Genomic DNA, 451,724 nt, shown 5'->3' on the forward strand with positions numbered 1-451,724 from the left:
GTGTCAGTGGAACTTTGGCAGCAGTGCGTGGAGCTTCTGCGCGATGAGCTGCCTGCCCAGCAATTCAACACCTGGATCCGTCCGCTACAGGTCGAAGCCGAAGGCGACGAGTTGCGCGTCTATGCGCCCAACCGCTTCGTGCTCGACTGGGTCAATGAAAAGTACCTTGGCCGCCTGCTCGAACTGCTGGGTGAACAAGGCAGCGGTATCGCACCTGCCCTTTCCTTATTAATAGGCAGCCGGCGCAGTTCCGCAGCCCGTGCCGCACCCAACGCCCCTGTCAGTGCCGCCGTCGCGGCAACCCTCGCGCAACAGGCGCAGGTACAGCAGGCGGCGCCCGCACTCGAGCCTGTCAGCGCACCTGTGGTGGAGCCGGCGCAGGTGGCCGAAGTCGAGGAGCCCTCTTCGCGTGACAGCTTCGACAGCATGGCCGAGATCGCGAGCGCTCCGGTTGCCAGCGGTCGCACCGAGCAGCGCACGGTGCAGGTCGAGGGTGCCCTGAAGCACACCAGCTACCTGAACCGCACCTTCACCTTCGAAACCTTCGTCGAAGGCAAGTCGAACCAACTGGCTCGCGCCGCGGCATGGCAGGTGGCCGACAACCCCAAGCACGGCTACAACCCACTGTTCCTTTATGGTGGCGTCGGCCTGGGTAAGACACACTTGATGCACGCTGTGGGTAACCACCTGCTTAAGAAGAACCCGAATGCCAAGGTGGTCTACCTGCATTCGGAGCGCTTCGTTGCCGACATGGTCAAGGCGCTGCAGATGAACGCGATCAACGAATTCAAACGTTTCTACCGTTCGGTCGATGCGTTGCTGATCGATGACATCCAGTTCTTTGCCCGCAAGGAGCGTTCCCAGGAAGAGTTTTTCCATACCTTCAACGCCCTGCTCGAGGGCGGCCAGCAGGTGATCCTCACCAGCGACCGCTACCCGAAGGAAATCGAAGGCCTGGAAGAGCGCCTGAAGTCCCGCTTCGGTTGGGGCCTGACGGTGGCCGTCGAGCCGCCGGAGCTGGAAACCCGCGTGGCGATCCTGATGAAGAAGGCCGACCAGGCCAAGGTCGAGTTGCCGCACGATGCCGCGTTCTTCATCGCCCAGCGGATCCGCTCCAACGTGCGTGAGCTTGAAGGCGCCCTGAAGCGGGTGATCGCCCACTCGCACTTCATGGGCCGCGACATCACCATCGAGCTGATCCGAGAATCGCTCAAGGATCTGCTGGCGCTGCAGGACAAGCTGGTCAGTGTGGATAACATCCAGCGCACCGTGGCCGAGTACTACAAGATCAAGATCTCCGATCTGCTGTCCAAGCGACGGTCGCGCTCCGTGGCGCGTCCACGCCAGGTAGCCATGGCGTTGTCGAAAGAGCTGACCAACCACAGCCTGCCGGAGATCGGCGACATGTTCGGCGGCCGCGACCACACCACCGTGCTGCACGCCTGCCGCAAGATCAACGAATTGAAGGAATCCGACGCGGACATCCGCGAGGACTACAAGAACCTGCTGCGCACGCTGACGACCTGATGGCCGTCAGCGCAGCTAATTGAAGGCAAGGGACTAGACCATGCATTTCACCATTCAACGCGAAGCCCTGTTGAAACCCCTGCAACTGGTCGCAGGCGTCGTCGAGCGCCGCCAGACCTTGCCGGTCCTGTCCAACGTCCTGCTGGTCGTGCAAGGCCAGCAACTGTCGTTGACCGGTACCGACCTGGAAGTCGAACTGGTTGGCCGCGTCCAGCTGGAAGAGCCTGCGGAGCCGGGCGAGATCACCGTTCCGGCGCGCAAGCTGATGGACATCTGCAAGAGCCTGCCCAGCGATGTGCTGGTCGACATCAAGGTCGACGAGCAGAAGCTGCTGGTCAAGGCCGGCCGCAGCCGTTTCACCCTGTCCACCCTGCCGGCCAACGACTTCCCGACCGTGGAAGAAGGCCCGGGCTCGCTGACCTGCAACCTGGAACAGAGCAAGCTGCGCCGCCTGATCGAGCGGACCAGCTTCGCCATGGCCCAGCAGGATGTGCGCTACTACCTCAACGGCATGCTGCTGGAAGTGTCCACCGATACCCTGCGCGCCGTCGCCACCGACGGTCACCGTCTGGCGCTGTGCGCCATGCAGGCACCGATCGGCCAGGCTGACCGTCACCAGGTCATCGTGCCACGCAAGGGTATCCTCGAGCTGGCGCGCCTGCTCACCGATCCGGAAGGCATGGTCAGCATCGTCCTGGGCCAGCATCACATTCGCGCCACCACCGGTGAGTTCACCTTCACCTCCAAGCTGGTCGACGGCAAGTTCCCGGACTACGAGCGTGTCCTGCCCAAGGGCGGCGACAAGCTGGTGATCGGTGATCGCCAGGCGCTGCGCGAGGCGTTCAGCCGTACCGCGATCCTGTCCAACGAGAAGTACCGCGGCATCCGTCTGCAACTGGCCGCCGGCCAGCTGAAGATCCAGGCCAACAACCCGGAACAGGAAGAAGCGGAAGAAGAGATCAGCGTCGACTACAACGGCAGCTCGCTGGAGATCGGTTTCAACGTCAGCTACCTGCTGGATGTGCTGGGCGTCATGACCACCGAACAGGTTCGCCTGATTCTGTCCGACTCCAATAGCAGCGCCCTGTTGCAGGAAGCCGGCAATGACGATTCGTCCTACGTTGTCATGCCGATGCGTCTGTAACCCATAGCAGGCGACATGTCCCTTCGACGTCTCTCGGTCACCGCGGTGCGCAATCTGCACCCGGTGACCCTTTCACCCTCCCCCCGCATCAACATCCTTTACGGCGCCAACGGCAGCGGCAAGACCAGCGTGCTCGAAGCGGTGCACCTGCTGGGGCTCGCCCGTTCGTTCCGCAGCACCCGGTTGAACCCGGTGATTCAGTACGAGCAGCCGACCTGCACCGTGTTCGGTCAGGTCGAACTGGCCGAAGGCGGTACCAGCAACCTGGGTGTTTCACGGGAGCGGCAGGGTGATTTCACCATTCGTATCGACGGACAGAATGCGCGCAGCGCCGCGCAACTGGCCGAGATGCTCCCCCTGCAACTGATCAACCCGGACAGTTTCCGCCTGCTCGAAGGTGCGCCCAAGGTGCGCCGGCAGTTCCTCGATTGGGGCGTGTTCCACGTGGAACCTCGCTTCATGGCGACTTGGCAGCGCCTGCAGAAAGCCCTGCGGCAGCGGAACTCATGGCTGCGGCATGGTACACTTGATGCCGTTTCGCAAGCCGCCTGGGATCGGGAGTTATGTCTCGCCAGTGCGGAAATAGATGAATACCGTCGCAACTACATCAAGGCCTTGAAGCCTGTCTTCGAGCGTACCCTGAGCGAGCTGGTCGAACTGGACGGGCTGACCCTGAGCTACTACCGAGGTTGGGACAAGGACCGGGAACTCAACGAAGTCCTCGCAACCTCTCTCCTTCGCGATCAGCAGATGGGCCATACCCAGGCCGGGCCACAACGTGCCGATCTGCGCCTGCGATTGGGCGCGAACAACGCGGCCGACATCCTCTCGCGGGGGCAGCAGAAGCTGGTGGTCTGTGCCTTGCGCATTGCCCAGGGACACCTGGTCAGCCAGGTTCGTCGGGGCCAGTGTATTTATCTGGTGGACGACCTGCCGTCCGAGTTGGACGAGCAGCATCGCCGCGCCCTGTGCCGCTTGCTTGAAGAATTGAACTGCCAGGTGTTCATCACCTGTGTAGACCACGAATTTCTGAGGGAAGGCTGGCAGACGGAAACGCCAGTCGCCTTGTTCCACGTGGAACAAGGCCGTATCACCCAGACCCACGACCATCGGGAGTGAAGGCATGAGCGAAAATCAAACGTACGACTCCTCCAGCATCAAGGTGCTGAAAGGGCTGGATGCCGTACGCAAGCGTCCCGGCATGTACATTGGCGACACCGATGACGGCAGCGGCCTGCACCACATGGTATTCGAGGTGGTCGACAACTCGATCGACGAAGCCCTGGCCGGGCACTGCGATGACATCACCGTCATCATTCACCCGGACGAATCCATCAGCGTCCGTGACAATGGCCGTGGTATTCCGGTCGACGTGCATAAAGAAGAAGGCGTTTCCGCGGCCGAGGTCATCATGACCGTGCTGCACGCCGGCGGTAAGTTCGACGACAACTCCTACAAGGTATCCGGCGGTCTGCACGGCGTAGGTGTCTCGGTGGTGAACGCCCTGTCCGAGCAACTGGTGCTCACCGTTCGTCGTAGCGGCAAGATCTGGGAACAGACCTACGTCCATGGCGTGCCACAGGCGCCGATGGCGGTGGTCGGTGAAAGCGAAACCACCGGTACCCACATTCACTTCAAACCTTCGGCTGAAACCTTCAAGAACATCCACTTCAGCTGGGACATTCTCGCCAAGCGTATCCGCGAGCTGTCGTTCCTGAACTCGGGTGTCGGCATCCTGCTGAAGGACGAGCGCAGCGGCAAGGAAGAGTTCTTCAAGTACGAAGGCGGCCTGCGCGCATTCGTTGAATACCTGAACACCAACAAGACCCCGGTCAACTCCCAGGTCTTCCACTTCAACGTCCAGCGTGACGATGGCGTGGGTGTCGAAGTCGCCCTGCAGTGGAACGACAGCTTCAACGAAAACCTGCTGTGCTTCACCAACAACATTCCCCAGCGCGACGGTGGTACCCACCTGGTCGGCTTCCGTTCCTCGCTGACCCGTAGCCTGAACAGCTACATCGAGCAGGAAGGCCTGGCGAAGAAAAACAAGGTCGCCACCACTGGTGATGACGCCCGTGAAGGCCTGACCGCGATCATCTCGGTCAAGGTGCCGGATCCTAAGTTCAGCTCGCAGACCAAGGACAAGCTGGTTTCCTCGGAGGTGAAGACTGCCGTGGAACAGGAGATGAACAAGTACTTCGCCGACTTCCTGTTGGAGAACCCCAACGAAGCCAAGGCCGTGGTCGGCAAGATGATCGACGCTGCCCGGGCCCGTGAAGCGGCGCGTAAAGCCCGTGAGATGACTCGCCGCAAAGGTGCTCTGGACATCGCCGGCCTGCCGGGCAAATTGGCCGACTGCCAGGAGAAGGACCCTGCCCTTTCCGAACTGTATCTGGTGGAGGGTGACTCCGCGGGTGGTTCGGCCAAGCAAGGCCGCAACCGTCGCACCCAGGCGATCCTGCCGCTCAAGGGCAAGATCCTCAACGTCGAGAAAGCGCGCTTCGACAAGATGATCTCTTCCCAGGAGGTCGGCACGCTGATCACCGCGCTGGGTTGTGGCATCGGCCGTGAAGAGTACAACATCGACAAGCTGCGTTATCACAACATCATCATCATGACCGATGCTGACGTCGACGGTTCGCACATCCGTACCCTGCTGCTGACCTTCTTCTTCCGTCAGCTGCCGGAGCTGGTCGAGCGTGGCTACATCTATATCGCCCAGCCGCCGCTGTACAAGGTGAAGAAAGGTAAGCAGGAGCAGTACATCAAGGACGACGAGGCCATGGAAGAATACATGACCCAGTCGGCCCTGGAAGATGCCAGCCTGCACCTGGACGAGTCCGCGCCAGCCGTTTCCGGCGTGCAGCTCGAGGCGCTGGTCAACGAATTCCGCGCGGTGATGAAAACCCTCAAGCGTCTTTCGCGCCTGTACCCGGAAGAGCTGACCGAGCACTTCATCTACCTGCCAAAGGTTTCCCTCGAGCAACTGGCCGATAAGGCGCAGATGGACATTTGGCTGAAGGCGTTCCAGCAGCGTCTGGATAATAGCCAGCGTTCTGGTCTGGCTTACAAGGCCGACTTGCACGAGGACAAGGAGCGCAACCTCTGGCTGCCTGTCGTTGAAACGACCTCCCATGGTTTGGCCAGCTATGTCACCTTCAACCGTGACTTCTTCGGTAGCAATGACTACAAGACAGTCGTTGCCCTGGGTGAAAAGCTGGGTACCTTGCTGGGCGACGGCGCCTATGTGCAGCGTGGCGAACGTCGCAAGGCTGTCACCGAGTTCAAGGAAGCCCTCGACTGGCTGATGAACGAGAGCACCAAGCGCCACACCATCCAGCGATACAAAGGACTGGGTGAGATGAACCCGGACCAGCTGTGGGAAACCACCATGGACCCGACCGTGCGCCGCATGCTCAAGGTGACCATCGAGGACGCCATCGCCGCCGATCAGCTGTTCAACACCCTGATGGGGGATGCGGTCGAACCGCGTCGCGACTTCATCGAAAGCAACGCGCTGTCGGTGTCCAACCTGGACTTCTGATCTGCGTGTAGGTTCACAGAAAAGCTGCACGCTTTCACAAATAGATGACCGGCCGGGCTTCAACCATGGCCCCTGTCGGTCACCATCAAGCCCGCCTTCGCGGGCTTTTTTTTGCCTGGAATTCCTGCCGGGGCGCCCTACTCCGCTCATTGGAAAATGATGCAGATGGGGGGATTTGAGGAAGTGATTTGATGGGGCGCTGGAAGTGCTGAGAGGGTCGGCGGGCGGATCTGAGCAGCAGAGAGATTGAGAGGACTTTAAAACTAATATTTGAACACCTTAATAGTTAATTAAGCGTACGTGTTAAGTATTAATTTGAACAATTTAGTATGGAAATGGAATTTGGTGGAAGTTGCCATTTTGGATTTTTTGTAGATTTCGAAGGGATGTTGGAATAAGATCTATGACCAACTTTTCCGCTTTGCACTGAAGATTTTCAGCCAAATCAGCTGTTTGAAGCGAGAGCTTCAGACCTGATCCAAATTGCTCCAGCGATCACGAAGTGGCCGTTTAGAAATAAAGAGAGCAAGCCGATTGCTTTAGATTCTGATCAGTCATGAGAGTCATGACCAATGAGAGAAAAGGAGACCTGAAAATGTAGAAAAACGCGATCAATCCCGAGAGGACTGACCGCGCTTAGCGAAGCAGACTTGCGTCCTCAGAACCCGCAATGTCTGCTTTTTCGAAGCGACTGTCAATCCTCTCCCATTTTTTCGACCTTAGCGAGGTTACTCGACGGCACAGTGTTGCCTGTCGAAAGGCCTCACTTCGCCCGCCCTGCGCCTTGATTTTTTGGCGCAGCGTCGGCGCTCGTTTCGAGATTTTCGGAGGTGTTTCATGACAGTACGAAAGGTGGTCACGCGGCGGTCCAACCATTACCGCGGCTACTTCCCATCGCTCAAAAATAAAAAGCCTGTGCCCTGGGAGTCCCAGCTCGAAGGCGCTCTTTTTCGGCTTCTTGAGCTGTCTCCTGCGGTCATCGGCTACGTCCCGCAGCCCAGTGAGGAACGTGTTCCATCGCTCCAGGGCTACTTCAAATATTACCCAGACGTACAGGTTTTCCTCGCGGATGGGCGCGAGTGGTGGTTTGAAGTGAAGCCTCACGACCGACTGAAGATTGCCAGCGTCAGGCAGCGACTGGATGCCGCTGAGCGCTACTTCAACGCCACTGCCCGTAACTTTTCGGTGATCACTGAAAAGTTAATTGAAGCTGAACCCCTGGCTACCAATCTTAGAAGGCTGATGTATCACCGGCGCGGTCCAGAGCTTTCGCATCAGGCGTTGGAGGAGGTAATGGCGACCTTCAACGAATGGCCGCCTATGACCGTTGCAGATCTGCTCTACGTGGTTGGTGAGGGGAAAGCCTGGCGCTTGTTAGGCCTTGGGGTGGTGGGCATTGACCTTGATAGGTCAATTGACACTGACTCCCCGGTCTTCCTGCAAGGGGGGCACCGTCATGCAAACCTTTTCCCTTAGGGTGAAATTGGTCGTCATCGTTCGTGGCGTACTGATGGTGCTTGAGAAGAGGCTTATTGACCGGAAGCTGCTCTTTTTCGATGAGCTTGGTGAGCCCACGAAGCTATCCGAGAAGGAGTTCTATGAGGCCTACGAGAAGCGCGAGATCGAGATCTCCGCTGATCAGCCATACCTTGGGAGGGTTCCGTATGTGCGGAACGTCCCTCCAGATATTTCATGCTTCCCCAAAAAACATGGAGATGAGGCATTGCGTCGACGCAAGTATCTGGACGACCTAACTAAGCGCGGTAAATACAAGCTACCGGGTGACGAAGACATGATCAAGAAGCTTAGAGATATCGCCAAAAAGATTGGGGATGCGTGCGCACCCTCGGTTTCCACTATTCGACGTTGGGCAGCCAAATACATTGGCCAGAACGTAGTAAAGCTTATCCCTCAGCATGCCAAAAAGGGTCGGGCTGCCGCGATACAGGGAGAGCTCGAAGTTATTCTTGAAGGGGTGATTAATAAAACCTACCTGCAGGATACGATTCCAGCGGTCAGCGTGGTCGTTTCAGAATTCGAGGATCAGATAAAAGAGAGGAACAAAAGTCGTTTGCCTTCGGATCAGCTCAAGATCCCAAGCGGAATGACTGTCCGAAGGTACATCGCCAAGCTGGATCCGTACCTTGTGGATAAGGAGAGGCTCGGAAAACACGCAGCAGACAAGAAGCACCGTGTTGCGGCGGGTGTCCTACGTGTCCATGAGATTTTGGAACGTTGGGAAATTGATCACACCTTGTTGGACGTCCAGCTTGTGGATGAAACCTCGGGGCTGTGCATTGGGCGCCCCTATCTGACGATCGTCCTCGACCGCTTCTCTCGAATGGTGATGGGATATTTGCTCCACCTGTCGGCGCCAAATACGGAAACCGTGCTTCGTGTGATCGAACGCTCAATCCGTCCAAAAGCCGAATTGCTGAAGCGCTTTCCGAAAGTGAGAAATGAATGGTGGGCACGTGGGCTGCCGGCTCGAATAGTCCCAGACAACGCAGCGGAATTTCACGCGGGCGATCTCATCATGGGATTCAACGAGTTGGGTATCGAGATCATGTATCCCGCTTCAAGGGCCCCTCAAAGGAAAGGTGCCGTCGAACGCTTTTTCAGCACACAGAACCTGGGGCTTATCCACAACCTCCCGGGTACCACCTTCTCGAATATCCAGCAGCGTGGCGATTACGACTCGGAGAAGAATGCATGTTTCACGCTCCCTCAATTGGAGGCGGTGGTAGTGAAATGGATCGTCGATGGTTACCACCAGACTCCTCATCGGGGGCTGGACAACAGAACACCGGCTCAAGTCTGGGGGACTAGCGAGGCGAACCATGTCATCAGCCTTCCCGTCGACCTGGACTCGTTGGAGTGCATTCTGGCCAAGCGGGCCTCGGTGAAGGTTCACCATTACGGCATCGAGGTTGCCAAAGTGGGCTACCACTCTACGGAACTTGCTGAGCTCCGTATGCGTTTGGCAGACGGAGAAAAGGTAAACGTCCGCTATCGAGACGAAGCCGGGCACGTTTGGGTTCACGACCGCTTCAGAAACTTGTTCTTCAAAGTGCCCGCCAAAGATGAGCGAATGGCCGGTAAGAGCAGGGAGGTGTGGAAGGCTGCCGAGAAAGCGCTGCGAGAAAAATATAATGAGCAGCCTAGCTTCGAGGCTACGCACAGGTGCTACCAGGAAATTATGGAAGATGCAGACGAGGCCCGCCGTTCGCAGACGCTCAGAAAACGACGCGCAGCTGCCATAGCGAAAATCGACAAGGAGGGTCGAGTGACCGAAAGCACGCCTCCACCCAAGGTACTCGCTGAAGTGGAATGGACCGGTGACTCTATTCCTAACATTCCGCCAGCAGCCTTCAAGGTCTCGGTTCGTCGCCCTGCTGGGAGTTCTAAGCCATGAACGCCATCAATCTGTACGAATGCTACGAGCATGGTGAATACAGCTTTACGCTCCGCGATCGTTTTATTCACAGCCCTCAAGTCGAGCGAGCGTTGACGCGACTAGGCGATATCCACGGCGATAGTCGGCGTACCAGAGCAAGTAAAGGGTTGCTGATCCAAGGTCCAAGCGGAGTGGGCAAGAGCACATTGGTCAAGGAGTACATTCGGTCATTGGAGGAATTGGAGAGCCATGACCCACAGAAGCGGACAGTTCTGTTCGTCGAGATGCCTTCGTCTCCAACCAAAAAGAACCTGGCAGCAGCCATTTTGGCAGAGCTGAAGGATCCCTTCGCAGAGGCACGAGGACATTCGGCAGAGGTTAAATTTGCGCGAGTAGTCCTGCTGCTGAAGAACCTTGGCGTGGAGATGTTGGTCCTCGATGAGGCGCAGCACCTGGTCGATTATCGTCGTAATGGTGCGTATGAGGCAGCAGACTGGATCAAGAGTCTGATGAATGAAACCAGTATCGCGTTTGTTCTGATTGGGCTGAAGCGCACCGAAAATCTCCTGCTAGCAAACGAGCAACTGCGACGCAGGTTTTCGGCCACGGTGGCATACGATCGCTTCACCTTCTCCGCTAATACGTCTCTTCATTTCGTGATGTTGTTGCAGGCAATCGAGGGCGAACTGCCTGTTCAAACCATCAGTTTTGTAGAGCCAGCGATGATTAAACGCTTCTACCTGGCTTCCTATGGATTGATCGACTACCTCATCAAGATTGTGGACAGGGCTGTTTGGCTGGTTCAAGTCCAGGACCTTGTCGGGATTGAACTTCCTGTGCTGGCCCAGGCTTTTGAAGACGAGGTTTGGAGCTACGCCACCGAGGATCGAAACCCCTTCAGTGCGAGCTTCAATTTCCAGCCTCTGTTCGGGAAGCGGGAGCCGTTTGAGACGTTCGAAGAGAGCAGTACCTGACGGCCAAGGGCCGGGCTTATCGGCCCGGCTCTACTCCCCTGATTTTTATGTCTTCGATTTCATGGATGTGTAGGAATGTTTGGTCTTTTAATCAACCCACGACCACACCAAGACGAAAGTCTTTTGGGGTACCTGCAGCGCCTGGCGAAAGCCAACGGATTACCCAGAAAGGAACTGCTCACCGCCTTTGCACGAGCCGACGAGACCGATGTTGCGGACTGGCTGCAGATGATGGAAGGACCACTGAGCTGGCCTGCGGTATCTGCTGAGTTTCGTGATCCAAGGCCCAAGGGGGTCAAGTTATGGACGACTCATCACGCTCGTTACTGTCCGATCTGTTTGGGCGAAGCCGGTTATTGGAGAGAAAGCTGGGGCTTGACCCTGGTTACGACGTGTTCTGTCCACGGCACTGAACTCCACGGGCGGTGCCCCAACTGTCTGAAGGAAACCGATCCAAGCGCAATGAGTGCGAATAGTTGCCAAGCGTGTGGCACCTCATTGAGTGGGACCAATTTTGAGATCGCGCCGGCGAGTGATACGGCCGCCTGGCTCACCTCTGGCTTTGAAGATAGGTTTTACGCCGACTCGTTGCCAGCTGACGCGGGATTGGCGGCCCTCACCTACGAACAGTTTCACGAGTTGTCATCGCGTCTCGCTGTCAGAAGTTTGCCTACGGAAAGAACCCAGCCGCTGAAGGTTGCTGATTCGGGTTCGCTAGAGATATCGCGGCTTATGGCAAACGCGGCGGGCGTGGTTCTCATGAACTGGCCTCTCGCATTCAGAGAACTGCTGAGTGGCCTCAAGGCAGTCCATTCCGATAACGAACATTGGACGCTCAGCAGATCGTTCGGCCCGATATACCACGACATCCACCGTGATCTGGATGACTCTTGTTTTGACTTTCTTCGTCGAGAGTTCGAATCATTTCTGCAGCATGCGTGGGAAGCACCGTTAGCGAAGCGAAATCGCAATTTGAGTGAGGAGACGATTGAGAGACATCGTTGGGTGTCGTTCGATTCTGCTGCTGAAGCTTGTGGTCTCGGGGTATCAGTCATAAAACGCCTTCATCAGGAGGGACAAATCGCCTATCGGGAGAAGGTCCATGAAGATCGAGTCTTTACGGTCGTGGACCTGGATCATTTGAAGGCAATCTCGCAGCATCTCCAGGGCGTGGCTGATATGAAAGAAACCTCGACTTTGCTAAGCCTCTGTCGCAATCGGGTTAGGCAGCTGCTAGCTGGTGGTACCCTCCAGTTCTTTGGTGGAGAACCGCGCCCAGGCGAAAGGTGGCTGATTGACTGCCGCTCGATCAACGAATTGATTGATGAGAAGCTGCCTACCAGCTCTGACCAGAGCCTGGTGTCGATCAACTACTTGGCCAAGCATTCTCTGCCCAAGGGGGGTGGGTTGGTCGAGTTGGTTCAGGCAATACGTGCAGGTGAACTTCGCGCTTACGGCCCAGCTGAGAATGGCTCGGTTGCGGTAGGGGCGTGGTTACTCAAGCCGCAAGATTTTGCAGCGTGGCAACAAGCCCGAGCTGAGAACAAGAGTCCGGTCTTTCCCGGCCTGTCGGTAGTCAAGGCTGCTGCGCTGTTAGGCGTCAAAGAACAATGCGCATACGCGTTCGTTCGACTGGGTCTGCTATGGAGCACTGCTGTCGAACGAGGCCGGCGTACGCAATTGATGGTTAAGCCTCAAGCCATCGACAGATTCAGGCGTGGCTATATCTTGGGACCGGAGATTGCGGTGTATTTGGGGAAGTCGACCAGGGAGGCGTTCAAGCACCTTTGGGAGGCCAGGTTTCGCCCCGTTGCGGGGCCATCCATTCCAAACGCGGCTTGCCGGCAGTACGTTTGGGTAAGAAGCAAAAAGCTGATCGATTACCTCGCAAGTGAAGCCGCCCAGATCGACGATCCTGAAGCCATCACGTTTTTATCCACACCGATCGCTCAGCCTCGTGATTGCCGATTCAGGCATGTGGGATCAAGATAGTTAGCACGCTTTCTTTCTTGATTGCTAAAATCATCGAACCCATTTTGGAGAATCTTATGTCCCGTCTCGCTGAATTCCGCCTGCTCGAACAACAGCTCGCAGCCCAACTGGCGGAGCTGGAAGCGCTGAAAAATGACTCTGCCCTGAAGCAGGAAATGGAATTTGAAACGAAGCTGCGCAGTTTGCTCAACGAGTATGGCTACGGCCTGCGCCAAGTGGTGCTGATCCTCGATCCGCAAGCGGTGGCTTCCACTGATATGGCCCCAAAAACCTCTCGGAAACCACGCGAAGTGAAGGTCTACAAGAATCCACACAGCGGAGAGGTTGTTGAGACCAAGGGTGGTAATCAGCGTACGCTTAAGGCCTGGAAAAACGAGTATGGCGCTGAGGTAGTCGAGTCTTGGCTCGCCAATTGATTGCACTGCAGGCGGCTTCTGGCACGAGATGAATCGTGGTGCGCCCCGAATGCAAATTCCCATTCTGGGGCGTGACGAAATTTTCTGCGGGTGGTGGATTTAGAGAATTAAAACTGTCGCTAGAGGGTCCCGTCTTTCGCGGCCTGCAGCCATTTGGAGAGGAAACGCAAAACTGTCGCAATCACCCAAAACGCCGGTTCAGACTGATTCGCTAGAGAATTAAAACTGTCGCAGCCTGAAACGACGCGGCTTTCACGTGTATTCAGAGCCATCATTATCGATAGCCTGCTTACAAACATGTAATTCCTGGATCACGTGGATGACAGCTCCCAGTCGGTAAGCTTCACTCATGTCTTCATGGAGTAACAGAAATGAACACCGCTAAAAGCATTGCCGCCCTCATGCTCGTAATCGCCTCCTCATCTGCTTTAGCTGAAGGAGGATCTGATCGCTTACACGGAAAGATGATTCAGGCAAATGAGCAAGCAATGCGTGCCTACGCCGCTGCCAATGGAAAAAAACCACCTGAAGTGATCCATTATCGCTACGGAATGAAACTGGATGTGGCGAGAGTTATCAGTATGACTTCGCTCAAAGGTAGCTGCGACGTGATGCCGACACAGATGAATTACGAGGACTCAACAGGTGAGTTGAAAATCCTCGAATATCGCTCTGCTGGAATTAACTGTAGAGGTCAAAACTGACCGAAGGGACAGGGTAAGTCTTGGAGTAAGCTGACCACGACCAGCGCTGCAGCTGGTCGGCTGGCCGGCAGAAGCCCTTCCCCCGGGGCATCTTGCATTACGTGTCAGGATAACTGGCAACTACTTGATCGTCCCCACTCTTGGTGAGGCCGATGACTTGATAGGCGTGTTTCATGCCATCAACCTCCATACCTGGTGAGCCAGCGGGCATGCCAGGTACCGCGACGCCTGCCAGGTCGTTGCGCTTTATGAGCTCCTGCACCTGGGCTGCGGGGACGTGACCTTCCACAAACTTGCCATCGATAACCGCGGTGTGACACGAAGCCAGCCTCGGAGCTACTCCTAGCTCTTGCTTCACCGCCCTCATGTCCGTTTCAACGTGGTCGACGACCTTGAAGCCGTTTGCCTCCAAGTGCGCTATCCATTTCTTACAGCAACCGCAATTAGCGTCCCGGTGCACATCGATAGTCAGGGGCTCCGCAGCAAAGGCGGCTGAGGCGATTAGAAGTGACGCTGCGGTACTTAAACCGAGGAAGCGGCGCTTACTTGTCATGAGTGTGCTCCTTCCCGTCTTTGTGCACATGGGTTTTGGGAGTAGAACCTGTGTGGTGGTCCGAGTGCGCCTCGCCGGACTCGTGTTCACCGTGGTGCTCCGCTACTGATGAAGACTCCGAATGCGAACTGCCATGATCATGACTTTCCTCAGCCACGCCGTTTGCTGCGGAATCATCATGATTTCCATGACCTGATTTCGCACCACCGTGTTGGCCTTCATGGTTATGCATATCGCTTTCGCCACCGCCATGTTGGTGACCACCACTGGAAGCGACCATCATCTGGTACTGCTCAGCATTGAGTTGCGGTAGCTGGTCCAGGAACGCGACGATTCCCCAGATGTACTGGTCGTCCATGCTCTTACCCCAGGCTGGCATGCCTGTCGCTTTGATACCGTGCTTGATGGTCCAAAACGCAGCAGCAGGGTCACCGCTTACACCTATCTCGGTGAGGTTTGGTGGGGATGGGTATAGGGCTTGGCTGAGTTCAGTTTTCTCCACCCCTGGCGCGAGGTGGCAACCGATACACATGGCGTTGTAGTTGCCTGCCCCTGCTTGGATGAGAGCAGGATCTTTAAGGTTTGGCACCTCAATGTCGCTTGCTCGGACTTCAATCGAGCGATCCCGCGCCATGGCCAAAAACGCATGCACAGCGGGGAAGTGTGGGTCGTCCGCACCAACGTTCACGAGACCGAAGTAAGCAGCACCTAGCACTGCTGCGCTAGTAACAGCACCTGCCGCCACCAGCGTTGTAATTGTTTTTTTCATGTTGAGTTCTCAAAACCACATCCGAATACCGGCCACAAAACGAGCTTCGTCCACGTCCCCGCCTTCATCCCGAATGAAATCGGCGGTTTTGCCGTAGGAACGGCTCCAGGTGACACCTATGTATGGCGCGAACTGGCGAACAATCTCGTACCGTAACCGCAGCCCGACTTCGGTGTTTGCCAGGCCAGAGCCGACGCCGCGTTCCGGGTCGTTCTTGCCATAAAAGTTGGCCTCAGCGGTTGGCTGAAGAATTAAACGATTGGTTAGCAAGATGTCGTACTCGCCCTCCAGACGGGCAGCGGTTTGACCGTTCTCGCCGATAAAGGCGGTGGCTTCAGCTTCGAAGTCATACAGGGCCAGGCCCTGAATACCGAACGCAGCCCAGGTCTGCGGATCCTCCGGTTTGAAATCCTGCCGGACGCCGGCGACAACATCCCACCACGGGCTTACCGAGCGGCCATAGAGGAGCTGCAGCTCAGCATCTTCAGTCACACCATTGGTTCGTTCACCTTCCGAGCGAATCCAGAGCCTATTGATATCGCCGCCCACCCAGCCGGATGCATCCCAAGCAAGCGTGCTACCTTCATCGGCATCTTGGTATTCCAGTTGGTCTAGCAAGAAAAAGCTGTTGAACCCGCTGTCATCCATTTTGTGCCCGTCAAGCGGGGGGAAGGCAGCCTGCCGGTCGGCATCAGTCAGCACCGGGATTGGCGTACGGCTGGTCGGGGTCGGCGAATCAGCGTTCCCGTTTCCCATCGTGGAATGACCCATCGCGCCATGATCCATGCCTTCCATGGACCCGTGATCCATGCCTTTCATGCTTCCATGGTCCATCTTGCTGTGGTCCATCGAGGCGGGTTTCGCTTTGGGCTGGCCATGGCCCATTTTGCTGTGATCAACGGGTGCAGGTTGCGTGGGTTGCTTGCTCGCGCCCATCTGGCTGTGGTCCATGCCCGGCATCGCAGCCTGTGATGAGGCGTGGTCCATCTGCATGGCACCGTGGCCCATTGCCGAGTGGTCCATTCCGGAATGATCCATTTCAGCGGCGAAGCTGGGCGAAACGCCCAGCACACCTAAAGAAACGGCGAATGCCAGCAGCGATGGTCGTGCAACGCTATTGGCCATTTTTCCCTGCCTTAGCTTTGTCGCTGCCATGCGATTCCATCATTTTGCTGTGATCCATTCCTTCCATGGAACCATGATCCATGCCCTCCATAGAGCCATGATCCATGCCTTTCATGGAGCCGTGATCCATGCCTTCATGGTTCATGCCCTGGGCTTGCTTGCTCTTCGAGCCGTTCGATTGCGCCGCGTTGGACGACTTTTGAGAGTGCTGATCATGGTTGTCACTGGACCAGGAAGACGGGGCGTACACCGCGAGCAGGCCAACCATCGCGGCAGAGAGGAAAAAGGCGCTTCGTTTCATTGGTTTGCTCATCTCGTATCTCCAGTTCATTCGTCCACGCGGACTTCTCGGAACATGCCCATCTCCATGTGGTACATGAGGTGACAGTGATAGGCCCAGCGCCCGAGTGCATCTGCGGTTACGCGATAGCTTCGTTTCGAGCCAGGCGGCATATCGATCGTGTGTTTTCGCACCATGAAATTGCCGTCCTCATCCTCCAGGTCACTCCACATGCCGTGCAGATGGATGGGGTGAGTCATCATGGTGTCGTTGACCAAGGTAATACGCAGGCGCTCGCCGTACTTGAGCCGCAGCGGCTCTGCGTCAGAAAACTTGATCCCATCGAAGGACCAAGCGAACTTTTCCATATGCCCGGTAAGGTGCAGTTCGATTGTCCGGCCAGGTTCCCGGCCGTCAGGGTCGATGAAGGTGCTACGCAAATCCGAATACGTGAGAACCCGACGCCCGTTATCGCGAAGCCCGATCCCCGGATCGCTCAGCTTTGGCGTAGGGGTCATGGTCTGCATATCGACCAGAGGGTTGTTTGTTTCGGAGGCGGGATGGTTCTGCATGGCACCGCTGGCGGCCATATTGCTTTGGTCCATACCGGTCATGTTGCCGTGGTCCATGCCAGCCATCTTGCTATGGTCCATACCGGCCATGCTGCCGTGGTCCATGCCAGCCATCTTGCTATGGTCCATACCGGCCATGCTGCCGTGGTCCATGCCAGCCATCTTGCTATGGTCCATACCGGCCATGCTGCCGTGGTCCATGCCAGCCATCTTGCTATGGTCCATACCGGCCATGCTGCCGTGGTCCATGCCAGCCATCTTGCTGTGGTCCATACCGGCCATGCTGCCGTGATCCATGCCACCCATGCTGCCGTGGTCCATCCCCATATCACTCATGGAGATGAGAGGCCTTGGATCTACAGCCGGCACCGGTGCCTGCAGGCCCTCACGGACAGCCAAGGTACCCCTTGAATAGCCGGTGCGATCCATGGATTGAGCAAAGATGGTGTAAGCCTGCTCGTTTTCAGGCTCGACAATGACATCGTAGGTTTCAGCAACGGCAATCCGGAATTCATCGATCGACACTGGCTTAACGTACTGACCGTCGGCTGCGACAACCGTCATTTTCAAGCCGGGGATCCGCACGTCGAAATAGGTCATCGCCGAGCCATTGATAAAGCGAAGCCGGATTTTCTCCCCTGGCTTGAAGATTCCCGTCCAGTTCCCATTTGGCGCCTGGCCGTTCATGAGGTAGGTGTAGGTGTGCCCGCTCACGTCAGCGAGATCGGTTGGGCTCATCTTCATCTCGGCCCACATCTTTCGATCGGCCACAGCAGCAGACCAACCTTTCTCGCTCACGTCGTCGACGAAGTCGCCAACGGTGCGCTTGTGGAAGTTGTAATAGTCCGACTGTTTTTTGAGCTTGGACATAACCCGCGCCGGGTCTTCGTCGGTCCAATCACTCAGCATGACGACATAGTCACGATCGTAGGTGAAAGGCTCTGGATCCTTGGCATCAATCACCAGCGCACCGTAAACACCGACCTGCTCCTGGAAGCCCGAATGGCTGTGGTACCAGTAGGTGCCGTTCTGGTGGACCTTGAACTTGTACTCGTACATGCCGTCGGGAGCGATGCCATGGAAGCTTAGACCCGGCACGCCGTCCATATTCGCCGGCAGGATGATGCCGTGCCAGTGGATGGACGTGTCCTGCTTCAAGCGGTTGCGAACCCGTAGCGTGACCGTGTCGCCTTCGCGCCAACGGAGTATTGGTCCTGGCAGCGAACCGTTGATGGCCATCGCCGTTCGAGCTGCCCCGGTAATGTTCACCGGGAGCTCCCCGATGTACAGGTCAAAATCGGTGCCGGTCAGTACGTTAGGCTGGCCAGGGCTGGTTACGGCCCAGACCGGCGCGCGCCACATGCCCAGCCCACCCAGTAGTCCGGTAGCAGCCAGGCCTTTGACGAATGAACGTCTCGTGGTTTTGCTTTGCATGCCGTTGCGTCCAATCAGGTAGATCGCTGATATCCAGACTGCGGGATCCGCAGCCATCTGGTTTCAATTGAGCTCCCCCAAGCCTCGTAGACTTTCGCCAAAGCACAAGGATTGCGGGAGGCAATACCCCGAAAGCTGACATAGTTCAGATTCCGGGGTGATTACATTTCTGTAAGCTAAGCTCAGCAGCTCTCGTGGCCGGGGTGCTTTTGGCTTTGGGCGGTAACAGGAGCCTCTGCTTTTTTCTCCTGAGCAACCTGGTAAGCCTGCATGGAAGATGCACGTGCAGCTTCCATCCTGGCGAAGGTGCGATCCGCGCCGCCTTCAGCCAGGGCGAGGCTCGCCATGCCGAAGGTGACTACCATCACAATCGCTTTGATCATGTTCATTTGCGTTTCCTCTAAGGGTCAGTTTCGCCTGATTGGCGCCGTTCACAGTGCTCAAGCTAGCTACCCGGCACTGTCAGCAAGCTGAGCCCGACATTACTTTTCCGTCAGCTTCTGGTTGGGTGCCTTTTTTGCTGCACACTGAAGGGCATCCAAGGGGGCGCAGCAGATGAAATTACTCGTAGCCGAAGATGAGCCAAAAATCGGGGCCTACCTGCAGCAAGGGCTGACGGAGGCAGGCTTTACCGTCGATCGTGTGGTCACAGGGACCGACGCGCTGCAATACGCTTTGAGCGAGGCGTATGACCTGCTGATTCTTGATGTAATGATGCCGGGGCTAGACGGCTGGGAGGTGCTGCGGATGGTACGTGCGGCAGGGAAAGAGGTCCCAGTCTTGTTTTTGACGGCCCGTGATGGCGTGGACGATCGCGTGAAAGGGTTAGAACTCGGGGCTGACGATTACCTGGTCAAACCCTTTGCATTCTCGGAACTGCTAGCGCGTGTGCGCACTTTGCTGCGAAGAGGCAGCAGTGGCTATGCTCAGACCACTATGAAGATGGCTGACCTGGAGGTAGACCTGCTTAAGCGCCGGGCCACCCGAAATGGCAAGCGGATCGACCTCACAGCCAAGGAGTTCTCCTTACTGGAACTACTCATGCGCCGACGCGGCGAGGTACTGCCGAAGTCCCTGATCGCATCGCAGGTGTGGGATATGAACTTCGACAGCGACACTAACGTGATCGAGGTTGCTGTTCGTAGGTTGCGGGCCAAGATTGATGACGATTTCGCCCCCAAGCTCATACATACAGTTCGTGGCATGGGCTATCTGATGGATGTTCCCGAGTAATGCGCGCCCAATCGTCGCTCGTTAAACGCCTTACCCTCATGTTCATGTTCGCGGTCATCGCCGTATTGGTCGTTGCCGGCGTGAGCTTCTACATGCTCAGTCAGCACCATTTCCAGATGCTGGATGAGCAAGCCCTGGCCGAGAAACTCGAATCCACCCGGCACATCCTTTCACTTTCAGCAGCACGTGATGAACTTGAGGATCAGGAGCCTCAACTGCGTGCTTTGTTGGGGGCTCATCAGGACCTTTCTGCGGAGATTCTTGATGCTGACGGTACTGTCCTGTTCTCGGACTCCAAGGCATCCCGCATCCCTGAGCGCTTTAAGCAGGCCTCTTCTGGCGCCGTTTGGGACTGGCAAATCGACTCGCGGAACTTCCGGGGGATTACCTCTCAACTGGCTATAGCGCAGGCGCAGGCGCCGGTAACAGTCATGTTGATGCTGGATGTCACCAGCCATGCCCACTTTTTCAAGACGCTGCAATGGTGGTTCGGCATTGGCTTGGTCATCAGCGCTCTGGTTAGTGCAGGATTGGGGTGGATCGTGGCCAAGAGCGGTCTTCGGCCGGTTGGGCAGATCACCAAGGTGGCGACATCCATGTCTGCCCGGTCCCTTCGCGAGCGAATTCCATTGGAGCCCGTGCCGCTTGAATTGCAGGAGCTGATCCTCTCCTTCAACGGAATGCTTGCACGCCTGGAAGACGCGTTCGTCCGGCTATCAAACTTCTCAGCCGACATCGCACATGAGCTGCGGACTCCGGTAAGTAATCTTCTGACGCATACCGAAGTCGTTCTGACCAAAAAACGCGACCTCGATGCCTACGAAGACAACCTCTACTCCAATCTTGAAGACCTCAAGCGCATGTCGCGCATGATCGATGACATGCTGTTCCTGGCAAAAGCTGATAACGGCTTGATCATCCCCGAGCAGGTTGATATCGATCTGGTCGGGCTAGTGTCCAGACTGATTGAGTACTACCAGCTTGCAGCCGAAGACCGAAGCATTCGGCTTGCCCTTCAAGGCGAAGGTACGATCCGTGGTGACCGGCTAATGATTGACCGGGCGGTTTCCAACATTCTATCCAACGCTTTGCGCTATACCCCCGAAGGCCACGATATCGCCGTCCGGATTGTCGAGGCGGCTGATCAAGTGAACCTGTCCGTCCAGAACAATGGGGCCACGATTGATCCGGAACATATCAACAAAATCTTCGACCGGTTCTATCGCGCTGACCCTGCAAGGCGGGAAGGAAGCCCAAGCAACGCCGGCTTGGGTCTGGCCATAACGCGTTCGATCATCGAGGCTCATGGTGGGCGAATTTGGTGTACCTCCGCTGACGGCGTGACGAGTTTTCACATCGCTCTGCCGCACGCCAAACAATCCACTTCCAAGCCTCAAACGGCTTAATGCTCATTTCATGCGTGTAACCTATACTCGGCCATCATGAACCGGCTCCTACGACTGTTCACCATCCTGCTTCTAATCGCATCGCTTCCTCTCAACGGCATGGCGGGAGTCGACTCAGCCATTGAACCATGCCCCATGCAAACCATGGGGATGGAGATGATGGCGGGGATGGATCACGATTGTTGCCAGGATACTGATCCAGGATCAGCTGCCGACCACTCCAAAGCCTGCAAAGTGGGCCAGGAGTGTAGAACCGCGAGCACAGTTCAGGTCGAAATAATTAACCCCACGCTCACCTATTCTGCGCCTAGGCCAGTAGATACCTATGCGGTGAGCCTCGTAAACAGGGCGCCTCCTGACCCTTGGCGGCCACCCCGCGCCTGATTACCTCTTAAATTCACCCCATCGTCCTGTTTTGCAGCCGGATGATGGCATGCGCTTGCGCGCTGATTTTTTGAGGAATCATTTCCATGACTCCCCCACGTTACCGATTAGGGATGGCATGTCTGGCCGCTCTGATCAGCCTGTTGTCGACGTTACCGGCTCAGGCTACACCGTTGTCTCTGGAGGAAGCGCTTCAACTTGCCGAACGCAATGCCCCCATCCTCCAGGCCAGGCAAGAGCAAATGACGGCCGCTCGACACGCTGTGATCCCAGCAGGCGAGCTGCCTGATCCACGTCTCAACCTAGGAGTGCAGAACCTTCCTGTTGACGGCAGTGATCGTTGGAGCATGAACCGCGATTTCATGACGATGCAGGTTGTCGGCCTCTCCCAGGAAGTACCAAACCGGGACAAGCGGGAGGCACGAGTTGAGACGGCACGAGCGAGCGTTGAGCGAGCCGATGCAGAGGCGGTGTTCGAGCGCTTAAAAGTGCGTGCTGCCACAGCCCAAGCTTGGGTCGCGGCGTACACCGTTCAACGGAAACTGCAGCAGTTTGAGGACTTCTACAAAGAAAACCGTCTGTTGGCCGCAGCAATCCGCGCACGCCTGGCCGGCGGTACCGGCGCGACGGCCGACGCACTTGCTCCTGACCAGGAAGCTGCGCAACTCGATGAGCAAAAAGATGTTCTGCTCACACAGGCCGCTCAGGCACGGGCTGCACTCAAGCGATGGATTGGAGAGGATGCTGATCCGCAAGCTCAAGCATTTCCGCGCTGGCCAGTGAGCGCGCCGGACTATCTACACGCTATACATGCACATCCAGAATTGGCGACCTACAACGCCCTTACGCGGGAAGCACAAGCTCAAGTGCACCAAGCCTTGGCAGAAAAGAAGTCGGACTGGGGGTGGCAGGTGGATTACCAGCGGCGCGGGCCTGAATTCAGCAATATGGTGAGCCTGCAGGTAAGTTTCCAACTGCCCTTGTTCGCTGGCTCACGGCAGGACCCGATGATCGCGGCACGTCGCGCACAAGTCCGGCAACTGGAGGACGAACAGGAAGCGGCATTGCGTGAGCATAAAGCGCAGCTGGAGACAGATCTTGCGGATTACCAGCGATTGCAGCGAGCAGTGCAGCGCAGCCGTGAAACATTGTTACCGCTAGCGGAGGATCGAGTCCGCCTCGCCCTTGCTGACTATCGAGCCGGTAAATCACCCTTAAGTGAGGTTCTCACCGCTCGACGTCAGCGGGTTGAAACACGACTGCAAGACATCGATCTGCAAGGACAGTTGGCCGCGACAGCTGCACGGCTGCACTTCGCGTATGGAGAGGTGCGCGCATGAGAAATTCAACTATCAGCCTTGTGGTATTGGCCGCGTTGGCTATCGGCGGTGGCGTTGGCTATCAGCTAGCAAAGCGTGGGCAGGTGTCCACTGCCTCCCCTGAAACGCTACAGAAGGTGCTGTATTGGTATGACCCGATGTACCCCCAGCAGCACTTTCCAGCACCGGGCAAGTCGCCCTTCATGGACATGCCACTGGTGCCGAAGTACCAGGAAAGCACCGCTGCTGAGGTGAGCCCCGCAGTTCAAGTTTCACAGGGGCTCCAACAAAACCTGGGGGTCCGTCTGGCTACCGTAGCGAAAGGGCAGCTTGCTCGAACCCTCCAGGTGAGCGGCGTGCTTACCTTCGATGAGCGGGATTTTAGCGTTCTGCAGGCTCGTACCGGTGGCTACGTCGAACGCACCTATGGCCGCGCTACAGGCGACGTGGTTGCCAAGGGCGCCCCATTGGCAGATGTGTTGACGCCTGAATGGGCGGGCTTGCAGGAAGAGTACCTGGCGCTTCAGCGATCTGGGGACAATGAATTGCGCGCTGCAGCTCGGCAACGACTACTGCTGGCGGGTATGCCTGCCGATCTTATCAACCGGATTGACCGTACGGGAAGGGTCCAGAATTCGGTAACGCTCTTGGCCCCAACAGCAGGCGTCCTTCAGGCTCTGGAATTGCGGCCAGGCATGACAATGACACCGGGTGCAACGTTGGCGAAGATCAATGGTATCGCGAACGTCTGGCTTGAGGCCGCAGTACCTGAAGCGCAAGCCCAAGGCCTACAGGAAGGACAGGCAGTGCAGGCGAATCTGGCAGCGTTCCCAGGCGAACCTGTTCCCGGCAAGCTGACCGCATTGCTGGCTGATGCGGATCTGCAAAGCCGCACCTTGCGGCTTCGTATAGAACTGCCCAACCCCGGCGGCCGGTTGCGCCCAGGCATGACCGCGCAGGTTTCCCTCCATCCGTCCGGGCAACAGGATGACAGCCTACTGGTGCCAGCCGAGGCGATCATTCGGACGGGGAAACGCGATCTCGTAATGGTGTCAGAAGACGGAGGTCGATTCCGGCCGGTGGAAGTAGTGCTCGGCCAGGAAAGTGCTGGCCAGGTGGTCGTGCTGCGAGGCCTTCAGGCGGGCCAGCGCGTTGTGGCGTCCGGGCAGTTTCTGCTGGACTCCGAAGCGAGCTTGAAAGGTATCGAGGCCGTTACTGCTGGCGATGCTCCACTTGCGCAACCTGTACAGCCGGCTCTACATCAGGCCAATGGGCGCATCGTTCAAATAGAAGGTAATCAGCTGACCATCGCTCATGGACCGTTCGTGACGCTGGGCATGCCTGGTATGACGATGACTTTCCCTGTGGCAGATCCCCGCTTGATTGCCGGACTCAAGGTTGGCGAACGCATCCGGTTTGGAGTGCGCGAGCGCGATGAAGGCATGGTCATCGAGCAAATAACCCAGCAGGAGAACCAGCCATGATCGCGAACCTGATTCGTTGGTCGGTTGGCAACCGCGTCCTGGTCCTGCTGGCAACACTGTTTGCCGTAGCTTGGGGCGTTTTCTCTCTGCGCAGTTTGCCGATCGACGCGTTGCCTGACCTGTCAGATGTGCAGGTGATTATCCGCACCTCCTACCCAGGGCAGGCACCTCAGATCGTGGAAAATCAGGTGACATATCCCCTGACCACCACAATGCTTTCCGTACCCGGAGCCAAGACAGTGCGGGGCTTTTCAGCATTTGGAGACAGCTTCGTATATGTGTTGTTTGAGGACGGCACAGATCTCTATTGGGCGCGGTCCAGGGTGCTCGAATACCTAAGCCAGGTTCAGTCTCGATTACCGGCGTCCGCTAAGCCAGTGCTCGGACCCGATGCCACTGGTGTAGGCTGGATCTACCAGTATGCGCTGGTGGACCGCAGTGGTACCCATGACCTGGCACAGCTGCGCAGCCTTCAGGACTGGTTCCTGCGCTTCGAGTTGAAAACTCTTCCGGACGTTGCCGAAGTGGCGACGATAGGCGGGATGGTCAAGCAGTACCAGGTAGTGCTCGATCCGCTGCGCATGGCCAGCTTGGGAATCACTCAAGTTGAGGTTTCGGACGCCATCGCCAAGGCCAATCAGGAAACCGGTGGCGGCGTGCTCGAACAAGGCGAAGCTGAGTTCATGGTAAGGGCTTCCGGCTATCTGAAGTCACTCGATGATTTCCGAGCCATTCCCCTGCGCCTGGCTGCGAAGGGTATACCCGTAACACTGGGCGATGTAGCCACTGTACAGCTGGGCCCTGAGGCACGTCGCGGCATCGGCGAGCTTGATGGACAGGGCGAAGCGGTGGGCGGCGTAGTAATTCTGCGCAGTGGCAAGAATGCGAAAGATGCCATCGCTCACGTCAAATCCAAGCTTGAATCGCTGGAAAAAAGCCTGCCTGCCGGGGTCGAGCTGGTCACTACCTACGACCGTAGCCAGTTGATCGATCGTGCTGTGGAAAATCTGAGCCAGAAGCTGATTGAAGAGTTCATCGTGGTCGCACTGGTGTGCGCTGCATTTCTTTGGCATCTGCGCTCATCGTTGGTCGCCATCGTCTCGCTTCCGGTTGGTGTCCTCATTGCCCTGATCGTCATGCGCCACCAGGGCATCAACGCCAACATCATGTCGCTTGGGGGCATAGCCATTGCAATCGGTGCGATGGTGGACGCCGCTGTGGTGATGATTGAGAACGCGCACAAACGGGTTGAGGCTTGGCATACGTGGCACCCTGGAAAGTCGTTGCGTGGCGAAGATCATTGGAAAGTGATGACTGAGGCAGCAGTCGAGGTCGGGCCTGCGCTGTTCTTCAGCCTCATGATCATTACGCTGTCCTTCATACCGGTATTCACCTTGCAGGCTCAGGAGGGAAGGCTGTTTGCGCCCCTCGCATTCACCAAGACTTATGCAATGGCAGCAGCAGCGGGCCTTTCGGTTACCCTGGTACCCGTGCTGATGGGGTACTGGATTCGGGGTCGTTTACCGGCAGAAGAGCGCAACCCACTCAATCGAACCCTGATACGGCTCTATCGCCCAGCATTGGAGATCGTTCTACGCCGGCCAAAGCTCACGTTGGCGGGTGCACTGTTGATTTTGCTCAGCAGTGTCTGGCCCCTGAGCCAGCTCGGCGGCGAATTCTTGCCGCCACTGGATGAAGGCGATTTGCTGTACATGCCGACTGCCCTGCCAGGTCTTTCGGCGCAGAAAGCCTCTGAGCTTTTGCAACGTACGGACCGGCTGATCCGAACGGTACCGGAGGTCGCCAGTGTCTTCGGTAAAGCGGGCCGGGCTGAATCAGCGACCGACCCGGCCCCGCTGGAGATGTTCGAGACGACTGTCCGACTTAAACCGAAGGATCAGTGGCGAGCAGGGATGACCACTGAGAAGCTGATCGAAGAGCTGGACCGTACCGTGCAGGTACCTGGGCTAACCAATATCTGGATCCCACCGATTCGAAACCGTATCGACATGCTCGCAACCGGTATCAAAAGCCCGATCGGCGTAAAGGTTGCCGGCAGCAATTTGAATGAGATCGACCGGGTGACTCTGGCTATCGAGAAGGTGGCCAAAACGGTTCCAGGGGTGACTTCCGCCCTCGCCGAGCGATTAACCGGTGGACGCTACATCGATCTGGATATCGACCGCCAATTCGCAGCGCGTTACGGCCTGAACATTGCTGATGTCCAAGCGATTGTTGCCGGCGCCGTTGGGGGCGAAAACATCGGCGAAACCGTAGAAGGCCTGGCGCGATATCCCATCAGTGTTCGGTACCCACGGGAGTGGCGTGACTCTGTTGATGCCCTGCGGCAGCTACCGATTTACACCAGCCAAGGGGGGCGAATCACACTGGGAACCGTGGCACGGGTGCGTATTGCGGACGGTCCACCCATGCTCAAGAGTGAAAACGCGCGCCCCTCGGGCTGGGTGTATATCGACGTGCGGAGACGGGACCTGTCCTCCGTCGTTGCCGACCTGCGCCGGCTAGTCGATCAGCAGGTGAAGCTCGATCCTGGCATAAGCTTGAGCTATTCCGGGCAGTTCGAATACCTGGAGCGCGCCAATGCGCGCTTAGCATGGGTAGTACCGGCGACGCTGGCCATTATTTTCGTCCTTCTCTACCTCACGTTTGGCCGCCTCGGTGAAGCGCTGCTGATCATGGCTACCTTGCCATTTGCGCTAACCGGCGGCGTATGGCTGCTGTACATGATGGGCTACAACCTGTCGGTGGCCACGGGTGTCGGTTTTATCGCCTTGGCTGGGGTCGCAGCAGAGTTTGGAGTCATCATGCTGATCTACCTCAACAATGCCTGGACTGAACGAAACGGCAACGGTACGCAGGGGCAACCTGCGCTTCTGGATGCTATCCGCGAAGGGGCCGTGCAGCGCATCCGCCCCAAAGCCATGACCGTAGCAGTGATCGTCGCAGGCTTGATGCCAATCCTCTGGAGTAGCGGTACCGGCAGCGAAGTCATGAGCCGGATCGCTGTACCCATGGTCGGCGGCATGCTCACCGCGCCTTTGCTCTCACTATTTGTAATCCCTGCGGCTTACTGGCTCGTCAGGCGCCGCGGACTCGCTGTACACGATAACCCCCAAACAGGAGTAACCCGATGAAGAAGCTACTGATCAGCGCTGGCCTGGTGTTCGCCGTTGCGGCGGCGGTGCAGGCCCAAGACATGTATGGCACGGATATGAAGAATATGCCCATGGAAGGCAACGAGACCCAAGGCAGCCAGGCGGCTCCGACTGCATCGGCTGAGGGAACCATCAAAGCTTTGGAACCAGGTAAAGTTACCTTGGCGCATGGACCAGTATCAGCCCTGAAATGGCCGGCAATGACCATGGGCTTCAGCGCTACCGAGCAGCAACTCAAGGGACTCAAGGTAGGCGACAAGGTCAGCTTCGATTTCCGAATGAATGGGGGCACAGCGACGATCGTAGGCATTCGCAAGCAGTGACGGATTGACTTCTAACCCTGCCTATTAGAGCTGATAGGCAGGGTCATTTAGCCAAACTTTGGAAAAAGTGCTGCCGCAATTCCTGACCGCGCCGCCTTCAGCTCTGTGCCTCGGGACGCTAGTTGGTCTTTGCGCTCTGTAGCCGGGATGCATTCAGATCAGAGTAGTAGCTGACGTTTGAGCAGAGATCTTCGTGCATCACGATCTATATGGGTCGAAAGCGGACAGGGCATCGCAAAGTCATCCAACTGCCTGAGTTATCCGAACGCCAACAAGGATTCCACCGAGCTTGTCGACAAGAAAACCCGCGACAACTCAGAGTGTTATCCGAGCAAACAGACTTTGGATACCCTATTCCCGCTAGAAACACTGCCGCTGAAACCCTCCTGGCATGTAGCTCCTTCGTCCTACGCTTCAGCCTCTATGACCCCCACCCAACCTTTCGCGCAGGTGCGGAACGAACCTAGGCGTAACGCGGGTATAAGCTTCGTAGGCAGCGCCAAACTGCTTGTGCATTTCCCGCTCTTCGGAAACCGCCAAACGCCCGTACATCACCAGCAACACCGGGAACATTGCCAGCGTCAGCAGCGTCGGCCACTGAAGGAGAAAGCCCAGAAGAATCAGCACAAATGCCACGTACTGCGGATGTCTGATCCAGCCATAGGGCCCGACCGTTGCAAGTGAACGGCGGCGTTGCGCGTGATATAGCACGTTCCAGGCGGCAGAAAGCAAATAGAAGCCGAAACCCAGGAATAGGTAACTGGCAATGTGCAAAACACTGAAGTGTGGGTTGCCCTGGTCACCGAGCAACGTCGACCACAGATGGCCGGATTCGTGGGAAAGCAGATCGAGGTTGGGGAACCTGGCCTGCAACCAGCCTGACAACAGATAGATCGTCAGGGGGAAGCCATACATTTCCACAAACAGGGCAACGATGAAGGCCGAGAATGCACCGAAGCTCCTCCAGTCTCTCGCCGTTGCCGGCTTGAAGAAACTGAAGGCAAACATGATGAAGATCGCGGAGTTGATGAAAACCAGCGACCAGAGGCCATACGCGCTTTCACCATGATTCATGATGGATCTCCCGGCTTATGGATATCAGCCTTATCGGAGGGGGCCGGTTTGCTCTGGCCCTGGTGATGGTGTCCCCCATGTCCTCGATGCATGAAGACATGCATCAGCGGACAGGCGAGCAACAACAGATAAGGCAGGGCTCCAACGACATGGGCAAGGTGCTCGGTGAGCAGGAAGTAGACGGCGATCCCACCGATTACCACCAGGCCGATTGCATAGCGTGAACGCCAGAAACTGTGTGGTGAGCCGTTTTCATCGAAGTGAGGGTTCATAGCGACTCCTGGGAAAGGAGATGGGTTACTTCGATGCAGCAGATGGCATGCGGTCCATCATCATCTGCATCATCGACTCCATCATGTCCATGCGCTTTTCCATCATCTGGTGGCGGGCGGCCATATCCCCGCCCATGCCGCCATGCATGCCCCCCATTTCAGGCATGCCACCCTCCATGGACTTCATCATGGCCATGCCATTTTTCATCAGCGCCATATGCTCGGCCATCAACGCCTGACGGGCTTCCGGCGTTTTGGCTGCAGCCATCTTTTCGTGCATGGCTTGCATGGCCTTCATTTGCTGGTCCATCGCCGCCATTTGCCCTTTGTCCATTGGCTGAGAAGGCGTCTTCTCGGTAGCCGCCGCGCTTGGCGCATCGGCCGGGTGATGTGTCGAGTGTTCATCGGTGTTTTGCGCCATGGCGCCCACGGACGCTGCGGCCAAACAAAGTCCGATCAGTAAATTTCGAACGTTGTTCATCATCATCTCCTTAGCACTGTTTTAAAGCCGGATGCCTTGGTCTGGGCGCTAGGCCTCACCTGGCACGACAAGCAAATTACTGCGCCGGCGTGAATGCTCATTTTTCGCGTCGTGCTCGGGTTGTACACCGACGGGCTATTATTGGGCACTCGGCGGCTCGAAGCTGATCCCGTTTGGCCCGGCGCCAACCTTATGGGTAGCAACGACCTTTCGGCTGCTCGTATCGATGACAGATACGGTGCCCGCTTCAATATTGCTGACAAACACATAAGCGCCGTCGCTGCTGATGGCCACACCATGGGCACCCTTGCCGGTGGTCACGGTGCCCAGGCTGCTACGCGTCTGGAGATCTACGATGGAGACTCGGTCGTCCGGATTCTGGCCACTGCCCTGATTCGCGACATAGACCTGGCGACCGTCAACGGTGGCCATCATCTGGATTGGCGTGCGGCCGACATCAACCTTGCTGATCACCTTGCGTCTGGCCGTGTCGATGATGCCAAGCTGATTTGTCGCACTGAGCGAGACGAATGCCAGGCGACCGTCAGGGGCAAAGCCGACCTGGACAGGGCCTTTGCCCACGGGAATCTGCGCGGTTTCTTTGAGTGTGACGACATCGATAAGCGATACGCTGTCGCTCTTCATGTTCGCGATATAGAGTGTCCGGCCATCAGGGCTCAAGCGCAGCCCATGGGGATAACGCCCAGTTGGAATACCGGGCAACTCGATTCGCTGCTCAAGGTCAAATACTCGCACCTGGTTGGCAGCGGAATCGGTCACAAAAGCTCGCAGCCCGGTGACGTCGGTGACCACATGAGCCGGGTGATCGCCTGCCGGGAAGCTGAACGGTGGCCTGTCCAGCGCGCTGGTACTGAACACCAGCAACTGCCCACCGGGCTTTTCACCGCTCGAATGCCCCGCATGTCCAGCCACTCCAACAACCAGAAGCAAGCTGCCGTCGGGCGAAACCTGTAGGTTGTGGGGTGCGATCGGCAAGGCGACCGTGCTCACATCACCTGTCGCAAGATTTACCTGGCTAATGGAAGCGGACCGTTCATTGGCCGTGTAGACGTTACCCGTAGGGTTTGCCATGACCAGCCCCAGAGGGATGAGCAGGGATATCCCCAAGGCCATAGAACTAAACCGCTTGGCAGTCATCATTGTGAATGAGCTCCAACGAGGGGCCGGGGTATGTGAGCCAGGCTGGCCTATACATTTACTCAAGATAAACACCAATCGCGAAGCATTTTCTTGATCAGCGTCAACGTCCACAGCTTGACTCGGCACTGGGTGATCGAAGGCCGTCCATTTCTTGGGGAGTATTGCTGGCTATCCCGACCCGGAGTCAGTCGACATCAGGCTGTATATGAAGAAACCGCGCCATGAAACATGGCACGGCGGCTTGCCATCTGAGCGGTAACGAGACTTAGCGACTGACTTTGGTTGGGTAACCAAGCGCCTGGACCAGTGCACCGACGCGTTCCGCCTCGATGTTGCTTTGGACACTCACTGTACCGGCAGCACGATCAACGATCACCTTCGCGTCGCCATCGGCAGCCTGGATGGCCTTGGTGATCTTGTTGACACAACTGCCACATCCCATACCGGAAACTTCCAAAACGAACATAGCGGGCCTCTCATGCTGGTACGGCTTTTCTCGCCGCATTTACAGCTTCAACCTTGACACGATGACAAGGTCAAGGCCCGGTCAAAGGATTTATCTTCGCCCTGAAATCTTGTCCAACTCCTCTGGCGGCGGCCCCTGCTGCATCACAATTGTCCCTTACGATCTTGGCAGAAGATGGCGGACGTCGCAGTTGCCCGATGTCCTCCATCAGGACCAGATTGGCGCCGAACTCGCGGACATACCCGCTAAGGCCAAAGCCCTAGACAGTCAGTCATATGGATCAGGCGTTGAAACGCTGATGGCGGAACTTCCTCTCATAGGTTGCGGTGTGCCCATTTCAGTCTGTGACTACGCGCTTCAGCCGCAGTGCGTTGAATACCACGGAAGCCGAACTTACGCTCATGGCCAATGCCGCAATCATCGGTGACAATAGATGGCCGGTAAGCGGGTAGAACAAACCTGCCGCCAGCGGTATGCCCATAGCGTTGTAGAAGAATGCGAAGCCCAAGTTTTGACGCATGTTCTTCACCGTGGCCACGGATAGTGTTCTGGCCCGCAGGATGCCCATCAGGTCGCCCTTGACCAGCGTCAACTGGGAGCTGTTCATGGCAACATCGGTGCCAGTTCCCATGGCGATCCCGACATCAGCCCGGGCCAGCGCAGGGGCATCGTTGATCCCATCTCCTGCCATGGCAACCCGGCGCTTATCGCCCTGCAGGAGCGCCACCAGTTGCTCCTTGTCCTCGGGTTTCACTTCTCCGTGGACTTCCTCGATGCCGAGTTGTTTCGCGACCGCACGTGCCGTAGTCAGGCCGTCGCCGGTGGCCATGATGACCTTCACATCTTCTGCCTGTAGCCGGGTTACCGCCTCCTTGGAGGTGGGTTTGACCGGATCGGACACCGCTAGCAGGCCAGCGAGCACGCCATCGACGGCCAAGTACATGATACTCATGCCTTCCAGACGCAGCTGCTCGGCGCGGTCTCGCAACGGACTGGTGTCGAGGCCAGCCTCTTCCATCAAGGTCGTGTTGCCAAGCTGCAGCCGTTTGCCGTTCACCTGGCCACGTACACCGATCCCAGAGCCCGACTCAAACGCCTCTGGCTTGGACAAGCTGTGTCCATGCGCTCGCGCATGATCGACAATCGCATGTGCCAGCGGATGCTCGCTGCCTTGGTCCAGGCTGGCGGCAAGGCGCAAGACTTCGGGTGGCATGAACTGCCCGGTACCGACCACGCTATGAAACACTGGCCGGCCCTCGGTGAGGGTCCCGGTCTTGTCGACGATCAGCGTGTCGATCTTGCAGAGGTTCTCGATAGCACTGGCGTCTCGGAAGAGCACGCCACTGCTGGCAGCCTTCCCGGTAGCGACCATGATCGACATGGGAGTGGCTAGGCCGAGCGCGCAGGGGCAGGCAATGATCAGGACCGCGACCGCATTGATCAGGCCGAAGACCCAGCCAGGCTCCGGTCCGAAAAGCCCCCAGCCGAAGAGCGTGACCAGCGCGACCAGAATCACCCCCATGACGAAATAGCCGGCCACGGTGTCCGCCATCCGCTGCATCGGGGCTTTCGAGCGCTGAGCCCGCGCGACCATCTGCACGATTTGCGAGAGCACTGTCTCGGCGCCGACCTTCTGCGCCGCCATCACAAGGCTGCCGTGGGTATTCAGCGTGGCACCGATGAGTGCATCCCCAGCTTTCTTCATCACTGGCACGGGCTCGCCTGTCAGCATGGATTCATCGATAGCACTTTCGCCTTCCAGGACCACCCCGTCGACCGGCACCTTCTCGCCAGGGCGAACGCGCAGGTGGTCGCCCGTATGCACGTGGGTGAGCGGAATATCTTCCTCCTGACCATCGGCCCCGATGCGACGGGCCGTCTTGGGGGCAAGACCCAGGAGCGACTTGATGGCGGCGGAGGTTTGTGAGCGCGCCTTGAGCTCGAGCATTTGGCCGAGCAACGTTAATGAGATGATGACTGCAGCCGCTTCGAAGTAGACACCGATGCGGCCATCCTGCATGAAAGTCGTCGGGAAAACCTGCGGGAACACTGTGGCCGCAACGCTGTATAGGTACGCCGCAGCCGTTCCCAAACCTATCAGGGTCCACATATTCGGGCTGCGATTACGAATCGATGCGACCCCACGCACGAAAAACGGCCAGCCAGCCCATAGTGTCACGGGAGTGGCCAGAATCAACTCCACCCAATTCTGTGTGGCACCATGCAGCAATTGGAGTTGGTGGGCAGTCATGGCCAACACGGTCACGATGACCGTCAGGGGCAAGGTCCACCAGAAGCGGCGGGAGAAGTCCTTGAGTTCCGGGTTCTCGTCTTCCTCAAGCTCCGGTATTACCGGCTCTAGGGCCATGCCACAGATTGGGCAACTGCCCGGCCCACGCTGGCGGATTTGGGGATGCATCGGGCAAGTGTATTCGGCGTCCGCCGCGTTGCTTGGCTGCGGGGCAGCCGAGTGGAGATGGCCCGCGTGTTCTTGGTCCTGGGGAGGGCTAAGATAATGCACAGGCGCTGCGCGGAATTTCGTCAGGCACTTTTCACTGCAGAAGCGGTATGTCCTTCCCTCGTATAGCTCGAAGTAGCGACTATCCGGTGGCACCGTCATACCGCATACCAAATCGCGCTGACTACCATCCGGTTGCTCATACGGGTGCGAGTGGTCATGGTCATGGTCATGCTGGCACGATTCGGTGTGCATGAAGTAGTTCCCTTTGTTGTCCGGTTTGGACGAGTTTTCACCCTTCTGGTGAGAATACCCGCCATGGTTGTGCCCGAAGAGTTGCGTCAGCGGACAGAGCAACAAAATTAAATAACTGTAGTGCCTGTGACAGGTGGCCATAGTGCACGAGCCACATAAAACAGGCCAAATATGGCCAGCATGATCAGTGCAATACCGCCTTTAGTCCGCCAAAAAGGTATTGCCAGATCTGTACCACGGCGATGGGCTCCATCATGATCAACTCCCAAGCTGGGTGGGAAATATCGGCCGCTGCCGTATTGTCCAGCCTAGACAACATCTCCTTGAACAGCTGTGACGCCAATCAATGCTCCTGTAAGCGTGTCGATTATTGTTGTGGTGTAGCGTCATGGCATAGATCATTTCTGGAGGTTGCTGATCCTGCTGCTGCACCAGTGGTTGCCCTTCGACAATGCGCTGGCTGCCTTGTACCCCGGCGAGGGAGTGCCCAAGCCGCTGGAGGAGTACGACGCCGGCTCCCGGTGGGGAACGCCGTCCATGCTTTCCTGCCTGGACGGCCTATACTTGCTCGACCCCTTCTACCAGGCCTGTCAGGAAGGCCTGCCCAGTGGGCTGTAACGCCTGGAGGAGATCGCTTCTGACCAGTTCCGTCAAAGCGAGTACTTCCTCAGTTACTTCCACGCCAACGCATTGGAAGACGAGGAGCAGTTCGTTCTCCAGTTGCCGGCCAAGGTAGCCTTATGCGATCTAACAGCTCAAGCCCCAGACCTGATACATGCGGTGCGGTACAGCGCTGATCGGGTCACTCTTCGCTGTTCCCCTTCCAGCTTTGCCTTTGCCCACAGCAGACGTCGGAGATGAAACTGCTCGGCGGACTCACAAACCTGCTCCAGTGCTCTCGCACAAGGCTTTGATCTGGCCATCTTTGCTTGAATGGCTGACCCGTGGCAGGGCGTTGGCCGTGTTTTCTTCGTGCGTGTTGAGCCCAAGGCGAGCGCGATCCACCATCCACAGGCCGCTACTGCCGCGCGCCAATTCTATGCCGGCACTACTCGTCAAAAAATAGGTGAGTGCTTACCCGGCAGGCAATGGGCTACTATCGAGCCCTATATCTATCCGAAAGGGTTAGCTCCGTTGCCAGGGAATTGCATGCAGGCCATCGATATTGAAAACGCGATCGTTCTTCCTTGGGGGCTTGGCTCAAGATCGCCCCATGACCTGTTTTCTGTGTGCGCAGAAATCATTAACTGCCCTGGTGACATCGTTTTAGACGCTAGCAACCTCTCGTATATCGATCCGTTAGGGATGGCCACGCTGCGAGCGTTGTTTGAAAACCAGTTGGTCCAGAAGCGAGTTTCGATGCAGTTTTTGAGCAGAGACCTGACCTCCTACCTGGCCAGGATGGATTTTTTCAAGGACATTGATGTAGAGGGTGTAGATCTATCGGGGGTAGGACGTCGAAACGACCGAAGCACCTCGTTGGTGGAAATCACCAAAATCAGCGAACACCATCAAGCAGAGGCTGCAGCCTCTCGCCTCGCTAGAGCTATTACGGGAAGGTTGACTCAATCGGACCCGGATGCCCCAGTCGACGAGCACACGGGACGGAATGAGTTTGACTCCTACCGGGGCCCTCTGGAGTATTCGCTCAAGGAGCTATTGGAAAACTCGCTTACTCACGCCCGCAGAGAGGGACGTGGTGACGCCGCCGTTTGGCTGACCTGTCAGTTTTATCCAAAATTGAACCTTGTACGCATGGCCATCGTCGATAATGGGTGTGGGTTTCTCGCGACACTGAGGAATCACCCTGAGCTTCATGACCGCACGCATTTGCACGCGATCGAGGCGGCACTCAAACCGCGAGTGAGCTGCAACCGGGGTGCGATGGCCCAGATCCTGGGTAGCGAGAACCAAGGTATCGGGTTAACAACTACCGCAAAAATTGCAGACGCGGCGGGCGGTGGTTTGATCATCGTGAGCGGCAATGGCATACATGACACAAAGCGTCGGCAGTCTCAGGAGCTGCATGATGCGCTGTGGAATGGTGTATCGATCGCGTTTAGCTGTACCCGTGAGCTGCTGCCCACCATTTCGATCAGTGACTTGCTGCCGAAGGACGATGCAGGACAGGTTGACGACGATCTCGACCTAGATCTGAATTTCCGCTAGCTCTGGCTTTTTGATAGCTCGAGGGCTAGAGTCGATCATGCAAGGAGCGGTAAATGGGAGATTCAGCGTCAACTGAAACTCTCGGGCTGCAAAAAAGGATTATGCAATACAAGGGGTTACGACATGCAAACTCAAATTCGATTAAGTAGGGATAGTTCTATCCGAACGTACGGAATGCGAGCTTCAGCGATCCCCTACCGTACCGAAATCGAACGCTCGCTCAGCAGTGGTGAGAGCGTTGTCATAGATTTCGCTGGGAACGATGTCACTCAGTCCTTCGTCGACGAGTTGATCGGGGCGCTGATTCTGAAGGAGGGTCGCCAGGTGGTATCGCGCCTTGCCTTTGAAAACTGCACCAACGATGTCAAAGGAATCATTAAATTTGTGGTCCATGATCGAGTTCGACAGCTGCAAAAAATGCCCGCGTGACGGATCCGCATTGAATTTAAGGCCCTCAATATTGAGGGCCTTTTCATTGGTGCCAGGCAAAAGATAGCCGTCTTGAGTGGCCCCCATAGCTCGCCCTGAAAAGCGAATGTCAGGGGACACACCGCAGAAAAGCGTTCTGTAGCGGAGGAATACGTGGAAAACGGAGCTTAGGTTTCCTCATTGAGATGTGTAGAAATCCATCGCGACTCACCTATGCAAAGGCTGCGAAAAGCCTGAATCTACTGGGGTATCGTGGCGTGAGATATGTGCAAAAAAATGTGCACAGCATCTGCGGATTGGAGAGCTGGCTTGGCTCCTTAAGTAAAACCATCAAGCTGCAACGGACCTGCAACTCCTGCGGCTTGAAGCAAAGCGGGTAATACCACCCCTGAGCCCTACGAGGTGGTGTTCCGGTTTTTGACCAAACGAGAGCACGCCAGGCGCGCAAATGAGCTGCACGACCAGCTGAATGAAGTGCTCGGGGTGGCCAGAAATCTCAACGATGGGCTGTACTTCGGTGGAGCAGACGTCACGGTGCTACAAGACTTTACCATGCTCGATGCGGAAGACTTCGTGCGGTACAACCTTCACGACTGGCTCAGTGTTGGGGATACCGATGAAGATGAAGAAGGTGCCGATGATGCTGACTGAGCTGCTATCGGCCTCCCCTTTAGGATCTGGGTTTGACCTTAGCTGACCGGCTGCTCTACAAACCAATTGATTTTCTCCGGAGCCGGTGTCACTGTCGCTCCAAGAATAGCCCCCACGCCTCGGGCAGGTCCCAGACCTGTACTGCGCATCAGGGGGTTAGTTGTTTCTAGGGCCCGCCCAGGTCGATCAGGCATGCTTTGGGCTGGCCTCAAACCAGTGGGTGACCACCAAAAGGGTCAGTTAGGCCTACTGCTGCCTATCCTCGCTCGTTACCATCCAGAAACCCTCTATTGATACGGTTTCAGCAAAGATGGATGTCTATAAGCTCCGCATCGAAGACACAGAAAGCAAGATCATCGACAAGGAAGGTTTCGAGGCCGAGACCTTCCGCAGAGATCCGTGGTACCAGCCTGGAAGTGCGGGCAAGCTAGCTCAGTTTGCTGTATGCCCGGCATGCGACAACCCTGTCCAGCTGGTTGGGCTGTATGAGCTACCGCCTAACGTGAAGAACCCATTCGGGAAACATGCTACTAAGAGCATTCGCGGCATCGCTCCATTTGATAGTGAGGCCCGTAACGATTGCCCGTACTTCAAGCCTCGCCAGCATAAGAAAACAGAACGAAAAACCAGGTTTGACGGCGTCCCGCGGAAGATTCTCAAGCTATTGATCGAACAGTTCGATCGCGTGGTTTACATCCTGGAGAAAGAGACCCAACTGGTCCTTTCCGAGAACGCGTTGAGAGGCATGCTGCAGCGTTACAAGGGAGAGCGTGGCTACCTCTATACCGGCGCGACGCTTCGCAATGTGCCATGGATCTTTGCTTACATGTCGGACGCCACCCGCCTGTTTGGCCAGAAGGTCAGTGGAAATGCTGAGCTGGTGAAAGCTATTGCCGCTGAGGTGCCGGGGGCGGAAATCAGCAGCACTGGTCGGCTGGAATCGAAGAAGGTGCCTGGTTCGAAGGCGGCATATTTTGATCTCAAAATGAGTTTCATCCGCCATCGAATCGTCAAAGACAGTGAAGCGTCTGGCTTGGTTGAAAGCATGGAGTTTGTAGTGTCACAGCCTCGCGGAGGTGAGCTTGAGCACATTCACAAGGAAGTCATCAAATTCGATTCGGCTTGGTTCGAATCTCTTATCCGGATGCCGGTTGATCATCCTTATCGCAGAATGGATAGAGTGAAGATGGCCCGGGAGGAACTGGGCGATCTGCTGGAGCTGACTCAGGCCTGAGGAGGCCTGCTGTAAACCACTTTTTTTCACTGTAAACCACAGTGGTTTACAGTGAAAAAAGTGGTTTACAACGTAGCTATGACACGCGCCCTGGCCACTCCCCAGGCCAGCGCGCTCCTCATTGGTTCGTTCAGCCGGACGTCGAACACCTGTGCTGCTCGGGGCCTTGCCACGCCGCGGTGTCCTATAATTCATCTTCAGCTGAGTGGAGCAAAATGTTGTGAAGCGCACATTCATTGGAATGGTCGAGGCTGGTGAGCCACTGATGAGGCAAGCGCTTGAAGCTATCCGACAGGCCCACGAAGCGGAGGCTGCTGGATTGCCAGACCTTGAGGTACAGCGTCTTCACCTATTGGCAGATTCGCTCTATCAGGCGGTCATTGATTTTCAGCTCCTCAAAGCAGGTAAACCACCGTCGACTATCCAGTGAGGACCTGCCGCTACATGACGAAAAAGATACCAGCTCTTCTCCCCGACCACCCCATGTATACCGACGCAGTGGATGCGATGAAGCAATACCACGAGGCGCAGGCTTCTGGCTCATCTGCCGAAGAGGTTGAGCGCCTGCGTCAAATCGCAGAATCACAATTTCGGGCTGTCAGCGAGTATCAGCTCAACGCTCTGGGATATCAGTCTCGTCGTCCGCACTGAAGGGATAACCGATCCGGAGGTAGCTTCAGAATCCATCAAGCCAAGCGGAAGACTCACGACGCGGTCCGATTGATCAGCGAGACGGTCGGGAGGGTTTGCACACAGCCCCAAAAAAAAAGCAGCTCCCGAGAGCTGCTTTTTTCTTACTCCCCCTTTTTGTGCTTGTGGGGTTTCAGGTCCGGATGGTCCTTCTGCTTTTCAGGGGTGACTCGCTGCCTTTTGTCCGGAGTGCCATCTTCATTGGTGCGCTTTGGGCCTGGCTTGATGCTCATGCAAAACTTCCTTTTCCGCTTGGGTTGTTGAATGCAGCTATGTAATTAGTCCAGCTTCTCTCAGCTGTCAAAGCAGGCTGGTGCAGAACCGCCTGGCCGATGATCCGGTCCACATCGAACATTCAGAGGCCAGAATAAGAGCCTCCGACAAAGGGCTTACAAGGGGCAGTGAAATCCAGCGCTGAGCGATACGAAGACGTCTGGACGTTCATCATGCCGAGCACGGTGTGGAACAGGTTGTCGTGGCTCAGCGGTGACGTGGTTTGAGCTTTCAAACAACCCACGTTGACCTTTTCGCTCTTCGCGAGCGAGTCAGACATCCAAAGTACCAACGGCACCTTTGTTTGCTCGTCAGGAGCCATCGCGTAAGGCAGCCCGTGTAGATAGAGCCCACCCTCCCCCAGCGATTCGCCGTGGTCCGAAACGTACATCAGCGCAGTGTCGAACTTGGTGTTGGCCGCCAGGATATCGATGAGATTTGCAGTCACATAATCGGTGTAGAGGATTGAGTTGTCGTAGGCATTGACCACCTCCTCCTGCTTACATTTGTCGAGCTCGTTGGTCTCGCACACCGGTGCGAATTTCTTGAATTGCGAGGGGTAGCGCTTGTAGTAGGCCGGGCCGTGACTGCCTTTGTAGTGGAGCACCAGGACAGCATCGCCTTCCTGGCGCTTGATGAAGTCTTGCATCTCCGTGAGCAGCACCCCGTCCTTACACTCCTCGCTGGTGCACAGTTGGGAATCCGCGTGAGAGGCAGCCTTGTGGTTGGGAACCCTGTCGCAGACCCCTTTGCACCCCGAGTTGTTGTCAGTCCACATGACACTGATGCCAGCGCGTTGAAGCACGTCGAGCAGCCCTTCTCGGCTCTTGGCCAAGCCATCTTTGTACTGGGCCTTACCCACGTCCAGGAACATGCATGGCAGCGAGACCGCGGTAGCGGTACCGCAGGAGCTCACGTTCGTGAAGCTAATGACATTTCGCTTTTCTAGTTCCGGATTCGTTTCACGGGAGTAGCCGTTGAGGGAGAAGTTGGCGGAGCGAGCGGTCTCTCCTACTGCCAGTACCAGCAGCCTGGGTTTACGAGCCGCACCCTGTCGATTAACTACCGCATCAGTACCAATGGCCGTCAGCGTTTTAGGTGAGGCCAGCTGACGCTTCAGGTACCCATGGCCAGCCGCAAACAAGTTGGTAGGTACCAGAATCAGCCGGATCTCCCGATTGTTGCGCAGCAAGGAGGCATACGACTGGTACTGACTCAACGCGATGCCAGATAAGGTCAACAGAGCGAGCGACAGAGCAATGAACCTGCTGACCAAAGCTTTGGCCCAAGGCTTGCGCCGGAGGGGAACCCGGGCAATCAGGTAGACGGGCAACACCCCAACCATTGCGACCCAAAGACCGAGCTTCCAATTCAGCAGCTCGGTTGCCTCAGCGACGTCGGTCTCCACAACGTTGGTGAACATTGTGTAATCGATCACGATGCCGTAGGCATTCATGAAGTAACTCGCAAAAGACGCGCTGATCAGTACCAGGCACAGTATGGGTTTGGCCAGCCGCCCCCATGACAGCAAGCTCAGAACGGTAAACACCCATGCGAATACTATGACTGGGAGGCTAGCCGCTAGCTGCCAGTTCACTTCATCGGTTTTGAATACCAGCTTCCAGAGCACGTTCCAGAGCTCAGCGTTCGCGAATAGCAGTAACCAAAAAGTCACCAGGCCGATTAGCAAATTAGTACTGATGCCTTTCTGCCGCGCATTGCGAATAGCAAAGATCCATTTGCTTAACAGGGTGTGAACAATGGATTTGGAAGGTGTCATTATCAAACTCTGGAAGCTGCTTATCCATGGCGGTAGCTATGGAGTTAGCGGGAGCTACAAGGCAAACCGTCGACAGATGCTGAGCGATTGCGCAATGTGCGGAGCGTCAGAGGCCTTAGGCCCCTAGGCGTTGGGGACGCTTAGTATGTGTGAGGCATAGGGATAAAAAGAGAAATGAATCTCGCTGAGCGCATTATTTCCGGGACCTGATAACGACACGATGACCTCGGGATTACAATGCTGACAGAAATCCAATTACTGCTGTTTTGATTGTCATTGATCACGCTATGATCAAAATTAGGGGGATACTACCCACCAAAAGCAATGCTCCGCTCAGCTAGATAAATTTAATTTCACAAACAAAACGGTTTCGTTTTGTCGTAGGCTAATTTTGAACTTTCAATTCAACTTACAAGTCTTTCTCGCGAGCAGAATATTATTTTCAACTTTTGCTCGTTAATATGTCACCCATCAATGAGGGGCGAATACCATGAGCTTTTTCAAAAACATCCTGGGCGGGCACCATGGCCGTGGAAACCACGGTGGAGGCAAGCACCACAGCGGGGGACATGGGGCCGAGCAATATGATCGCCATGGCCGGCAGCAGGGCTGCGACGGCGGTAATCAGGTGTATGACGGCGGGCGCCCTCCCACTCCTGCCCCCATCAAAGATCTGCAGGGCTGCAGGCAGTGCCGGACGGCCAACGATCCGTCAGCACGCTTTTGTCTAAACTGCGGAACACCGCTATCGAGTGGTTGCACCGCCTGCGGCTCGCTGCTGAGTGCAGGAGCAAGATTTTGCAGTCACTGTGGCCAAGCGACGCTCTAAGGCTAGGTAGACAGGAAGGCCAACGAGACCACAACCCTGCGCAAGGAGAAATACGTGGGTTCAAATCATGACCATGGCAGCGCTGCAGTACGCGAGGGGCATCAGAAGAAGCTAATCATGGCGCTCGGCTTGACTGGCAGCTTCATGATTGCAGAAGTGATCGGTGCGTGGATTACCGGCAGCCTGGCGCTGCTGTCGGACGCATCTCACATGTTCACAGATACTGCCGCCTTGGCGATCTCACTGATTGCACTTCAGATAGCCAAGCGGCCGGCGGATCAGAAAAGAACCTTCGGCTATGCGCGCCTGGAAATTCTGGCTTCGACGTTCAACGCCGTGCTGCTCTTCCTGGTGGCGATGTACATCTTGTATGAGGCCTACCAGCGCTTCTTCATGCCGGCGGAGATCGCTACCGGAGCGATGATGTGGATCGCAATCGCCGGCCTGATCATCAACCTAATTTCGATGCGCCTTCTGGCATCTGCGAGCAACGAAAGCCTCAACGTCAAAGGAGCCTACCTCGAAGTTTGGAGCGACATGCTCGGCTCGCTTGGCGTAATCATCGCGGCACTTATCATCCGCTTCACCGGCTGGACCTGGGTCGACACGATTGTCGCTGTGGCGATCGGCCTTTGGGTTCTGCCGCGGACGTGGCAGTTGCTTCGCGAAAGCCTGGGGATCCTCATGGAGGGTGTCCCGAGGGGGCTCGACGTTACGGCAATCGAGGCCACCATCCTCGGAGTAGATGGCGTGACGGACGTTCATGACTTGCACGTGTGGGCTGTCAGCAGTGGCAGTAACGTGATGACGTCGCACGTAGTGGTTCGGGATTCTGCAGATGGGGATGCTGTGTTGGCGGCCGTCGTGGATGCTGTCAGCGATGCATTCGAAATCCATCACTGCACCATCCAGATCGAGCGGGCAGCTTTCCACGAGAGCGTTCCCTCACCCTCGCACTGACCGATCGGTAAACACCATGCAAACACATCACCCTCCTGGCTGAGGGTGATGTTGCAAAAAAAATGCGGTGAGGGATGCCGTAAACGGCAGGAGCGCTTCAAGGGGGTTGGTGAATGGCTTCGCCTGCCCTCGTCAACAACCTCCAGAAGGCTCAGCGATGGCCTGGATCATCACGAAGTACCTACTCACTGCCGGTATAGTGATTCTCGTGTCAGAGCTGGCGAAACGCAGCGACAAGCTGGGCGGCTTGGTCGCCGCCCTACCCTTGGTCACGGTCGTGACGTTGGTCTGGCTCTATTTAGAGAACCAGAGCATGGAGAAGATCTCCAACCATGCTTGGTACACGTTCTGGTACGTGCTTCCGACCCTACCGATGTTTATTGCTTTTCCATTGCTGCTACCTAAGCTCGGCTTTTGGCCGACACTGATCAGCAGCATCCTCATCACAATGGCCAGCTTCGGAGGCTTCGCCATACTGCTGCGCCGGTTCGGCATTGAGCTTCTATGATCCGGTGGCCGCAGGGATCATCTTGATGAGTCTTAACGGCTATTAACACACTCGCCCTTCACCAGGTAGCGAACCATGTGCAGTTCGCCTTTCGAGTCTTCGTAGGTCATCATGCTTCTTACATTACCGCAGTACCGCACACTGGGTGATACATACACCAACTTACCAACGTCCAGGTCCATGCCATAGGCGTAGTCTTCTAGTTGAGGCATGGGCTTTTTTACGCGTTGAGCATAATCCGCTGTAGCCTCTCTAGCAGTACGCTCGATGCGTTTATTGATCTCCATACCGCTTTGGGCATTGGCTGTTAGTGATGTAAAGAGCAAAAACACGGCGATCGCTGATACAGTAGTGTTCATAAGAAGTCCCTTAATAAAAAAGCGCCCGTAGGGGGGCGCTAAAATTCACCTACCAAAGGAGCGTATGGTTTACAGGTGAATGCACTGGCGCGAACAACTGCTCGGTGCTCTTGCCAAGCTGCTTTGAAATGAGACAATTTCCAAAGCAGCGATGCCTCTTCCGCTGCCCTTAAACTAGCAAAGGAGGCTAACACCAAGATGATCGGGCAATTACAATTTGGACATGTAATAGATTGTAAGATAATTATTCGAGAGAATATCGAGCCGCCACGTGAACTAATTTGCAGAAAGGCGCTGCGGTTTGCGGCCGTGCATGGGGTCTGCCTGCGTGGCGCCCTCGATCCAAGGCCAGTACCAGTCCTTGCAAGCTAACGACCGAAATGCTGCCTGTCCTGGCCGATTCCACCTGCCAGGCGAATCTGTCATACACCGCCGCAGGCCCCAGAATCCGCTATGCTTAGGGGTGGAGCCTGCATGACTGTCAGAAATCTTGCGGCTACATTACAAATTTGTAGGATTTCGCCGCGGCCAGCTTCTTCGCGTTAAGATTCAAGCGTCCTCAGGTGACCCGGCGTATGGACAGAGGTAGCGACTACCACATGCCATACCCTCAGCCAAACTTTCGAACAGCCTGCAACCATAATCTTGGCGGATTAGGCCAACTCCTTCCTCACACCTTGAGATAAGTTATGCGCGTTCTAGTTGTGGAAGACGAAATTAAAACTGCCGAATATCTTCAGCAGGGCCTATCCGAAAGCGGGTATGTCGTAGATATCGTGCACAACGGTGTAGATGCTCTGCACTTGTTCAACACTAATGTCTATTCGTTGGTCCTCCTGGACGTGAACCTCCCGGGTATCGACGGCTGGGACCTGCTGGAAACCATCCGTAAGACCAGCCGGGTCCGCATCATCATGCTGACCGCCCGCGGACGCATCAATGACAAGCTCAAGGGCTTGGACGGCGGCGCGGATGACTACCTTGTGAAGCCATTCGAATTCCCTGAGCTGCTTGCTCGCATCCGTTCGCTGCAACGCCGTGGTGATGAGTTAGTCGAGAAGAGCTCGCTGAAAATTGCCGATCTGGAACTCGACTCCGTCCGCCATCGCGTCTTCCGCGGTGGCACACGCATCGATCTCACCACCAAGGAATTTGCGCTTCTGCACCTGCTCATGAGCCGAACGGGCGAAGCGCTGACTCGCTCTCAGATCATCTCGTTGGTCTGGGATATGAATTTCGATTGCGACACCAATGTCATCGATGTAGCCATCCGGCGCTTGCGCTCGAAGATCGATGACCCGTTTGAAACCAAGCTCATTCACACGCTTCGTGGCGTTGGGTACGTTTTTGAGGAACGCGCATGAGGCCATTCAGCCTGGCTGCAAAGCTGGGGTTAAAAGTTGGGTTGATGAGCGCAGCGTTGCTGCTTCTGTTCGCCACCTTTGGCTATCTGATGGTAGGCAAGGCTCTGGAAAGAAATGCCAGAGCAGACCTGGAAGTAAAGATGGCGGGGATGGCTCACAACCTGTCCACCATCCCGGACATCTCCGGCGTCAACGCGGATGCGCATCAGCTTGTCGATTTGGTCATGGGCCACAACAACCTGTATGTGAGCATATTCGATACCTCACAGAATCAGACTCCCCTGCTCTCGATTGGCTCGAAACAGGTCAATCTGGAGGTGCACAAGTTTCAGCCGGCGGCCCAGCCCAAAGAGCACGAATGGCGTGATACGCAGGACCGTCCTCTGCTGAGTGCTTCTCGAATCATGCGTTTGGGCGATGGAACAGAGGTCAGCGTCTATATGACCATGGACCAGTCATCCAGTGAGGCGCTGCTCGATGCGTTGCTGACCTGGGCCTTGATGATGTCCCCCGTCATCCTCGCACTGATCTTGGCCATTGGCTGGTGGACTGTGCGCAGAGGCCTGCTACCACTGACCAAGTTCCTCAAGATCGCCTCGAAAATCTCAACCGAGAGCCTCGACCATCGCCTTCCAACTGATGGGATGCCGGCAGAACTCAAAATGCTCGCCGACGGCATCAACATCATGCTGGCTCGCCTGGATGATGGGGTTCAGCAGCTCTCGCAGTTTTCTGACGACCTTGCTCACGAACTTCGAGCACCGCTTTCCAACCTGATGGGCAAGGCCCAGGTTGCCTTGACCAGAGAACGATCGCTTTCCGAGTACCGGGAGGTTCTGGAGTCGTGCACAGAAGAGCTGGACCGCATGAGCCGCATGGTTTCCGACATGCTGTTCTTGGCCCAGGTCAGTCATCCAGCATCAATGGTGGAGTTCGAATCCGTCTCCTTGGTCGACGAGGTTCAGCGAGTGTGCGAGCTCTTCAGCATTTCAGCAGAAGAAGGCGAGATTCAGCTGCAGATCTCCGGCAGTGATGACGTGGTGCGCGGGAATCGCCTGATGGTTCAACGTGCCGTCTCGAATCTGGTCTCGAACGCGATCCGTTACTGCCCTCGCGGCCGCACGGTCTACGTTAAGGTGCAGCATAGTGCGAGCGGTACGACGTTGAGTGTCGGCAACCCCGGCCGTGGTATTGCCAAGGAACACCACGCGCACTTGTTTGAGCGGTTCTACCGTGTGGACAAGAGCCGAGCACGGAGCGAAGGCGGTACCGGTCTTGGCTTGGCCATTGTGCAGTCGATCATGAGTCTGCACCAGGGATCGGCGAGCGTGGAGGTGACCGAAGAAAACTTCACCTGGTTCCACCTTCACTTTCCGGAAGCCCAGCAAATGCAGCCGGCAATGACCGCCGCTTAAATTGCGCAGACACGATTAGGCCCGTCAATCGACGGGCCTTTTGTTTGCCTCAATGCATCAGTGCCGAAGGACCACAGGGTCCATGGGCGACCGCAGAATCACCGACTTAATAATCTTCTGTTCGTCAGGATTGGCGTTTTTCCACAGGTGTGAGAAGTACTGAGCATTCACTTTCTCTTGAGCACTTACGCTGCCGGCGGCATCGATCAGGCGCATGGTCGAGTAGACACAGATCAGCGCCAGAATGAAGAACGCCGTGGCGACCACCATCACATAACGCTTGGCCAGCACCGGTGCCCGCTTGAGCTCCTGGATAGAGGCGTCCGCCGCCTTTGTCGCTGCTGTAAGCTCCGAGATCAGTGGCTGGATGGCGGTGTCGACTCCGCGGCATGCAGCTGAATACGCTGATGCAGCGGCGCGCAAGGCAACCTCCTCCGCGTTCGACCAAGCCTTCTCCGCCTTTCGCACCTCCTCCTGAATCTGCCGGCCGACAGCGTCCACCTGCTCCACCAGTTCGTTCGACCTCTCCAGAACAGCGCTGGAGGTGCGCGTCTGCGAGGTCAGCTCATCGAGCTGGACAGTGAGTTTTTCAGTGCAGCGGCGAAAGTCACCGATAGCAACTGCCCAGGGCTCTATGTCATTCATGGCTATCTCCTAGGGCGGCCAACAACGCCGCGCTGAATTAACGCGCTAGATATCAAAATTGTAATTTAAGAGAAAATTCGAAGTCGCCCTCGACAGTGCCGAGATAGACATGATCCTTCCAGATTTGAAGATTTAACGCATCCTATCTGCAGCCAAAATTACGGAATTGTAATTATTGACTCACCTTGTCGTTAGCTTCGCGTTCCTAAACTACAAACCAACAAAGGCCGCTAATCAGGTTGGCCTAGTATGAACCGAGGTTCACAATGAAATTTGTCAAATCTATCGCTATTGGCAGCCTGCTGCTGGGTCTCATGGGTACCGCTTACGCTGAAGGCGGCTTCGAGCGAACGAAACAGTTCAACGAGAACTTCCGAACCGAACAGGCTCGCCTATGGAGCGATGACTCTTCGGACCAGAACAAACAACAAGTCGCTCAAGAGCAAAAGAAAGAAAGCAAGGATGGTAAGGAACAAGCCGACAATTAATCGGCGGTTAAATAGGACTTCAAATGACGAAAGAAATCGACAAAAAAGCCAGGGTAAAACCTGGCTTTTTTGTGCTTGGAATTTAGCCTTCGTTCTTGCGAGGCGTTTCCGCATTGCTTTCTCCGGCCAGACCCTCGGCACCTTGTGCGGGGCGTTTCCAATGGCACAGCAGGAGCTGGCTGGCGTTCGCTTCGGTGATCGATGTGCAAGCTAGATCAGCGGGCAGACCATCCTTGCTGTCTCGCAAGCGCCTGGACAGATAGAACGAGCCATCCCGCGGCCACTTGGCAGGATCCTTGATGTTCTCGGACTTCCCGCTGCTGTAAAACTCCGACGAGTATGAGCGGCGGCCAGGATAGATCAGGGGAGCGGAATGAGCAGACTGCACATTGAGCCAGGCTTGAACCACATCCCGCTGATTCTGAGGGCGCTCCTCTAGTACCCCGGCGTAGATGATGCCCGCACCGATGATTGGCAACACCAATGCGCTCGCAGCGGCAGCCCAGGTGGTCTTCGGGCCAACTTCGCTGACCCGTGCAGACAGCAGCAATGCCCACGCTGGCAGCGCGGGTAGCAGGTAGGTCCACAGAATGTTGCCTGCAAATGTGAAGAAGACCGGTGTCGCCAAGGCCCACAGCCAGAGGTAGGCTTTGAAGCGCTGCATCGATCCACGCTTGCGGATCAACAGTGGTAGAAACAAGGCCCATGGCAGTAGCGACAATCCGAGCTGGATCCAGATGCTGCCGTACGGCTTGGCATGAGCACTACCATAGAGGTCCCCTGCCCAGTTACTGACGACGTAGCGGCTCCAGTGCTCACCAACGAAGAAGTACTCCATGAAGCCGGGCGTTTTCATCTCGGCCGCGACATACCATGGCACGGATATACCGAACATGAGTACAAGGCCGCTAATCCAGGGAAGCCTCAGTACCCGTCCCCATTCCTTGTAGATAACGAACCAGGCGAATGCCGGCGCCCCCATAAGCACCAGGGTCAGCGGCCCTTTGGCAAGCAAGCCCAGCCCGAGACCTGCGAACATCAGGTAGGCATCCGCCTTGCTGGCGCACTTCATCCAACGCCAGAAACCGTAGCTGGCCAGCAGAATCGAGAACGACAAAACAGGGTCAGTCAGCACAACACCGCTGGAGACCAGGCCAAGTGTGGTGCTGGAAAAAATAATGGCAGCCCAGATGCCGGCGTTACGAGAAATCTGCTGCGTGCCGAGTTTGATGATGATGAAACAGCTTGCCAGGTGGAGTAGCCACGCTGGGAAGCGCGCAGCGAACTCGTTAACGCCGAAGACCGTCATGCTCGCGGCCTGGGTCCAGAAGGACAACGGAGGCTTGCCCCAGAACGGTACCCCGTAGTCGAACATGGGCGTGATCCAGTCATTCAACTCGACCATCTTGCGAGCCATTTCAGCGTAACGGGCCTCAGATGTGTCCATCAGCGGGTAGATGCCCAGCCCCACCAAACGCAATAGCAAAATCGAACCCAGGACCCACCACAGCGTCCTCTCGTTCTTCAGGTTCAGCATTTCTTACCCTCGATCGAAGCCATCGAAGGGTGGAGTGACACGGGATCTGCCTTGTTGCTGTGCTTCAGGAAATAGAGAGGCCGGCGCTTCACTTCCGCGAGTGTCACGCCCAGGTACTCCCCCACCATGGCGACACCGACGCACATGAATGAAGCCATTCCGACGATCAGGTGATGGATGTCGAAACTGCCTGCCACAAGCGACGCAAGCATGTAGCAGATGCTGGAGACGAAAAGACCGAAACTGATGAGGCTGAAAATGCGCAGTGGTTTGCGAGAGAAGCTGACGATGCTCTCGATGGCCAGATTGAACAGGCCAGCTGCATTCCATTTGGTGCTCCCGGCATGGCGAACAGTGCGATTGTAGGGGAGTTCGATGGTACGAAAGCCTACCCAGCCGATCATGCCTTTGAGAATCCTGGAGCGTTCATCCAGGGCCCGCAGGGCTGCCAGCGGCGCAGGCCCAATCAATCGGAAATCGCTGACATCGGCCGGCATGTCCACCTTCTCCACCAGGCGCTGCATGACCCAGTAGTAAGCCCGGGCACTCATGCGCTTGAACCACGAATCACCGATTCTCAGGTTGCGCTGCATGTTCACCACGTCGTAGCCGCGTTGCCAGTAGTCCACCATGGCCGCGATGAGCTCTGGTGGATCCTGCAGGTCGACATCAATGAAGATCAGCGCACTGCCACGGGCATGGTCTATCCCGGCGCTCAGTGCAGCCTCTTTGCCGAAGTTGCGACTCAGGGACAGGCAACGTACAGATGACCCATCCTGATAGTGGCGAAGAATGTCGGCCGTCCGGTCATTACTGCCGTCGTCGACATAGAGGATTTCGCAGGAGACGGGTAAGCGCTTCACCACGCGGGTGATTCGCTGGTGGAACTCGGGGATGGTTTCCTCTTCCTGGAAGCAAGGGACCACGATGGTTAACAAGGGATCAGGGCGCTCGGGAAAGCGATGTAATGTCTGCATGATTGAATGTCCAAAAACGATGTGCAATGAATCCAAGTGCAGTGAGGCTTAAGGTCACTACGACTTGGGAGATGAGCGGTGACAGATTCGACTTGATGAGGAACCACATACCCACGCCATTGCCGAAGTTTGTGGTTAACGCGACCAGTGCAAACCTGACAGGCTGAAACTTACGAGAGCCATCTGCCACAAAACAGAGCGCCCTATTTCCAATGAAGCTCGCGATTGCGCCAACCATGCCGCCACAGATACTGGCCAGTAACGGAGTAACGAATTCTGTCGTAACCAGCAATAGGAACACCGCATAATGGACTCCCGTTGCTATGAAGCCGATCCCCAGATAACGAATCAGTAAGGTAGTAAGAGGTGGGGTTTGATTTTCCATGCCCAAAGCCTATGGAGGCAAAGGTGAAAAAATAGTGAGCTAAATGTAAATGCGTAATTAGCCGAATCTATATATGGTAAGTAACAAGTCGGCGCACTAGGCTAGCACGCTACAATATCAGAGGGATTGCCTGAAAATTACGCTTTCGAAATAAAAGCCTTCCGATAACGCATGCATGACCCGTGGATTACAATGTTGACAAGATAAGGAAACACCGGGTGGCATTGAGATAGATTCCCCGAATTAAGGGGGACCTAATGGTTACACAAAATGAAACATATACAAGCAGCGTTGTTCCTTACAGCCCTGACATATTGGATGATTTGCCAATTGATGATCAGCTGGCCGTAGAGTTTTTCGCAACAGCACGTTGTGCCAGTTTCAAACAGGCTGCCCGAGGGCTCAATGTGCCAGTGGTAGGCCTGCGGAAACGCTTGGAGAAACTGGAAGAGCACATTGGTGCTCCCGTGTTTGTCTACAAACACAACAAGCTTGCCCTGACCCGCACAGGCGAGAGGGTCAGCCATTACCTGTGCCAGCTCTTCGGCCCAGACGGCCTTGGCAAGTCCGGTGAAAAGGAAGTCCCCAGGCTTACCATCGCGATCACAGAGCCAGTGCTGAACGACATCGTAAACCGCGATCTAGTCGCCTACGTGCGTGATCATGCCGAAATGCAGCTGGAAATCCATTCAGAATGCACAACGCAGATGCTTTCTGAGTGTGAAGTCGATGTGGGTATCGCTTTGGTGAGCCCAGATGATAAAGGCGCGCTTGATCGCCATCCTACGTATAGGTTTGAAAGGCTTGGCCGGATTGGGCACGCCCTGTTCATTTCCAGCCGCTATTCAAGAAGCGTCACCCTTCCAGTGGAGAGCTTGGATTTGCACAACTTCATGCTCGTTGTCCCTTGGGATGAAGAGATCTTGGCGGGCTCACGAAAGTGGGCATCGATAATGGCTGAGCATCAGGGCGGTACCACTCGGGTCAAGAGCTACAACCTATCACGAGGCCTTGTCGTTGGCGGTGCGTGTATTGGAGTGCTGCCCGACTACAGCCGAAAACTGGAGAGAAATATCCTACCCGTGCCGGGTTTCCTGGACGACCTGGAGGAGAAAGATGTCTATCTTGTTATCAAAACGAAGCTTGTCCGCAATCCGCAGGTTTTGGAAATTCGAAGATTGATCAAGAAGAGCTTTTTTGATAAGAAGGACTGGCTTGTTCGGTAACAGTTTTGTTAGGTTTCAAACTCCTCCGTTAACACTACAGAAACACAACTGTCATATTCGCTTGCAACCTAGTCAGAGTGCTTAGAACAAAGGCATCTTGTTACAGCGGGTGACAACCGTGGCCTGCTCCCATCTGCAAGATAAATTTAGGCCGGCGCAGGGCGAAATATAACGTCGGTAGCTAAGCACTTAACATACGAGAGGCAAGCAATGATCCGTTCTTCGAACATGCGGGAAAAGCTGTTGGCTGCCGCAATAATAGGCACATTTTCCTCGCAAGCATTCTCCGGAACAGTAACCACTGACGGAGCTGACATCGTTCTGAAGACCAAGGGCGGTCTTGAAGTATCGACTTCTGACAAGGAATTCAGTTTCAAACTGGGCGGCCGAGTTCAGGCCGACTACGGCCGTTTCGATGGTGTCTTCACCAAGAATGGCGATACCGCTGACGCAGGCTACTTCCGTCGCGCCTACCTTGAGCTCGGTGGCGTGCTGTACCGCGACTGGAAGTATCAGCTCAACTACGACCTTTCCCGCAACACGGGCAACGACTCCGACGGCTACTTCGACGAAGCCAGCCTGACCTACACGGGTTTCAAGCCGGTGCAACTGCGCTTTGGCCGTTTCTACACCGACTTCGGTCTTGAGAAAGCCACCAGTTCGAAGTGGACCACCGCCATGGAGCGGAACCTCTCGTACGACCTGGCGGACTGGATCAACGACAACGCCGGCATGGGTGTTCAAGCCACCAGCACCATCGCTGACATGGCTTATGTTTCCGGTAGCGTTTTCAGCGAAACCAATAACAACTCGGATGGCGACAGCACCAAGCGCTACAACGTACGTGGCGTGTTCGCACCGCTGCACAGTGATGGCAACGTCCTGCACGTCGGTGCTCAGTACGCTTACCGCGACCTCAAAAACAGTGCGGTCGATACCCGGATTCGTTCGCGTCTGGGCGTCCGCGGTGTAGATACCAATGGCGGCGGCGATGCCGGCACCAACGGCAACCGCATGCTGTTTGGCGGTGCTGCTGCACAAGATGGCCTGTGGAAGGACGACTCGGTCTGGGGTCTCGAAGGTGCCTGGGCCACCGGCCCGTTCTCGGTTCAAGCGGAATACCTTCGCCGCAAGCTGAAAGCTGACCAGGCCAACAACGACATGAAGGCCTCCGGTTACTACGCCCAGATGGCTTACACCCTGACCGGCGAGCCGCGTATCTACAAGCTCGATGGTGCCAAGTTCGACACTATCAAACCAGAGAACAAGGAACTGGGGGCCTGGGAAGTCTTCTACCGCTTTGACGATATCAAGGTCGAAGACGGCAACCTGGTCACCGCGGCGGACCAATCGAACGAGCGCAAGGCCAAGAGCCACACGGTGGGTGTGAACTGGTACGTCAACGAGGCGGTGAAAGTCAGTGCCAACTACATCAACGTGCGCACCGACAACAACGAGAACACCGTGGGCGACGACAGCGGCAATGCCATCGTGACCCGCCTGCAATACGTCTTCTGATCCCTCTCATCAGTCTGACGTGAGAAAGCCGGAAGCGCTCAACGTGCTTCCGGCTTTCCTGTTTCTGGAGGTGATCAAGCATGGAGCGCCCTCCTCCTACCTGCTTTCGCTTACCGATGACCGCTCTTGCCAAAGCTCGGCGAATCTGATGTGATTGCCGCGTCGGGCTTTGCATGGTGGCCGTGCAAGCAAATCAAACCTGACTCCTATTCATGATTGAACCTGATTCGACGTCCAGCTTCGCGTCTAACGGCCCTACAAGCGCAGCTACCCCAACGTCGCTCATTAGGGGATAGTCATGTCTGCAAAAAAGCTGCTTCAACCTCTCGCTGCTCAGCTGCACGCCTCGTTCTCGGCTTCTGGCCGCCCGTACTCTCATCTGCACCTCCACCAGCTGTTCCACGCGGCCATCGGCTCCGTTGCACCGCAAGTTGCCATCCAAGACAAGCTGCCAATTCAGGTCTGTCGTGACAACGAGACACGGCAGTACAACCTCTACGCGGCGGTCGAGCGGGCGAAAACGTGCTTAGGATTGACCGATCTTCAAGCAGTCGGTGTGGCTGAAGAAGTCATTGAGGTGCTACGAACTGCGGGAATCGGCGTGAACCAGGTTCGCCTGCTCCTTGACCCCTCCTTCAGCTCGAAGACTCGCAAAAAGGCCTTCAAGGCTCTCTGCAAGAACCTGGATCTGAACGAGCTAGGCGATCGCTTCGTCCCCAAGACTGCCACGTTGGCCATCGCTGCTGGTATTGCGCCGCCTCCCAAAATGTCGTGGAAGGATCGCTTCGCCCTGGCTGCAAATTCCCCCATGCGGGGGCCAAGCGAGCTCATCAGCATGGTCAACCGGGATGAGTGTTATCTGTGGGTATTCCCACCGACTGACCATCATGCGACGGCTCCAGCGACGCATGACCGTTTCTTTGGTGAAAAGACCCACCCGAGCGCAGAAATGGGCATGGGGTTCAGCATCATCGATTCCGGCTGGACCCGCCCCAAGTACCCGCTATCCAGGCAGTCACAAGAGACCTTCATCCAGTATTCGCTTTCTGCGCCGATGTGGTCCTGGCGCGCACAAAGTGACACCTGGCGCCTGGGAAACATCCTGCGTTCAAGAATCCTTGACGGGGCTCCTTGGCATAACGAGCCTCTGAGTGACGTGCTTCCGAGCGGCCTTAAATCCCTGCCCCGGATCTATGGGTGCGAAACCTGCCGAACGCTGTTCATTGAGAATCACAGCGACTACCCGGATGTACCCACTCAGTGCCAATGCGGTGAGGCGAGCAGCACGGGTGACCAAAACGAGTCATCTGCTCTCAATAGCTGATTTTCCTTACGGTGGCGGGCTGAGCCCCCCGTTAGGGATTGGCTATGGGAGCGGGATTCGCTCACCCCAAACCTGAAGGCGCCGCCACCTAACCGAGCGATATGAGCTGAATGCTCGCGGAGTAGATATGCAAAAGAGTAAAAACAAACAGGACACCCTGGCGGCGATCAATGCGCTTGTCGAGATTGCGTATGATCAGGGATTTGCGGACGGACACGGAGTCGGCAATCAAGTCGGTTTCGTAGCCGGTGTCATGAGCCTCAAAGCTGCATTGGCCTGCGGCTTACGGCATGGCTCACCTGAGTGCGGAAAGGCCCTTGAAAGCCTCAAGCGCATCGGGATCGACGAGTGAGAGAAAAGTACGGGTCGTGCGCTGATCGCGCACGACCCGTACTTCTACTTCAGGTCATTTCCCTGCTTAGCTTCATGATTGAAGCTCAGGGATCAGGTGCTTCTGCGGTAGGCCAACAGGCGCAAGGCGTTGAAGACGACCAACAGTGTGGAGCCCTCATGGATCGCAACAGCGGCACCAATGCTCAAGCCCATGATGGTGGACGGAACCAGGATGGCCACAATCCCCAAGCTGACGAACAGATTCTGGTGGATGATCGATCGCGTGTGACGGCTCAGCCCCACCGCAAATGGGAGTTGCCTGATGTCGTCAGCCATAAGCGCGATATCAGCCGTTTCCAGGGCAACATCAGATCCAGCAGCCCCCATTGCGATACCAACGCTCGAACTGGCCATGGCAGGGGCATCATTGACGCCGTCACCCACCATGGCCACCTTGGCGCTAAGGCGCAGGTTTTTGATGGCCTTGACCTTGTCTTCCGGCATCAGGTCTCCCCACGCTTCATCTAAGCCAACTTGTTTGGCTACAGCCTCTGCAACGCGGTTGTGGTCTCCAGAAATCATGACCATGCGTTCGATGCCCATCTCTCTAAGCTTCTGGAGTGCCTCTTTGGCCCCCTCCCGGGGTGTGTCCAATAGCCCGATAGCGCCCAGATCCTTGTCAGCACGCCGTACCACCATGGTGGTACGGCCTGACTGACGTAGACGCTCCGCAGCCTCCAGGGCTGCCTTGCTGAGTGCGGGAATACCATTGGTACCGAACATCTCGACCTTGCCAATCCAGACGAACTGCCCATCAAGCTCAGCACGCACGCCGCGGCCAATCATGTTGCTCATGTTCTTGGCTTGGAATCGGCGCCGTGTGCCAATCATCTCTTCACCGTCACGCACAATTGCCGCAGCCAGCGGATGGTCGCTCATCGACTCCACAGCGATGGCGACGTTTAGCAGATCCTCGATCTGCGTGCCGCCTATGGGTATTACATCGGTGATACGTGGGCGCCCTTCGGTCAGGGTACCGGTCTTGTCGAATGCCATGGCATTCAATGATCCAAGCTCTTCAAGTGGCGCACCGCCCTTGATCAGCACGCCACCTCGGGCTGCCCTGGCGATGCCAGAGAGAATGGCGCTTGGTGTAGCGATCGCGAGCGCGCAGGGGCTGGCTGCAACCAGTACGGCCATCGCCCGGTAGAACGAGTCACGGAACGGCTCGTCAAGGAAAATGCCGGCAAATAGCAGCCCGACTACCAGCAGTAAAACCAACGGGACGAATATGCGTTGGAAGCGGTCCGTGAATCGCTGGGTCGGTGACTTCCTGACTTCGGCTTCACTGACCATCTTGATGACCCGCGCCAAGGTACTCTCCGTAGAGCGCCGGGTTACCTCAACCTCGATGAGCGTTTCGCCATTGATGGTACCGGCGAAGACTTTCGAGGCTGCATCCACTGCATCTGGCTTGCTGCGTGCGAGTTCGGCATCAGGAACAGGTTGCTTGTCCACGGGGACGCTCTCACCGGTTACTGGCGCCTGGTTGATACTTGAGGAGCCTACGACTACAAAACCATCGGCCGGCAGGCGGTCATTGGGGCGCACGATGACAACGTCACCGGGAACCAGCAGCTCCACGGGCATCTCCACCGTGCCATTTGCTCTGCGTACGATCGCGGTGGCTGGTGCGAGCTTGGACAGTGCCTCAATCGCTTTCTTGGCCCGCCCCATCGCGTAGCTTTCAAGGGAATGCCCCAGACTGAACAGGAACAGCAGCAGAGCCCCCTCCGCCCAGGCGCCGATGCTCGCGGCACCGACTGCGGCGAGAAGCATCAGCGAGTCGATCTCGAAGCGTTTCTGACGGATGTTGGTAACCGCTTCCTTAGTGGTGAACCATCCACCGAACACGTAGGCCGACACGTACAGAATCAGAGGCAGACGATCAATCAGGCCAAGTTTTCCTGCGAGAGCTCCGGCACCCAGGAGAGCACCACAGATCAGCGCGAAAATCAGCTCTGTGTTCATTCCAAAAATGCCGCCATGCTCATGGCTATGACCTTCATGCCCGGCTTGGTCATCAGGGCGTTCAAGCAAACTCTTCATAACTCGTCCCTTCTGGGGTCAAGGCTTCCAATTGCCCTCTGCAGTTGGGGAGCCGTCTCTGTTGGTTGGCTAAGATCTATTGCACGGTTTGCCCGAGCCCAGGCGTTAACATTTCGAAGCTATGGGGTATCGGGCGTAATAAAAAATGCCAGGCACTGCCTGGCATTTATGAATTCTCTAATTGTTCTGTTCAAATCGTTTACTACTTGTTGTTGATGCATTGCGAATACATCGAGTAACGAACAGTCTTGAGCGTGCCCTGGGAGTCCTCGAAGGTCATCAACCGTGGATAGACCTGGCAGGTACGGGGGTCCTGCGACTGACGTACGAATTTCGCAACGTCTATCTTCATGCCATATTTGTAATCCTGAATCTCTGGCATTGGCTTGCCATTTTTCTCCGCGTACTTGGCCACTGCGGTCTGGTGTTCCTTGGTGTATTGAAGCTGCTTGCTCTCGGAGAAAGTGTTGGCCTGCGAAGCCACCGAGAAAACAACAAGTGCAGCAGCGATAATTAGCTTTTTCATAAAACCCTCTCAATTTCAAAACTTCTCGGGCGTAACCTTAGCAATGCATAGGCATCACCGGCATGACGAGAAACTTACAATTTTGAAAGGTAAGTGCATCTACTTCACTTTAAACAAAAAAGCCCACAACACGTGTTGTGGGCTTCTCTTTAGCGGAGGCTGTTAGCTAACCACTTCGGCCTCGTCGCCGTCTTCATCCTTGCGGTGTGCCCAGTGATACAGGGCAGGCAGTACCAGCAAGGTCAGTGCGGTGGAGGACAGGATCCCGCCAATCACCACCGTCGCCAATGGCCGCTGAACTTCGGCACCGGTGCCGGTGGCCAAAGCCATCGGGATGAAGCCCAGGGACGCTACCAAGGCTGTCATCAGAACAGGTCGCAGACGGGTCAATGCACCTTCATCGACTGCCTGTCTGAGCGTTCGTCCCTCCTCCCTTAGCCCGCGGATGAAGGCAATCATCACCAGGCCGTTCAGTACTGCAACGCCGGACAGTGCAATGAAGCCGACACCTGCCGAGATCGACAGTGGGATGTCCCGCAGCCACAACGCCACAACACCACCGGTGAGTGCGAATGGAATACCGGTGAAGACCAGCATGCCGTCCTTCAGGTTGTTGAACATCAGGAACAACAAGGTCATGACCAGCAGCAAGGCGACTGGAACAACGATCTGCAGGCGTTTGGCAGCCGACTGCAGCTGCTCGAACTGGCCCCCCCAAGTCGTCCAGTAGCCCGCAGGGATTTGCACCTTCTTGTCCAGCGATGCGGTCGCCTCCTCAACGAAGGACCCCAGATCGCGGCCTCGAACGTTGGCGCTGACGATAACCAGACGTTTGCCGTTCTCGCGGCTGATTTGGTTCGGGCCCAGTTGCAGGTCCAGATTGGCGACCTGGGACAGCGGGATGAAGCCGATCTGATTGGCACCCTGTGCCGCATTGGCAGGTACCGGGATCAGCAAGCTGGACATACCCGCTACGTCGGTGCGAACGGTCTCTGGTAGGCGTACTACCATGTCGAACCGACGGTCGCCCTCATACAGCGTGCCGGCCTGACGGCCACCCACGGCGATAGCGATCGAGTTCTGAACATCCGCGATGTTCAGGCCGTAGCGTGCTGCTTTTTCGCGGTCAATGTTGATGGTCAGCACCGGCAGGCCGGATGTCTGCTCAACTTTCACTTCCGATGAGCCCGGGACCGCTTTGAGCGCTGCCGCGATCTTGTTGGCGGTGTTGTTGAGCACGTCCATGTCATCGCCGAAGACTTTCACAGCGACGTCACTACGCACGCCCGAAATCAGCTCGTTGAAACGCAGTTGGATTGGCTGCGACAACTCGTAGTTGCTTCCTGGAACACCCGCTGCGGCCTTCTGCACTTCAGCAATCAGCTCATCACGAGGCTTCTTCGGGTTAGGCCACTGATCCTGAGGCTTGAGCATGATGTAGGCGTCAGAGGCGTTCGGCGGCATCGGGTCAGATGCAATTTCTGCGGTACCCGAGCGTGCGAACATCCGCTCAACTTCAGGCACCTGCGCAATCACCGCTTTCTCCAGACGCTGCTGCATCTCGACAGATTGAGTGAGGCTCGTTCCAGGCACACGCATGGCCTGCATCGCAAAGTCACCCTCACTGAGGCTTGGGATGAACTCGCTACCCATACGACTTGCCAGCAAACCACTGAGCACGACCAAGGCTACTGCGGCCGAGAAAGCGATGTTCCGATGTCCCAGCACCCATTGCAGAACCGGTTCATAGCGCAGTCGAGCTGTGCGCATGACCACGCCTTCCTCTTCCTTCACCTTGCCAGTGACGAACATGGCAATAGCTGCAGGAACAAAGGTAACGGACAGGACCATTGCACCCAGCAGCGCCATCACAACGGTGAAGGCCATCGGGTGGAACATTTTGCCTTCGACGCCGGTGAGGGCGAAGATCGGCAGGTACACCACCATGATGATCAGCTGACCGAAGATCAGCGGCCGGCGAGCTTCTCGCGCCGCGGCAAAGACCTCGTGGAAGCGTTCGGTTTTGGTGAGCATGCGGCCATGCTTATGTTGCGCATGAGCCAGTCGACGGATCGCGTTTTCTACAATAACCACGGCACCGTCGACGATGATGCCGAAGTCGAGTGCCCCCAAACTCATTAAGTTGGCACTGACCTTGTTGTTGAACATGCCTGTGAAGGTGAACAGCATGGACAGCGGAATCACCATCGCGGTGATCAGAGCCGCACGGATGTTGCCGAGGAACAGGAACAGAATGGCGATAACCAGGATCGCGCCTTCCACCAGGTTCTTCTTCACCGTCGCGATGGCTTTTTCAACCAGGTTGGTACGGTCGTAAACAGTCACAGCCACCACGCCCTTTGGCAGGGTGCGGTTGATGTCCGCCAATTTGGCGGCGACAGCTTGAGATACGGTGCGGCTGTTTTCACCAATCAGCATGAACACGGTACCGAGCACGACTTCGCGGCCGTTCTCAGTAGCAGCACCTGTACGGAGCTCTTTACCGATGCTGACGTCAGCAACGCTGCTGATGCGAATCGGTGCACCATCCACACTGGTGATCACGATGTTGGCGATGTCTTCGATATTGCCTACCTGACCCGGTGCACGGATGAGCAACTGTTCACCATTACGCTCGATGTAGCCGGCACCGACGTTGGCGTTGTTACTTTCCAACGCTGCGACCAGGTCATTGAGTGTCAGCTTGTAGGTAGCCAGGCGCTTTGGATCCGGCGCAACCAGGAACTGCTTGGCATAACCGCCGATGGTATTGATCTCGGCCACACCCGGGACGTTACGCAGCTGAGGCTTGATGATCCAGTCCTGGATCACGCGCAGGTCGGTCGGGGTGTACGGCGTACCGTCCTCTTTGACCGCGCCATCTTCGGCTTCAACAGTCCACAGGAAGATCTCGCCGAGGCCGGTAGATACCGGACCCATGACGGCCTCTACACCTTCTGGCAGCTGTTCCTTCGCAACCTGCAGCCGCTCGTTGATCAACTGGCGGGCAAAGAAGATGTCAGTGCCATCCTTGAAGATCACGGTGACCTGAGACAGGCCAGAGCGAGACAGGGAACGGGTCTGCTGAAGGCCCGGGAGACCGGCCATGGCCGTTTCAACTGGAAACGTGATCCGTTGTTCGGTTTCCAAGGGCGAGTAACCAGGCGCTGCAGTGTTGATCTGCACCTGGACGTTGGTGATATCGGGTACCGCATCGATGGGCAGCTTTTGATAGCTGTAGATACCGATACCCGCCATGATCAGAACGGCGATCATTACTACGATGCGCTGCTCGATGGCGAATCTGATGATACGTTCAAACATGAGAAATCATCCTGTCAGTTCGCATCAGTGACCGTGTTCGGCAGAAGCTTTGCCGAGCTCGGACTTGAGTGTGAAGCTGCCACTGGTTGCTACCTGGGCGCCGGCTTCAATACCGTCGATGATTTCCACGTACCCATTGTCGCGGCGACCCAGTTTTACCGGGCGGGTGTCAAAGCCATCTGGGGTGCGTACGAATACCGAAGGTTTGTCTTCAACGGTCTGCACAGCGTGCTCAGGGACCGCTACGGCAACTCGATCGGTCTGGAAGGTGACCGCAATGTTTACGAACAGGCCTGGACGCCAGGCGCCGTTGGGGTTGGTCAAGGTGACGCGGACAGTAGCTGCACGGTTTTGCTCGCCCAGCAGGCTGCCGACATAACCCACCTTCCCTTCGACCTCGACGTTCATGTCAGGCGAAGAGACTTTCACTGCACGGCCAGTCGTGACCTTGCCCAGATCTGTCGGCGGAACTGCGAAGGTCGCCCAGACCTGATTCAGGTCGGAAAGGATGAAGGCGTTGGTCGCCTCGCTGACGACTTCGCCGACGGTCAGGTGTTTCTCCACTACCACGGCGTCGAAGGGAGCGCGGAGCTCGTAACGATTACCGCCAACGGAGTTAACCGAGGCACCGATTGCGCCGACCTTCTGCTTGGCGTTGGCCAAGGAGATCTCCGCTTCTTGCAGCGCTTGGCGTGCTTGGAGGTAGTCTTGCTCTGCAGAGATCTTGTCCTGCCACAGTTGCTTCTCACGTTCGAAGGTCACACGCGCCAGTTCGACGCGACGCTGTGCGGCCTGTTGTTCGCTGCGCAGGTCAGAGATCTGCTGGCTGGCGATTACCGCGAGGACTTGCCCTTTCTTGACCGTCTCGCCCAGGTTGGCCTGGACAGCCTCAACAACGCCAGGAACACGAGGAACCACGTGGGCAGTACGATCTTCGTCGAAGCGAATTTCGCCAGGGAAGCTCACGACGGTACCGAGGTCACGAGGCGCTGCAGCTTCCAGGGCAACACCAGCGGCCTTGATCTGTTCAGCGCTGAGCGTCAGCTTGCCCTCTTCTTCACCGCCCTCTTCGCTGTGGCCTTCTTCACCATGGCCCTCATCACCTTCCTCTTTGGCGGCAGATGCGGCTTTCTTTTCGTCGCCATGGCCATCGTTAGCGCCATGCTCGGCAGTACTGGCGGCCTGCTGTCCGGAACTGTTGTTCCAGGCAAGGCTGCCAAATCCGAGGGCTGCCACAGCGGCTACCGCGAGGGCGATCTTGCGTTTGTTATCCATTGCTACTCCTGCTGATCGTAGGCACCGGCTTGTTCAAGGCTGTGTGCCGAAGAAAATGTTTGGCCCGTTCAGCGAGTGCCGGCGGTTGAGCCGACTTCGCCATAAACCCTTTCCACCTGCGCACGCGCATTGGTCGCCGCTGCCAACGATTCGAGGTATTGGCCACGAGCGACGATCAAGGTGCGCTGGGCATCCAGCACTTCGATGAAACCGAATTTGCCCATCTCGAAGCCGCGGGTTGCGGTCTCTACGGCTTGTTGGGCTGAAGGCAGAATGGTCTTGTCGTAGGACTCGACCTCCTGCATGGCGGTGGACCATTGGTTCAACGCGGTTTGGGTTTCGGTGCGCAGGCGCAGCTCAACAGCATTGCGCTGGTCCCGGGCCTGATCTGCACGACGAGAAGCGGAAAGAATGTTGCCCTGGTTACGATCGAACAGCGGCAAAGGCATAGACAGGCCCACAGTGTTGACCCGCTCGCGCACAGAGCGGTCGTACTGGCTACCTACACTGACAGTAAGGTTCGGGATACGCTGAGCTTTCTCTGAGCCGAGCGAGGCATCGCTCTTGTCTATCTGCACCACGGCCTGACGCATTTCTGCTGTTTGGTCGAGCTTAGCCAGCAGATCTTCAGTGCGAGGTGGCAAGCCCGGGGAGAGGGTTGGCGATTCGAGTCGATCAAACACGGTGACTGAGCTCCCGGTAATTTGAGCGAGCTGTTGGTAAGCGGTCGCTTTTTCCGTTTCTGCACGTCGAACTTGCAGCTGGGCTTCGGCCAGTTGCACTTGAGCGCGGGTCGCCTCCACTGGGGACGACTTACCTGCGCGAACACGGCCATCGACGATGCGAAGACCGCGCTCAGTCAGTTCGAGAGATTGCTTGGCCAGGTCGAGACCTGTCTGGGCCCGCAACGCGGCGTAAAAGGCTTGGACGACATCTGCACGCAGGCCGTTAACGCGACGGTCTAACTCAAGCTGTGCGGCGGTCTGCCCGTATGTGGCGACGTCAACACGAGCCCCCCGCTTACCGCCCAGCTCAAGGGTCTGGCTGAGAGAGACAGTCGTCTGGCTGGTGTTACGACGGGTGTCTTCCACGTCATACGAGATTGTGGGGTTGGGGATAAGCCCGGCCTGCTTGCGAGCACCATCAGCGATCCCAATTTCTTGCCTGGCCGCGGCCAGGTCTGGGTTGGCATCCATGGCCGTCGAAAGCGCCTGGGGCAAGCTGATGCTTTGGGCAAGGGCTGCAGGCGCCATCAACCCAGAGATGACTGCACAGAGTGCAGCGATCTTCCAGGGCGAGACGGGGGTCTTGGGTAAGACATTGCGGTTATACCGGGGCACTTTGATGGTCCTCGTGCACAAACTTCGATAAAGCTTGGCGAGAACGCCGAAACAGCTGCCAAGCCCCACTTGATTAGGTGATGGCACTCTAATGAGCGGTAGCTATCAGAGGGGTGGCTAGAAAATTACAATTCCGTAAGAATGTCCTGTAATGCCCGAAAATACTGGGAAACCAAACCCGACACGATGATTTCGTTACAAGCAACGGAGATGGCAAACACGCGGTGCGAAGGCCCGAACAACAGGTAGATGACGAAATTGTAATTTTCCTATCACCCCCCCGTTATCTTCGGCCTGCAAATATGAGCTCGCGCTACGCTAGGCGCGCCGCCTGGTCAGAACAATTAACGACACCCGCGCCGGTAAACATAATAAAAACTGCCGTGAATCAAAGGAGCATCGGATGAAAATCAAAGTACCACTGTATTTGGCGGCAGTTTCTGCGCTGTCTGGAAGCTATGCTATTTCGGCACAAGCTGAAGACAAGCCAGAAGGCTTCATTGAAGGCAGCAGCCTTACAGTGTTGAACCGTAACTTCTACTTCAACCGTGATAACCGCGACAGCACCGCCCCCACTTACAACAGTGGCAAGGGCAATACGAACGGCTACTCCGAAGCCTGGGCGCACGCGATCATCAGCAAATTCAACTCCGGGTTTACCCAAGGTACCGTTGGCTTTGGCGTTGATGCCTTTGCCATGATCGGCCTCAAGCTCGACACCGGTGATGGGCGCAACGGCGGCCGTAGCTCCTTCGACGTGCTGCCCGTTGATAACAAGGGTGAAGCTCGCGACGAATACACCAAGGTCGGCGGCGCAGCCAAAGTCCGCTTGTTCGATACCATCGTGAAAGTGGGTGATGTCTTCCCATCGACCCCGGTCGTCGCATCGGGTGACTCTCGCCTGCTGCCAGAGAGTTTCCGCGGTGTGACCGTTGAGAACACCAGCATCCAGGGCCTTACCCTCCAGGGTGGTCGTCTGCATGCGATGAGCCAGCCGGTCTCAAGCAACCTGAACGACAACTTCGTGACGTTCTACGGCGGCCCGGTCAACTCGCCATGGATCGGTTACGGTGGCGGTGACTACTCGATCAACGACAACTGGACTGTGAGCGTCTACGCCAGCCAGCTGAAAGACGTCTGGAATCAGTACTACGCCGGCACAAGCGTGGTTTACCCGCTGAGCGACGATCTGGCGCTGATCGGTGGCTTCAACTACTACAAAGCCGTAGATGAAGGTAAGAAGCGCCTGGGTGAATTCGACAACAACATCTGGAGTGCCAAGGTCGGTGTGCGTTACGGTGCCCACACCCTGGCCCTGTCGCATCAGCGCAACAACGGCGACGACGATTTCGACTACCTGCGTCAGTCGGACTCGATTTTCGTCGACAACTCCATCCAGTACAGCGACTTCAACTCGCCGAAAGAGCGTTCCTGGATGCTGCGCTATGACCTGAACTTCACCAGCTACGGCATTCCAGGCCTGACGTTCATGACGCGCTACGCCAGAGGCTCGGGTGCGGATTACTCGAACGCTAACCAGTTCTACATGCGCACCGACGACAACGGCAACCCGCTCGACAATCAGAAGCGTTGGGAGCGTGACGTCGAAGTCAAATACGTTGTCCAAACCGGTCCGGCAAAAGATCTGTCCTTCCGGTTGCGCCAGGCAACCACGCGTGCCACTGCTTTCGAATCGGATCTGGATGAAACTCGTGTAATCATCGAGTACCCGCTTTCGATTCTGTAATTCGCTAACTGGGCCAGTTATCCATTGGCGGGTCCTGTTAGTAAAACGAGCATTACGCATTCACCTTGAGTGGCTTAAGTGCTCCTTTGGTAAAAGGTGGATATTTGGCGCCCATTGGGCGCCTTTTTTTTGCCTAAAATTCAAGTAGGCGTTCGATTGTACGCATCGCATGCCGGTGAAGTTCATGACTACACCAATGACCAGTCTCTTCAATGTGAGCGACCTCGCCGTCATCTGAGCGGAACGAAGCCAGCACAAAGAAGAAAATAACCCAATACTTCATAAGGTCAAATCACCTGCTGGAGAGAGGGCCCGCAACTGTCAAACCCAAACCGCGACAAGATATACCGCCAGACTATCAACTGTATTACCTAGAAATTACAAATCCGTCATTTGAGCCCCGGCACGCTCATTTTGATTTACCATCCCTTTCAATAATGCCGGCGCGCGTGCGCGGTTAATTGCTCAGTGATATCGAGACAAAATCCCATGCGAATTCTGGTAATTGAGGATGAAGTAAAAACTGCGGAGTATGTGCGTCAAGGTCTGACGGAATGTGGCTATGTCGTAGATTGCGTCCACACCGGGTCAGATGGATTATTCTTGGCTAAGCAGCACGAATATGAGCTGATTATCCTGGATATAAATCTGCCAGAGATGGACGGTTGGCAGGTCCTTGAGTTGTTGCGTCGTAAAAACTGCCCTTCCCGTATCATGATGCTGACGGCGAGAAGCCGGCTGGCGGATAAGGTCCGGGGGCTGGAGAACGGAGCAGATGACTACCTGATCAAGCCATTTGAGTTCCCTGAGCTGCTGGCCCGGGTTCGCGCCTTGATGCGCAGGTCAGATCACCCTGCATCCGTAGAGGTCATTCGCGTCGCTGACCTGGAGCTTGATCAGAGCCGGCACAGGGCATTCAGGGACGGTCAGCGCATTGACCTGACCACGAAAGAATTCGCGTTACTGCATTACCTGATGCGTAATACCGGTGTGGTGCTGAGCCGCACCCAAATTATTTCGCAGGTTTGGGATATGAATTTTGACTGCGACACAAACGTTGTAGAGGTGTCGATTCGAAGACTCAGAGCCAAGATAGATGACCCTTTCGAGACCAAACTGATACATACGCTTCGGGGCGTAGGGTATGTGCTTGAAAAACGATAGTTGCCAAGCTCTCTAGTACCGAAAATCCGCTACATGCTCCCGTCGCTTGCGAACTTGAGGTTTCTGTTTACGATCCGCGGCGCTGATTCCTCACTCAACAAATGAGGTAGGCTGTACATGAGGTATAGCATTGATTATCAGCAGGTTTCGCAAGGACAATCCGATGCCAGCATTGATGCCTGTCCAGCTGACATTGTCTTCAACAGCGACCATGGCCTAGCTCTTATCCCGTGCGTTGGCGATGTTATCAACCTCCCCTCTACGGCGGTCAAAGAAGGGGTTTGCGGCATCGTTAGATCAAGGATTTTCAATTATCTCAGAGGTCCTGAAGAGCTGTACTGTCACGTCAATATTCTCGTTGAGGAGGCGGACATCAATTTCGAAAGTCTCATCTCGGAATACATGCGCAATCAGTCACGTGCTCGCTCGCCTTCTTCATAAAGTCGAAGGCGGGCCAGTCCATTAATGGTTGTGTATGGGTGAGGGTTCAGCAGAGCGAGCGCCTACTGAGCACCAGAGATGAATAGTCACAGCCTAGTGGTTTAACGCGGTACTGCTGGTGTACGCAGGGCCGGACTCATTGTTTTTTGAATGGCGCATTGCAGCACATAGAAATATAAAACCCCGGAAGCAAATACGATTGCGGACAGATAAGCAAACTCAGAGTCTAAAACCCCGGAAACCATATACAATTTAATCGTGATAGAACCCATAATAATTCCGGTACAGTACATGACGCCTGTGAACTGATTGCCCAAAAAACTCAGTATGCCGCTGAAGGCATTGTTCGCACTCAACAGCATTGCTTTCAGTATCGTCCAGCCGAGAACTGGCAGAAAAGCCTTGATCATGAAGGCGAATAACATCGACGATGCAAACAGTTTTATCGGGGTTTCTGCCCACGGCTTGATGGTGCCGTCTACTTCAACGCCGGTATACAAGATGATATTCAGAATAATCGCCATAAGGGTGCATATGCCGAGGCGTATCATTTCCCGCTTAAGCGGGGCCATCATTATCACTGCGTGAATCTTGTTTCCAAAGTATCGTTTTAGTCCTTGGATCGACATTTTTCTTCCTATGCTCTCGGGTATGACGCTGTTGTAGCGTTGTATGACGGTCATGCTTTTACCCGAAGAGAGGTGACGCTTCAACGGTCCTGAATTGCGCAGGGGATCTCATGTCCTTCCCCTGGCTGGGTAGCTTGCTGAGAAATTCTCATCTACCTGCGTGGCAACGATGCGGCCACCCCGCCGCCGTCAGAGCTCTGGAGGACTGGCTGCTGTCAGCAACTCATCGAGTGACGGAACCTTAGCGTTTGCACTGAGGACGAGTGTTCTGGATCGGAGTATGGATACATCAAAGAAAGATTCGCACTCGACTCTTCCGTTTACTTCTCTCCAGTGGGTGACTTCTGGTATCAACTCATTAGGCACCGGGTATAGTGCCATAGGGTTATGGAATACCTCCACTTCAGCAGACCACGGCTCGTAGCCATATTGCGGCCAGAGCTGACCGTAGTCGCTGGACGCTACATCCAACAGAAATGGGATACCTCGTGATGCTCCCGGAGAACGGTCGAAAAACTCACCAAACCGCAAGTATCGGTACCCGTCTAGATGAGCTCCACCTGAGATCGGCACTCGGCTGAGCTTTGGCACTGTGCAGGCATTGGTGAAAATGACCGCTGAAAGATGGGCATTTTCCATTAGCGTAAATAGGCCGTTGGGGCGCCCTGATAGCAGAGATGTCTCTTCCTCCACAGTTATCAGGTGCGTACCACGATGCGCAGATGAGTGAACTGCAAAGCCATAGAGATAGCTGATGAGCGACTCCCTGCTCCACAGCATTGAACTGGGCGCATGGAAATCGGCTAAGGCCAGAATGAGCGGCTTACCCTCCACGTGCGGTAGGGATTCGTAACGCTTGTCCAATTTGTTTTGGATGGTCCTCGCAAACCTTTCTGCAGCCGCTCCTAAGAAACGCTCATGTCGGTCAGCGGGTGGGGGGACCGGCGAGGCGCCAAAATGCTCATACCGCTCTTCCGGGTTGGCTGTCACTGCTTCAACCCAGGCCTCATCTCCCAGCCTATTCTCGATGTGAAAATCGGGTGATTCTTTAGGCTGGGTGACCAAGAGTCCCTGTTCACGAAAAATCGCTAATAGGTGGGCTTCCCAGAGGCGGGTGTGAAAATTCTCAGTCTGGCAATCGGGAACCCAATTTCTGTCTGGGGATGGCAGTGCGAGATACAGTTGATTCAGCGCCCACGCCCCAATACGGCGGCTTGGATCAAATAGTGATTTGAACACCACGCTTGGTGTGCGCTTACCCATTCTGCTTAGAGGAGCACGTCGTCGTTCACCTGAAGGGAGTGGAAGCGGATGGGCTTGGGTATAGAGAAAATGGCTGATTGAGGCGCGGGCTTCGGACTCGCCAGTGGTGCACTCACCATGGCTGAGGAGCACCCACACGCTATCGACACGACGCCGCAAGGTGACAATTCCGAAGCTGCCGGAATTGATATTTCGGGTTAGAGCGGCACAAGAAATTCCGTCCTCACTAAGCCATGCCCCTACTGGCGGGCTGTCCCCAAACCCCAACCCTCGTGGAAGCGACAAAGCGATTAGATCGAACATCGGCGCAGCAATTTCTTTCATTCGCTGATCTCGGCAGCCGTCAAAATGCATTCCATCAATGCCTCGGAGCGTGCCCGCCGGCGATGGCATCGGTGGAGGTACCTATTGAAGAAGGGGGCCTTGTTCCACCAGGACATCTCGGTTGGTGAAGATGGTCTCAATGGTTGCAGCCTCGGCAGCCACATGAGTCTTTCGCGTGATCTCTTCAAGGGCCAGTTCGAGCCGGTAGTCTTGGAAATACTCGTACAGCTTTTCAGAGCTCTCGGATATCTCCTCCCCACCATTCTTCGCGAACAAGATGTGGATGATCGCTGCGAGTGGGAGAGAGATGTCGAGATCCTTCTCTTCTGCATCTGAATCCGAGTTCAAACCGTCGAAATACCTCTCCAGATGACTCTGGAGCTCCTCAAGCCAGAACTGAGATAGGTTGCTTGGAAGGGAGCTTTCAGGCCCGGTCAGAAGGACTTCATCTCTGAATAGAGCCAGCAGATTGGGGTTTGCCATGGAGGACCTCACGATTAGATTTGAGAGCAACTGGTCAGCATAGTCCACCTCAAGATGACCACCTCCTTGACGCCCATCCTGGTGCTCCTGAGCATCAGACGAGTGAATCGCCCCGAAACCTGTAGATACAAAATGACCGCTTCTCGCCGTTAGCTGCCTTTCTTGAAGGACAGCTTTGGGTCGATAGCGGCCTTCGTGGAGGTTGGTGTCTACGGGGTCGGTTTAGTCAATCTGAATCTCCGGTTTCACCTCCGTGAGGCCGGCCATCGTCATGCATCAGATCTTGATTGACACGCGTGCCGCTTTGGATAGCCTTGCAATTGAGGGCTGCAACTGCGCATTTGTCGGGCCTGGGTACCAGCATGAGCCCCCCGCAATTTTGGCAGCAGAGGAAGCTGGTTCCTCTGAAGTAGTGACGGCGGGCATTGCCAGTCGGATTCTGAACCCAAGGTCGCCAGACTAGGAGCTAAAGGATCGCTGCGACTACTCCTCATCCCTTACCGAAAAGTCACGCGTCGGTCGTAAACGGCCCTTTCCAGGCCAATCAACTTTTGTGATTGGTGAGTAGGGATTTCTCGGCTTTTCTGTGAAAAGCACCCCTTCATTTCACAAAAAAAATGGCGAAGATTCCAATTTCACGGGGTCTGGCCTATCACCTATTTTGTGAACCTACACTGCGGGTAGTACAAGAAAGCCAATCCCCAGGGATTGGCTTTTTTTTTACCTTCATGAATGTTCCACGTGGAACTACGAAATCCCCAATGCTTTAAGTCGGCGGTACAACGTGCGTTCGCTCATCCCGAGTTGATCGGCCAATTCACTTCGGGAACCGCTGAAGGTTTCCAGGGCATGGGCCAGATCGGCCATTTCGTTCCTACGTCCCCGAACACCTGGTTGCCTTACAGTCGGGTGGATATCTTCCGGAAGATGTTCGGGACGAATCAGCCCATCATCAGCAAACAACCGCGCGCGCTCCAAGATGTTTCTGAGCTCGCGAATGTTGCCTGGGAATGTATGCAGGTTGAGGCAAGCGAGTGCTTCGGCGGTGACCTTGGGCGAGTGCTTGCCGGCCATGCGTTGCAGCAGACTCTCACAGAGCAACGGTAAATCCTCGACTCGCTCACGCAGCGATGGCAGGCGAATCGGGAATCCGCTGATGCGGTAATACAGGTCTTCGCGAAACGTCCCTTCGGCGGCCATCTCCTTCAAGGGCTTGTGCGTGGCCGAGACCAGGCGGAAATCCGAATGGACCGTGCGCGTGCTGCCGACCGGACGGAAGCTGCCGGATTCGATCAGGCGCAGCAGTTTCACCTGCATCGCCAGCGGTACTTCACCAATCTCATCGAGGAACAGGGTGCCACCGTGAGCAGCCTCGGCCAGGCCGATCTTGCGTTGAGTCGCGCCGGTGAAGGCGCCCTTCTCATAGCCGAACAGTTCACTCTCGAACAACGACTCGGTCAGCCCGGTGCAGTCCACCACCACCAGGGGGCCATTGGCACGGGGGCTACCCAGGTGCAAGGCGCGGGCGAACAGCTCCTTGCCCGTACCCGACTCGCCCTGGAGCAGTACCGGAATCTGCGCAGGGGCTGCACGTTGCAAACTGGCCACGGCGTTCTTGAAGGCTGGCGCCCGGCCAACCAACCCTTGTTGTTGAGGTTGTGCCGATGCCAGTGTGACGCTGGTCAGGCGTTCGACGAAGGCCACCACCCTGCCCTCGTCATCGAGGATCGGGCGCAGTTCCACATCCACATGCTCCGGCCCTCGCGGGGTGTGATGGATGTGCAGCACGCGCTCGGGCACTTTGCTGTCCAGCGACTTGCGCAGCGGGCAATGCTCCCCGGCCTGGTCGCAGGGCACGGCATAGTGGTGCGAGACCCGGTGGCATTTTTCGCCGATCGGCGCGTGCTCCTCGTTGCCGAACTGACGACGGTACGCCGCGTTGGCAGCCAGGATGTTGTAGTCGGTATCCAGCACGATGCTGGGTAGCACATCGTGTTCGAGGTAGGACACCAGCGCGAGGATCGCGGGATGGGAAGCGGCTAGCATGACAGCACCAGGTGAAGGACCTGGCGAGGGTAGCAAGGACTGCCAAACACTGCCATCGGCTGACAGTCGACTGCCAGGAACTGTCACCTTCGGCTGGCTGTAATGGGGCTGCTGCGCAGCCATCGCGGCACGAGGCCGCTCCTGCAAGGGGACGGCGTCCTATCTGAAGGGCTGGCATGTATCTTGATAAAGCACCCTTCACTGCCTATGCCTTCAAGGAGGCTCGGTGGATAACTGGAGAGTGCAATGATCATCGGCAACAACCTTCACGTCGAAGCGTTCTTCGACAAGGCGACCTGGACCATCAGCTACCTGGTCATGGATGGCGAGACGCGCCAATGCGCGCTGATCGACAGCGTGCTGGACTACGACCCCAAGTCCGGGCGCACCTGCACCGATTCGGCGGACAAGCTGATCGCCCGCGTCGAAGCGCTGGATGCCAAGGTGCAATGGATCCTGGATACCCATGTGCACGCCGACCATCTGTCTGCGGCGGCCTACCTCAAGGAGCGGCTTGGCGGCAGCATCGCGATCGGCGCGCAGATCACCCAGGTGCAGAAAGTCTTCGGCACCCTGTTCAACGCCGAGCCGGGTTTTGCCCGTGACGGCAGCCAGTTCGACGTCCTGTTCGAAGATGAGGAGGGATTTCGCATCGGCAACCTGCATGCCCGTGCCCTGCACACCCCTGGGCATACCCCGGCGTGCATGAGCTACATGGTCGAGGATGCGGGCGAGATCGCTGTGTTCGTCGGCGACACCTTGTTCACCCCCGACTATGGCACCGCCCGTTGCGACTTTCCTGGCGCCAGCGCGCGAACCCTGTACCAGTCGATCCGTCGCCTCCTCGCCTTCCCCGACCAGACCCGGCTGTTCATGTGCCACGACTACCTGCCTGGTGGCCGTGAGCTGCGCTTCGTCACCACCGTGGCCGAGCAACGCGCCGACAACATTCATATCCATGAAGGGGTCAGCGAAGACAGCTTCGTGCAGATGCGCGAAGCCCGTGACAAGACCCTCGACATGCCTGTGCTGATCCTGCCGTCGGTGCAGATCAACATGCGCAGCGGGCAATTCCCCGAACCTGAAGCCAACGGTGTGAGCTACCTGAAGATCCCGCTGAACAAGCTGTAAGCCACGCCGTACCCATAACGAGATTTCCAAGGAACACCGCCATGCCTGCCTTGCTGTCCCCTGCCGATTCCTCCCGTGCCGACCACCACAAGGTGGTGATCGTCGGCGCCGGTGCCGCTGGTATCGCCACCGCGTCCAGCCTGATCGCCCGTGATCCGTCGCTGGACATTGCCCTGATCGACCCTGCCGACGTGCACTACTACCAGCCTGGCTGGACCATGGTCGGTGCCGGTGTTTTCAAGGCGCCGAGCACCGCCCAGACCATGGCGGCCACCCTGCCCCGTGGCGTGCGTTGGATCAAGGCGCGGGTGGAGAGCTTCGACCCTCAAGGGCAACTGGTCGTGCTCGAGGACGGGCGTGCGGTCAGCTATGAGCAACTGGTGGTTTGCCCGGGATTGAAACTCGATTGGAACGCCATCGAGGGTTTGAGCGAAACGCTCGGTCGCAACGGTGTCACCTCCAACTACCGCTACGACCTGGCGCCCTACACCTGGCAACTGGTACAGAACCTCAAGCAGGGGCGCGCCCTCTTCACCCAGCCGCCGATGCCGATCAAATGCGCCGGTGCGCCGCAGAAGGCGCTGTACCTGTCCTGTGATCACTGGTTGCGCAAGGGGCACCTGGGCAATGTCAGGGCCAGCTTCTTCAATGCTGGGGCGGTGCTGTTCGGTGTGCCGGATTATGTGCCGGCGCTGATGAGCTACATCGACAAGTACGGCGTGGACCTGAACTACCAGCATCGCCTGACGGCGGTGGATGGTCCGAACAAGCGCGCCACGTTTATCCGTACCCTCCCCGATGGCACCACCGAGACCCGGGTCGAAGCCTTCGACATGCTGCATGTGGTGCCGCCGCAGGTGGCGCCTGACTTCATCCGCCAGAGCCCGCTGGCCGATGCGGCGGGCTGGGTGGATGTCGACCCGCATACCTTGCGTCATCGCCAGTTCGGCAATGTCCACGCGTTGGGTGACGTGGCCAATACCAGCAACGCCAAGACCGCCGCCGCCGCCCGCAAGCAGGCGCCGGTGGTGGCCAACAATGTGCTGGTGGCACTCGGTCGCCTGTCGACCCTGGCCCAGTACGATGGCTATGGTTCCTGCCCGTTGACGGTGGAACGCGGCAAGATCGTCCTGGCCGAGTTTACCTATGGCGGCAAGGTGGCGCCGAGCTTCCCGCGCTGGCTGCTCGATGGCCGCAAGCCAACCCGCCTGGCCTGGTTGCTCAAGGCGCAGATCCTGCCGCCGCTGTACTGGAAGGCCATGCTCAAGGGCCGCGAATGGCTAGCCCGGCCGCAACCTCTGGTGGTCGAGGCGCAGCAGTGATCGAACACCAACTGCTGGGCGCCGGGCTCGGCGCGATCATTGGCGCGGTGCTGGCGCTGACCGGCGCCGGCGGTGGCATCCTGGCGGTGCCGCTGCTGGTGTTCGGCCTGGGACTGAGCATGGTCGAGGCGGCGCCGATCGGACTGCTGGCCGTAGGGCTGGCGGCGTCGGTTGGTGCGGTGCTCGGCCTGCGCCAAGGGCTGGTGCGCTATCGGGCGGCCGCGTTCATCGCGGTGATCGGAATTGCCTGCGCGCCGTTCGGCCTGATGCTCGCCCATCGTTTGCCCAACACGCCGTTGGCCTTGGTGTTCGCCGGGGTACTGGTGTACGCCTGCCTGCGGATCTGGCGCAAGGCCGCGCGTGAACTGCGTGGCGAGTCGCCCTGTGGGGAGCGGGAGATCATGCCCTGCGTGCTCAACCCGCTGCAGGGGCGCTTGCGCTGGACCCTGCCCTGCGCCCGGGCACTGGCGTTCACCGGGATGCTGTCGGGGTTGCTGTCAGGCCTGTTGGGGGTCGGTGGTGGTTTCGTGATCATCCCGGCGCTGAACCGCTATACCAACCTGAACATGAAAAGCATCGTCGCCACCTCGCTGGCGGTGATTGCCCTGGTGTCTACCGGTAGCGTGATCAGCGCCAGCGTGGCGGGCGTGATGCACTGGTGGGTCGCGGCGCCGTTCGCGGTGGGGGCAGTGCTGGGTTTGCTGCTGGCGCGGCCGTTGGCGAGCAAGCTGGCCGGCCCGCGCCTGCAGCAGCTGTTCGCCGTGGTGGGTTGTGGCGCCGCGGTGTTGCTCGCCGGCAAGGCGCTATTCGGCTAGCAACTCGTCCTGCTCGGCGGCGCAGAGCGCCAGCAGGTAGTCCCACACCACTCGCAGGCGTACCGACTTGTGCAGCTCGCGGCGGGTGCAGATCCAGTAGCTGCGCTGGATGGTCTCGCTGGGCAGCACGCGCACCAGCTTCGGATCGTGGCGGGCCATGTAGTTCGGCAACACGGCGATGCCTAGCCCGGCCTGTGCGGCGTGCTGCTGGGCGATCACGCTGGTGCTGCGGAACACCACGGTGGGCGCCCGGCAGAAACTGTTGAGGAACAGCAGCTCCTGGCTGAACAGCAGGTCGTCGACATAGCCGATCCAGCTGTGCCGGGCCAGGTCTTCGCGGCTGTGCAGCGGTGGTGCGCGGTCCAGGTAGTCCTGGCTGGCGTACAGGGCGAGGCGGTAATCGGTGAGCTTGCGGGTGATCAGCAGGTCGGCGTTGGGACGTTCCAGGTGAATGCTGATCTCGGCTTCGCGGTTGAGGATGCTGACGAAACGCGGCACCGCCACCAATTCCACTTCGAGCCCCGGGTAGCGTTGGAACAAGGCTTTCATGCGCGGGGTGAAGAACATGATGCCGATGCCTTCGGTCACCCCCAGGCGGATCTTGCCCAGTGGCGTGATGGCCTGGGTGATTTCTTCCTGCGCCAGCAGGGCAACGTTCTCCATGGCTTCGGCGTGCTTGAGCAGGGCCTGGCCGGAAGGCGTGAGTTCATAGCCCTGGGCGTGCTGGACGAACAGCGCGGTACCCAGGTGCTTTTCGATGCTCTCGATGTGCCGGGCCACGGTGCTGTGGGTGGTGTTGAGGCGCTTGGCGGCGGTGAGCAGGCGGCCGCTGCGCTGCAACTCGAGGAAAAACCGCAGATCGTTCCAGTCGAACATGGGCGTCCTTGGAAGTGCTGGCTGTTGAAGCCATCGCGGGGCAAGCCCGCTCCCACAATTAGATAGTCGTTGTGCTAAAACGCACAACGGCTGCGCGAAATCTCGTGTTTCCTCGGCGAAATTAATCAATAAGATGGATCGGGACAAGAATAATAATCAGGCGCGAGGTTGCACATGCCATCAGCCGATCCTGTCTACGACTATGTGGTCGTGGGAGCCGGTCCCGCCGGTTGCCTACTGGCCAACCGCTTGTCCGCCGACCCTTCGTGCCGCGTATTGCTGCTCGAGGCGGGTGGCCGCGACAACTATCCCTGGATTCACATCCCCGTCGGTTACCTCTACTGCATCGGCAATCCACGCACCGACTGGTGCTTCAAGACCGAGGCCCAGCCCGGCCTGAACGGTCGCAGCCTGGGTTATCCACGGGGCAAGGTGCTGGGCGGCTGCTCGTCGATCAACGGCATGATCTACATGCGGGGCCAGGCCGCCGACTACGACCGCTGGGCCGAGCAAGGCAACGACGGCTGGGCGTGGAAGGATGTGCTGCCCTTGTTCAAGGCCTGCGAGAACCACTTCGCCGGCGCCAGCGACAGCCACGGCGCCGAGGGGGAATGGCGGGTGGAGCAGCAGCGCTACAGCTGGCCGATCCTCGATGCCTTCCGCGATGCCGCCGAGCAGAGTGGCATCGCCAAGGTCGACGACTTCAACATGGGCGACAACGCGGGCTGTGGATATTTTCAGGTCAATCAGCGCAGCGGTGTGCGCTGGAACTCGGCCAAGGCGTTTCTCAGGTCCATCCTCAAGCGCCCCAACCTGACAGTGTTGACGGGCGTGCAGGTCGACCAGGTGCTGCTCGACAACACCCGCGCCCGGGCGGTGAAGGCCTCGTGGCAAGGCGCCTGGCATGAGTTCGCCGCTCGCCGCGAGATCGTCCTGTGCGCGGGCTCCGTGGGCTCCCCCGGCATTCTGCAACGCTCCGGCATCGGCCCACGCAAGCTGCTCGAAGGCTTGGGTATCGGAGTTCGCCATGAGATGCCCGGGGTTGGCGGCAACCTGCAGGATCACCTGCAACTGCGCCTGATCTATCAGGTCCACAACACCCGTACCCTCAATCAGATGGCCAACAGCCTGTGGGGCAAGCTGGGCATGGGCCTGCGCTACGCTTACGACCGCAGTGGCCCATTGGCCATGGCGCCGAGCCAGCTGGGCGCCTTCGCCCGTTCAGGCCCCGAGCAGGCAACGGCCAACCTGCAATACCACGTGCAGCCGTTGTCGCTGGACCGCTTCGGCGAGCCGCTGCATCGCTTTCCGGCGTTCACCGCCTCGGTGTGCAACCTGCGCCCGGCGAGCCGTGGACGCATCGACATCCGCTCGGCGGACATGAATGCCGCGCCGGTGATCGACCCCAACTACCTGAGCGACCCCGAGGACCTGCGCGTCGCCGCCGAGGCCATCCGCCTCACCCGACGCATCGTCCAGGCCCCTGCCCTGGCGGCCTTCGATCCTCGCGAGTATTTGCCAGGCCCCGCCTTGCAGAGCGAGGACGACCTGCACCAGGCCGCCGGCCAGATCGGCACCACCATCTTCCACCCGGTGGGCACCTGCCGCATGGGCAGTGGCGCGCTCGATGTTGTGGATAACCAGCTGCGCGTGCATGGCATTCCCGGCCTGCGCGTGGCCGACGCCTCGATCATGCCGCAGATCGTCTCCGGCAATACCTGTTCACCCACGTTGATGATTGCCGAAAAGGCGGCACAACTGATCCTCAAGGGGGCCAATACCCAGACCAACCTCAGCGACGCCAGCGCGATACCGACGCCCTGACCCGGGTGTTTGCAACAGCGGCGGCTTGTGGTCGCAAGTCGCCGACAGTGGAACAACAAGAATAATCACTGTGGCCTGCGGGCCGAGGACAGCAACGATGTCGGATTACATCCAGGAACAGGGGGCGGCGGCGAGCAGCCCAAGCCGTCGTGAAGAGCGCAAGATCATTTTCGCGTCATCCCTCGGGACGGTGTTCGAGTGGTATGACTTTTTTCTCTATGGCGCGCTGGCCGCGGTCATCAGCAAGCAATTCTTCGCGGGGGTCAACGACACCACCGCCTTCATCTTCGCCCTGATGGCCTTCGCCGCCGGCTTCCTGGTGCGCCCGTTCGGCGCGCTGGTGTTCGGCCGGCTGGGCGACATGATCGGGCGCAAGTACACCTTCCTGGTGACCATTGTGCTGATGGGCCTGTCGACCTTCGCCGTGGGTCTTTTGCCCACCTACGCCAGCATCGGTATCGCCGCGCCGATCATCCTGGTGGTGCTGCGCATGCTCCAGGGCCTGGCGTTGGGCGGTGAATACGGCGGCGCGGCCACCTATGTCGCCGAGCACGCGCCTCATGGCAAACGTGGTTTCCACACCGGCTTCATCCAATCCACTGCCACATTGGGCCTGCTGCTGTCGCTGACCGTCGTCCTGGCCAGCCGCTACATCAGTGGCGACCAGTTCGAAACCTGGGGCTGGCGCCTGCCGTTCCTGCTGTCGATCGTGCTGCTGGCGATATCCACCTGGATCCGCATGAGCATGCACGAGTCGCCGGCCTTCGTGAAAATGAAGGCCCAGGGCAAGGTGAGCAAGTCGCCGATCCGCGAGTCGTTCACCTCCTGGCCGAACCTGAAAGTGGTGCTCACGGCACTGTTCAGCATCAATGCCGGGCAAGCGGTGACCTTCTACACCGCGCAGTTCTACGTGCTGTTCTTCATGACCCAGATGCTCAAGATGGACCCGGCCCAGGCCAACACCCTGCTGATCATCAGCGTGGTGATCGGTGCGCCGTTCTTCGTGTTCTTCGGCTGGCTATCGGACCGGGTCGGGCGCAAGCCGATCCTGATGCTTGGCCTTTTGCTGGCGACGGTGTTGTACTTCCCGCTGTTCAAGGCCCTGAGCCATTACGCCAATCCGCAGATCGACGCCGCCAGTCGCCAGGCGCCGATCGTCGTCACCGCAGATCCCAAGGGCTGCACCTTCCAGTTCGATCCGGTGGGCAAGGCACGCTTCGACAGCCCGTGCGACAAGGTCAAGACGTTCCTGGTCAAGCAGGGCCTGCCCTACAGCTCGGTGAGTGTCGCTGGCAGCGAGGTGATCGTCAGCATCGGCGACAAGACCATCAATGGCTTCGACGAAACGGCCATGCGCAGTGCCATCGATAGCGCCGGCTACCCGGCCAAGGCGGACCCAGCGCAGGTGAACCAGGTGATGGTGGTGGTGCTGATCGTCGCCATGATCCTGATCGCCACCATGACCTACGGGCCGCTGGCGGCGGTGATGGTCGAGCTGTTCCCGACGCGCATCCGCTACACCTCGATGTCGCTGCCCTACCACATCGGCAACGGCTGGTTCGGCGGCTTCCTGCCGACGGTGTCGTTCGCGTTGGTGGTGTACACCGGGGACATCTTCTATGGGCTGTGGTACCCGGTGCTGATCACCGGGGTGAGCCTGGTGGTGGGGATCTTCTGCCTGAAAGAGACTCGGGATGTGGATATCGACAAGGTGTGAGAATTGAGAGGGATACAACGTGGGAGCGGGCTTGCCCCGCGATGTCGCCAGCACTGAGGACGCCATCGCGGGGCAAGCCCGCTCCCACGACTCGATCAAAGCGATCAACCTATAAAAAAACCGGCGTAAAAGCCGGTTTTTTTATCGCGGGAAAAAACTTATGCACGATTTTCGAAAAAACGTCATACACGGAAATAAATAGCTAATTCAATCACTTAGCTATGTTTGAAGACGCTTAATCCAAAAATTGCTAACAAGTTATCCACAGAACGTCAGGCAGGCTGCTGCTCGGGTTTTTCCGCCGCTGGCGGCAGCGAACCCATGGCGCGTTGAGCCGCCTCGTTCCATGCCTGGGCACGGTCGTTGAGCTCGGCGATGGCACGCGGGCCTGTCCCCTCCGGATACATCGGCTCGCCAATCACCACCTCGATGGTGCCCGGGCGCTTGCCCCAGCCTTCACGCGGCCAGAACTTGCCGGCGTTGTGGGCGATCGGCAATACCGGCAGGCCGGCATTCACCGCCAGCGCGGTGCCGCCGCGGGAAAACTTGCCCATCTGCCCATGCGGCACGCGGGTGCCTTCGGGGAAGATCAGTACCCAGGTACCCTGCTTGAGCAGTTCGTCGCCCTGGCTGGCAACTTGGCGCAGAGCCTCCTTCGGGTTCTTCCGGTCGATGGCGATCGGTCGCAGCATGGCCATGGCCCAGCCGAAGAACGGCACGTACAGCAACTCGCGCTTGAGCACCTGGCTCAGCGGCGAGAAGTACGCCGAGAGGAAGAATGTCTCCCAGGTGCTCTGGTGGTTCGACAGGATCACGCAGGGCACGTCAGGCACGTTCTCGGCGCCGGTGACCTTGTAGTCGATACGCAGGATCGTCCGCACCAGGAACAGCGCGCAGCGGCACCAGTACACGTTGATGAACTTGTAGCGCTTGGGGAACGGCAGGAAAGGCGCGACGAAGAAGCTCAGCGAGCACCACAGCAGCGAACTGGTGCCCAACAGCAGGTAAAAAAGAAAGATTCTGATCGCCTGCAGGATCGACATAGTGGCATGTACCGTTGCGGGGCGTGCCCGCCTAATGAAAAGTGCGCCGGTCCTGGCGCACTCATTTAAATAATTTCTCTGGCGATGGCTGCCAGATCGTCGAAAATCAGTGTAGTTTGCGGGACACCTTTTTCCAGGGTCCTTTCACCCTTGCCGGTTTTTACCAACACGGGTTGTGCATCGACGGCCAGGGCCGCCTCCAGGTCACCTTTGCTGTCACCGACGAACCATACGCCGGCCAGCGGTACCTGGTAGTGCTCGGCGATTGTCCGCAACATGCCGGGCTTGGGCTTGCGGCAGTCGCAGCCCTCGTCCGGGCCGTGCGGACAATGCACGATCAGGCCGACCTCGCCGCCCTGCTCGGCCACCAGCGCGCGCAGGCGCGCATGCATGGCCTCGAGGGTTTCCAGCGGGTAGTAGCCGCGGGCAATGCCGGACTGGTTGGTGGCAACCGCCACCGTCCAGCCTGCCTTGCTCAACTGCGCGATGGCCTCGATCGAGCCAGGAATGGGGATCCACTCCTCCAGCGACTTGATGTAGGCGTCGGAGTCGTGGTTGATCACTCCGTCTCGATCAAGGATCAGCAGTTTCAACGGCTCACCCCAGCAGCGAGATATCGGCCACGCCCAGGAACAGACCGCGCAGGCGGCTGAGCAGGGCATAACGGTTGGCGCGCACCTTGGCATCCTCGGCGTTGACCATCACCGCCTCGAAGAAGGCATCGACCGGGTCACGCAGTGCGGCCAGGCGGGCCAGGGCCTCGCTGTACTGACGCGCGGCCGCCATCGGTTGCACGGCCTGGTCGGCCTGCTGGATGGCCGAGTACAGGGAGAACTCATTGGCGTTGTCGAAGTACTTCGGCTCGACCTGGTCGGCGATGGCGCCTTCGGCCTTGCCCAGCAGGTTCGATACGCGTTTGTTCGCCGCGGCCAGGGCTTCGGCTTCCGGCAGCTTGCGGAAGGCCTGCACGGCCTGCACGCGTTGGTCGAAGTCCAGCGCCGAGCCCGGCTTCAGGGCACGCACCGACAGGTAGGTGGAGACGTCGATGCCTTCGTCCTCGTAGCGCGCGCGCAGGCGGTCGAAGACGAACTCCAGCACCTGCTCGGACAGGCCGGCGGCCTTGACCTTGGCACCGAACTGCTTGACCGCGAACTCGACCGCGACGGCCAGGTCCAGGTCCAGCTGCTTCTCGATCAGGATACGCAGCACGCCCAGGGCAGCACGACGCAGGGCGTACGGGTCCTTGCTGCCGGTGGGCAGCATGCCGATGCCGAAGATCCCGACCAGGGTGTCGAGCTTGTCGGCGATGGCCACGGCGGCACCGGTGAGGGTCTGCGGCAGCTCGGCGCCGGCGCCGCGCGGCATGTACTGCTCGTTCAGCGCCAGGGCGACGTCTTGCGGCTCGCCGTCGTTGAGGGCGTAGTAGTAGCCGGCGATGCCCTGCATTTCAGGGAATTCGCCGACCATTTCCGAGGCCAGGTCGCACTTGGACAGCAGGCCGGCACGGCCGGCGTTGGCGGCGCTGCCACCGATGTACGGGGCAATGAAGGCGGCCAGCTTGGAAACGCGCTCGGCCTTGTCGAACACGGTGCCCAGCTGAGCCTGGAACACCACGTTCTTCAGGCGCTCGTTGAAGCTTTCCAGCGGCTGCTTCTTGTCCTGCTTGAAGAAGAACTCGGCGTCGGTCAGTCGTGGGCGCACGACCTTCTCGTTACCCTGCACGATCTGCTTCGGATCGCGGCTCTCGACGTTGGCCACGGTGATGAAGCGCGGCAGCAGCTTGCCTTCGCTGTCCAGCAGGCAGAAGTATTTCTGGTTGTCCTGCATGGTGGTGATCAGGGCTTCCTGCGGCACCTCGAGGAAACGCTCCTCGAACGAGCACACCAGCGGCACCGGCCACTCGACCAGGGCGGTCACTTCGTCCAGCAGCGCCCGCGGCACGATGGCCGTGCCTTCCTGCTGCATGGCAAGCTCGGCGGTGCGCTTGCTGATCAGCTCGCGACGCTCGGCGAAGTCGGCCAGCACGTGGGCCTTGCGCAGGTCCTCGACGTAGTTGGCAGGGGTGGTGATGAGTACGTTTTCCGGGTGGTGGAAGCGGTGGCCACGCGATTCACGGCCGGCCTTCTGGGCCAGGAGGGTGCAGTCGACCACCTGATCGCCCAGCAGCATCACCAGCCACTGGGTTGGGCGCACGAACTCTTCACGGCTGGCGCCCCAGTGCATGCGCTTGGGGATTGGCAGGTCGTTGAGCGAATCCTCGACGATGGTCGGCAGCAGGCTGGCGGTGGCCTTGCCCGGAATGTGCTGGGAGAAGCGCAGCTTGGGGCCGCTCTGGTCGATGTCCGACAGCTCCACGCCGCACTTCTTGGCAAAGCCCAGGGCGGCCTGGGTCGGCTGGCCTTCGGCGTTGAACGCGGCCTGCACGGGCGGGCCGTCGATGTTGATGCTGCGGTCCGGCTGCTGCACGTCCAGCTGGCGGATCAACACGGCCAGGCGGCGCGGCGCGGCGTAGACCTGCTTGCCGGTGTAGTTCAGGCCGGCGGCCTGCAGGCCTTTCTCGATGCCGGCGAGGAAGGCGTCGCCCAGGGTGGCGAGGGCCTTCGGTGGCAGCTCTTCGGTGCCCAGTTCAACCAGGAAATCTTGAGCACTCATTGTGCAGCCTCCAGCTTAGCCAACACTTCGTCACGCAGTTCGGGAGAGGCCATCGGGAAGCCCAGGCGTGCGCGGGCTTGCAGATAGCTTTGCGCCACGTCCCGGGCCAGGGTACGCACGCGCAGGATGTAGCGCTGGCGCTCGGTCACCGAGATGGCGCGGCGGGCGTCCAGCAGGTTGAAGGTGTGCGAGGCCTTCAGGACCATTTCGTAGGTCGGCAGCGGCAGGTCCAGCTTGATCAGGCGGTTCGCTTCGCTTTCGTAGAAGTCGAACAGTTCGAACAGCTTCTCGACGTTGGCGTGCTCGAAGTTGTAGGTCGACTGCTCCACTTCGTTCTGGTGGAACACGTCGCCGTAGGTGACCTTGCCAAACGGGCCGTCGGCCCATACCAGGTCGTAGACCGAGTCCACACCCTGCAGGTACATGGCCAGGCGCTCCAGGCCGTAGGTGATCTCACCGGTGACCGGGTAGCACTCGATGCCACCGACCTGCTGGAAGTAGGTGAACTGGGTCACTTCCATGCCGTTCAGCCAGATTTCCCAACCCAGGCCCCAGGCGCCGAGGGTCGGCGATTCCCAGTTGTCTTCGACGAAGCGGATGTCGTGAACCAGCGGATCCAGGCCGATGGCTTTCAGCGAGCCGAGGTACAGCTCCTGGAAGTTGGCCGGGTTCGGCTTGAGCACCACCTGGAACTGGTAGTAGTGCTGCAGGCGGTTGGGGTTTTCGCCATACCGCCCGTCGGCAGGGCGACGGCTGGGCTGCACGTAGGCGGCGTTCCAGGTCTCCGGGCCGACGGCGCGCAGGAAGGTAGCGGTGTGGAAAGTGCCGGCGCCTACTTCCATATCGTAGGGCTGAAGCACCACACAACCTTGCTCGGCCCAGTAGTTCTGCAGGGCGAGGATCAGGTCTTGGAAGGTACGCACGGCTGGCGTAGGCTGGCTCACGAAATTCACCTGTATCTGGGGATGCGGATGTAAAGAGCGGGAGTATACCCGATTCGCCTCGCCCTCTACGTTATTGGAGCCTTATGCCACGCTGCTTTTGGTGTTCCGACGATCCGTTGTACCAGGCCTATCACGACCACGAGTGGGGAACGCCGCAGCACGACCCGGCGTTGCTCTTCGAGATGCTTTTGCTCGAAGGGTTCCAGGCGGGGTTGTCGTGGATCACGGTATTGAAGAAACGCGAACGCTATCGCCAGGTGCTGGATGGCTTCGATCCGGTGAAGCTGGCGCGCCTGAGCGATGAGCGCATCGAGGAGCTGATGCTGGACCCCGGCATCATCCGCAATCGTCTCAAGCTCAAGGCCGTGCGCCGCAACGCCCTGGCCTGGCTGGCTGTGGATAACCCGGCGCAGTGGCTGTGGTCGTTCGTCGGAGGCGCGCCGAAGATCAATCATTTCCAGGGCCGTGGCGACGTGCCGGCGGTCACCGACGAGGCCAAGGCCATGAGCAAGGCCCTGCAAAAGGCCGGTTTCACCTTTGTCGGGCCGACCATCTGCTACGCCTTCATGCAGGCCACCGGCATGGTCATGGACCACACCACCGACTGCGATCGCTACGCCGCGCTGGTGCGCTGACGGGGTACAATGCGCGCCTTGCTGAAATAAGGAATTCGCCTGTGGAAAAGTTCAAGGGCGCCCTGATGGTCGGGGTGCTGCGCCTGTTTGCCAAGCTGCCCTGGGGCGCTGTGCAGCGCGTCGGCGCCGGTATCGGCTGGCTGATGTGGAAAATCCCCAATGGCTCGCGCAATGTCGTGCGCATCAACCTGGCCAAGTGTTTCCCGGAGATGGACCCGGTCGAACGCGAGCAGCTGGTTGGCCGTGCGTTGAAGGACATCGGCAAGTCGTTTGTCGAGAGCGCCTGTGCCTGGATCTGGCCGCCGCAGCGCTCGCTGGAGCTGGTCAAGGAAGTGCACGGCCTTGAAGTGCTGGAGCAGGCCCTGGCCTCGGGCAAGGGCGTGGTGGGCATCACCAGCCACCTGGGCAACTGGGAAGTGCTCAACCACTTCTATTGCAACCAGTGCAAACCGATCATCTTCTACCGCCCGCCCAAGCTGAAGGCGGTGGATGACCTGCTGCGTGAACAGCGGGTGCAGATGGGCAACCGCGTGGCGCCTTCGACCAAGGAAGGCATCCTCAGCGTGATCAAGGAAGTGCGCCGGGGTGGCCAGGTGGGGATTCCGGCCGACCCGGAGCCGGCCGAGTCCGCGGGTGTGTTCGTGCCGTTCCTCGGCACCCAGGCGCTGACCAGCAAGTTCGTGCCGAACATGCTGGCTGGCGGCAAGGCGGTGGGGGTTTTCCTGCATGCCCTGCGGTTGCCGGATGGCTCGGGTTTCAAGGTGTTCCTGGAAGCGGCGCCGGAAGCGATGTACAGCACCGATGTGACTGAATCGGCGGCGGCCATGAGCAAGGTGGTCGAGCGTTATGTGCGCGAGTATCCGAGCCAGTACATGTGGAGCATGAAGCGCTTCAAGAAGCGTCCGGCGGGTGAGGCGCGCTGGTATTGAGATTGTTGGGGGCGCTTTGCGCCCCTTTCGCGACACAAGGCCGCTCCTACAGGCGACCGCAATCCTCTGTAGGAGCGGCCTTGTGTCGCGATGGGCTGCAAAGCAGCCCCGGCGATCTCAAGCCTTGTTTAGCTTCTTGAGAAAAACGGTCATTTCTTTCTCGGCCTGCTTGTCGCCATGGGCCTGCGCCGCGACGATCCCCTCTTCCCAGGCCTTGCGCGCGCCGTCCAGATCCCCGCTCAACTGATACGCCTTCCCCAGCAGCTTCCACGCAGCCGAGTACTTCGGATCCTGCTTCACACAAGCCGACAGGTGCACCGCCGCTTGCGCGCCATTGCCCTCGTCCAGCCAGGCCTTGCCCAGCCCGAATCTCAGCAGCGGGTTATCCACACCCTTGGCCAGCATCTTCTCCAGCGATTCGCGCATGTCCTTCCCTCCTAGAAGAAACTCAGGCCCACGTGGAACAGCTTCTCCACGTCCCGAATATGCTTTTTATCCACAACGAACAGGATCACATGGTCGCCCGACTCGATCACCGTGTCGTCGTGGGCGATCAGCACTTCCTCGTCGCGGATGATCGCGCCGATGGTGGTGCCCGGTGGCAACGAGATGTCCTCGATGGCCTTGCCCACCACCTTGCTCGATTTCGAATCGCCATGGGCCACCGCTTCGATGGCCTCGGCCGCGCCCCGGCGCAGCGAGTGCACGCTGACGATATCGCCGCGGCGCACGTGGGCCAGCAAAGTGCCGATGGTGGCCAGCTGCGGGCTGATGGCGATGTCGATCTCGCCGCCCTGCACCAGGTCGACGTAGGCCGGGTTGTTGATGATGGTCATCACCTTGCGCGAGCCTAGGCGCTTGGCCAGCAGCGACGACATGATGTTGGCTTCGTCGTCGTTGGTCAGGGCCAGGAAGATGTCGGCGTCGGCGATGTTCTCTTCGAGCATCAGGTCGCGATCAGAAGCGCTGCCCTGCAGCACCACGGTGCTCTCCAGGGTATCGGAGAGGTAGCGGCAGCGCGCCGGGTTCATCTCGATGATCTTTACCTGGTAGCGGCTCTCGATGGCCTCGGCCAGACGCTCGCCGATCTGTCCGCCGCCGGCGATGACCACGCGCTTGTTGGTCTCGTCGATGCGCCGCAGCTCGCCCATCACTGCGCGGATATCCTTTTTTGCGGCAATGAAGAACACCTCGTCGTCGGCCTCGATCACCGTGTCGCCCTGAGGCGTGATCGGCCGGTCGCGACGGAAGATCGCCGCCACGCGGGTATCGACGTTGGGCATGTGGGCACGGATCTGGCGCAGTTGCTGGCCCACCAGCGGGCCGCCGTAGTAGGCCTTGACCGCCACCAGCTGGGCCTTGCCTTCGGCGAAGTCGATCACCTGCAGCGAGCCGGGGTGTTCGATCAGGCGCTTGATGTAGTTGGTCACCACCTGTTCAGGGCTGATCAGCACGTCCACCGGGATATGGTCGTTGTCGAACAGCTCTTCGCGGGTCAGGTAGGCCGACTCGCGCACCCGGGCGATCTTGGTCGGGGTGTGGAACAGCGAATAGGCGACCTGGCAGGCGACCATGTTGGTCTCGTCGCTGTTGGTCACCGCCACCAGCATGTCGGCGTCGTCGGCGCCGGCCTGGCGCAGCACCGTCGGCAGCGAGCCGCGGCCCTGCACGGTGCGGATGTCCAGGCGGTCGCCCAGGTCGCGCAGACGGTCGCCATCGGTGTCGACCACGGTGATGTCGTTGGCTTCGCTGGCCAGATGCTCCGCCAGCGTGCCGCCGACCTGTCCTGCGCCGAGGATGATGATCTTCATCCGCTACTCCCTAGGTTCTTGTTCTTACCCGCGCGAGGCGGCGATCTTGATCAGCTTGGCATAGTAGAAACCGTCGTGGCCGCCTTCCTGGGCCAGCAACTGGCGGCCGTGGGGCTGGCGCAGGCCGGCCTCGGTGGCCAGGTCCAGTTCGCGGGCGCCGGGGGTGCGGGCGAGGAAGGCGTCGATCACTTCGGTGTTCTCGGTCGGCAGGCTCGAGCAGGTGGCGTAGAGCAGCATGCCGCCCACTTCCAGGGTCGGCCACAGGGCGTCGAGCAGCTCGCCTTGCAGCGTGGCCAGGGCCGGGATGTCCTCGGCCTGGCGGGTCAGCTTGATGTCGGGGTGGCGGCGGATCACGCCGGTGGCCGAGCAGGGCGCATCGAGCAGGATGCGCTGGAACGGCTTGCCGTCCCACCAGCTGGCGGTATCGCGGGCGTCGCAGGCGATCAGCTCGGCGTCGAGCTTGAGGCGGTCGAGGTTCTCGCGCACGCGGGCCAGCCGCTTGGCTTCCAGGTCGATGGCGACCATGTGGGCCAGGCCAGGTTCGGCTTCCAGCAGGTGGCAGGTCTTGCCGCCCGGGGCGCAGCAGGCGTCGAGCACGCGCTGGCCGGGGGCCAGTTCGAGTAGGTCGGCGGACAGCTGCGCGGCTTCGTCCTGCACGCTCACCCAGCCGTCGGCGAAGCCCGGCAGGCCGCGCACGTCGCAGGCCTCGGCCAGGACGATGCCGTCACGGCTGTACTTGCAGGCGCTGGCCTGGATGCCGGCCTCGGCCAACAGCGCCAGGTAGGCATCGCGGCTGTGATGGCGGCGGTTGATCCGCAGGATCATCGGCGGGTGGGCGTTGTTGGCGGCGCAGATGGCTTCCCATTGTTCCGGCCAGAAGGCTTTCAGCGATTTCTGCAGCCAGCGCGGGTGGGCGGTACGCACCACCGGGTCGCGTTCCATGCTGGCGAGCAGTTCCTCGCCTTCACGCTGGGCGCGGCGCAGAACGGCGTTGAGCAGCCCCTTGGCCCACGGCTTCTTGAGTTTGTCGGCGCAACCCACGGTTTCGCCGATGGCGGCGTGGGCCGGGATGCGCGTGTAGAACAGCTGGTACAGGCCGACCAGCAGCAGCGCCTGCACATCGGCGTCGGCGGCCTTGAATGGCTTCTGCAGCAGTTGTGCGGCCAGCAGGTCCAGGCGTGGCTGCCAGCGGGCGGTGCCGAAGGCCAGGTCTTGCGTGAGGCCGCGGTCGCGCTCCTCGACCTTGTCCAGCTGCGCCGGCAGCGAGCTGTTCAGCGAAGCCTTGCCGCTGAGCACAGCGGCAAGGGCACGGGCGGCGGCCAGGCGTGGGTTCATTGGCCGAGCACCTTGCCACCGGCGAACTTCTCGCGACGGCTGTTGAACAGGTCGCTGAAGGCCAGGGCCTTGCCGCCGGGCAGTTGCAGGCGGGTCAGGCTCAGTGCGCCGTCACCGCAGGCGACCACCAGGCCGTCCTTGCTGGCGGAGAGGATTTCGCCGGGGGCGCCCTTGCCTGTGGACAAGTTGGCGGCCAGCACCTTCACGCTTTCGCCGTCGAGGGTGCTGTGGCACACCGGCCAGGGGTTGAAGGCACGGATCAGGCGCTCCAGCTCGACGGCCGGGCGGCTCCAGTCGATGCGGGCTTCGTCCTTGTTCAGCTTGTGGGCATAAGTGGCCAGGGCATCGTCCTGCACTTCACCTTGCAGCGAACCGTCTGCCAAGCCGGCGATTGCCTGGACTACAGCAGGCGGGCCCATTTCGGCGAGGCGGTCATGCAGGGTGCCACCGGTGTCCTCGGCGCTGATCGGGGTGACCACCTTGAGCAGCATCGGGCCGGTATCCAGGCCGGCTTCCATGCGCATCACGGTCACACCGCTCTCGGCGTCGCCGGCTTCCACGGCGCGCTGGATCGGCGCCGCGCCACGCCAACGCGGCAGCAGCGAGGCGTGGCTGTTGATGCAGCCCAGGCGCGGAATATCCAGCACCACTTGCGGCAGGATCAGGCCGTAGGCGACCACCACCATCAGGTCCGGCTTGAGCGCGGCGAGCTCGGCTTGCGCCTCGGCGTTGCGCAGGGTCTGCGGCTGGTACACCGGGATGTCGTGGGCCACGGCCAGCGCCTTGACTGCGCTCGGCATGAGCTTCTGGCCACGGCCGGCCGGGCGATCGGGCTGGGTGTAGACGGCCACGATCTCGTACGGGCTGTCGAGCAGGGCCTTGAGGTGTTCGGCGGCAAACTCTGGAGTGCCTGCGAAGACGATGCGCATGGAGTTCTCGCTTGTTCAAAAAGAAAAAGGCTTGCCGGAGCAAGCCTTCTGGAAGGTGGGGATCAGGCTTGCTGGCGGTGCTGCTTTTCCAGCTTCTTCTTGATCCGATCGCGTTTGAGCTGGGACAGGTAATCGACGAACAGCTTGCCGTTGAGGTGATCGAACTCGTGCTGCACGCACACGGCCAGCAGGCCTTCGCATTCCAGTTCGTAGGGCTTGCCGTCGCGGTCCTGGGCCTTGACCCGCACGCGCAGCGGGCGATCGACGTTCTCGTAGAAGCCGGGCACCGACAGGCAGCCTTCCTGGTACTGGCCCATGTCGTGGGTCAGCTCCTCGACCGTGGGGTTGATGAAGACGCGCGGCTCGCTGCGGTCTTCGCTCAGGTCCATCACCACGACCTGCTTGTGCACGTTGACCTGGGTGGCGGCCAGGCCGATGCCGGGCGCCTCGTACATGGTCTCGAACATGTCGTCGATCAGCTGGCTCAAGGCGTCGTCGAACTCCGTCACCGGTTTGGCGATGGTGCGCAGGCGCGGATCGGGAAATTCGAGAATGTTCAAAATAGCCATGGCGGTCAGGCAGTCACTGTGCGGTCGGTTGAAAACTGAGCACACATAATAAAGGGAAATGGGGCGTTCGGCACCTGTGAAGCTTGGCTAGGGTCTCTATGGGCTTGATAGCTGCCATTTCATGGACAGCTTTTCAAAGTGTTACTCACAAAGTTATCCACAGGTTGCGCCACGTATATGGCCCCCTGTCGATCAAGGATGATCCACCATGAACCCATCCCGTTCGTCGCCTTGTCCGCCTGCGGAACTGGAGGCGCGGCTGCGTCTTCATAGCCTTCCGGAGATTGGCTTGCGTCGTTTCCATACCCTCATCGAAGCGTTCGGCAGTGCCTCGTCGGCACTCAGCGCGCCGGCCAGTGCCTGGCAGGCGTTGGGGCTGAAGGCTGCCAGTATAGACGCCCGGCGCAGCCCGCAAGTGCGCGATGGCGCATTGGCTGCAATGCGCTGGCTAGAGCGTCCGGGCCAGTATTTACTGATGTGGGACGGGCCTGGCTACCCGGCGTTGCTGGCCGAGATAGACGATCCGCCGCCGCTGTTGTTCGTCGCGGGCGACCCCGATTTACTCGAACAACCGCAACTGGCGATCGTGGGTAGCAGGCGTGCTTCACCCCCGGCGCTGGATACCGCAGGCGCGTTTTCCCGATGCCTTTCCCAGGCTGGTTTCACCATCACCAGCGGGCTGGCGCTGGGCGTCGACGGTGCCGCTCATCGGGCCGCTTTGAAGGCCGGCGGGCACACCATCGGGGTGCTCGGCACGGGGTTGCAAAAACTTTATCCACAGCGCCACCGTGACCTGGCACGGGCAATGCTCGACAGTGGCAGCGCGCTGGTTTCCGAGTACCCGCTGGATGCCGGCCCGCTGGCCGGCAACTTCCCGCGTCGCAACCGGATCATCAGCGGCTTGTCGCTGGGCGTGCTGGTGGTCGAGGCCAGCCTGGCCAGCGGCTCGTTGATCACCGCACGGCTTGCCGCCGAACAGGGGCGGGAGGTGTACGCGATTCCCGGGTCCATTCATCACCCCGGCGCCAAGGGCTGCCATCAGTTGATCCGCGACGGTGCGCTGCTGGTGGAAAGCGTGGAGCAGATCCTCGACAGCCTGCGTGGGTGGCAGAACCTGCCGCCTGCGATTGTGGATAAACCCGCTCATCCATTGATCGCCCTGCTCCACGCCGCACCCCAGACCACCGAGGCCCTGGCCAGCAGCAGCGGTCTGCCACTGGCCCAGGTACTGGCCAGCCTGACCGAACTGGAGCTCGAAGGCCGGGTGAGCAATGAAGCCGGGCGTTGGTTTGCCCGTGCGGGCTAAGTACACTGCGCGCACGGCGTTTATGCGGAGAGACGGAAAATGGTGAGCAGTTGGCGTGTGCAACAAGCCGCGCGCGAGGTGAAGGCGGGTGCGGTGATCGCCTATCCGACGGAAGCGGTCTGGGGCCTGGGCTGCGACCCGTGGAACGAGGACGCGGTGTATCGCCTGCTGGCGCTCAAGTCGCGGCCTGTGGATAAAGGGCTGATCCTGGTCGCCGACAACATTCGCCAGTTCGACTTTCTGTTCGAGGATTTCCCCCAGGACTGGATCGACCGCATGAGCGCCACCTGGCCTGGGCCTAACACCTGGCTGGTGCCGCACCAGGGTCTGCTGCCCGAGTGGGTGACCGGGCAGCATGACACCGTGGCCTTGCGAGTCAGCGATCATCCACAGGTGCGCGAGCTGTGCGCGCTGGTCGGGCCGTTGATCTCCACCTCGTGCAACCCGGCCGGGCGGCCGGCGGCCAAGAGCCGGTTGCGGGTGGAGCAGTATTTCCACAACGAGCTGGACATGGTGCTGGGTGGGGCGTTGGGTGGGCGGAAGAACCCGAGCCTGATTCGCGACCTGGCGACCGGTGAGGTTGTGCGCCCGGGCTGATACCGCTGGCGAGGGCTTTGCCCTCGTTTCGCGGCACAAGGCCGCTCTTACAGGTACAGCGCAGCTCTCAGGCTTGGCGCTGTAACCTGTGGGAGCGGCCTTGTGTCGCGAAAGGGCCGCAAAGCGGCCCCAGAATTCCCGCCGATTTTTCTGATTTGCACCCAGATGGCTGCCCATTCTGAATTCAGAGAAATATCCTACGCAGTCTGTCGACTGCCATTACCCTCTCAGTGGGAACGCCTGCCTTTAGGCTCCAAACCGTCGCCGAATAACTTGGCGATCGGGTGTGGTAACCCGGTAACAGGAAGGTATCAGAGTCGTCTATGGCGGCTGTGCGCGGGAGGCTTTCGAGCCTGCCGGGTCTGGTACCTCCCCGGTTTACCACCCCGTGTAAAGCTGCCACCCATTCGTGTGGTAACGGACGAGGTGTCAGCCCTACTCTGGTAGAGGTTGCCATGAACAAGAAGATTGTCCCCGATCCACCACTTCCTAACACCACAACCCACCCCTTCGGCCGCTGCGACTTGCCCCGCGATAGGGGCTTCAAGGCAGAAGCATAGTCGAGCCAACGGTCCGCCGCGCCGATAACTCCGCCTGCGCCTTGGCCGCCTCGCTCAACGGATACCGCTGCTGGATATCCACAACCAGCTTGCCGCTGGCGATCATCGCGAACAGGTCATCGGCCATGGCCTGGGTGTTCTCAGCATTGTTGGCGTAGCTCGCCAGCGTCGGCCGGGTGACATACAACGACCCCTTCTGCGACAGGATCCCCAAGTTGACCCCGGTTACCGCGCCGGAGGCATTGCCAAAGCTGACCATCAAACCGCGCGGCCGCAGGCAATCCAGCGAAGTCAGCCAGGTATCGGCGCCCACGCCGTCATACACCACCGCGCACTTCTGACCGTCTGTCAGCTCCAGCACACGCTTGGCCACGTCTTCATGGCTGTAGTCGATGGTCGCCCAGGCGCCGAGGGCCTTGGCCCGTTCGGCTTTCTCAGCAGAGCTGACGGTACCGATCAGCTTCGCGCCCAGCGCCTTGGCCCACTGGCAAGCCAGCGACCCCACACCGCCGGCGGCGGCATGGAACAGCACGAAGTCCCCCGGCTGCACGGCATAGGTCTGCTTGAGCAAATACTGCGTGGTCAGCCCCTTGAGCATTACCGCCGCCGCCTGTTCGAAGCTGATCGCCTCCGGCAGCTTCACCAGGTTGGCCTCCGGCAGCGTATGCACCTCGCTGTAGGCCCCAAGCGGCCCACCGGCATAGGCCACGCGGTCGCCGACCTTGATCCGGCTGACACCCTCGCCCACCGCCTCGACCACGCCGGCCGCTTCGGTGCCCAGCCCGGAAGGCAGCGCAGGCGGCGCATACAGCCCGCCACGGAAATAGGTGTCGATGAAATTCAAGCCGATTGCGTGGTTACGCACCCGCACCTGCTGCGGGCCGGGCGGTGTCGGGTCGAACTCCACCAGTTGCAGGACTTCCGGGCCGCCATGCTGGCTGAACTGGATACGCTTGGCCATCACATACTCCTGTCGTCGAGGGTCGCAAAGGCCTTCTATCGGACGCCTTTGCTTGACCGCCGTCAACTGCGACGCGGCGTCGGCCGGTGGTATGCTACGCGGCGAATTTTCCCGCTCCTTCCAGGTGACCCGATGACCAGCCGCACCGAGGCCGTAAAAGCCTACCTGCTCGACCTGCAAGACCGCATCTGCTCTGCCCTCGAAACCGAAGACGGCGGCGCCCGCTTCGTCGAGGATGCCTGGGTGCGCGATGCCGGCGGCGGTGGTCGCACGCGGGTGATCGGCGAGGGCAAGGTGATCGAGAAAGGCGGGGTGAACTTCTCCCACGTGTTCGGCGCCGGCCTGCCGCCGTCGGCCAGTGCCCACCGCCCGGAGCTGGCGGGCCGTGGCTTCGAGGCCCTGGGCGTGTCGCTGGTGATCCACCCGCACAACCCGCATGTGCCGACCTCCCACGCCAACGTGCGCTTCTTCATCGCCGAAAAAGAGGGTGAAGAGGCGGTATGGTGGTTCGGTGGCGGCTTCGACCTGACCCCGTACTACGGCAACGAAGAAGACTGCGTGCACTGGCATCGCGTCGCCGAGCAGGCCTGCGCGCCGTTCGGCGCCGACGTCTACCCGCGCTACAAGGCCTGGTGCGACCGCTACTTCCACCTCAAGCACCGCGGCGAGCCGCGCGGCATCGGCGGCCTGTTCTTCGACGATCTGAACGAGTGGGACTTCGACACCTGCTTCGCCTTCATGCGCGCCATCGGCGACGCCTACGTCGATGCCTACCTGCCGATCATCCAGCGCCGCAAGGACACGCCGTACACTGCCAAGCAGCGTGAATTCCAGGAATACCGCCGTGGCCGCTACGTCGAGTTCAACCTGGTCTACGACCGTGGCACGCTGTTCGGTTTGCAGTCGGGCGGTCGTACCGAGTCGATCCTGATGTCGCTGCCGCCGCAGGTGCGTTGGGGCTACGATTGGAAAGCCGAGCCTGGCAGCGAGGAAGCGCGCCTGACCGACTATTTCCTGCAGGACCGCGACTGGCTCGCCCAGTAAGCCTGTGGATAACCGAGGAGCTCCCATGGACCAGTACGTCGTATTCGGCAACCCAATCGGCCATAGCAAGTCGCCGCTGATCCACCGCCTGTTCGCTGACCAGACCGGCCAGGACCTGGAGTACGCCACCCTGCTGGCGCCGCTGGACGAGTTCAGCGACTGCGCCACAGGCTTCTTCAAGCAAGGCAGCGGCGCCAACGTCACCGTGCCATTCAAGGAAGAGGCCTATCGCCTGTGCGACAGCCTCACCCCGCGTGCGCAACGTGCTGGCGCGGTGAACACCCTGACCAAGCTGGCCGACGGTACCTTGCAAGGCGACAACACCGACGGCGCCGGGCTGGTGCGTGACCTGACGGTGAACGCCGGGGTGACCTTGGCTGGCAAGCGCATCCTTATCCTTGGCGCCGGCGGTGCTGTTCGGGGTGTGCTGGAGCCGATCCTGGCGCACAAGCCACAGTCGCTGGTGATCGCCAACCGTACCGTCGAGAAAGCCGAGCAGCTGGCGCGGGAGTTCGATGAGCTGGGGCCGGTGGTGGCCAGTGGTTTCAGCTGGTTGCAGGAGCCGGTAGACGTGATCATCAACGCTACTTCTGCGAGCTTGTCTGGCGAACTGCCGCCGATTGCCGACAGCCTGGTCGAGGCGGGGCGCACCGTCTGCTACGACATGATGTATGGCAAGGAGCCGACACCTTTCTGCCAGTGGGCCAGCAAGCTGGGTGCGGCCAAGGTGCTGGATGGGCTGGGGATGCTGGCCGAGCAGGCGGCCGAGGCGTTCTTTATCTGGCGGGGGGTGCGTCCTGACACGGTGCCTGTGCTGGATGAGTTGCGTCGGCAACTGGCGAGCAGTTGATTTCGGGGCGCTGTTGGATGAATTGGCGTTCCAGGTCGATTTGCTGCTGGTAGTGAGCGAGTTTGGCTGTGGATTGCGTTTCGCCAGTGTAGGGATCGCGAGCGGTCATGTCGCTTTCCAGCCGGGCAATCCGTACTTGAGCATCGGCAACGCTCCAGCAGTTATCCACAGCGCCGCTGCCTTGAGCAGCTAGTAATGGCACGAGTGCCAGGGCGAGATGAACGCAACTACTCATGGCGTGCTCCGCAGTGAATGAGCGTTGTTTACTCTTTCATCGGAAGTGTCAGATTTTTTGTGTGCGGGCCGGTAACGGCCTGCCGTCAGGCAGGCCCTGACTTTCACCAGGTCGGCCTGATGAACCGATCTCCGTACAAAATCGCGAATTGATTCATCGCACTTTTCCAATCATGCGCCGCTGAGCCCCAGTTCGCCGTGATGTTTCGCAGCCCCAGCCAGATCAGCTTGGTAGCTGCGTCATCGTTCGGGAAATGGCCTCGGGTCTTGATGATCTTGCGCAGCTGGGCATTGATACTCTCGATGGCGTTGGTGGTGTAGATCACTTTCCGGATGGCTGGTGGGAAGACAAAGAAGGGAATCACTCGATCCCAGGCGCGTCTCCAGGCCGCAACGACCGTTGGATACTGCTTGCCCCAGGGCCCGTTTTCAAACTCATCGAGTGCCTGCTCAGCCGCTTCGGCGTTGATGGCCTGGTAGATCGGCTTGAGCGCCTTGGCCAGTGCCCGCCGCTTGTCCCAGGCTGCAAAGTCCAGGCTGTTGCGGATCAGGTGCACGATGCACGTCTGCAGCGTCGTCTCTGGAAACACGGCGCTGAGAGCCTCTGGCATGCCTTTGAGGCCATCGGTCACGGCAATCAGCACATCCTCGACACCACGTGTCTTGAGATCGTTAAAGACCTTCATCCAGAACTTCGCACCCTCGGTGTTCTCGATCCAGATGCCCAAGATATCGCGCGTCCCGTCGGGTAGAACGCCCAGCGCCAAGTAAATGGCCTTGTTGCGCACCAAGCCTTCTTCGCGGATCTTCACCCGCAGTGCATCGAAGAAAATGACCGGGTACATGGGCTCCAGTGGCCGCTGCTGCCACGCGCCAATTTCTTCCATGACCTCGTCTGTCACAGAGCTGATGAAGTCGGGTGAGACCTCTGTTCCATACTGCTCGGACAGAAAGGCTCGGATCTCTCTGACCGTCATGCCACGGGCGTACATGGCGATGATCTTGTCATCGAAACCGGTGTACCGCCGCTCATGCTTGGGGATGAGAATGGGCGCAAAACTGCCGTCTCGGTCACGAGGAATTTCCAGCCGCAGCGGGCCATCGCCGGTCAAAACCGTCTTGCCACTCTTGCCGTTACGCTGGTTGGTTTCATCCTCTGGGCGCTGCGCGCCCGGCGGATAACCCAGGTGGTGGCCAAGTTCGGCGTGCAGAGCGCGTTCGATCAAGGCCTTCTTGAACGCCGCAGAGGCATCCTCGATAGCCTCTGCGGTCATCAGGCCCTCACCGAACTGCTCCAGCAGCTCTTTGGGGATTTTGGGCAGGTCACGCAAGGGTTTCTTTTTGGTTGGCATACATGCACCTCTTACTCATGTTATGCCCGAACACAAAATTTCTGACACCCTCCTTTCATCGCCTGCACGCTGTTCGCAACTGACAGAAATGCCAGTTGACCATCAGCCCTCGAAGCGAATCGGGCAACTCGCCATGCCTTCCAGCTTCTGCAGTTCCTCGATCACCTGCGGCCTTGCCCGCTGCAACGTCAGGCTTCCGCCATTACGCATCAACCGCCGCGCCTCGCGGTGCAACATATCCACACCCGAATAATCGATGAAGTTCACCTGTCGCGCATCGATCACCACATGCGGCCCCTGGCAGCGCTGCAAGCGCAGCTGCAGGTAATGCGCCGCGCCGAAGAAGATCGACCCGCCCACACGCAACACGTCCGCCTCCCCTTCCCGGCTCTGCTGCACTCGCGGCCTCGAGGTGCGCTTGAGGTAGAAGAACAGCGATGCCAGCACCCCGGCGTAGATCGCCGTCTGCAGCTCGAGCAGCAGGGTCGCGGCGGCGGTCAGCGCCATGACCAGGAACTCCGAACGGCTGACCCGGAACAGCGCGCGGATGCCGCGATGGTCTACCAGCCCCCAGCAAATCAACAGGATGCTGCCCGCCATCGCCGGGATCGGCAGATGGGCGATCAGCCCGGCCCCCGCCACCGCGAACAGCGCCACCCACAGCGCCGAGAACACCCCGGCCAACGGCGAGCGGGCCCCTGCGTCGTAGCTGAGCCCGGAGCGGGTAAAGGAGCCGGAGGACAGGTAGCCGGAGAACAATGCCCCGATGATGTTCGACAAGCCCTGGGCGCGAATCTCCTGGTTGGCGTCGATCAGTTGCTCGGAACGTGCGGACAGGGAACGGGCGATGGACAGGCTGGTGACCAGCCCGAGCATGCCGACAGCCACGGCACTGGGCAGCAGGCGCAGGATCAGTTCCACATCGAGTAACGGCAGTGGGCTGAGCGGTGGCAACTGGCCGACGAAGGCGGGCACACGCGGCACATGGCCGAACACGCCGGGCAACAGCCAGGCCGCCAGGCTGACCAGCAGCAGACTTATCAACAGGCTCGGCCAGCGTGGCCGCCACAGTTTCAACAGCACGCCAATCGCCAGGGTGCTCAGCCCCAGCACCAGCGATGGCATGTCCACCTCGCCAATATGACCGGCCAATTCCTGCACGGTCTTCAGAGCCGTGGCCTGGCTTGGCAGGTCCAGGCCCAGCAGGTTGGGCAGTTGCCCCAGCGCGATGACGACGGCGGCACCGAGGGTGAAGCCCAGCACCACCGAATGGGAGACGAAGTTGACCAGCGCGCCGAAGCGCAGCAGCCCCAGCATGAGCTGGAAGACGCCGCCGAGGAAGGTCAGCAGCAGCACCAGGGTCACGTAGTCGTCGCTGCCGGCCACGGCCAGCGGGCTGATGCTGGCATACAGGACGATGGAGATGGCGGCGGTGGGGCCGCAGATCAGGTGCCAGGACGAGCCCCACAGGCAGGCCACCAGCACCGGCACGATGGCGGCGTACAGGCCGTACTCGGCGGGCAGGCCGGCGATCAGGGCGTAGGCGATCGATTGCGGCAGGGCAAGGATAGCGCCGCTCAGGCCTACCAGCAGGTCCTGGCGCAGGCTGCGGCCCGATTGACGGGGGAGCCAGGTGAGGAAGGGCAGCAGGTGGTGGAGACGAGGCATGCGTCATTCCTGTTCAGTATCGCTGGCGAGGGCCTTGCCCTCGTTTCGCGACACAAGGCCGCCCCCACAGAAGAGCGCGAATCCCTGTGGGAGCGGCCTTGCGTCGCGAAAGGGCCGCAAAGCGGCCCCGGCAGCCTAACAGACAAAAATCAGAGTTTGGCTTTAACCGCTTCTGCTGCGTCCCCACCAGCCTTGGTAGTCACTCCAGCCAACCAACCATCCAGCAACTCTGGGCGCTTCTTCACCCAAGCCCTGGCCGCCTCATCAAAGCTCACCTTCTTGTCCACAACCTCGGCCATGATGCTGTTCTCCATGCCCAGCGTGAACGTCAGGTTGCTCAACAGCTTCGCCGCATTCGGGCAAGCCTGTGGATATCCCTTGCGAGTCAGCGTGTACACATCACCTTTGCTCCCAAACCATTTTTCGCCACCCGTGAGGTAATGCATCTTCAACTTCACGTTCATTGGATGCGGTGTCCAGCCGAGGAAGGTGATGAACTGCTGCTTCTTCACCGCCCGATCCACCTGGGCCAGCATCGCCTGTTCGCTGGATTCGACCAGCTTCCACTGCCCAAGCGCGAAGTCGTTCTTGTCGATGATCGCCTTCAGCGACAGGTTGGCCGGTGCGCCGGAGCCGATGCCGTAGAGCTTCTTGTCGAACCTGTCGGCGTACTTGTGCAGGTCGGCGAAGTCCTTAACGCCGGCCTCCCAGACATAATCGGGCACCGCCAGGGTAAATTCGGTGCCCTCCAGGTTGCGCGCCAACTGTTGCACGTCGCCATTGGCGATGAACTTGTCATGAAAACCCTGCTGCGCCGGCATCCAGTTGCCGAGGAAGGCATCCACCCGGCCATCTTTCAGGCCGCCGTAGATGATCGGCACGGCCAGGCTGTCGATCTTCACCTGGTAACCCAGGCTTTCCAGGAGCAGGCGGGCGACGGCGTTGGTGCTGGCGATATCGCTCCAGCCGGGGTCGGCCAGTTTCACGGTGCTGCATTGCGCGTCGCCGTCGGCGGCGTGGGCCGTGCCCAGGCTCAGGGCCAGGGCAAGTACGGCGGTGGAGAACTTCTGCATGGCGGCCTCTCTTCTCAATCCAGGGGTGCGGGCTGTGGATAACGTGCCTTGCGCTCGAGGTCGTCGAGATCGATGTGGTTGCGCATGTACTGTTGGCTGGCGTCGACCAGCGGTTGGTGGTCCCAGCTTTTCAGCGTGCCGATGGCCAGCGCCTCGGCTACCAGGCGGCGGCGGCGTTGGCTGGCCAGCACCTGCTGGCGCAGGCTGGGGATATCCCAGCGCAGCTTGGCTTCATCGACAAATGCCTGCAGCAGCGCCTGGTGGTCGGGGCTGCCGGTGAGGTTCTCCCGCTCGTGCGGGTCGCGGCTCAGGTCGTAGAGTAAACAGGGGTCGTCCTCGCTGTACACGAACTTGTAGGCGCCGCGGCGGATCATCATCAGCGGGCCGACGGTACCTTCGGCCATGTATTCGCCGATCACCTCGTCATGCCCGCCCTGCCCTTGCAGGTGGCCGAGCAGCGAGCGGCCGTCCAGGTGCAGATCTTTATCCACAGCATCGCCAGCCAGCTCGACCAACGTCGGCAGCAGGTCGCAGGTGGAAACGCTGGCGCTGATGCGCGCAGGTTTGAAGTGCTTGGGCGCGTGGATCAGCAGCGGTACCCGCGCCGACATCTCGAACCAGTGCATCTTGTACCAAAGCCCCCGTTCGCCAAGCATGTCGCCGTGGTCGCCGGAGAAGATGATCAGGGTGTCGTCGGCCAGGCCGCAGTCTTCCAGCGTCTGCAGAAGCAGGCCGATATTGTCGTCGATATAGCTGCAGGCGCCGAAGTAGGCGCGGCGGGCATCGCGGATCTTGTCCACGGGCAGCGGCTTGTCCCACAGGTCATAGACCTTGAGCAGGCGCTGCGAGTGCGGGTCTTGCTGGCTCTGGGCGATCACGTCGCGGGGTAGCGGGATATCCACAGCCTCGTAGAGATCCCAGTAGCGTTTGGGGATGGTGTACGGATCGTGCGGGTGGGTCATCGACACGGTCAGGCAGAACGGCCGGCCATCGTCTTCGCGCACGTGGTCATAGAGGTACTGGCGTGCCTTGAACACCACCTCCTCGTCGAAATCCAGCTGGTTGGTGCGCACGCACGGCCCGGCCTGCAGCACCGAGGACATGTTGTGGTACCAGCTCGGGCGCTCGTCAGGCGCGTCCCAGTTCACCGCCCAGCCATAGTCGGCCGGGTAGATGTCGCTGGTCAGGCGCTCTTCGTAGCCGTGCAACTGGTCCGGGCCGCAGAAATGCATCTTGCCCGACAGCGCGGTGCGGTAGCCGATGCGGCGCAGGTAGTGGGCGTAGGTCGGAATGTCGGCGGGAAAGTCGGCGGCGTTGTCGTAGGCGCCGATGTGGCTGGGCAACTGGCCGCTGACCAGGGTGAAGCGCGAGGGCGCGCACAGCGGGCTGTTGCAGTAGGCGGAGTCGAACACCACGGCCTGCTCGGCGAGGCGCGCCAGGTTGGGCATCTTGATCGGCGACGGGCTGTAGATCGGCAACAGCGGCGCGGCCATCTGGTCGGCCATGATGAACAGGATATTGGGTTGCTTCATGGTGCCCTTCCATCGTCGAGAGTTATGGTGAACGCTTGCAATCCAGCATGGGGCTGTGGATAAGGTGGGTAAAGCCCACGTCGGGCAATGACTGGGATTAGCCATGCTTATGTTTGAACACCTTGCCGACCTGTCTCTGGACGCATTGCGCGTGTTCGAGTCCGCCGCGCGCTTGCGTAGCTTCACGGCTGCGGCCGTGGAGCTGGGCACCACCCAGCCGGCGGTCAGCCAGCAGATGAAGCGCCTGGAGGCGCAGTTGGGCACGCGGTTGTTCGACCGGATCTACCGGGGCATCGAGTTGACCGAGGCGGGGTTGCTATTGTTCGAACAGGTGCACCAGGGCTTGCAGGCGATGGACGATGGCGTCGCCCAAGCCAGCGGGCGCGGCCAGCGCGAGGTGCTGCAGGTGGCTACGGACTTCGCCTTTGCGGCGTTCTGGCTGATGCCGCGCTTGCAGCGTTTCCACGACGCTTATCCACAGGTGGACGTGAGCCTGGTGACCGGCGAGCGCAGCCAGGGGATGTTGCGCCCGGACATCGATGTGGCGGTGCTGTTTGGTGATGGGCGTTTCCATCAGGGCGAGAGTCGCTGGTTGTTCGATGAGGAGGTCTTCCCGGTCTGCAGCCCACGGCTGACTCATGGCAAACCCTTGTCAGCCGAGGCTTTGCAACGATTGCCGTTGTTGCACCTGAAGGGCGAGCAGGCCAGTCGCTGGTTCGATTGGGCCGGTGTCTTCCGTGGTCTTGGTGTGGACAGCCCTCCTCCGTCCGGTCAACTGCGGTTCGACAACTACACCCTGCTGATTCAGGCGGCGATTGCTGGCCAAGGCGTGGCGATCGGCTGGGCGCATCTGGTGGACGGGCTGGTCGGGCAGGGGCTGCTGTGCCGGCCGCTGGAAGGCAGCTTGCGCTCGAAGCGGGGGTATTACGTGGTGCTGCCGCCACGCAAGCGGCGTGGGGCGTTGATCGAGCGGTTTGTGGATTGGCTGGAGCAGGAGCGCCTGTAATGAGATGGCGTAGACTTCAAGATGTTCGCATTACTGCAATCAGGAGCCACCGTGCAAAGGATCAAGGGCTATCACGCCCACGTGTACTACGACGCATCGACCATGGAGCAGGCCCGTGAACTATGCGAGGAAGCAACGCGGCTGTTTCCCGTGACCATGGGACGCATGCACCAGAAACCGGTCGGGCCGCACCCTGACTGGAGCTGTCAGCTGGCCTTCGGGCCGGAGGTGGTGGGTGTGGTGTTGCCGTGGCTGGCGCTGTATCGCAAGGGGCTGGTGGTGTTCCTGCACCCGGAAACCGGGGATGAGCTGGCGGATCACCGCGATCATGCGATCTGGATGGGGGCGATCAGGCCGTTGGATCTGTCGATATTTGGTGCTTGATGCAACGTGGGAGCGGGCTTGTCCCGCGACAGCGGCGGTGAGTCCACCATCGTTATCGCGGGGCAAGCCCGCTCCCACAAATACACCTGCTGCGCGGATCAGTTGCGGGCGGCGCGCACGCCTTCGGCCAGCGCCGAGCACAGGCTCAGCACATCGTTCACTGCCTGACCGGCATCCTTGGCCTGGGCGATCTTGTCGACCAGCGCCGAACCGACCACCACGCCATCGGCCAGGCGGGCAATGGCAGCAGCCTGCTCCGGCGTGCGGATGCCGAAACCGACGCTGATCGGCAGATCGGTATGCCGACGCAGGCGGGCAATGGCCTCGGTCACATGCTCGGTGGTTGCCGAACCCGCACCGGTCACACCTGCCACCGACACGTAGTAGACGAACCCGGAGCTGCGCTCCAGCACGCGCGGCAGGCGCGCATCGTCGGTGGTCGGGGTGGTCAGGCGGATGAAGTCGATGCCTGCGGCCTGGGCCGGGGTGGCCAGTTCGGCGTCGTGTTCCGGTGGCAGGTCGACGATGATCAGGCCATCGACGCCCGCTTCTTTTGCCTCGGCGACGAACTGCTCCACGCCGAAGCGGTGGATCGGGTTGTAGTAACCCATCAGCACGATGGGCGTGGTCTGGTTATCCACACGGAATTCGCGAACCATCTGCAGGGTCTTGGCCAGGGTCTGGCCGGCTTCCAGGGCGCGCAGGGTGGCGAGCTGGATGGCCACGCCGTCGGCCATCGGGTCGGTGAACGGCATGCCCAGTTCGATCACATCGGCGCCAGCGGCCGGCAGGCCCTTGAGGATCTCCAGCGAGGCGTCGTAGCCCGGGTCGCCAGCGGTGACGAAGGTGACCAGGGCGGAACGGCCTTCGGCCTTCAGTTCGGCGAAGCGTTGTTCGAGACGGCTCATGCCTGTTTCTCCTGGGCGGCCATGTGGTTCATCACAGTTTGCATGTCCTTGTCGCCGCGACCGGACAGGCAGATCACCATCAGGTGGTCCTTGGGCAGCTTCGGCGCGCGCTTGATCGCCTCGGCCAGGGCGTGGGAGCTTTCCAGCGCCGGGATGATGCCCTCCAGGCGGCAGGTGGCGTGGAAGGCGTCGAGGGCCTCGTCGTCGGTGATGCTGACGTACTCCACGCGTTTCACTTCGTGCAGGTAGGCGTGCTCCGGGCCGATGCCGGGGTAGTCCAGGCCTGCGGAGATCGAGTGGGCGTCGGTGATCTGGCCGTCGTCGTCCTGCAGCAGGTAGGTGCGGTTGCCGTGCAGCACACCCGGCACGCCGCCGTTGAGGCTGGCCGCGTGCTTGTCGGTGTGCACGCCGTGGCCGCCGGCTTCGACGCCGATGATCTGCACGCTGGCGTCATCGAGGAAGTCGTGGAACAGGCCCATGGCGTTGGAGCCGCCGCCGACGCAGGCGATCAGGCTGTCGGGCAGGCGCCCTTCCTTCTCCTGCAGCTGGGCGCGGGTTTCCTTGCCGATGATCGACTGGAAGTCGCGGACCATCGCCGGGTACGGGTGCGGGCCTGCCACGGTGCCGATCAGGTAGAAGGTGTCCTCGACGTTGGTGACCCAGTCGCGCAGGGCCTCGTTCATGGCGTCCTTCAGGGTGCCGGTGCCGGCGGTCACCGGGACGATCTCGGCACCCAGCAGCTTCATGCGGAACACGTTGGCCTGCTGGCGCTCGATGTCGGTGGCGCCCATGTAGATCACGCAGGGCAGGCCGAAGCGCGCGGCGACGGTGGCGGTGGCCACGCCGTGCATGCCGGCGCCGGTCTCTGCGATCAGGCGCTTCTTGCCCATGCGCTTGGCCAGCAGCACCTGGCCGATGCAGTTGTTCACCTTGTGCGCGCCGGTGTGGTTGAGCTCTTCACGCTTGAAGAAGATCTTCGCGCCGCCGCAGTGCTCGGTCAGGCGCTCGGCGAAGTACAGCGGGTTGGGGCGGCCGATGTAGTCGCGCTGGAAGTAGGCCAGTTCTTCGAGGAACGTGGGGTCGGCCTTGGCCGCTTCGTATTCGCGGGCCAGGTCCAGCACCAGGGGCATCAGGGTTTCGGCCACGTAGCGGCCGCCGAACGAGCCGAACAGGCCGTTGGCATCGGGGCCGGCGCGGTATTGGGTCTGGGTCATGGGGCGCTCCAGGGCGTAATGGATGAGTGATGGGCTTTACTCTAACCACGACGTGGCCGGCTGAAAACCGATAAGATTGCGCAAACCTGTCAGGAAAACTCACAACTCAAATGGCCCATGACCTTCCCCCCCTCAACGCCCTGCGGGCTTTCGAGGCGACCGCCCGGCTGAACAGTGTCAGCCAGGCTGCCGAGGCGCTGCATGTGACCCATGGTGCCGTCAGCCGGCAGATCAAGGTGCTCGAGGAGCATCTGGGCGTGGCCCTGTTCGGCAAGGATGGGCGTGGCGTCAAACTCACAGATGCCGGGGTGCGCCTGCGTGATGCCAGCTTCGAGGCGTTCGACCGGCTGCGCGGTGTCTGCGCCGAGCTTTCCCGCGATGCCGACGAAGCACCCTTCGTGCTCGGCTGTTCTGGCAGCCTGCTGGCGCGCTGGTTCATTCCGCGGCTGGGGCGCCTGAAGGCCGACCTGCCGGAGTTGCGCCTGCACCTGTCCGCGGGTGAAGGCGATCTCGATCCGCGGCGCCCGGGGCTGGATGCGTTGCTGGTCTATGCCGAGCCGCCATGGCCGGCGGACATGCAGGTGCATGTGCTCGCCGAAGAGTGGATCGGTCCGGTGATGAGTCCGCGCTTCGAAGGCTTCGATCGTTTGAAAGCCGCGCCAGCCGTGGCGTTGCAACGCGAGGCCGTGCTCCACACGACTTCGCGGCCACAGGCCTGGCCGACCTGGGCGCAGCAGCATGGCATCGAGCCTGGCACTTTGAGTTACGGCCAGGCATTCGAGCATTTGTACTACCTGCTGGAAGCGGCGGTGGCCGGCCTTGGCGTGGCCATCGCGCCACAGCCGCTGGTGGCGGACGACCTGAAGGCCGGGCGGCTGGCTGCGCCTTGGGGATTCTCCCCGACCCACGCCGCGTTGGCCCTGTGGGTGCCCCGGCGCGCCGCGGACGGGCGCGCCGAGCAGCTGGCGCAATGGCTGCGCCGGGAGCTGCAGCAGGTCGGCTAGTTATTACGCCGGCACATCAGGTAGGCGGCCAGCAGGCCGAGGGCGCCAACTGCCACACCCGCAGTGGTCCAGGGATGTTCCTGGGCATAGTCTCGGGTGGCAACACCGGTCTGGCGGGTGCGGGTCTTCACTTCCTCGTAGGCATCGCTGAGCAGGCTGCGCGAATGCTTGAGGGCGTTCTCGGCATTGCCGCGCAGCGCCTTCATGGTCTTGTGGGACTCCTCCGAGGCATCGTGCTTGAGGTGCTCCAGTGTCTTGAGCAGGCTTTCGATCTCGGCTTCCATGCTTTCCAGGGAGGTTTGGCGCAGGGAATTGCGTGGCATGTTGACTCTCCTTCGCGGTATGGGCTGTTAGGAATGCGACTGCGCGGCGCTGAGAAAGTGCAGTCGAACTTTCTCCTGCGCCGATCGCTCGCAGGTAAACCGGGCCTGCGCTGCTAGGCTCAACGGACTACCCAACCCAGGAGAGCACTCATGTCGGATCATCACACCTACAAGAAGATCGAGCTGGTCGGATCCTCCCCCACCAGCATCGAAGAAGCGATCAACAATGCCCTGGCCGAGGCCGGCAAGAGCATCAAGCACCTGGAATGGTTCGAGGTGGTCGATACCCGCGGGCATATCCGCGACAACAAGGCCGCGCACTTCCAGGTGACGCTGAAGGTGGGCTTCCGTATCGCCAACAGCTGAAACGAAGCTGGGCTAGGCTTGCCCGGCCTGATCGGGTAATAAGGTTGCAGGGCGCGAGCTTCGCGCCCTTTTCGTCTTGGATCTGTACAAGGAAAGCGATCGATGAAGAAGTTGATTCTGGCCGTGGGGCTGATGGCGTTGGCCGGTGGTGCGCTGGCGGCGGGCAAGCCGTGCGAGGAGCTCAAGGCGGAGATTGCGGCGAAGCTGGATGCCAAGGGGGTGAAGGGTTACAAGCTTACGATCGCCCCCAAGGGTGATCCTGCCGACAAGGTGGTGGGTACCTGCGAGGCTGGGACCAAGGTAATTGCCTATAGCCGTGACTGATTGTGGCTCCATCGCGGGGCAAGCTCGCTCCCACAGAGCGTACCCTGTAGGAGCGGGCTTGCCCCGCGATGACCTTTAACCGGTCTTCAAGGCCTGAGCCATCAGCTCATAGGACCTGATCCGGTCGGCATGCTCGTACAGGTCGCTGGTGAAGATCAGCTCATCCGCCCCGGTCTGTTCCAGCAGCACCTCCACCTTCGCCCGCACCTTCTGTGGGCTGCCGATCATCGCCAGGCCCAGGAAACTGCTCACTGCATCGCGCTCATGGGGCAGCCATAGTCCATTCATGCTTTCGACCGGCGGGCGCTGCATCAGGCTCTGGCCACGGATCAGCGCGAGGATACGCTGGTACACCGACGTCGCCAGGTACTCGGCCTTCTCGTCGGTCTCGGCAACCACCATCGGGATGCCGAGCATCACGTAAGGCTTGTCCAGCGTGGTGGACGGCTTGAAATGGTCGCGGTAGATGCGGATCGCCTCGTGCATGTAGCGCGGCGCGAAGTGCGAGGCAAAGGCATAGGGCATGCCGCGCATGCCTGCCAGCTGGGCGCTGAACAGGCTGGAGCCGAGCAACCACATTGGCACCTCGGTGTCGTGGCCAGGTACGGCGATCACTTTCTGATCATCTGTACGCGGGCCGAGGTAACGCGACAGTTCCTCGACATCGTCGGGGAAGTCGTCGGCACTGCCGGAGCGTTCACGGCGCAGGGCGCGGGCGGTCATCTGGTCGGAGCCCGGGGCGCGGCCCAGGCCCAGGTCGATACGCCCCGGGTACAGGCTGGCCAGGGTGCCGAACTGCTCGGCGATCACCAGCGGTGCATGGTTGGGCAGCATCACCCCGCCGGAGCCGACGCGGATGCTCGAGGTGCCGCCGGCCAGGTAGCCGATCAGCACGGCGGTGGCCGAACTGGCGATGCCGTCCATGTTGTGGTGTTCGGCGACCCAGAAGCGGTTGTAGCCGAAGCGCTCGACGTGCCGGGCCAGGTCCAGCGAGTTGCGCAGTGATTGCGCGGGGCTCCCATCGGCGCGCACGGGCACCAGGTCGAGGGTGGATATCTTCAGGTCTCGCAGGTGCGTCATTGGAGCCTCCGCTTCAGGTGATTGGCCATGGCCTTCTGGACTCTGTATGGGCATATTCGCCGGATTCAATGCCTTCCTGCGGATTGATCTGAACTTGGCGTGGGCTTGGTCCTCAGAACCATAGACACCCCAACCCTGTGACAGGAGGCAGCATGAAGAAGACAGCATCGGCGGTCTGGCAAGGTGGCCTGAAGGATGGCAAGGGCCAGATCTCCACTGAAAGCGGCGCGCTCAAGCAAGCGCCCTACGGCTTCAACACCCGTTTCGAAGGCACGCCTGGGACTAACCCGGAGGAACTGATCGGCGCTGCCCATGCCGGCTGCTTCTCCATGGCGTTGTCGATGATGTTGGGCGAGGCGGGATTCACGCCTGAACGGATCGACACTCACGCCGAGGTAAGCCTGGACAAGCAGGCTGATGGCTTTGCCATCACCGCCGTTCACCTGACCCTCAAGGCCACCGTGCCTGGGGCCAGCGAGGCGCAGTTCCAGGAGATCGCCAACAAGGCCAAGGCTGGGTGTCCGGTGTCCAAGGTGCTCAACGCGACGATCAGCTTGGACGCCACCCTGCTGTCCTAGGCGGCGCAACGGCGGCGGTTTCCTGTAGTCTAAACAGCGTTGGCAGCTCGTCTGCCCTGCCCCAGGAGCCGTTCCATGATCCGCGTTGCATTTGGTGTGCTGGCTTCCCTGCTGGCCACCGCCGCACTGGCCGCGCCCAAGCCGTGCGAGGAACTGAAGGCCGAGATCGAAGCGAAGATCCAGGCGAACAAGGTTTCCTCCTACACGCTTGAGATCGTGCCCAATGCCGAGGTCAGTGATCCCAACATGATCGTTGGCAGCTGCGAGGGCGGCACGAAGAAGATCATCTACCAGAAGAACGATCGGTAAGGCTCGACGGTCGGGGCTGCACGGCAGCCCCGTCATCGATCAAGGAATACAGGTGACGTTGCTCGGCTCGTTCACGACCACCTTTCGGTTGGCGTCGTACAACAGCACCTGCGGCTGCATCGCCGGGGCCCGCGCCTCCAGGCGATAACGCTGGCCGGCCTTGAAATCGTTGTAGCGCACGGTGAGATAGCAGGTTCGCTCGGTGGGGTCAGTGCTGAAACCGCCGGAATAGATCTCGTAGTCGAAGCGCACCACCAGCTCATGCTTGCCAGGTGTCACCTGGAAGTAGCGGCCGTCATCCAGGCGCTGGCCGTCCAGACGGTCGGCCATGATGGTTCTGCCGGGGGTGATGGTGTAGAGATCGACCCAGGCCTTGCCTGGGTCAACGGGCGGCAAGGGGCTGGCGCACGCCCCCAGGGCACTGAGGGCCATCAGCATCATGGGCTGGCGCATGGTGAAACTCCCGCTCGCGGTTCACAGGTTACAAGCATAGCGCCGTTCGCGGGGTTCAGGTGCGCTGGCAGCCTGCCGGCTCGCCTTGGCCGATCAGTTTCTGCTGCTGGTCGTAAAGCTTGATCCAGGGGCGGAAACCGATACTGCCGGCCTGCATCTGATAGCGCTGCCCGGCCGTGAAGTCCTTGTAGGTGAGATTGAGCTGACAGTCGCGCCACAGCGGCTCGTCCACCGGGCCGATGTTGCTGGGCGTCACGGCGAACTGGTAGCGCACGGTCAGCTCGTGATTGCCGGGCTGCACCTCGAAATAGCGGGTGTCGGCCCAGGCGCGCTCATCAACCTGCAAGGCATGCAGCGAGTCGTTGTCACCCGGGGCCAGGTCGATCCAGGCCTGGTTCGGGTCGGCGCTGGGCAGGAATGAGGCACAACCGGACAGCAGCACGAGCGTGCCGGCGGCAAACAGCAGAGTACGCATGGCGAAGCTTCCCCTTTGCGAGATAGTCTTGGTCGCATTCGGCCGACGAGCGAGATAGACAGCCTCGATGTTTGGACTTTTTCTTTTCATGCGCTGCAGCCGTCGGGTTCTCGACCGCGTTTTCACCGGGTTGGTTCCCGTGGCGCTGGGCGTTCTGCTGAGCGGTTGCTCCAGCGTGAGCTACTACGGCCAACTGGCGGAGGGCCAGTGGCAGCTGTTGCGGGCACGCCAGCCGCTGGACCGGGTTATCGAGAGTCCTGCCACCAGCCCGGTGTTGCGCCAGCGCCTGTTGTTTGCCGAAAAGGCCCGGGCCTTCGCCAGCGCGCAGTTGAAGTTGCCGGACAACGGCAGTTACCGGGTCTACGCCGATTTGGGGCGACCGTATGTGGTATGGAATGTGTTCGCGACCCCTGAGCTGTCGTTGCAGCCGGTGACCCATTGCTTCCCCATCGCCGGCTGCGTGGCCTATCGAGGATATTACCGGCAGGGCGCGGCCCGCGGCGCGGCGGCGTTGATGCGCCAGGAGGGCCTGGATGTCTATGTGGGAGGTGTGGAGGCTTATTCCACCCTGGGCTGGTTCGACGATCCGATCCTGTCGACCATGGCCGACTGGGGCGATGAGCGCCTGGCCACGGTGATCTTTCATGAGCTGGCGCACCAGCGCTTCTACGTGCAGGACGATACCGAGTTCAACGAGTCGTTCGCCTCCTTTGTCGAGCAGGAGGGAACACGGCAATGGCGCGCGGCACGTGGGTTGGCTGCCATCGAGGAGGTCGGGGCCCGGCAGCGCGAACAGTTCACCCGGCTGGTGTTGGCCAGCCGCGAGCGATTGCAGACAATTTATGCCGGGCCGTTGGATGAGGGGGGCAAGCGGGCGGCCAAGCAGGCTGAGTTCGAGCGGTTGCGGCGGGAGTACCGCGAGGTGCGGGACCGCGATTGGGGTGGGGATCGGCGTTTCGATGCCTGGATCTTTGCTCCATTGAACAATGCCAAGTTGCTGCCTTTTGGGCTTTATGACCAGTGGGTCCCGGCGTTTTCGAAGCTGTTCGATGAGGTTGGAGGAGACTGGGGACTGTTTTACGAGCGGGTCGAGGCGCTGGGGCGGATGCCGATCGAACAGCGCAAGGCGGTGCTTGGACGGTTGATGGCAAGGCCTTGAGATAAAGGGGCTGCTTTGCAGCCCCGATACATATCAGCCTTTGATGAACGCCTGATGCAACTCGGCCAGCGTCTCGAAATGGAACGCCGGCGTCTCGGCCTCGAGTTCCTCCCGGCTGCCGAACCCATAGCCCACTGCCACCGCCTGCACACCATTGCTGCGCGCACCGATCAGGTCATGCTTGCGGTCGCCGATCATCAGAGTCTGTGCCGGGTCCAGTCCCTCTTCATCCAACAGGTGGCGAATCAGCTCGACCTTGTTGGTACGGGTGCCGTCCAGCTCGCTGCCGTAGATCACCTTGAAGTGGTGGTCGAATTCGAAATGCCGGGCGATCTCGCGGGCATAGACCCATGGCTTGGACGTGGCGATATACAGGGTGCGGCCCTGGCCGTTGAGCGCCTGCAGCAGCTGCGGCACACCCTCGAACACCCGGTTCTCGTACAGCCCTGTGACCTTGAAGCGCTCGCGGTAGAAGTTCACCGCGTCCCAGGCCTTGGCCTCGTCGAAGTCATAGAACTGCATGAAGGCCTGCAACAGGGGTGGGCCGATGAAGTGCTCGAGGCGGGTCAGGTCTGGCTCGTCGATGCCCAGCTTGGCCAGGGCGTACTGGATCGAGCGGGTAATCCCTGAGCGCGGGTCGGTCAGGGTGCCGTCGAGGTCGAAAAGGATGTTCTGCTGGTGCATGGAGCTGTTCACTCTGCTGTTCATCTGGATGCCATCGCGGGGTATGCAAAGGTCGGGGGAGCAGGCTTGCCCGCCCCGCGATGGCGTCATTGCGGTCGGTCGTAGCCTTCGGCCAGGTGCTGGTCCTTGAGCTTCACGTAGTTGCCGGCGCTGTAGGGGAAGAACGCGTGCTCCTGCTCGCTCAGCAGGCGCACCTGTTTCACCGGGCTGCCCATGTACAGGTAGCCGCTGACCAGGCGCTTGCCCGGCGGCACCAGGCTGCCGGCGCCGATGATCACCTCGTCCTCGACGATGGCGCCGTCCATGATGGTGCTGCCCATGCCGACCAGGATGCGGTTGCCCAGGGTACAGCCATGCAGCATGACTTTGTGACCGATGGTCACCTCGTCGCCGATGATCAGCGGAAAACCGTCGGGGTTGAACGGCCCGGCGTGGGTAATGTGCAGCACGCTGCCGTCCTGCACGCTGGTGCGCGCGCCGATGCGGATGCGGTGCATGTCGCCGCGCACCACGGTCAGCGGCCAGATCGAGCTGTCCTCGCCGATCTCGACGTCGCCGATGACCACCGCCGAGCGGTCGACGAAGGCCCGTGCTCCCACTTTCGGCGTGTGTTGCTGGAAGGTCCGGAGGGCCATGATAGTGTTCCTCTGCAATGCCGATAGGCAGGCTGCCTGCTGCGGTCGGCGTCGATTGTAATTAAGATGGTCCCGTGTTTCTCCTGCCAAGGTACCCGAACCGTGAGTGCGAACAACCCGCTGCTGCAGTCCCATGATCTGCCGCCCTTCTCGGCAATCCGTGCCGAGCATGTGCTGCCGGCGATCGAGCAGATCCTCGCCGACAACCGCAAGGCCATCGCCGAGATCCTCGAAAAGCAGGGCAAGAACCCGACCTGGGCCGGCCTGGTGCTGGCGATGGACGAACTCAACGACCGCCTGGGCGCCGCCTGGAGCCCGGTCAGCCACCTCAACGCGGTGTGCAACAGCCAGGAACTGCGCGAGGCCTACGAGTCGTGCCTGCCAGCCCTGAGCGCCTATTCCACCGAGCTGGGCCAGAACCGTGCCCTGTTCGAAGCCTATGAAGCCCTGGCCGCCAGCCCCGAGGCTGCCGGCTTCGATGTGGCGCAGAAGACCATCATCGATCACGCCCTGCGCGATTTCCGCCTGTCGGGCATCGACCTGCCGGCCGACAAGCAGCAGCGCTATGCCGAAGTGCAGAGCAAGCTCAGCGAGCTGGGCAGCCGCTTCTCCAACCAGTTGCTCGATGCCACCCAGGCCTGGACCAAGCACGTCACCGACGAGGCCGCCCTCGCCGGCCTGACCGACTCGGCCAAGGCGCAGATGGCCGCCGCCGCCCAGGCCAAGGGCCTCGACGGCTGGCTGATCACCCTGGAATTCCCCAGCTACTACGCGGTGATGACCTACGCCGACGACCGCGCCCTGCGCGAAGAACTGTACGCCGCCTACTGCACCCGCGCCTCCGACCAGGGCCCGAACGCCGGCCAGTTCGACAACGGCCCGGTGATGGAAGAGATCCTCGACCTGCGCCAGGAGCTGGCCAAGCTGCTGGGCTACCCGAACTTCGCCGAACTGAGCCTGGCCACCAAGATGGCTGAGTCCAGCGACCAGGTGCTGAGCTTCCTGCGTGACCTGGCCAAGCGTTCCAAGCCGTTCGCCGCCCAGGACCTGGAGCAGCTGAAGGCCTTCGCCGCCGAGCAGGGCACTCCGGAGCTGGCCAGCTGGGACGCCGGCTATTTCGGCGAAAAGCTGCGCGAACAGCGCTACAGCGTGTCGCAGGAAGCCCTGCGCGCCTACTTCCCGATCGACAAGGTGCTCTCCGGCCTGTTCGCCATCGTCCAGCGCCTGTACGGCATCGAGATCGCCGAGCTCAGGGGCTTCGACAGCTGGCACCCGGACGTGCGCCTGTTCGAGATCAAGGAAGACGGCCAGCACGTCGGTCGCTTCTTCTTCGACCTCTATGCCCGTGCCAACAAGCGTGGCGGCGCCTGGATGGACGGTGCCCGCGACCATCGCCGCACCGCCGCTGGCGCGCTGCAGAGCCCGGTGGCCAACCTGGTGTGCAACTTCACTCCGGCCACGCCCGGCAAACCGGCGCTGCTGACCCACGACGAAGTCACCACCCTGTTCCATGAGTTCGGGCACGGCCTGCACCACCTGTTGACCCGCATCGAGCATGCCGGTGTGTCCGGCATCAACGGCGTGGCCTGGGACGCGGTGGAGCTGCCGAGCCAGTTCATGGAGAACTGGTGCTGGGAGCCCGAGGGCCTGGCGCTGATTTCCGGCCACTACGAGACCGGCGAACCGCTGCCCCAGGACCTGCTGGACAAGATGCTGGCGGCGAAGAACTTCCAATCCGGCATGATGATGGTGCGCCAGCTGGAGTTCTCGCTGTTCGACTTCGAGCTGCACGCCACCCACGGCGACGGCCGCAGCGTGCTGCAGGTGCTCGAAGGCGTGCGCGACGAGGTCTCGGTGATGCGTCCGCCGGCCTACAACCGCTTCCCCAACAGCTTCGCGCACATCTTCGCCGGCGGCTACGCGGCGGGTTACTACAGTTACAAGTGGGCCGAAGTGCTGTCGGCCGACGCCTTCTCGCGCTTCGAGGAAGAAGGTGTGCTGAACGCCGAGACGGGCCGCGCCTTCCGCGAAGCCATCCTGGCCCGTGGTGGTTCCCGCGAGCCGATGGTGCTGTTCGTCGACTTCCGGGGCCGTGAGCCTTCCATCGATGCATTGCTGCGCCACAGTGGCCTTACCGAGGACGCGGCGGCATGAGCGAGGTAGCCGTGAGCACGAGCAAACGACGTTTCATCGCCGGGGCGGTCTGCCCGGCATGCAGCGAGATGGACAAGCTGATGATGTGGAACGAGGACGGCGTGCCGCACCGAGAGTGCGTGGCCTGCGGGTTCACTGACACCTTGAACGAACAAGGCCTGTCGGTACCCAGCGAGCTCGGCACCCGGGTCAACCACCTGGCGCCCAAGGCGGCGCCGGCCAAGGTGCAGACCGTGCAGTTCTTCCCCAATCCGAAGCTGAAGAAGCCGCAGGATTGAAGGTAAATCACGCGGCAAGCGTGGGAGCGGGCTTGCCCCGCGATAATCGGTTGTAGCTATCCTGCTGAACCCGGATTACTGTATGCATGTACAGTAATCCGGGTTCTCATCATGAAACCAGCCCCCATTCGTGGCCGCGGCACCGCCGATAACCCCCACAACCGCTTCGCCCCGAGCGTTTCAGTGGTCGAGGACGATGGCTGGTACCAGGAAGTCCCACTCACCCAGGGCACCGAGGTGCGGATCGAGACGGCCAAGACCATCATCGCCCGCAACACCTCCCCCGACCTGCCCTTCGACCGCTCCATCAACCCCTACCGCGGTTGCGAGCACGGCTGCATCTACTGCTACGCCCGTCCTAGCCATGCCTACTGGGACCTCTCCCCCGGCCTCGATTTCGAAACCAAGCTGATTGCCAAGACCAATGCCGCCGAGATACTTGAACAGCAATTGAGCAAGCCCGGTTACGTATGTGCGCCAATCAATCTGGGTTCCAACACCGATCCCTACCAGCCCATCGAGCGCGAGCATCAGCTCACCAGACGCTTGCTCGAAGTGCTACTGCGCTACCGCCACCCGGTGACCATCGTCACCAAGGGCTCGCTGATACTGCGCGACCTTGATCTGATCAGCGAACTGGCCAGCCAGCGTCTGGTGCGGGTAATGATCAGCCTCACCACTCTCGACGATGAGCTAAAGCGCACCCTCGAACCCCGTGCGGCCGCACCCAAGGCGCGCCTGCGGACGATCCGCGTGCTGCGTGAGGCCGGCGTTCCCGTGGGCGTGCTGTGTTCGCCGATGATCCCGATGATCAACGACAGTGAGCTGGAGCACCTGCTGGAGGCGGCGAAGGAAGCCGGTGCGCAGAGCGCGGCTTACATGATGCTGCGCCTACCGCTGGAGGTCGCACCGTTGTTCGAGCAGTGGCTGCAGGATCACTACCCACAGCGGGCCGCGCATGTGCTGAGCCTGATTCGCCAGAGCCGGGGGGGCGAGTTGTATGACAGCCGCTTCGGTGCGCGGATGCGCGGTGAAGGCGTGTTCGCCGAATTGCTGGCGCAGCGCTTTCGCAAGGCGGCCAGGCGGCTGGGGTTCGAAGGGCGGGAGGCGTTGGCGCTGGACTGCAGCGCATTCTGCCCGCCGGGCGGGCAGATGGCGTTGTTTTGATCAGGATGCCGTCACCTGGAGGCTCGCAAGCCTCCAGGTGCCAGGCGTTAGCGCCAGTTGGCGGCGAGGACCGGCTGCAAGGCTTGCGCCTGCGCCGCGTCGAAGCTGGTAGCAGCCGCGCCGGGCGGCGCGAACGCCGCCATGGCCTGGACCAGTTGCTCGACATTGCGGTCCGACAAGTGCTGACCGTTACCGGCAACGATGTCGCGGACCCGGGCTGGCGAGCTGGCATACCAGTCATGCAGGGTGACCTGCTGCGCACTGCCGATACGGCTGATCAGCAGGTCATCGCCCTGGTGCTGGAACCACAGCTGTTCGGGCAGTACGGGCTTGCCGAAGTTCAAGGTGCTCATGGAACCCCGGAATGCAACCTCGGTATGACCTTCACCGACTTCCACATCGGCCATGCTGCCTTCGACCACGACGTTGTTGTGGCCTTTGCCCAGCTTGATCTTGGTGAACGACGATGACGTCTCGATGCGGTTGTCGCCATCGCCGACCACCAGCTTGCGGAATTCGCCTTTGATCGAGTTGCCGCCATTGCCCAGGGTGATCTCGGCGAACGAGCCCGAGCTTTCGACATGGTTGTCGCCATTACCGGCAACCAGTTTGTCGAGCCTGCCGTTGATGGTATTGCGGCCATCGCCCAGCGTGACGTCGGCGGATGAGCCGGTGGTTTCGATGAAGTTGTCGCCATTGCCGGCCACCAGCTTGTCGAGACTACCCTTGATGGTGTTGTGGCCGTTGCCCAGCGTGAGGTTGGTAGACGATCCGGTCGTTTCGATGAGGTTGTCACCATGACCGGCTACCAGCGTGCCGACCCCTCCCTTGACCGTGTTGTTACCATCACCCAGGGTTACCTCTGCCCGCGAGCCAGTGGCAAAGACCTGCTGGTCGTCCCTGCCCAGCAGGGTGGCTTTGGCCCCGCTGCCGAGCAGTGCCAGATGACGGCCGCCGCTGGCGGTGACCTTGGTGAACGAATTGCTTAGGTTCACCGCGTACTGGTCGTCTGCCAGGGTGACGCTGCTGAACATCGGCACGGTCATCACCGTCGGTTGGACCATCAGGTGCAGCACGGCACTAGTTTGGCTGCCGGCATTCACCTTGATATCGAAGGTGCCGGCGAGACCGGCCTCAGGTATCCCTGCCAGCGACGCCTGAGCCGAGTCGAAGCTCATCCAGGCTGGCAGCGGCGAGCCGTCGGCAAGGCTGACCTGGTAAACCGGTGCCTGGTCCTTGAGCGCCATGCCGAATAGCCCGCTCAAGGAGCCAGCGCTCCAGGCCTGACCGGCGACGATCAACTGATAGGCCTGCGCTGGTGAGGTGCTGGCCTGTGGCTTCGATGCCGGGGTGGCGTCGGAGGACGTGGGGTGTTTGAGGTAGTCGCTGGCATTGATGTCCGGCAGTGTCACCGGCTTGTGCTCGAACCGGTCGTTGTGGACCTCCTCCATGATCTGCTTGTGCCGGCGCCTTGCTTCTTCGACGATCGAGTCGACATCAGTGCTTGTGTGCAGGTCGACCGCAGGTCGATCAGCGATTTCGATGAGCGTTGGCCGAAAGTCGGGGATTTCGACAGGTCCGGTCGGCTTGAGCAATTCGTCCGTGCGGCGGTTGCTTTCCTCCATGATCTGCTCGTGTCGACGCCTCGCTTCTTCGAGGATCGAGTTGATATCGGTACTTGGACGCAGGTCGACCGTAGGTCGGTCAGGGATTCTGATTTCCGGGATCTCGATGGGCGATGGCCGGATGTCAGGAATCTCGACAGGCCGCGTCGGTACGCCCGGATGGTCATCGAAGCGCTTGCGCCAGTCGTCCGTGCCGCGATTGAGCAGGTCGTTCAGATCCGGGATCCGGTGATCCGGAATGCTGAAGTCCGGAACCCGGACATCGGGAATCTTGATGTCGGGACGCTCGACGATCGGCGTGAGCCGGTCGGGGATCTCGATGGGCTTGACCCGGTCCGGCAGCGACAGGTCGATCCCCGGCAGGCGGGTCGGCGGCAGCGGGGGCTGGCCGGTTTCCACCGGCAGATGGGCGCTGGCGAAGATGAAGTCGCCGGCATCGAGCTGGGCCACTTCGATGGCGTCGAGGTAAGCCAGGTTGACCGGCTGATTCGCGCCGCGCAGCACGTTGGTGCTCAGTTCAACGCCATGGATCTGCGACAGGCCATTGATGGTGCCGCGGTTCTTCTGGACGATGCTCAGCTCTTCGAAACGGGTGACACCGACCTGGCTCAGGTCGATCTTGTCGATGCCATGACGGAAGCCGCGCAAGGCATTGTGGTAGTCACTGGCATTGAGCTGGTGACTGATGATGAAGCGGTCCGAGGTGGCGCTGTCGTGGCTGTACACCTTGCCCGCCAGCGCGGCGATCAGTTGGCCGTCGGCGCCGCTGCTGAAGCTTACGCCCTCGCCACCGCCGCTGAGCACCACGGTGCCGGCGACGGTGCCGGTGTCCACGTTTGGTCGGCTACTGTCGACATAGTTGGCCGGGGCGACGAAGCGGTCCTGGAACTGGAAGTTCGCCGCGCTGATGTTGCCCAGCGACTGTCCGCTCAGCAGGATGTGCTGGCCGTTGCCCAGGTCGACGCGGACATCCGCGCCCTGCTGCTGCAGGGTCAGGTCGGCGAAGGTCTTGCCAGTGAAACCGACCAGGTCGATGACCTCCCCTTTTGCCGCTTCGAAGCGGTGCACGGTGTCCTGGCCGCCCTCGCGGCGATGGACCACGAAGAAGTCCTTGCCGTTGCCGCCGGTCAGGCTGTTGTTGCCTCGGCCACCGTCGAGCAGGGCATCGGCGTTGCCGGCCACCAGGGTGTCGTTGCCGTCACCGCTGATGAGGTTGTGCACGCCGTTCGGGTTGCGCAAGGTCAGCGCCGCGCCGCCGATGCTGGCCACGCCGGTGGCCAGGTTGACTTGGACATCACCGCTGACCGCCGCTGCGTTGAGCGTATTGCGCCCGCCCGCGGTGCCGTTGCCGGCGTCATCCAGCACGCCGCGGCTGGCCTGGCCCTGCACCGCCTTGAGGTACTCGTCGGTGTAGAAGTAGGTGTCGTCCGCACCGGCCTTGCTGCCATACAGGCGCAGGGCCCAGTTGTTGAGGGTCACCGGTTGGCCGTTGCTGGCGTCCTTGACCTCGAGGGTCCAGGTGCCGGCCGAGCGTTCGCCCCAGTCACGGGTGCTCATGAAGCTGTACTTGAAGGGCCCGGAGCGCGTGCTGCCCATGTCGGCGTCGCTGGCGCCGGCCATCCCCTGCGGCACCTTGCCGGTGCGGTCGAGCAGGATGCTGCGGGTGCCATCGGGCGAGACCAGGGTGACGGTCAGGTCGCCGAGGCGGCCGACGCTGGCGTCCAGGTCGATCTCCACGTGCTCGACGTTCAGCCCGGCGTCCATCTGCAGCGAGGTGCTCAGGCTGCCACCGCCGCTCAGGGTCTTGCCCAGGGCGCCGCTGCTGGCGCTGAACACGCTTTCGTCGGCACCGGTGCTGCGGGTCATCCAGCTTTCGGCCAGGCGTACGGCCGCGCGGGCGTCCACTTCGCCGAAGCCGTAGTCGTGGCTGGTGTGCATGCCGCCGCCGTTCCAGTTGCGCGCGCCGTTGTTGTCCCAGCGGGTGGCACTGTCGTTGACCCGGCGGGCCGACAGCGCAAGGATCTGCTGCACGTCGCGGTAGCCCAGGTTGGGGTTGGCTTCGAGCATCAGCGCGGCCACGCCGGAGACGATCGGCGCGGCGAAGCTGGTGCCTTGCATGCTCGTGTAGTCGTTGCCGAAGGTCGAGCCGCGCTCGGTCTCCACCAGGCGGCTGGTGGACAGCACGTTGCTGCCCGGGGCCGAGACCAGCAGGCTGGCGCCGGGGTTGGAGAACGGCGTCGAACCGATCTGCAGGGTCGACAGGTCGCCCTGGGCGTTGATCGCCCCGACCTCGATCGAGAAGCGGTTGTTGTTGGTCAGCGAGCCTTGGGCGCTGCCGCCGTGGGCGCGCTGGTTGCCGCCGGCGGTGACGATCACCGTGCCCAGGCCACCGCGACCGTTGTGCGCGGCATAGCGGGCGTTTGCCGCCAGGGCGCTGGCGGTGTCGATGGCGCCGTTCTGTAGGTTGCTGATGGCGAAGTCGTTCTGGAAGCCCCAGCTGTGGTTGGCGACGTCATAGTTGACCATGTTGCCCAGGCCAGTCAGGTCGTCGCCCTTGTTGGCCAGGTAGAAACCGCTGAGCTTGGCGTCATAGGCCACGCCCACGCCGCCCTGGTCGTTGCGCCCGGCCACCATCACCCCGGCGACCATGGTCGCGTGGTTGGAGGCCAGCTCTGGCAGCACGCCCTTGTCGCGCTGGGTCTTGAGCCAGGCCTGGTCGACGTTGGCGGCCAGGTCCGGGTGCTGGATGTCGAAGATTTCCGGCGCCGTGGCGAACTCGCCGCCCGGTTCGAACATGGCGATGCGCACGCCCTTGCCGGTGTAGTCCTGCCATACCGGCAGCACGTTGGTGTCGCTCAGGTACCACTGCTGCGCGGCCAGCGGGTCGTTTGGCATGCCGGCGTCGAGCAGGGTCACGCTGGCGCGCATCGGCGCGGTCTGGCCGCTGCCCAGGTCGACCACCGAGGCCGACTTGTTGCCCTGGGCATCGATGATGCCGTACTTGAAGCCCATCATGCCGGTGTAGCCGGCCAGCGGGGTGAACAGCACATCACCTTGGGCGGTGAGGCTGACCGAACCGCCGGTGGCATCGCCGACGTTGTCGATGCGCAGGCCGCCCTTGCTGTCGAGCAGCAGGTCGTTAGCCAGCAGGCTGGAGGCGGCGATCAGGTGCGTGCGCTGGCGGTCGAAACGCTGGCCGTCCTTGTCCAGGCGCAGCACATCGGACACCGGCATGGCGTTGGGGTTGGACAGGTCGACGGCGGAAATATCGGCGAAGTTGAGCTTCTGGATATTGCGCAGTTGCACGGTACCGTCGCGACCGGTCACGTTGTCGGCTACCAGGTAGCCGTTGCTGGTATGGGTGATGCGGTACTCACCGTACTTGCCGTGCAGGGTGACCAGGTTGGTGCCGCCACCGCCGTCGATCTGTGCGTTGCCGTGACCGACCTCGATCACATCGTCGGCCGCACCGCCGTGGATGACATCGTTGCCGCCACCGGCGTGGATGATGCTGCCGCCTGCGGACGCGTAGATCAGGTCGCCGTTGGGCCCTGCATAGATCACCGCCTTGCCACTGCCGCCGATGAGCGTGTTGTGGCCGCTACCGCCGACCAGTACATCGTTGCCGGCGCCGCCGATCAGGGTGGCACTGCCCTCCCCGCCCTTGATGAACACGCCGGCGCCACCGCCGCTGCGGATCACATCGTCGCCGCGACCGCCCTGGGCAATGGTCAGCCCGGCCTTGGCCATGTTCAGCTCTACGCCCTGGTCTCCAACGATCAGCGCCGTGTCGCGGCCACCGTTGCCGTGGATGTTCTGTGGGTCGTCGCTGGCGCTGATGACAAAGACATCGTCGCCGGCACCACCGATGTAGGTATTGCTGCCAGCACCGCCGACCAGCCAGCTGCCGCTGGCCGTAGCAGTGAGTTGGTCGTTGCCGCTGCCGCCATACAGGTTGTTCACCCCAAGGGTCGTAGCGTCCAGCTGTTCGCCCTGGTTGCTGGTGCTGCTGTAGGCGATGGTGGTGGCGCCGTCGCTGTTTGATACCACGCGGATGCCATCGCCCTGGCGGGTGGTGGTGCTGCTTACCGGGTCGCCCAGGAAGTCCACGGCCAGCGCTTCCCGGCTGGCGCCGCCGATCGTGAACGAACCCCGGGCCAGCACACGGCTGCCATCGCGGGTCTCGCCCGGCGTGCCAGCGGCGCGCACGTTGATCTGGGTGATGCCCAGTTCGGCCAGGGTCTTCAGCTCACCGCCGTCGACACGGGCGTCATGGCTGGCATCCACCCACACACGCAGCCGGTTCCAGATTGGGTCACGGGCATCGATGATGCCATCGCCGTTGCCATCCTCGCTGGCCAGCGCGGCGAAGCCATCCTTGAAACGGGCCTCGCCGGCCGCACCGTTCACGCCGGCCTTGCCCTTGTAGTACTCGGAGAACATCTGGCTGACGTCCTTGACCTGGCCGCTGCCATCGTCGATCACCAGCATGCCGGTCTTGCGGTCGGCCCAGGCGCTGCGCTTGAGCGTGCCGCTGTGGTCGGTGTCGAACAGCACGGCGTCGCTCAGGTCGGTCATGCGCACGCCTTCGCCGCCCAGGTCGAGCAGCAGTGGGTCGACGTAGGTGTTGCGGGTGGTCATGGCCGACAGGCCGTTGAGGGTCACCGCGTTGCGCACGCTGAAATCGAAACCGCTGGTGCTCGGCTGGTCGAGGTAGAACTTCGACAGGTGGCTGTTGGGGCGGGCGTTCGGGTCCAGTTGCATTTCGCCAGGGCGGATGCCGCCCGAGGTCAGGCTGGCCATCTGCGTGGAGGCGAAGTCGGTCTTGTTGAGAATACCGCCGAGGGCGAACACGTTGTGGGTCGCGGCGTTCTGCACATAGCCGTTGCTCACGTCCTGGCGTGCCTGGTCTTCGCCCTGGATGTGCTGCTGTGGCTTGGGCGAGGCGTCGATGTGGATCTGGATCGACTGGTTGGTATCGGGCTGGACGGGAGTGTCGTCACCGGCACCGAACCACTGGAACATCTTGTAGGTGTTGTCCGCAGCGAAGCGCCTTAGCTCATTGGCATATTTCCATGCGGGAAGCATGTCCAATTCGGTGAAGCTGGAAATGTACCGACTGACCCCGGCGAGGTTCTGCATGACAGCGAGCCTGAGGTGCTTTGCGTAGGTTTCGCCTTGGCCCGGGATGGTCGAAACCTCGCGGTTGAGACCTCCCAGCAGAGGGGGGAAGGTATCGGCGATGGTGCCAGGCCATTGCCATGATTCGAGGCCAAACGCATCGACAGTCATATCCCGATCATCCTTCATGATGTCGTTGATCGGGGGGAAACCACCATTTTTTATGATACTGTCCGCAATATTCCAGGCGAGCTTATCGGAGCCTTTTTGAAATTCAGTGTCGGAAAGAGGTTTACCTTTACTTGCCGCCGCGAACTGCATTGACCCGCGGACCATCTGGTTTGGAAACTGACCATCATTCGAGTTGACGCTGATAGCTACATTCAACCACGTCTGAGCAGTAGTCAAATCGTCTAGCGCTTGAGCATCGTGAGTGATAGTTTTTTGCGCAGTCACGACCTCGAGCATATAGCGATACATGTCGGGGTAGCGTTTGCTATCGCGCAGGCGTGTGAGTTCTGACAGCTGCTCAGCTGTCATGTTCATCCTTTAACCTTAATTTGAGTGCGTACGAGAGGATTCTCGCAGATGAGTGAGTTTGCGCTGGCGCGCTCCCTGATCGGCGAAAAGAAGCCTAATCATGTTATGTGTGTTTTCTACTCCTGGGTTTTGATGAAAACTCTGTTCAGAAGCTTGAGCACCGCATCGTCCATTTGTTTAAAGTTTTTTATGTTTCGACTGTATTGATAGTTCACGTCGAGCCCCTTGTAAGTCCTATGGGCTACCCAGGTCTCCACGATGGCTGTCACGTAAAATTTTTCACCGTCGGACCCTGTCAAAAGATAGGTGGCATCGTCATCGCTGCCATATATCGTAATGCCAGGTTCCTCGCGTGTTGGCTTAAGTGTTGCGAACGCGGCCATCAAATTGAAATATGGACCGGCCTCACGAATGCGGACTCTGATCTTTCGGTTACGCGGGGTTTGCTCAACGACTTCGCCCGTTGGGAAGTCCAATGTCATAAAAATTTGTGGCGATCCCATTCGTTCGAGTGTCCTGCACTCTTGATCACTCAGCTCAAGGTGCGCCAGGCGGGACGGCGCAGGACCCACGTTTGGCCTGCAGTCGGCGATAACAGTAAGGGGTAGACAAGCCGCCAGCAAAAAACAAACTGGATTTAGAATGCTGGGGCGGCGGTATGACTTGAGCCTAATCATTGTTCACCCTGGCGCCCGAGCATGTGCTCGAGCGCAGCCATTATGAGATTGTCAATTGTTGCAAAGTTCGTGAGTCGGCGGTCGTATTGATACTGGATCAACACCCCGCTATACATGCGCTTCGCAAGCCACGTATAGCCGCGTTCTTTGATAACAATGCGCGCGCTATCACTACCCCTGAGCAGATAAAATTCTTCGCTCGAGTCTTTATAGACATCCAGGTCGCCGATGCTTCGGATGTAAGAGGCCCCGTCAAGCATGCGATCTAACCGATGCGTCGAGTCGACATGGTATAGAAGGAGGTGAATGGTCTCCCCCCGCCATGCCGAGTCAACGACTTTACCTTCCGGATAGCTGAGGCGCATCGGGATGATGGGCCCATCAATATACGAGATCGTACGGCATTCAGCCTCTGACAGATTCAACTCGTAGACGGCGTTGTTACGAGTGTCACGAAACGTACAGGCGATGCTGGCACTGGAAAACAGATACAAGAAAACTATTGGGATTAATCGAGCCGGCGTCATTGGAGTGATTCCTGGGTTGCCATATTCGGCGTACTTGGATGTTTAATGGATGTGCTCGAATTCTGGATAAGCCAGCCCAGGTCTCAAGCGTTATCGTTCCCGCAAACTTTCTTGCGCATGCTGTTGCAACGGACTCAGGAAGTAATCGATCACCGTCCGCTGATCGGTCTTGATCTCGGCGCTCACCGCCATGCCCGGCGTCAGCGCCACGGCCTGGCCGTTGACCTGCAGGTGGTCGCTGGCCAGGCGGATGCGGCTGCTGTACACCAACCCGCGGCGTTCGTCCTCGATGGCGTCGCGTGACACGCTCAGCACTTCGCCCTGTACCGTGCCGTAGCGGGTGTAGGTGAAGGTCTCGACCTTGACCGTGACTGCCTGCCCGACCTGGACGAAGCCGACGTCCTTGTTCTCCAGCAGTGCCTCGACCTCCACCGGCTGGTCACCGGGCACGATGACCATCAACGCCTGGGCCGGGGTGACCACGCCGCCGACGGTGTGCACCGCCAGCTGCTGGACGGTGCCGTCGACCGGGGCCAGCAGCTGGGTGCGGGCTTCCTGGTAGCGCGCCTTGGCCAGTTCCTGGCGCAGGCTGGCGACCTTCTGCCCGGCGGTCTGCTGCAGGTCGAGCAGGCTGCGCCGGGCCTGGGCCACCACGCCCTCGCGGCGGCGGCGGGCCTCGGACTGCGCGGCGGTCGACTGCAGCACGCTGGCTTGCTGCACCTGCAGCTGGCGCTCCAGGTCGAGGCGGGCCTGTTCCTTGTCGAGGTATTCGTGGCGGGCCACGTACTGCTGCTCCAGCAGGTTCTGGTAGTCCCGGGCCAGCTGCGTGGCGATCGGCAGGGTCTTGCGCAGGCTCGCCACCTGCACCTGTGCGGCCTGGATCTCGGCGCCGCGCTGCTGGATCTCGGCATCGACCTGGTCGAGGTTGTTGCGGTATTCCTGGTACTGCCCCTGCAGCCAGCGTTCGGCATCCTGCACCTGTTGCGCGTCGGCGTGCTCGATGTCGCCTTGCAACCCCTGCGGTGGCTGGCCGCTGGCGATGGCCTGGAGCATCGCGCTGCTGCGCGCCACGTCGATGCGCGCGGCCAGCAGTTCGCTTTCGCTGCGACGCACATCGGCGTCGGCGGTGGTCGGGTCGAGTTCGAGCAGCAACTCGCCAGCCTTCACGCGCTGGCCATCGCTGACGTGGATGGCCTTGACCACCGCGGTCTCGCTGGGCTGGACCAGCTTGGTGCGCCCGCTCGGCACCACCTTGCCCGAGGCCACCGCGACCACGTCGATATGACCGAGGCAGGCCCACAGCAGGGCCAGGGCGGCAAAGCCCATGATGCTCCAGACGAACACCCGCGGCGCCGGGTGCGGTGGACGCTCTTGCAGGGCCAGGGCGGCGGGCAGGAACTCGATTTCGTGGGCGGCGCGCAGGGGCGCGTCGAGCGCCTTGCGTTGGCGCCAGGCGTGCTGCCAGGCCTCGCGGTAGCGCTGCCAGAGGCTGGAATAGGCGGACATGGCCTCTCCTTGGTATGAGGTGGTGAGAGGATCAGCCCTGTTGCAGGCGGTGCAGCCTGGCGTAGTGCCCGGCCTGGTGCGCGAGCAGTTCGGCGTGGCTGCCTTGTTCGACGATCTGCCCACGGTCCACCACGACGATGCGGTTGGCATCGCGCACGGCGGACAGGCGGTGGGCGATGATGATCACCGTGCGCCCCTGGCAGATCGAACGCATGTTCTGCTGGATGATGCGTTCGGACTCGTAGTCCAGCGCGCTGGTGGCTTCGTCGAAGATCAGGATGCGCGGGTCGCCGATCAGCGCCCGGGCAATGGCGATGCGCTGGCGTTGCCCGCCCGAGAGCGAGGCGCCGTGCTCGCCCACCATCGTGTCGTAGCCTTCGGCGAGTTCGAGGATGAAGTCGTGGGCACCGGCCAGGCGCGCCGCCTGCATCACGTTTTCCAACGGGGTGCCGGGGTCGGCCAGGGCGATGTTCTCGCGGATGCTGCGGTTGAACAGCAGGTTGTCCTGCTGCACCACGCCGATCTGTCGGCGCAGCGAGGACGCATCGGCCAGGGCCAGGTCCATACCGTCGACCAGCACCCGGCCGCGTTCGGGCACATACAGCCGCTGCAGCAGGCGGGTCAGGGTGCTCTTGCCGGAGCCGGAGCGGCCGACCACGCCGATCACTTCGCCCGGCGCGATACGCAGGCTGACCCCGCGCAAGATCTCCGAGCCGTCGGCACGGTAGCGGAAATGCACCTGGTCGAACTCGATGCCACCTTGCAACGGCGGCAGTGCGCTGCGGGCCGAGGACGACAGTTCGGTGCGGGTATTGAGGATGTCGCCCAGGCGCTGCACCGACACGCCGGTCTGCTGGAAGCTGGTCCACAGCTGGGCCAGGCGCATGATCGGCTGGGCCACGCGCCCGGCCAGCATGTTGAAGGCGATCAGCTCGCCGACCGTGAGCTGGCCGTCGATCACCAGGCGTGCGCCGAGCCAGAGGGTGGCGACGGTCACCAGCTTGCCGATCAGGCCGACGCTTTCGTTGGCCAGGGTCGACAGGGTCTGGGTCTTGAAGCCCGCGGCGACATAGGCCGCCAGCTGGTTGTCCCAGCGCCGCAGGACTTGCGGCTCGACGGCCATCGACTTGAGGGTGTCGATGCCGTTGACCGTCTCGACCAGGAACGCCTGGTTCTCGGCGCCACGGTTGAAGCTGTCCTGCAGGCGCTGGCGCAGCACCGGTGTGATCAGCAGCGAAACCAGCGCGTAGAGCGGCAGCGAAGCCACCACCACCAAGGTCAGCCAGCCGCTGTAGTAGAACATCACGGCGATGAACACCACTGAGAACAACACGTCCATCACCAGGGTGATGGCGTTGCCGGTGAGGAAGTTGCGGATGTTCTCCAGCTCGCGCACCCGCGCCACCGAGTCGCCGACCCGGCGCGCCTGGAAGTAGGCCAGCGGCAGGTGGATCAGGTGGTGGAACAGGCGTGAGCCCAGTTCGACGTCGATGCGGCTGGCGGTGTGGGCGAAGACGAAGCTGCGCAGGCCGCTCAAGGCAGTTTCGAACAGCATGATGCCGAGCAGGCCGATGGCGATCACGTCCAGGGTGGTCAGGCCGTGGTGCACCAGGACCTTGTCCATCACCACCTGGAAGAACAGCGGTGTCAGCAGGGCGAAGATCTGCAGCACGAAGGACACCAGGGTCACTTCGCCGAGCAGCTTGCGGTGCTTGACGATGGCCGGGATGAACCAGGTGAAATCGAAGCGCGAGGACTCGCCGGGGGCCATTGCTTCGCTGCGCACCAGCAGCAACTCGCCGCTCCAGCGTTGCTCGAGGGTGGCCAGGTCGATGACCTCGGGTCGCTCGGCACGCGGATCCTGGATCAGCACCTTGGCCTGGTCCATGCGGGCGATGATGAAGAAACCGCCCTCACGGTCGGCGGCAATCGCCGGCAGTGGCGTCTGCGCCAGGCGCTCTGCGCGGGTCTCGACGCGTTTTGCCTTGAGGCCAAGTTTGCGCGAAGCCAGCAGCAGCTGCGGGATAGCGAAGGCTTGCTGGCCATCGGTGAATTCGTGGGCCAACTGTTCGCTGGAGGCTGCCACACTGTGGAAACGGGCCAGCATCAGCAGGCAGATCAGCCCGGTGTCCGGGGTGCCTGTTTGGTGTTCACTCATAACGCGTCCATGCAGGCTGGTATGGCCTGGTAAAGCTACCTATTTCAATAGGTTAGCGAAGTTCCGCAAAACTTTGTAATCATTTTGCCATCATCAGATGATTGTTATTTCATTCGACTGTTTAACCGGCGACAGGCCGCCTGGCCTCTGGCGGCAGGAAGTCGCGATCCGGGTCGTAGTCCCGGCTCAAGTAGTGGGACAGCTCAAGCAGGTCCTGGGGGGCCAGGCTGCCGGCGGCCTGCTTGAGCTTCAGCGAGTCGATGATGTAGTCGTAGCGGGCGTCGTTGTATTCGCGCACGGCACGGTACAACTGGCGTTCGGCATTGAGCACATCAGCGGTGTTGCGTGAGCCGAGTGCCCTGCCCACCAGGTTGGCCTTGAGCGACGCCTGGCTGGAGCGGATGCTTTGCTGGCGGGCCTGGACCTGTTCCACATCGGCGTTGACCGCGCGGTGCAGGTTGCGGGTCTGCAGCACCACCTCGCGGCGGCGATCCTCATGTTCGTCTTCGCTCTGGGCCAGGCGTTCGCCTGCCTCACGGACCTGCGAGCTGGTCAATCCACCTGCGTACAGTGGAATGTTCAGCTCCAGCCCCAAGGTGCACTGCGCAATGTCGTCGCGGTAGCCGTTGCGGCCGAAGTCGGTCGGGTTGCTGTAGCCGAAACGGTCGTTGTCGCCCTTGCGATAGGACGCGACGGCATCCAGGGTGGGAGCATGTCCGGCCTTGCGTTGGCGATTGGCCTGCATGGCGGCATCAACGGCGTGTCCGCTGGACAGCAGGCTGAGGTTGCTCTGCACCGCCTGCTCGACCCAGGTGCTGGCATCGTTGGGCACCGGCGCCTGGACCGGCAGCTGGTGGGCGATGCCGGCGATCTGCGCATAGTCCTGGCGGGTCAGGCGGTACAGCGTCTCGAAGGCGTCGTCGACCTTGCGTTGCGCCAGTTGGCGGTTGGCGCTGGCGTTGTCGTAGGCTGCCTGGGCATCGAGCACATCGGTGATGCTGGAGGCGCCGTTGGCCAGACGTCCCTGGGCCTGTTCCTGCTGGCGCTTGAGGGCCTTGGCTTCGGCCTTGGCCGCGGCCAGCGCATCGAGCGCGCGCAGGGTATCGAAGTAGGCCTCTGCGGTTTGCAGGATGAGCGACTGTTCCTTTGCGGCGAGGTCCAGGCCGGCTTGCGCCGTACCGGCCTCGGCGGCCTTGAGGGCGTACCAGCGATCCAGGCGCAGCAGCGGTTGGTTGAGGTTGGCCTGGTAGACCATGCCGCTGCGGGTACGGGTGAGCGCGGGCTCGTCGCGCTGCAGGCGGGTGCTTTCGAAGGTGGCGCCGGCATTGAGGGTTGGCAGCAGCCCCGCCCGTGCTTGCGGCACGCGTTCGCTGAGTGCCTGGAACTCGTGGCGGGCGGCGCTCAGACGCGCATCCTGTTCGACGGCGTGTTGATAGACCTGCAGCAGTTCGGCGCGTTGCGGCTCGGCAAGCAATGGCGTGCACAAGATCAGGCCTGCCAGGAAGGTGGTGTGGATCAAGGTATTGCGGAGGCGCATGACGGTCCGTGTCTGGCGGTGACGAAGGACGCGCATCCTATACTGGCGAAGTGCCTCTAAAAAATCGGAAGAGCGACATGAATGTTGTCAGAAAGCTCGCAGTAGAGCGTCTCCTTGGGTTTTTGACTGCATTTCCCACGCGGCTAGGCGCCTGGCACGGCATGCACTGCATCAGCGCAACTAAAACAACCCTGTAATTTCACTCATGACCCTTGGCATCTGATGCTTTTTTGCTATTATCCAGCACTCCCCTCGCTCATCTAGAACGCCCGTTCTAGAGCCTGCGCAATTAAGTTTCAGTTAAGTTTCCTACGCTAGCGTGAGTCATGAGTCAGCAGTGACTGTGATTATTTACCCGTGCGCGTCATCTAAATCCCCGCGTCACCCCAATCTTTCCCCGGTAACATGGCATTCACTTTCAAACCGTCAAGAGGATGAATCATGCCCGTCAAGGACCCATCCAAGGTTGTCCCGGCCGCACCCGCCGAAAGCGCCGATGCCGCCCTCAAGCATATCGTCGACGGCTTCCTGCGGTTCCACACCGAAGTCTTCCCCGAGCAGCAAGAGCTGTTCAAGAAACTGGCCACCGCGCAGAAGCCGCGCGCCATGTTCATCACCTGCGCCGACTCGCGCATCGTGCCTGAGCTGATTACCCAGAGCTCGCCGGGCGACCTGTTCGTCACCCGTAACGTCGGCAACGTCGTGCCGCCGTATGGCCAGATGAACGGCGGTGTGTCGAGCGCCATTGAATACGCGGTGCTGGCGCTGGGCGTGCACCACATCATCGTCTGCGGTCATTCCGACTGCGGCGCCATGCGCGCGGTGCTCAACCCACAGTCGCTGAGCAAGATGCCGACCGTTTCCGCCTGGTTGCGCCATGCCGAAGTGGCGCGGACCGTGATCGAGGACAACTGCTCCTGCGGCAGCGAGCACGAAAGCATGCAGTTGGTGACCAAGGAAAACGTCATCGCCCAGCTGCACCACCTGCGTACCCATCCGTCGGTCGCTTCGCGCCTGGCCGCCGGACAGCTGCACATCCATGGCTGGATCTACGACATCGAAACCAGCCAGATCGAAGCCTACGATGCCGCCAGCGATCGCTTCCTGCCGCTGACCGCCGGCGAGCCGATCCCCTCTGCCACACCGAGAGGCCGCTACTAAGCGACCCGAACACGCTGAACAAGCCTTGATTGCCGGCTGCACCCGACGGGTGCGGCGCGGCCTTCGCCTGCCTTGAATCTCCCTGAATGCCTTGCCGGCAGACCTGCTGGCGGCTCGCGCCTGCGCGTCATTCAGGGTTCCCCGTGCTGGCGGCCAGCGGAATGGCCGTGAATCTAGAAAGGAGCTACATGGTGAACATGACACAGATAAAGGCGGCCCTGCCGCGCGAGTTGCTGGCTTCGGTGGTGGTTTTCCTGGTCGCCCTGCCGTTGTGCATGGGCATTGCCATCGCCTCGGGCATGCCACCGGCCAAAGGACTGATCACCGGCATCATTGGCGGTATCGTGGTGGGTTTTCTTGCCGGCTCGCCATTGCAGGTCAGCGGCCCGGCGGCGGGGCTGGCAGTGCTGGTGTTCGAACTGGTGCGCCAGCATGGCGTGGCGATGCTCGGGCCGATCCTGCTGCTGGCCGGCCTGCTGCAACTGCTGGCCGGGCGCCTACGCCTGGGCTGTTGGTTCCGGGTCACGGCGCCGGCGGTGGTGTACGGCATGCTCGCCGGGATCGGCGTGCTGATCGTGCTATCCCAGGTGCATGTGATGTTCGACACGGCGCCACAACCCTCGGGCGTGGACAACCTGCTGGGCTTCCCGGCGACGCTGGCTTCGGCCCTGCCGCTGGAAAGCGCGGGCAACGGCTGGCAAGCCGGCGCGCTCGGGCTGGGCACGATCGCCATCATGTGGGGCTGGGAGCGCCTGCGCCCGCAGCGGCTGCGCTTCATCCCCGGTGCCCTGCTTGGGGTGGCGACGATGACGGCCGTCAGCCTGTGGCTGGCGCTGCCGGTTAACCGCGTTCAGGTGCCGGCCGATCTGTCCGAGGCCATCGACTGGTTGCGTCCGGATGACCTGCTCAAGTTGGCCGACCCGACCCTGCTGGTGGCGGCTTTCGCCCTGGCCTTCATCGCCAGTGCCGAGACCTTGCTGTCCGCCGCAGCCGTCGACCGCATGCACAGCGGCCAGCGTTCGGACTTCGACCGTGAGTTGTCGGCGCAAGGTGTTGGCAACATGCTCTGCGGGGTGCTTGGTGCGCTGCCGATGACCGGGGTGATCGTGCGCAGCTCGGCCAACGTCCAGGCCGGCGCGCAGACACGGGCCTCGGCGATCTTCCACGGTATCTGGCTGCTGGCCTTCGTGGTGGCGCTGAGCAGCGTGCTGCAGCAGATCCCGGTGGCCAGCCTGGCTGGGGTGTTGGTCTATACCGGCGTCAAGCTGGTGGACTTCAGGGCGTTCCGTGGTCTTGGCCGCTATGGACGGATGCCGATGTTCACCTATGCGGCGACTGCACTGGCAATCATCTTTACTGACCTGTTGACCGGCGTGTTGCTGGGCTTTGCCCTCACCCTGCTGAAGCTGGCGTTCAAGGCGGCGCGTTTGAAGATCAACCTGGTGGCGCTGGACGTGCCGGGGCACATGGAGCTGCGCCTGAGCGGGGCGGCGACCTTCCTCAAGGTGCCGGCGCTGACCCAGGTGCTGGACACGGTACCGGAAGGGACCACGTTGCATGTGCCGCTGGGCAACCTGAATTATATCGACCATTCCTGCCTGGAACTGCTGGAGGACTGGGGGCGCAGTGGCGCGGCCAAGGGCTCGCGGCTGGTGCTGGAGCAGCGGCGTTTGAAGCGGCGGGTCGAGGGACGGCTGCGGACTACGGCGGGGGTTGGGGCCTAGTCTGATCTGAGGATCCTGGGGCTGCTGCGCAGCCCTTTCGCGACACAAGGCCGCTCCCACAGATACAGCGCAGAAATTGAATCATGCACTGAACCTGTGGGAGCGGCCTTGTGTCGCGAAAGGGCCGCAAAGCGGCCCCGGCAATTTTGAGGTTTGCTCAGGCCGATTGCCCCAGCTCCACACCAAGCTGGCGCGAAAGGCACGGCCAGCGCTTCCATGCTGCGCCGGTAACCGGGCTCGACAGCTTGTCGCGGTAGACCTCCACCGATTCCACGGCAAAGCTCTCGTCATCAAGCATCTCATCCACCGAATGATGCACCACCTCATCCAGCTGGTTGGCAAACGTCTCGCCGATCAGCTGATGGGCGATCAGGTTGGCGACCGTGGTATCCACCGGAATCAGCGGCTGCTGGAAATGGCGGATATACAGGTCGTTGACCTCCTCGACCAGGCGATGCGCCAGGTAGGCCTCGTCCAGCAGGCAGTCCAGCCCGACCTGCCCCGCCATCACGCTCGGCGGCTGCAGGAAGTAGGCCTCGGCAATTTTCAGTACCGGTTTGATCTGCGTCTCGATGCCGGCTTCGAGCGCCACGTTGTGCGCGGCTTCGAGCAGTTCCGGAACCTCGTTGATGTAGGCGCCGACAAAGCGCGCCAGGGTACCCTGGGCATCCTGCTGGGGTAGTTGGATCGATGGATGCAGGTGTGGCAGTTGCAGTTCGAGGCGGGCTTTCAGTTGGCCTGTACGGCTCTCATGTTGATGGGCATTTTCGATCTGCTCGCGTACAGCAGCGATGTTCATGACAACTCCAGGGACATGGCGTTACAAACGGAAGACACTAAGTTAGCTTGCTTACGAGAATGGCTAAGACGCATTTGTTATATCTCTCACGTGCGTGTAGGAAATTGGCTATATCAAAGTGCCATTATTGTGTCCCGGCCCAGTATTCATGAGGCTTTCAGAGCAAACGTTTGGTTGAGCCAAGATCATTTCAAGTGCTGCGTTGCGCACCATTGGTCGGTGTCTATACTCCGGGTGAAACGTGATTCGTTGATGAGGCCCGACTGCCTTAAGCAGGGGGCTCGGTCGTCGAAGCCAGGCAGTCTTGGCCACCGTTCCCCCCTTTGTCGTAGCAGGTCGTCCACGCCTCCGGGACTACAAGAACGATAAGGGGAACCCGCAATGATGCGACATCCACATGTCTGGATGGGCCTGTTGCTGTGGTCGTTGTTCGGTCAGGCACAGGCAGCATGGACGGTGAACATGGCGCCCGGGGCGACGGAAGTCTCCCACGCAGTGTTCGACCTGCACATGACCATCTTCTGGATCTGCGTGATCATCGGCATCGTGGTGTTCGGCGCGATGTTCTGGTCGATGGTCATCCACCGCCGCTCGACCGGGCAGCAGGCCGCGCACTTCCACGAGCACACCTGGGTCGAGATCCTCTGGACAGTGGTTCCCTTCCTGATCCTGGTGGCCATGGCCATTCCGGCCACCAAGACCCTGATCGACATCTACGACGCCAGCGACTCGGACATCGACATCCAGGTCACCGGCTACCAGTGGAAGTGGCACTACAAGTACCTGGGCCAGGACGTCGAGTTCTTCAGCAACCTGGCCACCCCCGCCGAGCAGATCCACAACAAATCGCCGAAGGATGAGCACTACCTGCTCGAGGTCGACCAGCCGCTGGTGCTGCCGGTGGGCGCCAAGGTGCGCTTTTTGGTGACCGCCGCCGACGTCATTCACTCCTGGTGGGTGCCGGCCTTCGCGGTCAAGCGCGACGCCATCCCCGGTTTCGTCAACGAGGCCTGGACCCGGGTCGAGAAGCCGGGCATCTACCGTGGCCAGTGCACCGAGCTGTGCGGCAAGGACCACGGCTTCATGCCGGTGGTGGTCGAGGTGAAGTCCAAGGCCGACTACGACACCTGGCTTGGCGAGCGCAAGGCCGAGGCGGCCAAGCTCAAGGAGCTGACCAGCAAGGACTGGACCCTCGAAGAGCTGGTGGCTCGCGGCGACAAGGTCTACCACACCACCTGCGTGGCCTGTCACCAGGCCGAAGGCCAGGGCCTGCCGCCGATGTTCCCGGCGCTCAAGGGCTCGAAGATCGCCACCGGGCCCAAGGAAGCCCACCTGGGCATCGTCTTCCACGGCAAGCCCGGCACCGCCATGGCGGCGTTCGGCAAGCAACTCTCGGAAGTCGATATCGCCGCCGTGGTCACCTACGAACGCAACGCCTGGGGCAACAACAAGGGCGACATGGTCACGCCGAAGGACGTGCTGGCGCTCAAGCAGGCGGAAAGCAAATGAACCGGTGCCTTAGGGTTGCAGGAGACAGGACATGAGTGCAGTGATCGACGACCACGCCCACGGTCATGAACACGCCCACGGCCCGGCCAAAGGCCTGATGCGCTGGGTGCTGACCACCAACCACAAGGACATCGGCACGATGTACCTGTGGTTCGCCTTCACCATGTTCCTGCTCGGCGGCTCGTTCGCCATGGTGATCCGCGCCGAGCTGTTCCAGCCCGGCCTGCAGATCGTTGAGCCGGCGTTCTTCAACCAGATGACCACCATGCACGGGCTGATCATGGTGTTCGGCGCGGTGATGCCGGCGTTCGTCGGCCTGGCCAACTGGATGATCCCGCTGATGATCGGTGCCCCGGACATGGCCCTGCCGCGGATGAACAACTTCAGCTTCTGGCTGCTGCCGGCGGCGTTCCTGCTGCTGGTCTCGACCCTGTTCAGCCCCGGTGGCGGTCCGAACTTCGGCTGGACCTTCTACGCCCCGCTGTCGACCACCTACGCCCCGGCGAGCGTGACCTTCTTCATCTTCGCCATCCACCTGATGGGCATCAGCTCGATCATGGGCGCGATCAACGTGATCGCCACCATCCTCAACCTGCGCGCCCCGGGCATGACCCTGATGAAGATGCCGCTGTTCGTCTGGACCTGGCTGATCACCGCGTTCCTGCTGATCGCGGTGATGCCGGTGCTGGCCGGCGTGGTGACCATGATGCTGATGGACATTCACTTCGGCACCAGCTTCTTCAGCGCCGCTGGCGGTGGCGACCCGGTCTTGTTCCAGCACGTGTTCTGGTTCTTCGGCCACCCCGAGGTGTACATCATGATCCTGCCGGCCTTCGGCGCGGTCAGCTCGATCATCCCGGCGTTCTCGCGCAAGCCGCTGTTCGGCTACACCTCGATGGTCTACGCCACCGGGGCCATCGCCTTCTTGTCGTTCATCGTCTGGGCCCACCACATGTTCGTGGTCGGCATCCCGGTGGTAGGCGAGCTGTTCTTCATGTATGCGACCATGCTCATCGCCGTGCCCACCGGGGTGAAGGTGTTCAACTGGGTCAGCACCATGTGGGAAGGCTCGCTGACCTTCGAGACACCGATGCTGTTCGCCATCGCCTTCGTCATCCTGTTCACCATCGGTGGCTTCTCCGGCCTGATGCTGGCCATTGCGCCTGCGGACTTCCAGTACCACGACACCTACTTCGTGGTCGCCCACTTCCACTACGTACTGGTGCCCGGGGCGATCTTCGGCATCTTTGCCTCGGCCTACTACTGGCTGCCGAAGTGGACCGGCCACATGTATGACGAAACCCTCGGCAAATTGCACTTCTGGCTGTCGTTCGTTGGCATGAACCTGGCCTTCTTCCCCATGCACTTCGTCGGCCTGGCTGGCATGCCACGCCGGATCCCGGACTACAACCTGCAGTTCGCCGACTTCAACATGGTCTCGTCGATCGGCGCGTTCATGTTCGGCGCCACGCAGATCTTCTTCCTGTTCATCGTCATCAAGTGCATCCGCGGTGGCGCGCCGGCACCGGCCAAGCCTTGGGACGGCGCCGAGGGCCTGGAGTGGTCGATTCCTTCGCCGGCGCCCTACCACACCTTCCAGACCCCGCCGGAAGTGAAGTAGGAGCCTGCCCATGGACGGCCTGTCGCTCAAACGCCTGGTCAGCCGCTTGCTGATGCTGACCGTGGTGATGTTCGCCTTCGGCTTCGCCCTGGTGCCGATCTACGATGTGATGTGCAAGGCTTTCGGCATCAATGGCAAGACCGGCGGGCAGTACGCGGGCACCCAGGTGAGCGACCCGTCGCGTTCGGTGCGGGTGCAGTTCATGTCCACCAACGCAGGCGACATGAGCTGGGAATTTCATTCCACCGCCGACCAGATCGAGGTCAACCCGGGGGCGGTGAACCAGATGATCTTCATCGCCCGCAATCCGACCAACCAGCCGATGAGCGCCCAGGCCATCCCCAGCATCACCCCGGCCGAGGCTGCGGCGTACTTCCACAAGACCGAGTGCTTCTGCTTCACCCAGCAGGTGCTGCAGCCGGGCGAGCGCATCGAAATGCCGGTGCGCTTCATCGTCGACCGCGACCTGCCGGAGTCGGTGAAGCACCTGACCCTGGCCTACACCCTGTTCGACATCACCGCTCGCCACCCGCCGGTCGCCCATGTCGCGACCGAGGCCGCCCGTTGAGGGAAGGAGATCAAGCATGGCAAGCCACGAGCACTACTACGTCCCGGCGCAGAGCAAGTGGCCGATCATCGCCACGATCGGCATGTTCATCACCGTGTTCGGCCTGGGCACCTGGTTCAACGATCTCAAGGCCGGCCACCCGGAGTCCCACGGGCCGCTGATCTTCTTCATCGGGGGGCTGTTCCTGGCGTACATGCTGTTCGGCTGGTTCGGCGCGGTGGTCAAGGAGAGCCATGCCGGCCTATACAGCGCGCAGATGGACCGTTCCTTCCGCTGGGGCATGAGCTGGTTCATTTTCTCCGAGGTGATGTTCTTCCTGGCCTTCTTCGGCGCGCTGTTCTACGTACGGGTGCTGGCCGGGCCGTGGCTGGGGGGCGATGGAGCCAAGGGCGTGGCGCACATGCTCTGGCCCAACTTCGAGTTCGTCTGGCCGCTGCTGCACACACCGGACCCGAAACTGTTCCCGCCACCGAAGGAAGTCATCGACCCGTGGCACCTGCCACTGATCAACACCATTCTGCTGGTTAGCTCCAGCGTGACCGTGACCATCGCCCACCATGCCCTGCGCAAAGGCCATCGTGGCCCGCTGAAACTGTGGTTGGGGCTGACCATCCTGCTGGGGCTGGGGTTCCTTGCGCTGCAGGCCTACGAGTACCACGAGGCCTATAACAAGCTGGGGCTGACCCTGGGATCGGGGATCTATGGCGCGACGTTCTTCATGCTCACCGGCTTTCACGGCGCGCACGTGACGCTGGGGACATTGATCCTGTTCGTGATGTTCTGCCGGGTGATGCGCGGGCACTTCGAGCCGGACAAGCACTTCGGTTTCGAGGCGGCGAGCTGGTACTGGCACTTCGTGGATGTGGTGTGGGTGGGGTTGTTCATATTCGTGTATGTGCTTTGAAGGGCGGCGCGCTCCTACAGGGATCGAGGTAAGTCAGAACGGCGCGTGGGAGACCAACTGCCCGCTGATAAAGCCCCAGGCCACCAGCGCGATGGTCAGGGTGGCGAGGGCGACACGCACGGTAAGGGCCTTGAGCAGGCGGGTCGACTGGTCGTCGTCCTTGACCAGGAACACCAGGCCACTGAACAGGCTGGCGATGGTGGCCAGCAGCATCAGGACAATCGCGGCCTTGAGCATGGCGTAACTCCAGGGGGATGCGGTGATGAGTACAAGTATAGCGCTCGACCTGACGAGGCCCTGGTGAGGCCGTTTCGCCCCGGCCTGTTGCCGACCCTGGTGGTGCTCGCGCTGCTGCCGGGCCTGATCGTGCTCGGCTGCTGGCAACTGCGCCGCGCCGATGAGAAGCGCGACCTGCTCGCCGCGTACACCGAGCGCCAGATCGAGGCGCCGGTCGCTGTCGATCAACTGCGCCAGCTGCCGGATCCGGCGTTCTATCCCGTGCATTTGTATGGCCGCTTCGACGCCACCCACAGCCTGCTGCTGGACAACCAGATGCGCGACGGCAAGGCCGGCGTCGAGTTGCTGCAACCTTTCCACGACCAGGCCAGCGGGCTGTGGCTGCTGGTCAACCGCGGCTGGCTGCCCTGGCCCGACCGTCGGGTGCCGGTGCGTTTCGACACCCCGGACCAGGCCCTGGCGCTGGACACCACGGTATACGTGGCGCCGGGCAAGACCTTCCAACTGCACCCGGACAATCCGGATGGCCGCTGGCCGCAACTGCTGACGGCCATCGACCCTGCCGGGCTCTGGCAGCAGCTGGGCCGCGAAGGCTTCGCCCAGGAACTGCGCCTGCAGCCCGGTTCGGCCGCCTACCGCCTGGACTGGCCGGTGGTCGCCATGGGGCCGGAAAAGCACCAGGGCTATGCCGTGCAGTGGTTCGCCCTGGCCACCACGCTGGTGCTGCTCTACCTGTACTTCGGCTGGCATCACAACGACAAGGAGAACCGCCATGGCCGCCGCCACGAGTCCACTGGACGCGCCTGACCACCGCAAGCCCCGGGGGCGTCTGCAACTGTTGCTGATCCTGTTCGTCGTGCTCGGGCCGATGATCCTTGCCACCTTCATGTACAAGCTCAAGTTCTGGGTGCCGGAGGGGCGCAGCTATCACGGCGTGATGATCGGCAATGGCGAGGGCCGCGCGGACATCGGCATCGATGCCCAGGACGAGCGCTGGCAGCTGCTGGTCAGCGCCCCCGAGGCCTGCGCCGAGGAGTGCCGGCAACTGGTGTACCTGGCCCGGCAGATCCAGGTCGGCCTGGGCCGTGACGCCAGCCGCGCCAGCCATGCCCTGGCGGCGGCCCAACCGCTGGCCGCCGACTACCAGGCCCTGCTGGGCCGCGAATACCCGCAGTTGCGGCGCTACCCGCTGGATGTTCAGCGTTATGTCCAGAAGGTCGGCGAAGTGGGCCCGCAGCTGTGGATCGTCGACCCCCACGGCAACCTGGTGCTGCGCTACGACGCCAAGGTCAACGGCAAGCATGTGCTGGACGACCTGCGTCACCTGCTCAAGCTGTCCAACATCGGCTAGGAGGCCGCCATGGCCAGACCCGGATTCCGTCTCGCTGTGTTCGCCACCCTGCTGGCGCTGCTGGTGGTGCTGCTCGGCGCCTATACCCGGCTGACCCATGCCGGCCTGGGCTGCCCCGACTGGCCGGGGTGCTATGGCTTCATCAGCGTGCCCAAGACCGATGCCCAGCTGGCCCATGCCGAGCTGCACTTCCCCGAGCACCCGGTGGAAGAAGCCAAGGGCTGGGCCGAGATGGTCCATCGCTATTTCGCCGGCACCCTGGCGCTGGTGATCGCCCTGCTCGCCTTCCAGGCCGTGCGCCGGCATGCCCGCGACGGCCAGCCCTACCGCCTGCCGGTGTTGCTGCTGGGCGTGGTGCTGGCCCAGGCGGCGTTCGGCATGTGGACGGTTACCTTGAAGCTTTGGCCCCAGGTAGTCACCGCGCACCTGCTCGGCGGATTTACCACGGTGAGCCTGCTTTTCCTGCTTTCCCTGCGTCTATCCCGGGCCTTTGCGCCATTGCCGAAACTGCCGCTGAGCCTGCGCCGCATCGCCGCGCTGGCGCTGCTGGTGGTCATCGGCCAGATCGCCCTGGGGGGCTGGGTCAGCGCCAACTACGCCGCCGTTGCCTGCATCGACCTGCCCACCTGCCATGGCCAGTGGTGGCCTGCGGCCGACTTCAGCAACGGCTTCCACCTGACCCAGCACGTCGGCCCCAATTACCTCGGTGGGCAACTGGACAGTGACGCGCGCACCGCGATTCATATCAGCCATCGCCTGGGCGCGCTGCTGGTCATGCTGGTGTTGCTGACCCTGAGCTGGAAGCTGCACCGCCACGGCCTGGGTGGCCTGGCTCGCCTGGTGTTGCTGGCGCTGGCGCTGCAACTGGGCCTGGGCATCAGCAACGTGCTGTTCCACCTGCCCCTGGGCGTGGCTGTCGCGCACAACGCTGGTGGCGCCTTGCTGCTGATGTGCATGGTACTGGTCAACTACCGCATCCGCGTGGTCGACAAGGTCCGTGTGGGCCACGGCTGGCGCCTGACGCCGGTGACCGGCGTGCACCTTTCCCATCAAATGAGGAACGATTCGTGGCGACGCTTCTGAGCACGGAACGCCAGCGCGCCGGATGGCGCGACTACATGGAGCTGACCAAGCCGAAGGTGGTGGTGCTGATGCTGATCACCTCGCTGGTGGGGATGTTTCTTGCCACCCGCGCGGGGGTGGCCTGGAGCGTCCTGCTGTTCGGCAACCTGGGGATTGGCTTGTGCGCGGGTGCCGCGGCGGCGGTCAACCACGTCGTCGACCGCCGCGTCGATGCACTGATGGCCCGCACCCACAAGCGCCCGCTGGCCCAGGGCCGGGTCGCGCCCTTGCCGGCCTTGCTGTTCGCCTTGCTGTTGGCCGTGGCGGGGATGGCCCTGCTGCTGGCCTTCACCAACCCCCTCACCGCCTGGCTCACCCTGGCTTCGCTGCTCGGTTACGCGGTGCTCTATACCGGCTTTCTCAAGCGTGCCACGCCGCAGAACATCGTGATCGGTGGCCTGGCCGGAGCGGCTCCGCCGTTGCTGGGCTGGGTGGCGGTCAGCGGGCACCTGGGCGCCGAACCACTGCTGCTGGTGCTGATCATCTTCGCCTGGACGCCACCGCACTTCTGGGCCCTGGCGATCCATCGCAAGGAGGAGTACGCAAAAGCTGATATTCCCATGCTCCCCGTTACCCACGGCGAGCGCTACACGGCCCTGCACATCCTGCTCTACACCTTGATATTGCTGGCGGTGAGCCTGTTGCCCTATGCCATCCACATGAGCGGACCGTTGTACCTGGCCTGTGCCATGGTCCTGGGCTTGCGCTTCCTGCACTGGGCCTGGGTGTTGTACCGTGGCACCCGGCCGCACGCGGCGATCAAGACGTTCAAGTACTCTATCGGCTACCTGTTCGCCTTGTTCATCGCGTTGCTCGTAGACCACTACCTGTTGCTGAACCTATGACCCGAACCCAGAAAACCGTCTTCATCCTCGTTGCCCTGGTCGCGCTGATCATGGGCCTGACCGTCAACAAGGTGCTCAACGACCGTGGTCAGTTGAATCCCACCGAGCTGATCGACGCCGGCATCATCCTGCTGCCGCAGAGCCGCACCGTGCCGGACGTGACCATGACCGACCAGAACGGCCAGCCGCTGGTGTTGGACCAGCTCAAGGGCAAGTGGTCGTTGCTGTTCTTCGGCTATACCTACTGCCCGGACATCTGTCCGACCACCCTGGCCCAGCTGCGCCAGGTGAAGAGCGAGCTGCCCAAGGAGGCGCTGGAGCGTCTGCAGGTGGTGCTGGTGAGCGTCGACCCGAACCGCGACACGCCGAACCAGCTCAAACAGTACCTGGGCTACTTCGACAAGGATTTCGTCGGGGTGGCGGGGTCGATCGAGGACACCCAGAAGCTGGCCAATGCCTTGAGCATTCCGTTCATCCCGGCCGATACCAGCAAGCCGGGCTACACCGTTGATCACAGCGGCAACCTGGCGGTGGTCGGGCCGGACGGGCGCCAGCGCGGGTTCATCCGTGCGCCGTTCAACAACCAGAAGCTGGTGGCGCAGTTGCCGGGGCTGGTCAAGCGCGACTGACCGTAGAAATGAATCGCGGGGCCAGCCCGCTCCCACACCAGAACGCAATCTGGCGTGGGAGCGGGCTGGCCCCGCGATTGGTGTTCGTTCCTCGGGCCTGCCGCGATGGGCCGCAAAGCGGCCCCGGGGATGTCAGCTTAGAACGCCGGAATCACCGCGCCCTTGTACTTCTCGGTGATGAACTGCTTCACCTCAGGCGAATGCAGGGCCGCAGCCAGCTTCTTCATGGCATCGGCGTCCTTGTTGTCCGGACGCGCCACCAGGATGTTCACGTAAGGCGAATCGCTGCCTTCGATCACCAGGGCGTCCTTCTCCGGATTCAGCTTGGCTTCCAGCGCATAGTTGGTGTTGATCAGCGCCAGGTCGACCTGGGTCAGCACGCGCGGGATGGTGGCCGCTTCCAGCTCGCGGAATTTCAGCTTCTTGTCGTTGCCGGTGATGTCCTTCACGGTCGACAGGATGTTCTTGCTGTCCTTGAGCTTGATCACGCCAGCCTTGTCCAGCAGCAGCAGGGCACGGCCGCCGTTGGTGGCGTCGTTGGGGATGACCACGGTGGCGCCGGATGGCAGTTCGTCGAGCTTCTTGTACTTGCTCGAGTAGGCGCCCAGCGGCTCCAGGTGCACGCCGGCAACGCTGACCAGCTGGGTGCCCTTGGCCTTGTTGAACTCATCCAGGTAAGGCTGGTGCTGGAAGAAGTTGGCGTCCAGGCGCTTTTCCGCGACCTGCACGTTCGGCTGGATGTAGTCGGTGAACTCCTTGACCTTCAGCTCCACGCCCTCCTTCGCCAGCTGCGGCTTGACGAAGTTGAGGATCTCGGCGTGCGGCACCGGGGTGGCGGCGACGGTCAGGGTCTCGGCGTGGGCCGAGAAGGCCGCGACGGCGGCGACAACAGCAAGCAGCTTCTTCATTGATCACTCCTTGTGAGGGCCGCGACGGCCCCCGAACGGGTCGGCCGGGCCGACCCCATTGGGGTTACTTACGGGAAAAATGCACGACCAGCTTGTCGCCGATCATCTGTAGCACCTGGACCAGGATCACCAGCAGTACCACGGTGACGATCATCACGTCGGTCTGGAAGCGCTGGTAGCCGAAGCGGATCGACAGGTCGCCCAGGCCACCGGCACCGACCACGCCGGCCATGGCGGTGTAGGACACCAGGGTGATGGCCGTTACGGTGATAGCGGCGATGATGCCCGGCATGGCTTCAGGGAGCACTGCCTTGAAGATGATCTGGCGGGTGGTGGCGCCCATCGACTGGGTGGCCTCGATGATGCCGCGATCCACTTCACGCAGGGCCGTCTCGACCAGGCGTGCGAAGAACGGCGTCGTGCCGACCACCAGCGGCGGAATCGCGCCCGCGACACCCAGCGAGGTACCGGTGATCAGTACCGTGATCGGGATCATCACGATCAGCAGGATGATGAATGGCACCGAGCGCACGATGTTGACGATGGTCGCCAGCACTGCGTAGATCTTCTTGTGCTCGAACATCTGCCGAGGGCTGAACAGGAACAGCACGACGCCCAGCGGCAGGCCGAGCAGGATGATGAAGGCCAGTGAGATGAACAGCATGACCATGGTGTCGTTGGTCGCTTGCCAGATCTCGACCCAGTCGACGTTGGCGAAATAGCTGAGGATGTCCATCAGCGCAGTACCTCCATATGTACATCAGCTGCAGTGAAGCGGGCGAATGCCGCGTCCATGTCTCCGCCGATCAAGGCGAGGGTCAGCTGGCCATAGGGAATGTCCTTGATGCGGTCGATGCGTCCGGCCAGGATGCTGTAGTCGACACCGGTTTCGCGGGCCACGGTGCCCAGCAGAGGCGCGTAGGTGGCGCAACCCTGGAATGTCAGGCGCACGATACGGCCCGGCACATGGGCGAAGTCGTCGCGTTGCTCGTTCTCGTCGATCTGCTCGTCCTCCTGGACGAAGCGCCGGGTGGTGGCGTGCTGCGGGTGCAGGAACACTTCAGCCACCGGGCCTTGCTCGACGATCTGCCCGGCGTCCATCACCGCCACGCGGTCGCAGACCCGGCGGATCACGTCCATCTCGTGGGTGATCAGTACGATGGTCAGTTTCAGCTCGCGGTTGATCTCGGCCAGCAGTTGCAGCACCGAGGCGGTGGTCTGCGGGTCGAGGGCGCTGGTGGCCTCGTCGCACAGCAGGATCTTCGGGTTGGTGGACAGGGCGCGGGCGATGCCGACGCGTTGTTTCTGCCCGCCCGACAGCTGCGCCGGGTACTTCTTCGCATGCTCGGACAGGCCGACACGGGCCAGCAGCTCGGTGACGCGCTTGTCGATCTCGCCACGCGACAGCTCGCCGGCCAGCACCAGCGGCAGGGCGACGTTGTCGGCGACGGTCTTGGACGCCAGCAGGTTGAAGTGCTGGAAGATCATACCGACCTGCTGGCGGAAGCGGCGCAGCTGGTTGGCGTCGAAGGCGGTGACGTCTTCGCCGTCGACCACGATCTTGCCGCCGGACGGCTCCTCGAGGCGGTTGATCAGACGCAGCATGGTGCTCTTGCCGGCACCGGAGTGGCCGATCAGGCCGAACACCTGGCCATCTTCGATGGTCAGGCTGGTCGGGTTCAGGGCCGGGATATCCCTACCGGCGACGCGGTAGGTCTTGTGGACATTTTGAAACTCGATCACTGAGCGAACCTTGTGGGGCGCATGGAATTTGGGTCAGCGGTTAGCCGGGGTCGCGCATTTTAGCCTTTTCCCCTGCCTGTTCTTAGCATTAATTTCGCAATGCTCCAATCCAATCGGCATATCGCGACGGTCGGCAATCCGATTGAACGCATCCGACGGCGGCCCAGTCACTAATTGAACAAGCCCGAATGGGCAGCCTGATGACTGATGAGGAGAGCCGAAGATGCCCAGCAAGACGCCCCAGGCGCCACAGCCCAGCCCTGTCGCCGGCACCGACACCCCGGACAAGGCCAACACCAACGCCAAGCTGCAGAGCCTGGAGGCTTTTCGCAGCGACGCCAGCGGCCAGGCGCTGCGCACCAACCAGGGGGTGAAGGTCGCCGACAACCAGAACAGTCTCAAGGCCGGTGTCCGCGGGCCTTCGCTGCTCGAAGACTTCATCATGCGCGAGAAGATCACCCACTTCGATCATGAGCGCATACCCGAGCGTATCGTCCATGCCCGCGGGACCGGCGCCCATGGATACTTCCAAAGCTACGGCTGCCATGCCGAACTGACCAAGGCCGGTTTCCTGCAAGATCCCGAGAAAATAACCCCGGTGTTTGTACGCTTTTCCACCGTGCAGGGCCCACGTGGCTCGGGTGACACGGTGCGAGACGTGCGCGGCTTTGCGGTGAAGTTCTACACCGATGAGGGCAATTTCGATCTGGTCGGCAACAACATGCCGGTGTTCTTCATCCAGGACGCGATCAAGTTTCCCGACTTCGTCCACGCGGTCAAACCCGAACCGCACAACGAGATACCCACCGGTGGCTCTGCCCACGATACCTTCTGGGACTTCGTATCGCTGGTGCCGGAATCCGCGCACATGGTCATGTGGGCCATGTCCGACCGCGCCATCCCGCGCAGCCTGCGGATGATGGAAGGCTTTGGCGTGCATACCTTCCGGTTGATCAATGCCCAAGGCGTGGCCAGCTTCGTCAAGTTCCACTGGAAGCCGCGCCAGGGCGTGCACTCGGTGCTGTGGGACGAAGCCCAGAAGCTTGCAGGCAAGGACACCGACTACCACCGCCGCGACCTGTGGGAAGCGATCGAGACCGGTCATTACCCGGAATGGGAACTGGGCGTGCAGATCGTGCCGGAGGCCGACGAGCACAAGTTCGACTTCGACCTGCTCGACCCGACCAAGCTCATCCCCGAGGAGCTGGTGCCGGTGACGCCGCTGGGCAAGATGGTGCTCGACCGCAACCCGGACAACTTCTTCGCCGAAGTGGAGCAGATTGCCTTCTGCCCGGGGCATATCGTGCCGGGCATCGATTTCAGCAATGATCCCTTGCTGCAGGGCCGGTTGTTCTCGTACACCGACACCCAGATAAGCCGCCTGGGCGGACCGAACTTCCACGAGATCCCGATCAACCGCCCTGTCGCGCCCAATCACAGCAGCCAGCGCGATGCCATGCACCGCATGACCATCGACAAGGGGCGGGCCTCCTACGAGCCTAACTCGATCGATGGCGGTTGGCCGAAGGAAACGCCGGCTGCCGCGCAGGATGGCGGTTTCGAGAGTTACCAGGAACGTATCGATGCGAACAAGATCCGCCAGCGCAGCGAGTCGTTCGGCGACCATTTCTCCCAGGCGCGGCTGTTCTTCCAGAGCATGAGCCCCACCGAGCAGCAGCACATAATCAAGGCCTACAGCTTCGAGCTGGGCAAGGTCGAGCGCGAGGCGATCCGGGCGCGGGAGGTGAACGAGATTCTGGCCAACATCGATCTCAAGTTGGCGGCAGCGGTGGCGGCCAACCTCGGGCTGCCGGCGCCGAAGGCCGGCACGGTCAAGGTCAAGGGCAGCAAGCCGGCGCAGTCAAAGGCCTTGAGCCAGATGAACCACCTCGGGGACATCGGCATCAGTGGGCGCAAGATTGCCATCCTGGTGGCTGATGGCGTGGATGACGCGAGTGTCGACAAGGTGGTCAAGGCGCTGGAGGCGCAAAGTGCGCGCCCCATGCTGCTCGGGCCGACTTCGGCACCAGTGAAGACTGCCGATGGCAAGCAGCTGCCGGTGGATGCGTCGATGGAGGGCATGCCGTCGGTGATGTTCGACGGCGTGTGGGTGCCGGCGGGCAAGGTGTCGTTGGAGGCGCTGGAAAACAGTGGCGTGGCCAAGCATTTTTTGCTCGAGGCCTACAAGCATCTGAAGCCCATGGGCGTAGCCAGTGAGGGCAAGCTCCTGCTGAACAAACTGGGGCTCAAGGAAGATGTGGGGCTGTTGCTGGGCGATGACCCGAAGGTGCTCGAGGCGTTTTTCAAGGCAGTCGAGGGTCACCGGGTGTGGGCGCGGGAGGCGGCTGCCGAAGTTGTTCCGGCATAGTCGGGGGCTGCTATGAAGCCCATCGCCGGCAAGCCGGCTTCCACAGGGATCATGTGTGGGAGCCGGCTTGCCGGCGATGGGGCCCTGTCAGGTTTATTGCTGGTGGGGAATCAACACCACCTGCGCCGGCAATGAGCGCTGGATCTCATGCTTTTGCTCAAGCTCGAAACCCCCGTCGAGCTTGCGCACGCGCTTCTCCAGCAGGGTCTTGAGCCACGGCGCGTCCTGGGTGCGCGGGACCTGGAACACCACCTCGCACTGGTAATTCACTACATCGGCGGCAATGTCATCCAACTGGCGGCGCATCGCCCGACTGTCGGTGGTCTTCAGCGCCACCACGGTGCTGGGCGCGGTCGGGTCGATGACCCGGGCCCTGGGCTTGGACTCGGCCGCCTTCAGCGCTGCCTCGGCCTTTTCCAGCTCGGCCTTGCGCGCCTGGGCCATGGCATCGCCGCCGGTCAGGGCCGGTGCCTGGGGCATCAGCGCCCGGGCGCGGGCCAGCGCGGTGGCGGCGGCATTCACGTCGCCTTTTTGCAGGACGATGCGGCTGCGTTGCAGGTAGGCCTCGGCCAGCTGGCGCTGGTGCGGCTCGAGGCGCGCATCGCCCGGTGCCTGGGCCTGCAGCGCTGCCAGCTGGTCTTCGGCGGTGGCCAGTTCGTTGCTGGCAATGCTTTGTTCCAGCTGCTGCCAGGCATCCGGCTGGGCAGGCGCGACCGGCTGCTCGACCGGCTTGCTGGAGCAGGCGGTCAGGAACAGGGAAAACGCGGCAACAAGCAGATAACGTGAGGCGAACGGCTTCATTCCTGCGACTCTCTATTTGCGCAAAAAGCGAGCAAGTCTACACCCAGGTGCGCACGCTCGAAAACGGGTCTTGTGTGACCTGCAAGCGATGAAAAGGTTGCAGGACGCGTCAGCGTGCGCCCTGGAATCTCAGCGTTTCGGCAACGCCAGGCTCAGCAAGAATAGCACCGCCGCACAGACCACGATCGAAGGCCCAGCCGGGGTGTCCTTGAACCAGGACAGCGCCAGGCCGCCGCAGACCGCGGTAACCCCCAGCAGGCTGGCGCCCACGGCCATCTGTTCCGGTGAGCGGGCGTGACGCTGTGCCGCGGCGGCCGGGATGATCAGCAGCGAGGTGATCAGCAGCACGCCCACGATCTTCATCGCCACCGCGATCACCACGGCGATCAGCAGCATCAGCGCCAAGCGCAGGCCGGCCACCGGCAGGCCCTCGACCATCGCCAGTTCCTCGTGCACGGTGACCGCCAGCAGCGGCCGCCAGAACATCGCCAGCAGCACCAGCACCAGCGCGCTGCCGCCGAGTATCCAGGCCAAGTCGGTGGGGCTGATTGCCAGCAGGTCGCCGAACAGGTAGGCCATCAGGTCGATCCGCACATCGTGCATGAAGCTCAGCACCACCAGGCCCAGCGACAGGGTGCTGGGCGCGAGGATCCCGAGCAGGGTGTCCGAGGCCAGTGGCTGGCGCTGTTGCAGGGTCACCAGCAGGATCGCCAGCAACAGGCAGCCGACGGTCACCGCCAACGCCGGGCTGACGTCCAGGGCGAAGCCCAGCGCCACGCCGAGCAGCGCGGCGTGGGACAGGGTGTCGCCGAAGTAGGCCATGCGCCGCCAGACCACGAAGGAGCCCAGCGGGCCGGCGACGAGCGCTAGCGACAGGCCGGCAAGCAGGGCGTAGAGAAGAAAATCAGCCATGCTTGCAGTGCTCTCCGTGGACATGGGCGCCGGGGGCGATCACCGAGCCGTGCAGGTCGTGGCTGTGATCGTGATGGTGGTGGTAGATGGCCAGGCTCGGCGCGTTCTGGCCGAACAGTTCGACGAAGGCCGGGTCGTTGCTGACCTGCTCCGGGTGGCCCGAGCAGCACACATGGCGGTTGAGGCAGACCACCTGATCGGTGGCGCTCATCACCAGGTGCAGGTCGTGGGAGACCATCAGCACGCCGCAGCCATGGCGGTCGCGCAGGCGGGTGATCAGGTTGTACAGCTCGGTCTGGCCGACCACGTCGACGCCCTGCACCGGCTCATCCAGCACCAGCAGCTCGGGTTCGCGCAGCAGGGCACGGGCCAGCAGCACGCGCTGCATCTCGCCGCCGGAGATGGTCTGGATCGGGTTGTCGATCACCTGCTCGGCGCCGACTTCCTGCAGCGCCGCCAAGGCTGCCGCGCGGTCTACCCCGGGAACCAGGCGCAGGAAGCGCAGCACCGACAGCGGCAGCGTGGCGTCTACCTGGATCTTCTGGGGCATGTAGCCGATGCGCAGTTTCGGCTTGCGCCACACCGTGCCGCGGTGCGGCTTGAGCAGGCCGAGCACGGCGCGCACCAGGGTGGTCTTGCCGGCGCCGTTGGGGCCGATCAGAGTGACGATCTGCCCGGGCGCGACGGCCAGGTCGATGCTGTCGAGCACCGCCTCGCCGCCGAAGCTGACGCCGACCTGCTCAAGGCGGATCAGGGCGTCGCTCATGCCTTGCCCCGGCAGTTGCCGCACAACCCGACCACTTCGACCGTCTGCGTCTCCACGGCGAAGCCCACGGCCTTGGCGCTGCTGACGATGGCGTCGCTGATGCTGTTCTGCTCCAGCTCGATGGCCACATGGCAGGCGCGGCAGATCAGGAACTGGCCCTGGTGCGCATGCTCGGGGTGGCTGCAGCCGATGAAGGCGTTGAGCGAGGCGATGCGGTGCACCAGGCCGTTCTCCAGCAGGAAGTCCAGCGCCCGGTAGACGGTGGGCGGCGCGGCGCGACGGCCGTCCTGCTCGCTGAGCACGGCGAGGATGTCGTAGGCGCCCAGCGGCTTGTGGCTCTGCCACACCAGCTCCAGCACGCGGCGGCGCAGGGCGGTCAGGCGCAGGCCCTGACGGTTGCACAGCGCGTCGGCCTCGGCCAGCGCACTGTGGACGCAGTGGGAATGATCGTGGGGACGGTGGGCCAGCGGCGTGATGGACATGGGCAGCGACGGTTCAGGATGGAGACGTTATTATGTTACCTGTTTCTGACGACCCGAGTATCCACCGTGTCCCGATTCCTTGCCCTCTTTGTCGCTTTCATCGCTTTTTCGGCCCACGCCGACGTGCGCGTGCTGACCAGCATCAAGCCCCTTCAGCAGATCGCCGCCGCCGTCCAGGACGGTGTCGGCAGCCCCGACGTGTTGCTGCCGCCGGGGGCGTCTCCGCACAACTACGCGCTACGCCCCTCCGATGTACGCAAGGTCGCCGATGCCGACCTGCTGTACTGGATCGGCCCGGACATGGAAGGCTTCCTGCCCCGTGTGCTGAAGAGCCGCGCCAAGCCGACCGTGGCCGTGCAGTCGCTGTCGGGTATGCAGTTGCGTCACTTCGGCGAGGATAGCCACTCCCACGACGAGGAGGACCACGACGATCACGATCACGACCACCGTCCGGGCAGCCTCGATGCGCACCTGTGGCTGTCGTCGGTGAATGCCCGGGTGATCGCGGCGAAGATGGCCGGCGACCTGGCGGCAGCGGATCCGGCTAATGCGGCGCGCTACCAGGCCAACCTCAAGCTGTTCGTCGAGCGCATGGATGCCCTGGATGGGCGGATCAAACAGCGGGTAGCGGGGATCGCCGGCAAGCCGTACTTCGTGTTCCACGAGGCCTTCGACTACTTCGAGGCCGCTTATGGCCTGAAGCACGCCGGTGTGTTCAGCGTCGCCTCGGAAGTGCAGCCGGGCGCGCAGCACGTCGCCGCCATGCGCAAGCGCCTGCAGGCAGTGGGCAAGACTTGTGTGTTCAGCGAGCCGCCGCTGCGCCCGCGCCTGGCCGAGACGCTGACGGCCGGGTTGCCGGTGCGCCTGGCGGAGCTGGATGCGTTGGGGGGTAGCGATACAGTGGATGCCAGGGGCTATGAGCGCTTGCTGGAGAAGCTGGGCAGCGACCTGACCGGCTGTCTGGAACAGCTGTAGGAGCAGCCGCGAAGCAGGCGCCACGTTGTGTGGCACCCGCTTCGCGGCCAATCATCGATAACTTGAACGAGCTGCCCTTTAAAGCGCGAACGGCAGCTTCAGCGCCACCTGCTGACGCTGCGCCAGGCGCACTTCGAATTCGCTCGGATCATGGATCATCACGTCCATCCCGGCGAAGGCCTGCGCCGCGATCAGGCGCGACAGCCAGAAGCGCACGCAGGCCACCCGCAGCATCACCGGCCACAGCTCGGCCTCGGCGGCGGTGAACGGCCGCAGCGCCGCATAGGCGCCCAGCAGGGCCTGGGCGCGCGGCAGGTCGATACCGCCCTGCTCGTCCAGGCACCAGTCGTTCACGGTGATGGCAATGTCATACAGCATCGGCCCGGAGCAGGCGTTGTAGAAGTCGATCAGCCCGGTCAGGTGGGTGCCTTCGAACATCACGTTGTCGCGGAACAGGTCGGCGTGCAGGTTGGCCTTGGGCAGGGCGAGGATCTGCACCTTGTGCGCGGTGATTTCCGCCAGTGCCGGCTGCAGCAGCCCGGCCTGTTCCCGGTTCAGGCCCGGCAGCAATTCGGCGCCCGATTCCAGCATCCAGTCCAGGCCACGGTCGGTGCGGCGCTCGATGATGCGCTCGCGGGTGGCCAGGTGGATATGCGCCAACAGCTCGCCGACCTGGGCGCAGTGCTGGTTGTTCGGGGCCTTGATGTGCTTGCCCGACAGCCGTGGCTGCAGCAGCGCCGGCTTGCCGCACAGCTCGCGCAGGCCGTTGCCGTCGTGGTCGCGCAGGGCATAGGGCACCGGCATGTCGGCAGCGTGCAGCACGTCGAGCAGCTCGATGAAGAACGGCATGTCCTCAGCCGGCCCGCGCTCGATCAGTGTGAGGACGAACTCCCCTTTTTCCAGGCTGACGAAGAAGTTGCTGTTCTCGGTACCGGCGGCGATACCCTGGAAGTCGAGCAGGCGACCCAGCTCGTACGGCGCCAGAAAGGTTTCCAGCTCAGGCCGGGACACAGGGGTGAAGACTGACATGTTGAAGAATTGCCCATGCGGGCACTTCCGCCGGAAGTGCCTGGTTGATAAGAACGATACGCGTTACTAGCTTACCACTCGAAGATCTTCCAGGACGGAATCAGCATGTCCGGCTGGTCGGAACGAATGAAATTGCCTTCGGAGCCATCGGCGCGTACCAGGAAATAAGGCTTGCCGTTCTTCGGCGTGACCTTGATCGCATACAGGAAGCCGTTTTGACGGTACTCCTGGATGGTCTTGTCGCCTTCCGTGCGAATGGTTACATCGGGATCGGCCGATGGGGCTTCGTCCGCCGCCTGGGTGACGACTGGCATGGTGACCAGCAGACCGAGCAGTAACAGGCGAATGGGTGTGCGCATGATAACCTAGTCCTTTTGTCGTCATTGATCTGGCTATTCTAGCGCCGGACCCGTCGAAAAGGTTGATTCTCCTCATGAGCCAAGCGCCCCTCGTCCTGGTGGACGGTTCGTCCTACCTCTACCGCGCCTTTCACGCGCTGCCGCCGCTGACCACCTCCAAGGGCATGCCCACCGGCGCGGTCAAGGGCGTGCTGAACATGCTCAAGAGCCTGCGCAAGCAGTACCCGGACAGCCTGTTCGCGGTGGTTTTCGACGCCAAGGGCGGGACCTTCCGTGACGCCATGTTCGCCGAGTACAAGGCCAACCGCCCAAGCATGCCCGACGACCTGCGGGTGCAGGTCGAGCCGCTGCACGCCAGCGTCCGCGCCCTCGGCTACCCGCTGTTGTGCGTCGAAGGCGTGGAGGCCGACGACGTCATCGGCACCCTGGCGCGCAGCAGCGCCGCCGCCGGCCGTCCGGTGATCATCTCGACCGGCGACAAGGACATGGCCCAGCTGGTGGACGGCCACGTCACCCTGGTCAACACCATGACCGGCAGCGTGCTGGACATCGCCGGCGTGCACGAGAAGTTCGGCGTAGGTCCCGAGCACATCATCGATTTTCTCGCCCTGATGGGCGACAAGGTCGACAACATCCCCGGCGTGCCGGGCGTTGGCGAGAAGACCGCGGTCGGCCTGCTGACCGGTATCGGCGGCGGCCTGCGCGACCTGTACGACAACCTCGACAAGGTGCCGGCCCTGGCCATCCGTGGCGCCAAGACCCTGCCGGCCAAGCTGGAGGAGCACCGCGACGCGGCCTTCCTGTCCTACGAGCTGGCGACCATCAAGTGCGATGTCGAGCTGGATGTCGAAGTGGACGCCCTGGTCTGCGGCGAGCCGGACCGCGAGGCGCTGCTGGCGCTGTATACCGAGATGGAGTTCAAGAGCTGGGTGGCCGAGGTCCAGCGTAGCGCGCCCCAGGCCGGTGGCAGCGTTGCTGCCGACGTTGAGCCAGTGGCCGAGAAGGTCGAGCCGAAGTACGAGACCATCCTCGACCAGGCGCGTTTCGACGCCTGGCTGGAGAAACTGCGCCAGGCGCCGCTGTTCGCCTTCGACACCGAGACCACCGGCCTCGACGCGCAGCAGGCGCAACTGGTCGGCCTGTCATTCGCCGTCGAACCCCACGAGGCCGCCTACGTACCGTTGGCACACGATTACGAAGGCGCCCCCGCCCAGCTCGACCGTGACGCCGTGCTGCTGGCCCTGAAGCCCCTGCTGGAAGACCCGGCCAAGGGCAAGATCGGCCAGAACGCCAAGTACGACATCAACATCCTGGCCAACGGCAGCCCGGCCATCCTGATGCGCGGCGTGGCCTACGACACCATGCTCGAGTCCTATGTGCTCGACTCCACCGCCACCCGTCACGACATGGACAGCCTGGCGCAGAAGTACCTGGACCACACCACCATCGGTTTCGAGGACATCGCCGGCAAGGGCGCCAAGCAACTGACCTTCAACCAGATCCCCCTGGAAAAGGCCGGCCCCTACGCGGCCGAGGACGCCGACATCACCCTGCGTCTGCATCACGCGTTGCAGGCGCGCCTGGCCACGACGCCGAGCGTGCTGCCGGTGCTGATGGACATCGAGATGCCGCTGGTGCCGGTGCTGGCGAAGATCGAGCGCCAGGGCGCGCTGGTCGACGCCGCGCTGCTTGGCGTGCAGAGCGGCGAGCTGGGGGCGAAGCTGGTGGAGCTTGAGCGTGAGGCGTACGCCCTGGCCGGCGAGGCGTTCAACCTGGGCTCGCCCAAGCAACTGGGCGCGATTCTCTACGACAAGCTGGGCATGCCCGTGCTGAGCAAGACCGCCAAGGGCCAGCCGTCCACCGCCGAGGCGGTCCTGGATGACCTGGCCGAGCAGGGCTACCCGCTGCCCAAGGTACTGATGCAGTACCGCAGCCTGAGCAAGCTCAAGAGCACCTACACCGACAAGCTGCCGGGGCAGATCAACCCGCGCACCGGGCGCATCCACACCTCCTATCAGCAGGCCGTGGCCGCCACCGGCCGGCTGTCGTCCAGCGACCCGAACCTGCAGAACATCCCGGTACGCACCGCCGAAGGCCGGCGCATTCGCCAGGCCTTCGTCGCCAGCCCCGGCTACAAACTGCTGGCGGCGGACTATTCGCAGATCGAGCTGCGCATCATGGCTCATCTGGCCAAGGACGAAGGCCTGCTGCATGCCTTCCGCAACGACCTGGACGTGCACCGCGCCACCGCCGCCGAGGTGTTCGGCGTGGCCCTGGCGGACGTCACCAGCGACCAGCGCCGTAGCGCCAAGGCGATCAACTTCGGCCTGATCTATGGCATGAGCGCGTTCGGCCTGGCCAAGCAGATCGGGGTCGATCGCAAGCAGTCCCAGGACTACATCGACCGCTACTTCACCCGTTACCCCGGCGTGCTCGCCTATATGGAGCGCACCCGCGCCCAGGCCGCCGAGCAAGGCTTCGTCGAGACCCTGTTCGGCCGCCGCCTGTACCTGCCGGACATCAACGCCAAGAACCCGGCCCTGCGTAAAGGCGCCGAGCGCACCGCGATCAACGCCCCGATGCAGGGCACCGCGGCGGACATCATCAAGCGCGCGATGGTAGCGGTGGACAACTGGCTGACCGACAGCAAGCTGGATGCGCGAGTGATCCTGCAGGTGCACGACGAACTGGTGCTTGAGGTGCGCGAGGACCTGGTCGAGCAGGTGAAAGATGAAATTCGTGGCTATATGAGTGGTGCTGCGGATCTCGACGTGCCGCTGCTGGTGGAAGTGGGTGTCGGCTCGAATTGGGACGAAGCTCACTAAACCCCGCGTGAAAGCTGTGTAGGATCTGCGGCGTGGTGTCGCGGATCCGGTGCTGGCCTCGGGCCTTAGATCAGGAGTTTCATGAAACTATCGCAAATAGTTTCGAGGGGCTCGGAACTAAACCGGTGAACCGCCACTCAGAGGTACTGAATGGCTGGTGAAGCCTTTCGATGCTCCTATGTTGTGTTAAGTGTTGGCAGATATCTGGACCCCGCCCTAGCGGTCCGGACTTGGACCCCGAACTTCCCCCTCCCCATACGAAGTCCGGGGTTTTTTTTGCCCGGAATTCGGCCTGAAGCCTGGGAAATCCGTGGGAGCGGGCGTGCCCCGCGATCGACTGATCGCGGGGCACGCCCGCTCCCACGTAATTATCCCTTGGCCTTCAGACAGCTGGCTTGTCTTCCAGCTCCATCCAGTCCGCCAGCACCCGGTAGGCCTCTTCCAGCCCCTGGCGCTTGGGCGCCGAGAACAGCTGGATGGTCGCCGCATCGCCCCAGCCCTTGCGGATTTCCGCCTGCACCTTGAGCAAGGTGTTCTTGCCGGCGCCGTGAGTCAGCTTGTCGGCCTTGGTCAGCAGGATGTGCATGGGCATGCCGCTGGCCTTGGCCCAATCGAGCATCATCTTGTCGAAGTCGGTCATCGGGTGGCGGGTGTCCATCATCAGGATCACTCCGCGCAGGCACTCGCGGCTGCCCAGGTAGGCTTCCAGGTGTTTCTGCCAGTGCTGCTTGAGCGGAATCGGCACTTTTGCATAACCGTAGCCCGGCAGGTCGACCAAACGCCGTTCATCGTCCAGACTGAAGAAATTCAGCAGCTGGGTGCGCCCGGGGGTCTTCGAGGTGCGCGCCAGGCTGGCGTGGGTCAGGGTGTTGAGGGCGCTGGATTTACCGGCGTTGGAACGGCCGGCGAAAGCCACCTCGTAACCCTGGTCTTCGGGGCATTGTTCGACCTTGGCGGCGCTGAGGGCGAATTTGGCTTTCTGGCAGAGGCCGAGGATGGGGTTCTTGACTTGCATGGGATTTCCGATGTGGGTGTTGCCCAGCGCTGGAGGCGTAGGACCAGGCCTGGCAAGCGGTGTCGTTTCCGTTTGGCTGGCGGAAGTATATAATGCCCCAGTTTTTGTGTGCTCATTCGCCCAGCGAAGGCAATTGAGCATGGGGTGTCGAACAATAGCTCGCGCAACAGAACGCAGCGCGGCCCCCAACCCTGTCAGGTCGTTTCGCATGGCGAAATGGCTGCTTGCTGTCGGTATGTTCCTGCCGTTTTTCAGCGCACAGGCTACACAGGATCCCGAGGCGTTGTACAACCGCACGTGCGCGGCCTGTCACGCCGGACAACTGCCCCAGGCACCCCAAAGCGGTGACCGGGCGGCCTGGGAGCCAAGGCTGGCGCGAGGCATGGAGCAACTGGTGGCACATGTTACACAGGGTTTCAAGGCTATGCCGCCGCGTGGATTGTGCATGGACTGCAGTGCCGAGGACTACCGTTTGGTCATCCTTTGGATGAGCGGCAGTCCCGATACATAACATTTCACCCTTAGCCGTGTTGGATTAGCTGATGAACAAACTATTCGTGAGTCTGCTGTTGACCATGGGGGTCGCAGGTGCGGCAACTGCTGCGGGCCCCATCAAAGGCGATGCTGCTGCCGGTCAGGCCAAAACAGCTGTCTGTGGGGCCTGCCACAACCCTGACGGCAACAGCCTGGCACCGAACTTCCCGAAACTCGCCGGCCAAGGTGAGCCCTACCTGAACAAGCAGTTGCATGACATCAAGGACGGCAAGCGTACCGTGCTGGAGATGACCGGCATGCTGGCCAACTTCAACGACCAGGACCTGGCCGATATCGCCGCCTACTTCGCCAGCCAGAAAGGCAGCGTTGGTGCCGCCGATCCGAAACTGGTCGAGCGTGGCCGTGCCCTGTTCAATGGCGGCAACCTCGAGAAAGGCATGCCCGCCTGCACCGGCTGTCACTCGCCCAACGGCGCGGGCATCGCCCTGGCGAAATTCCCGCACCTGAGCGGCCAGCACGCGCAGTACGTCAGCAAGCAGCTGACCGACTTCCGCGAAGGCAACCGCACCAACGACGGCGACGCCATGACCATGCGCACCATCGCCGGCAAGCTGAGCAACAAGGACATCGAAGCACTGTCCAGCTACATTCAAGGCCTGCACTGACATACGCGTTAACACTCGGTTAATGCACCAGCGCTAAAGATGAAAAGGGCAGCCCAGGCTGCCCTTTTTTCTGTCCATAGCCGTTACACTACAGAACTCGAGCCCTATCCGGCCTGTCCTACACGGGTCGCGTCGAGGCGACCAAAGACTGCTCAGGAGTAAAGCATGCGTAAACTGATTCTCAGCGCCGCGCTGGTCGCCGCCAGCGTACTCGGTATGGCCGCCGTGCAGGCCGCGGAGCCTGCAACCGCCGGCAAGGAATATATCGAGCTGAGCAACCCGGTGCCTGTTTCGGTACCCGGCAAGATCGAAGTCGTCGAGCTGTTCTGGTACGGCTGCCCGCACTGCTACCACTTCGAACCGGTCATCAATCCCTGGATCGACAAGCTGCCCAAGGATGTCAATTTCAAGCGCGTACCGGCCATGTTCGGTGGCCCATGGGATGCCCACGGCCAGATGTTCCTGACCCTGGAAGCCATGGGTGTGGAGCACAACGTCCACAACGCGGTATTCGATGCCATCCAGAACAAGCGCATGCGTCTTACCAAGCCTGAAGAAATGGCTGACTTCCTGGCCACCCAGGGCGTGGACAAGGACAAGTTCCTCGCCACCTTCAATTCCTTCGCCATCAAGGGCCAGGTCAACCAGGCCAAGGAGCTGGCCAAGAAGTACGAGATCACTGGCGTACCGAGCATGGTCGTCAACGGTAAATACCGCTTCGACCTGGGCACCGCCCAAGGTCCGGAAGGCGTGCTGAACGTCGCCGACCAACTGATCGCCAAGGAGCGCGCCGCTAAGTAAGCGGCGATTGCCATGCGCTTGCGTGCCACGCGAGGCATCGGCCTGCCCCAGCCGCAGGTCAACGAGCATCACCTGCGGGCCACCGGCTTGCCGGAAGATGGTCGCCTGCGGCTGCTCAGCTTCAACATCCAGGTCGGCATCAGCACCGAGCGTTATCGGCACTATGTCACCCGCAGCTGGCAGCACCTGCTGCCGCACAACGGGCGCGCCGGCAACCTGCAGAAGATCGGCGACCTGCTCGGCGACTTCGACCTGGTGGCCCTGCAGGAGGCCGACGGCGGCAGCCTGCGCTCCGGCTTCGTCAACCAGGTCGAGCACTTGGCACAGCTGGGCGCCTTTCCCTACTGGTACCAGCAGCTCAACCGCAACCTCGGGCGTTTCGCCCAGCACAGCAACGGCGTACTCAGCCGTCTCAAGCCCCAGCACCTGGAAGACCATCCCCTGCCCGGCCCGTCCGGCCGCGGGGCGATCCTGGTGCGCTTCGGCGAGGGCGAGGATGCGCTGATCGTGGTGATGATGCACCTGGCCCTTGGCGCCAAGACCCGCGCCCGTCAGCTGGCCTACATCCGCGAGCTGATCGGCGGCTATCGCCATCAGATCCTCATGGGTGACATGAACACCCACGCCAACGACCTGATCGACCACTCGCCACTGCGTGATCTGGGCCTGATCGCGCCCCAGGTCGAGGCCACCTTCCCCAGTTGGCGCCCCCAGCGTTGCCTTGACCATATCCTGCTCAGCCCAAGCCTGACGCTCGAACGTGTCGAGGTGCTGGCGCAGCCTATTTCCGACCACCTTCCGGTTGCCGTCGAGATACGATTGCCTGATGCCCTGACTGTGGATACGCTGCCGGTCCTGAGTTAGTCCTGCCTGGGCAAATCCGGCACTCAAGTGTTGGGCTTTTCCGCCGAAATCCAGTGATTGCAGGACTAGATGCCACTACCCGTTGCGGATCCAGGCATGACCGAAGAAGCCGAGCGCTGGAAAGAAAAATACCTCAAGAGCATCGAGCAGCAGGAAAAGCTCGAGCGGCGCTGGGAAGCCCGTCTCGACCTGCTGCGCCGTGGCCTGGTGCGCAGCACCCTGGCGGCTGAAGGTAGCGACAAGACCGTTGACCAGTGCATGAAGGAAATGCGCGAGGTCATCCGCAGCGACAACATGGACGCCGGCCTCGCCGGGCTGATTCCGCGCCTGGAAAAAGCCGTACTCGACTCCGAGCAGCGCCGCGAAACCCGCATGAACCAGGTCAGCGACGCGCTGACTGCGCTGGTTACCCAGTTGCAGACCCTGCCGCTGCCAGGCGAGGTGTCGCGACCGCTGAAAAAACTGGCGAAGAAGCTTGATGGCGGGGTCAGCCAGTCCCGTGAGCTGCCGCCCTTGCTGGGTGAACTCAGTGGCTTGCAGGGACGCGCCCTGAGTGCGATGCAAAAGCCCGAGGACGAGACTCGCCCGGGCTTCCTGCAGCGTCTGTTCGGGGGTCGTGACGAGCCCCAGGCTGAGCTGGCGCCTGCGACGGTCGACGCCCCTGTGCCTGCGTCGCTGGAGGCGCCCGTCATTGCGCCTGAGGTGCAGCCAAGGGACGCTGATGAGCTGCATGCCGTGGCACCCGCGCCGCATGTCACGCCTGAGCCTGCCGAATTGTCCGGGCCCGAGGTCGAGTTACCTGGTCCCGCACTGGTTGAAGCCACGCCGGTGCCCGTTGCCGAGCCGCAACCTGAACCGCAAGCACTGGTGCAGCCGGTCGAACACATCGATCCGCAAGCCGAGGCCTCTGTCGAGGACGAAGGCGCCGCTGCGCGCGAACCTGAGGCCACGGTCGAGGAGGTCGTCGGCGAGGACGGTCCCTACGCCCTCCCTGACGCGGTCGAGCCGCCGTACAGTCAGGTCGCCGCTCATATCGAGCAGACCCTGATCGGTCTGCTCGACGACCTCAGCCTGCCGGAGCGTCACAAGGCCCAGGCCCTGGAGATGCGCGAGCGGGTTTCACGGGGGCTGAACTGGTACGAACTGATCCCGGTCCTGGATGACCTGGCTGTGCTCATGCTGGCGATCACCGACAGTGGCCAGCATGAATTCGAAGCCTACCTGCAACAGCTCAACGAGCGCCTGGAGTCCTTCCAGAGCCACCTGCACGAAGCCAGCGCCGGCCATGCCGACAACAGCTCCGCCGCCCGCGCGCTGGACAGCCAGCTACGCGAGCAGGTCGATGGTCTGCAAAGCAGCGTGCAGGGCGCCGTCGATGTCGACAGCCTCAAGCACATCCTGGAGAACCGCCTCGAAGGCCTGCTGGTGACCATGGACGATCACCAGCACGAGCGTGATCGCCGTGAGCACGAGCTGGCCAGCCGCCTGCAAGGCCTGGCCGAGCGTGTGGCAAGCATGGAGCAGGAGGCCCTCGGTTACCGCGAGCATCTCGAGGAGCAGCGCCAGAAAGCCATGATCGATCCGCTGACCGGTCTGCCCAACCGTGCAGCCTGGAGTGAGCAGGTCGAGCGCGAGGTACTCGACTGGCAGGAAAATGGTGGCCACCTGGCCATGGCGATCCTCGACCTTGATCATTTCAAGCGCATTAACGACGGCTATGGCCATCTGGCGGGCGACAAAGTGCTGAAGATCGTTGCTGATCAGTTGCGCAAGCGCTTGCGCGGCCGCGACTTCATCGCCCGTTTCGGCGGCGAGGAATTTGTCCTGCTGATGCCGCAGACTTCGCCGCCGGCAGCGGTGCAGGTGGCCGAGGCAATGCGTGCGGCCATCGAGGCCTGCCCGTTCCACTTCAAGGGCGAGCGGGTGGTCATCACCACTTCCATCGGCATCAGCGCCTTCCGCTCCGGCGAGCGCGGCGACCAGGTGCTCAAGCGCGCCGACGAGGCGTTGTACCGGGCCAAGGAGCTGGGACGCAATCGGGTGGAGCAGGGTTAGTCGGGTTCAGGGTGAGCAATCGTGACCGGCACGTTATACTGTAGCATTGTTGCCGCTGACTCCATGACGTGCCCCTGCTATGAAAAGACTCTTCACCGCCCTGCTCCTGCTGGCCCTGGCAGGTTGTTCCAGTGGCCTGCGCATCGACCGCAGCCATCCTTCGGCCAACCAGGACAGCCGTATCCAGTTTGTCGTGCTGCATTACACCAATGCCTCGCTGGAGCGCTCCCTTGCCCTGCTGACCCATGGCGAAGTCAGCAGCCACTACCTGATCGGTGACGGCCCGGCCACGGTCTATCAACTGGTGGACGAGAATCGTCGTGCCTGGCACGCCGGGGACAGTCAGTGGCAGGGGCGTACCTGGCTCAATTCAAGCTCCATTGGCATCGAGATCGTCAACGAGGGGTATACCGACACCCCGACCGGGCGGGTCTGGCACCCGTACAGTGAAGCACAGGTGCAGGCGCTGATCGCGTTGCTCAAGGATATCGTCAAGCGCAACAACATCGACCCGCGCCATATCATTGGCCACAGTGATATCGCGCCGTTGCGCAAGCTCGACCCGGGCCCGCTGTTCCCTTGGAAGCGCCTGGCCGACGCCGGTCTGGGCATCTGGCCGGACGCCGCGTCGGTGGCACGCCAGCAGGCCTATTTCGAGGTCAACCCGCCGAGCGTCACCTGGTACCAGCAGCAGCTGGCGCGCTTTGGCTACGCCATCGACCAGACCGGCGAATGGGATGTGGCCACTCGTCATGTGATCGCCGCCTTCCAGATGCGCTTCCGTGCGCAGCGCTTCGATGGTGTGCCGGATGCGCAGACCGCTGCGATGTTGCAGGTGCTCAACCGCAAGCGGTGAGGCAGCTTTCATAGCATAGAAACTGGTCTTGCCCTGTGGGAGCGGCCTTGTGTTGCGAAAGGGCCGCAGCGCGGCCCCAGGATCTCGAGTCTGACTAAAGATTGCCGGGGCTGCTGCGCAGCCCTTTCGCGACACAAGGCCGCTCAGGGGAGCGAGCAAATCCTGGCAATCACACGCCCAGCGGCCACGCCAATCATCGATTCAGTTGCTATACCTTTGGTATTCAACTGGATGCCACGCATGTTTGACCTCCTCGCATCGGTGCGTCAATTTTTCCACCGACCCTGGCTGTTGGCCGCGCTCGCGGCGTTGGCCAGTGCCGCACTGTTGCTGGCGATCAGCGTCAATGTGGCCTTGCAGCAGATGAAGCAGAGCGAAAGCGCACAGATGAACGCCCAGGGCGAGCGTTTTCTGGAGCGCCTTGAGCAGGTCTTTGGTCAGTTGCGCGAGGGTGTGGACCAGCTCCAGGCGCAACCCCTGCGCGGCTGCGATCCGCAGATGCTGGCACAGTTGCAGCAGGTGGCGTTGGAGTCGCGGTTCATTTACGAGGCGTCCTATGTGGAAGGCACGCTTGCCTGTTCGAACCGCGGCGGCGAGCGGATCATCGAACCCTTGCGCAGCCCGGACATCCAGGGGCCGACCTACAGCTACTGGCTGAACACCACCACCGAGCCCAACGAAAACCTCGCGGCGCTGATGCTGGGTCGGGGCCGCTTCGTGGTGTCCACCTCCCGTGGCCACCTCACGGACGTGGTCGATTTGCCCCCAGGCGGCAGCTTGCTGGTGGTGCTCGATCGGGGCACGCGGGCCATTCCGGTACTGGGGCCGGCGCAACCCTGGCCACCCATCGCCGATTGGCCGCCGCCCCAGGGCAAGTCGCTGATCGAGCTGCCCGATCGCCTGGTCTATCGCATGTCCACCAAATCGCCGGACTACCAACTGGTGCTGATCGCCCCGCGCGCCAGCCTGCCCCTGAAGCTTAATGGCCTGCTCTGGTTGCTTTTTCCCGGCAGCCTGGTGCTGGCGGCGTGCATCGGCTGGCTGGTGCTGCAACTGATCCTGCAACGCCGCTCGATGAGTTCTGAGCTGCAGCAGGCCTTGCGCCGGGGCGAGCTGCAGGTGCTGTACCAGCCGATCTTCGAGCTGGACAGCCGGCGCTGTGTCGGGGCCGAGGCTCTGGTGCGCTGGCGCCGTCCGGATGGCAGCCTGACCAGCCCGGACTTGTTCATTCCCCTGGCAGAGAACACCGGGCAGATTCGCCAGATCACCGACTTCGTCTTACAGCGGGTGCTCGAGCAGCTTGGGCAGTTGCTGCGGGCCAACCGCCAGTTGTATATCTCGGTGAACCTGGCGGCCTGCGACGTCATGGCGCCGCGTATCGGTCGAGTGGCGGCGCGACTGCTGGCCCATCATCGGGTGGCGCCCCGGCAGATCGCCTTCGAGGTGACCGAGCGCGGGCTGATCGATGTGGTGGTGGCGCGGGACAACCTGCAGGCCCTGCGCGCCGTGGGGCACCAAGTGTTGATCGATGACTTCGGCACCGGCTATTGCAGCCTGGCCTACCTGCAGACGTTGCCGGTGGATTGCCTGAAGATCGACAAGTCATTTATCGACGCCCTCGGCCATGACGCCGCCAGCAGCGGTGTGGCGCCGCACATCATCCGCATGGCCCATGACTTGCACCTGCGGGTCATCGCCGAGGGTATCGAGTCAGAGGACCAGGCGGTGCTACTTAACAGCGAGGGTGTCAACTATGGACAGGGCTGGTTGTTCGCCCATCCGTTGAACGCGCGTCAGTTTGCCGAGCTGATTACCCGGGGGCGGCGGGTGGCAGGGCGGCGGATCGATGATGAGCCTTGAGGCTGATTGCCTGAAAAAAAGCCGTGTCAGACCGGTAAGGCCATGTAGAACTGCGTACCCTGCCCAGGCCGCGAGAATACGCCCATCCGCCCGCCATGCAGCTGGACGATCTCCTTGCACAGCGCCAGGCCCAGGCCGGCCCCGCCCTTCTTGCGCCCGACCTGGACGAACGGCTCGAAGATCCGCCCTTGCTGGCCGTAGGCGATGCCTTCGCCGTTGTCTTCGACACTGATGATCACCCGTTCGGCATGGCGCCGTGCGTGCAGGCGGATACGCCCTCCACTGCCGGTGTGGCGGATGGCGTTGTGCAGCAGGTTGTCGAGCACCCGGTCGAGCTGCGTGACGTCGGCCTGGATGCGCGGCAGTGGTGACTCCAGCTCGAGTATCAGCTCGATCTGCTTGCTCGAAGCCTGCTCGGCAGAACGTGCCCGGGCGCGCTCGAACAGTTCGTCGAGGGCGCAGGGAGCCAGCTCCAGCTTCTGCAGGCCGCTTTGATAGCGGGAGAAATTGAGCAGGTCGTTGATCAGCTGGGTAAGGCGCTGCATTTCTTCGGCGATGGTTTCGAGCAGATCGTTCTCCCGCGCCTCAGGCGGGAAACTGACCCGCTCGCGCAGCAGGCCGAAGGCCATGTGCATGCCAGTGACCGGCGTGCGCAATTCGTGGGAGGCGCGCAGCACGAATTCGCTGCGTACCCGCTCGAAAGCGCGCTGCTCGGTAACATCGTGCAGCACCATCACCGCGCCAAGGATCGGCCCCTCGGGGTGGCTGACCGGGGTCAGGCTGTAGGTCAGCAGGCGGGTTTCCTCATCCACCTCCAGACTCAGGTCGTCCGGTGGACGATCCAGGCTGCCGCCGCGCAGTACCTGGCGCAGTTGCAGGTCCAGCTCCGGGCGTTGCAAGGCCTCGGCCAGGCCTGTGCCCCGGCGGCTCGGATCCCAGCCGAGTTGACGCTGGGCTACCGGATTGAGGTGTTCCAGGCGGCCCTGGCGATCGATGATCAGCAGACCGTCATCGATGCTGTCGAGTACCGCCTGCAGGCGTTGCTGGCCGGCCTGCAGTTCATCGATGTTGGTGGCCTGGTGTTTGCGCAGGGCATCGGCCATCAGGCCGAAGCGGCGGGTCAGCTGATTGAGCTCGGTGGCCTGGGTCACCGGCAGGGTGACGTCGAAGTTGCCCTGGCCGATCTGGTCGGCGGCCTTGGCCAGTGCCTCGATCGGCTGGCCGAAGCGCCTGGCTATGTTGTGGGCAGTGATGAAACCTAGTACCAGCACAGTGAGGCCAACCATGCCGAGCATGCCACTGATGAGCAGGGCTTGATTGCGCGACTGCTCCTCGCTGCGGGTGATTTTTTCCAAGGCGTGGCGGTGGGACTCCAGCAGGTCCATGCGTACCTGGTTGAAGGCCGCTCCGAGGGGCTGCTCGACACCCATGCTGCGTGCAGGCGAGGGGCTCTGTCGATAGGCCTGGACAAATGCCTGGTAGTTGCTGGCGGCCTTGCTCAAGCCGGTGCGTTCTCCGCCTTGTTCCAGTCCCTGATCGAGGAGTGTCTGGAATTGGTCCTGCAGGGTGACGAGGGTATTCGGGGTGGTGTCCTCGTCGAGAATCAGATTCAGCTGTTCGCCCAGGTTCTGCCGCAACTTGAGGGCCAGCTCGAGCGTGTAGGTGGTGTCCTTGACGACGTGCTGCTGCAGGGCTGCCATCTGCAGCACGCTGAAAAGGCCCAGCAACAGGCCAAGCAAAGCCACGGTAACCAGTGCCGAGATGCTCAGGAACAGCCGTGTGCGTAGCTTCATCGGCCATTTCATAAGTTGTATTGCTTGCGCTTGCGATAAAGGGTGGAGGCATCGATGCCCAGGGTCTTGGCTGCCTGGTCGAGGGTGTCGCTGGCAGCGAGCACCGCCCCGATATGGGCACGCTCAAGCTCATCCAGGCTCAGCGCCGCACCGACCCTGGGCGCGTTGCTGGCGGGTTGTTCGGCCATGCCCAGGTGGATGATCTCCACCCGCTCCTGGGGACAGATGATGCTGGCGCGCTCAATCACGTTGCGCAGTTCGCGAATGTTGCCCGGCCAGCGGTAGTTGAGCAGCGCCGTGCGTGCTTCATCGCTGAAGCCGCGGGCCGGGCGCGAGTACTCCTTGACGAAGCGGGCAAGGAAGCGGTCGGCCAGGGTCAGTATGTCCTCGCAGCGCTCGCGCAGCGGCGGCAGGTGCAGGGTGATGACGTTCAGTCGGTACAGCAAGTCTTCACGGAAGCGGTTCTCGCGGACCATCTCGTCGAGGTTGAGATTGGTGGCCGCGAGGATCCGCACATCCGCCCGGCGGGTGACCGGGTCGCCGACCCGCTCGTATTCCTTGTCCTGGATGAAACGCAGCAGTTTTGGTTGTAGCGTGAGGGGAAAATCGCCGATTTCGTCAAGAAACAGCGTGCCGCCATCGGCCTGGCTGACTCGGCCCAGTGTGCTTTCACTGGCGCCGGTGAAGGCGCCGCGCGTGTGGCCGAACAGCTCGCTCTCCATCAGCTCGGCATTCAGCGAGGGGCAGTTGATGGTCACGCAGGCCTTGCGTGCCCGCTTGCTCCAGCCGTGGATGGCACGGGCCAGCTCGCCCTTGCCGGTGCCCGACTCGCCCAGGATGAGAATGTTGGCGTCGGTGGTCGCCACCTGGCGCGCGGTTTCCAGCACCGCCATCATCGCCGGGCTGTGGGAGTCCAGGCCGTCCTTGGGTTTGCGCACCTCGCCTTCGAGGGCCTCCAGGCCCGCCGACAGTTGCCGGACCTCCAGCTGCTTGGCGGTAGCCAGGCGCAGCTGGTCGGGGCTGCAGGGTTTGACCAGGTAGTCTGCGGCGCCGGCCTGGATGGCATCCACCGCAGTGTCGATGGCCGAGTGGGCGGTGACGATCACCACCCGCATCCACGGTGCCTGGATACGCATCTGTGCCAGTACGTCCAGGCCATTGTCCTCGCCCAGGCGCAGGTCGAGGAAACACAGGTCGAACACCTGGCGCTGCAAAAGTGCCTCGGCCTGAATCGCCCCCAAGACAATCGTACGCAGAGCGCTGTAGTCCCCCTGCACCAGCTGTTGTTCCTCGGCATGGCCTTGCTGCTCACCCTGGCGGCGGGCCTCTTCTACCACAGCTGGCAGACCGCCCGGCTGGCCGAGCAGGTGGCGGTGCAGACCGCGCTGTTGACGCAGTTACGGACAACCCATGCCTCTACCCTGGTCAAGGCCGCCGAGCCACTGCCCAGTGCCGACAATGCGCCTGCCGTTCTCGAGCGTGTTCAGCCCGAGGAGCGTTGGGTGTTCTGACGCCATCGACCGATTTCGCACAAGAAAAGGAGAAACATCATGCTTAGTTGGGCAATCACCTTCCTGATCATCGCCATCATCGCCGCAGTCCTGGGTTTTGGTGGTATCGCTGGCGCCGCGACCGGTATCGCGAAGATCCTCTTCATCATCTTCCTGGTGCTGTTCGTAGCCTCCTTCTTCTTCGGCCGTGGCAGAGGTTGATGACCATGAGCAGGATGCTCCCCAAGGCCCTGCTTGTCGCGCTGCTGCTGGGCAGCGGCGCGACAGCGCTGGCGGCCAATGACGGCCAGGTCCGGGCCAACCAGTTGCTTGGCTCGGACCCCGAATACCAGAAAACCTGGCAGAAGACCCTCAAGAACGAGGAGCGCCTGCCCGAGTGGGTGATCAACCTCAGCGGCAGCTCGGCGCAGCAGATGTCTGCGGTAACCGAGGACGGCGACAAGTACTTGGTCGGCCCGCTGTGCGAGTCCGAAGGCAACTGTACCTACAAGCGCCTGATCGTGGCCTTCAGCTGGGACAAGGACGAAGCCTACGGCATGCTAGTGGAGGTGCCCGAAGGGCTGCCTGCCGACAAGTCACCTACCCGTCATGCCGACTACCGCTGGCTGGGCAAGCCGGATGACGGGATGAAGGCTCTGCTGCGGGAGCAGCTCAAGCGCGACCCGAACTGGTACTGACCAGCGGTCGCGGACTGTAATGCTATAGAAGCTGAACCTTTTTACCTTTCAGGCTTCTATGGTGCGCCGCCCCGAGGAGGGGCGGCGCATGACCAGGGGGCCGGGCCGCTCTGACTGTTGCAGGGTCGCAGTGGCCTAGGGGTACAGGGAGTGCCTCCGTCATGGGCCGGGTCAGGAGAGGGTGGCATCGGAAGTTGCAGGTCGGTTGGGTCCGAACAGGACGATGTAACCGATCTGGCTTCCGAAGCGCCTGTGGGAGTTCTTCCTTTAATACGAGCGACTTTTTACTTCAGACACATTTTGTCGCTACCGTATATCGAATTTTTTTTACTTGTCCGACAGGTCAGCTCATGTGGCATTTCAGCCATTCGGATTGTCGAACACGCCACTTCACACCTTTCTGTGCTCCCGTCAAATCGGCCTAAAAATGGCGCTTTGGCCTTGTTCGGAAATCCGAACGTTGAAAATCAAGGACTTGGCGATGCCCGATTTCGCCTTCCGGTCTCATGCCGATTCGGCATAGGGTAGTCGTTTCCGGCATTAGACTGCCCCTCCCCACGTCGCAATAGTTGCCGCCTTTTTCCTCGGCCCGAGCGCCAGCAATGTTCGCTCGCGGTGTCCTTACAGTGGGACGCCGGATCGACCAGGCGCAACCGGAATGGCTTCAAGCCGCTCTGGCATGCACCTTTTCGGCCGGTGCCCGTGACCACTACAACAAAGGGTAATGACATGAAGAAGGCAAAACTGAGCCTCGCCTGGCAGATCGTCATCGGTCTGTTGCTGGGCGTTGCAGTCGGCGCGCTACTGAATCATTTCAGTGCAGAAAAGGCATGGTGGATCAGCAACGTCCTCCAGCCAGCCGGCGACATCTTCATTCGCCTGATCAAGATGATCGTCGTCCCGATCGTGATTTCGTCGCTGATCGTGGGCATCGCTGGGGTTGGCGACGCGAAGAAACTGGGCAGCATCGGCCTGAAGACCATCATCTACTTCGAGGTGGTGACCACCATCGCCATCGTCGTCGGCCTGGTCCTGGCCAACGTGTTCCACCCGGGCGCCGGCATCGACATGAGCACCCTGGGCACCGTCGACATCTCCAAGTACCAGGCCACCGCGGCCGAGGTGCAGCATGAGCACGCGTTCATCGAGACCCTGCTCAACCTGATCCCGTCGAATATCTTCGCGGCGCTGATGCGTGGCGAGATGCTGCCGATCATCTTCTTCTCGGTGATGTTCGGCATGGGCCTGTCGAGCCTCAACGCAGACCTGCGCGAGCCGCTGGTGCGCACCTTCCAGGGCGTGTCGGAGACCATGTTCAAGGTCACCCACATGATCATGAACTACGCCCCGATCGGCGTGTTCGCCCTGATCGCCGCCACCGTCGCCAACTTTGGCTTCGCCTCCCTGCTGCCGCTGGCCAAGCTGGTGCTGCTGGTGTACTTCGCCATCGCCTTCTTCGCCTTCATGGTGCTGGGCCTGGTGGCGCGCGTGTTCGGCTTCTCGATCATCAAGATCATGCGCATCATGAAGGACGAGCTGATCCTCGCCTACTCCACCTCCAGCTCCGAGACCGTGCTGCCGCGCGTGATCGAGAAGATGGAGAAGTACGGCGCGCCGAAGTCGATCTGCTCGTTCGTGGTACCGACCGGCTACTCGTTCAACCTCGACGGTTCGACCCTGTACCAGAGCATCGCGGCGATCTTCATCGCCCAGCTGTACGGCATCGACCTGTCCTGGAGCCAGCAACTGCTGCTGGTGCTGACCCTCATGGTCACCTCCAAGGGTATCGCCGGCGTGCCGGGCGTGTCCTTCGTGGTACTGCTGGCCACCCTGGGCAGCGTGGGCATTCCGCTGGAAGGCCTGGCCTTCATCGCCGGTGTCGACCGCATCATGGACATGGCTCGTACCGCGCTGAACGTGGTGGGCAACGCCCTGGCCGCAGTGGTCATCGCCAAGTGGCAGGGCATGTACGACGCCGAGAAAGGCGCGGCGTACTACCAGTCGCTGGTGCTGGAAAAAGGCAAGAAAGAGGCTGTGATGGCGGGCAAGACCGTCAACCAGTAAGCCACTGAGCTGAACGAAGAGCCCCGACTTGTCGGGGCTTTTTGTTGTCTGCGCAATAGTCGAGGGCGCAGCCCTCGCCCGCAATCTTCGCTATCATTCGGGCACTTTTCACGGGGGAACACACGGATGCTCAACGGCCTCTGGCTCGGCTTTTTCCTGGTGGCGGCCATCTCCGCCCTGGCCCAGTGGCTGGTGGGCGGCAACGCCGGCATCTTCGCCGCGATGGTCGAGAGCATCTTCGCCATGGCCAAGCTGTCGGTGGAGGTCATGGTCCTGCTGTTCGGCACCCTGACCCTGTGGCTGGGTTTCCTGAAAATCGCCGAGAAGGCCGGCATCGTCGAATGGTTGGCCAAGGTCCTTGGCCCGCTGTTCGCCCGGCTGATGCCGGAAGTGCCGCCCGGCCACCCGGCCCTGGGCCTGATCACCATGAACTTCGCCGCCAATGGCCTGGGCCTGGACAACGCCGCCACGCCCATCGGCCTGAAGGCCATGCGCGCGCTGCAGGAGCTCAACCCCAGCAGTACCACGGCGAGCAACGCGCAGATCCTGTTCCTGGTGCTAAACGCTTCGTCGCTGACCCTGCTGCCGGTGACCGTCTTCATGTACCGCGCCCAGCAAGGCGCGCCCGATCCGACCATGGTGTTCCTGCCGATCCTGCTGGCCACCAGCTGCTCGACCCTGGTCGGCCTGCTGTCGGTGGCGGTGATGCAGCGCCTGCGCCTGTGGGACCCGGTGGTGCTTGCCTACCTGATTCCCGGTGCCCTGCTGCTGGGCGGTTTCATGGCCTTCCTCGGCACCCTGTCGGCGGCCGCGCTGGCCAGCCTGTCGTCGATCCTCGGCAACCTGACGCTGTTCGGGGTGATCATCCTGTTCCTGGTGATCGGCGCGTTGAGGCGGGTGCAGGTGTACGAGGCCTTCGTCGAAGGCGCCAAGGAAGGCTTCGACGTGGCCAAGAGCCTGCTGCCTTACCTGGTGGCGATGCTGGTGGCAGTCGGTGTATTGCGCGCCTCAGGGGCGCTGGAGCTGGCCCTGGACGGCATTCGCCATGCGGTGAACTGGATGGGCCTGGACACCCGCTTCGTCGAAGGATTGCCCACCGCGCTGGTCAAGCCGTTCTCCGGCAGCGCGGCGCGGGCCATGCTGATCGAGACTATGCAGACCCAAGGCGTGGACAGCTTCCCGGCCTTGGTGGCGGCGACCATCCAGGGCAGCACCGAGACCACCTTCTACGTATTGGCGGTGTACTTCGGCGCGGTGGGCATCCAGCGGGTGCGCCACGCCGTCGGCTGTGCGTTGCTGGCCGAGCTGTCGGGGGTGATCGCGGCGATCTTCGTCTGCTATTGGTTCTTCGCCTGAGCCTGGCTGACGGTCCAGTCGATTACCTGGCGCGCCAGCTGGTCGCTGGCCGCGCCGAAGCCGGCGACCACCGCCGGGACCTGCTGTTCGCCCAGCACCTGGCGCACCTCGAAGCGTTTACTCGCGAGGATGCGCTGGCTGCGGCCCTGCACCAGCCGCGCGTCGTAGCGGATCACCACCTCCACCGCCCCGCCTGGGTGGTATTCGCTCTGGAAGGCCTGTAGCTCGCCGCCCAGCTCGTAGTCAGCCTGCAGGTTGCTGTCATCGGCGCTCAGGCGCTGCACCCGGCCATCGCGCTGGAAACCGTCGAGCAGGCGGTTGCGCACCAGCATCGGCGTCGGGTCGCTCCAGCGTGCGCCCTTGTAACTGCTGATCACATCGCCCTGGGGGATCACCGCGATACGCGGTCCGCCCAGGGCTTCGCTGGTCAGCGGCTTGTTCAGGCGCAGCGACCAGTCCAGCGGTGCGGCGGCGCGGGCCGACTGGTTCACCGGCAGGCGGTAGATATCCACAGGCTCGCTCTGCGGCAGGATCGAACAGGCCGAAACCAGGCTCAGCGTGGCGGCGGCGAAGGCCAGGCGCAGCGATGGGATCATGGCTGGAACTCCTTGTTGTTGTCGCGGCCCAGCAGGTAGCCGCTGGGGTCGGCTTCCAGGCGCCGGGAGATGCCCTTGAGCGAGTTGAGGGTCTCACGCAGTTCGCGGATCGCTGGGGCGATCTGGTTCAGGCCCTGGGCACCGTCGTCCAGAGACTGGCGGTTGTCCTGCAACAGGCTGTTGATGGTGGCGGTGCTTTCGGCCAGCGACTGCATGGCCTGTTCGGCACTGCCGATGGCCTGCTTGCCCTGGGTGCCGAGCAGGCCGTTGGCGTTGCGCATCAGCGCCTGGGTCTCGGCCAGGGTGGCGTTGGCCTGCTTGCCGACCTGGGCCAGTTGCTCGATGGCATCGGCGATGCCGCCCTTCTGGCTGGCGAAGGCGCCAGTGGTCTGCTCCAGGTTGGCCAGGGTGTTGCTCAGGCGCTCGATATTGCTTTCGGAGAACATCAGGTTGGCGTTGTGTAGCAGCAGGTTGATGTTGGTCACCAGGTCGCTGCTATCGTTGAGCAGGCGTGAGATCGGCGACGGCGAGGCGACGATCACCGGCAGTTTGCCGCCCTTGCCCTTGAGTTCTGGGCTCTGCGGGGTACCGCCGCTGAGCTGGATGAAGGAGTTGCCAGTCACCCCGGCCAGGGTCAGCTTGGCCTGGGTGTCCTCCTTGACCGGCGTGTCGCCGCTCAGGCGCACGCGGGCCAGCACCCGGCGCGGATCGTTCGGGTCCAGGCGCAGGCTGCTGACGTCACCGACCTTGATGCCGTTGTACTGCACCGGGCTGCCGCGGGACAGGCCTGAGACCGCCTCGTTGAATACCACTTCGTAGTCCTTGAAGGCGTCGTCGACGCTGGACTTGGTCAGCCACAGGCCGAACAGCATGGCGCCGGCCACCACCAGCACGGTGACCAGGCCGATCAGGACATGATGAGCTCGGGTTTCCATCGTTCAGCGCTCCTGGCGGGCGCGCAGGGCGGCGTCTTCGGCCGCCCGACCACGCGGGCCGTGAAAGTATTCATGAATCCAGGGGTCTTCAGTCTGCTCGACCTCGGCCAGGGGCCCTGCCACGAGCACCTTCTTCTGCGACAGCACCGCCACCCGGTCGGTGATGGTGTAGAGGGTGTCCAGGTCGTGGGTGATGAGGAACACCGACAGCCCCAGGGCGTCGCGCAGGGTCAGGATCAACTGGTCGAAGGCGGCGGCGCCGATCGGGTCGAGGCCGGCGGTGGGCTCGTCGAGGAACAGGATGTCCGGGTCCAGGGCCAGGGCGCGGGCCAGGGCGGCGCGCTTGATCATGCCGCCGGACAGCGACGCGGGGTACTTGTCGGCGGCGCTGATCGGCAGCCCGGCCAGGGCCAGCTTGACTCCTGCCAGGTGCTCGGCGTCGGCCCGCGACAGCCCGGCATGCTCGATCAGCGGCAGGGCGACGTTCTCGGTCACGGTCAGCGACGAGAACAGCGCGCCCTTCTGGAACAGCACGCCGAAGCGGCGTTCGACCAGCGAGCGCTGGATTTCGTCGAGGCTGGCCAGGTCCTGGCCGAACACCTTGACCGTGCCTTCGTTGGGCCGGCGCAGGCCGACGATGCTGCGCAACAGCACCGACTTACCGCTGCCCGAGCCGCCGACCACGGCGAGGATCTCGCCGCGGTACAGGTCCAGGTCGAGGTTCTCGTGCACGCTCTGGCTGCCAAAGCGGTTGCACAGACCCCGGGCTTCGATCACGGCTTCAGTCACCAGCCCATCTCCATGAAGAACAGCGCGGCCACCGCGTCCAGCACGATCACCACGAAGATCGATTGCACCACGGCAGAGGTGGTGTGGGCGCCCACTGATTCGGCGCTGCCGCTGACCTTGAAGCCTTCCAGGCAACCGATGGCGGCGATCAGGAAGGCGAAGAACGGTGCCTTGGCCAGGCCCACCAGGAAATGCTGCACGCCAATGTCGCTCTGCAGCAGCGAGAGGAACATGGCCGGCGAGATATCCAGGGTCAGTGCGCAGACCACCGCGCCGCCGATCATGCCGCAGAGCATCGCGACAAAGGTCAACAGCGGCAGCGCGATCAGCAGCGCCAGCACCCGGGGTACCACCAGCAGTTCGATGGGGTTCAGGCCCAGGGTACGGATGGCGTCGATCTCTTCGTTGGCCTTCATCGAGCCGATCTGCGCGGTGAACGCGCTGGCGGTGCGACCGGCCATGAGGATGGCGGTCAGCAGCACGGCGAATTCACGCAGGAAGGAGAAGGCCACCAGATCGACGGTGAAGATGGTCGCGCCGAAGTCGGCCAGCACCGTGGCGCCGAGGAAGGCCACCACCGCGCCCACCAGGAAGGTCAGCAAGGCGACGATGGGCGCGGCGTCCAGGCCGGTTTGCTCGAGGTGCGCGACCACCGGCGTGACGCGCCAGCGGTGCGGCTGGAACAAGCGCAGGAACAGGGTCTGCAGGATCAGGCCGACGAAGCCCAGCACCTGGTTGGTGTCCTGCCACAGCTGGTCGACGGCGCGGCCGATGCGCGCCAGCAGCAGGAGCAGCACCGGTTGCTCCGGCTCCTTGACCGGGATGCAGTAGTCCTGCACCGAGCAGTAGACGTTCTTCAGCAGCGCGCGGCTGGCATCGGGGAGTTCGTCAGTGCAGCGCGACAGGCGTTCGGAACCCAGCAGCTCGGCCAGCAGCGAGGCGCCGGCGGTGTCCAGGCGGCCCAGCTGGCTGAGGTCGACCTGGGTGTCATCGCCGTACTGGCTGCCCAGGCGCTCGCATTCGCGCTTGAGGCTGGCGTAGTGGGCCAGGGTCCAGTCGCCGACGATGCGCAGGCGCGAGGGCTGCTCGGTGGTGTCCAGGGTGGCGCTGGGGACGGTCATAGGCTCCATGCGTCTGACTGAGGGCATAGAGGCTGATCATAGCGCATGTTGAATGTGTGCTGACTGGAGGGCTGCACAGCAGCCCCAGCCCTTCACTGCGCAGGCGCGCCGTCGACCACCTTGAAGCGCAACACCCCGATCACCTGCCCGTCCTCGGTCAGCACCCTCACCTGCCACTTGCCCACCGGATTGGGCGGGAAGTTCTGCTTGTGGGTCCAGGCCCGGTAGCCTTCCTTGCGCCCGCCGTGGATATCCAGGGCGATACGGTCCACTTCCTTACCGTCCAGCTGCCACACATGGTAGATGCGCTCGTTCAGGCCACGGGGCGCGTTGATGGCGGTATAGGCGTAAAGTCCGCCGCTGCGGATGCGGCTGGCGGCCACTTCGTCCAGCGAGGCGCCCGGCTGGCGGTTGAGCACTTCGGTGCTGATCGCCACGTCGGTCATCCACAGCGTGGCCGGCGGTACCCAGGAGCGCAGCAGCCAGCCGCCGCCACCGACCGCCAGGGTCACCAGCACCAGGGCCACGCCGCGGCGCCAGTTGTTGATCGGGAAGCTGCTGGCCAGGCTCGGGAACGACAGCACCATGGCGGCGATCAACGCCAGCTTGAAGCTCTGCGCGGTGGTCAGGTGGAGGATGATCGGCAGCGCCGTGAGCATCGCGGCGAACAGCGTCAGGGTGTGCAGTGCGAGGAACAGCCAGCGGCGTGGCGCCAGCCACTTGTGGTACAGCGGGTCGACGATCGAGATCAGCCCGGCGGCGCCGAGCAGGCCGGTGAAGATCAGCTGGCCGCTGTTCCAGGTGGTGGTGATGAAGAAGAACGGCAGGACGAAGAACAGGCTTTCCTGGTGGATCATCTGCGTCGCGAAGCGCAGCAGGGGCTGCGGGATTTCGCGCTTGAAGGTGCGGGCGAACAGCTCGGTGAGGGTGTTCTCGAGCATCAGCCAGATCCAGCTGACCAGCATGACGATGGCGATCCAGCTGGCCAGGCCGGCCTGGCGGTCGACCAAGATGAAACTGCCGATCCCCGAGAGGAAACCGTAGAGCGCGATGATGCCGGGGTAGCGTTTGAGCAGTTCGATGATGCGCAGGATGAAGCCGGGGATCGGGGGCATGGGTTTAAAACAGGAAGAGGCGTGTTCGAGGCGTCCGGGACGTGGACGCTGTTGGCTGACAGGATACCGCCGAATCACGGCTCCCGTGTAGCACCACTGGGGCGCTTGGCCAGCACGCGGCGCCGACGGATCAGCCCCGCAGCCAGGATCAGCCCCAGCAGCAGCGCCACCAGACCATACAGTTCGTCATACCCCAGCAACGGCTTCTCGATGCGCAGGTACCCCGGTTCCTTGAGCAGTTCGCGCAGCGCCGCGTCGGCTTGCTTGAGGCTGACCTGGCGCAGTTGCCGCACCGGATCGGTGAAACGCCCGTCCTCGTAGGCGTTGAGCGCCCCCCAGTAGTAGTCGGCGAGCGCCGCGTTGCCCTGGGTGGTCCAGCTTTCCCGGGCAATCGCCGCTTGCTTGATCCGGGCGAAGGTGTCCGGGTCCAGACCGTGCTTGCGTAGGTGGTCGAACAGCTCCCCGAGCACCTTCAGCGCCGCGTCGAGGTCCTGGCGCTCAAGGTCGGCATTGAGGCTGAGCATCCCACTGTCGCCGAAGCTTTCGCGTTGCACCGACGGGCCATAGGACAGGCCGTGACGCAGGCGCAGCTGGTCGTACAGCGCCCAGTCCAGGTAACGCGAAAGCAGCTCGAGGGTCTGGTCATGGCCCTCTTCCAGCGTCGGCTCGATGAACAGCCAGTGCAGCTTGACGTTGTCGCCCAGCCAGCCGCGGGTCAGGTCGCGGCGCTGCTCGGCCTGCTGGCTGATGCTCTCCAGGTTGCGGCGTTCCCCGGGTTCGGTGGCCGGCAGCTCGCCGAAGGTGCGCTCCAGATAGGCCGGCAGCAGGCGGTCGAGGCCGCCGACGACGATCAGCGACATGTTGTTGGCCACGTACCAGTGCTCACGCAGTTGCCGCACCTGCTCCAGGGTCATATCGTCGAGGCTGGAGCGCTCGGGGCACTTCAGGCCCAGCTCGGTGGCCAGCTGGTCGCTGGCCGGGTGGCCGATGTCCTGGCGGTCGAGCCAGCGCTGCAGGCGGCCGTAGTGCCCGCCGTCCTCGCGTTCGATGATCTTCTTCGCCGTGGCCAGCGCTTTTTCGTCGATGCGGGTGTCACGAATGATCGCCAGCAGCAGGTCGAGCACCTTGCGCTGGTTGCGCGCCGGGGCCTCGATGACGAAGGTGGTGTCGGCGCTGCTGGTGAAGGCGTTCCATTCCCCGCCCAGGGCCTGCATGCGCTCTTCCAGGCCGCCCTCGCCCGTCTCGTCGATCCCGCTGAACAGCAGGTGCTCGAGCAGGTGCGGCAGTTCGCGCTGGTCGCAATCGAAGTCGTCCAGGCCCACGCCAACCACCAGGCGGATCGACACATGGTCGCGCTCGTAGCCAGACTTGAGGATCACTTGCAGGCCGTTGGGCAGCAGGTAGCCCTCGACCCGCGAGCGGTCGAGGGCGAGCGTGGGCAGGCTGAGGATCAGCAGGCAGGCGAACAACAGGCAACGCATAGGCGAGCTTCGGTCTCCGGGGTGTCTGGGCTCAGGGCTGGCGGGCTTCGTCCGGCACGCTGTCGAGCATCAGCCCGCCGGTATCGGTGCCGCCCAGTACCACATAGGCACTGCTGCAGAACAAAGAGTTCAAACGCTTCATGTCGGCAATGAGCTCCAAGTGTAGCGAACTGGTCTCGATGCTCTGCACCACTTTACGTTGCAGGCGGCTGACATGGGCATGGGCCAGACGCCGTTCCTGGGCGCGGAAGCGGCGTTTCTCGCGCAGCAACTGGTGCGCGCTCTGCGGGTCGGCGCTGAGGAATACCGAGAGGCCCAGGCGCAGGTTTGCCAGCAGCTGCTCCTGCAGTCCGGTCAGTTCCTCGAGGCCGACCTGGGAGAACTCCCGACGCTGCGAAGTCTTCTGCTGCTGGACCTTGCGCAGCATGCGCTCGATCAAGTCGCTGGCCAGCTTGAGGTTGATCGCCAGCTCGATGATCTCCGCCCAGCGCCGGTTGTCCTGCTCGCCAAGATCCTCGCGGGGCATCTGTGCCAGGTACAGCTTGATGGCGTTGTACAGGGCCTCGGCGTCCTCGCCCAGGGCACGCACCTGTTGTGGCATGGCGGTCTGGGTGCCGCGTAGGGCGCCGAGCATGGCGTCAAGCAGGCTGTCGACGATATCGCCCAGGCGCAGGGTTTCGCGCACGGCGTTGGCCAGGGCCAGGCTGGGCGTGTTCAGTGCGGTCGGGTCGAGGTGGCGTGGCTGGTGGTGGCCGTTGCCGTTGTCGCGCTCGGGCAGCAGGTAGTTGCACACCCGGCCCATGGGGTTGACCGTCGGCAGCATCAGCAGGCAGCGCAGGGTGTTGTAGAGCAGGTGGAAGCCGATCACCAGCTCCTGCGGGCTGAAGCTCAGGCTGTCCATCCATTCCACCAGCGGGTGCAGTATCGGGATGATCAGCAGCAGGCCGATGATCTTGTACAGCAGGCTGCCCAGCGCCACCCGGCGCCCGGCGCTGTTCTGCAGGCTGGTGGTGAGGAAGGCGAGCAGGCCGCTGCCGATGTTGGCGCCGATCACCAGGCCGATGGCCACCGGCAGGCTGATTACCTCGGCGCCGGCCAGGGTGGCGGTGAGCAGCACGGCGGCCAGGCTGGAGTAGGAAATCATGGCGAACAACGCGCCAATCAGGGCGTCGAGCAGGATGTCTCCGGTCAGCGAGGCGAACAGTACCTTGACCCCCTGGGCATGGGTGATCGGCGCGGCGGCGTGGACGATCAGCTGCAGCGCCAGGATGATCAGGCCCAGGCCGATGCCCACCCGGCCCAGCTGGCCGGCGCGGGTCTGCTTGCGCGAGAGGAAGAAGATCACCCCGAGGAAGATCAGCAGTGGCGACAGCCAGGACAGGTCGAAGGTCAGCACCCGCGCCATCAGCGCGGTGCCCACGTCAGCGCCGAGCATGATCGCCAGGGCCGGAGTCATGGCCATCAGGCCCTGGCCGACGAACGAGGTGACCAGCATGGCGGTGGCGTTGCTGCTCTGCACCATGGCGGTTACCAGGATCCCGGCGATGAACGCCAGCGGACGTTTGTTCATGTTCTGGCCGAGCACCCGGCGCAGGTTCGAGCCATAGACCCGCAGGATACCGGTCCGCACGATATGGGTGCCCCACACCAGCAATGCCACGGCGGAGAGCAGGTTGAGCAGAGTCAGCATGGTCGGGCCCCCTTTTTTCTTCTATGCCCCTGTGCGGGGCCAATGGGTACAACGGTGAGCCTGGCCCGGGGGTGGGCTGGTTTTTTCAGTGCTCACTGAAGCTTTAGTTGTTTTGCGCGATGGGTGCCAGCTTGGCATGACTGAAATCTATTTGAAACACGGGTGCCTGTAGGAGCGGCCTTGTGTCGCGATAGGGGGCGCTCCTACAGGGACGTGGATGCGAAAAGGGCCCCGAAGGGCCCTTTTGTACTGCGCTCCTGATCTTACTGACCGGGAATGTCCTTGCGCAGTTTCACCGGATCGTGCTCCTTGCCCTTCTTGCGCGCCAGCGCCGTGCGCATGCGGATGTTGATCGCTTCAACCGCCAGCGAGAAGGCCATGGCGAAGTAGACATAGCCCTTCGGTACGTGCACGTCGAAAGATTCGGCGATCAGCACGGTACCAACGACGATCAGGAACGAAAGCGCAAGCATCTTCAGCGACGGGTGCTTGTCGATGAAGTCGCTGATGGTGCCGGCGCAGAGCATCATCACCAGCACCGCGACGATGATCGCGGCGATCATCACCGGTACGTGGGAGACCATGCCCACCGCAGTGATCACCGAGTCCAGGGAGAACACGATGTCGATGATGGCGATCTGGATGATGGTGTAGAAGAACTTGCCGCCCGCCCCTTTCGGCGCGTCCGCGCTCTCGTCCTCGCCTTCCAGGCCGTGGTAGATCTCCTGGGAGCTCTTCCACAGCAGGAACAGGCCGCCGAAGAACAGGATCAGGTCGCGCCCGGAGATGCCCTGGCCGAGCACATGGAACAGGTCGTCGGTCAGGCGCATGACCCAGGTGATCGACAGCAGCAGCATGATCCGCGTGACCATGGCCAGGGCCAGGCCGAAGATCCGCGTGCGCGGCTGCATGTGCTTGGGCATGCGGCTGACCAGGATCGAGATCATGATGATGTTGTCGATCCCGAGCACAATCTCAAGCGCGGTGAGGGTGAAAAAGGCAACCCAGATTTCCGGGCTGGTCAGCCATTCCATGTGTATTCCTTCGAGCGTTAAAGGCAAAGCGCCCAAGAGGCCGGGCGCTTTGCAGTTGGATGATGCGCTTGTATTACAGACTGCTGAACAGCGGGAAAGTCCCCAGTGCCAGCGCGCCGGCCATTATGCACAGGCACACCAGCACTGCCCACTTGAGGGTGAAGCGCTGGTGGTCGCCGAACTCGATGCCGGCCAGGGCAACCAGCAGGTAGGTGGAGGGTACCAGCGGGCTGAGCAGGTGCACCGGCTGTCCGACGATCGACGCGCGAGCCATTTCCACCGGGGTGACGCCGTAGTGGCTGGCGAACTCCGACAGCACCGGCAGCACGCCGTAGTAGAAGGCGTCGTTGGACATGAAGAAGGTGAACGGCATGCTGACGATCGCGGTGATCACCGCCATGTACGGGCCGAACGCTTCCGGGATCACCGCCAGCAGGCTCTTGGACATGGCGTCGACCATGCCGGTGCCCGACAGAATGCCGGTGAAGATGCCGGCGGCGAAGATCAGCCCGCTGACGGCCAGCACGCTGGAGGCGTGGGCGGCGATGCGGTCCTTCTGCTGCTGCAGGCACGGGTAGTTGACGATCATGGCGATGCTGAAGGCAATCATGAACAGCACCGGCAGCGGCAGCACGCCGGCGATCAGCGCGACCATCAGCGCTGCGGTCAGGGCACCGTTGAACCAGATCAGTTTCGGCCGGCGCGCTTCGGGGAACTGCGACACGCTGATCTCGCTGTGGTCGATGTCGTCGGTCGGCAGGTGCAGCTCGCCCAGGCGGGCACGCTCGCGCTTGCCGTACCAGTAGGCGATGGCCAGGATCGCCGCCACGCCGAAGGCCATGGCCGGGATCATCGGTACGAAGATGTCCGACGGGTCCACGTGCAGGGCGCTGGCGGCGCGGGCGGTGGGGCCGCCCCACGGAGTCATGTTCATCACTCCGCCGGCGAGGATGATCAGGCCGGCCATGATCCGCGGGCTCATGCCCAGGCGGCTGTACAGCGGCAGCATGGCGGCGCAGCAGATCATGTAGGTGGTGGCGCCGTCACCGTCGAGGGACACCACCAGGGCCAGCACCGCGGTGCCGACCGAGACTTTCAGCGGGTCGCCCTTGACCAGCTTGAGGATCTTGCGCACGGCCGGGTCGAACAGGCCGGAGTCGATCATCAGGGCGAAGTAGAGAATGGCGAACATCAGCATCACGCCGGTGGGCGCGAGCTTGCTGATGCCTTCGAGCATCATTGGGCCGATCTTGGCGGAAAAGCCACCGAACAGGGCGAACAGGATCGGTACCAGGATCAGCGCGATCAAGGCCGACAGGCGCTTGGTCATGATCAGGTACATGAAGGTGATGACCATGGCGAAGCCGAGGAAGGTCAGCATGGCGGTACTCCAGGCGTGGCGCGGCGAAAGGAAGGACGATTCGGGCGGATCAGCGCGTCAGGCGCTGCGCGAGGAGCAGGCGGAGGGATACTGCGAGAAGGCGGGCACAGGAAAACATCAGAATCACCATTGTTGTTGTTGATTGGGCCGGGGCGCGGAGGTTTCCGGGTGCCCTGGCTGGCCGGTCTGCTGCCGGTGGTGGCGCTATCCTATGTGGGCAAGCTTTCAGCCAGCTTTCGCCTGCGCTCAGGCGACGGGAGGTCATTTCGATGGTGGATGTCGTGGAAGGCGGGTGTCATTGCGGGGCGTTGCGCTACCGGCTGCAGGCCGATCTGGGCGATGTCGCCCATTGCCATTGCTCGATCTGCCGGCGGGTCAGCGGCGGTACGCTGGTGACCTGGGTCACCCTGCCCCTCGCGGGTTTCCAGTGGCTGGCGGGCTCGCCCCAGCGCTACATGGCGCCGCAGAGCTGCAGCCGGTATTTCTGTGGCAACTGCGGGGCGCACGTGGCGCTGGTGACCGCGCATAGCCCTGAAACGATCGATGTGACGGTGGCGACGCTGGATCACCCGGAGCGGGTGCCGGCCAATCGGCATATCTGGGTGGGGAGCCGGTTGCCATGGTTGCAGGTGGATCAAGGGTTGCCGGAGGAGGACGAGGAAAGCCTGTAGGGCATTGTGCTACCTCTGTTCGGCCTTATCGCCATGCGCTAGGGCAGCTGCAACCCCCCGGCCGCCTTGTGCAACGCCCGCAGATGCTCGCCCACCTGCTTGATATTGGCCTCCACGGCCTTGATCTCCCTGCCCCGTTCCGGCCCCAGCAGCGCCCTCACCTGCTGGTCCAAGTCGGTGCTCAGCCGTAGCAGCTGCGCCTGGCGCTCGCTGCTCACCTGCTCCAGCTGCTTGCGCTCGGCAGGCTGCGGCAGGCCATAGCCCCCTGCCCCCAGCAATTCCGCCGGGCGGCTGAGGAAGCCGCTGTTGGCCAGCATCGCCTGCAAGGTTTCGTTGGCCTTGTCGAAGCTGCCGTCCTTGAGCGCCCGGCCATTCAGGTAGCGTTGCTTGACCTCGTCCTGGGCCAGCAGCAGCTGGCGGCGCAGGCCGGCCTGCTCGAGCAGCAGCAAGGCCGCGCTGGTACGCAGGTCGGCGCGGTCGAACCATTGGCGGCGCTGCTCGGCGTCCAGCGCCAGCCAGTCTTCCACGCTCGTCTGCTTGATCGGCAACTGCTTGCGCAGCACCTCGAACATTGCCTGGTAGCGGTCGCGATAAGAGTCGAAGCGATAACCCAGGCGCAGTGCCTCCCGCGGGTCGTCGAGCACGTGGGTATCGGCCAGTCCCCTGCCCTTGAGTACCTCCAGCAAGCCGTTGGGCATGATGCTGTCAAGGTCGTTCAGGCGCGGGTTGCCGGTGCCGCTGCGCAGCAGCTTGAGCGATTCCACGGCGCAGTTGTTGGACAGGAAGTAGTAGTTACCGTCGTAGCTCCAGTGCATCTCGGCGGCCTGGCGCACCAGGTTCTCGATCTCGCCGCGGCTGAGCTTGAGCGGCACCGAGGCCAGGCTGCGCAGCTCGGTCTTGGTGTATTCGTCGATCACCTGCCCCAGCGGCAGCACGAACAGCCGCGAGGGATAGGCGCCGGTCAGGCCGTCCCAGCTGGACAGCTGCACGTCGTTGACGAAGGCGCGGTACGACAGCACCAGGCTCTGGTCCAAGTCCAGGCGGCAGGCTGGACCGCGCGGGCGGCCCGGGGCGCAGATCACCAGGCGCAGCATGCTGTGGCCCCAACGGCTGACCCAGTTCTGGTTGGCTTCGGCCAGCAGGTAGTCCACCTCGTAGACCCGCTCCGGGTCGATCTCACCCAATGGCTGGCGGGCGAAATCGTTGCCGGCATTGAGGAACGGCAGGCCCCTGGCGCAGGTGTCCTGTTGCGGCGCCCAGCCGAAATGGTCGCGCAGGTACTGGTTTAGCGCAGGGCGACGGCAGCCGTAGCTCGGGTCGAGGAGGAAGTATTCCATGTTGACCGCGATGAACTCTTTCGGGCTGCTCAGCTCGTAGGCGTCCGGGCTGCGTACCAGCTGGCCGTTGTGCTGCTCGCGCTCGCCGCGCCGGCCGACGTACTGTGGCCAGCCGGCCAAGTCCAGCAGGCGCGGGTCGTCGCTCAGGGTAAAGCGGCGTTCGGCCTGGCCACGGCAGTCCTGCGGCAGCCCGACCTTGCCCAGGGCGCCTTGCTGGCGCTTGCAGCGGCTGATCAGCTGGCGCTCGGCGTCCGGCCACAGGCGCGCGCGGTCATAGATATGGGTGAGTTCGTGGAGCACGGTGGCCAGCAATTCCTCGCGGACCGTGCCGTGGGGACGGTTGGTCTTCTCGCGGGCGGCGCTGCCGTCGACCAGGCCCGGCAGCAGGCGCCGGTTGAGTTCCAGGCTGGCCACCGGAGAGGCCTGGCCGTAGGCGTCCTCGGGCATGCGCTCGGTCCAGCCGACCAGGATTTGCCGGTCCAATTGCTGCTTGAAGCGCGGTGGCAGCTTGGCCATGGCTTCGTCGAGCAACGTCTGGGTCGCCTGCTGTTGTGCAGGGTCGAGGCCGTCGCGCTGCAGCACCAGCTGCAGGTCGGCCAGGGCGGGCGTGCCGAGCAGCGTCAGGGCGCAGCCCAGCAGCCAGGCACGCACGCGCTTCACAGGGCGAGGATGGCTTCGGCCAGCACCTGGTCGCTGGCGTCACGGGCCTCGGGGACGCGGGCGCGCAGGGTGTCGAAGGCGGCCTCGAGCTGGGCGCCGCGGATATCACCGTTGCTGGCGACGAAGCTGGCGGCGTCGTCGTGGGCTTCACGCACCACTTTCGAGTCGCGGATCGAGGTGGTGGTGTCGGAGGTGAAATCGATCGAACGGCCAAAGGCGCGGACGATGATGTTGCTGGTGGCCACCAGGGTGTGGGCCTGGGCCAGGTCGGCGAGCAGCAGCATGCCGAGGGTGGCGGCGATCAGCGGTTTACGCATGGAGCATCTCCGGAAGTACAGGGGAGTCGAATGTAGTTATTGGACGAGAATCGCTTCGGCCAGTTCACGGTCGCCGACGCAAGGCCGGGCCAGGTCCTGGTGCAGCATGTCCAGCGCCGCCTGCAGGCGCGCGCCACGGATCCGGCCGTCGCTGGCGACGAACGCGGCGGCGTCGTCACGGGCGGCGGCGACCAGCTTGTGGTCGAACGGCGCGGCGGTAACCTGGCTGGTGACGTAGCCGCTGATGACCAGGCTCTGGGTGGTGGTATCCATGGCCTGGGCGCTGCTCATGCAGGCCAGGGCGAACAGTGAAGGCAACAGGTAACGCATGGGCGGTCTGGCGATGATCTCGGGCTGCGAAGGCTACCCCGGATCCACGGGCGGGGCCAGTGAATCCGGGCGGTGCGGGGCTCAGATGGCGAGGATGGCGCGGGCCAGTTGCGCGTCGCTGGCCTGCAGCTCCGGCAGTTGCTGGCGAATATGCGCGAACGCGCTCTCCAGCTTGGCGCCGCGAATGGCGCCGTCGCTGCCAACGAAGCTGGCGGCATCGTCACGGGCGGCCTTGACGATCTTGTCGTCGCGGAACGAGGAGGAGATGTCGGAGGTGGCGTCGGTGGAGGCGGCTACTGCGCCTACCACAGCGTCGGTGGTGACGACGAAGCTGGTGGCATTGGCCGCGCCGGCGAGCGACAGCAGCAAGGCGGCGCCAAACAGGTGATAACGGGACATGGTCGGGGACTCCTGCACAGGGTCTGGATGGTTCTGCTTATCGGACGCTCGCTTGGCTCGTCACGGTACTTTTCTCTGCCAGGCGCGTAAGACAAGCGTAACACGTGCTGGTTCGGCCATTTGGCTCGAGAAAAGATCACAAATAGTAACTGTACCTGTCGATTTGTAAGTTATAAAAACTGTTATGTTTGGTCGTGCGAATGCTCTAGTCCGGGCCTTGAAACAAAAAAACCCGCCGCAGTTTCCTGCAACGGGTTCTTGTGAGTTTGCGGTGCCGGCCTGGGCCGGCGTCCGGCGCTTAGCGCCAGAACGGCTTGCTCAGCTCTTCGTAGCGCTGCGACTCGCTGATGCCGGCGTCAGCCAGCAGGCGGGAGTCCAGGCGTGCCAGCTGGCGGCGGCTGGCCATGCGGCGCTGCCACAGTACCAGGGTGGACAGGACGCGCAGCGGCAGGGCGGCGTTGGAGGCTTGGGCTTTTTCGAAAACCAGGTCGGAACTGAGGGTACGTTCCATGATGTGTCATCCTTCCGCTTGTGGCGGCATTAGGGAGTGATTTAACTGGTGCCCATCTTCCTCTTCTCTCGTCCAGAACAGTAGGTACAGTTCAGGTGTATTGTGAGGGGGCAGTTAACTGTTGGAAGGGACTGTTGCACTTGTTATTGGCAAAACTGTACTGGTGTGCGCTTTTTTGGTGCGGTTTTGTGGAGGTAGTAGGGAAGTGATGAACAGAAAGTGATGTTTATGGCGGTACAGTAGTACAGTTTTAGACGGTTTTTACTTCAAGGTGTTCGACGGTACAGTTGCAGCGCCAGGTACTTGTCCGCCATCACGTGATCCCCAGCGCCCCCAAACCCCTCAAACCGACACCGCCGCCCCCCGCGCCCGCTCTGCCTTGCCCAGCAACCGCTTCATCCGCCATTCAAAGCCGAACGTCAGCGCCACCGCCGCGCAGGCCAGGCCCAGCGCCAGCCCCCACCAGATCCCCTGCGCGCCGCCGCCGAGGTTGAAGGCGAACAGCCACGCGCTCGGGGCGCCTACCAACCAGTAGCACACCAGGCCGATCAGGAAGGTGGTCTTGGCGTCCTTCAGACCACGGATCGAGCCCATGGCGATGGTCTGCACGCCATCGAACAGCTCGAACCATGCCGCCACCATCACCAACTGTACCGCCAGCATGAAGATCGCCGCGAAGGCCGGGTCGTTACGGTCGATGAACAAGCCGACCAGGACGTCCGGCAACAACCAGAACAGTGCGGCGAAGGCGAACATCAGCGAGGCACCGAAGCCGATACCCACGCGCCCGGCGCTGCGAGCCGCCAACAGGTTGCCGGCACCATAGTAGAGTCCGACGCGCATGGTCACCGCATACGAAAGGCCGGTCGGGACCATGAATGCGGTCGAGACGATCTGCAGTGCGATCTGGTGCGCCGCCAGTTCCGTGCTGCCCAGCACGCCCATGCACAGGGCGGCGAAGGCAAACAGGCCCACTTCGACCATATAGGTACCGCCAATCGGCAGGCCCAGCCGCCACAGCTCGCGCAGTGCCGGCAGGGAAGGGCGCGACAGCCCCTTGCGCAGCGGGTAGGCGGCATAGGCCTTGTGCCAGCGAATATAAAGCGCGAGGGCGATGGCCATGCCCAGGGTCACCACGGCGGTGACCAGGCCGATGCCCATCAGCCCGAGCTTGGGCAGGCCGAACATGCCCTCGATCAGCGCATGGTTGAACAGGTAGTTGAACACTGTGCCCACCAGGCTGATGACCATCACCGGGGTTGAGTGACCCAGGGCGCTGGTGAAGCCGCGCAGGGCCATGAAGGTCATGTAGCCGGGGAGGGCGAGCGGCAGCAGGGTGAGCAGCTGCATCGCCGAGTCGACGTTCTCCGGCTTCTGGCCGAACAGCAGCAGCACTGGCTTGAGGTTCCACATCACCAGCGCCGAGACCAACGCCAAGCCCCAGGCCAGCCACAGGCCGCTCTGGGCCAGGCGGGTGACGCCCTCGGTGTCGTTGGCGCCCTTGCGGATCGCCACCAGCGTGCCGACCGCGGCGATCACACCCAGGCAGAAGATCGACACGAACGAATAGCTCGCCGCGCCCAGGCCGCCACCGGCCAAGGCCTGAGGGCTGATGCGGGCCATCATCAGGGTGTCGGTGAGTACCATCAGCATGTGCGCCAACTGCGAGGCGATCAGCGGCCCGGCCAGGCGCAGCAAAGCCTTGAGTTCAGTGGTGGGCGCGACATGCATGGGGGCGGTCCTTCTGGATGAGTCGGGGAAGCGAGCCGTCGATTCTGAGGCCTCGGTCAGCTTTGCACAAAAGGATAAATGCGATCACAGGCATGAGCCTGACTCATGGATGTATGATCCTGTGCATCCGACCTACGCCCCGCCTAACAGGTGCGCCATGACCCGCCAACTGCCTCCGCTCTATGCGCTGCGCGCATTCGAAGCTGCCGCCCGGCTCAGTTCGTTCACCCGTGCCGGTGAAGAACTGTCGATCACCCAGAGCGCGGTCAGCCGGCATATCCGCACCCTTGAGGAGCATTTCGCCTGCCGCCTGTTCATACGCAGCGGGCGAAGCCTGCAACTGACCGAAGCCGCGCGCATGCTGCTGCCCGGTGTGCGCGACGGCTTCGCGTCGCTGGAGCGGGCCTGCGATACCTTGCGCGGCGAGGACGACATCCTGCGCATGAAGGCGCCCTCGACCCTGACCATGCGCTGGCTGCTGGCGCGCCTGAGCCGTTTTCGCCACCTGCAGCCGGGCAACGAGGTGCAGCTGACCAGCGCCTGGATGGATGTCGATCATGTCGACTTCAACCAGGAGCCGTTCGACTGCGCGGTGCTGCTCAGCGATGGCAGCTTTCCGGCAGACTGGGAGGTGCGCCGGCTGTTCTCCGAGTTGCTGATCCCGGTGGGCGCGCCGGAACTGCTCGATGACGCGCCCTGGGACGAACGGCGCCTGGCGGGCATCGAACTGCTGCACCCTACGCCGGACAAGCGTGACTGGCGTGCCTGGCTGGCGCGCATGGGGCTGACCGACAAGGTCTCGCTCAAGGGCGGGCAGGTGTTCGATACCTTGGAACTGGGCATGATCGCCGCGGCACGGGGCTATGGGATCTCCATGGGCGACCTGCTGATGGTGGCCGAGGACGTGGCCCAGCGCCGGCTGAGCCTGCCCTGGCCGACTGCGGTGGCCAGTGGCATGGACTACTACCTGGTGTGGCCGCGGACCCGGCCGGGCGGGGAGCGGCTGCGCAGGTTGAGTGTGTTCCTGCAGGAGGAGGCGGCGGCAATGGACCTGCCGGTTGTGCAGGTACTGTCGGCGCAAGGTTGATAACCATCGCGGGCCACAGCAAGAAAACGTTTGCGAATATCCCGGTCCAGCACTCAAGTATTTCCTACAGACGCCGATCAACTTGCACCAGCGTCCCGGAAGAGGACGCGATTCCCCGTCGATATGCAGCGGGCGGTCAGCGTGATCAGGACGATCCCGGCCTCTTGCCAGGAGCCTTGCCATGTCTCAACCGCGTGCCCGAATCGCCTCGCAGCTCGGGATCGCCCTCGCCATCGTGCTGGCGCTGGTGATCACCGGTAGCACCCTGTTCGCCCTGCGTTCGCTGGACGACGCCAACCTCACCACCCGCCAGGCGCATCTGGCCAGCGAGGCGCGGCTGCTGGCCGACCAGCTCGACACCTTCCACGGCTCGCTCAAGGACAACACCCAGCGCCTGAGCGGCCTGTTCGAGCGCCGATTCGCCTCGGGGCTGGCGCTGCACGCCGGTGAGACGGTCAATGTCGCCGGTGCCGCGACACCGGCGCTGTACCTGGGCGACCACCTGCTGAACAACGATTTCCGCCAGGTCGACGAGTTCCAGCAGATGACCGCCGGGGTCGCGACCCTGTTCGTGCGCAGCGGCGACGACTTCGTGCGTATCAGCACCAGCCTGACCAAGCAGGACGGCAGCCGCGCCATCGGCACCCAGCTCGATCGCCAGCATCCGGCCTACGCCAAGCTGATGGCCGGGCAGACCTACGTCGGCCGCGCCGTGCTGTTCGAGCGCAACTACATGACCCGTTACGTGCCGGTGCGTGACGGCGGTGGCCGGGTGATCGCGGTGCTGTTCGTCGGCTTCGACTACACCGATGCGCAGAACGCCCAGTTCGCCAACCTCAAGCGCTTCCGCATCGGCCAGACCGGCTCGCTGGCGTTGCTGGACGAGCAAGGCAAGTGGCTGGTGCCGCCGGCCGAGGTACGTGACGGCGAGGCGGCGGCTCAGGTAGTCAAGGCGCTGAAACCGGGGGCAGGGCAGTTCTGGGCCGGTGCCGGCGAGCCGGTGTTCAGCGTCACCGAGCCGTTCGCCGAGGGCCCGTGGACCGTGGTGGCAAGCATGCCCGAGGGCGAGATCCGCGACGTGACCTGGAGCGTTGGCCTGCGCCTGGCCATCGGCAGCGTGCTGGCGATGCTGCTGGCCGTGGCCGCCACCCTTTGGTTGCTGCGCCGTAAACTGCGCCCGCTGGGCGACCTGGTGCGCCAGGCCGAAGCCCTCGGCGCCGGCGACCTGAATGCTCGCCTGAGCGTCACCAGCCATGACGAGATCGGCCAGCTGGCCCGCAGCTTCAACCAGATGGGTGAGGCCCTGGCGACCATGGTCGAGCATATCCGTGCTGCCTCCGACCAGGTCAGTGGCCGTGCCCGCTCGTTGTCGGGCCTGTCGTCCGGTGCCTGCGAGGGCATGGACCAGCAGTCCGGCGAGATCACCAGCATGGCCGGCGCGGTGGAGGAGTTCAGCGCCACGTCGATGAACATCGCCGACAACATGGCCGGCACCGAGCGCATGGCCCGCGACAATGCCCAGCAGACCCGCATCGGACGCAGCGCCATGGATGAAGCCTCGGTTTCCCTGCGGCAGATCGCCGAGGCCTTGGGTGGCACCGCCAGAGTGATGGACACCCTGGGCGCCCGTTCGCAGGAGATCGGTGGGATTGTCGGCGTGATCACCTCGATCGCCGAGCAGACCAACCTGCTAGCGCTGAACGCCGCCATTGAGGCGGCGCGTGCCGGCGAGCAGGGTCGTGGATTTGCCGTGGTCGCTGACGAAGTTCGTGGCTTGGCCGCGCGCACCCGCCAGGCCACCGACGAGATCTCGGGCATGATCGCCAGCATCCAGCAGCAGACCGGCCATGCCATCAGCACGTTGGAGCAGGGCAATCAGCTGATGCAGGAAGGCCTGGCACGCAACGACAAGGTGGCCGAAGCCCTGGCGCGCATCGACGAGCAGAGCCGGGTGGCGGGCGAGCAATTCGCCGTGATCAGCACCGCGACCCAGGAGCAGAGCAGCACCGCGACGGTGCTCAGCCGCAACCTGCAGAGCATCGCCCAGGCCAACAGCGAGCAGCGTGATGTGGCCAATGAACTGGCCATGACGGCCCGCGAGCTGGAGGGGCTGGCGGGGCAGTTGCGCCAGGAAGTGGATCGGTTCCGCACTCACCGCTAGTGCACTGGGGCTGCCTTGCAGCCCTTGCGCGACACAAGGCCGCTCCAGGCGAGCGCGTTCCCATGTAGGAGCGGGCTTGTGTCGCGAACGGGCCGCAACGCGGCCCCAGCGGTTTCAAATACTACAGCGTCCCCAGCCCCAACGCCTGCGCACACGCCTGCAACGACCGGCGCTCGCTCTGCGCATACAGCGCCAGCTCATCCTGCACCTGCAACCCCAGCGCCTGCTCGAAGGCCTCGCGGTTGGCGTTGCTGCCATAGTCGGCCTGGCCATCGTCCCCCAGGTTGGACTGGAAGATCCCCGCCGCGCTCACCGGCAGGAAATCCTCGTACACCAGCGCCTCGAAATGCACGTGCCCGGCGTCGATCAACCCCTGCAGGGTGGTCGGGCGATCCTGTTGCCCGCGCTCGGCCAGGCCTTTCTCGGTGGCGAAGTAGCGAAAGTACGCCAGCCCCTGCTCGCGCATCTGCCCCAGGTCATCCGGAAACTCGGCGAAGTGCTCCGCGAGCAGCGCCCTGTATCGCTCGGCATTGGCCTCCGCCGGCGCGCCGCCCAAAGCTTCACGGGTCGCATCCAGCAGCCGGTCGTACAGCTGGCGCCCCTTGGGCGTCAGCGCCGCGCCGCGCTGTTCGATCTCGCCGAAACGCGCCGTGTGGCTGCCCTGGGCATCACTGAAGGCGACCTTCTCCTGCAGGGCCTTGAAGCTGGTCTGGCGCAGCAGGATCGGCTGGCGCCGGGTGGGCGGCCCCTCGACCACGGCCTTGGGCGGAATACCCTTGGCCGGCATGCCGAGCTGGATCGCGTCGATGTCCAGGGTGCGCGGGGTCAGGTGGTTGATATGCGGGCCTTTGAACGCCACCACGTCGGCGATCAGCCGGTGCTGGTCGTGCAACTGCTGGTACTGCTCGGCGCTGACCGTGGCGTCCTGGTGCCAGCGGAAGGTGTGCAATGCCTCCTGGACGAAGGCCTCGGCATCGCTAGTGTCCAGGCCGCCGTCGCGTTCGCATTGGGCGATCAGCTCGAGCACGCGGGGGGTGAAGATCTGCCGTTGCTCCAGGATGCCCCGGGCCAGTGCGCGCAGTTGCGGGTTGTCGATCAGCTCCAGGCGCAGCAGCGAGGTGAACACGCGGAACGGGCTGATGTGCAGCGACTGTTCATGCACGGCGCGAAACGCGGTGGAGTGCACCGGCACGCCAGCCGAGCTCAGGTCGTAGTAGCCGACCGGCTGCATGCCCATCACCGCGAACAGGCGGGCGATGGTGGCCAGTTCCTCGGCGGTGCCCACGCGGATGGCGCCGTGGCGTTCCTGGTCGAGGCGTTCGATCTCGCCGGTCCAGCGCAGGGCCTCGGCCACCTTGGGCTGTGCGGCCATGACCTGCTGGTTGGTCTCGCTCACCAGCTCAAGCAGCGTGCCGTACAGGGGGACTTCCTGCTTGTACATGAGCGACATGGCGGCAGAGAACTGCGCGCGGATGCTGTCGGGGCTGACGAAATCATGGGCGGGCATCGCAAGCTTCCTGGGTGAGTGGAGGACACTTACATGAAAACTGGGAATGGAGCTGGCGTACAAGCGAAAAAAAGTGCGGGTTTCATTCCATAATTGATCGACCTTGAGGACCATGGGGCCGCAAAGCGGCCCCGGCAATCTCAAGCCTGCAACTGTTCGCGAACCCACTCCACCAACGCCCGCACCTTCGGCACTTCCGCCGCATGCTCGGCATACGCCAGATAATGCGCGCCACTGCTCTTCATCGCATGGTCCCAGGCCAGCACCAGGCTGCCCTCGGCCAGCTCCCGGGCCACCAGGTACCGCGGCACCAGCGCCACCCCGCACCCCGCCTGCGCCGCGCTCAAGGCCATGTAGAAGGTGTCGAAGCGTGGCCCGTGGTAGCTGTTGTCGGTGTGCAGCCCTTGCTCCAGGAACCACGCGTGCCAGGCCTCCGGGCGCGAGGTGCTCTGCAGCAATACCAGCTCCGCCACCGCGCCCGCGTCAGGCAGCGTGCGGCCTTGCAACAGCTCCGGCGCGCACACCGGCACCACCTCTTCGCCGAACAGCTCGACGCAGGTCGCCCCCGGCCAGGTGCCCTGGCCATAGAAGAACACCACGTCGGCCGACCCCTGCAGCAGGGAGAACGGCTCCATCTCGTTGCGGATATCCAGGTGGATGTTCGGGTGGCGCTTGCCGAAGCCTTTTAGGTGCGGAATCAACCAGCGCACGCCGAAACTCGGTTGAGTGGCTACCTTCAATACTTCGGTCTGCGAGCCATAGCTCAGGACATAGCGGCTGGACATGTCCACCTGGGTAAGGATCTTGTTCACCTCGGCCAGGTACAGGCTGCCGGCGGGGGTCAGCTGCAAGCGTCGACGGATGCGCAGGAACAGGTGGTGACGCAGCATCTCCTCGAGCTGCGCCACCTGCTTGCTCACCGCGCTCTGGGTCAGGTGCAGCTCCTCGGCGGCGCGGGTGAAGCTCAGGTGGCGGGCTGCGGCCTCGAAGCACTGCAGGGCGGTCATGGACGGAACCAGGCGTTTGGACATAAGCGGTCTCGGCGGCTGAAATCATTACCTGGCGGAATGATATGCGGAATAAAGGTCGTTTGTTGCACCTGTGTAATCGGATTAATACTGACCCACATCCTTTTCCACCCCTTCACCCGATGAAAGGAGAAGCACAATGGTTGCTGCATTGCTCGAGCGTCTTGGCGTTGCCGCCGCGGCTCACACCCAGGGCGACTACCCTGTTCACACCCCGATTGACGGCAGCCGCATCGCCTCGGTGAAACTGCTCGGCAAGGCCGACACCATTGCCCGCATCGACCAGGCGCAACAGGCCTTCGAAACCTGGCGCAGCGTGCCGGCCCCACGTCGCGGCGAGCTGGTGCGCCTGTTCGGCGAGGTGCTGCGCGAACACAAGGCCGACCTCGGCGAACTGGTCTCCATCGAAGCCGGCAAGATCACCCAGGAAGGCCTGGGCGAAGTGCAGGAAATGATCGACATCTGCGACTTCGCCGTCGGCCTGTCGCGCCAGCTGTACGGCCTGACCATCGCCTCCGAGCGTCCGGGCCACCACATGCGTGAAACCTGGCACCCGCTGGGCGTGGTCGGGGTGATCAGCGCCTTCAATTTCCCGGTGGCGGTATGGGCGTGGAACACCGCGCTGGCGCTGGTGACCGGCAACGCCGTGGTGTGGAAGCCATCCGAGAAGACCCCGCTGACCGCCCTGGCCTGCCAGGCACTGTTCGACAAGGCCGTGAAGGCCTTCGGTGATGCGCCGGCTGGCCTGGCGCAACTGGTGATCGGTGGTCGCGAAGCCGGCGAAGCCCTGGTCGACGACCCACGCGTGCCGCTGGTCAGCGCCACCGGCAGTACGCGCATGGGTCGTGAAGTCGGCCCGCGTGTCGCGGCGCGATTCGGCCGCAGCATTCTCGAGCTGGGCGGCAACAACGCCATGATCCTGGCCCCGAGCGCCGACCTCGACTTGGCCGTGCGCGGCATCCTGTTCTCCGCCGTCGGCACCGCCGGCCAGCGCTGCACCACCCTGCGCCGTCTTATCGTTCACCGTTCGATCAAGGACGAAGTGGTCGCCCGCGTCAAAGCCGCCTACGGCAAGGTGCGCATCGGTGACCCGCGCAAGGACAACCTGGTCGGCCCGCTGATCGACAAGCAGTCGTTCGATGCCATGCAGGGCGCGCTGGCCAAGGCCCGCGACGAGGGTGGCCAGGTGTTCGGTGGCGAGCGTCAGCTGGCCGACCAGTACCCGAACGCCTACTACGTGTCGCCGGCCATTGCCGAGATGCCGGCCCAGAGCGACGTGGTCCGCCACGAGACCTTCGCGCCGATCCTCTACGTGTTGGCCTACGACGACTTCGAAGAGGCCCTGCGCCTGAACAACGAGGTGCCGCAAGGCCTGTCGTCGTGCATCTTTACCACCGACATTCGCGAGGCCGAGCGTTTCCAGAGCGCCTCGGGCAGCGATTGTGGCATCGCCAACGTCAACATCGGCACCAGCGGCGCGGAGATCGGCGGGGCGTTCGGGGGCGAGAAGGAGACCGGGGGCGGGCGTGAGTCCGGGTCGGACGCGTGGAAGGGCTACATGCGCCGGCAGACCAATACCGTGAACTATTCGCGTGAGTTGCCGCTGGCGCAGGGCATCGTGTTCGACTGATGATCGTGGGCGGGGGCTGACGCCCCCGAATCGCGACACAAGGCCGCTCCCACAGGGTTCGGCGCGATTCCTGTGGGAGCGGCCTTGTGTCGCGAAAGGGCTGCGAAGCGGCCCCAGAGGCAATAAGAACAATTGCTGGAGCCGGCCATGTCCGAACTGCGTCAAGAATGTCTGTGGGAACACGTCACCCAGCCGACCGTCGCCGCCCAGGCCCTGGCCGGCGAGCACAAGGCCGATGTCTGCGTGATCGGCGGCGGCATCACCGGCTTGTCGGCGGCGATCCACCTGCTGGAGCAGGGCAAGTCGGTGATCCTGCTGGAAGCCTGGAAGATCGGCCACGGCGGCTCCGGGCGCAACGTTGGCCTGGTCAATGCCGGCACCTGGATCCGCCCCGACGACGTCGAGGCCACCCTCGGCCACAAGCAGGGCGCCCGCCTGAACAAGGTGCTCGGCGAGGCCCCGGGTGAAGTATTCGCCATGATCGAGCGCCTGGGTATCGACTGTCAGGCCCGGCATCAGGGCACCTTGCACATGGCGCACAACGCCACCGGCATCGCCGACCTCGAGGCCCGCCACCAGCAGTGGACCCGGCGCGGCGCCGACGTCGAGCTGCTGACCGGCGCGCAATGCCAGGAATACTGCGGTACCGACAAGATTGCCGCCGCGCTGCTCGACCGCCGCGCCGGCACCATCAACCCTATGGGCTATACACAAGGCCTGGCCGCCGCCGTGAACCGGCTGGGCGGCAAGCTGTTCCAGCAGTCCTCGGTCGATGGCCTGGAGCGTGATGGCGACGCCTGGCGAGTGAAGACCGCACGCGGCGCGGTGCGTGCCGACAAGGTGGTGATCTCCACCGGCGCCTACACCGAAGGCGACTGGAGCAACCTGCAGAAGCACTTCTTCCGCGGCTATTACTACCAGGTCGCCTCCAAGCCCCTGCATGGCGCCGCCGCCGACAAGGTCTTGCCCCATGGCCAGGGCTCGTGGGACACCCGCACCGTGCTCAGCAGCATCCGCCGCGACGACCATGGCCGCCTGCTGCTCGGCAGCCTCGGCCGGGTCGACAACAAGCCGGCCTGGTTCGTGCGCAGCTGGGCCGACCGTATCCAGAGCCACTACTACCCGGCGCTGGGCAAGGTCGAGTGGGAGATGCACTGGACCGGCTGCATCGACTTCACCCCGGATCACCTGATGCGCCTGTTCGAACCGGCGCCGGGGCTGGTGGCGGTGACCGGCTACAACGGGCGCGGCAACACCACCGGCACGGTGATCGGCCGGGCGTTTGCCGAGTTCCTGCTCAAGGATGATCCGGACAGCCTGCCGATTCCATTCTCGCCGATGAGGCCGGTGAGCGCGCCGTCGTTGCGCACGGCGTTCTACGAGTCGGGGTTCTCGCTGTATCACGCGGGGCAGTGTCTGCGGGTGGTGTTGTAATCGCTATCGCGGGGCAAGCCCGCTCCCACGCTGTGCAGGCTGGATAATCCTTGGGGCAACCAGGAACGTGGGAGCGGGCTGGCCCCGCGATTGGCTCACTTATGCAACCAGCTCAGGAACCCACCTTTCTTCACCACCGCCGGTTTCTGCAGCAGCAGTGACTCGCGCTTCTGCCGGCGGAACCGCTGCAGCTTGGTCAGCGCCGACTTCACATCACCACTCTCGGCCAGGCAACCGCGCACCTGTTCCTTGTCGATGCGATAGAGCATGCAGCCGCTCAGGGCGCGGAACTCGACCGGCGAGGCCTCGTCGTCCACCAGCCCCTCCAGCCCCAGCACCTCCCCAGGCCCCATGCGCCCGCCTTCGATCAACCGCTCGCCATCGCGTACCGAGGCCAGCACCACGCCACGGCTGATCAGCAGCACATGCTCCGAGCGCTCGCCGATACCGAGGATGACCTGGTCGGCCAGGTACTCCACCGTGGTCATGCGCTGGCTCAGGGCATCGCGCTCTTCGTTGCTCAGTGAGCGGAACACCCGCACTTCGTCCAGCAGTTCGCGCTGGCGACTGCGCACGGGGGCGCCAAGCTCGGTGTTCCAGGTCACGCCGCTGGCCTCCAGGTGGCGGTGGGCCAGGTCGAACAGCTGGTTGCGCACCTCGGTCTTGCGCGACATCTCGGCGATAAAGCCGCTGGCTTCGTACTCCACCGACTCCAGGCTCGAAGCTTTCACCGTGACCTTGGGCGCCGGCTTGTCGAGCAGGATGCTGGTGCCCTGCAGGGTCTTTTCCAGCGCATCGAACACCCGCTGCGGACGCACCTTGGCCGGCACCACCACGCTGATCGACACCCCATGCACCTCGGCCGGGCGGCTGAAGTTGAGGATCTTGGCCTTGGCCGCGACTGAATTGGGGATGACCGCCAGGCTGCTGTTGCCGGTGATCAGGCGGGTGGCGCGCCAGTCGATGTCGACCACCTTGCCCTCGGTGCCGTCGATCGAGATCGAGTCACCGATCTGGTAGGGCCGCGTGGTGTTCAGCACGATGCCGGAGAACACGTCGGCCAGGGTGCTCTGCAACGCCAGGCCGATGACGATGGCCATCACCCCGGAGGTCGCCAGCAGGCCCTTGACCGGCAGTTGCATCACATAGGCCGCCGCCGCCACCGCCGCGACCAGGAAGATCAGCGCCCCGAACACATCCTGCAGCAGGCGCCCGCCGTGGCTGCCGCGTGCCACCAGCAGCAGGCCGAACACCACCGTCACCGTGCGCGCGGCGAACAGCCACCAGCCGATCGCCAGCACCGTGGCCATCAGGTTGCGCGGCACATCGTCGGCCCAGGGCGGCGGTTGCAGCGGGCTCATGCCCGCCGTCAGCAGCACCGAGCTAAACACCAGGAAGCACACCAGCCGCGTGGCGATGCGCCAAGCCCGGTGGTGCAGCGGAATCAGCTGCCAGAGCAGCAGGTCGAGCAGGATCAGCAAGGTGCCGAGCAACAGCGGGTATGACTGGATGAACGCCAGCATGGTGGTCTCGGTGCGGGGGAGGGCTGTGGGTAGTAATAGAGCAGGTTGGGGTAGCGGGCAATGGCTGTCTGCGGGTATCGCAATCGCGGGGCAAGCCCGCGATAAGGCCAGAAAACGTGGCGCCTATCCATCGTTCGTAAAATAGAACGCTACAGCCAAATTTCGCTATCTACCGCCACAAAGGTTCCGGTTTTAATCTTCTCCCATCAACGCGAAACACCCACCCCACTGAAGATCGAAACCCAAGGAGCACCGGCAATGAACAACTTCAAATACAACCGCCTGAACAAAGACGACGCCGCCGTACTGCTGGTCGACCACCAGGCCGGCTTGCTGTCCCTGGTCCGCGACATCGAGCCGGACCGCTTCAAGAACAACGTGCTGGCCCTGGCCGACCTTGCCAAGTACTTCAACCTGCCGACCATCCTCACCACCAGCTTCGAGCAAGGCCCCAACGGCCCGCTGGTGCCGGAGCTGAAAGAGCTGTTCCCGGATGCCCCGTACATCGCCCGCCCAGGCCAGATCAACGCCTGGGACAACGAAGACTTCGTCAAGGCAGTAAAGGCCACTGGCAAGAAACAGCTGATTATCGCCGGCGTGGTGACCGAAGTGTGCGTGGCCTTCCCGGCGCTGGCGGCTCTGGAAGAGGAATTCGAGGTGTTCGTGGTCACCGATGCTTCCGGCACCTTCAACGAAATGACCCGCGACGCGGCCCACAACCGTATGAGCCAGGCTGGCGCGCAACTGATGACCTGGTTCGGCGTGGCCTGTGAGCTGCACCGCGACTGGCGCAACGATGTCGAAGGGCTGGCGGCGCTGTTCTCCAACCACATCCCGGACTACCGCAACCTGATCACCAGCTACAACGCCCTGACCGCCGGCAAGTAAGCCGCCGCCAGCCTGGCACCCGCGAGGGCGATGGTGCCAGGCAAGGCAGCACACCCATCCAATCCAGCGCTCGTCTGCTGTTGCACAGTGGATGCAGGCCAGCTCATCTCCAGGGAATGACAGCGATGAACACCGCAACCGAAGGCAACCGCAGCGTCGTCACGCTGGTGATCCAGCACAAGGTCCGTGCCCAGGCGCTGGCGCGCTACGAAACCTGGCTCAAGCGCGCCGTGACTACCGCTCGTCAACAGCCCGGTCATCTGGACGTCAATGTCATCCGCCCGGACGACGGCGGCCGCCACTTCACCACCGTGGTGCGCTTCGCCGACGCCGGCCTGCTGCAGGCCTGGGTCAACTCTGCCGAGCGCCAGGCGCTGATCAGTGAAGTGCTGCCACTGCTGGAAGACGGCGACCAGACCCAGGTGCACGATGACCCGGAGTTCTGGTTCACCCCGCCCAGCGTCGGCGCCGCGCAACCGCCGCGCTGGAAACAGGCCCTGCTGACCTACCTGGTGATCTGCCCGATGACCCTGGTCATTCCCCAGCTGCTGGCGCCGCTGTTTGCTCGCTATCCGCTGCTGGGTGGCCAGATCACCGGCAACTTGGTCACCAACCTGTTCGTCATCCTACCTGTGGTGTTCTACATCATGCCCTGGGTGACGCGCCGCTGTGCCGGCTGGTTGCGCCGCTGAGCGCCCGCCGTGATCCATTGCTAGCCTTCAACCGCCTGCCGATCACCCACCCGGACGGAGAGCACCATGAGCCAGGACCCTACCGACCAGAGCCGCCGCAAGTTCCTCGCCACCAGCACCGTGCTCGGTGCCGCCGGCGCGCTGTGGAGCGCATTGCCGTTCACCGATTCCGCCCGTGCCGCCCTTTCAGGAGATCCCATGAACGCCGACCTCATCTTGTTCAATGGCAAGTTGCACACCGTTGATCGCGAGAAACCCAACGCCAGCGCCGTCGCCATCAAGGACGGCAAGTTCCTCGCCGTGGGCAGCGACGCCGAAGCCATGGCCCACAAGGGGACCGCCACGCAGATCATCGATCTCAAGCAGCGCACGGTGATCCCCGGCCTCAACGACTCGCACCTGCACCTGATTCGCGGTGGCCTGAACTACAACCTCGAACTGCGCTGGGAAGGCGTGCCGTCGCTGGCCGACGCCCTGCGCATGCTCAAGGACCAGGCCGAGCGCACGCCGACCCCGCAGTGGGTGCGCGTGGTCGGCGGCTGGAACGAGTTCCAGTTCGCCGAGAAACGCATGCCCACGCTGGAAGAGATCAACCAGGCCGCGCCGGACACCCCGGTGTTCCTGCTGCACCTCTACGACCGTGCGCTGCTCAACCGCGCCGCGCTCAGGGCGGTGGGCTACACCAAGGACACGCCCAATCCCCCAGGCGGCGAAATCCAGCGCGACAAGTTCGGCAATCCCACCGGCATGCTCATCGCCCGGCCCAACGCCACCATTCTCTACGCCACCCTGGCCAAGGGGCCGAAGCTGCCGCTGGAGTACCAGGTCAACTCCACCCGCCAGTTCATGCGCGAGCTCAACCGCCTCGGGCTGACCAGCGCGATCGATGCCGGTGGCGGCTACCAGAACTACCCGGACGACTACCAGGTGATCCAGGAGCTGGCCAACAACGACCAGTTGACCGTGCGCATTGCCTACAACCTGTTCACCCAGAAGCCCAAGGAAGAACTGGCTGACTTCAAGAACTGGACGCAGAAGGTCAAGCCGGGCGACGGCACCGACTTCTTCCGCCACAACGGTGCCGGCGAGATGCTGGTGTTCTCCGCCGCCGACTTCGAGGACTTCCTCGAGCCGCGCCCGGACCTGCCGCAGACCATGGAGCAGGAACTGGAGCCGGTGGTGCGTCACCTGGTCGAGCAGCGCTGGCCGTTCCGCCTGCACGCCACCTACGACGAGTCGATCTCGCGCATGCTCGATGTGTTCGAGAAGGTCAACCGCGACATCCCGTTCAATGGCCTGCCATGGTTCTTCGACCATGCCGAAACCATCACCCCGCAGAACATCGAGCGGGTCCGGGCATTGGGCGGTGGCATCGCCATCCAGGACCGCATGGCCTTCCAGGGTGAGTATTTCGTCGAGCGTTATGGCGCCAAGGCCGCCGAACACACCCCGCCGATCAAGCGCATGCTCGACATGGGCGTGCCGGTGGGGGCGGGGACAGATGCTACCCGGGTCTCCAGCTACAACCCGTGGACTTCGCTGTACTGGATGGTCAGCGGCAAGACCGTCGGTGGGCTGGAACTGTATCCGCAAGGCCTGAGCCGCGAGACCGCGCTGCAGCTGTTCACCCATGGCAGCGCCTGGTTCTCCAGCGAGCAGGGCAAGAAGGGGCAGATCAAGGTCGGCCAGCTGGCGGACCTGGCGGCGCTGTCGCTGGACTTCTTCAGCGTCGATGAAGAGGCGATCAAGGGCATCGAGTCGGTGCTGACCATCGTTGATGGCAAGGTGGTGTACGGCGCCGCCGAGTTCGACAAGCTTGGCCCTGCGCAGGTGCCGGTGTTGCCGGAGTGGTCGCCGGTGGCCAAGGTGCCGGGGCACTGGCGCGCCGGTGCGCCGATGGCGGCGGCGCTGCACCAGTGCGTCGGGCCGTGCGGGGTGCATGCCCACAGCCATGAGAAGGCGCGGCATTCCAGTGTGCCGGTGAGTGATTACCAGGGCTTCTGGGGTGCGTTGGGTTGTTCCTGCTTCGCGTTCTGATGGCCTGATCGCGGGGCAAGCCCGCTCCCACCGAGACTACAGGGCTTCGTGGGAGCGGGCTGGCCCCGCGATGGCGTGCTACGCCATGTCGCTGATGGCGAACTCCTCCGCCAGATGATCGATCAACGACCGCACCGACGGCAGCAACCCCCGCCGTGACGGGAAGATCGCATGCACGATGCCGCAACGCGGATGCCAGCCTGGCAGCATCTCCACCAACCGCCCCGCCGCCAGGTCCTCGCGCACTGCCACCCTGGGCAGGTGCGCGATCCCCACGCCCGCCACCACGAAATGCCGCAGCGCGAACAGGTCGTCGGTGACCATCCGTGGTTTATGTGGGATCACCAGGCTGCGGCTCATGTCCTCACCCTGGAACAGCTCCCACTGGTATTCACGCTGGGCGCCGCCCCAATGGACGCTGGGTAGCTCGCTGAGCTGCTGCGGATCAAAGCCTTGCGCAAGCTGTTCGAGAAACAACGGGTGGCCGACCAGGCACTGGGTGCTGTTGCTCAGCACCTTCATCACCATGTCGGTGTTCTCCAGCGGCGGGAAACGCACCCGCAGTGCCACGTCAAAGCCCTCATGCAGCAGGTCGACGCGGCGGTTGGTGCTCTCGATGAACAGCTCCACCTGCGGGTACTTGAGCATGTAGCGGGTCAGCATCGGCCCGACCCAGGAGTTGAGCAGGGTGGTCGGGCAGCTGATGCGCACCAGCCCGCGTGGCTCACTGCGGTTGCGCTCGATGATCTCGGCGGCGCCCTCGGCCTCCACGCGCATGGCCAGGCAGCGGTTGTAGTAGGCCTGGCCGATCTCGGTCAGCGAGCAGTGCCGGCTGGTGCGGTGCAGCAGGCGCACGCCGAGGCGTTCCTCCAGGTCGGCGATGCGTCGGCTGAGCTTGGACTTGGGCATGTCCAGCGCCCGCCCGGCCGGGGCGAAGCCACCGTGCTCGACCACCTGGGTGAAGTAGTAGAGGGAGTTGAGGTCTTCCAAGGGGCGATCTCCGCAGCGCGCCGGGGACAATGGCTCGCAGTCTACCGGGCGATGGTCGCCCTTATCCAACTCCCTTCAAGCCAATGTTGCTCAGGACGACTCGATTCCCTCCAGCATTGCCTCCGTCAGGCCTTCGGCCATCTCGATGCCATGCAGGCTGGCCCACAACAGGCTCCTGCCGGTTTCATCCATATGCTCCAGCGCCTTGTAGCCGACGTTGTAGGCACTGCGCAGGTACTCGGCGACATGCACCAGGGCGTCGTGGGCGTTGATATTGGGGTTGACCGCGAACAGCGGTGGGTGGCCGGCGTCGCATTTGCCGAAGGGGTGGTGGCGGGTGTCGGGGAGGGGTGGGTCGGGGACGATTTTTTTCATGGTCAAACTCCGATAGAAATTGACCGGCACCGTCCGTTTCCACGCGAAGGGTGGCGGCTGTACACGGGGTGGAAACCCAGGTTATCGGAGAACCCCGGCAGGCCTTGTGGCCTCCCGCGTACAGCTGCCGTTACGACAGATAATCCGATAACCAACCAGCCGGGTTTCCACGCCCGATCGCTGAACCGACAGCGACCCGGTCAGCCTAGAGGGCATGATTTTCCCGGACAATCAGAAGGGTATCGACAGACTTTGTAGGGTATTTCTTGGGCTGCAGGCTGCCCAATAGGAAAGGTTTTCAGATCACGTAGGACATGGCTGAGTTCGGCAGATTCGAGCGTTTTTTGAACACGTTCCTTCGAGCTTGTCGGAAGCTTCTCGGTTGATCTGCACTGCCGCTGTTGTATGGTTTCAGGCGAGCGCGAAACCAGTTGCTATCCAGTGGCGAGAACTGGCGTAGGAACCCCGTTGGTGGCTGGATCATCAGCGGAGGGTGAGACCTCGATCTGCCGTTTGAACTGGGGGCCGCTTTGCGGCCCTTTCGCGACACAAGGCCGCTCCCACAGAGATCGCGATCTCCTGTAGGAGCAACTGTCTGGCTCAGGTCCCTCAATCTGGCGCGATCGCTGTGGGAGCGGCCTTGTGTCGCGAAAGGGCTGCGTAGCAGCCCCAAGATTTCAAGACGAAGTGACAACTATGCACAACCCACCCCACCCCGGCGAAGCCCTGCGCGAAGACGTACTGCCCGCCATCGGCATGAACGTCTCTTCCCTGGCCCGCCACCTTGGCTATCCACGTGGTCAGTTATCCACAGTGCTCAACGGCCATGCAGCCATTTTAGCCGACCTGGCCTATCGCCTCGAACTGGCCGGTCTTGGCAGTGCCAGGCAGTATCTGGCCGAGCAGGCGGCTTACGACCTGTGGCAGGCCGCGCACCGCGAGCATCCACCCATCGAGCGGCTGGCGTTCGCCTGAGCGTCAGTCCTCATCCGACGCAAACAACCGCTCCAGCTCCACCCGCGCCTCCTTGGCCGTCTGCATCACCTTGGCCCGGTCGTCGCGCACATGCCCCTGGGCCTCCAGCACCTGCTCGTCATGCTCGGTGAAGCGGGCGATGCGATCCGCCGCCTGCGCTTCCGTCAGCCCCAGCCCGACCAGCGCCCGCCGGCTCATCTCCAGGCTGGAATGGAAGGTCTCGCGAATTGGCTCGGCGCCCACGTCCACCAGCTTGTGCACATGCTGGCGGTTGCGCGCCCGGGCGATGACCTTCAGGTGCGGGTACAGGCGCTTGACCCGCTCCGCGGTGCGGGTCGCGGCCTCGGGGTCGTCGATGGTGATGATCACGTACTCGGCTTCGTCGACCTTTGCCGCATGCAGCACCTCGGTACGCGACGGATCGCCGTAGAACACCGGCACCTGCTCGAACATGCGGGTCATCTCGATGGTGTCCACCGAGGTTTCCAGGGCGACGAAGGGGATCTTCTGCGCCCGCAGGATGCGCGCCACGATCTGGCCCATGCGGCCCATGCCGACGATCACCACCCGTGGCGTGCCGGCGTCGATCTGCTTGTATTGCTCAGGTACTTCCCGGGCGGGTTGCGGACGCTTGAGGGCGCGGGCGCAGCCGATCATCAGCAGCGGGGTGAGGGCCATCGACAGGGTGATGGTCATCAGCAGCAGGTCGTAGGTCAGGGTGTCTAACAGGCCCTGGTCCTTGCCCAGCTTGAACACCACGAAGGCAAATTCGCCACCGGCCGCCAGCACCATGCCCAGGCGCAGGGCGCTGGCGCTGTTGAGGCCCCCGGCGATGCGGCCGACGCCGATCAGCAGCAGCAGTTTCACCGCGATCAACAGCACGGTCATGCCCAGCAGCACCAGCGGCATTTCCAGCAGCAGGCGCAGGTTGGCGCCCATGCCGACGCTGATGAAGAACAGCCCCAGCAGCAGACCCTTGAACGGCTCGATCTGCGATTCCAACTCGTGGCGGTACTCGGAGTCGGCCAGCAACAGACCGGCGAGGAAGGCGCCCAGGGCCATGGAAATACCGGCTTCCTCCATCAGCCAGGCAGTGCCGATCACCACCAGCAGTGCGGTGGCGGTGGACACCTCCGGCAAGCCGGTGCGGGCAACGGTGCGAAACAGCGGGCGCAAAAGGTAGCGGCCGCCGACGATAACGATGGCGATGCTGGCGAAAACCTTCAGGCCATGTTCGAAGCTGTCGCCGTGGCTGGTGTCCGGGCCGCTGGCGGCCAGCAGCGGCACCAGGGCGATCAGCGGGATTGCGGCGATGTCCTGGAACAGCAGGATGGCGAAGGCCAGGCGGCCGTGGGGCGCGTTGAGCTGCTTGCTCTCGGCCAGGCTCTGCAGGCCCAGGGCGGTGGACGACAGCGCCAGGCCCAGGCCGAGCACGATGGCCGCCGGCAGGCTTTGGCTGAAGCCGAACAGGGCGATGGCGCCGAGTGCCGCGCCGGTCAGCACCACCTGCGCGGTGCCGACGCCGAACACGGACTTGCGCATCAGCCACAGGCGCCGGGGCGACAGCTCCAGGCCAATGATGAACAGCAGCAACACCACGCCCAGCTCGGAGATGTGCGCGACGCTCTCGGTGTCGCGGATCAGCCCCAGGGCCTGCGGGCCGATGGCCACGCCGGCCAGCAGGTAGCCGAGCACGGCGCCCAGTTGCAGGCGCTTGGCCAGGGGCACGGCGACCACGGCGGCGAGGAGGAAGATGACGGCGGTTTGTAGAAGGCTGCCTTCGTGTGGCATTGCTCGGACTCCTTGAACTGCGTGCGGCAGCGTTTGATGCAACAGCTTATGTCATCGATGAAAGAGGCGGGCATTTTCGGGCGGGGAGCGAAACAGGACAATCCTGGGGTTACAGGAAGCAGCGTTCTGAAAGTAGGACCTTTGCTGAGTCAATCGCGGGGCAAGCCCGCTCGCACGCAAGGTAACTGACCTTCGTGGGAGCGGGCTTGCCCCGCGATCAACTGCTTACTGCAGATGGTCTTTCAGCGCCTGCGCCGCCTGGTCCATGGCACTGCGCACACTGGGCACGGTGCTCAGCACATTGAGCAGGCCGTAGTCATGGATCAGGCCGTTGTAGCGCACGGCGGTCACCGGTACCCCGGCGGCGTCCAGCTTACGGGCATAGGCTTCGCCTTCGTCGCGCAGCACGTCCATCTCGGCGGTCTGCACCAGGGCCGGCGGCAGGCCTTTCAGCTGCTCGAGGCTGGCGCGCAGCGGCGAGGCGTGGATATCGTCGCGCTGGCGCGGGTCGGTGGTGTAGTTGTTCCAGAACCACTGCATCATGTTGCGGGTCAGGAAGTGGCCTTCGGCGAACTGGTTATACGACCCGTTGTTGAAGTTGGCGTCGGTCACCGGCCACAGCAGGGCCTGGAAGCGCAGCTTGGGCGTGCCGGCCTCCTTGGCCTTGATCGCCACCACTGCGGCCATGTTGCCGCCGACGCTGTTGCCGGCCACCGCCAGGCGGCTGCCGTCCACGCCGATCTCCTTGCCGTGCTCGGCGACCCAGCGGGTGGCGGCATAGGCCTGGTTGATCGCGGTGGGGAACCTGGCTTCCGGTGAGGGCGTGTAGTCGACGTAGACCGCCGCGGCACCAGAGCCTACCACCAGGTCACGGATCAGGCGTTCGTGGGTGGGGTAGTCGCCCAGCACCCAGCCGCCGCCGTGGAAGAACATGAACACTGGCAGTTCACCCTTGGCGCCTTCAGGCCGCACCACACGAATTTCCAGCGGCTGGCCATCGGCCTGGATGGTCCGACGTTCGACGCGGATCCCCGACAGGTCGACCTTCACCCCGGCCTGGGCACCGCTCAGCACCGCACGGGCATCCTTGGGCGCGAGGGTTTCAAGCGGCTTGCCGCCACCTGTGGCCAGGGCCTCGAGGAAGCCCTGGGTGGTGTGCTCGACGCCAGGGCTGCCGGCGGCGAAGGCGCTGTTCACGGCGAGGGCCAGCAGGCCGGCGGTCAGGGTGTGGGACAGTTTCATGTTCTAGCTCCTTCAGGGGTCGAGTCGTGGCTCAGTTCTGGTTGGCGAGGACGGTGGGTTGCACGTAGCTCACGGCGCGCAACTGGCCGCTGCTGTCGCGGTAGGTCAGGGTGGCGGTGCTGGCCTGGCCCTGGGCGCTGGTGGGTGCATCGATGCTGATGACCTTGGCGATGTCCAGATCCATGCCGTAGTGGTACGGGGTGGCTTCGCTGGCGAAGCTGCCGGCGCTGGTGCCGAGGGCCAGGGTGGTAACGGTAAGGGCGAAGGCTTTGCGTAGGGTCATGATCGTTCTCCGGGTTCTGCTGAGTGGGGGCGACTGCTTGCTGCTTGAAGTGAATATTGCGCGCAAATATTTAGCGTGCAAAATATATTTCCGCTATGACGCTGATTGAGTGCGTCTTGGCTAATTCCTGGAGGAGATCGCCCAGCCCTTCGGGCTGCGCTGTCGCGCAGGGAACTTGTCCCCCTGTGGGAGCGGCCTTGCGTCGCGAAAGGGCTGCGCAGCAGCCCCAGCAATTTCGATGGTGGCTCGGAATCTGAGGCCGCTGCGCGCCCTTTTCCGACCGGCCCTACGCCTCGGCAAGGCCGCTTTCTCAGGGGGCAGCATCAAGTGCCGGGTCGGTACTGCAACGCTTCCGCCAGGTGCGCCCTGGCGATGGATTGCGCGCCCTCCAGGTCCGCCAGCGTGCGGGCGACCTTCAGCAGCCGGTGCGCCGCCCGCAACGACAGTGTCAGCCGTTCGCAGGCCTGCTCCAGCCAGGCCTGGTCAACCGGCTCCAGCGGGCAATGCCGACGCAGCCCCTTGAGGTCGAGGAAGGCGTTGGCGCAGCCCTGCCGGCGCTGCTGCAGCGCCCGTGCCTCGGCCACTCTCTGGCCAACGCTGGCGCTGGTCTCGCCACTGGGCTGGTGGGTCAGCACGGTACTTTCCCGGGCTACCGTCAGGTGCAGGTCGATACGGTCGAGCAGTGGGCCGGACAGCTTGTTGCGGTAGCGCTGAACTTGTTCGCTGCTGCACCGGCAGCGGCCGGTGGGGTCGCCCAGGTAACCGCAGGGGCAGGGGTTCATGGCCGCCACCAGCTGGAAGCGCGCCGGGAAGCGCACCCGGTCCTTGGCCCGGGCCACCACGATCTCGCCGGACTCCAGCGGTTCGCGCAGCACCTCCAGCACCCGCCGTTCGAACTCGGGCAGTTCGTCGAGAAACAGCACGCCATGGTGCGCCAGGGTGATCTCGCCGGGTTGCGGCCGGCTGCCGCCGCCGACCAGCGCCGGACCTGAGGCCGAATGGTGCGGATGGCGGAACGGCCGCTGTGGCCAGCTATCGAGCGGGGCGTGGCCGCTGACCGAGCGGATCGCCGCCACCTCCAGTGCCTCGCGCTCGTCCAGCGGCGGCAGCAGCCCGGGCAGACGACTGGCAAGCAAGGTCTTGCCAGTGCCCGGGGGACCTGTGAACAACAGGTTGTGCGCACCGGCCGCGGCTACCAGCAGGGCGCGCTTGGCCGCGATCTGGCCCTGGACTTCGCTGAGGTCCGGATAGGGGCGTTGCTCCAGCAGCAGGCCATTGGCCGCGTAGGGAGACAGCGCGGGCTGGCCGTTCAGGTGGGCCACCAGCTCGCGCAGGTGCCCCATCGCATACACCACCAGGCCGCTGGCCAGGCTGGCCTCCTCGGCATTCTCCCGTGGCACCACCAGCGCCCGACCCGCATCCCGGGCGGCCAATGCCGCAGGCAGCACGCCCTGTACCGGGCGCAAGGCGCCCGACAGGGCCAGCTCACCCAGGCATTCGATATCGTCGAGGGTGGCCACCGGCACCTGGCCATTGGCGGCGAGGATGCCCAGGGCGATGGCCAGGTCGTAGCGGCCACCGTCCTTGGGCAGGTCGGCGGGGGCGAGGCTCTGGGTGATGCGCCGGGCCGGGTAGTCCAGGCCGGAGTTGACGATGGCGCTGCGTACCCGGTCCTTGCTCTCCTTGACCGTGGTTTCCGGCAGGCCGACCAGGGTAAGCGTGGGCAGGCCGTTGGCCAGGTGGGTTTCGACGCTGACGGCGGGGGCCTGCACACCCACCTGGGCGCGGCTGTGGACGAGGGCGAGGGACATGGGCACTCCGTGTTTGCGTGTAAGGGGCCGCGTCCTGCGGCCCGGCAAAGCTTAGTGGTGCTCCTGGGGAGGCGGACGAGAAGAGTGCATCGAGTTTTGTCCGGCCCGCCTCCATGGCTGTCGGCACCTGCCTGGTTTCATGAGGCAGGTCGCGCACTCATTCGAACACGCCGCGCAAGGTCAGCACGAAGTTGCGCGGCTCGCCGTAGTAGTTGCCGTACTCGGACGTGCCGACGCTGGCGTAGTACTTGCGGTCGAACAGGTTGTTGCCGTTCAGGGCCAGGGTCCAGTGATCGTCGACCTTATACTCGACCATGGCGTCGTAGACCGCGTAGCCGCTCTGGCTGAAATCGAACGGAGTTTCACCCACGGTGTTCCAGTTGGCGTCGAAGCGGTAGGCCTTGCCTTCGACGTAGCTGGCGCTCTGGGCGGTTACCCCGGCGCCGACGCGCCATGCCGACCAGTCGCCCGGCAGGGTGTAGACCGACCAGAGCTTGAACAGGTGCTTGGGCGTGACGGTGGTGTACAGCGTGTCCTCGCTCTTGTCGTCCATCAGGTTGAGGGTATAGCCGGCGATTACATCCCAGCCCGGCAGGACTTCGCCGGTGGCCTCCAGGTCGATACCCTTGCTGACCACCTTGCCCTGGCCGATGAAGCAGCAGGAGGCGCTGTAGCTGAACGGTGTGTCGGGGTAGGCGGGGTCCTTGATCGCCTGGTGTTCACGCTTGGTGTAGAACAGCGCGGCGCTGAGGTTGAGCGCGCCATCGAACAGCTCGCCCTTGATCCCGGTCTCGTAGGTCTTGCCGGTCATCGGGTCGAGGGAGGTGCCGGACTTTTCCGGGCCCTTGAGTTTCTGCGCCTGGGGTTTGTAGATCTCGGCGTAGCTGACGTAGGTCGACCACTGGTCGTCGAGCGCGTAGATCAGGCCACCGAATGGCACCAGGGTGGTCGGCTCGCTGTGCGAGACCTGGTCCTGGCGAGCCCAGTCCCCGGAGCCGTCGCGGTTGCGCGTGGCGTAGGCCTGCTCGAAGGTATAGCGCTGGGCGCGGGCGCCGATCACCAGCTTGAGCGGGTCGGTCAGCTGCAGGCGCAGGGTGGAGTAGAGACCGTACTGCTTGCGCTTGTTGGGGTAGTAGTCGCGGTAGAAGGCATGGTTGGTGGCCTCGGTCGGCAACGGTGTCGACTGCGGGTCCCACAGGTCGATCATGCCGCCCAGGCCGACCTTGCCCTGGGCCGCGCGCCAGCGGCTGGTGACCTCCTGGTAGTCGCCACCCACCAGCAGTTCGTGTTGGCGGCCGAAGGCGTCGAAGGTGCCGGAGAGGTTGACGTCGAACACCGACTGCTTGCTCCAGCTGGAGACATAGCTGCCCCACCAGTAGGGGCCGGTATTGCTGTTCTCGTCAACGGAGCCATAGGGGATCACGCCTTCGGTGGAGCCTTCGTTGTACGAATAGGTGTAGGAGGTGTTGAGCTTCCAGTCATCGGAGAAGCGATGGTCGAGCTTGGCGAACAGCTCGCGGGTGTAGCTGTCGTTCCAGGCGCTGTTGGTGGTGTACCAGGTGTGCCGCGGCAGTTTCAGGTCGCCGCCGGTGCTGTAGCGCGGCAGGCCGTCGCCCACGCCGTTTTCATGGACCTTGTCGTAGCTGCCGCCGAAAGTGAGCATGGTGTCGTCGCTGACGTCGGCCTCGAGCACACCATAGAAAAACGGCCGTTCGGTGCTGCGGTTGTCGAAGAAGTACTGGCGGTCCTGGTAGGCGACCACCATCCGTCCACGCAGCTTGCCGTCGAAGGCCAGGGGACCTGTGGCATCCACTTCGCTGCGGTAGTTGTCCCACGAGCCCGCCGAGGCTTCGAGCTTGAGCTGGTAGTGATCGAGCGGGCGCTTGCGCACCAGGTTGACGATGCCGCCCGGGTTGCCGGTGCCGCCGAGCAGGCCGCTGGCGCCGCGCAGCACTTCGACATGGTCATAGGCGGCCAGGTCGTACTTGCGCTGGCTGTAGAAGGTGCCCAGGCCGTTGCCGATGTCCATCGGTGCCGTGCCGTCGATCTGCAGGTTGTCGATCGCAAAGCCACGGGAGATGAATTCCTGGGTGTTGAAATTGACGTTGCGCAGGGTGATGCCGGGGGTGAATTTCATCGCGTCGTCAAGGCTGACCATGCGCCGGTCCTCGATCAGCTGGCGGCTGACCACCGATACCGACTGCGGGGTGTCCTTCAGGCTTGTCGGGGTCTTCGAACCGACGCTCACCAGCCCGGTGGTGTAGGAGCGCGTGCCCTCGGTGGCCTGGCCCATGCCTTGACCCTGAACCTGCGTGCTGCCGAGTTCCAGGGCGCCGCCACCGCTGGCGGCGAGCTGCAGCGCCCAGCTGCCGTCGGCGGCCTGCACGGCCTTGAGCCCGGTACCTTCGAGCATCAGGTACAACGCCATGTCGGTGGGCAACTGGCCGCGCACCGGCCTGGCCTGCTTGCCCTGCACCAGCTGCGGGTCGTACGGCAGGCTGATGCCGGCCTGCTCGGCGAAGCGGTTGAGTGCTTCGGCCAGTGGTGCGGCGGGCAGGTCGTAACGGCGCAGCGGCTGTTCGGCCAGCACGGGGTGGGCCAGGCCGATGCCGGCGCCAAGTAGCAGGGCCTGGGCGAGCAAGGTGGGGCGGTAGCGGGACAGCAGATCCATCGAAAGCTCCTGGGAATTGGCAGGTGTTTTTCCTGTTTGTCGAAGGAGCGGGGAAAACCCGTAAACGAGAATCGATTTTCTTTACGCCGGAAGGATGCGCACCCACAACGCGGTGCGCCATTGCAGGCGCACCGGCCAGGTGTGGGCCAGGCTGCGCAGGGCATTGTCGGTGTCGTCGAGCTGGAACACCCCGGAAACACGCAGGCCGGCCACCGCCGGGTCGCAGCCGACCCAGCCTTCGCGCTGGCGGGCCAGGGTATCGGCCAGTTCGGCCAGGGGCATGTCGTTGGCGATCAGCAGGCCACGGGTCCAGGCCGAGCCCTGGGCCTGGGGATTGGCCAGGGGCTGCGCGCCATGGTGGTCGATGCGGTACTGCTCGCCGGCCTTGGCCAGTTGCTGGGCTCGCCCGGGCACCTGGATCGCGACCTGGCCCTGGTCGATGGCCAGGCGCGTGTTGCCGCGCGCCTGGCAGACATCGAACGCCGCGTCGAACGTCCACAGGCTGGCCTCGGCGCTGGTCACACACAGGGGGCGTTGCCGGGTGTCGCCCTGCACGCGGACATAGACCTGCCCTTCAAGCAGTTCGACCCGGCGTTCGGTCGCGCTGAAGCGCACGTTGACCGCGCTGCGGCTGTTGAGCTGCAGCTCGCTGCCATCGGCCAGCTGGACATGGCGGCGTTCTGCGGTATGGGTGCTGTAGTCGGCCAGGCTCAGGCGCCAGGGTGAGTGTTGCAGTGCCGTACCGCTGAGGCCCAGCCCCAGCAGGCCGAGGGTGAGCAGCTTGAGGGCCTGCCGGCGATCCGCCCGCTCGGGCGCCGTCAACGCACGCAGGGCAACGCCCTCGGGCAGCTCGCGGGCCTGGCTGAAGCAGGCCTGGGCTTCCTGTAGGGCCTGCCAGGTGGCTTCATGGCGCGGGTCGCTCTGGCGCCAGACCAGGCAGGCGGCACAGAGTGCCGGCGCATGCTGCGCCGACTCGAGCCTGACCAGCCAGCCGATGGCCTGGTCGAGCACGTCGTCGCTCATGGTTCCAGCCTTGCCAGGTAGCAGTGGCGGATGGCCTTGACCATGTACTTCTCGACACTGCTCAGGCTGATCCCCAGGTGATGGGCGATTTCCTGGTAGCTCATGCCTTCCAGGCGCGACAGCAGGAAGGCCATGCGCACCTTCGCCGGCAGGCCATCGAGCATGGCGTCGATCTGCATCAGCGTCTGGAGCAGGATCAGCTGGCGCTCGGCCGAGGGCGCCTCGGGCTCCGGCAGGCTGGCCAGCGCCTGCAAGTACGCGATCTCCAGCTTGTGCCGGCGCTGGCGGTCGATCATCAATCCTTTGGCCACGCTGCTGAGCCAGGCCCGCGGTTGGCGCAGCGTCGGGATCAGCTCCGGCCGGCCGAGCAGTTGCACGAAGGTGTCGTGGGCCAGGTCGGCGGCGTTGTCGGCATGTTGCAGGCGTCGCCGCAGCCAGCCCAGCAGCCAGGCGTGGTGATCCTGGTACAGCGCATCCATGGCCTGGCGCGGCGGCGGAAGTGAGGGTGAGGGCACGACGAGCCTCTCCTGCAAAAGGAATGAGCGAGATGCAGATGGGAATCGCTCTCAATCCTACGGGGTTTGCAGTCGTGTGCTCAAGAGGTAGTCAGTCCTTTGTGGGCTTGTCCCGCGAGGCAATCACCGCGTTGCATGGCACCGGCATTGCCGGTGTTCGCGGGGTAAGCCCGCTCCCACGTGTACAGTCCTGGCCCCCAGAGCGAGAGGGTGCCGATCGTCAGGTCAGTGTGACCGTGGCTGCCTGCCACAGATCACCGGAATCCCCGAACCCCGCGCCCGTGCCAGCAGCTCCTCGGTATCGTCCCCGCCCGGCAGCGCCAGCACCAGGTCGGGCCGGCTGTCGCGCAGCATGAAGACGTTGCGCAGGCGCTCGGCCAGCTTGCCGTGCAGCTGCCAGTTGGGCGGGTAGCGCACGATGTCGGCGCCCTGTTCGCGGGCCCAGCCTTCGATCTCGCCACCCAGGTGCTGGCTGCCGCCGTGGATCAGCACCCGGATCGGTTGCTGGCGCTGGAGGGCGTCCAGCGCCTGGCGGCAGCGTTGGCTGTCGGCGTAGTTGCGCCCCGCGCAGATCAGTACGCGCATGCTCACCCCCTCAGAACCACTGGCCGAAGCGGCGGATGTACAGGGTCTTCATGCCCTGGGCCACCAGGCAGTAGCCCAGCAGGGTGGCGGCCAGCCACGGGAAGTATTCCCACGGCAGTGGCACCAGCCCGACCATCGCCCCCAGCGGCGAGAACGGGATGTAGATGCCCAGGCACATGACCAGGCCGGTGGCCAGGATCACCGGCAGCGCCGCGGTGCTCTGGAAGAACGGCACCTTGCGGGTGCGCAGCATGTGCACCACCAGCGTTTGCGACAGCAACCCCTCGATGAACCAGCCGGACTGGAACAGCGCCTGCATTTCCACGCTGTTGGCGGCGAACACGTACCACATCAGGGCAAAGGTGGTGATGTCGAAAATCGACGAAGTGGGGCCGATCCACAGCATGAAACGACCGATGTTGCGAGCATCCCACTTGCGTGGCTCACGCAGGAATTCCTTGTCCATGCGATCCCACGGTAGCGACAGCTGGGAGAAGTCGTACATCAGGTTCTGCAGCAGCAGGTGGATCGCCAGCATCGGCATGAACGGGATGAACGCGCTGGCCACCAGCACCGAGAACACGTTGCCGAAGTTGGAGCTGGCGGTCATGCACAGGTACTTCATGATGTTGCCGAAGGTTTCGCGGCCCTTGAGCACGCCTTCTTCCAGCACCATCAGGCTCTTTTCCAGAAGGATGATGTCGGCCGACTCCTTGGCAATGTCGGTGCCGCTGTCCACCGAGATGCCCACGTCGGCATCGCGCAGCGCCGGGGCGTCGTTGATGCCGTCGCCGAGGAAGCCCACGGTGTGGCCGTTGGCCTGCAGCGCCTTGAGCACCCGCGATTTCTGCAACGGAGTGAGCTTGGCGAACACCGTGCGCTCTTCGACCAGCGCCTTGAGCTGGATGTCGTCCAGGCGCTCGATGTCCTGGCCGAGCAGCGGCTGGCCGGGTTCCAGGCCCACTTCGCGGCAGACCTTGCAGGTGACCACCGGGTTATCGCCGGTCAGCACCTTGACCTTCACCCCCATCTCGCGCAGGGCAGCGATGGCCGGGCCGGCGGTTTCCTTGGGCGGATCGAGGAAGGTCAGGAAGCCGCGTATCACCAGCTCGCGCTCGTCATCGGTGTGGTACTGGGGCTTGCCGGCGGCGGCCGGAATGTCGCGGGTGCCGACCAGCAGCACGCGAAAACCGTCCTGGTTGTAGGCGCTCGCGGTGGCCAGCAGCTGCTGGCGTCGCCTGGCGTCCAGGGCGACCCGCTGGCCGGCTTCTTCCACATGGGTGGCGATGGCCAGCATTTCCTCGACGGCGCCCTTGCTCACCAGCAAATGATCGCCCAGGGCATCCTGGACGATAACCGACAGGCGCCGGCGGATGAAGTCGAAGGGCAGCTCGTCGACCTTGGCGTAGGCATAGGGTGGTTGGAAACCCTGGTCTGCGCCGGCAAAACGCAGCACGGCCTGGTCCATCAGGTTCTTCACGCCGCTCTGGTGGTGGCTGTTGAGCCAGGCCAGTTCCAGCAGGCGCGGGTCCTTGTGGCCGCTGGGGTCGACGTGGTGCTCGAGGATGATGCGGTCCTGGGTCAGGGTGCCGGTCTTGTCGGTGCACAGCACGTCCATCGAACCGAAGTTCTGGATGGCGTTCAGGCGCTTGACCACCACCTTGCGCCGGGCCATGGCCACGGCGCCCTTGGCCAGGTTGGCGCTGACGATCATCGGCAGCATTTCCGGGGTCAGGCCCACGGCCACGGCCAGGGCGAACAGGAAGGCGTCGCTCCAGTCGCCCTTGACCACGCCGTTGAGCATGAACACCACTGGCACCATCACCAGCATCAAGCGGATCAACAGGCGGCTGACGCTGTTCACCCCGCGGTCGAAGGCGGTCTGGCTGCGCGAGCCGACGATGGCCTTGGCCAGCGAACCGAAGTAGGTGCGCTTGCCGGTGGCCACCACCACGGCGCGGGCGCGGCCGCTGACCACGTTGGTACCCATGAAGCCGATGTTGGGCAGATCCAGCAGGCCGCTTTCATCGTTGGCGTTGTCGGCTGCGGACTTCTGCGCGACGTGACCGAGGGTGTCGTACTTCTCCACCGGCAGCGCTTCGCCAGTCAGCACGGCCTGGCTGATGAACAGGTCGCGGGACTCGATCAGGCGGATATCGGCGGGGATCATGTCGCCGGCGGCCAGTTGCACGATATCGCCGGCCACCAGTTCGTTCATCGGCACTTCGCGCAGGCGCGCCGGCTGGTCGTGGCGCTCGCGGCGCAGCACGGTGGCGGTGGTGCGGACCATGGCCTTGAGCGCATCGGCAGCCTTGCCCGAGCGGTACTCCTGCCAGAAGCGCAGCAGGCTGCTGAGGCTGACCATGGTCATGATGATGATGACCTTGGTCAGGTCCGCTTCTTCCAGGTCGCCTGCGCGTACCGGCAGCCAGTAGTCGGTGACGAAGCTGATGCCGGCGAGGGTGAGCAGCACGTAGATGAAGGGGTTGTGCAGGGCCTTGAGCAGTTGCACCAGGGCCGGTTGCGGCTTGTCATGGGCAACCTGGTTGGCGCCGTCGCGCTGCAGGCGCTTGGCGGCTTCGTGCTCAGTCAGGCCCAGCTCGCTGGCGTCGAGGTTGGCCAGGGTCACGGCCAGGCCGTTGCGTGCCTCGCGGGCGGCGCGCATCGACAGGCGGGCATCGTCGCCGGCTTTGCTGCGGGTGTTGCGGTCTTTTACGGTCATTTGGCTGTGCTCCTGCCGCAGGAGGCGGCACGACACACAGTCGACTCACGGTAGGGAAGGTGAGTGAACGTGTCCCGTGTCGCAATGATTCAAACAATGAAAAACGTGGTTTTTCCGACGTTTACGTGTTCGCTGGCGAATGCCGGAAATTAGATCGGCAGCGAACTTTCGACTGGCTGATTCCATGGTCGGTTAATTCCTTTGCTAAATGGCGGGCAATAGAACGCCAACAAACTTTAATTATTTAAAGTTCGGAAGTTTCTGACGATCTATATGGCGTCAGTTCAGCGAACGGACAGCATCGCGCGCGTCACTGAAGGCAGTAACGGGCGCGCTATCGACTGGGCGGTTCCAGGGACGAGGACAGGCCCCAGCCGAGGACAGGACGGTGCGGGGCCTTGGGCACACAGGTGCGCAGGCGAGGGGTGGCGATATCGAGGTTCATGAGCTTGCCTCCGACCGGGCGGGCACCCGGGGCGGCAAGCTACGGCGGAGCAACAGGCTCTGGCGCGGCTTGCCCGACCTAGGGGCGGGCCCGGAGTTCCGGTTCAAGTGCCTGGCGGCCAAAGGCTGCCAGACAGCGACTAGATACTGTGTCCATTGAATTCTTCGTGAGTTGAAATAAAGGCCCGCTTTTCGGGGCGGGTGAACTTTATGCAAAGCATAGCGGGGAAGTCAACCGGGAAGGCGTAACTTAAATATGTTTCATCTGCTGGGCGGGGAATTAATGCAATACCTTGCGCAAGTGTTATCGCAGGGCAAGCCCGCTCCTGCCTGGTCAAGGCAGAAGCGGGCATTCGATCAAGGCTTGGCGCCCAGGATGATGTGCGAGGCCTTGACCAGCGCCACGGCCTGCTTGCCGACGTTGATGTTGAGGTTGTGCAGGCTGGCCATGGTGACCACCGCGACCAGCTTCTCGCCGCCGCCCAGGGTCAGTTCGACCTCGGCATTCACCGCGCCTGGCTTGATGGCGCTGACCGAACCTTCAAAGACATTCCGGGCACTGACTTTCATGGCTAACACTCCCTGTATCGATTGTTAGTCTGCGGCGGGCGGCGCCATCCGTGCTTCCAGCTCGGCAACCTGCTTTTCCAGGGCCTCCAGGCGGGCGCGGGTGCGGGCCAGCACCACCATCTGGCTGTCGAACTCCTCGCGGCTGACCAGGTCGAGCTTGCTGAAGGCACCCTGCATCAGCACCTTGAACTGGCTTTCCAGTTCGGCGCGGGGCGCGGCGGTGTCACCGCTGAACAGGCGCGAGGCCTGGTCGCTCAGGGCATCGAGGAAGGCTTTGGGCGCGAGCATGTCTGGTATACGCTGATCACTGAAAGGGCAGCAGTGTAGCACGGGGCTCCGGGCCACTTGCGCTGCACGCTTTTCGCGCAGGGCGGCCAAAGGTAGCGCACCGATTTTGTGCGCTTTTTCCTTGCTGGCGATTGGCCAATCCCTGCCGGTTCACGCAACTACCTGTTTTCCCGTGACTTACGCTAACTGGCAAGGTTTCTGCAAAGACCTGAGCGAGCCATGCACTGATGCAGTCCCTTGTGACCAGGCAGTGCGCAGGCGGAGCCGGAAGGTTCTTCGTCACAGCCGGATCGTGCGTCGGCGGGGAGGATGGAGCCGACGACGCGTTACAAAGCCAGGCGCTGCGCTTAGACTTGAGACGGGTTTGTTTTCCTGGGGCAAGTCCACCAAATCGGGAGAGAGTTTCATGAAGCTAGTCACTGCCATCATCAAGCCGTTCAAGCTGGACGACGTGCGCGAGTCGCTGTCGGAAATCGGCGTGCAGGGCATCACCGTGACCGAAGTCAAAGGCTTCGGCCGGCAGAAGGGTCACACCGAGCTGTATCGCGGCGCTGAATATGTGGTCGATTTCCTGCCCAAGGTGAAGATCGATGTCGCCATCGACGACAAGGACCTCGATCGGGTGATCGAAGCCATCACCAAGGCGGCCAACACCGGCAAGATCGGCGACGGCAAGATCTTCGTGGTCAATCTGGAGCAGGCGATCCGCATCCGTACCGGCGAGACCGATACCGACGCGATCTAAGCGCCAAACCAAGCCTCACCAAACCCAACGCCCCAGGAGAAAACAACATGACTCTGCGCAAGATCGCAGGGCTAGGAGCCCTATTGTCCCTCGTAATGCCAGGGCTGGCCCTGGCCGAGGAAACTGCCGCCCCCGTGCTGAACTCCGGCGACACCGCCTGGATGCTCACCTCGACGGCACTGGTCCTGTTCATGACCATCCCGGGCCTGGCCCTGTTCTACGGCGGCATGGTGCGCTCGAAGAACGTGCTGTCGGTGATGATGCAGTGTTTCGCCATCACCGGGTTGATCAGCATCCTGTGGGTCATCTACGGCTACAGCCTGGCTTTCGATACCGCTGGTATGGAAAAGGGCGTGCTCAACTTCAATTCCTTCATCGGTGGCTTCTCCAAGGCCTTCCTCAACGGCGTCACGCCGTCGGGCCTGACCTCGGCCACCGCGCTGTTCCCCGAGGCGGTGTTCATCACCTTCCAGATGACCTTCGCCATCATCACCCCGGCGCTGATCGTCGGTGCCTTCGCCGAGCGCATGAAGTTCTCGGCAATGCTGATCTTCATGGGCGTGTGGTTCACCCTGGTCTATGCGCCGATCGCGCACATGGTCTGGAGCGGTGACGGCGCGCTGATGTGGGACTGGGGCGTGCTGGACTTCGCCGGCGGCACCGTGGTGCACATCAACGCCGGTATCGCCGGCCTGGTCTGCTGCCTGGTGCTGGGCAAGCGCAAGGGCTACCCGACCACGCCGATGGCCCCCCACAACCTGGGCTACACCCTGATGGGCGCGGCCATGCTGTGGATCGGCTGGTTCGGCTTCAACGCAGGTTCCGCCGCCGCGGCCAACGGTACCGCCGGCATGGCCATGCTGGTGACCCAGATCGCCACCGCCGCCGCCGCCCTGGGCTGGATGTTCGCCGAGTGGATCTTCCACGGCAAGCCAAGCGCACTGGGCATTGCCTCGGGCGTGGTCGCCGGCCTGGTCGCCATCACCCCGGCCGCCGGCACTGTCGGGCCGATGGGCGCCCTGGTGATCGGCCTGGTGTCCGGCGTGGTCTGCTACTTCTGCGCCACCAGCCTCAAGCGCAAGCTGGGCTATGACGACTCCCTGGACGCCTTCGGCGTGCACGGCATCGGCGGCATCATCGGTGCACTGCTCACCGGCGTGTTCGCGGCACCTGCCCTGGGCGGCTTCGGCGCGGTCACCGACATCGCCGCGCAGTTCTGGATCCAGGCCAAGGGCGTGATCTTCACCGTGGTCTACACCGCCATCGTCACCTACGTGATCCTCAAGGTCCTCGACCTGGTGATGGGCCTGCGGGTCAGCGAAGAAGAAGAGTCGGTCGGTCTCGACCTGGCTCAACACAACGAGCGCGGCTACAACCTGTAACCGCGATGCTGGAAAACTTGCCCGGTTCGCCGGGCATTTTTTTGCCTGTAATTTACCGTTTGGCCTGGGGCAAACGGTTTCCCTGCGCTGATCGCGACCCGGGGTTAAAACTTACAAGCCATCGGGTGTTTCTGGTGCTTTGCTTTTTCTGCGAGCGCGCTAGAATGCGCGCCGAAGGAAGCTGGACGAGTAGTCCACACACTTCGCTACCCTTTGCTAGGCTTGCCAATAGCCTGTGGCCAGCAAGGGCTCAAACAATTTTGTCAGGCCTTGCCAGGAGCAGGGCCTGCAGGGTGCCGGGCCCCCCATGAGGGGGTGGACACCCAGGGCAGTGGCCAATCCACGGCCAGTTGAATTTTCACTGGAGGCTGCCGGTCTACGGCTGCACCGGTCTATAACTAACCTGCTTTTCGCAAGTCATGAGGTAGAACATGAGCGACGACGATCTGGAAAATGATGACCTCGAAGTAGGCGACGAAGACGAGGCTGATGACGGCCTTGAAGCGGCCGCTGACGACGGCGCGGAAGACGCCGGCGACGATGACAGCAGCCCGGCTCCTGCGGCCAAGGGCAAGTCCAAGGCGGCGGTCTCGGTAGACGAGATGCCGAGCATGGAAGCCAAGCAGAAAGAGCGCGATGCGCTGGCCAAGGCGATGGAAGAGTTCCTGTCGCGCGGTGGCAAGGTGCAGGAAGTGGAGGCCAACGTGGTCGCCGATCCGCCCAAGAAGCCGGACAACAAGTACGGCAGCCGCCCTATCTGAGTGGCTGAACGCAAAAAAGCCCGCCGTCGCTGCGGGCTTTTTTGTGCCTGTCAGGTTGGCACGGTCTCTGTAGGAGCATTGCCTGAAGATGTGGGATGGGGAATGTGAAGCCAGTCAGCGCCAGCGCGACAGCACGTCGGGCAACTGCGACAGCCGCTGAATCTCCGCATCCGGCGCCTGTTCGCCGCTCCAGGGCTTGTGCTGCGGGTTGAACCATACCGCCCGCAGCCCGGCGCGCTGGGCGCCGGCGATGTCGTCACCCGGATGGTCGCCGACGTGCACCGCCGCCCCTGCGTCCACCTCACCGCGCTTCAGCGCTTCGAGGAACGGTGCCGGGTCCGGCTTGCCTATCCCTAGGTCCTCCGCGCACAGCGCGAAGCGGAAGTAGTCCGCCAGGCCGAGCCTGCGCACGTCGGCATTGCCGTTGGTGACCACGCCGAGGGTGTAGTGATGGCGCAGGATCTCCAGCACCGGCTGCACCTCGGGGAACACCTCGACCTGGTGCCGGGCATGCAGGAACACCTCGAAGCCCTCGTTGGCCAGCTCCCGGGCGTGCTGTTCGCTGTAGCCGACCTCTTCCAGGGCGTGGAACAGCACCCGTCGGCGCAGGGCGCTGATGCGGTGCTTGAGGCCCGGTTCGGCCTGCACCAGGCGTTCGCGGATGGCGAACAGGTGCTCGACCGGCACGCCGCCGAGGATCGGCGCGTTGGCTTCGAGCCAGTCGCGCAGGACGACTTCGGCGCTGGCGATGACCGGCGCGGTGTCCCAGAGGGTGTCGTCCAGGTCGAAGGTGATCAGCTTGATGCTCATGAGTCCGTGTCCTTGCTGCGTTTGGCCCGAGGGTGGGCGCTGTCGTACACCGCAGCCAGGTGCTGGAAGTCCAGGTGGGTGTAGATCTGCGTGGTGCTGATGTCGGCGTGGCCGAGCATCTCCTGCACCGCGCGCAGGTCCTGGGACGATTCCAGCAGGTGGCTGGCGAAGGAATGGCGAAGCATGTGCGGGTGCAGGTGCTGGCCGAGCTCGCGCTCGCCGGCGGCCTTGACCCGCAGCTGGATGGCGCGGGGGCCGAGGCGCTTGCCCTGGCGACTGAGGAACACCGCGCCGTCCCGCGGGCCGGCGATGCCGCGCAGCTTGAGCCACGCCTGCATCGCCTCGCGGGCCTTGCGGCCGACCGGCAGCACGCGGCTCTTGCCGCCCTTGCCGTGCACCTGTACCAGCCCGGCGGCCAGGTCCAGGTGTTCGAGGTCGAGCCCGGTCAGCTCCGACAGGCGCAGGCCGGACGAGTAGAACAGTTCGAGGATCGCCTGGTCGCGACGGGCAATGAACTCGTCGTCGACGCCGCCATCGAGCAGTTGCAGGGCACGGTCGGTGTCCAGCACCTTGGGCAGGCGCCGTTCACCCTTGGGCGGCGCCAGGCCGTTGGCCGGGTCGTGCTGGCAATGGCCTTCGCGGTTGAGGTAGCGGTACAGGCCGCGCACCGCCGAGAGCAAGCGCGCCAGGCTGCGCGAGGACTGGCCGTGATGGTGCTGACGGGCGACCAGCTGGCGCAACTGCTGGACCTGCAGGGCGCTCCAGCCGGCGATGCCCTGGGTGTTGCAGAATTCGATGACTTTCTCGAGGTCGCGGCGGTAGGCCAGCAGGGTGTGCTCGGACACCTGGCGCTCGTTGCGCAGGTGAGCGCAATAAGCCTCCAGCTGGCGTTCCATCAGCGTACCGAGCGCAGCGTCTGGGTGAAGCGCGGCACCACGCGGCCAAGCACTTCGGCGATGTAGCTGAGGAACAGGGTGCCGACGCTGCTCTTGTAGTGCTGCGGGTCGCGGCTGCCGATCGCCAGCACGCCGTGCAGGCCCTGGTACTCAAGGGTGGCCACGGCGCTGGAACCGACTTCCTTGTGCTGGGCATCGCCGAACAGGAAGGCCAGTTCATGCTCGCGCAGGCTGCCGCTGATGGTCTTGCCGCCGCCGATCAGCCCGCCGATGGCCTGCTGCGCCTCGGCCCCGGATACCCAGCGGCCCACGGGCGCGGCGTTCTCGCCGAACAGGATCAGGCTGACGAAGGGCACCTGGAATTCCTGGCGCAGGCTGTCCTCGACCGCCATCACCACCTCTTCGAGGGTACCGGCGTCGAGCAGGTCGAGGATCAGCCGGCGGGTCTTGTCGAACAGCCGGTCGTTGTCACGGGCCACGTCCATCAACTGCGACAGGCGATGGCGCATCTCGATGTTGCGGTCGCGCAGCAGCTTGAGCTGGCGCTCCACCAGCGACACGCTGTCGCCGCGCTGATGGGGGATGCGCTGTTCGAGCAGCAGCTCGTCGTGCTCGGCGAAGAAGGTCGGGTGGGCGCGCAGGTAGGCGACCACCGCTTCGGCATCGAGCTCTCGGGCCTGCGGGGATGCAACGTTAGGCTGATCGGTCATGGCGGATACTCGCTTAGAGACGAACTTGTCCTTCGAACACGCGGACGGCGGGGCCGGTCATCAGCACCGGCTTGCCGGGGCCGGCCCACTCGATGCTCAGGCGGCCGCCCGGCAGGTCGATGGTCACCGGCGAGTCCATCCAGCCCTGGCTGATCGCCGCCACGGCCGCGGCGCAGGCGCCGGTACCGCAGGCCTGGGTCTCGCCGGCGCCACGCTCCCATACCCGCAGGTTGGCGCGGTGGCGGTCGACCACCTGGATGAAGCCTGCATTGACCCGCTGCGGGAAGCGCGGGTGATGCTCGATCTTCGGGCCCAGCTCATGGACCGGCGCACTGCGCACGTCGTCGACGCGCAGTACCGAATGCGGGTTGCCCATGGACACCGCGGCGATCTGGTGCACCTGGCCATCGACTTCCAGCGCATAGCTGATGGCCTGCTCGTCGGCGATGAACGGGATCTCGGCCGGGGCGAAGCGTGGCGGCCCCATGTCGACGCAGATCTGGCCGTCGTTGCGCACATCGAGCTCGATGATGCCGCCCTTGGTCTCGACGCGAATGCGCTTCTTGGCCGTCAGGCGCTTGTCCAATACGAAGCGAGCGAAGCAGCGCGCGCCGTTGCCGCACTGCTCGACTTCGGAGCCGTCGGCATTGAAGATCCGGTAGCGGAAATCCACATCCGGGTTATTCGGCGCCTCGACGATCAGCAGTTGGTCGAAGCCGATACCGGTGTTGCGGTCGCCCCATTGCTTGGCGTGCTTGGGTTGGATGTGCGCGTGCTGGCTGACCAGGTCGAGGACCATGAAGTCGTTGCCCAGCCCGTGCATCTTGGTGAAACGCAGCAGCATGGGCTCACTCCGGCAGCAGGCTTTCGCCGGCGAACAATTCGGCGACGGTCTCGCGGCGACGCACTTCGAAGGCCAGGTCGCCATCGACCAGCACTTCGGCGCAACGGCCACGGGTGTTGTAGTTGGAGCTCATGACGAAACCATAGGCGCCCGCCGAGCGGACGGCCAGCAGGTCGCCCTCGGCCAGGTCCAGCACGCGGTCCTTGCCCAGGAAGTCGCCGGTTTCGCAGATCGGGCCGACCAGGTCGTAGGCCCGGCCTTCACCTTCGCGGGGCTTGACCGCGCTGACGTCCATCCAGGCCTGGTACAAGGCGGGACGGATCAGGTCGTTCATGGCCGCATCGATGATGGCGAAATCCTTGTGCTCGGTGTGCTTGAGGTATTCCACGCGGGTCAGCAGCACGCCGCCGTTGGCGACGATGTAGCGGCCCGGCTCGAACACCAGGGCCAGGTCGCGCTCGCCGACGCGCTCGCGAATGGCGGCGATGTAGTCGGCCAGCAGCGGTGGTTGCTCGTCGCGGTAGCGCACGCCGACACCGCCGCCGAGGTCCAGGTGGCGCAGGTGGATGCCGCACTTGGCCAGGCGGTCGACCAGCACCAGCAGGCGGTCGAGGGCGTCGAGGAAGGGCTCGACGGTGGTCAGTTGCGAGCCGATGTGGCAGTCGACGCCGACCACATCCAGGTTCGGCAACTGCGCGGCACGCACGTAGATAGCCTCGGCGTCGGCGATGGCGATGCCGAACTTGTTCTCTTTGAGACCGGTGGAAATGTACGGATGGGTGCCGGCGTCGACGTCCGGGTTCACGCGTAGCGAAACCGGGGCCGTCTTGCCCATTTCGGCGGCAACGACCTGGAGGCGCTCGAGCTCGTCGGTGGACTCGACGTTGAAGCAGTGCACGCCCACTTCCAGAGCGCGGCGCATGTCGTCACGGGTCTTGCCGACCCCGGAGAACACCACGCGATCGGCGCGCCCGCCGGCGGCCAGGACGCGCTCCAGCTCACCGCCGGAGACGATGTCGAAGCCTGCGCCGAGGCGCGCCAGCAGGTTCAGCACGCCCAGGTTGGAGTTGGCCTTGACCGCGAAGCAGACCAAGTGCTCGACCCCTTGCAGGGCGTCGGTATAGCTGCGGTACTGGGCCTCGATATGGGCGCGCGAGTACACGTAGGTGGGCGTGCCGAAGCGTTCGGCGATCGCCGTCAGGGCCACCCCTTCCGCGAACAGCTCGCCGCCGCGGTAGTTGAATGCGTCCATGGGATTTCCTTACTGCGCGGGCGACTCTTCTGGCTGCTCTTGCGGCTGCACCAGCACCGGTTGCGGCTGGACAGGCTTGGCATGCTGGTGCGATTTGCGCGGGCCTTTGCCGTCCTTGCCGTCTTCAGGCAGGTACAGGGGGCCTTTCTGACCGCAGGCCGAAACGAGGCAGGCAACCGCGACCAGCGCCGCGAGGGAGGAAATCAGGCGTTTCATGGGTGAAATCCTTGGAAATATGCAGTATTGCGCCCGAGTATACCGAGCGCCCACCTGATTGCCTATGCAAGGGTCAGCCCCGCTCGGCGGGCATGGGCGACCGAAGGACATGCGGCTTTTTCTTACCGCGATTAGCTTGTAGCTTGAGGCGTTCGCCCTTATCGTGCCCGGCTTGCGTGTGTACAGCCATTTTTCGAGGTCCCTGCAATGAGTTTGAGCGAAGCGCGTTTCCACGACCTGGTCGATGCGACCCAACAGGCCCTGGAAGACCTGTTCGATGAAAGCGGCATGGACCTGGACATGGAGAACTCCGCCGGCGTTCTCACCGTCAAGTTCGACAACGGCAGCCAGCTGATCTTCAGCCGCCAGGAGCCGCTGCGCCAGCTGTGGCTGGCGGACAAGTCCGGCGGCTTCCACTTCGACTACGACGAAGAGAGCGGCAAATGGGTCTGTGAGAAGAGCGAAGAACTGCTGGGCGAGATGCTCGAGCGCATCGTCTGGGAACGCGCCGGCGAGAAGCTGGACTTCGACGAGATCTGAGATGAGCGACCTGCCCCGGCCACCCAAGCCGCTCTACAGCAACGTGAGCCCGGCGGTGCCATCACCTTGTATCAGCATATGTCGGCTGGATGAGCACAAGGTCTGCACCGGCTGTCACCGCCATGTCGAGCATATCCGCGAGTGGCGCTCGGCCGATGACGAGCGGCGCCGGCAGATCTGCCGCGAGGCGCTGGCCCTGAAATCGCGAGCACCGGCATAGGCACAACGAAGGTGTGGGCTTGAGTATTTGCCCCGCTGTGGTAGTGTCAGGGTCTGCGTCGATGACGCCACAGTATTTTGCAAACCCCGCCCTTGGGCGGGGTTTTGCTTTATCTGCCTGTTGAAAATTGCCTGTTCAAAGGAGTCTGACTGGATCATGAGCACCAAGCCTTCCCTCATCCTCACCCGCTTGGACGTGCAGCGTCTCGAGCGCCTGCTCGACGACCTCGATGAAAGCACCCCAGGTGTGCTCGCCCTGCAGGACGAGCTGGACCGTGCCGAGCAGGTGGTCGGGCATGAAGAGGTGCCGGCCGGCGTGGTGACCATGAATTCGCGGGTGCACTGCCGAGAGAGTGCCAGCGGCAAGGATTACCACCTGACCCTGGTGTACCCGAAGGATGCCGGCCCCGAGGGCAACGTATCGATTCTTGCGCCGATCGGCTGCGCCCTGCTCGGCCTGTCGGTGGGCGACCAGATCGACTGGCCGGCGCCGGGCGGCAAGACCCTCAAGCTGGAGCTGCTGGCGGTCGAGTACCAGCCGGAGGCGGCAGGGGATTTCGATCTCTGATACTGCGCATTCCCCTGTAGGAGCGGCCCGTCAACGCCGAGAGAGTCAGGGCTCCAGCCGCGCCTGCAACTGTTCCAGCCCATCGTTGAGCGCCTGCTCCAGCTCGCGCTTGTAGCGCAGGTACAGGCTGGTGGACCCCTGCTCGTCCTCCAGCAGCTCGGACAGGTCGAGGTCGGTGATGTAGCAGCGGTAACGGCCGCTGCTGCGCCGCTGGCCCAGGATCTGCCGGGCGACCACGGCATACAGCTGGTCGCCATGCTCCAGTTCGGAAAACTCCTGCTGGTCGCAGTAGAGCGTGACATGCACCCCGTCGCCGGTACCCGCCTGGAGGATCGCCTGGACCTCGTAGTAGGCCTGGTTCTGGCTGTCCATTGGCGTCTGTCGCGGCTCCAGGCTGCGTGCCTTGCCGAGGCCAGATGGCAGCAACTGGTAGTAGAGGATATCCAGCGACGCCAGCGGCAGGCTGTCCAGGGGCAGTTGGGCATCGCGGCGCATCAGCATCGATTGCAGGAAGCGTTGCAGCGGCAGCAGCAGGTGCTGCTCGTCCTGCAGCGGCAGCCGTTGCTGCCAGAGCGCGTTGTGCTCGTCGAGCACATACAGGTCGGCCCAGCCTTCGAACAGCCGGTAGAACACCTGGATACAGCCGGGGCGGCCCTGGGCCAGGACCAGCGGCAGGTCATGGTCCTGCAGGGCATGGGCGTCCAGGTGCAGCGGGCTGTAGCGGCTGCGCTCCTCGCCGAGGGCCGCCAGCACCGCGTCGTGGTCGGCGAGGCTGGCCAGGGTGATCTGCCCGGGCTGCAGGTCGAGGATGTGGGTGTGCTGGGCCACCTGCAGCAGGTAGCGGTGATTCAGGCCCTGGTCGAGCAGCAGCTGCACGGTGTCGAAGATGTCCTCGACCCGTTGGCTGATAGCCTGGGCGCGGTTGTGGCAGTAGCAGCGCACCCGCACCCGCGGGCGGTGGCTGCGCAGGCCCAGGCTGTTGAGGAAGTCGCGCAGGCAGCGCACCAGCGCATGCTCGCCATCGTAGCGCTGCACCAGGACCTCGTTCCAGCTGTTGAGGGTGATCTGGTCGAGGGTCAGCACCAGGTTCTCGCGCACCCCGGCGTAGCTCAGCGAGTCGGTGCGCTCGGTGGTCATCAGGATGTTCAGGTCGCGGTGATGGCGCAGCGGATCGACCCCGACATTCACCAGCAGCAGGATCTCGTCGGCCACGCTCGGTTGCAGCAGGCGCACCTCGCTGACCGTTTCCAGGGGCAGGGGGATGCTCTGTTGCAGGCTGCCGATCAGGTTGAACAGCTCGAACTCGCTCAGGTCGCTGGCGCCAGGGTGCAGGGCCAGGCGTGTGCCGCTGTCGATCACGCCGTTGCGATGGGCCCAGGTGAGCAGCTCGAGCAGTTCGCGGCAGCGCTTGATCGGGCTGAAGTGCTCCCACTCGTGCACGCCGAGGTTGCCGTTGTACAGGCCCCAGTGGTGGGTGCCCGGCTCCTTGCGGTTGGGCGAGTGCACCAGGGTCAGGGTGTCTTCGGCCAGGTCCGGGGCGATGCCCGGGTTGATCACCTCGATCTTGCCGGCCCGTCGCTCGAAGGCGGCGTACAGGCGCCGGCCGAGGACGTTGAGGTCGCGCTGGTCGGCGCGGCTGTTGGCGTTCTGCTGGCGGGCGAACTGGGTCAGGAAGCGGTAGCTGTGGTTCAGCTCGGCCACCAGCTCGCGGCGCTCGACCGCCACCTGGCGCACTTTCCACTGGCTGCGGCTGTCGAGCAACGCCAGCTGGCGCTCGTCCCAGCCCCATTCCTCGGTCAGGCGCCCGAGCAGCTGGCGCTGCCAGCCGCCGCTGCGGGTGCGGCCCAGGTCGCTTAGCTTCTTGTTCACTTTCAGGTACAGGCTGCGCCGCACCAGCTCCAGGCGCGTCGATTCGCCACGCTGAAGCAGGTAGCGTTCGATGCGCCGGTAGACCATGACGTAGGGGTCGAGCTCGTCCAGGTCCAGCTGGTTGGCGAACACGGCCTGCTTGTAATCCAGGCTCAGGCAGCGCACCTGCGGGTGTTCGCTGGCGTAAGCTTCGGTGAGCAGCAGCTTGAGCAGCGATTTGTAGGGCGAGTCGATGCCCTTGAACAGCTGCCACAGCCCAGCACCGACATACTCGCCAGGCGGTATGTGCGCCAGGTTGCCGAGGTCCAGGGCGTCGGTGATGCGGATGAAGCGCTTGGCCAGCAGGGTCTGGGTAAAGTCCCGGTAGTTATGCTCCTGGTACACCGGCACCAGCCACCACAGCGGCGTACGCCCGGCCAGCCAGATGGCGGTGCGGTAGAACTCGTCGAGCAGCAGGTAGTGCTGGGTGGTGCCGCAGTCGTCGGAGCTGAGCTGGCTGTCGCGCTCGCCCCGGACGAAGCCGCGTGGCTCGATCAGGAACAGGTGCGCCTCGGCGCCCTGGCTGGCGGCCCAGGCTTCGAGCAGCTGGCATTTGCGGCGCAGGTCGGCCAGGGCCTGCTCGTCCAGGTCGGGGGCGTGGCAGACCCAAAGGTCCATGTCACTCTGCTCGGCCTGAGCCAGGGTGCCCAGGCTGCCCATCAGGAACAGGCCGTGGATTGGTTGCTGCGGCTTGCCGTGGCGCGGTTTGTAGGTGAACGAGCGGGTCAGGCGCTGGGCCTCGGCCAGCAGGTCGCTGTCGGGCTCGAAGCCGGATACGCCGGCGGGGGTGGTGCCCGACACATAGCCCGGCAACAGCGGGTGATTGACGTGGAAGAACAGCGGCAACAGGGTGAGGACCAGTTGCTGGCGCGTGGACAGCCCTTCCATGGCCCGTGCCAGGCGGCCCTGGTTGATCTTCAGGAAGCGCGCGCGCAGCTTGGACAGCTCCTTACGGTCGATGCCTTGGTCGAGATCGGGGCGGATTTCATGGGGGTGGTACATTGCGCACTCAGGCAGGCCGGGGGAGCACTGGCGAGTTTAGCCTGAGTGGGGCGCTCGGATAAGGGGTTGCTGGGTTTTTGACGTCAGATTTGCAGCGCCTGTGCAAGCCATCGACGGTAAGCCCGCTCCTGCAGGTCTGCCGAGCTGCAGGAGCGGGAGCAGGGGTTCAGGCCGGCTGGGCGGATTTTGATTTGAGGATGGTCAGCAAAAGCCGGACGCTCTCAGCAGCATCGTTACCAAGGCTGGTGAGGTAACCGCCATCGGGTTGGTCGGTGAGCCCTTTGTCATGCAAGCGCTTGGCAGCGGCGACCAGGGCGGGGGAGGCGTCGCTGCTAACCTTGATGCCTTCCTGGTGGTTATCCAGGTTGAACTGAGAAAGGACTTCCAGTTCGGCGATCAGTTCGGGGGTAAAAGGCATGGGCAACTCCTGACTTCGAGACAAGGATGGAAGTCAGGAGTGTAGTCAGGCTTATTCGATGTCGCCTTGATCCGCCTCAGGTGGCAGCTCCGGCAGGGCCCGCAGGGCGGTTTCATACCATTCGGTGTTGAACGGACGGTCTTCGTCGAGCATGGCGTCGATTTCGATGGCCAGCACATGGGCCATGAGATTGAGGATGTCCTCGCGCTCGTAGCCGACCAGGGTCAGCTTGTTGAAGGTGGCCTTGGCCGCCGCGGGTTCGCCGCTTTCGATCTGGTTCTCGATGGCCTGGGTGAGGGTAGCCTCGGTGAAGGCTTCTTCGTCGTTGCCGTCGATCTCGTCGTGCTCGCTCATGGCGGTACTCCTGTGGTGAAGCGCATAGTGTGCCATGTCTGGGTTGGCAATGCCCGGCCATCAACGCCGAGCATGCCACTGGTCAAGGGCCGGGCAGGGGGCTATAACAGCCGGGCCAACCCCATACGGCCTTGGAGGCTGTCTCAATGCTCAAGCTTCATGGATTCGCAGTCAGCAACTACTACAACATGGTCAAGCTGGCCTTGCTGGAGAAGGGCGTGCCCTTCGAGGAGGTGCCGTTCTACGGCGGTCAGTTGCCTCAAGCCCTGGCCATCAGCCCTCGCGGCAAGGTTCCGGTGCTGGAGACCGAGCACGGTTTCATCAGCGAGACCGGAGTCATCCTCGACTACATCGAGCAGACCCAGCCGGGCAAGGCGCTGCTGCCGGCCGATGCCTTCGGGCAGGCCAAGGTGCGCGAGCTGCTGCGGGAAATCGAGCTGTATATCGAGCTGCCGGCGCGTACCTGCTACGCCGAGGCGTTCTTCGGCGCGGCGGTCGAACCGCTGATCAAGGAGCGGGCGCGGGCGGACCTGTTGGCGGGCTTCGCCACCCTCAAGCGCAACGGGCAGTTCCAGCCATACGTGGCCGGTGAGCAACTGACCATCGCCGACCTGATGTTCTGCTTCTCGGTCGACCTGGCCTGCGCGGTGGGCAAGAAGGTGCTCAATATCGACTTCCTGGCGGATTTCCCGCAAGCGAAGGCGCTGTTGCAGTTGCTGGGCGAGAACCCGCACATGGCGCGGATCGTGGCGGACAAGGATGCGGCGATGCCGGCGTTCCTGGAAATGATCAAGAGCAAGCGCTGACTGGCGTCGGGGCCTTTTGCTGGCAAGCCGGCTCCCACGGATACAGCGAAGCGCTGAGGGCTGTGTGATCGGAGTGGGAGCCGGCTTGCCGGCGAAAGGGCCGCAAAGCGGCCCCTGACTGCTTAGCGAGAAGCCAGCAAGGCCTTGCCGCGCGCGACGGCCGCGCGCACCTGGGCCGGCGCGGTGCCGCCGATGTGGTTGCGGGCGTTGACCGAACCTTCCAGGGTCAGTACGGCGAACACGTCCTGCTCGATCTGGTCGCTGAACTGGCGCAGTTCGTCCAGGCTCATCTCGGCCAGGTCCTTGCCGGTATCGACACCGTACTTCACCGCATGGCCGACGATCTCGTGGCAATCACGGAACGGCAGGCCGCGGCGCACCAGGTAGTCGGCCAGGTCCGTGGCGGTGGAGAAGCCGCGCAGGGCCGCTTCGCGCATGATCGCGTGCTTGGGCTTGATCGCCGGGATCATGTCGGCAAAGGCACGCAGTGAGTCGCGCAGGGTGTCGGCGGCGTCGAACAGCGGCTCTTTATCTTCCTGGTTGTCCTTGTTGTAGGCCAGCGGCTGGCCTTTCATCAGGGTCAGCAGGCCGGTCAGGGCGCCGAACACGCGGCCGCTCTTGCCGCGCACCAGCTCCGGCACGTCTGGGTTCTTCTTCTGCGGCATGATCGAGCTGCCGGTGCAGAAACGATCAGGCAGGTCGACGAACTGGAACTGGGCGCTAGTCCACAGCACCAGCTCTTCGGAGAAGCGCGACAGGTGCATCATCGCGATGCTCGCCGCCGAGCAGAATTCGATGGCGAAGTCGCGGTCCGAGACGCTGTCCAGCGAGTTGCCGCCCACGGCCTCGAAGCCCAGCAGCTTGCAGGTCAGTTCGCGGTCGATCGGGTAGGTGGTGCCGGCCAGGGCGGCGCTGCCCAGGGGCATGCGGTTGGCGCGCTTGCGGCAGTCCACCAGGCGCTCGTAGTCACGGCTGAGCATCTCGAACCAGGCCAGCAGGTGGTGGCCGAAGGTCACCGGCTGCGCGGTCTGCAGGTGGGTGAAGCCGGGCATGATGGTCTCGGCCTCGCGCTCGGCCTGCTCCAGCAGGCCCTGCTGCAGGCGGGTGATCTCGGCCAGGATCAGGTCGATCTCGTCGCGCAGCCACAGGCGGATGTCGGTGGCCACCTGGTCGTTGCGGCTGCGGCCGGTGTGCAGCTTCTTGCCGGTGATACCGATGCGGTCGGTCAGGCGCGCTTCGATGTTCATGTGCACGTCTTCGAGGTCGACGCGCCAGTCGAAGGAGCCGGCCTCGATTTCGCCCTGGATGGTCTTCAGGCCATCGATGATGGTGTCGCGCTCGGCATCGGTGAGGACGCCGACCTGCGCCAGCATGGTGGCGTGGGCGATCGAACCCATGATGTCGTGGCGGTACAGGCGCTTGTCGAAATCGACCGAGGCGGTGAAGCGGGCGACGAAGGCGTCGACGGGCTCACTGAAGCGGCCGCCCCAGGACTGATTGGTCTTGTCGGTGCTCATGGATTCACTCGTTGAAGGCGTGAACGGAAAAAGTGCGCCGATCATAGCAGGGTTGCGCCCGCCGCCGCAGGGCGCTGGTCGCGAGAATCGTCCCGTTACAAGGGGGGGCGGCATATTCAACGATTGAACGGCAGTGTTCCACGGAGCGTCTACAGTTGGACAAAGGACTGGCGGTGAATCTGCCAGACCAGTGAATCTTTGGCCTTCGCACCGGTCTGTAGCGTGACCGCGTTTCGGTCGCCCCACACTTGTCTACGCTATACCCGTGCGAGACTCACTCAGGAATCCAGCGCAATTATGAATGTCCTGATCGTTGATGATGAACCCCTGGCCCGCGAGCGCCTGAGCCGGCTGCTTGGCGAGCTGGAGGGGTACACCGTGATGGAGCCCAGCGCCACCAACGGCGAGGAGGCCCTGACCCTGATCGAAAGCCTCAAGCCCGATGTGGTGCTGCTGGATATCGGCATGCCGGGCCTCGATGGCCTGCAGGTCGCCGCCCGGCTGTGCGAACGCGAGTCGCCGCCGGCGGTGGTGTTCTGCACCGGCGACGATGAGTACGGCAGCGAAGCTTTCAGGGACAGCACCCTGAGCCATGTCGACAAGCCCATCCAGCCGCAGGCCCTGCGCGACGCCCTGCGCCGGGCAGAAAAACCCAACCGGGCCCAACTGGCCGCGCTGACCCGCCCCGCCAGCGATGCCGGTGGTGGCCCGCGCAGCCATATCAGTGCCCGTACCCGCAAAGGCATCGAGTTGATCCCCATTCCCCAGGTCATCTACTTCATCGCCGACCACAAGTACGTCACCCTGCGCCATGAGGCGGGCGAAGTGCTGCTTGACGAGCCGCTCAAGGCCCTGGAGGACGAGTTTGGCGAGCGTTTCGTGCGCATCCACCGCAACGCGCTGGTTGCCCGTGAGCGCATCGAGCGCCTGCAGCGCACGCCGCTGGGGCATTTCCAGCTCTATCTCAAGGGCCTGGACGGCGACGCCCTGACCGTCAGCCGCCGCCATGTGGCGGGGGTGCGCAAGATGATGCAGTCCTTGCACTGAATACCTGTTCGTAGCGTGGGAGCGGGCTTGCCCCGCGATGAGGTGTTGCCCGCCATCGCAATCGCGGGTCATGCCCGCTCCCGCGTGGCGCTTTGCTGATCTGAATCTGCGGGCACACCCAGAGGAGCTGTTATCATCGACCGCATTTCTCTGGATCGGTGCGCTTCATGTCCACTCGCGAAATCCGCATTGCCACCCGTAAAAGTGCCTTGGCCCTGTGGCAGGCCGAATACGTCAAAGCCCGCCTGGAGCAGGCGCATCCTGGTCTTCTGGTGACCCTGGTGCCGATGGTCAGCCGCGGCGACAAGCTGCTCGACGCGCCGCTGGCGAAGATCGGCGGCAAGGGCCTGTTCGTCAAGGAGCTGGAAACCGCCCTGCTCGACAACGAGGCCGACATCGCCGTGCACTCGATGAAGGACGTCCCCATGGACTTCCCCGAGGGCCTGGGCCTGTACTGCATCTGCGAGCGTGAAGACCCGCGCGACGCCTTCGTTTCCAACACCTTCGCCAGCCTCGAGGCCTTGCCGGCCGGCAGCATCGTCGGCACTTCCAGCCTGCGCCGCCAGGCCCAGTTGCTGGCGCGCCGGCCCGACCTCGAGATCCGTTTCCTGCGCGGCAACGTCAACACCCGCCTGGCCAAGCTCGATGCCGGCGAGTACGACGCCATCATCCTCGCCGCCGCCGGCCTGATTCGCCTCGGCTTCGAGGACCGCATCACTGCCTCCATCAGCGTCGATGACAGCCTGCCGGCGGGCGGCCAGGGCGCGGTGGGCATCGAATGCCGCAGCGCCGACGCCCAGATCCATGCCTTGCTGGCGCCGTTGCACCATGCCGACACCGCCGATCGGGTGGTGGCCGAGCGCGCCCTGAACAAGCGCCTCAATGGCGGCTGCCAGGTGCCGATCGCCTGCTACGCGGTGCTCGAAGGCGAGCAGCTGTGGCTGCGCGGCCTGGTTGGCCAGCCCTCCGGCGGCACCTTGCTGGTGGCCGAGGCCCGGGCGCCGCGTGCCGATGCCGAGCGCCTGGGTGTGCAGGTCGCTGAAGACCTGCTCGGGCAGGGGGCCGAGGCGATCCTCAAGGAAGTCTACGGCGAGGCCGGCCACCCGTGAGCCCCTGGCGCCTGCTGCTGACCCGCCCTGAAGAGGACTGTGCGGCGCTGGCGCAGACCCTGGCCGACGCGGGCATCGCCAGCGCCAGCCTGCCGTTGCTGGTGATCGAGGCGATCGCGCCGGCCCCTGAGCAGTTGCAGCGCCTGCGGGCGATCGCCGAGGCCCACGCCATCATCGTGGTCAGCAAACCGGCGGCCCGCCTGCTGCTGGAGCAACTCGCCCAAGCGGGAGTGACGCCGCCGTTCGCCGGCTGGTTCACGGTGGGCGAGGCAACCGCGCGGATCCTTCAGGAGCGCCGGTTGCAGGTGGCCTTCCCGGCTGTCGGCGACAACAGCGAAGCCTTGCTCGCATTGCCCGCCCTGCGCGAGGCTATCGCCGTGTCGGCACCCCGCGTCCTTATCGTGCGCGGCGTCGGAGGTCGTGAACTGCTGGCCGAGCGTCTTGCCGAGCAAGGTGCTAGTGTCGATTATCTGGAATTGTATCGCCGCTGCCTGCCGCACTACCCTGCCACGACCCTCGCCCAGCGCATCGATGGGGAACGCCTCAATGGCTTGGTGGTCAGCAGTGGGCAGGGTCTGGAACACTTGCAGCGACTGGCGGGTGCGGATTGGCCGCGGTTTTCCCGCTTGCCGCTGTTCGTGCCCAGCCCCCGGGTGGCCGAGCAGGCCCGAGCGCTCGGGGCGAAAGACATTGTGGATTGCCGTGGCGCCAGCGCCGCGGCCTTGCTGGCAGCCGTGCAGCGAACCGCTGCGCCTGCCCCTTAAGGCGCTAAGCTAGAGAGCTATGCGCCACCATGCAAAGGATGGATACGTGAGCGAAACTGTCTTGTCCAACACTGAACAGCCCGCGGCGCCCGAGGCGCCGCAATCCGCCACCGCCAAGCCCGCCCGACGCTCCGGCAACGGCCTGGCGCTGCTGGCCCTGCTGCTGGGCGCCGCCGGCGTCGCGGTCGGCGGCTGGAGCGTCTGGCAGGTCCGTCAGCTGCAAGGCAGCGAGCAAGGCCAGGGCGAACACCTGCAAGCCCTCAATCAACGCGCCGACGCGCTGCAGCAGCGCGAGCAGCAGCTCAGCGCGCAGCTGGCCAGCTTGCCGGCAGCCAGTGAGCTGGAAGACCGCCGGCGCCTTGTGGCGCAATTGCAGGGCGACCAGCAGCGCCTGAGCCAGCGCCTGGAAACCGTGCTCGGCGAAAGCCGCAAGGAGTGGCGCCTGGCCGAGGCCGAGCACCTGTTGCGCCTGGCCACCCTGCGCCTGTCGGCGCTGCAGGACATCACCAGCGCCAAGGCGCTGGTCGAAGGTGCCGATGAGATCCTCCGCGAGCAGAGCGACCCGGGCGCCTTCGCCGCCCGCGAGCAACTGGCCCGCAGCCTGGCGACGCTGTCCAGCACCGAGCAGCCGGATCGCACTGGGCTGTTCCTCAAGCTCGCCGCGCAGCGTGAACTGGTGCAGCAGCTCAGCGCCCAGTCGCCGGAGTTCGACAGCAAAGCCGACGCCATGGGCGCGCTGACCGCCGATGGCGACGGCGCCAGCCGCTGGTCGCAGTGGTGGGCGGAGATCTCCAAGTACTTCCAGATCGAGTTCAATGCCGACGACAACGTCCGCCCGCTGCTGTCCGGGCAGTCGCTCAACCAGCTGCGCCTGGCCCTGAGCCTGACCATCGAGCAGGCGCAATGGGCGGCGCTCAACGGCGAGGCCAAGGTCTATGCCCAGGCCCTGGACGACGCGCGCAGCGTGTTGCTGGCCAACTTCAACCCGGACAACCCGCAAAGCAAGGCGATGCTCGACAGCTTCAACCAGCTGGCCGAACAGCCGGTGTCGGTGGTCACGCCTGACCTGAGCGAGAGCCTGGCCGCGGTGCAGGCCTACATCCAGCGTCGCCACCTACCGGCCGCCGCCGAGGGGGCCAAGCCATGAAGCGAGTGTACCTGCTGGCGGTGCTGGCGATCGTCGTTGCCGCGGCGCTGGGCATCGCGATTGCCAAGCATAGCGGCTACGTGCTGATCGCCTACGGCGGCTTCCGCTATCAGTCCGGGCTGTGGGCGGCGCTCGGCGCGCTGGTTGGCATCATCGTGCTGCTGTTGCTGCTGCGTTACCTGGTCGGCCTGGTGCTGACCTCGTCCGGGGTGGTCAACCCGTGGTCGCGGCGCAACCGCAGCCGCCGTACCCGGATCGCCGTCGAACAAGGCCAGCTGGACCTGGCCGAGGGGCGCTGGGCGAGTGCCCAGCGCCACTTGCAGCGTGCCGCCGAGTCCGACCGCCAGCCACTGCTCTACTACCTCGGTGCCGCTCGCGCCGCCAACGAACTGGGACGGGTGGAGGAGCGTGACAACCTGCTCGAACGCGCCCTGGAGCGCCAGCCCCAGGCGGAGCTCGCCGTTGCCCTGACCCATGCCCAGTTGCAGATGGACCGGGGCGAGAGCGAGGGTGCGCTGGAGGCCCTGCAGGCGATGCAGGAGCGTCACCCGCACAATGCCCAGGTGTTGCGCCTGCTGCAGCGCCTGCACTTGGAGCGCGGTGACTGGCCGGCGTTGATCCGCCTGCTGCCGGACTTGCGCAAGCACAAGGTGCTGCCCGCGGCGGAGCTTGCCGACCTGGAGCAGCGCGCCTGGGGCCAGAACCTGGGCCTGGCGGCGACCCGTGGCGAGGATCCGCAGACGGCGCGCCAGGCGCTCGAGCGCGCCTGGCAACAGCTGACCAATGCTCAGCGTCAAGAGCCGCAACTGGTGTCTGCCTATGCCGAACAGCTGCGTCAGGTCGGTGCCCAGGGCGAGGCCGAGCAGGTGCTTCGCGGCGCGCTCAAGCGCGGCTACGAAAGCCACCTGGCACGCCTGTACGGGCTGGTGCGCGGCGACGATCCGGCGCGCCAGTTGCAGACGGCCGAAGGCTGGCTGAAGGAGCATCCGCAGGACCCGAGCCTGCTGCTCACCCTCGGCCGGCTGAGCCTGCAGAACCGCTTGTGGGGCAAGGCGCGTGATTATCTGGAGAGCAGTCTGCGCATGGAGCGCAATCCGGAAACCTGCGCCGAGCTGGCACGCTTGCTGGCCGGGCTTGGTGAGACCGAGCGCAGCAATCAGCTGTTCCAGGAGGGCCTGGGGCTGCTGGATGAGCGCCTGCTGGCGTTGCCGCTGCCGGAGGGTGTTCGGGCCTGAGGGCTCAGTGGCCACGTGACGTACTGTTGCGCATCGCGGGCATGCCTGCCGGTGCAGGTGCGATGTTTTGCCAGCGGCGTGTTGCATTTTCTGATGAGCGATGACTCAAGACGCGCCCTCTGCGGGGAGGGCGTTGAATCTTCCTTCCTTCGCGTCGGAATATTCCCACGCTCCACAAAAATGATTCTCTAGCCATTCAGCGACTTGTCTGCACTGTAGCGCCTTGATACAAAGCGCTCCTTTCCTCTACCGTTTCAAACCACTTCCTTCATTTTCGGATCACATCTACCCATGTCGCTGGCCTGCTTGCGCAGCTCGTTCCTTCCCGCCTTCCTGGCCGCCGTAGTGGTGCTGGTTGCGTCGTTCCGTCTCGAGAACGTGGTTGGCCTGGATCCCTGCGCGTTGTGTTTCAGCCAGCGCCTGATGCTGGGCTGTTTTGCGCTGACCTGCCTGGTCGCCACGCTACACACCGGCGCCCGCCGCTGGCATGCCCGGCTGGCGCTGCTGTTCGCGTCGGCTGGCGCCTTGCTGGCGGGGCGGCATGTCTGGCTGCAGGCCGAGCCGCTGCCGGTCAGCGGTTGCCACCTGCCCCTGGCGCACCTGGTCGAACGCCCGTGGAGCGAGATTCTGCAGGCGTTCCTGCTGGGCAGCCCGGACTGCGTGTCGGTCAACTGGAGCTTCCTCGATCTGACCCTGCCGGAATGGAGCCTGCTGGCCTTCCTGTTGCTGGCGGCGGTGCCGTTGTCGTGGCTGGTGCTGTATCGATTACGCCAGGACGCGGCGGGTTGATCCACGGCAATGCACCGGGCATTGCGCGACCAGCGGTGGCCGGCAACGGGATTAAACGCTTGTATGAACTTTGTCTGCTGCGTACCTTGAAGGGCAGGTCGCGCGGGAATAATCTCGCAGCACGCTTACCGAAAATACAACTGCTCGATGCCGTTTGCTGACGTCACCTTTGTGCCACGGTGTTGTGTCGCGAGGTGCAGCGGCATCTACCCAGAAGGGAAGAGATCGCCATGCTCGATAGTTGCCAGAACGCCCAGGAACGCTGGGGCGGTGTTCACAAGCTGATCGATCGTTGGCTGGAGGAGCGCCAGGAACTGGTGCAGGCCTTCCGCGCGTTGCGCGATGCCAAGCCGGCCTTTGCCGACAAGCACCACAACGGCGGATTCTGCGAGGTCCTCGTCGACTACGTCTCGGCGTGGCACTTCGAGGTGTGCGAACAGCTCATCAGCGAGGCCAAGGCTTTTGGCGACGAGCGTGCGCTGGAGCTGGCCGAGGAAATCAACCCGCGGATCAACGACATCACCCAGATCGCCCTGGCCTTCAACGACCACTGCGCCAAGGGCGAATGCACCGACACCGAACGCTTCGCGGAAAAGCTGGGCAAGCTCGGAAGCCTGTTGCACGAGCGTTTCGAGCTGGAAGACTGCCTGATCGAAGTGCTGCACAACGCCCACAAGCAAGAGGACGCGGTGCAGGCCTGATTCAGTCGGCCACGTCCAGCAGTTCGATCTCGAACACCAGTGGGGTATAGGGTGCGATCAGGTCACCCGCACCGTCGGCGCCGTAGGCTTGCGCCGACGGGATCACCAGGCGCCATTTCGCCCCCGCCTTCATGCGTGGCAGCGCCACCTGCCAGCCCTCGATCACCGAGTCCAGCTTGAACCATTGCGGTTGCAGGTTCTGGTCGAACACCGTGCCATCCGGCAATTTCCCTACATAGCGCACCTGCACGCGACCGCTGGCCTTGGGTTGTGCGCCGCTGCCGCTGGCCAGCTCGCTGTAGAGGATGCCCTCAGGCAGTTCGCGTACCCCGGCCTTGGCCCGTTCGCCGGCGATGAAGCGTTTTTCCGCTTCCACCAGCTTGTCCACCTGGGCCTGTTCGGCGGCGGCGTTGGCTTGCGTCTCGTGCTGTTCGAGGATGGCCTGCATGCGTGACTTGGCAATGCGGGGCGGCTGGCCCTGATAGGCCTGGCGCAGGCCTTCGACCAGGGCGTCGAGCTGCAGGCCGGGGACTTCCTGGCGCAGGCGCTCGCCCAGGCTGGCACCGAGGCTGTAGGCCAGGTCGCTGTCGTTGGCGGGGGCGGTTTCGGCGTTGGCCAGGGCGAGTGGCATCACCAGGCACAGGCCCAGAGTCAGATAACGAGGCATGAACGGTTCCTGCGGCAAAGAGCGCAAAGTATGCCAGCGTTGTTGGGCGAAGATGTGTAAATATCGGCAGTGCACTAATGGGCAACTACACTTGTTTCCAGCTGCAAGACAACAACTTTGCCCAGGCATGCAACGCGGCGCTACTGAGACTGTCAACATGCCCTAGCGGCGGTAGCAGCAGAAGCATAGTATGAGCCGCACTCTCGTCAGCCAGGAGGTAAACCATGTCGGCCAAGAAGAAAGCAGTCAGTACGCCGTTGCACCTGCTCCAGCAACTTTCCGGTAGCTTGCTCGAACATTTGGAAGATGCCTGCTCCCAAGCGCTGGCGGATGCCGAGAAACTGTTGGCCAAGTTGGAAAAACAACGTGGCAAGGCCCAAGAGAAACTGCACAACGCTCGTTTGAAGTTGCAGGACGCCGCCAAGGCCGGTAAAGCCAAGGCTCAGGGCAAGGCGCAAAAAGTCGCCGGAGAACTTGAGGACTTGCTCGATTCGCTCAAGGATCGCCAAGCGCAAACCCGTACTTATATCCAGCAACTCAAGCGCGATGCCCAGGAAAGCCTGAAGCTGGCCCAGGGTGTCGGCAAGGTGCGTGAGGCCGCCGCCAAGGCCTTGGACTCGCGTACTGCGGCACCGAAAGCCGCCGCGAAAGCTGCAGCCAAACCAGCGGCCAAGCCTGCTGCCGCCAAGGCACCGGCGAGGACTGCTGCCGCTAAACCTGCCGCCAAGCCAGCGGCCAAACCGGCTGCCGCCAAGGCACCGGCGAGGACTGCAGCCGCAAAACCTGCCGCCAAGCCAGCGGCCAAACCGGCTGCTGCCAAGGCCCCGGCGAAGACTGCAGCCGCCAAACCTGCCGCCAAGTCAGTGGCCAAACCGGCTGCCGCCAAGGCCCCGGCGAAGACTGCAGCCGCGAAACCTGCCGCCAAGCCAGCGGCCAAGCCAGCTGCCGCCAAGGCCCCGGCGAAGACCGCCGCCGCGAAACCTGCTGCCAAGCCAGCGGCTAAACCAGCTGCCGCCAAGGCACCGGCAAAGGCCGCTGCAGCCAAATCAGCGGCCAAGCCAGCTGCCGCCAAGGCCCCGGCCAAGCCAGCAGCGGCCAAGCCCGCCGCCAAACCTGCAGCCAAGCCAGCAGCCAAACCGGCCGCTGCCAAGGCTCCGGCCAAGCCTGTAGCCAGCAAGCCAGCCGAAAACCAGCCAGCCACGCCGACCGCCAGCACCACCCCGGCGCCTGCGAACAGCGCGGCCACGCCTGCGGCAACCGCCACACCGGCTCAGTCGTCGACTTCGGCGTCCTGAAGCTCACGGGCCGCGGCGCGCAGTTGATGCAGCGCGTCGTGGTCCCGGGCCTGGTCCGGCGCCAGCCGGGTCAGCCAGTCCTGCGCGGCGCCCGCTTGCGCAGGCCACTCGTGCGCCAACGCCTCCAGGCGCTCCAACAAGGTGCGTTCAGCCTGCAACTCCAGCGCCTTCACCTGCTCACGCATCACGCTCAGTCGTGGGTCGGCCAGCGCCTGCTCGCGCCATTGCCGGCGTAGCATGCATAGCGGCGTCACCACGTCGCGTTGCCAGGGGCCGGCAAGGGCCTTCAAGGCGGTAATCCTTTGTTCATCGGCGGCCACGCCGCGGGTCTGCAACCAGGTGCCGCAGAGCAGCAGGCAGACATCGCCGCCCAGTTCCTGGAGGGCCAGGCTGGCGGCTTCGACGCCTGGCCGGGCATACAAGGCCAGGGCGTGATTCCACAGGTCGGTGTGCATGGTTTCACTCGCGCCAGTGATCGGCGAAGCTGGTAGACTCCGCGACCATCATGATCAGACTATCGAACCTCACTTTACAGCGTGGTCCCCAGCGCCTGCTAGAAGGCGCCGAGATGACCCTGCACACCGGTCACAAGGCCGGCCTGATCGGCGCCAACGGCGCCGGTAAATCCAGCCTGTTCGCCCTGCTGCGCGGTGAGCTTTCGCCCGATGCCGGCGATTGCCTGCTGCCCGGCGACTGGCGCATCGCCCACATGCGCCAGGAGGTCGACACCCTTGACCGCATCGCCGTGGACTATGTGCTCGACGGCGACGCCCGCCTGCGCAAGGTGCAGGCGGAGCTGGCCGCCGCCGAGCAGGCACACGACGGCACCGCCCTGGCGCGCCTGCACAGTGAGCTGGACAGCGCCGACGGCTACACCGCCGATGCCCGCGCGCGCAAGCTGCTGGCCGGCCTGGGCTTTACCAACGAGCAGATGGACCGCCGCGTCGGCGACTTCTCCGGTGGCTGGCGAATGCGCCTGAACCTGGCCCAGGCACTGATGTGCCCGTCCGACCTGCTGCTGCTCGACGAGCCCACCAACCACCTGGACCTCGATGCCATCCTCTGGCTGGAAGAGTGGCTCAAGGGCTACCCGGGCACGCTGCTGCTGATCTCCCACGACCGTGATTTCCTCGATGCAGTGGTCGACCATGTGCTGCATGTCGAGCAGCGCAAGCTCAATCTCTACAAGGGCGGCTACAGCGCCTTCGAGCGCACCCGCGCCGAACGCCTGGCGCAGCAGCAGCAGGCCTACGAGAAGCAGCAGGCGCAGCGCGCGCACATGGAAAAGTACATCGCCCGCTTCAAGGCCCAGGCCACCAAGGCCCGCCAGGCACAGAGCCGGATCAAGGCCCTGGAGCGCATGGAGGAGCTGTCGGCGGCCCATGTCGATTCGCCGTTCGACTTTGTCTTCCGCGAGTCGGAGAAGATTTCCAGCCCGTTGCTCGACCTGTCCGAAGGCCGCCTGGGCTATGGCGACAAGGCCATCCTCGAGAAGGTCAAGCTGCAACTGGCGCCGGGTGCGCGGATCGGCCTGCTCGGCCCCAACGGCGCGGGCAAGTCGACCCTGATCAAGAACCTCGCCGGCGAGCTTCAGCCGCTGTCCGGGCGCCTGGTGCGCGGCGAGAACCTCGCCGTCGGCTATTTCGCCCAGCACCAACTCGACTCGCTGGACGACAAGGCCAGTCCGCTGCTGCACCTACAGCGCATCGCCCCGGGCGAGCGCGAGCAGACCCTGCGCGACTTTCTCGGCGGCTTCGATTTCCACGGCAACCGTGTCGACGAGCCGGTGGTGAATTTCTCCGGTGGCGAGAAGGCCCGCCTGGCCCTGGCGTTGATCGCCTGGGAGCGGCCGAACCTGCTGCTGCTCGACGAACCGACCAACCACCTCGACCTTGAGATGCGCCTGGCGTTGACCATGGCCCTGCAGGAGTTCGCCGGTGCCGTGGTGGTGGTGTCCCACGACCGTCACCTGCTCAAGAGCACCACCAACGACTTCCTGCTGGTGGCCGACGGCAAGGTCGACACCTTCGACGGCGACCTGGACGACTACAGCCGCTGGCTGGTCGAGTACCGCCAACGCAACGCGCCGGTGAGCAGCGCGCCCGCGAACCCGGACAAGACCGACAAGAAGGCCCAGCGCCAGGCCGCTGCGGCCCTGCGTCAGCAGTTGGCACCGCACAAGAAGGCGGCCGACAAGCTGGAGGCCGAACTCAACCAGGTGCACCAGCAACTGGCCGAGATCGAGACGACGTTGGGCGACAGCGGTCTGTACGAGGCCACGCGCAAGGATGAGCTGCGCGACTTGCTGGCCCGTCAGACCAAGCTCAAGCAACGCGAAGGCGAGCTTGAGGAAGCCTGGATGGAAGCCCTGGAAACGCTGGAAAGCATGCAGGCCGAGCTCGAGGCGCTGTCCTGATGGATGCGCTGCGTTCGCTGCTGCCGGGGCAGTGGATGGACTCGTTCTGGCTGGGGCTGCAGATCCTGCTGATCCTGATCGCCGCCTTCGTCCTGCAGCGCATGGTCGCGCGCGGCCTGCGCAGCCTGGGCGAGCGCTACCCGTTGCCGCACGAGCTGATGGTGCCGGTGCGCGGCGCCCTGCGCTGGCTGATCATGGGCAGCGCGCTGCTGTTCGTGCTCGAGCGCATGGGGGTGTCCGCCACGGTGCTGTGGACGGCATTGTCGGGCTTCGTCGCGGTGGCGGCGGTGGCGTTCTTCGCCATCTGGAGCGTGCTGTCCAACCTGCTGTGCGCGGTGCTGATCTTCACCGTCGGACCGTTTCGCATTGGCGATGTGGTCGAGCTGGTCGATACCCTCGACAAGCCGGGGGTGAAAGGCCGGGTGATCGCCATCAACCTGCTGTACACCACGCTGATGGAAACGCCGGAAGCCGGTGGAGCGCTGGTGCAGGTGCCGAACAGCCAGTTCTTCCAGAAGGCCGTGCGGCGTTGGCGTGGCACTGAAGCCGCCGTGGCGGCCAAGCCTGAGGCGATGGAAACCGACTGAAGCCGCAGAATTGTCTGGTTATTTTTTCGCCAACACCTTAGCTTAGCGGTTTGCAAAAGCTGTTAGAGCGAGGTGTGCGATGTCGATGGAAACGTGGTTGGCCTTCTTTGCCGCGTGCTGGGTGATCAGCCTGTCGCCGGGCGCCGGGGCAATCGCCTCGATGTCCAGTGGGCTGCAGTACGGCTTCTGGCGTGGTTACTGGAACGCCCTGGGCCTGCAATTGGGCCTGATCGTGCAGATCGCCATCATCGCCGCCGGTGTTGGCGCCATCCTCGCCGCGTCGGCCACCGCCTTCCAGGTCATCAAGTGGTTCGGCGTCGCCTACCTCGTCTACCTCGCCTACAAGCAATGGCAAGCCCTGCCGATGGACATGAGCGACGAGTCCGGCGTACGACCGATCGGCAAGCCGCTGAGCCTGGTGTTCCGCGGCTTCCTGGTCAACGTCAGCAACCCCAAGGCGCTGGTGTTCATGCTGGCGGTGCTGCCGCAGTTCATCAACCCGCACGAGGCGCTGTTGCCGCAGTATGTGGCGATCACCGTGACCATGATCAGTGTCGACATGCTGGTGATGGCTGGATATACCGGGCTGGCTTCGCGGGTGCTGCGCCTGCTGCGCACGCCGAAGCAGCAGAAGCGCCTGAACCGTACCTTTGCCGGGCTGTTCATCGGTGCGGCGACGTTCCTCGCTACCTTGCGTCGCGCGCCGCTTTGACGCGTGATGGGGCCTCCCAGAGGCCCCATCAGCGCTGCTTGTCCACCAGCCCCTTGAGCAGATCCACCGGCAGCGGAAACACGATGGTCGAGCTCTTGTCCCCGGCGATCGACCCCAGCGTCTGCATGTAGCGCAGCTGCATCGCCCCCGGCTCCTTGCCCAGCATCTGCGCGGCCTGCATCAGCTTCTCCGAGGCCTGCAGCTCGCCTTCGGCATGGATCACCTTGGCCCGTCGTTCGCGCTCGGCCTCGGCCTGGCGGGCGATGGCGCGGACCATCGACTCGTTGAGGTCGACATGCTTGATCTCGACGTTGGCCACCTTGATGCCCCAGGCGTCGGTCTGCGCGTCCAGCACCTCGCGGATATCCGAATTCAACTGCTCGCGCTCGGCCAGCAGTTCGTCCAGCTCGTGCTTGCCGAGCACGGCGCGCAGGGTGGTCTGGGCCAGCTGGCTGGTGGCGGTGAGGAAGTTCTCGACCTGGATGATCGCCTTCTGCGGGTCGAGCACGCGAAAGTACAGCACGGCATTGACCTTGACCGAGACGTTGTCGCGGGTGATCACGTCCTGGGAGGGCACGTCGAGCACCACGGTGCGCAGGTCGACCCGGACCATCTGCTGGATGCCGGGAATCAGGATGATCAGCCCCGGGCCCTTGACCTGCCAGAAGCGCCCGAGCTGGAACACCACGCCGCGCTCGTACTCGCGCAGGATGCGCAGGGCCGAGAGCAGCAGTATGCCCAGCAGCACCAGCACGGCGCTGAATCCGAATTGCATGAACATCGTCTACTCTCCTTGCGCCGTGGGCGCAGTGGCGCTGACTTCCAGCGTCACGCCATGACGGGCGGTCACCCGCACGTGCTGGCCCGGCTGCAGCGGTGTCGCGCACTGCGCCTGCCACTGTTCGCCCTGGGCCTGTACCGAGCCGCAGAACGGGTTGTCCGCGCGTACCTGGGTCACCGTCACCAGGCTGCCCACCAGCCCGGCATCGCCGCTGACCAGGGCGCGTCGGCGCGCCTTCAGCGCCATGCCCAGCACGCCGCCGAGCAACAGCGCCGACAACACTGCCAGGCTGACGATCAGCGTCAGCGGAATGCCAAAGCCAGGGGCGTCGGTGTCCATCAGGATCACCGCGCCGACCACGAAGGCGACGATGCCGCCGAAGCCGATCACCCCGAAACTGGGCAGGAACGCCTCGGCGACCATGAACGCCACACCGAGCAGGATCAACGCCACCCCGGCGTGGCTCACCGGCAGCAGTTGCAGGGCGTACAGCGCCAGCAGCAGGCAGATGCCGCCGACCACGCCGCCGACTCCGGAGCCTGGGTTCATGAATTCGAACAGCAGGCCGTACACGCCGATCATGATCAGGATCAGCGCCACGCTGGGGTTGGTGATCACCGCCAGCAGGCGAGTGCGCCAGTCCGGCAGGTGCTCCACTACATTGGCGCCGGCGGTCTGCAGTGATGCTGGCTGGCCGGCGACGGTCAGCGTCCGGCCATCGAGCTGGCGCAGCAGGTCGGGCAGGTCAGCGGCGACCAGGTCGATCACCTTCAGCCGCTGGGCTTCGCTGGTCGACAGGCTGACCGCCTCGCGCACGGCCTTCTCCGCCCAGTCGGCGTTGCGCCCGCGCAGTTGCGCCAGGCCACGGATGTAGGCCGCGGCGTCGTTGACCTGTTTACGGGCGAGGGTGTCCTGCTCGCTGTTCGCGGCGGGCTTTTCGTCCTTGCCGGGTGCGCCGATCTGTACCGGCGTCGCCGCGCCCAGGTTGGTTCCCGGGGCCATGGCCGCCACGTGGCTGGCATAGAGGATGTACGTGCCGGCGCTGGCCGCCCTGGCGCCGCCCGGGGCGACGTAGGTGGCCACCGGCAGCGTGCTTGCGAGAATGGCCTTGATGATCTGGCGCATGGCGCTGTCGAGCCCGCCGGGAGTGTCGAGGCGGATGACCACCAGTTGCGCGCCCTGGGCCTGCGCCTGGTCCAGCCCGCGCAGGAGGTAGTCGGCGCTGGCCGGACCGATGGCGTCGTCGACGCTCAGCAGCCACACGTTGGCACCGGGCGCGGCCTGGCCGCCCGGGGCGAAGCCCAGAATCAGCAGCAACAGCAGCACGCGCCAGCGCCGGGCGATCACCTGTCGTCACCTCATGCGGACCTGTCCTTGAAGTTTAGTCGTGGCTGCCGGGCCACGGCCTAAACTTGAGGGTGGGGGCAAAACCGGAGGTGCATCATGCGTATGGCCAAGACCCTTCAGCAGCGCCTGGACCAGGCCAACTGCGACTACGACATCATTCCCCATCCCCATTCGGCCACCAGCCTGGAGTCGGCGCGCACGGCCGGCGTACCCGCCGAGCGGGTCGCCAAGTCGGTGATGCTCGATGACCGCCATGGCAACTACATCATGGCCGTGCTGCCGGCCAACCGGCATCTGGACATGACCGAAGTGCGCATGACCGGCGCCTGGCAGCTGACCCGCGAAAGCAACCTGCCGAGCCTGTTCGGCGATTGCGAACGCGGCGCCATCCCGGCCCTGGGCGATGCCTACAACATTCCCATGCTGCTCGACCGGACCCTTACCCGCCAAGGTGATGTCTACCTCGAGGCAGGTGACCACGATCACCTTATCCACATGAGCATGGAGCAATACTTGAAACTGGTGCCGCACGCCGAAGTGCGCGAACTGAGCTGATGCTCGCAACCCACGCCGGGCTGGCGTCGTGGACGACCGGCCCGGCCATAGGAGTGAATCATGGAAGCGCCGATCCACAAGTTTTCCGAACTGTTCAAGCAACTGGGCCTGCCGGACGATGCGCTGGGCATCGACCAGTTCATCACCAGTCATTCGCCGCTCAAGGGGGATGTGAAGCTGGTGGATGCGCCGTTCTGGAACGAGTCCCAGCGCTCGTTCCTCAGGGACAGCATCCTTGAAGATGCCGATTGGGCGGAGCTGTTCGACCAACTCAACGAGGCGCTGCGCCGTCCCCGCCAATAAAGCGCCGAGCGGCACCTGATGGGTGATCGGGGCGTTGCTATGCTCAGGGAAAACAAGAGGGGATGGCGCAATGAAAGATCCCTACGCACCAGGTTTCTGGTGCACCGTGACGATCCTGGGCACCCTGACCGCCGGCTACTTCTACGGTATCCGGCACACCCACACGATGAACCAGGCCGTGCAGTTTCTCTATGCCGCCGCCGCCGTGACCGCGGCGGTGGCGTTGTGCGGGCTGGCGTGGATCGCCTGGCAGCAGCTGCACCTGAACAGGCGCGAAGTCGCCCAGGGACGAACGTTGCTGACCATCTGGAACACCAAGGTCGCCCTGCGCCGGGTCGAGACGGTGTTCGACCGCTATTTCTGGGGCAGCTACTGGCACTCCGGACGCACCTTCGAGGAGGTGATGGGCGAGCTCAAGGGCACGCCGCTGGAGCAGAGCCTGGACGCCCTCAAGCGCCAGTGCCGGGAACTCGACCGGGAAGTGCACGACCACCACCATCACTGGCTGGCCAATGCCCGCGACCTGTCCAGCGTGGCCACGGCCATGGCCCGCGAGCGCTACCAGCTGGACCTGTGCGACGCGCCGGCCCGTGATGGCGGCAACACCGCCGTGCTCAACAGGGATCTGGAAGTGCTGGTGTACACCTGGTCGGCGCGCCTGCGCAGCTTCGACCATCAGCTGGACGAGCTGGAGCGCGCCTATCACTGAGCAGGGTCATTCACCGCGGATGTACTGCTCCAGTTGCAGGATCAGGTTGGCCTGTTCGGCGATGGTTTCCTTCACCAGGTCGCCGATAGACAGCAGCCCGAGCAGCTTGCCCTCATGCACCACCGGCAGGTGGCGCAGGTGGCGGTTGGTCATCAGGTTCATGCAGTACTCGAGATTCTGCTTGGGTTCAACCGTGACCACCGGAGAACTCATGATGTCGCGTACCGGCGTGGCCGCCGAGGAGCGACCCTTGAGCACCAGCTTGCGGGCGTAGTCGCGTTCGCTGACGATTCCCACTACCTGGCCATGCTCCATCACCGGCAGGGCGCCGACGTTCTTCTCCGCCAGCAACTTCAAGGCATCCAACACCGAGTCGTCAGGGTTGATGGTGTAGACGGTGTGGTGCTGGGACTTGGCTTTGAGGATTTGTTCGACGTTCTTCATACGGGCCTCTGTGGGTGCAAATGCGACGTGTCGGAGTAAATAAAGCATCCGGCACGGCGCTCTGCACGGCAATGCAGGAAACGGCATCGAGGTGATTGAAAAACGTCATCGCGGCAAGGGGCCGCAACGCGGCCCCGAGTGGGTCATCAGAGCTTCGGCATCTGCCCGATCCGCGCCACCATCTCGCTGACGACCTGCAGGTCGAGCATGAACTGCTCCACGGTCTTGAACTCGTTGTCGTTGTGCCCGGTGTACTTGACGTCCGGCATGGCCAGGCCGAACTGCACGCCGTTGGGCAGGTCGTGCACCGAGGTGGCGCCGGCGGAGGTGCCGTACTCGTGCTTCATGCCCAGGTTCTCGCTGGCCACGGCCAGCAGGGCCTTGACCCATTCGCCCTCGGGGTTGCGGTACATCGGCTCATCGAGGGTGTAGTCGAACGCCACCGGGGTCTTGCTCTTGGCCTTCCACGCATCGAGCTTGCCGGCGATCTCGCGCTTGAGGGTGTCGAGCGACTTGCCTTTGGGAATGCGCAGGTTGACGGCCAACTTCAGCGCCTTGTCATCCAGGCCGACGAAGGTCAACGAGGTGGTCAGCGGGCCCATGAAGTCGTCCTTGAAACCGACGCCGAGTTTGTTGCCCAGGTAGTCCAGGCCCCAGTTGTCGGCGGCGTAGCGAGCGGCGTCGGTGATGTGGTTGTGCTTGAGCGGCACGTCCTTGCCCAGGCCGTTGAGGAAGTCGAGCATGCGCGCCACCGGGTTGACCCCGGACTCGGGCTCGGAGGAGTGCGCCGACACGCCGGTCACGGTGAGCAGCACCTGCTTGCCGTCGACCTTGGCGTCGATGCTGAAGTCGCCGCCATGGCGTTTGACGTAGGCCGCGCCGGCCTTGTTCAGCGCCTTGGCCAGGTCGGCCGGCTTATCGCCGGTCAATGTCGCCACCGAGCTGCCGGGGATCTGGTTGGTGGCCAGGCCGCCGGTGAGGTTGATCACCTCGGCGCCTTTGCCGTCACCGGCACGCTTGGCGAAGGTGGCCATGACGGTGCCATAGCCTTTCTCGGCGATTACCACCGGGTAGCCGCCGTCCAGCGCCAGGTTGTAGTCGGGGGTGGCGTTGCGTTCAAAGTAATAAGGGATGGCGTCGCCGGTGGTTTCCTCGGTGGTGTCCACCAGCAGCTTGAACTGGCGCGCCAGCGGCAGCTTCTCGTCCTTGGCCACCTTCAGCGCGTACAGCGCGACGACGATGCCGTTCTTGTCGTCCTCGGTGCCGCGGCCGTACATGCGGTCGCCCACCAGGGTGACCTTGAACGGGTCGAGCTTGGTGCCGTCCTTGAGCTTCCAGTTGTCCGGAGTGACCGGTACCACGTCGGCGTGGGCGTGGATGCCGATCACTTCCTTGCCTTCACCGAGGGTGATCTCGTAGACGCGGTTGTCGATGTTGCGGAACGTCAGGCCGAAGCCCTCGGCCAGGGCCTTGATCTTGTCGGCGATCTTGATGAACTCAGGATTCTCGTGCTGCGGTACACCGTCCTTGCGAACGGTCGGGATCTCCACCAGCTCGCGCAGGGTTTCCTTGGCGGCCTTGCCGTACTTGATGCGGGTGTACAGGCCCAGCAGGCGGCTGATCTCGTCCTGCTGTTCGGCGCTCAACGGCTTGCCGGCCAGGTACAGCTTGAGGGTTTCGTCCAGCTTGTCGGCCTTGGCCAGGTCGCTGCCGGCCAGCTTGCCGAGGAACTGCTTGAAGTCGGCCGGGTCGCTGCCGTCGTAGGCCTTGATGATGGCGGCGGACTGCTGCTGGGAGAGGTTGGCCTGGGCCGGGATCGAGAACATGGCCACGCTGGCCAGCAGGAGCGATGCGGCGGATAGCTTGGTATATGGCATGGGGGTGCGCATTCCTTTGCAGGGGTGGAGGGTGACCGTTTACGCAAACGGAAGATGCCCACGCTATCACCAATGACCACCGGCACGGGAGAGGTGGCAATGTGCTTTTCTGCACAAACGTGCAAGCGTTCATATACGGCGCGGCCTGCAGGTTTATGATAAAAATGCGTATCATTAGCGTTTTTGTAATAACCCTCGCGTCACAAGAGAAGGATCCTCATGTTCATGTCTTACCTTGCACCCCTGGCCGGGGTGCTGGCATTCACCCTGGCCTGCATCGCGCCTGCCCAGGCTCGGGACGATGGCACCGACCACTCCGTCACCCTTGAAAAGGTCGTGCAGACCTTCACCGTGCAGCGCGACGGCAGTTTCCAGGTGGCGGTCGAATCGGTCTCGCGCATCAACGAAGAGCGCGCCATCCAGGCCAAGGCCCAGCAAGCACTGAGCTACAACCGTGGGTACGAGACCCTGGAGGTCGACCAGGCCTTCACCCAGAAGCCCGACGGGCGCAAGGTCATGGTCGACGCCTCGCAGATCAAGGAGCAGCAGGAGCAGGCGTCCACCTACGCGCCGATGTTCCAGGACTCCCGGGTCAAGGTGGTGATCTTCCCGGAAGTGGCCGTTGGCGACCGCCTGGTGCTGCGCTACAAGCGCCATCGCACCACCGCGCTGTTCCCCGGCCATTTCGAGGACCTCACCGCGGCGGAATTTCACCCCGTGGAGCAGTTCTCGCTGATCTACGACCTGCCGGCGGACCTGCCGCTGTATGCCGACGCCCGTGGTTTCAAGGCGTCCACGCCCAAGGCCGGCAAGGGCCGCAAGGTCTACCGCTGGGACTTCGTGCCGACCGACAGGGCCAGGATCGAGGCGAGCGCCGTGTCCTACCTGGACTATGGCCAGTACCTCGCGGTCTCGACCTTCAAGGACTACGCAGGGCTTGCCGCCAGCTACCAGGCGCGCGCCGACGTGCAAGTGACACCGGCCATTGCCGCGTTGGCCGGACAATTGACGGCGAACCTGCCCGACGCCCGGGCCAAGGCGCTCAAGCTCAGCGACTGGGTGCGTGAGAACATCCGCTACGTGGCGGTCTATGTCGGTGCCGGTGGCGTGGTTCCGCACGCGGCGCAGAGCGTGCTCGACAACCGCTATGGCGACTGCAAGGACCATGTGGCCCTGCTCGAGGCGCTGCTCAAGGCGGCGGGTATCGAGAGCTCGCCGGCGCTGATCAACCTCGGCAATGCCTACCAGCTGCCGAAGGTGCCGACACTCGGTGTGCTCAACCATGTGCTGACCTATGTGCCGAGCCTCGACCTGTACCTGGATTCGACCGACCCGTCGGTGGCCGCCGGTTACCTGCCGCTGATGGACCTGGACAAGACCACGCTGCTGACCGCCACCGGCGTGTTCGGCAAGACCCCGGCCACCCAGTTCGGCAAGCAGGTCGGTGAAATGCTGTTCAAGGTCAAGGACACGGGTGCCGCGGACTTCACCGGCGACTCGACCATCGAAGGCTGGGCCAGCGAGGTCAACCGCTATGGCGCCAAGACGATGAAACCGACGGACCTCGATCGCATCGTCGAGCAGGTGCTCAATGCCTATGGGCAACGGGGCAGCGGCAAGATCCTGATCCAGCCGTCGGCAGCGCCGGAGCACTTTCGCAGCCAGGTCCAGGGCCATACCGAGAACCTGGTGAACCTGCCCGGCCCGGTGGGCGTGCCAGCCCTGAGCAGCCTGGTGGGCGGCATCGCCCAGTCAGTCTATGGCTTTGCCACCGAGAACGAGCGCACCCAGGGCTTCGTCTGCATCTCCAACGAAACGCTGGAGCAATCGCGCTTCGAGTTCCCGGCCGGGGTCACCGTCCTGGCGACGCCCAAGGCCGTTGCCGTGAAGGAAGGCAGTTTCGACTACAGCGCCCGTTACACCCGTGACGGCAACGCCGTGGTGGTCGAGCGCCGCATGCAGTTCAAGCACCCGAAGGCAGTGTGCACGCCTGAGGAGTTCAAGGCGATGAAGCCGGTCATCGAGACCATGGTCCGAGACCTGCAGGGCCAGATCATCGTGCAGGGCTGAGGCCCGGAAACGCAAAAGCCCCGCCAGAGCGATCTGAGCGGGGCTTTTGCTTGCCGGCACCGGTGAAAACACACGGGTGACGGCTGATGTCATGGCGCACTCGGCGGGATTCGAACCCACGACCCCTGCCTTCGGAGGGCAGTACTCTATCCAGCTGAGCTACGAGTGCAACGGGCCGCATGATACCCATCTGTGTCGGTGGCGTCCATGGCCTTGATCTGTGGAGTTTTTTCCCGGGGGGACAGCGGGTGTCGGTCACAGTGCGATCAGCTCCGGCCGCAGCCCCTCCATCCGCTGTCCCGCAGGCTTGAGATACCCGCCATCCCCGGTGATCTGGTGCAAGACCTTTTCACGCAAGCCATGCAATGCCACGCCGGTGCGCTGGCGCGGGTGCGGCAGGTCGATTTCCACCACCGCCTTGATCCGCCCCGGCCTCGGCTCCAGCACCACCACCCGATCGGCCAGGTAGGTGGCTTCCTCGGCATCGTGGGTGACCAGCAGGATGGTGATCCCCGAGCGTTCGCGAATCGCCAGCAGTTCGTCCTGCAGCTGTTGGCGGGTCAGGGCGTCGAGGGCGCCGAAGGGTTCGTCCAGCAGCAGGATCCGTGGGCTGGCCACCAGGCCACGGGCGATGGCCACGCGCTGGGCCATGCCGCCGGACAGCTGGTGCGGATAGGCCGATTCGAAGCCGACCAGGCCCACCAGTTGCACGTACTCGTGTACGCGCCGGGCGCGCTCGCCCTGGGTGAGTGTCTCGTTGACCAGCCCCAGGCCGATGTTCTGCGCCACCGTCAGCCATGGGAACAGGCGATGCTCCTGGAATACGATGCCGCGTTCGCCGCCGATGCCGTCGACCGGCTGGCCGTCGACCCGGATCGTGCCGCTGTAGTCGGTGTCCAGCCCCACCAGCAGACGCAGCAGGGTGGACTTGCCGCAGCCGGAGGAGCCGACGATGGCGATGAACTCGCCTTCGTTGATCGACAGGTTGAAGTTGCGGATCGCCTCGAACGGCTGGCCATCGACGCTGAAGGTCTTGCCGACCCCCTCGAAACTGACCAGTGGCGGCGTGGCGTCGGGTTGGTTGGCCGCGTGCAGGGCCGGGGTGATGAAGGCGTTCATGCGGATCTCCAGCGCGTGGCGCGCGATTCGAGGCGTTGGCCGAGGTGGCCGAGCAGGGCGCCGACCAGGCCGATCAGGACCATGGCGGCCATCACCTGGTCCATGCGGAACAATTGCTGGGCGCCGATCATCAGGCTGGCGATACCGCCGTCCGAGGGCATGAAGTACTCGGCACCGATAGTGCCGAGCCAGGCGTAGATCAGCGCCAGGCGCAGCCCGGCGAAGATCGCCGGGGCGGCGCCAGGCAGCACCAGCAGACGCAGCCGGTGCGGCAGGTCAAGGCGCAGGGCCTGGGCCGCCTCGCCCAGCTGTGGCGGGAGGCTGGCGATACCGCGCTGGGTGGCGATCAGCAACGGGAAGAACGCCGCCAGCGCGACGAACACCAGCTTGGCGCCTTCACCCAAGCCGAACCAGGCGGTCAGCAGCGGCACCCAGGCGAACAGCGCCACTTGGCGCAGCGCCGACAGGCTCGGGCCGAGCAGGCGCTCGGCGCTGGCTGACAGGCCCAGCAGCAGGCCCAGCACGAACCCCGCGCCACCGCCGAGCAGCAGCCCGGCCAGGGTGCGTTGCAGGCTCAAGCGCAGGGCATCGGGCAACGAGCCGTCGAGCAGGCCCGCATACAGGCTGCGCAGCACCTCCAGTGGCGAGGTGAGGATGTTGGCGTCGACCCAACCAAGGCGGTTGGCGGCCTGCCACAGCATCAACAGCCCCGCAGGCAGCAGCAGGCTTTGCCAGCCGCGTGGCACCTGGCCGCGCAGCTGTTCGCCCGTGGCCGGTTGCGGCCAGTGCAACAGGCCGCGCTCCAGGCGCGTGAAGCCGCGATCCATCAGCGCGCCGACCAGGCCGATCACCAGGATGCAGAGGAACACCAGGTCGAGCATGAACAGTTGCCGCCCCCAGACCATCAGGTAGCCGATGCCTTCGCTGGACGCCAGCAGCTCCACGGCCAGCAGCGAGGTCCAGCCAGTGGCCAGGGCCAGCCGCACACCGGCGAGAAACGCCGGCAGCGCGGCGGGCAGCAGCAGGCGCAGGAACAGCAGGTGAGGGGGCAGGCGCAGGACGGCGGCGGCTTCACGCAGCTTGGGCTGGGCGTCGCGCACGCCGACCAGGGTATGCAGCGTGACCGGCACCACCACGGCCTTGACCAGCACCACCAGCTTGAGCAGCTCGCCGATGCCGAAGAACAGCATGAACAGCGGGATCCAGGCCAGGGTTGGGATCTGTGCCAGGGCGACGAAGGTGGGCATCACCAGGGTCTGCGCTCGCCGCGATCCACCCAGCCAGGTACCCAGCAGCAGGCCGCTGGCGATTCCCGCCAGCAGTCCCCAGGCCAGGCGCTGCAGACTTATCCACAGGTGGCCCCAGAGCTCACCGGAGCCATACTCTAGCGCGCTCTGCCAGACCAGCGACGGCGCAGGCAGGATCTGCTCGCTCATCCAGTGTTCACGGCTGGCGATAATCCACAATGCCGCCACCACCAGCGGCACGGCCCACGGTATGTAGGAGCGGCCTTGTGCCGCGAAAGGACCACGTAGCGGCCTCCATCGACGGCGCTGGCCTACGCTCAAGACTTCGCTCATCAAGGCACCTCTCAAACAAACCATTCCTTGTTTATTCGTTTATGGAATTAAAAATTCTCACAAGCGATATTCAGGAGATAAGAGCATGCGCCTGCTGCATGCGAAACCCCCGAGGCATTGCGTTTTCCTCATATTTTTCATGCGTGCTCTGCAAGCCGCCCGGCGTCCCGCATGGCGCCTCGTTTATGTCTTCTGGTTACTAAAAAATGAAGTTTTGATCTTTGTAGGTTCTAACCGGACCTGCCTAGCTTCTGGCCCATAGCGCCGGCCATCGCCGGTGGCAGCCTGCCAAGGAGCCTTGCCATGAAAACCGCCTTCCGCCATCTGCTCAGCCCGTTGCTCGCCGCCTTGTTGAGCGCCCTGCCCGTGGCAGCCCATGCCGCCCAGCCGGATGTGATCCGTATCGCCGTGCCCGACCTCAGCGCCGGCAGCAAGCCCAGCGCCGGCGGCGTGGTGGATGTGCTGCGCGACCAGCAACTGCTGGAGAAAGAGTTCGCCAAGGACGGCATCCGTATCGACTGGCGCTTCTTCAAGGGCGCCGGCCCCGTGGTCAACGAGGCCCTGGCCAACGGCCAGGCGGACTTCGCCTACCTGGGCGACCTGGCCGCGATCATCGGCAAGGCCAACGGCCTCGACACCCGCGTGTTGTCGGCCGGGGTGCGTGGGGTGAAGAGCTACCTCGGCGTGGTGCCGGGCTCGGGCATCCACAGCCTGCAGGACCTCAAGGGCAAGCGCGTGGCGGTGTTCCGCGGCACCGCCAACCAGCTGTCGTTCGCCAGCGCCCTGGCCAGCCAGGGGCTGTCCGAACGTGAGCTGAAAGTCATCAACCTCGATTTCAACGCGGCCAACGCCGCCCTGGCCGCCAAGCAGATCGACGCCACCTGGGGCCTGTCCAGCCTGCTGTCGCTGCGCGAGCGAGGGCTGGTCGAGCTCCCGGTCAACTCCCGGGACCTGAAAGGCGCCGGCAGCACCCAGGCGGTGCTGCTGGGTACCGGCGAGTTCATCCGCCAGCACCCCGACCTGGTACAGCGGGTGGTCAACGCCCAGGAGCAGGCGGTGAAGTGGCTGCGCGACGAACGTAACCGCGAGGCCTATGTGGACCTGGTGGCGAACACCGCCAACTGGCCAAAGGCGATCCTGCGCGACGACCTGGCCGAGGAGAACCTCGCCGACTACTTCGACCCACGCCTGGATGCCGGTTTCGTCGGCCTGCTGCAACAGGGCGTGGACCTGGCCGTCAAGGAGCGCCTGATCCGCCGTGGCTTCCAGGTGGCCGACTGGATCGAACCCCGTTTCATCGATGCCGCCCAGCGGCAGGACCAGGCCGTCCAGGCCGCCCGCTGACCCGACAACAACCGTGAGGAGCACGACCATGAGCAACGCCGCACTGGCCACCGCGCCGCAAACCCTGGAACTCGACATCCACCCCGTTGCCGGGCGCATCGGCGCCGAGATCCGTGGCATCAAGCTGTCCGCCGACCTCGATCCGGCCACCATCGATGCCATCCAGGCGGCATTGGTGCGCCACAAGGTGATCTTCTTCCGGGCCCAGGAGCAGCTGGACGACGTGGGGCAGGAGGCCTTCGCCCAGTTGCTCGGCGAGCCGATCGCCCATCCCACGGTGCCGGTGGTCGATGGCACCAGCTACCTGCTGCAGCTCGATGGCGCAGAAGGCCAGCGGGCCAACTCCTGGCACACCGACGTGACCTTCGTAGACGCCTACCCCAAGGCCTCTATCCTGCGCAGTGTGGTGGCCCCGGCTGCCGGTGGCGACACGGTGTGGGCCAACACCGCCGCAGCCTATCAGGAGCTGCCCGAGCCGCTGCGCGAACTGGCCGACAAGCTGTGGGCGGTGCACAGCAACGAATACGACTATGCCAGCGTGAAGCCGGATGTCGATCCGGCGAAGCTTGAGCGCTATCGCAAGGTGTTCACCTCGACGGTGTACGAGACCGAGCACCCGGTGGTGCGGGTGCATCCGATCAGTGGCGAGCGGGCGTTGCAGCTAGGGCACTTCGTCAAGCGCATCAAGGGCTATTCGCTGGCGGACTCGCAGCATCTGTTCGCGCTGCTGCAGGGGCATGTGACACGCCTGGAAAACACCGTGCGCTGGCGCTGGCAGGCGGGGGACGTGGCGATCTGGGACAACCGCGCGACGCAGCACTATGCGGTGGATGACTACGGCACCCAACCGCGCATCGTGCGCCGGGTTACCCTGGCTGGCGAGGTGCCGGTGGGGGTGGATGGGCAATTGAGTCGGACCACGCGCAAGGGCTGAGATCGTTGGGGCCGCTTTGCGGCCCTTTCGCGACGCAAGGCCGCTCCCACAGGAGCGCAGTCCCAAAGGGCTGCACAGCAGCCCCTTAGGGCTACAACTCGCTATCACAGGCAATCAACTGCCTCACCAACCCCTGCGCCAGCGCCGACAACCCATACCCCACCCGGCTCACCACCCCATAGCGGGTATAGAACGCCTCCTCCTGCTCCGGCGCCAGATCCACCAGCTTGAGGGCCACCAGGCCGTCATAGGGCCGCAGGTTCGCGCTGCAGGCGATACCGATGGTGTCCGAATGCAGCACGACATTGAGCAGCGCATAACCATGCTCGCATTCCACGCTGGGCAGAAAGTCCTGCCGCCCGCTCAAGTCACTGAGGATCTTGCGGATGTTCGGCGGGCGAAAGGTGGTGGCCAGCGGGTAATCGAACAGGTCCCGCGCCCGCACTTCGGCCAGCTCGGTCAATGGATGTTCCCGGCGACAGCAGAAGTGCCAGCGCTGTGGCCTGAGCTTGTGCACCTGGTAGTCCGGGTCGGCCTCGAACTGGCGGGTGTCGGCGACGAAGAACTCGATCTCCTCGGCGATCAGCCGCCGGTTCAGCGCCTGCCAGTTGTCCACCTGGAAGCAGGTGCGGGCCGCTGGGTACTCGGCGACGAACCGCGCCACCGCCCTTGGCACCAGCCCGCCGGCGGGGGCCGGCCCCGAGCCGAAGCGCACCACGCCGGTGGTGGCGCCGTTGAACTGGTTGATCTCGTTGACCAGGTTGTGCGCCCCGTGCACCAGCCGCCGTGAATGCTCCAGCACCAGCAGGCCCTGGCGGGTCGGCGCCAGTTCCTTGCTGGCGCGATCGACCAGGCGGCAGCCGACGTTGTGTTCCAGCGTCTGGATGCTGCGGCTGAAGGCCGATTGCGAGAGGTTCACCGCCGCCGCCGCGGCGACAAAGCTGCGGTGCTCGACAAGGGCGATGAAGTGGCGGAGCTGGCGCAGGTCGATATGCATTTTCTACATGGAAACTTTCGGTGGAATGCAATTGCTGGGAAGGGTTGGGAACCTTATAAAGGGAGTCACTTATTCCACAAAATATGAAATACAAATATTTATATCTCTTAAAAGAATAAAGCCCGTCTGATCGCGATTCGGTTCCGCCAACGGAAATGCTCGCCAGGGCCTGTGCCTCCAAGGAGCATCTGCATGTCCCGACTTTCCCGTTGGCCGGCGCGCGCGTCGGTATTCGCCCTGCAACCCTTGGCCGCTGGCGTGCTGCTGGCCGCCGCCGGCAACAGCTTCGCCGAAGAGCCGCGCTCGGCTGCGCCAGCTGTCGAGCAGGAGGCCAAGCTCGGCACCGTCACTGTCAATGCCCGGCGCCGTGAGGAGACCGCCCAGAGCGTGCCCACGCCGATCAGCGTGCTGGGCAGCGAAACCCTGGAGACCCAGCGCATCTATCGCGTGCAGGATCTGCAACAGCTGGTGCCGAGCACCAACGTCGCCTATGTGCACGCCCGCCAGTCGAGCATTTCCATTCGCGGCCTGGGCAACAACCCGGCCAGTGATGGCCTGGAAGGCAGCGTCGGCGTGTATCTGGACAACGTCTACCTGGGGCGCCCGGGCATGGCGGTGTTCGACCTGCTCGATGTCGAGCAGCTGGAGGTGCTGCGCGGGCCGCAAGGCACGCTGTTCGGCAAGAACACCACTGCCGGGGTGCTCAACATCACCACCCGCAAGCCGACCTTCCACCAGGAAGGCAGCGTGCAGTCGTCGTTGGGCGAGGATGGCTACTGGCAGACCCAGGGCAGCTTCTCCGGCCCCCTGACCGACACCCTCGCCGGGCGCATCAGCGCCTACCACACCGAGGACGACGGCTATGTGAAGAACATCTACAACGGCCACGACCTCAATGGCGGCAAGCGCCAGGGCTTTCGTACCCAGTTGCTGTTCAAGCCCAGCGAAACCTTCAACCTGCGCTGGATCGGCGAGTACAACGAAGAAGACTCCGACAACGGCATCCTCAGCCTCTACAGCACCGGCCCGACCATCAATGGCGTGAACCGCTACGAAAGCCTGGCCGCCCAGGCCGGCGCCACCCTGGTGTCGGGCAAGGACCGCAAGGTCAACTTCGATGCCGACCAGATGGTCAAGGTGTTCCAGGGCGGCACTTCGGTAGAGGCCAACTGGACCCTGCCCAACGACTTCACCCTCACCTCGATCAGCGCCTACCGTTGGTGGGACTTCACCCCGCGCAACGACGACGGCCTCAACGTGCCGGTGTTCTACAGTGCCGGGGTTTCGGTGCGGGACAAGCAGTACTCGCAGGAGCTTCGGCTGGCCTCACCCACCGGCGGCTTCTTCGACTACGTACTGGGCGCGTACTACTTCAAGCAGGACCTGGACAATAAATCATTCACTTACTACGGGCCGCAGGCTGATATCTGGAACCTGACCCCGGCCGGCGCCCTGGCCAACGTGAACACCATCGGCAATGGCCACATCGACACCGACAGCTACGCCCTGTTCGCCCAGGGCACCTGGCACCTGACCGAGCGCCTGGACTTCACCGCCGGGGTACGCGGCACCTACGAGGAGAAAAGCGCCTGGGTGACCCGCGATGCGCCGTCCGGCGGCGCGGCCGTCACCGGTGCGGCCGCGGCCGCCCGCCAGGGCCGGGTGGGCGCGTACGACTCAGGTGACCTTAACCAATACAGCTTCGCCCCCTCCGGGCTGCTCAGCCTGAGCTACCGATTCACCGATGACCTGTTGGGTTATGCCAGCCTGTCCCACGGCGAGAAGTCCGGGGGTGTCAACCTGACTGTCGGTGCCGCCCCACGCTTGGGCACCGATTCGCTGTTGGTGGGTACCGAGCGGGCCAACAACGCCGAACTCGGGCTCAAGAGCACCCTGTTCGACAACCGCCTGCAGCTGAACACCAACCTGTTCTGGACTGAAGTGCACGGCTACCAGGCCAACGTCTACGACGAAGCCAACCGTGTGCAGTACCTGGCCAACGCCGGCAGCGTGCGTTCTCGCGGCCTGGAGTTCGAAGCCACGGCCCTGCCGATCCGAGGTCTGACGCTGAACTTCAACGGCTCATGGAACGACGTGCGCTACACCGACTACAAGGACGCGCCGTGCCCGCCCGAGGTAAGCCTGGCCAACCCCGCCGCCACCTGCGACCTGTCCGGCCACCAGGTGGTCGGCGCCTCCAAGTACATCGCCAACCTCAACGGCCAGTACAAGTGGCAGCTCAGCGAACGCATCGAGCCCTACGTCACCGCCAGCTACGCGTTCCGCTCCAAGGCCGTCGGCACCATCGACGATTCCGACTACGGCCAGATCCCCAGCTACGCCATCGTCAACCTGTCCACCGGCGTGCGCCTGGACCAGGGCGACGGCGTGCTCGACCTGTCGCTGTGGGTGAAGAACGCCGGCGACAAGACCTACTTCACCAGCCTGTGGAACTCCGCCAACGGCGGCTATGCCGGCGTGCTGGGCACCCCGCGCACCGTGGGCGCCACCGCCCGTTACGACTTCTGAGCACAAGGAGCTTTGCCATGAATGCCAAGACCCAACCGCATGACCTGCCCGAAGGCGCCTGCCTCACCGCCAAGGTGCCCGACCGCGACCAAGCCCTGCTCGGCGACGTGGTGGTCAACCCGTACCGGCTGGCGCCGCTGACCGCGATCATCCGTGATGGCGGGCGTACCTTGAGTGCCGCCCATGTGCGGGTGCTGGGCCGCGGCGAGCGCGGTGTCGATATCGTCTACGACGTGTCCGACCGCTCGCTGTGGACCTACGGCGGCATCCCGGTGTTCGGCCTGTACCCCGACCACGTCAACCAGGTCGAGGTGAGTTACAAGCTTGATGGCGAACGCATCCGCGAACGTTACGAAATCTACGCCCCGGCGGTGCGCCTGCCGGTGGTGGCCAAGCAGACTGCCGCGCTGCCCGAGGTAGAGCCGGTCAAGGTCGCCCCCGGTTTCGAAAAGCGCCTGTACCTGTTCAATCACCTGCTGGCCGAGATCCCGGGTGGGCGCGCCTTCAAGTGGAACGGCCTGGGCGGCGCCGCCGAGTGGGACTCGGTGGGCAACAACTGGATCGCCGACAGCAACGGTGACGTGCGCTGGTACCTGGATATCGAGCAGATCCATGATTCCAACCATCGCGACGGCCTGGGCGGCACCATGGGCTTCCACCAGACCCGCGACGGCAAGCTGATCTGGGGCCAGGGCCAGACCTACTCCAAGTACGACCTGCTGGGGCGCAAGGTGTGGCAGCGCAACCTGCCGGACAAGTTCGCCGACTTCTCCCACGAGATCCGCGAGACGGTGAACGGCAGCTACCTGCTGCGGGTCGGCACCAGCGACTACCGTCGCCCGGACGGCAAGCGCGTGCGCTCGATCCGCGACCATATCATCGAGGTCAACGAGGCTGGCGACGTGCTGGATTTCTGGGACCTGAACCAGATCCTCGATCCGTACCGCGGCGAGCTGCTGGAAACCCTAGGCAAGGCCGCGATCCAGCTGCCGGACGGTGTAAAGAAACAGGATGAGCGGCTGGCCAACGAATTGGCTGAAGGCGACCTGCCGTTCGGCGACGTTCCCGGTGTCGGTACCGGGCGCAACTGGGCCCATGTCAATGCCATCGACTACGACGCCGATGACGACAGCATCATCGTTTCAGCACGGCACCAGGGCGTGGTGAAGATCGGCCGCGACAAGCAGGTGAAGTGGATCCTCGCCGCGCCGCAAGGTTGGCCGGCACGTTTGCAGGACAAAGTGCTCAAACCGGTGGGCGAGGGCTTCGAGTGGTCCTGGACCCAGCACACCGCCTGGCTGACCGGGCACGGCACGCTGACTGTGTTCGACAACGGCTGGGGCCGCGACTTCGGCCCGACTAGGCTGACTGGCAACTACAGCCGGGCGGTGGAGTACCGCATCGACGAGGCCAAGGGCACGGTCGAGCAGGTATGGCAGTACGGCAAGGAGCGCGGTGACGAGTGGTACAGCCCGATCACCTCGGTGGTGGCGTACCAGGCGCAGACCGATACCCAGTTCATCTACTCGGCTTCGGTGAGTTTCCTGACACCGGAGAAGCTGACGACCAGCGTGCTCAATGAAGTGCGTCGCGGCACCCAGGAGGTGGTGGTGGAGCTGAAAGTGCACAGTCGCCAGCCGGGCAGCGTGGGCTACCGGGCGCTGGTGATCGATCTCGACAAGGCGTTCTGACCCTTCCTTCTGACCGATGGTCTAACCTCTTACGGCCCAATCGCGGGGCAAGCCCGCTCCCACAGGAACCCTGCGCTCCTTGTGGGAGCGGGCTTGCCCCGCGATTGGGCCGTTTGCCAGGGGGGTGTTCAACCATTCGTTCTTTTTTTCGAACAGCCTATTGTCCAACACCCCAACCCCCGCTTAGCATTCCGTTTGAGATTTCAAACGCTCGGCACCCAGGCGTCGAACACCCTGGTGCACGAATTTGTGACGGCCGCCCCCTTCTCGGGGCGCCTTTTCAACAATCAATAATTCGCAGTAAAGGGAAGCCGACATGCAGCTCAAAGACGCTCAGTTGTTCCGCCAGCAAGCCTTCATCAACGGTGAATGGCTGGATGCGGATAGCGGTCAGACCATCAAGGTGACCAACCCGGCCACCGGTGAGGTGATCGGTACCGTGCCGAAGATGGGCGCCGCCGAGACCCGCCGCGCCATCGAGGCCGCCGACAAGGCCCTGCCGGCCTGGCGCGCACTGACTGCCAAAGAGCGTGCCGGCAAGCTGCGTCGCTGGTTCGAGCTGATGATCGAGCACCAGGACGACCTGGCCCGTCTGATGACCACCGAGCAGGGCAAGCCACTGGCCGAGGCCAAGGGCGAGATCGCCTATGCCGCCTCGTTCATCGAGTGGTTCGCCGAGGAAGCCAAGCGCGTGTACGGCGACGTCATCCCAGGCCACCAGCCGGACAAACGCTTGATCGTCATCAAGCAGCCGATCGGTGTCACCGCCGCCATCACCCCGTGGAACTTCCCGGCCGCGATGATCACCCGTAAAGCCGGCCCGGCCCTGGCCGCCGGTTGCACCATGGTGCTCAAGCCCGCTTCGCAGACCCCGTACTCCGCCCTGGCCCTGGTCGAGCTGGCCACCCGTGCCGGCATCCCGGCTGGCGTGCTGAGCGTGATCACCGGCAGCGCCGGCGAGGTTGGCTCCGAGCTGACCGGCAACTCGCTGGTGCGCAAGCTGTCCTTCACCGGCTCGACCGAGATCGGCCGCCAGCTGATGGAAGAATGCGCCAAGGACATCAAGAAGGTTTCCCTGGAACTGGGCGGCAACGCGCCTTTCATCGTGTTCGACGACGCCGACCTGGACAAGGCGGTCGAGGGCGCGATCATCTCCAAGTACCGTAACAACGGCCAGACCTGCGTCTGCGCCAACCGCATCTACGTGCAGGACGGCGTCTACGACGCGTTTGCCGAGAAGCTGAAGGCCGCGGTGGCCAAGCTGAAGATCGGCAACGGCCTGGAAGAAGGCACCACCACTGGCCCGCTGATCGACGGCAAGGCTGTCGCCAAGGTCCAGGAGCACATCGAGGACGCCGTCGCCAAGGGCGCCAAGGTACTGTCCGGCGGCAAGATCATCGAAGGCAACTTCTTCGAGCCGACCATCCTGGTCGACGTACCGAAGACCGCTGCCGTCGCCAAGGAAGAGACATTCGGCCCGCTGGCGCCGCTGTTCCGCTTCAAGGACGAGGCCGAAGTCATCGCCATGTCCAACGACACCGAGTTCGGCCTGGCCTCGTACTTCTACGCCCGCGACATGAGCCGCGTGTTCCGCGTCGCCGAGGCCCTGGAATACGGCATGGTGGGTATCAACACCGGCCTGATCTCCAACGAAGTGGCGCCGTTCGGCGGCATCAAGGCTTCGGGCCTGGGCCGTGAAGGTTCCAAGTACGGTATCGAGGACTACCTCGAGATCAAATACCTGTGCATCAGCGTCTGATCGCCAGGTAAACGCTTTTACCTCTGCCAGCGGGGCGCGAGAGCGACGTCTCGCTGGCCTTTTTGACATAGCGGTACCTGGTGGCCAGGACATGTGTGGCAGTCGATCAACGAATACTGTGCACGCCTGCATCCAGCCACCCCCGAATAAAAGCGCCGCAGAACCGGCGCAATTGAGGGCACTATGAGCAAGACCAACGAATCCCTGATGCAACGCCGTGTCGCCGCCGTCCCACGTGGCGTTGGCCAGATTCACCCGATCTTCGTCGATACCGCGAAGAACTCGACAGTGATCGACGTCGAAGGCCGCGAACTGATCGACTTCGCCGGCGGCATCGCGGTGTTGAACACCGGCCACCTGCATCCAAAAGTGGTCGCGGCCGTGCAAGAGCAACTGACCAAGGTCAGCCACACCTGCTTCCAGGTGCTGGCCTACGAGCCCTACGTCGAGCTGTGCGAGAAGATCAACAAGCTGGTCCCAGGCAACTTCGACAAGAAGACCCTGCTGGTCACCACCGGCTCCGAAGCCGTTGAAAACGCCGTGAAGATCGCCCGTGCCGCCACCGGCCGTGCCGGCGTGATCGCCTTCACCGGCGGCTACCACGGCCGCACCATGATGACCCTGGGCCTGACCGGCAAGGTCGTGCCGTACTCCGCTGGCATGGGCCTGATGCCAGGCGGCATCTTCCGCGCCCTGTTCCCGAGCGAACTGCACGGCATCAGCGTCGATGACGCCATTGCCTCGGTCGAGCGCATCTTCAAGAACGACGCCGAGCCACGCGACATCGCCGCGATCATCCTCGAGCCAGTACAAGGCGAAGGCGGTTTCCTGCCGGCGCCGAAAGAGCTGATGAAGCGCCTGCGCGCCCTGTGCGACCAGCACGGCATCCTGCTGATCGCCGACGAAGTACAGACCGGCGCTGGCCGCACCGGCACCTTCTTCGCCATGGAGCAGATGGGCGTCGCGCCTGACCTGACCACCTTCGCCAAGTCGATCGCCGGCGGCTTCCCGCTGGCCGGTGTGTGCGGCAAGGCCGAGTACATGGACGCCATCGCCCCGGGCGGCCTGGGCGGCACCTATGCCGGCTCGCCGATCGCCTGCGCCGCGGCCCTGGCCGTAATCGAAGTGTTCGAGGAAGAGAAACTGCTGGATCGCAGCAAGGCTGTCGGCGAGCGCCTGACCGCCGGCCTGCGTGAAATCCAGAAGAAGCACCCGATCATCGGCGATATCCGTGGTCTGGGCTCGATGATCGCGGTGGAAGTCTTTGAGAAAGGCACCCACACCCCGAACGCCGCCGCTGTTGCCCAGGTGGTCGCCAAGGCGCGCGACAAAGGCCTGATCCTGCTGTCCTGCGGCACTTACGGCAACGTCCTGCGGATTCTGGTTCCGCTGACCGCCGAAGACGCGCTGCTGGACAAAGGCCTGGCCATCATCGAAGAGTGCTTCGCCGAACTGGCCTGAAGAATGTGACATGCTTTAGAAAAAAACCCGCCTCGGCGGGTTTTTTTTGTGCCGTTCGCCGGTATCAGGCGCTAAGGTTGTACGAGGATTCCGTGGAAGCTGCGATGGATCGCGCGTCATAGCCTGGAGAATAGCCCATGAGCGCTGTCGACCCCGTCCCCCCCTGCGTGCTGATTGCCGAAGGCGATCCCTGGGTGCGCGACATGCTCAGCGAAATGCTGCTTAGCGTGCGCTGCGATGCCCGCCTGCAGGTTTGTGCCGATGGTTCCGAGGCGCTGAGTGCGCTGGCGGCCAAACCCGACCTGATCATCGCTGCCCGTGAACTCTCAGGGTTCGACGGCCTCGATCTGCTGCGCAAGGTGCGCGCCAAGGGCGACAAGCCCGGTTTGCCGTTCATCCTCATGAGTGACCGCACCGACAGCGCCAGTGTGCGCGAGGCGCTGCCGTTGCACCCGACCGCCTACCTGAGCAAGCCGCTTGACCTGGACAACCTGCGCAAGCGCCTGGAGAACCTGCTGCTGGCAGTAGGTGAGCAGATCGCCTGCCCGGTACCGCCGTTGCAGCCCGGCGCGCGACTGCCGGCCTACCTGGAACAGCGCCGGGCCACCGCCGACGGCGGCCCGCTGTTTGCCGATGTGCAGGTGGCGGTCAAGCGAGCCCTCAACCCCCATGGCCTCAACCTCAAGGTGCTCGAGGAAGAGGTGCGCAACGACCCACAGATCACCGGCGTGCTCATCGCCGCCGCCAACAGTGCCGCCCTGCACCGTGAAGCGCCGGTACAGACCCTGCTGCAGGCGCTGAACAAGCTCGGCAGCACCCAGAGCATGAACCTCATCCTCGGCCTCACGCTCAAGCGCAGCGCCCGTTTGACCGACCCCCTGCTGGCGCGGCACGCCACCCATTACTGGAACCTGTCGCTGCACACCGCCGAGTACGGCCGCACATTGGCGCGCATGCTCGAGGTGGACGAAGCGCGTTGTTACTGCGCGGGGCTGCTGCACTGCCTGGGTGACCTGGCGGTGCTGCGCACCTTGCAGGAGTGGCGCCTGGCCGGTGGCGAGCTGGACGAGGACCAGGTGGAGCTGTCGCTCAACGAGTTCGGCGCGCCGTTCGGCTCGGCACTGCGCACCCGCTGGCGTCTGCCGTTGGACCTGCGCGAGCTGATCGCCGCGGTGTACCAGCTGGGCGGCGGCGTCTACTCCCGGGAGATCCTGGCGATGAACCTGGCCGGGCAGCTGTCGCGGCTCAAGCCCAGCGAAGGGCTGGAGAAGGTCGCCAGCAGCAAGACGGCGCGCTTGCTAAAACTTGGATTGCCGGAGCTGTCGCGGCTGCGCAAGGTGGACCCTGAGGCGCTGGCGCGGGAGGAGGCCGAGCGTCTGGCGGCGGAAGCGGCCGAGAGCAAGCTGCAGGTTGCTCCCATCGCTGCCCTGACTATTGATGCTGATCCGGCGGGGGGTGAGGAGCAGGCCTGAGACGTAGCGGGCTGATCGATTACGAGTGGAGTGCCGCAGCCGCGAAGTGATCCGTTTCAGCCTTTAACGATCTGGTTCTTGCCCTGGCGCTTGGCACGGTACATGGCGGCGTCCGCCCGGGCGAACAGGCTGTCGAGCGTTTCATCCTCATCCTGCAACCCGGTCAGCCCTTGGCTTACGGTAACCCCGTAGGTGTGCTCGCCATGGCTGAAGCTCAACCGCTGGATCTCCCGCTGCAGACGCTCGGCAATTTGCTCGGCCACTTGTGCGGTGCAGCCGGGGAACACGGCCGCAAACTCCTCGCCACCGATTCGTCCGAACTGATCGCCACGGCGCAGCACGGCCTTGCCGCTGTCGGCGATGCGCTGTAGCACTTGGTCGCCTTCCTGGTGGCCGTAGGTGTCGTTGATATGCTTGAAATCGTCGATGTCCAGCAGCAGGAAGGCCATCGGCGCGCCGTCCTCGCGTGCGCTGTCGAAGGCCTGCTGGGCGCACTCGAAGAAGTGCCGGCGGTTGCTGCTCTGGGTCAGCACATCGGTGGTGGCCAGGCGTTGCAGCTCGCCTTCGAGCTGTTTTTTTTCGGTGATGTCCTCGGCGATGCCGACGATGATCACCCGCTGGTCGCCCTCGCGCTGCTGGTTGATGTAGCACTTGTCGCTGAGCCAGCGCACCTCGCCGGCGGCATTGAGGATGCGGTATTCGCGGTCCTCGACGGTGCCCTTGACCAGCACCTGGGCAAGGCTGCGTTCGGCGTACTCCAGGTCGTCCGGGTAGATGGCGTCGCGCCATTCGTTGTAGTCGGCCAGTACCAGGCTGGCCGGGCGGCCAAAGATGCGCTCGTAGGCGGGGCTGACGTAGAGCACCTGACGGGTTTCCCAGTCGAAGGCCCAGAGCACGGCGTTGACGCTGTCGAGCAGCGAGCTGTACAGCTGCTCGCGTTCGCTTAGGCGAGCCACTTCGCCTTGGGCATGGAGCAGGGCCAGCAGGGTCTGGGCGGCTTCTGGGCGGGGAGTGCCGGCAGGTGTGGGTGGGAGGTCTTTGGCCATGAGCACGGAACGTTTCTCGACGATGGGCGTGCGGCCACGGTCCGGCCCGCCACGCGGGCGATATGCCGGATTTGAGTCGATTTGCGGGGGGGAAGTTCCGGTCGGCACGCCCCGTTGCGGGGCATGCCGATCAACGGTGCTCAGGCGCCATTGGGGCGGAGCGAGTAGGTCTTGAGCTGGGCGGCGAAGTCACGCAGCGAGTGGATGCCACTGGCCTCGGCCTCGTGTACCCAATCCTTCATCGCGGCGAGCATATCGTGGCCGTTGGCGCTGGTGCGCGCCCAGATCTGCTGCAGCGCCAGGCGCTTTTCGTAGATGGTCTTGAGAGCCTGGCTGTGGGCCAGCATCGACTCGATGCGCACGTGGTGGCGGTCCTGCAGCAGGCTGGTTTCCCGCGAGAGCAGGCGCTTGGCACGGCGGAAACGGTGGCGCAGCGAGGCGTCGACCTTGTCCAGCTCTTGCTTGACCAGCGGGCCGATCACCAGCTTGCGGTACTGGGCCATGATCTGGAAGCGGTTGTTGAGGATGGCCATGGCGGTGTCCATGTCCAGCGACGCCTTGCCCTCCACGCGATGGGCGATGGGCGCGACACGCTGGACCTTGGCCAGGCGCAGCAGGCTCAGCAGACGGATCCACATCCAGCCCATGTCGAATTCCCAGCGCCGCACCGACAGCTTCGCCGAGTTGGGGTAGGTGTGGTGGTTGTTGTGCAGCTCCTCCCCACCAATGATGATGCCCCACGGCACCAGGTTGGTGGCGGCGTCGCGGCACTCGAAGTTGCGGTAGCCCACGGCATGGCCCAGGCCGTTGACCACGCCGGCGGCCCAGAACGGGATCCACATCATCTGGATCGCCCAGATGGTGATGCCGATGGTGCCGAACAGCAGCAGGTCGATGACCGCCATCAGGGCGATGCCGCCGAGCTTGAAGCGGGTGTAGAGGTTGCGCTCGATCCAGTCGTCCGGGCAGTTCTTGCCGTAGATGCGCAGCGTTTCCTCGTTACGCGCCTCTTCACGGTACAGCTCGGCACCCTTGCGCAGCACGGTGCCCAGGCCCTTGTGCACGGGGCTGTGCGGGTCGTCCGGGGTTTCGCACTTGGCGTGGTGCTTGCGGTGGATGGCGGTCCATTCGCGGGTGTTCTGCGCGGTGGTGAGCCACAGCCAGAAACGGAAGAAATGCTTGAGCCCCGCGTTCAGCTCCAGGGCGCGGTGCGCCGAGTAGCGGTGCAGGTAGATGGTGACGCTGACGATGGTCAGGTGGGTCATCAGCAGGGTGACGGCGACCAGTTGCCAGGCCGACAAGTCGAGTAGACCGTAGTACCACATAACGGGAAAGACCCTCGAAAACTAAGGGGAACAGCGCTCGCATTATCCCTGGGCGGGGAAATAAAACCAGTCACCCTTTTAGATAGGAGGTCACAGGGTGTTTCAGCCCTTATAATGCCCCTTCATTTTTCATGGGCTCATCCACCCGACATGTCTGTTTCCGTTCGCGACGCCTTGCGCATGGCCGGGCTCTACGTGGTGCTTTCGATCCTCTGGCTGGTGCTGTCCGAGCTGGTCCTGCAGGGCATGACCGACGACCCGCTGGCGCTGATCGTGGGCCGGCAGATCAACGTGGTGGTCTGGGTGCTGCTCAGTGCCTTGCTGATCTTTGTCTCCCGTGCCCGCCTGCTGAACTTCATCGGCATCGGCGCCCGCTTGCGCAGTGAAGACCGCGAGCGCCTGCGCATGGCTGCGGCGGTGTTCGACAGCACCCTGGAGGGTGTGCTGGTGACCGACCGCAATGGCCTGATCGTGCACGTCAACCGGGCCTTCATGCGCATCACCGGCTACCAGCAGGACGAAGTCATCGGCCAGCGCCCGAGCAAGTTCAAGTCCGGTCGGCATGGCGCGCTGTTCTACCAGCAGATCTACGCCGCCCTGGCGGAGCAGGGCGAGTGGAGCGGGGAGATCTGGAACCGCCGTAAAAGCGGGGAGATCTACCCGCAATGGCAGACGATCTGCGCCATTCGCGATGACAGTGGCGCGCTCAGCCATTACGTCGCGGTCTTCAGCGACATCAGCGCGATCAAGCACACCGAGGAAGAACTGGCCTATCTCGTCCATCACGACCCGCTGACCGGCCTGCCCAACCGTCTGCTATTCAACGACCGCGCCATGCAGGCCATGGCCGCGGCCCAGGCCAACAAGCGCGGCTGTGCCCTGCTGCTGCTCGACCTCGACCATTTCCAGAGCATCAACGATGGCCTTGGCCACACCATCGGCGACCAACTGCTCAAGCTGGTCGGCGAGCGCCTGCGGGAGGTGCTGGGCAGCGGCGTGACCCTGGCCCGGCTGGGCGGCGACGAGTTCGGCGTGCTGGCCGAGAACTGCCAGCAGGTCGGCCAGGCCGGCAAGCTGGCGCAATCGATCATCGAGCGATTGAAGGAACCGTTCTGCTTCGAAGGCAATCGCCTGTTTATCAGTGTCAGCATCGGCATCAGCCTGTTCCCCAGCGACGCGCTGAGTGCCGAGCAGTTGTTGCGCAACGCCGACTCGGCGCTGTTCAAGGCCAAGAGCAACGGCCGAGCCTGCTATGCGCTGTACACCGAGGAGCTCACCGCCCATGCCCAGCAGCGGGTCGAAACCGCCGGCGAGTTGCGCCGAGCGCTGGAGCAGCAGGAGCTGCGGGTGTTCTTCCAACCGGTGCATGACCTGTTCACCGCGCGGATGATAGGCGTCGAGGCACTGGTGCGCTGGCAGCATCCGCAGCGTGGTCTGGTCCCACCCGGTGAGTTCATCCCTATCGCCGAACGCACCGGGCTGATCGCCGAGATCGACGCCTGGATGTTGCACCAGGCCTGCCGGCAGATGGTGCAGTGGCAGACCGAGGGACGGCAGTTGGCATTCGTTGCGGTGAACATTTCCAGCCGCCTGTTCAGCCAACGCGACCTGTACCGGCAGGTGGCCGATGCATTGCACGACACCGGGCTGGACCCAGCGCTGCTCGAGCTCGAAGTGACCGAGAGCGCGGTGATGGAAGACCCCGAGGTTGCCCTGGAGCAGCTTTACCGCCTGCGCGAGCTGGGCGTGACACTGGCCATCGACGACTTCGGCACGGGGTACTCGTCATTGCTGCGGCTCAAGCGAATGCCCGTGCAGAAGCTCAAGATCGACCAGGGCTTCGTCGCGGGCCTGCCCCATGACGAGGACGACATCGCCATCGTGCGGGTGATCATCGCCCTGGCGCGGAGCATGGGCATGCAGGTGCACGCCGAGGGGGTAGAGCAGGCGGAGCAGGCGCGGTTCCTGCTGGAGCAGCAATGCCAGCTGGGGCAGGGGTACTGGTTCGGGCGGCCGGTGCCGGCGGCGGAGCTGCACTGGGGCTGAGATCGTATCGCGGGGCAAACCCGCTCCCACGGTTGGTCGTGGGCGCGGGCTTGCCCCGCGATGGGCTCAACGTTTGTTCAACCCTTTGGCCAGACGGTCCCCGCCCAGCTGGATCAGCGCCACCAATGCCACAAGCATCACGATCACGGTCAGCATGATCTGGCTGTCGAAGCGTTGGTATCCATACCTGTAGGCAATATCCCCCAGGCCACCGGCGCCGATCGCTCCGGCCATGGCCGACGAGTTGATCAGCGTCACCAGGGTGATGGTGAAGCCGCCGACGATGCCCGGCAGGGCCTCGGGCAACAGCACGTGCCAGACGATGTGCCAGCGCCGGCAGCCCATGGCCTGGGCGGCTTCGATCAGGCCGTGGTCGACCTCGCGCAGGCTGACCTCGGCGATCCGCGCGAAGAACGGCGTGGCGGCGATGGTCAGCGGCACCACGGCCGCCCACACGCCATAGGTGGTGCCGACCACCAGGCGGGTGAAGGGGATCAGCGCGACCATCAGGATCAGGAACGGAATCGAGCGGAACAGGTTGACGATGGCGCCCAGCACCCGGTTCAGCGCCGGGGCCTCGAAGATCCCGCCCTTGTCGCTGGTGACCAGCAGCACCGCCATCGGCACCCCGACCAGCAGCGCGACCAGCGAGGACACGCCGACCATCAGCAGGGTGTCGAACAGGCCTTGCAGCAGGCGATCAATCCACATGGCCGAGTACCTCCACATTCGCGGCCCAGCGGCGGGCGCGTTCGAGCAATTGATGGGTGTCCAGCGGCGAGCCGCGCACGGACAGGATCAACTGCCCCAGGGCCTGCTCGCCGATGGTCTCGACGCCGCCCTGGAGCAGCCGCACGCGTCCGCCCAGGTCGTTGAACAGGGCGCTCAGTTCCGGCTCGCCGAGCAGGTCGAGCTTGAGCACCACGGCCGCGTCGCGGCTGACCGGCTGGGCGCGCAGGCTGGCCTGCAAGGCTGCCGGCAGCTTGGTCTGCAGCGGTGCGAGCAGGGTGCGGGTGACGTCGTGGCGTGGCGCGCCGAACACCTGCCAGACCTCGCCCTGCTCGACGATCTCACCCCGTTCGAGCACCACCACGTGCTGGCAGATGTCGCGGATCACCGCCATCTCGTGGGTGATCAGCACCACGGTCAGGCCCAGGCGCCGGTTGATGTCGCGCAGCAGTTCGAGGATCGAGGCGGTGGTTTCCGGGTCCAGCGCCGAGGTGGCCTCGTCGCACAGCAGGATCTCGGGGTCATGCACCAGCGCCCGGGCGATGCCGACGCGCTGCTTCTGCCCGCCGGACAATTGCGCCGGATAGACATGATGCTTTTCCTCCAGGCCGACCAGTGCCAGCAGCTCGCGCACCTTGCGCTGGCGCTCGGCCTTGTCCACCCCGGCCACCTTCAGCGGCAGCTCGACGTTCTGCCATACGGTCTTGGCCGACATCAGGTTGAAGTGCTGGAAGATCATGCCGATGCGCCGGCGCAGCGCCACCAGACGATCCTCGTCGAACGGCGCGATATCCACCTGGTCGATCAGCACCCGGCCCTGGCTGGGCTGTTCAAGGCGATTGATGGTGCGCAGCAGCGAGGACTTGCCGGCGCCACTGCGGCCGATGATGCCGAAGATCTCGCCCCGGCGAATGTTCAGGTCGATGTCTTGCAGCGCCGGCTGGCCCTGGCCCGGATAGGTCTTGCCCAGGCCGATGAAGCGGATGTGCGCCTGGTTCACCTCCGGGCGCAGGGCGGTTTCCTCGGCCTTGAACGGTTCGGCGGGCGGGACGGGCGCCCTGAGGGCGCTGGCCTGGGCCATGTCAGCCTTCCCAGCCGGCCTGGTAGAGCTTGCCATGGGCCTTGTCCAGGGCGGCGCGCACGACCGGCGAGTGTTGGTAGATATCGACGAACTTGGCCAGGCGCGGGTCGTTCTTCTCCTGCGGGCGGATGACGAACTGGATCACGTACTCCTTGTTCTCCAGGCCGTCGAACAGCAGCGCCGAGGTGGCGTCGAAGCTGTTGGCCAGGCGGATGTAGGCCGGGTAGCCCTGGACCAGGTCGGCGTCGTCATAGGCGCGTACCAGTTGCACGGCTTCGACCTGGAGAATCCGGATCTTCTTCGGGTTGGCGACGATGTCGTCCTCGGTGGCCTTGTAGCCCACGCCCGGCTTGAGGGTGATCAGCCCGGCCTTGGCCAGCAATTGCAGGCCACGGCCACTGTTGATCGGGTCGTTGGCGATGGCCACGCTGGCGCCTTCGGGCAGCTCGGTGAAGCTTTTGTACTTTTTCGAGTACAGGCCAACGTTGTTGATGATCCCCGGCGCGTACGGGACCAGGTCGAAGCCGGCGGCGGCCTTGGCGTTTTCCAGGAACGGGATGTGCTGGAAGTAGTTCACGTCGATATCGCCGCTGTTGAGGCTGACATTGGGCGCGATCCAGTCGCTGAACTCGATCAGCTTCACTTCCAGGCCCTGTTTCTGGGCCTCTTCCACCGCTGCCTCCAGGGGGATGGCGAAGGCGGCGGTGGTGCCGATCTTCAGCGGTTCGGCGGCCAAGGCGGCGGCGGACAGGCCGAGGCCCAGGGCAATGGCCGCGATGGGCCGGAACAGTTTCTCAAGCATGGTGCAGGGCTCCAGTCGGGGCAGGGTCGGGGGTGTTGCGGTAGCGGGCGCCGGGGTGTCCGGCGGGCAGATGCGGCTTGCTGCTGGCGAACAGCTTCTCGCGCAGGGTGCCCTCGGCGTAGGCGGTCTTGTAGCGACCGCGGTGTTGCAGGGCGGGGACCACCAGTTCGATGAAGTCCTCGTAGCTTTCCGGGGTGACGGTGCGGGTCAGGTTGAAACCGTCCAGGCCGGTCTCGTCGATCCAGGCGATCAGTTGCTCGGCCACCTGCTCGGCGTCGCCGACCAGGGTCACGTAGCGACCGCCCAGGGCGTGCTGCTCGAGCAGGCGGCGGCGGGTCCAGGCGCTTTCCTGCAACTGGCGGGTGGCGGACTGGATGGCGTTGCCCTTGGCGAAGCCGATGGGCTCGTCCAGTTCGTAGCGCGAGAAGTCGATACCGGTGGAGCTGGCGAAGTGCGCGACCCCGGCCTCGGCGCTGGCGTAGCGCAGGTACTCGGCGTGCTTGGCCTGCGCCTGCGCCTCGGTCGGCGCGACGATCACGGTGATGCCCATGAACACCTTGACCGCCTGCGGATCGCGCCCGGCCGCCTTGGCCGCGGCGCGCACCTTGTCGACCTGGGCGCGGGTGGCGGCCTTGTCCTGGCCGCTGATGAACACGCACTCGGCGTGGTTGCCAGCGAAGGCCAGCCCGCGCGGCGAGCTGCCGGCCTGGAACAGCACCGGCGTGCGCTGCGGCGAGGGTTCGCACAGGTGGTAGCCCTCGACCTTGTAGAACTCGCCGTGGTGCTCGACCTTGCGCACCCTGTCAGGGCGGGCATAGACCCGCTGCTCGCGGTCGGCGACCACGGCATCGTCGGCCCAGCTGCCTTCGAGCAGCTTGTACAGCACCTGCAGGTACTCGTCGGCCTGATCGTAGCGGCGGTCGTGCTCGGGTTGCTGCTCCAGGCCCATGGCCCGGGCGGCGCTGTCGAGGTAGCCGGTGACGATGTTCCAGCCGACCCGGCCATTGCTCAGGTGGTCGAGGGTGGAAAGGCGTCGGGCGAACAGGTAGGGCGCCTCGTAGGTCAGGTTGGCGGTGAGGCCGAAGCCCAGGTGCCTGGTCACCGCCGCCATGGCCGAGACCAGCAGCAGCGGGTCGTTGACCGGCAGCTGGATCGACTCCTTGAGCGTCACGTCCAGCGACTGGCCATAGACATCGTAGGTGCCGACGATATCGGCAATGAACAGCCCGTCGAACAGTCCCCGCTCCAGCAGGCGAGCCAGGTCGGTCCAGTAGTCGAGGGTCTTGTACTGGGTCGAAGTGTCCCGTGGGTGGGTCCACAAACCGTGGTTGATGTGCCCGATGCAGTTCATGTTGAAGGCATTGAGCAGGATCTGCTTCGCCATCAGATGGTCCCCCGGCGCGGCGGCTTCTCGTCGTTGAGGTAGTAGTTGCCGATGGCGTGGTACTTCCAGCGCACCGGGTCATGCAGGGTGTGCACCCGGGCGTTGCGCCAGTGGCGGTCGAGGTTGTGCTCGGCCAGGGTGGCCTGGCTGCCGGCCAGCTCGAACAGCGTGGTGCCGGCGGCCAGGGAGATCTCGGTGCTGATCGCCCGGGCCTCGGCCACGGCGATGGAGGCGGCGGCCAGGGTCTCGGCGTTGCTGTCGGCCTGGGCGATGTCGAGGATTTCGCCGGCGCGCTCGAGCAGCGCCTCGGTGGCGTGCAGGCGGATTGCCAGGTGGCCGAAGCTCTTCAGGGTCAGCGGGTCGTCGCTGGCCTTGTCGAGGCCGGAGTCGATCCATGGTCGGCTGCGGGTGCGCACGAAGTGCAGGGCATCCTCGTAGGCGGCGCGGGCGATGCCGGTGTCGATGGCGGCATGGAGGATCTGCGCCAGCGGGCCGACCGTGGTCGGGCGTTCGAAGGCGCTCTGGAACGGCACCACGTCCTCGGCGCGGACCGCCACGTGGTTGAACACCACCGAGCCGCTGCCGGTGGTGCGCTGGCCGAAGCCGCTCCAGTCGTCGATCACCTCGATGCCCTGGCTGTCGGCGGGCACGAAGGCCAGGTGCGATACATCCTGGTCGTCGATCACCAGGGTCGGGATGCGCTGGGCGTAGATCGCGCCGGTGCAGTAGAACTTGCGGCCGTCGATACGGAAATGGTCGCCATCGCGGCTCAGGCGGGTGGTGCGCTCGTGGGCGTTCTTGGTGCCGAGCTCGGCCAGGGCGTTGCCGAAACGGCGGCCGGCGAGCACTTCGGCGTAGAGACGTCGCTGTTGTTCGGGGCTGCCATTCACCCGCAGCACTTCCAGGGCGTAGAAGTGGTTCTGCGGGATCTGCCCGAGCGAGGCGTCGGCCTGGGCGATGCGGGCGATGACCTTGGCCAGGGTGACATTGGACACCCCGGCGCCGCCGAAGGCCTTGGGCACGCTGATGCCCCAAAGGCCGGACTGCACGAAACGTTCGAGTTCGGCATGGGGCAAGCGGCGCTCGCGGTCGCGCAGGGCGCTGTCCTGGCGCAGGTGTTGGGCGAGTTCGTCGGCGACGGCCAGGGCCTGGGCGTCGGTGGTGATGATGGATGCAGTCATTTTGCTCTCCGGGCACTTGGAGCCGCCGTGCGGCTCTTTCGCCGGCAAGCCGGCTCCCACAGTGAGCGTTCACTGACGTCCTTGTGGGAGCCGGCTTGCCGGCGAAAGGGCTGCACCGCAGCCCCTGGGCCTTGAATCAGATCCAGGAATGGCGGGCAGGCAGGGTGCCGTTGAGGTGGTAGGCGCCGACGGCGTGGTACTTCCAGCGCACCGGGTCGTGCAGGGTGTGGACCCGGGCGTTGCGCCAATGCCGGTCGAGGTTGAACTCGGCCAGGCTGGCGCGGCTGCCGGCCAGCTCGAACAGCTTCTCGCTGGCCTGCAGCGAGATCTCGGTGGTGAGCACCTTTGCTTCGGCCACGGCAATCGAGGCACGGGCCGCGGCGGCGGCATCGATCACGCCGGCGTTCACTTCGTCGAGCACCTTGGCGGCCTTGCGCAGCAGGGCCTCGGCGGCGTGCAGCTCGAGCTTCAGGCGACCGATGTCGGCGATCACATAGGGGTCGTCGCTGTTGCGTTCGACCTTGGCTTCGATCCACGGCCGGGACTTCTCCCGAACGAACTGGATCGTGTCCTCGATGGCCGCTTCGGCGATGCCGGCGTCGATGGCTGCCTGGATCAGCTGCGAGGCGGCGCCCTGGATGCTGGGCTCCTCACGCAGGCGCCAGTTGTCCACCACCAAGTCGGCGTCCACCGGTACCTGGTCGAGCAGCACGGTACCGCTGGCTGTGGTGCGCTGGCCGAAGCCGGACCAGTCGTCGACGATACGCAGCCCCGGACTGCCGCGACGGACGAACGCCAGGCGCTGGCGACCATCGTCGTCCAGCGCCTTGACCGCCACCCAATGGGCGTACAAGGCACCGGTGGAATAGAACTTCTCGCCGCTGATGCGATAGCCGTCGCCGTCACGGGTGAGGCGCGCCTTGAGCGTCAGGGTGTCCTTGGTCCCGCGCTCGGGGCCGGCATTGCCGATACGCCAGCCGTCGAGCACCGAGCGGAAGATCACTGCCTGCTGGGCCTGGGTGGCGGTCAGGCGGACCAGTTGCAGGATGCCGAACTGGTTCTGCGGAATCTGCCCCAGCGCCGGGTCGGCGGCACTGATCAGGCGGAACACTTCGGCGATGGTGGCGAAGGACACCTCGGGGCCGCCGAAGGCCTTGGGCACGCTGATGCTGCCCAGGCCGCTGCGGGTGAACTGTTCGATCTCGGCCCAAGGCAGCTTGCGCTGCTGGTCACGCTTGGCGGCCTGCTGGCGGGCCTCCTCGGCCAGCTCACGGGCAGCCTGCAGGGCCTCTTCGTCGTTGCGCAACACCGTGGCCGGCAGCAGCAGCGGCGAGCTGTCGAGATCGCTGTGGAATCGGGTAGTTGGTTGGCTGGACATCAGTACCGCTCCTTGGCTGCACTCAATGCCCTGGCGTTATGCACTGGGGTGATTGTGATCCTGACCATTCCTAACCTCACAAAGTTGAAAGCGTCGCCTCAGCTGATGGCGACAGACGTTTGCTGGTCCGGTGGTCCGGTCGATATACCCTATTCGTTTAGAAAAAGTTTATGAACTACCGTTTAGGAATATGAATAGAAGAACTGCAGGGTCGGCCCTGTCGCCGGCAAGCCGGCTCCCATGACCGCGGCGTAAAACTGTGGGAGCCGGCTTGCAGGCGATGAGACCTGAGCGGTCAGCGCGGGATCATCACCACCAGCTTGCCCACCGCCTGGCGCTGCGCCAGGCGTTCGATCGCCGCGCCACCCTCGGCCAGTGCAAAGGTCTGCGACACCAGCGGCTTCAACTTGCCTTCGGCGTGCCAGGCGAACAGCTGGCGGAAGTTGGCCGCGTTGTCTTCCGGCTGGCGCTGGGCGAAGGCGCCCCAGAACACACCGAGCACCGCCGCGCCCTTGAGCAGGGCCAGGTTTACCGGCAGTTGCGGGATCGTGCCGCTGGCAAAGCCCACCACCAGCAACCGCCCGTTCCACGCCAGCCCGCGTACGGCCTGGTCGAACAGCGCGCCGCCGACCGGGTCGTAGATCACATCCACGCCCTGGCCGCCGGTCAGGCGCTTGATCTCGTCCTTGAGGCTGGCCTGGCTGTAGTCGATCAGTTCGTCGGCCCCGGCGGCCTGGGCGATCGCCAGTTTCTCGGCGCTGCTGGCCGCGGCGATCACCCGCGCGCCCAGGGCCTTGCCGATCTCCACCGCCGCCAGCCCCACGCCGCCCGAGGCGCCGAGCACCAGCAGGGTTTCGCCGGCCTTGAGCTGGCCGCGTTGGGTCAGCGCGTGCATCGAGGTACCGTAGGTCATGCCGAACGCGGCGGCGGTGGTGAAGTCCATGCCCGCCGGGATCGGCAGCACGTTGTAGAACGGCACCGCCACCTGCTCGGCGAAGGCGCCCCAGCCGGTCAGGGCCATGACCCGGTCGCCGACCTTGAACGCGCCGGCCTTATCGCCGACCGCGGCCACCACGCCGGCCGCCTCGCCACCCGGGGCGAACGGCAGCGGCGGCTGGAACTGGTACTTGCCCTCGATGATCAGGGTGTCGGGGAAGTTGACCCCTGCGGCGTGCACGTCGAGGAGGATCTCGTTCTTCTTGGGCGTGGGGCTGGCGACCTCTTCCAGGACCAGGTCCCGCGCCGGGCCCAGGGCTTTGCACAACAAGGCTTTCATCAGGGCTATTCCTTTGCGTGTGGTGGCCGATAAGTGTAGGAGGGCCGTCCCGAGGGTCAACGAGCATGGCCGGCCCTGATGAGCCGGCATAAGCCCGGGCTTGGGTTTGGCCGGCGCGCTGGGTAAGCTGGCGCCAACTGTATTGAGGAGCGAATTCGTGAAAGCGTGGATCTTGATGGTGCTGGCCTTGATGCTGCCAGTGGCGGCGATGGCCGAGGAAAAGGAAGGCGAGCCCAAGGTCGCCTACATCAGCCTCAGCCCGCCCTTCGTCGGCAACTACGCCCTCGACGGCGGCCCCAAGCTGCGCGTGTACAAGGCCGATGTCGCCCTGCGCGTGACCGGCGATGCCGCCGCCGCTGCGGTTAAGCACCACGAGCCACTGATCCGCAACCAGCTGGTGGCGCTGTTCACCCAGCAGGGCGTGGACAACATGAGCAACGTCGAGGCCAAGGAAAAACTGCGCCAGGAAGCCCTGAAGCAGGTGCAGCAGGTGATGGAATCCGAAGAGGGCAAGCCGATCGTCGAGGACCTGCTGTTCAACAACCTGATCGTGCAGTGATCAGGCGGCGAGGCTGCGGCGAAAGCGCGCCAAAGCCACGCCGAAGAATACCAGGCCGATCGCGGCCAGGGCCGCCACATCCGGCCACACCACGCTCAGCCCGGCGTCGCGGAACAGGATCGCCGCGCCGAGGCTGACGAAGTGGGTCGAGGGCGAGCCCTGCATGACCCACTGCAGCCACTGCGGCATGCTGTCCAGCGGCGTGCTGCCCCCCGACAGCAGCAGCATCGGGATGATCACCGGAATCGCCAGCAGGCCGAACTGCGGCGTCGAGCGCGCCAGGGTGGCGAGGAAGATGCCCAGTGCCGTGCTGGCGAACAGATACAGCGCGGTCACCCCCAAAAACAGCCCCATCGAGCCCGCCAGCGGCACGCCCAGGGCGCCCTTGACCACCACTTCCAGCGAAATCCAGGTACAGGCCACCACCACCAGGGCGTTGCTGGCGATCTTCGCCAGCATGATCTCGAGCGCCGTCAACGGCAGCACCAGCAGGTGGTCGAGGGTGCCGTGCTCGCGTTCGCGCAGCAACGCGGTGCCGGTGAGGATGATGGCCAGGATGGTGATGTTGTTGACGATCTGGATCACCGCCAGGAACCAGCCGCCTTCGAGGTTGGGGTTGAACAGTGCCTTCGGGTTGAGCAGGGCCGGGCTGCTGGTGCTGCGCCCTGTGTATTCAAGCAGCTCGCGTTCGAAGATCCGGCCGATGTAGCCGGCCCCCATGAAGGCCTGGCTCATGGCCGTGGCATCGACGTTGACCTGCAGCTCTGGTGAGCGCCCGGCCAGCAGGTCGGCCTGGAAGTTCACCGGCACATTGATCACGAAGGTGTATTGCCCGCTGTCCATGGCCTGGTCCAGCCGATTTGCCGGTAGTGCTACGGCGGGCTGGAATTCGGGCGGCTGCAGCGACTCGGCGAGCTTGCGCGAGACGGCGCTGTGATCTTCATCGACCACCGCGACACTGGCGTTGTGCACGCCGATCACGGAGCCGGCGGCGGGCATGTAGATCGCCACGCTGAAGGCGTACAGCAGGAACAGCAGCAACACGCTGTCGTGGCGCAGGCTGGTGAGTTCCTTCAGGCCCAGGCGCAGGGTGTGGGAGAGGCGGCTCATCTCAGGCCTCCTGTTTTTTCAGCATGGCCAGGCTCAGCCCGGTGAAGGCGGCGAAGAAGCCCAGCAGTGCCAGGCACTGCGGCCACAGCTCGCGCAGGCCCAAGGCCTTGGTGAAGGTGCCGACGGCGATGTCGAGGAAGTAGCCGGCCGGGAACAACTGGCCCATCAGCGCCGCCGCGCCGTCCAGCGACGAGCGTGGCACGATCAGGCCGGAGAACTGGATGGTAGGCAGGCTGGTGATGATCATGGTGCCGAGGATCGCCGCGATCTGCGTGCGGGTGAATGCCGAGATCAGCAGGCCCAGGCTGGTGGTCGCCAGCAGGTAGGCCAGGCCGCCGCAGGCCAGGGCCAGCGGGCTGCCCTTGAGCGGCACGCCGAACAGCCAGCGGTTCATCGCCACCAGCAGCGCCAGGTTGACCAGGCTCACCACAAGGTAGGGCGCCTGCTTGCCGAGCAGGAACTCCAAGCGCGTCAGCGGGGTGGCGTAGAAGTTGGTGATCGAACCCAGTTCCTTTTCCCGCACGATGCCCAGCGCGGTGAGCATGGCCGGGATGAAGGCCAGGATCAGCGCCATGACGCCGGGGCCGATGGCGTTCACGCTGACCACGTCCTGGTTGTAGCGAAAGCGTGTCTCCAGGCGTACCGGCTGCTGGCGCGCCACCGGGTGCGGGCCGAGGGCGGCCAGCTGCTCCAGGTTGGCCTGGTGCACGGCCTCGACGTAGTTGCGGCTGGTCTCGGCGCGGAACGGCATGCCGCCATCGAGCCACGCGGCCACCACCGGCTGGCGCCCGGCATGCAGGTCGCGACCAAAGCCCGGCGGGATCTCCAGGCCCAGCTTGATCTCCGAGCGTTGCAGGCGCTGGTGCAACTGGCGGGCATCGCGGATCGGCGCCTGTTCGGCGAAATAGCGCGAGCCCCGGAAGGCCTCGAGGTAGGCGCGGCTCTGCGGGCTCTGGTCCTGGTCGTACACGGCGAAGGCGAGGTTCTCCACATCCAGCGAAATGCCATAGCCGAAGATCACCATCATGAACAACGCCCCTGCCAGGGCGAAGGCCAGACGCACCTTGTCGCGCAGCAGCTCTTTGCCTTCGCGGCTGGCTACGGCCAGCAGGCGACGCAGACTGAAGGCCTGGCGCAGGGCGGGCGCTGGGGCAGCGGCCTGATCCAGCGTGGTGTCGGCTTGTGTCTGGGGGGGCGCCTCCTGGGCCTGTTCGAGACAACGCACGAACGCGTCTTCCAGGGTGTCGCCACCGAACCTGACTTGCAGGGCCCGCGGGGTGTCGCAGGCCAGCACCCGGCCGGCGTGCATCAGCGAGATGCGGTCGCAGCGCAGGGCTTCGTTCATGAAATGGGTGGACAGGAAGATGGTCACGCCCTGCTCGCGGGACAACTCCACCAGCAGGCGCCAGAAGTCGTCGCGGGCCGCCGGGTCGACACCCGAGGTCGGCTCGTCGAGGATCAGCACTTCCGGGCGGTGCAATACCGCCACGGCCAGCGACAGGCGCTGGCGCAGGCCCAGGGGCAGGGCGCCGGACGGCTGGTCGGCGATGGCGCCTAAGTCGAAGCGTTCGATGAGCTCGGCGATGCGCGGCGCGCTGTCGGCCTTGGCCAGGTCGAACAGGCGAGCGTGCAGTTCGAGGTTCTGCCGGGCGCTCAACTCGCCATACAGCGAATAGCTCTGGGACATGAAGCCGACCCGCTTGCGCGTGGCCAGGTCGCCAGCATCCACCGGGCGGCCAAGCAGACTGGCGCTGCCCTCGCTGGCCGGCATCAGGCCGGTGAGCACCTTCATGGTGGTGGTCTTGCCGCAGCCGTTGGAGCCGAGGAAACCGAAGATCTCGCCGCGGCCGATGGCGAAGCTGACCTTGTTCACCGCGGTGAAGTCGCCGAAACGCAGGGTCAGGTCGTGGGCCTCGATGGCAATCGGCCCGCCGTCGGCCTGGCGTGGCGGGATGCGCAAGGGCTCGGGCTGTGGTCGTCCGGCGCCCTGGAAGTGGGTGAAGGCGTCGTCCAGCTTGCCGCTGGGCGTAATCGCCGCCAGTTCGCGGCTGAGGCCGGCGGCCAGCAGGCGGCCAGCGTCGAGCATCAGGCAATGCTCGAACTGCTCGGCCTCCTCCATGTAGGCGGTGGCCACCAGCAGGGTCAGTTGCGGGCGTTGGGCGCGCACCTGCTCGACCAGCTCCCAGAAGCGCCGCCGTGACAGTGGATCGACGCCGGTGGTCGGCTCGTCGAGGATAAGCAGGTCCGGTTCGTGGATCAGCGCGCAGCACAACCCCAGTTTCTGCTTCATGCCGCCCGAGAGCTTGCCGGCCGGGCGTTCGGCGAAGCGCTCCAGGTCGGTGGCGCGCAGCAGGCTGGTCATGCGCTGCTCGCATTCGGCGCGGCCCAGGCCGAACAGAGTGGCGAAGAAACGGATGTTTTCGCGGATCGACAACTCCGGGTACAGGTTGTTGCCCAGGCCCTGGGGCATGAAGGCGACCTTGGGATACAGCGCGGTGCGGTGGCGGCGTTGGCGGATCGAGCCGCCGAGTACCTGCAACTCGCCCTGTTGCAGGCGCTTGACCCCGGCGATCAGCCCGAGCAGGGTCGACTTGCCGGCGCCATCCGGGCCGATCAGGCCGCAGCGGGTCCCGGCCGGCAGGCTGAACGCGAGGCTGTGCAGGGCCTGCAGGTCGCCATAGCGGTGGCTGACCCCTTCGGCCCGCAGGGCGATCGCCGCGTTCATTGCAGGTTGGCCGGCCAGCCCACGTCGGCGGTGCGCACGTACCCCGCGCCGGGCATGCCCGGCTTGGCCTGGGGCACGGCGCTCGGTTCGGTCAGGCGCAGCTTGACCCGGAACACCAGTTTTTGCCGCTCATCGCGGGTCTCGACCTGCTTCGGGGTGAACTGCGCCTTGGCCGCGACGAACGCCACCTTGGCCGGCAGGGCCTTGTCCGGCAGGGCGTCGAGCACGATCCGCGCCTGGTCGCCGACGGTCAACCGGCCGGTGGTGGCGGCGGGCAGGTAGAGGTTCATGTACTGGTCGCTGGGGTCGATCAGCATCAGCACCCGGCCGCCTGCGCCGAGTACTTCGCCGGGCTCGGCCAGACGCAGTTGGATGATGCCGTCGATGGGCGCGCGCAGGCTGCTGTCGTCGATTTCGCTGGTGAGCTGGGCGACCTGGGCCTCGGCGGCGCCGATGGCGGCCTTGATCGCCGCCAGCTGGGCCCGGGCCGCGACCAAGGCCGCGGTGGCGGTGTCGTAGCGGGCCTGCTGCTGGTCGAGCAACTGCTGGCTGGCGAACTTGCGCTGGTAGATCTCGCGAATCCGCTTAAGCTCCTGGCTGGCCAGCAACAGCTCGCTCTGGCGCAACTGCACGCTGGCTTGTGCAGCGGCGTAGTTCTCCCGGGCGCGCAGCACTTCGGCCTCGGCCTGGCTGCGCTGGGCTTCCATCGTGCGGGTGTCGATGCGCGCCAGCAACTGGCCGCGGGTGACCTTGTCGCCTTCGTCGACCAGCACCTCGGCCAGGCGTCCGGGGATCTTGCTGGCGATCTGCACCTCGGTGGACTCGAGGCGCCCGTTGCCCATGCTCAGGCCTTCGGGCAGGCGGTCGTGAAGGGACTTCCAGTAGCCCAGCCCGCCTGCCGCCAGCAACAGCAATACCAAGGCGGAGGCGAAGATTCTGGGGGCTTTTCGATTCATCGGTCTGCATCCTGCGGCTGGCACGCCTTATCCTGGCGCGACGCGCTTCCTTGCGCGTTGATATTGGTCAAACCCCTGACAATAGCCGCACAATCAGCTCAGCGCGAGAATCGCGGCCCATTGCTCGGCGCTCACCGGCATCACCGACAGGCGGCTGCCTTTGTGCACCAGGGGCAGTTCCTCGAGCGCCGCCTGCTGCTTGAGCAGGCCCAGGCCGAGTACCTGGCGGAACGTCCGCACATGCTCGACATCCACTGCGCTCCATGGGTTTTTCTCGGCGCTGGCCTTGGCGTCGTGGTAGTGGCTGCGCGGATCCAGGGCGGTCGGGTCCGGGTAGGCGGCGGTGCTGATTCGGGCGATACCGGCGATACCCGGTTGCGGGCAACTGGAGTGGTAGAAGAAGAACTCGTCGCCTACGCTCATGGCCCGCAGGAAGTTGCGCGCCTGGTAGTTGCGCACCCCGTCCCAGCGGGCGCTGCCCAGGCGTGCCAGGGCTTCGATGGAAAGCTCGTCGGGCTCGGATTTCATCAGCCAGTAGGCCATGGAGGCTGCTCCTGAAAAAGTTTGAAATAACTCGTTGCATGAAACCGACAGTCGGTTGGCGTCAACGTTTGCCTGGCGGCTCATGTTGTCGGAAAATGCGCCGATTTTAAGCTATACGCTCCGGCAGCCATCAAGAAAGCCGCCGAGCCTGGACAGTTGTTCTTGGGGGGCAATCAATGAAACAACGTAAACCGGACCTGCTCTGGATCTTGGCGTTCATCTTCGGGCTGGGCGTGGTCACCACCGGTTACGCGCAAGGTTTGTGGGAACGCAAGCTAGATGCCGCCTATCAGCAGGCGCCTGTCGATCCGGCGCAGCAACAGCACCGCTGATTCCCCTTCGCGCGCCTCACTTGGGCGCCAGGTACCAGCCACGGTCCGAGACCGTGCCTTGCAACGGTACATCCCAGCTCGCCTGGTTGAGTCGCTCCACTTTCTGGCATTCGTGCGCCAGCCCCAGCAGCAGTGGTTTTTTCCACGCCTTGCGCCGGCCCTGGTAGGCCAGGCTGCGGTCATAGAAGCCTCCGCCCATGCCCAGGCGTCCCCCCACCTCGTCGAAACCGACCAGCGGCAGCAGGATCAGGTCCAGCGCCCAGATCGGCCGTTGCCGCTTGCGTTCGATCACCGGCTCCAGGATGCGAAACCGGTTCGGGCGCAGTGCCTCGCCGGCCTCGAAGCGCTGGAACACCATGCGCGTGCGCGGCCAGGCGTGCAGCACCGGCAGGTAGACGCGCTTGCCGCGCTTGTGCGCCTCGCGCAGCAGCAGGCGCGGGTCGATCTCGCCGTCGTTGGGCAGGTACAGGGCGATATGCCGGGCGCGGCGGAACAGCGGATCCTGCGCCAGTTGGCGATACAGGCCTTCGGCGGCCTGGCGTTGCTGTGCGGGTGTGAGGGCGCGGCGAGCGTTGCGCAGGAGACGGCGAAGCTGGGGGCGGGTAAGCGGCGCGGTGTCGGTCATGGCACGGGCGATCCCAGAAGAAACGAAAAGCCCGCCGTTGGAGGCGGGCAGTTCTGAATGCAGGCTCCCCGACAAGACCGCTATCGGTGTAGCCCTTGAACCCGAAAGTTCAAGGTGGAGATTGCAGGGGGCGTTAAGGCTTTCCGTCGGGCGGACATGCACACCTGCCCCAGCGTGCAACCCCCGTGGTTGTGCGTATCGGCTCAGGGACATAACCGACTGGCGCATCCCCCAGGGAGTGGCGCCAGTATACCAATCTCAGTCGTTTTTGCTAACCGGATCGTCGGACAGGGCCTGGTCGACCCGCTCCAGCAGGTCGCGCACCTGCTCGCGGGTGGTGCCACCGCTGGTCACTTCGGGGCGTTCCTGGCGGTGCAGCAGCTCGTGGGTGATATTCAGCGCGGCCATCACGGCGATGCGGTCGGCACCGATCACCTTGCCGCTGCTGCGGATCTCGCGCATCTTGCCGTCCAGGTAACGGGCGGCGCCGACCAGGTTGTTGCGCTCCTCGGGCGGGCAGATGATCGAGTATTCCTTGTCGAGGATCTGGACGGTGACGCTATTGCTTGAACTCATGAGTCTTGCTCCAGGGCCTTGAGGCGCAGGATCATCGATTCGATCTTGCGTTTGGCGATCTCGTTCTTTTCGATCAGGTGGGCGCGCTCCTCGCGCCAGGTTCGTTCCTGAGCTACTAAGAGTGCATTTTGCCGCTTTAGTTGCTCGACCCGTTCGATCAGCAACTCGAACCGGCCCATCAGCGCTTGCAGGTCGTTCTCTTGCATGGATTGCACTCGATTCCTTGACTCGCCTGACGATCATGCCTGCCCCAAGGGCGCGACGGCCAGTGCCGATGGTCTTGGCGCGCCTGCCGGTGCTAGGATACAAGGTCTCCATTCTAGTCATTGCGCCGTCTGGCGCCTAGCTGCCCATGCCCAATACCCAATCGCCCTACATCGCCTTCGCCATGTTGCTTTCGAGCAATGGCCACCCTGTCACTCCCGCCGAGCTGCATGGCCTGCTGATCGGCCGCAGCTGCGCCGGCGCCGGCTTCGATGCCGATGCCTGGCTGGCCGACGCCGCCCAACTGCTCGAGACCGAGCCCGGTGACTCGGTGCGCAACGCCCTGGTCGGCCTGCAAGAGATGGTCAAGGCCGAGCTGACCGGCGAGGACGTCGCCATCGTCCTGCTGCTGCCTTCCGACGACGCCGCGCTGGCCGACCGTGCCACCGCGCTGGGGCAGTGGTGCCAGGGCTTCATCACCGGTTTCGGCCTGAACGCCGGCGGCAAGGACCTGTCCACCGATGCCAAGGAAGTGCTCCAGGACCTGGTGGCCATTTCCCAGGTCCAGGAAGCGCTGGAAGAGTCCGAGGACGGCGAGAGCGACTACATGGAAGTCATGGAGTACCTGCGCGTCGCCCCGCTGCTGCTGTACACGGAGCTGGCCAAGCCGCAAGCGCCCGCGCCAAAGCCATCGCTGCACTGATCTGAACGGGGTCGTTTGCCCATGAGCCACATACCCAAGGCGGAGTACGCCCGTCGGCGCAAGGCGCTGATGGCGCAGATGGTCCCCAACAGTATCGCCATCCTGCCGGCGGCCGCGGTTGCCATCCGCAACCGCGATGTCGAGCATGTCTACCGCCAGGACAGCGATTTCCAGTACCTGAGCGGCTTTCCTGAACCCGAGGCGGTGATCGCCCTGATTCCGGGACGCGAGCATGGCGAGTACGTATTGTTCTGCCGCGAGCGCAATCCCGAACGCGAGCAATGGGACGGCCTGCGCGCCGGCCAGGAAGGCGCGGTGCGCGATTTCGGCGCCGACGACGCCTTCCCCATCAGCGATATCGACGAGATCCTGCCGGGCCTGATCGAAGGGCGCGAGCGGGTCTACAGCAACATGGGCAGCAACCCCGAGTTCGACCGCCGGCTGATGGAGTGGATCAACGTGATCCGTTCCAAGGCCCGCCTCGGCGCCCAGCCGCCGAACGAGTTCGTTGCCCTGGATCATCTGCTGCACGACATGCGCCTGTATAAATCGGCGGCGGAAGTGAAGGTCATGCGCGAGGCCGCGGCGATTTCCGCCCGGGCCCACGTACGCGCCATGCAGGCCTGCCGCCCCGGACTGCACGAGTACAGCCTGGAAGCCGAACTGGACTACGAGTTCCGCAAGGGCGGGGCGAAGATGCCGGCCTACGGCTCGATCGTCGCCGCCGGGCGCAATGGCTGCATCCTGCACTACCAGCAGAACGACGCGCCGCTCAAGGACGGCGACCTGGTCCTGATCGACGCCGGTTGCGAGATCGATTGCTACGCCAGCGACATCACCCGCACCTTCCCGGTCAGCGGGCGGTTCTCGCCGGAACAGAAAGCCATCTATGAGCTGGTGCTCGCGGCCCAGGCCGCGGCGTTCGCCGAGATCGCCCCGGGCAAGCACTGGAACCACGCCCACGAGGCGACCGTGCGGGTGATTACCGAAGGGTTGGTGGCGCTGGGGCTGCTCAAGGGCGAGGTGCAGGCATTGATCGACAGCGAGGCCTACCGCGCCTTCTACATGCACCGCGCCGGACACTGGCTGGGCATGGATGTGCACGACGTGGGCGAATACAAGGTCGGTGGCCAGTGGCGCGTGCTCGAGCCGGGCATGGCGCTGACCGTCGAGCCTGGCATTTACATCGCTGCCGACAACCAGGCGGTGGCGAAGAAATGGCGCGGCATCGGGGTAAGGATCGAGGACGACGTGGTGGTGACCAGACAAGGCTGTGAAATCCTGACTTCAGGCGTGCCACGCACGGTCGCCGAGATCGAGGCGCTGATGCGAGACGCCCGCAAGGACGCCGCATGAACCGAGTCAACCTGGCGATCATCGGTGGCGGCCTGGTCGGCGCGAGCCTGGCCCTGACGCTGCAGGGCGCGGCCAAGGCCCGTGGCTGGAAGATCCTGCTGATCGAGCCGTTCGCGCCCGGCGACAGTTTCCAGCCCAGCTATGACGCACGTTCCTCGGCGCTGTCCTACGGCACCCGGCAGATCTACGAGCGCCTGGGGTTGTGGCAGACCATCAGCCGCCGCGCCGAGCCGATCCGACAGATCCAGGTGTCCGACCGCGGCCGCTTCGGCGCCACCCGCCTGGACGCCCTGGAAGAAGGCGTGCCGGCTCTCGGCTACGTGGTGGAGAACGCCTGGCTTGGCCAGTGCCTGTGGCAGGCCATCGACGACGAAGTGATCAGCTGGCGTTGCCCGGCGCAGGTGCAGGCGATGCAGGCTATTGCCGGCGGCTATCGCTTGCAGCTGGATGACGACACGTCGCTGGAATGCGACCTGGCAGTGCTGGCCGACGGTGGTCGTTCGGGCCTGCGCGAGCAACTGGGCATCCATGTGCGCAACACGCCCTATGACCAGAGCGCGCTGATCGCCAACATCACCCCGGGCGAAGCCCACGCCGGCCAGGCGTTCGAGCGCTTCACCGAACAAGGGCCGATGGCCTTGCTGCCGCTGGCGGACAACCGCTGCGCGCTGGTCTGGACCCGCCAGGGGATGGACGCCAGGCGGTTGGCCGAGCTCGACGAGCGCAGCTTCCTGCGCGAGCTGCAGGAGGCCTTCGGTTACCGCCTCGGCGCCTTGCGCCAGGTCGGTGCCCGCCATCTCTATCCGCTGTCGCTGGTCGAGGCCGAGGAGCAGGTACGCCCGCACCTGGTGGTGCTGGGCAACGCCGCCCACAGCCTGCACCCGATCGCCGGCCAGGGCTTCAACCTGTCGCTGCGCGACGTGCAGTCGCTGGCGGACGCCCTGCTGGCCGGCCCGGCGTTGCCGGGCGACCTGGCCACGCTGCAGGCATACCACCAGCGCCAGCGCCTCGACCAGGCCCTGACCATCGGCTTCTCCGACCAGGTCACCCGCCTGTTCGGCAGCAGCCAGCCATTGCTGGCTGCCGGGCGCAACCTCGGCCTGCTCGGCCTGGACCTGCTGCCGCCGGCGAAAAGCTGGTTCGCCCGCCAGGCCATGGGCCTGGGCACGCGCCCCGACCCGCGAGGTCGCCCATGAGCGCGGCGCGCAGGCTCGCACGGCGGGCGCGGATGCTGCGCTGGCTGCTGAACTTCTACCCGCCCTACCTGGGCGCCGGCATCCATATCCAGCAAATCAGCCCGGACATGCGCAGCGTCAAGGTGCGCATGAAGCTGACGCGGTGGAATCGCAACTACGTCGGCACCCAGTTCGGCGGCAGCCTGTACGCGATGGTCGACCCGTTCTACATGCTGCTGCTGATCGAGCAACTGGGGCGCGAGTACATCGTCTGGGACAAGGCCGCCAGCATCGATTTCATCTCGCCGGGCAAGGGCCCGGTGTATGCCGAGTTCCACGTCGACGACGCGCTGCTGGACGAGATCCGCCAGCAGACCGCCAGCGGCAAGAAGTACCTGCCCCGGCTGCAGGTGGAGATCCGTGACGGTGCCGGCGAGCTGGTGGCGCGGGTCGACAAAACCCTATACGTGCGGCTCAAGCCGCAAGCGAGGCAGGCGTAAGGCATGGAAATGCGCGCAGATCTGTTGATTGTCGGTGCCGGTATGGTCGGCAGTGCCCTGGCCTTGGCCTTGCGCCACAGTGGCCTGGAGGTGCTCCTGCTCGACGGCGGGCCGATGACGGTCAAGCCGTTTGACGGCGAGGCACCTTTCGAGCCGCGGGTCAGCGCCCTGTCGGCGGCCAGCCAGCGCATTCTCGAGCGCCTCGGGGCCTGGGACGGCATCGCCCGTCGCCGTGTCTCGCCGTATTCGGACATGCACGTCTGGGACGGTAGCGGCACTGGCGAGATCCATTTCTCCGCGGCCAGCGTGCATGCCGAGGTGCTGGGTCACATCGTCGAGAACCGCGTGGTCCAGGACGGCCTGCTGGAGCGCCTGCACGACAGCGATGTCGGGCTGCTGGCCAACGCCCGCCTGGAGCAGCTGCGCCGCTCCGGCGATGAGTGGCTGCTGACCCTGGCCGATGGCCGCAAGCTGCGCGCGCCGCTGGTGATCGCAGCCGATGGCGCCAACTCGGCGGTACGCCGCCTGGCCGGCTGCGCGACCCGTGAATGGGATTACCTGCACCACGCCATCGTCACCAGCGTGCGCTGCAGCGAGGCGCACCGGGCCACGGCCTGGCAGCGTTTCACCGACGAAGGCCCGCTGGCATTCCTGCCGCTCAGCCGCGATGGTCGCCAGGACTGGTGCTCGATCGTCTGGTCGACCACCCCGGAGCAGGCCGAGCAGGCCATGGCGATGGACGACGCGAGCTTCCGCCAGGCACTGGAACGGGCGTTCGAGGGGCGTCTGGGCGATGTGCTGGAGGCGGATCCGCGGGTCTGCGTGCCGCTGCGCCAGCGCCATGCCAAGCGCTACGTGGAGGAGGGGCTGGCGCTGATCGGCGATGCCGCCCACACCATTCACCCGTTGGCCGGGCAGGGGGTCAACCTGGGCTTTCTCGATGCCGCGGTGCTGGCCGAGGAACTGGTCCGCGCCTGCGAGCGTGGCGAGCGCCTGGCCGATGTGAAGGTGCTGAGCCGTTTCGAGCGGCGACGCATGCCGCACAACCTGGCGTTGATGGCGGTGATGGAAGGCTTCGAGCGGTTGTTCCAGGCCAATCCGCTGCCCTTGCGCTGGTTGCGCAACAGCGGCTTGAAGCTGGTTGAGCAGATGCCCGAGGCCAAGGCGCTGTTCGTGCGCCAGGCGCTGGGGTTGTCCGGAGATCTGCCGGCGCTGGCCAGGGCCTGATATCGCTGGGCCGCTGACATTGTGGGAGCCGGCTTGCCGGCGAAAGGACTGCGCAGCGGCCCTTTGCAACATCCGGTAACGGCTAAGCAGATGAGCAGGAAAATGGGATTCACTACCATTTACACCTCTCAACCCAGCGAGGAGTCCCCCGATGTTGCCCCGCAAGCCCCTAATGGCCGCCCTGGCCCTTACTCTCTTCGGCGGCACCGCCCAGGCGGCCGATGAGGTGGTGGTGTACTCCTCGCGCATCGACGAGCTGATCAAACCGGTGTTCGACGCCTATACCGCCAAGACCGGCGTCAAGATCAAGTTCATCACCGACAAGGAAGCTCCGTTGATGCAGCGCATCAAGGCCGAGGGCGAGAACGGCGTGGCCGACCTGCTGCTCACCGTCGATGCCGGCAACCTCTGGCAGGCCGAACAGATGGGCATCCTGCAGCCGATCAAGTCGGCGGTCATCGACCAGAATATCCCGCCGCAGTACCGTGCCTCGTCCCATGACTGGACTGGCCTGAGCCTGCGCGCGCGGACCATCGCCTACTCCACCGACCGGGTCAAACCGGCGGAGCTGACCACCTACGAGGCTCTGGCCGACAAGCACTGGGAGGGCCGCCTGTGCCTGCGCACGGCGAAGAAGGTCTACAACCAGTCGCTGACCGCCACGCTGATCGAAAACCACGGCGAGGCCGAGACCGAGAAGCTGATCAAGGGCTGGGTCAACAACCTGTCCACCGATGTGTTCTCCGACGACACCGCGGTGCTCCAGGCCATTGCCGCCGGCCAGTGCGACGTGGGCATCGTCAACACCTACTACTACGGGCGCCTGCACAAGGAGAAGCCCGACCTGCCGGTTAAGCTGTTCTGGCCCAACCAGGCTGATCGCGGCGTGCACGTCAACCTGTCGGGCATCGGCCTGACCAAGCACGCACCGCATCCGGAAGCGGCGAAGAAACTGGTGGAGTGGATGACCGGCGAAGAGGCGCAGAAGCTGTTCGCCGACATCAACCAGGAGTTCCCGGCCAATTCGAAGGTCAAGCCTTCTGCGGAAGTCGCGGCCTGGGGCAGCTTCAAGGCCGACAGCATTCCGGTGGAAGTCGCCGGCAAGCGCCAGGCCGAAGCCATTCGTTTGATGGACCGGGCTGGCTGGAACTGAGCCTGTCGCCTTATCCTTGAGAACCAATCGCGGGGCAAGCCCGCTCCCACGAACCATGCAGACGTGGGGGCGGGCTTGCCCCGCGATGCTATCGCCCAGTCATCGAGACCTTCGATTTGCCTCACACCCCCCAACGCCGCTGGTACCTGCCGGTCTCCCTGACCGCCGCCCTGGTCCTGCTCCCGCTGAGTGTCCTGCTGCTGTCCTGGCAATCGGTCGATATGCAGATCTGGTCGCACCTGCTCGACACCCAGATGGGCCGCCTGCTGGGTAACACCTTCACGCTGGTGGTCGGCGTTGGCGCTGGCGTGACCGTGCTGGGGGTGAGCCTGGCCTGGCTGACCAGCCTCTGTGAATTCCCCGGTCGGCGCTGGCTGGACTGGGCGTTGATGCTGCCGTTCGCGATTCCGGCCTATGTCCTGGCGTTTGTCTTCGTCGGCCTGCTGGACTTCGCAGGCCCCGTGCAGACGGCGCTGCGCGAGGTGTTCGGGCCCATGCGCCTGCCGCGGGTACGTTCCACCGGCGGGGTGATCACAGTATTGGTGCTGGTGTTCTATCCCTACGTTTACCTGCTGGCGCGCACCGCGTTCCTGGCCCAGGGCAAGGGCCTGATGGAGGCCGCGCGGGTGCTCGGGCTGTCGCCGTTGCAGGCGTTCTGGCGGGTGGCCCTGCCCATGGCGCGCCCGGCCATCGGCGCCGGCATCGCCCTGGCACTGATGGAGACCCTGGCCGACTTCGGCGCGGTGGCGGTGTTCAACTTCGACACCTTCACCACCGCCATCTACAAGACCTGGTACGGCTTCTTCAGCCTGTCCAGCGCGGCGCAGCTGGCCAGCCTGCTGCTGCTGGCGGTGATGCTGGTGCTGTATGGCGAGCGCCGTGCCCGGGGCGCCAGCCGCAGTGGCAACGAGCGACCACGGGGCCAGGCGCTGTATCACTTGCGGGGCATCAAGGCCCTGGCCGCCAGCGGCTGGTGCCTGTTGGTGTTCGCCTGCGCCTTCGTCATCCCGATGCTGCAGTTGCTGGCGTGGTTCTGGCAGCGGGGCCGGCATGATCTGGACGAGCGCTACCTCGGCCTGGTCATGCACACCCTGTATCTCGGCGCCATGGCGGCGCTGATCACGGTCAGCGTGGCCATGCTGATGGCCTTCGCCCGGCGCCAGGCACCGACCACGGCCATCCGCGCCGGGGTCGGCCTGGCCAATCTCGGCTATGCCTTGCCGGGTTCGGTGCTGGCGGTTTCGATCATGCTGGCGTTCAGCTACCTGGACAACCAGCTGGTGGTGCCGCTGTCGCAATGGTTGGGCGGGGCGGGCAAGCCATTGTTGCTGGGCAGCCTGTCGGCCCTGCTGCTGGCCTACCTGGTGCGGTTCATCGCCGTGGCCTATGGCCCGCTGGAAAGCAGCCTGGAGCGGATCCGCCCGTCGTTGCCGGAGGCGTCACGCAGCCTCGGGGTCGCCGGGCCGGGATTGTTTTTCAAGGTGTATCTGCCGCTGCTGGTGCCCGGTGCGCTCAGCGCCGCCCTGCTGGTGTTCGTCGACGTGTTGAAGGAGATGCCGGCGACCTTGCTGATGCGCCCGTTCGGCTGGGACACCCTGGCCGTGAGGGTGTTCGAGATGACCAGCGAGGGCGAATGGGCACGGGCCTCGCTGCCGGCCCTGACTCTGGTGCTGGTCGGTCTGCTGCCGGTGATCGGCCTGATCCGTCGCTCGGCCCATCGTCCGGGACACCCGCGCTGAGGGTGTCACGCCGCTTCCTTGCGGCTACAATGCGCGGCATTCGCAGCGACGGGTCCTACAAGAACAGGTGATGCCTGAACATCGCCGACCGCCGCCGCCTCGCCACGCCCGGAAGGAGAAACCCATGGGACAGCGTACGCCTCTGTATGACCTGCACCTGGCGCTCGGCGCCAAGACGGTCGATTTCGGCGGATGGGACATGCCCCTGCATTACGGCTCGCAAGTCGAGGAGCACCACCAGGTGCGCAGCGACTGCGGGGTCTTCGATGTCTCCCATATGACCGTCATCGATATCGAAGGTTGCGCCGCCACGCCCTGGCTGCAACACCTGCTGGCCAATGACGTGACGCGTCTGGAAAGCCCCGGCAAGGCCCTCTACAGCCCTTTGCTCAACGCCGATGGCGGGGTGATCGACGACCTGATCGCCTACCGCACCGAGGACGGCTATCGCCTGGTGGCCAACGCCGCCACCCGCGACAAGGTACTGGCCTGGCTGCAAGCGCAGAGCGAAGGATTCAAGGTTGGCTTCAAAGTTCGCCCCGAACTGGCCATCCTCGCCATCCAGGGCCCCCATGCCCGGGAAAAGGTCGCCGCCCTGCTCAGCGCCTCGCGTGCCGCGCTGATTCGCGAACTGCGCCCCTTCGAAGGCCTCGCCGACGGTGACTGGTTCATCGCCCGCACCGGTTACACCGGCGAGGACGGCCTGGAGATCATCCTTCCCGGCGAGCAGGCCCCGGCGTTCTTCAACGACCTGGTCGGCGCCGGTATCGCCCCGAGCGGCCTGGGCGCGCGTGACACCCTGCGCCTGGAGGCCGGCATGAACCTGTACGGCCAGGACATCGACGAAGCCCATACCCCGCTGACCTCCAACCTGGGCTGGAGCGTCGCCTGGGAGCCGGCAAGCCGCGAGTTCATCGGCCGTGCCGGCCTGCTGGCGGAAATCGAGCAGGGCGTGAAGGAAAAACTGGTCGGCCTGGTGCTCGAGGAGCGCGGAGTACTGCGTGCCCACCAGGTGGTCCGTGTATCCGGGATTGGCGAAGGAGAGATCACCAGTGGTAGTTTCTCGCCTACGCTGAGCAAATCCATTGCCTTGGCCCGCGTGCCCATGGCCACCGGCGACCGTGCCGAAGTGGAGATCCGCGGCAAGTGGTACCCGGTGCGGGTGGTCAAGCCGACCTTCGTGCGCCATGGCAAGATCCTGATCTGAACACTCAAATGGCGGGCCGACCGCTGACCCAATCGAGGAAGACAAGACATGAGCAATATCCCCGCCGACCTGCGTTTTGCCGAAAGCCATGAATGGGCCCGCCTGGAAGCCGATGGCACAGTGACCGTGGGTATCAGCGACCACGCCCAGGAAGCCCTGGGTGACGTGGTGTTCGTCGAGCTGGCCGAAGTCGGCAAGGTGTTCGCTGCTGGCGACGCCGCTGGCGTGGTCGAGTCGGTCAAGGCTGCGTCGGACATCTACGCACCGGTAAGCGGCGAGGTGATCGCGGTCAACGAAGAACTGGCCGATAGCCCGGAGCTGCTCAACGAAGAACCCTACGAGTCGTGGATCTTCAAGCTCAAGCCAAGCAACCCGGCTGAGCTGGGCAAGCTGCTGGATGCCGCTGGTTACGCAGCCCTGATCGGCGAGTGACAGGACTGGCCTCATCGTGGGGGAGGGCTTGCCCCGCGATGAGGCCTGCACGGCCAATGCAATAATCCCCGCACATCCGGCAATCCTTCCTAGACTTGTAAGTCTCCCATGAGAACTGGTCCAGGAAGAGATCGTCGCCATGTCCCAGTCGCCATCCCTGCATCAACTGCAAGAGCCCAACCCCTTCCTGCGCCGCCACCTGGGGCCCGATGCCCAGGAGCAGCAGGCCATGCTCGATGCCCTCGGCGTCGCCAGCCGCAGCGAGCTGATCGAGCAGACGGTGCCGCCGGGCATCCGCTTCAACCGCCCGCTGGACCTGCCGCCGGCTCTCGATGAGCAGGCCGCGCTGGCCAGGCTGGTGGGCCATGCCGCGCAGAACCAGCTGTGGACAAGCCTGATCGGCATGGGCTATCACGCGACCATCACCCCCACCGTCATTCTGCGCAACGTGCTGGAGAATCCCGGCTGGTACACCGCCTACACGCCCTATCAGCCGGAGATCGCCCAGGGGCGCCTGGAGGCGCTGCTGAACTACCAGCAGATGGTCATCGACCTCACCGGCCTGGCCCTGGCCAATGCCTCGTTGCTCGACGAGGCCACCGCCGCCGCCGAGGCCATGGCCATGGCCAGGCGCGTGGCGCGCAGCAAGAGCAACGCCTTCTTCGCCGACGAGCACTGCCACCCGCAGACCCTGTCGGTGCTCAAGACCCGGGCCGAGGGCTTCGGTTTCGATCTGATCATCGATTCTGTGGATAACCTGGCCAAGCACAAGGTGTTCGGGGCGTTGCTGCAGTACCCGGACACCCATGGCGAGGTGCGCGACCTGCGCCCGCTGATCGACCAGTTGCACGCCCAGCAGGCCCTGGCCTGCGTCGCCGCCGATATCCTCAGCCTGGTGGTGCTCACGCCGCCGGGCGAACTGGGAGCCGACGTGGTGCTCGGCTCGACCCAGCGCTTTGGCGTGCCGATGGGCTACGGTGGGCCGCATGCGGCCTATTTCGCCTGCCGCGACGACTACAAGCGGGCCATGCCCGGGCGCATCATCGGGGTGTCCCGCGATGCCCGCGGCAACACCGCGCTGCGCATGGCCCTGCAGACTCGCGAGCAGCACATTCGCCGGGAGAAGGCCAATTCCAATATCTGCACAGCCCAGGTGCTGCTGGCCAACATCGCCGGCTTCTACGCCGTCTACCACGGCCCCGAGGGCCTGCAGCGCATCGCTCAGCGGGTGCACCGGCTGACCTTCATCCTTGCCGCCGGCCTCGAGGCGAAGGGCATCAAGCGCCTCAATCAGCACTTTTTCGACACTCTGACCCTGGATGTCGGCGGTACCCAGGCGGCGATCATCGAGAGCGCCGAGGCCGCCCGCATCAACCTGCGCATCCTCGGGCGCGGGCACCTGGGCGTGAGCCTGGACGAAACCTGCAACGAAGCCACGGTGCTCAAGCTGCTGGATATCTTCCTCGGCGTCGACCATGGCCTGGACATCGCCACGCTCGACCAGCAGGCGCTGCTCGAAGGCATCCCTGGGGCGCTGATGCGCCGTACGCCAATCCTCGGGCATCCGGTGTTCAACCTGCACCACAGCGAAACCGAGATGCTGCGCTACCTCAAGCAGCTGGAGAACAAGGACCTGGCGCTGAACCAGTCGATGATTCCGCTGGGCTCGTGCACCATGAAGCTCAATGCCAGCAGCGAGATGATCCCCATCACCTGGCCGGAGTTCGCCCTGCCGCATCCCTTCGCCCCGGCCGCCCAGGTGCAAGGCTACAAGGCGATGATCGACGAGCTGGAAAGCTGGTTGTGCGCGATCACCGGCTTTGACGCCATCTGTATGCAGCCCAACTCCGGTGCCCAGGGCGAATATGCCGGGCTCATGGCCATCACCCGTTACCACCGCAGCCGCCACCAGCCCGGGCGCACCTTGTGCCTGATTCCGTCCTCGGCCCATGGCACCAACCCGGCATCGGCGCAGATGGCCGGCATGGAGGTGGTGATCGTGGAGTGCGACGAAGACGGCAACGTCGATCTCGACGACCTCAAGGCCAAGGCCCGGGCCGCCGGCGAGCGGCTGTCATGCCTGATGGTGACCTACCCCTCCACCCACGGCGTGTACGAGGAGGGGATCCGCGAGATCTGCGAGGTGGTGCACCAGCATGGCGGGCAGGTGTACATGGACGGCGCCAACCTCAATGCCCAGGTCGGGCTGGCGCGACCGGCGGACATCGGTGCCGACGTCTCGCACATGAACCTGCACAAGACCTTCTGCATCCCCCATGGCGGTGGTGGCCCGGGCATGGGGCCGATCGGCATTCGCGCCCACCTCAAGCCGTTCGTCGCCAGCCACCCGGTGGTGCCGGTGCCGGGGTTGGAGCCGACCAACAGCGCGGTGAGCGCGGCGCCCTGGGGCAGTGCCAGCATCCTGCCGATCAGCTGGATGTACATCGCCATGATGGGGCCGCAACTGGCCGATGCCAGCGAGGTGGCGATCCTGTCCGCCAACTACCTGGCCAGCCAACTGCGCGATGCCTTCCCGGTGCTCTACCGTGGGCGCAACCAGCGGGTGGCCCATGAGTGCATCTTCGACCTGCGGCCACTCAAGGCGCTGACCGGCATCACCGAGGAAGATGTGGCCAAGCGCCTGATGGACTACGGCTTCCATGCGCCGACCATGTCGTTCCCAGTGCCGGGCACGCTGATGGTCGAGCCCACCGAGAGCGAGTCGAAAGCCGAACTGGACCGTTTCGTCGAGGCGATGCTGGCGATCAGGGCCGAGATTGCCCAAGTTCAGGAGGGCAACTGGCCGGCCGAGGACAATCCGCTCAAGCATGCGCCGCACACCCTGGCCGACGTGCTCGCGCCCTGGGACCGGCCGTACAGCATCGAGCAGGGCATCGCCCCCAGCGCTCACGCGCGTCAGCACAAGTACTGGCCGGCGGTGAACCGGGTCGACAACGTGTATGGAGACAGGAACCTGTTCTGTGCGTGCGTGCCGGTGGAGGCGTATCGCTAGCGTCTGGCGTGGGAGGGGAAACTGTCTTGCATTGGGGCCGCTGTGCGGCCCATCGCCGGCTTGCCTGCGATGGGCTGCAAAGCAGCCCGGGACTTACTCGGCCACGGCGTTCTTGGCCAGGATCGCGTTGGCCAGTTCCATGTCGCTGGCCTGGACGCCCGGGTTGTCCGCGCGTACCTGGCGAATCGCGGCTTCCAGGAACGGACCGCGGATGGCGCCCTCACTGGCGACGAAGCTGCCGGCGTCGTCCTGGGCGGCGACGATCAGTTTGTGGTCCTTGAAGGTCAGGTAGGTCGAGGCAGTGGTGGCACCGGAGGAGATGATGTTGCGCCAGAACGTGTCGGCCATGGCCGAGCCGAGGGGCAGCGAACAGAGGACGGTGGCTGCGATGGCTGTTTTGAAACGCATGATGAATCACCTCGGTCGATGAGGGCTGTCGGAATGCCGGTTTGATCCGTTTTACCGCGGCCAAGTTCCCGACCACACGGGAGATTTCTTACTTATCCACAGACCCGTAGCACCTCCTCGATGGAGGTCAGCCGTTGCTCGGCCAGGCGGCTTCCGCTGCGGCGCAGGTCGTGCAGGCCATCAGCGATCGCCTGCTGGCGCAGCACTTCCAGGTCGGCGCCTGGGGTGATGCGCTGGCGTAGCGCGCTGTCGACCCGTAGCAGCTCGAACAGCCCGGTGCGGCCATGAAAGCCGCTGCCCCGACAGGTCTGGCAGGCGGGGCGATCGGTGTGTTCCATGCCTTGGCAGGCAGGACACAAGGTGCGCACCAGCCGTTGGGCCATGACCCCCAGCAACGTGGCCCTGATCAGGTAGTCGGCCACCTTCAGCTCCTGCAGGCGGGTGATTGCCGCGCAGGCATCGTCGGTGTGCAAGGTGGACAGTACCAGGTGGCCGGTCAGCGCCGCCTGTACCGCCACTTGGGCGGTTTCCTGGTCGCGGATCTCGCCGATCATGATGATGTCCGGATCCTGCCGCAGCAGAGCGCGCACGCCATCGGCGAAGCCCAGGCCCAGGCCGGGTTGCACCTGTAGCTGGTTGATCGCCGGCTCCAGGCGCTCGATGGGGTCCTCGATGCTGCACAGGTTGACCTGGGGCGTGGCCAGGTGGCGCAGGCTGGCGTAGAGGGTGCTGGTCTTGCCCGAGCCAGTGGGGCCGGTTACCAGCAGGATGCCCTGGCGCCGTTGCAGCAGGGTTTTCCACTGGGCCAGCAAGGGCGCCTCCAGGCCGAGGTGCTCGAGGGTTTCATGGCGTAGCTGCGGATCGAACAGACGCAGCACCAGCTTCTCGCCGAATGGCGTGGGCAGCGTGGACAGGCGCAGCTCGATCTGCACGCCATCCGGCAGGCGGCTTTTCAGGCGACCGTCCTGGGGCCGACGCTTCTCCGCCACGTTCATCCGACCCAGGTGCTTCAGGCGGCTGACCATGGCCAGTGCGACGCCCGCCGGGAAGGCGTAGACAGGGTACAGCAGGCCATCGATGCGCAGGCGCAGGTGGCCCAGTTCGCGGCGCGGTTCCAGGTGGATATCACTGGCACGCTGCTCGATGGCGTACTGCAGCACCCAGTCGACAATGCGCACCACATGCTGATCCTCGGCGCCCGCTTGGGCCTGGCTGGCACCCAGCTCCAGCAGCTGCTCCAGTTCGCCGAGCCCGGGCGCCGGGGGCTGCTGGGCATTGCGCAGTGAACGCGCCAGGCCGAAGAAGGTGGGCGTCAGTTGGCGGATCTGCCGGGGGCTGGCCAGCACACGTTGCACGCGCTTGCCAAGGCCGTGGCACAGGTCGGCCTCCCAGTCACGTCGATAGGGTTGGGCGCTGGCCACGGTCACGCTGCTGTCGTCCAGCGCCACGGCGAGGATGCCGTGACGTTCGGCGAAGGCCGCTGACATCAGGCTGGCAACCTGTGCCAGGTCGACCTGCAGCGGGTCGATGTGCAGGAATGGCTGGCCCACCTGATCGGCCAACCAGTGGCAGAGCGCATGCAGGTCCAGGTGCTGGCCAGGGTGTAACGGATCTGCCAGGGCCAGCGCGGCGATCAGCTCCAGGGGATGCTCGTCAGGGTGTTGCCTGGCCCGCTCGAGCGCCTTGAGCGCATCGCAGGCGGCGATCCGCTGTTCGGCGAGCAAGGCGTCGAGCAGCCGGTTCAGGTCCAGGTCTTGGCTAGCGTTGGCAAACATGGCGAGATCCCTGCCAGGTGATCCATGACGCTGGCAAGGCTAGTCAGAGGACGCAATGGTGGGGGTGAATAAAGGGTTTCGGAATCTTGCCAGGGGGCGTTCAGGCCGAGGCGGCCTGCGCCAGGCGTGGCCGGCACTCCAGGCTGACATCGGCCACGCAGACCAGGTTGCGCAGCTTCTGCGCGATGACTTCGGCGCGGTGCCAGCTCAGGCCGCCGATGCCGATTTCCATGTCCAGCAGGTCATCGCACTGGTTGACCTGGACGCTATGTGGTGTGAGGAACTGCAGGGCGAACAGGTTGAGCACCCGGCACAGGCTGTCCGGTTCCGCCTCGGCCTGCAGGCGATAGTGGACGGTGCTGTGGGCGGTGTTGGCGGCCCAGGCATCGATCCTGGGCTGTTCGGCTGAGTGCATGGCGTTTCTCCACGAAAGTGAAGAAATTCTTGCACGTTGGCGGTGGTATTTTTTCGCTATGATTTGAGCGTTTTCTATCTATTGAGAATAGTTTAATTCGCAAAGTTGAATTTTGGAGAATTGATAATGCATGGTGGATTGGATGCCTATGATCGGCGCATCCTCGAGCTGCTGCAGGAGGACGCGTCGCTGTCCAGCGCGCAGATCGCCGAGCGCGTGGGCTTGTCGCAGTCGCCATGCTGGCGGCGCATCCAGCGCTTGAGGGAGGAGGGCGTGATCCGCGCGCAGGTGACCCTGCTGGATCGCAAGAAGGTGGGGCTGAACACGCAGATCTTTGCCGAGGTGAAACTCAATGCGCATGGGCGCTCGAACTTCGCCGAGTTCACCGAGGCGATCCGCGGGTTTCCCGAAGTGCTGGAATGCTACGTGCTGATGGGGGCGGTGGACTTCCTGCTGCGCATCGTTACCTCGGATATCGAGGCTTATGAGCGGTTCTTCTTCGAGAAGCTGTCGAACGTGCCGGGTATCCAGGAAGTGAACTCGATCGTGGCGTTGTCGGAGATCAAGTCGACCACGAGCTTGCCATTGAGACCCTGACGAGTCGATTGCGGGGCAAGTCGCAACGGCGCACCGCCGCTCCCACGAAGTGCAGGAGCGGGCAGCGCGGACTCAGGCCTTGAGCAGGTGTTTCCAGGCGCGGTTCTGCTCAATGGCGCGGGCCTGCTCGATACGGGCTTCGAGCAGTTCTTCCTTGCCTTCTTCCACCAGGGGTTGCTCGGCCAGTTCGTGCAGCTTGTTCAGCTCGCCGTAGAGGCGGTCCTGTTGCGGCAGGTCCAGCACCTGGCGGGCGTGGTGCAGCCAGCTCTGCACGCATTCGATGCGTGGCAGCTGTTCGGCCAGGTCTTCCGGGCGCTGCACGTACAGCGGCAGCTTCAGGGCGCGAGACTCCTCACCCAGCAGGTGCTGCAGCCAGCTGGCCAGCTGCGCCTTGCCCTGGCGCTCGCCACGGCCCTTGCGCTCGGCGGTCCAGGCGCGGGCGCTCAGCCAACGTGCGGTCTCCAGGGAGAACTGGCCCCAGCGCGGGTCTTCCAGTTCTTCGGCGAACTGCTCGGGGGCGGCGCGGCGAATGTCCTCGTCATCGTTGCCGGCCAGCACCAGCGGGCGCCAGTCTTCCAGCAGCGCGTCGAGGCTGGCGCGCAGGGCACGGGTGGTCGGGCGCGGCGCGGCCTGGCCGAGGCTTGCGGTGAGGGCGCGCAGTTCGGCCAGGCAGCGAACCCAGTCCTGCAGCAGGCGCCAGTGGCCATTGTGGCGATACTGCTCGGCCAGGCGCTGGCTGCTGCCCAGCAGTTGCCAGGCGAGGGCGGCGTAGGCGTCGTCCAGCGGCATCTCGGCCTGCAGTTCGGTCACCGGCAGGCCCAACTCGTAGCTGTCCGGATCGAGCAGGCGGTAGCCGCGCTCGGCCTTGCTGATGTCGCAGGGCATCAGTGGCAGGCTGGCGGCCAGCTCGGCGGCCAGCTCCAACAGCGCCTCAGGGGGACCTTCACGCAGTTCCAGCTCCAGCTCGCAGATTTCTTCCTTGCGCTTGCCGGCGATCACGAAACCTTGGTCCAGCGCGGCCTCGATCACCACCTTCGCCTTGCCACGGCCCCAGGCGATCTCGGCGTACTCGCGGGTGAAGTCGGTGGTGAACAGCGGCTTGATGGTCTTCTTGTCCAGCTCGGCCAGTTGCTCGGGCCAGCAGGTGGCGTCGAGCTTCTTCAGGTCGAGCTTGACCTTGTCCAGGTGCCACTCGTGCTCGTTGCGCTCGGACAGGCCGGCGACGCTCTGACCACGGCACTTGAGGGTCTGGATGATGACCTCGCCATCACGGCGAAGGCGCAGGGCGACACGGGCGGCGGACAGGTCGCGCTCGGGGGTGTCGAAGTACTGGTTGAGCAATTCGCGGGTCTGCCAGCCGGACTTGTTGCGCTTCTTCAGCAGGGGGTGCTCGCGCAGGGCGGCAAGGGTCTCGCGGCTGGCGCGGAGTTTGAGTTCGGTTTCTTTGTGCATCGCGGGCTCGGAAGGAGGGGCATCGTTACTGGGCAGTCTACAGTACTTGCTCCACGAGGATGCTGTGGATTGCCAGGTGACGGGTCGCCATTGTTATGATGCCTTTCACGCCGTCGAGGAGTCCGCGCATGCCGTTGCCGTCGCTGAAAGACCAGTTCGCCGCCCTGATCGCCGCGCCCTCGGTCAGTTGCACCCAGCCTGCGCTGGACCAGTCCAACCGCGCGGTCATCGACCTGCTGGCCGGCTGGCTGGGCGACCTGGGCTTCACCTGCGAGATCCAGCAGGTCAGCCCCGGCAAGTTCAACCTCCTGGCCAGCCGCGGCACCGGCCCGGGCGGCCTGGTGCTGGCCGGACACAGCGATACCGTGCCCTACGACCCGCAGCTGTGGCGCAGCGATCCGCTCAAGCTGACCGAGGTCGATGGTCGCTGGGTCGGGCTGGGCAGCTGCGACATGAAAGGCTTCTTCGCCCTGGTCATCGACGCGGTCATCCCGCTGCTTGAGCACGATTTCAAGCAACCGCTGCTGATCCTCGCCACCTGCGACGAGGAAAGCTCGATGTCCGGCGCCCGCGCTCTGGCCGAGGCCGGCCAGCCGCTCGGACGGGCGGCGGTGATCGGCGAGCCCACCGGGCTCAAGCCGATCAGGATGCACAAGGGCATCCTCATGGACCGTATCGACATCCTCGGGCGCAGTGGCCATTCGTCGGATCCGAGCTTGGGCCGCAGCGCCATGGAAGCCATGCACGCGGTGATGGGCGAGCTGATGGGCCTGCGTCGTACCTGGCAGGAGCAGTACCGCAACCCGCAGTTCACGGTGCCGACGCCGACTCTGAACTTCGGCTGCATCCATGGTGGCGACAACCCCAACCGCATCTGTGGCCAGTGCGCCCTGGAGTTCGACCTGCGCCCGCTGCCGGGCATGGATGTCGAGCAGCTGCGCGCGGCGATTCGTGGCAAGATCGCGCCTTTGGCCGAACGCCACGACGTGCGTATCGACTATGCGCCGCTGTTCCCCGAAGTACCGCCATTCGAGCAGGACGCCGACAGTGAACTGGTGCGCCTGGCCGAACGCCTGACCGGTCACCGCGCCGAAGCGGTGGCCTTTGGCACCGAAGCGCCTTATCTTCAGCAGCTCGGTTGCCAGACCATCGTGCTCGGCCCGGGTGACATCGCCTGCGCGCACCAGCCCGGCGAATGCCTGGAAATGTCACGAATCGAGCCTACTGTGCGTCTACTCCGTGACCTGATCCGGCACTATTGCCTGAGCCATTGATCTTTCCCTGACCAGAGGAGACCGCGCGTGACCGCAAGCCTGTTCCGACGATGACTTTCGAACGTTGTGCGCCTTTTCGTTCTCCGTTCACTTATCCACAGGCCCTGTCATGCCCGATTACGTCAACTGGCTGCGTCATGCGTCTCCCTACATCAACGCCCACCGCGACTGCACCTTCGTGGTCATGCTTCCCGGTGATGGCGTCGAACACCCGAATTTCGGCAACATTGTCCACGACCTGGTGCTGCTGCACAGCCTTGGTGTGCGGCTGGTGCTGGTCCACGGCTCGCGCCCGCAAATCGAAAGCCGCCTGGCCGCCCGCGGCTTGACCCCGCACTATCATCACGGCATGCGCATCACCGATGCGGCAACGCTCGACTGCGTGATCGATGCGGTGGGCGCCTTGCGCCTGGCCATCGAGGCGCGCCTGTCGATGGATATGGCGGCCTCTCCGATGCAGGGCTCGCGCCTGCGGGTGGCCTCCGGCAACCTGGTCACGGCGCGGCCGATCGGCGTGCTCGAAGGGGTCGACTACCACCACACCGGCGAAGTGCGCCGGGTTGACCGCAAAGGCATCAACCGCCTGCTCGATGAGCGCTCCATCGTGCTGCTGTCGCCGCTGGGCTATTCGCCGACCGGCGAGATCTTCAACCTCGCCTGCGAGGACGTGGCCACCCGTGCCGCAATCGAACTGGGCGCGGACAAGCTGCTGCTGTTCGGCGCTGAACCTGGCCTGCTGGATGCGCATGGCCAACTGGTGCGTGAGCTGCGGCCACAGCAGATCGCGCCGCACCTGCAACGCCTGGGCAGCGACTACCAGGCCGAGTTGCTGGATGCCGCCGCCGAGGCCTGCAAGGGGGGCGTGGCGCGCAGCCATATCGTCAGCTATGCCGAGGACGGTGCGTTGCTGACCGAGCTGTTCACCCGTGGCGGTGGCGGGACGCTGGTGTCTCAGGAGCAGTTCGAAGTGGTGCGCGAGGCGACCATCGAGGATGTCGGCGGCCTGCTGGAGCTGATCAGCCCGCTGGAAGAGCAGGGCATCCTGGTGCGTCGCTCGCGCGAGGTGCTGGAGCGGGAGATCGAGCAGTTCAGCGTGGTCGAGCGCGAGGGCATGATCATCGCCTGCGCGGCGTTGTACCCGATTGCCGATTCCGAAGCCGGGGAGCTGGCGTGCCTGGCGGTGAACCCGGAGTACCGGCATGGCGGGCGTGGCGACGAACTGCTCGAGCGCATTGAGGAGCGGGCGCGGGCGCTGGGGCTGAACACCCTGTTCGTGCTGACGACCCGCACCGCGCACTGGTTCCGTGAGCGTGGCTTTGCACCCAGTGGCGTGGAACGGCTGCCGGCGGCGCGGGCTTCGCTGTACAACTACCAGCGCAATTCGAAGATCTTCGAGAAGCCGCTCTGATGCCATCGCGGGTCAAGCCCGCTCCCACGGTGTACACGGGCTGGCACACGTGGGAGCGGGCTTGACCCGCGATGCGATGGCAAAGAAAAACGCCGCCCTTGTGGGCGGCGTTATCGTTTACACGGTATGCAGGTACCAGTTGTACTCGAGGTCGGAGATCGAATGCTCGAACTCCTCCAGCTCGCTCTCCTTGCACGCGACGAAGATGTCGATGTACTTCGGATCGATGTACTTGTTGAGGATCTCGCTGTCGTCCAGCTCGCGCAGGGCATCGCGCAGGTTGTTCGGCAGGCTCTGCTCCAGCTGCTCGTACGAGTTGCCTTCAATCGGCTCGCCCGGTTCGATCTTGTTGGTCAGACCGTGGTGCACGCCGGCCAACACGGCCGCCATCATCAGGTACGGGTTGGCGTCGGCGCCGGCCACCCGGTGCTCGATGCGTACGGCGTCCGGCGAGCCGGTCGGCACGCGCAGGGCCACGGTGCGGTTGTCCAGGCCCCAGCTCGGTGCGTTCGGCACGTAGAACTGCGCGCCGAAACGGCGGTACGAGTTGACGTTCGGGCAGAGGAACGCCATCGAGGCAGGCAGGGTCTCGAGCACACCGCCGACAGCGTGACGTAGCGCGGCGTTCTGCTCGGGATCCTCGCTGGTGAAGATGTTGTTGCCATCCTTGTCCAGCACGGAGATGTGTACATGCAGGCCGTTGCCTGCCTGGCCCGGGTAGGGCTTGGCCATGAATGTGGTGTCCATTTCATGGTCGTAGGCGATGTTCTTGATCAGGCGCTTGAGCAGCACCGCGTAGTCACAGGCCTTGAGCGGGTCGGGGACGTGGTGCAGGTTGACTTCGAACTGCGCCGGGGCGCTTTCCTTGACGATGGCGTCGGCCGGGATGCCTTGCTCCTTCGCGCCTTCGAGGATGTCCTGCAGGCAGTCGGCGTATTCGTCGAGGTCGTCGATCAGGTAGACCTGGGTCGACTGCGGGCGCTTGCCCGAGATCGGCGAGCGCGGCGGCTGCGGACGGCCGTTCACGTTCTCCTGGTCGATCAGGTAGAACTCCAGCTCGAACGCGGCGCAGATGGTCAGGCCCATCTCGGTGAACTTGCTCACCACCTGGCGCAGTACTTCGCGCGGGTCGGCGAAGAAGGGCTCGCCTTCGAGCTCGTGCATGGTCATCAGCAGTTGCGCGGTCGGGCGCTTCTGCCAGGGTTCGTTGGAGAGGGTGCCGGGGATGGGGTAGCAGATACGGTCGGCGTCGCCGATGTCCAGGCCAAGGCCTGTGCTTTCGACGGTTGAACCGTTGATATCCAGGGCGAAGAGGGAGGCAGGCAGGTTGATGCCTTTCTCGTAAACCTTGTGGAGGCTGGTGCGCTCGATGCGCTTGCCACGCACCACACCATTCATATCTGCAATCAGAAGGTCAACGTAGAGAACCTCAGGATGTTCCTTAAGGAACGCGTTCGCTTCGTTAAGCTGAACGGCACGCGGGGGTACCGACATGATGCAACACCTTTGTTGTTAAAAATATCAATCAAGGGGGGCTTGCAACCTCAGTCAATCGGAAAGACCAGGTGAAGTCAAGCCAACCCCATGATGCCCTTAAATGGCACATCTACGGCAGATTTGCTGCATATCGGGGCGTGCCATTATCCGCTATTTTTGCCCTGAAGGGTTATCCCGAGCGGGGCGTGTTTTATTTTTTACGGAGAGGTTGTGTAAAAAAATGAACGAGGATAAGCTCGGTCACAACCCAGAACACAATAATACGAGGGTCACATGGTCCGCTTGCCGAGACCTGTCAGCGCCGCATGCACGGTGCGTTCAGGTACATCTCCCGGTTGCCGTCCGGTCATCGCACGCCTGTATCAAAGGGGCGCCGCGCTGGCCGCAATAATTGACGGTTCGCGAAAAAAAACCATACCTCGTAACGCTTTACCGCAACACCTCCTTTCCTTCTGCCCTTCGCTTTCTGTCCGGACGCGCCGTCATGGCGTGCCTCCACTGTCGTCCTGCGCGAGGGTTTTTGCTTTAGCCATGCACAGCATCCAGAATCAAGGCGCGGGCCTTTCCAGGCCCCTCGGCGCCCTGCGCGCCGACTTTGCCCGACGCCTGGCGTCAGTGGCCGCCGGTTGCCTTCAATCGCGCCACATTACCTCCTGAGGTATTTATGAGTCACAACCTCGACCAGCTCACCGATTGGTTGAAAGAGCACAAGATCACCGAAGTGGAATGCCTGATCAGCGACCTGACCGGCATCACCCGCGGCAAGATCTCGCCCACCAACAAGTTCATCGCCGAGAAAGGCATGCGCCTGCCTGAAAGCGTGCTGCTGCAGACCGTGACCGGCGACTACGTCGACGACGACATCTATTACGAACTGCTCGACCCGGCCGACATCGACATGATCTGCCGCCCCGACGAGAACGCGGTGTTTCTCGTACCGTGGGCCATCGAGCCGACCGCCCAGGTGATCCACGACACCTACGACAAGAAGGGCAACCCGGTCGAACTGTCGCCGCGCAACGTATTGAAGAAGGTCCTGAAACTCTACGCCGACAAGGGCTGGCAGCCGATCGTCGCGCCCGAGATGGAGTTCTACCTCACCAAGCGTAGCGAAGACCCGGACTTTCCGCTGCAGCCGCCGGTGGGTCGTTCCGGCCGTCCGGAAACCGGGCGGCAGTCGTTCTCCATCGAGGCGGCCAACGAATTCGACCCACTGTTCGAGGACGTCTATGACTGGTGCGAACTGCAGCAGCTGGACCTCGACACGCTGATCCACGAGGACGGCACCGCGCAGATGGAAATCAACTTCCGTCACGGCGATGCCCTGCACCTGGCCGACCAGATCCTGGTGTTCAAGCGCACCATGCGCGAGGCCGCGCTCAAGCACAACGTGGCCGCCACCTTCATGGCCAAGCCCATGACCGGCGAGCCGGGCAGCGCGATGCACCTGCACCAGAGCGTGGTCGACGTGGCCACCGGCAAGAACATCTTCTCCAACGCCGACGGCAGCATGAGCGAGCTGTTCCTGCACCATATCGGCGGCTTGCAGAAGTTCATCCCCGAGGCGCTGCCGCTGTTCGCCCCCAACGTCAACTCGTTCCGCCGCTTCCTGCCGGACACCTCGGCACCGGTGAACGTCGAGTGGGGCGAAGAGAACCGTACCGTTGGCCTGCGCGTACCCGATGCCGGCCCGCAGAATCGCCGGGTCGAGAATCGCCTGCCGGGCGCCGACGCCAACCCCTACCTGGCCATCGCCGCGAGCCTGCTGTGCGGCTACATCGGCATGGTCGAAGGCATCGAGGCCAGCGCGCCGGTGCAGGGCCGTGGTTACGAGCGGCGCAACCTGCGCCTGCCGCTGACCATCGAGGACGCCCTCGAGCGCATGGAGAACAGCCGCGCGCTGGTGCAGTACCTGGGCAAGAAATTCATCACCGGCTACGTCGCCACCAAGCGCGCCGAGCATGAGAACTTCAAGCGCGTCATCAGCTCCTGGGAGCGTGAGTTCCTGCTGTTTGCTGTGTGATCAACCCTGAGGCCGCCTGCGGGCGGCCACCGGAAAATGGAGAGGCACATGAGCGTCAACAACCCGCAAACCCGTGAATGGCAAACCCTGAGCGGCGAGCACCACCTTGCACCTTTCAGTGACTACAAGCAGCTGAAGGAGAAGGGGCCGCGCATCATCACCAAGGCGCAGGGCGTGCATTTGTGGGACAGCGAGGGGCACAAGATCCTCGACGGCATGGCCGGCCTGTGGTGCGTGGCGGTCGGCTATGGTCGTGAAGAGCTGGTGCAGGCGGCAGAAAAGCAGATGCGCGAGCTGCCGTACTACAACCTGTTCTTCCAGACCGCTCACCCGCCGGCGCTGGAGTTGGCCAAGGCGATTACCGACGTGGCGCCCAAGGGCATGACCCATGTGTTCTTCACCGGCTCCGGCTCCGAGGGCAACGACACCGTGCTGCGCATGGTCCGTCACTACTGGGCGCTGAAGGGCAAGCCGCACAAGCAGACCATCATCGGTCGCATCAACGGCTACCACGGCTCCACCTTTGCGGGTGCGTGCCTGGGCGGCATGAGCGGCATGCACGAGCAGGGTGGCCTGCCGATTCCGGGCATCGTGCATATCCCGCAGCCGTACTGGTTCGGCGAGGGTGGCGACATGACGCCGGATGAGTTCGGCGTGTGGGCGGCCGAACAGCTGGAGAAGAAGATTCTCGAAGTCGGCGAGGACAATGTCGCCGCCTTCATCGCCGAGCCGATCCAGGGCGCCGGTGGGGTGATCATTCCGCCTGAGACCTACTGGCCGAAGATCAAGGAGATCCTCGCCAAGTACGACATCCTGTTCGTTGCCGACGAAGTGATCTGCGGTTTTGGTCGCACCGGCGAGTGGTTCGGCTCCGACTACTACGACCTTGCGCCTGACCTGATGACCATCGCCAAGGGCCTGACCTCCGGTTACATCCCCATGGGCGGTGTGATCGTGCGTGACAAAGTGGCCAAGGTGATCAGCGAAGGTGGCGATTTCAACCACGGCTTCACCTACTCCGGCCACCCGGTGGCGGCGGCGGTGGGTCTGGAAAACCTGCGCATCCTGCGTGACGAGAAGATTGTCGAGCGTGCCCGCAACGAAACGGCACCGTATTTGCAAAAACGACTGCGTGAGCTGCAGGACCATCCGCTGGTGGGCGAGGTACGCGGCCTGGGCCTGCTCGGCGCGATCGAGCTGGTCAAGGACAAGGCCACCCGCAGCCGTTACGAGGGCAAGGGCGTTGGCATGATCTGCCGCACCCACTGCTTCGAGAACGGCCTGGTGATGCGCGCGGTGGGCGACACCATGATCATCGCGCCGCCGCTGGTGATCAGTCGCGAAGAGATCGACGAACTGGTGGAAAAGGCGCGCAAGTGCCTGGACCTGACCTACGAAGCGGTCAAATGACAGTCTGCTAGGCTGGCGAGGTGACATTAAGTCGTTACAAGGCCCTGCTTCTGTTGAAACAGCGCCTTGTAACTTGCCAGACTAACGGCTGTTTAGTCGCCCAGCGCGCGTCCCGTGGTACCTGGCTGCTGAACAGATGGCTTGATAATAAATTCTGGAGCATTACGCATGAAGAAATTGGGCAAGACGCTGCTGGCCGCGGCCCTGATGGGTGCCATGGCGACCGCTGTTCAGGCTGACGACAAGGTGCTGCACGTCTACAACTGGTCGGACTACATCGCCCCGGACACCGTGGCCAACTTCGAGAAGCAGACCGGCATCAAGGTGGTCTACGACGTCTTCGACAGCAACGAGACCCTCGAAGCCAAGCTGCTGGCGGGCAAGTCGGGCTACGACATCGTCGTGCCATCGAACAACTTCCTGGCCAAGCAAATCAAGGCCGGCGTCTATCAAGAGCTGGACCGCTCCAAGTTGCCCAACTGGAAGAACCTCGACCCGGCACTGCTCAAGGCCGTGGGCGATGCCAGCGACCCAGGCAACAAGTTCGCCTTCCCTTACATGTGGGGTTCGATCGGCATCGGCTACAACCCGGAGAAGGTCAAGGCCGCGCTGGGCGTGGACAAGATCGACTCGTGGGACGCCGTGTTCAAGCCTGAGAACATCGCCAAGCTCAAGAGCTGCGGCGTGAGCTTCCTCGATGCCCCGACCGAGATGATCCCGGCCGCGCTGCACTACCTGGGCCTGCCCAGCGACAGCACCAAGAAGGAAGACCTGAAGGCCGCGGAAGACCTGTTCCTGAAGATCCGTCCTTCGATCACCTACTTCCACTCTTCCAAGTACATCTCGGACCTGGCCAACGGCAACATCTGCGTGGCCGTGGGTTACTCGGGTGACCTGGAGCAGTCCAAGGCCCGTGCCCACGAGGCCGGCGACAAGGTCAAGCTGAGCTACACCATTCCGAAGGAAGGTGCCGGCACCTTCTATGACATGGTCGCCATTCCGAAAGACGCCGAGAACGTCGAGGCCGCCTACAAGTTCATGGACTTCCTGCTGCAACCGGAAGTGATGGCCGGCATCACCAATGCCGTGCGCTTCCCGAACGGCAACAAGGCAGCCACCCCGCTGGTGGACAAAGAGATCACCAGCGATCCGGCGATCTACCCGTCCGATGAAGTGAAGGCCAAGCTGTACGCCATCAAGGCGCCGGAAAAGACCGCCCAGCGCGAGATCACCCGCAGCTGGACCAAGATCAAGTCGGGCAAGTAAGCCCGATGCAAGGCCCTCTGGGCCGGGGTTTCCCGGCCTGGAGGCAGGTTAAGGCAAATAAGTTTGCGGCATCCACGCCGTGAAGGTAAGTTGCGCGCCGGTTTTGCGTGTGCGGCCGAGGTTTACTGCCCGCAAAGGCACTGATTGTGAGGACCACCCACTTGTCTATTTCTGTTTTTCGCAAGGCCTTGATGGCCGGAGCGGGTCTGACGCTGGCTTGCAGCGTCCAAGCGGCGCCCACGGTGCACATCTACAACTGGTCCGACTACGTTGGCCCCAATACCCTCGCCGCTTTCCAGAAGGAAACCGGCATCACCCCGAAATACGACGTCTTCGACAGCAACGAGACGCTGGAAGGCAAACTGCTGGCCGGGCGCACCGGCTATGACGTGGTCGTGCCGTCCAACCATTTCCTCGGCAAGCAGATCAAGGCGGGCGCTTTCCAGAAGCTCGACCGTGACCTGCTGCCCAACTACGTGAACCTCGACCCGGCGCTGATGAAGCGTCTGGAGAAGAACGACCCGGGCAACCAGTACGCCGTCCCTTACCTGTGGGGCACCAATGGCATCGGCTACAACGTCGAGAAGGTCAAGGCGGTACTGGGCACCGACAAGATCGACTCCTGGGCGGTGCTGTTCGAACCCGAGAACATGAAGAAGCTCAGCCAGTGCGGCGTGGCCTTCCTCGACTCGGCCGACGAGATGCTCCCGGCGGTGCTCAACTACATGGGCCTGGACCCGAACAGCAGCAACCCCAAGGACTACCAGAAGGCGGAAGAGAAACTGCTGGCCGTGCGCCCGTACGTGACCTACTTCCACTCATCGAAGTACATCACCGATCTCGCCAACGGCGACATCTGCGTGGCCGCCGGCTTCTCCGGCGACATTTTCCAGGCCAAGGCCCGCGCTGAAGAAGCGAAGAAGGGCGTGAAACTGGCCTACGCCATTCCCAAGGAAGGCGGCAACCTCTGGTTCGATGTGCTGGCGATTCCCAAGGACGCCAGCAACGTCAAGGAGGCCCACGCCTTCATCAACTATTTGCTGAAACCTGAGGTGATCGCCCAGGTCAGTGATTACGTCGGTTACGCCAACCCGAACCCCAAGGCTGGCGACCTGATGGACCAGGCCGTGAGGACTGACGCCGCGGTTTACCCACCGCAGGAAGTGCTGGACAAGATGTTCGTCAACGCTGAGTTGCCACCCAAGGTGCAACGTTTGATGACCCGCAGCTGGACCAAGGTCAAGTCGGGCAAGTAACAATCCAGGCCCGCCAGCGCAGCGGCGGGCACATAAATCTTGTTGGGAGTTTCACTCATGGCAGTTGCCTCCGGTGCCTATAAGAAAGCCCTCGAGGGTGGCCAGCAACCCAAGCAGGTGCTGGTCAAGATCGACCGGGTCACAAAAAAATTCGACGAAACGGTAGCCGTGGACGATGTGTCCCTGGAAATCCGCAAGGGTGAGATCTTCGCCCTGCTGGGCGGCTCCGGGTCCGGCAAATCGACCTTGCTGCGCATGCTGGCCGGCTTCGAGCGTCCGACCGAAGGGCGGATCTTCCTCGATGGCGTCGACATCACCGACATGCCGCCCTACGAGCGGCCGATCAACATGATGTTCCAGTCCTACGCGCTGTTCCCGCACATGACCGTGGCGCAGAACATCGCCTTCGGCCTGCAGCAGGACAAGATGCCCAAGGCCGAGATCGATGCCCGCGTGGCCGAGATGCTCAAGCTGGTGCACATGACCCAGTACGCCAAGCGCAAGCCGCACCAGCTGTCCGGTGGCCAGCGTCAGCGCGTGGCCCTGGCCCGCTCGCTGGCCAAGCGCCCGAAACTGTTGCTGCTCGACGAGCCGATGGGCGCGCTGGACAAGAAACTGCGTTCGCAGATGCAGCTGGAACTGGTGGAGATCATCGAGCGCGTGGGCGTGACCTGCGTGATGGTGACCCACGACCAGGAAGAGGCCATGACCATGGCCCAGCGCATCGCCATCATGCACCTGGGCTGGATCGCCCAGATCGGCAGCCCGATCGACGTCTATGAAACCCCGACCAGCCGCCTGGTTTGCGAGTTCATCGGCAACGTCAATCTGTTCGAGGGCGAGGTGGTAGACGACGCCGAAGGCCACGCGATCATTGCCAGCCCGGAACTGGAGCGCAAGATCTACGTCGGCCACGGCGTCACCACCTCGGTCGAGGACAAGCACATCACCTACGCCCTGCGTCCGGAGAAGCTGCTGGTCACCACCGAGCAGCCGACCTGCGAGCATAACTGGTCGCGCGGCAAGGTCCACGACATCGCGTACCTCGGCGGCCACTCGGTGTTCTACGTCGAGCTGCCCGGCGGCAAGATCGTCCAGTCGTTCGTCGCCAACGCCGAGCGCCAGGGCACCCGCCCGACCTGGGATGACGAAGTCTACGTGTGGTGGGAAGACGACAGCGGCGTGGTACTGCGCTCATGAAACCACGAAAGCTCAAACGAGCCCTCCAGCGCTTGATCCCCGAAGGACGGCACATGGTGATCGGCGTGCCGTTCATCTGGCTGTTCCTGTTCTTCATGCTGCCGTTCTTCATCGTATTGAAGATCAGCTTTGCCGAAGCTGACGTGGCGATTCCGCCGTACACCGAGATCTATACCTATCTGGAAGGCAAGGTCCAGCTGGTGCTGAACCTGGCCAACTACGGCCTGCTGACCGAGGATGAACTGTACATCGCGGCCTACCTCGGCTCGTTGAAAGTGGCCTTCTTCAGCACCTTGCTGTGCCTGCTGATCGGCTACCCGATGGCCTATGCCATCTCCAAGGCGAACAAGGAATCGCAGACGGTCTTGCTGCTGCTGATCATGATGCCGACCTGGACCGCGATCCTGATCCGCGTCTATGCCTGGATGGGCATCCTCAGCAACAACGGGCTGCTCAACAGCTTCCTGTTGTGGCTGGGCCTGATCGACCAGCCGCTGCAGATTCTCAACACCAACCTGGCGGTATATATCGGCGTGGTCTATTCGTACCTGCCGTTCATGATCCTGCCGTTGTACGCCAACCTGGTAAAGCATGACCAGAGCCTGCTCGAAGCCGCATCGGACCTGGGTTCGAGCACCTTCAACAGCTTCTGGAAAATCACCGTGCCGCTGTCGAAGAACGGCATCATCGCTGGCTGCATGCTGGTGTTCATCCCTGTGGTCGGTGAGTTCGTCATCCCGGAACTGCTGGGCGGTCCGGAAACCCTGATGATCGGTAAAGTGCTGTGGCAGGAGTTCTTCAACAACCGCGACTGGCCGGTGGCATCCGCCCTGGCGGTGGTGATGCTGGCGATCCTGATCGTGCCGATCCTGCTGTTCAACCGTAGCCAGGCCAAAGAGATGGAGGGCCGCGCATGAAACGCTTCAGTTTCTCCAAGCTGATGCTGGTGCTCGGCTTGCTGTTCATCTACCTGCCGATGCTGATCCTGGTGATCTACTCGTTCAACGCCTCGAAACTGGTGACGGTGTGGGGCGGCTGGTCGGTGAAGTGGTACGTCGGCCTGCTCGACAACACCCAGCTGATGGGTTCGGTGATGCGCTCGCTGGAGATCGCCTGCTACACGGCGGTCGCCGCCGTGGCGCTGGGCACCCTGGCGGCCTTCGTGCTGACCCGGGTCACCCGCTTCAAGGGCCGCACCCTGTTCGGTGGCCTGGTCACCGCGCCGCTGGTGATGCCCGAGGTGATCACCGGTCTGTCGCTGCTGCTGCTGTTCGTGGCCATGGCGCAGATGATCGGCTGGCCCCAGGAGCGGGGCATCGTCACCATCTGGATCGCCCACACCACGTTCTGCGCCGCCTATGTGGCGGTGGTGGTGTCGGCGCGCCTGCGCGAGCTGGACCTGTCCATCGAAGAGGCGGCCATGGACCTGGGCGCCAAGCCGTGGAAGGTGTTCTTCCTGATCACCATCCCGATGATCGCGCCGTCGCTGGCGGCGGGCGGCATGATGTCGTTCGCCCTGTCGCTGGATGACCTGGTGCTGGCCAGCTTCGTCTCCGGCCCGGGCTCGACCACCCTGCCGATGGAAGTGTTCTCGGCCGTGCGCCTGGGCGTGAAGCCGGAGATCAACGCCGTGGCCAGCCTGATCCTGCTGTCGGTGTCGCTGGTGACCTTCCTGGTCTGGTACTTCAGCCGCCAGGCCGAAGAGCGTCGCCGCCGGGCGATCCAGCAGGCCATCGAAGAGGGCGCCGCGGCGAACGTCTCGCAGCCGCAGGTGCGTCGTCCGGCCCAGGCCACCGCGCAGGCCTGAGCCAACGCATCGCGGGGCAAGTCGCATCGGCGCACCGATGCGACTTGCCCCGCGATCGTTTCAGCCCTGGTCCGGCCAGTTCCAGGCCGGTTCATCCAGCATGCCTTGTCCGACGATACCGGTCTGCCCCAAGTTTTTCTCCAGGTGGATCGAATTGCAGTCGGCATCCTCCTCCAGCGCCGCCACCAGCCGGGGCGCGTGCGATACCACCCATACCTGACATTGCTGGGCCGCGCGGCGGATCAGGCGTGCCAGTGCCGGCAGCAGGTCCGGGTGCAGGCTGGTCTCCGGCTCGTTGAGCACCATCATGCTCGGCGGACGCGGCGTGAGCAGGGCCGCCACCAGCAACAGGTAGCGCAGGGTCCCGTCGGACAGCTCCGCGGCGCTCAGCGGCCGCAGCAGTCCGGCCTGGTGCAAGCGCAGGCCGAACAGACCGCCGGGCTGGGCATCGACCGCGAGCCGGGCGCCGGGAAAGGCGTCGCCCACGGCGTCCTGCAGGGCTTGCAGGTCGCCGATCTCGTCGATGGTCTGCAGGGCGGCGGCGAGGTCACGGCCGTCGTGATGCAGCACCGGCGTGCGCGTGCCCAGCCGTGATTGCCGGGCAGGGGCCTCGGCATCGGTACGGAAATGGTCATAGAAGCGCCAGCTGCGGATCTGCTCGCGCAGATGCGGCACCTCGGGGGAGCCCTGGAGGCTGCCGACCTGGTCGAACAGGCTGTCGAACTCGGTCATGTGCTGGTGCAGCACCTGCCATTGGCGCCCATCGCGGGCCTTGACCATCCCTGCATTGCGCTGCACCAGCAGGCTGGCGGGGCGGCACAGGGGGCCTGCCCAGATCGTCTCCTGCTTGATCTGCGGGTCCAGGGCGAACTTTGACCGGCTGGGTTCGGGCAGGCCGAGGCTGATCGCGTAGCCGAAGTCTTCGCCAGCGAAGCCCATCTTCAGGCGCCTGGCCTGCTGGCGTGGCCCGCCTTGCACCGGCAGCTCGCCGTTGAGCATGCGCCGGGAGAGTTTCTCGGGACCGGCCCAGAAGGTCGACTCCAGCCCGCCCTCGGCTGCCAGCGCGTTGACCACGCCGCCGCGGGCGGTCTCGGCCAGCAGGCGCAAGGCTTTGTACAGGTTGGACTTGCCGCTGCCGTTGGCACCGGTGATCACGTTGAGCTGCCCGAGCGGCATCACCAGCTGGTTGATCGAGCGGTAGTTGGCAATGGCCAGGGTGGTCAGCATCAGCATTGTCCTTGAGCGTCTGGCCCACAGTATCGCCGATAGCGCTGTGCTTTGTTGAACCGACATCGGTGTCGTTTGTCCATCCCTGATCTACGCTTTCAAACGCATCCCTCACTCCCTTTGTCGAAGCAAGGAGCCTGCATGACGGTAACGCGTCCGCTGATGGTCGTTTGCCTGGGGCTGCTGTTCATGCTGACGGGCTGTGGTAAAGAGGAGGCCGCGCCGGTGTTGCCCCGGGTCGCGGTGCAACAGGTGCAGCCCACCGACTTCGCCGCCCGGGTCACCTTGACCGGAGACGTGCAGGCGCGGGTGCAGACCGACCTGTCGTTCCGCGTGGGCGGCAAGATCATCGCCCGCGGCGTCGATGTCGGCGACCACGTCAAGGCCAACCAGGTGCTGGCGCGCCTGGATCCGAAGGACCTGCAGAACAACGTCGACTCGGCCAAGGCCGAGGTGTTCGCCGAGCAGGCGCGGGTTACCCAGGCCAGCGCCGCGTTCGTGCGTCAGCAGAAGCTCCTGCCCAAGGGCTACACCAGCCAGAGCGAGTACGACTCCGCCGAAGCCGCGCTGCGCAGCAGCCAGAGCGCGCTCAAGGCCGCCCAGGCGCAGTTGGCCAACGCCAACGAACAGTTGAACTACACGGCGCTGGTGTCCGAAGCCGACGGGGTGATCACCGCGCGCCAGGCCGAAGTCGGCCAGGTGGTGCAGGCGACCATGCCGATCTTCAGCCTGGCGGTCGATGGCGACCGTGACGCGGTGTTCAATGTCTACGAATCGTTGCTGGTGAAGTCCCCCAGCGACGAGGGCGTTGTCGTCAGCCTCTTGGACAACCCGGCGATCAAGGCCGAGGGCCGGGTCCGCGAGATCACCCCGACGGTGTCCGCAGAGAGCGGCACGGTGCAGGTCAAGGTCGCGCTGCGCAACGTGCCGGCGGGCATGCAACTGGGGTCGCCGGTCACGGCCACTGGCAACACCCAGGGGCGGCCCAGCATCGAGCTGCCGTGGTCGGCCCTGACCAAGGCGCTGAAGGAGCCGGCGGTGTGGGTGGTGGGCGAGGGCGACAAGGTCGAATTGCGCAAGGTCCAGGTCGCGCGCTACCTCACCGGCAAGGTGGTGATCGCCGACGGTATCAAGGGCGGCGAGACCGTGGTGGTAGGCGGTGGGCAGCTGCTGCATCCGGGCATGCAGGTCGAGAAGGTCAGCGCCAAGGACGGAGGGGCCGCGCCATGAAACGTCAGTTGCTGATACTGTCGGCCAGCCTGATGCTGGGCGCCTGCGGTGGCGATGAGGCGCCGCCTGAGGCGATCCGTCCGGTGCTCTCGACACTGGTCGAGCCGCAGGTACAGTCGCAGCTGGGCCGCTTTGCCGGCGCCATCCAGGCCCGCTATGAAAGCACTTTGGGTTTTCGGGTGTCCGGACGCATCGCCCGGCGCTGGCTGGATGTCGGCGCCCGGGTAAGCCCAGGCGACACCCTGGCGACCCTCGATCCGACCGACCAGCAAAACCAGCTGCGCGCCGCCGAAGGCGACCTGGCCAAGGTCCAGGCGCAATGGATCAACGCCCAGGCCAATGCCCGCCGCCAGCAGCAGCTGTACGACCGTGGCGTCGGCGCCCAGGCCCAGCTGGATATCGCCCAGACCGACCTGAAAACCACCGGCGCCGCGCTGGAGCAGGCACGCTCGGCGGTCAGCCAGGCCCGCGACCAGCTCGGCTACAGCACCCTGCGCAGTGATCATGCGGCGGTGGTCACCGCCTGGCAGGCCGAGGCGGGGCAGACCGTCAGCGCCGGTCAGGCGGTCGTCACCCTGGCCCGCCCGGACGTCAAGGAGGCGGTGATCGACCTGCCGATTCCGCTCGCCGAACAGCTGGACAAGGACCTCACCTTTACCGTCGCTTCGCAGCTCGACCCAGGCATCAACACCACCGCCACGCTGCGCGAGCTCGAGCCACAGGCTGACGCCACCACCCGTACCCGTCGCGCCCGATTGACCCTGACCAGCACGCCCGATGCCTTTCACCTGGGCACCGCGGTCAGCGTCACCCTGACCTCGGCGGTGAGCCCGCGCAGCGAGCTGCCGTTGACCGCGCTGCTCGAGCGGGACGGCAAGACCCAGGTGTGGGTGGTCGATCCGCAGCAGAAAACCGTGGCTACCCGCGATGTCGCGTTGATCGAACGTACCGCCGACAGCATCGTCCTTGCCTCCGGGGTGCAGCCCGGCGAGCGCGTGGTGACCGCTGGCGTGAACAGCCTCAAGCCCGGCCAGAAGGTCACCTTCGACGAGGACGCGCAATGAAAGGAAGCTTCAACCTCTCGGAATGGGCGCTGAAGCACCAGTCCTTCGTCTGGTACCTGATGTTCGTTGGCCTGCTGATGGGGATCTTCTCCTACTTCAATCTCGGCCGTGAGGAAGATCCATCCTTCACCATCAAGACCATGGTCATCCAGACCCGCTGGCCCGGCGCCACCCAGGACGAGACCCTCTACCAGGTCACCGACCGCATCGAGAAGAAGCTCGAGGAACTGGACTCCCTCGACTACGTGAAAAGCTACACCCGTCCAGGGGAATCCACCGTCTACGTCTACCTGCGTGACACCACCAAGGCCAAGGACATTCCCCAGATCTGGTACCAGGTGCGCAAGAAGATCCAGGACATCCGCGGGCAGTTCCCCGCAGGCATCCAGGGCCCGGGCTTCAATGACGAGTTCGGCGACGTGTTCGGCTCGATCTACGCGTTTACCGCCGACGGCCTCACGCTGCGGCAACTGCGCGATTATGTGGAAGTGGCGCGGGCCGAAGTGCGCGAGGTGCCCAACATCGGCAAGGTCGAGCTGATCGGGACCCAGGACGAAGTGCTCTACCTGAACTTCTCCACCCGCAAGCTGGCCGCGCTTGGCATCGACCAGCGCCAGGCCATGCAGGCCCTGCAGCAGCAGAACGCGGTGACCCCGGCCGGGGTGATCGAGGCCGGGCCCGAGCGCATCTCGGTGCGCACCACCGGGCAGTTCGCCTCGGAGAAGGACCTGCAGACGGTGAACCTGCGTATCAACGATCGCTTCTTCCGCCTGGCCGACATCGCCGATATCGAGCGCGGCTATGTCGACCCGCCGTCGCCGATGTTCCGTTTCAATGGCCAGACGGCCATTGGCCTGGCGATCGGCATGAAGGCCGGCGCGAACATCGAGGTGTTCGGCGCCGCCCTGAAAGCGCGGATGGACAGCATCGTCCGCGACCTGCCGGTGGGGGTTGGCGTGCACAACGTGTCTGACCAGGCAGTGGTGGTCAAGCAGGCGGTCGGCGGCTTCACCAGCGCGCTGTTCGAAGCCGTGGTGATCGTGCTGGCGGTGAGCTTCGTCAGCCTGGGCATTCGCGCGGGGCTGGTGGTGGCCTGCTCGATTCCGCTGGTGCTGGCGATGGTGTTCGTGTTCATGGAGTACAGCGACATCACCATGCAGCGGATCTCGCTCGGTGCGCTGATTATCGCTTTGGGGTTGTTGGTGGACGACGCGATGATCACTGTCGAGGTGATGGTCACGCGCCTGGAGATGGGCGAGACCAAGGAGCAGGCGGCCACCTTCGCCTATACCTCCACGGCGTTCCCCATGCTCACCGGCACCCTGGTGACGGTGGCCGGCTTCGTGCCTATCGGCCTCAACGCCAGTTCCGCGGGCGAGTACACCTACACCCTGTTCGCGGTGATTGCCGTGGCCTTGCTGGTGTCCTGGGTGGTGGCGGTATTTTTTGCGCCGGTACTGGGCGTGCACATTCTCAGCAGCAGCAAGCTCAAGCCCCATGAGGCCGAGCCCGGGCGTGTCGGCCGGGCGTTCGAAGGCGGGCTGCTGTGGTGCATGCGCCACCGCTGGCTGACCATCATCGGCACGGTGCTGCTATTCGCCCTGTCGATCTTCAGCATGCGTTTCGTGCAGAACCAGTTCTTCCCGTCGTCGGACCGGCCGGAGATCCTGGTCGACCTGAACCTGCCGCAGAATGCCTCGATCGAGGAAACGCGCAAAGTCGTCGACCGCCTGGAGGCGCGGATCAAGGACGACCCGGACCTGGTGCACTGGAGCACCTACATCGGCCAGGGCGCGATCCGTTTCTACCTGCCCCTCGACCAGCAGTTGCAGAACCCGTACTACGCCCAGCTGGTGATCGTCAGCAAGGGTTTCGAGGAGCGCGAGGGCATGATGCAGCGCCTGCAGAAGCTGCTGCGTGAGGAGTTCGTCGGCATCGGTACCAACGTTCAGTCGCTGGAGATGGGGCCCCCGGTGGGCCGGCCGATCCAGTACCGGGTCAGCGGCAAGGATATCGACCAGGTGCGCAAGCACGCCATCGAACTGGCGACCCTGCTCGACAGCAACGAACACATCGGCGAGATGATCTACGACTGGAACGAGCCCGGTAAGGTGCTGCGCATCGAGATCGCTCAGGACAAGGCGCGCCAGCTGGGCCTGTCGTCCGAGGATGTGGCCAATGTGATGAACAGCATCGTCAGCGGCGTGCCGGTCACCCAGATCAACGACAACATCTACCTGGTCAATGTGGTGGCCCGCGCCGAAGACAGCGAACGCGGCTCGCCGGATACCTTGCAGAACCTGCAGATCGTCACGCCCAGCGGCGCCTCGATTCCTCTGTTGGCCTTCGCCACGGTGCGCTATGAGCAGGAGCAACCGCTGGTATGGCGTCGCGACCGCAAGCCGACCATCACCATCAAGGCCTCGGTGGTCGGTGATATCCAGCCCACCGACCTGGTAGCCGAACTCAAGCCCAGTATCGAAGGCTTTGCCAGCCAGCTGCCGGTGGGTTATGAGGTGGCCACCGGCGGTACGGTGGAGGAGAGCAGCAAGGCCCAGGGACCGATCGCCGACGTTATCCCGCTGATGCTGTTCCTGATGGCGACCTTCCTGATGATCCAGCTGCACAGCGTGCAGAAGCTGTTCCTGGTGGTCAGCGTCGCGCCCCTGGGGCTGATCGGCGTGGTGCTGGCGCTGGTGCCCACGGGTACGCCGATGGGCTTCGTGGCGATCCTCGGGATCCTCGCGCTGGCAGGGATCATCATTCGCAACTCGGTGATCCTGGTGACCCAGATCGACGAATTCGAAGAGCAGGGCTATACGCCGTGGGATGCGGTGGTGGAGGCGACCAACCACCGCCGCCGGCCGATCCTGCTGACGGCGGCGGCGGCGAGCCTGGGCATGATCCCGATCGCCCGGGAAGTGTTCTGGGGGCCGATGGCCTACGCCATGATCGGCGGCATCATCAGTGCAACGCTGCTGACGCTGCTGTTCCTGCCGGCGCTGTATGTGGCCTGGTACAAGATTCGCGAGCCCGAGGACAAAACCCCGCGACCGCATTGACCCCTGTAGGAGCGGCCTTGTGTCGCGATGGGCCGCATGACGGCCCCAGGATCTGGGCATCTTGCAGAATTGTCGGGGCTGCTGCGCAGCCCATCGCGACACAAGGCCGCTCCTACAGGTCATCCTTTTAAAGTTGGTTATATAAACATTCTTAAACAGTATTTTTAAGAATATCCGCGCCTCACTAGTATTGCCCTCAAGCCAGGCGCAATCCCCTTCAAAACCTCTGCCCGGCACCCTTACTCACAGGAGAACGAGCATGAGTGCATCCCTGCGCAGCATCGACGGTCAGGACGAAGCCACCATTCTGCGTGAAATCCAGAGCGCGCTGCGCGACCTGCGCTTCGGCGCGGTGGAGATCACCGTGCACAACGCCCAGGTGGTGCAGATCGAACGCAAGGAGAAGTTCCGCCTGCAGCAGCCCGGCAACAAGTCCGGCTGACACCGCATCACTTCAAAAACTAGAAAAATGCCAATCGGGAGCTTCACCATGTCCATCCGCCGTTATGCGCTTGCCGCCCTGGCCAGTGTCGTTTTTGCCGGTTCCGCGATCGCCAAGGACTACGAACTGCTGAACGTGTCCTATGACCCGACCCGCGAGCTGTACCAGCAGTACAACGCCGAGTTCATCAAGCACTGGCAAGCCGCCCACCCGGGCGACAAGGTGAAGATCCAGCAGTCCCACGGTGGTTCGGGCAAGCAAGGGCGTGCGGTGATCGACGGCTTGCGCGCCGACGTGGTAACCCTGGCCCTGGCCGGTGACATCGACGAGATCGCCAAGCTCGGCAAGACCCTGCCGGAGGACTGGCAGAAGCGCCTGCCGGACGCCAGCACGCCGTACACCTCGACCATCGTGTTCCTGGTGCGCAAGGGCAATCCGAAAGGCATCAAGGACTGGGGCGACCTGATCAAGAAGGATGTCTCGGTCATCACCCCCAACCCGAAAACCTCCGGCGGCGCCCGCTGGAATTTCCTCGCCGCCTGGGCCTACGGCCTGAAGACCGGCGGCAGCGAAAACAAGGCCAAGGCTTACGTGCAGGAGCTGTTCAAGCACGTGCCGGTGCTCGATACCGGCGCCCGTGGCTCGACCATCACCTTCGTCAACAACGGCCAGGGCGATGTGCTGCTGGCCTGGGAAAACGAGGCCTTCCTGGCGTTGAAGGAAGACGGCGGCGCCGACAAGTTCGAGATCGTCGTGCCTTCGCTGTCGATCCTGGCCGAGCCACCGGTGGCGGTGGTCGACAAGAACGCCGAGAAGAAGGGCAACGAGAAGATCGCCGAGGAGTACCTCAAGCACCTGTACAGCCCGGCTGGCCAGAAGATCGCCGCAGAGAACTTCTACCGTCCGCGTGACGCCAAGGTCGCCGCCGAATTCGGCCAGCAGTTCCCGAAACTGGACCTGGTGACCATCGACAAGGACTTCGGTGGCTGGAAGACTGCGCAGCCGAAGTTCTTCAATGATGGTGGGGTGTTCGACCAGATCTATCAGGCACAGTAAGCGGTATGGAGAAGCGGGGCCGCTGTGCGGCCCTTTCGCGACACAAGGCCGCTCCTACAAGAATCCGCGATCCCCTGTAGGAGCGGCCTTGTGTCGCGAAAGGGCTGCGCAGCAGCCCCAGGATTCAGAAGCCTGCACCGGCCCGGGAGCGCTCCCGGGCTTCGTGCGTTCAACCAGGGACCTTTATGTCACGTCGCATTTCCCCCGTCATACCCGGCTTCGGGCTGACGCTGGGCTACACCTTGGTGTACCTCAGTCTGATCGTGCTGATACCGCTGGCCGCCATGTTCGTGCATGCCGCGCAGCTCACTTGGGAGCAGTTCTGGAACATCATCAGCGCACCACGGGTGCTGGCCGCGCTGAAGCTGAGTTTCGGCACCGCCCTGTTCGCCGCCATCATCAACGGCGTGATCGGCACCCTGCTGGCCTGGGTGCTGGTGCGCTACACCTTCCCCGGACGCAAGGTCATCGACGCGATGATCGACCTGCCGTTCGCCCTGCCCACCGCCGTTGCCGGTATCGCCCTGACCGCCCTGTACGCCCCGGCGGGCTGGGTCGGCCAGTTCGCCACCGACCTCGGTTTCAAGATCGCCTACACGCCGCTTGGCATCACCCTGGCGCTGACCTTCGTCACCCTGCCGTTCGTGGTGCGCACGGTGCAGCCGGTGCTGGCCGACATTCCGCGTGAAGTGGAAGAAGCCGCCGCCTGCCTGGGCGCGAAACCGCTGCAGGTGTTCCGCCACGTGCTGGCGCCCGCCTTGCTGCCGGCCTGGCTGACCGGCTTCGCCCTGGCCTTCGCCCGGGGCGTGGGTGAGTACGGCTCGGTGATCTTCATCGCCGGCAACATGCCGATGAAGACCGAGATCCTGCCGCTGCTGATCATGGTCAAGCTCGACCAGTACGACTACACCGGCGCCACCGCCATCGGCGTGCTGATGCTGGTGGTTTCCTTCATCCTGCTGCTGCTGATCAACCTGCTGCAGCGGCGCATCGAAACCCCTTGAAGGAGGCCGGCAATGTCTAGTCAAACCCTCGGCGCAACCGCCGCCGCCCGGCGTGGCAGCGCCACTTCGCGCCGCGTGCTGATCACCCTGGCCTGGATCGTCTTCGCGCTGTTCCTGGCGCTGCCGCTGGTGATCGTGGTGTCGCAGGCGCTGAAGAACGGCTTCGGCACGTTCTTCGACGCGATCTTCGAGCCCGACGCGCTGTCCGCGCTCAAGCTGACCCTGCTGGCGGTGGCCATCTCGGTGCCGTTGAACCTGGTGTTCGGTGTGTCTGCTGCCTGGTGCGTGAGCAAGTACACGTTCCGCGGCAAGAGCGTGCTGGTCACCCTGATCGACCTGCCGTTCTCGGTATCGCCGGTGATCGCCGGCCTGGTCTATGTGCTGATGTTCGGTGCGCAGGGCCTGTTCGGGCCGTGGCTGCAGGACCACGATATCCAGATCGTCTTCGCCCTGCCGGGCATCGTCCTGGCGACCATCTTCGTCACCGTGCCGTTCGTCGCCCGTGAACTGATTCCGCTGATGCAGGAGCAGGGCACCCAGGAAGAGGAGGCCGCGCGCCTGCTGGGCGCCAACGGCTGGCAGATGTTCTGGCACGTCACGCTGCCGAACATCAAATGGGGCCTGATCTACGGCGTGGTGCTGTGCACCGCCCGGGCCATGGGCGAGTTCGGCGCGGTGTCCGTCGTGTCGGGCCATATCCGTGGCGTCACCAACACCTTGCCGCTGCACGTGGAGATCCTCTACAACGAGTACAACCATGTCGCGGCCTTCAGCGTGGCCAGCCTGCTGCTGATCCTGGCGCTCTTCATCCTGCTGCTCAAGCAGTGGAGCGAGAACCGTATTAACCGCCTGCGCCACAGCGCCGCGGAGGAATGATTCATGTCGATCGAAGTTCGTAACGTCAGCAAGCGCTTCAACAGCTTCCAGGCCCTGGACAACATCAACCTGGATATCCACAGCGGCGAGCTGGTGGCCCTGCTCGGCCCGTCCGGCTGCGGCAAGACCACCCTGCTGCGCATCATCGCCGGCCTCGAGACCCCGGATGACGGCAGCATCGTGTTCCATGGCGAGGACGTGTCCGGCCATGACGTGCGTGATCGCAACGTCGGTTTCGTGTTCCAGCACTACGCACTGTTCCGCCACATGAGCGTGTTCGACAACGTCGCCTTCGGCCTGCGCATGAAGCCCAAGGGCGAGCGCCCGAGCGAGAGCAAGATTGCCGAGAAGGTCCATGAGTTGCTGAACATGGTCCAGCTCGACTGGTTGTCCGATCGCTACCCCGAGCAGCTGTCCGGTGGCCAGCGCCAGCGTATCGCCCTGGCCCGTGCCCTGGCGGTGGAGCCCAAGGTATTGCTGCTCGACGAGCCGTTCGGGGCGCTGGATGCCAAGGTGCGCAAGGAGCTGCGCCGCTGGCTGGCGCGCCTGCACGAGGACATCAACCTGACCTCGGTGTTCGTCACCCACGACCAGGAAGAGGCCATGGAAGTCGCTGACCGTATCGTGGTGATGAACAAGGGCGTGATCGAGCAGATCGGCTCCCCGGGTGAGGTGTACGAGAAGCCGGCCAACGACTTCGTCTACCACTTCCTTGGCGACTCCAACCGTCTGGCATTGAGCGAGGGCCATCATGTGCTGTTCCGGCCGCACGAAGTGTCGCTGTCTCGGCATGAGACCGAGGGGCACCATGCCGCCGAGGTGCGCGATATCCGGCCGCTGGGGGCAACCACGCGAGTGACGCTGAAGGTGGAAGGGCAGAGCGAGCTGATCGAAGCCGAGGTGGTCAAGGATCACGACAGCCTGGCCGGGCTGGCGCGGGGGGAAACGTTGTTCTTCCGGCCGAAGGTGTGGCAGAAGGTGACGGATATCTGAGCTGGCGCTTGCGATGAAAAACCCGGGCATGGTCCCGGGTTTTTTATTGCCTGAGCGTGATCGAGGGCGAAGCCCTCGCAGCGAACCGATGCCTTGAACGAATATTTTGAATGCCGATAAAGCATCGTTCGCGAGCTGTTTTGCTGCAGGCCAAGAACGACGCGGGCTGTGGGCAATCCATCAAAATAAATATTCCATAAATATCTAACTTTACTTTTAAACATTACTTTATGAACTAAGCATCTGGCACTGATGATTCAGCCACACACCTGAATCAACACCCCAGGAGCCTCAAGCAATGGGTAATGTCCAGACCTTCGCCCGGGCCTACGACCAGCCTTGGCGCCCCGCGCCAGGGGAGCTCGTCGAGCTTGGCCGCACCCTGCGCTTGCCGCTCGCGCAACTGCGCCTGCAACGCACGCCGGTCAGCGGCTTGAAGCGTCGCGACAAGCTGGCGTTGGGCCTGCTGGTGCTGGTGCTGCATGGCGCGGTGGCGTACTGGGTCAGCCACCAGCCGACCCCCGAGCTGCCGGTCATCCCGCCGAAGATTCCGCCCATGACCATCGAGTTCGCCGCGCCAGCGCCACCGGTGGCCGAGCCGCCGCCGCCGGCCCCTGTGGTCCAGCCGCCGCCACCGCCACCGGTGGTCGACGAACTGGCCGCCAAGCCCGTGCCCAAGCCGGTCCCCAAACCCAAGCCGGTGCCCAAGCCCGTGGCCAAGCCGCAGCCCAAGCCAGTCGAGGCGCCACCGCCGACACCGGTCGCCGCGCCAGCACCCCCGGCGCCGGCCCCTGCTCCACCCGCGCCGGCTCCGGTGACCCCTGCCTCGGCCAACGCCGCGTACCTGAAGAACCCGGCGCCGGAGTATCCGCAGATGGCCCAGCGCCGTGGCTGGGAAGGCACGGTGCTGCTGCGCGTGGAGGTGCTGCCCAGTGGCAAGCCGGGGCAGATCCAGATCCAGAAGAGCAGTGGCCGCGACGCCTTGGACGCCGCCGCGCTGGCCGCGGTGAAGCGCTGGAGCTTCGTCCCGGCCAAGCAGGGCGACGTGACCCAGGTGGGCTGGGTCAGCGTACCGATCGATTTCAAGCTTCGTTAACTTGCGACCGCATACAGGAAGGACTTCATCATGAGCTTGTTGGCATCTCCCCTCGAATCCGTTGAAAGCGCGGTCATCTGGCTGCTGGTCGGCTTCTCCGTCGCCACCTGGGCGCTGGCCCTGGTCAAGGTCGTGCAGTTCGTGCGCCTGAAAAACCAGGACAAACGCTTCCACCAGCAGTTCTGGGCCGCGTCCAGCCTCGACTCCGCCGCCGAGCCCGCCCACGACCTGCCAGGTCCGGCCGCCCGTGTCGCCCAGGCGGGCTTTGCAGCGATCGCGGTTGGCGAGCCTGGCCAGGCCAGTGACCTCAGCCAGGCGATCAACCACCAGGATCGCCTGGAGCGCGCCCTGCGCCAGCAGATCGTCCGCGAGCGCCGTTCGCTGGAGACCGGCCTGGCGGTGGTCGCCAGTATCGGCAGCACCTCGCCGTTCATCGGCCTGTTCGGCACCGTGTGGGGCATCATGGAAGCCCTCAAGGGCATCAGCGCGGCGGGCTCGGCGAGCCTGGAAACCGTGGCCGGCCCGATCGGCGCGGCGCTGGTCGCCACCGGCGTGGGTATCGCCGTCGCGGTGCCGGCGGTGCTGGTCTACAACTACTTCCTCCGTCGCCTGAAGCTGACCGCGGCCGACCTCGACGACTTCGCCCACGACTTCTACAGCCTGGCGCAGAAGAGTGCCTTCCGCGTGCTGGTGCACCCCGCGGTGCAGCGCCAGCACACCGGCTTCACCCAACCTGTGAAGGAGGCCTCCTGACATGGCCTTCTCGACCCAGGACAGCGATGAAGTGTTGAGTGAAATCAACGTCACTCCGCTGGTGGACGTCATGCTGGTGCTGCTGGTGGTGTTCATCGTCACCGCGCCGTTGCTGACCAATGCCATCCCGATCAACCTGCCCAAGACCGAGGCCGTCGCCCCGGTGGAGCAGAAGGACCCGCTGGTGGTGAGCATCGACGGCAGCGGCAAGCTGTTCATCAACAAGGACGAGATCCAGCCGGACTTGCTGGAGACCAACCTAAAGGCTGCCAAGGACAAGGACGCCGAGCTGCGTGTGCAGTTGCAGGCCGACGATGGTGTGAACTACGGCGAGGTCGCCCGCGCGATGGCGGCGATCGAGCGTGCCGGGATCAGCAAGCTGGCGGTGATCACCGCGCGCTGACCGACGATACCCTCTTCAGGCAAGTGCTTCGGGGCCATTTTCCTTGGCAGGGGATGGCCCTTTTTTTATTGGAGACGCGGATTTGAAGCCTTTCGCGATCCCTGTAGGCGCAGGGCTTAACACTGTGCAAGACAGTTGCTTTAAAAGAATTTTGGTTATTAATAAATAGCTTCTTATTCCTTTACGAACATAGCCCCCTCCCTATACTTGCACCCAAGCACGCAAACTTCCGGAGGCGTCCCCATGCGCAATGAGTCGATTCGTTACCTGATTGTGCCGGGCTGGCAAGGATCGCCAGACAACCATTGGCAAAGTCACTGGCAGCGCAGCCTGCCCAACAGCGCCCGGGTCGAGCAGCACGACTGGCTGACCCCGCAGCGGCGCGATTGGGTGCAGGCCCTGGAGCAGGCGATTGCCGCCGAACGCTCGCCGGTGATTCTCATCGCCCACAGCCTGGGCTGCATCACGGTCGCCCATTGGGCAGCCCAGGCCAGCCCCGAGCTGCTGTGCCGAGTACGTGGCGCACTGCTGGTGGCGCCGGCGGATGTCGAGCGGCCGACCTGCGCGCCGGCCCTGCGCAATTTCGCGCCGATTCCACTGCAGGCCCTGCCGTTCCCCAGCCAGGTGGTCAGCTCCGACAACGACCCGGCGGTGAGTGTGCCGCGCGCGTTGTACTTGGCCCAGGCCTGGAGTGCCGAGGCTGGGCTGCTGGCTGATGCCGGGCACATCAACGTCAAGTCCGGCCATGAACGCTGGGAACAGGGCTTCGCCTACCTCTACCGCCTGCAGGCCCGTGTCGATCAGCGCGCGCTGCGCCGCGCCTGATCCGCCGGTTTTTTCGAACGAGTCGAATCCCCGGTCGCGTGCGACCGGGGCGGGAGTATTCCATGACGTTTCACACTGCTTTCGGTCAGCCGTTGCTGACCTTCCCCGAATTGGACAAGAGCCCGTTGAGCATTCGCGCCAAGGCGCTGGTGTTCGTCGATCCTCGCTCCCAGGCGTTGCGCCAGGCCCTGGAGCGGCTGGCGCCACAACCCTTGCCCGTGCTGATCCGTGGCGAGACCGGCACCGGCAAGGAATTGCTGGCCCGGCAGATCCACCGCGCCAGTGACCGCAGCGGGTTGTTCGTGTCGGTCAACTGCGCGGCCATCAGCCCGACCTACGCCGATGCCGAGCTGTTCGGCTACAGTGCCGCGACCCAGGGCGGCACCGCCAGCAGTCGAGCCGGCTGGTTCGGCTCGGCCAATGGCGGAACGCTGTACCTGGACGAGATTGCCGACCTGCCCCTGGAGATCCAGGGCAAGCTGCTGGCGGCCCTGGAGAACCGCGAGGTAACCCGGGTCGGCGCCACCCAGCCGCAGGCGGTCGATGTGCGGCTGGTGGCCGCTTCCAGCATCGACCTGGCCCAGGCCGTGCGCGCCGGGCGCTTCAACGAACGGCTTTACCATTACCTGCATGAGGGTGAACTCGAGCTGCCGGCATTGCGTGATCGGGTCGGCGATATCCTGCCGCTGGCCGAGTACTTCGTCGGTATCTACAGCGTGCGCCTGGATCGGCCGTTGCCCCTGATCAGCGAGGCAGCCCAGCAGGCGCTGGAGGCCCATGCCTGGCCGGGCAATACCCGTGAGCTGGAGAACGTCATCCACTTTGCCCTGCTGGTCAGCGACGGCGAGGAAATCCTCCCGGCGCACCTCGACCTTCCGGATACCGCACCCTTGGCCAGTCTGGCCCGTCAGCTCGCGCAACTGGGTGCCAGTCGGGAGCCGCAAACCGTGGCCGAACTGCGCGGGTTGCTGAACAACGCCTTGGCGCAATTGAGCGAAGCCGCGCCGTAGAGCAGTGCGTGGCCGCTCATAAGCAAAGGCGGTGATGGCGATTTGTTTTTGGAATAAGCAACTAATCAAAAGATATTGTTACGGAATAAAAAATCTCGGTATTGTCCGTTTCACGCCCACCCAAACGGGTGGGCACCCGACTCGCCATCTGCGATGGCCCAGCTTTAGAACAAGGATCACCATGAAAAAGACCCTGCTGACCACCGCCCTGGCCGCCGCTCTTTCGTTTGCTGGCCTGGCCAATGCCGCCGAGAAACTGGTGGTCGCCGCCACGCCTGTGCCGCATGCCGAAATCCTCGAACTGATCAAGCCGACCCTGGCCAAAGAGGGCGTGGACCTGGAAATCAAGGTCTTCACCGACTACGTCCAGCCCAACGTGCAGGTCGACCAGAAGCGCCTGGACGCCAACTACTTCCAGACCCTGCCGTACCTGAAGAACTTCAACGAAGGCAAGGGCACCCACCTGGAAACCGTGATCGGCGTGCACGTCGAGCCGTTCGGTGGCTATTCGAAGAAGGTCAAGAGCCTGAGTGAGCTGAAGGACGGCGCCACCGTCGCCATTCCCAACGAAGGCAGCAACAGCGGCCGCGCCCTGCTGCTGCTGCAGAAAGCTGGCCTGATCACCCTGAAGGATCCGAAGAACGCCCTGGCCACGCCGAAAGACATCGCCGAGAACCCGAAGAAGCTGAAGTTCAAGGAGCTCGAGTCGGCCATGCTGCCGCGTGTGCTCGACCAGGTCGACCTGGACATGATCAACACCAACTACGCGCTGGAAGCCGGCCTGAACCCGGCCAAGGATGCGCTGGTGATCGAAGGCAGCGACTCGCCTTACGTTAACTTCCTGGTCGCCCGTCCGGACAACAAGGACAGCGAGGCCATCCAGAAGCTGGCCAAGGCGCTGACCAGCCCGGAAGTAAAGGCGTTCATCGAGAAGAAATACAGCGGTGCCGTACTGCCGGCGTTCTGATACGCGACCTGGTACGAAAAACGCCGACGCATTTTGCGTCGGCGTTTTTGTTTGGGCTGGCTTGGAGAGGGGCCAGCTCGCCGTGGCGTTTCAGCGCTGACTGGCCAGCGCCCGGCGCAGGGCCAGGAGCCACAGCAATTGTTCATTCGAAGCAGGCAAGCAGGGGCTGTTCATCGTTGTCTTCCTTGTTGAATGTGATGGGCCGTGCAAGTCACAGTTTGAAACCCCTTGGAGGGGAAAATGCTCGGAAAGATCCGTGTGGGATGAAGGAAATTTCTGAGCGCCATGGGGCGGTGATATAGATATGCAATAAAGGTATTTATAAAAATATTTTTATACCTTTAGAGTCTAGGGATCGTGCTTACCGGCACAGCGCCACCATTCGTGAAACGACGCCGAGCCACCCTCGTGCCGACCCTGGACCTGCCCCATGCCGTACCTTCGTGACCCCGTGTCGAGGCCCTTTCCATGAGCTTCGACACCGCTTTCATGCTTAGCACACTGCCGGCCTTCTTCAAGGCCGTTGGCGTGACCCTGCAAGTCGGGGCGATCGCCATCGTCACCTCGATGCTGGTGGCGCTGCTCAACGCGACGCTCCTGGTGTTGCGCACGCCGTACCTGTGGCGCCTGGTCAAGGGCTACGTGGAACTGGCCCGCAACACACCGCTGCTGATCCAGCTGTTCTTCGTCTACTTCGCCTTGCCGAGCCTGGGGCTGAAGGTGTCCGGCTTCGCCGCCGCGATCATCACCCTGACGTTCATGGGCGGCGCCTATCTCACCGAGGTGCTGCGCGCCGGGGTAGAAGCCGTGCCGCGGGCGCAACTGGAGTCCGGGCGCTCCATCGGGCTCTCCGAGGGCCAGCTGCTGCGCCATGTGATCCTGCCCGAGGCTGGCATCCTCAGCCTGCCGGCACTGTTCGCCAACTTCGTGTTCCTGCTCAAGGAGACCACCGTGGTGTCGGCGGTGGCGGTGCCGGAGATCCTCTACACCACCAAGAACTACATCGCCCTGTACTACAAGACCTACGAAATGCTCGCCGTGCTGACCCTGCTCTGCGTGCTGATCTTCCTGCCGCTGTCGCTGCTGATGCGCTACCTGGAACGGAGGCTGCAACATGGCCAGTTCGGGCATTGAGCTGCTGCTGGTTTCGCTGCCGCAACTGGCCACGGGCGCCGGGCAGACCCTGGCGATCTCGGCCCTGGGCATTCTGTTCGCCACCCTCGGCGGTGTGCTCTACGGCGTGCTGGCGACCCTCGGCAAGCGCTGGCTGAACATCCTGCTGCAGGTGTACCTGGAACTGTTCAGGGCGATTCCAGTGCTGGTCTGGCTGTACCTGGTGTTCTTCGGCTTGCCGATCTTCTTCGGCCTGAGCATTCCCAGTTTCTGGTGCGCGGTGCTGGTGCTGGGCCTGTGGGGCGCCAGCGAGGTCGGCGAGGTGGTGCGCGGCGCCTTGCAGTCGCTGCCACGCGGGCAGCGCGAGGCGGGGTTGTCGATCGGCCTGAGCGGCTGGCAGCTGTATGGCTACGTGCTGCTGCCCCAGGCGCTCAAGCGCATGACCCCGCCGATCATCAACCTCTACACGCGGATCATCAAGACCAGCTCGCTGGCGGTGCTGATCGGCGTGGTCGAAGTGATCAAGGCGGGGCAGCAGATCATCGAACGCACCTACGAGTCGGTGCTGATCTACGGCGCGCTGTTCCTGTTCTTCTTTCTTGTCTGCTACCCGCTGTCGGCCGCCTCCCGCGTGCTGGAGCGGCGCTGGGCCCATGCATGAATCCATTGATCGAATTCCAAGGCTTCAACAAGTTCTTCGGCGAGCACCAGGTGCTCGCGGACATCGACCTCAAGGTCCCGGCCGGCGAGGTGGTGGTGATCCTTGGCCCCAGCGGCTGCGGCAAGAGCACCCTGCTGCGTTGCCTCAACGGGCTGGAGGAGGCCCAGGGCGGCAGCCTGCGGCTAGACGGCCAAGAGCTGCTCGGCCCCGACACCGACTGGCGCCAGGTACGCCAGCGGGTCGGCATGGTGTTCCAGAGCTACCACCTGTTCGGTCACATGAGCGTGCTCGACAACCTGCTGCTGGGCCCGCTGAAGGTGCAGAAGCGCGAACGCCGCGAGGCCCAGGCCCAGGCCGAGGCGCTGCTGGCCCGGGTCGGGCTGCTGGACAAGCGCGACGCCTTCCCCCGCCAGCTCTCCGGTGGCCAGCAGCAACGCATCGCCATCGTCCGTTCGCTGTGCATGAACCCCCAGGTGATGCTGTTCGACGAGGTCACCGCCGCCCTCGACCCGGAGATGGTCAAGGAGGTGCTGCAGGTGATCCAGGGCCTGGCCCGCGAAGGCATGACCCTGCTCATCGTCACCCACGAAATGGCCTTCGCTCGCGCGGTGGCCGACCGCATCGTGTTCATGGAGGCCGGCAGGATCCTTGAACAGAACCACCCCGAGCGCTTCTTCACCCAACCGCAGACCGCACGCGCGCAGCAGTTCCTGGAGAAATTCTCGTTCGTCGAAAGCCTGCCCAAGACACTGCACAAGGAACTGTCATGAAGACTGCCCCGTTCGCCAAACTGCTCGCTCCACTGCTTGGCCTGGCCCTGCTGGCCGGCTGCAACAAGTCCGAAGACCCGGCCAAGCCTGCTGCTGCCTCGCCGGCCTCCAGCTACCTGGAAACCATCAAGGCCCGCGACAAGCTGATCGTCGGCGTGTTCACCGACAAGCCACCGTTCGGCTTCGTCGATGAAAGCGGCCGATACGTGGGCTTCGACACCGACATCGGCCGTCGCTTCGCCAAGGACCTGCTGGGCGATGAAAGCAAGGTCGAGTTCGTCGCCGTCGAGCCTGCCAGCCGCATTCCGTTCCTGCAGAGCGACAAGGTCGACCTGATCCTCGCCAACATGACCGTCACCCCCGAGCGCAAGGAAGCGGTGGACTTCACCAACCCCAACCTGCGCGTGGCGGTGCAGGCCATCGTCGCCGATGGCAGCCCGGTGCAGAAACTCGACGACCTGGCCGACAAGACCATCATCGTCACCACCGGCACCACCGCCGATATCTGGCTGACCAAGAATCACCCGGACTGGAAGCTGCTGAAGTTCGAGAAGAACACCGAGTCGCTGGCTGCCCTGGCCAATGGCCGTGGCGATGCCTATGCCCAGGACAACCTGATCCTGTTCAGCTGGGCCAAGCAGAACCCGGGCTATCGCGTGCTGCCGCAGTTGCTGGGCGACGAGGCGCCGATTGCGCCGGCGGTGAAGAAGGGCAACACCGAGTTGCGTGACTGGGTGAACAGCGAGCTGGCCAAGCTGGGCGAGGAGAAGTTCCTGCTCAAGCTGTACGACCAGTACGTGCGCAAGGAACTGAGCGATGACACCAAGCCTGAGAGCGTGATCGTCGAGGGCGGCAAGTGGCAGGGTTGATTACCTGAACGGGGCCGCACAGCGGCCCCCTCCGGTCTCAGCGATTTCGCGGCAACCAGTTCAACAGGAAATCATTCACCACCTGCGGATTCTCCAGGCTGGAGATATGCCCGGCGAATGGAATCTGTGCCGCCAAGCATCCAATCAGCTGCGCCATCTCCGCTGACTCTGTCGGTGGCCTTGGAATGTCCTGGTCGCCACAGAGCACGATGGTTCGCTCTCCTGGCAGCTCACCCAGTCGCGCCAGCAGGTCTGGCCGGCCGAAGATCACCCGGCCCATCGGATCGAGGCTGTCCCGGATGGTTTCGGCGCTGCTTGCCTTGAGGTCCGCACGGAAGCATTCGCGCACCTCGGGCACCGTCTGGCCACCGGCATGGAAGAAGATCGGCACCACAACGTCCAGCAACGGGTCTATGAAGGCTCCCGCTTTGCTTGCCGCATCCAGCAAACCGAAATACTTCAGCCGCGTCGGCTCGGGCTCGGCGCCCAGGTAGGTGTCCATCAGCACCAGGCGGTCGACGCGTTCAGGGTGGTCAACGGCCAGCTGCGCGCCCCACATGCCGCCAACCGACAGCCCGACCAAGTGGCACTTCTGGATATCCAGGGCATCGAGCAATGCCAGGTGCTGTCGAGCCAGGGCAGCCATGTCGACGGTACTGGCGGGCGGAGCGGCGGAATCGCCGTGCCCCCACAGCTCAGGCACGATGACCCGGAAGTGCCGTGACAGGGCGTCGATCTGCGGTTGCCACATGGCGGACGACCACAGGTAGCTGTGTCCCAGCAGCACTGGGAAGCCCTGGCCCTGGTCGACATAGCTCATGCGTGCTCCGTCTATCTCGATGAAGCGTTTGTGCATTGCGTGACCTCATGGATTGCGAGAGGGCCGCTGTGTGGCCCCGGTTTCTATCTGGGCACCAGCCGCAACGTGCTCTGCGCCGGAATCACTCCCATCCGCGCCTTGTGATAGCGCCCCTCGATATAGTCCTCGGCCTGATCGCCGTAATGCCGGTCGAACGGCACGCCACTCTGCCCGACGGGGTTGATGGTCAGCGCGGCGCCTGCGTCGGCGAAGTCGATCAACCGGCGGGTTGAAGGACCATAGGTCACCGGCCAGGGCGCCGGGCCGATCTTCGCCGACAGGTTGTTCGGCACCTCGTGGGTGCCGGGCGCGGCGAACGGGCCGACATTGAACAGCAGGTTGAGCGGCTTCTTCACCCCCAGTGGATGGTTGTGGGTGAGGGTGTGGGCCTTGCCCCATTGCCAGCTGGCCGGATCCTTGCCGAATGTCTCGCGCAGGTGCTTGAGGCTGCGTTGCCAGGCCAGGCGCACGATGGCGCCACGGTCGGTGCGTTCGCTGGCGCCGCGCAGGTTCCACCAGGGCGATGCCGGGTCCGCGGCCAGGCGGGGCAGGGCGGCGTCGATGGCGCGGGTGCTGATCAGCACCGGGAACCAGGTGTCGCCCAGCTCGTCGTGCAGGGCGGCGAACGCCAGTTCGTAGAGGAACTGGTTGAACAGCGTGGCACTGATGGAGTCCAGCGGATAGTCGCCGCGCCAGGCGGCCAGTTGCTCGACCAGCTCCTTCTCCTCGTCGCCCTGGGCGATATTGCGCAAGGTGCCGAGCAGCGGCGCCAGGGTGCGCGGGCCGTAGTCGGTGCTGGTGTCCAGTTGCAGGGCCTGGCTGTTCTGGGTGTCCCACTTGATGTCCGGGTCGCTCAACTGGCGATCGAGCTGACGACCGCGATCGGCCAGGTTGTAGTAGCCGGGCACGGGGATTGCGCCGGGCGGCTGGTAGTTGGCCGAGACGATGTAGCCGCTCGCCGGGTTCTCCTGCTGCGGATTGGCGCTGAACGGGTAGAAGCCCGGCTTGGCGGCCTGCCCGCTGGCACCATCGAGAATGAACGCCGGGTTGACGCCGTCCGGGCGGATCGGCAGGCGCGCCGCCGCCCACCAGCCGATATCGCCCTGGGCATTGGCCCATACCAGGTTCAGCCCCGGCGCCTGGACCTTGGCGGCCGCCTCGCGCATCTTGCCCAGGGTGTCGGCGCGGTTGATCTGGTAGAAGCCCTCGAGTATCGGGTTCTCTGTTTCCAGGAACGCCCACCACATGGCGATGGGCGTCGGGCCTGCGGTATCGCCGAGCACGCTGTTGACGATCGGGCCATGGGGCGAGCGGCGCAGGGTGATGCTGGCAGGTTCCGCGCCCTTGACCGCGATCTTCTGTTCGATCTTTTCCAGTGGCTGCCAGCGGCCATCGACCATCACCTGCTCGGGGTCCTGTGGGTTGGTCCGCTCCGCGATCAGGTCAACGTCGTCGTTCTGGAACATGGTCAGGCTCCAGCCGAAGTCGCGGTTGTGGCCGAGCAGGGCGAACGGGTTGAGCGCCTGGAAGTAGCCATACAGGTTGAACCCCGGCGCCGACAGCTCCGCCTCGTACCAGATTGCCGGCACGGCGAAGCTGATGTGCGGGTCGCCCGCCAGCAGCGGCCGGCCACTGCGGGTGCGGCGGCCAGCCACGGCCCAGGCGTTGCTGCCTTCGAACTGCGGGATGCCGGCATCGCCCAGGGCATCGTGACTCAGCCGCGCCAGCTGCTCCAGGCTGCGCCAGTCGGCGGCGGCCAGAGGGGTGGCCACGGCGCCGTCGGGCTGCCAGTCGAGGTCGAAAATCTTCAGGTATTCGGGGCCGAGCTGGTCGCGGATGTAGGTCAGCGCGGGGTCGGTACGGAATGCCGCGGCGAAGCTGTAGGCGAGGTAACCGGCGATGCTCAGGGTGTCCTCGGCGGTGAAGGGGCGTGGCGGGATGCCGAGCAGGTCGAACTCCATGGGTTTGGGATGGCCGGCCTGCCACTGGTTGATGCCGTCCAGGTAAGCCTGCAGCGCCTGCCAGGCCGGCGACTGGCGGTCCTGGCGCTGCGCCATCAAGGCCGCCTGGTCGCGGATGCGCAGGCTGCGGAACAGGGTGTCGGTGGGCAGCAGCTTGTCGCCCAGCACCTCGGCCAGCTCGCCACGGGCCAGGCGGCGCATGATCTCCATCTGGAACAGACGGTCCTGGGCGTGCACGTAGCCCAGGGCACGGTACAGGTCCTGCTCGTTCTGCGCCTGCAGGTGCGGCACGCCGCGGGCATCGAAGCGCACGCTGACCGGCCCCTGCAATCCGCCGACGGCTACTTCGCCGTCACGTTGCGGCTGCTTGCCGCGCACGTACCAGTAACCGGTGCCTGCGGCGGCCACTGCGATCACCACCGCCAGCAAGGTCAGGCTGCGCTTCATCGAGACTCCTTGTGCACTCGAACGAGAAAATATGGTCCGATCATCGGCGGATTCGCGAACTGAGCATAGTCCCCTGGAAGGAGTTTCCATGTCCCTCAGCGAAAAACAGAAAATGCTGGCAGGCCAGCTCTACCATGCCGGCTGTCCCGAGCTACAAGCCGAACAGGCGGCCAACCGCCACTGGATGCACCGCTACAACAACAGTGTCGATCAGCCCAACGAGGCGCGTCATGGCCTGTTGGAGGAGCATTTCGGCAGTGTGGGCAGCGGCGTGGTGATCCGCCCGCCATTCCATTGCGACTACGGCTACAACATCAGTGTGGGCACCAACACCTTCATGAACTTCAACTGCGTGATTCTCGACGTGCTTCCTGTGCGGATCGGTGCCGATTGCCAGATCGCCCCGGCGGTACAGATCTACACCGCCGACCACCCGCTGGACCCGGCGCTGCGCCGCAGTGGCCTGGAAAGCGGGCGCCCGGTGATCATTGGCGACAATGTCTGGATCGGCGGCGGGGCGATCATCCTGCCGGGGGTGACCATCGGCGACAACGTCGTGGTCGGTGCGGGCAGTGTGGTCACCCGGGATGTGCCGGCGGGCGCGGTGGTGGTGGGTAATCCAGCGCGGGTGCGTGGCTGAAGTGCGAAGCCCTGCGGGGTTGGCCGCAGGGCTTTTGGTCAGGCGGGCTTGAAGCCGGGTTTGCCGTTGGCCGCGCGCCATTCTTTGACGCGGTCGACGACGCCCTGTGGGCTGTCATCTGCGCCTTCGCCGGGGTAGTAGATCAGGTCAGAGCCAAATGGGTTTTCGATGATTTCTTCGAATTTGCATACCAAATCATCTTGATACTGACCAAACGCCTTTCCCTTGAGGCCAGACCGGTTTTCGAAGAACTCTCCAATGAACCCGAGAAACTCGGCTTCCGTAAAATCTTCAAGTCGACTCTTGTTGATCATTCCTTACTCCTTTTGCTGTGGTGAGCGATATGTTGATGTGGGGTCATGACGACAATGTTATCCAAGCTATAGACCGCGCCACCTCTGGCTACCTCCTCGATATGATGGAGCTCAAATGTACCTCGCTTCCCCACACGTTCTTTTGCGGGAGCATGAGGAGCGCTGCCTTCTTCCACTCTCTTTTGATTACTCAAGGTGAAGTGCTGTTTGAACTCTGGATCGGCCCCTACTTCCATCCAAAACGCCTCCCGCAGCCTATCGAAACTACTGAACCTGCGCCCCCTCAACTTATCCGCAATCCGTGAAGGAATCGGCGCGCCCTCTGGTGTGACTGCGGCCTCAAGAAAGCGATCCGGCGTCATCTGCCCGTAACCGCTGGCCACCCCGGCGATCTGCCGGGGATCGCGGAACATCACATAGATCGGCGACAGCCCCGAGTCGGCGGGGAAGACAATGACGTAATCGTCGATATGTGGGTCCGGCAGGGCAGGGAATGCGTTGATGTCCGGCTCGCGCTTCGAACTGATCGTGCCCGGGTAATGCTTAGTCAGATCCTCGACGATCGGCAGCGCGGGCGTGGTGCTGCCGGTCAGCGGGTCACGGGTGCCCAGGCTGCTCGGTGGCGTGGCCGGATGCCAGAGCAGCGTCGCACCGCCTGGGCCATCGGCGGTGAAGCTGTAACTCTCCAGGGCAGGGTCCCAATTGGCTTGGCGTACGCGGACATCGCGCAGAAGGCTGCTGCCATCGGTGCTAGCCAGGTATACCTCGGTCTGTTCACCCACTGGAACGGCGTTCATCCGTAGCGCCAGCTCAAGCGTCTGCCCGGCCCTGCGGTTGGCTTCAGCGGTCAGATCCGCGCCGGGAGTCATGTAGGCCAGCGGCACACTGACGCCCATGCGCTCTCCATTGCCGAGTCGGGCCGAGTAGAGCATCAGGGACGCATACCGAACGGCGCCGGTCGCGGCGTGCGCCAGCAAGCGTGGTGCGGCTGACTGCAGCGCCTTTCCCAGCAGTTCCCAGAACGCCTCGAAGTACGCGATGGCACCGCTTGAACTCGCCAGAACCACTACGTGGCGAGTGCTGGCGACCCAGGCGTGGAAGGTGACAGGGGTATTGCTCGGCGTCTGTCCGCTGAGCATGGAGAGGTGTGTCTGCTCATCGAATGCGGCGTGGATGGCGTCATGGGCCCTCAGGTGCAGAGGGTTGTCGGCAGCCCGTCCCCATTGCGCATCGATGCCATAGCCTGTGCGCTCGAGCTCGACCCTGTCCCGCAATTGCTGCAGCTCCGGATTGCGCTGGGCGTGTGGCTTGCGGTTCTGCTCGGTGATCACGGTGTCGAGCTGACTGCTGTCGAACTCGAGTGAAAGATTATCCTTTCGAGCGGCCGCAGAATGTTTATGGAGTGCATTCTGGGCGCGGATCAGGTCGGAGGTTTCCCGCTCCAGCTCACGAGCATGCTCGGCTGCGGCCTGGGCTGCGATGTCGTCATGCTGGTGGCGCTGGAATGTGCTCAATGCGCCCTCGAGCGAGGCGCGCGCGAGCTCATGCTCAAGCTTACTGACGGAGAAGCGAGCGAGTTTCGTTTCCAGCCGATGGACCAGTTGAACCACCCGATCGCGTTGCGCTGCCTTGTACCTGGTATCGGTCAGCGCCCATTGCAGGCGAGCCTGGCGGCGACGAAGTTCATTGAGCTGGCGCGCCAGGCGCTTGGCCTCGAAGGCCGCGCGGTAGGCTTTCAGCCAGGCTTGACGAGGCGCGTGGGGGGCGTTCGGCTGCCGGACGACAGCAAGAAAATCTTTGAGTGGGCGATGCTCCGGGTCTGTGCCAAAGAAGCTGTTGGCTTGCTGGCGAGCCTGTTGCAACTGAGTCTGGTAGGTTGCGGTGAGCTGCCTGACGGCAGCGATCTGGCGCTCCAGACGCGCGGATTCGCTGAGGCTTGTCAGTGGGCCGGCGCTGGTCGCGATGGCCTGGTCGAGTCGTTCGTCCTGGGTAGCCTGCAGGCGCGCGTGGTCGGTGTGAACCTGTTGCTTGTCCGATTCGACCTGGCGGACCAGGTCAATTACCAGGTGGCCAGGGCGGAATGTCGATACCAGTTGCAGCGGATGGACCCGTTGATGTCCCCAGAAGATCGGTGGGGTTGAACGGAACTGTTCTTCGTAGCGGTCTCTGACGTTGATAGGGGTAAGCTTGGTGTAGCCTTCGCGTGACATACAGTTCTCCTTGTTCTGTATGTCGCTACCCTAGGGAGTCTCTGGGATGAGGCTGCGGTAGTGGGCTATTGGCCTGGCCCACTGCTCCACGGGCAATAGCAGCCGACCGCCAAGGTGTTGGAGGCCTGCACCCGACGCCCTTCTTCCAGCGCCTTGAGGATCGGCTCGATGAAACTATTGCTCGAGTTGCACACCGCACCTTCGCTGTAGGGGCCGAAGTAGGCGAGGTTGCCGTCGTGGTCCCAGATCGCCACGGCGGGACTTGCGGGCAGGTGCTCGCTGCCGGGCAGGCTGGCCAGGGGCTTCAGCGCTCCCAGGTTGGCCGGCAGTCGGCCGTGGCTGCCAGGTTTTTGCACGACATGGAAGCTGACCCCGAGCGGCGCGAAGCGCTCGAACAGCTCGCCCAGGTGCTGCTGGTTGCCGACGTTGCAGGGGCAGGCCGGGTCCCAGAAGTGCACCACGCGGATCGGGCCCGGACCTGCCAGTTCGGGGGGCAGGCGCAGCTGGCTGCCGTCGAAGAAGGTGGTCTGGTTGTCGAAGGTGCGCAGGTAGCGGGACTGGAAGCTGTCGTAGGCCCACCAGAGGGTGGTGGCGCAGAGCAGCAGTGCAAGTAATGTGATAAATCGCTTCGCCATGGGGGCCTTGGCACGAGGTCGCATTGTTCATCGGAGGAGGGGCCAAGCTTGCCATGGCGCGGCGCAGAGCTGAATATCGCAGATCAATACTTGCTTCACACTGGATGTACCGATGCCCGCCAGCTTCAATCCCGACCAGCTGCGTACCAGCCTGTCGCCCCTTGCTGATCGCCAGCCGTTGTCCGCCCAGGGCCAGGCCTACCAGCGCTTCTACGGCCTGGATCTGCCCGCGCGCAGTTGGCTGGGTGGCTTCCAGGTGGCGGGCTTCGATCTGGTCGGACAGCTCTGGCTGCCGGAGCAACCGGTGGCGACGGTGTTCCTGCTGCACGGCTATTACGACCACATGGGCCTGTACCGGCATGTGATCGCGTGGGCATTGGGCCAGGGCTACGCAGTGATCGGCTGCGACCTGCCCGGTCATGGCCTGTCCAGCGGCGAGCGGGCCAGCATCGATGACTTCGGCATCTACCAGCAGGTGCTCGATGCACTGTTCGAACAGGCCCGCCTGCTGGAACTGCCGCGACCCTGGCATCTATGCGGACAGAGCACCGGCGGGGCAATCGTGGTCGATCACCTGCTGCACCAGGGTGAACGCAGCCCGGCTGACGGCCAGGTGATCCTGCTGGCGCCCCTGGTGCGCCCACGTGCCTGGCACTGGTCGAAACTGAGCTATCGGGTGCTGCGCCACTTCGTCAGCGGCATCGAGCGGCGCTTCAGTGAGAACACCAACGACCCGGCCTTCCTGCCCTTCCTCGAGGCCGACCCGCTGCAGCCACGGCGCCTGCCGACTGCCTGGGTGGGGGCGTTGATGAAGTGGGTCCGGCGTATCGAAGCCGCGCCGCGCAGCACGCGTCAGCCCCTGATCGTGCAGGGCGAGGCGGACGGCACGGTGGACTGGCCCTACAACCTCAAGGTGCTCAAGGCCAAGTTCGCCGAACCGCAGATCCTCATGCTGCCCAAGGCGCGGCATCACCTGGCCAACGAGCTGCCCGGCATTCGCCAGCGCTACTTCGACTTCATCGGCCAGCGCCTGGGCTGATCACTTCAGCTCGGCGGCATTCTGGCCCACGGCCAGGGCGGCGCGTACCGCTGCCACCGCCGCCTTGTAGTAGGCCTGGCCGTCGGCGGATTCGGCGAAGGTGGCGAATTCCTCCAGCTCGGCGTCCGACAGGTCGCGATAGACGTACAGCAGGGTATTGTTGAGGTCTTCGCCGACCTGGTTCATCAAGCGTTGGCGCTGGCCATCGAGCAGGTTCTGCGCCTGGCCGCCACCGAACAGGCCGGGCAGCATCGAGCTCAGGCTGTCGGCCGCCACGCCGGCGATCGCCAGGCTGACCTCGGCGCCGGCTTCGCGGGCCGGCAGGGCCTGGGCCAGGTGGCCGACGATCAGCAGGCGGTTGTCGCTGGCCTGGACCTTGGGCAGGCCCTTGGCATTCTTGGCCAGCTGGTCCTTGCGCGTGGCCAGCAGCTCGGCGGCCACCACCTTGCGCCCCAGCGGTGACTGGAAGAACGCCAGGGCCGGCGAGGGATTCGCCAGGTTGGCGCGCAGCTGCGCCTGGGCCCGGCGGTCCATGGCCTGGGCCTGGAAGCGCTGGTTGCTGTTGTTGACCAGCGCCTGGTAGACGGCAGGCGGCAGGCTGTTGCGGTAGCGCTGCTGGGCAGCGCTCACGGCATCGTTGAAATGGACGCGCTGGTCGGGCCAGCCGGCGGCCTTGTACAACTGTTCGAGGCTGTCCGCCCAGACAGGCATGGTGCAGATCATCAGCAGAAGCAGGGAAAACAGACGGCGCATTCAGGACTCCTGTCGGCAGGCCGCTATTGTCCTAGGCGTGGCGGGGCTTTGTCGAGTCGCCAGCGGCGCTTCCTGACCAAGTGGCGCTGTGCGAGCGATTGGCGAATGGCTATGATGCGCCATGCACACGCCTTTCGAACATCCGCTGCTGTCGACGATCGTCGACGACCTGGCCACCCGTGGCTGGTCGCAGCAACCTCTCTTCCTGCCCGACGCGCTGTCGCGCGCGCTGGCGGCCGAATGCCGTCGCCGTCACGCCGAGGGCGAACTCAACCCGGCCAGCGTCGGTCGCGGCGCCGCGCAGGAGATCCGCGAGGCGATCCGTGGCGACCAGATCCAGTGGCTCGACCCCGGCGAGTCGGAGGTCTGCGACCGCTACCTGGGCGCGATGGACAGCCTGCGCCAGGCCATCAACCAGGGTTTGTTCCTGGGGCTTGAAGACTTCGAGTGCCATTTTGCGCTGTATCCCCCGGGGGCTTTCTACAAGCGCCATCTCGACCGCTTCCGTGACGACGACCGGCGCATGGTATCGGCCGTGTTCTACCTCAATGAAGGTTGGCAACCGGAGGATGGCGGGCAGTTGCGGATGTTCCTGCAGGACGGTGTCGAGCACGACGTACAACCGGTGGCGGGCAGCCTAGTGGTGTTCCTGTCGGGTGAAGTGCCGCACGAAGTGCTCCCGGCCGGGCGTGAACGCCTGTCGTTGACCGGCTGGTTCCGGCGCCGTGGCAATGACCCGTTCTGAGCGGCCGAAAGTACTGGTCAGTGCCTGCCTGCTGGGCCAGCCAGTGCGCTATGACGGGCGTGCCAGTGGTCATCCCGACGTCGTGCAGCGCTGGCAGGCCGAAGGCCGGGTGGTGCCGCTGTGCCCGGAGGTGGCCGGTGGCCTGCCGACGCCGCGACCGCCTGCGGAAATTCCGGGCGGGCAGGGCGTTCAGGTCCTGGATGGGCAGGCGCGGGTAGTGACGGTGTCCGGCGACGATGTCAGCGAGGCGTTTCTGGCCGGGGCCAGACGGGCGCTGGAGTTGGTGCGTCGGCATGGCATCCGTGTGGCGGTGCTTAAGTCCGGCAGTCCGTCGTGTGGCAACCTGCAGACCTATGACGGCAGCTTCAGCGGAGTGAAGGTGGCTGGGGAAGGGGTGACCGCGGCCTTGCTGCGTCGCGAAGGGGTGCTCGTGTTCAGCGAGCTGGAGCTGGAAGACGCGCAGCGAGCGTTGGCCAAGGTCTGATCGCCGGGCAAGCCCGCTCCCACGCAATGGTGACCATGACGGCAGCGTGGGAGCGGGCTTGCCCCGCGATGCGGTGTTACTGTCCGGTGGTCGCCTGCTTGGTGCCCTTGAACCATTTGCTTTCCAGGTCGGCCAGACGGCCATCATCCTCGATCCGCTGCAGGGCATTGTTCACAGCCGTCTCGAAAGCTGGATTGCCCTTCTGGTACGGGATCACCAATTTCTGGCCGGCCAGGGCCCGAATGGCGTCGAGCTTGTCGCTCAGTTCGGCATCTTGCTGGTTGAAGGTCATGTCGAATTTGCCGCTCTCCACCCCAGGCAGCACCTCATCGGCGGGCGTCTCGACGAACTCGGCCCGCACATCCAGCTCCTTGGCCAGGGCCTGCCCCAACTCGATCTCGAAGCCGGTCAGGTGTTCGTTCTCCTTGAACGCATAGGGCGGCGCGTCGCCAAGCACGGCGATGCGCAGTTCGCCACGGTCGTTGATTTCGTCGATCAGTTCGGCCTGGGCCAATGGGCTGAACAGTGCCGCCAGCAGAATGCCAATGGTCAAACGCATGAGTGCCCCTTTCTTGTTCGGCAGATGAAGTGCATTCGCCGTGGCTTTCTCGTCTGCCCCGGTCGAACGCAGCCTAAGACCTCCAGGTCGCGGCAAGGTTTTCTTCGGCCCTGAAATATTTCTGTCCCTGTTTTTGAACCTCTCCCGGTCGCGTTGGACTATGGTGAAGTACCGCCACACTGCCTTTAAGTGATAGCGGTCAATTGAAGTGAATCACAGGAGAAGTGAATGAAAAGCCTATTTTCGCGTGCTGCCGTCGCCGGTCTGCTGATGGGGGCGTCGGTGTTCGCCAGTGCCGCGGATGCCCTGAAGAGCGAGCAGCCACCGGAAGGCGCCAAGGTCTTCATCGTTTCCCCCGCCGACGGGGCCACGGTCGACAAGACCTTCACCGTCAAGTTCGGCATCGAAGGCATGGACCTCAAGCCCGCGGGCGACCAGACCCCGCACTCTGGCCATCACCACCTGCTGGTGGATGTGGACAAGGCGCCCCTGGCCGACCAGCCGCTGCCCACGAGCCTGATGCCCGAGAACAACGCGCCGCTGCCGGCAGGCCCGCAGGTGCTGCACTTCGGCAAGGCGCAGACCGAGACGACCATCACCCTCACGCCGGGCAAGCACACCCTGCAGCTGGTGCTGGGCGACAAGTACCACGTGCCGTTCAAGCCAAGCGTCGAGTCGCAGAAGATCACCGTCAACGTGAAGTGACCCGCCGCGCCATCGCCGGCCGGCCAGCTTGCCGGCGATGAGCGCATTGCAGACGGGCAAGCGTTTCAGAATTGCGAGCCAACCACTTCCTGCGCCACGCCCAGAAAAGCCGCCGGCAATCGCGCCTGACGCCGCTCCTTCAGGCAGTACAGGTACTCGTGCATCACCGGCGCCTCCTCCAGCGCCAGCACCCGTAGCTCCGGGTTATGCGGCACCTCGTGGCGGGCAATGATGCTGATGCCGATGTTGCGCAGCACCGCCTCGCGAATCGACTCGCGGCTGCCGATCTCCAGCAAGGCCCCGGCCTTCACATTGGCTTCTTGCATCATCTGCTCGGTCAGTTTGCGGGTGGTCGAGCCTTGCTCGCGCATCAGCAGGCAATGCCCGGCCACCACGTCGATGGACACCGCCTGACGCTGGGCCAGCGGATGATTGCGGTGTACCGCCAGCACCAGCGGATCGGTGCCCAGCACCCGGCGCACCAGGCGCGCATCTTCCAGCAGTTGCGAGGACGCGGCGATATCCACCCGGTAATCCTCGAGCATCTCCAGCACCAGCTGCGAGTTGCCGATTTCCACCGCCACTTCCACTTGGGGCAGGCGCTCGCGGAAGATCTTCACCAGGTCGAGAATGTAGTAGGGCGCCGTGGCGGCGATGCGCAGGCTGCCCTGGGCCTGGCCACTGTTGCGCAGCTCGAACTCGATGTCGGCCTCCTGCTGCAGCAGTGCCTTGACCATCGGCAGCAGGCGCACGCCTTCCTCGCTCAGCACCAGGCGCCGACCACCGCGGTAGAACAGCTCGACGTTGTACTGGCCTTCGAGATTGCGGATCTGCGTGGTCACCGTCGGCTGGCTGAGCCCGAGCTTCTTTGCCGCCAGGGTGATGCTGCCCAGGCGGGCCACCATGTAGAAGGCTTTGAGCTCGGCGCTCAGCATTGTGGATAACCTCTGTTCTGCGCTGCGGACGCCTATTTGCGCAGCAGGCGCAAGCCGTTGAATACCACCAGCAGGCTCACGCCCATGTCGGCGAACACCGCCATCCACATGGTGGCCATGCCGGCAAAGGTGATTGCCAGGAAGATCGCCTTGATTGCCAGGGCCAGCACGATGTTCTGGGTGAGGATCGCCGCGCTTTGGCGCGACAGCCTGACGAACGCCGGGATTTTGCGCAAGTCGTCGTCCATCAGCGCCACGTCGGCGGTCTCGATGGCCGTGTCGGTGCCGGCGGCGGCCATGGCGAAGCCGATTTCGGCACGGGCCAGGGCCGGTGCGTCGTTGATGCCGTCACCGACCATGCCGACCCGATGGCCCTCGCCGTACAGGCGCTCGATGCTGGCCAGCTTGTCCGCCGGCAGCAGGTTGCCCTCGGCGCGATCAATCCCCACCTGGGCGGCGATGGCCTGGGCAGTGTGGGGATTGTCGCCGGTCAACATGACAGTCTTGATGCCCAGCTCGTGCAGTTCGGCGATGGCTTGGCGGCTGCTGTCCTTGACCGTGTCGGCCACGGCGAACAGCGCCAGCGGGCCGGAGCGGTCGAGCAGCAGCACCACGGTCTTGCCCTGGCGCTCCAGCACATCGAGCTGCGCTTCAAGCTCCGGGGAGCACAGGCCGAGCTCTTCGACCAGGCGATGGTTGCCCAGGTGGTAGGTCTGGCCCCCGATATCACCGCGCACACCGCGACCGGCCAGGGCGGCGAAATCGGTGACTTCGCTCAAGGGCAGGTCCTGTTCCTTGGCGAACAGGGCGATGGCACCGGACACCGGGTGGTCGGAGCGGGCGGCCAGACTGGCGGCCAGGGCTTGGGCCCGGCCTTCGAACAGCGGGTCGAGGACCTTGCTGTCGGTCTGCACCGGCTTGCCGTGGGTGATGGTGCCGGTCTTGTCCAGGGCGAGGAAGTCCAGTTTGCGACCGCCTTCGAGGTACACGCCGCCCTTGATCAGGATGCCCTTGCGCGCCGCCGCGGCCAGGCCACTGACGATGGTCACCGGGGTCGAGATCACCAGCGCGCACGGGCAGGCCACCACCAGCAGCACAAGGGCGCGGTAAATCCAGTCGAACCAGGCGCCGGCCATGAACAGCGGTGGGATCACCGCCACGGCCAGGGCCACGGCGAACACCACCGGGGTGTAGATGCGCGAGAACTGGTCGACGAAGCGCTGGGTCGGCGCGCGGGCGCCCTGGGCCTCCTCGACGGCCTTGATGATCCGCGCCAGGGTCGACTGGCCGGCGGCGGCGGTGACGCGGTACTCCAGGGCACCGGCCTGGTTGATGGTGCCGGCGAACAGCTTGTCGCCCACGGCTTTCTCGACCGGCAGGCTCTCGCCGGTGATCGGCGCCTGGTCGACGCTGGACTGGCCACTGACCACCTCGCCATCCAGGCCGATACGTTCGCCCGGCCGTACCCGCACCAGGGCGCCGATCGGCACCTCGCGCACGTCGAGCTCGCGCCACTGGCCGTCAGCCTGCTGCACGGTGGCCAGGTCTGGCGCCAGTTGCATCAGGCCGCCAATGGCATTGCGCGCGCGATCCAGCGAGCGTGCCTCGATCAGCTCGGCGATGGTGAACAGCACCATGACCATGGCCGCCTCCGGCCATTGGCCGATCAGCACGGCGCCGGTCACGGCGATGCTCATCAGGGCATTGATGTTGAGGTTGCGGTTCTTCAGGGCGATCCAGCCCTTCTTGTAGGTGCCCAGGCCACAGCCGAGGATCGCCGCCAGGGCCAGCACGGCGACCACCCAATCCGGCGCCTTGCCGGAGAAGTGCACGACTTCGGCGGCAATCGCGGCAACACCCGACAAGGCCAGCGGCCACCAGCGGGTCTTGCTCGCCTGGGGCGCATTGGCGCTGCCGTCGTCCTCGGCGGCCAGCGGTTCGGCCTTCATGCCCAGGCTGTCGATGGCCCGCTCGATCTCGGCGGTGCCGGTCAGTGTATGGCGCACGCCAAGCACACGGTTGATCAGGTTGAACTCCAGCTGCTCGATGCCGGCCAGCCTGCCCAGCTTGTCCTGGATCAGGGTCTGTTCGGTGGGGCAGTCCATGGCCTCGATGCGAAAACGACTGAGCTGCGCCTGGGCGCTGGCCTTTTCGGTCAGCTGCACCAAGGCCGGTGCAGCCTTGCTGGCACAGCAGCTGTGGGCGTGGGGCTCATGGTCATGCGCATGGTCATGCTTGTGGTCGGGGCTGACAGGCTGGTTCATGGAATCATCCTTAACTGAGCACTGGCCTCTGCGCAAATCCGCAGAGTGGGTTGTTGCCAAGTGAACACCCTGTAGCCACTATAGGGTCAAGCCCTCTGCTGGAGATTTGCCATGAAGATCGGAGAATTGGCCAAGGCCACCGACTGCGCCGTGGAGACCATCCGCTACTACGAGCGTGAGCAGCTGCTGCCCGAGCCCGCCCGCAGCGACGGCAACTATCGGCTCTACACCCAGGCCCATGTCGAGCGGCTGACTTTCATCCGCAACTGCCGCACCCTGGACATGACCCTCGATGAGATCCGCAGCCTGTTGAACCTGCGCGACAGCCCCGACGGCTCATGCGGCAGCGTCAACGCGCTGATCGACGAACATATCGAGCATGTGCAGGCGAGGATCGACGGGCTGGTGGCGCTGCAGGCGCAGCTGGTGGAGTTGAGGCAGCGGTGCAATGCGCAGGGGGCGGAGTGCGCGATTCTCCAGCAACTGGAGACCAATGGGGCGGTGACGGTGCCGGAAACCGAGCATTCCCATGTAGGCAGAAGCCACGGGCATTGAAAGTACTGGGGGCGCTGCGCCCCCCTTTCGCGACACAAGGCCGCTCCCACAGGTACAGCGCAGTTTCAGGTTCTGCACCGTACCTGTGGGAGCGGCCTTGTGTCGCGATGGGCTGCAAGGCAGCCCCGGCAATCTGAAAAGCTACACCGCCATCGGCGCGGTCATCGGCGCATGGTGCTCGTAGCCTTCCAGCCAGAAGTCGCTTGGCTCGATCTTCTCCAGCCACTCCGGCTCGTACTTGCCGGTCTCGGCGAATGCCGGCACGCGGTCGCTGATCACCAGCTTCGGTGCCGCCAACGGCTCACGCTTCATCTGCTCATTGAGCATGTCCAGGTGGTTCTCGTACACATGGGCATCGCCGATGAAGTAGGTGAACCAGCGCGGGGTGTAGCCGGTCAGGCGGCCGAACAGCGACAGCAGCGCCGCGCCCTCGGTGAGGTTGAACGGCGTGCCCAGGCCCAGGTCGTTGGAGCGGATGTAGAGGGTCAGGGAGATTTCCTTCGTCTCGACATTCGGGTGGAACTGGTACAGCAGGTGGCACGGCGGCAGGGCCATTTCATCCAGCTGGGCGCAGTTCCAGCCGTGGAACAGGATGCGTCGGCTGCCCGGGTCGTTGGCGATGGTGTCCAGGCACTGGCGTACCTGGTCGATGGCCTTGTACAGGATGACGAACGCCTGGCCGTCTTCCTCGTCCTGGGCGATACGGCGGAAACCGGCCTTTTCAGCCATCTCGATGGCTGCCGGGTTGCTCAGCGGGACGCGCTTGTAGCCCGGCCACTGGCGCCATTGCACGCCGTAGATCTCGCCGAGGTCGTCATGGCCCTGGCGGAACGGGTTGGCCAGCCACTGGGCGTTCTCGTTGGCGTTCTGGTCCCAGACCTTGCAGCCCAGTTCGCGGAACTCGCCGGCGTTCTTCACGCCGCGCAAAAAGCCCACCATCTCGCCGATCGCCGACTTGAACGCCAGCTTGCGCGTGGTGATGGCCGGGAAGCCTTTCTGCAGGTCGAACTTGAGCATGGCGCCCGGCAGGCTGATGGTGCGGATGCCGGTGCGGTTTTCCTGCAGCGTGCCGTTTTCGATGACGTCACGGACCAGATCTAGATACTGTTTCATGGCTTACCTGTAGCAAGAACGGCAGGGGGATCGCCCCTGCCGTGAAAATCAGACGGTGGCCTTGGCCGACGGCTTACGGTTGTAGGCCCACCAGATCAGGAAGATGCCGCCGACGATCATCGGCACGCAGAGCAACTGACCCATGGTCAACCAGCCGAAGGCGATGTAGCCCAGCTGGGCGTCGGGTACCCGCACGAACTCCACGATGAAGCGGAAGATGCCGTAGAACAGTGCGAACATGCCGGAAACGGCCATGGTCGGGCGCGGCTTGCGCGAGTACAGCCAAAGGATGACGAATAATGCCACACCTTCGAGGGCGAACTGGTACAGCTGCGACGGGTGACGCGGCAGCTGGGCCGGGTCGCTGAATGGTGGGAACACCATCGCCCACGGCACGTCGGTGACCTTGCCCCACAGCTCGGCGTTGATGAAGTTGCCGATACGCCCGGCGCCCAGGCCGATCGGCACCAGCGGCGCGACGAAGTCCATCAGCTCGAAGAAAGACTTGTTGTTGCGCTTGCCGAACCACAGCGCGGCCAGCATCACGCCGATGAAACCGCCGTGGAACGACATGCCGCCTTTCCACACCTCGAAGATCAAGGTCGGGTTGGCCAGGTACTGGTGCAGGTCGTAGAACAGCACGTAGCCCAGGCGCCCGCCGACGATCACCCCCATCGACAGCCAGAACACCAGGTCGGAGAGTTTCTCGCGGCTCCAGGTCGGGTCGAAGCGGTTCAACCGGCGCGAGGCCAGCAGCCAGGCGCCGCCGATGCCGATCAGGTACATCAGGCCGTACCAGTGGATTTTCAGTGGACCGAGGGCCACGGCCACCGGGTCGATCTGCGGGTAAGGCAGCATTGTCTTTCCTCTAGGTTCAGATAAGGAAGCTCAGTCCGACGCAGAACAGCAGCGCGGCGAACAGACGCTTGAGCACGCGCGGCGACAGCTTGTGCGCCAGACGCGCGCCGTAGCGGGCGAAGAACATGCTGGTGGCAGCGATGCCGACCAGCGCCGGAAGGTAGACGTAGCCCAGGCTGTGGGCCGGCAGGTGTTCCTCGTGCCAGCCCAGCCACATGAAGCCCAGGGCACTGGCCAGGGCGATCGGCAGGCCACAGGCCGACGAAGTCGCCACCGCCTGCTGCATGGGCAGGCTGCGCCAGGTGAGGAACGGCACGGTCAGCGAACCGCCACCGATGCCGAAGATGGCCGAGGCCCAGCCGATCACCCCGCCGGCGGCGGTCAACCCGGGCTTGCCGGGGATGCCGCGGCTGGCCTTGGGCTTGAGGTCCAGGGCCATCTGCGCGGCGATCACCAGGGCGAACACGCCGATGATCTTCTGCAGCATCGGGCCCTGGATGAGCGAGGCGGTCTTGGCCCCGACCAGCGCGCCGAGCAGGATGCCCACGGTCATCCAGGCGAAGATCGGCCACTGCACCGCCCCCTTGCGCTGGTGCTCGCGCACGGCATTGATCGAGGTGAAGACGATGGTCGCCAGCGACGTGCCGACCGCCAGGTGGGTCAGCACCGAAGGGTCGAAGCCCTGCAGGGTGAAGCTGAACACCAACACCGGCACGATGATGATGCCGCCACCAACGCCGAACAGCCCGGCCAGCACGCCGGCGCAGGCGCCCAACAGCAGATAGAGAGCGAATTCCATTCGTGGCCCCAGTGGAAAACAATCCGGCATGGTAACGGAAGCCAAGCCCGGCGCTCTAGTGAACTCTGTGTCAGATGATGGATAGCGGTCGGCGGCGCGGGTAGAGTGGCCAAAAACACAGGGGACAACCTATGTGCCTGATCGTATTCGCCTGGCGGCCGGGGACGACTCGGCCGCTGATCGTCGCGGCCAACCGCGACGAGTTCTATGCCCGGCCGACACAGGCCCTGGCGGCCTGGGAGGATGCGCCGGGGGTGCATGCCGGGCGCGACCTGGAGGCCGGCGGCACCTGGCTTGGCGTGGGGCCGAACGGGCGCTTCGCCGCGCTGACCAACATCCGCGATCCGCGCCAGCCGCTGGGGCCGCGCTCACGGGGCGAGCTGGTGGCGGCGTACCTGCAGGGCGAGCTGGATGTCGAGGCCTACCTGGACCAGGTGGCCAGCCGCAGTGGGCAGTACTCGGGGTTCAACCTGCTGGTGGGCGATGGCGAGCGGCTGGGCTACCTGCATGCCCGTGAGGCCGCGCCGCGTCTGTTGGCGCCTGGGGTCTACGGGCTTTCGAACGCCGGGCTGGATACGCCGTGGCCCAAGCTGGTGAAGGCGCGTAGCGGGCTTGAGAGTTTGCTTGAGGCCGCCGATCCGCAACGGCTGTTGACCCTGCTGGGCGATGCGCAGCCCGCGTCGGATGGTGAGCTGCCGGAGACTGGCGTGGGGTTGACCACCGAAAGGTTGCTGTCGAGTGTGTTCATCGCCAGCCAGAACTATGGGACGCGGGCGAGCACGGTGCTGATCGTCGATGACCAGGGGCGGCGGCGGATGGTCGAGCGCAGTTTCGGGCCATTTGGTGGGCACCTGGGCGAGGTCAGCCTGGAGGTGTGAGTCCGACCTCATCGCGGGGCAAGCCCGCTCCCACGAGGCTCTTGCAGCAACTTTGCGGGAGCGGGCTTGCCCCGCGATGAGGCCGGTACCGACGATCAAAGGGTCTTGTTAGGCCCGATCATTCGCGCCAGGCCAAGGTTCTTCAGCGCCAGTTGCAGCGAGCTGTGGATAACCTGCGGGTTGTCATGGCTCATGGCGTCGGCCAGCAGTTCCTTGGCTTTGCCCAGGTTGATCTGGCGCAGCATCCACTTCACCTTCGGCAGGTTGGTGGCGTTCATCGACAGGCTGTCGAAGCCCATGGCCATCAGCAAAATCGCCGCGGCCGGGTCACCGGCCATCTCGCCGCAGATGCTCACCGGCTTGCCTTCCTCGTGGGCGACGCTGACCACGGTCTGCAGGGCCTGCAGCACCGCCGGGTGCAGGTAGTCGTACAGGTCGGCGACCCGCGGATTGTTGCGGTCGACCGCCAGCAGGTACTGGGTCAGGTCGTTGGAACCGACCGAGAGGAAGTCGACCTGGCGCGCCAGTTCACGGGTCTGGTACACGGCGGCGGGAATCTCCACCATCACCCCCACCGGCGGCATCGGCACGTCGGTGCCTTCGTCGCGCACCTCGCCCCAGGCACGGTGGATCAGGTGCTGGGCTTCTTCCAGCTCGTGGATGCCGGAGATCATCGGCAGCAGGATGCGCAGGTTGTTCAGGCCCTCGCTGGCCTTGAGCATGGCGCGGGTCTGCACCAGGAAGATTTCCGGATGATCGAGGGTGACGCGGATGCCGCGCCAGCCGAGGAACGGGTTTTCTTCCTTGATCGGGAAGTACGACAGCGACTTGTCGCCACCGATGTCGAGGCTGCGCATGGTCACCGGCAGCGGGTGGAACGCCTGCAACTGCTCGCGGTAGATCGCCAGCTGTTCCTTCTCGCTGGGGAAGCGCTGGTTGATCATGAACGGCACTTCGGTGCGATACAGGCCGACGCCCTCGGCGCCGCGCTGCTGGGCGCGGGCCACATCGGCGAGCAGGCCGGTGTTGACCCACAGCGGCATGCGATGGCCGTCCGGGGTGATGCACGGCAGCTCGCGCAGGGCGTCGAGGCCACGGGCCAGTTGGCGCTCCTCCTCGACCACATCGCTGTACTGCTTGCGCAGCACCTCGCCGGGGTTGGTGAACACCTCGCCCTTGTAGCCGTCGATGATCATCTCGATGCCGTCGGCCTTCGAATAGGGCAGGTCGACCACGCCCATGACGGTCGGGATGCCCATGGCACGGGCAAGAATCGCCACATGGGAGTTGCCCGAGCCCAGTACCGAGACCAGGCCCACCAGCTTGCCTTCCGGCACCTCGCCGAGCATGGCCGGGGTCAGCTCTTCGCTGACCAGGATGGTGTTGTCCTGGTAGACCAGCGACTGCGAACGGGCTTCCTGCAGGTAGGCCAGCAGGCGCCGGCCCAGGTCCTTGACGTCCGAGGCGCGCTCGCGCAGGTAGTCATCGTCCATCAGCTCGAAGCGGTTGACGTGCTCGCCGACCACCTGGCGCAGGGCGCCCTGGGCCCACTGGCCGGTCTTGATGACCTCGACCACCTCGCCACCGAGGGCGGCGTCCTCGAGCATCATCAGGTACACGTCGAACAACGCGCGCTCTTCGGGCCGCAGCTGGGTGGCGAGCTTGGCCGACAGCTTGCGCATGTCCTCGCGCACGCCTTCAAGGGCGTTGTTGAACAGCTTGAGTTCGTTGTCGATGTCCTCGACGGTGCGGTCCGGCACCACCTCGAGGTCGGCAGGCGGCAGCATCACCACCGAGCGGCCGACGGCGGCACCTGGAGAGCCCGGCACGCCGACGAAGCGGGCTTCCTGGATACCCTTGCCCTGGCGCCCCAGGCCGCGGATCGAACCGGTCGCCTCGGCATGGGCGATAACCCCGGCGAGCTGGGCGCTCATGGTGACCAGGAAGGCCTCTTCGCCTTCGTCGAACTGGCGGCGCTCCTTCTGCTGGATGACCAGTACCCCCACCACGCGGCGGTGGTGGATGATCGGCGCACCGAGGAAGGAGGCGAATTTCTCTTCGCCGGTCTCGGCGAAGTAGCGATAGCGGGGGTGGTCGGCGGCGTTCTCGAGGTTCAGTGGCTCCTCGCGGGTGCCGACCAGGCCGACCAGGCCTTCATTGGGGGCCATGCTGACCTTGCCGATGGAGCGCTTGTTCAGGCCCTCGGTCGCCATCAGCACGAAGCGGTTGCTGTCCGGGTCGAGCAGGTAGACTGAGCAGACCTGGCTGCCCATCGCCTCCTTGACGCGCAAGACAATGATACCCAACGCCGTCTTGAGATCTTTGGCGGAGTTCACTTCCTGGACGATCTTGCGCAGCGTATTGAGCATGGCTCGGGGTCGGACTCCGTCGTCAGTCGCGCGTCAGCAGGCGCGGGGCTAGCTCTTTCAGGGCGCGGCGGTATACCTCGCGCTTGAATGTCACCACCTGGCCCAGCGGATACCAGTAGCTGACCCAGCGCCAGCCATCGAATTCCGGTTTGCCGGTGAGGTCCATGCGCACCCGTTGCTCATTGCTCACCAGGCGCAGCAGGAACCACTTTTGTTTCTGGCCAATGCACAGTGGCTGGCTGTGGGTGCGCACCAGGCGCTGGGGTAAACGATAACGCAACCAGCCACGGGTGCAGGCAAGAATTTCCACATCCTGGCGCTCCAGGCCCACTTCTTCGTTCAGCTCGCGGTACAGGGCATCTTCCGGCGTCTCGTCAGGGTTGATACCACCCTGGGGAAACTGCCAGGCATCCTGGTTGATCCGCCGAGCCCATAGCACCTGCCCGGCATCATTCGTGAGAATGATCCCGACATTGGGGCGAAAACCATCCGGGTCGATCACGGCAGCAACCTCGCAAACGCATGTCAACGCATTGTTCCACAAAGCCCGAGCGCGCAGCAACGCGCCCGCCAAGCTTATGTGCAGCGAGGTGAAAACTCCGTATTCTGCGGGACTCTCCCGTGGCTGATGCGAGTGACCGCGATGCGCCTGGCTTTATTCGACCTGGACAATACCCTCCTCGGTGGCGACAGCGACCATGCCTGGGGTGACTACCTATGCGAGCGGGGCATTCTCGATCCGATCGCCTATAAGCAACGCAACGACGCTTTCTACCAGGACTACCTCAACGGCTCCCTGGATATGCAGGCCTACCTGGCCTTTTCCATGGAAATCCTCGCGGCCAGCGAGCCCGCGCAGTTGGAGCAGTGGCACCGCGAGTTCATGCGCGACTGCATCGAACCGATCATCCTGCCCAAGGCCCTGGCGTTGCTGCAGCAGCACCGCGAGGCGGGCGACCAACTGGTGATCATTACCGCCACCAACCGCTTTGTCACCGCGCCGATCGCCCACCGCCTGGGCGTGCGCGTACTGCTGGCGACCGAATGCGAAACGCAGGACGGGCGCTATACCGGGCGCAGTACCGATATACCCTGTTTCCGTGAAGGCAAGGTGACGCGGCTTGCGCGCTGGATGCTGGAGAACGGGTTCGACCTGGAAGACAGCTACTTCTACAGCGACTCGCTGAACGACGTGCCGTTGCTGGAGGTGGTGGCGAACCCGGTGGCGGTGGATCCGGATCCGAAGCTGCGGGCCGAGGCCGAGCGGCGGGGGTGGCCGGTGATTTCTCTTCGGCGTTGAGATCGGCGGGGCTGCAAAGCAGCCCACGGAGCCTAGATCGGCTTGGCGCCCATCAGGCCAGCAATGGACAGGAAGCAGACGCCACTGAACAGCGCCAATGCCAAGGTGAACTTCAAACCCACGGTTTCAGCCTTGCGCAGCCGGTTGAGCCGCACTACCAGCCACCACACGGCAAACGCGCCCAGCGTATAGATGATGCTGGACGCCAGCACCCAGGTCTGCCCCAGTGGCCAGCCGACCAGGTGCACCAGCCACCAGCCGGTGAACGGCATGCTCACCAGGCACAATCCCATCAGCAGCCAGATGAACACCAGTGGTCGGCGCAACAGCTTGCCGTAGGCCTCGGCATCGCCCTGGCGGCGGGCGCGGACAGTCCAGATCGCCAGGCCCAGGCCACCCAGCAGCAACAGGGCGGTGGCGAGGATGTGCAGGGTCTTGAGGGTGGTCAGGTGTTCCATTTCGTGATCGTCCTTCTGGCTGGTGGCTTCATCGCGGGGCTAGCCCGCTCCCACGAGGTCCGTTTGGCGTGTTCAGCCCAAGAATAGCTGGTAGGCCGGATTCTCGGTCTCGTCCCAGTACGGATAGCCGATCTTGGCCAGCGCCGCTGGCACCAGGTGGCGCTCCTCCTCCGGCACCTGCAGGCCCGCGACCACCCGGCCATCGGCGGCGCCGTGGTTGCGGTAGTGGAACATCGAGATATTCCAGCGCCCACCCAGCTTGTTGAGGAAGTTGAACAGCGCGCCCGGCCGCTCGGGGAACTCGAAGCGCAGCACCATCTCGTCGCTGGCCCCGGCCGAGTGGCCACCGACCATGTGGCGGATGTGCAGCTTGGCCAGCTCGTTGTCGGTCAGGTCGGTAACCGGGAAGCCTTGTTCGGTCAACTGCTGGACCAACGCCGCGCGCGGGTCGGTTTCGGGGTGGGTCTGCACACCGACGAAGATATGCGCCTCGTCCGAGGTGTGCTTGCGGTAGTTGAACTCGGTGATCTGGCGCTTGCCGATGGCTTCGCAGAAGGCCTTGAAGCTCCCCGGGCGCTCGGGAATGGTCACGGCGATGATCGCCTCGCGCTTCTCGCCAAGTTCGGCGCGCTCGGCCACATGGCGCAGGCGGTCGAAATTGACGTTGGCACCCGAGTCGATGGCCACCAGGGTCTGCCCGGCAACGCCCTTGAGCTCGACGTATTTCTTGATACCGGCCACGCCCAGTGCGCCTGCAGGTTCTGTGATCGAGCGGGTATCGTCGTAGATATCCTTGATCGCCGCGCAGATCTCGTCGGTGCTGACGGTGATCACCTCGTCTACATGGTGACGGCAGATGTCGAAGGTGTGCTGGCCGATCTGCGCCACCGCCACGCCGTCGGCGAACAGGCCGACCTGCGGCAGCACCACGCGCTCGCCTGCGGCCATGGCCGCCTGCAGGCAGTTTGAGTCGTCCGGCTCGACGCCGATCACCTTGATCTCGGGGCGCAAGTACTTCACGTACGCCGCGATGCCGGCGATAAGCCCGCCGCCGCCGACCGGCACGAAGATCGCGTCCAGCTGGCCCGGGTGCTGGCGCAGGATTTCCATGGCCACGGTGCCTTGCCCGGCGATGGTGTGCGGATCGTCGTAGGGGTGGATGTAGACGAAGCCCTTCTCCTCCACCAGCTTCAGCGAGTAGGCCAGTGCCTCGGGGAAGGTGTCGCCGTGCAGCACCACCTTGCCGCCCCGCGAGCGCACGCCTTCGATCTTGATCTCCGGGGTGGTCTTGGGCATGACGATGGTCGCCTTGATCCCCAGCTCCCGCGCCGCCAGGGCCAGGCCTTGGGCGTGGTTGCCGGCGGAAGCGGTGACCACGCCGCGGGCCAGTTCCTCGGCGCTCAGTTGCGCGAGTTTGTTGTAGGCCCCGCGGATCTTGAACGAGAACACCGGCTGCAGGTCCTCGCGCTTGAGCAGCACGGTGTTGCCCAGGCGCTTGCTCAACTGCCCGGCGCTGTGCAGCGGGGTTTCGACGGCAACGTCGTAGACGCGCGAGGTGAGGATCTTCTTGACGTACTGTTCGAGCATCGGAAAGCATCACTGGGCCGCGGGACAAGGGCTGGGAGTCTACCGCAGCGTCACGTCGGGCGACCACAGCAAAGCCGCCGGAGCCGTTATACTAGGCAACTTTGAAATCCGCCCAGCCCCTCCCGGAGCCCGCATGACCCAGGACCAACTCAAACAGGCCGTCGCCCAGGCCGCCGTCGATCTCATCCTGCCGAAACTGGATGAGAAAAGCGTCGTCGGCGTCGGTACCGGTTCGACCGCCAACTTCTTCATCGACGCCCTGGCCCAGCACAAGACCGCCTTCGATGGCGCCGTCGCCAGCTCCGAAGCCACCGCTCAGCGCCTGAAGGGCCATGGCATCCCGGTCTACGAGCTGAACAGCGTCAGCGAGCTGGAGTTCTACGTCGACGGCGCCGACGAGAGCGACGCCCACCTCAACCTGATCAAGGGCGGCGGTGCGGCCCTGACCCGGGAGAAGATCGTCGCGGCGGTGGCCAAGACCTTCATTTGCATCGCCGACGCCAGCAAGCTCGTACCGGTGCTCGGCGCCTTCCCGCTGCCGGTCGAGGTGATTCCGATGGCCCGCAGCCATGTGGCGCGCCAGCTGGTCAAGCTGGGCGGTGACCCGGTCTACCGTGAAGGCGTGGTGACCGACAACGGCAACGTCATTCTGGATGTGCACAACCTGCAGATCACCAACCCGGTGGAGCTGGAAAGCCAGATCAACGCCATTGTCGGCGTGGTCACCAATGGCCTGTTCGCGGCGCGTCCTGCGGATGTGCTGTTGCTGGGGACCGCAGAAGGCGTGAAGACCCTCAAGGCCGAGTAAGCCTCATCGCGGGGCAAGCCCGCTCCCATGGTGGGAGCCGGCTTGCCCCGCGATAGCGTCAGCCCAGGCAATCAATCAGCCGGCTGCTTGAACACATAGAACAGGTTCGGCTCGCTGACCAGGTAAATGGTCCCAGCGTCATCCATCGCAATCCCCTCCGCCTGCGGCACGGTCTGCTTCAAACCCTGAGACCCCTTGCGCAGCGACAGCGTGCTCAGCGGCCTGCCCTCCACATCCAGCTCCAGCACCAACCGCGACTCGTCCGACAGCGCCAGCAGGTGTCCGCTGCGTTCGTCGAACTGCAGGCTCGACAGGTCCCTCACGAACAGCCGCCGGTCACGCTTGCGGTCCTGCACCACATGCACGGCATAGGGCTTGTCGGGGTTGTCATGGGGAAAACCATGCACCTCGTAGATCATCATCGGATCCCGCTCCTTGGCCACGAACAGGCGCTTGCCCGCCGAGTCGTAGGCCAGTCCCTCGAAGCCCTTGTTGCCATTGAGACCGATGCCAAGGGACAGCTGCTCGGCATCGCTGGCGTCGAGGAACAGGGTGTCGTCGTCCAGGCGCACGCGAATCAGCCGCTGCTGGCGCTCGTCGGTGATCACGTAGCTGTTGGGTCCCACATACTCTACCGCCTCGGGGTCACCGAAGCCGGTCAGCGGCACGCGGCGCAGGATACGGCCGTCCAGCGACAGCTCGATCAGCTCCGAGCGGGCATTGGTGACGGTGAACAGGCTCTTGCGGTCGGGATCGTAGGTCAGCGCCGAGATGTCGTCGTCCAGCCCGACGATGGGCTGCGCTTCGATCGCCACCCGGTAGCGATCCAGGCCGATGCTTTGTTCGGCCGGTTGCCACCAGGTCTTGAGGTTGAACCAGCCGCGCTCGAACAGGCGGAACTCATGCCCGGCAGCAGCCAGGACGAGCAGGACAACAAGCACGATGAAGGCGAAGATCAGGCGAAGGTGGCGGCGCATGCGGACGGACTCGGCGAAAGGAGCGCGTAGCTAACCACTATCAACTGAAGCAAAGCTTAATGCCATCATCAGGAAAGTCTGGCAGTTCAGGGCTTCCTGAAACGATAGAACAGGTTGGGCTCACTGATGATGTACAGGTTGCCCCTGTCATCCATCGCCACACCTTCAGCCCGCGGAATGGTGTCACCCAGGCCGTTGAAGCCACCGAGCAAGGTCATGAAGCTGACCTGCTCGCCCTTCTCGTCCAGTTCGAGCAGCATGTTGGAGTCCGCCGACAGTGCCAGCAGGTGACCGGTGCGCGGGTCGATGCCCAGTGCCGACAGGTTGCGCAGGTCCAATTCGTCGCTGGGCAGCGGTTGCTTGTCGCCCTTGAGCGGGCCTTGGCCGTCAGTGCTCCAGATGAACAGTTTCGGTGGCCGCTCGGCGCCGATGATCAGCCGCTGCCGGATCTGGTCCCAGGCAATGGCTTCGAAGCCCTTGTTGCCATCCTCGGTATTGCCCAGGTCATAGGACGGATAGTCGGCGCGGTTCAGCGATGTCGTGGTGGCATCCACCTTGACCAGCGTCAGGTCATGGTTGCGCTCGTCGACAATGGCGACCTGGCCATTTTCGAGTACCGCCACGCCTTCCGGGTTCGACCAGCCCACCAGGGGAATCTTGCGCAATACATCACCGTCAAGGGTGAGCTCGACCAGGAATGGGTGCTTGCCCATGACCGAGAACAAGGTGCGAGAGTGCGGATTGAACGCGAGGTCCGATGCTTCGTCACGCTCCATGCCCGGCAACGGCTTGGCATCGATGTCGACCACGTAGTCCGGCAGCCAGATGCTTTCCTGGCGCTCGGCCTGGCTTTCGAAGCCTTCTTTTATCCACAGCAGGCCACGGTCATCCCAATGCATGGCCACCACCAGGCCATAGGCGATGATCGCCAGCGCAAGCAGCCACAGCGACCACCGGGTGATCAGTCGTCGCTTTGGCGGCAGGGATGCGCTGGGGGGATTGGTCATCGGACAGGGATCCTGGAAATAGGCGGCAGGGTGGTCGCCACGGTCGGCAAAGGAGCGGGAAACAGCGAATTATCCGGATCAATTGTGAAAAAAACGACAAATCCTACCGGCAAGGGCGGCGACGACGGCATTGCGCCGTCGTCGATCTTGGTCAGAGCACCCGGCCTTCGAACCGGCTCGCGCCCGGAAGTTCCAGCACCAGCTCATCGCCCACATTGAACGGCCCCACGCCCGCCGGGGTGCCGGTGAGGATGACATCGCCGGCCTGCAGGGAGAAATGCGCCGCCATATGCTGGATCATCGGCACGATCGGGTTGAGCATCAGCGCGCTGTTGCCGTCCTGGCGTACCTTGCCGTTAATGGTCAGACGAATGCCGATATCGGTCAGGTCCTCGAAGGTACCGGCCGACACGAACGGCGGCAGCACGCAGGCGCCATCGAAACACTTGGCCAGTTCCCAGGGCAGGCCCTTTTCCTTCAGCTTCGCCTGCACATCGCGCAGAGTGAGGTCCAGCGCCGGGGCAAAGCCGGAGATGGCGTCGAGCACCTCTTCCTCGGAGGGATGGGTGGACAGAGGCTTGCCCAGCAGCACGGCGATCTCCGCTTCGTAGTGCACCGAACCGCGCTCGGTCGGGATCTTGAAGCCGCCTTCCAGGGGCACCACGCAGCTGCCGGGTTTTATGAACAGCAGCGGCTCGCTGGGGATGGGGTTGTCCAGTTCCTTGGCATGCTCGGCGTAGTTGCGGCCGATGCACACCACCTTGCCCAGCGGGAAGTGGATGCGCGTGCCGTCTACGTACTGGTGCTGGTAACTCATGGCCGACTCCTGTGAATACTGCTTTTTATTCGGGAGCGAAGATCTTACCCGGATTCATGATGCCGTTCGGGTCGAACACGGCCTTGATCGCCTTCATGCAGGCAATTTCTTCCGGCGAGCGGCTGTAGCCCAGGTAGTCACGCTTGGTCATGCCCACGCCATGCTCGGCGGAGATCGAGCCGTTGTGGCGTTCGACGATCTCGAACACCCATTTGTTGACCTTGGCACAGGAAGCGAAGAAGTCGTCCTTGCTCATGTGGTCGGGCTTGAGGATGTTCAGGTGCAGGTTGCCGTCGCCGATGTGGCCGTACCAGACCACTTCGTAGTCCGGGTAGTGCTTGCCGACGATGGCGTCGATATCGCGCAGGAAAGCCGGCACCTTGGACACGGTGACCGAGATGTCGTTCTTGTACGGCGTCCAGTGCGAGATGGTCTCGGACAGGTACTCGCGCAGCTTCCACAGGTTCTTCAGCTGGGTCTCGCTCTGGCTCATCACCCCATCGAGCACCCAGCCCTGCTCCACGCAGTGCTCAAAGGTGGCCAGGGCCTCGTTGGCCACTTCCTCGGTGCTGGCTTCGAACTCCAACAGGGCGTAGAACGGGCAGTCGGTTTCGAACGGCGCGGGCACATCACCCCGGGCGAGGATCTTGGCCAGACCCTTGTCGGAAAAGAACTCGAAGGCCGTCAGGTCGAGCTTGCCCTGGAAGGCGTGCAGCACCGGCATGATCGCGTCGAAATCGGGCGTGCCCAGCACCATGGCGGTGAGGTTGCGCGGCGCGCGGTCCAGGCGCATGGTGGCCTCGACCACGAAGCCCAGGGTGCCTTCGGCGCCGATGAACAGCTGGCGCAAGTCGTAGCCGGTGGCGTTCTTGATCAGGTCCTTGTTCAGCTCGAGCAGCTCGCCCTTGCCGGTGACCACTTTCAACCCGGCCACCCAGTTGCGGGTCATGCCGTAGCGAATCACCTTGATCCCGCCAGCGTTGGTACCGATGTTGCCGCCGATCTGGCTGGAACCGCTCGAGGCGAAGTCCACTGGGTAATAGAGGCCTTGGTCCTCGGCAAACTGTTGCAACTGGCGGGTGACGACCCCTGGCTGGCAGGCTACGGTGCGGTCGAATTCATTGAAGGCCAGGATCTGGTTCATGTAATCGAAGGCCACCACCACCTCGCCATGGGCGGCCACGGCGGCGCCCGACAGGCCGGTACGCCCGCCCGATGGCACCAGGGCGACCTTGTGCCGGTTGGCCCAGCGCACGATGGCCTGTACCTGCTCGACAGACTTGGGGAAGACGATGGCGGTGGGAGCCGGCGGGTAGTGCTTGGTCCAGTCCTTGCCGTAGGCCTCGAGCGAGGCCGGGTCGGTGAGGACCTTGCCAGGGTCGACCAGGGTCATCAGCTCATCAATTACCGCAGACTGGGTCATCGCTGGAACTCTCGACTTATTCATAGTCACCCTGAGCACGCTTCACCTGTCGGCATAAGCTCAGATTGTGTCGCGTATGCTAGCATAGCCCTCCCGCTGTTCGTGCTAAGGCCGACGCCGCGCCGCTTCACCCCCTCTTCGCCATTTTTCTCCGGGATACAGGTTTACGCAGATGAGCAAGACTTCTCTCGACAAGAGCAAGATCCGGTTCCTTCTTCTTGAAGGTGTGCACCAGAACGCGGTCGATACCCTCAAGGCCGCCGGCTACACCAACATCGAATACCTCACTGGTTCGCTGCCGGAAGCCGAGCTGAAGGAAAAGATCGCCGATGCCCATTTCATCGGCATCCGCTCGCGCACCCAACTGACCGAAGAGATCTTCGACTGCGCGAAGAAACTGGTGGCGGTCGGTTGCTTCTGCATCGGCACCAACCAGGTCGACCTGGAAGCGGCTCGCGAGCGCGGTATCGCCGTGTTCAACGCCCCTTACTCGAACACCCGTTCGGTGGCCGAGCTGGTGCTGGCCGAAGCTATCCTGCTGCTGCGCGGCATCCCCGAGAAGAACGCTTCCTGCCACCGTGGCGGCTGGATCAAGAGCGCGGCCAACTCCTTCGAGATCCGTGGCAAGAAGCTGGGCATCGTCGGCTACGGCTCGATCGGCACCCAGCTGTCGGTCCTGGCCGAGAGCCTGGGCATGCAGGTGTACTTCTTCGACCCGCTGACCAAGCTGCCGCTGGGCAACGCGGTACAGGTCACCAGCCTGCACGAGCTGCTGGGCCTGGCCGACATCGTCTCGCTGCACGTGCCTGAGCTGCCGTCCACCCAGTGGATGATCGGCGAGAAGGAAATCCGCGCGATGAAGAAGGGCTCGATCCTGATCAACGCCGCCCGAGGTACCGTGGTCGAGCTGGACCACCTGGCCGCCGCGATCAAGGACAAGCACCTGATCGGCGCCGCCATCGACGTGTTCCCGGTCGAGCCGCGCTCCAACGACGAAGAGTTCGAAAGCCCGCTGCGCGGCCTGGACAACGTGATCCTGACCCCGCACATCGGTGGTTCCACCGCCGAGGCCCAGGCCAACATTGGCCTGGAAGTGGCCGAAAAACTGGTCAAGTACAGCGACAACGGTACGTCCGTATCGTCGGTCAACTTCCCGGAAGTGGCCCTGCCGGCCCACCCAGGCAAGCACCGCCTGCTGCACATCCACGAAAACATCCCGGGCGTGCTCAGCGAGATCAACAAGGTGTTCGCCGAGAACGGTATCAACATCTCCGGTCAGTTCCTGCAGACCAACGAGAAAGTGGGTTACGTGGTCATCGACGTCGACGCCGAGTACTCGGACTTGGCCCAGGAGAAACTGCAGCACGTGAAGGGCACCATCCGCTCGCGCGTACTGTTCTGAGTTTCACTGCGTCATGAAAGCGGGAGGCCCTGGTGGCCTCCCTTTTTTGTTTGGCTAACGGCTAAAACCCAGAAGGGCCACTACAAAAATCCACCAATACCACTATCACTCGTTTTTACCCCCTCGCCACACAACCGTCTCACAGCCTTCCTAGCATGGCCCCATCTCTTCGATGAGGCCTTGCCATGAACGACGCCACGCCAGGCGCACAGATGAAAGTGCGCGGTATCCACAAGCGCTTCGGCGCCTTCACCGCACTCAACGACGTCTCCCTCGACATCGCCGCCGGCGAGCTGGTGTGCCTGCTCGGCCCATCGGGCTGTGGCAAGACCACCTTGCTGCGCTGCATCGCCGGGCTCGAACGCCAGGACCGCGGGACGCTATACATTGGCGAGCGCGACATCTCCGAGCTGCCACCCCAGGCCCGTGACTACGGCATCCTGTTCCAGTCCTACGCCCTGTTCCCCAACCTCACCGTCGAGGCCAACATCGCCTACGGCTTGGCCGGCAGCGGCCGTGAGGCCTCGCGCCAGCGGGTCGGTGAAATGCTCGAGCTGGTCGGCCTTGCCGGCAGCGAGAAGAAATACCCCGGCCAGCTGTCCGGCGGCCAGCAGCAGCGCGTGGCCCTGGCCCGAGCGCTGGCGCCCTCGCCGTCGCTGCTGCTGCTCGACGAGCCGATGTCGGCGCTGGACGCCCGTGTGCGCGAGCACCTGTGCACCGAACTGCGCCAGCTGCAGCGTCAACTTGGCATCACCACGCTGATGGTCACCCACAACCAGGACGAGGCCATGCTGATGGCCGACCGCATCGCCGTGATGAACAACGGCCAGGTCGAGCAGTACGCCACGCCCCAGGAGATCTATGACCAGCCGGCCACGCCGTTCGTCGCCGAATTCGTCGGCCAAGGCAACTGGCTGCCGTTCCAGCGCAGCGGCGACAGCCATGCCCAGGTCGGCGGCCTGCACATGCGCCTGGCGGCCAACGCCGCTGGCGCCAGCAGTGGGCGGCTGTTCTGCCGGCCCGAGGCGATCACCGTCAACCCGGTGGTACACGAGGAAAACCTGTTCCCGGCCCAGGTCCGCGAGATCACTTTCCTCGGCAACCGCTGCCGCATGAGCTTCGAGTTCAAGGCCCTGCCGGGCCACGCATTGCTTGCGGAGCTGGCGCCGGAGGCGATGCCGCGCCTGGGCTCGCAGGACATCTGGGTGGCCCTGCCGCCGCAGAGCCTGCAGGTGTTCGCCTGAGATGGCCGCGCCGATGACCCTGCCGCTCACCTCCACCAAGGCCGCACCTCGCAGTGGTGTCGCTCTGGGGGACCGTCTGTTCGTGGTCGGTGGCAAGAGCCTGCTGCTGATCTTGCTGGTGCTGGCGGTGCTGATGCCGTTGCTGGCGATCTTCTGGCGCGGTTTCAGCGCTGAAGCCGGGCAGGGCGGCGGCCTGCCGGCGGCCCGTGAGCTGTTCGCCAGCGAGAACTTCCACTGGCTGCTCGGCAACAGCCTGGCGGTGGCCTTCACCGTCGCTGCCATTGTCGTGCCGCTGGCCTACCTGTTTGCCTATGCCCTGCAACGCACGCTGATTCCGGCCAAGGGCCTTTGGCGAGGCATCTCGCTGCTGCCGTTGCTGGCGCCGTCGATGCTGCCGGCCATCGCCCTGGTGTACCTGTTCGGCAACCAGGGCCTGCTGCGCGGGCTGCTCAGCGACAACATCTACGGCTTCTGGGGCATCGTCCTCGGCGAGACCATCTACACCTTCCCTCACGCCCTGATGATCCTGCTTTCGGCGCTGTCGCTGGCCGACGCGCGACTGTTCGACGCCGCCTCGAGCATGGGGGCTGGGCCGGCGCGGGCATTCTTCAGCATCACCTGGCCGGCCACGCGCCAGGCGGTGTTCGCCGCGTTCTGCCTGGTGTTCACCCTGACCATCACCGATTTCGGCGTGCCTGTCGTGGTAGGTGGGGATTACCAGGTGCTGGCCCTGGAAGCCTACAAGGCTGTGGTCGGCCAGCAGCAGTTCGGTCGTGGCGCGCTGATCGGCATGGTGCTGCTGGTGCCGGCGCTGCTCAGTTTCGCCGTCGATGCCTGGTTGCGTCGCCGCCAGGGCGACGCCATGAGCGGCCGTGCCCAGGTGTTCGAGCCCAAGCCATCGCGGCTGCGCGATGGCTGCTTCCTGGCCATCGTGCTGCTGGTGTGCGCGGCACTGCTGGCGGTGATCGGCATGGCGGTGTACTCGTCGCTGGTCACGTTCTGGCCGTACAACCTGTCGCTGTCGCTCAAGCACTACATGTTCGAGGACACCGCCGGTGGTGGTTGGCTGGCCTATCGCAACAGCGTGACCATGGCCATCGGCACCGCGCTGATCGGCAGCGTGGTGATCTTCACCGGCGCCTACTTGATGGAGAAGACCCAGGGGCAGCGCCTGCTCAACCAACTGCTGCGCCTGCTGAGCTTTATTCCCATGGCGGTGCCCGGCCTGGTGCTGGGCCTGGGCTACGTGTTCTTCTTCAACCTCAACGGCAACCCGCTGCATGTGTTCTACGGCAGCATGGCGCTGCTGGTGGTGTGCACCATCGCTCACTACCTGACCACCGCGCAGATGACCGCCACCACCGCACTGCGCCAGCTCGATGGCGAGTTCGAGGCCGCCGCGCTGTCGCTCAAGGCGCCGCTGTACAGGCATTTCATGCGGGTCACCGTGCCGATTTGCCTGCCGGCGCTGCTGGACATCATTCGCTACCTGTTCGTCTCGGCGATGACCACCGTGTCGGCGGCGATCTTCCTGTACAGCCCCGACACCATCCTCGCCGCCGTTGCCGTGCTGAACATGGACGACGCCGGCAACGTCGGCGGTGCCGCCGCCATGTCGACCCTGATCCTGCTCACCAGCGCTGCCGCATCCTTGCTGCTGGCCGGTGCCTCACGCGGCCTGCTGCGCCGCTCCCAGGCCTGGCGCCAGCGCGCCCCAGGCCATTGACCGACTGCCCACACTGATAGGAACCGCATCATGTTCAAGCCCCTCGCACTTGCCGCTGCCGTATCCGCTGTCTTCAGCCTGCAGGCCTCGGCCGCGACCCAGCTGACCGTCTACACCGCCCTCGAGGCCGAGCAGCTCAAGCGCTACAAGCAGGCTTTCGAAAAGGCCAACCCCGACATCGAGATCAAGTGGGTGCGCGACTCCACCGGCATCATCACCGCCAAGCTGCTGGCCGAGAAGGACCGTCCGCAGGCCGACGTGGTGTGGGGCCTGGCTGCTTCCAGCCTGGCCATCCTCGATCAGAACGGCATGCTCGAGGCCTATGCGCCGAAAGACCTGGGCAAGATCTCGGCCAACTATCGCGACGCCGCCAACCCGCCGGCCTGGGTGGGCATGGACGTGTGGGCCGCGACCCTCTGCTTCAACACCGTCGAGGCCGAGAAGCAGGGCCTGAGCAAGCCGGTGAGCTGGCAGGACCTGACCAAGCCTGAATACAAGGGCAAGATCGTCATGCCCAACCCGGCCTCGTCCGGCACCGGCTTCCTGGATGTGAGCGCCTGGCTGCAGACCTTCGGCGAACCGCAGGGCTGGGCCTACATGGATGCGCTGCACCAGAACATCGGCCAGTACGTTCATTCCGGCTCCAAGCCGTGCAAGCTGGCGGCCGCCGGTGAATTCCCGATCGGCATCTCCTTCGAGTACCCGGCCGTGCAGCTCAAGCGCCAGGGCGCGCCGCTGGATATCGTGCTGCCCAAGGAAGGCCTGGGCTGGGAGATCGAAGCCACCGCGGTGATCAAGGGCTCGCCGAAGGCCGATGCCGCCAGGCGCCTGGCCGACTTCTCCGCGAGCCCCGCGGCCATGGAGCTGTACAAGGAGAACTTCGCCGTGCTCGCCGCGCCGGGCATCGCCAAGCCGCAGACCGAGTTGCCGGCCGATTACGAGCAGCGCCTGATCAAGAACGACTTCGCCTGGGCCTCGAAGAACCGCGACCAGATCCTCAGTGAGTGGCGCAAGCGCTACGACGGCAAGTCCGAGAAGGTCGCCCAGCAGTAAAGCCTTCGCGCAGCGAGCCTGTTCCTGCAAGATCGTGGGAGCGGGCTTGCCCCGCTACGGCGTCACATCCGTCAGAACAGGAGCCCGCGTGATGGCAACATCCTCCCAGATTGTCAGCGACATCTTTGCCCTCTATGACCGTCATGGCAGCGCCGACTACATCGGCGAAGCCATCACCCAGGTCGAGCACATGTCCCAGGCCGCCCAGTTGGCGATGGAGGAGGGCTACGACGACGAAGTGATCCTCGCTGCCTTCTTTCACGACATCGGCCACCTGTGCGAGGGCGAGGACATGGGCGGCTATGGCATCGTCAGCCATGAGCGCATCGGCGCCGAGTACCTGCGCCGCTGCGGTTTCAGCGAGCGACTGGCGCGGCTGGTGCAGTATCACGTCGAGGCCAAGCGCTACCTGACCTTGCGCCAGCCCGGCTACTACGCTCGCCTGAGCGAGGCCAGCCGGCGCACGCTGGCCTACCAGGGTGGGGTGATGAACAACAGCGAAGCCGACGCGTTCGAGGCCGATCCTCTGTTCCGGGTGAGTCTGCGCCTGCGTGAGTGGGACGAGATGGCGAAGCTGACCGGTGTGCCCGTGATGGACCTGGAGGTGCTGAAGAGAAAGGCGCTGGCGGTACTTTGATCGATCCGTTTTCCCTTTCCGCAAGATCCCGCATCACTTCTCCAGATGCTCATGCTGTGCCTCTTACCATACTTCCCCTCCTGGCAGCCCACCCGTCGCGACGAGGAGACCTATCACCATGTTGTTCCCCATTGCGATTCTCCCCGGTGACGATAAACATGCCTGGGGTGTGGAAGTCCCTGACATTCCAGGCTGTTTCTCGTCCGGCGAGGACCTCGACAACGTCATTGCCATGGCCCGCGAGGCCATCGAAGGCCACATCGAACTGCTGGCCCAGGACCAGCAGGAGATTCCCAAGGCCAGCCTGGTCAGCGTGCACGCGGCGAATCCGGCCTATGCCGGCTGTACCTGGGCGCTGATCGACATCACCCGTTACCTGGGCAAGGCCGAGAAGCTCAACATCACGCTGCCGGCGTATTTGCTCACCCGCATCGACGCGTACGTGCAGAACCACCCGGAGCACAAGAGCCGTTCAGGCTTCCTGGCCGAAGCGGCGCTCAGGATCTTGCAGGGGGACTGCAAGTGATCGGGCGCTCGCGTCCAACGGTAGGCGCACGCTGACGCACAATTCGCCATCGTTTCAGTCCGATCGAGATCTGTAGTTTTAAGGGCCGGATCAACCTGCGTTTGATTGGCGATCCGGGTGGGGGTCGATTGGCCTGTCGAGGTGATCGTCCAGTTGGTTCCAATCCTCCCCGAACAACTCCACCGGATGCATGGTCCGGTCCGCGCCGTTGCCGCATGCCAGTGCCTTGGCCGGGCAGTACAGGTCGCAGCCCCAGCAGATCCGTTCGGGATGGCTGGGGTTGCTGGGAAATCGCTTGGCCATGTTTCCCTCCATGAAGTGAATGCCTGCGCTCAGGCTATGCCGCGCATGGCCAAGGGGCTTGATCGGGGTCAATGCCGCTAGCTGATCGGCCCGGGCGCCTGCACCTGTTTCATCAGGTCGTCGTTCCAGTGGCCCTCGACCTGCACATGCGCGGCGGCGCCGAGCATCACCGCTTCGATCAGGTTGTGGTTGAGGTAGGTGTACAGCCCGGGCTGGCGGAAGGTATACAACGCCGCGCCCGCCGCGCCGCCGGGAATGAACCAGGTTTCCAGGTTGCGCTGCGGCGGGTTGGCGAACTTGCCCGAGGCCCAGACATAGTCGCCGTGGCCGCCGATCAGGTGCGGGCGGGTATCGCGGTTGGCCTGGGAGTGAACGATCAGCACGGTCTCGCCGACCTTGGCGGTGAGCGCCTGCTTGCCGGTCAGGGCACCGACGCTGCCGTTGAACACCACATGGCTGGGCACCAGCCCTTTCATCAGCTGGCTCATGTCACCGAAGCTGGCCATGGGGTTGGCGTAGCGCTTGTACTTGCCGTCCTTGTCGCGGGGGATGTAGTAGTCCTGTTCGCCGATGTACCAGACTTTGTCGTAGCGCAATGGCCGGCCCTCGGGGTCCTTCAGACCATCGCGGGGCAGGACCATGATCGCGCCGTTCATGCCGCACACCACATGCCAGGGAATCATCGCCCCGCCCGGTGCGCAGTGGTATACGAACACCCCGGCACGGTCGGCCTTGAAGCGCAGCTTGACCTGCTCGCCGGGCTTCACGTGGGTCAGCTCGCCGCCGCCGAGGGCGCCGGTGGAGGCGTGGAAATCGATGTTGTGCATCATGCTGTTGCTGGCTGGGTTGACCAGGGTGAGTTCCACGTAGTCGCCCTCATGCACCACCATCAGCGGGCCGGGAACCGAGCCGTTGAACGTCATGGCGTGGATGTAGGCGCCGGCGGTGTCGATGGCCAGTTCTTTCTCTTCGATGACCATGCGGAACTCGACGATCCGCGGCTTGCCCTCGGCACGCTGGGTATGAGCGTGGACTTGCGGCGGCGCCACCAGCTCGACGCTGACACGTTCCAGTTTCGCCAGGTCAACCGCCGGGTCCTGGCCCGGTACGGCGGTCGCGGCCTTTGCCAGGCCACTGCCAAGCGCCGAGGCGCCGACGCCCAGTAACACGGTACCGGCCAGCATGCCACGCCGGGTGAGGGACACGCCTTCTTGCTCGTTCATGGGACTTCTCCTTAAGTCGACGAAAGCCGTCTGGCACAGGAATAGCCTTTTTGAACGTAAGGTTTATTGAGCGAAAACAAAAAGAGAAGGTGCTGGACGATCTGCCGCAGGGCGGGAAGTTCCACGTAGCCGTGGTATCCGACGGAAGAAGTGGCGATTCTCCTTGGCTTCCTGTAAAACCGCGCGAGCATTTCAAGGGCTTGAGTCGTTATCGGGAGCGTGATGAGCATAATCAACAGACAGAGAAATGACATTCAAGGGCTCAGGGCCTTTGCTGTGCTCGCGGTCATTATCTTTCATGTCAACCATGACTGGTTGCCTGGGGGATTCATCGGGGTAGACATATTTTTTGTTATTTCAGGCTACCTTATAACTGGCATCGTACTGGCGCAGAAGGAAAAAGGGACGTTCAGTTTCCTGTCGTTCTACAGTTCGCGCGTGCGACGGATAGCCCCGGCTTACTTTTTCTTGTTGGCCGGGACCGCGATGGTCATGGCGGCGTTGCTCACGCCCAGAGATTTTGACTCCTTCCATGACTCGCTGAAGTCGGCAGCCTATTTCAACAGCAATAATTACTTCAGTCGCCAGAGTGATTATTTTGCCCCGTTGGCTCATGAGTTGCCGCTGCTTCATACCTGGTCTCTCGCCATAGAAATGCAGTTCTATCTTTTCTTGCCTGCATTGATTCTGCTGATACCGAAGCGCTATATAAAAGCTGTACTTGTTCTCCTCGTACTAGGGTTGTTCGGGTACTCGGCGTTCCTCCTGCAGCAGGGTGAACGGCAAGGTGTATACTTCTCTTTGTTGGCGCGTTTTCCGGAGTTCTTGATCGGTAGCCTGCTGGCTACCTGGAGGGAGGCTGACAATTCCCGCAATAATGCCAACATAAGAGCTGGTGTTGGCCTTGCGTTGCTATTGCTGGGCTTGGTTTTCATCTCTGAGGCCTCGCCTTTCCCCGGGTTGCTTGCGTTGTTGCCATGCGTGGGCACTGCGCTGCTGATCAGAGCACGGGGTAGTGTGGTCAACCGCTGGTTGTCAGGCAAAGCGATGGTCTTCATCGGCGGCTTGTCCTATTCGCTGTACCTTTGGCATTGGCCTGTATTGGCAGGGTTCCGCTACTTCTATGAGCGCTACGAGTTACCTTTGCTGGCACTGATGGCCTCCGCCATGCTGATTGTCGTTCTTTCGCTGATTTCTTATTACTTCGTGGAACAACCGTTACGTCGAGCTTCAGGCCGGCGGGGTGCTGTTAAATTGGCCTCCTGTTTCATTGTTGTCGTGGCGTGCGCCCTGAGCGCTAAAGCGATGAATCCGATGATGGTCGCGCCATTACCCGTTGAGCTCACGCGCTACGCACAACTTGAAACCATTTGCCATGGTCAGATTGTGGGCGAATGCCTACGTGGTGATCCGCAAGGTTCAACTGAGATTCTCTTGTTGGGTGACAGTCATGCCGCGCAATTGAACAACTTCGCCGATGTGGTAGGGAAGTCGATTCATGCGCGAATCAGAGTCATCACCGCAAGCAGCTGTGTGCCGATAGCCGGATTCAACGAAGAGCGGATTTCAGAGTGGGCGAGAAAACCGTGCGCCAATCAGATCCAGCAAGTCCAGAAATACCTGACCTCGGCCGATGCGGTAATTCTTGCGGGGATGTGGCAATACCATGTCTCAAGCGAGAAATTCATCAGTGCGCTTGAGCAATTCCTCGGAAACGCTGCGCTGCGCGAACAGCCGCTGATCGTGCTGGCACAAGTCCCAATGCTGACATCGAACGTACAGCGCATGTATCGCTTCAACGCACTGGGCGCTTCAAGGGCCGCGCTTCTGGAGAAAACCTGGGCTCCCGCCAACGCGAAGATCCAAGCGCTGGTGTCCAACCACCCGAACCAGGTTTTCTTTGAGTCGACCAAGCTCGCCTTGTTTGCCAGCCCGCCCTTCGCCAACGGTCAATTGATCTATCAGGACGACCACCATTTGAACGAGGTTGGTTCCAATGCCTATGGCGTGGCTGCGGCGGATTTGTTGGGCAAGGAACTGAACCATCTCCAGCAGGTGGTTCAGGAGCAGAAACTCGCACGAGCACAGCAGTAAACCAAGCGCTCACCGGTGTGGTACAAGACATCGCACTGGTGGTGCGCTAGGCGGCCGGCGAGGGAAGCGTCCACTTTTCCAGTCCCAGGAATGACAAAAGCCCCGCCTAGCGGGGCTTTGAGGCTCTTGGTACATGTGTCTAGTCCTTAAATAGGTTTACACCTACTCAGGTAGGCCGATAGGCCTCAAAACGCCCGATGCACCGTATCGGGCGTTTTGTTTTTCAGGGCCATATGAGGCCGCTCCGCGTTGTAGATCTGCACCGCCTCATCAACCATCTTTCTCGCCTGCTCCAGATTTTCTGGATTGCTCAGCAGCAGCTCTGTTTTGAGGATTCCGTTGATCCGTTCGGCCAGCGCGTTCTGGTAGCAGTCATATCCATCAGTCATCGAGCATTGGACCCCGTGCCGTGTATGCAGTGACTGGTACAGCGCCGAGCAGTATTGAATACCCCGGTCCGAGTGATGGACTAACGGCTGGCGACGCCGCCGTTTGCGCAGGGCCTGTCTAAAGGCTTGCGCAACCGACTCGGCATGCAGGCTCTCATGCACGTGATGGCCAACGATCTTTCTGGAGTAAGCATCCGTTACCAGGCTTAGGTACAGCGGGCCGCTTCTGGGCGGCAGGTAAGTGATGTCCGCCACCCAAACGTGCTCTGGCTTTGACGGGACAATCTGATTCGGCGCTGGCTTGAGTAGGTTGGGATGACGATAGAAGCGATGAAAGCTCTGAGTTGTCTTGTGATACGCCCGCTTGGGCAACACCAGCAAGCGATGCTCCCCCAAGACCTCAAACAGCCGGTCTCGCCCGATTTGGACCCGCCTGTCAGGCTGGCAATGCAGCAGGTAGTGCAGCTTTCGCGCACCCAAGCGGGGCTGGCGCATCCGGACTTGCTGAACAAACTCAACGACACGATCCGCTTGGCGCGCCTTGCTATCAGCAACTCGATTACGTTTGTAGTAAGCCTGTCGGCTGATACCCAGAAACTGACAAGCCCTGGCAATGCTCAGTCCTGCGACTTGGCCTTGCGAGAGGACTTGCCGGATCGCTTTTTTACGACCGAGACACCGTAGTCATTTTTCAGGACATCAACGACGGTCTCGAAGAACTGAGCCTTCTGGCTCATCAGCTCAAGCTGCTGCTCAAGCTCTTTGATCCGCTGCTCTGGAGTAAGCGTTTTGGGGGCAGACATCGCGCAGCTCCTCTCGGCCCGAATCGACGCCCCTTGGCTCCAATCCTGGCGACCATGCTTACGCAACCATACCAGAACCGTCGAACGACCCTGGATGCCATAACGCACCTGGGCCTGCTTGTAGGTCAGCTCGCCTTTTTCGATCTGATCAACGACGGCCAATTGAAAAGACAGCGAGTAGTCCCGCTGTGTGCGCTTTACACCTTGCTCCATCTAGCTCTCCGGAAATTCGGGATGGAAGGTGTAAACCTTATTCAGGACGGGACAATGAAAACAAAAAAGGCCCACCTGTCGGTGAGCCTTTTGAGTACTACGTATGGTGCCGGCACCAGGAATCGAACCCGGGACCTACTGATTACAAGTCAGTTGCTCTACCATCTGAGCTATACCGGCACAGGGGCGTCATTATAGCGATGGATTTGCCGCTGTAAACCACTTCGTTGCATCCATCGCGCATTCCCCTAAGTCACCGCGCAGAAAGGAGAATTTTCCTACCAGCCGCGGTGAATCGAGTTGACGCTTGGCTCGGGCTGGCCCGGGTTGAAGAACAGCTTGCCGTTGTCGCAGCCGCGCTTGCGGCAGCTGCCGTCGGCGTTGTGCAGGGGCAGGCCGCGGTCGCCGCCCAGTTGCATGCCGGGCATGTTCCAGTTCAACGGGGCGGGCTTGCTCGATGGCGTGCCGCTGGCGCAGCCGGTCATGGCCAGGGCGAGGGTCAGCAGGGCGAAGGGCTTGGTGTGTTTCACGATGTTCGAGTCCGTTCCGGGATCAGTCTTTGTTCAGGATGCGCTGGATGGTGCCGCCGCAGGCCATGTAGCAGGAGTCGTAGTCATTGCCGCAACTGTAGCTGCTCCCCGTGTAGGAGGGGTAGCTCGGGTAGTAGCAACTGTGACGCGCTTCCTTCTTGCTCTTGCCGTTCTTGCAGTACTGGTAGGCCCTCATCTCGGCCTGGTGCAAGGCACGTTCGCTGTTCTCCTGCAGGCGCGCCATCTGCTGGCAGTGGTTGCGCTCGGTCGAACAGCTGTTGATGCAATTCATGCCATGCGCGCTGGGCGGTGGCGAGTATCTATAGGTGTAGCTCGGGCCGCAGCCGGCCAGGGCCAAGGCCAGGCAGGCCAGCACGAGGGCGGCCAAACTGTTGTGGAAAAGTGCCATGGGTGTTGCAGTCCTTGATCATTCGTCGCTGAACTCCAGCAGGTCGCCGGGCTGGCAGTTCAGGGCGCGACACAGCTTCTCGAGGGTCTCGATCTTGAAACCCTTGATCTTGCCGTTCTTCAGCAGCGACAGGTTCGCTTCCGTGATACCGATGATTTCCGCCAGGTCCTTGGAACGCATCTTGTTCCGGGCCATGACGACGTCGAGGCGGATGATTATCGGCATAGGAAGCAGTCAGACATAACAGTTGTGTTCATCGCTGATGGTCTTGGCGTCACGCATGAGCAGCGAGAAGGCACACAGCAGGATGCCTTTCGTGATCTCGTAGACAGCCTGCGATGATACACCGATCGAGAAGCTGAAGCTCCTTTCGCCGGCCGGCAGGTCGATGGCCAGGGCCAGGCCCTGCAAGGTGTAGGTCACCGGCCACAGCAACGGGGTGAAGATGCACAGCAGGCCGACCCACCACAGCAGCTTGATGTTGTCCGAGGACCAGGTCTGGCCACGGGACAGCCGATGGAAGAACAGGCCGGTCAGGCTTAGGGCAATGACGGAAATCATTGTCGGGATCATGTCCACGGCCAGTACCAGGCCGATGGCCAGGGGAGATGGCATGTAGCCGGGTTCCAGCAGCAGGGGCATCTGGTCGCCATAGGCCTGCAGGTAGCCGTTGAGCATTTCAGGGAAGTCGAAGATGCAGAGCAACGGGATGGCCGCCAACTCGACGATCGCGGTCGTCCAGGCCAGGTAGGCGGCAAATGTGCCGATGGTGCGTAGGCGCGAACGCGCATAGGCCACGGATCTACTGTTCATGGGGTGCCTCCGTACAGTGATGAACGGGGCGGATTATTCTTGAATAATTATCGTAAAACAATAATTAATTTTGTGCTTTTGACTGTGGCGACGGTTTGTCGCAGGGGGAGGGGGTGAGCATGGTACAGGCCTTGCCGGTGTTCGCGGGGCCAGCCCGCTCCCACGCTGAGGAAGCTTGCCTACGCTATAGAGCAGTCGCAGGGTCATCCCTATAGGAACGACTGTGGGGAATATAATTTACGAAGCTTTCAGCAGGCTTTAAGGGGGATAAATCTGGAGGCTCGCAATTTTCGCGATAAACATTTAGTCTAACCCTATCGTTTTGACTTAATCGATCAGTTCAGCTAATCTCGTGTTCATTATGTTGAACAGCAAAGCTTTCAAGCTCCTCTCCTCCTCCCGCCTGGTTTCCCGTGAACGTCACTGGACCGGCGACCTCTAGCGCCACCCTCCCTCTACAGCCATAACCATCTCTGTCTGGCGCCGATACCTGTGCGCTCGGCTGCTGTCGCCCATGGGAGGGCATCATGCGTTCCTGGATCTACCTGATCGTCGCCATCACCTTCGAGGTGATCGGCACGGCGTCGATGAAACTCGCCGCCACCCATTTCCCCGTGCTGGGGCATGCCGTCATGTACGTCATGATCTGTCTGTCGTATTTCTTCCTGGCCCTGGCGGTCAAGCGGGTGCCGGTGGGTGTCGCCTACGCGCTGTGGGAAGGGTTCGGTATCGTGCTGATTACCCTGATCAGCGTGCTCTGGCTCGGCGAAAGCCTGGGCTGGACCAAGGCCCTGGGCCTGGCGGTGATGATCGCCGGTATCCTGCTGGTCAAGGCCGGCACTCGGGCCAAGGCCGTCGAGCGTGAAGGGGAGGCGGTGCCATGCTGATGCCATTTGCCTGGCTGGGCCTGGCCATCGTGCTGGAAGTCCTGGCCAACCTGCTGCTCAAGTATTCCGAGGGTTTTAGCCGCAAGGGCCTGGGCGTGGCCTCGATCCTGTGTGTGCTGGCGGCGTTCACCGCGCTGGCCCAGGCGGTCAAGGACATCGACCTGTCGCTGGCCTACGCCATCTGGGGTGGCTTCGGCATTCTTGCCACCGTGGCCATGGGCTGGGCCCTGTTCGGCCAGCGCCTGGCCGGGCGCGGCTGGCTCGGCCTGGTGCTGCTGCTGGTAGGCATGAGCTTGCTCAAACTGGCTTGACAACACCCCTGCCAGAGCGCTCGGCCGAATGGTTTATGCACAATGGGCATTGATTGCTTGAGCGAAAGGCATGCCGACCGGCGCTACCATCGGTCTTTGCGCAAAGGCCTGTTTTTACTGACTTTGCCGGCTGCAGTGGAATAAGCAAACCCGCGCAAATAGCCTCTGGATCCAACATTTGGTGACTTTCATCACAAGCTTGTTCACAGAGTTATCCACAGGCTGTCAACTGCCCTGCGGTGCTATGTCGCGCTCCCCAAGCAGCAGCAAGTTGCGAGGCGTTAGCGGGTAGTCGCAGAACACGCCGACCCTCACCGCATAGCCTTGCTCCTGAAGGAACAAGGCGCGGTCGAGCACCAGCCACATTTCCAGGGGGCGGCGGAAGAGATTGCGTACCCGCTCGAGGTTGCGCACCTCGGCCAGGCGTCGCTGGCCGGCTGCTTCCAGGAAGGCCCAGTCGGGGTTGCCGCTGAGCATGACCTGCTTGAGTTCGGCCAGGTCGCGGCAGTACTGCTCGAAGGGCTTTGCCAGCCAACTGACCGGCAGCGATGGCGTGGGCAGGTAGTCGTCTATGCCACGTTGCTGGCGCTGCAGGAGGTCGAAGCCCAGGCGGCGGGCCATGGAGCTGTCACGCTGGCGGCGGGTGCGCAGGCTGGAGGTGACCGCTTCGCTCAGCGGCAGGCCCAGGTCTTCCTGGGTCAACGCCAGACTCGAGGCTCGGGCGGCGCGGGAGAGCGGCTGATAGGCCTGGCCCTGGATGCGGTTGTAGCAGCAGGGCGCAACGGCGATCTGCCGGCAACCCTGCTGGCTTGCCAGCTGCATGAGCCGAACATGCAGGTCGCCGCAGGCGTGCAGGGCGACCACGCTCTTGTCGCCGTCCAGGTGGCGAGCGCTGTCGGCGGCCATGACGTCCTGATGCACGTGGGTGGCAGGCAAGTGATGGTGCTCGCTCAGGGCCTTGCCGGCGCTGACCAGTTCGGCGTCGTACTCCAGGCAGGTCAGGCGCTGGCCGGGCTGTAGCAGGCGACGGCCCAGGTGGCCTTTGCCGGAACACCAGTCAAGCCAGTGTCGGGCGGGTTGACTGAACGCCAGGCGACGGCTGAAGGCTTCGATCTGCTGCCACTTGCGGCCGGGGACACCGACATCGAGGCGGTGGCCGGCGGGATGCAGGCCGGCGTGGGGCAGTTCGCCGACGGCGGACAGCTGCGCGGCTTTGGCGGCCAGTTGTGGGAAGGGGGCCGGGGCCTCGGGAGTGTCGAGGGACTCGGCTTGTTCGAGGGTACATTGGCGAAGCCAATGGGACAGTTCCGGGTGTTCGTCTTCCCACGCCAGGCGCAGGTGGGTGAACGGGCGTGGGTGCCACAGCGGCTGGTGCTGTGCGAGGAAGCGGTCGAGGGCCTGGAAGCGCTCGAGGAGCTGGTCGTTTTGCAGGCAGGATGTTGTGGTCATTCGAGCACCGGGGCGCGGTCGAGAGGGGCTGCTGTGCAGCCCCGAGGTCTTCATGGGCTCAACGTCCCTGGCAGGCATCCACGCGCAGCCAGCGCTCCAGTACCTTGAAGCCTTGCACCAGCACGAACGAGATCACCAGGTAGAACACCCCGGCGGCAAAGAAGATCTCCACCGGCAGGTAGGTGCGGGCGATGATGGTCCGCGCCATGCCGGTTAGCTCCAGCAACGTCACGGTGCTGGCCAGGGCGCTGGCCTTGAGCATCAGGATCACTTCGTTGCTGTAGGCCGGCAGGCCGATGCGCGTGGCGCGCGGCAGCATGATGTAGAACAACGTCTTGCCCCGCGACATGCCCAGTGCACGGGCCGCCTCGATCTCGCCCTTGGGGATCGCCTGCAGGGCGCCGCGCAGGATCTCGGCGATGTAGGCGGCGGTGTGCAGGGTCATGGTCAGCACCGTGCACCAGAACGGATCGCGCAGGTACGGCCACAGCGAGCTGTTGCGCACCACTTCGAACTGGGCCAGGCCATAGTAGACCAGGAACAGCTGCACCAGCAGCGGCGTGCCGCGGAAGAAGAAGATGTAGCCGTAGGGCAGGGCGCGCACGTACCAGTGCCGCGAAGAGCGCGCCACCCCCAGCGGAATGGCCAGGATCAGGCCGGCGATGACGGCGATGGCCACCAGCTCCAGGGTCAGGGTCGCGCCCTGGGCCAGGCGCGGCAGCCACTTGATGATGACTTCCCAGTTCATTTACTCGACCCTCATGAAGCCGCGAGCGGCGCGCTTTTCCAGGAAGTGCATGCCGATCATCGCGATGATGGTCAGGCCCAGGTAGATGCAGGCGGCGACCGCGTAGAAGGTGAACGGCTCCTTGGTCACGGTCACGCCGATCTGTGCGTGGCGCATGATTTCTTCAAGGCCGATCACCGACACCAGCGCGGTGTCCTTCATCAGGATCATGAACAGGTTGCCCAGGCCCGGCAGGGCGATGCGCCACATCTGTGGGAGGATGATCCGCGAGAGGATGCGGCCCTTGGACAGGCCCAGCGCCAGGCCCGCTTCACGGTGCCCCTTGGGAATGGCCAGGATCGCGCCGCGGAACACTTCCGTGGCGTAGGCGCCGAAGCACAGGCCCAGGGCGATGACGCCAGCGGCGAAGGCGCTGAGCTCCAGGCCCGGTATGTTCAGGGCGGCGCCGAGGCTGTTCATCAGCCCGACGGTGCCGAAGTAGATGAGCAGCACCCAAAGCAGTTCGGGTACGCCGCGCACCAACGTGGAATAGGTGCCGCCAAGCCATTGCAGCGGCTTGACCGACGAAGTCTTGGCCAAGGCGCCGAGCAGGCCCAGGGCCAGCCCCAGCAGCAAGGCGCAGAGCGCCAGTTTTACGGTCATCAGGGTACCGGCCATCATGGCCGGGCCGAATCCGTGCAGGTCGATAGTCATGGGTAAGTTTGTTCAAGGGACAGGCACCGCCATGGCGGCGATGCCTGTCGGGGCGAATCAATAGATGCTGAACGGGAAGTACTTGTCGTTGATCTTCTTGTAGGTGCCGTCGGCGACGATTTCCTTCAGCGCGGCATTGAGCTTGTTGCGAAGTTCGTTGTCGCCCTTGCGCACGGCGATGCCGACCTTGTCGCTTTCGTTGACCGGATCGCCCTTGAACTCGTAGTTCTTGCCGGCGTCGGATTTCAGCCAGTCGTAGTTGGCGTACTTGTCGGCGAGGATGGCGTCGACACGGCCGGAGGTCAGGTCCAGGTAGGCGTTTTCCTGGCCGTCGTAGAGGTTGACCTTGAACTCGCCATCCATGCCGCCGTTGTCATCCAGCCAGGTTGCCGCCTGGGTGGCGCGCTGGGTACCGATGGTCTTGCCCTTGAGCGAGGCGCGGTCGGTCTTGAAGTCGACGTTCTTCGGCGCGATGAACTGCTGCTTGTTCGAGTAGTACGGGTCGGTGAAGTCCACCGCCTGCTTGCGCTCATCGGTGATCGACAACGACGAGACGATGAAGTCGAACTTCTTGGCGTTCAACGCCGGGATGATGCCGTCCCAGTCGGAAGTGACCACTTCGCATTCGACCTTCATCTTGGCGCACAGGGCGTCGCCGATGTCCTTGTCGAAGCCGACGACCTGGCCGCTGGCATCCTTGTTGTTGAACGGTGGGTAAGCGGCTTCGATACCCATGCGCAGTTTCTCGGCGGCCATGGCATTGGCCGACATCACCAGCGTGGCAGCAGCTGCCAGGAGGAACTTCTTGTAGGTCTGCATGTAGTGCTCCGTTAGCGGTGGCTGGACATGAATTGCTTGCAACGCGCCGAGGTCGGGTTCTCGAAGACCTGCTGCGGCGATCCTTGCTCTTCGACCAGGCCCTGGTGCAGGAAGACCACTTCACTGGACACCTGGCGGGCAAAGTTCATCTCGTGCGTCACCAGCAGCATGGTACGGCCTTCTTCGGCCAATGCGCGGATGACGTTAAGCACTTCCTGGACCATTTCCGGATCGAGCGCCGAGGTTGGCTCGTCGAACAGGATGACCTTGGGTTTCATGGCCAGGGTACGGGCGATGGCGGCACGCTGTTGCTGGCCACCGGAAAGCTGGGCGGGGTAGCTGTGGCGCTTGTCGAAGATGCCGACCTTGTTCAACAGCGCCTCGGCGTGCTCGGTGGCCTCGGCCTTGCTCTGGCCGAGCACGCGGCGCGGCGCCTCGATGATGTTGTCGAGGATCGACATGTGCGGCCACAGGTTGAAATTCTGGAAGACAAAGCCGATTTCGCTGCGCAGGCGGTTGATCTGGCGGTTGTCGGCGGCGATCAGGTCGCCGTTTTTCTGCGCCTTGAGTTTGAGGGCTTCACCGGCGACGAGGATTTCGCCCTGGTGCGGGTTCTCCAGCAGGTTGATGCAGCGCAGCAGGGTGGACTTGCCAGAGCCGGATGAGCCGAGGATGGAGATCACGTCACCGTCGCGCGCGGTCAGCGAAATGCCCTTGAGAATTTCCTGCTCGCCATAGCGTTTGTGCAGGTTGCGGATTTCCAGCGCGGGCGTGGCCTGGGCCATGTGCGGTCCTCATGTGTTCGGGTGCGTTCCCAGCTGTTGGCGGCCTTCCTGGCGAGCGCCACGCTAGCATAGCGGCGCAACGGCGGCCAACCGGGTCGCGGGGGGCTCGGGTCGCTGGTAGGACAGTTTGTCGCATCGCTGCAGTGGACTGTCGCCAGGATATCCGCATTGGCGTTTTGCCCAGCACCGGAGCCTTGATGAAAAAAGGCGCGATGGTGCCAGCTTTGCTCCGGTCTGGGAAGCCGTTTTTGGCCGGGTGGCACTGTGTTGCGTGTTATGTGGGGTCCGGGTTGCGCCCGTGGGTTGCGCTTTGCCTTGCCCTGAATGTGTGCCTGGGTGTTACCGAGGGGCACCTTTGGTGCGTTTGTAAGTGGGTATTTCAGTAATCCCAACTTGGCACGGGGGTTTGGCGACCTTTCGGCCAAGGCTTGGCACAATGCCCTGCAAGCCGCGTCGTTATTGGTTGCAGAAACATTTCAGACGAAAGCCATTCTCAGCTGGCCCGCTTATTGCCATCCGGAAACCACTGAATGCAGCGACGCCCACTCACACCCCGGCGCGCTGGCCAGTCATTCGTGTAGTCCACCTCCTTACAAAGGTAGTTTTATGAGCGGTAACAATTCCAATGACCTCGCTCAGGGGCTCAAGCAACGGCATGTGACCATGCTGTCGATTGCCGGCGTGATCGGCGCCGGCCTGTTCGTCGGCTCCGGCCATGCCATCGCTGCCGCCGGCCCGGCCGTGCTGCTGGCCTACGCCGCCGCTGGTACCCTGGTGGTGCTGGTGATGCGCATGCTCGGCGAAATGGCGGTCGCCTCGCCGGATACCGGTTCCTTCTCCACCTACGCCGACCGCGCCATCGGGCGCTGGGCTGGTTTCACCATTGGCTGGCTGTACTGGTGGTTCTGGGTCCTGGTGATCCCGCTGGAGGCCAACGCCGCCGCGGCCATCCTGCATGCCTGGTTCCCGTCGGTGGACCTGTGGGCCTTCTCCCTGATCATCACCCTGGCGCTGACCGTCACCAACCTGTTCAGCGTGAAGAACTACGGTGAGTTCGAGTTCTGGTTCGCCCTGCTCAAGGTGCTGGCGATCATCGGTTTCATCGTCGTCGGTTGCGCGGCCATGTTCGGCATGGTGCCGAGCAGCCAGGTCAGCGGCGTCAGCCACCTGTTCGATACCCAGGGCTTCATGCCCAACGGCCTGGGCGCGGTGCTGGCAGCGATGCTGACCACCATGTTCTCGTTCATGGGTACCGAGATCGTCACCATTGCCGCCGCCGAGTCGAAAGACCCGGGCAAGCAGATCAGCAAGGCCACCAACTCGGTGATCTGGCGTATCTGCCTGTTCTACCTGGTGTCGATCTTCCTGGTCGTGGCCATGGTGCCGTGGAACGATCCGGCCCTGGCCGAGAAAGGCTCCTACCAGACTGTCCTTAGCCTGATCGGCGTGCCGAATGCCAAGCTGATCGTCGACATCGTCGTGCTGATCGCCGTGACCAGCTGCCTGAACTCGGCGCTGTACACCTCCTCGCGCATGCTGTTCTCCCTGAGCAAGCGTGGCGACGCCCCGGCCATCGCCCAGCGCACCACCAAGGCGGGCACTCCGCACTGGGCCGTGCTGCTGTCCACTGCCGCAGCCTTCCTGTGCGTGTTCGCCAACTTCCTGGCCCCGGCCGCGGTGTTCGAGTTCCTGCTGGCAAGCTCCGGCGCCATCGCCCTGCTGGTGTACCTGGTGATCGCCGTGTCGCAACTGCGCATGCGTGCCCAGCGTGAGGCGAAGGGCGAGAAGATCTCGTTCAAGATGTGGATGTTCCCGGGCCTGACCTGGGCGACCATCGCTTTCATCATCGCCATTCTGGTGGTGATGGGCCTGCGTGAAGACCACCGTGCCGAGATCATCGCCACGGCGATCCTGAGCATTGGCGTGGTGGCGGCTGGCCTGTTGCTGCACCGCAAGCGCGGCGCTGCTGCGCGGGTGGCGCTGGATAGCTGATCCGTTGGCGTGAAATGCAAAGGCCGCGTCCTGTGAGGGGCGCGGCCTTTTTGTTTGACTTGTGCGGGGGTGGGAGCGACTCAGCCGAACTGCTTCTGCTGTTGCTGCTGCCTGGCCACGACTTCCGAGGCAGTGACATAGGCGTCCTGGAACTCGTCGCTTTCCAGCCAGGCCATGGTCGCGTCCTCGTCGGCACCGTCGAGCCATTTGCGGTAGGCGGTGAACACCAGGACGATGTAGTCGGTGGCGTGTTCTTCTTTGTGGCCCTTGAGCACCAGTGCCAGCAGCGGGTCGACCAGGAATACCGAGATCATCGGCACCAGGCCGTTCTCCTGGGCTTGCTTCATCTTTTCGAACAGGCTGTTGTAGCTGCCCGACTCCATGGCCTTGTTGAACACCTGCTCGACGCTGGCGCTGTCACCGGCGCTGGCCTTGACCGCCTGGCCGCTGCGCACCATGCGGTTCTGCTTGGCCTTGGTGGCGGCGCGCTTGGCGCGTTTCTGTTGTTTGGTGTTGGTGGCCATGGGTGGATCCTTGGGGTGTCTGGTAAAGGCGCGTATTGAAGCGTAGTTGCCAGGGAAACCCAAGCAGGTATTCGAGATCGCCGGGGGCGCAACGCGCCCCCGGGGCTTAACTGACTAGCGCCTCCGGCTCATCCTCCTCGAAGCCCCGCGAAGCCCGCCCGACCAGCAACGGATCCGGCGCATGCGCCACGCTGTGATCCTTACCCGGATAATCCAGCGAATGCAGGAAGTGGCGAATGCAGTTGATCCGCGCCCGCTTCTTGTCGTCCGACTTGATCACCGTCCACGGTGCATCGGCGGTGTCGGTGTGGAAGAACATCGCTTCCTTGGCCGCGGTGTAGTCCTCCCACTTGTCCAGCGACTTGATGTCGATGGGCGACAGCTTCCAGTGCTTGAGCGGATCGTCACGGCGTGAAATGAAGCGGCGCAACTGCTCCTCGCGGTTCACCGAGAACCAGAACTTGAACAGCAGGATGCCGCTGTTGCACAGCATGCGCTCCAGCTCCGGCGCTTGGCGCATGAATTCCAGGTACTGCAGGGGCGAGCAGAAGTCCATGACCTTCTCGACCCCGGCGCGGTTGTACCAGGAGCGGTCGAAGAACACCATTTCGCCGGCTGTGGGCAGGTGCTGGACGTAGCGCTGGAAGTACCACTGCCCCTTCTCCTGCTCGGAGGGCTTCTCCAGCGCGACGATGCGCGCGCCGCGCGGGTTCAGGTGCTCCATGAAGCGCTTGATGGTGCCGCCCTTGCCGGCGGCGTCACGGCCCTCGAACAGCACGACGATGCGCTGGCCGGTTTCCTTCACCCAGTTCTGTACCTTGAGCAGCTCGATCTGCAGGTCATGCTTGGCCTTCTCATAGTCCTGGCGGCGCATGCGCGTGCGGTAGGGGTAGTTGGCCGGTAGGCGAGCGGAGGTGCTGTCTTCGTTGCTGCCTTTGCGAGCGTTCGCCACTTCCAGGGCGGCGGGCTGCTGGCTGACCTGGGTAATGGTCTCTTGCGCGGCGGTGCTGGTGGCCGGCTTGCGCTGGCGTGGGCGACGAGGGCGAGGGGCTGGCTTGGGGCTGCTGGCGGCCTCGGCGGGCGCTGGCAGGAGGAGGGTGGCGGATTCTTCGCTCATGGAGGTCCTTGCGGGGGTCGGTCGAATGTCCACCTTCCATCCTATGCAGGAGCAATGGGAGGCATTTTGATATCGATCAACCAGGGGCGAAGGATTCCTGGGGTAAAACGGTAGGCAACAAAAAACCCGCACTAGGCGGGTTTCTTGTGTCGCTTCGGGTAACTTTGCAACCACCAGAAGCTTGAAGGTGGTGCCCAGAGACGGAGTCGAACCGCCGACACGAGGATTTTCAATCCTCTGCTCTACCGACTGAGCTATCTGGGCGACGGGGTGAATTAAATAGATTTTCTCAGAGGCCGTCAACGACTTTTTCAAAAAAATTTAAATTAATTCCGTCGCTTACGATTCGTGGGTCAATTCGAGGGCGGAACGTAGCCTTCGGCCTGGGCGTAATCCTCGCCGGCGAAGAACTTGTCCATCTCGGCCTGGATGAATTTGCGGTCTTCGGCATTCATCATGTTCAGGCGCTTTTCGTTGATCAGCATGGTCTGGTGGTCCTGCCACTCCTTCCAGGCTTTCTGCGAGATGTGCTCGAAGATGTCCTGGCCCTTGGCGCCCGGGTAGGGCGGGCGGTCGAGGCCTGGGAGTTCTTCGTTGTACTTGCGGCACTTCACGGTGCGGGTCATGGCTTATCTCCTGCAATCAGTTCGTCGGCCGCGCGTTGCAGCAGCTTCTTGACAGGGGCGGCGAGGCCCAGGCGCGGCGGGGTGGCGAGGTTATACCAGAGCCAGTCGGGCTCGGCCACGTACGAGCCGACGGGCTCGACACGCACCAGCCAGGGTTCGATGGCCAGTTGGAAATGGCTGAAGGTGTGGGTCAGGCCGTCCAGGGCCTGGCTGCCGTTCAGGCGCAGGCCGTGCTGGTACGCGAGGTCGTCGAGCTGTTCCAGGCTGTCCAGCTCCGGCAGGCTCCATAGTCCGCCCCACAGGCCGGTGGAGGGCCGGCGATAGAGCAGGATCGCGCCTTCGTGGTTGGTCAGCAGCGGCATCAGGGTCTTGCGCTGGGGCAGGGCCTTGCGCGGCTTGGGCTCGGGGTAGCGGGTCTCTTCGCCATGCAGGTGTGCCTCGCAACCCCTTTGCAGCGGGCAGATCAGGCAACTGGGCTTGCTGCGGGTGCACAGCGTGGCGCCCATGTCCATCATGGCCTGGGTGAAGTGGTTGACCCGGGTCATCGGTGTGAAGCGTTCGGCGGTGGCCCAGAGCTGGTTGGCCACTTTGGGCTCGCCGGGGTAGCCGGCCTGCGCGGTGAAGCGGGCCAGCACGCGCTTGACGTTGCCGTCGAGGATCGGTGCGCGGATGCCCATGCTGATGCTGGCGATGGCGCCCGCCGTGGAGCGCCCGATGCCGGGCAATTCGGTGAGTTGCTCGACGCTGCGTGGGAACTCGCCGCCATGCTGCTCGACAACGATCTTCGCGGCTTTTTGCAGGTTACGGGCGCGGGTGTAGTAGCCAAGGCCCGTCCACAGGTGCAGCACCTCGTCCTCCGGCGCCTCGGCCAGAGCCTGCACGGTCGGTAGCGCCTGCATGAAACGGTCGAAGTAGTTGAGCACGGTGCTGACTTGCGTCTGTTGCAGCATGATTTCGGAGACCCACACCCGATACGGGGTGATGCCCTGTTGCCAGGGCAGGTCGTGGCGGCCGTGCTGGTCGTACCAGTCCAGCACGGCGCTGGAGAACTGCTGGGGGGTCATCGTTTGAACAGCCCCTTGAGCGCATCTTTGAGTTCCGGGCTCACCTTGTCTCCGAGTTTCTCTTCGAGTTTTTCATCGATCTTGTCCTTCAGGCGGTTGCCGGCCAGCTTCGCGGCGACCTTGCCCAGGCCGTCCTGGTCCAGGCGGCAGGCCTTGGCGCCCAGCTCCAGCGGGCCACGGCAGCGCAGCGGTACTTCGACACCGGTAAAGCGCTCGTTGACCTGGCAGGCCGGGTCGGGCATGGCGCGCTGGTCGCCCTCGACGATCACACCGACGTTGTAGTCCATGCCCAGCACGCGCAGGTCGAGGTCGCCATGGCCGTTGACGGTCAGGCCCGGGATGCGTGCCTTGAGGTCCGGGTTGCTGGCTACGCCGTTACGCACCACCAGGCTGCCGCGCAGTTCCTGGAACGGCGTGTCCTTGCCCCGTTGTTCGCCGCTGAGCTGCTTGCGGTTGAGGGTGGCGATGGCCTGGCACAGCTGCTGTTCCAGGTTGGCGTTGACCAGCACACCATCATTGATGGTGAAGCTGGCGTTGCCGTTGAGGGTATCGACCAAGGCTTTCTGGCTGTTGCCGGTGGCGGTCAGGTCGCTGTTCAGGGTCAGCAGGCCCTTGACCGGCGGCGCCTGGTCCGGGCTTTCGCGCTTGATGAAGTGCTCCACCGGCACGCGACTGATCTTGGCGTTCACGCCGATCTGCGGCACGGCAGGGCGTACGTCGACAGTGCCCTTGGCCTCGAAGGTGCCGTTGTACAGGCCGCCGCGCAGGGTCTGCAGGGTGACCAGGCCGGCCTGGCCGCTGGCGGTCAACTGCGCGTCGCTGATCGGCAGCTTGTCCAGGGTCAGCGCGCCGAACGACAGGTCGGCCTGCAGGTCCAGGGCGCGCAGGCGGTCGACCGGCAACAGCTTGTCGTTGCTCCAGGCCACCTGGGTCGGAGCGTCGGGCAGTGGTGTGGTGCCCGCGCCAGCGACGGCGGTGGCTTCCTGCTGCTTGACCTCGGCCTGGCGCGCTGCCGTGGCGCCCTTGGCCTCTTCGCTTTTGGCCGGCAGGTAGCGATCGGCGTTGAACGTGTCGGCTTTGAGGCGCACACGCAACGCTTGCTTGGCGAAGTCGTCCACGGCGACACGGCCGGTGAAGGTGCTGTCGTCCAGCTTCACCGCCAGGTCTTCCAGGGCCAGGCTGTTCTGCGTGCCTTGCAGGCGGGTGACCAGCTCCAGTTTCTTGAATGCCGCCGGGTCAGCGGTGGCCGGCAGCGGGTGGCCGATGCTGTCGAGGAAGCTGCGCAGGTCGAACTGGGCGATGGACAGGCCGCCGCTGACCTGGGGGGCCTTGTCGAGGTCACGCACGTTCAGCTCGCCTAGGGCACGCAACTGGTTGGCCGAGACCTTCAGGCCGCTCCAGGACGCGACATTGGCCGCCAGGTCGACCAGCACCTGCCCTTGGGCAACGAAGGTCAGGGTCTTGCCGGAGAGCGGCTCGCCCGAGGTTTCGCCGGACAGACGCATGTCCTCGAGGTTGTAGCGCTTGAGCTTGCGGTCGAAGCGCAGCTCGCCGGTCAGCTCGGTGCGCGCCTTGATGTTCGGCTGGCTGGCGCTGAGGAAGGCGCTGGCCTTGAGCGCGATGTTCGCGCCTTCGTGCACGGGACCTGTGCTCAGCTGGATGCTTTCGGCGCCATAGGTCTGTCCGGCTTTCTCGTCGGTGTAGAGCACGCGGGCGTTATTGACGGTCAGGCTGTCGATGTCGAGCTTGACCGAGCGCTCGCTGGCTTCCGAGTTGGCTGGTGTGGCGGCTGGCGTTTCAGTCGGCGTGCTCGCCGACGCGCCTGCGACGGTCGGCTGCGGCAGTGGCTTGCCGATGTCTTCCCAGTTGCCATGGCCGTTGGCGTCGCGGGTCAGGGTCAGGTTGAGGCCCTCGACCCGCACATCGCTCATCTGCACCTCGCGGCGCAGCAGCGGCAGCACGCGCACTGACAGGCCGAGCATCTGCAGGTCGGCGAACGGCACCTTGGGGTTGTTCAGCGTGGCGATGCTTGCTTCGTGCAGTTCCAGGCCCAGCCAGGGGAACAGGCTCCAGCCGATGTCGCCGTTGAGGGTCAGTTCCACATGGGCCTTGTCGCGGGCCAGCTTGCGGATTTCATCTTTGTAGTCGTTGGGATCGAAGAGGTGGGTCAGGGCGAAGCCCAGCGCCACGATGATCAGCAACAACCCGAGAAGTCCCAGCCCCAGGATTTTGCCGAACGCTTTCATGGGCGAGTCCTTGTAGTCCGATTTAGAAATTCAGCGGCGAGTATAGCGCCGTGGCACTTGGCTCTGCGTATCCGACATTTCGACAGTGGCAATGGCGGCAGTTCATTTGTTGCCTGTCCGGGCCTCATCGCGGAGCAAGCCCGCTCCCACGCGAATCCTGACCAACGTGGGAGCGGGCTTGCCCCGCGATGAGGCCCGAACAGGCGACACAATCTCACCTGAATACGCGAAATACCGATTCAGCTGAAGAAAAAAACACGATATCAGATTGCTTTCATGTCACCCCCTGCTGGTAATCTTGCGCCCGCCCGTGGAGTCCCCGCGACCCATTGTCGCGGGGTGCCAGCCCAAGCGGCCGGGCTGCCTTGCGTGCAGCCGAAGCAGAGCCGTCCATGCGCACAGCCCACCTACAAAAGGAACAATCCATGAACAGCAGTATCACGTCGGGGACGGTGGCGAGCGCGCCGGGCTTCCTGTCGAAGGAGCGCATCATCGCCCGTCCGGGCTTCAATCGCTGGCTGGTGCCGCCGGCGGCCCTGGCGATCCACCTGTGCATCGGCATGGCCTATGGCTTTTCGGTGTTCTGGCTGCCGCTGTCCCAGGCCTTGGGTGTCAGCGCACCAGTGGCCTGCGCCGCCGACATGGGCTTTGTCGCCCGACTGTTCAGCGCCGAGTGCGACTGGCCAATCTCCATGCTCAGCTGGATCTACACCCTGTTCTTCGTATTCCTCGGCTGCTCGGCCGCGGTGCTCGGCGGCTGGCTGGAGCACGCCGGCCCGCGCAAGGCCGGCCTGGTATCGGCGCTATGCTGGTGCGGTGGCCTGCTGATCTCGGCGATCGGCGTGAAGACCCACCAGTTGTGGCTGATGTGGCTGGGCTCGGGGGTGATCGGTGGGATCGGCCTGGGTCTGGGCTACATCTCGCCGGTGTCGACGCTGATCAAGTGGTTCCCGGACAAGCGCGGCATGGCCACCGGCATGGCGATCATGGGCTTTGGCGGGGGTGCCATGGTGGGCGCGCCGCTGGCCACCGCACTGATGGGCCATTTCTCCAGCCCGACCGAAGTGGGCGTATGGCAGAGTTTCGTGGCCATGGCCGCGATCTACTTCGTGTTCATGACCGCCGGCGCCCTGGCCTACCGCGTGCCGCCGACCGGCTGGAAGCCTGAAGGCTGGACGCCGCCGGCGAAGAAGGCCAACGCCATGGTCACCGATCGTCACGTGCACGTCAGCGTGGCCTGGAAGACCCCGCAGTTCGCCCTGGTGTGGCTGGTGCTGTGCCTGAACGTGTCGGCCGGTATCGGCATCCTGGGCATGGCCTCTCCGCTGTTGCAGGAAGTGTTTGCCGGCAAGCTGCTGGGCAACGAACTGACGTTCAGCGAACTGAACGCCGCGCAGCTGGCGCAGATCGCCGCCATTGCCGCCGGCTTCACCGGGCTGTTGAGCCTGTTCAACATCGGCGGGCGCTTCTTCTGGGCGTCGTTCTCCGACTACATCGGCCGCAAGAATACCTACTTTGCCTTCTTCGCCCTGGGCGTGGGCCTCTACAGCCTGGTGCCAAACATGGGGCACATCGGCAACGTGGCGCTGTTCGTGGCGGCGTTCTGCATCATCCTGTCGATGTACGGCGGCGGTTTCGCCACCGTCCCGGCGTACTTGGCCGACCTGTTCGGCACACAGATGGTCGGCGCCATCCATGGTCGCCTGCTGACGGCCTGGGCGGCGGCAGGCGTGCTCGGCCCAGTGCTGATCACCTACCTGCGCGAAGCGCAGCTGGCTGCGGGCGTGGAGCGCGCGGCGGCTTACGACATGACCTTGTACATTCTCGCCGGCCTGCTGGTGCTGGGCTTCATCTGCAACATGTTGGTGCGGCCGGTAGCGGACAAGTACTTCATGACCGATGCCGAACTGGCTGCCGAGCGAGCGCTGAGCCATGACAAGGGTGTCGATTCGGCACGCTCGCTGGAGTGGCATGCGGCGCCGGGCAGCCTGCCGTTGGTGCTGCTGGCCTGGGCCGTGGTGGTGATTCCGCTGGCCTGGGGGGTGTGGATCACCTTGCAGAAGACGGCGGTGCTGTTTCACTGAGTTAGCTGGCTCTGGGGGCGCTTTGCGCCCCTTTCGCGACACAAGGCCGCTCCCACAGGCATTGCGTACCTTCAGGCTCACGAGGCTCCTGTGGGAGCGGCCTGGTGTCGCGATGGGCTGCGAAGCAGCCCCCAAAGGTACTTGTATAGACCTGTAGGCCCGTCCCGCCCCCGTAATTACTAGCCCTGCCATATGTCATCCGCGTTTCAAGCCGGTGCGTTCTGGGCCTATAATGGAGCCCTTTTCGCCCAATGATTTTGCGGAGCTGGTGATGGTCGAACGTAAGGCTTCCGTCGAGCGCAATACCCTGGAAACCCAGGTCAAGTGCTCGATCAACCTCGATGGCAGCGGCAAGGCCCGATTTGAAATCGGCGTGCCTTTCCTTGAACACATGCTCGACCAGATCGCCCGGCATGGGCTGATCGACCTGGACATCGAGTGCAAGGGCGACCTGCATATCGACGATCACCATACCGTCGAGGACGTCGGCATCACCCTCGGCATGGCGTTCGCCCAGGCCATCGGCGACAAGAAAGGCATCTTCCGCTATGGCCATGCCTATGTGCCGCTGGACGAAGCGTTGTCGCGCGTGGTCATCGACTTCTCGGGGCGCCCGGGCCTGCAGATGCATGTGCCCTACACCCGCGCCACCGTCGGCGGCTTCGATGTCGACCTGTTCCAGGAGTTCTTCCAGGGCTTCGTCAACCACGCCCTGGTGACCCTGCACATCGACAACCTGCGTGGCCACAACACCCACCACCAGATCGAGACCGTGTTCAAGGCTTTCGGCCGCGCCCTGCGCATGGCCGTCACCCTCGACGAGCGCATGGCCGGGCAGATGCCGTCCACCAAAGGGTGCCTGTAAATGCAGACGGTAGCCGTAATCGACTATGGCATGGGCAACCTGCACTCGGTGGCCAAGGCCCTCGAGCACGTGGGCGCCGGCAAGGTGCTGGTGACCAGCGACGCCGCGGTGATTCGTGAAGCCGACCGCGTGGTGTTCCCCGGCGTCGGCGCGATCCGCGACTGCATGGCCGAGATCCGCCGCCTGGGCTTTGACAGCCTGGTGCGCGAGGTCAGCCAGGACCGTCCGTTCCTCGGTATCTGCGTGGGCATGCAGGCGCTGCTCGACCACAGCGAAGAAAACGATGGCGTCGATTGCATCGGCCTGTTCCCCGGCCAGGTGCGCTTCTTCGGTAAAGACCTCAAGGAAGACGGCGAGCACCTGAAGGTGCCGCACATGGGCTGGAACGAAGTGAGCCAGACCATTGACCACCCGCTGTGGCATGACATCCCTGACCGGGCGCGCTTCTACTTTGTGCACAGCTACTACATCAACGCCGGCAAGCCGGGCCAGGTCGTCGGTCGCGGCCACTATGGCGTCGACTTCGCCGCCGCGCTGGCCGATGGCTCGCGCTTTGCCGTGCAGTTCCACCCGGAGAAGAGCCATACCCATGGCCTGCAGCTGCTGCAGAACTTCGTCGCCTGGGACGGGCGCTGGTAAATGAGCCGATCGAAGACCAAGGCCCCGATCATCACGCTGACGCCGGAGCAGGAGCGCGACGCGCTCGACACGCTCAAGCGTTTCCTCGAAGACCGCTTCGAGCTGCAGCTGGGGTCGTTCGAGGTGGCCGAGGTCCTCGAGCTGTTCAGCAAGGAAATTGCACCCCATTACTACAACAGGGCGATTGCCGATGTTCAACTGCACCTCAAGGAGCGGTTCGAGAGCATCGAAAGCGACCTGTGGGCGCTCGAGAAGCCCTGAACCCAACGAACAAGACAGGTTGCCAAGATGCTGATTATCCCCGCTATCGATCTCAAGGACGGTGCCTGCGTACGCCTGCGCCAAGGCCGCATGGAAGACTCCACCGTATTCTCCGACGACCCGGTGAGCATGGCCGCCAAATGGGTCGAGGGTGGCTGCCGTCGCCTGCACCTGGTCGACCTGAACGGCGCCTTTGAAGGCCAACCGGTCAACGGTGAAGTGGTCACTGCCATCGCCAAGCGCTACCCGAACCTGCCGATCCAGATCGGCGGCGGCATCCGCTCGCTGGAAACCATCGAGCACTACGTCAAGGCCGGCGTCAGCCACGTGATCATCGGCACCAAGGCGGTCAAGCAGCCCGAGTTCGTCGCCGAAGCGTGCAAGGCCTTCCCGGGCAAGGTCATCGTCGGTCTTGATGCGAAAGACGGCTTCGTCGCCACCGACGGCTGGGCCGAAGTGAGCTCGGTGCAGGTCATTGACCTGGCCAAGCGTTTCGAGGCCGATGGCGTCTCGGCGATCGTCTACACCGACATCGCCAAGGACGGCATGATGCAGGGCTGCAACGTGCCCTTCACCAAGGCCTTGGCCGAAGCCACCTCGATCCCGGTGATCGCCTCGGGCGGCATCCACAACCTGGGCGACATCAAGGCCCTGCTGGACGCCAAGGCCCCCGGCATCATCGGCGCCATCACCGGCCGCGCCATCTACGAAGGCACCCTCGACGTCGCCGAGGCCCAGGCCTTCTGCGACAACTATCAAGGCTAAGGAGCGACCATGGCACTGGCCAAGCGCATCATCCCTTGCCTGGACGTGGACAACGGCCGGGTGGTCAAGGGCGTCAAGTTCGAGAACATCCGCGATGCCGGCGACCCGGTGGAGATTGCCCGGCGCTACAACGAGCAGGGCGCGGACGAGATCACCTTCCTGGACATCACCGCCAGCGTCGATGGCCGTGACACCACCCTGCATACCGTCGAGCGCATGGCCAGCCAGGTGTTCATCCCGCTGACCGTCGGTGGCGGCGTGCGTACCGTGCAGGACATCCGCAACCTGCTCAACGCCGGTGCCGACAAGGTCTCGATCAACACCGCGGCAGTGTTCAACCCTGAGTTCGTGGGTGAGGCGGCGGACCGTTTCGGTTCGCAGTGCATCGTCGTTGCCATCGACGCCAAGAAGGTTTCTGGACCGGGCGAAACGCCGCGCTGGGAGATCTTTACCCATGGCGGGCGCAAGCCGACCGGGCTGGATGCCGTCGAGTGGGCGAAAAAGATGGAAGGCCTGGGCGCCGGCGAGATCCTGCTGACCAGCATGGACCAGGATGGCATGAAGAACGGCTTCGACCTGGGTGTTACCCGGGCGATCAGCGATGCGTTGGGGATTCCGGTGATTGCCTCCGGTGGCGTGGGCAACCTGCAACACCTGGCGGACGGAATTCTGGAAGGCCACGCCAGCGCGGTGCTGGCGGCGAGTATCTTCCACTTTGGCGAGTACACGGTGCCTGAGGCGAAGGCCTATATGGCTTCGCGTGGGATCGTCGTTCGCTGACAGAGCGCTGGGAGGGCTTCGCCCTCCTTTCGCGACACAAGGCCGCTCCCACAAGTACAGCACTGCACCTGAGGCTGGCGTCGTGCCTGTGGGAGCGGCCTTGTGTCGCGAAAGGGCCGCGAAGCGGCCCCAGAGGCATCACCCGTGGTTCTTGCCAAGCAAGGCATGGTAAAGCTCGGTATCCCCAAGAATCCCCACCACCTTGTCGTTATCCTGCAGCACCAGCTTGTTGCCGGTCTGGTAACGAATCTGCAGCGCCTCGCGCATGCCGATATCGGCGTGCACCACGGTCGGCCTGCGCTCCAGCAGCTCCACATCCTGCCCCGGTGCCCAGTTCTGCATATCCAGCCCGTTCTGGCCCTGGCGCGCGCGCTTGAGCGAGCCTCCCTCGCCGAGGTCCAGCCATGAGTCGATTCCCGGGTCCAGGCACACCGAGCCGTTGACCCGCTTGCACTGGTCCAGGCTGCGCATCAGGCTGCGGCCGCACAGCACGTTGAGCGGGTTGGTGTGGGCGACGAAGGTACGCACGTACTCGTCGGCCGGGTTGAGCACGATGTCTTCCGGCTTGCTGTACTGGATGATCCGCCCGTCCTTCATGATCGCGATACGGCTGCCCAGCTTCAGGGCCTCGTCGAGGTCGTGGCTGACGAAGACGATGGTCTTGCTCAGCTTGCTCTGCAGGGCCAGCAGTTCGTCCTGCAGGCCCTGGCGGATCAGCGGGTCAAGGGCCGAGAACGGTTCGTCCATCAGCAGGATGTCGGCGTCCATCGCCAGCGCCCGGGCCAGGCCGACGCGCTGCTGCATGCCACCCGAGAGTTCATCTGGCTTCTTGTTTCGCCACTGGGTCAGGCCCACCAGCTCGAGCTTTTCATCCACCAGCTTGCGCCGTTCCTTCTCGGGACGGCCCTGCATCTCCAGGCCAAAACTGATGTTCTCGCGCACCGTCAGCCAGGGCATCAGGGCGAACTTCTGGAACACCATGGCGATGCGCTTGGTGCGCATCATTTTCAGCTCCGCCGGGGTGCAGTGGGCGATGTCGATGTGCTTGCCTTCATGCTCGACGAACAGCTTGCCGCGGCTCACGGTGTTGAGGCCGTTGATGCAGCGCAGCAAGCTGGATTTACCAGAGCCGGACAGGCCCATCAGCACGCAGATCTCGCCCTTGTTGATGTCCAGGTTGGCCTTCTCGACACCGACCACCAGCCCGGTTTGCTTGAGGATCTGCTCGCGGGTCTTGCCCTGGTCGAGCAGGGCCAGGGCCTCGCGCGGCTTGCTGGAGAAAATGACGTCGACGTCTTCGAAACGAATGATGCTCATGCCTCACCCCTTACCGGCAGCTCCGGTTGCTTGCAGATACGGTCGAGCATGATTGCCAGCAGCACGATGGCCAGGCCCGCTTCGAAGCCCAGGGAGATATCGGCGGTGTTCAGTGCGTTGACCACGGGTTTGCCCAGGCCGTCGGCGCCGACCAGGGCGGCAATCACCACCATCGACAGCGACAGCATGATGCATTGCGTCACGCCGGCGGCGATGCTCGGCATGGCGTGGGGCAGTTCGATACGGGTCAGCAACTGGCGGCGCGAGCAACCGAAGGCCTTGCCGGCGTCCATCAGTTCCTGCGGCACGTCGCAGATACCCAGATAAGTGAGGCGGATGGGCGCGGCGATGGCGAACACCACGGTGGAAATCAGTCCTGGCACCACGCCCAGGCCGAACAGGGTCAGGGTCGGGATCAGGTAGACGAAGGTGGGCACGGTCTGCATCAGGTCCAGTACCGGGCGCATGGCGGTGTAGAACATTGGTTTGTGCGCGGCGGCGATGCCCAGCGGCACGCCGATGACCACGCAGACCACCGTGGCGAAGGTGACCTGCGCCAGGGTTTCCATGGTTTCCTGCCAGTAGCCCAGGTTGAGGATCAGCAGGAACGACAGGGCGACGAAGACGGTGAGGGCCCACTTGCGCTGGATCAGGTGCGCGAGGGCGGCGAACAGGGCGATGAGCACGAACGGGTTGAACCAGGTCAGGGCGCTGGTGACCCCATGGATCATGAATTCCAGGCCTGCGGCGATGGCGTCAAAGTAACTGGCGCCGTTCTGGGTCAACCATTCGACGAATGAGGCGATGTACTGCCCCAGGGGTATTTTCTGATCGATAAGCATGATAGCGAGCTTCCACCTGCAAAGATTGAAATCAGTCCGGGGCGGGCACGGTCCCGCCCCGAGGTGTTGCCATTGCGTCTTGCGTTATTGCGTCAGTTTGGCCTTGGCCGCTTCGAGGCCGGGCTTGCCGTCCACGGTGGTCACGCCCGCCAGCCAGGCATCCAGCTTGCCGGGGTTGTCCTTGAGCCATTTCTTGGCCGCCGCCTCGGGTTTCATCTTGTCGTCCAGGACATAGCCCATCATGGTGCTTTCATCCTTGAGCTCGAACGACAGGTTCTTCAGCAACTGGCCGACGTTGGCGCATTCCTGCGCATAGCCCTTGCGGGTGTTGGTGAGCACGGTGGCCTTGCCGAAATCGGGACCGAAGTAGGCGTCCCCGCCGGTCAGGTACTGCATCTTGAAGCGGGTGTTCATCGGGTGTGGTTCCCAACCGAGGAACACGATCGCCTCGTTGCGCTTCTGCGCCCGGTCGACCTGGGCGAGCATGCCGGCCTCGCTGGACTGCACGATCTGGAAACCGGCGTCCTTCAGGCCGAAGGCGTTGTCGTCGATCATCTTCTGGATGGTGCGGTTGCCGTCGTTGCCGGGTTCGATGCCGTAGATCTTGCCCTTGAGCTCCTGCTTGAACTTGGGCAGGTTGGCGAAATCCTTCAGGCCCTTGTCATACAGGGCCTGGGGCACGGCCAGGGTGTACTTGGCGTTCTCCAGGTTGGCGCGCACGGTCTCGACGGTGCCGGCGTCGCGGTACTGCTTGATGTCGTTCTCCATGGTCGGCATCCAGTTGCCGAGAAACACGTCCAGGTCCTTGCCGGTGGCCAGCGACTTGTAGGTCACCGGTACCGAGATCATGGTGGTGTGGGTCTTGTAGCCCAGGGCTTCGAGCACGACGCTGGTGGTCGCGGTGGTGACCGTGATGTCGGTCCAGCCGACATCCGAGAAACGCACCGTCTGACACTGCTCGGGTTCGGCGGCCTGGGCCAGCAGCGGAGCGGACAGCAACGCGACCAGCAACAGCTTGGGTGAAGCTTTCATGGATGGACTCCTGTGATTTTATCTTCGGGTTCGCGTGGGTCGCCGGGCGTTCTCAGGGCTCCGGTCGACCAGGCCTGCAGAGGGCAGGATGCGAGGCCGTGCAATACGAGTCGCTTTCGATAATCCTCCAGCGTTCGGCAATCGCCTACTGGTGGCGTCGTATCCAGTACAGGACGGGTCGCATCCAGTACGGACGATGTCGCAACTGGATTTTTCCACCCCCCGGCCTCGGTTTTTGCGGCGTCCCGGCGCTGGAAAACGGCGCACGCAGGGCCGGTGCAGTGGCGGCGCTGCTGGACAAAAGTACGTCGGTTGCAGACGGCGAGGGGGTGGGCAAAAGCCCGATGATGCGAGCATTCCGAGGCGGCTCGAGCTTTCAGCCTAGCAGTTGCGCAAGGCGGTGTTCGGCGCTGCGAGACAAGCCCATCAAGAGGTGATGCGACAATGGCCATCAGCGTGTTCGACCTGTTCAAGATCGGTGTCGGGCCTTCCAGCTCACACACCGTCGGCCCCATGCGCGCCGGCGCGCTGTTCGTCCAGGGGCTGCGCGAGCGCGGTGAGCTGGAGCGGGTGCGGCGCGTCGAAGTGAGGCTGTATGGCTCGCTGTCGGCCACCGGTGTCGGTCACGGCACCGACAACGCCACGATCATGGGCCTGATGGGCGAATGGCCCGACGCCATCGACCCCAGCCAGATCACCCCGCGCATCGCCGACCTGCGCGAAACCAACGTGCTCAAGCTCGACAACCACCTGCCCATCGAGTTCGTCTGGGCCCGCGACATGCTGCTGCTGGACGAGAACCTACCGTACCATCCCAATGCCATGACCCTGATCGCCGAAGGTGAGGCGGGCGAGCTGCACCGCGACACCTATTACTCGGTGGGCGGCGGTTTCGTGGTCGATGCCGCCCAGGCCGCCAGCGGCGTGCTGGACGCCGACCAGACCGTGCTGCCCTACGACTTCGACAGCGCCGCCGAACTGCTGCGCCTGTGCAAGCAAAACGACCTGCGCGTGTCGCAATTGATGCTGGAGAACGAAAAGGTCTGGCGCAGCGAAGCGGAGATCCGCGCCGGCCTGCTCAAGCTCTGGCAAGCCATGCAGGAGTGCGTGAACAACGGCCTCAAGCATGAAGGCATCCTCCCGGGAGGGCTCAATGTGCGCCGCCGCGCCGCCCGCCTGCACCGCAGCCTGCAGGAGCTGGGCAAGCCTAACGTGATCGGCTCGACCATGAGCGCCATGGAGTGGGTCAACCTGTTTGCCCTGGCGGTCAACGAAGAGAACGCCGCTGGCGGGCGCATGGTCACCGCGCCCACCAACGGTGCGGCGGGCATCATCCCGGCGGTGTTGCACTACTACATGCGGTTCTCCGATGCGGTGGATGAGTCCAATGTGGTGGACTTCTTCCTCGGCGCGGCGGCAGTGGGCATCCTGTGCAAGAAGAACGCCTCGATCTCCGGCGCCGAGGTTGGTTGCCAGGGCGAGGTCGGTTCGGCTTGTGCCATGGCTGCCGCAGGCTTGGCCGACGTGCTTGGCGCCACCCCGGCGCAGTTGGAGAACGCCGCCGAGATCGCCCTTGAACACAACCTTGGCCTGACCTGCGACCCGGTCGGTGGCCTGGTGCAGGTGCCCTGCATCGAGCGCAACGCCATCGCTGCGGTGAAGGCGATCAATGCCGTGCAGATGGCCTTACGCGGTGATGGCGATCATTTCATCTCCTTGGACCAGGTGATCCGCACCATGCGCGACACCGGCGCCGACATGCATGACAAGTACAAGGAAACCTCCCGTGGGGGCCTGGCGGTCAGCGTCATCGAATGCTGATGCGCCGTTCTGGCCCGCGCGTGACCGATGCGCCACATTCTGGCGCACTGGTTGTCATCTACCGGCCGTCGCCTGTCGTTACCAGCAGGGTCATTGTCGGTGACACTCAAGTCTGTCGCATCTGGGCAACTTTCCCACAAGTGCTACCGAATTGCTCAGCGGTGACGCGCAGGGGCGCTGGCGCGCCCGTTTGCGTTTGAACTGACGTTCATCACCCGGCCCGCTGGAAGGCGCATGCCGACGTCGTTTTTGGGTTTTATTGGATGAGCGTTCAATTTCAGGCATGCCATTTGCGTTGAGATTGGCAAAGCCCCTGCATACGAAACGGGGCCATTACAAGAACAGTGCTCGCCTGAGGCACACCCTGCATTGTGTGAGGAGAAATCGCGATGACGTCGTACACCTCCGGGACCCCAACCCAGAACCGCACAGCACCCCAGTCCATCGGCTTTCTCCTGCTGGACAACTTCACCCTCATTTCCCTGGCGTCGGCGGTCGAGCCGCTGCGCATGGCCAACCAGCTGTCCGGTCGCGAGCTCTACCGCTGGCATACTCTGACCGTAGACGGTGGCCAAGTCTGGGCCAGTGATGGCTTGCAGATCACCCCCGATGCCGCCATGCACAGCGCGCCCCCGATCGACACCGTGATCGTCTGCGGCGGTGTGGGCATCCAGCGCACCGTCACCCGCGAGCACGTCACCTGGCTACAGGCCCAGGCCCGCCAGTCGCGCCGCCTGGGCGCGGTGTGCACCGGCAGCTGGGCGCTGGCCTGCGCCGGCCTGCTCGACGGTTTCGACTGCAGCGTGCACTGGGAATGCCTGGCGGCGATGCAGGAAGCCTACCCGCGGGTGAACATGAGCACCCGCCTGTTCACCCTCGACCGCAACCGCTTCACCAGCTCCGGCGGCACCGCGCCGCTGGACATGATGCTGCACCTGATCAGCCGCGATCATGGCCGTGAGCTGTCGGCGGCGATCTCCGAGATGTTCGTCTACGAACGCATCCGCAACGAACAGGACCACCAGCGCGTGCCGCTCAAGCACATGCTCGGCACCAACCAGCCGAAGCTGCAGGAAATCGTCGCGCTGATGGAGGCCAACCTCGAGGAGCCGATCGACCTGGACGAACTGGCGGTGTACGTGGCCGTGTCGCGGCGCCAACTCGAGCGACTGTTCCAGAAGTACCTGCACTGCTCGCCGTCGCGCTACTACCTCAAGCTACGCCTGATCCGTGCCCGGCAATTGCTCAAGCAGACGCCGATGTCGATCATCGAGGTGGCGTCGGTGTGCGGGTTCGTGTCCACGCCGCACTTCTCCAAGTGCTACCGCGAGTACTTCGGCATTCCGCCGCGTGACGAGCGCGTGGGCTCGAACACCACCCAGCAGGTGGCAATGATGCCGATTCCGCAAGCCATGGCCTTGTCACCGCACAGCGGGCCGATGGCGGCGCTGAGCCAGGCGCGTAACGAGTCGACCTTTGCCAGTGTGCGCCTGTAGCTGAACATCGGTCCCTGTAGGAGCGGCACAAGGCCGCTCTTACAAAGGGCCAGTCAATGCTTCAGGCACGTTTGTTGAACTGCGCCAACGCCGGCAGCAACTGCTTGTCGATGGCTTGGCGCACGGCCGGCAGGATCGTCGCGCTGCCGGTGTACATCTGCTCGACCATGCCCTTCAGCGCCCGCGCATTGGGCTCGGTCAGTCCGCGTATCACCACCTCGCAGGCCTGCTCGGCGCTGGCGCCGGCCGGAATGTCGAAACCCCGCGAGCGCAGCTGGCCCAGCAGGTCGTCCTGGTCGATCAAGTCCGCATGCATCATGACTAATGTCCTTCGCCGCTGTTGTCTTCAATTGATTCTGTGTCCGATGCTCTGGGGCGGCAAGGGCGGATTGTCACGATGGCTGCTTTGACTACGAACAGGTCGTTTACGGCTAAATCGTCGGGCAAGGAGGGCCGCAGATTGATGTCACGGCACCGGGGGCTTGGTCACTCTCGGTGTTTTTCAAACTAGTTGTCGCGTCACTCCTCGATCAGATACAGGTAGTCGTACTGACCACGCACCGAAGACGGTAAGTATGTGATGTCCCACGACCACACACGATTCGGTGCCTGGGTCGCATGTGTTGTCGGCTCGGCATTACGTCCAGGGCGCTGAGCACGTCCTCGGTGCTGCCTCTGTCCGGCAGTTCGAAGCTGCAGCGCAGTTCAATCTCAAGTTCTTTGATGCATTTCTGATCCTGCCGGGCTTGTTCCCGATCAACCTTGGGTTGCGCTTGTTGAGACGCCATTGCGCTCAGAAGCCCTTGCCGTCACGCGGTTATCTGCTTGGCATACAAGCTTTTGCGACGACAGTATTCGCCCAATTCAATCTCGGACAGGCTGGCACACTCGGTGACTGCAGCGAATTTCACCTCCACCGACTAACTCTCGGTCGGGTGTTTGGGGGCGGACACCACTACGGATCCTTTGGTACTGGCTTGCCGACGTCAGGTGTACAGAGACATTTCAGGAACGCCCTCGGCCATCGTCAGATTGAATGGAGGGAGCAACATCTTGAGGAATTCGGCTTTGCGCTCAGAGGAATAGTACGGCACAACGGCTCTGTTTGCGCCCCTGTGTCTGGTTTCAGGTAAATCAGGCGAGGCGGCCACTATCCTGACACCGGGGGCCTTGCAGTGGATGTTGCTCTTGATCCCGGAAGCTCACGGCTTTCCAGGACTTTTGGGGGCACGCAAACTACCTGATAATTTTGCCAGTTGCGGGCTGTCTGATAGTTAGTTAAGTATTATGGCAGATACTTTTTGTTCGAGCGTTGGCATGTCACTGGTGGGCGACGACAGCATAATCTGAGGATAGGGAGGTAAGGACATGAACAAACTATGCGGAATTCATGCTGTCTTGCTATGGACTGTACTGGTCTTTGTTTTTTCGGGGTGTTCCACCCCGAAGCCCGAGGGGGCGACGCCGTCTGCAAACGAATTGCAGGTTTCTTTTTATACGGGGTCTTTCGCAGCGAGTGGATTTCTATGCAGTGTAATCGTGCCTGATCACGGAAATGCGCCACTATGTCCTGCGATGCTACAAGCGCTGGCGGAGAATAGTTGTCATACTTCTGAGGAGGGGTGTAGGAGAGAAGGGAAGGAATATATGCCTGAGCTCGGGTCAATTCGATTTCTACTCTGGTTTGGCTTTCGCGTTATCTGTTTTGAAACGGCGCGAGGCGAGGCTGCGCTGTGCGTTCAGGGGATGCTTCCTGAACCCAATTTATTTCCGCGGATGATTGCAGATATAAAGAAATCGGTGTGGGAACATCCAAATATTCTTCAGCCTCTGGAAATAACGATATGGAATGAGGAGTTGTTCGGTAAGATAACCCATATTACCTCCTGGAAGCTTGATCAATAAGGCTGCTTGCGGCTGGTCTTCTGGCTTGTTTAAGTATTTGCATTGTGCCTGGTTGTGTACTGCTTGCTCATATGTTCAAGGAGAATAGGATGATTATTCAACGAAGGACTACGTGGCTTTTCGCATTTTTACAGGTGCTTCTGCTGTCGGCTTGTGGAGTGGCAAGTCATGCGCAGGTTTCATCAATGGATGATGAGCAAAAACTTTATGATATCAAGGAAGCGATGGATCTCCAGAGGCTGTCGACGCTGGCCTCTAGCGATGCAGACGTCAATTTCCTTAAAGCACTGGGGCAATCGAGGAACATAGAATATGCGCGTTTCATTGATGTCAATCCGGCCTTGGTCAAGGCAGGGGTTGGCCGGCTTTTGGTGTCGCTACCAAATGGAGATATTGTAAAGTTTCAGCAACGTAATGTCTATGAAGAAGGTAACAATACTACGTATTGGTTTGGAGACATCGTTTCCGATCGAAAACAACACCACACATCTCCTGGTGAGGTTGATATAGATCCTGTCAGCAGAATTATGCTGGTGCGGCAAGGGCAGCGACTGAGCGGTGAGATATATCTGCCAGGACAATTTTATCGTTTGGAAAATGCGGGTGCGGGGCGATATGCTCTCATTAAATTTGGGTCGGATTCTAATTTAAAGTGTGATCCTATACGTGAGTCGCAGGGTAAAAAACTGAAAAAAGCAGTGAATGGTTCACAGCCCAGGGCGCGTAGTATTATTCGGGTCATGTTCGTTAGTACGCAGGAGGCGCGTGCAGTTGATCCGTCTTTTGAAGGCAGGATTAGGGCAATGTTGGCATCGAGCTCTCAGGTGTTTCGGAGAAGTAATGTTGACCTTGAGTTTGAGTACGCTGGGTATTATGCCTCGAGTTTGAAGGAGGCTGAGCTTGAACAGGACCCAAAAAAAATACTGAGGGAGGTCCGTGGGCCAAACACGCCTGTCGCAAGACAAATTGCTGAACAGAGAGAGTCGAAGCAGGCTGATTTGGTTGTCACTGCAGTTGCTTATCCATTTTTTGGTGGCCAGGCTTATGTCTCGGCAAGAAAGGAAACTGCCTTTGCATTGATCCATGTTGCACACGAATCAGACATTCTGACGCATCAGCTTGGACATCTCTTGGGCGGGGAGCATACATGGAAACCTGGATATCCCGATCCAGGTGAACATCCATACAGATTCGCGCATGAGTTTTTTGCCAACGGTGCTAAGTATCATACGATAATGGGTAAGTTTGATTGCGGAAAAAATGGATGTGATCATTATGATATGGGTCAATTTTCTGACCCTAAAGCTACTTTTGCTTCAGTGCGTTTGGGTACTAAGGAGCATAGTGATAATGTTCGTCTTTTTAATGAGGTTAGGGATGATGTGTCCAAGTTCTATCCCTGAAATCAAGGTTGAGTGTATTTAGGTGGGCTCTGAGTGAGAAGGCACGCTGGTGGTCGAGGTAATCTTCTCGCTCGAGCCTGATCTTACGTTCAAGGAATGCGAATGGTTCGGCCAACGTACAGTGAATGCGGTTGGCTATCTTGCCCAGTGACCAGGTTTTCCAGTTGTTCGATGGAACTCGCCGTAAACGGCGCAGACTTTGGTCCGGCCATATCCACGTGCAGTAGCAGTTGCTCGCTGGCGGAGAGGGCTTCCTCAAAGTCCTTTCTATGCAAGCTGTGGTACAGGTGCAGGCGCTTCTTGTCGAAGCCGATAATGAATGTCTGCACCCACACCTCAGTATCAAGCTTTACCTCGTGCAAGTAGTTGATATGCGCCTCTAGGGTAAACAGCGAATGCCCGCTCTGCCCTCGTGCATCGGCATCCAGGCCGATGCGCTCCATCAGCGCATCGGTGGCGTAGCTGAAGATCAGCAGGTAGTAGGCATCGCGCAGGTGGCCGTTGTAGTCGACCCATTCCGGCAACACCCGGGTACGGTAGGTGATCAGGGCGGGCATCGTTTAATCCTCAGTCGCCGAAGGCCATGCCGTGCTTGGCTTTGCTGGTTTTCACCGCTTCCAGTACCGCCAGCAGTGTGTCATCACGATAGCGCTCCAGGGCCGCGATGCTGCGCTCGCCCAGCTGTTCCGAGGTGCCTTCCACCACATCGTCGATCAGCTTGTCGGTCAGCTCCGGTGCCGGCAGGTACGTCCAGGGCAGCTTCAGCGCTGGGCCGAACTGGGCCATGAAGTGGCGCATGCCGGCGTCGCCACCAGCCAGGGTATAGGTAAGGAAAGTGCCCATGAACGACCAGCGCAGACCGGCGCCGAAGCGGATCGCGTCGTCGATCTCGCCAGTGCTGGCGACGCCGTCGTTGACCAGGTGCAAGGCCTCGCGCCAGAGCGCTTCGAGCAGGCGGTCGGCGATAAAGCCGGGGACTTCCTTGCGCACATGCAATGGGCGCATGCCCAGCGCTGTGTAGAGGGCTTTTGCCGCTTCGATGGCGTCGGGGCTGGTGTTTCGGCCGCCGACGATTTCCACCAGTGGCAGCAGGTACACCGGGTTGAACGGGTGGCCCACCACGCAGCGCTCGGGGTGGGTGGCCGACTCATAGAACTCGCTGGGCAGCAGGCCCGAGGTGCTGCTGGCGATGATCGCATTCGGCTTGGCGGCGGCGCTGATCTTCGCGTGCAGGTCGAGCTTGAGGTCCAGGCGTTCGGGGGCACTCTCCTGGATGAAATCGGCGTCGCGCACGCACGCCTCGATGGTGGCGACGAAAGTCAGGCGATCCTGTGAGGCGCCGGGCGCCAGACCTTGCTTCTGCAGGGCCGGCCAGGCATTGGCGATACGTTTGCGCAACATGGCCTCGGCGCCGGGCGCAGGGTCCCAGGCAATCACGTCCAGGCCATGGGCCAGGGCGCGGGCGACCCAACCGCTGCCGATTACGCCGCTACCCAGGGCGGCGAAGGTCTTGATGTCGGTGATGAATGGCATATCGGGCTCCTACAGGAATATCAGCGGCGTTTGAGGTTCATCTTTTCCCGGCCTTCTGCCGGGCTGAGCACGCGGGCACCCATGCGGGTGATGATTTCCATCGCCCGTTCCACCAGCTGGCCGTTGCTGGCCAGCACGCCACGGTCCAGGTACAGGTTGTCCTCCAGCCCGACCCGGACGTTGCCGCCGAGCAGCACCGCCTGGGCGGCCATGGGCATCTGCATGCGGCCGATGCCGAAGCCGGCCCAGGTGACATTGGCCGGCAGGTTGTCGACCATCGCCTTCATGGTGGTGGTATCCGCCGGCGCGCCCCATGGGATGCCCAGGCACAGCTGGAACAGCGGGTCGTCCAGCAGGCCTTCCTTGATCATTTGCTTGGCGAACCACAGGTGACCGGTATCGAAGATCTCCAGCTCGGCCTTCACGCCCAGCTCGGTGATGCGCTTGGCGCCTGCGCGCAACTGGGCCGGGGTGGAGACGTAGATGGCGTTGCCGTCGCCGAAGTTGAGGGTGCCGCAGTCGAGGGTGCAGATTTCCGGCAGCAGTGCCTCGACATGGGCCAGGCGCTCCAGCGGGCCAATCAGGTCGGTGCCTGGGCCGAATTCCATGGGTGACTCGCCCGGGCCGATCTCCAGGTCGCCGCCCATGCCGGCGGTGAGGTTGACGATGATGTCCACGTCAGCCTCGCGGATGCGCTCCATCACTTCGCGATAGAGGTTGACGTCGCGGCTAAAGCGGCCGGTTTGCGGATCGCGAACGTGGCAGTGGACCACGGTGGCGCCGGCCTTGGCGGCCTCGACGGCGGATTCGGCGATCTGTTTCGGGGTGACCGGGACCAGGTGGCTCTTGGCGACCGTGTCGCCGGCACCGGTGAGGGCGCAGGTGATGATGACGTCGTGGTTCATGGTGGATTCCTTTTTGTGACTATGGACCGGATCTCTGTAGGAGCGGCCTTGCGTCGCGATAGGGCCGCGCAGCGGCCCCAGGATTTATGTGGCGGCGTTGAAGTCCGGGGGCCGCCTTGCTGCCCTATCGCGACACAAGGCCGCTCCTACACCGATCGGGTTGACCTGTCGGTGTGCGAGTAGGCGATGAGGTTCTGTCAGTTGGCCGTGAGCTTGAGGTTGTCCGCGGCGGGCTTGCCATCGAAGGTGGTTACACCCTCGAGCCAACGGGCCTTGTCCTCGGGGTGGTCCTTGAGCCACTGGCGGGCGGACTCCAGCGCGTCCTTGTGATCGAGCAGCGGCTGCATCATCCGGCTCTCGTCCTCGGCGCTGAAGTTCAGGTTGGCCAGCAGGCGGTGGGCGTTGGGACAGCGTTCGGCGTAGTCCGGCGCGGTCACCGTCCACACCGTGGCGCGGCCTTCGTCCGGGCCCAGGGCGTCCTGGCTGTCGCCGAGATAGACCATGTCGATGTTCACGTTCATTGGGTGCGGCGCCCAGCCAAAGAACACCACCGCTTCCTTGCGTCGTACCGCTCGGTCCACCGCGGCGAGCATCCCGGCCTCGCTCGACTCGACCAGCTGGAACTTGCCCAAGTCGAACTGGTTCTTGCTGATCATCGCCTTGATCTGGGTATTGGCGCCGGAGCCTGGCTCGATGCCGTAGATCTTGCCGCCCAGTTCCTTCTGGAACTTGTGGATGTCGGCGAACGTCTTCAGGCCTTTGTCGGCCAGGTATTTCGGCACGGCCAGGGTGGCGCGGGCGTCTTCCAGGCTTGGCTTGTCGAGCACCTTGACCTGGTTGGCCTGGATGAATGGGGTGATGGTCTGGGTCATGATCGGGTTCCAGTACCCGAGGAACATGTCCAGCCGCTTATCGCGAATACCGGCGAAAATGATCTGCTGCGAGGCGCTGGTCTGCTTGGTCTGGTAGCCCAGACCATCGAGCAGCACCTGGGCCATGGCGCTGGTGGCGATCACGTCGGTCCAGTTGACCACGCCCAGGCGCACGTCCTTGCAGACGGCGGGTTCGGCGGCGAAGAGCGGTGCGGCTACGGTGGTGCTGAGCACGAGGGACAACAGGCTGCGGCGGATAAAGCGTTGCATGGTGGCTCTCCATCGGCAGTGCATATTGTTATGGGTCCGGCCTCTGCGGGCCGTGAGAACACGCTACGCTGGCGACAGGGTGGAAAATCGCACCCTGGCGACTAACACTTGCACGGAGGCGACCACCTTTGCGCGGAGCATGCGATGCCGGAAACCATAGACTTCCTGTTGCTACCCGGCTTTTCCGCCATGGGTTTCATCAGTGCCATCGAGCCGCTGCGCGTGGCCAATCGCTTCCGTGGCCCGTTGTACCGCTGGCGCGTGCTGAGCCTGGACGGTGGCGCGGTAGAGGCCAGCAACGGCATGTCGGTGAATGCCGATGGCGCGCTGGGGGAGGGCGGGCACGGGCGGCTGTTGCTGCTGGTGGCCGGCTTCGAGCCCTTGGCGTGCTATGGATCGGCGCTGCAGCAAGCGCTACGTCGTCTGGACCATGAAGGCGTAGTGCTCGGGGGTATCGACACCGGCGCAGTGGTGCTGGCCGAGGCCGGCCTGCTCGATGGTCACCGGGCGACCCTGCACTGGGAGGCACTGGAGGCGTTCAAGGAGCGTTATCCACGCCTGCAGGTGACCCAGGAGCTGTTCGAGATCGACCGCCGGCGCATCACCTGTGCCGGCGGCACGGCCTCCATCGACCTGATGCTCGACCTGATCGCCCAGGCCCACGGCAGTGAGCTGGCGGTGCAGGTTTCCGAGCAGTTCGTGCTGGGGCGCATCCGTCCGCGTCAGGACCACCAGCGCATGGAGATCGCCACGCGTTACGGGCTGCGCAACAAGAAGCTGGTGAAAGTGATCGGCGAGATGGAGCGCAACACCGAGCTGCCGCTTAACACCCAGGTACTGGCTGATGGCGTGCAGGTGACCCGGCGCCAGTTGGAGCGGCTGTTTCGCCTGTACCTGGCCGACACGCCCAGCGGTTTCTATCTGCGGCTGCGACTGGACAAGGCCCGCCAGTTGCTGCGCCAGACCGACATGAGCGTGCTGGAGGTGGCAGTGGCGTGCGGGTTCGAGTCGGCGTCGTATTTCACCCGCTGCTATCGGACACGGTTCGAGCGGTGCCCGCGGGAAGACCGGCGATTGGTCGTGTCATGAAGTGAGCATTCGCGGGGCAGGCAATCACTGCTGTCCGATCGACTGCAGGTATTCCGAGCGCTCGTCGCTACGCTGCGCCACGCAGGTATCCCACGCCGCCTCGTACGCCTTGCTCCCCGGCTTCTCGGCCCAGGTCTCGACCTTGCAGTCGGCGTCGCGCAACTGTGCCCACAGCTTTTCGGCTGCCTCCATCTTGCCGCTCAGCGCCGCGGCCTTGTCGCTTTCATCCGCGTACTGGTCGCGGATGCGTTGCATCAGGTCGTCATAGGCCGCTTTCAGTTCGCGCTCGGCGGTCTGCTTGTTGTAGGCCGCGCAGGCATACCCCTGCTGTTCGGTCTCGACGTTGTCGCAAGGCGTGCTTTCTTCCTCGGCGGCGTGCGTGCTACCCGCGACCGCCAGCAGAACCAGCCATGCCATTGATTTCATCCAATTTCTCCTGAACAGGCTGACCAATCGCTGGATTCTCGCTCAGCGCAGGTTCGGGCGATAGCTCCCTGACGAAATGTTCATCAAACGTCGTTGTCGAGACTCGCTCTCATTGCCGAGCGCCGTGCCAGAGCGTGCCGGATCGGCCATTGACGCTTTCGGCAAACCCCCTGTCGTTTTTGCATCGGGGCGCCTCGGGCGGCAGGCATATGCTGGCCCCAAAGCGCCGGCACAAGGTTCGGCGCATGCAGACTTCAATAAAAGGGGACAGCCTGATGAGCCCAGCCGAACTTCACGCCGACAGCATCGTCATCGACGGCCTGATCATTGCCAAGTGGAACCGCGAGCTGTTCGAGGACATGCGCAAGGGCGGGCTGACCGCGGCCAACTGCACGGTCTCGGTGTGGGAGGGCTTCAAGGCCACCGTCGACAATATCGCCTCCAGCCAGAAACTGATCCGCGAGAACAGCGACCTGGTGATGCCGGTGCGCACCACCGCCGATATCCGCAAGGCCAAGGAGCTGGGCAAGACCGGCATCCTCTTCGGCTTCCAGAACGCCCATGCGTTCGAAGACCAGATCGCCTATGTCGACGTGTTCAAGCAGCTCGGCGTGGGCATCGTGCAGATGTGCTACAACACCCAGAACCTGGTCGGCACCGGTTGCTACGAGCGTGACGGTGGCCTGTCGGGCTTCGGCCGCGAGATCGTCGCCGAGATGAACCGCGTCGGCATCATGTGCGACCTGTCCCACGTTGGCTCCAAGACCTCCGAAGAGGTCATCCTCGAGTCGAAGAAGCCAGTCTGCTATTCCCACTGCCTGCCCTCGGGCCTGAAGGAACACCCGCGCAACAAGTCCGACGCAGAGCTTAAGTTCATCGCCGACCACGGCGGCTTCGTCGGCGTGACCATGTTCGCGCCGTTCCTGGCCAAGGGCATCGACTCGACCATCGACGACTACGCCGAGGCCATCGAGTACACCATGAACATCGTCGGCGAGGACGCCATCGGCATCGGCACCGACTTCACCCAGGGCCACGGCCAGGACTTCTTCGAGTACCTGACCCACGACAAGGGCTACGCCCGGCGCCTGACCAACTTCGGCAAGATCATCAACCCGCTGGGTATCCGTACCGTCGGCGAGTTCCCCAACCTGACCGAAACCCTGCTCAAGCGCGGCCACTCTGAACGCGTGGTGCGCAAGATCATGGGCGAGAACTGGGTCAACGTCCTCAAGGATGTGTGGGGCGAGTAAAGCCGCTCTCCAAGCCTGAAAGCCCCTGCCAGCAACGCCGGGGCATCCAAACAAAAAATTTTATGGAGTTGAGTTTCCATGGCCAAGATCGCCCCGCAATTGCCAATCGAAGTCGACAGCGAGACCGGTGTCTGGACCAGCGACGCCCTGCCGATGCTCTACGTGCCACGGCATTTCTTCGTCAACAACCACATGGGCATCGAGGAAGTGCTGGGCGCCGACAAGTACGCCGAGATCCTCTACAAGGCCGGCTACAAGTCCGCTTGGCACTGGTGCGAGAAAGAAGCCGAGTGCCATGGCCTGGAGGGCGTGGCGGTGTTCGAGCACTACATGAAGCGCCTGTCCCAGCGTGGCTGGGGCCTGTTCCAGATCCAGGACATCGACCTGGACAAAGGTACCTGCAGCGTCAAGCTCAAGCACTCGGCGTTCGTGTACGTGTATGGCAAGTGCGGCCGCAAGGTCGACTACATGTTCACCGGCTGGTTCGCCGGGGCCATGGACCAGATTCTCGCTGCCCGCGGCAGCTCGATCCGCACCGTGGCCGAACAGGTCTACGGCGGGTCGGAAGAAGGCCACGAAGATGGCCTGTTCGTTACAAAGCCGTTGTAAGCCGGAGATAGCGTCATGGCCTTCGAAGCAATGTTCCAGCCGATCCAGATCGGCAAGCTGACCGTCCGCAACCGTGTGCTCAGCACCGCGCACGCCGAGGTCTACGCCACCGACGGCGGCATGACCACCGACCGCTACGTGAAGTACTACGAAGAGAAGGCCAAGGGCGGCATCGGCCTTGCCATCTGCGGCGGCTCTTCGGTGGTGGCCATCGACAGCCCGCAGGAGTGGTGGTCGTCGGTCAACCTGTCCACCGACCGCATCATCCCGCACTTCCAGAACCTCGCCGACGCCATGCACAAGCATGGCGCCAAGATCATGATCCAGATTACCCACATGGGCCGTCGCTCACGGTGGGACGGCTTCAACTGGCCGACGTTGATGTCGCCGTCGGGCATCCGCGAACCGGTGCACCGCGCCACCTGCAAGACCATCGAGGTGGAAGAGATCTGGCGGGTGATCGGCAACTACGCGCAAGCCGCGCGTCGCGCCAAGGAGGGCGGCCTGGACGGCGTCGAGCTGTCGGCTGTGCACCAGCACATGATCGACCAGTTCTGGAGCCCGCGGGTCAACAAGCGTACCGACGAGTGGGGTGGCACCTTCGAGGGCCGCATGAAGTTCGGCCTGGAAGTGCTCAAGGCCGTGCGCAAGGAAGTCGGCGATGACTTCTGCGTGGGCATGCGTATCTGCGGCGACGAGTTCCATCCCGATGGCCTCAGCCACGAGGACATGAAGCAGATCGCCGCCTACTACGACGCCACCGGCATGCTCGATTTCATCGGCGTGGTCGGCTCGGGCTGCGACACCCACAACACCCTGGCCAACGTCATCCCCAACATGAGCTACCCGCCGGAGCCGTTCCTGCACCTGGCGGCCGGCATCAAGGAAGTGGTCAAGGTCCCGGTGTTGCACGCGCAGAACATCAAGGACCCGAACCAGGCCACACGCATCCTCGAAGGCGGCTATGTCGATATGGTCGGCATGACCCGCGCGCACATCGCCGACCCGCACCTGATCGCCAAGATCAAGATGGGCCAGGTCGACCAGATCAAGCAGTGCGTCGGTGCCAACTACTGCATCGACCGCCAGTACCAGGGCCTGGATGTGCTGTGCATCCAGAACGCCGCGACCTCCCGTGAATACATGGGCGTGCCGCACATCATCGAGAAGTCCACCGGGCCGAAGCGCAAGGTGGTGGTGGTCGGCGCAGGCCCAGCTGGCATGGAGGCGGCCCGCGTCGCCGCCGAGCGTGGCCACGACGTCACCGTGTTCGAGAAGAAAGACCAGATCGGCGGACAGATCACCATCGCCGCCAAGGCGCCGCAGCGCGACCAGATCGCCGGCATCACCCGCTGGTACCAGCTGGAGTTCGCCCGCCTGAAGGTCGACCTGCGCCTGGGTACCGCTGCGGATGTGGACACCATCCAGGACCTGCGCCCGGACATCATCGTGCTGGCGGTGGGCGGCCATTCGTTCCTTGAGCAGAACGAGCACTGGGGCGCCGCCGAAGGGCTGGTGGTCAGCAGCTGGGACGTGCTCGACGGCAAGGTCGCGCCGGGCAAGAACGTGCTGGTGTACGACACCATCTGCGAATTCACCGGCATGTCGGTGGCCGACTTCCTCGCCGACAAGGGCAGCCAGGTCGAGATCGTTACCGACGATATCAAGCCGGGCGTGGCCATGGGCGGCACGACCTTCCCGACCTACTACCGCAGCATGTACCCCAAAGAAGTGATCATGACCGGCGACATGATGCTGGAGAAGGTCTACCGCGAGGGTGACAAGCTGGTGGCGGTGCTCGAGAACGAGTACACCGGCGCCAAGGAAGAGCGCGTGGTCGACCAGGTGGTGGTGGAGAACGGCGTGCGCCCTGACGAGCAGCTGTACTACGCGCTCAAGGACGGCTCGCGCAACAAGGGCCAGATAGACGTGGAGGCGTTGTTCGCCATCAAGCCGCAGCCGATCCTCAGCCAACCGGGCGAGGGCTACCTGCTGTACCGCATCGGCGACTGCGTGGCCCAGCGCAACGTGCATGCGGCGATCTATGACGCCTTGCGGCTGTGCAAGGACTTCTGATCGCACCGCCTCTCTAGAGGCGGGATTGGCCCCCTGTAGGAGCGGCCTTGCGTCGCGAAAGGGTCGCGAAGCGACCCCGGGATCTGTGCATCACTGCTGAGCCCCAGGGGCTGCTTTGCAGCCCTTTCGCGACACAAGGCCGCTCCTACAGGGGTCGGTGCCGCCCATGAGAGCGGCGCAGGATTCTAGCTGTTGTGGGAGCCTCCCATGTTGAACACCCTCTTACCCATCCTGCTGTTCGCCGCCCTCGGCCTGGCGGTGCTCGGCGCCCTGCGCCGGGTGCGCATGTGGCGGCGTGGGCGGCCGAGCAAGGTTGACCTGATTGGTGGCCTGCTGGCCATGCCACGGCGCTACCTGGTGGACCTGCACCATGTGGTCGAGCGCGACAAGTACATGTCCAAGACCCACGTGGCCACCGCCGGCGGCTTCGTGCTGTCGGCCGTGCTGGCGATCCTGGTGCACGGCTTCGGCCTGCACAGCACGATCCTCGGCTATGCCTTGCTGGTGGCCACGGTGATCATGTTCACTGGCGCGCTTTTCGTCTTCAAACGCCGGCTCGATCCGCCTTCACGCCTGTCCAGGGGCCCATGGATGCGCCTGCCGAAAAGCCTGCTGATGTTCGCGGCGAGCTTCTTCATCGCCACGCTTCCGGTTGCTGGCATCCTGCCGGAAGGTACTGGCGGCTGGGTGCTGGTCGTCTTGCTGGGTGTCGGTGTGCTGTGGGGCGTGTCCGAGCTGTTCTTCGGCATGACCTGGGGCGGCCCGATGAAGCACGCCTTCGCCGGTGCCCTGCACCTGGCCTGGCACCGCCGCGCCGAACGCTTCGGCGGTGGCCGCTCCACCGGCCTCAAGCCGCTGGATCTGGAAGACCCGAATGCACCGCTGGGCGTGGAAAAGCCGGTCGATTTCACCTGGAACCAACTGCTCGGTTTCGACGCCTGCGTGCAGTGCGGCAAGTGCGAGGCCATGTGCCCAGCGTTCGCCGCCGGCCAGCCGCTGAACCCCAAGAAGCTCATTCAGGACATGGTCATCGGCCTGGCCGGTGGTACCGACGCACAGTTCGCCGGCAGCCCTTACCCGGGCAAGCCGGTCGGCGAGCATGGCGGCCATCCGCACCAGCCGATCGTCAATGGCCTGGTGGATGCCGAGACGCTGTGGTCGTGCACCACCTGCCGCGCTTGCGTCGAGGAATGCCCGATGATGATCGAGCACGTCGATGCCATCGTCGACATGCGCCGCCACCTGACCCTGGAAAAGGGCGCCACGCCGAACAAGGGCGCCGAGGTGCTGGACAACCTGATCGCCACTGACAACCCCGGCGGTTTCGCCCCGGGCGGGCGGATGAACTGGGCGGCCGACCTCAACCTGAAACTGCTGTCCGAGGTGAAGCGCACCGAAGTACTGTTCTGGGTCGGCGACGGCGCCTTCGACATGCGCAACCAACGCACCCTGCGGGCCTTCGTCAAAGTGCTCAAGGCCTCGGGCGTGGACTTTGCCGTGCTCGGCCTTGAAGAGCGCGACAGCGGGGATGTGGCCCGTCGCCTGGGCGACGAGGCGACCTTCCAGCAACTGGCCAAGCGCAACATCCAGACCCTGGGCAAATACAGCTTCCAGCGCATCGTCACCTGCGATCCGCACAGCTTCCATGTGCTGAAGAACGAGTACGGTGCGCTTGGCGGCGAGTACCAGGTGCAGCACCACAGCACCTACATTGCCGAGCTGATCGCCGCGAACAAGCTCAACCTCGGCCAGCACAAGGGCGGCAGCGTTACCTATCACGACCCGTGCTATCTGGGCCGCTACAACGGCGAATACGAAGCCCCGCGCGAAGTGCTCAAGGCGTTGGGCATCGAAGTGCGCGAGATGCAGCGCTCGGGCTTCCGTTCCCGCTGCTGCGGCGGTGGCGGCGGTGCGCCGATCACCGACATCCCCGGCAAGCAGCGTATTCCCGACATGCGCATGGACGATATCCGCGAGACCGAGGCCGAGCTGGTGGCGGTGGGTTGTCCACAGTGCACGGCAATGCTCGAAGGCGTGGTCGAGCCGCGTCCGCAGATCAAGGACCTGGCCGAGCTGGTCGCCGATGTGCTGATCGAAGACGAAGCCCCTGCAACCGCGAAGTCGCAGGCTGCCAAACGTGAACCTGCGGAGGTGCACTGATGAGCGACATCATCCGCCGCGACCCACGCGCCGAGTGGATCGCCCGTAACCGCCTGCATCCGCTGCACGCGGCGATGCAGACGCAACAGACGAGCTGGATGGGCCCGCACGGGATCATCCGCAAGAACCCGCACGCGATCGCCGCCGGCTTCATCGGCCCCAGCGGCCTCAAGCGCATCGACCGCAGCGGCGCCCAGCAGGGCACCGGTGTCGGCGGGCGACGCAGCGCGGCCGCCGAAGTGCAGTTGCCGCTGCACAGCGTGGCGCAACCGGCCTTCTACATTGCCGTGGTCCCGGACATGGTCGGTGGTCGCCTGGGCAGCCATGACCGCGACCTTTTGGGCCTTGCCCACAGCCTTGCCGGCGGCGACGGCGCGGTGCTGGCCATCGTCTTTGGCGAGCACAAGGAAAACAACTTTTCCACAGCCGGCGTCGATCGCTTGCTGGTCATCGAGGGCGAGGCCTTCGCAGGTTATGCACCGGAGCAGCTGGTCCAGGGCCTGCGGGCTGTGGATAACCAGTTCGCGCCGCGTCACTGGCTGCTGCCTGACAGCCGTACCGGTGGCGGCGAACTGGGACGTCGCCTGGCCGCGGCGCTGGGCGAACGCCCTGCGACGCGGGTGTGGCAGGTCAAGGACGGCCAGTGCATCGGTCGTGCCGGTGCCGGCCAGCAGGATATCCAGCGGAGTGTGCCACGCCTGATCCTGGCCGCCGCCGAATGTGCCGAGCCGGTCAGCGAAACCCGTCATGAAGCGTTGCCGGTGGAGTTGTCCACAGGCGTGGCACGCAGCCTGTCGCGTATCGAAGACCTGGGTTCGGTGGCCGTGGACCCGGCGGCCATCGCCATGGCCGAGGCCGAGTTCATCGTCTCCGGCGGCAACGGCGTCAAGGATTGGGACCTGTACCACCGGGCCACGGCGGCCCTCGGCGCCACCGAGGGCGCATCGCGGGTGGCGGTGGACGACGGCTTCATGCCGCGCAACCGCCAGGTCGGCGCCACCGGCACCTGGGTCACGGCGCGGGTCTATGTGGCTGTGGGTATCTCCGGTGCCATCCAGCACCTGCAGGGTATCGGTGCCTGCGACAAGGTGGTGGCGATCAACATGGACCCGGGCTGCGACATGATCAAGCGAGCTGACCTGTCGGTGATTGGTGACAGCTCGGCAATTCTCAAGGCACTGATCGAGGCTGTGGACAACTTCCGCAGCGGCGGCCAGCGCGACGCGGCATAGGGGCAGCGAGCATGAGTACGAAAGTCATCAGCCTGGTCTCGATCGGCGCCCACCCCAGCTCCGGCCGCGCCCGCCGCGCCGAGCAGGATGCCCGTGCCGTGGAACTGGGCTTGCAACTGGCTGGGGATAACTTGCAGGTGGTGCACGCCGGCGATCCTCGCGAAGAGGCACTGCGTGCCTACCTGGGCATGGGGCTGGATCATCTGGATGTGCTGGAACAACCCGCCGGCGCCGATGTATTGGGCGTGCTCGGCGATTATCTGCGCGACGCGGGTGCCCAGCTGGTGCTGACCGGCAGCCAGGCCGAAACCGGCGAAGGCTCGGGCATGCTGCCGTTCCTGCTGGCCGAGAAGCTGGGCTGGCCGCTGGTGGTGGGGTTGGCCGAGGTCGAGTCCATCGACAACGGTACCGCCCAGGTGCTGCAGGCTCTGCCAAGGGGTCAGCGGCGTCGCCTGAAGGTGCGCCTGCCATTGCTGGCAACTGTGGATAACGCTGCGCCCAAGCCTCGACAATCGGCGTTCGGCCCGGCCCGGCGTGGTGTACTGGCGGCGCGCAATGTGGCAGTGATTGAGGATTCGTTGCTGGCCGAGGATGCCCTGCAACCTGCCAGGCCACGGCCCAAGCGGCTCAAGGTGATCAAGGCCAAGAGCGGCGCCGACCGCATGAAGGCCGCGACGGCCAAGGCCAGTGGCGGGGGGGGCAAGGTGCTCAAGGATGTATCTCCACAGGAAGGCGCCGAGGCTATTCTCAAGCTGCTGGTAGAGGAGGGGGTACTACGCTGATTTTGCCCACATTCACTGTTGGTCACGCTGTGGATAAACTGTTCGAATACCGCTGAAGCCCTTGTCAATCAATGTGTCTGCAGGTTTGTTCAATTTCTGAGCACTGGCATCTCCATTCATCATGGAAGCTATAGCGAACTGGGATTGATATGAGATATGCACAGACATATGCACAGACCTTGATTGGAGGGGGTTGTCAACAAAGCTTGTTCATGTCTCTGTGGACAAGTTGTTTGTGCAAGGCTGCAAGCACCGGACTCATTGGACTGCGGAGGAGTGACTATTTTTTGTTCATCAATGGTCGGAAGCAGACAGGCGAAGCTGTGCCTGTGAGTTGTTGAAAAGAGGACCCACTTTACCAGGCGGGCTGCATGACCCTGGTAATTTTGCTAGTTAACGCTCCCTGACAGGCGGTGGTAGTGTTGCTGCCAGGTCAGACAGGGGCTTATCTATGTTCACGGCAAAGCTGTTGGTCACAGACCATCTACTTAGTCCTAGCCTTGTACGGGGGACGTCAGGGAGTGCGCCTGTCTCCTATACCCCCTACGGTGACCGTTCTTCGCGAACGGGTTTCGCATGCACAGGCTTCTCAGGCCAGTTTCGTGAGCCAATCTCAGGCAGCTATCTGCTGGGCAATGGCCGCAGGTCCTACAACCCTCAGCTGATGCGCTTCCATTCACCCGATGCACTAAGCCCATTTGCTGCCGGAGGCCTGAACCCCTATGCGTACTGCAAAGGTGACCCTGTCAACATGACCGACCCAAGTGGCAATTTCCCTGGATACAAGGCGACAGTGATGGGGAACGCGCCGGCACTCTATACGGCAGGTAAAATGGTAGTCAGTAGTCTCTACAATAGAACACTGCCATCGGCTAAAGATACCGTTGTCACGCTCGCCACAGCAGCAGTTGGCGGTGTAGGTATGTATGGTGCTCTGTTGCAGTATCACGGCGATCCGTTGGGTGATGATTATGCTAACTGGACAACGGCGATAAATGGAGTTGGAACGACTGCATATTTATTTATGAGTGATCTGCTGAAAGGCGGTACGTTAAGCCTTGAAAAAGTTCGGGAAGTCGGTGGAAAGGTGGCCAGTTATACCCGCGAAAGTTTCCGGACTCGACATGCAAGAGAAATCGAAATGGAGGAGTTGACCAAAGAAAATAAAAAAGTGCTTAGCACATTCAAGCCGCAGGAAAGCGTGGTAAACCTCCTAGGCACAAGTCCAGGCTCGTCGAGTTCGGGTAGCGTGCCTCCTCTTACTAGTTCTGCTGGATCGCTAATACGAAGCTGATTAGTCACCTGGCTAGATAGTATTCGGCTTCGGCGCAACTACGGGTTATTCGTGCTGTTTCGACCTGTCGAGGTACCGACTATGAGCGTTTCATCATCATTGTTGCAGACGGATCTTCAGTACAGTGCCCTGGCCGCCATGCTTAGAGACGGATCTCGGTTCATTGCTTATACGGTATATGGCGCGTCTCCGGTAATAGTCGCTGGTACCTTGACGGGTTTTGATGGAGTAGTGCGAGACGGCTGTTTGGGGGGGTATCTGCTTGGAAATGGTTATCGTGTATACAGCCCCATGCTGATGCGTTTTTATTCTGCCGACCAGGTGAGTCCATTTGGGCGAGGTGGAGTAAATGCTTATGCGTACTGTCAGGGTGATCCAGTCAATTATCGAGATGACTCTGGGAGGGTGCGGAAACCTGCTCGAAAAATATCACTATCTGAATTCCAACTGGCTTCATTGGCAAGCCTGGCTAAAGAATTGACAAAAGAAATAAGTATCTTGGATGAACAGCTTGAAAAAAGCGGAAGGTTGTTGAGGAGTAGCCCGTCGCGTGGAGCGCCAAGTTCCGCAGAGAAAAGCCTTCGGGAGTCGATGGTGCAATTACAACTGAAAAGGCATGAGGTCGAGAAGTCTCTTGTAACAGTTAATAATGAAAGCGCCAAGCTTTCGCAGTCAACATCAGCGACGTCATCGGAGTCAGAGTCACAAGCTAGTCAGCCTACTTCGCCCACACTCGCACTAATTTCTGTGCAGGTTCGTCAATCCTCTAGCTCTTCAGTTCACCATGATCCAGAAGCGCCTCGCCAAGTAAAAGAGCATTATTTTGTCTACCCAGGCAGGTGACACACCATGAGACAGGCTACTGTACTTCTAGAAGTTGACAGGCAGAAGAGTGCCTTGAATCTCAATTCGGGTCGTGGGTACACGCCGTTTGGCTACAGGCAGGCATATTTTTCGCTGATGGGTTTCACAGGTCAGTTATGTGAGCGTGGCCAGGGGGCGTATGCGCTCGGGAACGGACACCGCTTCTATAACCCCTGGTTGATGCGCTTCCATTCTCCAGATGCATTAAGCCCTTTTTCCCAAGGGGGGATAAATGCTTATGCCTATTGCGCGCTCGACCCCATAAATCATGTCGATCCTAATGGTCGATGGCTTTATACCGTCGCGAAGAACAATCTCGTGACGGTAAAAATATTCATGGAAGGAATTTATGTTGGTCAGAAGCTTGTAAAGCGCTATATCACCGGTTCAGAGGAGGGGTGGTATGAACCGAGAAAAGTTGGCGAGTATGTTTCCTACGCTTTCAAGGGGGCTGCAGTGGCGTTGTCAGCGATGTCTGAGCTTATAAGCAATCTACCAGGCCCTACGACGCCAAAAGAGCAGGATAGTTACGATCGACTAATGAGTGCCGCCGACAATTTGAAAGGCGCTGCCGCAGTTTTAAGTCTGGGTGCGACAGGTATCGAGATTCTCATCGCAAGTGTAGACATTTATAAAATGGTACAAAAAAATAGGCGAGTCGATGTGCGTCGTGAGGCCGATATGTTGAGGCAGGCCGAGCAAAATGATGATCTACTGAACAGGCTGTAAAAGGCGATGTTTGATCTGGCAAGAGGAACTTGCCGCAGTCGTTACACCCCATCCCAGTGATGACAGGGCTATAGCCGCATCTTCGCATGATGAAGGTGGAATGCCCTACTTGCCGCTGGTTCAGTACTAGGCAGCACGTAGGGCCTGGGGTTACTGAGAAATGACTTCCTTTAGATAAGGCGCCGGCTCGGCACCAAGATTGTTAAGCAAGCGTTGGCTGTACCAGTCAATAAAGTTCACCACCCCGAACTCATAGGTCTTGGAGTACGGGCCAGGCTGGTAAGCGGTAGAATTGATCCCCCGCTGGTTCTCCTCCGCCAACCGACGATCCTGGTCGTTGGTGGCATCCCATACTTTGCGCATCTCCTCTGGGTTGTAATCAACCCCCTCGACCGCATCCTTATGCACCAGCCACTTGGTGGTGACCATGGTCTCCTGCGCGCTGATCGGCCACACGGTGAACACGATCATATGGTCGCCCATGCAGTGGTTCCACGAATGCGGCAGGTGCAGGATGCGCATTGAGCCTAGGTCCGGATTCTTGATACGGCCCATCAGCTTCTGGCAGGCCTGCTTGCCGTCCATGGTCATCGACACGGTGCCCTTGAGCAGTGGCATGCGCACGATGCGGTTACGCAGGCCATGGCTCTTGTGCAGGTACGGAATCCCCTCGGCTTCCCAGGCGGCGGCCGAGGCGGCCACGTGGTCCTTGAATTCCTGGCTGGCGCGCGGGTCGTTGGTGTCGTCCCATTCCAGCAGGGTCTTCAGCAATTCGGGGTGTGAGCCACTGCAGTGGTAGCACTCGCGGTTGTTCTCCAGCACCAGTTTCCAGTTGGCCTTCTCCATCAAGGTGGTCTGCACCGCCACCTTGGTGTTCTCCATGTCGTACGGTTCCATGTAGTGGTCGAGGGTGGCGAGGAACTCGTCGATGGCTGGCGGGTTCTCGGCCAGGCTGATGAAGATGTAGCCACCGGCCACCTTCACGTTCACCGGTTTGAGGCCGTACTGGTTCATGTCGAAGTCGGCGCCCATCTCGGTGCCGGCGAACAGCAGGCGGCCATCGAGCTCATAGGTCCACTGGTGGTAGTGGCAGACCAGCTTGGCCACCTTGCCTTTGTCGCTGACGCACAGGCGCGAGCCGCGGTGGCGGCAGACGTTGTGGAAGGCATGCACCTTACCTTCGGCGCCGCGTATCACGATGATCGGGTTCTTGCCGATCTGCAGGGTGATGTAGTTGCCCTTGGTCGGGATCTCGCAAACCATGCCGGCGATCAGCCACTCCTTGTGGAAGATCTCCTGCATGTCGATCTGGAACAAGCGCTCGTCGCAGTAGAACGGCTGCGGCAGCGAGTAGGTGCGCTCGCGGGTCTGCAGCATTTCGGCGGTGGCCTTGCGTGCAGGTTCCAGTGGATCGCCCAGGCTCAGGGTTGCGGTGACGTCCATCGTGTGGTCCTCGTGGCCGCGCGCGGCCGGCTGAAGTGGCTAATCGTTGTTGTAGTGCCGCAAGGCTGTTGTTAGCGATAAACAACCTGTTGTTTTGCCGAGGAGTGTGCGTCCGGGCCGGGAAATGACCATATCCACGGGCGACATGGCCGCATCGAATTCCGACGCGCCAACCCTTGTAGCGCGGGGCTGGTCGCGATGAGCACGCCGATGTCGCGGATGGGAATGTACGGCGCGGTGCGCTTGCGCATTATCGGAGCCATGAGAATGGCCGACAGTCGGCTGCTGGAGATGAACATGTCCGATACCTTCCTCAATCCGGTTACCACCCAGACCTGGGCCAATGGCCGCCACATCGTGCGCTGCGTCAAGGTCATCCAGGAAACCTGGGACGTGCGCACCTTCTGCTTCATGGCCGACCAGCCGATCATGTTCTTCTTCAAGCCCGGGCAGTTCGTCACCCTGGAACTGGAGATCGAAGGTAAGCCTGTGATGCGTTCGTACACCATCTCCAGCTCGCCGTCGGTGCCCTACAGCTTCTCCATCACCGTCAAGCGCGTGCCGGGTGGGCTGGTGTCCAACTTCCTCCACGACACCATGCATGAAGGCGCTGAACTGCCGGTGCACGGGCCGGTGGGGTTGTTCAACGCCATCGACTTCCCCGCGGGCAAGACGCTTTACCTGTCCGGCGGCGTCGGCATCACCCCGGTGATGTCCATGGCCCGCTGGTTCTACGACACCAACGCCAATGTCGACATGGTGTTCGTGCACAGCGCCCGCTCGCCGAAAGACATCATCTACCATCGCGAGCTGGAGCAGATGGCCTCGCGCATCCCCAATTTCAGCCTGCACATCATCTGCGAAAAGCATGGGTTGGGTGAGCCCTGGGCCGGTTACCGCGGTTACCTGAACCAGCGGCTGATGGAACTGATTGCCCCGGACTACCTGGAGCGCGTGATCTTCTGCTGCGGGCCGACGCCCTACATGAACGCGGTCAAGCGCATGCTCGAGGCGGTCGGCTTCGACATGAAGAATTATCACGAGGAATCGTTCGGTGCGACGCCGCCTGAGGCGAAGGCCGACGCGGTGGAGCATGCCGAAGCGGCTGCCGATGCGCCGGAAGTGGATGTGGCCGACCTCAACCTGGTGGAGTTCGTCGGTAGCGACAAGAGCATCCGCGTGGCCCCTGGCGAGACCGTGCATGCGGCGGCGGCCAAGGTCGGGCTGATGATCCCCAAGGCCTGCGGCATGGGGATCTGCGGCACCTGCAAGGTACTCAAGCTCGGCGGCGAGGTGGAGATGGAGCACAACGGCGGGATCACCGAGGAGGATGAGGCCGAGGGTTACATCCTGTCGTGCTGCAGCGTGCCGAAGGGGGATGTGCGGATCGAGTATTGATCTACATTCGCAGGGGCCGCAAAGCGGCCCGGGTTACATGGGGTGCCTGATAATTTTGCCAGTTCCACTAGCGCCGCATCGCTGCCAATCTTCGGATGGAATTCACGGCGAAGGATTGTGGACAATGCCTACCTACTTGTTTGCCTGCGACAAGCAGAACACCCCCCTTGGCGGCATTGGTTTTTCCGATCGGGGCTTTACCGCCTATGGGGCGTTAACGTCACCGATCAGCCCGATGACAGGTTTCTGTGGACAGCCTCGTGACGCCCGGATGGATCGCTATCCATTAGGCAATGGGCACCGTCGGTACAGTCCTGCCTTGATGCGGTTCCAAGAACCTGACACGTTGAGTCCGTTCGACAAGGGCGGCATCAACATGTACATGTATTGTGCGGGAGATCCGGTGAACCGGCTTGACCCGACTGGCGGATACTCTGCCTTGGTCTCGCAGATCATTCAGCGCTCCGGGACCATCGCATTGCATACCGCCTCGCCGCTGGCGTTGTTGTTGGGGCCAGAGCCCAAGGGGGCGTTGGCGGTGAACGCCACACGGGTTGCCCTGGCTGGTTCCGCCACCAGTGTGGTGGCAGCAGGGTTGGGGTTGGCCGGGGTGGGGGCGGCTACCTATGTTGCCAATGCCGGGACCGCACTGCTGGCAGCGGGAGCAGGAACTCGGATTGCCAAGGCGGTCTGGGAGAACCGAGCGGAGCTCTGGCAGTATGTCAAGGAAAGTGTCAGCACCAATGTAAGGGCAGTGCTGGGCCTGCGCAGAGAAACAAGTACGCCGTCGACAACCGATGGAGCTTCCAGCGTTCAGGTATCCACGGTTGACCACGAAATTGTGTCACTGGGTGGATCCATGAATGGCATCAGGACCTCTACCTGATGCCATTGGGTTAGAGGCAGTTAATCGCGGGCTTGCCTCGCTATGGCTGTAAAGGTCAGGTACGGAAGCGGGCCACCAGGCCGTTCAAGTCAACCGCCAGGCGCGACAGCTCGGCACTCGCCGCGCTGGTCTGATGTGCCCCGGTAGCGCTCTGCACCGACAGGTCGTTGATGTTCACCAGGTTGCGGTCCACCTCGCGGGCGACCTGAGCCTGTTCTTCCGCCGCACTGGCAATCACCAGGTTGCGCTCGTTGATCTGCGCCACCGCACCGGCGATGGTGTCCAGCGCCAGGCCCGCGCCACGGGCGATGTTCAGGGTTGACTCGGCGCGCTCGGTGCTGGTGCGCATCGAGTCCACGGCCTGCTCGGTGCCGCCCTGGATGCTGCCGATCATCCGCTCGATCTCGCTGGTGGACTGCTGGGTGCGATGCGCCAGTGCGCGCACCTCGTCGGCGACCACGGCGAAGCCACGACCGGCCTCGCCGGCGCGGGCGGCCTCGATGGCGGCGTTGAGCGCCAGCAGGTTGGTCTGGTCGGCCAGGCCGCGGATCACGTCGAGCACCTTGCCGATATCGCGGGACTGCTCGGCCAGGTGGGTGATCAGCTTGGCGGTGGACTGTACGTCGCCGCTCATGCGTTCGATGGCGCCCACGGTCTCCATCACCAGGTCGCGGCCATCGCCTGCCGAACGGCTGGCTTCGCTGGAGGCCTCGGAGGTGCTTACCGCGTTGCGGGCCACTTCCTCGACCGCGCTGGTCATCTCGGTGACGGCAGTGGCGGCCTGCTCGATCTCGTTGTTCTGCTGCTGCAGGCCACGGGCGCTTTCGTCGGTGACGCTGTTCAGCTCCTCGGCGGCGGAGGCCAGCTGGGTGGCGGAGCCGGCGATCAGCTGCAGGGTGTCGCGCAGCTTGTCCTGCATCTTGGCCATGGCCTTGAGCAGCCGCGCCGCCTCGTCGGTGCCTTCGGCGTGAATGCTGTGGGTCAGGTCGCCCTCGGCGATCTGCTCGGCGGCCTGCAGCGCTTCGTCGATGGGCTTGACGATACTGCGGGTAAGCAGGAAGGCGAACAGCAGGGTCAGCACCGTGGCGGCCACCAGCAGGCTGATCACCAGGGCGAAGGCGCCGCTGTACTGGTCGGCGGCCTGGGCATTGGTGGCGCTGGTCTGGTCAGTGTTGATGCGCACCAGGGTGTCCATGATCTTGTTGATCTGTTCGGAGTTGTCCAGCAGGTCGCGGTTGAGCAGGTCGCGCAGGGCGTCTAGATCGCCGGCCTGGCTCAGCGTGCGCATGCGCGCCTCGAGCTGGCGGTACTGGTTGAGCAGCAGGCCGTACTGGTCGAAGGCGGCCTTCTCGTCGGCGGCGGTCACCAGCGGCTCGTAGGCGCGGCGGGCCTTGTCGATCTGTGCGTTGCGCTCGTCCAGCAGGCGCAGGGTGTCCTGTTGGGTGGCCGGTTCGCGGTTGAGCAGCAGGCGGTAGGACAGGGTGCGCAGGCGCAGGTTGAGCGCGGTCAGCTCGTCGAGGGTCTTGATGCTGGGCACGCTGATCTCCTCGATGGTCACGCCGGCCTGGCGGATGTTGCCCATCTGGATCAGCGAGAACACGCCGAGGCCCAGCATAAGCAGGCCGATCACGGCGAACCCGAGCAGCGCGCGCGGCGCGATATTCATATTGCGTAAGGACATGGAGGCAGTTCCCAAGGCAGAAGAGGTGCCGCGATCCATGCGACGGAAGAGGACCTGCCTGCCTATCGGTCGTGACCGGCCAGTCTTGAGTCCGTCAGGCAAAAATTGTGAGGCAGCTAACTATTTTCCTGACCAGCGGTTGATCCAGGTCGGAACAAGGGAGCCGATCCTGGGTCAACCTGAACCCGGCAAACACCTTTTGAATCCGATATTTAATGGCGGGGGCGGCAGTTTTTCCTTATCGTGTGCGCCCTTTGCAACAACCGAGATAGACGCATGTTGGAAACTTCCCTGAATCAACTCGAGCAACTGGTCAGCGACCTGATGCACAAGAACGCGCAACTGGCCGAGCAAAACGCCAGCCTCGGCCAGGAACTGGCCCAGGCCAAGGAAGAGAATGACAGCCTGCAGTTGTCGCTGATGGAGCAGGAAGAGAAGCACGGCGCCACCGCCGCCCGCATCCAGGCCCTGGTCGAGCGCGCCAGCGCGGGTGTCGTGAACGCATGAGACTGCAAGCGCAGCCGGTCAATGTCGTGTCGATCCTGGGTAACGACTACTCGCTCAAGGCGCCCGAAGGCCAGGAAGAAACCCTCTCCCAGGCCGTGCGCATGCTCAACGTCGCCCTGGCCGAAACCAAGCGCAACTATCCGACCCTGATCGGCGACAAGCTGCTGGTGCTGGCCGCCCTGAATTTGTGCTCCAAGCAGATCGAACTGCAGCGCGAGCACGACCGCACCCTCGAGCGCACCCAGGCGCAGATCGACGCCACGGTCGATGCCATCAGCAAGGCCGTCTCCGACGTCTGACTGACGCCATCGCGCGGCGACTGGTAGCAGGCTTGCCCCGCGACTAGGGCGGCCGTTGTGTCGCGGATCACTGGAACAACTGGATACTTAAGTGTATACACTTCCCGAAAAACAATAATTATCGGGGAGTGGAACATGCGCATCTGGCGGCGGAGTATCCAGTGGCAACTGATCGCAAGCATGGGCGCCGCCCTGCTGGCGAGCATCCTGGTGGTGGTGGCGATCTATACGATGGCGCTCAACCGCCTGACCGAGCGCTACCTGGTGGACACGGCGTTGCCGGCCAGCGTCGAAGCCATTCGCAACGATATCGAGCGCATGCTCGGCCAGCCGCTGGTGGCGGCGGCGGACATTGCCGGCAACACGCTCCTGCGCGACTGGCTGGCCGCCGGTGAGGCCCCGGCCGAGCTGCCGCGCTTCATCGAATACCTGGAGGCGGCCAAGCAGCGCAACCACGCCTTCACCACTCTGTTCGCCTCGACTGTCACCGGCCACTACTACAACGAGAAGGGGCTGGACCGCACGCTCAGCCGCGCCAATCCCAAGGACAAGTGGTTCTACGGCTACATCGACAGTGGTGCCGAACGCTTCATCAATATCGATATCGACGGCTCCACTGGCGAGCTGGCGCTGTTCATCGACTATCGGGTCGAGAAGGACGGCCAGCTGGTCGGCGTGGCCGGCATGGGCCTGCGCATGACCGAGCTGTCGAAGCTGATCCACGACTTCAGTTTCGGCGAGCACGGCAAAGTGTTCCTGGTGCGCAATGACGGCTTGATCCAGGTCCATCCCGACCAGCAGTTCAGCGGCAAGCGCCAGCTTGCCGAGCAGCTGGACGTCGAGGCGGCCAAGGCCGTGCTGGTGGGCGGTGCAGGCCTGCGCAGCAGCCGTTTCCAGCGTGATGGCAAGGATTACCTGGCCCTCGGCTTGCCCCTGCGAGACCTGAACTGGACCCTGGTAGCCGAGGTGCCGGAAGCCGAGATCTACGCCCAGGCCCGCCAGGCCATCTGGCAGACCTGCCTGATCGGCGGCGGCGTGGCGCTGCTTTCGCTGTTGCTGGTGGTAGTGTTGGCACGCGGGTTGGTCCGGCCCATTCGCCAGGTCACCGCCGCATTGGTGCAGATCGGCGGTGGCGCGGGAGACCTCAGCCATCGCCTGGACGACTCGCGCCAGGACGAGCTGGGCGATCTGGCCCGTGGCTTCAACCGCTTCCTCGACAGCCAGCGCGGCCTGATCGGCGAGGTGCTGCGTACGACCGAACGCCTGCACCGGTCGGTGGAGCAGGTGACCCTGGTGGTGGACAACACCGCAGAGCGCTCGGGCCGCCAGCAGGAAATGACCGAGATGGTCGCCACCGCCGTGCACGAGATGGGCCTGACCGTGCAGGACATCGCCCAGAATGCCGGCTCCGCCGCCCATGCCTCGCAGTCGGCGCGTGACGAGGCGCTGCAGGCGCGGGAGGTGGTGCGCCGTTCCATCCACAACATCGAAGGCATGTCCGGGGAGATCGGCCGCGCCGCCGAGGCGGTGACGCAGCTGGCCGACGAAGTCGCCTCGATCGACGAAGTGCTGGCGGTGATCCGCAGCATTTCCGAGCAGACCAACCTGCTGGCGCTCAACGCCGCCATCGAAGCAGCACGGGCCGGCGAGATGGGCCGGGGGTTCGCCGTGGTGGCCGATGAGGTGCGGACACTGGCGCGGCGGACCCAGGTATCCACCGACGAGGTGCAGCAGATGATCCACCGCCTCAAGCAGGGCGCGGGCACCGCCGTGGCGTCGATGCAGGCGGGGCAGCAGGCGACCGGCAACGGCGTCGAGTCAAGCCAGCGCACCGGCACCTCGCTCGGTGCGATCACCGATCAGGTCGAGCGCATCAGCGGCATGAACGAGCAGGTGGCCACCGCCACCGAGGAACAGTCGGCGGTGACCGAGGAGATCAACCGGACGGTGCAGGGGATTTCCGACCTGGCGCGGCAGACGGCCAGCGAAGTGCAAGGGTGTCGCGAGGAGTGCCAGGCGTTGCGTGGGCTGGCCGATGACCTGGCGCGGCAGATGGGTGGGTTCCGCCTCTAGCTGATCGCGGGGCAAGCCCGCTCCCACAAGAGGCTTGGAATGCTCGTGGGAGCGGGCTTGCCCCGTGATGACGATATATCAGGCAGCAAAGATGGCGCGGATGTCCGCCGCCAGTTCACGCACCCGGGCTTCCTGGGTATCCCACGAACACATGAACCGCGCCCCACCGCTGCCAATGAAGGTATAGAACCGCCACCCCTTGTTGCGCAGCACTTCCAGCGCATGCTCCGGCATCTGCAGGAACACGCCGTTGGCCTCCACCGGGAACATCAGCTCCACCTCCGGCAAATCGCTCACCAGCGATGCCAGCAGCTGCGCGCAGTGGTTGGCATGCTTGCCATGACGCATCCACGCGCCGTCTTCTAGCAGACCAACCCATGGCGCCGACAGGAAACGCATCTTCGATGCCAACTGCCCGGCCTGCTTGCAGCGGTAGTCGAAGTCCTCGGCCAGGGCGCGGTTGAAGAACAGGATCGCCTCGCCCACCGCCATGCCGTTCTTGGTGCCGCCGAAGCACAGCACATCGACCCCGGCCTTCCAGGTCAGTTCGGCCGGCGAACAGCCGAGGAACGCGCAGGCATTGGTGAACCGTGCGCCGTCCATGTGCAGGTTCAGGCCCAGTTCCTTGCAGGTGGCGCTGATCGCCTTGAGCTCGTCGGGGCGGTACACCGTGCCCACTTCGGTGGCCTGGGTGATGGTCACCACGCGGGGCTTGGGGTAGTGGATGTCCTGGCGCTTGAGGGCCACTTCGCGGATCGACTGGGGCGTGAGCTTGCCGTTGACGCTGGCGGCGGTCAGCAGCTTGGAGCCGTTGGAGAAGAACTCCGGCGCGCCGCATTCGTCGGTCTCGACGTGGGCGGTCTCGGAGCAGATAACGCTGTGGTAGCTCTGGCACAGCGAGGCCAGGGCCAGGGAGTTGGCGGCGGTGCCGTTGAAGGCGAAGAACACCTCGCAGTCGGTCTCGAACAGCTTGCGGAAGTATTCCGAGGCGCGTTCGGTCCACTGGTCGTCGCCATAGGCGCGTTCGTGGCCCTGGTTGGCCTTTTCCATCGCGGCCCAGGCTTCGGGGCAGATGCCGGAGTAGTTGTCGCTGGCGAATTGTTGGTTGTTGTCGATCATGACGCCTGTCCTTTTGTACGACGCAGGAACGCACTCTAAACCATCGATTTGGCGGTTGCCTATACAGGCTGTTTGAGCCGGATGCGGTCTCTTGGGAGAAGCGGCGCACCGCCGCTCCCACGCAACTTTCCTCAGCGCCTTGAACAATGTCGTAAACGCGCCATTGCAAGGCGCGCGCAGGCATCTGTGCCCCGGTGCCCGGCCATACCATCGCTGCAAAGGGTGGGAAAACCCTCACCAGACAAGAAACGATCGCTGCCGGGAGATACACGATGTTCAGCAAGCAAGACCAGATCCAGGGTTATGACGACGCACTGCTGGCGGCGATGAATGCCGAGGAACAGCGCCAGGAAGATCACATCGAGCTGATCGCCTCGGAGAACTACACCAGCAAGCGCGTGATGCAGGCCCAGGGCAGCGGCCTGACCAACAAGTACGCCGAGGGCTACCCGGGCAAGCGCTACTACGGCGGCTGCGAGCACGTCGACAAGGTCGAGGCGCTGGCCATCGAGCGCGCCAAGCAGCTGTTCGGCGCCGACTACGCCAACGTCCAGCCGCACTCCGGCTCCTCGGCCAACGGCGCCGTATACCTGGCTCTGCTGCAAGCCGGCGATACCATCCTGGGCATGAGCCTGGCCCATGGCGGCCACCTGACCCACGGTGCCAAGGTGTCGTCCTCGGGCAAGCTGTACAACGCCGTGCAGTACGGCATCGACACCACCACCGGCCTGATCGACTACGACGAAGTCGAGCGCCTGGCCGTCGAGCACAAGCCGAAGATGATCGTCGCCGGTTTCTCGGCCTACTCGAAGACCCTCGATTTCCCACGTTTCCGCCAGATCGCCGACAAAGTCGGTGCGCTGCTGTTCGTCGACATGGCCCACGTCGCGGGCCTGGTCGCCGCCGGCCTGTACCCGAACCCGATCCCCTTCGCCGATGTCGTCACCACCACCACCCACAAGACCCTGCGCGGCCCGCGTGGTGGCCTGATCCTGGCCAAGAGCAACGAAGAGATCGAGAAGAAGCTCAACGCCGCCGTGTTCCCCGGCGCCCAGGGTGGCCCGCTGATGCACGTGATCGCCGCCAAGGCGGTGTGCTTCAAGGAAGCGCTGGAGCCTGAGTTCAAGAGCTACCAGAAACAGGTCATCGAAAACGCCCAGGCCATGGCCCAGGTGTTCATCGACCGCGGCTACGACGTGGTCTCCGGCGGCACCGACAACCACCTGTTCCTGGTCAGCCTGATTCGTCAGGGCCTGACCGGCAAGGACGCCGACGCCGCCCTTGGCCGCGCCCATATCACCGTCAACAAGAACGCCGTGCCCAATGACCCGCAGTCGCCGTTCGTCACCTCGGGCCTGCGCATCGGCACCCCGGCCGTCACCACCCGCGGCTTCAAGGTCGCCCAGTGCGTGGCGCTGGCCGGCTGGATCTGCGATGTGCTGGACAACCTGGGCGACGCCGATGTCGAGGCCGATGTGGCCAAGAACGTCGCCGCCCTGTGCGCCGACTTCCCGGTCTACCGCTGAGTGGAGCAGAACACCATGCAACGTTATTCAGGCTTCGGCCTCTTCAAGCACTCCCTCAGCCACCACGAGAACTGGCAGCGCATGTGGCGCACGCCGACGCCGAAGAAGGTCTACGACGTGGTCATCGTCGGCGGTGGCGGCCATGGCCTGGCGACTGCCTACTACCTGGCCAAGGAACACGGCATCACCAACGTGGCGGTGGTCGAGAAGGGCTACCTGGGCGGCGGCAACACCGCCCGCAACACCACCATCGTGCGTTCCAACTACCTGTGGGACGAGTCGGCGCATCTGTATGAACACGCCATGAAACTGTGGGAGGGGCTGTCGCAGGACATCAACTACAACGTGATGTTCTCCCAGCGCGGCGTCTACAACCTGTGCCACACCCTGCAGGACATCCGCGACTCCGAGCGTCGGGTCAACGCCAACCGCCTCAATGGCGTGGACGGCGAGCTGATCCGCACCGAGCAGGTGGCGGCCGAGATCCCGTACCTGGACTGCTCGAAGAACACCCGCTACCCGATCCTCGGTGCCACCGTACAGCGCCGTGGCGGCGTGGCCCGTCACGATGCCGTGGCCTGGGGCTTCGCCCGTGCCGCCGACGCCCTGGGCGTGGACCTGATCCAGCAGACCGAGGTGATTGGCTTCCGTAAAGAGAATGGCGCCGTGATCGGTGTCGAAACCAACAAGGGCTTCATCGGCGCCAAGCGCGTCGGCGTGGTCACCGCTGGTAACTCCGGGCACATGGCCAAGCTGGCCGGTTTCCGCCTGCCGCTGGAGTCGCACCCGCTGCAGGCACTGGTATCGGAGCCGATCAAACCGATCATCGACAGCGTGATCATGTCCAACGCCGTGCACGGCTATATCAGCCAGTCCGACAAGGGCGACCTGGTGATCGGCGCCGGTATCGACGGCTGGGTCGGCTACGGCCAGCGCGGCTCCTACCCAATCATCGAGCACACCCTGCAGGCGATCGTCGAGATGTTCCCGATCCTCTCCCGGGTGCGCATGAACCGCCAGTGGGGCGGCATCGTCGACACCACCCCCGATGCCTGCCCGATCATCTCCAAGACCCCGGTGAAGAACATGTTCTTCAACTGCGGCTGGGGCACCGGCGGCTTCAAGGCCACCCCGGGCTCGGGCAACGTGTTCGCCGCGAGCCTGGCCAAGGGCGAGATGCACCCGCTGGCCGCGCCTTTCTCCATCGACCGTTTCTACAACGGCGCGCTGATCGACGAACACGGCGCCGCTGCCGTCGCCCACTGACCCGGAGACAACCGTCATGTTGCAAATCTTCTGTCCCCACTGCGGCGAGCTGCGCTCCGAGGAAGAATTCCACGCGTCGGGCCAGGCGCACATCGCCCGCCCGCTGGACCCCAACGCCTGCTCCGACGAGGAGTGGGGCACCTACATGTTCTTCCGCGACAACCCGCGCGGCATCCACCATGAACTGTGGGACCACGTCGCGGGCTGTCGCCAGTACTTCAACGTCACCCGCGACACCGTGACCTACGAGATCCTGGAAACCTACAAGATCGGCGAGAAACCTCAGGTTACCGCCGCCTCGAAACAGAGCACCGCGCCAGCGACCGCCAAGGGCCAAGGGGAAAAAGTATGAGCCAGACCTATCGCCTCGCCAGCGGCGGCCGTATCGACCGCAGCAAGGTGCTGAACTTCAGCTTCAACGGCAAGACCTACCAGGGCTATGCCGGCGACACCCTGGCCGCCGCGCTGCTGGCCAACGGCGTCGACATCGTCGGGCGCAGCTTCAAGTACTCGCGCCCGCGCGGGATCATCGCCGCCGGTACCGAGGAGCCGAACGCGATCCTGCAGATCGGCTCCAGCGAAGCCACCCAGATCCCCAACGTGCGCGCCACCCAGCAGGCCCTGTATGCCGGCCTGGTGGCCACCAGCACCAACGGCTGGCCGAACGTCAACAACGACATGATGGGCATCATCGGCAAGGTCGGCGGCAACATGATGCCGCCCGGGTTCTACTACAAGACCTTCATGTACCCCAAGTCGTTCTGGATGACCTACGAGAAGTACATCCGCAAGGCGGCGGGCCTGGGCCGTGCGCCGCTGCAGAACGATCCGGACAGCTACGACTACATGAACCAGCACTGCGACGTGCTGATCGTCGGCGCCGGCCCTGCTGGCCTGGCCGCTGCGCTGGCTGCCGCGCGCAGCGGCGCCCGGGTGATCCTGGCGGACGAGCAGGAGGAGTTCGGCGGCACCTTGCTCGACAGCCGCGAAACCCTTGATGGCAAACCAGCCGTCGACTGGGTCAATACCGTCGTTGCCGAGCTGGAGTCGCTGCCGGAAGTCACCCTGCTGCCACGCAGCACGGTCAACGGCTACCACGACCACAACTTCCTGACCATCCACGAGCGTCTGACCGACCACCTCGGCGACCGCGCGCCCATCGGCCAGGTACGCCAACGCGTGCACCGTGTGCGCGCCAACCGTGTGGTTCTGGCTGCTGGCGCCCATGAGCGCCCGCTGGTGTACGGCAACAACGACCTGCCGGGCAACATGCTGGCGGGTGCCGTGTCCACCTACGTTCGCCGCTATGGCGTGGCGCCGGGCCGCAAGCTGGTGCTGTCGACCAACAACGACCACGCCTACCGCTGCGCTTTGGACTGGCACGACGCGGGTCTGCAGGTGGTCGCCATTGCCGATGCCCGCCACAACCCACGCGGTTCGCTGGTCGAAGAGGCTCGCGCCAAAGGTATCCGTATCCTCACCTCCAGCGCCGTGATCGAGGCCAAGGGCAGCAAGCACGTCACTGGCGCCCGCGTGGCCGCCATCGATGTGCAGGCGCACAAGGTTACCAGCCCGGGTGAAACCCTCGAGTGCGACCTGATCGCGACTTCCGGCGGTTACAGCCCAGTGGTCCACCTGGCCTCGCACCTGGGCGGTCGCCCGGTCTGGCGTGAAGACATCCTCGGCTTCGTCCCGGGCGATGCACCGCAGAAGCGCGTGTGCGTCGGTGGCGTGAACGGCGTCTATGCCCTGGGCGATGTGATCGCTGACGGCTTCGAGGGCGGTGTTCGCGCCGCCACCGAGGCCGGCTTCAAGGCTAGCGTCGGCACCCTGCCGAAAACCCTGGCGCGCAAGGAAGAAGCCACCGTGGCACTATTCCAGGTGCCCCACGACAAGGGCACCGCCCGTGCGCCGAAGCAGTTCGTCGACCAGCAGAACGATGTCACCGCCGCCGCCATCGAGCTGGCCACCCGCGAAGGCTTCGAGTCGGTCGAGCACGTCAAGCGCTACACCGCCCTGGGCTTCGGCACCGACCAGGGCAAGCTGGGCAACATCAACGGCCTGGCCATCGCCGCCCGCTCGCTCGGAATCGGCATCCCGGAAATGGGCACCACCATGTTCCGCCCCAACTACACGCCGGTGACCTTCGGCGCGGTGGCGGGCCGGCACTGCGGCCACCTGTTCGAGCCGGTGCGCTTCACCGCCCTGCATGCCTGGCACATCAAGAACGGCGCCGAGTTCGAGGACGTCGGCCAGTGGAAGCGCCCGTGGTACTTCCCCAAGCCCGGCGAAGATATCCACACCGCCGTGGCCCGCGAATGCAAGGCTGTACGTGACAGCGTCGGCCTGCTGGACGCCTCGACCCTGGGCAAGATCGACATCCAGGGCCCGGACGCGCGCGAATTCCTCAACCGCATCTACACCAACGCCTGGACCAAGCTCGACGTGGGCAAGGCCCGCTACGGCCTGATGTGCAAGGAAGACGGCATGGTCTTCGACGACGGCGTGACCGCCTGCGTCGGCGACAACCACTTCATCATGACCACCACCACCGGCGGCGCCGCCCGTGTGCTGCAGTGGCTGGAGCTTTACCACCAGACCGAATGGCCAGAGATGAAGGTGTACTTCACCTCGGTCACCGACCACTGGGCGACCATGACCCTGTCCGGCCCCAACAGCCGCAAGCTGCTGGCCGAGGTCAGCGACATCGACCTGGACAAGGAAGGCTTCCCGTTCATGAGCTGGAAGGAAGGCCTGGTTGGCGGCGTGCCGGCACGGGTGTTCCGCATCTCGTTCACCGGCGAGCTGTCGTACGAGATCAACGTCCAGGCCAACTACGCCATGGGCGTGCTGGAGCAGATTGTCGAGGCGGGCAAGAAGTACAACCTGACCCCGTACGGCACCGAGACCATGCACGTGCTGCGTGCCGAGAAGGGCTTCATCATCGTCGGCCAGGACACCGACGGCTCGATGACCCCGGACGACCTCAACATGAGCTGGTGCGTGGGTCGCAACAAGGCCTTCTCGTGGATCGGCCTGCGCGGCATGAACCGTGAAGATACCGTGCGCGAGAACCGCAAGCAGCTGGTGGGCCTCAAGCCTGTGGACCCGAACGTGTGGCTGCCGGAAGGCGCCCAGCTGGTGTTCGATCCCAAGCAACCGATCCCGATGGACATGGTTGGTCATGTCACCTCCAGCTACGCGGCCAACTCCCTGGGCTATTCGTTCGCCATGGGCGTGGTCAAGGGCGGCCTCAAGCGCCTGGGTGAGCGGGTGTATTCGCCCCAGGCCGACGGCAGCGTGATCGAGGCCGAGATCGTGTCTTCGGTGTTCTTCGATCCGAAGGGCGAGCGGCAGAACGTTTGATTCCAGGATGACGGGATCTGCGAGGGAGCGCTCAAGCCCGCTCCCTCGAGGTCAGCGTGGTTCCTCGCACAAGAATTCAAGGCAGGTAAGAAATGAGCGCTATCAACGTCTTCCAGCAAAACCCAGGCTCCGATGCCAAGGCCCAGTCGCCGCTGCACCACGCCGACCTGGCCAGCCTGGTCGGCAAGGGCCGCAAGAACGCAGGCGTGACCCTGCGCGAGAAGAAACTCCTCGGCCACCTGACTATCCGTGGCAATGGCCATGACCAGGCCTTCGCCGGCGGCGTGCACAAGGCCTTGGGTCTGGAGCTGCCGGTGGCTCTGACCGTGGTCGCCAACAGCGAGATGTCGCTGCAATGGGTGGGCCCGGACGAGTGGCTGCTGATTGTCCCCGGCGGCCAGGAGTTCGCCGTCGAGCAGAAGCTGCGCGATGCCCTCGACGGCCAGCATATCCAGGTGGTCAACGTCAGCGGCGGACAGACCCTGCTCGAGCTACGCGGCCCGAACGTGCGCGACGTGCTGATGAAATCCACCAGCTATGATGTACACCCGAACAACTTCCCGGTGGGCAAGGCCGTTGGCACCGTGTTCGCCAAGTCGCAACTGGTGATCCGGCGCACCGCCGAGGACACCTGGGAGCTGGTGATCCGCCGCAGCTTCTCTGACTACTGGTGGCTGTGGCTGCAGGACGCGTCGGCCGAATACGGCCTGGCCATCGAAGCGTAAGGAGCATTACCCATGAGTCGGGCACCGGACACCTGGATCCTCACTGCCGACTGCCCGAGCATGCTCGGCACGGTCGATGTGGTGACGCGTCATCTCTACGAGCAACGCTGCTACGTCACCGAGCACCATTCCTTCGATGACCGGCTGTCGGGGCGGTTCTTCATTCGCGTGGAGTTCCGTGCCCCCGATGGCTTCGACGAGGACGGTTTTCGCGCAGGCCTGGCCGAGCGCAGCGAAGCCTTTGGCATGGCGTTCGAGCTGACCGCGCCGAATCACCGCCCCAAGGTGGTGATCATGGTGTCCAAGGCCGACCACTGCCTTAACGACCTGCTGTACCGCCAGCGCATCGGCCAGCTGGCCATGGACGTGGTCGCGGTGGTGTCCAACCATCCTGACCTCGAGCCGCTGGCACATTGGCACAAGATCCCCTATTACCACTTCGCCCTCGATCCGAACGACAAGCCGGCGCAGGAGCGCAAGGTGCTGCAGGTGATCGAGGAGAGCGGCGCCGAGCTGGTGATCCTCGCCCGCTACATGCAGGTGCTGTCGCCGGAGTTGTGCCGGCGACTGGATGGCTGGGCGATCAACATCCACCACTCGTTGCTGCCCGGTTTCAAGGGCGCCAAACCGTATCACCAGGCCTACAACAAGGGCGTGAAGATGGTTGGCGCCACGGCGCACTACATTAACAACGACCTGGACGAAGGGCCGATCATCGCCCAGGGCGTCGAGGTGGTTGACCATGCGCACTATCCCGAGGACCTGATCGCCAAGGGGCGCGATATCGAGTGCCTGACCCTGGCGCGGGCTGTGGGTTATCACATCGAGCGACGGGTGTTCCTCAACGCCAATCGGACTGTGGTGCTTTGACATTGGGGCTGCTTTGCAGCTCATCGCGACACAAGGCCGCTCCCACAGGTAAAGCGCAAGTCTCAGGGGTTGCGCTGGCCATGTAGGAGCGGCCTTGTGTCGCGAAAGGGCCGCACAGCGGCCCCGGCTTTTGGCCTGCCGTGAACAGGCATTTGCTTGTCGCATCCAGTCACCGCCCCGCCTCCTATCCAGCCCACAATTCCCTTCATTCCAGTAACACAGGCCGCCCACGGAAAGGCGGCGCTTTCCACCACCGCTGCATAAATACAAATCAAGCGAGGTAAGAAGCATGTCTGGTAACCGTGGAGTGGTGTATCTCGGCGCGGGCAAGGTCGAGGTGCAGAAGATCGACTACCCCAAGATGCAGGACCCGCGCGGCAAGAAGATCGAGCACGGCGTCATCCTCAAGGTGGTCTCCACCAACATCTGCGGCTCCGACCAGCACATGGTCCGCGGCCGCACCACCGCCCAGGTCGGCCTGGTCCTGGGTCATGAAATCACCGGTGAAATCGTCGAAATGGGCCGTGACGTCGAACGCCTGAAAATCGGCGATCTGGTGTCGGTACCCTTCAACGTCGCCTGCGGTCGCTGCCGCTCGTGCAAGGAGATGCACACCGGCGTCTGCCTCACCGTCAACCCGGCCCGCGCCGGTGGTGCCTACGGTTACGTTGACATGGGCGACTGGACCGGCGGCCAGGCCGAGTACGTACTGGTGCCCTACGCCGACTTCAACCTGCTGAAACTGCCGGACCGCGACAAGGCCATGGAGAAGATCCGCGACCTGACCTGCCTGTCCGACATCCTCCCCACCGGTTACCACGGCGCCGTCACTGCCGGTGTCGGCCCGGGCAGCACCGTCTACGTCGCAGGTGCCGGCCCGGTCGGCTTGGCCGCCGCCGCTTCCGCCCGCCTGTTGGGCGCTGCCTGCGTGATCGTCGGCGACCTCAACCCGGCCCGGCTGGCCCATGCCAAGTCGCAAGGTTTCGAAGTGGTCGACCTGTCCAAGGACACTCCGCTGCACGAGCAGATCATCGATATCCTCGGTGAGCCGGAAGTGGATTGTGCCGTCGATGCCGTTGGCTTCGAGGCCCGTGGCCATGGCCATGAAGGCGCCAAGCACGAGGCCCCGGCCACCGTGCTCAACTCGCTGATGCAGGTGACCCGCGTGGCTGGCAAGATCGGTATTCCGGGCCTGTACGTGACCGAGGATCCGGGCGCAGTGGATGCCGCTGCCAAGATTGGCGCGCTGAGCATTCGTTTCGGCCTGGGTTGGGCCAAGTCCCACAGCTTCCACACCGGGCAGACCCCGACCATGAAGTACAACCGCCAGCTGATGCAGGCGATCATGTGGGATCGCATCAATATCGCCGAAGTGGTGGGGGTGCAGGTGATCAGCCTGGACCAGGCGCCGGAGGGGTATGGCGAGTTTGATGCGGGGGTGCCGAAGAAGTTTGTGATTGATCCACATAAGACGTTTAGTGCGGCTTAACAGAATGCACCAGTGCCCCGTTTGGGGCATTGGTTTTTAGATGTTTACCGTGCGGTTGTACAGGGCTTGTGCGAGCGTCATTTAAGGCTCCCCTAATCTCAGCACTTGGTTTGCTTTTGAAATGTCGCTCTGGAGTGATGGCAGAATAACTCTTAACTCTAGCCAGTCATCTATGAAGTTGTATTGTGTTCGCAAGAATTTCATTCGTGATTTAGCCATTGTTTCGTCTTCACTGGCTCGCTTGTAATGCGCTTTATCACCTCTGTCCGAGCCGGTATGCCGCTCCATGGTTTTTTGAGCTGCTGCTGCTGTTTTCTCATGCGCGATGTATTGTTGGGCTTCCTCTCTTGAGCTGTATCTATTGAATTTTCCGATTAACGCATTCGACTCATCAATTCCATTGGATATGGCTTGTTTGTACTCTGTTCCTAGTTTGGCTGGTTTGTTCGGGTTAAGCATGCGTTTCCCGTCGCTCAAGAACGACTCGTACAGCTTTCCGCCATTAACCCCGATGGGGTCCAGTAAATGTCCAAGGGGCCTTTTAATACCAGCGTGACCGCTCGGGTCAATGTTGTTGACTGGGTCGCCTGAGCAGTACATGTAGCTATTGATGCCACCGACACCAAATGGGCTTAGGTGGTCCGCCGAGATGAAGCGCATTAATTGTGGACTGAATATTCGATATCCGTTTCCCAGCAGGTAGTGGCCCGTGTGCTCCCGAAGCTGAGCGTTGAAACTCAATATGGGGGGCTTAGTCAATTTTGCGGATGAGCCTCCGTAAGGCGCATACGATAATTTAAGTTCGTCCGGCAGTTGGCGATGGAGCAGAATGGATCCTTGCATGTCTGAAGCCAGCAAGCCGGTGCCTGACTTGATTTTGTATTTCTGTGCCATGTGAACTCCGTCTGGAGGCAGGTTTCGCTCTACTCTGCGACGAAGGTTAGCCGAGTGACAACTGGCAAAAATATCAGGTCTGGGAAAGCTCCTACTCATTCTCAGGTTGTTTCTCACTGGATTCGTGAGGGCTCAGGAATGGTGTCGTGCCCATGGAATACGTGCTGGCCAACGTCTCCCACTACCTGATGTTCGCCTTCAGCGACAGCTACCGGGCACTGGACCGTATCGAGGACGAGGAGACGCGGCAGTTGCTCAAGCTTGGGCTGCGGGCCATGCAGATCGCCTGGGGGCAGGCGGATGCGCTGGCCTGTGCGGTGGAGAACAGAGCCGGCCAGTAAATGTCCATCGCGGGGCAAGCCCGCTCCCACGAATGACCCAGGGCTTCGTGGGAGCAGCTTGCCCCGCGATAAGACCCTGCAATGAACACCGATGGCCGGCCCGGAACAAACCCCCGGCGCTCCAGTCCAATCCCTCGTTTTCCGGCCATTCCGGCCGACGAGGCCCCTCCTGATGAAAGCATTCACCCTGGCAACCCTGATGACCCTGGCCGCAAGCCCGGTGTTCGCCTTCAACCTCAGCGACGCGGCCAACGCCGTCTCGGCCATGCAGAACCAGAACCAACAGGGCCAGGCGCCGGCCGGCCAGGCCAACCTCCTCAACACCTTGGGCAGCGAATTGAAGATCACCCCAGAGCAGGCCATCGGCGGCGCCGGGGCGATGCTGGGGCTGGCGCGCAACAACCTCAGCGGCGACGACTATGGGCAACTGACCAAGGCCGTGCCCGGGCTGGACCTGCTGTCGGGTACCAATGCGCTGGGAGGGCTGAGCGGCCTGGGGCAGTTGCTCGGCAATGACAAGAACAGCTCGGCGCTGAGCAACGCGCTGGGCGGTGAGGTGCAGAACCGCAGCGACCTGGACAACGCCTTCAAGGCGCTGGGCATGGATACCGGGATGATCGGGCAGTTCGCGCCGTTGATCCTGCAGTACCTGGGGCAGCAAGGAATTGCCGGGTCGTTGTTGCAGAACCTGGGCAGCCTGTGGAACGCCCCTGCGCCGTTGAGTCAGCCATCGGTCTGAGCGTCTGACACCGGCACTGAGCGGTCGTGGGATCAGCCTGACTTAGGCGCCAACTTGCTCAGGTGCAGCGCCACCAGCAATGCGACCGCCAGCAGGCTGGCAATGAACAGCCCTGTCCCGTTCCAGCCCCACCGGTGCCAGAACACCCCGCCGGCAGTCCCGGCGACACTTGATCCCGCGTAGTAGCAGAACAGGTAAAGCGAAGACGCCTGTCCCTTGGCCTTCAGCGCCCGGCGGCCGATCCAGCTGCTGGCCACCGAGTGCGCGCCGAAGAAGCCGAAGGTGAACACCAGCATGCCGACGATGATCATCGCCAATGGGGTGGCCAGGGTCATCAACAGGCCCCCGGCCATCACCAGGATGCTGGCCCAGAACACCTTGCGCCGTCCCAGCCTGTCGGCCAGGGCGCCGACCTGCGCCGAACTGTATATCCCTGACAAATACACCACCGACAGCAACCCGACCAGCGCCTGGTTCATGTGATAGGGCCCAGCCAGCAGGCGGTAGCCGATGTAATTGAACAGGGTGACGAAGGCGCCCATCAGCAGGAAGGCTTCGAGGAACAGCCAGGGCAACCCTGCGTCCCTGAAGTGCATGGCGAAGCCGTCCAGCAGGCTGCGCGGATTCAGGGCCTGGGGCCGGAAGTTGCGCGATTCGGGCAGCACTTTCCAGAACACCAGCGCCGCTGCCAGGGCCAATCCGCCGATGGTGAGCATCGCCGTGTGCCAGCTGACAAAGTCGATCAGCACGCCGGTGATCAGGCGCCCGCTCATGCCGCCGATGGCGTTGCCACCGATGTACAGGCCCATGGCCAGGCCGATGTGCTGCGGGTGGATTTCTTCGCTCAGGTAGGTCATCGCCACCGCCGCCAGGCCGCTCAACGACAAACCCACCAGGGCGCGCGTCGCCAGCACCAGCTCCCAGTTCGGCATCACCGCGCTGGCCAGGGTCGACAGGGCGGCGCAGAGCAGGGCGAAGACCATCACCGGCTTGCGCCCGATGCGGTCGGAGATCGGCCCGGTGACCAGCAGCCCGAACGCCAGCATGGCGGTGGACACCGACAGCACCAGGCTGCTCTGCGCGGCGTTGATGGAAAACTCCCGGGACAGCAGCGGCATCATCGGCTGCACGCAGTACAACAGGGCAAAGGTGGCGAAGCCACCGCTGAACAGGGCCAGCACGGTCTTCATGAAGGCGGGGGAGCCTTTCTCGATCCAGGTATCGTCGACGACAGGCTCGGGTTCGGCAGGCAGGGGGACTACGACGGATCTCACAGAGGGTACCTCGGGCGCTGGGGCCGGTGCTGCGGTAAAAAAAGCATATAGCTGGCTAATGATTAGATCCAATATATTGTTCGACCCGTTCAAGACGTTTTACGACCTGTTTGGAGTCGATCATGGAGCTGCGTCATCTGCGCTATTTCATCGCCGTGGCCGAGGAACTGCATTTCGGCCGCGCCGCCCAGCAGCTGGGTATTTCCCAGCCTCCCTTGAGCCAGCAGATCCAGGCCCTGGAGCAGGAGCTTGGGGCCCGCCTGTTCGAGCGCACCAACCGCCGGGTCGAGTTGAGCGAGGCCGGGCGGCTGTTCCTCGAGGAGGCGCGCCAGGTGCTGGCGCAGGTGGAGAAGGCCGCCGATGTGGCGCGGCGAGCGCAGCTGGGTGAACTGGGCGAGATGAAGATCGGCTTCACCTCGTCGGCACCCTTCACCTCGCGGATTCCCCAGGCCATTCGGGCCTTCCGCCAGCGCTATCCGTCAGTGCACCTCAACCTCAAGGAAATGAGCAGCCGAGAAGTGGTGGAGGCGGTGTTCGACGAGTCCATCGAAATCGGCCTGATGCGACCGATGCCGTTGCCGGAAGGGATCGCTTGCACCGAGCTGTTCCGCGAACCCCTGGTAGCCGTGCTCAATGCATCGCACCCGCTGGCCATTGGCAGCGAACAGGGTGTACATATGCAAGCCCTGGCCCATGAGCCGTTCGTATTCTTCCCGCGCAGCTACGGCAGTGGCCTGCATGCCCAGTTGCTGAGCCTGGCGCGCCAGGCGGGTTTCAGCCCGCATTTCGCCCAGGAAGCCGGTGAGGCGATGACCATCATCGGCCTGGTGTCGGCGGGGTTGGGTGTTTCGGTGTTGCCGGCCTCGTTCCAGCGCATGCGCATCGAAGGCGTGGTGTACCGCACGTTGCTCGACGAAGAGGCCATGACCGCCGTGTGGCTGGTACGTCGCGAGGCGCCCGGCTCGGCCATGGCCAATGCCTTCATCGCCCTGCTGGCCGGGCTGGAACAGCCCGAAGGTGCTGGCTAAACCGCTGCGCTGACCACATACTCGGGCATTCGTTGATACACGGAGGTCTGACATGCGGCGCGTGGTGTTCAATCAGAAAGGTGGCGTGGGCAAGTCGAGCATTGCCTGTAATCTCGCGGCGGTCAGTGCCAGTGAAGGCTATCGGACCCTGCTGATCGACCTGGATGCCCAGGCCAACTCGACCCAGTACCTGACCGGCCTGACCGGCGACGACATCCCCATGGGCATCGCAGACTTCTTCAAGCAGTCGCTGTCCAGCGGGCCGTTCGCCAAGAAGAACAAGGTCGATATCTACGAAACCCCCTTCGACAACCTCCACGTGGTGACCGCCACCCCGGAGCTGGCCGACCTGCAGCCCAAGCTCGAGGCCAAGCACAAGATCAACAAGCTGCGCAAACTGCTCGACGAGCTGGACGAAGACTACGAGCGGATCTACATCGATACGCCGCCGGCGTTGAACTTCTACGCGGTTTCCGCACTGATCGCCGCCGATCGCGTGCTGATTCCCTTCGACTGTGACAGCTTCTCGCGCCAGGCGCTGTACGGCCTGCTGGCCGAGATCGACGAACTCAAGGAAGACCACAACGACGAGCTGGTGGTCGAGGGTATCGTGGTCAACCAGTTCCAGTCACGGGCCAGCCTGCCCCAGCAGATGCTCGACGAGCTGCTGGCCGAGGGCCTGCCGGTACTGCCGGTGTACCTGGGCAGTTCGGTGAAGATGCGCGAATCCCACCATGCCAGCCTGCCGTTGATCCACCTGGAGCCACGGCACAAGCTTACCCAGCAGTTCGTCGAGTTGCATGATCTGCTGGAGCGCAGCGCCTAGACACCCTGGCTGCGCAGCCACTCCAGCAACGACTGTAGTGGGAACGCGCCGGCCTGGCGAGCCACTTCGCGGCCGTTCCTGAACAGGATCAGGCTGGGGATCGAGCGGATGCCGAGCTGGCCGGCCAGGTTGCGGTTGGCCTCGCTGTCGAGCTTGGCCAGGCGGCAGCGTCCGGCGAGCTGACGGGCGGCCTGTTCGAACACCGGGGCGAAACTCTTGCAGGGGCCGCACCAGTCGGCCCAGACATCCAGCAGCAACGGCAGGTCGCCTTTGATCTGGGCGGCGTAGGTGCTCTCGTTCAGTTCGAAGGGCTGAGCGAGCAGCACGTCCTGCTTGCAGCGGCCGCATTTGGGGCTGTCGCCCAGGCGCTCGGCGGGCAGGCGGTTGAGGCCGTTGCAGTGAGGGCAGGGGATTACCAGGGGGGCGGACATTTTATCTCCTTGATGTGGCTGGGGCCGCGTAGCGGCCCCGGGGTTCATGACGAACAGCTGATTTCCAGGTGCTTGCCCCACTCAGGTGGCCGTTCGGCATAGGCCTGCATCCCGGGCTGTTCCTCGAACGGCTTGCCCAGCACCTGATGCAGCCGCCGCACTTCACTGTAGTCGCCCGCCTCGGCGGCTTCGATGGCCTTCTGCGCCAGGTAGTTGCGCAGCACATACAGCGGATTGATCGCATGCATGCGCTCGCGGCGCCCTTCTGCATTGCCCGCTTCGCGCGCGCAGCGCGCCTGGTAGTCGGTGCTCCAGGCGTCGAAGCCGGCCAGGTCGATGAAATCTTCCCGCACCACCTGCAGGGCCTGGGCCACGGGCTGCTCGCCCAGGCGGCGGAAGAACAGGGTGTAGTCCACGCCCCCCCGCTGCATGCACTGCAGCAGGCGCTCGACCAGCGCCATGTCGTCGTCCTCGGCCGTGGTCAGGCCCAGGCGGCGGCGCATCAGGTCAAGGTAGTGCGCCTGGTACAGCGGCAGGAACAGCCCCAGCGCCTCCTTCAGCGGCTCGACTTCGATCACCGTGGTCAGGGCCTGGGCCAGGGCGCTGAGGTTCCAGTGGGCGATTGGCACCTGGTTGGCGTAGCTGTAGCGGCCCCGGTCATCGGAATGGTTGCAGATGAAGTTGGCGTCGAAGTCGTCGAGGAAGGCGTAGGGGCCGAAGTCGAAGGTGATGCCCAGGATCGACATGTTGTCGGTGTTCATCACTCCGTGGCAGAAGCCATAGGCCTGCCAGCGGGCGATCAGCTCGGCGTTGCGCTCGACGAGGGTGCGGAACATGGTCAGGTAGGGCTGCTCGGCGTCGCGGCACTCGGGGTAGTGCTGCTCCAGCACATGGTCTATCAGCACCCGCTGCTGTTCCGGTTGCTTGGTGTAGTAGAAGTATTCGAAGTGGCCGAAGCGCACGTGGCTTTGGGCCAGGCGCAGGAGCATGGCAGCGCTCTCGCGGGCTTCGCGCCATACCGGGGTGCTCGAGCCGATCACGCACAGCGCGCGGCTGCTGGGAATGCCCAGGGCGTGCAGGGCCTCGGAGGCGAGGAATTCGCGGATCGACGAGCGCAGCACGGCGCGGCCGTCGCCCATGCGCGAGTAGGGCGTCTGGCCGGCGCCCTTGAGGTGCAGGTCCCAGTGCTCGCCGGCATCGTTGAGAACCTCGCCCAGCAGCAGGCCACGACCATCACCCAGGCGCGGGTTGTACGAGCCGAACTGGTGACCGGAATACACCATCGCCCGTGGGTCGGCCTCTTCCCAAAGCTTGTGGCCGCTGAACAGCTCGGCGAACACCGGCAGCTCGGCCTGTGCCGGGTCGAGATCGAGCAGGGCCATGGCCGATTCACTGGCGACGACCAGGCGTGGATCGGCGATCGGGTCGGGCAGGACCTGGGTGGAGAAGGCATCGCCGAGTTGGGCGAAGCGGTTGTCGAAGGTGAGTTGCTCGAGGGACTTCACGGGGCCTGCTCCTGGATTCGGTGCCATCGAGGGCAAAGCCCTCGCCTGCATTCTGGAGGGCATGCCTGTCGTAGTCCACTCAGCTCGGCGGCGTGCTGTCCGGTTTGCCGTCCATCGGGATCAATTGCTGCTTGCCGTTCTTCGGGTCCATGAGGAACACCTCCACCTGGCGCACCGAGATCTTGATGTTGTGCGCCTTGAACTCCCGGTTGATATAGCGGTTCAGCTCGTCCAGCGTCGGGTTGCGGTCGCCCAGGTCGCGCACATGCATGCGCAGCTCGTGGTCCAGCGAGCTTTCGCCGAAGTTGAGGAAGTACACCAGCGGTTCCGGATCCTTGAGCACCCGTGGGTTCTCGTGGGCGCCCTTGAGCAGCAGGTCGCGCACCAGGTCAAGGTCCGAGCCGTAGTCGATGCCCAGCTTCAGCGTCACCCGGGTGACCGTGTCGGTCAGCGACCAGTTGATCAGCTGGCCGGTAATGAAGGTCTTGTTGGGGACGATGATGTCCTTGCGGTCGAAGTCGGTGATGGTGGTGGCGCGGATGCGGATCCTGCTCACCGTGCCGGACAGGTTGCCGATGGTGATGGTGTCGCCGATGCGCACCGGGCGCTCGAACAGGATCATGATGCCGGAGATGAAGTTGGCGAAGATCTCCTGCATGCCGAAGCCCAGGCCCAGCGACAGGGCCGCCACCAGCCATTGCAGCTTGTCCCAGCTGACCCCGAGGGTGGCCAGGGTGCTGACGATGCCGACGCCGGCGATCACATAGGACAGCAGCGTGGTGATGGCGTAGGCGCTGCCCTGGGCAAGGTTCAGGCGCGACAGCACCAGCACCTCGAGCAAGCCCGGCAGGTTGCTGGCCAGGGCCACGGCGATGCCGGCGATAACCATGGCGCCGAGCAGGTCGCCGAGGCTGATCGGTACCATGCTCGCCGCCGCGCCGGTGCCGCTGCTGTATTCGTAGAGGGTGATGTTGTTGAGGTAGGCGAATACCGTGATCAGGTCTGCCCAGACCCAGTAC

415 protein-coding genes, 3 tRNA genes, 1 other RNA gene and 7 pseudogenes (1 of these 426 running past the window's edge) are annotated in these 451,724 nt (G+C 63.1%); 221 read left to right on the forward strand and 205 right to left on the reverse strand.

Features of this window, described 5'->3' with window-relative positions:
• The 10 genes from dnaA to K5H97_RS00050 all read left to right on the forward strand — a co-directional run bounded on the left by dnaA (position 1) and on the right by K5H97_RS00050 (position 13,698).
• Complete coding sequence (dnaA, locus tag K5H97_RS00005; RefSeq protein ID WP_028690030.1) at positions 1-1,527, forward strand: chromosomal replication initiator protein DnaA; 1,527 nt, start codon at positions 1-3, stop codon at positions 1,525-1,527.
• Between the two features lie 40 nt (positions 1,528-1,567).
• The gene (gene dnaN, locus K5H97_RS00010) at positions 1,568-2,671 is read left to right on the forward strand and encodes a DNA polymerase III subunit beta (protein ID WP_028690031.1); all 1,104 of its coding nucleotides are present in this window, start codon (positions 1,568-1,570) and stop codon (positions 2,669-2,671) included.
• A gap of 15 nt (positions 2,672-2,686) precedes the next feature.
• The gene (recF, locus tag K5H97_RS00015; protein ID WP_028690032.1) at positions 2,687-3,790 is read left to right on the forward strand and encodes a DNA replication/repair protein RecF; all 1,104 of its coding nucleotides are present in this window, start codon (positions 2,687-2,689) and stop codon (positions 3,788-3,790) included.
• 4 nt (positions 3,791-3,794) lie between these two features.
• A complete protein-coding gene (gyrB, locus tag K5H97_RS00020) occupies positions 3,795-6,215 on the forward strand; it encodes a DNA topoisomerase (ATP-hydrolyzing) subunit B (protein WP_028690033.1) in 2,421 nt (806 codons plus the stop codon).
• A gap of 837 nt (positions 6,216-7,052) precedes the next feature.
• Entirely contained in the window at positions 7,053-7,691 is a 639-nt protein-coding gene (locus tag K5H97_RS00025; RefSeq protein WP_011953077.1) for a TnsA endonuclease N-terminal domain-containing protein, read from the forward strand.
• Complete coding sequence (locus K5H97_RS00030; protein ID WP_011953078.1) at positions 7,672-9,630, forward strand: DDE-type integrase/transposase/recombinase; 1,959 nt, start codon at positions 7,672-7,674, stop codon at positions 9,628-9,630. The genes K5H97_RS00025 and K5H97_RS00030 overlap by 20 nt, the downstream gene beginning before the upstream one ends.
• The gene (locus tag K5H97_RS00035; RefSeq protein WP_010951429.1) at positions 9,627-10,586 is read left to right on the forward strand and encodes a TniB family NTP-binding protein; all 960 of its coding nucleotides are present in this window, start codon (positions 9,627-9,629) and stop codon (positions 10,584-10,586) included. The genes K5H97_RS00030 and K5H97_RS00035 overlap by 4 nt, the downstream gene beginning before the upstream one ends.
• 75 nt (positions 10,587-10,661) lie before the next feature.
• The gene (locus tag K5H97_RS00040) at positions 10,662-12,578 is read left to right on the forward strand and encodes a TniQ family protein (protein ID WP_010951430.1); all 1,917 of its coding nucleotides are present in this window, start codon (positions 10,662-10,664) and stop codon (positions 12,576-12,578) included.
• A 56-nt stretch (positions 12,579-12,634) separates the two neighbouring features.
• Positions 12,635-12,994, forward strand: a complete 360-nt coding sequence (locus tag K5H97_RS00045; protein ID WP_010951431.1) for a histone-like nucleoid-structuring protein, MvaT/MvaU family — start codon at positions 12,635-12,637, stop codon at positions 12,992-12,994.
• A 371-nt stretch (positions 12,995-13,365) separates the two neighbouring features.
• Positions 13,366-13,698 carry a DUF2790 domain-containing protein gene (locus K5H97_RS00050; protein ID WP_011953079.1) on the forward strand — a complete coding sequence of 111 codons (333 nt, stop codon included), beginning with the start codon at positions 13,366-13,368 and terminating at the stop codon, positions 13,696-13,698.
• Between the two features lie 97 nt (positions 13,699-13,795).
• On the opposite strand, the gene K5H97_RS00055 is transcribed toward K5H97_RS00050, so the two are convergent.
• From K5H97_RS00055 to K5H97_RS00080, 6 genes are all read right to left on the reverse strand, one after another.
• Complete coding sequence (locus K5H97_RS00055) at positions 13,796-14,251, reverse strand: DUF411 domain-containing protein (RefSeq protein WP_011953080.1); 456 nt, start codon at positions 14,249-14,251, stop codon at positions 13,796-13,798.
• Entirely contained in the window at positions 14,241-15,020 is a 780-nt protein-coding gene (locus K5H97_RS00060; protein ID WP_011953081.1) for a c-type cytochrome, read from the reverse strand. Before K5H97_RS00060 ends, K5H97_RS00055 begins: the two co-directional genes overlap by 11 nt.
• Before the next feature lie 9 nt (positions 15,021-15,029).
• Positions 15,030-16,145: a copper resistance protein B gene (locus K5H97_RS00065; protein ID WP_011953082.1), complete on the reverse strand. Its 1,116-nt coding sequence runs from the start codon at positions 16,143-16,145 to the stop codon at positions 15,030-15,032.
• On the reverse strand, positions 16,135-16,458 hold the full coding sequence (locus tag K5H97_RS00070; protein WP_012269845.1) for a hypothetical protein: 324 nt from the start codon (positions 16,456-16,458) through the stop codon (positions 16,135-16,137). The genes K5H97_RS00065 and K5H97_RS00070 overlap by 11 nt, the downstream gene beginning before the upstream one ends.
• 14 nt (positions 16,459-16,472) lie before the next feature.
• The gene (locus K5H97_RS00075; RefSeq protein WP_012269846.1) at positions 16,473-18,431 is read right to left on the reverse strand and encodes a copper resistance system multicopper oxidase; all 1,959 of its coding nucleotides are present in this window, start codon (positions 18,429-18,431) and stop codon (positions 16,473-16,475) included.
• Positions 18,432-18,613: 182 nt separating this feature from the next.
• Positions 18,614-18,820, reverse strand: coding sequence for a co-regulatory protein PtrA N-terminal domain-containing protein (locus tag K5H97_RS00080; RefSeq protein WP_011953085.1), 207 nt, complete (start codon positions 18,818-18,820; stop codon positions 18,614-18,616).
• A gap of 166 nt (positions 18,821-18,986) precedes the next feature.
• Between K5H97_RS00080 and K5H97_RS00085 the strand changes: the two genes are divergently transcribed.
• The 6 genes from K5H97_RS00085 (at position 18,987) to K5H97_RS00110 (ending at position 27,756) form a co-directional block, all read left to right on the forward strand.
• Positions 18,987-19,664, forward strand: a complete 678-nt coding sequence (locus tag K5H97_RS00085; RefSeq protein WP_011953086.1) for a heavy metal response regulator transcription factor — start codon at positions 18,987-18,989, stop codon at positions 19,662-19,664.
• The gene (locus K5H97_RS00090) at positions 19,664-21,070 is read left to right on the forward strand and encodes a heavy metal sensor histidine kinase (RefSeq protein WP_011953087.1); all 1,407 of its coding nucleotides are present in this window, start codon (positions 19,664-19,666) and stop codon (positions 21,068-21,070) included. The genes K5H97_RS00085 and K5H97_RS00090 overlap by 1 nt, the downstream gene beginning before the upstream one ends.
• 470 nt (positions 21,071-21,540) lie before the next feature.
• The gene (locus K5H97_RS00095) at positions 21,541-22,794 is read left to right on the forward strand and encodes a TolC family protein (RefSeq protein WP_011953089.1); all 1,254 of its coding nucleotides are present in this window, start codon (positions 21,541-21,543) and stop codon (positions 22,792-22,794) included.
• Positions 22,791-24,257, forward strand: coding sequence for an efflux RND transporter periplasmic adaptor subunit (locus tag K5H97_RS00100; protein ID WP_011953090.1), 1,467 nt, complete (start codon positions 22,791-22,793; stop codon positions 24,255-24,257). The genes K5H97_RS00095 and K5H97_RS00100 overlap by 4 nt, the downstream gene beginning before the upstream one ends.
• Entirely contained in the window at positions 24,254-27,412 is a 3,159-nt protein-coding gene (locus K5H97_RS00105; RefSeq protein WP_011953091.1) for an efflux RND transporter permease subunit, read from the forward strand. The genes K5H97_RS00100 and K5H97_RS00105 overlap by 4 nt, the downstream gene beginning before the upstream one ends.
• Positions 27,409-27,756, forward strand: coding sequence for a copper-binding protein (locus K5H97_RS00110; protein ID WP_011953092.1), 348 nt, complete (start codon positions 27,409-27,411; stop codon positions 27,754-27,756). The genes K5H97_RS00105 and K5H97_RS00110 overlap by 4 nt, the downstream gene beginning before the upstream one ends.
• 414 nt (positions 27,757-28,170) lie before the next feature.
• On the opposite strand, the gene K5H97_RS00115 is transcribed toward K5H97_RS00110, so the two are convergent.
• The 7 genes from K5H97_RS00115 to K5H97_RS00150 all read right to left on the reverse strand — a co-directional run bounded on the left by K5H97_RS00115 (position 28,171) and on the right by K5H97_RS00150 (position 34,266).
• A complete protein-coding gene (locus tag K5H97_RS00115; protein WP_011953093.1) occupies positions 28,171-28,830 on the reverse strand; it encodes a methyltransferase family protein in 660 nt (219 codons plus the stop codon).
• A complete protein-coding gene (locus K5H97_RS00120; RefSeq protein ID WP_011953094.1) occupies positions 28,827-29,102 on the reverse strand; it encodes a DUF2933 domain-containing protein in 276 nt (91 codons plus the stop codon). The genes K5H97_RS00115 and K5H97_RS00120 overlap by 4 nt, the downstream gene beginning before the upstream one ends.
• Positions 29,103-29,127: 25 nt before the next feature.
• The gene (locus K5H97_RS00125; protein WP_011953095.1) at positions 29,128-29,583 is read right to left on the reverse strand and encodes a hypothetical protein; all 456 of its coding nucleotides are present in this window, start codon (positions 29,581-29,583) and stop codon (positions 29,128-29,130) included.
• A 138-nt stretch (positions 29,584-29,721) separates the two neighbouring features.
• The gene (locus K5H97_RS00130; protein WP_011953096.1) at positions 29,722-30,744 is read right to left on the reverse strand and encodes a YVTN family beta-propeller repeat protein; all 1,023 of its coding nucleotides are present in this window, start codon (positions 30,742-30,744) and stop codon (positions 29,722-29,724) included.
• Positions 30,745-31,009: 265 nt separating this feature from the next.
• A complete protein-coding gene (locus tag K5H97_RS00135) occupies positions 31,010-31,210 on the reverse strand; it encodes a heavy-metal-associated domain-containing protein (RefSeq protein WP_004575963.1) in 201 nt (66 codons plus the stop codon).
• A gap of 337 nt (positions 31,211-31,547) precedes the next feature.
• On the reverse strand, positions 31,548-34,064 hold the full coding sequence (locus K5H97_RS00140; RefSeq protein WP_012269848.1) for a heavy metal translocating P-type ATPase: 2,517 nt from the start codon (positions 34,062-34,064) through the stop codon (positions 31,548-31,550).
• 43 nt (positions 34,065-34,107) lie between these two features.
• A complete protein-coding gene (locus K5H97_RS00150) occupies positions 34,108-34,266 on the reverse strand; it encodes a hypothetical protein (protein ID WP_011953098.1) in 159 nt (52 codons plus the stop codon).
• Between the two features lie 47 nt (positions 34,267-34,313).
• On the opposite strand from K5H97_RS00150, the pseudogene K5H97_RS00155 reads away from it, so the two are divergent.
• The 7 genes and pseudogenes from K5H97_RS00155 to K5H97_RS00185 form a co-directional block, all read left to right on the forward strand.
• Positions 34,314-34,649: pseudogene (locus K5H97_RS00155) on the forward strand (helix-turn-helix transcriptional regulator); the annotation flags it as partial.
• A gap of 423 nt (positions 34,650-35,072) precedes the next feature.
• Positions 35,073-36,092, forward strand: coding sequence for an ATP-binding protein (locus K5H97_RS00160; RefSeq protein ID WP_015268415.1), 1,020 nt, complete (start codon positions 35,073-35,075; stop codon positions 36,090-36,092).
• Between the two features lie 174 nt (positions 36,093-36,266).
• Positions 36,267-36,521 carry an STAS-like domain-containing protein gene (locus tag K5H97_RS29880; protein WP_128337688.1) on the forward strand — a complete coding sequence of 85 codons (255 nt, stop codon included), beginning with the start codon at positions 36,267-36,269 and terminating at the stop codon, positions 36,519-36,521.
• 417 nt (positions 36,522-36,938) lie between these two features.
• Positions 36,939-37,172 carry a hypothetical protein gene (locus tag K5H97_RS00170; RefSeq protein WP_156867445.1) on the forward strand — a complete coding sequence of 78 codons (234 nt, stop codon included), beginning with the start codon at positions 36,939-36,941 and terminating at the stop codon, positions 37,170-37,172.
• A gap of 310 nt (positions 37,173-37,482) precedes the next feature.
• Entirely contained in the window at positions 37,483-38,406 is a 924-nt protein-coding gene (locus tag K5H97_RS00175; protein ID WP_011953102.1) for a hypothetical protein, read from the forward strand.
• Positions 38,407-38,626: 220 nt separating this feature from the next.
• Positions 38,627-38,836: a hypothetical protein gene (locus K5H97_RS00180; RefSeq protein WP_015268418.1), complete on the forward strand. Its 210-nt coding sequence runs from the start codon at positions 38,627-38,629 to the stop codon at positions 38,834-38,836.
• A 14-nt stretch (positions 38,837-38,850) separates the two neighbouring features.
• Positions 38,851-39,057 (forward strand): hypothetical protein, encoded by a 207-nt coding sequence (locus K5H97_RS00185; protein ID WP_011953104.1) that lies wholly within the window; start codon positions 38,851-38,853, stop codon positions 39,055-39,057.
• A 143-nt stretch (positions 39,058-39,200) separates the two neighbouring features.
• Here the strand turns inward: K5H97_RS00185 and K5H97_RS29515 are convergent, their stop codons facing one another.
• The gene (locus tag K5H97_RS29515; protein WP_003253468.1) at positions 39,201-39,329 is read right to left on the reverse strand and encodes a hypothetical protein; all 129 of its coding nucleotides are present in this window, start codon (positions 39,327-39,329) and stop codon (positions 39,201-39,203) included.
• A gap of 122 nt (positions 39,330-39,451) precedes the next feature.
• Positions 39,452-41,149, reverse strand: coding sequence for a phosphoethanolamine transferase (locus tag K5H97_RS00190; protein ID WP_003298414.1), 1,698 nt, complete (start codon positions 41,147-41,149; stop codon positions 39,452-39,454).
• 490 nt (positions 41,150-41,639) lie between these two features.
• Here K5H97_RS00190 and K5H97_RS00195 point away from each other — a divergent pair, with 490 nt between their 5' ends.
• The 3 genes from K5H97_RS00195 to K5H97_RS00205 all read left to right on the forward strand — a co-directional run bounded on the left by K5H97_RS00195 (position 41,640) and on the right by K5H97_RS00205 (position 43,446).
• Complete coding sequence (locus K5H97_RS00195) at positions 41,640-41,978, forward strand: zinc ribbon domain-containing protein (RefSeq protein ID WP_071890582.1); 339 nt, start codon at positions 41,640-41,642, stop codon at positions 41,976-41,978.
• Positions 41,979-42,032: 54 nt separating this feature from the next.
• Positions 42,033-42,938 (forward strand): cation diffusion facilitator family transporter, encoded by a 906-nt coding sequence (locus K5H97_RS00200; protein ID WP_010951438.1) that lies wholly within the window; start codon positions 42,033-42,035, stop codon positions 42,936-42,938.
• A gap of 157 nt (positions 42,939-43,095) precedes the next feature.
• Positions 43,096-43,446 (forward strand): DUF3147 family protein, encoded by a 351-nt coding sequence (locus K5H97_RS00205; RefSeq protein WP_011953105.1) that lies wholly within the window; start codon positions 43,096-43,098, stop codon positions 43,444-43,446.
• A gap of 32 nt (positions 43,447-43,478) precedes the next feature.
• Here K5H97_RS00205 and K5H97_RS00210 read toward each other — a convergent pair whose 3' ends face one another.
• Positions 43,479-43,805 (reverse strand): DUF2790 domain-containing protein, encoded by a 327-nt coding sequence (locus K5H97_RS00210; protein WP_011953106.1) that lies wholly within the window; start codon positions 43,803-43,805, stop codon positions 43,479-43,481.
• Positions 43,806-44,494: 689 nt separating this feature from the next.
• Between K5H97_RS00210 and K5H97_RS00215 the strand changes: the two genes are divergently transcribed.
• A complete protein-coding gene (locus K5H97_RS00215) occupies positions 44,495-45,169 on the forward strand; it encodes a heavy metal response regulator transcription factor (RefSeq protein ID WP_003253457.1) in 675 nt (224 codons plus the stop codon).
• Positions 45,166-46,584 carry a heavy metal sensor histidine kinase gene (locus K5H97_RS00220; RefSeq protein ID WP_011953107.1) on the forward strand — a complete coding sequence of 473 codons (1,419 nt, stop codon included), beginning with the start codon at positions 45,166-45,168 and terminating at the stop codon, positions 46,582-46,584. The genes K5H97_RS00215 and K5H97_RS00220 overlap by 4 nt, the downstream gene beginning before the upstream one ends.
• Positions 46,585-46,641: 57 nt before the next feature.
• On the opposite strand, the gene K5H97_RS00225 is transcribed toward K5H97_RS00220, so the two are convergent.
• Positions 46,642-47,229 carry a hypothetical protein gene (locus K5H97_RS00225; RefSeq protein WP_010951442.1) on the reverse strand — a complete coding sequence of 196 codons (588 nt, stop codon included), beginning with the start codon at positions 47,227-47,229 and terminating at the stop codon, positions 46,642-46,644.
• Between the two features lie 266 nt (positions 47,230-47,495).
• On the opposite strand from K5H97_RS00225, the gene K5H97_RS00230 reads away from it, so the two are divergent.
• A complete protein-coding gene (locus K5H97_RS00230) occupies positions 47,496-47,717 on the forward strand; it encodes a hypothetical protein (protein WP_010951443.1) in 222 nt (73 codons plus the stop codon).
• 82 nt (positions 47,718-47,799) lie between these two features.
• On the opposite strand, the gene K5H97_RS00235 is transcribed toward K5H97_RS00230, so the two are convergent.
• From K5H97_RS00235 to K5H97_RS00245, 3 genes are read right to left on the reverse strand one after another with little or no spacing between them, the layout of a single operon-like run.
• Complete coding sequence (locus K5H97_RS00235; protein WP_010951444.1) at positions 47,800-49,254, reverse strand: phospholipid carrier-dependent glycosyltransferase; 1,455 nt, start codon at positions 49,252-49,254, stop codon at positions 47,800-47,802.
• The gene (locus K5H97_RS00240) at positions 49,248-50,231 is read right to left on the reverse strand and encodes a glycosyltransferase family 2 protein (RefSeq protein WP_010951445.1); all 984 of its coding nucleotides are present in this window, start codon (positions 50,229-50,231) and stop codon (positions 49,248-49,250) included. The genes K5H97_RS00235 and K5H97_RS00240 overlap by 7 nt, the downstream gene beginning before the upstream one ends.
• Entirely contained in the window at positions 50,197-50,616 is a 420-nt protein-coding gene (locus K5H97_RS00245; RefSeq protein WP_010951446.1) for a GtrA family protein, read from the reverse strand. The genes K5H97_RS00240 and K5H97_RS00245 overlap by 35 nt, the downstream gene beginning before the upstream one ends.
• A 257-nt stretch (positions 50,617-50,873) precedes the next feature.
• Here K5H97_RS00245 and K5H97_RS00250 point away from each other — a divergent pair, with 257 nt between their 5' ends.
• The 4 genes from K5H97_RS00250 to K5H97_RS00265 all read left to right on the forward strand — a co-directional run bounded on the left by K5H97_RS00250 (position 50,874) and on the right by K5H97_RS00265 (position 55,036).
• Positions 50,874-51,842 carry a LysR family transcriptional regulator gene (locus tag K5H97_RS00250; RefSeq protein ID WP_011953108.1) on the forward strand — a complete coding sequence of 323 codons (969 nt, stop codon included), beginning with the start codon at positions 50,874-50,876 and terminating at the stop codon, positions 51,840-51,842.
• 210 nt (positions 51,843-52,052) lie between these two features.
• The gene (locus K5H97_RS00255) at positions 52,053-53,360 is read left to right on the forward strand and encodes an OprO/OprP family phosphate-selective porin (RefSeq protein ID WP_009395904.1); all 1,308 of its coding nucleotides are present in this window, start codon (positions 52,053-52,055) and stop codon (positions 53,358-53,360) included.
• Positions 53,361-53,658: 298 nt separating this feature from the next.
• Positions 53,659-54,684, forward strand: a complete 1,026-nt coding sequence (locus tag K5H97_RS00260; RefSeq protein ID WP_011953109.1) for a hypothetical protein — start codon at positions 53,659-53,661, stop codon at positions 54,682-54,684.
• Positions 54,685-54,811: 127 nt separating this feature from the next.
• Positions 54,812-55,036: a hypothetical protein gene (locus K5H97_RS00265; protein ID WP_010951451.1), complete on the forward strand. Its 225-nt coding sequence runs from the start codon at positions 54,812-54,814 to the stop codon at positions 55,034-55,036.
• Between the two features lie 92 nt (positions 55,037-55,128).
• On the opposite strand, the gene K5H97_RS00270 is transcribed toward K5H97_RS00265, so the two are convergent.
• From K5H97_RS00270 to K5H97_RS00290, 5 genes are all read right to left on the reverse strand, one after another.
• On the reverse strand, positions 55,129-57,126 hold the full coding sequence (locus K5H97_RS00270; protein WP_010951452.1) for a heavy metal translocating P-type ATPase: 1,998 nt from the start codon (positions 57,124-57,126) through the stop codon (positions 55,129-55,131).
• 202 nt (positions 57,127-57,328) lie between these two features.
• Positions 57,329-57,652, reverse strand: coding sequence for a DUF2790 domain-containing protein (locus K5H97_RS00275; RefSeq protein ID WP_003253432.1), 324 nt, complete (start codon positions 57,650-57,652; stop codon positions 57,329-57,331).
• Between the two features lie 162 nt (positions 57,653-57,814).
• Positions 57,815-60,976 (reverse strand): CusA/CzcA family heavy metal efflux RND transporter, encoded by a 3,162-nt coding sequence (locus K5H97_RS00280; RefSeq protein WP_010951454.1) that lies wholly within the window; start codon positions 60,974-60,976, stop codon positions 57,815-57,817.
• A 24-nt stretch (positions 60,977-61,000) separates the two neighbouring features.
• Entirely contained in the window at positions 61,001-62,251 is a 1,251-nt protein-coding gene (locus K5H97_RS00285) for an efflux RND transporter periplasmic adaptor subunit (protein WP_012269854.1), read from the reverse strand.
• Between the two features lie 68 nt (positions 62,252-62,319).
• Positions 62,320-63,591 (reverse strand): TolC family protein, encoded by a 1,272-nt coding sequence (locus tag K5H97_RS00290; RefSeq protein WP_010951456.1) that lies wholly within the window; start codon positions 63,589-63,591, stop codon positions 62,320-62,322.
• 403 nt (positions 63,592-63,994) lie between these two features.
• Between K5H97_RS00290 and K5H97_RS00295 the strand changes: the two genes are divergently transcribed.
• The 3 genes from K5H97_RS00295 (at position 63,995) to K5H97_RS00305 (ending at position 66,943) form a co-directional block, all read left to right on the forward strand.
• Positions 63,995-65,338: an OprD family porin gene (locus K5H97_RS00295; RefSeq protein ID WP_003253422.1), complete on the forward strand. Its 1,344-nt coding sequence runs from the start codon at positions 63,995-63,997 to the stop codon at positions 65,336-65,338.
• 489 nt (positions 65,339-65,827) lie between these two features.
• Positions 65,828-66,502, forward strand: coding sequence for a heavy metal response regulator transcription factor (locus K5H97_RS00300; RefSeq protein ID WP_003253420.1), 675 nt, complete (start codon positions 65,828-65,830; stop codon positions 66,500-66,502).
• 117 nt (positions 66,503-66,619) lie between these two features.
• Positions 66,620-66,943 carry a hypothetical protein gene (locus K5H97_RS00305; protein ID WP_010951457.1) on the forward strand — a complete coding sequence of 108 codons (324 nt, stop codon included), beginning with the start codon at positions 66,620-66,622 and terminating at the stop codon, positions 66,941-66,943.
• Between the two features lie 101 nt (positions 66,944-67,044).
• On the opposite strand, the gene K5H97_RS00310 is transcribed toward K5H97_RS00305, so the two are convergent.
• From K5H97_RS00310 to K5H97_RS00325, 4 genes are all read right to left on the reverse strand, one after another.
• Positions 67,045-67,572 (reverse strand): hypothetical protein, encoded by a 528-nt coding sequence (locus K5H97_RS00310; protein ID WP_012269855.1) that lies wholly within the window; start codon positions 67,570-67,572, stop codon positions 67,045-67,047.
• 189 nt (positions 67,573-67,761) lie between these two features.
• The gene (locus tag K5H97_RS00315; RefSeq protein ID WP_223296393.1) at positions 67,762-69,159 is read right to left on the reverse strand and encodes a hypothetical protein; all 1,398 of its coding nucleotides are present in this window, start codon (positions 69,157-69,159) and stop codon (positions 67,762-67,764) included.
• Positions 69,160-69,240: 81 nt separating this feature from the next.
• Complete coding sequence (locus tag K5H97_RS00320) at positions 69,241-69,690, reverse strand: hypothetical protein (protein WP_011953113.1); 450 nt, start codon at positions 69,688-69,690, stop codon at positions 69,241-69,243.
• A gap of 699 nt (positions 69,691-70,389) precedes the next feature.
• A complete protein-coding gene (locus tag K5H97_RS00325) occupies positions 70,390-71,688 on the reverse strand; it encodes a sigma-54 interaction domain-containing protein (RefSeq protein ID WP_028690034.1) in 1,299 nt (432 codons plus the stop codon).
• Positions 71,689-71,934: 246 nt separating this feature from the next.
• On the opposite strand from K5H97_RS00325, the gene K5H97_RS00330 reads away from it, so the two are divergent.
• The 3 genes from K5H97_RS00330 to K5H97_RS00340 are packed head-to-tail and all read left to right on the forward strand — an operon-like array spanning position 71,935 to position 74,956.
• On the forward strand, positions 71,935-72,819 hold the full coding sequence (locus tag K5H97_RS00330) for an MBL fold metallo-hydrolase (protein ID WP_028690035.1): 885 nt from the start codon (positions 71,935-71,937) through the stop codon (positions 72,817-72,819).
• A 41-nt stretch (positions 72,820-72,860) separates the two neighbouring features.
• Positions 72,861-74,141 (forward strand): NAD(P)/FAD-dependent oxidoreductase, encoded by a 1,281-nt coding sequence (locus tag K5H97_RS00335; RefSeq protein WP_028690036.1) that lies wholly within the window; start codon positions 72,861-72,863, stop codon positions 74,139-74,141.
• Positions 74,138-74,956: a sulfite exporter TauE/SafE family protein gene (locus K5H97_RS00340; protein ID WP_028690037.1), complete on the forward strand. Its 819-nt coding sequence runs from the start codon at positions 74,138-74,140 to the stop codon at positions 74,954-74,956. Before K5H97_RS00335 ends, K5H97_RS00340 begins: the two co-directional genes overlap by 4 nt.
• Here K5H97_RS00340 and K5H97_RS00345 read toward each other — a convergent pair.
• Positions 74,945-75,832, reverse strand: a complete 888-nt coding sequence (locus tag K5H97_RS00345; protein WP_028690038.1) for a LysR family transcriptional regulator — start codon at positions 75,830-75,832, stop codon at positions 74,945-74,947. The two genes, K5H97_RS00340 and K5H97_RS00345, sit on opposite strands and share 12 nt — an antisense overlap.
• 174 nt (positions 75,833-76,006) lie before the next feature.
• Between K5H97_RS00345 and K5H97_RS00350 the strand changes: the two genes are divergently transcribed.
• Together K5H97_RS00350 and K5H97_RS00355 are read left to right on the forward strand one after the other, a co-directional pair.
• Positions 76,007-77,656 (forward strand): GMC family oxidoreductase, encoded by a 1,650-nt coding sequence (locus K5H97_RS00350; RefSeq protein WP_028690039.1) that lies wholly within the window; start codon positions 76,007-76,009, stop codon positions 77,654-77,656.
• 97 nt (positions 77,657-77,753) lie between these two features.
• On the forward strand, positions 77,754-79,373 hold the full coding sequence (locus K5H97_RS00355) for an MFS transporter (protein WP_028690040.1): 1,620 nt from the start codon (positions 77,754-77,756) through the stop codon (positions 79,371-79,373).
• A gap of 272 nt (positions 79,374-79,645) precedes the next feature.
• On the opposite strand, the gene K5H97_RS00360 is transcribed toward K5H97_RS00355, so the two are convergent.
• The 4 genes from K5H97_RS00360 to glyQ form a co-directional block, all read right to left on the reverse strand.
• The gene (locus K5H97_RS00360) at positions 79,646-80,416 is read right to left on the reverse strand and encodes a lysophospholipid acyltransferase family protein (protein WP_028690041.1); all 771 of its coding nucleotides are present in this window, start codon (positions 80,414-80,416) and stop codon (positions 79,646-79,648) included.
• Between the two features lie 65 nt (positions 80,417-80,481).
• Positions 80,482-81,009 (reverse strand): D-glycero-beta-D-manno-heptose 1,7-bisphosphate 7-phosphatase, encoded by a 528-nt coding sequence (gene gmhB / locus K5H97_RS00365; RefSeq protein ID WP_028690042.1) that lies wholly within the window; start codon positions 81,007-81,009, stop codon positions 80,482-80,484.
• Between the two features lie 4 nt (positions 81,010-81,013).
• Positions 81,014-83,068 carry a glycine--tRNA ligase subunit beta gene (gene glyS, locus K5H97_RS00370; protein ID WP_028690043.1) on the reverse strand — a complete coding sequence of 685 codons (2,055 nt, stop codon included), beginning with the start codon at positions 83,066-83,068 and terminating at the stop codon, positions 81,014-81,016.
• Entirely contained in the window at positions 83,065-84,012 is a 948-nt protein-coding gene (gene glyQ, locus K5H97_RS00375; RefSeq protein WP_011531473.1) for a glycine--tRNA ligase subunit alpha, read from the reverse strand. Before glyQ ends, glyS begins: the two co-directional genes overlap by 4 nt.
• A gap of 83 nt (positions 84,013-84,095) precedes the next feature.
• Between glyQ and K5H97_RS00380 the strand changes: the two genes are divergently transcribed.
• Both K5H97_RS00380 and K5H97_RS00385 read left to right on the forward strand, forming a co-directional pair.
• Complete coding sequence (locus K5H97_RS00380; RefSeq protein WP_028690044.1) at positions 84,096-84,647, forward strand: DNA-3-methyladenine glycosylase I; 552 nt, start codon at positions 84,096-84,098, stop codon at positions 84,645-84,647.
• 41 nt (positions 84,648-84,688) lie between these two features.
• Complete coding sequence (locus K5H97_RS00385) at positions 84,689-85,576, forward strand: lysophospholipid acyltransferase (protein ID WP_028690045.1); 888 nt, start codon at positions 84,689-84,691, stop codon at positions 85,574-85,576.
• A 117-nt stretch (positions 85,577-85,693) separates the two neighbouring features.
• Here K5H97_RS00385 and K5H97_RS00390 read toward each other — a convergent pair whose 3' ends face one another.
• From K5H97_RS00390 to def, 5 genes are all read right to left on the reverse strand, one after another.
• The gene (locus tag K5H97_RS00390) at positions 85,694-86,002 is read right to left on the reverse strand and encodes a tetratricopeptide repeat protein (RefSeq protein ID WP_028690046.1); all 309 of its coding nucleotides are present in this window, start codon (positions 86,000-86,002) and stop codon (positions 85,694-85,696) included.
• A gap of 11 nt (positions 86,003-86,013) precedes the next feature.
• The gene (trkA, locus tag K5H97_RS00395; protein WP_028690047.1) at positions 86,014-87,387 is read right to left on the reverse strand and encodes a Trk system potassium transporter TrkA; all 1,374 of its coding nucleotides are present in this window, start codon (positions 87,385-87,387) and stop codon (positions 86,014-86,016) included.
• Positions 87,388-87,411: 24 nt separating this feature from the next.
• Positions 87,412-88,722: a 16S rRNA (cytosine(967)-C(5))-methyltransferase RsmB gene (gene rsmB / locus K5H97_RS00400; protein ID WP_028690048.1), complete on the reverse strand. Its 1,311-nt coding sequence runs from the start codon at positions 88,720-88,722 to the stop codon at positions 87,412-87,414.
• Positions 88,719-89,651 carry a methionyl-tRNA formyltransferase gene (fmt, locus tag K5H97_RS00405; RefSeq protein WP_028690049.1) on the reverse strand — a complete coding sequence of 311 codons (933 nt, stop codon included), beginning with the start codon at positions 89,649-89,651 and terminating at the stop codon, positions 88,719-88,721. The genes rsmB and fmt overlap by 4 nt, the downstream gene beginning before the upstream one ends.
• A gap of 62 nt (positions 89,652-89,713) precedes the next feature.
• On the reverse strand, positions 89,714-90,220 hold the full coding sequence (gene def / locus K5H97_RS00410) for a peptide deformylase (RefSeq protein ID WP_028690050.1): 507 nt from the start codon (positions 90,218-90,220) through the stop codon (positions 89,714-89,716).
• Between the two features lie 208 nt (positions 90,221-90,428).
• Here def and dprA point away from each other — a divergent pair, with 208 nt between their 5' ends.
• A complete protein-coding gene (gene dprA / locus K5H97_RS00415) occupies positions 90,429-91,526 on the forward strand; it encodes a DNA-processing protein DprA (RefSeq protein ID WP_028690051.1) in 1,098 nt (365 codons plus the stop codon).
• A 39-nt stretch (positions 91,527-91,565) separates the two neighbouring features.
• Positions 91,566-92,123, forward strand: a complete 558-nt coding sequence (locus K5H97_RS00420; RefSeq protein ID WP_028690052.1) for an L-threonylcarbamoyladenylate synthase — start codon at positions 91,566-91,568, stop codon at positions 92,121-92,123.
• Positions 92,124-92,666: 543 nt separating this feature from the next.
• Here K5H97_RS00420 and K5H97_RS00425 read toward each other — a convergent pair.
• Entirely contained in the window at positions 92,667-93,644 is a 978-nt protein-coding gene (locus tag K5H97_RS00425) for an NADPH:quinone reductase (RefSeq protein ID WP_028690053.1), read from the reverse strand.
• Positions 93,645-93,776: 132 nt separating this feature from the next.
• Between K5H97_RS00425 and hemF the strand changes: the two genes are divergently transcribed.
• Together hemF and aroE are read left to right on the forward strand one after the other, a co-directional pair.
• A complete protein-coding gene (hemF, locus tag K5H97_RS00430) occupies positions 93,777-94,688 on the forward strand; it encodes an oxygen-dependent coproporphyrinogen oxidase (RefSeq protein WP_011531485.1) in 912 nt (303 codons plus the stop codon).
• A gap of 25 nt (positions 94,689-94,713) precedes the next feature.
• Complete coding sequence (gene aroE, locus K5H97_RS00435; protein WP_028690054.1) at positions 94,714-95,538, forward strand: shikimate dehydrogenase; 825 nt, start codon at positions 94,714-94,716, stop codon at positions 95,536-95,538.
• A 338-nt stretch (positions 95,539-95,876) separates the two neighbouring features.
• On the opposite strand, the gene K5H97_RS00440 is transcribed toward aroE, so the two are convergent.
• The 4 genes from K5H97_RS00440 to betC all read right to left on the reverse strand — a co-directional run bounded on the left by K5H97_RS00440 (position 95,877) and on the right by betC (position 101,397).
• Positions 95,877-97,124: an IS256 family transposase gene (locus K5H97_RS00440; RefSeq protein WP_060489951.1), complete on the reverse strand. Its 1,248-nt coding sequence runs from the start codon at positions 97,122-97,124 to the stop codon at positions 95,877-95,879.
• A gap of 102 nt (positions 97,125-97,226) precedes the next feature.
• A complete protein-coding gene (locus K5H97_RS00445) occupies positions 97,227-98,792 on the reverse strand; it encodes a SulP family inorganic anion transporter (protein WP_028688724.1) in 1,566 nt (521 codons plus the stop codon).
• A gap of 149 nt (positions 98,793-98,941) precedes the next feature.
• Entirely contained in the window at positions 98,942-99,865 is a 924-nt protein-coding gene (gene choX / locus K5H97_RS00450) for a choline ABC transporter substrate-binding protein (protein ID WP_028688723.1), read from the reverse strand.
• 14 nt (positions 99,866-99,879) lie between these two features.
• Entirely contained in the window at positions 99,880-101,397 is a 1,518-nt protein-coding gene (gene betC, locus K5H97_RS00455) for a choline-sulfatase (RefSeq protein WP_028688722.1), read from the reverse strand.
• Positions 101,398-101,506: 109 nt separating this feature from the next.
• Between betC and K5H97_RS00460 the strand changes: the two genes are divergently transcribed.
• Both K5H97_RS00460 and K5H97_RS00465 read left to right on the forward strand, forming a co-directional pair.
• Positions 101,507-102,403, forward strand: a complete 897-nt coding sequence (locus K5H97_RS00460; RefSeq protein WP_028688721.1) for a choline sulfate utilization transcriptional regulator — start codon at positions 101,507-101,509, stop codon at positions 102,401-102,403.
• Positions 102,404-102,454: 51 nt separating this feature from the next.
• Positions 102,455-102,787, forward strand: a complete 333-nt coding sequence (locus K5H97_RS00465) for a DOPA 4,5-dioxygenase family protein (RefSeq protein WP_028688720.1) — start codon at positions 102,455-102,457, stop codon at positions 102,785-102,787.
• 98 nt (positions 102,788-102,885) lie between these two features.
• Here K5H97_RS00465 and trpA read toward each other — a convergent pair whose 3' ends face one another.
• Both trpA and trpB read right to left on the reverse strand, forming a co-directional pair.
• Positions 102,886-103,695 carry a tryptophan synthase subunit alpha gene (gene trpA / locus K5H97_RS00470; RefSeq protein WP_028688719.1) on the reverse strand — a complete coding sequence of 270 codons (810 nt, stop codon included), beginning with the start codon at positions 103,693-103,695 and terminating at the stop codon, positions 102,886-102,888.
• Positions 103,692-104,909: a tryptophan synthase subunit beta gene (trpB, locus tag K5H97_RS00475; protein ID WP_028688718.1), complete on the reverse strand. Its 1,218-nt coding sequence runs from the start codon at positions 104,907-104,909 to the stop codon at positions 103,692-103,694. The genes trpA and trpB overlap by 4 nt, the downstream gene beginning before the upstream one ends.
• Before the next feature lie 110 nt (positions 104,910-105,019).
• Between trpB and K5H97_RS00480 the strand changes: the two genes are divergently transcribed.
• Positions 105,020-105,913, forward strand: a complete 894-nt coding sequence (locus K5H97_RS00480; RefSeq protein WP_028688717.1) for a LysR family transcriptional regulator — start codon at positions 105,020-105,022, stop codon at positions 105,911-105,913.
• On the opposite strand, the gene K5H97_RS00485 is transcribed toward K5H97_RS00480, so the two are convergent.
• Complete coding sequence (locus tag K5H97_RS00485) at positions 105,910-106,236, reverse strand: DUF883 family protein (RefSeq protein ID WP_028688716.1); 327 nt, start codon at positions 106,234-106,236, stop codon at positions 105,910-105,912. The two genes, K5H97_RS00480 and K5H97_RS00485, sit on opposite strands and share 4 nt — an antisense overlap.
• 150 nt (positions 106,237-106,386) lie before the next feature.
• On the opposite strand from K5H97_RS00485, the gene K5H97_RS00490 reads away from it, so the two are divergent.
• Both K5H97_RS00490 and K5H97_RS00495 read left to right on the forward strand, forming a co-directional pair.
• On the forward strand, positions 106,387-106,602 hold the full coding sequence (locus tag K5H97_RS00490; protein ID WP_011531496.1) for a dodecin: 216 nt from the start codon (positions 106,387-106,389) through the stop codon (positions 106,600-106,602).
• Between the two features lie 102 nt (positions 106,603-106,704).
• Positions 106,705-106,926 carry a DUF1161 domain-containing protein gene (locus K5H97_RS00495; protein WP_028688715.1) on the forward strand — a complete coding sequence of 74 codons (222 nt, stop codon included), beginning with the start codon at positions 106,705-106,707 and terminating at the stop codon, positions 106,924-106,926.
• Between the two features lie 75 nt (positions 106,927-107,001).
• Here the strand turns inward: K5H97_RS00495 and K5H97_RS00500 are convergent, their stop codons facing one another.
• Positions 107,002-108,006, reverse strand: coding sequence for an LLM class flavin-dependent oxidoreductase (locus K5H97_RS00500; protein ID WP_028688714.1), 1,005 nt, complete (start codon positions 108,004-108,006; stop codon positions 107,002-107,004).
• A 152-nt stretch (positions 108,007-108,158) separates the two neighbouring features.
• On the opposite strand from K5H97_RS00500, the gene K5H97_RS00505 reads away from it, so the two are divergent.
• Both K5H97_RS00505 and K5H97_RS00510 read left to right on the forward strand, forming a co-directional pair.
• A complete protein-coding gene (locus K5H97_RS00505) occupies positions 108,159-108,584 on the forward strand; it encodes an OsmC family protein (RefSeq protein WP_028688713.1) in 426 nt (141 codons plus the stop codon).
• Positions 108,585-108,659: 75 nt separating this feature from the next.
• The gene (locus K5H97_RS00510; RefSeq protein WP_028688712.1) at positions 108,660-108,893 is read left to right on the forward strand and encodes a DUF1161 domain-containing protein; all 234 of its coding nucleotides are present in this window, start codon (positions 108,660-108,662) and stop codon (positions 108,891-108,893) included.
• A gap of 39 nt (positions 108,894-108,932) precedes the next feature.
• Here the strand turns inward: K5H97_RS00510 and K5H97_RS00515 are convergent, their stop codons facing one another.
• Positions 108,933-109,346, reverse strand: coding sequence for a PA0061/PA0062 family lipoprotein (locus K5H97_RS00515; protein WP_028688711.1), 414 nt, complete (start codon positions 109,344-109,346; stop codon positions 108,933-108,935).
• A 55-nt stretch (positions 109,347-109,401) separates the two neighbouring features.
• Positions 109,402-109,821 carry a PA0061/PA0062 family lipoprotein gene (locus K5H97_RS00520; RefSeq protein WP_028688710.1) on the reverse strand — a complete coding sequence of 140 codons (420 nt, stop codon included), beginning with the start codon at positions 109,819-109,821 and terminating at the stop codon, positions 109,402-109,404.
• A gap of 88 nt (positions 109,822-109,909) precedes the next feature.
• On the opposite strand from K5H97_RS00520, the gene K5H97_RS00525 reads away from it, so the two are divergent.
• Positions 109,910-110,980, forward strand: a complete 1,071-nt coding sequence (locus tag K5H97_RS00525; RefSeq protein WP_028688709.1) for an aminopeptidase — start codon at positions 109,910-109,912, stop codon at positions 110,978-110,980.
• A gap of 33 nt (positions 110,981-111,013) precedes the next feature.
• Here the strand turns inward: K5H97_RS00525 and K5H97_RS00530 are convergent, their stop codons facing one another.
• Positions 111,014-111,664 (reverse strand): HAD family hydrolase, encoded by a 651-nt coding sequence (locus tag K5H97_RS00530; protein WP_028688708.1) that lies wholly within the window; start codon positions 111,662-111,664, stop codon positions 111,014-111,016.
• An 86-nt stretch (positions 111,665-111,750) separates the two neighbouring features.
• Complete coding sequence (locus K5H97_RS00535; RefSeq protein WP_028688707.1) at positions 111,751-112,299, reverse strand: gamma carbonic anhydrase family protein; 549 nt, start codon at positions 112,297-112,299, stop codon at positions 111,751-111,753.
• A gap of 66 nt (positions 112,300-112,365) precedes the next feature.
• Here K5H97_RS00535 and prlC point away from each other — a divergent pair, with 66 nt between their 5' ends.
• The 3 genes from prlC to K5H97_RS00550 all read left to right on the forward strand — a co-directional run bounded on the left by prlC (position 112,366) and on the right by K5H97_RS00550 (position 115,898).
• Entirely contained in the window at positions 112,366-114,453 is a 2,088-nt protein-coding gene (prlC, locus tag K5H97_RS00540; RefSeq protein ID WP_028688706.1) for an oligopeptidase A, read from the forward strand.
• Positions 114,450-114,731, forward strand: coding sequence for a YheV family putative zinc ribbon protein (locus K5H97_RS00545; RefSeq protein WP_028688705.1), 282 nt, complete (start codon positions 114,450-114,452; stop codon positions 114,729-114,731). The genes prlC and K5H97_RS00545 overlap by 4 nt, the downstream gene beginning before the upstream one ends.
• A gap of 111 nt (positions 114,732-114,842) precedes the next feature.
• A complete protein-coding gene (locus tag K5H97_RS00550; RefSeq protein WP_390898238.1) occupies positions 114,843-115,898 on the forward strand; it encodes a PA0069 family radical SAM protein in 1,056 nt (351 codons plus the stop codon).
• A 47-nt stretch (positions 115,899-115,945) separates the two neighbouring features.
• On the opposite strand, the gene K5H97_RS00555 is transcribed toward K5H97_RS00550, so the two are convergent.
• The 6 genes from K5H97_RS00555 to K5H97_RS00580 form a co-directional block, all read right to left on the reverse strand.
• Positions 115,946-122,815: a S8 family serine peptidase gene (locus K5H97_RS00555; RefSeq protein WP_051555604.1), complete on the reverse strand. Its 6,870-nt coding sequence runs from the start codon at positions 122,813-122,815 to the stop codon at positions 115,946-115,948.
• A gap of 485 nt (positions 122,816-123,300) precedes the next feature.
• Entirely contained in the window at positions 123,301-123,687 is a 387-nt protein-coding gene (locus tag K5H97_RS00560) for a hypothetical protein (protein ID WP_028688703.1), read from the reverse strand.
• 170 nt (positions 123,688-123,857) lie between these two features.
• Positions 123,858-124,388, reverse strand: coding sequence for a hypothetical protein (locus K5H97_RS00565; protein ID WP_028688702.1), 531 nt, complete (start codon positions 124,386-124,388; stop codon positions 123,858-123,860).
• 90 nt (positions 124,389-124,478) lie between these two features.
• Positions 124,479-125,894, reverse strand: coding sequence for an HlyD family type I secretion periplasmic adaptor subunit (locus tag K5H97_RS00570; RefSeq protein WP_028688701.1), 1,416 nt, complete (start codon positions 125,892-125,894; stop codon positions 124,479-124,481).
• Between the two features lie 31 nt (positions 125,895-125,925).
• On the reverse strand, positions 125,926-128,052 hold the full coding sequence (locus tag K5H97_RS00575) for a type I secretion system permease/ATPase (protein WP_028688700.1): 2,127 nt from the start codon (positions 128,050-128,052) through the stop codon (positions 125,926-125,928).
• A gap of 121 nt (positions 128,053-128,173) precedes the next feature.
• A complete protein-coding gene (locus K5H97_RS00580) occupies positions 128,174-129,589 on the reverse strand; it encodes a TolC family outer membrane protein (RefSeq protein ID WP_081791510.1) in 1,416 nt (471 codons plus the stop codon).
• 441 nt (positions 129,590-130,030) lie between these two features.
• On the opposite strand from K5H97_RS00580, the gene K5H97_RS00585 reads away from it, so the two are divergent.
• Together K5H97_RS00585 and K5H97_RS00590 are read left to right on the forward strand one after the other, a co-directional pair.
• Complete coding sequence (locus tag K5H97_RS00585) at positions 130,031-130,750, forward strand: carbonic anhydrase (protein WP_028688698.1); 720 nt, start codon at positions 130,031-130,033, stop codon at positions 130,748-130,750.
• 188 nt (positions 130,751-130,938) lie between these two features.
• Positions 130,939-132,474 carry a SulP family inorganic anion transporter gene (locus tag K5H97_RS00590; RefSeq protein WP_220467265.1) on the forward strand — a complete coding sequence of 512 codons (1,536 nt, stop codon included), beginning with the start codon at positions 130,939-130,941 and terminating at the stop codon, positions 132,472-132,474.
• A 157-nt stretch (positions 132,475-132,631) separates the two neighbouring features.
• Here the strand turns inward: K5H97_RS00590 and K5H97_RS00595 are convergent, their stop codons facing one another.
• Positions 132,632-133,273, reverse strand: a complete 642-nt coding sequence (locus tag K5H97_RS00595; RefSeq protein ID WP_028688696.1) for a hypothetical protein — start codon at positions 133,271-133,273, stop codon at positions 132,632-132,634.
• Between the two features lie 381 nt (positions 133,274-133,654).
• Here K5H97_RS00595 and coxB point away from each other — a divergent pair, with 381 nt between their 5' ends.
• The 4 genes from coxB to K5H97_RS00615 are packed head-to-tail and all read left to right on the forward strand — an operon-like array spanning position 133,655 to position 137,875.
• Positions 133,655-134,782 carry a cytochrome c oxidase subunit II gene (gene coxB / locus K5H97_RS00600; protein ID WP_028688695.1) on the forward strand — a complete coding sequence of 376 codons (1,128 nt, stop codon included), beginning with the start codon at positions 133,655-133,657 and terminating at the stop codon, positions 134,780-134,782.
• Between the two features lie 31 nt (positions 134,783-134,813).
• Positions 134,814-136,403 carry a cytochrome c oxidase subunit I gene (ctaD, locus tag K5H97_RS00605; RefSeq protein WP_023628965.1) on the forward strand — a complete coding sequence of 530 codons (1,590 nt, stop codon included), beginning with the start codon at positions 134,814-134,816 and terminating at the stop codon, positions 136,401-136,403.
• 10 nt (positions 136,404-136,413) lie between these two features.
• On the forward strand, positions 136,414-136,971 hold the full coding sequence (locus K5H97_RS00610) for a cytochrome c oxidase assembly protein (protein WP_028688694.1): 558 nt from the start codon (positions 136,414-136,416) through the stop codon (positions 136,969-136,971).
• Positions 136,972-136,987: 16 nt separating this feature from the next.
• Positions 136,988-137,875, forward strand: a complete 888-nt coding sequence (locus K5H97_RS00615; RefSeq protein ID WP_028688693.1) for a cytochrome c oxidase subunit 3 — start codon at positions 136,988-136,990, stop codon at positions 137,873-137,875.
• 33 nt (positions 137,876-137,908) lie between these two features.
• Here K5H97_RS00615 and K5H97_RS00620 read toward each other — a convergent pair whose 3' ends face one another.
• Positions 137,909-138,112 (reverse strand): twin transmembrane helix small protein, encoded by a 204-nt coding sequence (locus tag K5H97_RS00620; protein ID WP_028688692.1) that lies wholly within the window; start codon positions 138,110-138,112, stop codon positions 137,909-137,911.
• 63 nt (positions 138,113-138,175) lie between these two features.
• Here K5H97_RS00620 and K5H97_RS00625 point away from each other — a divergent pair, with 63 nt between their 5' ends.
• The 5 genes from K5H97_RS00625 to K5H97_RS00645 are packed head-to-tail and all read left to right on the forward strand — an operon-like array spanning position 138,176 to position 142,059.
• Positions 138,176-138,919, forward strand: a complete 744-nt coding sequence (locus K5H97_RS00625) for an SURF1 family protein (RefSeq protein ID WP_028688691.1) — start codon at positions 138,176-138,178, stop codon at positions 138,917-138,919.
• Positions 138,885-139,463, forward strand: coding sequence for a hypothetical protein (locus tag K5H97_RS00630; protein WP_028688690.1), 579 nt, complete (start codon positions 138,885-138,887; stop codon positions 139,461-139,463). The genes K5H97_RS00625 and K5H97_RS00630 overlap by 35 nt, the downstream gene beginning before the upstream one ends.
• Before the next feature lie 9 nt (positions 139,464-139,472).
• Positions 139,473-140,546, forward strand: coding sequence for a COX15/CtaA family protein (locus K5H97_RS00635; protein WP_028688689.1), 1,074 nt, complete (start codon positions 139,473-139,475; stop codon positions 140,544-140,546).
• Complete coding sequence (gene cyoE, locus K5H97_RS00640; protein ID WP_028688688.1) at positions 140,531-141,430, forward strand: heme o synthase; 900 nt, start codon at positions 140,531-140,533, stop codon at positions 141,428-141,430. Before K5H97_RS00635 ends, cyoE begins: the two co-directional genes overlap by 16 nt.
• Positions 141,427-142,059, forward strand: a complete 633-nt coding sequence (locus K5H97_RS00645) for an SCO family protein (RefSeq protein WP_028688687.1) — start codon at positions 141,427-141,429, stop codon at positions 142,057-142,059. The genes cyoE and K5H97_RS00645 overlap by 4 nt, the downstream gene beginning before the upstream one ends.
• Before the next feature lie 137 nt (positions 142,060-142,196).
• Here K5H97_RS00645 and K5H97_RS00650 read toward each other — a convergent pair whose 3' ends face one another.
• From K5H97_RS00650 to K5H97_RS00660, 3 genes are all read right to left on the reverse strand, one after another.
• The gene (locus tag K5H97_RS00650) at positions 142,197-142,967 is read right to left on the reverse strand and encodes a MetQ/NlpA family ABC transporter substrate-binding protein (protein WP_028688686.1); all 771 of its coding nucleotides are present in this window, start codon (positions 142,965-142,967) and stop codon (positions 142,197-142,199) included.
• Positions 142,968-143,031: 64 nt separating this feature from the next.
• Positions 143,032-143,703 (reverse strand): methionine ABC transporter permease, encoded by a 672-nt coding sequence (locus tag K5H97_RS00655; RefSeq protein ID WP_028688685.1) that lies wholly within the window; start codon positions 143,701-143,703, stop codon positions 143,032-143,034.
• The gene (locus K5H97_RS00660; protein ID WP_028688684.1) at positions 143,703-144,710 is read right to left on the reverse strand and encodes a methionine ABC transporter ATP-binding protein; all 1,008 of its coding nucleotides are present in this window, start codon (positions 144,708-144,710) and stop codon (positions 143,703-143,705) included. The genes K5H97_RS00655 and K5H97_RS00660 overlap by 1 nt, the downstream gene beginning before the upstream one ends.
• Positions 144,711-144,933: 223 nt before the next feature.
• On the opposite strand from K5H97_RS00660, the gene katE reads away from it, so the two are divergent.
• Positions 144,934-147,078, forward strand: coding sequence for a catalase HPII (gene katE / locus K5H97_RS00665; protein WP_028688683.1), 2,145 nt, complete (start codon positions 144,934-144,936; stop codon positions 147,076-147,078).
• 93 nt (positions 147,079-147,171) lie between these two features.
• On the opposite strand, the gene K5H97_RS00670 is transcribed toward katE, so the two are convergent.
• From K5H97_RS00670 to zur, 4 genes are all read right to left on the reverse strand, one after another.
• Complete coding sequence (locus K5H97_RS00670) at positions 147,172-147,879, reverse strand: PA5502 family lipoprotein (protein WP_028688682.1); 708 nt, start codon at positions 147,877-147,879, stop codon at positions 147,172-147,174.
• 129 nt (positions 147,880-148,008) lie between these two features.
• A complete protein-coding gene (znuB, locus tag K5H97_RS00675; protein ID WP_028688681.1) occupies positions 148,009-148,791 on the reverse strand; it encodes a zinc ABC transporter permease subunit ZnuB in 783 nt (260 codons plus the stop codon).
• Positions 148,784-149,557, reverse strand: a complete 774-nt coding sequence (gene znuC, locus K5H97_RS00680; protein WP_028688680.1) for a zinc ABC transporter ATP-binding protein ZnuC — start codon at positions 149,555-149,557, stop codon at positions 148,784-148,786. Before znuC ends, znuB begins: the two co-directional genes overlap by 8 nt.
• Positions 149,554-150,039: a zinc uptake transcriptional repressor Zur gene (gene zur / locus K5H97_RS00685; protein WP_028688679.1), complete on the reverse strand. Its 486-nt coding sequence runs from the start codon at positions 150,037-150,039 to the stop codon at positions 149,554-149,556. Before zur ends, znuC begins: the two co-directional genes overlap by 4 nt.
• Before the next feature lie 18 nt (positions 150,040-150,057).
• Here zur and K5H97_RS00690 point away from each other — a divergent pair, with 18 nt between their 5' ends.
• A complete protein-coding gene (locus tag K5H97_RS00690) occupies positions 150,058-151,014 on the forward strand; it encodes a zinc ABC transporter substrate-binding protein (RefSeq protein WP_051555603.1) in 957 nt (318 codons plus the stop codon).
• A 78-nt stretch (positions 151,015-151,092) separates the two neighbouring features.
• On the opposite strand, the gene K5H97_RS00695 is transcribed toward K5H97_RS00690, so the two are convergent.
• Together K5H97_RS00695 and K5H97_RS00700 are read right to left on the reverse strand one after the other, a co-directional pair.
• Positions 151,093-152,043: a homoserine kinase gene (locus K5H97_RS00695; RefSeq protein WP_028688677.1), complete on the reverse strand. Its 951-nt coding sequence runs from the start codon at positions 152,041-152,043 to the stop codon at positions 151,093-151,095.
• A gap of 71 nt (positions 152,044-152,114) precedes the next feature.
• Positions 152,115-152,402 carry a DUF2782 domain-containing protein gene (locus K5H97_RS00700; RefSeq protein WP_028688676.1) on the reverse strand — a complete coding sequence of 96 codons (288 nt, stop codon included), beginning with the start codon at positions 152,400-152,402 and terminating at the stop codon, positions 152,115-152,117.
• 74 nt (positions 152,403-152,476) lie between these two features.
• Between K5H97_RS00700 and polA the strand changes: the two genes are divergently transcribed.
• On the forward strand, positions 152,477-155,227 hold the full coding sequence (gene polA / locus K5H97_RS00705; protein WP_028688675.1) for a DNA polymerase I: 2,751 nt from the start codon (positions 152,477-152,479) through the stop codon (positions 155,225-155,227).
• Between the two features lie 382 nt (positions 155,228-155,609).
• On the opposite strand, the gene yihA is transcribed toward polA, so the two are convergent.
• Positions 155,610-156,242 (reverse strand): ribosome biogenesis GTP-binding protein YihA/YsxC, encoded by a 633-nt coding sequence (yihA, locus tag K5H97_RS00710; RefSeq protein WP_028688674.1) that lies wholly within the window; start codon positions 156,240-156,242, stop codon positions 155,610-155,612.
• A 208-nt stretch (positions 156,243-156,450) separates the two neighbouring features.
• Between yihA and K5H97_RS00715 the strand changes: the two genes are divergently transcribed.
• The 7 genes from K5H97_RS00715 to K5H97_RS00745 all read left to right on the forward strand — a co-directional run bounded on the left by K5H97_RS00715 (position 156,451) and on the right by K5H97_RS00745 (position 163,838).
• Positions 156,451-156,753, forward strand: coding sequence for a c-type cytochrome (locus K5H97_RS00715; protein WP_028688673.1), 303 nt, complete (start codon positions 156,451-156,453; stop codon positions 156,751-156,753).
• 31 nt (positions 156,754-156,784) lie between these two features.
• Entirely contained in the window at positions 156,785-157,402 is a 618-nt protein-coding gene (locus tag K5H97_RS00720; protein ID WP_028688672.1) for a c-type cytochrome, read from the forward strand.
• A gap of 165 nt (positions 157,403-157,567) precedes the next feature.
• Positions 157,568-158,203 carry a thiol:disulfide interchange protein DsbA gene (dsbA, locus tag K5H97_RS00725; protein ID WP_028688671.1) on the forward strand — a complete coding sequence of 212 codons (636 nt, stop codon included), beginning with the start codon at positions 157,568-157,570 and terminating at the stop codon, positions 158,201-158,203.
• Positions 158,204-158,215: 12 nt separating this feature from the next.
• On the forward strand, positions 158,216-159,067 hold the full coding sequence (locus K5H97_RS00730; RefSeq protein WP_028688670.1) for an endonuclease/exonuclease/phosphatase family protein: 852 nt from the start codon (positions 158,216-158,218) through the stop codon (positions 159,065-159,067).
• Positions 159,068-159,163: 96 nt separating this feature from the next.
• Positions 159,164-161,122, forward strand: a complete 1,959-nt coding sequence (locus tag K5H97_RS00735) for a GGDEF domain-containing protein (RefSeq protein ID WP_028688669.1) — start codon at positions 159,164-159,166, stop codon at positions 161,120-161,122.
• Positions 161,123-161,201: 79 nt separating this feature from the next.
• Entirely contained in the window at positions 161,202-161,978 is a 777-nt protein-coding gene (locus K5H97_RS00740; protein ID WP_028688668.1) for an N-acetylmuramoyl-L-alanine amidase, read from the forward strand.
• Positions 161,979-162,218: 240 nt separating this feature from the next.
• Positions 162,219-163,838, forward strand: coding sequence for an EAL domain-containing protein (locus K5H97_RS00745; protein WP_028688667.1), 1,620 nt, complete (start codon positions 162,219-162,221; stop codon positions 163,836-163,838).
• A 26-nt stretch (positions 163,839-163,864) separates the two neighbouring features.
• On the opposite strand, the gene K5H97_RS00750 is transcribed toward K5H97_RS00745, so the two are convergent.
• The gene (locus K5H97_RS00750) at positions 163,865-165,643 is read right to left on the reverse strand and encodes a KinB sensor domain-containing domain (RefSeq protein WP_028688666.1); all 1,779 of its coding nucleotides are present in this window, start codon (positions 165,641-165,643) and stop codon (positions 163,865-163,867) included.
• Positions 165,640-166,866: pseudogene (locus K5H97_RS00755) on the reverse strand (sigma-54-dependent transcriptional regulator); the annotation flags it as partial. The pseudogene K5H97_RS00755 and the gene K5H97_RS00750, both read right to left, overlap by 4 nt.
• Between K5H97_RS00755 and K5H97_RS00760 the strand changes: the two are divergent.
• The 5 genes from K5H97_RS00760 to K5H97_RS00780 all read left to right on the forward strand — a co-directional run bounded on the left by K5H97_RS00760 (position 166,858) and on the right by K5H97_RS00780 (position 171,239).
• Positions 166,858-167,142, forward strand: coding sequence for a hypothetical protein (locus tag K5H97_RS00760; protein ID WP_028688726.1), 285 nt, complete (start codon positions 166,858-166,860; stop codon positions 167,140-167,142). The pseudogene K5H97_RS00755 and the gene K5H97_RS00760 sit on opposite strands and share 9 nt — an antisense overlap.
• Before the next feature lie 39 nt (positions 167,143-167,181).
• Positions 167,182-167,343 (forward strand): DUF1328 domain-containing protein, encoded by a 162-nt coding sequence (locus K5H97_RS00765; protein ID WP_028688664.1) that lies wholly within the window; start codon positions 167,182-167,184, stop codon positions 167,341-167,343.
• A 5-nt stretch (positions 167,344-167,348) separates the two neighbouring features.
• On the forward strand, positions 167,349-167,819 hold the full coding sequence (locus tag K5H97_RS00770; protein ID WP_028688663.1) for an inhibitor of vertebrate lysozyme family protein: 471 nt from the start codon (positions 167,349-167,351) through the stop codon (positions 167,817-167,819).
• Positions 167,820-168,548: 729 nt separating this feature from the next.
• Positions 168,549-169,883 carry a glutamate/aspartate:proton symporter GltP gene (gene gltP, locus K5H97_RS00775; RefSeq protein WP_028688662.1) on the forward strand — a complete coding sequence of 445 codons (1,335 nt, stop codon included), beginning with the start codon at positions 168,549-168,551 and terminating at the stop codon, positions 169,881-169,883.
• Between the two features lie 126 nt (positions 169,884-170,009).
• A complete protein-coding gene (locus tag K5H97_RS00780) occupies positions 170,010-171,239 on the forward strand; it encodes a nucleoside recognition domain-containing protein (RefSeq protein WP_028688661.1) in 1,230 nt (409 codons plus the stop codon).
• On the opposite strand, the gene K5H97_RS00785 is transcribed toward K5H97_RS00780, so the two are convergent.
• The 9 genes from K5H97_RS00785 to K5H97_RS00825 all read right to left on the reverse strand — a co-directional run bounded on the left by K5H97_RS00785 (position 171,221) and on the right by K5H97_RS00825 (position 181,381).
• Positions 171,221-171,835, reverse strand: coding sequence for an ABC-type transport auxiliary lipoprotein family protein (locus K5H97_RS00785; protein WP_028688660.1), 615 nt, complete (start codon positions 171,833-171,835; stop codon positions 171,221-171,223). The two genes, K5H97_RS00780 and K5H97_RS00785, sit on opposite strands and share 19 nt — an antisense overlap.
• On the reverse strand, positions 171,832-172,770 hold the full coding sequence (locus K5H97_RS00790; protein WP_028688659.1) for an MlaD family protein: 939 nt from the start codon (positions 172,768-172,770) through the stop codon (positions 171,832-171,834). The genes K5H97_RS00785 and K5H97_RS00790 overlap by 4 nt, the downstream gene beginning before the upstream one ends.
• 3 nt (positions 172,771-172,773) lie before the next feature.
• Positions 172,774-173,559: an ABC transporter ATP-binding protein gene (locus K5H97_RS00795; RefSeq protein WP_028688658.1), complete on the reverse strand. Its 786-nt coding sequence runs from the start codon at positions 173,557-173,559 to the stop codon at positions 172,774-172,776.
• Entirely contained in the window at positions 173,556-174,689 is a 1,134-nt protein-coding gene (locus tag K5H97_RS00800) for an ABC transporter permease (RefSeq protein WP_028688657.1), read from the reverse strand. The genes K5H97_RS00795 and K5H97_RS00800 overlap by 4 nt, the downstream gene beginning before the upstream one ends.
• Before the next feature lie 83 nt (positions 174,690-174,772).
• Complete coding sequence (locus K5H97_RS00805) at positions 174,773-175,795, reverse strand: DUF5924 family protein (protein WP_028688656.1); 1,023 nt, start codon at positions 175,793-175,795, stop codon at positions 174,773-174,775.
• 74 nt (positions 175,796-175,869) lie between these two features.
• The gene (locus K5H97_RS00810; RefSeq protein WP_028688655.1) at positions 175,870-177,276 is read right to left on the reverse strand and encodes a M16 family metallopeptidase; all 1,407 of its coding nucleotides are present in this window, start codon (positions 177,274-177,276) and stop codon (positions 175,870-175,872) included.
• A gap of 31 nt (positions 177,277-177,307) precedes the next feature.
• Positions 177,308-178,966: a Na/Pi cotransporter family protein gene (locus tag K5H97_RS00815; protein ID WP_028688654.1), complete on the reverse strand. Its 1,659-nt coding sequence runs from the start codon at positions 178,964-178,966 to the stop codon at positions 177,308-177,310.
• 263 nt (positions 178,967-179,229) lie between these two features.
• Positions 179,230-180,000 carry a TerC family protein gene (locus K5H97_RS00820; protein WP_028688653.1) on the reverse strand — a complete coding sequence of 257 codons (771 nt, stop codon included), beginning with the start codon at positions 179,998-180,000 and terminating at the stop codon, positions 179,230-179,232.
• 73 nt (positions 180,001-180,073) lie between these two features.
• Positions 180,074-181,381, reverse strand: a complete 1,308-nt coding sequence (locus K5H97_RS00825) for a CitMHS family transporter (protein ID WP_028688652.1) — start codon at positions 181,379-181,381, stop codon at positions 180,074-180,076.
• Between the two features lie 269 nt (positions 181,382-181,650).
• Here K5H97_RS00825 and K5H97_RS00830 point away from each other — a divergent pair, with 269 nt between their 5' ends.
• Positions 181,651-182,052: a GFA family protein gene (locus K5H97_RS00830; protein WP_028688651.1), complete on the forward strand. Its 402-nt coding sequence runs from the start codon at positions 181,651-181,653 to the stop codon at positions 182,050-182,052.
• Positions 182,053-182,090: 38 nt separating this feature from the next.
• Here K5H97_RS00830 and K5H97_RS00835 read toward each other — a convergent pair whose 3' ends face one another.
• The 6 genes from K5H97_RS00835 to K5H97_RS00860 all read right to left on the reverse strand — a co-directional run bounded on the left by K5H97_RS00835 (position 182,091) and on the right by K5H97_RS00860 (position 187,337).
• Positions 182,091-184,049 carry a DUF7844 domain-containing protein gene (locus K5H97_RS00835; RefSeq protein WP_028688650.1) on the reverse strand — a complete coding sequence of 653 codons (1,959 nt, stop codon included), beginning with the start codon at positions 184,047-184,049 and terminating at the stop codon, positions 182,091-182,093.
• The gene (locus tag K5H97_RS00840; RefSeq protein WP_011531558.1) at positions 184,046-184,366 is read right to left on the reverse strand and encodes a DUF2388 domain-containing protein; all 321 of its coding nucleotides are present in this window, start codon (positions 184,364-184,366) and stop codon (positions 184,046-184,048) included. The genes K5H97_RS00835 and K5H97_RS00840 overlap by 4 nt, the downstream gene beginning before the upstream one ends.
• A gap of 36 nt (positions 184,367-184,402) precedes the next feature.
• Positions 184,403-184,696 carry a DUF2388 domain-containing protein gene (locus tag K5H97_RS00845; RefSeq protein ID WP_028688649.1) on the reverse strand — a complete coding sequence of 98 codons (294 nt, stop codon included), beginning with the start codon at positions 184,694-184,696 and terminating at the stop codon, positions 184,403-184,405.
• A gap of 81 nt (positions 184,697-184,777) precedes the next feature.
• Positions 184,778-185,095: a DUF2388 domain-containing protein gene (locus K5H97_RS00850; RefSeq protein ID WP_028688648.1), complete on the reverse strand. Its 318-nt coding sequence runs from the start codon at positions 185,093-185,095 to the stop codon at positions 184,778-184,780.
• Between the two features lie 298 nt (positions 185,096-185,393).
• On the reverse strand, positions 185,394-185,606 hold the full coding sequence (locus tag K5H97_RS00855; RefSeq protein WP_028688647.1) for a DUF1127 domain-containing protein: 213 nt from the start codon (positions 185,604-185,606) through the stop codon (positions 185,394-185,396).
• A 342-nt stretch (positions 185,607-185,948) separates the two neighbouring features.
• The gene (locus K5H97_RS00860; RefSeq protein ID WP_028688646.1) at positions 185,949-187,337 is read right to left on the reverse strand and encodes a NorM family multidrug efflux MATE transporter; all 1,389 of its coding nucleotides are present in this window, start codon (positions 187,335-187,337) and stop codon (positions 185,949-185,951) included.
• A gap of 157 nt (positions 187,338-187,494) precedes the next feature.
• Here K5H97_RS00860 and K5H97_RS00865 point away from each other — a divergent pair, with 157 nt between their 5' ends.
• The 3 genes and pseudogenes from K5H97_RS00865 to K5H97_RS29890 all read left to right on the forward strand — a co-directional run bounded on the left by K5H97_RS00865 (position 187,495) and on the right by K5H97_RS29890 (position 190,585).
• Positions 187,495-188,424, forward strand: coding sequence for a LysR substrate-binding domain-containing protein (locus K5H97_RS00865; protein ID WP_028688645.1), 930 nt, complete (start codon positions 187,495-187,497; stop codon positions 188,422-188,424).
• A 181-nt stretch (positions 188,425-188,605) separates the two neighbouring features.
• Positions 188,606-189,718, forward strand: a pseudogene (locus K5H97_RS29885) (Cache 3/Cache 2 fusion domain-containing protein); the annotation flags it as partial.
• 135 nt (positions 189,719-189,853) lie between these two features.
• On the forward strand, positions 189,854-190,585 hold the full coding sequence (locus K5H97_RS29890) for a methyl-accepting chemotaxis protein (protein ID WP_371877808.1): 732 nt from the start codon (positions 189,854-189,856) through the stop codon (positions 190,583-190,585).
• A 121-nt stretch (positions 190,586-190,706) separates the two neighbouring features.
• Here the strand turns inward: K5H97_RS29890 and hglS are convergent, their stop codons facing one another.
• A complete protein-coding gene (gene hglS / locus K5H97_RS00875; protein WP_028688643.1) occupies positions 190,707-192,092 on the reverse strand; it encodes a 2-oxoadipate dioxygenase/decarboxylase HglS in 1,386 nt (461 codons plus the stop codon).
• 140 nt (positions 192,093-192,232) lie between these two features.
• The gene (locus K5H97_RS00880; RefSeq protein ID WP_028688642.1) at positions 192,233-193,123 is read right to left on the reverse strand and encodes a LysR family transcriptional regulator; all 891 of its coding nucleotides are present in this window, start codon (positions 193,121-193,123) and stop codon (positions 192,233-192,235) included.
• Between the two features lie 136 nt (positions 193,124-193,259).
• Between K5H97_RS00880 and amaB the strand changes: the two genes are divergently transcribed.
• Positions 193,260-194,750, forward strand: a complete 1,491-nt coding sequence (amaB, locus tag K5H97_RS00885; protein ID WP_028688641.1) for an L-piperidine-6-carboxylate dehydrogenase — start codon at positions 193,260-193,262, stop codon at positions 194,748-194,750.
• 147 nt (positions 194,751-194,897) lie between these two features.
• Complete coding sequence (gene amaA / locus K5H97_RS00890) at positions 194,898-196,184, forward strand: L-pipecolate oxidase (RefSeq protein ID WP_028688640.1); 1,287 nt, start codon at positions 194,898-194,900, stop codon at positions 196,182-196,184.
• 95 nt (positions 196,185-196,279) lie between these two features.
• Here amaA and K5H97_RS00895 read toward each other — a convergent pair whose 3' ends face one another.
• Complete coding sequence (locus tag K5H97_RS00895; RefSeq protein WP_028688639.1) at positions 196,280-197,707, reverse strand: mechanosensitive ion channel family protein; 1,428 nt, start codon at positions 197,705-197,707, stop codon at positions 196,280-196,282.
• 258 nt (positions 197,708-197,965) lie between these two features.
• On the opposite strand from K5H97_RS00895, the gene ycaC reads away from it, so the two are divergent.
• The 3 genes from ycaC (at position 197,966) to K5H97_RS00910 (ending at position 201,324) form a co-directional block, all read left to right on the forward strand.
• Complete coding sequence (ycaC, locus tag K5H97_RS00900) at positions 197,966-198,595, forward strand: isochorismate family cysteine hydrolase YcaC (RefSeq protein WP_028688638.1); 630 nt, start codon at positions 197,966-197,968, stop codon at positions 198,593-198,595.
• A gap of 125 nt (positions 198,596-198,720) precedes the next feature.
• A complete protein-coding gene (locus K5H97_RS00905; protein WP_028688637.1) occupies positions 198,721-199,287 on the forward strand; it encodes an antibiotic biosynthesis monooxygenase in 567 nt (188 codons plus the stop codon).
• Positions 199,288-199,353: 66 nt separating this feature from the next.
• Positions 199,354-201,324 carry an amidohydrolase gene (locus K5H97_RS00910; RefSeq protein ID WP_028688636.1) on the forward strand — a complete coding sequence of 657 codons (1,971 nt, stop codon included), beginning with the start codon at positions 199,354-199,356 and terminating at the stop codon, positions 201,322-201,324.
• A gap of 78 nt (positions 201,325-201,402) precedes the next feature.
• On the opposite strand, the gene K5H97_RS00915 is transcribed toward K5H97_RS00910, so the two are convergent.
• Complete coding sequence (locus K5H97_RS00915; protein WP_028688635.1) at positions 201,403-202,314, reverse strand: LysR substrate-binding domain-containing protein; 912 nt, start codon at positions 202,312-202,314, stop codon at positions 201,403-201,405.
• Positions 202,315-202,404: 90 nt separating this feature from the next.
• Positions 202,405-202,689, reverse strand: a complete 285-nt coding sequence (locus tag K5H97_RS00920; RefSeq protein ID WP_028688634.1) for a DUF6124 family protein — start codon at positions 202,687-202,689, stop codon at positions 202,405-202,407.
• Positions 202,690-203,385: 696 nt separating this feature from the next.
• Here K5H97_RS00920 and K5H97_RS00925 point away from each other — a divergent pair.
• Positions 203,386-203,664 carry a HigA family addiction module antitoxin gene (locus K5H97_RS00925; protein ID WP_036985632.1) on the forward strand — a complete coding sequence of 93 codons (279 nt, stop codon included), beginning with the start codon at positions 203,386-203,388 and terminating at the stop codon, positions 203,662-203,664.
• Between the two features lie 3 nt (positions 203,665-203,667).
• On the opposite strand, the gene K5H97_RS00930 is transcribed toward K5H97_RS00925, so the two are convergent.
• The 11 genes and pseudogenes from K5H97_RS00930 to K5H97_RS00980 all read right to left on the reverse strand — a co-directional run bounded on the left by K5H97_RS00930 (position 203,668) and on the right by K5H97_RS00980 (position 217,609).
• Entirely contained in the window at positions 203,668-205,455 is a 1,788-nt protein-coding gene (locus K5H97_RS00930; protein WP_028688632.1) for a monovalent cation:proton antiporter-2 (CPA2) family protein, read from the reverse strand.
• Positions 205,456-205,680: 225 nt separating this feature from the next.
• Positions 205,681-206,697, reverse strand: coding sequence for an alpha/beta hydrolase (locus tag K5H97_RS00935; RefSeq protein WP_028688631.1), 1,017 nt, complete (start codon positions 206,695-206,697; stop codon positions 205,681-205,683).
• Positions 206,698-206,728: 31 nt separating this feature from the next.
• Positions 206,729-206,980: a DUF2790 domain-containing protein gene (locus tag K5H97_RS00940; RefSeq protein WP_028688630.1), complete on the reverse strand. Its 252-nt coding sequence runs from the start codon at positions 206,978-206,980 to the stop codon at positions 206,729-206,731.
• Between the two features lie 323 nt (positions 206,981-207,303).
• Positions 207,304-208,791 carry a YifB family Mg chelatase-like AAA ATPase gene (locus K5H97_RS00945; protein WP_028688629.1) on the reverse strand — a complete coding sequence of 496 codons (1,488 nt, stop codon included), beginning with the start codon at positions 208,789-208,791 and terminating at the stop codon, positions 207,304-207,306.
• A 157-nt stretch (positions 208,792-208,948) separates the two neighbouring features.
• Entirely contained in the window at positions 208,949-211,462 is a 2,514-nt protein-coding gene (locus tag K5H97_RS00950) for a TonB-dependent siderophore receptor (RefSeq protein WP_036985631.1), read from the reverse strand.
• 81 nt (positions 211,463-211,543) lie between these two features.
• Entirely contained in the window at positions 211,544-212,485 is a 942-nt protein-coding gene (locus K5H97_RS00955) for a FecR domain-containing protein (protein ID WP_028688627.1), read from the reverse strand.
• Complete coding sequence (locus tag K5H97_RS00960; RefSeq protein WP_028688626.1) at positions 212,482-212,964, reverse strand: sigma-70 family RNA polymerase sigma factor; 483 nt, start codon at positions 212,962-212,964, stop codon at positions 212,482-212,484. Before K5H97_RS00960 ends, K5H97_RS00955 begins: the two co-directional genes overlap by 4 nt.
• Positions 212,965-213,225: 261 nt before the next feature.
• Positions 213,226-213,585 carry a DUF2493 domain-containing protein gene (locus K5H97_RS00965; protein ID WP_028688625.1) on the reverse strand — a complete coding sequence of 120 codons (360 nt, stop codon included), beginning with the start codon at positions 213,583-213,585 and terminating at the stop codon, positions 213,226-213,228.
• A gap of 10 nt (positions 213,586-213,595) precedes the next feature.
• Complete coding sequence (gene mgtA / locus K5H97_RS00970; RefSeq protein WP_028688624.1) at positions 213,596-216,307, reverse strand: magnesium-translocating P-type ATPase; 2,712 nt, start codon at positions 216,305-216,307, stop codon at positions 213,596-213,598.
• Positions 216,308-217,123: 816 nt separating this feature from the next.
• Positions 217,124-217,321, reverse strand: a pseudogene (locus K5H97_RS00975) (TOBE domain-containing protein); the annotation flags it as partial.
• A gap of 24 nt (positions 217,322-217,345) precedes the next feature.
• Positions 217,346-217,609: an accessory factor UbiK family protein gene (locus tag K5H97_RS00980; protein WP_028688623.1), complete on the reverse strand. Its 264-nt coding sequence runs from the start codon at positions 217,607-217,609 to the stop codon at positions 217,346-217,348.
• A 406-nt stretch (positions 217,610-218,015) separates the two neighbouring features.
• On the opposite strand from K5H97_RS00980, the gene glnK reads away from it, so the two are divergent.
• The 3 genes from glnK to sutA all read left to right on the forward strand — a co-directional run bounded on the left by glnK (position 218,016) and on the right by sutA (position 220,497).
• Positions 218,016-218,354, forward strand: a complete 339-nt coding sequence (glnK, locus tag K5H97_RS00985) for a P-II family nitrogen regulator (protein ID WP_002555808.1) — start codon at positions 218,016-218,018, stop codon at positions 218,352-218,354.
• Positions 218,355-218,401: 47 nt separating this feature from the next.
• Positions 218,402-219,736 carry an ammonium transporter gene (locus tag K5H97_RS00990; protein WP_028688622.1) on the forward strand — a complete coding sequence of 445 codons (1,335 nt, stop codon included), beginning with the start codon at positions 218,402-218,404 and terminating at the stop codon, positions 219,734-219,736.
• 431 nt (positions 219,737-220,167) lie between these two features.
• Positions 220,168-220,497, forward strand: coding sequence for a transcriptional regulator SutA (gene sutA / locus K5H97_RS00995; protein ID WP_023632536.1), 330 nt, complete (start codon positions 220,168-220,170; stop codon positions 220,495-220,497).
• 114 nt (positions 220,498-220,611) lie between these two features.
• Here the strand turns inward: sutA and K5H97_RS01000 are convergent, their stop codons facing one another.
• Genes K5H97_RS01000 through lptM form a run of 6 tightly spaced genes read right to left on the reverse strand, consistent with a single transcriptional unit; the run spans position 220,612 to position 225,225 of the window.
• Positions 220,612-221,307 carry an HAD family hydrolase gene (locus tag K5H97_RS01000; RefSeq protein ID WP_028688621.1) on the reverse strand — a complete coding sequence of 232 codons (696 nt, stop codon included), beginning with the start codon at positions 221,305-221,307 and terminating at the stop codon, positions 220,612-220,614.
• Positions 221,304-222,203 (reverse strand): tyrosine recombinase XerC, encoded by a 900-nt coding sequence (gene xerC / locus K5H97_RS01005; protein ID WP_028688620.1) that lies wholly within the window; start codon positions 222,201-222,203, stop codon positions 221,304-221,306. The genes K5H97_RS01000 and xerC overlap by 4 nt, the downstream gene beginning before the upstream one ends.
• The gene (locus K5H97_RS01010; RefSeq protein WP_028688619.1) at positions 222,203-222,913 is read right to left on the reverse strand and encodes a DUF484 family protein; all 711 of its coding nucleotides are present in this window, start codon (positions 222,911-222,913) and stop codon (positions 222,203-222,205) included. The genes xerC and K5H97_RS01010 overlap by 1 nt, the downstream gene beginning before the upstream one ends.
• A 13-nt stretch (positions 222,914-222,926) precedes the next feature.
• Positions 222,927-223,757, reverse strand: coding sequence for a diaminopimelate epimerase (gene dapF, locus K5H97_RS01015; RefSeq protein WP_028688618.1), 831 nt, complete (start codon positions 223,755-223,757; stop codon positions 222,927-222,929).
• Between the two features lie 4 nt (positions 223,758-223,761).
• Positions 223,762-225,009 (reverse strand): diaminopimelate decarboxylase, encoded by a 1,248-nt coding sequence (lysA, locus tag K5H97_RS01020; protein ID WP_028688617.1) that lies wholly within the window; start codon positions 225,007-225,009, stop codon positions 223,762-223,764.
• Positions 225,010-225,018: 9 nt separating this feature from the next.
• Complete coding sequence (gene lptM, locus K5H97_RS01025; RefSeq protein WP_050703271.1) at positions 225,019-225,225, reverse strand: LPS translocon maturation chaperone LptM; 207 nt, start codon at positions 225,223-225,225, stop codon at positions 225,019-225,021.
• 207 nt (positions 225,226-225,432) lie between these two features.
• Between lptM and cyaY the strand changes: the two genes are divergently transcribed.
• The 3 genes from cyaY to rnk all read left to right on the forward strand — a co-directional run bounded on the left by cyaY (position 225,433) and on the right by rnk (position 226,552).
• Positions 225,433-225,765 (forward strand): iron donor protein CyaY, encoded by a 333-nt coding sequence (gene cyaY / locus K5H97_RS01030; protein ID WP_028688616.1) that lies wholly within the window; start codon positions 225,433-225,435, stop codon positions 225,763-225,765.
• 1 nt (position 225,766) lies between these two features.
• On the forward strand, positions 225,767-225,985 hold the full coding sequence (locus K5H97_RS01035; protein ID WP_028688615.1) for a DUF1289 domain-containing protein: 219 nt from the start codon (positions 225,767-225,769) through the stop codon (positions 225,983-225,985).
• 156 nt (positions 225,986-226,141) lie between these two features.
• A complete protein-coding gene (gene rnk / locus K5H97_RS01040; RefSeq protein WP_028688614.1) occupies positions 226,142-226,552 on the forward strand; it encodes a nucleoside diphosphate kinase regulator in 411 nt (136 codons plus the stop codon).
• Positions 226,553-226,597: 45 nt separating this feature from the next.
• On the opposite strand, the gene K5H97_RS01045 is transcribed toward rnk, so the two are convergent.
• The 3 genes from K5H97_RS01045 to K5H97_RS01055 all read right to left on the reverse strand — a co-directional run bounded on the left by K5H97_RS01045 (position 226,598) and on the right by K5H97_RS01055 (position 230,234).
• On the reverse strand, positions 226,598-229,462 hold the full coding sequence (locus K5H97_RS01045; RefSeq protein ID WP_028688613.1) for a class I adenylate cyclase: 2,865 nt from the start codon (positions 229,460-229,462) through the stop codon (positions 226,598-226,600).
• Positions 229,463-229,628: 166 nt separating this feature from the next.
• Positions 229,629-229,880: a TIGR02647 family protein gene (locus K5H97_RS01050; protein WP_028688612.1), complete on the reverse strand. Its 252-nt coding sequence runs from the start codon at positions 229,878-229,880 to the stop codon at positions 229,629-229,631.
• 51 nt (positions 229,881-229,931) lie between these two features.
• The gene (locus tag K5H97_RS01055) at positions 229,932-230,234 is read right to left on the reverse strand and encodes a hypothetical protein (protein WP_028688611.1); all 303 of its coding nucleotides are present in this window, start codon (positions 230,232-230,234) and stop codon (positions 229,932-229,934) included.
• 146 nt (positions 230,235-230,380) lie between these two features.
• On the opposite strand from K5H97_RS01055, the gene K5H97_RS01060 reads away from it, so the two are divergent.
• Positions 230,381-231,040: a glutathione S-transferase gene (locus tag K5H97_RS01060; protein WP_028688610.1), complete on the forward strand. Its 660-nt coding sequence runs from the start codon at positions 230,381-230,383 to the stop codon at positions 231,038-231,040.
• Positions 231,041-231,162: 122 nt separating this feature from the next.
• Here the strand turns inward: K5H97_RS01060 and argH are convergent, their stop codons facing one another.
• On the reverse strand, positions 231,163-232,557 hold the full coding sequence (gene argH, locus K5H97_RS01065; protein WP_028688609.1) for an argininosuccinate lyase: 1,395 nt from the start codon (positions 232,555-232,557) through the stop codon (positions 231,163-231,165).
• A 297-nt stretch (positions 232,558-232,854) separates the two neighbouring features.
• Between argH and K5H97_RS01070 the strand changes: the two genes are divergently transcribed.
• The 7 genes from K5H97_RS01070 to K5H97_RS01100 all read left to right on the forward strand — a co-directional run bounded on the left by K5H97_RS01070 (position 232,855) and on the right by K5H97_RS01100 (position 239,349).
• Positions 232,855-233,604 carry a LytR/AlgR family response regulator transcription factor gene (locus K5H97_RS01070; RefSeq protein WP_028688608.1) on the forward strand — a complete coding sequence of 250 codons (750 nt, stop codon included), beginning with the start codon at positions 232,855-232,857 and terminating at the stop codon, positions 233,602-233,604.
• 167 nt (positions 233,605-233,771) lie between these two features.
• On the forward strand, positions 233,772-234,713 hold the full coding sequence (hemC, locus tag K5H97_RS01075) for a hydroxymethylbilane synthase (protein WP_028688607.1): 942 nt from the start codon (positions 233,772-233,774) through the stop codon (positions 234,711-234,713).
• A complete protein-coding gene (locus K5H97_RS01080) occupies positions 234,710-235,477 on the forward strand; it encodes a uroporphyrinogen-III synthase (RefSeq protein ID WP_028688606.1) in 768 nt (255 codons plus the stop codon). The genes hemC and K5H97_RS01080 overlap by 4 nt, the downstream gene beginning before the upstream one ends.
• Positions 235,478-235,523: 46 nt before the next feature.
• Positions 235,524-236,624 carry a uroporphyrinogen-III C-methyltransferase gene (locus tag K5H97_RS01085; protein WP_028688605.1) on the forward strand — a complete coding sequence of 367 codons (1,101 nt, stop codon included), beginning with the start codon at positions 235,524-235,526 and terminating at the stop codon, positions 236,622-236,624.
• Positions 236,621-237,859, forward strand: coding sequence for a heme biosynthesis protein HemY (locus K5H97_RS01090; RefSeq protein ID WP_028688604.1), 1,239 nt, complete (start codon positions 236,621-236,623; stop codon positions 237,857-237,859). The genes K5H97_RS01085 and K5H97_RS01090 overlap by 4 nt, the downstream gene beginning before the upstream one ends.
• 291 nt (positions 237,860-238,150) lie before the next feature.
• The gene (locus tag K5H97_RS01095) at positions 238,151-238,648 is read left to right on the forward strand and encodes a disulfide bond formation protein B (RefSeq protein ID WP_028688603.1); all 498 of its coding nucleotides are present in this window, start codon (positions 238,151-238,153) and stop codon (positions 238,646-238,648) included.
• 230 nt (positions 238,649-238,878) lie between these two features.
• Positions 238,879-239,349 carry an Rsd/AlgQ family anti-sigma factor gene (locus K5H97_RS01100; protein WP_028688602.1) on the forward strand — a complete coding sequence of 157 codons (471 nt, stop codon included), beginning with the start codon at positions 238,879-238,881 and terminating at the stop codon, positions 239,347-239,349.
• 1 nt (position 239,350) lies between these two features.
• Here the strand turns inward: K5H97_RS01100 and K5H97_RS01105 are convergent, their stop codons facing one another.
• The gene (locus K5H97_RS01105; protein ID WP_028688601.1) at positions 239,351-240,016 is read right to left on the reverse strand and encodes an FKBP-type peptidyl-prolyl cis-trans isomerase; all 666 of its coding nucleotides are present in this window, start codon (positions 240,014-240,016) and stop codon (positions 239,351-239,353) included.
• Between the two features lie 224 nt (positions 240,017-240,240).
• On the opposite strand from K5H97_RS01105, the gene K5H97_RS01110 reads away from it, so the two are divergent.
• Positions 240,241-241,311 (forward strand): AlgP family protein, encoded by a 1,071-nt coding sequence (locus tag K5H97_RS01110; RefSeq protein ID WP_028688600.1) that lies wholly within the window; start codon positions 240,241-240,243, stop codon positions 241,309-241,311.
• Here the strand turns inward: K5H97_RS01110 and K5H97_RS01115 are convergent.
• Positions 241,287-241,766, reverse strand: a complete 480-nt coding sequence (locus K5H97_RS01115) for a TIGR02444 family protein (RefSeq protein ID WP_028688599.1) — start codon at positions 241,764-241,766, stop codon at positions 241,287-241,289. The genes K5H97_RS01110 and K5H97_RS01115 overlap by 25 nt on opposite strands.
• A 50-nt stretch (positions 241,767-241,816) precedes the next feature.
• Here K5H97_RS01115 and K5H97_RS01120 point away from each other — a divergent pair, with 50 nt between their 5' ends.
• The 3 genes from K5H97_RS01120 (at position 241,817) to K5H97_RS01130 (ending at position 245,026) form a co-directional block, all read left to right on the forward strand.
• Positions 241,817-243,727 (forward strand): ATP-binding cassette domain-containing protein, encoded by a 1,911-nt coding sequence (locus K5H97_RS01120; protein ID WP_028688598.1) that lies wholly within the window; start codon positions 241,817-241,819, stop codon positions 243,725-243,727.
• The gene (locus K5H97_RS01125; RefSeq protein ID WP_028688597.1) at positions 243,727-244,314 is read left to right on the forward strand and encodes a mechanosensitive ion channel family protein; all 588 of its coding nucleotides are present in this window, start codon (positions 243,727-243,729) and stop codon (positions 244,312-244,314) included. The genes K5H97_RS01120 and K5H97_RS01125 overlap by 1 nt, the downstream gene beginning before the upstream one ends.
• Before the next feature lie 79 nt (positions 244,315-244,393).
• Entirely contained in the window at positions 244,394-245,026 is a 633-nt protein-coding gene (locus K5H97_RS01130) for a LysE family transporter (RefSeq protein ID WP_028688596.1), read from the forward strand.
• Positions 245,027-245,054: 28 nt separating this feature from the next.
• Here the strand turns inward: K5H97_RS01130 and K5H97_RS01135 are convergent, their stop codons facing one another.
• Positions 245,055-245,807 (reverse strand): slipin family protein, encoded by a 753-nt coding sequence (locus K5H97_RS01135; RefSeq protein WP_028688595.1) that lies wholly within the window; start codon positions 245,805-245,807, stop codon positions 245,055-245,057.
• Positions 245,808-245,810: 3 nt separating this feature from the next.
• Positions 245,811-247,154, reverse strand: coding sequence for an NfeD family protein (locus K5H97_RS01140; RefSeq protein WP_028688594.1), 1,344 nt, complete (start codon positions 247,152-247,154; stop codon positions 245,811-245,813).
• Between the two features lie 96 nt (positions 247,155-247,250).
• On the opposite strand from K5H97_RS01140, the gene K5H97_RS01145 reads away from it, so the two are divergent.
• The 3 genes from K5H97_RS01145 (at position 247,251) to K5H97_RS01155 (ending at position 248,721) form a co-directional block, all read left to right on the forward strand.
• Entirely contained in the window at positions 247,251-247,709 is a 459-nt protein-coding gene (locus K5H97_RS01145; RefSeq protein WP_028688593.1) for an aminoacyl-tRNA deacylase, read from the forward strand.
• A gap of 60 nt (positions 247,710-247,769) precedes the next feature.
• The gene (locus K5H97_RS01150) at positions 247,770-248,012 is read left to right on the forward strand and encodes a DUF2789 domain-containing protein (RefSeq protein ID WP_028688592.1); all 243 of its coding nucleotides are present in this window, start codon (positions 247,770-247,772) and stop codon (positions 248,010-248,012) included.
• Positions 248,013-248,082: 70 nt separating this feature from the next.
• Positions 248,083-248,721 carry a hypothetical protein gene (locus K5H97_RS01155; RefSeq protein WP_028688591.1) on the forward strand — a complete coding sequence of 213 codons (639 nt, stop codon included), beginning with the start codon at positions 248,083-248,085 and terminating at the stop codon, positions 248,719-248,721.
• Between the two features lie 6 nt (positions 248,722-248,727).
• On the opposite strand, the gene K5H97_RS01160 is transcribed toward K5H97_RS01155, so the two are convergent.
• Together K5H97_RS01160 and K5H97_RS01165 are read right to left on the reverse strand one after the other, a co-directional pair.
• Complete coding sequence (locus tag K5H97_RS01160) at positions 248,728-249,165, reverse strand: CBS domain-containing protein (RefSeq protein ID WP_028688590.1); 438 nt, start codon at positions 249,163-249,165, stop codon at positions 248,728-248,730.
• Between the two features lie 146 nt (positions 249,166-249,311).
• On the reverse strand, positions 249,312-251,042 hold the full coding sequence (locus K5H97_RS01165) for a dipeptidase (protein ID WP_028688589.1): 1,731 nt from the start codon (positions 251,040-251,042) through the stop codon (positions 249,312-249,314).
• Between the two features lie 225 nt (positions 251,043-251,267).
• Between K5H97_RS01165 and K5H97_RS01170 the strand changes: the two genes are divergently transcribed.
• Positions 251,268-253,112: a DUF3857 domain-containing transglutaminase family protein gene (locus K5H97_RS01170; protein ID WP_028688588.1), complete on the forward strand. Its 1,845-nt coding sequence runs from the start codon at positions 251,268-251,270 to the stop codon at positions 253,110-253,112.
• Positions 253,113-253,204: 92 nt separating this feature from the next.
• Here K5H97_RS01170 and K5H97_RS01175 read toward each other — a convergent pair.
• From K5H97_RS01175 to K5H97_RS01185, 3 genes are all read right to left on the reverse strand, one after another.
• Positions 253,205-253,281, reverse strand: a tRNA-Arg gene (locus K5H97_RS01175).
• A gap of 86 nt (positions 253,282-253,367) precedes the next feature.
• The gene (locus K5H97_RS01180) at positions 253,368-254,231 is read right to left on the reverse strand and encodes an ABC transporter ATP-binding protein (protein WP_036985625.1); all 864 of its coding nucleotides are present in this window, start codon (positions 254,229-254,231) and stop codon (positions 253,368-253,370) included.
• The gene (locus K5H97_RS01185; RefSeq protein ID WP_028688586.1) at positions 254,228-255,811 is read right to left on the reverse strand and encodes an ABC transporter permease; all 1,584 of its coding nucleotides are present in this window, start codon (positions 255,809-255,811) and stop codon (positions 254,228-254,230) included. Before K5H97_RS01185 ends, K5H97_RS01180 begins: the two co-directional genes overlap by 4 nt.
• A gap of 303 nt (positions 255,812-256,114) precedes the next feature.
• Between K5H97_RS01185 and K5H97_RS01190 the strand changes: the two genes are divergently transcribed.
• Together K5H97_RS01190 and K5H97_RS01195 are read left to right on the forward strand one after the other, a co-directional pair.
• Entirely contained in the window at positions 256,115-257,155 is a 1,041-nt protein-coding gene (locus tag K5H97_RS01190; RefSeq protein WP_028688585.1) for an ABC transporter substrate-binding protein, read from the forward strand.
• Between the two features lie 28 nt (positions 257,156-257,183).
• Positions 257,184-258,089, forward strand: a complete 906-nt coding sequence (locus K5H97_RS01195; protein WP_028688584.1) for a TauD/TfdA dioxygenase family protein — start codon at positions 257,184-257,186, stop codon at positions 258,087-258,089.
• Positions 258,090-258,180: 91 nt separating this feature from the next.
• Here K5H97_RS01195 and K5H97_RS01200 read toward each other — a convergent pair whose 3' ends face one another.
• Positions 258,181-259,086 (reverse strand): LysR family transcriptional regulator, encoded by a 906-nt coding sequence (locus tag K5H97_RS01200; protein WP_028688583.1) that lies wholly within the window; start codon positions 259,084-259,086, stop codon positions 258,181-258,183.
• Between the two features lie 192 nt (positions 259,087-259,278).
• Between K5H97_RS01200 and K5H97_RS01205 the strand changes: the two genes are divergently transcribed.
• The 5 genes from K5H97_RS01205 to K5H97_RS01225 all read left to right on the forward strand — a co-directional run bounded on the left by K5H97_RS01205 (position 259,279) and on the right by K5H97_RS01225 (position 267,998).
• On the forward strand, positions 259,279-261,615 hold the full coding sequence (locus tag K5H97_RS01205; protein ID WP_028688582.1) for a TonB-dependent receptor: 2,337 nt from the start codon (positions 259,279-259,281) through the stop codon (positions 261,613-261,615).
• Positions 261,616-261,632: 17 nt separating this feature from the next.
• Positions 261,633-263,306: an aryl-sulfate sulfotransferase gene (locus K5H97_RS01210; protein WP_028688581.1), complete on the forward strand. Its 1,674-nt coding sequence runs from the start codon at positions 261,633-261,635 to the stop codon at positions 263,304-263,306.
• 316 nt (positions 263,307-263,622) lie between these two features.
• Positions 263,623-265,065, forward strand: a complete 1,443-nt coding sequence (gabD, locus tag K5H97_RS01215) for an NADP-dependent succinate-semialdehyde dehydrogenase (RefSeq protein ID WP_028688580.1) — start codon at positions 263,623-263,625, stop codon at positions 265,063-265,065.
• Positions 265,066-265,248: 183 nt separating this feature from the next.
• The gene (gene gabT, locus K5H97_RS01220) at positions 265,249-266,526 is read left to right on the forward strand and encodes a 4-aminobutyrate--2-oxoglutarate transaminase (protein WP_028688579.1); all 1,278 of its coding nucleotides are present in this window, start codon (positions 265,249-265,251) and stop codon (positions 266,524-266,526) included.
• Between the two features lie 137 nt (positions 266,527-266,663).
• On the forward strand, positions 266,664-267,998 hold the full coding sequence (locus tag K5H97_RS01225; protein WP_051555601.1) for a response regulator: 1,335 nt from the start codon (positions 266,664-266,666) through the stop codon (positions 267,996-267,998).
• A gap of 56 nt (positions 267,999-268,054) precedes the next feature.
• Here the strand turns inward: K5H97_RS01225 and K5H97_RS01230 are convergent, their stop codons facing one another.
• Together K5H97_RS01230 and desA are read right to left on the reverse strand one after the other, a co-directional pair.
• Positions 268,055-269,044: a GGDEF domain-containing protein gene (locus K5H97_RS01230; RefSeq protein WP_051555600.1), complete on the reverse strand. Its 990-nt coding sequence runs from the start codon at positions 269,042-269,044 to the stop codon at positions 268,055-268,057.
• A 140-nt stretch (positions 269,045-269,184) separates the two neighbouring features.
• A complete protein-coding gene (gene desA / locus K5H97_RS01235; RefSeq protein ID WP_028688577.1) occupies positions 269,185-270,369 on the reverse strand; it encodes a delta-9 fatty acid desaturase DesA in 1,185 nt (394 codons plus the stop codon).
• 150 nt (positions 270,370-270,519) lie between these two features.
• On the opposite strand from desA, the gene dibA reads away from it, so the two are divergent.
• Entirely contained in the window at positions 270,520-272,415 is a 1,896-nt protein-coding gene (gene dibA, locus K5H97_RS01240; protein ID WP_028688576.1) for a phosphodiesterase DibA, read from the forward strand.
• Between the two features lie 66 nt (positions 272,416-272,481).
• Here dibA and K5H97_RS01245 read toward each other — a convergent pair whose 3' ends face one another.
• The 7 genes from K5H97_RS01245 to K5H97_RS01275 form a co-directional block, all read right to left on the reverse strand.
• Positions 272,482-273,126 (reverse strand): methionine ABC transporter permease, encoded by a 645-nt coding sequence (locus K5H97_RS01245; protein WP_028688575.1) that lies wholly within the window; start codon positions 273,124-273,126, stop codon positions 272,482-272,484.
• Positions 273,116-274,225: a methionine ABC transporter ATP-binding protein gene (locus tag K5H97_RS01250; RefSeq protein ID WP_028688574.1), complete on the reverse strand. Its 1,110-nt coding sequence runs from the start codon at positions 274,223-274,225 to the stop codon at positions 273,116-273,118. The genes K5H97_RS01245 and K5H97_RS01250 overlap by 11 nt, the downstream gene beginning before the upstream one ends.
• A 1-nt stretch (position 274,226) precedes the next feature.
• Entirely contained in the window at positions 274,227-275,027 is an 801-nt protein-coding gene (locus tag K5H97_RS01255; RefSeq protein ID WP_028688573.1) for a MetQ/NlpA family ABC transporter substrate-binding protein, read from the reverse strand.
• On the reverse strand, positions 275,020-276,411 hold the full coding sequence (locus tag K5H97_RS01260) for an LLM class flavin-dependent oxidoreductase (RefSeq protein ID WP_028688572.1): 1,392 nt from the start codon (positions 276,409-276,411) through the stop codon (positions 275,020-275,022). Before K5H97_RS01260 ends, K5H97_RS01255 begins: the two co-directional genes overlap by 8 nt.
• The gene (locus K5H97_RS01265; RefSeq protein WP_028688571.1) at positions 276,411-277,592 is read right to left on the reverse strand and encodes an SfnB family sulfur acquisition oxidoreductase; all 1,182 of its coding nucleotides are present in this window, start codon (positions 277,590-277,592) and stop codon (positions 276,411-276,413) included. The genes K5H97_RS01260 and K5H97_RS01265 overlap by 1 nt, the downstream gene beginning before the upstream one ends.
• A gap of 136 nt (positions 277,593-277,728) precedes the next feature.
• Positions 277,729-278,970: an SfnB family sulfur acquisition oxidoreductase gene (locus K5H97_RS01270; RefSeq protein ID WP_028688570.1), complete on the reverse strand. Its 1,242-nt coding sequence runs from the start codon at positions 278,968-278,970 to the stop codon at positions 277,729-277,731.
• A 295-nt stretch (positions 278,971-279,265) separates the two neighbouring features.
• On the reverse strand, positions 279,266-280,246 hold the full coding sequence (locus K5H97_RS01275; RefSeq protein ID WP_028688569.1) for an NADPH:quinone oxidoreductase family protein: 981 nt from the start codon (positions 280,244-280,246) through the stop codon (positions 279,266-279,268).
• 157 nt (positions 280,247-280,403) lie between these two features.
• Between K5H97_RS01275 and K5H97_RS01280 the strand changes: the two genes are divergently transcribed.
• Positions 280,404-280,805, forward strand: a complete 402-nt coding sequence (locus tag K5H97_RS01280) for a flagellar basal body-associated protein FliL (RefSeq protein WP_028688568.1) — start codon at positions 280,404-280,406, stop codon at positions 280,803-280,805.
• On the opposite strand, the gene K5H97_RS01285 is transcribed toward K5H97_RS01280, so the two are convergent.
• The 4 genes from K5H97_RS01285 to K5H97_RS01300 all read right to left on the reverse strand — a co-directional run bounded on the left by K5H97_RS01285 (position 280,806) and on the right by K5H97_RS01300 (position 286,139).
• Positions 280,806-281,915 (reverse strand): ABC transporter permease, encoded by a 1,110-nt coding sequence (locus K5H97_RS01285; protein ID WP_028688567.1) that lies wholly within the window; start codon positions 281,913-281,915, stop codon positions 280,806-280,808.
• A 1-nt stretch (position 281,916) separates the two neighbouring features.
• The gene (rbbA, locus tag K5H97_RS01290) at positions 281,917-284,640 is read right to left on the reverse strand and encodes a ribosome-associated ATPase/putative transporter RbbA (RefSeq protein WP_028688566.1); all 2,724 of its coding nucleotides are present in this window, start codon (positions 284,638-284,640) and stop codon (positions 281,917-281,919) included.
• A complete protein-coding gene (locus tag K5H97_RS01295; RefSeq protein WP_028688565.1) occupies positions 284,637-285,596 on the reverse strand; it encodes an HlyD family secretion protein in 960 nt (319 codons plus the stop codon). Before K5H97_RS01295 ends, rbbA begins: the two co-directional genes overlap by 4 nt.
• Before the next feature lie 93 nt (positions 285,597-285,689).
• Positions 285,690-286,139 (reverse strand): EVE domain-containing protein, encoded by a 450-nt coding sequence (locus K5H97_RS01300; protein ID WP_028688564.1) that lies wholly within the window; start codon positions 286,137-286,139, stop codon positions 285,690-285,692.
• A 176-nt stretch (positions 286,140-286,315) separates the two neighbouring features.
• Between K5H97_RS01300 and K5H97_RS01305 the strand changes: the two genes are divergently transcribed.
• A complete protein-coding gene (locus K5H97_RS01305) occupies positions 286,316-286,471 on the forward strand; it encodes a hypothetical protein (protein WP_011536298.1) in 156 nt (51 codons plus the stop codon).
• A 16-nt stretch (positions 286,472-286,487) separates the two neighbouring features.
• Here the strand turns inward: K5H97_RS01305 and K5H97_RS01310 are convergent, their stop codons facing one another.
• The 4 genes from K5H97_RS01310 to K5H97_RS01325 all read right to left on the reverse strand — a co-directional run bounded on the left by K5H97_RS01310 (position 286,488) and on the right by K5H97_RS01325 (position 287,878).
• A complete protein-coding gene (locus K5H97_RS01310) occupies positions 286,488-287,096 on the reverse strand; it encodes a 5-formyltetrahydrofolate cyclo-ligase (protein ID WP_028688563.1) in 609 nt (202 codons plus the stop codon).
• 61 nt (positions 287,097-287,157) lie between these two features.
• Positions 287,158-287,337: non-coding RNA, 6S RNA (gene ssrS, locus K5H97_RS01315), on the reverse strand.
• A gap of 17 nt (positions 287,338-287,354) precedes the next feature.
• A complete protein-coding gene (locus K5H97_RS01320) occupies positions 287,355-287,672 on the reverse strand; it encodes a cell division protein ZapA (protein ID WP_028688562.1) in 318 nt (105 codons plus the stop codon).
• On the reverse strand, positions 287,669-287,878 hold the full coding sequence (locus K5H97_RS01325; RefSeq protein WP_028688561.1) for a TIGR02449 family protein: 210 nt from the start codon (positions 287,876-287,878) through the stop codon (positions 287,669-287,671). The genes K5H97_RS01320 and K5H97_RS01325 overlap by 4 nt, the downstream gene beginning before the upstream one ends.
• A 146-nt stretch (positions 287,879-288,024) precedes the next feature.
• Between K5H97_RS01325 and K5H97_RS01330 the strand changes: the two genes are divergently transcribed.
• The 10 genes from K5H97_RS01330 (at position 288,025) to gcvP (ending at position 300,381) form a co-directional block, all read left to right on the forward strand.
• The gene (locus K5H97_RS01330; protein ID WP_028688560.1) at positions 288,025-288,579 is read left to right on the forward strand and encodes a YecA/YgfB family protein; all 555 of its coding nucleotides are present in this window, start codon (positions 288,025-288,027) and stop codon (positions 288,577-288,579) included.
• A gap of 21 nt (positions 288,580-288,600) precedes the next feature.
• Complete coding sequence (gene pepP / locus K5H97_RS01335; protein ID WP_028688559.1) at positions 288,601-289,935, forward strand: Xaa-Pro aminopeptidase; 1,335 nt, start codon at positions 288,601-288,603, stop codon at positions 289,933-289,935.
• The gene (gene ubiH / locus K5H97_RS01340; protein WP_028688558.1) at positions 289,932-291,131 is read left to right on the forward strand and encodes a 2-octaprenyl-6-methoxyphenyl hydroxylase; all 1,200 of its coding nucleotides are present in this window, start codon (positions 289,932-289,934) and stop codon (positions 291,129-291,131) included. The genes pepP and ubiH overlap by 4 nt, the downstream gene beginning before the upstream one ends.
• A complete protein-coding gene (locus tag K5H97_RS01345; RefSeq protein ID WP_028688557.1) occupies positions 291,128-291,610 on the forward strand; it encodes a DUF4442 domain-containing protein in 483 nt (160 codons plus the stop codon). The genes ubiH and K5H97_RS01345 overlap by 4 nt, the downstream gene beginning before the upstream one ends.
• A 9-nt stretch (positions 291,611-291,619) precedes the next feature.
• Positions 291,620-292,837: a 2-octaprenyl-3-methyl-6-methoxy-1,4-benzoquinol hydroxylase gene (locus K5H97_RS01350; RefSeq protein ID WP_169740495.1), complete on the forward strand. Its 1,218-nt coding sequence runs from the start codon at positions 291,620-291,622 to the stop codon at positions 292,835-292,837.
• A 151-nt stretch (positions 292,838-292,988) separates the two neighbouring features.
• On the forward strand, positions 292,989-293,990 hold the full coding sequence (locus K5H97_RS01355) for an extracellular solute-binding protein (protein WP_028688555.1): 1,002 nt from the start codon (positions 292,989-292,991) through the stop codon (positions 293,988-293,990).
• Positions 293,991-294,106: 116 nt separating this feature from the next.
• On the forward strand, positions 294,107-295,729 hold the full coding sequence (locus K5H97_RS01360; protein ID WP_028688554.1) for an ABC transporter permease: 1,623 nt from the start codon (positions 294,107-294,109) through the stop codon (positions 295,727-295,729).
• A 124-nt stretch (positions 295,730-295,853) separates the two neighbouring features.
• Positions 295,854-296,936, forward strand: coding sequence for a glycine cleavage system aminomethyltransferase GcvT (gene gcvT / locus K5H97_RS01365; protein WP_028688553.1), 1,083 nt, complete (start codon positions 295,854-295,856; stop codon positions 296,934-296,936).
• 48 nt (positions 296,937-296,984) lie between these two features.
• Positions 296,985-297,368 (forward strand): glycine cleavage system protein GcvH, encoded by a 384-nt coding sequence (gene gcvH, locus K5H97_RS01370; protein ID WP_028688552.1) that lies wholly within the window; start codon positions 296,985-296,987, stop codon positions 297,366-297,368.
• A 139-nt stretch (positions 297,369-297,507) separates the two neighbouring features.
• Positions 297,508-300,381, forward strand: coding sequence for an aminomethyl-transferring glycine dehydrogenase (gene gcvP / locus K5H97_RS01375; RefSeq protein ID WP_028688551.1), 2,874 nt, complete (start codon positions 297,508-297,510; stop codon positions 300,379-300,381).
• A gap of 93 nt (positions 300,382-300,474) precedes the next feature.
• Here gcvP and K5H97_RS01380 read toward each other — a convergent pair whose 3' ends face one another.
• From K5H97_RS01380 to K5H97_RS01390, 3 genes are all read right to left on the reverse strand, one after another.
• Complete coding sequence (locus tag K5H97_RS01380; RefSeq protein ID WP_028688550.1) at positions 300,475-300,789, reverse strand: DUF2388 domain-containing protein; 315 nt, start codon at positions 300,787-300,789, stop codon at positions 300,475-300,477.
• Positions 300,790-300,881: 92 nt separating this feature from the next.
• Positions 300,882-302,564, reverse strand: coding sequence for a GspE/PulE family protein (locus K5H97_RS01385; RefSeq protein WP_028688549.1), 1,683 nt, complete (start codon positions 302,562-302,564; stop codon positions 300,882-300,884).
• A 100-nt stretch (positions 302,565-302,664) separates the two neighbouring features.
• Positions 302,665-302,979 carry a hypothetical protein gene (locus K5H97_RS01390; RefSeq protein ID WP_028688548.1) on the reverse strand — a complete coding sequence of 105 codons (315 nt, stop codon included), beginning with the start codon at positions 302,977-302,979 and terminating at the stop codon, positions 302,665-302,667.
• 126 nt (positions 302,980-303,105) lie between these two features.
• On the opposite strand from K5H97_RS01390, the gene K5H97_RS01395 reads away from it, so the two are divergent.
• Positions 303,106-303,576 (forward strand): Lrp/AsnC family transcriptional regulator, encoded by a 471-nt coding sequence (locus tag K5H97_RS01395; RefSeq protein ID WP_028688547.1) that lies wholly within the window; start codon positions 303,106-303,108, stop codon positions 303,574-303,576.
• A gap of 72 nt (positions 303,577-303,648) precedes the next feature.
• Here the strand turns inward: K5H97_RS01395 and K5H97_RS01400 are convergent, their stop codons facing one another.
• Complete coding sequence (locus K5H97_RS01400) at positions 303,649-305,028, reverse strand: CYTH domain-containing protein (RefSeq protein WP_028688546.1); 1,380 nt, start codon at positions 305,026-305,028, stop codon at positions 303,649-303,651.
• Positions 305,029-305,156: 128 nt separating this feature from the next.
• Between K5H97_RS01400 and argE the strand changes: the two genes are divergently transcribed.
• On the forward strand, positions 305,157-306,302 hold the full coding sequence (gene argE / locus K5H97_RS01405) for an acetylornithine deacetylase (RefSeq protein WP_028688545.1): 1,146 nt from the start codon (positions 305,157-305,159) through the stop codon (positions 306,300-306,302).
• Between the two features lie 109 nt (positions 306,303-306,411).
• On the forward strand, positions 306,412-307,710 hold the full coding sequence (gene argA / locus K5H97_RS01410) for an amino-acid N-acetyltransferase (protein WP_028688544.1): 1,299 nt from the start codon (positions 306,412-306,414) through the stop codon (positions 307,708-307,710).
• Positions 307,711-307,827: 117 nt separating this feature from the next.
• On the opposite strand, the gene K5H97_RS01415 is transcribed toward argA, so the two are convergent.
• Entirely contained in the window at positions 307,828-309,204 is a 1,377-nt protein-coding gene (locus K5H97_RS01415; RefSeq protein ID WP_028688543.1) for a glutamine synthetase family protein, read from the reverse strand.
• 667 nt (positions 309,205-309,871) lie between these two features.
• Here K5H97_RS01415 and K5H97_RS01420 point away from each other — a divergent pair.
• From K5H97_RS01420 to K5H97_RS01450, 7 genes are all read left to right on the forward strand, one after another.
• The gene (locus tag K5H97_RS01420) at positions 309,872-311,230 is read left to right on the forward strand and encodes a glutamine synthetase family protein (RefSeq protein ID WP_028688542.1); all 1,359 of its coding nucleotides are present in this window, start codon (positions 309,872-309,874) and stop codon (positions 311,228-311,230) included.
• Between the two features lie 48 nt (positions 311,231-311,278).
• On the forward strand, positions 311,279-312,640 hold the full coding sequence (locus K5H97_RS01425; protein WP_028688541.1) for an aspartate aminotransferase family protein: 1,362 nt from the start codon (positions 311,279-311,281) through the stop codon (positions 312,638-312,640).
• Between the two features lie 168 nt (positions 312,641-312,808).
• A complete protein-coding gene (locus K5H97_RS01430) occupies positions 312,809-313,906 on the forward strand; it encodes a polyamine ABC transporter substrate-binding protein (RefSeq protein ID WP_011536274.1) in 1,098 nt (365 codons plus the stop codon).
• Positions 313,907-314,067: 161 nt separating this feature from the next.
• Complete coding sequence (locus K5H97_RS01435) at positions 314,068-315,162, forward strand: polyamine ABC transporter substrate-binding protein (RefSeq protein ID WP_028688540.1); 1,095 nt, start codon at positions 314,068-314,070, stop codon at positions 315,160-315,162.
• A 57-nt stretch (positions 315,163-315,219) separates the two neighbouring features.
• On the forward strand, positions 315,220-316,362 hold the full coding sequence (potA, locus tag K5H97_RS01440) for a polyamine ABC transporter ATP-binding protein (protein ID WP_028688539.1): 1,143 nt from the start codon (positions 315,220-315,222) through the stop codon (positions 316,360-316,362).
• A gap of 35 nt (positions 316,363-316,397) precedes the next feature.
• Positions 316,398-317,279 carry an ABC transporter permease subunit gene (locus K5H97_RS01445; RefSeq protein WP_175406148.1) on the forward strand — a complete coding sequence of 294 codons (882 nt, stop codon included), beginning with the start codon at positions 316,398-316,400 and terminating at the stop codon, positions 317,277-317,279.
• Positions 317,276-318,169 carry an ABC transporter permease subunit gene (locus K5H97_RS01450; RefSeq protein WP_028688537.1) on the forward strand — a complete coding sequence of 298 codons (894 nt, stop codon included), beginning with the start codon at positions 317,276-317,278 and terminating at the stop codon, positions 318,167-318,169. Before K5H97_RS01445 ends, K5H97_RS01450 begins: the two co-directional genes overlap by 4 nt.
• A 60-nt stretch (positions 318,170-318,229) precedes the next feature.
• Here K5H97_RS01450 and K5H97_RS01455 read toward each other — a convergent pair whose 3' ends face one another.
• Positions 318,230-319,396 (reverse strand): AAA family ATPase, encoded by a 1,167-nt coding sequence (locus K5H97_RS01455; RefSeq protein ID WP_028688536.1) that lies wholly within the window; start codon positions 319,394-319,396, stop codon positions 318,230-318,232.
• 141 nt (positions 319,397-319,537) lie between these two features.
• On the opposite strand from K5H97_RS01455, the gene K5H97_RS01460 reads away from it, so the two are divergent.
• From K5H97_RS01460 to K5H97_RS01545, 18 genes are all read left to right on the forward strand, one after another.
• Positions 319,538-320,626: an efflux RND transporter periplasmic adaptor subunit gene (locus K5H97_RS01460; RefSeq protein WP_028688535.1), complete on the forward strand. Its 1,089-nt coding sequence runs from the start codon at positions 319,538-319,540 to the stop codon at positions 320,624-320,626.
• Complete coding sequence (locus tag K5H97_RS01465; protein WP_028688534.1) at positions 320,623-321,690, forward strand: efflux RND transporter periplasmic adaptor subunit; 1,068 nt, start codon at positions 320,623-320,625, stop codon at positions 321,688-321,690. The genes K5H97_RS01460 and K5H97_RS01465 overlap by 4 nt, the downstream gene beginning before the upstream one ends.
• A complete protein-coding gene (locus K5H97_RS01470) occupies positions 321,687-324,752 on the forward strand; it encodes an efflux RND transporter permease subunit (protein ID WP_028688533.1) in 3,066 nt (1,021 codons plus the stop codon). The genes K5H97_RS01465 and K5H97_RS01470 overlap by 4 nt, the downstream gene beginning before the upstream one ends.
• Before the next feature lie 259 nt (positions 324,753-325,011).
• On the forward strand, positions 325,012-325,194 hold the full coding sequence (gene oscA, locus K5H97_RS01475) for a sulfur starvation response protein OscA (protein WP_016489716.1): 183 nt from the start codon (positions 325,012-325,014) through the stop codon (positions 325,192-325,194).
• 48 nt (positions 325,195-325,242) lie between these two features.
• A complete protein-coding gene (locus K5H97_RS01480; RefSeq protein ID WP_028688532.1) occupies positions 325,243-326,250 on the forward strand; it encodes a sulfate ABC transporter substrate-binding protein in 1,008 nt (335 codons plus the stop codon).
• Positions 326,251-326,435: 185 nt separating this feature from the next.
• The gene (gene cysT / locus K5H97_RS01485) at positions 326,436-327,254 is read left to right on the forward strand and encodes a sulfate ABC transporter permease subunit CysT (RefSeq protein WP_028688531.1); all 819 of its coding nucleotides are present in this window, start codon (positions 326,436-326,438) and stop codon (positions 327,252-327,254) included.
• A 12-nt stretch (positions 327,255-327,266) separates the two neighbouring features.
• Positions 327,267-328,130, forward strand: coding sequence for a sulfate ABC transporter permease subunit CysW (gene cysW, locus K5H97_RS01490; RefSeq protein WP_028688530.1), 864 nt, complete (start codon positions 327,267-327,269; stop codon positions 328,128-328,130).
• A 3-nt stretch (positions 328,131-328,133) separates the two neighbouring features.
• Positions 328,134-329,123 (forward strand): sulfate/molybdate ABC transporter ATP-binding protein, encoded by a 990-nt coding sequence (locus tag K5H97_RS01495; RefSeq protein WP_028688529.1) that lies wholly within the window; start codon positions 328,134-328,136, stop codon positions 329,121-329,123.
• A gap of 298 nt (positions 329,124-329,421) precedes the next feature.
• Positions 329,422-330,219, forward strand: coding sequence for an energy transducer TonB (locus tag K5H97_RS01500; protein ID WP_028688528.1), 798 nt, complete (start codon positions 329,422-329,424; stop codon positions 330,217-330,219).
• 30 nt (positions 330,220-330,249) lie between these two features.
• Complete coding sequence (locus tag K5H97_RS01505; protein ID WP_028688527.1) at positions 330,250-330,972, forward strand: MotA/TolQ/ExbB proton channel family protein; 723 nt, start codon at positions 330,250-330,252, stop codon at positions 330,970-330,972.
• Between the two features lies 1 nt (position 330,973).
• Entirely contained in the window at positions 330,974-331,375 is a 402-nt protein-coding gene (locus K5H97_RS01510; protein WP_028688526.1) for an ExbD/TolR family protein, read from the forward strand.
• Between the two features lie 243 nt (positions 331,376-331,618).
• On the forward strand, positions 331,619-332,200 hold the full coding sequence (locus K5H97_RS01515; protein ID WP_028688525.1) for an alpha/beta hydrolase: 582 nt from the start codon (positions 331,619-331,621) through the stop codon (positions 332,198-332,200).
• 62 nt (positions 332,201-332,262) lie between these two features.
• Positions 332,263-333,210, forward strand: coding sequence for a sigma 54-interacting transcriptional regulator (locus K5H97_RS01520; RefSeq protein WP_028688524.1), 948 nt, complete (start codon positions 332,263-332,265; stop codon positions 333,208-333,210).
• Between the two features lie 181 nt (positions 333,211-333,391).
• Positions 333,392-334,177 carry a MetQ/NlpA family ABC transporter substrate-binding protein gene (locus K5H97_RS01525; RefSeq protein ID WP_028688523.1) on the forward strand — a complete coding sequence of 262 codons (786 nt, stop codon included), beginning with the start codon at positions 333,392-333,394 and terminating at the stop codon, positions 334,175-334,177.
• Positions 334,178-334,645: 468 nt separating this feature from the next.
• Positions 334,646-335,311, forward strand: a complete 666-nt coding sequence (locus tag K5H97_RS01530) for an amino acid ABC transporter permease (protein WP_028688522.1) — start codon at positions 334,646-334,648, stop codon at positions 335,309-335,311.
• Positions 335,292-335,951: an amino acid ABC transporter permease gene (locus K5H97_RS01535; RefSeq protein ID WP_028688521.1), complete on the forward strand. Its 660-nt coding sequence runs from the start codon at positions 335,292-335,294 to the stop codon at positions 335,949-335,951. The genes K5H97_RS01530 and K5H97_RS01535 overlap by 20 nt, the downstream gene beginning before the upstream one ends.
• A complete protein-coding gene (locus K5H97_RS01540) occupies positions 335,948-336,721 on the forward strand; it encodes an amino acid ABC transporter ATP-binding protein (RefSeq protein ID WP_028688520.1) in 774 nt (257 codons plus the stop codon). The genes K5H97_RS01535 and K5H97_RS01540 overlap by 4 nt, the downstream gene beginning before the upstream one ends.
• Positions 336,718-337,590 carry a transporter substrate-binding domain-containing protein gene (locus tag K5H97_RS01545; RefSeq protein WP_028688519.1) on the forward strand — a complete coding sequence of 291 codons (873 nt, stop codon included), beginning with the start codon at positions 336,718-336,720 and terminating at the stop codon, positions 337,588-337,590. Before K5H97_RS01540 ends, K5H97_RS01545 begins: the two co-directional genes overlap by 4 nt.
• A gap of 37 nt (positions 337,591-337,627) precedes the next feature.
• Here the strand turns inward: K5H97_RS01545 and K5H97_RS01550 are convergent, their stop codons facing one another.
• Positions 337,628-338,446, reverse strand: a complete 819-nt coding sequence (locus K5H97_RS01550) for an alpha/beta fold hydrolase (protein ID WP_028688518.1) — start codon at positions 338,444-338,446, stop codon at positions 337,628-337,630.
• A gap of 47 nt (positions 338,447-338,493) precedes the next feature.
• Complete coding sequence (locus tag K5H97_RS01555) at positions 338,494-340,857, reverse strand: penicillin acylase family protein (protein ID WP_028688517.1); 2,364 nt, start codon at positions 340,855-340,857, stop codon at positions 338,494-338,496.
• Positions 340,858-340,945: 88 nt separating this feature from the next.
• Between K5H97_RS01555 and K5H97_RS01560 the strand changes: the two genes are divergently transcribed.
• Positions 340,946-341,497: a sugar O-acetyltransferase gene (locus K5H97_RS01560; protein ID WP_028688516.1), complete on the forward strand. Its 552-nt coding sequence runs from the start codon at positions 340,946-340,948 to the stop codon at positions 341,495-341,497.
• A gap of 38 nt (positions 341,498-341,535) precedes the next feature.
• Here K5H97_RS01560 and K5H97_RS01565 read toward each other — a convergent pair whose 3' ends face one another.
• The 3 genes from K5H97_RS01565 to K5H97_RS01575 all read right to left on the reverse strand — a co-directional run bounded on the left by K5H97_RS01565 (position 341,536) and on the right by K5H97_RS01575 (position 344,680).
• A complete protein-coding gene (locus K5H97_RS01565; RefSeq protein ID WP_028688515.1) occupies positions 341,536-341,811 on the reverse strand; it encodes a bacteriocin immunity protein in 276 nt (91 codons plus the stop codon).
• On the reverse strand, positions 341,808-344,021 hold the full coding sequence (locus K5H97_RS01570) for an S-type pyocin domain-containing protein (RefSeq protein ID WP_028688514.1): 2,214 nt from the start codon (positions 344,019-344,021) through the stop codon (positions 341,808-341,810). Before K5H97_RS01570 ends, K5H97_RS01565 begins: the two co-directional genes overlap by 4 nt.
• Before the next feature lie 65 nt (positions 344,022-344,086).
• A complete protein-coding gene (locus K5H97_RS01575; RefSeq protein WP_051555599.1) occupies positions 344,087-344,680 on the reverse strand; it encodes a DUF6436 domain-containing protein in 594 nt (197 codons plus the stop codon).
• A gap of 88 nt (positions 344,681-344,768) precedes the next feature.
• Between K5H97_RS01575 and K5H97_RS01580 the strand changes: the two genes are divergently transcribed.
• Positions 344,769-345,695 (forward strand): phospholipase BipL, encoded by a 927-nt coding sequence (locus tag K5H97_RS01580; protein ID WP_028688512.1) that lies wholly within the window; start codon positions 344,769-344,771, stop codon positions 345,693-345,695.
• On the opposite strand, the gene K5H97_RS01585 is transcribed toward K5H97_RS01580, so the two are convergent.
• Positions 345,696-346,448, reverse strand: coding sequence for a DUF2059 domain-containing protein (locus K5H97_RS01585; RefSeq protein WP_028688511.1), 753 nt, complete (start codon positions 346,446-346,448; stop codon positions 345,696-345,698). It lies immediately after the preceding gene.
• Positions 346,449-346,569: 121 nt separating this feature from the next.
• Between K5H97_RS01585 and K5H97_RS01590 the strand changes: the two genes are divergently transcribed.
• Together K5H97_RS01590 and K5H97_RS01595 are read left to right on the forward strand one after the other, a co-directional pair.
• The gene (locus tag K5H97_RS01590; RefSeq protein ID WP_028688510.1) at positions 346,570-347,193 is read left to right on the forward strand and encodes a 2OG-Fe(II) oxygenase; all 624 of its coding nucleotides are present in this window, start codon (positions 346,570-346,572) and stop codon (positions 347,191-347,193) included.
• A complete protein-coding gene (locus K5H97_RS01595) occupies positions 347,180-347,677 on the forward strand; it encodes a DUF523 domain-containing protein (RefSeq protein WP_028688509.1) in 498 nt (165 codons plus the stop codon). Before K5H97_RS01590 ends, K5H97_RS01595 begins: the two co-directional genes overlap by 14 nt.
• 76 nt (positions 347,678-347,753) lie before the next feature.
• Here K5H97_RS01595 and K5H97_RS01600 read toward each other — a convergent pair whose 3' ends face one another.
• Positions 347,754-348,236, reverse strand: a complete 483-nt coding sequence (locus tag K5H97_RS01600; RefSeq protein ID WP_028688508.1) for a transporter substrate-binding domain-containing protein — start codon at positions 348,234-348,236, stop codon at positions 347,754-347,756.
• A gap of 228 nt (positions 348,237-348,464) precedes the next feature.
• On the opposite strand from K5H97_RS01600, the gene K5H97_RS01605 reads away from it, so the two are divergent.
• Positions 348,465-348,941: a DUF4399 domain-containing protein gene (locus tag K5H97_RS01605; protein ID WP_028688507.1), complete on the forward strand. Its 477-nt coding sequence runs from the start codon at positions 348,465-348,467 to the stop codon at positions 348,939-348,941.
• Positions 348,942-349,006: 65 nt separating this feature from the next.
• Here K5H97_RS01605 and K5H97_RS01610 read toward each other — a convergent pair whose 3' ends face one another.
• Positions 349,007-349,876: a LysR family transcriptional regulator gene (locus K5H97_RS01610; protein WP_028688506.1), complete on the reverse strand. Its 870-nt coding sequence runs from the start codon at positions 349,874-349,876 to the stop codon at positions 349,007-349,009.
• A 32-nt stretch (positions 349,877-349,908) separates the two neighbouring features.
• Positions 349,909-352,140, reverse strand: a complete 2,232-nt coding sequence (locus K5H97_RS01615; protein WP_028688505.1) for a heavy metal translocating P-type ATPase — start codon at positions 352,138-352,140, stop codon at positions 349,909-349,911.
• Between the two features lie 111 nt (positions 352,141-352,251).
• Here K5H97_RS01615 and cadR point away from each other — a divergent pair, with 111 nt between their 5' ends.
• Positions 352,252-352,695, forward strand: a complete 444-nt coding sequence (gene cadR, locus K5H97_RS01620; RefSeq protein ID WP_028688504.1) for a cadmium resistance transcriptional regulator CadR — start codon at positions 352,252-352,254, stop codon at positions 352,693-352,695.
• A gap of 141 nt (positions 352,696-352,836) precedes the next feature.
• Here cadR and K5H97_RS01625 read toward each other — a convergent pair whose 3' ends face one another.
• The 3 genes from K5H97_RS01625 to K5H97_RS01635 are packed head-to-tail and all read right to left on the reverse strand — an operon-like array spanning position 352,837 to position 355,465.
• Positions 352,837-353,808: a thymidylate synthase gene (locus tag K5H97_RS01625; RefSeq protein WP_028688503.1), complete on the reverse strand. Its 972-nt coding sequence runs from the start codon at positions 353,806-353,808 to the stop codon at positions 352,837-352,839.
• A gap of 48 nt (positions 353,809-353,856) precedes the next feature.
• Positions 353,857-354,666, reverse strand: coding sequence for a prolipoprotein diacylglyceryl transferase (gene lgt, locus K5H97_RS01630; RefSeq protein ID WP_028688502.1), 810 nt, complete (start codon positions 354,664-354,666; stop codon positions 353,857-353,859).
• A 16-nt stretch (positions 354,667-354,682) separates the two neighbouring features.
• Positions 354,683-355,465 (reverse strand): sulfite exporter TauE/SafE family protein, encoded by a 783-nt coding sequence (locus K5H97_RS01635; RefSeq protein WP_028688501.1) that lies wholly within the window; start codon positions 355,463-355,465, stop codon positions 354,683-354,685.
• 131 nt (positions 355,466-355,596) lie between these two features.
• Between K5H97_RS01635 and K5H97_RS01640 the strand changes: the two genes are divergently transcribed.
• On the forward strand, positions 355,597-356,343 hold the full coding sequence (locus tag K5H97_RS01640; RefSeq protein WP_028688500.1) for an NRDE family protein: 747 nt from the start codon (positions 355,597-355,599) through the stop codon (positions 356,341-356,343).
• A gap of 95 nt (positions 356,344-356,438) precedes the next feature.
• On the opposite strand, the gene ptsP is transcribed toward K5H97_RS01640, so the two are convergent.
• A complete protein-coding gene (gene ptsP, locus K5H97_RS01645) occupies positions 356,439-358,712 on the reverse strand; it encodes a phosphoenolpyruvate--protein phosphotransferase (RefSeq protein ID WP_028688499.1) in 2,274 nt (757 codons plus the stop codon).
• A 22-nt stretch (positions 358,713-358,734) separates the two neighbouring features.
• On the reverse strand, positions 358,735-359,214 hold the full coding sequence (locus K5H97_RS01650) for an RNA pyrophosphohydrolase (RefSeq protein WP_028688498.1): 480 nt from the start codon (positions 359,212-359,214) through the stop codon (positions 358,735-358,737).
• 141 nt (positions 359,215-359,355) lie between these two features.
• Here K5H97_RS01650 and K5H97_RS01655 point away from each other — a divergent pair, with 141 nt between their 5' ends.
• Positions 359,356-360,012 (forward strand): histidinol-phosphatase, encoded by a 657-nt coding sequence (locus K5H97_RS01655; protein WP_028688497.1) that lies wholly within the window; start codon positions 359,356-359,358, stop codon positions 360,010-360,012.
• 32 nt (positions 360,013-360,044) lie between these two features.
• On the opposite strand, the gene K5H97_RS01660 is transcribed toward K5H97_RS01655, so the two are convergent.
• Together K5H97_RS01660 and ilvA are read right to left on the reverse strand one after the other, a co-directional pair.
• Positions 360,045-360,470: a DUF2269 family protein gene (locus tag K5H97_RS01660; RefSeq protein ID WP_028688496.1), complete on the reverse strand. Its 426-nt coding sequence runs from the start codon at positions 360,468-360,470 to the stop codon at positions 360,045-360,047.
• A gap of 72 nt (positions 360,471-360,542) precedes the next feature.
• A complete protein-coding gene (gene ilvA, locus K5H97_RS01665) occupies positions 360,543-362,057 on the reverse strand; it encodes a threonine ammonia-lyase, biosynthetic (RefSeq protein ID WP_028688495.1) in 1,515 nt (504 codons plus the stop codon).
• Between the two features lie 133 nt (positions 362,058-362,190).
• Between ilvA and rpiA the strand changes: the two genes are divergently transcribed.
• Positions 362,191-362,865: a ribose-5-phosphate isomerase RpiA gene (gene rpiA / locus K5H97_RS01670; RefSeq protein ID WP_011536226.1), complete on the forward strand. Its 675-nt coding sequence runs from the start codon at positions 362,191-362,193 to the stop codon at positions 362,863-362,865.
• 71 nt (positions 362,866-362,936) lie between these two features.
• Here the strand turns inward: rpiA and K5H97_RS01675 are convergent, their stop codons facing one another.
• The 4 genes from K5H97_RS01675 to K5H97_RS01690 form a co-directional block, all read right to left on the reverse strand.
• The gene (locus tag K5H97_RS01675) at positions 362,937-363,842 is read right to left on the reverse strand and encodes an SdiA-regulated domain-containing protein (protein WP_028688494.1); all 906 of its coding nucleotides are present in this window, start codon (positions 363,840-363,842) and stop codon (positions 362,937-362,939) included.
• Positions 363,843-363,928: 86 nt separating this feature from the next.
• On the reverse strand, positions 363,929-364,849 hold the full coding sequence (locus K5H97_RS01680) for an SdiA-regulated domain-containing protein (protein ID WP_028688493.1): 921 nt from the start codon (positions 364,847-364,849) through the stop codon (positions 363,929-363,931).
• A gap of 151 nt (positions 364,850-365,000) precedes the next feature.
• Positions 365,001-365,666, reverse strand: a complete 666-nt coding sequence (locus K5H97_RS01685) for a fumarylacetoacetate hydrolase family protein (protein WP_028688492.1) — start codon at positions 365,664-365,666, stop codon at positions 365,001-365,003.
• Between the two features lie 25 nt (positions 365,667-365,691).
• Entirely contained in the window at positions 365,692-367,089 is a 1,398-nt protein-coding gene (locus K5H97_RS01690; RefSeq protein WP_028688491.1) for an FAD-binding oxidoreductase, read from the reverse strand.
• A 172-nt stretch (positions 367,090-367,261) separates the two neighbouring features.
• Here K5H97_RS01690 and serA point away from each other — a divergent pair, with 172 nt between their 5' ends.
• The 6 genes from serA to K5H97_RS01720 all read left to right on the forward strand — a co-directional run bounded on the left by serA (position 367,262) and on the right by K5H97_RS01720 (position 373,677).
• Positions 367,262-368,491, forward strand: coding sequence for a phosphoglycerate dehydrogenase (gene serA, locus K5H97_RS01695; protein ID WP_028688490.1), 1,230 nt, complete (start codon positions 367,262-367,264; stop codon positions 368,489-368,491).
• 185 nt (positions 368,492-368,676) lie between these two features.
• Positions 368,677-369,735 carry a putative 2-aminoethylphosphonate ABC transporter ATP-binding protein gene (locus K5H97_RS01700; RefSeq protein ID WP_028688489.1) on the forward strand — a complete coding sequence of 353 codons (1,059 nt, stop codon included), beginning with the start codon at positions 368,677-368,679 and terminating at the stop codon, positions 369,733-369,735.
• A gap of 1 nt (position 369,736) precedes the next feature.
• Complete coding sequence (locus K5H97_RS01705; RefSeq protein WP_028688488.1) at positions 369,737-371,461, forward strand: putative 2-aminoethylphosphonate ABC transporter permease subunit; 1,725 nt, start codon at positions 369,737-369,739, stop codon at positions 371,459-371,461.
• Positions 371,462-371,491: 30 nt separating this feature from the next.
• Positions 371,492-372,514: a putative 2-aminoethylphosphonate ABC transporter substrate-binding protein gene (locus K5H97_RS01710; RefSeq protein ID WP_028688487.1), complete on the forward strand. Its 1,023-nt coding sequence runs from the start codon at positions 371,492-371,494 to the stop codon at positions 372,512-372,514.
• Between the two features lie 91 nt (positions 372,515-372,605).
• Entirely contained in the window at positions 372,606-373,151 is a 546-nt protein-coding gene (locus K5H97_RS01715) for a phosphonate degradation HD-domain oxygenase (protein WP_028688486.1), read from the forward strand.
• A 118-nt stretch (positions 373,152-373,269) separates the two neighbouring features.
• Positions 373,270-373,677 (forward strand): type II toxin-antitoxin system HicB family antitoxin, encoded by a 408-nt coding sequence (locus tag K5H97_RS01720; protein WP_028688485.1) that lies wholly within the window; start codon positions 373,270-373,272, stop codon positions 373,675-373,677.
• 90 nt (positions 373,678-373,767) lie between these two features.
• Here K5H97_RS01720 and K5H97_RS01725 read toward each other — a convergent pair whose 3' ends face one another.
• On the reverse strand, positions 373,768-373,980 hold the full coding sequence (locus K5H97_RS01725) for a DUF3079 domain-containing protein (protein ID WP_028688484.1): 213 nt from the start codon (positions 373,978-373,980) through the stop codon (positions 373,768-373,770).
• Between the two features lie 77 nt (positions 373,981-374,057).
• A complete protein-coding gene (gene nirK, locus K5H97_RS01730) occupies positions 374,058-375,203 on the reverse strand; it encodes a copper-containing nitrite reductase (protein ID WP_028688483.1) in 1,146 nt (381 codons plus the stop codon).
• A gap of 50 nt (positions 375,204-375,253) precedes the next feature.
• Here nirK and K5H97_RS01735 point away from each other — a divergent pair, with 50 nt between their 5' ends.
• Positions 375,254-375,454: a hypothetical protein gene (locus K5H97_RS01735; protein WP_155952651.1), complete on the forward strand. Its 201-nt coding sequence runs from the start codon at positions 375,254-375,256 to the stop codon at positions 375,452-375,454.
• Entirely contained in the window at positions 375,426-377,297 is a 1,872-nt protein-coding gene (locus tag K5H97_RS01740; protein ID WP_051555598.1) for an acyltransferase family protein, read from the forward strand. Before K5H97_RS01735 ends, K5H97_RS01740 begins: the two co-directional genes overlap by 29 nt.
• Positions 377,298-377,482: 185 nt before the next feature.
• Here K5H97_RS01740 and K5H97_RS01745 read toward each other — a convergent pair.
• The 6 genes from K5H97_RS01745 to K5H97_RS01770 all read right to left on the reverse strand — a co-directional run bounded on the left by K5H97_RS01745 (position 377,483) and on the right by K5H97_RS01770 (position 380,454).
• Positions 377,483-378,702 (reverse strand): IS3 family transposase gene (locus K5H97_RS01745; RefSeq protein ID WP_155952650.1). Its coding sequence is split into 2 segments (ribosomal slippage): positions 377,483-378,354 and positions 378,354-378,702, totalling 1,221 coding nucleotides; the frame shifts between segments, so codons are not numbered across the junction.
• Between the two features lie 104 nt (positions 378,703-378,806).
• Positions 378,807-378,882 (reverse strand) — tRNA-Thr (locus tag K5H97_RS01750).
• A gap of 98 nt (positions 378,883-378,980) precedes the next feature.
• Positions 378,981-379,232 carry a hypothetical protein gene (locus tag K5H97_RS01755; RefSeq protein ID WP_028688480.1) on the reverse strand — a complete coding sequence of 84 codons (252 nt, stop codon included), beginning with the start codon at positions 379,230-379,232 and terminating at the stop codon, positions 378,981-378,983.
• Between the two features lie 22 nt (positions 379,233-379,254).
• Positions 379,255-379,641: a hypothetical protein gene (locus tag K5H97_RS01760; protein ID WP_028688479.1), complete on the reverse strand. Its 387-nt coding sequence runs from the start codon at positions 379,639-379,641 to the stop codon at positions 379,255-379,257.
• Between the two features lie 18 nt (positions 379,642-379,659).
• On the reverse strand, positions 379,660-379,866 hold the full coding sequence (locus tag K5H97_RS01765; protein ID WP_023629980.1) for a helix-turn-helix domain-containing protein: 207 nt from the start codon (positions 379,864-379,866) through the stop codon (positions 379,660-379,662).
• 9 nt (positions 379,867-379,875) lie between these two features.
• Entirely contained in the window at positions 379,876-380,454 is a 579-nt protein-coding gene (locus tag K5H97_RS01770) for a hypothetical protein (RefSeq protein WP_028688478.1), read from the reverse strand.
• A 527-nt stretch (positions 380,455-380,981) separates the two neighbouring features.
• On the opposite strand from K5H97_RS01770, the gene K5H97_RS01775 reads away from it, so the two are divergent.
• On the forward strand, positions 380,982-381,341 hold the full coding sequence (locus K5H97_RS01775) for a multidrug/spermidine efflux SMR transporter subunit MdtJ (protein WP_028688477.1): 360 nt from the start codon (positions 380,982-380,984) through the stop codon (positions 381,339-381,341).
• Positions 381,335-381,652: a multidrug/spermidine efflux SMR transporter subunit MdtI gene (gene mdtI / locus K5H97_RS01780; protein WP_028688476.1), complete on the forward strand. Its 318-nt coding sequence runs from the start codon at positions 381,335-381,337 to the stop codon at positions 381,650-381,652. Before K5H97_RS01775 ends, mdtI begins: the two co-directional genes overlap by 7 nt.
• A 225-nt stretch (positions 381,653-381,877) precedes the next feature.
• Here the strand turns inward: mdtI and K5H97_RS01785 are convergent, their stop codons facing one another.
• From K5H97_RS01785 to K5H97_RS01805, 5 genes are read right to left on the reverse strand one after another with little or no spacing between them, the layout of a single operon-like run.
• Positions 381,878-383,101 carry a methyltransferase gene (locus K5H97_RS01785; protein ID WP_028688475.1) on the reverse strand — a complete coding sequence of 408 codons (1,224 nt, stop codon included), beginning with the start codon at positions 383,099-383,101 and terminating at the stop codon, positions 381,878-381,880.
• Positions 383,102-383,159: 58 nt separating this feature from the next.
• Positions 383,160-383,849, reverse strand: coding sequence for an ABC transporter permease (locus K5H97_RS01790; RefSeq protein WP_028688474.1), 690 nt, complete (start codon positions 383,847-383,849; stop codon positions 383,160-383,162).
• Entirely contained in the window at positions 383,850-384,542 is a 693-nt protein-coding gene (locus tag K5H97_RS01795; RefSeq protein WP_028688473.1) for an ABC transporter permease, read from the reverse strand.
• Positions 384,543-384,599: 57 nt separating this feature from the next.
• On the reverse strand, positions 384,600-385,361 hold the full coding sequence (locus K5H97_RS01800; protein WP_028688472.1) for an ABC transporter substrate-binding protein: 762 nt from the start codon (positions 385,359-385,361) through the stop codon (positions 384,600-384,602).
• Positions 385,362-385,372: 11 nt separating this feature from the next.
• A complete protein-coding gene (locus K5H97_RS01805) occupies positions 385,373-386,146 on the reverse strand; it encodes an ABC transporter ATP-binding protein (protein WP_028688471.1) in 774 nt (257 codons plus the stop codon).
• Positions 386,147-386,752: 606 nt separating this feature from the next.
• On the opposite strand from K5H97_RS01805, the gene gabP reads away from it, so the two are divergent.
• On the forward strand, positions 386,753-388,138 hold the full coding sequence (gabP, locus tag K5H97_RS01810) for a GABA permease (RefSeq protein WP_028688470.1): 1,386 nt from the start codon (positions 386,753-386,755) through the stop codon (positions 388,136-388,138).
• A gap of 80 nt (positions 388,139-388,218) precedes the next feature.
• On the opposite strand, the gene K5H97_RS01815 is transcribed toward gabP, so the two are convergent.
• The 6 genes from K5H97_RS01815 to K5H97_RS01840 all read right to left on the reverse strand — a co-directional run bounded on the left by K5H97_RS01815 (position 388,219) and on the right by K5H97_RS01840 (position 393,715).
• Entirely contained in the window at positions 388,219-388,662 is a 444-nt protein-coding gene (locus K5H97_RS01815; RefSeq protein ID WP_028688469.1) for a hypothetical protein, read from the reverse strand.
• 106 nt (positions 388,663-388,768) lie between these two features.
• Complete coding sequence (ppk2, locus tag K5H97_RS01820) at positions 388,769-389,779, reverse strand: polyphosphate kinase 2 (protein WP_028688468.1); 1,011 nt, start codon at positions 389,777-389,779, stop codon at positions 388,769-388,771.
• A gap of 188 nt (positions 389,780-389,967) precedes the next feature.
• A tRNA-Phe gene (locus K5H97_RS01825) sits at positions 389,968-390,043 on the reverse strand.
• An 89-nt stretch (positions 390,044-390,132) separates the two neighbouring features.
• The gene (locus K5H97_RS01830) at positions 390,133-390,405 is read right to left on the reverse strand and encodes an oxidative damage protection protein (protein WP_011536185.1); all 273 of its coding nucleotides are present in this window, start codon (positions 390,403-390,405) and stop codon (positions 390,133-390,135) included.
• The gene (mutY, locus tag K5H97_RS01835; RefSeq protein ID WP_028688467.1) at positions 390,402-391,469 is read right to left on the reverse strand and encodes an A/G-specific adenine glycosylase; all 1,068 of its coding nucleotides are present in this window, start codon (positions 391,467-391,469) and stop codon (positions 390,402-390,404) included. Before mutY ends, K5H97_RS01830 begins: the two co-directional genes overlap by 4 nt.
• Complete coding sequence (locus tag K5H97_RS01840; RefSeq protein WP_028688466.1) at positions 391,466-393,715, reverse strand: AsmA family protein; 2,250 nt, start codon at positions 393,713-393,715, stop codon at positions 391,466-391,468. The genes mutY and K5H97_RS01840 overlap by 4 nt, the downstream gene beginning before the upstream one ends.
• Before the next feature lie 425 nt (positions 393,716-394,140).
• Between K5H97_RS01840 and K5H97_RS01845 the strand changes: the two genes are divergently transcribed.
• The 6 genes from K5H97_RS01845 (at position 394,141) to hisF (ending at position 399,109) form a co-directional block, all read left to right on the forward strand.
• On the forward strand, positions 394,141-395,799 hold the full coding sequence (locus K5H97_RS01845; protein ID WP_028688465.1) for an OFA family MFS transporter: 1,659 nt from the start codon (positions 394,141-394,143) through the stop codon (positions 395,797-395,799).
• Positions 395,800-396,070: 271 nt separating this feature from the next.
• A complete protein-coding gene (gene hisB, locus K5H97_RS01850) occupies positions 396,071-396,664 on the forward strand; it encodes an imidazoleglycerol-phosphate dehydratase HisB (RefSeq protein ID WP_028688464.1) in 594 nt (197 codons plus the stop codon).
• Entirely contained in the window at positions 396,665-397,303 is a 639-nt protein-coding gene (gene hisH / locus K5H97_RS01855; RefSeq protein ID WP_028688463.1) for an imidazole glycerol phosphate synthase subunit HisH, read from the forward strand.
• Positions 397,304-397,564: a DUF2164 domain-containing protein gene (locus K5H97_RS01860; protein ID WP_028688462.1), complete on the forward strand. Its 261-nt coding sequence runs from the start codon at positions 397,304-397,306 to the stop codon at positions 397,562-397,564.
• Between the two features lie 27 nt (positions 397,565-397,591).
• Complete coding sequence (gene hisA / locus K5H97_RS01865) at positions 397,592-398,329, forward strand: 1-(5-phosphoribosyl)-5-[(5-phosphoribosylamino)methylideneamino]imidazole-4-carboxamide isomerase (protein ID WP_028688461.1); 738 nt, start codon at positions 397,592-397,594, stop codon at positions 398,327-398,329.
• A 9-nt stretch (positions 398,330-398,338) separates the two neighbouring features.
• Positions 398,339-399,109: an imidazole glycerol phosphate synthase subunit HisF gene (gene hisF, locus K5H97_RS01870; protein ID WP_008091498.1), complete on the forward strand. Its 771-nt coding sequence runs from the start codon at positions 398,339-398,341 to the stop codon at positions 399,107-399,109.
• A 138-nt stretch (positions 399,110-399,247) separates the two neighbouring features.
• On the opposite strand, the gene choV is transcribed toward hisF, so the two are convergent.
• The 3 genes from choV to K5H97_RS01885 form a co-directional block, all read right to left on the reverse strand.
• Positions 399,248-400,426, reverse strand: coding sequence for a choline ABC transporter ATP-binding protein (gene choV, locus K5H97_RS01875; protein WP_028688460.1), 1,179 nt, complete (start codon positions 400,424-400,426; stop codon positions 399,248-399,250).
• A complete protein-coding gene (gene choW / locus K5H97_RS01880; protein WP_172402369.1) occupies positions 400,423-401,271 on the reverse strand; it encodes a choline ABC transporter permease subunit in 849 nt (282 codons plus the stop codon). The genes choV and choW overlap by 4 nt, the downstream gene beginning before the upstream one ends.
• An 81-nt stretch (positions 401,272-401,352) precedes the next feature.
• Positions 401,353-402,300, reverse strand: coding sequence for a choline ABC transporter substrate-binding protein (locus K5H97_RS01885; protein WP_028688459.1), 948 nt, complete (start codon positions 402,298-402,300; stop codon positions 401,353-401,355).
• Between the two features lie 444 nt (positions 402,301-402,744).
• On the opposite strand from K5H97_RS01885, the gene K5H97_RS01890 reads away from it, so the two are divergent.
• Positions 402,745-404,121 carry an L-serine ammonia-lyase gene (locus tag K5H97_RS01890; RefSeq protein ID WP_028688458.1) on the forward strand — a complete coding sequence of 459 codons (1,377 nt, stop codon included), beginning with the start codon at positions 402,745-402,747 and terminating at the stop codon, positions 404,119-404,121.
• Between the two features lie 389 nt (positions 404,122-404,510).
• On the forward strand, positions 404,511-405,617 hold the full coding sequence (gene gbdR / locus K5H97_RS01895) for a choline metabolism transcriptional regulator GbdR (protein WP_028688457.1): 1,107 nt from the start codon (positions 404,511-404,513) through the stop codon (positions 405,615-405,617).
• 61 nt (positions 405,618-405,678) lie between these two features.
• On the opposite strand, the gene K5H97_RS01900 is transcribed toward gbdR, so the two are convergent.
• Both K5H97_RS01900 and K5H97_RS30135 read right to left on the reverse strand, forming a co-directional pair.
• Positions 405,679-405,936: a hypothetical protein gene (locus tag K5H97_RS01900; RefSeq protein ID WP_028688456.1), complete on the reverse strand. Its 258-nt coding sequence runs from the start codon at positions 405,934-405,936 to the stop codon at positions 405,679-405,681.
• Positions 405,937-406,139: 203 nt separating this feature from the next.
• Positions 406,140-406,310, reverse strand: a pseudogene (locus K5H97_RS30135) (IS3 family transposase); the annotation flags it as partial.
• A 675-nt stretch (positions 406,311-406,985) separates the two neighbouring features.
• Between K5H97_RS30135 and K5H97_RS01905 the strand changes: the two are divergent.
• Both K5H97_RS01905 and K5H97_RS01910 read left to right on the forward strand, forming a co-directional pair.
• On the forward strand, positions 406,986-407,522 hold the full coding sequence (locus tag K5H97_RS01905; protein ID WP_143496109.1) for a hypothetical protein: 537 nt from the start codon (positions 406,986-406,988) through the stop codon (positions 407,520-407,522).
• 89 nt (positions 407,523-407,611) lie between these two features.
• Positions 407,612-408,925: a hypothetical protein gene (locus K5H97_RS01910; RefSeq protein WP_155952649.1), complete on the forward strand. Its 1,314-nt coding sequence runs from the start codon at positions 407,612-407,614 to the stop codon at positions 408,923-408,925.
• Positions 408,926-409,014: 89 nt separating this feature from the next.
• On the opposite strand, the gene K5H97_RS01915 is transcribed toward K5H97_RS01910, so the two are convergent.
• The 4 genes from K5H97_RS01915 to choX (K5H97_RS01930) all read right to left on the reverse strand — a co-directional run bounded on the left by K5H97_RS01915 (position 409,015) and on the right by choX (K5H97_RS01930) (position 412,505).
• Positions 409,015-409,482, reverse strand: coding sequence for a thioesterase family protein (locus K5H97_RS01915; RefSeq protein WP_028688454.1), 468 nt, complete (start codon positions 409,480-409,482; stop codon positions 409,015-409,017).
• 10 nt (positions 409,483-409,492) lie between these two features.
• Positions 409,493-410,458 carry an L-carnitine dehydrogenase gene (locus tag K5H97_RS01920; RefSeq protein WP_028688453.1) on the reverse strand — a complete coding sequence of 322 codons (966 nt, stop codon included), beginning with the start codon at positions 410,456-410,458 and terminating at the stop codon, positions 409,493-409,495.
• A 20-nt stretch (positions 410,459-410,478) separates the two neighbouring features.
• Positions 410,479-411,363 (reverse strand): BKACE family enzyme, encoded by an 885-nt coding sequence (locus tag K5H97_RS01925; RefSeq protein WP_028688452.1) that lies wholly within the window; start codon positions 411,361-411,363, stop codon positions 410,479-410,481.
• Between the two features lie 197 nt (positions 411,364-411,560).
• A complete protein-coding gene (gene choX, locus K5H97_RS01930; protein WP_028688451.1) occupies positions 411,561-412,505 on the reverse strand; it encodes a choline ABC transporter substrate-binding protein in 945 nt (314 codons plus the stop codon).
• A gap of 144 nt (positions 412,506-412,649) precedes the next feature.
• Here choX (K5H97_RS01930) and K5H97_RS01935 point away from each other — a divergent pair, with 144 nt between their 5' ends.
• On the forward strand, positions 412,650-413,594 hold the full coding sequence (locus tag K5H97_RS01935) for a GlxA family transcriptional regulator (RefSeq protein ID WP_028688450.1): 945 nt from the start codon (positions 412,650-412,652) through the stop codon (positions 413,592-413,594).
• A 24-nt stretch (positions 413,595-413,618) separates the two neighbouring features.
• Here K5H97_RS01935 and K5H97_RS01940 read toward each other — a convergent pair whose 3' ends face one another.
• Entirely contained in the window at positions 413,619-414,020 is a 402-nt protein-coding gene (locus K5H97_RS01940) for a lysozyme inhibitor LprI family protein (RefSeq protein ID WP_028688449.1), read from the reverse strand.
• 275 nt (positions 414,021-414,295) lie between these two features.
• On the opposite strand from K5H97_RS01940, the gene K5H97_RS01945 reads away from it, so the two are divergent.
• The 9 genes from K5H97_RS01945 to K5H97_RS01985 all read left to right on the forward strand — a co-directional run bounded on the left by K5H97_RS01945 (position 414,296) and on the right by K5H97_RS01985 (position 425,019).
• Positions 414,296-415,273 carry a dipeptidase gene (locus K5H97_RS01945; RefSeq protein WP_011536164.1) on the forward strand — a complete coding sequence of 326 codons (978 nt, stop codon included), beginning with the start codon at positions 414,296-414,298 and terminating at the stop codon, positions 415,271-415,273.
• 78 nt (positions 415,274-415,351) lie between these two features.
• Positions 415,352-415,882 carry a DUF5943 domain-containing protein gene (locus K5H97_RS01950; RefSeq protein ID WP_028688448.1) on the forward strand — a complete coding sequence of 177 codons (531 nt, stop codon included), beginning with the start codon at positions 415,352-415,354 and terminating at the stop codon, positions 415,880-415,882.
• Between the two features lie 15 nt (positions 415,883-415,897).
• Positions 415,898-417,958, forward strand: coding sequence for a dimethylglycine demethylation protein DgcA (dgcA, locus tag K5H97_RS01955; protein ID WP_028688447.1), 2,061 nt, complete (start codon positions 415,898-415,900; stop codon positions 417,956-417,958).
• A gap of 207 nt (positions 417,959-418,165) precedes the next feature.
• Positions 418,166-420,118 carry a dimethylglycine demethylation protein DgcB gene (dgcB, locus tag K5H97_RS01960; protein WP_028688446.1) on the forward strand — a complete coding sequence of 651 codons (1,953 nt, stop codon included), beginning with the start codon at positions 418,166-418,168 and terminating at the stop codon, positions 420,116-420,118.
• The gene (gene etfA, locus K5H97_RS01965) at positions 420,118-421,350 is read left to right on the forward strand and encodes an electron transfer flavoprotein subunit alpha (RefSeq protein ID WP_028688445.1); all 1,233 of its coding nucleotides are present in this window, start codon (positions 420,118-420,120) and stop codon (positions 421,348-421,350) included. The genes dgcB and etfA overlap by 1 nt, the downstream gene beginning before the upstream one ends.
• An 11-nt stretch (positions 421,351-421,361) precedes the next feature.
• Positions 421,362-422,132: an electron transfer flavoprotein subunit beta gene (gene etfB, locus K5H97_RS01970; RefSeq protein ID WP_028688444.1), complete on the forward strand. Its 771-nt coding sequence runs from the start codon at positions 421,362-421,364 to the stop codon at positions 422,130-422,132.
• A gap of 451 nt (positions 422,133-422,583) precedes the next feature.
• Positions 422,584-423,426 carry an RHS repeat-associated core domain-containing protein gene (locus tag K5H97_RS01975; protein WP_081791508.1) on the forward strand — a complete coding sequence of 281 codons (843 nt, stop codon included), beginning with the start codon at positions 422,584-422,586 and terminating at the stop codon, positions 423,424-423,426.
• Between the two features lie 81 nt (positions 423,427-423,507).
• A complete protein-coding gene (locus K5H97_RS01980; protein WP_081791507.1) occupies positions 423,508-424,269 on the forward strand; it encodes an RHS repeat-associated core domain-containing protein in 762 nt (253 codons plus the stop codon).
• A 6-nt stretch (positions 424,270-424,275) separates the two neighbouring features.
• A complete protein-coding gene (locus K5H97_RS01985) occupies positions 424,276-425,019 on the forward strand; it encodes an RHS repeat-associated core domain-containing protein (protein WP_051555597.1) in 744 nt (247 codons plus the stop codon).
• Positions 425,020-425,169: 150 nt separating this feature from the next.
• Here the strand turns inward: K5H97_RS01985 and gbcA are convergent, their stop codons facing one another.
• Both gbcA and K5H97_RS01995 read right to left on the reverse strand, forming a co-directional pair.
• Positions 425,170-426,462 carry a glycine-betaine demethylase subunit GbcA gene (gene gbcA, locus K5H97_RS01990; protein WP_028688443.1) on the reverse strand — a complete coding sequence of 431 codons (1,293 nt, stop codon included), beginning with the start codon at positions 426,460-426,462 and terminating at the stop codon, positions 425,170-425,172.
• Positions 426,463-426,533: 71 nt separating this feature from the next.
• Positions 426,534-426,761 carry a protein GbcA gene (locus K5H97_RS01995; RefSeq protein WP_175406147.1) on the reverse strand — a complete coding sequence of 76 codons (228 nt, stop codon included), beginning with the start codon at positions 426,759-426,761 and terminating at the stop codon, positions 426,534-426,536.
• Here K5H97_RS01995 and gbcB point away from each other — a divergent pair.
• Positions 426,760-427,860 carry a glycine-betaine demethylase subunit GbcB gene (gbcB, locus tag K5H97_RS02000; protein WP_028688442.1) on the forward strand — a complete coding sequence of 367 codons (1,101 nt, stop codon included), beginning with the start codon at positions 426,760-426,762 and terminating at the stop codon, positions 427,858-427,860. The two genes, K5H97_RS01995 and gbcB, sit on opposite strands and share 2 nt — an antisense overlap.
• 124 nt (positions 427,861-427,984) lie before the next feature.
• Positions 427,985-428,746, forward strand: a complete 762-nt coding sequence (locus K5H97_RS02005; protein WP_051555596.1) for an RHS repeat-associated core domain-containing protein — start codon at positions 427,985-427,987, stop codon at positions 428,744-428,746.
• A 55-nt stretch (positions 428,747-428,801) separates the two neighbouring features.
• Here the strand turns inward: K5H97_RS02005 and K5H97_RS29895 are convergent, their stop codons facing one another.
• Both K5H97_RS29895 and K5H97_RS29900 read right to left on the reverse strand, forming a co-directional pair.
• Positions 428,802-429,674, reverse strand: coding sequence for a methyl-accepting chemotaxis protein (locus K5H97_RS29895; RefSeq protein ID WP_371349951.1), 873 nt, complete (start codon positions 429,672-429,674; stop codon positions 428,802-428,804).
• Positions 429,657-430,466: pseudogene (locus K5H97_RS29900) on the reverse strand (MCP four helix bundle domain-containing protein); the annotation flags it as partial. The gene K5H97_RS29895 and the pseudogene K5H97_RS29900, both read right to left, overlap by 18 nt.
• Before the next feature lie 237 nt (positions 430,467-430,703).
• Between K5H97_RS29900 and K5H97_RS02015 the strand changes: the two are divergent.
• The 4 genes and pseudogenes from K5H97_RS02015 (at position 430,704) to K5H97_RS29910 (ending at position 433,306) form a co-directional block, all read left to right on the forward strand.
• Positions 430,704-430,934, forward strand: coding sequence for a hypothetical protein (locus K5H97_RS02015; protein ID WP_028688440.1), 231 nt, complete (start codon positions 430,704-430,706; stop codon positions 430,932-430,934).
• Positions 430,931-431,233, forward strand: coding sequence for a cell division protein ZapA (locus K5H97_RS02020; protein ID WP_028688439.1), 303 nt, complete (start codon positions 430,931-430,933; stop codon positions 431,231-431,233). Before K5H97_RS02015 ends, K5H97_RS02020 begins: the two co-directional genes overlap by 4 nt.
• Before the next feature lie 231 nt (positions 431,234-431,464).
• Positions 431,465-432,442: pseudogene (locus tag K5H97_RS29905) on the forward strand (HAMP domain-containing protein); the annotation flags it as partial.
• A gap of 135 nt (positions 432,443-432,577) precedes the next feature.
• Positions 432,578-433,306 carry a methyl-accepting chemotaxis protein gene (locus tag K5H97_RS29910; RefSeq protein ID WP_371349952.1) on the forward strand — a complete coding sequence of 243 codons (729 nt, stop codon included), beginning with the start codon at positions 432,578-432,580 and terminating at the stop codon, positions 433,304-433,306.
• Between the two features lie 78 nt (positions 433,307-433,384).
• Here the strand turns inward: K5H97_RS29910 and K5H97_RS02030 are convergent, their stop codons facing one another.
• Positions 433,385-434,425: a threonine aldolase family protein gene (locus tag K5H97_RS02030; protein WP_028688437.1), complete on the reverse strand. Its 1,041-nt coding sequence runs from the start codon at positions 434,423-434,425 to the stop codon at positions 433,385-433,387.
• Between the two features lie 272 nt (positions 434,426-434,697).
• Here K5H97_RS02030 and K5H97_RS02035 point away from each other — a divergent pair, with 272 nt between their 5' ends.
• From K5H97_RS02035 to fdhA, 7 genes are all read left to right on the forward strand, one after another.
• On the forward strand, positions 434,698-435,951 hold the full coding sequence (locus K5H97_RS02035) for a serine hydroxymethyltransferase (protein ID WP_028688436.1): 1,254 nt from the start codon (positions 434,698-434,700) through the stop codon (positions 435,949-435,951).
• A gap of 15 nt (positions 435,952-435,966) precedes the next feature.
• Complete coding sequence (locus K5H97_RS02040; protein WP_011536148.1) at positions 435,967-437,217, forward strand: sarcosine oxidase subunit beta family protein; 1,251 nt, start codon at positions 435,967-435,969, stop codon at positions 437,215-437,217.
• Between the two features lie 16 nt (positions 437,218-437,233).
• The gene (locus K5H97_RS02045) at positions 437,234-437,569 is read left to right on the forward strand and encodes a sarcosine oxidase subunit delta (protein ID WP_028688435.1); all 336 of its coding nucleotides are present in this window, start codon (positions 437,234-437,236) and stop codon (positions 437,567-437,569) included.
• Positions 437,566-440,583, forward strand: a complete 3,018-nt coding sequence (locus tag K5H97_RS02050; RefSeq protein ID WP_028688434.1) for a sarcosine oxidase subunit alpha — start codon at positions 437,566-437,568, stop codon at positions 440,581-440,583. The genes K5H97_RS02045 and K5H97_RS02050 overlap by 4 nt, the downstream gene beginning before the upstream one ends.
• Positions 440,584-440,675: 92 nt before the next feature.
• Positions 440,676-441,308 carry a sarcosine oxidase subunit gamma gene (locus K5H97_RS02055; protein ID WP_028688433.1) on the forward strand — a complete coding sequence of 211 codons (633 nt, stop codon included), beginning with the start codon at positions 440,676-440,678 and terminating at the stop codon, positions 441,306-441,308.
• A 12-nt stretch (positions 441,309-441,320) separates the two neighbouring features.
• Positions 441,321-442,178, forward strand: coding sequence for a formyltetrahydrofolate deformylase (purU, locus tag K5H97_RS02060; RefSeq protein WP_028688432.1), 858 nt, complete (start codon positions 441,321-441,323; stop codon positions 442,176-442,178).
• Between the two features lie 289 nt (positions 442,179-442,467).
• Complete coding sequence (gene fdhA, locus K5H97_RS02065) at positions 442,468-443,667, forward strand: formaldehyde dehydrogenase, glutathione-independent (protein WP_011536143.1); 1,200 nt, start codon at positions 442,468-442,470, stop codon at positions 443,665-443,667.
• Between the two features lie 81 nt (positions 443,668-443,748).
• On the opposite strand, the gene K5H97_RS02070 is transcribed toward fdhA, so the two are convergent.
• The gene (locus tag K5H97_RS02070; RefSeq protein ID WP_232108732.1) at positions 443,749-444,561 is read right to left on the reverse strand and encodes an RHS repeat-associated core domain-containing protein; all 813 of its coding nucleotides are present in this window, start codon (positions 444,559-444,561) and stop codon (positions 443,749-443,751) included.
• Between the two features lie 152 nt (positions 444,562-444,713).
• On the opposite strand from K5H97_RS02070, the gene K5H97_RS02075 reads away from it, so the two are divergent.
• Entirely contained in the window at positions 444,714-444,902 is a 189-nt protein-coding gene (locus tag K5H97_RS02075) for a hypothetical protein (RefSeq protein ID WP_028688431.1), read from the forward strand.
• Between the two features lie 172 nt (positions 444,903-445,074).
• Positions 445,075-445,641: a DUF2780 domain-containing protein gene (locus K5H97_RS02080; protein WP_028688430.1), complete on the forward strand. Its 567-nt coding sequence runs from the start codon at positions 445,075-445,077 to the stop codon at positions 445,639-445,641.
• A 32-nt stretch (positions 445,642-445,673) separates the two neighbouring features.
• Here the strand turns inward: K5H97_RS02080 and K5H97_RS02085 are convergent, their stop codons facing one another.
• Positions 445,674-446,915: an MFS transporter gene (locus K5H97_RS02085; protein WP_028688429.1), complete on the reverse strand. Its 1,242-nt coding sequence runs from the start codon at positions 446,913-446,915 to the stop codon at positions 445,674-445,676.
• Between the two features lie 122 nt (positions 446,916-447,037).
• On the opposite strand from K5H97_RS02085, the gene K5H97_RS02090 reads away from it, so the two are divergent.
• Together K5H97_RS02090 and K5H97_RS02095 are read left to right on the forward strand one after the other, a co-directional pair.
• Positions 447,038-447,943, forward strand: coding sequence for a LysR family transcriptional regulator (locus K5H97_RS02090; RefSeq protein WP_028688428.1), 906 nt, complete (start codon positions 447,038-447,040; stop codon positions 447,941-447,943).
• Positions 447,944-447,995: 52 nt separating this feature from the next.
• Positions 447,996-448,769, forward strand: a complete 774-nt coding sequence (locus K5H97_RS02095; RefSeq protein WP_028688427.1) for a ParA family protein — start codon at positions 447,996-447,998, stop codon at positions 448,767-448,769.
• Here the strand turns inward: K5H97_RS02095 and trxC are convergent.
• The 3 genes from trxC to mscK all read right to left on the reverse strand — a co-directional run.
• Positions 448,766-449,200 (reverse strand): thioredoxin TrxC, encoded by a 435-nt coding sequence (gene trxC / locus K5H97_RS02100; protein ID WP_028688426.1) that lies wholly within the window; start codon positions 449,198-449,200, stop codon positions 448,766-448,768. The genes K5H97_RS02095 and trxC overlap by 4 nt on opposite strands.
• Positions 449,201-449,244: 44 nt before the next feature.
• Positions 449,245-450,705 carry a protein adenylyltransferase SelO gene (gene selO / locus K5H97_RS02105; RefSeq protein WP_028688425.1) on the reverse strand — a complete coding sequence of 487 codons (1,461 nt, stop codon included), beginning with the start codon at positions 450,703-450,705 and terminating at the stop codon, positions 449,245-449,247.
• A gap of 79 nt (positions 450,706-450,784) precedes the next feature.
• Positions 450,785-451,724, reverse strand: the 3' end of a protein-coding gene (mscK, locus tag K5H97_RS02110) for a mechanosensitive channel MscK (protein ID WP_028688424.1). The gene runs 2,366 nt beyond the window's last position; 940 of the gene's 3,306 nt are visible here — the last part of the coding sequence; its start codon lies beyond the right edge, outside the window; the stop codon is at positions 450,785-450,787.

This window comes from Pseudomonas mosselii (assembly GCF_019823065.1).
Lineage (GTDB): Bacteria > Pseudomonadota > Gammaproteobacteria > Pseudomonadales > Pseudomonadaceae > Aquipseudomonas > Aquipseudomonas mosselii.

Bases quoted from the DNA above. Each gene is read 5' to 3' on its own strand.
- K5H97_RS01535 (WP_028688521.1), top strand. From the start codon at position 335,292: ATGGCCAGTTCGGGCATTGAGCTGCTGCTGGTTTCGCTGCCGCAACTG.
- K5H97_RS29880 (WP_128337688.1), top strand. From the start codon at position 36,267: ATGCGAGCTTCAGCGATCCCCTACCGTACCGAAATCGAACGCTCGCTC.
- K5H97_RS01560 (WP_028688516.1), top strand. From the start codon at position 340,946: ATGTCCCTCAGCGAAAAACAGAAAATGCTGGCAGGCCAGCTCTACCAT.
- K5H97_RS01495 (WP_028688529.1), top strand. From the start codon at position 328,134: ATGTCGATCGAAGTTCGTAACGTCAGCAAGCGCTTCAACAGCTTCCAG.
- K5H97_RS00720 (WP_028688672.1), top strand. From the start codon at position 156,785: ATGAACAAACTATTCGTGAGTCTGCTGTTGACCATGGGGGTCGCAGGT.
- K5H97_RS00345 (WP_028690038.1), bottom strand. From the start codon at position 75,832: ATGTTCGACTGGAACGATCTGCGGTTTTTCCTCGAGTTGCAGCGCAGC.
- K5H97_RS00620 (WP_028688692.1), bottom strand. From the start codon at position 138,112: ATGCTCAAGGCCGCGATTGTCCTGATGCTGCTGGCCACCATCGCCAGC.
- znuB (WP_028688681.1), bottom strand. From the start codon at position 148,791: ATGGCTGATTTTCTTCTCTACGCCCTGCTTGCCGGCCTGTCGCTAGCG.
- K5H97_RS00735 (WP_028688669.1), top strand. From the start codon at position 159,164: ATGACCGAAGAAGCCGAGCGCTGGAAAGAAAAATACCTCAAGAGCATC.
- K5H97_RS01185 (WP_028688586.1), bottom strand. From the start codon at position 255,811: ATGAGCGAAGTCTTGAGCGTAGGCCAGCGCCGTCGATGGAGGCCGCTA.
- K5H97_RS01265 (WP_028688571.1), bottom strand. From the start codon at position 277,592: ATGACTGCATCCATCATCACCACCGACGCCCAGGCCCTGGCCGTCGCC.
- ubiH (WP_028688558.1), top strand. From the start codon at position 289,932: ATGAACCGAGTCAACCTGGCGATCATCGGTGGCGGCCTGGTCGGCGCG.
- K5H97_RS01070 (WP_028688608.1), top strand. From the start codon at position 232,855: ATGAATGTCCTGATCGTTGATGATGAACCCCTGGCCCGCGAGCGCCTG.
- mdtI (WP_028688476.1), top strand. From the start codon at position 381,335: ATGCTGATGCCATTTGCCTGGCTGGGCCTGGCCATCGTGCTGGAAGTC.
- K5H97_RS01975 (WP_081791508.1), top strand. From the start codon at position 422,584: ATGTTCACGGCAAAGCTGTTGGTCACAGACCATCTACTTAGTCCTAGC.
- K5H97_RS01400 (WP_028688546.1), bottom strand. From the start codon at position 305,028: ATGCACAAAGAAACCGAACTCAAACTCCGCGCCAGCCGCGAGACCCTT.
- zur (WP_028688679.1), bottom strand. From the start codon at position 150,039: ATGTCCATCACGCCGCTGGCCCACCGTCCCCACGATCATTCCCACTGC.
- K5H97_RS01420 (WP_028688542.1), top strand. From the start codon at position 309,872: ATGAGTCACAACCTCGACCAGCTCACCGATTGGTTGAAAGAGCACAAG.
- K5H97_RS00865 (WP_028688645.1), top strand. From the start codon at position 187,495: ATGACCCGCCAACTGCCTCCGCTCTATGCGCTGCGCGCATTCGAAGCT.
- K5H97_RS01795 (WP_028688473.1), bottom strand. From the start codon at position 384,542: ATGACTATCGACCTGCACGGATTCGGCCCGGCCATGATGGCCGGTACC.
- K5H97_RS00125 (WP_011953095.1), bottom strand. From the start codon at position 29,583: ATGAACAACGTTCGAAATTTACTGATCGGACTTTGTTTGGCCGCAGCG.
- K5H97_RS00245 (WP_010951446.1), bottom strand. From the start codon at position 50,616: ATGGAAAATCAAACCCCACCTCTTACTACCTTACTGATTCGTTATCTG.
- gcvT (WP_028688553.1), top strand. From the start codon at position 295,854: ATGGGACAGCGTACGCCTCTGTATGACCTGCACCTGGCGCTCGGCGCC.
- glnK (WP_002555808.1), top strand. From the start codon at position 218,016: ATGAAGCTAGTCACTGCCATCATCAAGCCGTTCAAGCTGGACGACGTG.
- K5H97_RS00645 (WP_028688687.1), top strand. From the start codon at position 141,427: ATGACCCGAACCCAGAAAACCGTCTTCATCCTCGTTGCCCTGGTCGCG.
- K5H97_RS01515 (WP_028688525.1), top strand. From the start codon at position 331,619: ATGCGCAATGAGTCGATTCGTTACCTGATTGTGCCGGGCTGGCAAGGA.
- betC (WP_028688722.1), bottom strand. From the start codon at position 101,397: ATGAAGCAACCCAATATCCTGTTCATCATGGCCGACCAGATGGCCGCG.
- K5H97_RS01180 (WP_036985625.1), bottom strand. From the start codon at position 254,231: ATGAACGCCTTCATCACCCCGGCCCTGCACGCGGCCAACCAACCCGAC.
- K5H97_RS01615 (WP_028688505.1), bottom strand. From the start codon at position 352,140: ATGAACCAGCCTGTCAGCCCCGACCACAAGCATGACCATGCGCATGAC.
- K5H97_RS00750 (WP_028688666.1), bottom strand. From the start codon at position 165,643: ATGAAATGGCCGATGAAGCTACGCACACGGCTGTTCCTGAGCATCTCG.
- hisF (WP_008091498.1), top strand. From the start codon at position 398,339: ATGGCACTGGCCAAGCGCATCATCCCTTGCCTGGACGTGGACAACGGC.
- serA (WP_028688490.1), top strand. From the start codon at position 367,262: ATGAGCAAGACTTCTCTCGACAAGAGCAAGATCCGGTTCCTTCTTCTT.
- K5H97_RS00950 (WP_036985631.1), bottom strand. From the start codon at position 211,462: ATGGATCTGCTGTCCCGCTACCGCCCCACCTTGCTCGCCCAGGCCCTG.
- K5H97_RS01945 (WP_011536164.1), top strand. From the start codon at position 414,296: ATGAGCCCAGCCGAACTTCACGCCGACAGCATCGTCATCGACGGCCTG.
- K5H97_RS02015 (WP_028688440.1), top strand. From the start codon at position 430,704: ATGTTGGAAACTTCCCTGAATCAACTCGAGCAACTGGTCAGCGACCTG.
- K5H97_RS00505 (WP_028688713.1), top strand. From the start codon at position 108,159: ATGAAGAAGACAGCATCGGCGGTCTGGCAAGGTGGCCTGAAGGATGGC.
- K5H97_RS00115 (WP_011953093.1), bottom strand. From the start codon at position 28,830: ATGAATCATGGTGAAAGCGCGTATGGCCTCTGGTCGCTGGTTTTCATC.
- K5H97_RS00880 (WP_028688642.1), bottom strand. From the start codon at position 193,123: ATGTCCAAACGCCTGGTTCCGTCCATGACCGCCCTGCAGTGCTTCGAG.
- mutY (WP_028688467.1), bottom strand. From the start codon at position 391,469: ATGACCCCCCAGCAGTTCTCCAGCGCCGTGCTGGACTGGTACGACCAG.
- K5H97_RS00140 (WP_012269848.1), bottom strand. From the start codon at position 34,064: ATGGCCACCTGTCACAGGCACTACAGTTATTTAATTTTGTTGCTCTGT.
- K5H97_RS00570 (WP_028688701.1), bottom strand. From the start codon at position 125,894: ATGTCCGCCTATTCCAGCCTCTGGCAGCGCTACCGCGAGGCCTGGCAG.
- K5H97_RS00130 (WP_011953096.1), bottom strand. From the start codon at position 30,744: ATGATGACTGCCAAGCGGTTTAGTTCTATGGCCTTGGGGATATCCCTG.
- K5H97_RS01885 (WP_028688459.1), bottom strand. From the start codon at position 402,300: ATGAAAGCTTCACCCAAGCTGTTGCTGGTCGCGTTGCTGTCCGCTCCG.
- K5H97_RS00285 (WP_012269854.1), bottom strand. From the start codon at position 62,251: ATGGATAACAAACGCAAGATCGCCCTCGCGGTAGCCGCTGTGGCAGCC.
- ctaD (WP_023628965.1), top strand. From the start codon at position 134,814: ATGAGTGCAGTGATCGACGACCACGCCCACGGTCATGAACACGCCCAC.
- K5H97_RS01260 (WP_028688572.1), bottom strand. From the start codon at position 276,411: ATGGCGAAGCAGATCCTGCTCAATGCCTTCAACATGAACTGCATCGGG.
- K5H97_RS00440 (WP_060489951.1), bottom strand. From the start codon at position 97,124: ATGCCAACCAAAAAGAAACCCTTGCGTGACCTGCCCAAAATCCCCAAA.
- dsbA (WP_028688671.1), top strand. From the start codon at position 157,568: ATGCGTAAACTGATTCTCAGCGCCGCGCTGGTCGCCGCCAGCGTACTC.
- K5H97_RS01900 (WP_028688456.1), bottom strand. From the start codon at position 405,936: ATGATGCATGCGGACTTGATCGACCAGGACGACCTGCTGGGCCAGCTG.
- K5H97_RS01905 (WP_143496109.1), top strand. From the start codon at position 406,986: ATGAACAAACTATGCGGAATTCATGCTGTCTTGCTATGGACTGTACTG.
- K5H97_RS01330 (WP_028688560.1), top strand. From the start codon at position 288,025: ATGCCCAATACCCAATCGCCCTACATCGCCTTCGCCATGTTGCTTTCG.
- hemC (WP_028688607.1), top strand. From the start codon at position 233,772: ATGTCCACTCGCGAAATCCGCATTGCCACCCGTAAAAGTGCCTTGGCC.
- K5H97_RS00185 (WP_011953104.1), top strand. From the start codon at position 38,851: ATGACGAAAAAGATACCAGCTCTTCTCCCCGACCACCCCATGTATACC.
- gyrB (WP_028690033.1), top strand. From the start codon at position 3,795: ATGAGCGAAAATCAAACGTACGACTCCTCCAGCATCAAGGTGCTGAAA.
- yihA (WP_028688674.1), bottom strand. From the start codon at position 156,242: ATGCAAGTCAAGAACCCCATCCTCGGCCTCTGCCAGAAAGCCAAATTC.
- K5H97_RS01680 (WP_028688493.1), bottom strand. From the start codon at position 364,849: ATGACCAATCCCCCCAGCGCATCCCTGCCGCCAAAGCGACGACTGATC.
- K5H97_RS00825 (WP_028688652.1), bottom strand. From the start codon at position 181,381: ATGCTGACCTTCCTCGGCTTCGCCATGGTCATCACCTTCATGTACCTG.
- K5H97_RS00940 (WP_028688630.1), bottom strand. From the start codon at position 206,980: ATGACCCTACGCAAAGCCTTCGCCCTTACCGTTACCACCCTGGCCCTC.
- K5H97_RS00580 (WP_081791510.1), bottom strand. From the start codon at position 129,589: ATGCGCCTCCGCAATACCTTGATCCACACCACCTTCCTGGCAGGCCTG.
- K5H97_RS01815 (WP_028688469.1), bottom strand. From the start codon at position 388,662: ATGGCCACCAACACCAAACAACAGAAACGCGCCAAGCGCGCCGCCACC.
- K5H97_RS01715 (WP_028688486.1), top strand. From the start codon at position 372,606: ATGGCAACATCCTCCCAGATTGTCAGCGACATCTTTGCCCTCTATGAC.
- K5H97_RS00740 (WP_028688668.1), top strand. From the start codon at position 161,202: ATGAAAAGACTCTTCACCGCCCTGCTCCTGCTGGCCCTGGCAGGTTGT.
- K5H97_RS01320 (WP_028688562.1), bottom strand. From the start codon at position 287,672: ATGAGTTCAAGCAATAGCGTCACCGTCCAGATCCTCGACAAGGAATAC.
- K5H97_RS00800 (WP_028688657.1), bottom strand. From the start codon at position 174,689: ATGGAGCCTATGACCGTCCCCAGCGCCACCCTGGACACCACCGAGCAG.
- fmt (WP_028690049.1), bottom strand. From the start codon at position 89,651: ATGCGCATCGTCTTCGCAGGCACTCCAGAGTTTGCCGCCGAACACCTC.
- katE (WP_028688683.1), top strand. From the start codon at position 144,934: ATGCCCAGCAAGACGCCCCAGGCGCCACAGCCCAGCCCTGTCGCCGGC.
- K5H97_RS01740 (WP_051555598.1), top strand. From the start codon at position 375,426: ATGAGCATAATCAACAGACAGAGAAATGACATTCAAGGGCTCAGGGCC.
- potA (WP_028688539.1), top strand. From the start codon at position 315,220: ATGGCAGTTGCCTCCGGTGCCTATAAGAAAGCCCTCGAGGGTGGCCAG.
- K5H97_RS00270 (WP_010951452.1), bottom strand. From the start codon at position 57,126: ATGAAGAGTTTGCTTGAACGCCCTGATGACCAAGCCGGGCATGAAGGT.
- K5H97_RS01785 (WP_028688475.1), bottom strand. From the start codon at position 383,101: ATGACCACAACATCCTGCCTGCAAAACGACCAGCTCCTCGAGCGCTTC.
- K5H97_RS00480 (WP_028688717.1), top strand. From the start codon at position 105,020: ATGGCCCATGACCTTCCCCCCCTCAACGCCCTGCGGGCTTTCGAGGCG.
- K5H97_RS01770 (WP_028688478.1), bottom strand. From the start codon at position 380,454: ATGAACAGTAGATCCGTGGCCTATGCGCGTTCGCGCCTACGCACCATC.
- K5H97_RS00315 (WP_223296393.1), bottom strand. From the start codon at position 69,159: ATGAAAGAAATTGCTGCGCCGATGTTCGATCTAATCGCTTTGTCGCTT.
- K5H97_RS00965 (WP_028688625.1), bottom strand. From the start codon at position 213,585: ATGCGCGTACTGATCTGCGCGGGGCGCAACTACGCCGACAGCCAACGC.
- K5H97_RS02035 (WP_028688436.1), top strand. From the start codon at position 434,698: ATGTTCAGCAAGCAAGACCAGATCCAGGGTTATGACGACGCACTGCTG.
- ycaC (WP_028688638.1), top strand. From the start codon at position 197,966: ATGAACAACTTCAAATACAACCGCCTGAACAAAGACGACGCCGCCGTA.
- K5H97_RS01045 (WP_028688613.1), bottom strand. From the start codon at position 229,462: ATGTACCACCCCCATGAAATCCGCCCCGATCTCGACCAAGGCATCGAC.
- K5H97_RS00545 (WP_028688705.1), top strand. From the start codon at position 114,450: ATGAGCGAGGTAGCCGTGAGCACGAGCAAACGACGTTTCATCGCCGGG.
- fdhA (WP_011536143.1), top strand. From the start codon at position 442,468: ATGTCTGGTAACCGTGGAGTGGTGTATCTCGGCGCGGGCAAGGTCGAG.
- K5H97_RS00805 (WP_028688656.1), bottom strand. From the start codon at position 175,795: ATGCCCCCGATCCCCGGCTTCATCCTGCGCATCATCGAACTGCTCAAA.
- K5H97_RS00550 (WP_390898238.1), top strand. From the start codon at position 114,843: ATGAAACCAGCCCCCATTCGTGGCCGCGGCACCGCCGATAACCCCCAC.
- K5H97_RS00770 (WP_028688663.1), top strand. From the start codon at position 167,349: ATGAGCAGGATGCTCCCCAAGGCCCTGCTTGTCGCGCTGCTGCTGGGC.
- K5H97_RS01415 (WP_028688543.1), bottom strand. From the start codon at position 309,204: ATGTCGGTACCCCCGCGTGCCGTTCAGCTTAACGAAGCGAACGCGTTC.
- K5H97_RS01325 (WP_028688561.1), bottom strand. From the start codon at position 287,878: ATGCAAGAGAACGACCTGCAAGCGCTGATGGGCCGGTTCGAGTTGCTG.
- K5H97_RS02030 (WP_028688437.1), bottom strand. From the start codon at position 434,425: ATGATCGACAACAACCAACAATTCGCCAGCGACAACTACTCCGGCATC.
- K5H97_RS00490 (WP_011531496.1), top strand. From the start codon at position 106,387: ATGTCGGATCATCACACCTACAAGAAGATCGAGCTGGTCGGATCCTCC.
- K5H97_RS00280 (WP_010951454.1), bottom strand. From the start codon at position 60,976: ATGTTTGAACGTATCATCAGATTCGCCATCGAGCAGCGCATCGTAGTA.
- K5H97_RS01625 (WP_028688503.1), bottom strand. From the start codon at position 353,808: ATGAAACAGTATCTAGATCTGGTCCGTGACGTCATCGAAAACGGCACG.
- K5H97_RS00210 (WP_011953106.1), bottom strand. From the start codon at position 43,805: ATGAACACTACTGTATCAGCGATCGCCGTGTTTTTGCTCTTTACATCA.
- K5H97_RS00360 (WP_028690041.1), bottom strand. From the start codon at position 80,416: ATGTCGATCCTGCAGGCGATCAGAATCTTTCTTTTTTACCTGCTGTTG.
- K5H97_RS01505 (WP_028688527.1), top strand. From the start codon at position 330,250: ATGAGCTTGTTGGCATCTCCCCTCGAATCCGTTGAAAGCGCGGTCATC.
- mgtA (WP_028688624.1), bottom strand. From the start codon at position 216,307: ATGACCGTAAAAGACCGCAACACCCGCAGCAAAGCCGGCGACGATGCC.
- K5H97_RS01345 (WP_028688557.1), top strand. From the start codon at position 291,128: ATGAGCGCGGCGCGCAGGCTCGCACGGCGGGCGCGGATGCTGCGCTGG.
- K5H97_RS00055 (WP_011953080.1), bottom strand. From the start codon at position 14,251: ATGACAAGTAAGCGCCGCTTCCTCGGTTTAAGTACCGCAGCGTCACTT.
- K5H97_RS01275 (WP_028688569.1), bottom strand. From the start codon at position 280,246: ATGAAAGCCTTGTTGTGCAAAGCCCTGGGCCCGGCGCGGGACCTGGTC.
- K5H97_RS00220 (WP_011953107.1), top strand. From the start codon at position 45,166: ATGAGGCCATTCAGCCTGGCTGCAAAGCTGGGGTTAAAAGTTGGGTTG.
- etfA (WP_028688445.1), top strand. From the start codon at position 420,118: ATGAGCGACATCATCCGCCGCGACCCACGCGCCGAGTGGATCGCCCGT.
- K5H97_RS01000 (WP_028688621.1), bottom strand. From the start codon at position 221,307: ATGAGCATCAAGCTGATCACCTTCGACCTGGACGACACCCTCTGGGAC.
- K5H97_RS01095 (WP_028688603.1), top strand. From the start codon at position 238,151: ATGTCGCTGGCCTGCTTGCGCAGCTCGTTCCTTCCCGCCTTCCTGGCC.
- ilvA (WP_028688495.1), bottom strand. From the start codon at position 362,057: ATGCTCGAACAGTACGTCAAGAAGATCCTCACCTCGCGCGTCTACGAC.
- K5H97_RS00420 (WP_028690052.1), top strand. From the start codon at position 91,566: ATGGTGAGCAGTTGGCGTGTGCAACAAGCCGCGCGCGAGGTGAAGGCG.
- K5H97_RS00330 (WP_028690035.1), top strand. From the start codon at position 71,935: ATGATCATCGGCAACAACCTTCACGTCGAAGCGTTCTTCGACAAGGCG.
- gcvP (WP_028688551.1), top strand. From the start codon at position 297,508: ATGTCCCAGTCGCCATCCCTGCATCAACTGCAAGAGCCCAACCCCTTC.
- K5H97_RS00905 (WP_028688637.1), top strand. From the start codon at position 198,721: ATGAACACCGCAACCGAAGGCAACCGCAGCGTCGTCACGCTGGTGATC.
- K5H97_RS00635 (WP_028688689.1), top strand. From the start codon at position 139,473: ATGGCCAGACCCGGATTCCGTCTCGCTGTGTTCGCCACCCTGCTGGCG.
- K5H97_RS01655 (WP_028688497.1), top strand. From the start codon at position 359,356: ATGCGCCTGGCTTTATTCGACCTGGACAATACCCTCCTCGGTGGCGAC.
- purU (WP_028688432.1), top strand. From the start codon at position 441,321: ATGAGTCGGGCACCGGACACCTGGATCCTCACTGCCGACTGCCCGAGC.
- hisA (WP_028688461.1), top strand. From the start codon at position 397,592: ATGCTGATTATCCCCGCTATCGATCTCAAGGACGGTGCCTGCGTACGC.
- K5H97_RS00930 (WP_028688632.1), bottom strand. From the start codon at position 205,455: ATGCCACACGAAGGCAGCCTTCTACAAACCGCCGTCATCTTCCTCCTC.
- K5H97_RS00535 (WP_028688707.1), bottom strand. From the start codon at position 112,299: ATGGCCCTCCGGACCTTCCAGCAACACACGCCGAAAGTGGGAGCACGG.
- xerC (WP_028688620.1), bottom strand. From the start codon at position 222,203: ATGGAACGCCAGCTGGAGGCTTATTGCGCTCACCTGCGCAACGAGCGC.
- K5H97_RS01915 (WP_028688454.1), bottom strand. From the start codon at position 409,482: ATGCCCGCCCTGATCACCTACCGTACCCGGGTGTTGCCGGAATGGGTC.
- K5H97_RS01705 (WP_028688488.1), top strand. From the start codon at position 369,737: ATGGCCGCGCCGATGACCCTGCCGCTCACCTCCACCAAGGCCGCACCT.
- K5H97_RS00105 (WP_011953091.1), top strand. From the start codon at position 24,254: ATGATCGCGAACCTGATTCGTTGGTCGGTTGGCAACCGCGTCCTGGTC.
- K5H97_RS01130 (WP_028688596.1), top strand. From the start codon at position 244,394: ATGTCGATGGAAACGTGGTTGGCCTTCTTTGCCGCGTGCTGGGTGATC.
- K5H97_RS00205 (WP_011953105.1), top strand. From the start codon at position 43,096: ATGGCCTGGATCATCACGAAGTACCTACTCACTGCCGGTATAGTGATT.
- K5H97_RS00765 (WP_028688664.1), top strand. From the start codon at position 167,182: ATGCTTAGTTGGGCAATCACCTTCCTGATCATCGCCATCATCGCCGCA.
- hemF (WP_011531485.1), top strand. From the start codon at position 93,777: ATGACCAGCCGCACCGAGGCCGTAAAAGCCTACCTGCTCGACCTGCAA.
- K5H97_RS01570 (WP_028688514.1), bottom strand. From the start codon at position 344,021: ATGTCACGCGAAGGCTACACCAAGCTTACCCCTATCAACGTCAGAGAC.
- K5H97_RS01675 (WP_028688494.1), bottom strand. From the start codon at position 363,842: ATGCGCCGCCACCTTCGCCTGATCTTCGCCTTCATCGTGCTTGTTGTC.
- K5H97_RS00500 (WP_028688714.1), bottom strand. From the start codon at position 108,006: ATGACGCACCTGCGAGACCTGAAGATATCCACCCTCGACCTGGTGCCC.
- hglS (WP_028688643.1), bottom strand. From the start codon at position 192,092: ATGCCCGCCCATGATTTCGTCAGCCCCGACAGCATCCGCGCGCAGTTC.
- K5H97_RS00060 (WP_011953081.1), bottom strand. From the start codon at position 15,020: ATGAAAAAAACAATTACAACGCTGGTGGCGGCAGGTGCTGTTACTAGC.
- K5H97_RS01115 (WP_028688599.1), bottom strand. From the start codon at position 241,766: ATGCACACCGACCTGTGGAATCACGCCCTGGCCTTGTATGCCCGGCCA.
- K5H97_RS00690 (WP_051555603.1), top strand. From the start codon at position 150,058: ATGGAGACGTTATTATGTTACCTGTTTCTGACGACCCGAGTATCCACC.
- K5H97_RS01800 (WP_028688472.1), bottom strand. From the start codon at position 385,361: ATGCAGACCTACAAGAAGTTCCTCCTGGCAGCTGCTGCCACGCTGGTG.
- K5H97_RS00485 (WP_028688716.1), bottom strand. From the start codon at position 106,236: ATGCCACGCAATTCCCTGCGCCAAACCTCCCTGGAAAGCATGGAAGCC.
- znuC (WP_028688680.1), bottom strand. From the start codon at position 149,557: ATGAGCGACGCCCTGATCCGCCTTGAGCAGGTCGGCGTCAGCTTCGGC.
- prlC (WP_028688706.1), top strand. From the start codon at position 112,366: ATGGTCCCGTGTTTCTCCTGCCAAGGTACCCGAACCGTGAGTGCGAAC.
- K5H97_RS00610 (WP_028688694.1), top strand. From the start codon at position 136,414: ATGGACGGCCTGTCGCTCAAACGCCTGGTCAGCCGCTTGCTGATGCTG.
- K5H97_RS01580 (WP_028688512.1), top strand. From the start codon at position 344,769: ATGCCCGCCAGCTTCAATCCCGACCAGCTGCGTACCAGCCTGTCGCCC.
- K5H97_RS00670 (WP_028688682.1), bottom strand. From the start codon at position 147,879: ATGAAGCCGTTCGCCTCACGTTATCTGCTTGTTGCCGCGTTTTCCCTG.
- K5H97_RS02045 (WP_028688435.1), top strand. From the start codon at position 437,234: ATGTTGCAAATCTTCTGTCCCCACTGCGGCGAGCTGCGCTCCGAGGAA.
- K5H97_RS01565 (WP_028688515.1), bottom strand. From the start codon at position 341,811: ATGATCAACAAGAGTCGACTTGAAGATTTTACGGAAGCCGAGTTTCTC.
- K5H97_RS01775 (WP_028688477.1), top strand. From the start codon at position 380,982: ATGCGTTCCTGGATCTACCTGATCGTCGCCATCACCTTCGAGGTGATC.
- lysA (WP_028688617.1), bottom strand. From the start codon at position 225,009: ATGGACGCATTCAACTACCGCGGCGGCGAGCTGTTCGCGGAAGGGGTG.
- K5H97_RS02090 (WP_028688428.1), top strand. From the start codon at position 447,038: ATGGAGCTGCGTCATCTGCGCTATTTCATCGCCGTGGCCGAGGAACTG.
- trkA (WP_028690047.1), bottom strand. From the start codon at position 87,387: ATGAAGATCATCATCCTCGGCGCAGGACAGGTCGGCGGCACGCTGGCG.
- K5H97_RS01460 (WP_028688535.1), top strand. From the start codon at position 319,538: ATGACGGTAACGCGTCCGCTGATGGTCGTTTGCCTGGGGCTGCTGTTC.
- gbcB (WP_028688442.1), top strand. From the start codon at position 426,760: ATGTCCGATACCTTCCTCAATCCGGTTACCACCCAGACCTGGGCCAAT.
- K5H97_RS00840 (WP_011531558.1), bottom strand. From the start codon at position 184,366: ATGCGTAAACCGCTGATCGCCGCCACCCTCGGCATGCTGCTGCTCGCC.
- K5H97_RS01480 (WP_028688532.1), top strand. From the start codon at position 325,243: ATGTCCATCCGCCGTTATGCGCTTGCCGCCCTGGCCAGTGTCGTTTTT.
- K5H97_RS00525 (WP_028688709.1), top strand. From the start codon at position 109,910: ATGCGCTGCAGCCGTCGGGTTCTCGACCGCGTTTTCACCGGGTTGGTT.
- K5H97_RS01585 (WP_028688511.1), bottom strand. From the start codon at position 346,448: ATGCGCCGTCTGTTTTCCCTGCTTCTGCTGATGATCTGCACCATGCCT.
- etfB (WP_028688444.1), top strand. From the start codon at position 421,362: ATGAGTACGAAAGTCATCAGCCTGGTCTCGATCGGCGCCCACCCCAGC.
- K5H97_RS01395 (WP_028688547.1), top strand. From the start codon at position 303,106: ATGCATGGTGGATTGGATGCCTATGATCGGCGCATCCTCGAGCTGCTG.
- K5H97_RS00240 (WP_010951445.1), bottom strand. From the start codon at position 50,231: ATGCAGACATTACATCGCTTTCCCGAGCGCCCTGATCCCTTGTTAACC.
- K5H97_RS00510 (WP_028688712.1), top strand. From the start codon at position 108,660: ATGATCCGCGTTGCATTTGGTGTGCTGGCTTCCCTGCTGGCCACCGCC.
- K5H97_RS01910 (WP_155952649.1), top strand. From the start codon at position 407,612: ATGATTATTCAACGAAGGACTACGTGGCTTTTCGCATTTTTACAGGTG.
- K5H97_RS01830 (WP_011536185.1), bottom strand. From the start codon at position 390,405: ATGACCCGCACCGTGAAGTGCCGCAAGTACAACGAAGAACTCCCAGGC.
- K5H97_RS00390 (WP_028690046.1), bottom strand. From the start codon at position 86,002: ATGCGCGAATCGCTGGAGAAGATGCTGGCCAAGGGTGTGGATAACCCG.
- K5H97_RS02055 (WP_028688433.1), top strand. From the start codon at position 440,676: ATGAGCGCTATCAACGTCTTCCAGCAAAACCCAGGCTCCGATGCCAAG.
- K5H97_RS01055 (WP_028688611.1), bottom strand. From the start codon at position 230,234: ATGAGCGAGCACGACGAGATCGACGGCAACGACGAAGAAGCCTTCACC.
- cysT (WP_028688531.1), top strand. From the start codon at position 326,436: ATGTCACGTCGCATTTCCCCCGTCATACCCGGCTTCGGGCTGACGCTG.
- K5H97_RS00785 (WP_028688660.1), bottom strand. From the start codon at position 171,835: ATGATCCCATCGCTGCGCCTGGCCTTCGCCGCCGCCACGCTGAGCCTG.
- K5H97_RS01600 (WP_028688508.1), bottom strand. From the start codon at position 348,236: ATGCGTTTGACCATTGGCATTCTGCTGGCGGCACTGTTCAGCCCATTG.
- K5H97_RS00780 (WP_028688661.1), top strand. From the start codon at position 170,010: ATGCTCAACGGCCTCTGGCTCGGCTTTTTCCTGGTGGCGGCCATCTCC.
- K5H97_RS00715 (WP_028688673.1), top strand. From the start codon at position 156,451: ATGGCGAAATGGCTGCTTGCTGTCGGTATGTTCCTGCCGTTTTTCAGC.
- K5H97_RS01590 (WP_028688510.1), top strand. From the start codon at position 346,570: ATGCACACGCCTTTCGAACATCCGCTGCTGTCGACGATCGTCGACGAC.
- K5H97_RS00460 (WP_028688721.1), top strand. From the start codon at position 101,507: ATGTTTGAACACCTTGCCGACCTGTCTCTGGACGCATTGCGCGTGTTC.
- choV (WP_028688460.1), bottom strand. From the start codon at position 400,426: ATGAGCATCATTCGTTTCGAAGACGTCGACGTCATTTTCTCCAGCAAG.
- K5H97_RS01635 (WP_028688501.1), bottom strand. From the start codon at position 355,465: ATGGAATTCGCTCTCTATCTGCTGTTGGGCGCCTGCGCCGGCGTGCTG.
- K5H97_RS00565 (WP_028688702.1), bottom strand. From the start codon at position 124,388: ATGACGCCGGCTCGATTAATCCCAATAGTTTTCTTGTATCTGTTTTCC.
- glyS (WP_028690043.1), bottom strand. From the start codon at position 83,068: ATGAGTGCTCAAGATTTCCTGGTTGAACTGGGCACCGAAGAGCTGCCA.
- K5H97_RS00135 (WP_004575963.1), bottom strand. From the start codon at position 31,210: ATGTTCGTTTTGGAAGTTTCCGGTATGGGATGTGGCAGTTGTGTCAAC.
- K5H97_RS00335 (WP_028690036.1), top strand. From the start codon at position 72,861: ATGCCTGCCTTGCTGTCCCCTGCCGATTCCTCCCGTGCCGACCACCAC.
- lptM (WP_050703271.1), bottom strand. From the start codon at position 225,225: ATGAAACGCCTGATTTCCTCCCTCGCGGCGCTGGTCGCGGTTGCCTGC.
- K5H97_RS00275 (WP_003253432.1), bottom strand. From the start codon at position 57,652: ATGAAAAAGCTAATTATCGCTGCTGCACTTGTTGTTTTCTCGGTGGCT.
- K5H97_RS00560 (WP_028688703.1), bottom strand. From the start codon at position 123,687: ATGGGATCGCCACAAATTTTTATGACATTGGACTTCCCAACGGGCGAA.
- K5H97_RS01610 (WP_028688506.1), bottom strand. From the start codon at position 349,876: ATGCTGAGCGCCGAGCTCAAAGCCTTCTACATGGTGGCCCGCCTGGGC.
- K5H97_RS01390 (WP_028688548.1), bottom strand. From the start codon at position 302,979: ATGCACTCAGCCGAACAGCCCAGGATCGATGCCTGGGCCGCCAACACC.
- K5H97_RS01520 (WP_028688524.1), top strand. From the start codon at position 332,263: ATGACGTTTCACACTGCTTTCGGTCAGCCGTTGCTGACCTTCCCCGAA.
- K5H97_RS00980 (WP_028688623.1), bottom strand. From the start codon at position 217,609: ATGCTCGCGCCCAAAGCCTTCCTCGATGCCCTGAGCGACCAGGCCTCG.
- recF (WP_028690032.1), top strand. From the start codon at position 2,687: ATGTCCCTTCGACGTCTCTCGGTCACCGCGGTGCGCAATCTGCACCCG.
- dgcA (WP_028688447.1), top strand. From the start codon at position 415,898: ATGGCCTTCGAAGCAATGTTCCAGCCGATCCAGATCGGCAAGCTGACC.
- K5H97_RS01640 (WP_028688500.1), top strand. From the start codon at position 355,597: ATGTGCCTGATCGTATTCGCCTGGCGGCCGGGGACGACTCGGCCGCTG.
- rpiA (WP_011536226.1), top strand. From the start codon at position 362,191: ATGACCCAGGACCAACTCAAACAGGCCGTCGCCCAGGCCGCCGTCGAT.
- oscA (WP_016489716.1), top strand. From the start codon at position 325,012: ATGAGTGCATCCCTGCGCAGCATCGACGGTCAGGACGAAGCCACCATT.
- K5H97_RS02080 (WP_028688430.1), top strand. From the start codon at position 445,075: ATGAAAGCATTCACCCTGGCAACCCTGATGACCCTGGCCGCAAGCCCG.
- K5H97_RS01860 (WP_028688462.1), top strand. From the start codon at position 397,304: ATGAGCCGATCGAAGACCAAGGCCCCGATCATCACGCTGACGCCGGAG.
- K5H97_RS01225 (WP_051555601.1), top strand. From the start codon at position 266,664: ATGAGCGCTGTCGACCCCGTCCCCCCCTGCGTGCTGATTGCCGAAGGC.
- K5H97_RS00080 (WP_011953085.1), bottom strand. From the start codon at position 18,820: ATGAACATGATCAAAGCGATTGTGATGGTAGTCACCTTCGGCATGGCG.
- K5H97_RS01105 (WP_028688601.1), bottom strand. From the start codon at position 240,016: ATGCCTCGTTATCTGACTCTGGGCCTGTGCCTGGTGATGCCACTCGCC.
- gcvH (WP_028688552.1), top strand. From the start codon at position 296,985: ATGAGCAATATCCCCGCCGACCTGCGTTTTGCCGAAAGCCATGAATGG.
- gabT (WP_028688579.1), top strand. From the start codon at position 265,249: ATGAGCAAGACCAACGAATCCCTGATGCAACGCCGTGTCGCCGCCGTC.
- K5H97_RS01980 (WP_081791507.1), top strand. From the start codon at position 423,508: ATGAGCGTTTCATCATCATTGTTGCAGACGGATCTTCAGTACAGTGCC.
- K5H97_RS00065 (WP_011953082.1), bottom strand. From the start codon at position 16,145: ATGGCCAATAGCGTTGCACGACCATCGCTGCTGGCATTCGCCGTTTCT.
- K5H97_RS01500 (WP_028688528.1), top strand. From the start codon at position 329,422: ATGGGTAATGTCCAGACCTTCGCCCGGGCCTACGACCAGCCTTGGCGC.
- trpA (WP_028688719.1), bottom strand. From the start codon at position 103,695: ATGAGCCGTCTCGAACAACGCTTCGCCGAACTGAAGGCCGAAGGCCGT.
- aroE (WP_028690054.1), top strand. From the start codon at position 94,714: ATGGACCAGTACGTCGTATTCGGCAACCCAATCGGCCATAGCAAGTCG.
- dibA (WP_028688576.1), top strand. From the start codon at position 270,520: ATGTCTGTTTCCGTTCGCGACGCCTTGCGCATGGCCGGGCTCTACGTG.
- K5H97_RS01270 (WP_028688570.1), bottom strand. From the start codon at position 278,970: ATGTCCAGCCAACCAACTACCCGATTCCACAGCGATCTCGACAGCTCG.
- K5H97_RS01205 (WP_028688582.1), top strand. From the start codon at position 259,279: ATGTCCCGACTTTCCCGTTGGCCGGCGCGCGCGTCGGTATTCGCCCTG.
- K5H97_RS00110 (WP_011953092.1), top strand. From the start codon at position 27,409: ATGAAGAAGCTACTGATCAGCGCTGGCCTGGTGTTCGCCGTTGCGGCG.
- K5H97_RS00955 (WP_028688627.1), bottom strand. From the start codon at position 212,485: ATGAGCGACGACGTGCTCGACCAGGCCATCGGCTGGCTGGTCAGGCTC.
- K5H97_RS00380 (WP_028690044.1), top strand. From the start codon at position 84,096: ATGCCACGCTGCTTTTGGTGTTCCGACGATCCGTTGTACCAGGCCTAT.
- K5H97_RS00355 (WP_028690040.1), top strand. From the start codon at position 77,754: ATGTCGGATTACATCCAGGAACAGGGGGCGGCGGCGAGCAGCCCAAGC.
- K5H97_RS01710 (WP_028688487.1), top strand. From the start codon at position 371,492: ATGTTCAAGCCCCTCGCACTTGCCGCTGCCGTATCCGCTGTCTTCAGC.
- K5H97_RS02070 (WP_232108732.1), bottom strand. From the start codon at position 444,561: ATGGCACAGAAATACAAAATCAAGTCAGGCACCGGCTTGCTGGCTTCA.
- K5H97_RS02050 (WP_028688434.1), top strand. From the start codon at position 437,566: ATGAGCCAGACCTATCGCCTCGCCAGCGGCGGCCGTATCGACCGCAGC.
- K5H97_RS00845 (WP_028688649.1), bottom strand. From the start codon at position 184,696: ATGCGTTACCTGTTGCCTTCACTGTTCGCCCTGGCCTGCATGAGCAGC.
- choX (WP_028688723.1), bottom strand. From the start codon at position 99,865: ATGCAGAAGTTCTCCACCGCCGTACTTGCCCTGGCCCTGAGCCTGGGC.
- gltP (WP_028688662.1), top strand. From the start codon at position 168,549: ATGAAGAAGGCAAAACTGAGCCTCGCCTGGCAGATCGTCATCGGTCTG.
- K5H97_RS00255 (WP_009395904.1), top strand. From the start codon at position 52,053: ATGATCCGTTCTTCGAACATGCGGGAAAAGCTGTTGGCTGCCGCAATA.
- K5H97_RS01150 (WP_028688592.1), top strand. From the start codon at position 247,770: ATGGAAGCGCCGATCCACAAGTTTTCCGAACTGTTCAAGCAACTGGGC.
- K5H97_RS00090 (WP_011953087.1), top strand. From the start codon at position 19,664: ATGCGCGCCCAATCGTCGCTCGTTAAACGCCTTACCCTCATGTTCATG.
- K5H97_RS01760 (WP_028688479.1), bottom strand. From the start codon at position 379,641: ATGGCACTTTTCCACAACAGTTTGGCCGCCCTCGTGCTGGCCTGCCTG.
- K5H97_RS00945 (WP_028688629.1), bottom strand. From the start codon at position 208,791: ATGTCCCTCGCCCTCGTCCACAGCCGCGCCCAGGTGGGTGTGCAGGCC.
- K5H97_RS00305 (WP_010951457.1), top strand. From the start codon at position 66,620: ATGAGGTATAGCATTGATTATCAGCAGGTTTCGCAAGGACAATCCGAT.
- argH (WP_028688609.1), bottom strand. From the start codon at position 232,557: ATGAGCACCGACAAGACCAATCAGTCCTGGGGCGGCCGCTTCAGTGAG.
- K5H97_RS00850 (WP_028688648.1), bottom strand. From the start codon at position 185,095: ATGTCCCGTTATCACCTGTTTGGCGCCGCCTTGCTGCTGTCGCTCGCC.
- trpB (WP_028688718.1), bottom strand. From the start codon at position 104,909: ATGACCCAGACCCAATACCGCGCCGGCCCCGATGCCAACGGCCTGTTC.
- cadR (WP_028688504.1), top strand. From the start codon at position 352,252: ATGAAGATCGGAGAATTGGCCAAGGCCACCGACTGCGCCGTGGAGACC.
- K5H97_RS01255 (WP_028688573.1), bottom strand. From the start codon at position 275,027: ATGCTTGAGAAACTGTTCCGGCCCATCGCGGCCATTGCCCTGGGCCTC.
- K5H97_RS00745 (WP_028688667.1), top strand. From the start codon at position 162,219: ATGTTTGACCTCCTCGCATCGGTGCGTCAATTTTTCCACCGACCCTGG.
- K5H97_RS01170 (WP_028688588.1), top strand. From the start codon at position 251,268: ATGTCTTACCTTGCACCCCTGGCCGGGGTGCTGGCATTCACCCTGGCC.
- K5H97_RS01935 (WP_028688450.1), top strand. From the start codon at position 412,650: ATGCCGGAAACCATAGACTTCCTGTTGCTACCCGGCTTTTCCGCCATG.
- K5H97_RS01230 (WP_051555600.1), bottom strand. From the start codon at position 269,044: ATGGCCAAAGACCTCCCACCCACACCTGCCGGCACTCCCCGCCCAGAA.
- cysW (WP_028688530.1), top strand. From the start codon at position 327,267: ATGTCTAGTCAAACCCTCGGCGCAACCGCCGCCGCCCGGCGTGGCAGC.
- K5H97_RS01035 (WP_028688615.1), top strand. From the start codon at position 225,767: ATGAGCGACCTGCCCCGGCCACCCAAGCCGCTCTACAGCAACGTGAGC.
- K5H97_RS00195 (WP_071890582.1), top strand. From the start codon at position 41,640: ATGAGCTTTTTCAAAAACATCCTGGGCGGGCACCATGGCCGTGGAAAC.
- K5H97_RS00160 (WP_015268415.1), top strand. From the start codon at position 35,073: ATGCAGGCCATCGATATTGAAAACGCGATCGTTCTTCCTTGGGGGCTT.
- K5H97_RS02075 (WP_028688431.1), top strand. From the start codon at position 444,714: ATGGAATACGTGCTGGCCAACGTCTCCCACTACCTGATGTTCGCCTTC.
- K5H97_RS01595 (WP_028688509.1), top strand. From the start codon at position 347,180: ATGACCCGTTCTGAGCGGCCGAAAGTACTGGTCAGTGCCTGCCTGCTG.
- K5H97_RS01890 (WP_028688458.1), top strand. From the start codon at position 402,745: ATGGCCATCAGCGTGTTCGACCTGTTCAAGATCGGTGTCGGGCCTTCC.
- K5H97_RS00100 (WP_011953090.1), top strand. From the start codon at position 22,791: ATGAGAAATTCAACTATCAGCCTTGTGGTATTGGCCGCGTTGGCTATC.
- K5H97_RS01940 (WP_028688449.1), bottom strand. From the start codon at position 414,020: ATGAAATCAATGGCATGGCTGGTTCTGCTGGCGGTCGCGGGTAGCACG.
- K5H97_RS00990 (WP_028688622.1), top strand. From the start codon at position 218,402: ATGACTCTGCGCAAGATCGCAGGGCTAGGAGCCCTATTGTCCCTCGTA.
- K5H97_RS00935 (WP_028688631.1), bottom strand. From the start codon at position 206,697: ATGAAACTGTCCCACACCCTGACCGCCGGCCTGCTGGCCCTCGCCGTG.
- K5H97_RS01470 (WP_028688533.1), top strand. From the start codon at position 321,687: ATGAAAGGAAGCTTCAACCTCTCGGAATGGGCGCTGAAGCACCAGTCC.
- K5H97_RS00225 (WP_010951442.1), bottom strand. From the start codon at position 47,229: ATGAATGACATAGAGCCCTGGGCAGTTGCTATCGGTGACTTTCGCCGC.
- rsmB (WP_028690048.1), bottom strand. From the start codon at position 88,722: ATGAACCCACGCCTGGCCGCCGCCCGTGCCCTTGCCGCTGTGCTCAGC.
- dnaN (WP_028690031.1), top strand. From the start codon at position 1,568: ATGCATTTCACCATTCAACGCGAAGCCCTGTTGAAACCCCTGCAACTG.
- gabP (WP_028688470.1), top strand. From the start codon at position 386,753: ATGAGCGGTAACAATTCCAATGACCTCGCTCAGGGGCTCAAGCAACGG.
- K5H97_RS02020 (WP_028688439.1), top strand. From the start codon at position 430,931: ATGAGACTGCAAGCGCAGCCGGTCAATGTCGTGTCGATCCTGGGTAAC.
- K5H97_RS00095 (WP_011953089.1), top strand. From the start codon at position 21,541: ATGACTCCCCCACGTTACCGATTAGGGATGGCATGTCTGGCCGCTCTG.
- K5H97_RS01160 (WP_028688590.1), bottom strand. From the start codon at position 249,165: ATGAAGAACGTCGAACAAATCCTCAAAGCCAAGTCCCAGCACCACACC.
- K5H97_RS00555 (WP_051555604.1), bottom strand. From the start codon at position 122,815: ATGACTGTCGATGCGTTTGGCCTCGAATCATGGCAATGGCCTGGCACC.
- K5H97_RS00325 (WP_028690034.1), bottom strand. From the start codon at position 71,688: ATGCTAGCCGCTTCCCATCCCGCGATCCTCGCGCTGGTGTCCTACCTC.
- rbbA (WP_028688566.1), bottom strand. From the start codon at position 284,640: ATGAACGCGGCGATCGCCCTGCGGGCCGAAGGGGTCAGCCACCGCTAT.
- K5H97_RS01660 (WP_028688496.1), bottom strand. From the start codon at position 360,470: ATGGAACACCTGACCACCCTCAAGACCCTGCACATCCTCGCCACCGCC.
- K5H97_RS01050 (WP_028688612.1), bottom strand. From the start codon at position 229,880: ATGCCTTTTACCCCCGAACTGATCGCCGAACTGGAAGTCCTTTCTCAG.
- K5H97_RS00790 (WP_028688659.1), bottom strand. From the start codon at position 172,770: ATGGAAACCCGAGCTCATCATGTCCTGATCGGCCTGGTCACCGTGCTG.
- K5H97_RS01110 (WP_028688600.1), top strand. From the start codon at position 240,241: ATGTCGGCCAAGAAGAAAGCAGTCAGTACGCCGTTGCACCTGCTCCAG.
- K5H97_RS00175 (WP_011953102.1), top strand. From the start codon at position 37,483: ATGGATGTCTATAAGCTCCGCATCGAAGACACAGAAAGCAAGATCATC.
- K5H97_RS01380 (WP_028688550.1), bottom strand. From the start codon at position 300,789: ATGCGTTTCAAAACAGCCATCGCAGCCACCGTCCTCTGTTCGCTGCCC.
- gbcA (WP_028688443.1), bottom strand. From the start codon at position 426,462: ATGGACGTCACCGCAACCCTGAGCCTGGGCGATCCACTGGAACCTGCA.
- K5H97_RS01355 (WP_028688555.1), top strand. From the start codon at position 292,989: ATGTTGCCCCGCAAGCCCCTAATGGCCGCCCTGGCCCTTACTCTCTTC.
- K5H97_RS01920 (WP_028688453.1), bottom strand. From the start codon at position 410,458: ATGCCATTCATCACCGACATCAAGACCTTCGCCGCCCTGGGTAGCGGC.
- K5H97_RS01155 (WP_028688591.1), top strand. From the start codon at position 248,083: ATGAAAGATCCCTACGCACCAGGTTTCTGGTGCACCGTGACGATCCTG.
- K5H97_RS00895 (WP_028688639.1), bottom strand. From the start codon at position 197,707: ATGCTGGCGTTCATCCAGTCATACCCGCTGTTGCTCGGCACCTTGCTG.
- K5H97_RS00630 (WP_028688690.1), top strand. From the start codon at position 138,885: ATGGCCGCCGCCACGAGTCCACTGGACGCGCCTGACCACCGCAAGCCC.
- K5H97_RS00520 (WP_028688710.1), bottom strand. From the start codon at position 109,821: ATGCGTACTCTGCTGTTTGCCGCCGGCACGCTCGTGCTGCTGTCCGGT.
- K5H97_RS00590 (WP_220467265.1), top strand. From the start codon at position 130,939: ATGGTGAACATGACACAGATAAAGGCGGCCCTGCCGCGCGAGTTGCTG.
- K5H97_RS29895 (WP_371349951.1), bottom strand. From the start codon at position 429,674: ATGGCCAAGATGCAGGACAAGCTGCGCGACACCCTGCAGCTGATCGCC.
- K5H97_RS01720 (WP_028688485.1), top strand. From the start codon at position 373,270: ATGTTGTTCCCCATTGCGATTCTCCCCGGTGACGATAAACATGCCTGG.
- K5H97_RS01300 (WP_028688564.1), bottom strand. From the start codon at position 286,139: ATGGCCTACTGGCTGATGAAATCCGAGCCCGACGAGCTTTCCATCGAA.
- amaA (WP_028688640.1), top strand. From the start codon at position 194,898: ATGTCCGAACTGCGTCAAGAATGTCTGTGGGAACACGTCACCCAGCCG.
- K5H97_RS00595 (WP_028688696.1), bottom strand. From the start codon at position 133,273: ATGAACATCGCTGCTGTACGCGAGCAGATCGAAAATGCCCATCAACAT.
- gbdR (WP_028688457.1), top strand. From the start codon at position 404,511: ATGACGTCGTACACCTCCGGGACCCCAACCCAGAACCGCACAGCACCC.
- K5H97_RS29515 (WP_003253468.1), bottom strand. From the start codon at position 39,329: ATGAGCATCAAGCCAGGCCCAAAGCGCACCAATGAAGATGGCACTCCG.
- K5H97_RS01125 (WP_028688597.1), top strand. From the start codon at position 243,727: ATGGATGCGCTGCGTTCGCTGCTGCCGGGGCAGTGGATGGACTCGTTC.
- trxC (WP_028688426.1), bottom strand. From the start codon at position 449,200: ATGTCCGCCCCCCTGGTAATCCCCTGCCCTCACTGCAACGGCCTCAAC.
- K5H97_RS01685 (WP_028688492.1), bottom strand. From the start codon at position 365,666: ATGAGTTACCAGCACCAGTACGTAGACGGCACGCGCATCCACTTCCCG.
- K5H97_RS01450 (WP_028688537.1), top strand. From the start codon at position 317,276: ATGAAACGCTTCAGTTTCTCCAAGCTGATGCTGGTGCTCGGCTTGCTG.
- K5H97_RS00820 (WP_028688653.1), bottom strand. From the start codon at position 180,000: ATGGAATGGCTGACCAGCCCGGAAATCTGGGTTGCCTTTTTCACCCTC.
- K5H97_RS00295 (WP_003253422.1), top strand. From the start codon at position 63,995: ATGAAAATCAAAGTACCACTGTATTTGGCGGCAGTTTCTGCGCTGTCT.
- hisB (WP_028688464.1), top strand. From the start codon at position 396,071: ATGGTCGAACGTAAGGCTTCCGTCGAGCGCAATACCCTGGAAACCCAG.
- coxB (WP_028688695.1), top strand. From the start codon at position 133,655: ATGATGCGACATCCACATGTCTGGATGGGCCTGTTGCTGTGGTCGTTG.
- K5H97_RS00615 (WP_028688693.1), top strand. From the start codon at position 136,988: ATGGCAAGCCACGAGCACTACTACGTCCCGGCGCAGAGCAAGTGGCCG.
- K5H97_RS01385 (WP_028688549.1), bottom strand. From the start codon at position 302,564: ATGTTTGCCAACGCTAGCCAAGACCTGGACCTGAACCGGCTGCTCGAC.
- K5H97_RS01510 (WP_028688526.1), top strand. From the start codon at position 330,974: ATGGCCTTCTCGACCCAGGACAGCGATGAAGTGTTGAGTGAAATCAAC.
- K5H97_RS00045 (WP_010951431.1), top strand. From the start codon at position 12,635: ATGTCCCGTCTCGCTGAATTCCGCCTGCTCGAACAACAGCTCGCAGCC.
- sutA (WP_023632536.1), top strand. From the start codon at position 220,168: ATGAGCGACGACGATCTGGAAAATGATGACCTCGAAGTAGGCGACGAA.
- K5H97_RS01950 (WP_028688448.1), top strand. From the start codon at position 415,352: ATGGCCAAGATCGCCCCGCAATTGCCAATCGAAGTCGACAGCGAGACC.
- K5H97_RS01605 (WP_028688507.1), top strand. From the start codon at position 348,465: ATGAAAAGCCTATTTTCGCGTGCTGCCGTCGCCGGTCTGCTGATGGGG.
- def (WP_028690050.1), bottom strand. From the start codon at position 90,220: ATGGCTATTTTGAACATTCTCGAATTTCCCGATCCGCGCCTGCGCACC.
- K5H97_RS01200 (WP_028688583.1), bottom strand. From the start codon at position 259,086: ATGCATATCGACCTGCGCCAGCTCCGCCACTTCATCGCCCTTGTCGAG.
- K5H97_RS00695 (WP_028688677.1), bottom strand. From the start codon at position 152,043: ATGTCAGTCTTCACCCCTGTGTCCCGGCCTGAGCTGGAAACCTTTCTG.
- K5H97_RS00445 (WP_028688724.1), bottom strand. From the start codon at position 98,792: ATGCCTCGTCTCCACCACCTGCTGCCCTTCCTCACCTGGCTCCCCCGT.
- hisH (WP_028688463.1), top strand. From the start codon at position 396,665: ATGCAGACGGTAGCCGTAATCGACTATGGCATGGGCAACCTGCACTCG.
- K5H97_RS01555 (WP_028688517.1), bottom strand. From the start codon at position 340,857: ATGAAGCGCAGCCTGACCTTGCTGGCGGTGGTGATCGCAGTGGCCGCC.
- K5H97_RS01925 (WP_028688452.1), bottom strand. From the start codon at position 411,363: ATGAACCACGACGTCATCATCACCTGCGCCCTCACCGGTGCCGGCGAC.
- K5H97_RS01690 (WP_028688491.1), bottom strand. From the start codon at position 367,089: ATGACCCAGTCTGCGGTAATTGATGAGCTGATGACCCTGGTCGACCCT.
- amaB (WP_028688641.1), top strand. From the start codon at position 193,260: ATGGTTGCTGCATTGCTCGAGCGTCTTGGCGTTGCCGCCGCGGCTCAC.
- K5H97_RS01285 (WP_028688567.1), bottom strand. From the start codon at position 281,915: ATGAGCCGCCTCTCCCACACCCTGCGCCTGGGCCTGAAGGAACTCACC.
- K5H97_RS01210 (WP_028688581.1), top strand. From the start codon at position 261,633: ATGAATGCCAAGACCCAACCGCATGACCTGCCCGAAGGCGCCTGCCTC.
- K5H97_RS01165 (WP_028688589.1), bottom strand. From the start codon at position 251,042: ATGCCATATACCAAGCTATCCGCCGCATCGCTCCTGCTGGCCAGCGTG.
- K5H97_RS00215 (WP_003253457.1), top strand. From the start codon at position 44,495: ATGCGCGTTCTAGTTGTGGAAGACGAAATTAAAACTGCCGAATATCTT.
- K5H97_RS02095 (WP_028688427.1), top strand. From the start codon at position 447,996: ATGCGGCGCGTGGTGTTCAATCAGAAAGGTGGCGTGGGCAAGTCGAGC.
- K5H97_RS01575 (WP_051555599.1), bottom strand. From the start codon at position 344,680: ATGCGACCTCGTGCCAAGGCCCCCATGGCGAAGCGATTTATCACATTA.
- K5H97_RS01425 (WP_028688541.1), top strand. From the start codon at position 311,279: ATGAGCGTCAACAACCCGCAAACCCGTGAATGGCAAACCCTGAGCGGC.
- K5H97_RS01100 (WP_028688602.1), top strand. From the start codon at position 238,879: ATGCTCGATAGTTGCCAGAACGCCCAGGAACGCTGGGGCGGTGTTCAC.
- desA (WP_028688577.1), bottom strand. From the start codon at position 270,369: ATGTGGTACTACGGTCTACTCGACTTGTCGGCCTGGCAACTGGTCGCC.
- K5H97_RS01465 (WP_028688534.1), top strand. From the start codon at position 320,623: ATGAAACGTCAGTTGCTGATACTGTCGGCCAGCCTGATGCTGGGCGCC.
- K5H97_RS01295 (WP_028688565.1), bottom strand. From the start codon at position 285,596: ATGAATCGAAAAGCCCCCAGAATCTTCGCCTCCGCCTTGGTATTGCTG.
- K5H97_RS02005 (WP_051555596.1), top strand. From the start codon at position 427,985: ATGCCTACCTACTTGTTTGCCTGCGACAAGCAGAACACCCCCCTTGGC.
- pepP (WP_028688559.1), top strand. From the start codon at position 288,601: ATGAGCCACATACCCAAGGCGGAGTACGCCCGTCGGCGCAAGGCGCTG.
- K5H97_RS00190 (WP_003298414.1), bottom strand. From the start codon at position 41,149: ATGACACCTTCCAAATCCATTGTTCACACCCTGTTAAGCAAATGGATC.
- dapF (WP_028688618.1), bottom strand. From the start codon at position 223,757: ATGCTGCTGCGTTTCACCAAGATGCACGGGCTGGGCAACGACTTCATG.
- K5H97_RS01060 (WP_028688610.1), top strand. From the start codon at position 230,381: ATGCTCAAGCTTCATGGATTCGCAGTCAGCAACTACTACAACATGGTC.
- K5H97_RS01700 (WP_028688489.1), top strand. From the start codon at position 368,677: ATGAACGACGCCACGCCAGGCGCACAGATGAAAGTGCGCGGTATCCAC.
- K5H97_RS02040 (WP_011536148.1), top strand. From the start codon at position 435,967: ATGCAACGTTATTCAGGCTTCGGCCTCTTCAAGCACTCCCTCAGCCAC.
- K5H97_RS01195 (WP_028688584.1), top strand. From the start codon at position 257,184: ATGAGCAACGCCGCACTGGCCACCGCGCCGCAAACCCTGGAACTCGAC.
- K5H97_RS01540 (WP_028688520.1), top strand. From the start codon at position 335,948: ATGAATCCATTGATCGAATTCCAAGGCTTCAACAAGTTCTTCGGCGAG.
- K5H97_RS00495 (WP_028688715.1), top strand. From the start codon at position 106,705: ATGAAGAAGTTGATTCTGGCCGTGGGGCTGATGGCGTTGGCCGGTGGT.
- lgt (WP_028688502.1), bottom strand. From the start codon at position 354,666: ATGCTGCCTTACCCGCAGATCGACCCGGTGGCCGTGGCCCTCGGTCCA.
- gabD (WP_028688580.1), top strand. From the start codon at position 263,623: ATGCAGCTCAAAGACGCTCAGTTGTTCCGCCAGCAAGCCTTCATCAAC.
- K5H97_RS01455 (WP_028688536.1), bottom strand. From the start codon at position 319,396: ATGCTGACCACCCTGGCCATTGCCAACTACCGCTCGATCAACCAGCTG.
- K5H97_RS00655 (WP_028688685.1), bottom strand. From the start codon at position 143,703: ATGGACATCCTCAGCTATTTCGCCAACGTCGACTGGGTCGAGATCTGG.
- K5H97_RS01010 (WP_028688619.1), bottom strand. From the start codon at position 222,913: ATGACCGATCAGCCTAACGTTGCATCCCCGCAGGCCCGAGAGCTCGAT.
- K5H97_RS00085 (WP_011953086.1), top strand. From the start codon at position 18,987: ATGAAATTACTCGTAGCCGAAGATGAGCCAAAAATCGGGGCCTACCTG.
- K5H97_RS00920 (WP_028688634.1), bottom strand. From the start codon at position 202,689: ATGAAAAAAATCGTCCCCGACCCACCCCTCCCCGACACCCGCCACCAC.
- K5H97_RS01550 (WP_028688518.1), bottom strand. From the start codon at position 338,446: ATGCACAAACGCTTCATCGAGATAGACGGAGCACGCATGAGCTATGTC.
- K5H97_RS01765 (WP_023629980.1), bottom strand. From the start codon at position 379,866: ATGCCGATAATCATCCGCCTCGACGTCGTCATGGCCCGGAACAAGATG.
- K5H97_RS00425 (WP_028690053.1), bottom strand. From the start codon at position 93,644: ATGGCCAAGCGTATCCAGTTCAGCCAGCATGGCGGCCCGGAAGTCCTG.
- K5H97_RS00070 (WP_012269845.1), bottom strand. From the start codon at position 16,458: ATGAGCAAACCAATGAAACGAAGCGCCTTTTTCCTCTCTGCCGCGATG.
- K5H97_RS01525 (WP_028688523.1), top strand. From the start codon at position 333,392: ATGAAAAAGACCCTGCTGACCACCGCCCTGGCCGCCGCTCTTTCGTTT.
- K5H97_RS00515 (WP_028688711.1), bottom strand. From the start codon at position 109,346: ATGCGCCAGCCCATGATGCTGATGGCCCTCAGTGCCCTGGGGGCGTGC.
- K5H97_RS00960 (WP_028688626.1), bottom strand. From the start codon at position 212,964: ATGGATGCGCTGTACCAGGATCACCACGCCTGGCTGCTGGGCTGGCTG.
- K5H97_RS00310 (WP_012269855.1), bottom strand. From the start codon at position 67,572: ATGTCGATCCAAGGACTAAAACGATACTTTGGAAACAAGATTCACGCA.
- K5H97_RS01430 (WP_011536274.1), top strand. From the start codon at position 312,809: ATGAAGAAATTGGGCAAGACGCTGCTGGCCGCGGCCCTGATGGGTGCC.
- K5H97_RS01985 (WP_051555597.1), top strand. From the start codon at position 424,276: ATGAGACAGGCTACTGTACTTCTAGAAGTTGACAGGCAGAAGAGTGCC.
- dgcB (WP_028688446.1), top strand. From the start codon at position 418,166: ATGTTGAACACCCTCTTACCCATCCTGCTGTTCGCCGCCCTCGGCCTG.
- K5H97_RS00025 (WP_011953077.1), top strand. From the start codon at position 7,053: ATGACAGTACGAAAGGTGGTCACGCGGCGGTCCAACCATTACCGCGGC.
- rnk (WP_028688614.1), top strand. From the start codon at position 226,142: ATGAGCACCAAGCCTTCCCTCATCCTCACCCGCTTGGACGTGCAGCGT.
- K5H97_RS01120 (WP_028688598.1), top strand. From the start codon at position 241,817: ATGATCAGACTATCGAACCTCACTTTACAGCGTGGTCCCCAGCGCCTG.
- K5H97_RS01245 (WP_028688575.1), bottom strand. From the start codon at position 273,126: ATGTGGATTGATCGCCTGCTGCAAGGCCTGTTCGACACCCTGCTGATG.
- K5H97_RS00250 (WP_011953108.1), top strand. From the start codon at position 50,874: ATGGTTACACAAAATGAAACATATACAAGCAGCGTTGTTCCTTACAGC.
- K5H97_RS00300 (WP_003253420.1), top strand. From the start codon at position 65,828: ATGCGAATTCTGGTAATTGAGGATGAAGTAAAAACTGCGGAGTATGTG.
- K5H97_RS00050 (WP_011953079.1), top strand. From the start codon at position 13,366: ATGAACACCGCTAAAAGCATTGCCGCCCTCATGCTCGTAATCGCCTCC.
- ptsP (WP_028688499.1), bottom strand. From the start codon at position 358,712: ATGCTCAATACGCTGCGCAAGATCGTCCAGGAAGTGAACTCCGCCAAA.
- K5H97_RS01545 (WP_028688519.1), top strand. From the start codon at position 336,718: ATGAAGACTGCCCCGTTCGCCAAACTGCTCGCTCCACTGCTTGGCCTG.
- K5H97_RS01090 (WP_028688604.1), top strand. From the start codon at position 236,621: ATGAAGCGAGTGTACCTGCTGGCGGTGCTGGCGATCGTCGTTGCCGCG.
- K5H97_RS01840 (WP_028688466.1), bottom strand. From the start codon at position 393,715: ATGAAAGCGTTCGGCAAAATCCTGGGGCTGGGACTTCTCGGGTTGTTG.
- K5H97_RS00925 (WP_036985632.1), top strand. From the start codon at position 203,386: ATGCACAACCCACCCCACCCCGGCGAAGCCCTGCGCGAAGACGTACTG.
- K5H97_RS01805 (WP_028688471.1), bottom strand. From the start codon at position 386,146: ATGGCCCAGGCCACGCCCGCGCTGGAAATCCGCAACCTGCACAAACGC.
- K5H97_RS01530 (WP_028688522.1), top strand. From the start codon at position 334,646: ATGAGCTTCGACACCGCTTTCATGCTTAGCACACTGCCGGCCTTCTTC.
- K5H97_RS01310 (WP_028688563.1), bottom strand. From the start codon at position 287,096: ATGACCGACACCGCGCCGCTTACCCGCCCCCAGCTTCGCCGTCTCCTG.
- K5H97_RS00700 (WP_028688676.1), bottom strand. From the start codon at position 152,402: ATGCGCACACCCATTCGCCTGTTACTGCTCGGTCTGCTGGTCACCATG.
- K5H97_RS00810 (WP_028688655.1), bottom strand. From the start codon at position 177,276: ATGCGTTGCCTGTTGTTCGCCTGCCTGCTGATCCTCAGCCTGCCCACG.
- K5H97_RS01790 (WP_028688474.1), bottom strand. From the start codon at position 383,849: ATGAACTGGGAAGTCATCATCAAGTGGCTGCCGCGCCTGGCCCAGGGC.
- K5H97_RS01250 (WP_028688574.1), bottom strand. From the start codon at position 274,225: ATGGCCCAGGCCAGCGCCCTCAGGGCGCCCGTCCCGCCCGCCGAACCG.
- argE (WP_028688545.1), top strand. From the start codon at position 305,157: ATGCCGTTGCCGTCGCTGAAAGACCAGTTCGCCGCCCTGATCGCCGCG.
- K5H97_RS01995 (WP_175406147.1), bottom strand. From the start codon at position 426,761: ATGTTCATCTCCAGCAGCCGACTGTCGGCCATTCTCATGGCTCCGATA.
- K5H97_RS00860 (WP_028688646.1), bottom strand. From the start codon at position 187,337: ATGCATGTCGCGCCCACCACTGAACTCAAGGCTTTGCTGCGCCTGGCC.
- K5H97_RS00120 (WP_011953094.1), bottom strand. From the start codon at position 29,102: ATGAACCCTCACTTCGATGAAAACGGCTCACCACACAGTTTCTGGCGT.
- K5H97_RS00650 (WP_028688686.1), bottom strand. From the start codon at position 142,967: ATGAAGAAGCTGCTTGCTGTTGTCGCCGCCGTCGCGGCCTTCTCGGCC.
- K5H97_RS29910 (WP_371349952.1), top strand. From the start codon at position 432,578: ATGGTCGCCACCGCCGTGCACGAGATGGGCCTGACCGTGCAGGACATC.
- K5H97_RS01725 (WP_028688484.1), bottom strand. From the start codon at position 373,980: ATGGCCAAGCGATTTCCCAGCAACCCCAGCCATCCCGAACGGATCTGC.
- polA (WP_028688675.1), top strand. From the start codon at position 152,477: ATGAGCCAAGCGCCCCTCGTCCTGGTGGACGGTTCGTCCTACCTCTAC.
- K5H97_RS00575 (WP_028688700.1), bottom strand. From the start codon at position 128,052: ATGAGTGAACACCAAACAGGCACCCCGGACACCGGGCTGATCTGCCTG.
- K5H97_RS29890 (WP_371877808.1), top strand. From the start codon at position 189,854: ATGGCCGGCGCGGTGGAGGAGTTCAGCGCCACGTCGATGAACATCGCC.
- K5H97_RS00530 (WP_028688708.1), bottom strand. From the start codon at position 111,664: ATGCACCAGCAGAACATCCTTTTCGACCTCGACGGCACCCTGACCGAC.
- K5H97_RS00265 (WP_010951451.1), top strand. From the start codon at position 54,812: ATGCAAAAGAGTAAAAACAAACAGGACACCCTGGCGGCGATCAATGCG.
- K5H97_RS00830 (WP_028688651.1), top strand. From the start codon at position 181,651: ATGGTGGATGTCGTGGAAGGCGGGTGTCATTGCGGGGCGTTGCGCTAC.
- K5H97_RS00730 (WP_028688670.1), top strand. From the start codon at position 158,216: ATGCGCTTGCGTGCCACGCGAGGCATCGGCCTGCCCCAGCCGCAGGTC.
- ppk2 (WP_028688468.1), bottom strand. From the start codon at position 389,779: ATGAGCGAAGAATCCGCCACCCTCCTCCTGCCAGCGCCCGCCGAGGCC.
- K5H97_RS00855 (WP_028688647.1), bottom strand. From the start codon at position 185,606: ATGGAACGTACCCTCAGTTCCGACCTGGTTTTCGAAAAAGCCCAAGCC.
- dprA (WP_028690051.1), top strand. From the start codon at position 90,429: ATGAACCCATCCCGTTCGTCGCCTTGTCCGCCTGCGGAACTGGAGGCG.
- K5H97_RS00030 (WP_011953078.1), top strand. From the start codon at position 7,672: ATGCAAACCTTTTCCCTTAGGGTGAAATTGGTCGTCATCGTTCGTGGC.
- K5H97_RS00260 (WP_011953109.1), top strand. From the start codon at position 53,659: ATGTCTGCAAAAAAGCTGCTTCAACCTCTCGCTGCTCAGCTGCACGCC.
- K5H97_RS01145 (WP_028688593.1), top strand. From the start codon at position 247,251: ATGCGTATGGCCAAGACCCTTCAGCAGCGCCTGGACCAGGCCAACTGC.
- K5H97_RS00910 (WP_028688636.1), top strand. From the start codon at position 199,354: ATGAGCCAGGACCCTACCGACCAGAGCCGCCGCAAGTTCCTCGCCACC.
- K5H97_RS00230 (WP_010951443.1), top strand. From the start codon at position 47,496: ATGAAATTTGTCAAATCTATCGCTATTGGCAGCCTGCTGCTGGGTCTC.
- K5H97_RS00235 (WP_010951444.1), bottom strand. From the start codon at position 49,254: ATGCTGAACCTGAAGAACGAGAGGACGCTGTGGTGGGTCCTGGGTTCG.
- choX (WP_028688451.1), bottom strand. From the start codon at position 412,505: ATGCAACGCTTTATCCGCCGCAGCCTGTTGTCCCTCGTGCTCAGCACC.
- K5H97_RS00075 (WP_012269846.1), bottom strand. From the start codon at position 18,431: ATGCAAAGCAAAACCACGAGACGTTCATTCGTCAAAGGCCTGGCTGCT.
- cyaY (WP_028688616.1), top strand. From the start codon at position 225,433: ATGAGTTTGAGCGAAGCGCGTTTCCACGACCTGGTCGATGCGACCCAA.
- K5H97_RS01845 (WP_028688465.1), top strand. From the start codon at position 394,141: ATGAACAGCAGTATCACGTCGGGGACGGTGGCGAGCGCGCCGGGCTTC.
- K5H97_RS01350 (WP_169740495.1), top strand. From the start codon at position 291,620: ATGCGCGCAGATCTGTTGATTGTCGGTGCCGGTATGGTCGGCAGTGCC.
- nirK (WP_028688483.1), bottom strand. From the start codon at position 375,203: ATGAACGAGCAAGAAGGCGTGTCCCTCACCCGGCGTGGCATGCTGGCC.
- K5H97_RS01190 (WP_028688585.1), top strand. From the start codon at position 256,115: ATGAAAACCGCCTTCCGCCATCTGCTCAGCCCGTTGCTCGCCGCCTTG.
- K5H97_RS01305 (WP_011536298.1), top strand. From the start codon at position 286,316: ATGAAACAACGTAAACCGGACCTGCTCTGGATCTTGGCGTTCATCTTC.
- K5H97_RS00040 (WP_010951430.1), top strand. From the start codon at position 10,662: ATGTTTGGTCTTTTAATCAACCCACGACCACACCAAGACGAAAGTCTT.
- K5H97_RS00350 (WP_028690039.1), top strand. From the start codon at position 76,007: ATGCCATCAGCCGATCCTGTCTACGACTATGTGGTCGTGGGAGCCGGT.
- K5H97_RS00585 (WP_028688698.1), top strand. From the start codon at position 130,031: ATGCCCGTCAAGGACCCATCCAAGGTTGTCCCGGCCGCACCCGCCGAA.
- argA (WP_028688544.1), top strand. From the start codon at position 306,412: ATGCCCGATTACGTCAACTGGCTGCGTCATGCGTCTCCCTACATCAAC.
- K5H97_RS00035 (WP_010951429.1), top strand. From the start codon at position 9,627: ATGAACGCCATCAATCTGTACGAATGCTACGAGCATGGTGAATACAGC.
- K5H97_RS00815 (WP_028688654.1), bottom strand. From the start codon at position 178,966: ATGCTGACTCTGCTCAACCTGCTCTCCGCCGTGGCATTGCTGGTGTGG.
- K5H97_RS01135 (WP_028688595.1), bottom strand. From the start codon at position 245,807: ATGTTCATGCAATTCGGATTCAGCGCCGTGCTGGTGCTGCTGGGCATA.